This window comes from Cellulomonas sp. PSBB021, from assembly GCF_002240455.1.
Classification (GTDB): Bacteria; Actinomycetota; Actinomycetes; order Actinomycetales; family Cellulomonadaceae; genus Cellulomonas; species Cellulomonas uda.
Genome location: NZ_CP021430.1, coordinates 288,358 through 745,113, shown reverse-complemented (window position 1 = coordinate 745,113; position 456,756 = coordinate 288,358). Strand labels below are relative to the sequence as shown.

The 456,756-nt window shown below is 74.2% G+C and carries 420 protein-coding genes, 6 tRNA genes, 1 other RNA gene and 7 pseudogenes (1 of these 434 only partly in view); 155 read left to right on the top strand and 279 right to left on the bottom strand.

Annotated elements, in window-relative coordinates; genetic code table 11:
* Positions 1 to 128: 128 nt before the first annotated feature.
* The 12 genes and pseudogenes from CBP52_RS18645 to mraZ form a co-directional block, all read right to left on the bottom strand.
* Positions 129 to 917: pseudogene (locus CBP52_RS18645) on the bottom strand (Mur ligase domain-containing protein); the annotation flags it as partial.
* 77 nt (positions 918 to 994) lie between these two features.
* Positions 995 to 2,167, bottom strand: a complete 1,173-nt coding sequence (locus CBP52_RS03350) for a glycosyltransferase (protein WP_232514636.1) — start codon at positions 2,165 to 2,167, stop codon at positions 995 to 997.
* Entirely contained in the window at positions 2,160 to 3,461 is a 1,302-nt protein-coding gene (ftsW, locus tag CBP52_RS03345; protein ID WP_094182105.1) for a putative lipid II flippase FtsW, read from the bottom strand. Before ftsW ends, CBP52_RS03350 begins: the two co-directional genes overlap by 8 nt.
* Positions 3,462 to 3,466: 5 nt before the next feature.
* The gene (gene murD, locus CBP52_RS03340; RefSeq protein WP_094179823.1) at positions 3,467 to 4,987 is read right to left on the bottom strand and encodes a UDP-N-acetylmuramoyl-L-alanine--D-glutamate ligase; all 1,521 of its coding nucleotides are present in this window, start codon (positions 4,985 to 4,987) and stop codon (positions 3,467 to 3,469) included.
* The gene (gene mraY / locus CBP52_RS03335; protein ID WP_094179822.1) at positions 4,988 to 6,070 is read right to left on the bottom strand and encodes a phospho-N-acetylmuramoyl-pentapeptide-transferase; all 1,083 of its coding nucleotides are present in this window, start codon (positions 6,068 to 6,070) and stop codon (positions 4,988 to 4,990) included.
* Positions 6,067 to 7,557: a UDP-N-acetylmuramoyl-tripeptide--D-alanyl-D-alanine ligase gene (gene murF / locus CBP52_RS03330; protein WP_094179821.1), complete on the bottom strand. Its 1,491-nt coding sequence runs from the start codon at positions 7,555 to 7,557 to the stop codon at positions 6,067 to 6,069. The genes mraY and murF overlap by 4 nt, the downstream gene beginning before the upstream one ends.
* A complete protein-coding gene (locus CBP52_RS03325) occupies positions 7,554 to 9,149 on the bottom strand; it encodes a UDP-N-acetylmuramoyl-L-alanyl-D-glutamate--2,6-diaminopimelate ligase (protein ID WP_094179820.1) in 1,596 nt (531 codons plus the stop codon). The genes murF and CBP52_RS03325 overlap by 4 nt, the downstream gene beginning before the upstream one ends.
* Before the next feature lie 62 nt (positions 9,150 to 9,211).
* Complete coding sequence (locus tag CBP52_RS03320) at positions 9,212 to 10,732, bottom strand: penicillin-binding protein 2 (protein WP_232514635.1); 1,521 nt, start codon at positions 10,730 to 10,732, stop codon at positions 9,212 to 9,214.
* Positions 10,708 to 11,097: a hypothetical protein gene (locus tag CBP52_RS18115; RefSeq protein ID WP_232514634.1), complete on the bottom strand. Its 390-nt coding sequence runs from the start codon at positions 11,095 to 11,097 to the stop codon at positions 10,708 to 10,710. The genes CBP52_RS03320 and CBP52_RS18115 overlap by 25 nt, the downstream gene beginning before the upstream one ends.
* An 83-nt stretch (positions 11,098 to 11,180) precedes the next feature.
* Positions 11,181 to 11,603 (bottom strand): hypothetical protein, encoded by a 423-nt coding sequence (locus CBP52_RS03315; RefSeq protein WP_094179819.1) that lies wholly within the window; start codon positions 11,601 to 11,603, stop codon positions 11,181 to 11,183.
* Positions 11,600 to 12,616, bottom strand: coding sequence for a 16S rRNA (cytosine(1402)-N(4))-methyltransferase RsmH (gene rsmH / locus CBP52_RS03310; RefSeq protein WP_094179818.1), 1,017 nt, complete (start codon positions 12,614 to 12,616; stop codon positions 11,600 to 11,602). Before rsmH ends, CBP52_RS03315 begins: the two co-directional genes overlap by 4 nt.
* Positions 12,617 to 12,798: 182 nt before the next feature.
* Entirely contained in the window at positions 12,799 to 13,236 is a 438-nt protein-coding gene (gene mraZ / locus CBP52_RS03305; RefSeq protein WP_094182104.1) for a division/cell wall cluster transcriptional repressor MraZ, read from the bottom strand.
* A gap of 440 nt (positions 13,237 to 13,676) precedes the next feature.
* On the opposite strand from mraZ, the gene CBP52_RS03300 reads away from it, so the two are divergent.
* The 3 genes from CBP52_RS03300 to CBP52_RS03290 are packed head-to-tail and all read left to right on the top strand — an operon-like array spanning position 13,677 to position 18,296.
* Positions 13,677 to 14,678 carry a MoxR family ATPase gene (locus tag CBP52_RS03300; RefSeq protein ID WP_094179817.1) on the top strand — a complete coding sequence of 334 codons (1,002 nt, stop codon included), beginning with the start codon at positions 13,677 to 13,679 and terminating at the stop codon, positions 14,676 to 14,678.
* A 1-nt stretch (position 14,679) separates the two neighbouring features.
* A complete protein-coding gene (locus CBP52_RS03295) occupies positions 14,680 to 15,930 on the top strand; it encodes a DUF58 domain-containing protein (RefSeq protein ID WP_094179816.1) in 1,251 nt (416 codons plus the stop codon).
* Positions 15,927 to 18,296 carry a transglutaminase domain-containing protein gene (locus CBP52_RS03290; protein WP_094179815.1) on the top strand — a complete coding sequence of 790 codons (2,370 nt, stop codon included), beginning with the start codon at positions 15,927 to 15,929 and terminating at the stop codon, positions 18,294 to 18,296. Before CBP52_RS03295 ends, CBP52_RS03290 begins: the two co-directional genes overlap by 4 nt.
* Before the next feature lie 131 nt (positions 18,297 to 18,427).
* Here the strand turns inward: CBP52_RS03290 and CBP52_RS03285 are convergent, their stop codons facing one another.
* From CBP52_RS03285 to CBP52_RS03275, 3 genes are read right to left on the bottom strand one after another with little or no spacing between them, the layout of a single operon-like run.
* Positions 18,428 to 18,841 carry a DUF3040 domain-containing protein gene (locus tag CBP52_RS03285; protein ID WP_094179814.1) on the bottom strand — a complete coding sequence of 138 codons (414 nt, stop codon included), beginning with the start codon at positions 18,839 to 18,841 and terminating at the stop codon, positions 18,428 to 18,430.
* 39 nt (positions 18,842 to 18,880) lie between these two features.
* Positions 18,881 to 20,164, bottom strand: coding sequence for a DNA polymerase IV (locus CBP52_RS03280; protein ID WP_094179813.1), 1,284 nt, complete (start codon positions 20,162 to 20,164; stop codon positions 18,881 to 18,883).
* Positions 20,161 to 20,592, bottom strand: coding sequence for an SAV_6107 family HEPN domain-containing protein (locus tag CBP52_RS03275; protein WP_094179812.1), 432 nt, complete (start codon positions 20,590 to 20,592; stop codon positions 20,161 to 20,163). Before CBP52_RS03275 ends, CBP52_RS03280 begins: the two co-directional genes overlap by 4 nt.
* 106 nt (positions 20,593 to 20,698) lie before the next feature.
* On the opposite strand from CBP52_RS03275, the gene CBP52_RS03270 reads away from it, so the two are divergent.
* Complete coding sequence (locus CBP52_RS03270; RefSeq protein WP_094179811.1) at positions 20,699 to 21,619, top strand: spermidine synthase; 921 nt, start codon at positions 20,699 to 20,701, stop codon at positions 21,617 to 21,619.
* 170 nt (positions 21,620 to 21,789) lie between these two features.
* On the opposite strand, the gene CBP52_RS03265 is transcribed toward CBP52_RS03270, so the two are convergent.
* From CBP52_RS03265 to CBP52_RS03245, 5 genes are all read right to left on the bottom strand, one after another.
* On the bottom strand, positions 21,790 to 21,993 hold the full coding sequence (locus CBP52_RS03265) for a cold-shock protein (RefSeq protein WP_094179810.1): 204 nt from the start codon (positions 21,991 to 21,993) through the stop codon (positions 21,790 to 21,792).
* Positions 21,994 to 22,310: 317 nt separating this feature from the next.
* Positions 22,311 to 23,246, bottom strand: coding sequence for a proteasome assembly chaperone family protein (locus CBP52_RS03260; protein ID WP_094179809.1), 936 nt, complete (start codon positions 23,244 to 23,246; stop codon positions 22,311 to 22,313).
* Positions 23,247 to 23,387: 141 nt separating this feature from the next.
* Positions 23,388 to 23,822, bottom strand: a complete 435-nt coding sequence (locus tag CBP52_RS03255; RefSeq protein WP_094179808.1) for a response regulator — start codon at positions 23,820 to 23,822, stop codon at positions 23,388 to 23,390.
* Between the two features lie 29 nt (positions 23,823 to 23,851).
* Positions 23,852 to 25,507, bottom strand: a complete 1,656-nt coding sequence (locus tag CBP52_RS03250; protein WP_232514633.1) for an ATP-binding protein — start codon at positions 25,505 to 25,507, stop codon at positions 23,852 to 23,854.
* Positions 25,504 to 26,682 (bottom strand): PP2C family protein-serine/threonine phosphatase, encoded by a 1,179-nt coding sequence (locus tag CBP52_RS03245; protein ID WP_094179807.1) that lies wholly within the window; start codon positions 26,680 to 26,682, stop codon positions 25,504 to 25,506. Before CBP52_RS03245 ends, CBP52_RS03250 begins: the two co-directional genes overlap by 4 nt.
* Positions 26,683 to 26,903: 221 nt before the next feature.
* On the opposite strand from CBP52_RS03245, the gene CBP52_RS03240 reads away from it, so the two are divergent.
* Positions 26,904 to 29,135 carry an AAA family ATPase gene (locus tag CBP52_RS03240; protein WP_094179806.1) on the top strand — a complete coding sequence of 744 codons (2,232 nt, stop codon included), beginning with the start codon at positions 26,904 to 26,906 and terminating at the stop codon, positions 29,133 to 29,135.
* A gap of 97 nt (positions 29,136 to 29,232) precedes the next feature.
* The gene (gene serA / locus CBP52_RS03235; protein WP_094179805.1) at positions 29,233 to 30,432 is read left to right on the top strand and encodes a phosphoglycerate dehydrogenase; all 1,200 of its coding nucleotides are present in this window, start codon (positions 29,233 to 29,235) and stop codon (positions 30,430 to 30,432) included.
* Positions 30,433 to 30,534: 102 nt separating this feature from the next.
* On the opposite strand, the gene CBP52_RS03230 is transcribed toward serA, so the two are convergent.
* From CBP52_RS03230 to CBP52_RS03215, 4 genes and pseudogenes are all read right to left on the bottom strand, one after another.
* Positions 30,535 to 30,723, bottom strand: coding sequence for a DUF5302 domain-containing protein (locus CBP52_RS03230; protein WP_094179804.1), 189 nt, complete (start codon positions 30,721 to 30,723; stop codon positions 30,535 to 30,537).
* A gap of 65 nt (positions 30,724 to 30,788) precedes the next feature.
* Positions 30,789 to 32,798 carry a S9 family peptidase gene (locus CBP52_RS03225; protein ID WP_094179803.1) on the bottom strand — a complete coding sequence of 670 codons (2,010 nt, stop codon included), beginning with the start codon at positions 32,796 to 32,798 and terminating at the stop codon, positions 30,789 to 30,791.
* 277 nt (positions 32,799 to 33,075) lie between these two features.
* A pseudogene (gene nrdR / locus CBP52_RS03220) lies at positions 33,076 to 33,561 on the bottom strand (transcriptional regulator NrdR); the annotation flags it as partial.
* Between the two features lie 114 nt (positions 33,562 to 33,675).
* The gene (locus CBP52_RS03215) at positions 33,676 to 34,089 is read right to left on the bottom strand and encodes a LysM peptidoglycan-binding domain-containing protein (protein WP_157732488.1); all 414 of its coding nucleotides are present in this window, start codon (positions 34,087 to 34,089) and stop codon (positions 33,676 to 33,678) included.
* A gap of 471 nt (positions 34,090 to 34,560) precedes the next feature.
* On the opposite strand from CBP52_RS03215, the gene lexA reads away from it, so the two are divergent.
* Together lexA and CBP52_RS03205 are read left to right on the top strand one after the other, a co-directional pair.
* Positions 34,561 to 35,274, top strand: coding sequence for a transcriptional repressor LexA (gene lexA, locus CBP52_RS03210; RefSeq protein ID WP_198303564.1), 714 nt, complete (start codon positions 34,561 to 34,563; stop codon positions 35,272 to 35,274).
* A 5-nt stretch (positions 35,275 to 35,279) separates the two neighbouring features.
* On the top strand, positions 35,280 to 35,507 hold the full coding sequence (locus CBP52_RS03205) for a hypothetical protein (RefSeq protein WP_157732487.1): 228 nt from the start codon (positions 35,280 to 35,282) through the stop codon (positions 35,505 to 35,507).
* Positions 35,508 to 35,571: 64 nt separating this feature from the next.
* Here the strand turns inward: CBP52_RS03205 and CBP52_RS03200 are convergent, their stop codons facing one another.
* The 5 genes from CBP52_RS03200 to CBP52_RS03180 form a co-directional block, all read right to left on the bottom strand.
* Positions 35,572 to 36,585, bottom strand: a complete 1,014-nt coding sequence (locus tag CBP52_RS03200; RefSeq protein WP_094179798.1) for an L-lactate dehydrogenase — start codon at positions 36,583 to 36,585, stop codon at positions 35,572 to 35,574.
* 90 nt (positions 36,586 to 36,675) lie between these two features.
* Complete coding sequence (locus CBP52_RS03195; RefSeq protein WP_094179797.1) at positions 36,676 to 38,814, bottom strand: ATP-dependent DNA helicase; 2,139 nt, start codon at positions 38,812 to 38,814, stop codon at positions 36,676 to 36,678.
* 119 nt (positions 38,815 to 38,933) lie between these two features.
* Positions 38,934 to 40,580 (bottom strand): ABC transporter permease, encoded by a 1,647-nt coding sequence (locus CBP52_RS03190; protein WP_094179796.1) that lies wholly within the window; start codon positions 40,578 to 40,580, stop codon positions 38,934 to 38,936.
* The gene (locus tag CBP52_RS03185) at positions 40,577 to 41,500 is read right to left on the bottom strand and encodes an ABC transporter ATP-binding protein (protein WP_094179795.1); all 924 of its coding nucleotides are present in this window, start codon (positions 41,498 to 41,500) and stop codon (positions 40,577 to 40,579) included. The genes CBP52_RS03190 and CBP52_RS03185 overlap by 4 nt, the downstream gene beginning before the upstream one ends.
* A gap of 49 nt (positions 41,501 to 41,549) precedes the next feature.
* Entirely contained in the window at positions 41,550 to 42,245 is a 696-nt protein-coding gene (locus CBP52_RS03180) for a TetR/AcrR family transcriptional regulator (protein WP_094179794.1), read from the bottom strand.
* A gap of 150 nt (positions 42,246 to 42,395) precedes the next feature.
* On the opposite strand from CBP52_RS03180, the gene nhaA reads away from it, so the two are divergent.
* A complete protein-coding gene (nhaA, locus tag CBP52_RS03175; RefSeq protein WP_094179793.1) occupies positions 42,396 to 43,706 on the top strand; it encodes a Na+/H+ antiporter NhaA in 1,311 nt (436 codons plus the stop codon).
* Between the two features lie 16 nt (positions 43,707 to 43,722).
* Here nhaA and hflX read toward each other — a convergent pair whose 3' ends face one another.
* Positions 43,723 to 45,267, bottom strand: a complete 1,545-nt coding sequence (gene hflX / locus CBP52_RS03170) for a GTPase HflX (protein WP_094179792.1) — start codon at positions 45,265 to 45,267, stop codon at positions 43,723 to 43,725.
* Between the two features lie 128 nt (positions 45,268 to 45,395).
* Here hflX and CBP52_RS03165 point away from each other — a divergent pair, with 128 nt between their 5' ends.
* Together CBP52_RS03165 and CBP52_RS03160 are read left to right on the top strand one after the other, a co-directional pair.
* Positions 45,396 to 46,016 carry a class I SAM-dependent methyltransferase gene (locus tag CBP52_RS03165; protein WP_094179791.1) on the top strand — a complete coding sequence of 207 codons (621 nt, stop codon included), beginning with the start codon at positions 45,396 to 45,398 and terminating at the stop codon, positions 46,014 to 46,016.
* A 36-nt stretch (positions 46,017 to 46,052) separates the two neighbouring features.
* Positions 46,053 to 47,516 (top strand): MFS transporter, encoded by a 1,464-nt coding sequence (locus CBP52_RS03160; RefSeq protein ID WP_232514632.1) that lies wholly within the window; start codon positions 46,053 to 46,055, stop codon positions 47,514 to 47,516.
* Here CBP52_RS03160 and CBP52_RS03155 read toward each other — a convergent pair.
* Genes CBP52_RS03155 through CBP52_RS03135 form a run of 5 tightly spaced genes read right to left on the bottom strand, consistent with a single transcriptional unit; the run spans position 47,444 to position 51,073 of the window.
* A complete protein-coding gene (locus tag CBP52_RS03155) occupies positions 47,444 to 47,812 on the bottom strand; it encodes a thioredoxin family protein (RefSeq protein WP_094179790.1) in 369 nt (122 codons plus the stop codon). The genes CBP52_RS03160 and CBP52_RS03155 overlap by 73 nt on opposite strands.
* Positions 47,809 to 48,786: a diaminopimelate epimerase gene (dapF, locus tag CBP52_RS03150; protein ID WP_094179789.1), complete on the bottom strand. Its 978-nt coding sequence runs from the start codon at positions 48,784 to 48,786 to the stop codon at positions 47,809 to 47,811. Before dapF ends, CBP52_RS03155 begins: the two co-directional genes overlap by 4 nt.
* Positions 48,783 to 49,742 carry a tRNA (adenosine(37)-N6)-dimethylallyltransferase MiaA gene (gene miaA, locus CBP52_RS03145; RefSeq protein WP_094182101.1) on the bottom strand — a complete coding sequence of 320 codons (960 nt, stop codon included), beginning with the start codon at positions 49,740 to 49,742 and terminating at the stop codon, positions 48,783 to 48,785. Before miaA ends, dapF begins: the two co-directional genes overlap by 4 nt.
* Complete coding sequence (locus tag CBP52_RS03140; protein WP_094179788.1) at positions 49,739 to 50,506, bottom strand: hypothetical protein; 768 nt, start codon at positions 50,504 to 50,506, stop codon at positions 49,739 to 49,741. Before CBP52_RS03140 ends, miaA begins: the two co-directional genes overlap by 4 nt.
* 48 nt (positions 50,507 to 50,554) lie before the next feature.
* Positions 50,555 to 51,073: a YbjN domain-containing protein gene (locus CBP52_RS03135; protein ID WP_232514631.1), complete on the bottom strand. Its 519-nt coding sequence runs from the start codon at positions 51,071 to 51,073 to the stop codon at positions 50,555 to 50,557.
* A 150-nt stretch (positions 51,074 to 51,223) separates the two neighbouring features.
* Between CBP52_RS03135 and CBP52_RS03130 the strand changes: the two genes are divergently transcribed.
* Both CBP52_RS03130 and CBP52_RS03125 read left to right on the top strand, forming a co-directional pair.
* A complete protein-coding gene (locus CBP52_RS03130; RefSeq protein WP_094179787.1) occupies positions 51,224 to 51,823 on the top strand; it encodes a YbjN domain-containing protein in 600 nt (199 codons plus the stop codon).
* Positions 51,820 to 52,338, top strand: coding sequence for a YbjN domain-containing protein (locus CBP52_RS03125; protein WP_094179786.1), 519 nt, complete (start codon positions 51,820 to 51,822; stop codon positions 52,336 to 52,338). The genes CBP52_RS03130 and CBP52_RS03125 overlap by 4 nt, the downstream gene beginning before the upstream one ends.
* Positions 52,339 to 52,393: 55 nt before the next feature.
* Here CBP52_RS03125 and miaB read toward each other — a convergent pair.
* A pseudogene (gene miaB, locus CBP52_RS03120) lies at positions 52,394 to 53,988 on the bottom strand (tRNA (N6-isopentenyl adenosine(37)-C2)-methylthiotransferase MiaB).
* 156 nt (positions 53,989 to 54,144) lie between these two features.
* On the opposite strand from miaB, the gene CBP52_RS03115 reads away from it, so the two are divergent.
* The 4 genes from CBP52_RS03115 (at position 54,145) to CBP52_RS03100 (ending at position 57,504) form a co-directional block, all read left to right on the top strand.
* Positions 54,145 to 54,933, top strand: coding sequence for an amino acid ABC transporter ATP-binding protein (locus CBP52_RS03115; protein ID WP_094179785.1), 789 nt, complete (start codon positions 54,145 to 54,147; stop codon positions 54,931 to 54,933).
* Between the two features lie 66 nt (positions 54,934 to 54,999).
* Complete coding sequence (locus tag CBP52_RS03110; RefSeq protein ID WP_094179784.1) at positions 55,000 to 55,866, top strand: glutamate ABC transporter substrate-binding protein; 867 nt, start codon at positions 55,000 to 55,002, stop codon at positions 55,864 to 55,866.
* A gap of 88 nt (positions 55,867 to 55,954) precedes the next feature.
* A complete protein-coding gene (locus tag CBP52_RS03105) occupies positions 55,955 to 56,629 on the top strand; it encodes an amino acid ABC transporter permease (protein WP_094179783.1) in 675 nt (224 codons plus the stop codon).
* Positions 56,626 to 57,504 (top strand): amino acid ABC transporter permease, encoded by an 879-nt coding sequence (locus tag CBP52_RS03100; protein ID WP_094179782.1) that lies wholly within the window; start codon positions 56,626 to 56,628, stop codon positions 57,502 to 57,504. Before CBP52_RS03105 ends, CBP52_RS03100 begins: the two co-directional genes overlap by 4 nt.
* 63 nt (positions 57,505 to 57,567) lie before the next feature.
* Here the strand turns inward: CBP52_RS03100 and rny are convergent, their stop codons facing one another.
* The 6 genes from rny to CBP52_RS03070 all read right to left on the bottom strand — a co-directional run bounded on the left by rny (position 57,568) and on the right by CBP52_RS03070 (position 64,510).
* Positions 57,568 to 59,106: a ribonuclease Y gene (rny, locus tag CBP52_RS03095; RefSeq protein WP_232514630.1), complete on the bottom strand. Its 1,539-nt coding sequence runs from the start codon at positions 59,104 to 59,106 to the stop codon at positions 57,568 to 57,570.
* Between the two features lie 149 nt (positions 59,107 to 59,255).
* A complete protein-coding gene (locus tag CBP52_RS03090) occupies positions 59,256 to 59,846 on the bottom strand; it encodes a regulatory protein RecX (RefSeq protein WP_198303563.1) in 591 nt (196 codons plus the stop codon).
* Positions 59,847 to 59,871: 25 nt separating this feature from the next.
* Positions 59,872 to 60,915, bottom strand: coding sequence for a recombinase RecA (gene recA / locus CBP52_RS03085; RefSeq protein WP_094182098.1), 1,044 nt, complete (start codon positions 60,913 to 60,915; stop codon positions 59,872 to 59,874).
* Positions 60,916 to 61,154: 239 nt separating this feature from the next.
* Positions 61,155 to 62,066 (bottom strand): MBL fold metallo-hydrolase, encoded by a 912-nt coding sequence (locus tag CBP52_RS03080; protein ID WP_232514629.1) that lies wholly within the window; start codon positions 62,064 to 62,066, stop codon positions 61,155 to 61,157.
* A 1-nt stretch (position 62,067) separates the two neighbouring features.
* Complete coding sequence (locus CBP52_RS03075) at positions 62,068 to 64,179, bottom strand: alkaline phosphatase family protein (protein ID WP_094179780.1); 2,112 nt, start codon at positions 64,177 to 64,179, stop codon at positions 62,068 to 62,070.
* Positions 64,180 to 64,276: 97 nt separating this feature from the next.
* Entirely contained in the window at positions 64,277 to 64,510 is a 234-nt protein-coding gene (locus CBP52_RS03070) for a DUF3046 domain-containing protein (RefSeq protein ID WP_094179779.1), read from the bottom strand.
* Between the two features lie 121 nt (positions 64,511 to 64,631).
* Here CBP52_RS03070 and CBP52_RS03065 point away from each other — a divergent pair, with 121 nt between their 5' ends.
* Positions 64,632 to 69,677: a DEAD/DEAH box helicase gene (locus tag CBP52_RS03065; RefSeq protein ID WP_094182096.1), complete on the top strand. Its 5,046-nt coding sequence runs from the start codon at positions 64,632 to 64,634 to the stop codon at positions 69,675 to 69,677.
* 9 nt (positions 69,678 to 69,686) lie between these two features.
* Complete coding sequence (locus tag CBP52_RS03060; RefSeq protein ID WP_094179778.1) at positions 69,687 to 70,454, top strand: DNA-formamidopyrimidine glycosylase family protein; 768 nt, start codon at positions 69,687 to 69,689, stop codon at positions 70,452 to 70,454.
* Between the two features lie 2 nt (positions 70,455 to 70,456).
* On the opposite strand, the gene CBP52_RS03055 is transcribed toward CBP52_RS03060, so the two are convergent.
* The 3 genes from CBP52_RS03055 to pgsA all read right to left on the bottom strand — a co-directional run bounded on the left by CBP52_RS03055 (position 70,457) and on the right by pgsA (position 72,197).
* Positions 70,457 to 70,798, bottom strand: a complete 342-nt coding sequence (locus CBP52_RS03055) for a helix-turn-helix domain-containing protein (protein WP_094179777.1) — start codon at positions 70,796 to 70,798, stop codon at positions 70,457 to 70,459.
* A gap of 282 nt (positions 70,799 to 71,080) precedes the next feature.
* A complete protein-coding gene (locus CBP52_RS03050; protein WP_094179776.1) occupies positions 71,081 to 71,608 on the bottom strand; it encodes a CinA family protein in 528 nt (175 codons plus the stop codon).
* A 1-nt stretch (position 71,609) separates the two neighbouring features.
* Positions 71,610 to 72,197: a CDP-diacylglycerol--glycerol-3-phosphate 3-phosphatidyltransferase gene (gene pgsA / locus CBP52_RS03045; RefSeq protein ID WP_094179775.1), complete on the bottom strand. Its 588-nt coding sequence runs from the start codon at positions 72,195 to 72,197 to the stop codon at positions 71,610 to 71,612.
* Positions 72,198 to 72,415: 218 nt separating this feature from the next.
* Here pgsA and CBP52_RS03040 point away from each other — a divergent pair, with 218 nt between their 5' ends.
* Positions 72,416 to 73,726, top strand: a complete 1,311-nt coding sequence (locus CBP52_RS03040; RefSeq protein ID WP_094179774.1) for a CapA family protein — start codon at positions 72,416 to 72,418, stop codon at positions 73,724 to 73,726.
* Between the two features lie 6 nt (positions 73,727 to 73,732).
* Here the strand turns inward: CBP52_RS03040 and CBP52_RS03035 are convergent, their stop codons facing one another.
* On the bottom strand, positions 73,733 to 76,141 hold the full coding sequence (locus tag CBP52_RS03035) for a bifunctional diguanylate cyclase/phosphodiesterase (RefSeq protein WP_232514628.1): 2,409 nt from the start codon (positions 76,139 to 76,141) through the stop codon (positions 73,733 to 73,735).
* Complete coding sequence (locus CBP52_RS03030) at positions 76,138 to 78,636, bottom strand: DNA translocase FtsK (protein WP_094182095.1); 2,499 nt, start codon at positions 78,634 to 78,636, stop codon at positions 76,138 to 76,140. Before CBP52_RS03030 ends, CBP52_RS03035 begins: the two co-directional genes overlap by 4 nt.
* 315 nt (positions 78,637 to 78,951) lie before the next feature.
* On the opposite strand from CBP52_RS03030, the gene CBP52_RS03025 reads away from it, so the two are divergent.
* Positions 78,952 to 79,920 carry a DMT family transporter gene (locus CBP52_RS03025; protein ID WP_094182094.1) on the top strand — a complete coding sequence of 323 codons (969 nt, stop codon included), beginning with the start codon at positions 78,952 to 78,954 and terminating at the stop codon, positions 79,918 to 79,920.
* Here CBP52_RS03025 and CBP52_RS17815 read toward each other — a convergent pair.
* Positions 79,887 to 80,057 (bottom strand): hypothetical protein, encoded by a 171-nt coding sequence (locus CBP52_RS17815; protein ID WP_166772113.1) that lies wholly within the window; start codon positions 80,055 to 80,057, stop codon positions 79,887 to 79,889. The two genes, CBP52_RS03025 and CBP52_RS17815, sit on opposite strands and share 34 nt — an antisense overlap.
* A 21-nt stretch (positions 80,058 to 80,078) precedes the next feature.
* On the opposite strand from CBP52_RS17815, the gene CBP52_RS03020 reads away from it, so the two are divergent.
* Positions 80,079 to 80,441 (top strand): helix-turn-helix domain-containing protein, encoded by a 363-nt coding sequence (locus CBP52_RS03020; RefSeq protein WP_094179773.1) that lies wholly within the window; start codon positions 80,079 to 80,081, stop codon positions 80,439 to 80,441.
* A 5-nt stretch (positions 80,442 to 80,446) separates the two neighbouring features.
* On the opposite strand, the gene CBP52_RS03015 is transcribed toward CBP52_RS03020, so the two are convergent.
* From CBP52_RS03015 to CBP52_RS03000, 4 genes are all read right to left on the bottom strand, one after another.
* Positions 80,447 to 82,132: a ribonuclease J gene (locus tag CBP52_RS03015; protein WP_094179772.1), complete on the bottom strand. Its 1,686-nt coding sequence runs from the start codon at positions 82,130 to 82,132 to the stop codon at positions 80,447 to 80,449.
* A gap of 74 nt (positions 82,133 to 82,206) precedes the next feature.
* Positions 82,207 to 83,124: a 4-hydroxy-tetrahydrodipicolinate synthase gene (gene dapA, locus CBP52_RS03010; RefSeq protein WP_094182093.1), complete on the bottom strand. Its 918-nt coding sequence runs from the start codon at positions 83,122 to 83,124 to the stop codon at positions 82,207 to 82,209.
* A gap of 79 nt (positions 83,125 to 83,203) precedes the next feature.
* Positions 83,204 to 83,737: a dihydrofolate reductase gene (locus CBP52_RS03005; protein ID WP_094179771.1), complete on the bottom strand. Its 534-nt coding sequence runs from the start codon at positions 83,735 to 83,737 to the stop codon at positions 83,204 to 83,206.
* Positions 83,734 to 84,546 carry a thymidylate synthase gene (locus CBP52_RS03000; RefSeq protein WP_094179770.1) on the bottom strand — a complete coding sequence of 271 codons (813 nt, stop codon included), beginning with the start codon at positions 84,544 to 84,546 and terminating at the stop codon, positions 83,734 to 83,736. Before CBP52_RS03000 ends, CBP52_RS03005 begins: the two co-directional genes overlap by 4 nt.
* Positions 84,547 to 84,606: 60 nt before the next feature.
* Here CBP52_RS03000 and CBP52_RS02995 point away from each other — a divergent pair, with 60 nt between their 5' ends.
* The 4 genes from CBP52_RS02995 (at position 84,607) to CBP52_RS02980 (ending at position 87,130) form a co-directional block, all read left to right on the top strand.
* Positions 84,607 to 85,440: an AzlC family ABC transporter permease gene (locus CBP52_RS02995; RefSeq protein ID WP_094179769.1), complete on the top strand. Its 834-nt coding sequence runs from the start codon at positions 84,607 to 84,609 to the stop codon at positions 85,438 to 85,440.
* Positions 85,437 to 85,757, top strand: coding sequence for an AzlD domain-containing protein (locus tag CBP52_RS02990; RefSeq protein ID WP_094179768.1), 321 nt, complete (start codon positions 85,437 to 85,439; stop codon positions 85,755 to 85,757). The genes CBP52_RS02995 and CBP52_RS02990 overlap by 4 nt, the downstream gene beginning before the upstream one ends.
* Before the next feature lie 165 nt (positions 85,758 to 85,922).
* Positions 85,923 to 86,579 (top strand): TIGR00645 family protein, encoded by a 657-nt coding sequence (locus tag CBP52_RS02985; protein ID WP_094179767.1) that lies wholly within the window; start codon positions 85,923 to 85,925, stop codon positions 86,577 to 86,579.
* Positions 86,576 to 87,130 carry a GNAT family N-acetyltransferase gene (locus tag CBP52_RS02980; RefSeq protein ID WP_094179766.1) on the top strand — a complete coding sequence of 185 codons (555 nt, stop codon included), beginning with the start codon at positions 86,576 to 86,578 and terminating at the stop codon, positions 87,128 to 87,130. The genes CBP52_RS02985 and CBP52_RS02980 overlap by 4 nt, the downstream gene beginning before the upstream one ends.
* Positions 87,131 to 87,174: 44 nt before the next feature.
* Here the strand turns inward: CBP52_RS02980 and CBP52_RS02975 are convergent, their stop codons facing one another.
* From CBP52_RS02975 to CBP52_RS02925, 11 genes are all read right to left on the bottom strand, one after another.
* On the bottom strand, positions 87,175 to 87,657 hold the full coding sequence (locus tag CBP52_RS02975; RefSeq protein WP_208405505.1) for a hypothetical protein: 483 nt from the start codon (positions 87,655 to 87,657) through the stop codon (positions 87,175 to 87,177).
* Positions 87,654 to 88,409, bottom strand: a complete 756-nt coding sequence (gene dapB, locus CBP52_RS02970; protein WP_094179764.1) for a 4-hydroxy-tetrahydrodipicolinate reductase — start codon at positions 88,407 to 88,409, stop codon at positions 87,654 to 87,656. Before dapB ends, CBP52_RS02975 begins: the two co-directional genes overlap by 4 nt.
* Positions 88,410 to 88,458: 49 nt before the next feature.
* Positions 88,459 to 89,262, bottom strand: coding sequence for a hypothetical protein (locus tag CBP52_RS02965; protein WP_094179763.1), 804 nt, complete (start codon positions 89,260 to 89,262; stop codon positions 88,459 to 88,461).
* Positions 89,263 to 89,320: 58 nt separating this feature from the next.
* Positions 89,321 to 90,664, bottom strand: coding sequence for a pitrilysin family protein (locus CBP52_RS02960; RefSeq protein WP_094179762.1), 1,344 nt, complete (start codon positions 90,662 to 90,664; stop codon positions 89,321 to 89,323).
* A gap of 1 nt (position 90,665) precedes the next feature.
* Positions 90,666 to 92,894: a polyribonucleotide nucleotidyltransferase gene (locus tag CBP52_RS02955; protein WP_094179761.1), complete on the bottom strand. Its 2,229-nt coding sequence runs from the start codon at positions 92,892 to 92,894 to the stop codon at positions 90,666 to 90,668.
* 293 nt (positions 92,895 to 93,187) lie between these two features.
* On the bottom strand, positions 93,188 to 93,457 hold the full coding sequence (rpsO, locus tag CBP52_RS02950) for a 30S ribosomal protein S15 (protein WP_094179760.1): 270 nt from the start codon (positions 93,455 to 93,457) through the stop codon (positions 93,188 to 93,190).
* Between the two features lie 154 nt (positions 93,458 to 93,611).
* Positions 93,612 to 94,643 (bottom strand): CAP domain-containing protein, encoded by a 1,032-nt coding sequence (locus CBP52_RS02945; protein ID WP_094179759.1) that lies wholly within the window; start codon positions 94,641 to 94,643, stop codon positions 93,612 to 93,614.
* A gap of 116 nt (positions 94,644 to 94,759) precedes the next feature.
* Positions 94,760 to 95,770, bottom strand: coding sequence for a bifunctional riboflavin kinase/FAD synthetase (locus tag CBP52_RS02940; RefSeq protein WP_094179758.1), 1,011 nt, complete (start codon positions 95,768 to 95,770; stop codon positions 94,760 to 94,762).
* Positions 95,771 to 95,903: 133 nt separating this feature from the next.
* Entirely contained in the window at positions 95,904 to 99,023 is a 3,120-nt protein-coding gene (locus CBP52_RS02935; protein WP_157732486.1) for a glycoside hydrolase family 9 protein, read from the bottom strand.
* A gap of 219 nt (positions 99,024 to 99,242) precedes the next feature.
* Positions 99,243 to 100,235, bottom strand: coding sequence for a tRNA pseudouridine(55) synthase TruB (gene truB / locus CBP52_RS02930; RefSeq protein ID WP_094179756.1), 993 nt, complete (start codon positions 100,233 to 100,235; stop codon positions 99,243 to 99,245).
* Entirely contained in the window at positions 100,232 to 100,828 is a 597-nt protein-coding gene (locus CBP52_RS02925; protein WP_232514627.1) for a TetR/AcrR family transcriptional regulator, read from the bottom strand. Before CBP52_RS02925 ends, truB begins: the two co-directional genes overlap by 4 nt.
* 107 nt (positions 100,829 to 100,935) lie before the next feature.
* Between CBP52_RS02925 and CBP52_RS02920 the strand changes: the two genes are divergently transcribed.
* Positions 100,936 to 102,486, top strand: coding sequence for a DHA2 family efflux MFS transporter permease subunit (locus CBP52_RS02920; protein ID WP_094179755.1), 1,551 nt, complete (start codon positions 100,936 to 100,938; stop codon positions 102,484 to 102,486).
* Positions 102,487 to 102,550: 64 nt separating this feature from the next.
* Here the strand turns inward: CBP52_RS02920 and rbfA are convergent, their stop codons facing one another.
* The 5 genes from rbfA to rimP form a co-directional block, all read right to left on the bottom strand.
* Complete coding sequence (gene rbfA / locus CBP52_RS02915) at positions 102,551 to 103,000, bottom strand: 30S ribosome-binding factor RbfA (protein WP_094179754.1); 450 nt, start codon at positions 102,998 to 103,000, stop codon at positions 102,551 to 102,553.
* Between the two features lie 119 nt (positions 103,001 to 103,119).
* On the bottom strand, positions 103,120 to 105,978 hold the full coding sequence (gene infB, locus CBP52_RS02910) for a translation initiation factor IF-2 (RefSeq protein WP_094179753.1): 2,859 nt from the start codon (positions 105,976 to 105,978) through the stop codon (positions 103,120 to 103,122).
* 92 nt (positions 105,979 to 106,070) lie between these two features.
* A complete protein-coding gene (locus tag CBP52_RS02905; RefSeq protein ID WP_369826278.1) occupies positions 106,071 to 106,355 on the bottom strand; it encodes a YlxR family protein in 285 nt (94 codons plus the stop codon).
* Positions 106,356 to 106,546: 191 nt separating this feature from the next.
* A complete protein-coding gene (gene nusA, locus CBP52_RS02900) occupies positions 106,547 to 107,596 on the bottom strand; it encodes a transcription termination factor NusA (RefSeq protein ID WP_094179752.1) in 1,050 nt (349 codons plus the stop codon).
* A complete protein-coding gene (gene rimP, locus CBP52_RS02895) occupies positions 107,596 to 108,156 on the bottom strand; it encodes a ribosome maturation factor RimP (RefSeq protein WP_094182090.1) in 561 nt (186 codons plus the stop codon). The genes nusA and rimP overlap by 1 nt, the downstream gene beginning before the upstream one ends.
* A gap of 710 nt (positions 108,157 to 108,866) precedes the next feature.
* Here rimP and CBP52_RS17465 point away from each other — a divergent pair.
* On the top strand, positions 108,867 to 109,334 hold the full coding sequence (locus CBP52_RS17465) for a DUF4439 domain-containing protein (RefSeq protein ID WP_157732485.1): 468 nt from the start codon (positions 108,867 to 108,869) through the stop codon (positions 109,332 to 109,334).
* 34 nt (positions 109,335 to 109,368) lie between these two features.
* On the opposite strand, the gene CBP52_RS02885 is transcribed toward CBP52_RS17465, so the two are convergent.
* Positions 109,369 to 111,162: a proline--tRNA ligase gene (locus CBP52_RS02885; protein ID WP_094179750.1), complete on the bottom strand. Its 1,794-nt coding sequence runs from the start codon at positions 111,160 to 111,162 to the stop codon at positions 109,369 to 109,371.
* A 127-nt stretch (positions 111,163 to 111,289) separates the two neighbouring features.
* On the opposite strand from CBP52_RS02885, the gene CBP52_RS02880 reads away from it, so the two are divergent.
* Entirely contained in the window at positions 111,290 to 112,180 is an 891-nt protein-coding gene (locus CBP52_RS02880) for an Fpg/Nei family DNA glycosylase (protein WP_094179749.1), read from the top strand.
* Between the two features lie 27 nt (positions 112,181 to 112,207).
* On the opposite strand, the gene CBP52_RS02875 is transcribed toward CBP52_RS02880, so the two are convergent.
* The 3 genes from CBP52_RS02875 to CBP52_RS02865 all read right to left on the bottom strand — a co-directional run bounded on the left by CBP52_RS02875 (position 112,208) and on the right by CBP52_RS02865 (position 115,754).
* The gene (locus CBP52_RS02875; protein ID WP_094179748.1) at positions 112,208 to 113,107 is read right to left on the bottom strand and encodes a DUF4081 domain-containing GNAT family N-acetyltransferase; all 900 of its coding nucleotides are present in this window, start codon (positions 113,105 to 113,107) and stop codon (positions 112,208 to 112,210) included.
* Positions 113,108 to 113,142: 35 nt separating this feature from the next.
* Positions 113,143 to 114,300, bottom strand: a complete 1,158-nt coding sequence (ispG, locus tag CBP52_RS02870) for a flavodoxin-dependent (E)-4-hydroxy-3-methylbut-2-enyl-diphosphate synthase (RefSeq protein ID WP_094179747.1) — start codon at positions 114,298 to 114,300, stop codon at positions 113,143 to 113,145.
* A gap of 146 nt (positions 114,301 to 114,446) precedes the next feature.
* Complete coding sequence (locus tag CBP52_RS02865) at positions 114,447 to 115,754, bottom strand: RIP metalloprotease (protein ID WP_369826277.1); 1,308 nt, start codon at positions 115,752 to 115,754, stop codon at positions 114,447 to 114,449.
* Positions 115,755 to 115,889: 135 nt separating this feature from the next.
* Between CBP52_RS02865 and CBP52_RS02860 the strand changes: the two genes are divergently transcribed.
* Positions 115,890 to 117,065, top strand: coding sequence for an FAD-binding oxidoreductase (locus CBP52_RS02860; protein ID WP_094179746.1), 1,176 nt, complete (start codon positions 115,890 to 115,892; stop codon positions 117,063 to 117,065).
* Between the two features lie 53 nt (positions 117,066 to 117,118).
* Here CBP52_RS02860 and dxr read toward each other — a convergent pair whose 3' ends face one another.
* From dxr to rpsB, 8 genes are all read right to left on the bottom strand, one after another.
* On the bottom strand, positions 117,119 to 118,288 hold the full coding sequence (dxr, locus tag CBP52_RS02855) for a 1-deoxy-D-xylulose-5-phosphate reductoisomerase (protein ID WP_094179745.1): 1,170 nt from the start codon (positions 118,286 to 118,288) through the stop codon (positions 117,119 to 117,121).
* 43 nt (positions 118,289 to 118,331) lie between these two features.
* A complete protein-coding gene (locus CBP52_RS02850; protein ID WP_094179744.1) occupies positions 118,332 to 118,886 on the bottom strand; it encodes a DivIVA domain-containing protein in 555 nt (184 codons plus the stop codon).
* A complete protein-coding gene (gene rlmN, locus CBP52_RS02845) occupies positions 118,883 to 120,010 on the bottom strand; it encodes a 23S rRNA (adenine(2503)-C(2))-methyltransferase RlmN (RefSeq protein WP_094179743.1) in 1,128 nt (375 codons plus the stop codon). Before rlmN ends, CBP52_RS02850 begins: the two co-directional genes overlap by 4 nt.
* Before the next feature lie 30 nt (positions 120,011 to 120,040).
* On the bottom strand, positions 120,041 to 120,889 hold the full coding sequence (locus CBP52_RS02840; RefSeq protein ID WP_094179742.1) for a phosphatidate cytidylyltransferase: 849 nt from the start codon (positions 120,887 to 120,889) through the stop codon (positions 120,041 to 120,043).
* Entirely contained in the window at positions 120,889 to 121,446 is a 558-nt protein-coding gene (frr, locus tag CBP52_RS02835) for a ribosome recycling factor (RefSeq protein WP_094179741.1), read from the bottom strand. Before frr ends, CBP52_RS02840 begins: the two co-directional genes overlap by 1 nt.
* A 64-nt stretch (positions 121,447 to 121,510) precedes the next feature.
* A complete protein-coding gene (gene pyrH / locus CBP52_RS02830; RefSeq protein ID WP_094179740.1) occupies positions 121,511 to 122,254 on the bottom strand; it encodes a UMP kinase in 744 nt (247 codons plus the stop codon).
* Between the two features lie 80 nt (positions 122,255 to 122,334).
* Complete coding sequence (gene tsf, locus CBP52_RS02825; protein ID WP_094179739.1) at positions 122,335 to 123,180, bottom strand: translation elongation factor Ts; 846 nt, start codon at positions 123,178 to 123,180, stop codon at positions 122,335 to 122,337.
* Positions 123,181 to 123,229: 49 nt separating this feature from the next.
* Positions 123,230 to 124,171 carry a 30S ribosomal protein S2 gene (gene rpsB, locus CBP52_RS02820; RefSeq protein ID WP_094179738.1) on the bottom strand — a complete coding sequence of 314 codons (942 nt, stop codon included), beginning with the start codon at positions 124,169 to 124,171 and terminating at the stop codon, positions 123,230 to 123,232.
* A 423-nt stretch (positions 124,172 to 124,594) separates the two neighbouring features.
* Between rpsB and CBP52_RS02815 the strand changes: the two genes are divergently transcribed.
* Positions 124,595 to 125,185 carry a peptidoglycan DD-metalloendopeptidase family protein gene (locus tag CBP52_RS02815; protein WP_094179737.1) on the top strand — a complete coding sequence of 197 codons (591 nt, stop codon included), beginning with the start codon at positions 124,595 to 124,597 and terminating at the stop codon, positions 125,183 to 125,185.
* Between the two features lie 35 nt (positions 125,186 to 125,220).
* Here CBP52_RS02815 and CBP52_RS02810 read toward each other — a convergent pair whose 3' ends face one another.
* From CBP52_RS02810 to ftsY, 20 genes are all read right to left on the bottom strand, one after another.
* On the bottom strand, positions 125,221 to 126,249 hold the full coding sequence (locus CBP52_RS02810) for a FliA/WhiG family RNA polymerase sigma factor (protein ID WP_198303519.1): 1,029 nt from the start codon (positions 126,247 to 126,249) through the stop codon (positions 125,221 to 125,223).
* Between the two features lie 15 nt (positions 126,250 to 126,264).
* Positions 126,265 to 127,185 carry a tyrosine recombinase XerC gene (locus tag CBP52_RS02805; RefSeq protein ID WP_094179736.1) on the bottom strand — a complete coding sequence of 307 codons (921 nt, stop codon included), beginning with the start codon at positions 127,183 to 127,185 and terminating at the stop codon, positions 126,265 to 126,267.
* 148 nt (positions 127,186 to 127,333) lie between these two features.
* The gene (gene dprA, locus CBP52_RS02800; protein WP_094179735.1) at positions 127,334 to 128,548 is read right to left on the bottom strand and encodes a DNA-processing protein DprA; all 1,215 of its coding nucleotides are present in this window, start codon (positions 128,546 to 128,548) and stop codon (positions 127,334 to 127,336) included.
* Positions 128,545 to 130,068: a YifB family Mg chelatase-like AAA ATPase gene (locus CBP52_RS02795; RefSeq protein WP_094179734.1), complete on the bottom strand. Its 1,524-nt coding sequence runs from the start codon at positions 130,066 to 130,068 to the stop codon at positions 128,545 to 128,547. The genes dprA and CBP52_RS02795 overlap by 4 nt, the downstream gene beginning before the upstream one ends.
* Position 130,069: 1 nt before the next feature.
* Complete coding sequence (locus CBP52_RS02790; RefSeq protein WP_094182088.1) at positions 130,070 to 130,426, bottom strand: YraN family protein; 357 nt, start codon at positions 130,424 to 130,426, stop codon at positions 130,070 to 130,072.
* A 121-nt stretch (positions 130,427 to 130,547) separates the two neighbouring features.
* Entirely contained in the window at positions 130,548 to 130,871 is a 324-nt protein-coding gene (locus CBP52_RS02785; protein WP_094179733.1) for a DUF2469 domain-containing protein, read from the bottom strand.
* On the bottom strand, positions 130,868 to 131,665 hold the full coding sequence (locus tag CBP52_RS02780) for a ribonuclease HII (RefSeq protein WP_094179732.1): 798 nt from the start codon (positions 131,663 to 131,665) through the stop codon (positions 130,868 to 130,870). The genes CBP52_RS02785 and CBP52_RS02780 overlap by 4 nt, the downstream gene beginning before the upstream one ends.
* The gene (gene lepB / locus CBP52_RS02775; RefSeq protein WP_369826276.1) at positions 131,662 to 132,654 is read right to left on the bottom strand and encodes a signal peptidase I; all 993 of its coding nucleotides are present in this window, start codon (positions 132,652 to 132,654) and stop codon (positions 131,662 to 131,664) included. Before lepB ends, CBP52_RS02780 begins: the two co-directional genes overlap by 4 nt.
* A gap of 188 nt (positions 132,655 to 132,842) precedes the next feature.
* Complete coding sequence (rplS, locus tag CBP52_RS02770) at positions 132,843 to 133,205, bottom strand: 50S ribosomal protein L19 (protein ID WP_094182086.1); 363 nt, start codon at positions 133,203 to 133,205, stop codon at positions 132,843 to 132,845.
* Between the two features lie 286 nt (positions 133,206 to 133,491).
* On the bottom strand, positions 133,492 to 134,271 hold the full coding sequence (trmD, locus tag CBP52_RS02765) for a tRNA (guanosine(37)-N1)-methyltransferase TrmD (protein WP_094179731.1): 780 nt from the start codon (positions 134,269 to 134,271) through the stop codon (positions 133,492 to 133,494).
* 5 nt (positions 134,272 to 134,276) lie between these two features.
* Positions 134,277 to 134,879, bottom strand: coding sequence for a ribosome maturation factor RimM (gene rimM / locus CBP52_RS02760; protein WP_094179730.1), 603 nt, complete (start codon positions 134,877 to 134,879; stop codon positions 134,277 to 134,279).
* A 121-nt stretch (positions 134,880 to 135,000) separates the two neighbouring features.
* Entirely contained in the window at positions 135,001 to 135,240 is a 240-nt protein-coding gene (locus CBP52_RS02755; RefSeq protein ID WP_094179729.1) for an RNA-binding protein, read from the bottom strand.
* A complete protein-coding gene (gene rpsP, locus CBP52_RS02750) occupies positions 135,240 to 135,680 on the bottom strand; it encodes a 30S ribosomal protein S16 (protein WP_094179728.1) in 441 nt (146 codons plus the stop codon). Before rpsP ends, CBP52_RS02755 begins: the two co-directional genes overlap by 1 nt.
* 128 nt (positions 135,681 to 135,808) lie before the next feature.
* Positions 135,809 to 136,405, bottom strand: coding sequence for a hypothetical protein (locus tag CBP52_RS02745; RefSeq protein ID WP_094179727.1), 597 nt, complete (start codon positions 136,403 to 136,405; stop codon positions 135,809 to 135,811).
* Positions 136,406 to 136,562: 157 nt separating this feature from the next.
* The gene (locus tag CBP52_RS02740) at positions 136,563 to 137,663 is read right to left on the bottom strand and encodes an amidohydrolase family protein (RefSeq protein WP_094179726.1); all 1,101 of its coding nucleotides are present in this window, start codon (positions 137,661 to 137,663) and stop codon (positions 136,563 to 136,565) included.
* Between the two features lie 19 nt (positions 137,664 to 137,682).
* The gene (gene ffh / locus CBP52_RS02735; RefSeq protein ID WP_094179725.1) at positions 137,683 to 139,275 is read right to left on the bottom strand and encodes a signal recognition particle protein; all 1,593 of its coding nucleotides are present in this window, start codon (positions 139,273 to 139,275) and stop codon (positions 137,683 to 137,685) included.
* A 22-nt stretch (positions 139,276 to 139,297) separates the two neighbouring features.
* Positions 139,298 to 141,115, bottom strand: a complete 1,818-nt coding sequence (locus CBP52_RS02730) for an HD domain-containing protein (RefSeq protein ID WP_094179724.1) — start codon at positions 141,113 to 141,115, stop codon at positions 139,298 to 139,300.
* 5 nt (positions 141,116 to 141,120) lie between these two features.
* On the bottom strand, positions 141,121 to 141,462 hold the full coding sequence (locus CBP52_RS02725; protein ID WP_094179723.1) for a P-II family nitrogen regulator: 342 nt from the start codon (positions 141,460 to 141,462) through the stop codon (positions 141,121 to 141,123).
* Positions 141,462 to 142,766, bottom strand: a complete 1,305-nt coding sequence (locus tag CBP52_RS02720; protein ID WP_094179722.1) for an ammonium transporter — start codon at positions 142,764 to 142,766, stop codon at positions 141,462 to 141,464. Before CBP52_RS02720 ends, CBP52_RS02725 begins: the two co-directional genes overlap by 1 nt.
* A gap of 177 nt (positions 142,767 to 142,943) precedes the next feature.
* Positions 142,944 to 144,200: a signal recognition particle-docking protein FtsY gene (gene ftsY / locus CBP52_RS02715; RefSeq protein WP_094182085.1), complete on the bottom strand. Its 1,257-nt coding sequence runs from the start codon at positions 144,198 to 144,200 to the stop codon at positions 142,944 to 142,946.
* Positions 144,201 to 144,492: 292 nt separating this feature from the next.
* On the opposite strand from ftsY, the gene CBP52_RS02710 reads away from it, so the two are divergent.
* On the top strand, positions 144,493 to 145,746 hold the full coding sequence (locus tag CBP52_RS02710) for a pectate lyase (RefSeq protein ID WP_232514626.1): 1,254 nt from the start codon (positions 144,493 to 144,495) through the stop codon (positions 145,744 to 145,746).
* 76 nt (positions 145,747 to 145,822) lie between these two features.
* Here CBP52_RS02710 and CBP52_RS02705 read toward each other — a convergent pair whose 3' ends face one another.
* The 10 genes from CBP52_RS02705 to CBP52_RS02660 all read right to left on the bottom strand — a co-directional run bounded on the left by CBP52_RS02705 (position 145,823) and on the right by CBP52_RS02660 (position 157,406).
* Positions 145,823 to 146,158: a hypothetical protein gene (locus CBP52_RS02705; protein ID WP_094179720.1), complete on the bottom strand. Its 336-nt coding sequence runs from the start codon at positions 146,156 to 146,158 to the stop codon at positions 145,823 to 145,825.
* 90 nt (positions 146,159 to 146,248) lie between these two features.
* A complete protein-coding gene (gene smc / locus CBP52_RS02700; protein WP_094179719.1) occupies positions 146,249 to 149,812 on the bottom strand; it encodes a chromosome segregation protein SMC in 3,564 nt (1,187 codons plus the stop codon).
* A 97-nt stretch (positions 149,813 to 149,909) separates the two neighbouring features.
* Positions 149,910 to 150,335, bottom strand: a complete 426-nt coding sequence (gene ndk, locus CBP52_RS02695) for a nucleoside-diphosphate kinase (protein ID WP_094179718.1) — start codon at positions 150,333 to 150,335, stop codon at positions 149,910 to 149,912.
* Positions 150,336 to 150,445: 110 nt separating this feature from the next.
* Positions 150,446 to 150,865, bottom strand: coding sequence for a DUF4233 domain-containing protein (locus CBP52_RS02690; RefSeq protein ID WP_094179717.1), 420 nt, complete (start codon positions 150,863 to 150,865; stop codon positions 150,446 to 150,448).
* The gene (locus CBP52_RS02685; protein ID WP_094179716.1) at positions 150,862 to 152,559 is read right to left on the bottom strand and encodes an MDR family MFS transporter; all 1,698 of its coding nucleotides are present in this window, start codon (positions 152,557 to 152,559) and stop codon (positions 150,862 to 150,864) included. The genes CBP52_RS02690 and CBP52_RS02685 overlap by 4 nt, the downstream gene beginning before the upstream one ends.
* An 83-nt stretch (positions 152,560 to 152,642) precedes the next feature.
* Positions 152,643 to 153,305 (bottom strand): TetR/AcrR family transcriptional regulator, encoded by a 663-nt coding sequence (locus CBP52_RS02680; protein WP_094179715.1) that lies wholly within the window; start codon positions 153,303 to 153,305, stop codon positions 152,643 to 152,645.
* 64 nt (positions 153,306 to 153,369) lie between these two features.
* Complete coding sequence (gene dhaM / locus CBP52_RS02675) at positions 153,370 to 154,134, bottom strand: dihydroxyacetone kinase phosphoryl donor subunit DhaM (RefSeq protein ID WP_232514625.1); 765 nt, start codon at positions 154,132 to 154,134, stop codon at positions 153,370 to 153,372.
* Positions 154,131 to 154,772, bottom strand: coding sequence for a dihydroxyacetone kinase subunit DhaL (dhaL, locus tag CBP52_RS02670; protein WP_094179714.1), 642 nt, complete (start codon positions 154,770 to 154,772; stop codon positions 154,131 to 154,133). Before dhaL ends, dhaM begins: the two co-directional genes overlap by 4 nt.
* Before the next feature lie 55 nt (positions 154,773 to 154,827).
* A complete protein-coding gene (dhaK, locus tag CBP52_RS02665; protein WP_094179713.1) occupies positions 154,828 to 155,823 on the bottom strand; it encodes a dihydroxyacetone kinase subunit DhaK in 996 nt (331 codons plus the stop codon).
* 188 nt (positions 155,824 to 156,011) lie between these two features.
* A complete protein-coding gene (locus CBP52_RS02660) occupies positions 156,012 to 157,406 on the bottom strand; it encodes a folylpolyglutamate synthase/dihydrofolate synthase family protein (RefSeq protein WP_094179712.1) in 1,395 nt (464 codons plus the stop codon).
* A gap of 130 nt (positions 157,407 to 157,536) precedes the next feature.
* On the opposite strand from CBP52_RS02660, the gene CBP52_RS02655 reads away from it, so the two are divergent.
* A complete protein-coding gene (locus CBP52_RS02655; protein WP_157732484.1) occupies positions 157,537 to 158,628 on the top strand; it encodes a hypothetical protein in 1,092 nt (363 codons plus the stop codon).
* A 48-nt stretch (positions 158,629 to 158,676) separates the two neighbouring features.
* Here the strand turns inward: CBP52_RS02655 and ileS are convergent, their stop codons facing one another.
* A complete protein-coding gene (gene ileS, locus CBP52_RS02650; protein ID WP_094179710.1) occupies positions 158,677 to 161,973 on the bottom strand; it encodes an isoleucine--tRNA ligase in 3,297 nt (1,098 codons plus the stop codon).
* Between the two features lie 329 nt (positions 161,974 to 162,302).
* Here ileS and CBP52_RS02645 point away from each other — a divergent pair, with 329 nt between their 5' ends.
* Entirely contained in the window at positions 162,303 to 163,052 is a 750-nt protein-coding gene (locus CBP52_RS02645; protein WP_094182084.1) for an HAD hydrolase-like protein, read from the top strand.
* Between the two features lie 7 nt (positions 163,053 to 163,059).
* Here the strand turns inward: CBP52_RS02645 and CBP52_RS02640 are convergent, their stop codons facing one another.
* Complete coding sequence (locus CBP52_RS02640) at positions 163,060 to 164,061, bottom strand: phosphotransferase (RefSeq protein WP_157732483.1); 1,002 nt, start codon at positions 164,059 to 164,061, stop codon at positions 163,060 to 163,062.
* 130 nt (positions 164,062 to 164,191) lie between these two features.
* Here CBP52_RS02640 and CBP52_RS02635 point away from each other — a divergent pair, with 130 nt between their 5' ends.
* Together CBP52_RS02635 and CBP52_RS02630 are read left to right on the top strand one after the other, a co-directional pair.
* Positions 164,192 to 164,851, top strand: a complete 660-nt coding sequence (locus tag CBP52_RS02635; RefSeq protein WP_094182083.1) for an HAD hydrolase-like protein — start codon at positions 164,192 to 164,194, stop codon at positions 164,849 to 164,851.
* A gap of 126 nt (positions 164,852 to 164,977) precedes the next feature.
* The gene (locus tag CBP52_RS02630) at positions 164,978 to 165,730 is read left to right on the top strand and encodes a MerR family transcriptional regulator (RefSeq protein ID WP_094179708.1); all 753 of its coding nucleotides are present in this window, start codon (positions 164,978 to 164,980) and stop codon (positions 165,728 to 165,730) included.
* A 25-nt stretch (positions 165,731 to 165,755) separates the two neighbouring features.
* Here the strand turns inward: CBP52_RS02630 and CBP52_RS02625 are convergent, their stop codons facing one another.
* The 3 genes from CBP52_RS02625 to CBP52_RS02615 all read right to left on the bottom strand — a co-directional run bounded on the left by CBP52_RS02625 (position 165,756) and on the right by CBP52_RS02615 (position 170,351).
* Positions 165,756 to 167,609, bottom strand: coding sequence for an ABC transporter ATP-binding protein (locus tag CBP52_RS02625; protein WP_094182082.1), 1,854 nt, complete (start codon positions 167,607 to 167,609; stop codon positions 165,756 to 165,758).
* Positions 167,606 to 169,507 (bottom strand): ABC transporter ATP-binding protein, encoded by a 1,902-nt coding sequence (locus tag CBP52_RS02620; protein WP_094179707.1) that lies wholly within the window; start codon positions 169,505 to 169,507, stop codon positions 167,606 to 167,608. The genes CBP52_RS02625 and CBP52_RS02620 overlap by 4 nt, the downstream gene beginning before the upstream one ends.
* Before the next feature lie 88 nt (positions 169,508 to 169,595).
* Positions 169,596 to 170,351, bottom strand: a complete 756-nt coding sequence (locus CBP52_RS02615; protein WP_094179706.1) for an SDR family oxidoreductase — start codon at positions 170,349 to 170,351, stop codon at positions 169,596 to 169,598.
* A 260-nt stretch (positions 170,352 to 170,611) separates the two neighbouring features.
* Here CBP52_RS02615 and CBP52_RS02610 point away from each other — a divergent pair, with 260 nt between their 5' ends.
* The 5 genes from CBP52_RS02610 (at position 170,612) to CBP52_RS02590 (ending at position 175,828) form a co-directional block, all read left to right on the top strand.
* Entirely contained in the window at positions 170,612 to 171,634 is a 1,023-nt protein-coding gene (locus CBP52_RS02610; RefSeq protein WP_094179705.1) for a putative F420-0 ABC transporter substrate-binding protein, read from the top strand.
* Positions 171,635 to 171,641: 7 nt separating this feature from the next.
* Positions 171,642 to 172,718: a putative F420-0 ABC transporter permease subunit gene (locus CBP52_RS02605; protein WP_369826274.1), complete on the top strand. Its 1,077-nt coding sequence runs from the start codon at positions 171,642 to 171,644 to the stop codon at positions 172,716 to 172,718.
* Complete coding sequence (locus CBP52_RS02600) at positions 172,709 to 173,554, top strand: ATP-binding cassette domain-containing protein (protein ID WP_094179704.1); 846 nt, start codon at positions 172,709 to 172,711, stop codon at positions 173,552 to 173,554. The genes CBP52_RS02605 and CBP52_RS02600 overlap by 10 nt, the downstream gene beginning before the upstream one ends.
* A 32-nt stretch (positions 173,555 to 173,586) precedes the next feature.
* Complete coding sequence (locus CBP52_RS02595; protein ID WP_094182080.1) at positions 173,587 to 174,156, top strand: HhH-GPD-type base excision DNA repair protein; 570 nt, start codon at positions 173,587 to 173,589, stop codon at positions 174,154 to 174,156.
* 244 nt (positions 174,157 to 174,400) lie between these two features.
* Positions 174,401 to 175,828: a DUF222 domain-containing protein gene (locus CBP52_RS02590; protein ID WP_232514739.1), complete on the top strand. Its 1,428-nt coding sequence runs from the start codon at positions 174,401 to 174,403 to the stop codon at positions 175,826 to 175,828.
* Positions 175,829 to 175,929: 101 nt separating this feature from the next.
* On the opposite strand, the gene cofE is transcribed toward CBP52_RS02590, so the two are convergent.
* The 3 genes from cofE to CBP52_RS02575 all read right to left on the bottom strand — a co-directional run bounded on the left by cofE (position 175,930) and on the right by CBP52_RS02575 (position 178,938).
* Complete coding sequence (cofE, locus tag CBP52_RS02585) at positions 175,930 to 176,730, bottom strand: coenzyme F420-0:L-glutamate ligase (RefSeq protein WP_094179702.1); 801 nt, start codon at positions 176,728 to 176,730, stop codon at positions 175,930 to 175,932.
* A gap of 13 nt (positions 176,731 to 176,743) precedes the next feature.
* The gene (locus CBP52_RS02580; protein WP_268532088.1) at positions 176,744 to 177,760 is read right to left on the bottom strand and encodes a TIGR03557 family F420-dependent LLM class oxidoreductase; all 1,017 of its coding nucleotides are present in this window, start codon (positions 177,758 to 177,760) and stop codon (positions 176,744 to 176,746) included.
* 155 nt (positions 177,761 to 177,915) lie between these two features.
* On the bottom strand, positions 177,916 to 178,938 hold the full coding sequence (locus CBP52_RS02575; protein ID WP_232514624.1) for a DMT family transporter: 1,023 nt from the start codon (positions 178,936 to 178,938) through the stop codon (positions 177,916 to 177,918).
* 48 nt (positions 178,939 to 178,986) lie between these two features.
* Between CBP52_RS02575 and CBP52_RS02570 the strand changes: the two genes are divergently transcribed.
* Positions 178,987 to 179,535 (top strand): CGNR zinc finger domain-containing protein, encoded by a 549-nt coding sequence (locus tag CBP52_RS02570; RefSeq protein WP_094179700.1) that lies wholly within the window; start codon positions 178,987 to 178,989, stop codon positions 179,533 to 179,535.
* Positions 179,536 to 179,640: 105 nt separating this feature from the next.
* Here CBP52_RS02570 and CBP52_RS02565 read toward each other — a convergent pair whose 3' ends face one another.
* The 4 genes from CBP52_RS02565 to CBP52_RS02550 are packed head-to-tail and all read right to left on the bottom strand — an operon-like array spanning position 179,641 to position 182,769.
* Positions 179,641 to 180,243, bottom strand: a complete 603-nt coding sequence (locus tag CBP52_RS02565; protein WP_157732482.1) for a hypothetical protein — start codon at positions 180,241 to 180,243, stop codon at positions 179,641 to 179,643.
* Between the two features lie 59 nt (positions 180,244 to 180,302).
* Entirely contained in the window at positions 180,303 to 180,947 is a 645-nt protein-coding gene (locus CBP52_RS02560; protein ID WP_094179698.1) for a hypothetical protein, read from the bottom strand.
* Positions 180,944 to 182,482 carry a WXG100 family type VII secretion target gene (locus CBP52_RS02555; RefSeq protein ID WP_094179697.1) on the bottom strand — a complete coding sequence of 513 codons (1,539 nt, stop codon included), beginning with the start codon at positions 182,480 to 182,482 and terminating at the stop codon, positions 180,944 to 180,946. Before CBP52_RS02555 ends, CBP52_RS02560 begins: the two co-directional genes overlap by 4 nt.
* A complete protein-coding gene (locus CBP52_RS02550) occupies positions 182,479 to 182,769 on the bottom strand; it encodes a hypothetical protein (protein ID WP_094179696.1) in 291 nt (96 codons plus the stop codon). Before CBP52_RS02550 ends, CBP52_RS02555 begins: the two co-directional genes overlap by 4 nt.
* Before the next feature lie 176 nt (positions 182,770 to 182,945).
* Between CBP52_RS02550 and CBP52_RS02545 the strand changes: the two genes are divergently transcribed.
* The 4 genes from CBP52_RS02545 to CBP52_RS02530 all read left to right on the top strand — a co-directional run bounded on the left by CBP52_RS02545 (position 182,946) and on the right by CBP52_RS02530 (position 188,999).
* Positions 182,946 to 183,449: a hypothetical protein gene (locus CBP52_RS02545; protein WP_094179695.1), complete on the top strand. Its 504-nt coding sequence runs from the start codon at positions 182,946 to 182,948 to the stop codon at positions 183,447 to 183,449.
* A 61-nt stretch (positions 183,450 to 183,510) separates the two neighbouring features.
* Positions 183,511 to 186,147, top strand: coding sequence for a valine--tRNA ligase (gene valS / locus CBP52_RS02540; protein WP_094179694.1), 2,637 nt, complete (start codon positions 183,511 to 183,513; stop codon positions 186,145 to 186,147).
* 65 nt (positions 186,148 to 186,212) lie between these two features.
* Positions 186,213 to 187,082 carry an aldo/keto reductase gene (locus CBP52_RS02535; RefSeq protein ID WP_094182078.1) on the top strand — a complete coding sequence of 290 codons (870 nt, stop codon included), beginning with the start codon at positions 186,213 to 186,215 and terminating at the stop codon, positions 187,080 to 187,082.
* Between the two features lie 96 nt (positions 187,083 to 187,178).
* Positions 187,179 to 188,999, top strand: a complete 1,821-nt coding sequence (locus tag CBP52_RS02530; RefSeq protein ID WP_094179693.1) for a long-chain fatty acid--CoA ligase — start codon at positions 187,179 to 187,181, stop codon at positions 188,997 to 188,999.
* A 66-nt stretch (positions 189,000 to 189,065) separates the two neighbouring features.
* On the opposite strand, the gene CBP52_RS02525 is transcribed toward CBP52_RS02530, so the two are convergent.
* The 6 genes from CBP52_RS02525 to tig all read right to left on the bottom strand — a co-directional run bounded on the left by CBP52_RS02525 (position 189,066) and on the right by tig (position 195,349).
* Positions 189,066 to 190,268 (bottom strand): hypothetical protein, encoded by a 1,203-nt coding sequence (locus CBP52_RS02525; protein WP_094179692.1) that lies wholly within the window; start codon positions 190,266 to 190,268, stop codon positions 189,066 to 189,068.
* Between the two features lie 168 nt (positions 190,269 to 190,436).
* Positions 190,437 to 190,751, bottom strand: a complete 315-nt coding sequence (locus CBP52_RS02520; protein ID WP_232514738.1) for a chorismate mutase — start codon at positions 190,749 to 190,751, stop codon at positions 190,437 to 190,439.
* Positions 190,752 to 190,853: 102 nt separating this feature from the next.
* The gene (clpX, locus tag CBP52_RS02515) at positions 190,854 to 192,119 is read right to left on the bottom strand and encodes an ATP-dependent Clp protease ATP-binding subunit ClpX (RefSeq protein ID WP_094179690.1); all 1,266 of its coding nucleotides are present in this window, start codon (positions 192,117 to 192,119) and stop codon (positions 190,854 to 190,856) included.
* Positions 192,120 to 192,456: 337 nt separating this feature from the next.
* On the bottom strand, positions 192,457 to 193,161 hold the full coding sequence (locus CBP52_RS02510) for an ATP-dependent Clp protease proteolytic subunit (RefSeq protein ID WP_094179689.1): 705 nt from the start codon (positions 193,159 to 193,161) through the stop codon (positions 192,457 to 192,459).
* 25 nt (positions 193,162 to 193,186) lie between these two features.
* Positions 193,187 to 193,783 carry an ATP-dependent Clp protease proteolytic subunit gene (locus tag CBP52_RS02505; RefSeq protein ID WP_166772124.1) on the bottom strand — a complete coding sequence of 199 codons (597 nt, stop codon included), beginning with the start codon at positions 193,781 to 193,783 and terminating at the stop codon, positions 193,187 to 193,189.
* A 204-nt stretch (positions 193,784 to 193,987) separates the two neighbouring features.
* A complete protein-coding gene (gene tig / locus CBP52_RS02500) occupies positions 193,988 to 195,349 on the bottom strand; it encodes a trigger factor (RefSeq protein ID WP_094179687.1) in 1,362 nt (453 codons plus the stop codon).
* Between the two features lie 311 nt (positions 195,350 to 195,660).
* On the opposite strand from tig, the gene CBP52_RS02495 reads away from it, so the two are divergent.
* Positions 195,661 to 195,731, top strand: a tRNA-Gly gene (locus tag CBP52_RS02495).
* A 463-nt stretch (positions 195,732 to 196,194) separates the two neighbouring features.
* Here CBP52_RS02495 and CBP52_RS18640 read toward each other — a convergent pair.
* From CBP52_RS18640 to CBP52_RS17455, 3 genes are read right to left on the bottom strand one after another with little or no spacing between them, the layout of a single operon-like run.
* Positions 196,195 to 196,320 carry a helix-turn-helix domain-containing protein gene (locus CBP52_RS18640; RefSeq protein WP_157732481.1) on the bottom strand — a complete coding sequence of 42 codons (126 nt, stop codon included), beginning with the start codon at positions 196,318 to 196,320 and terminating at the stop codon, positions 196,195 to 196,197.
* A complete protein-coding gene (locus tag CBP52_RS02485; protein WP_157732480.1) occupies positions 196,313 to 197,014 on the bottom strand; it encodes a DUF2637 domain-containing protein in 702 nt (233 codons plus the stop codon). The genes CBP52_RS18640 and CBP52_RS02485 overlap by 8 nt, the downstream gene beginning before the upstream one ends.
* 59 nt (positions 197,015 to 197,073) lie before the next feature.
* Positions 197,074 to 197,256 carry a hypothetical protein gene (locus tag CBP52_RS17455; RefSeq protein ID WP_157732479.1) on the bottom strand — a complete coding sequence of 61 codons (183 nt, stop codon included), beginning with the start codon at positions 197,254 to 197,256 and terminating at the stop codon, positions 197,074 to 197,076.
* A 203-nt stretch (positions 197,257 to 197,459) separates the two neighbouring features.
* On the opposite strand from CBP52_RS17455, the gene CBP52_RS02480 reads away from it, so the two are divergent.
* The 3 genes from CBP52_RS02480 to CBP52_RS02470 are packed head-to-tail and all read left to right on the top strand — an operon-like array spanning position 197,460 to position 198,999.
* On the top strand, positions 197,460 to 197,756 hold the full coding sequence (locus CBP52_RS02480; RefSeq protein WP_094179684.1) for a hypothetical protein: 297 nt from the start codon (positions 197,460 to 197,462) through the stop codon (positions 197,754 to 197,756).
* On the top strand, positions 197,753 to 198,058 hold the full coding sequence (locus CBP52_RS02475) for a hypothetical protein (RefSeq protein ID WP_157732478.1): 306 nt from the start codon (positions 197,753 to 197,755) through the stop codon (positions 198,056 to 198,058). The genes CBP52_RS02480 and CBP52_RS02475 overlap by 4 nt, the downstream gene beginning before the upstream one ends.
* Before the next feature lie 29 nt (positions 198,059 to 198,087).
* Complete coding sequence (locus tag CBP52_RS02470) at positions 198,088 to 198,999, top strand: hypothetical protein (protein WP_157732477.1); 912 nt, start codon at positions 198,088 to 198,090, stop codon at positions 198,997 to 198,999.
* 87 nt (positions 199,000 to 199,086) lie between these two features.
* Here CBP52_RS02470 and CBP52_RS02465 read toward each other — a convergent pair whose 3' ends face one another.
* The 3 genes from CBP52_RS02465 to CBP52_RS17810 are packed head-to-tail and all read right to left on the bottom strand — an operon-like array spanning position 199,087 to position 199,969.
* Positions 199,087 to 199,323, bottom strand: a complete 237-nt coding sequence (locus CBP52_RS02465; RefSeq protein WP_094179681.1) for a hypothetical protein — start codon at positions 199,321 to 199,323, stop codon at positions 199,087 to 199,089.
* Positions 199,320 to 199,622 (bottom strand): hypothetical protein, encoded by a 303-nt coding sequence (locus tag CBP52_RS02460; RefSeq protein WP_094179680.1) that lies wholly within the window; start codon positions 199,620 to 199,622, stop codon positions 199,320 to 199,322. The genes CBP52_RS02465 and CBP52_RS02460 overlap by 4 nt, the downstream gene beginning before the upstream one ends.
* Complete coding sequence (locus tag CBP52_RS17810) at positions 199,619 to 199,969, bottom strand: helix-turn-helix domain-containing protein (RefSeq protein ID WP_094179679.1); 351 nt, start codon at positions 199,967 to 199,969, stop codon at positions 199,619 to 199,621. The genes CBP52_RS02460 and CBP52_RS17810 overlap by 4 nt, the downstream gene beginning before the upstream one ends.
* Before the next feature lie 160 nt (positions 199,970 to 200,129).
* Between CBP52_RS17810 and CBP52_RS18110 the strand changes: the two genes are divergently transcribed.
* Genes CBP52_RS18110 through CBP52_RS02445 form a run of 3 tightly spaced genes read left to right on the top strand, consistent with a single transcriptional unit; the run spans position 200,130 to position 201,751 of the window.
* The gene (locus tag CBP52_RS18110; protein WP_232514623.1) at positions 200,130 to 200,270 is read left to right on the top strand and encodes a hypothetical protein; all 141 of its coding nucleotides are present in this window, start codon (positions 200,130 to 200,132) and stop codon (positions 200,268 to 200,270) included.
* A 32-nt stretch (positions 200,271 to 200,302) separates the two neighbouring features.
* Entirely contained in the window at positions 200,303 to 201,097 is a 795-nt protein-coding gene (locus CBP52_RS18635; RefSeq protein ID WP_369826272.1) for a hypothetical protein, read from the top strand.
* A gap of 9 nt (positions 201,098 to 201,106) precedes the next feature.
* Positions 201,107 to 201,751 carry a restriction endonuclease gene (locus tag CBP52_RS02445; RefSeq protein ID WP_094179677.1) on the top strand — a complete coding sequence of 215 codons (645 nt, stop codon included), beginning with the start codon at positions 201,107 to 201,109 and terminating at the stop codon, positions 201,749 to 201,751.
* Between the two features lie 310 nt (positions 201,752 to 202,061).
* Here the strand turns inward: CBP52_RS02445 and CBP52_RS02440 are convergent, their stop codons facing one another.
* The 6 genes and pseudogenes from CBP52_RS02440 to CBP52_RS17805 all read right to left on the bottom strand — a co-directional run bounded on the left by CBP52_RS02440 (position 202,062) and on the right by CBP52_RS17805 (position 206,597).
* Positions 202,062 to 202,424, bottom strand: a complete 363-nt coding sequence (locus CBP52_RS02440) for an Lsr2 family protein (RefSeq protein ID WP_369826271.1) — start codon at positions 202,422 to 202,424, stop codon at positions 202,062 to 202,064.
* Between the two features lie 4 nt (positions 202,425 to 202,428).
* Complete coding sequence (locus tag CBP52_RS02435) at positions 202,429 to 203,685, bottom strand: HEPN-associated N-terminal domain-containing protein (RefSeq protein ID WP_157732475.1); 1,257 nt, start codon at positions 203,683 to 203,685, stop codon at positions 202,429 to 202,431.
* A gap of 298 nt (positions 203,686 to 203,983) precedes the next feature.
* Positions 203,984 to 204,283, bottom strand: a pseudogene (locus CBP52_RS02430) (integrase core domain-containing protein); the annotation flags it as partial.
* Between the two features lies 1 nt (position 204,284).
* A complete protein-coding gene (locus CBP52_RS02425; protein ID WP_232514737.1) occupies positions 204,285 to 205,472 on the bottom strand; it encodes an IS30 family transposase in 1,188 nt (395 codons plus the stop codon).
* Positions 205,357 to 206,316 carry an IS3 family transposase gene (locus CBP52_RS18105; RefSeq protein WP_157732473.1) on the bottom strand — a complete coding sequence of 320 codons (960 nt, stop codon included), beginning with the start codon at positions 206,314 to 206,316 and terminating at the stop codon, positions 205,357 to 205,359. Before CBP52_RS18105 ends, CBP52_RS02425 begins: the two co-directional genes overlap by 116 nt.
* Positions 206,262 to 206,597, bottom strand: a complete 336-nt coding sequence (locus CBP52_RS17805) for a transposase (protein ID WP_198303518.1) — start codon at positions 206,595 to 206,597, stop codon at positions 206,262 to 206,264. Before CBP52_RS17805 ends, CBP52_RS18105 begins: the two co-directional genes overlap by 55 nt.
* 34 nt (positions 206,598 to 206,631) lie before the next feature.
* Here CBP52_RS17805 and CBP52_RS02410 point away from each other — a divergent pair, with 34 nt between their 5' ends.
* Positions 206,632 to 207,879, top strand: a complete 1,248-nt coding sequence (locus tag CBP52_RS02410) for an IS256 family transposase (RefSeq protein WP_094179673.1) — start codon at positions 206,632 to 206,634, stop codon at positions 207,877 to 207,879.
* 204 nt (positions 207,880 to 208,083) lie between these two features.
* On the opposite strand, the gene CBP52_RS02405 is transcribed toward CBP52_RS02410, so the two are convergent.
* Complete coding sequence (locus CBP52_RS02405) at positions 208,084 to 208,434, bottom strand: DUF664 domain-containing protein (protein ID WP_198303517.1); 351 nt, start codon at positions 208,432 to 208,434, stop codon at positions 208,084 to 208,086.
* 31 nt (positions 208,435 to 208,465) lie between these two features.
* On the opposite strand from CBP52_RS02405, the pseudogene CBP52_RS02400 reads away from it, so the two are divergent.
* A pseudogene (locus CBP52_RS02400) lies at positions 208,466 to 208,627 on the top strand (response regulator transcription factor); the annotation flags it as partial.
* A 2-nt stretch (positions 208,628 to 208,629) separates the two neighbouring features.
* Here CBP52_RS02400 and CBP52_RS02395 read toward each other — a convergent pair.
* Positions 208,630 to 208,706: transfer RNA gene (locus CBP52_RS02395), tRNA-Pro, on the bottom strand.
* A gap of 84 nt (positions 208,707 to 208,790) precedes the next feature.
* Here CBP52_RS02395 and CBP52_RS02390 point away from each other — a divergent pair.
* The 9 genes from CBP52_RS02390 (at position 208,791) to CBP52_RS02350 (ending at position 217,643) form a co-directional block, all read left to right on the top strand.
* Complete coding sequence (locus CBP52_RS02390; RefSeq protein WP_094182076.1) at positions 208,791 to 209,426, top strand: SGNH/GDSL hydrolase family protein; 636 nt, start codon at positions 208,791 to 208,793, stop codon at positions 209,424 to 209,426.
* An 82-nt stretch (positions 209,427 to 209,508) separates the two neighbouring features.
* Positions 209,509 to 211,302 (top strand): bifunctional 3'-5' exonuclease/DNA polymerase, encoded by a 1,794-nt coding sequence (locus tag CBP52_RS02385; protein ID WP_369826270.1) that lies wholly within the window; start codon positions 209,509 to 209,511, stop codon positions 211,300 to 211,302.
* A 400-nt stretch (positions 211,303 to 211,702) separates the two neighbouring features.
* On the top strand, positions 211,703 to 212,638 hold the full coding sequence (gene cysK / locus CBP52_RS02380; protein WP_094179671.1) for a cysteine synthase A: 936 nt from the start codon (positions 211,703 to 211,705) through the stop codon (positions 212,636 to 212,638).
* A gap of 110 nt (positions 212,639 to 212,748) precedes the next feature.
* On the top strand, positions 212,749 to 213,333 hold the full coding sequence (epsC, locus tag CBP52_RS02375) for a serine O-acetyltransferase EpsC (protein ID WP_094179670.1): 585 nt from the start codon (positions 212,749 to 212,751) through the stop codon (positions 213,331 to 213,333).
* Between the two features lie 66 nt (positions 213,334 to 213,399).
* The gene (locus CBP52_RS02370; RefSeq protein WP_094179669.1) at positions 213,400 to 213,771 is read left to right on the top strand and encodes a GntR family transcriptional regulator; all 372 of its coding nucleotides are present in this window, start codon (positions 213,400 to 213,402) and stop codon (positions 213,769 to 213,771) included.
* Positions 213,768 to 214,820, top strand: coding sequence for a DUF1648 domain-containing protein (locus tag CBP52_RS02365; protein ID WP_094179668.1), 1,053 nt, complete (start codon positions 213,768 to 213,770; stop codon positions 214,818 to 214,820). Before CBP52_RS02370 ends, CBP52_RS02365 begins: the two co-directional genes overlap by 4 nt.
* Positions 214,821 to 214,878: 58 nt before the next feature.
* Positions 214,879 to 215,928 (top strand): LLM class F420-dependent oxidoreductase, encoded by a 1,050-nt coding sequence (locus CBP52_RS02360; RefSeq protein WP_094179667.1) that lies wholly within the window; start codon positions 214,879 to 214,881, stop codon positions 215,926 to 215,928.
* Positions 215,929 to 215,977: 49 nt separating this feature from the next.
* The gene (locus tag CBP52_RS02355) at positions 215,978 to 216,322 is read left to right on the top strand and encodes an MGMT family protein (RefSeq protein WP_094179666.1); all 345 of its coding nucleotides are present in this window, start codon (positions 215,978 to 215,980) and stop codon (positions 216,320 to 216,322) included.
* A 55-nt stretch (positions 216,323 to 216,377) separates the two neighbouring features.
* On the top strand, positions 216,378 to 217,643 hold the full coding sequence (locus tag CBP52_RS02350) for a GNAT family N-acetyltransferase (protein ID WP_094179665.1): 1,266 nt from the start codon (positions 216,378 to 216,380) through the stop codon (positions 217,641 to 217,643).
* A 102-nt stretch (positions 217,644 to 217,745) separates the two neighbouring features.
* Here CBP52_RS02350 and CBP52_RS02345 read toward each other — a convergent pair whose 3' ends face one another.
* Entirely contained in the window at positions 217,746 to 218,192 is a 447-nt protein-coding gene (locus CBP52_RS02345; protein WP_094179664.1) for a ribose-5-phosphate isomerase, read from the bottom strand.
* A gap of 57 nt (positions 218,193 to 218,249) precedes the next feature.
* On the opposite strand from CBP52_RS02345, the gene CBP52_RS02340 reads away from it, so the two are divergent.
* Positions 218,250 to 220,238 carry a M13 family metallopeptidase gene (locus tag CBP52_RS02340; protein WP_094179663.1) on the top strand — a complete coding sequence of 663 codons (1,989 nt, stop codon included), beginning with the start codon at positions 218,250 to 218,252 and terminating at the stop codon, positions 220,236 to 220,238.
* Between the two features lie 27 nt (positions 220,239 to 220,265).
* Here the strand turns inward: CBP52_RS02340 and CBP52_RS02335 are convergent, their stop codons facing one another.
* Positions 220,266 to 220,781: a hypothetical protein gene (locus CBP52_RS02335; protein WP_094179662.1), complete on the bottom strand. Its 516-nt coding sequence runs from the start codon at positions 220,779 to 220,781 to the stop codon at positions 220,266 to 220,268.
* Positions 220,782 to 220,931: 150 nt separating this feature from the next.
* On the bottom strand, positions 220,932 to 221,543 hold the full coding sequence (locus tag CBP52_RS02330) for a DsbA family protein (RefSeq protein WP_094179661.1): 612 nt from the start codon (positions 221,541 to 221,543) through the stop codon (positions 220,932 to 220,934).
* A gap of 208 nt (positions 221,544 to 221,751) precedes the next feature.
* Between CBP52_RS02330 and pepN the strand changes: the two genes are divergently transcribed.
* Positions 221,752 to 224,343 carry an aminopeptidase N gene (pepN, locus tag CBP52_RS02325; protein ID WP_094179660.1) on the top strand — a complete coding sequence of 864 codons (2,592 nt, stop codon included), beginning with the start codon at positions 221,752 to 221,754 and terminating at the stop codon, positions 224,341 to 224,343.
* A 20-nt stretch (positions 224,344 to 224,363) separates the two neighbouring features.
* Here the strand turns inward: pepN and CBP52_RS02320 are convergent, their stop codons facing one another.
* Complete coding sequence (locus CBP52_RS02320) at positions 224,364 to 224,930, bottom strand: toxin (protein ID WP_094179659.1); 567 nt, start codon at positions 224,928 to 224,930, stop codon at positions 224,364 to 224,366.
* Entirely contained in the window at positions 224,927 to 227,065 is a 2,139-nt protein-coding gene (malQ, locus tag CBP52_RS02315; RefSeq protein ID WP_232514622.1) for a 4-alpha-glucanotransferase, read from the bottom strand. Before malQ ends, CBP52_RS02320 begins: the two co-directional genes overlap by 4 nt.
* Positions 227,066 to 227,148: 83 nt before the next feature.
* Here malQ and CBP52_RS02310 point away from each other — a divergent pair, with 83 nt between their 5' ends.
* Positions 227,149 to 229,347, top strand: coding sequence for a prolyl oligopeptidase family protein (locus CBP52_RS02310; RefSeq protein WP_094179657.1), 2,199 nt, complete (start codon positions 227,149 to 227,151; stop codon positions 229,345 to 229,347).
* Positions 229,344 to 230,450 (top strand): mechanosensitive ion channel family protein, encoded by a 1,107-nt coding sequence (locus CBP52_RS02305; RefSeq protein WP_232514621.1) that lies wholly within the window; start codon positions 229,344 to 229,346, stop codon positions 230,448 to 230,450. Before CBP52_RS02310 ends, CBP52_RS02305 begins: the two co-directional genes overlap by 4 nt.
* A gap of 8 nt (positions 230,451 to 230,458) precedes the next feature.
* Here the strand turns inward: CBP52_RS02305 and CBP52_RS02300 are convergent, their stop codons facing one another.
* The gene (locus CBP52_RS02300) at positions 230,459 to 230,920 is read right to left on the bottom strand and encodes a PTS glucose transporter subunit IIA (protein ID WP_094179656.1); all 462 of its coding nucleotides are present in this window, start codon (positions 230,918 to 230,920) and stop codon (positions 230,459 to 230,461) included.
* 19 nt (positions 230,921 to 230,939) lie between these two features.
* Complete coding sequence (locus CBP52_RS02295) at positions 230,940 to 231,239, bottom strand: glucose PTS transporter subunit EIIB (RefSeq protein ID WP_268531394.1); 300 nt, start codon at positions 231,237 to 231,239, stop codon at positions 230,940 to 230,942.
* A 185-nt stretch (positions 231,240 to 231,424) separates the two neighbouring features.
* On the opposite strand from CBP52_RS02295, the gene ptsP reads away from it, so the two are divergent.
* From ptsP to CBP52_RS02265, 6 genes are all read left to right on the top strand, one after another.
* The gene (gene ptsP, locus CBP52_RS02290) at positions 231,425 to 233,041 is read left to right on the top strand and encodes a phosphoenolpyruvate--protein phosphotransferase (protein WP_232514734.1); all 1,617 of its coding nucleotides are present in this window, start codon (positions 231,425 to 231,427) and stop codon (positions 233,039 to 233,041) included.
* A 21-nt stretch (positions 233,042 to 233,062) separates the two neighbouring features.
* Complete coding sequence (locus tag CBP52_RS02285) at positions 233,063 to 233,443, top strand: globin (RefSeq protein WP_094179653.1); 381 nt, start codon at positions 233,063 to 233,065, stop codon at positions 233,441 to 233,443.
* A 60-nt stretch (positions 233,444 to 233,503) separates the two neighbouring features.
* Positions 233,504 to 234,367: an acyl-CoA thioesterase II gene (locus CBP52_RS02280; protein ID WP_094179652.1), complete on the top strand. Its 864-nt coding sequence runs from the start codon at positions 233,504 to 233,506 to the stop codon at positions 234,365 to 234,367.
* Between the two features lie 144 nt (positions 234,368 to 234,511).
* Positions 234,512 to 236,737, top strand: coding sequence for an MMPL family transporter (locus CBP52_RS02275; RefSeq protein ID WP_094179651.1), 2,226 nt, complete (start codon positions 234,512 to 234,514; stop codon positions 236,735 to 236,737).
* 10 nt (positions 236,738 to 236,747) lie between these two features.
* On the top strand, positions 236,748 to 237,749 hold the full coding sequence (locus CBP52_RS02270) for a DNA topoisomerase IB (RefSeq protein WP_094179650.1): 1,002 nt from the start codon (positions 236,748 to 236,750) through the stop codon (positions 237,747 to 237,749).
* A 57-nt stretch (positions 237,750 to 237,806) separates the two neighbouring features.
* On the top strand, positions 237,807 to 239,465 hold the full coding sequence (locus tag CBP52_RS02265) for an SDR family oxidoreductase (RefSeq protein WP_094179649.1): 1,659 nt from the start codon (positions 237,807 to 237,809) through the stop codon (positions 239,463 to 239,465).
* On the opposite strand, the gene CBP52_RS02260 is transcribed toward CBP52_RS02265, so the two are convergent.
* The 9 genes from CBP52_RS02260 to CBP52_RS02220 all read right to left on the bottom strand — a co-directional run bounded on the left by CBP52_RS02260 (position 239,413) and on the right by CBP52_RS02220 (position 250,746).
* The gene (locus tag CBP52_RS02260) at positions 239,413 to 239,874 is read right to left on the bottom strand and encodes a hypothetical protein (protein WP_094179648.1); all 462 of its coding nucleotides are present in this window, start codon (positions 239,872 to 239,874) and stop codon (positions 239,413 to 239,415) included. The two genes, CBP52_RS02265 and CBP52_RS02260, sit on opposite strands and share 53 nt — an antisense overlap.
* Entirely contained in the window at positions 239,871 to 240,368 is a 498-nt protein-coding gene (locus CBP52_RS02255) for a thioesterase family protein (protein WP_094179647.1), read from the bottom strand. The genes CBP52_RS02260 and CBP52_RS02255 overlap by 4 nt, the downstream gene beginning before the upstream one ends.
* Before the next feature lie 109 nt (positions 240,369 to 240,477).
* Positions 240,478 to 242,094: a GTPase gene (locus CBP52_RS02250; RefSeq protein ID WP_094179646.1), complete on the bottom strand. Its 1,617-nt coding sequence runs from the start codon at positions 242,092 to 242,094 to the stop codon at positions 240,478 to 240,480.
* Positions 242,091 to 243,998: a dynamin family protein gene (locus tag CBP52_RS02245; protein ID WP_094179645.1), complete on the bottom strand. Its 1,908-nt coding sequence runs from the start codon at positions 243,996 to 243,998 to the stop codon at positions 242,091 to 242,093. Before CBP52_RS02245 ends, CBP52_RS02250 begins: the two co-directional genes overlap by 4 nt.
* Positions 243,999 to 244,075: 77 nt before the next feature.
* Positions 244,076 to 245,758 (bottom strand): energy-dependent translational throttle protein EttA, encoded by a 1,683-nt coding sequence (gene ettA, locus CBP52_RS02240; protein WP_094179644.1) that lies wholly within the window; start codon positions 245,756 to 245,758, stop codon positions 244,076 to 244,078.
* 134 nt (positions 245,759 to 245,892) lie between these two features.
* Positions 245,893 to 246,447, bottom strand: a complete 555-nt coding sequence (locus tag CBP52_RS02235; RefSeq protein WP_094179643.1) for a single-stranded DNA-binding protein — start codon at positions 246,445 to 246,447, stop codon at positions 245,893 to 245,895.
* Between the two features lie 135 nt (positions 246,448 to 246,582).
* Entirely contained in the window at positions 246,583 to 248,082 is a 1,500-nt protein-coding gene (locus CBP52_RS02230) for a GTPase (protein ID WP_232514620.1), read from the bottom strand.
* A complete protein-coding gene (locus tag CBP52_RS02225) occupies positions 248,079 to 249,920 on the bottom strand; it encodes a GTPase domain-containing protein (protein WP_232514619.1) in 1,842 nt (613 codons plus the stop codon). The genes CBP52_RS02230 and CBP52_RS02225 overlap by 4 nt, the downstream gene beginning before the upstream one ends.
* Before the next feature lie 139 nt (positions 249,921 to 250,059).
* Positions 250,060 to 250,746 carry a hypothetical protein gene (locus CBP52_RS02220; RefSeq protein ID WP_198303516.1) on the bottom strand — a complete coding sequence of 229 codons (687 nt, stop codon included), beginning with the start codon at positions 250,744 to 250,746 and terminating at the stop codon, positions 250,060 to 250,062.
* Positions 250,747 to 250,819: 73 nt separating this feature from the next.
* Between CBP52_RS02220 and CBP52_RS02215 the strand changes: the two genes are divergently transcribed.
* The gene (locus CBP52_RS02215; RefSeq protein WP_094179642.1) at positions 250,820 to 251,578 is read left to right on the top strand and encodes an endonuclease/exonuclease/phosphatase family protein; all 759 of its coding nucleotides are present in this window, start codon (positions 250,820 to 250,822) and stop codon (positions 251,576 to 251,578) included.
* Positions 251,579 to 251,602: 24 nt separating this feature from the next.
* On the opposite strand, the gene CBP52_RS02210 is transcribed toward CBP52_RS02215, so the two are convergent.
* Positions 251,603 to 251,678: transfer RNA gene (locus tag CBP52_RS02210), tRNA-Arg, on the bottom strand.
* Between the two features lie 196 nt (positions 251,679 to 251,874).
* Here CBP52_RS02210 and CBP52_RS17440 point away from each other — a divergent pair.
* The 3 genes from CBP52_RS17440 (at position 251,875) to orn (ending at position 253,228) form a co-directional block, all read left to right on the top strand.
* Positions 251,875 to 252,048, top strand: a complete 174-nt coding sequence (locus CBP52_RS17440; protein ID WP_157732472.1) for a hypothetical protein — start codon at positions 251,875 to 251,877, stop codon at positions 252,046 to 252,048.
* A gap of 205 nt (positions 252,049 to 252,253) precedes the next feature.
* On the top strand, positions 252,254 to 252,535 hold the full coding sequence (locus tag CBP52_RS02200; RefSeq protein ID WP_094179640.1) for a hypothetical protein: 282 nt from the start codon (positions 252,254 to 252,256) through the stop codon (positions 252,533 to 252,535).
* A 36-nt stretch (positions 252,536 to 252,571) separates the two neighbouring features.
* Positions 252,572 to 253,228, top strand: coding sequence for an oligoribonuclease (orn, locus tag CBP52_RS02195; protein WP_268531352.1), 657 nt, complete (start codon positions 252,572 to 252,574; stop codon positions 253,226 to 253,228).
* Between the two features lie 63 nt (positions 253,229 to 253,291).
* On the opposite strand, the gene CBP52_RS02190 is transcribed toward orn, so the two are convergent.
* From CBP52_RS02190 to CBP52_RS02165, 5 genes are all read right to left on the bottom strand, one after another.
* Positions 253,292 to 253,367: transfer RNA gene (locus tag CBP52_RS02190), tRNA-His, on the bottom strand.
* Positions 253,368 to 253,460: 93 nt separating this feature from the next.
* Positions 253,461 to 254,411 carry a RimK family alpha-L-glutamate ligase gene (locus tag CBP52_RS02185; RefSeq protein WP_094179638.1) on the bottom strand — a complete coding sequence of 317 codons (951 nt, stop codon included), beginning with the start codon at positions 254,409 to 254,411 and terminating at the stop codon, positions 253,461 to 253,463.
* Positions 254,412 to 254,554: 143 nt separating this feature from the next.
* Positions 254,555 to 254,630 (bottom strand) — tRNA-Lys (locus CBP52_RS02175).
* A 92-nt stretch (positions 254,631 to 254,722) separates the two neighbouring features.
* Entirely contained in the window at positions 254,723 to 254,923 is a 201-nt protein-coding gene (locus tag CBP52_RS02170) for a hypothetical protein (RefSeq protein WP_094179636.1), read from the bottom strand.
* 125 nt (positions 254,924 to 255,048) lie between these two features.
* Complete coding sequence (locus tag CBP52_RS02165; protein WP_094182071.1) at positions 255,049 to 255,345, bottom strand: co-chaperone GroES; 297 nt, start codon at positions 255,343 to 255,345, stop codon at positions 255,049 to 255,051.
* A 172-nt stretch (positions 255,346 to 255,517) separates the two neighbouring features.
* Here CBP52_RS02165 and CBP52_RS02160 point away from each other — a divergent pair, with 172 nt between their 5' ends.
* From CBP52_RS02160 to CBP52_RS02145, 4 genes are all read left to right on the top strand, one after another.
* Positions 255,518 to 255,985, top strand: a complete 468-nt coding sequence (locus CBP52_RS02160; RefSeq protein WP_094179635.1) for a peroxiredoxin — start codon at positions 255,518 to 255,520, stop codon at positions 255,983 to 255,985.
* Between the two features lie 51 nt (positions 255,986 to 256,036).
* A tRNA-Leu gene (locus tag CBP52_RS02155) sits at positions 256,037 to 256,119 on the top strand.
* A 343-nt stretch (positions 256,120 to 256,462) separates the two neighbouring features.
* A complete protein-coding gene (locus tag CBP52_RS02150) occupies positions 256,463 to 257,464 on the top strand; it encodes a substrate-binding domain-containing protein (protein ID WP_094179634.1) in 1,002 nt (333 codons plus the stop codon).
* A gap of 148 nt (positions 257,465 to 257,612) precedes the next feature.
* The gene (locus CBP52_RS02145; RefSeq protein WP_094179633.1) at positions 257,613 to 258,890 is read left to right on the top strand and encodes a cellulose binding domain-containing protein; all 1,278 of its coding nucleotides are present in this window, start codon (positions 257,613 to 257,615) and stop codon (positions 258,888 to 258,890) included.
* Positions 258,891 to 258,991: 101 nt separating this feature from the next.
* On the opposite strand, the gene trxA is transcribed toward CBP52_RS02145, so the two are convergent.
* Positions 258,992 to 259,363: a thioredoxin gene (trxA, locus tag CBP52_RS02140; RefSeq protein WP_094179632.1), complete on the bottom strand. Its 372-nt coding sequence runs from the start codon at positions 259,361 to 259,363 to the stop codon at positions 258,992 to 258,994.
* A gap of 139 nt (positions 259,364 to 259,502) precedes the next feature.
* Here trxA and CBP52_RS02135 point away from each other — a divergent pair, with 139 nt between their 5' ends.
* A complete protein-coding gene (locus CBP52_RS02135) occupies positions 259,503 to 260,057 on the top strand; it encodes an NUDIX hydrolase family protein (RefSeq protein WP_094179631.1) in 555 nt (184 codons plus the stop codon).
* A 32-nt stretch (positions 260,058 to 260,089) separates the two neighbouring features.
* Here the strand turns inward: CBP52_RS02135 and CBP52_RS02130 are convergent, their stop codons facing one another.
* From CBP52_RS02130 to clpS, 7 genes are all read right to left on the bottom strand, one after another.
* Positions 260,090 to 261,841, bottom strand: a complete 1,752-nt coding sequence (locus CBP52_RS02130; RefSeq protein WP_094179630.1) for an ABC-F family ATP-binding cassette domain-containing protein — start codon at positions 261,839 to 261,841, stop codon at positions 260,090 to 260,092.
* On the bottom strand, positions 261,841 to 262,488 hold the full coding sequence (rdgB, locus tag CBP52_RS02125; protein ID WP_094179629.1) for an RdgB/HAM1 family non-canonical purine NTP pyrophosphatase: 648 nt from the start codon (positions 262,486 to 262,488) through the stop codon (positions 261,841 to 261,843). Before rdgB ends, CBP52_RS02130 begins: the two co-directional genes overlap by 1 nt.
* Positions 262,485 to 263,273: a ribonuclease PH gene (rph, locus tag CBP52_RS02120; RefSeq protein ID WP_094179628.1), complete on the bottom strand. Its 789-nt coding sequence runs from the start codon at positions 263,271 to 263,273 to the stop codon at positions 262,485 to 262,487. The genes rdgB and rph overlap by 4 nt, the downstream gene beginning before the upstream one ends.
* A 73-nt stretch (positions 263,274 to 263,346) precedes the next feature.
* Positions 263,347 to 264,132 (bottom strand): MBL fold metallo-hydrolase, encoded by a 786-nt coding sequence (locus CBP52_RS02115; protein ID WP_094179627.1) that lies wholly within the window; start codon positions 264,130 to 264,132, stop codon positions 263,347 to 263,349.
* Between the two features lie 76 nt (positions 264,133 to 264,208).
* Positions 264,209 to 265,024, bottom strand: coding sequence for a glutamate racemase (gene murI / locus CBP52_RS02110; protein ID WP_094179626.1), 816 nt, complete (start codon positions 265,022 to 265,024; stop codon positions 264,209 to 264,211).
* Between the two features lie 10 nt (positions 265,025 to 265,034).
* Entirely contained in the window at positions 265,035 to 265,841 is an 807-nt protein-coding gene (locus CBP52_RS02105) for a DUF2017 family protein (RefSeq protein ID WP_232514618.1), read from the bottom strand.
* A complete protein-coding gene (gene clpS / locus CBP52_RS02100) occupies positions 265,811 to 266,104 on the bottom strand; it encodes an ATP-dependent Clp protease adapter ClpS (protein WP_094182069.1) in 294 nt (97 codons plus the stop codon). Before clpS ends, CBP52_RS02105 begins: the two co-directional genes overlap by 31 nt.
* 51 nt (positions 266,105 to 266,155) lie before the next feature.
* On the opposite strand from clpS, the gene CBP52_RS02095 reads away from it, so the two are divergent.
* Entirely contained in the window at positions 266,156 to 267,526 is a 1,371-nt protein-coding gene (locus CBP52_RS02095; RefSeq protein ID WP_094179625.1) for a nicotinate phosphoribosyltransferase, read from the top strand.
* Positions 267,527 to 267,669: 143 nt separating this feature from the next.
* Here the strand turns inward: CBP52_RS02095 and CBP52_RS17800 are convergent, their stop codons facing one another.
* The 10 genes from CBP52_RS17800 to CBP52_RS02050 all read right to left on the bottom strand — a co-directional run bounded on the left by CBP52_RS17800 (position 267,670) and on the right by CBP52_RS02050 (position 277,298).
* A complete protein-coding gene (locus CBP52_RS17800; protein ID WP_198303515.1) occupies positions 267,670 to 267,816 on the bottom strand; it encodes a hypothetical protein in 147 nt (48 codons plus the stop codon).
* 340 nt (positions 267,817 to 268,156) lie between these two features.
* The gene (locus tag CBP52_RS02090) at positions 268,157 to 269,968 is read right to left on the bottom strand and encodes a DEAD/DEAH box helicase (protein ID WP_094179624.1); all 1,812 of its coding nucleotides are present in this window, start codon (positions 269,966 to 269,968) and stop codon (positions 268,157 to 268,159) included.
* Entirely contained in the window at positions 269,965 to 270,339 is a 375-nt protein-coding gene (locus tag CBP52_RS02085) for a DUF3039 domain-containing protein (protein ID WP_094179623.1), read from the bottom strand. The genes CBP52_RS02090 and CBP52_RS02085 overlap by 4 nt, the downstream gene beginning before the upstream one ends.
* 74 nt (positions 270,340 to 270,413) lie before the next feature.
* On the bottom strand, positions 270,414 to 271,196 hold the full coding sequence (nagB, locus tag CBP52_RS02080) for a glucosamine-6-phosphate deaminase (RefSeq protein ID WP_094179622.1): 783 nt from the start codon (positions 271,194 to 271,196) through the stop codon (positions 270,414 to 270,416).
* Positions 271,196 to 272,236, bottom strand: coding sequence for an ROK family protein (locus CBP52_RS02075; protein WP_094179621.1), 1,041 nt, complete (start codon positions 272,234 to 272,236; stop codon positions 271,196 to 271,198). Before CBP52_RS02075 ends, nagB begins: the two co-directional genes overlap by 1 nt.
* A 3-nt stretch (positions 272,237 to 272,239) precedes the next feature.
* Positions 272,240 to 273,163, bottom strand: coding sequence for a carbohydrate ABC transporter permease (locus tag CBP52_RS02070; RefSeq protein ID WP_094179620.1), 924 nt, complete (start codon positions 273,161 to 273,163; stop codon positions 272,240 to 272,242).
* On the bottom strand, positions 273,160 to 274,140 hold the full coding sequence (locus tag CBP52_RS02065; RefSeq protein WP_094179619.1) for a carbohydrate ABC transporter permease: 981 nt from the start codon (positions 274,138 to 274,140) through the stop codon (positions 273,160 to 273,162). Before CBP52_RS02065 ends, CBP52_RS02070 begins: the two co-directional genes overlap by 4 nt.
* A gap of 106 nt (positions 274,141 to 274,246) precedes the next feature.
* Positions 274,247 to 275,581 carry an extracellular solute-binding protein gene (locus CBP52_RS02060; RefSeq protein ID WP_094182068.1) on the bottom strand — a complete coding sequence of 445 codons (1,335 nt, stop codon included), beginning with the start codon at positions 275,579 to 275,581 and terminating at the stop codon, positions 274,247 to 274,249.
* 95 nt (positions 275,582 to 275,676) lie between these two features.
* The gene (locus CBP52_RS02055) at positions 275,677 to 276,843 is read right to left on the bottom strand and encodes an ROK family transcriptional regulator (protein ID WP_094179618.1); all 1,167 of its coding nucleotides are present in this window, start codon (positions 276,841 to 276,843) and stop codon (positions 275,677 to 275,679) included.
* A 140-nt stretch (positions 276,844 to 276,983) separates the two neighbouring features.
* Positions 276,984 to 277,298 carry a hypothetical protein gene (locus CBP52_RS02050; RefSeq protein ID WP_094179617.1) on the bottom strand — a complete coding sequence of 105 codons (315 nt, stop codon included), beginning with the start codon at positions 277,296 to 277,298 and terminating at the stop codon, positions 276,984 to 276,986.
* Positions 277,299 to 277,404: 106 nt separating this feature from the next.
* Here CBP52_RS02050 and pgi point away from each other — a divergent pair, with 106 nt between their 5' ends.
* A complete protein-coding gene (gene pgi / locus CBP52_RS02045) occupies positions 277,405 to 279,084 on the top strand; it encodes a glucose-6-phosphate isomerase (RefSeq protein WP_094179616.1) in 1,680 nt (559 codons plus the stop codon).
* A 67-nt stretch (positions 279,085 to 279,151) separates the two neighbouring features.
* Here the strand turns inward: pgi and CBP52_RS02040 are convergent, their stop codons facing one another.
* A complete protein-coding gene (locus CBP52_RS02040; protein WP_094179615.1) occupies positions 279,152 to 281,902 on the bottom strand; it encodes a multicopper oxidase domain-containing protein in 2,751 nt (916 codons plus the stop codon).
* Entirely contained in the window at positions 281,899 to 283,083 is a 1,185-nt protein-coding gene (locus CBP52_RS02035) for a hypothetical protein (protein WP_232514616.1), read from the bottom strand. The genes CBP52_RS02040 and CBP52_RS02035 overlap by 4 nt, the downstream gene beginning before the upstream one ends.
* Positions 283,084 to 283,170: 87 nt before the next feature.
* On the opposite strand from CBP52_RS02035, the gene CBP52_RS02030 reads away from it, so the two are divergent.
* Together CBP52_RS02030 and CBP52_RS02025 are read left to right on the top strand one after the other, a co-directional pair.
* Positions 283,171 to 283,944: a metalloregulator ArsR/SmtB family transcription factor gene (locus CBP52_RS02030; RefSeq protein ID WP_094179614.1), complete on the top strand. Its 774-nt coding sequence runs from the start codon at positions 283,171 to 283,173 to the stop codon at positions 283,942 to 283,944.
* A 110-nt stretch (positions 283,945 to 284,054) separates the two neighbouring features.
* Positions 284,055 to 284,363 (top strand): DUF2249 domain-containing protein, encoded by a 309-nt coding sequence (locus tag CBP52_RS02025; protein ID WP_094179613.1) that lies wholly within the window; start codon positions 284,055 to 284,057, stop codon positions 284,361 to 284,363.
* A gap of 6 nt (positions 284,364 to 284,369) precedes the next feature.
* On the opposite strand, the gene CBP52_RS02020 is transcribed toward CBP52_RS02025, so the two are convergent.
* Complete coding sequence (locus CBP52_RS02020) at positions 284,370 to 284,822, bottom strand: GyrI-like domain-containing protein (protein ID WP_094179612.1); 453 nt, start codon at positions 284,820 to 284,822, stop codon at positions 284,370 to 284,372.
* Between the two features lie 73 nt (positions 284,823 to 284,895).
* Between CBP52_RS02020 and CBP52_RS02015 the strand changes: the two genes are divergently transcribed.
* Positions 284,896 to 285,270: an RNA-binding S4 domain-containing protein gene (locus CBP52_RS02015; protein WP_174773859.1), complete on the top strand. Its 375-nt coding sequence runs from the start codon at positions 284,896 to 284,898 to the stop codon at positions 285,268 to 285,270.
* 24 nt (positions 285,271 to 285,294) lie between these two features.
* Here CBP52_RS02015 and CBP52_RS02010 read toward each other — a convergent pair whose 3' ends face one another.
* The gene (locus CBP52_RS02010) at positions 285,295 to 286,173 is read right to left on the bottom strand and encodes a DUF72 domain-containing protein (RefSeq protein WP_094179611.1); all 879 of its coding nucleotides are present in this window, start codon (positions 286,171 to 286,173) and stop codon (positions 285,295 to 285,297) included.
* Between the two features lie 89 nt (positions 286,174 to 286,262).
* Between CBP52_RS02010 and CBP52_RS02005 the strand changes: the two genes are divergently transcribed.
* The 3 genes from CBP52_RS02005 (at position 286,263) to CBP52_RS01995 (ending at position 290,450) form a co-directional block, all read left to right on the top strand.
* Positions 286,263 to 286,493, top strand: coding sequence for a hypothetical protein (locus tag CBP52_RS02005; RefSeq protein WP_094179610.1), 231 nt, complete (start codon positions 286,263 to 286,265; stop codon positions 286,491 to 286,493).
* Positions 286,494 to 286,692: 199 nt separating this feature from the next.
* Positions 286,693 to 289,377, top strand: coding sequence for a sodium-translocating pyrophosphatase (locus tag CBP52_RS02000; protein ID WP_369826267.1), 2,685 nt, complete (start codon positions 286,693 to 286,695; stop codon positions 289,375 to 289,377).
* A complete protein-coding gene (locus tag CBP52_RS01995; protein ID WP_094179609.1) occupies positions 289,374 to 290,450 on the top strand; it encodes a glycosyltransferase in 1,077 nt (358 codons plus the stop codon). Before CBP52_RS02000 ends, CBP52_RS01995 begins: the two co-directional genes overlap by 4 nt.
* Before the next feature lie 27 nt (positions 290,451 to 290,477).
* On the opposite strand, the gene CBP52_RS01990 is transcribed toward CBP52_RS01995, so the two are convergent.
* Both CBP52_RS01990 and CBP52_RS01985 read right to left on the bottom strand, forming a co-directional pair.
* Positions 290,478 to 290,753, bottom strand: a complete 276-nt coding sequence (locus CBP52_RS01990) for a type II toxin-antitoxin system RelE/ParE family toxin (protein ID WP_094179608.1) — start codon at positions 290,751 to 290,753, stop codon at positions 290,478 to 290,480.
* Positions 290,750 to 291,025 (bottom strand): type II toxin-antitoxin system Phd/YefM family antitoxin, encoded by a 276-nt coding sequence (locus tag CBP52_RS01985; RefSeq protein ID WP_094179607.1) that lies wholly within the window; start codon positions 291,023 to 291,025, stop codon positions 290,750 to 290,752. Before CBP52_RS01985 ends, CBP52_RS01990 begins: the two co-directional genes overlap by 4 nt.
* 287 nt (positions 291,026 to 291,312) lie before the next feature.
* Here CBP52_RS01985 and CBP52_RS01980 point away from each other — a divergent pair, with 287 nt between their 5' ends.
* On the top strand, positions 291,313 to 291,744 hold the full coding sequence (locus CBP52_RS01980; RefSeq protein WP_094179606.1) for an SUKH-3 domain-containing protein: 432 nt from the start codon (positions 291,313 to 291,315) through the stop codon (positions 291,742 to 291,744).
* A gap of 146 nt (positions 291,745 to 291,890) precedes the next feature.
* Here the strand turns inward: CBP52_RS01980 and CBP52_RS01975 are convergent, their stop codons facing one another.
* The 5 genes from CBP52_RS01975 to CBP52_RS01955 are packed head-to-tail and all read right to left on the bottom strand — an operon-like array spanning position 291,891 to position 296,679.
* Entirely contained in the window at positions 291,891 to 292,634 is a 744-nt protein-coding gene (locus CBP52_RS01975; protein WP_094179605.1) for a hypothetical protein, read from the bottom strand.
* Positions 292,621 to 293,019: a YbaB/EbfC family nucleoid-associated protein gene (locus CBP52_RS01970; RefSeq protein ID WP_094179604.1), complete on the bottom strand. Its 399-nt coding sequence runs from the start codon at positions 293,017 to 293,019 to the stop codon at positions 292,621 to 292,623. The genes CBP52_RS01975 and CBP52_RS01970 overlap by 14 nt, the downstream gene beginning before the upstream one ends.
* A gap of 2 nt (positions 293,020 to 293,021) precedes the next feature.
* The gene (locus CBP52_RS01965; RefSeq protein ID WP_094179603.1) at positions 293,022 to 293,849 is read right to left on the bottom strand and encodes a hypothetical protein; all 828 of its coding nucleotides are present in this window, start codon (positions 293,847 to 293,849) and stop codon (positions 293,022 to 293,024) included.
* Positions 293,846 to 294,163 carry a type VII secretion target gene (locus CBP52_RS01960; RefSeq protein WP_094179602.1) on the bottom strand — a complete coding sequence of 106 codons (318 nt, stop codon included), beginning with the start codon at positions 294,161 to 294,163 and terminating at the stop codon, positions 293,846 to 293,848. The genes CBP52_RS01965 and CBP52_RS01960 overlap by 4 nt, the downstream gene beginning before the upstream one ends.
* A complete protein-coding gene (locus CBP52_RS01955; protein ID WP_094179601.1) occupies positions 294,163 to 296,679 on the bottom strand; it encodes an SGNH hydrolase domain-containing protein in 2,517 nt (838 codons plus the stop codon). Before CBP52_RS01955 ends, CBP52_RS01960 begins: the two co-directional genes overlap by 1 nt.
* A gap of 107 nt (positions 296,680 to 296,786) precedes the next feature.
* On the opposite strand from CBP52_RS01955, the gene CBP52_RS01950 reads away from it, so the two are divergent.
* Positions 296,787 to 297,251, top strand: coding sequence for an S-ribosylhomocysteine lyase (locus tag CBP52_RS01950; RefSeq protein WP_094182065.1), 465 nt, complete (start codon positions 296,787 to 296,789; stop codon positions 297,249 to 297,251).
* Positions 297,248 to 297,985: a 5'-methylthioadenosine/S-adenosylhomocysteine nucleosidase gene (gene mtnN / locus CBP52_RS01945; RefSeq protein ID WP_094179600.1), complete on the top strand. Its 738-nt coding sequence runs from the start codon at positions 297,248 to 297,250 to the stop codon at positions 297,983 to 297,985. Before CBP52_RS01950 ends, mtnN begins: the two co-directional genes overlap by 4 nt.
* A 10-nt stretch (positions 297,986 to 297,995) precedes the next feature.
* Here the strand turns inward: mtnN and CBP52_RS01940 are convergent, their stop codons facing one another.
* Both CBP52_RS01940 and rlmC read right to left on the bottom strand, forming a co-directional pair.
* Positions 297,996 to 299,981, bottom strand: coding sequence for a hypothetical protein (locus tag CBP52_RS01940; protein WP_094179599.1), 1,986 nt, complete (start codon positions 299,979 to 299,981; stop codon positions 297,996 to 297,998).
* 115 nt (positions 299,982 to 300,096) lie between these two features.
* The gene (gene rlmC, locus CBP52_RS01935; RefSeq protein ID WP_094182064.1) at positions 300,097 to 301,215 is read right to left on the bottom strand and encodes a 23S rRNA (uracil(747)-C(5))-methyltransferase RlmC; all 1,119 of its coding nucleotides are present in this window, start codon (positions 301,213 to 301,215) and stop codon (positions 300,097 to 300,099) included.
* 60 nt (positions 301,216 to 301,275) lie between these two features.
* Between rlmC and recC the strand changes: the two are divergent.
* From recC to recD, 3 genes and pseudogenes are all read left to right on the top strand, one after another.
* Positions 301,276 to 304,452 (top strand): annotated as a pseudogene (gene recC, locus CBP52_RS01930) (exodeoxyribonuclease V subunit gamma); the annotation flags it as partial.
* Positions 304,453 to 304,732: 280 nt separating this feature from the next.
* The gene (locus CBP52_RS01925) at positions 304,733 to 308,107 is read left to right on the top strand and encodes a UvrD-helicase domain-containing protein (protein WP_094179598.1); all 3,375 of its coding nucleotides are present in this window, start codon (positions 304,733 to 304,735) and stop codon (positions 308,105 to 308,107) included.
* Positions 308,104 to 309,939 (top strand): exodeoxyribonuclease V subunit alpha, encoded by a 1,836-nt coding sequence (recD, locus tag CBP52_RS01920; protein ID WP_198303514.1) that lies wholly within the window; start codon positions 308,104 to 308,106, stop codon positions 309,937 to 309,939. The genes CBP52_RS01925 and recD overlap by 4 nt, the downstream gene beginning before the upstream one ends.
* Before the next feature lie 23 nt (positions 309,940 to 309,962).
* On the opposite strand, the gene CBP52_RS01915 is transcribed toward recD, so the two are convergent.
* The 3 genes from CBP52_RS01915 to CBP52_RS01905 are packed head-to-tail and all read right to left on the bottom strand — an operon-like array spanning position 309,963 to position 312,597.
* The gene (locus CBP52_RS01915; RefSeq protein WP_094179596.1) at positions 309,963 to 310,724 is read right to left on the bottom strand and encodes an alpha/beta hydrolase family protein; all 762 of its coding nucleotides are present in this window, start codon (positions 310,722 to 310,724) and stop codon (positions 309,963 to 309,965) included.
* A 49-nt stretch (positions 310,725 to 310,773) separates the two neighbouring features.
* Positions 310,774 to 311,082, bottom strand: coding sequence for a DUF1905 domain-containing protein (locus CBP52_RS01910; RefSeq protein WP_094182063.1), 309 nt, complete (start codon positions 311,080 to 311,082; stop codon positions 310,774 to 310,776).
* A gap of 39 nt (positions 311,083 to 311,121) precedes the next feature.
* Positions 311,122 to 312,597, bottom strand: coding sequence for a glutamate synthase subunit beta (locus CBP52_RS01905; protein WP_094179595.1), 1,476 nt, complete (start codon positions 312,595 to 312,597; stop codon positions 311,122 to 311,124).
* 132 nt (positions 312,598 to 312,729) lie between these two features.
* On the opposite strand from CBP52_RS01905, the gene CBP52_RS01900 reads away from it, so the two are divergent.
* The gene (locus CBP52_RS01900; RefSeq protein WP_094179594.1) at positions 312,730 to 314,394 is read left to right on the top strand and encodes a hypothetical protein; all 1,665 of its coding nucleotides are present in this window, start codon (positions 312,730 to 312,732) and stop codon (positions 314,392 to 314,394) included.
* A gap of 20 nt (positions 314,395 to 314,414) precedes the next feature.
* Here CBP52_RS01900 and CBP52_RS01895 read toward each other — a convergent pair whose 3' ends face one another.
* A complete protein-coding gene (locus CBP52_RS01895) occupies positions 314,415 to 315,752 on the bottom strand; it encodes a glycoside hydrolase family 32 protein (protein WP_094179593.1) in 1,338 nt (445 codons plus the stop codon).
* Between the two features lie 193 nt (positions 315,753 to 315,945).
* Between CBP52_RS01895 and CBP52_RS01890 the strand changes: the two genes are divergently transcribed.
* The 4 genes from CBP52_RS01890 (at position 315,946) to CBP52_RS01875 (ending at position 322,037) form a co-directional block, all read left to right on the top strand.
* Positions 315,946 to 317,874 carry a DUF4914 family protein gene (locus CBP52_RS01890; protein ID WP_094179592.1) on the top strand — a complete coding sequence of 643 codons (1,929 nt, stop codon included), beginning with the start codon at positions 315,946 to 315,948 and terminating at the stop codon, positions 317,872 to 317,874.
* A 38-nt stretch (positions 317,875 to 317,912) separates the two neighbouring features.
* Entirely contained in the window at positions 317,913 to 319,163 is a 1,251-nt protein-coding gene (gene dinB, locus CBP52_RS01885; protein ID WP_232514615.1) for a DNA polymerase IV, read from the top strand.
* Positions 319,164 to 319,256: 93 nt separating this feature from the next.
* A complete protein-coding gene (locus CBP52_RS01880) occupies positions 319,257 to 320,162 on the top strand; it encodes a DUF1524 domain-containing protein (RefSeq protein ID WP_232514614.1) in 906 nt (301 codons plus the stop codon).
* A gap of 219 nt (positions 320,163 to 320,381) precedes the next feature.
* Positions 320,382 to 322,037 (top strand): ATP-binding cassette domain-containing protein, encoded by a 1,656-nt coding sequence (locus CBP52_RS01875; protein ID WP_094179589.1) that lies wholly within the window; start codon positions 320,382 to 320,384, stop codon positions 322,035 to 322,037.
* 36 nt (positions 322,038 to 322,073) lie between these two features.
* Here CBP52_RS01875 and CBP52_RS01870 read toward each other — a convergent pair whose 3' ends face one another.
* Complete coding sequence (locus tag CBP52_RS01870; RefSeq protein WP_094179588.1) at positions 322,074 to 323,561, bottom strand: MATE family efflux transporter; 1,488 nt, start codon at positions 323,559 to 323,561, stop codon at positions 322,074 to 322,076.
* Between the two features lie 216 nt (positions 323,562 to 323,777).
* Positions 323,778 to 324,113, bottom strand: coding sequence for an STAS domain-containing protein (locus CBP52_RS01865; protein WP_094179587.1), 336 nt, complete (start codon positions 324,111 to 324,113; stop codon positions 323,778 to 323,780).
* A 214-nt stretch (positions 324,114 to 324,327) separates the two neighbouring features.
* Here CBP52_RS01865 and CBP52_RS01860 point away from each other — a divergent pair, with 214 nt between their 5' ends.
* The gene (locus tag CBP52_RS01860; protein WP_094179586.1) at positions 324,328 to 325,317 is read left to right on the top strand and encodes an HNH endonuclease; all 990 of its coding nucleotides are present in this window, start codon (positions 324,328 to 324,330) and stop codon (positions 325,315 to 325,317) included.
* Between the two features lie 10 nt (positions 325,318 to 325,327).
* Here CBP52_RS01860 and CBP52_RS01855 read toward each other — a convergent pair.
* The 5 genes from CBP52_RS01855 to CBP52_RS01835 form a co-directional block, all read right to left on the bottom strand.
* A protein-coding gene (locus tag CBP52_RS01855; protein WP_232514570.1) for an IS5 family transposase occupies positions 325,328 to 326,237 on the bottom strand; the annotation gives its coding sequence in 2 pieces (ribosomal slippage) (positions 325,328 to 325,873 and positions 325,875 to 326,237; 909 coding nt in all).
* A 47-nt stretch (positions 326,238 to 326,284) separates the two neighbouring features.
* Positions 326,285 to 327,709, bottom strand: a complete 1,425-nt coding sequence (locus CBP52_RS01850) for an HNH endonuclease signature motif containing protein (protein ID WP_157732471.1) — start codon at positions 327,707 to 327,709, stop codon at positions 326,285 to 326,287.
* 182 nt (positions 327,710 to 327,891) lie between these two features.
* A complete protein-coding gene (locus tag CBP52_RS01845) occupies positions 327,892 to 329,301 on the bottom strand; it encodes a dicarboxylate/amino acid:cation symporter (RefSeq protein ID WP_094179584.1) in 1,410 nt (469 codons plus the stop codon).
* Between the two features lie 402 nt (positions 329,302 to 329,703).
* The gene (locus CBP52_RS01840) at positions 329,704 to 331,188 is read right to left on the bottom strand and encodes an amino acid permease (protein WP_094179583.1); all 1,485 of its coding nucleotides are present in this window, start codon (positions 331,186 to 331,188) and stop codon (positions 329,704 to 329,706) included.
* A gap of 118 nt (positions 331,189 to 331,306) precedes the next feature.
* Entirely contained in the window at positions 331,307 to 331,750 is a 444-nt protein-coding gene (locus tag CBP52_RS01835; RefSeq protein WP_094179582.1) for an SRPBCC family protein, read from the bottom strand.
* A gap of 124 nt (positions 331,751 to 331,874) precedes the next feature.
* On the opposite strand from CBP52_RS01835, the gene CBP52_RS01830 reads away from it, so the two are divergent.
* The 7 genes from CBP52_RS01830 to CBP52_RS01800 all read left to right on the top strand — a co-directional run bounded on the left by CBP52_RS01830 (position 331,875) and on the right by CBP52_RS01800 (position 338,427).
* Positions 331,875 to 332,906: a TIGR03885 family FMN-dependent LLM class oxidoreductase gene (locus CBP52_RS01830; protein WP_094179581.1), complete on the top strand. Its 1,032-nt coding sequence runs from the start codon at positions 331,875 to 331,877 to the stop codon at positions 332,904 to 332,906.
* Positions 332,903 to 334,612 carry an alpha-amylase family protein gene (locus CBP52_RS01825; protein ID WP_094179580.1) on the top strand — a complete coding sequence of 570 codons (1,710 nt, stop codon included), beginning with the start codon at positions 332,903 to 332,905 and terminating at the stop codon, positions 334,610 to 334,612. Before CBP52_RS01830 ends, CBP52_RS01825 begins: the two co-directional genes overlap by 4 nt.
* Positions 334,613 to 334,717: 105 nt before the next feature.
* Positions 334,718 to 335,362 carry a TetR/AcrR family transcriptional regulator gene (locus CBP52_RS01820; RefSeq protein WP_094182062.1) on the top strand — a complete coding sequence of 215 codons (645 nt, stop codon included), beginning with the start codon at positions 334,718 to 334,720 and terminating at the stop codon, positions 335,360 to 335,362.
* Positions 335,359 to 337,080 carry a ubiquinone-dependent pyruvate dehydrogenase gene (poxB, locus tag CBP52_RS01815; RefSeq protein ID WP_094179579.1) on the top strand — a complete coding sequence of 574 codons (1,722 nt, stop codon included), beginning with the start codon at positions 335,359 to 335,361 and terminating at the stop codon, positions 337,078 to 337,080. The genes CBP52_RS01820 and poxB overlap by 4 nt, the downstream gene beginning before the upstream one ends.
* A gap of 46 nt (positions 337,081 to 337,126) precedes the next feature.
* Positions 337,127 to 337,759, top strand: a complete 633-nt coding sequence (locus CBP52_RS01810) for a hypothetical protein (protein WP_094179578.1) — start codon at positions 337,127 to 337,129, stop codon at positions 337,757 to 337,759.
* 21 nt (positions 337,760 to 337,780) lie between these two features.
* Positions 337,781 to 338,053, top strand: a complete 273-nt coding sequence (locus CBP52_RS01805; RefSeq protein WP_094179577.1) for a DUF308 domain-containing protein — start codon at positions 337,781 to 337,783, stop codon at positions 338,051 to 338,053.
* Entirely contained in the window at positions 338,011 to 338,427 is a 417-nt protein-coding gene (locus CBP52_RS01800; protein WP_094179576.1) for a hypothetical protein, read from the top strand. The genes CBP52_RS01805 and CBP52_RS01800 overlap by 43 nt, the downstream gene beginning before the upstream one ends.
* Before the next feature lie 13 nt (positions 338,428 to 338,440).
* Here CBP52_RS01800 and CBP52_RS01795 read toward each other — a convergent pair whose 3' ends face one another.
* The 3 genes from CBP52_RS01795 to CBP52_RS01785 are packed head-to-tail and all read right to left on the bottom strand — an operon-like array spanning position 338,441 to position 341,589.
* A complete protein-coding gene (locus CBP52_RS01795) occupies positions 338,441 to 339,364 on the bottom strand; it encodes an NADP-dependent oxidoreductase (protein WP_094179575.1) in 924 nt (307 codons plus the stop codon).
* Positions 339,327 to 341,321, bottom strand: a complete 1,995-nt coding sequence (locus tag CBP52_RS01790) for a cation-translocating P-type ATPase (RefSeq protein WP_094179574.1) — start codon at positions 341,319 to 341,321, stop codon at positions 339,327 to 339,329. Before CBP52_RS01790 ends, CBP52_RS01795 begins: the two co-directional genes overlap by 38 nt.
* 34 nt (positions 341,322 to 341,355) lie before the next feature.
* A complete protein-coding gene (locus CBP52_RS01785) occupies positions 341,356 to 341,589 on the bottom strand; it encodes a heavy-metal-associated domain-containing protein (protein WP_094179573.1) in 234 nt (77 codons plus the stop codon).
* Between the two features lie 172 nt (positions 341,590 to 341,761).
* On the opposite strand from CBP52_RS01785, the gene CBP52_RS01780 reads away from it, so the two are divergent.
* Both CBP52_RS01780 and CBP52_RS01775 read left to right on the top strand, forming a co-directional pair.
* Positions 341,762 to 342,523, top strand: coding sequence for a Crp/Fnr family transcriptional regulator (locus CBP52_RS01780; protein ID WP_094179572.1), 762 nt, complete (start codon positions 341,762 to 341,764; stop codon positions 342,521 to 342,523).
* 155 nt (positions 342,524 to 342,678) lie between these two features.
* Positions 342,679 to 343,164 (top strand): TM2 domain-containing protein, encoded by a 486-nt coding sequence (locus tag CBP52_RS01775; RefSeq protein ID WP_094179571.1) that lies wholly within the window; start codon positions 342,679 to 342,681, stop codon positions 343,162 to 343,164.
* A gap of 91 nt (positions 343,165 to 343,255) precedes the next feature.
* Here CBP52_RS01775 and CBP52_RS01770 read toward each other — a convergent pair whose 3' ends face one another.
* Entirely contained in the window at positions 343,256 to 343,456 is a 201-nt protein-coding gene (locus CBP52_RS01770; protein WP_094179570.1) for a hypothetical protein, read from the bottom strand.
* A 138-nt stretch (positions 343,457 to 343,594) separates the two neighbouring features.
* Between CBP52_RS01770 and CBP52_RS01765 the strand changes: the two genes are divergently transcribed.
* The gene (locus tag CBP52_RS01765) at positions 343,595 to 344,311 is read left to right on the top strand and encodes a GNAT family N-acetyltransferase (protein ID WP_094179569.1); all 717 of its coding nucleotides are present in this window, start codon (positions 343,595 to 343,597) and stop codon (positions 344,309 to 344,311) included.
* Positions 344,312 to 344,387: 76 nt separating this feature from the next.
* Complete coding sequence (locus CBP52_RS01760; protein WP_094179568.1) at positions 344,388 to 344,699, top strand: DUF5808 domain-containing protein; 312 nt, start codon at positions 344,388 to 344,390, stop codon at positions 344,697 to 344,699.
* A gap of 4 nt (positions 344,700 to 344,703) precedes the next feature.
* Here the strand turns inward: CBP52_RS01760 and CBP52_RS01755 are convergent, their stop codons facing one another.
* Together CBP52_RS01755 and CBP52_RS01750 are read right to left on the bottom strand one after the other, a co-directional pair.
* A complete protein-coding gene (locus CBP52_RS01755) occupies positions 344,704 to 345,033 on the bottom strand; it encodes a CoA-binding protein (protein ID WP_232514612.1) in 330 nt (109 codons plus the stop codon).
* Entirely contained in the window at positions 345,030 to 345,926 is an 897-nt protein-coding gene (locus CBP52_RS01750) for an SDR family oxidoreductase (protein WP_094179567.1), read from the bottom strand. Before CBP52_RS01750 ends, CBP52_RS01755 begins: the two co-directional genes overlap by 4 nt.
* Positions 345,927 to 346,240: 314 nt before the next feature.
* Between CBP52_RS01750 and CBP52_RS01745 the strand changes: the two genes are divergently transcribed.
* Positions 346,241 to 346,936 carry a nuclease-related domain-containing protein gene (locus tag CBP52_RS01745; RefSeq protein WP_232514611.1) on the top strand — a complete coding sequence of 232 codons (696 nt, stop codon included), beginning with the start codon at positions 346,241 to 346,243 and terminating at the stop codon, positions 346,934 to 346,936.
* A gap of 39 nt (positions 346,937 to 346,975) precedes the next feature.
* Here the strand turns inward: CBP52_RS01745 and CBP52_RS01740 are convergent, their stop codons facing one another.
* Positions 346,976 to 348,133 (bottom strand): class I SAM-dependent methyltransferase, encoded by a 1,158-nt coding sequence (locus CBP52_RS01740; protein WP_094179566.1) that lies wholly within the window; start codon positions 348,131 to 348,133, stop codon positions 346,976 to 346,978.
* Positions 348,134 to 348,234: 101 nt separating this feature from the next.
* Entirely contained in the window at positions 348,235 to 348,618 is a 384-nt protein-coding gene (locus CBP52_RS01735) for a VOC family protein (RefSeq protein WP_094179565.1), read from the bottom strand.
* Between the two features lie 46 nt (positions 348,619 to 348,664).
* Here CBP52_RS01735 and CBP52_RS01730 point away from each other — a divergent pair, with 46 nt between their 5' ends.
* The 3 genes from CBP52_RS01730 (at position 348,665) to CBP52_RS01720 (ending at position 350,914) form a co-directional block, all read left to right on the top strand.
* Positions 348,665 to 349,105: a MarR family winged helix-turn-helix transcriptional regulator gene (locus CBP52_RS01730; RefSeq protein ID WP_232514610.1), complete on the top strand. Its 441-nt coding sequence runs from the start codon at positions 348,665 to 348,667 to the stop codon at positions 349,103 to 349,105.
* A gap of 91 nt (positions 349,106 to 349,196) precedes the next feature.
* A complete protein-coding gene (locus CBP52_RS01725) occupies positions 349,197 to 350,372 on the top strand; it encodes a serine/threonine-protein kinase (protein ID WP_232514609.1) in 1,176 nt (391 codons plus the stop codon).
* A complete protein-coding gene (locus CBP52_RS01720) occupies positions 350,369 to 350,914 on the top strand; it encodes a hypothetical protein (protein WP_094179563.1) in 546 nt (181 codons plus the stop codon). Before CBP52_RS01725 ends, CBP52_RS01720 begins: the two co-directional genes overlap by 4 nt.
* An 89-nt stretch (positions 350,915 to 351,003) precedes the next feature.
* Here CBP52_RS01720 and ssrA read toward each other — a convergent pair.
* Positions 351,004 to 351,372: a transfer-messenger RNA gene (gene ssrA / locus CBP52_RS01715) on the bottom strand.
* Between the two features lie 149 nt (positions 351,373 to 351,521).
* Between ssrA and CBP52_RS01710 the strand changes: the two genes are divergently transcribed.
* Positions 351,522 to 351,713 (top strand): pentapeptide repeat-containing protein, encoded by a 192-nt coding sequence (locus CBP52_RS01710; protein WP_094179562.1) that lies wholly within the window; start codon positions 351,522 to 351,524, stop codon positions 351,711 to 351,713.
* Positions 351,714 to 351,760: 47 nt separating this feature from the next.
* Here the strand turns inward: CBP52_RS01710 and CBP52_RS01705 are convergent, their stop codons facing one another.
* Positions 351,761 to 352,063: a hypothetical protein gene (locus CBP52_RS01705; protein ID WP_094179561.1), complete on the bottom strand. Its 303-nt coding sequence runs from the start codon at positions 352,061 to 352,063 to the stop codon at positions 351,761 to 351,763.
* Between the two features lie 425 nt (positions 352,064 to 352,488).
* On the opposite strand from CBP52_RS01705, the gene CBP52_RS01700 reads away from it, so the two are divergent.
* The gene (locus tag CBP52_RS01700; RefSeq protein ID WP_094179560.1) at positions 352,489 to 353,553 is read left to right on the top strand and encodes an ATP-dependent DNA ligase; all 1,065 of its coding nucleotides are present in this window, start codon (positions 352,489 to 352,491) and stop codon (positions 353,551 to 353,553) included.
* A gap of 38 nt (positions 353,554 to 353,591) precedes the next feature.
* Here CBP52_RS01700 and CBP52_RS01695 read toward each other — a convergent pair whose 3' ends face one another.
* The 10 genes from CBP52_RS01695 to chvE form a co-directional block, all read right to left on the bottom strand.
* Positions 353,592 to 355,505, bottom strand: coding sequence for a DUF2207 domain-containing protein (locus tag CBP52_RS01695; protein ID WP_094179559.1), 1,914 nt, complete (start codon positions 355,503 to 355,505; stop codon positions 353,592 to 353,594).
* Between the two features lie 45 nt (positions 355,506 to 355,550).
* Complete coding sequence (gene smpB / locus CBP52_RS01690) at positions 355,551 to 356,021, bottom strand: SsrA-binding protein SmpB (RefSeq protein WP_094179558.1); 471 nt, start codon at positions 356,019 to 356,021, stop codon at positions 355,551 to 355,553.
* Between the two features lie 108 nt (positions 356,022 to 356,129).
* Complete coding sequence (locus tag CBP52_RS01685; RefSeq protein WP_094179557.1) at positions 356,130 to 357,521, bottom strand: M23 family metallopeptidase; 1,392 nt, start codon at positions 357,519 to 357,521, stop codon at positions 356,130 to 356,132.
* Positions 357,522 to 357,523: 2 nt separating this feature from the next.
* A complete protein-coding gene (ftsX, locus tag CBP52_RS01680) occupies positions 357,524 to 358,438 on the bottom strand; it encodes a permease-like cell division protein FtsX (RefSeq protein ID WP_094179556.1) in 915 nt (304 codons plus the stop codon).
* 12 nt (positions 358,439 to 358,450) lie between these two features.
* On the bottom strand, positions 358,451 to 359,140 hold the full coding sequence (ftsE, locus tag CBP52_RS01675; protein ID WP_094179555.1) for a cell division ATP-binding protein FtsE: 690 nt from the start codon (positions 359,138 to 359,140) through the stop codon (positions 358,451 to 358,453).
* 234 nt (positions 359,141 to 359,374) lie between these two features.
* Entirely contained in the window at positions 359,375 to 360,145 is a 771-nt protein-coding gene (locus tag CBP52_RS01670) for an ATP-binding cassette domain-containing protein (RefSeq protein WP_094179554.1), read from the bottom strand.
* A 79-nt stretch (positions 360,146 to 360,224) separates the two neighbouring features.
* Complete coding sequence (locus CBP52_RS01665) at positions 360,225 to 361,427, bottom strand: ROK family transcriptional regulator (RefSeq protein WP_094179553.1); 1,203 nt, start codon at positions 361,425 to 361,427, stop codon at positions 360,225 to 360,227.
* Positions 361,428 to 361,476: 49 nt separating this feature from the next.
* Positions 361,477 to 362,604: a multiple monosaccharide ABC transporter permease gene (gene mmsB, locus CBP52_RS01660; protein WP_369826332.1), complete on the bottom strand. Its 1,128-nt coding sequence runs from the start codon at positions 362,602 to 362,604 to the stop codon at positions 361,477 to 361,479.
* Between the two features lie 103 nt (positions 362,605 to 362,707).
* A complete protein-coding gene (gene mmsA / locus CBP52_RS01655) occupies positions 362,708 to 364,264 on the bottom strand; it encodes a multiple monosaccharide ABC transporter ATP-binding protein (protein WP_094179552.1) in 1,557 nt (518 codons plus the stop codon).
* A 140-nt stretch (positions 364,265 to 364,404) separates the two neighbouring features.
* The gene (gene chvE, locus CBP52_RS01650) at positions 364,405 to 365,553 is read right to left on the bottom strand and encodes a multiple monosaccharide ABC transporter substrate-binding protein (RefSeq protein ID WP_094179551.1); all 1,149 of its coding nucleotides are present in this window, start codon (positions 365,551 to 365,553) and stop codon (positions 364,405 to 364,407) included.
* A 301-nt stretch (positions 365,554 to 365,854) separates the two neighbouring features.
* Here chvE and CBP52_RS01645 point away from each other — a divergent pair, with 301 nt between their 5' ends.
* Entirely contained in the window at positions 365,855 to 366,853 is a 999-nt protein-coding gene (locus CBP52_RS01645; protein WP_094179550.1) for a LacI family DNA-binding transcriptional regulator, read from the top strand.
* A 1-nt stretch (position 366,854) separates the two neighbouring features.
* On the opposite strand, the gene prfB is transcribed toward CBP52_RS01645, so the two are convergent.
* The gene (gene prfB / locus CBP52_RS01640) at positions 366,855 to 367,970 is read right to left on the bottom strand and encodes a peptide chain release factor 2 (protein WP_094179549.1); all 1,116 of its coding nucleotides are present in this window, start codon (positions 367,968 to 367,970) and stop codon (positions 366,855 to 366,857) included.
* Between the two features lie 332 nt (positions 367,971 to 368,302).
* Between prfB and CBP52_RS17795 the strand changes: the two genes are divergently transcribed.
* From CBP52_RS17795 to CBP52_RS01625, 4 genes are all read left to right on the top strand, one after another.
* Entirely contained in the window at positions 368,303 to 368,638 is a 336-nt protein-coding gene (locus tag CBP52_RS17795) for a hypothetical protein (protein ID WP_198303512.1), read from the top strand.
* 71 nt (positions 368,639 to 368,709) lie between these two features.
* On the top strand, positions 368,710 to 369,423 hold the full coding sequence (locus CBP52_RS01635; protein WP_198303511.1) for an ATP-binding cassette domain-containing protein: 714 nt from the start codon (positions 368,710 to 368,712) through the stop codon (positions 369,421 to 369,423).
* A gap of 446 nt (positions 369,424 to 369,869) precedes the next feature.
* Positions 369,870 to 370,670 (top strand): hypothetical protein, encoded by an 801-nt coding sequence (locus CBP52_RS17435; protein ID WP_157732469.1) that lies wholly within the window; start codon positions 369,870 to 369,872, stop codon positions 370,668 to 370,670.
* Positions 370,667 to 371,314 (top strand): hypothetical protein, encoded by a 648-nt coding sequence (locus CBP52_RS01625; protein WP_157732468.1) that lies wholly within the window; start codon positions 370,667 to 370,669, stop codon positions 371,312 to 371,314. Before CBP52_RS17435 ends, CBP52_RS01625 begins: the two co-directional genes overlap by 4 nt.
* Positions 371,315 to 371,349: 35 nt before the next feature.
* Here CBP52_RS01625 and CBP52_RS01620 read toward each other — a convergent pair whose 3' ends face one another.
* From CBP52_RS01620 to CBP52_RS01590, 7 genes are all read right to left on the bottom strand, one after another.
* Positions 371,350 to 371,829, bottom strand: a complete 480-nt coding sequence (locus CBP52_RS01620) for a hypothetical protein (RefSeq protein ID WP_094179545.1) — start codon at positions 371,827 to 371,829, stop codon at positions 371,350 to 371,352.
* Positions 371,826 to 372,344 carry a TadE/TadG family type IV pilus assembly protein gene (locus CBP52_RS01615; RefSeq protein WP_232514608.1) on the bottom strand — a complete coding sequence of 173 codons (519 nt, stop codon included), beginning with the start codon at positions 372,342 to 372,344 and terminating at the stop codon, positions 371,826 to 371,828. The genes CBP52_RS01620 and CBP52_RS01615 overlap by 4 nt, the downstream gene beginning before the upstream one ends.
* Positions 372,341 to 372,748, bottom strand: a complete 408-nt coding sequence (locus CBP52_RS01610) for a TadE family protein (RefSeq protein ID WP_094182058.1) — start codon at positions 372,746 to 372,748, stop codon at positions 372,341 to 372,343. Before CBP52_RS01610 ends, CBP52_RS01615 begins: the two co-directional genes overlap by 4 nt.
* Complete coding sequence (locus CBP52_RS01605; protein WP_157732467.1) at positions 372,745 to 373,005, bottom strand: hypothetical protein; 261 nt, start codon at positions 373,003 to 373,005, stop codon at positions 372,745 to 372,747. Before CBP52_RS01605 ends, CBP52_RS01610 begins: the two co-directional genes overlap by 4 nt.
* Positions 373,006 to 373,140: 135 nt before the next feature.
* A complete protein-coding gene (locus CBP52_RS01600; protein WP_094179543.1) occupies positions 373,141 to 374,073 on the bottom strand; it encodes a type II secretion system F family protein in 933 nt (310 codons plus the stop codon).
* Positions 374,070 to 374,930, bottom strand: a complete 861-nt coding sequence (locus CBP52_RS01595) for a type II secretion system F family protein (RefSeq protein ID WP_094179542.1) — start codon at positions 374,928 to 374,930, stop codon at positions 374,070 to 374,072. The genes CBP52_RS01600 and CBP52_RS01595 overlap by 4 nt, the downstream gene beginning before the upstream one ends.
* Before the next feature lie 2 nt (positions 374,931 to 374,932).
* A complete protein-coding gene (locus CBP52_RS01590; RefSeq protein ID WP_094179541.1) occupies positions 374,933 to 376,159 on the bottom strand; it encodes a CpaF family protein in 1,227 nt (408 codons plus the stop codon).
* 277 nt (positions 376,160 to 376,436) lie between these two features.
* Here CBP52_RS01590 and CBP52_RS01585 point away from each other — a divergent pair, with 277 nt between their 5' ends.
* Entirely contained in the window at positions 376,437 to 377,378 is a 942-nt protein-coding gene (locus CBP52_RS01585) for an aldose 1-epimerase family protein (RefSeq protein WP_232514606.1), read from the top strand.
* A 92-nt stretch (positions 377,379 to 377,470) separates the two neighbouring features.
* On the opposite strand, the gene CBP52_RS01580 is transcribed toward CBP52_RS01585, so the two are convergent.
* The 3 genes from CBP52_RS01580 to CBP52_RS01570 form a co-directional block, all read right to left on the bottom strand.
* On the bottom strand, positions 377,471 to 379,150 hold the full coding sequence (locus CBP52_RS01580; RefSeq protein WP_094179539.1) for a D-alanyl-D-alanine carboxypeptidase family protein: 1,680 nt from the start codon (positions 379,148 to 379,150) through the stop codon (positions 377,471 to 377,473).
* A gap of 306 nt (positions 379,151 to 379,456) precedes the next feature.
* Complete coding sequence (locus CBP52_RS01575; RefSeq protein ID WP_094179538.1) at positions 379,457 to 380,512, bottom strand: hemolysin family protein; 1,056 nt, start codon at positions 380,510 to 380,512, stop codon at positions 379,457 to 379,459.
* Positions 380,509 to 381,861: a hemolysin family protein gene (locus CBP52_RS01570; RefSeq protein ID WP_198303559.1), complete on the bottom strand. Its 1,353-nt coding sequence runs from the start codon at positions 381,859 to 381,861 to the stop codon at positions 380,509 to 380,511. The genes CBP52_RS01575 and CBP52_RS01570 overlap by 4 nt, the downstream gene beginning before the upstream one ends.
* A gap of 286 nt (positions 381,862 to 382,147) precedes the next feature.
* Between CBP52_RS01570 and CBP52_RS01565 the strand changes: the two genes are divergently transcribed.
* The 5 genes from CBP52_RS01565 (at position 382,148) to CBP52_RS01545 (ending at position 390,114) form a co-directional block, all read left to right on the top strand.
* Positions 382,148 to 382,924, top strand: coding sequence for a response regulator transcription factor (locus CBP52_RS01565; protein WP_094179536.1), 777 nt, complete (start codon positions 382,148 to 382,150; stop codon positions 382,922 to 382,924).
* 4 nt (positions 382,925 to 382,928) lie between these two features.
* Positions 382,929 to 384,047: a cell wall metabolism sensor histidine kinase WalK gene (locus CBP52_RS01560; protein WP_094182057.1), complete on the top strand. Its 1,119-nt coding sequence runs from the start codon at positions 382,929 to 382,931 to the stop codon at positions 384,045 to 384,047.
* Positions 384,048 to 384,065: 18 nt separating this feature from the next.
* Complete coding sequence (locus CBP52_RS01555) at positions 384,066 to 385,088, top strand: ABC transporter ATP-binding protein (RefSeq protein WP_094179535.1); 1,023 nt, start codon at positions 384,066 to 384,068, stop codon at positions 385,086 to 385,088.
* Positions 385,088 to 385,894, top strand: a complete 807-nt coding sequence (locus CBP52_RS01550; protein WP_094179534.1) for an ABC transporter permease — start codon at positions 385,088 to 385,090, stop codon at positions 385,892 to 385,894. The genes CBP52_RS01555 and CBP52_RS01550 overlap by 1 nt, the downstream gene beginning before the upstream one ends.
* Positions 385,895 to 386,268: 374 nt before the next feature.
* Entirely contained in the window at positions 386,269 to 390,114 is a 3,846-nt protein-coding gene (locus CBP52_RS01545; protein ID WP_232514605.1) for a multifunctional oxoglutarate decarboxylase/oxoglutarate dehydrogenase thiamine pyrophosphate-binding subunit/dihydrolipoyllysine-residue succinyltransferase subunit, read from the top strand.
* 76 nt (positions 390,115 to 390,190) lie between these two features.
* On the opposite strand, the gene CBP52_RS01540 is transcribed toward CBP52_RS01545, so the two are convergent.
* The gene (locus tag CBP52_RS01540) at positions 390,191 to 391,171 is read right to left on the bottom strand and encodes a GlxA family transcriptional regulator (protein WP_094179532.1); all 981 of its coding nucleotides are present in this window, start codon (positions 391,169 to 391,171) and stop codon (positions 390,191 to 390,193) included.
* A 93-nt stretch (positions 391,172 to 391,264) separates the two neighbouring features.
* Between CBP52_RS01540 and CBP52_RS17790 the strand changes: the two genes are divergently transcribed.
* Both CBP52_RS17790 and CBP52_RS01535 read left to right on the top strand, forming a co-directional pair.
* The gene (locus CBP52_RS17790) at positions 391,265 to 391,423 is read left to right on the top strand and encodes a hypothetical protein (RefSeq protein ID WP_198303510.1); all 159 of its coding nucleotides are present in this window, start codon (positions 391,265 to 391,267) and stop codon (positions 391,421 to 391,423) included.
* A 112-nt stretch (positions 391,424 to 391,535) separates the two neighbouring features.
* A complete protein-coding gene (locus CBP52_RS01535; RefSeq protein WP_094179531.1) occupies positions 391,536 to 392,129 on the top strand; it encodes a GDSL-type esterase/lipase family protein in 594 nt (197 codons plus the stop codon).
* A gap of 66 nt (positions 392,130 to 392,195) precedes the next feature.
* Here the strand turns inward: CBP52_RS01535 and CBP52_RS01530 are convergent, their stop codons facing one another.
* From CBP52_RS01530 to CBP52_RS01520, 3 genes are all read right to left on the bottom strand, one after another.
* Positions 392,196 to 392,795, bottom strand: a complete 600-nt coding sequence (locus CBP52_RS01530; protein ID WP_094179530.1) for a PadR family transcriptional regulator — start codon at positions 392,793 to 392,795, stop codon at positions 392,196 to 392,198.
* Positions 392,795 to 393,604 (bottom strand): DUF4097 family beta strand repeat-containing protein, encoded by an 810-nt coding sequence (locus CBP52_RS01525; RefSeq protein WP_094179529.1) that lies wholly within the window; start codon positions 393,602 to 393,604, stop codon positions 392,795 to 392,797. The genes CBP52_RS01530 and CBP52_RS01525 overlap by 1 nt, the downstream gene beginning before the upstream one ends.
* Positions 393,605 to 393,717: 113 nt before the next feature.
* Positions 393,718 to 394,710: a type IV pilus twitching motility protein PilT gene (locus tag CBP52_RS01520; protein WP_232514604.1), complete on the bottom strand. Its 993-nt coding sequence runs from the start codon at positions 394,708 to 394,710 to the stop codon at positions 393,718 to 393,720.
* Between the two features lie 260 nt (positions 394,711 to 394,970).
* Between CBP52_RS01520 and CBP52_RS18630 the strand changes: the two genes are divergently transcribed.
* The gene (locus CBP52_RS18630; protein WP_118766687.1) at positions 394,971 to 395,045 is read left to right on the top strand and encodes a 50S ribosomal protein bL37; all 75 of its coding nucleotides are present in this window, start codon (positions 394,971 to 394,973) and stop codon (positions 395,043 to 395,045) included.
* A 119-nt stretch (positions 395,046 to 395,164) separates the two neighbouring features.
* On the opposite strand, the gene rsrA is transcribed toward CBP52_RS18630, so the two are convergent.
* Together rsrA and CBP52_RS01510 are read right to left on the bottom strand one after the other, a co-directional pair.
* Complete coding sequence (gene rsrA / locus CBP52_RS01515; RefSeq protein WP_094182056.1) at positions 395,165 to 395,452, bottom strand: mycothiol system anti-sigma-R factor; 288 nt, start codon at positions 395,450 to 395,452, stop codon at positions 395,165 to 395,167.
* Complete coding sequence (locus CBP52_RS01510; protein ID WP_369826266.1) at positions 395,452 to 396,327, bottom strand: sigma-70 family RNA polymerase sigma factor; 876 nt, start codon at positions 396,325 to 396,327, stop codon at positions 395,452 to 395,454. Before CBP52_RS01510 ends, rsrA begins: the two co-directional genes overlap by 1 nt.
* Before the next feature lie 84 nt (positions 396,328 to 396,411).
* Here CBP52_RS01510 and CBP52_RS01505 point away from each other — a divergent pair, with 84 nt between their 5' ends.
* Entirely contained in the window at positions 396,412 to 396,891 is a 480-nt protein-coding gene (locus CBP52_RS01505; RefSeq protein ID WP_094179528.1) for a DoxX family membrane protein, read from the top strand.
* Positions 396,892 to 397,003: 112 nt separating this feature from the next.
* Here CBP52_RS01505 and CBP52_RS01500 read toward each other — a convergent pair whose 3' ends face one another.
* The gene (locus CBP52_RS01500; protein WP_094179527.1) at positions 397,004 to 397,861 is read right to left on the bottom strand and encodes a hypothetical protein; all 858 of its coding nucleotides are present in this window, start codon (positions 397,859 to 397,861) and stop codon (positions 397,004 to 397,006) included.
* A 50-nt stretch (positions 397,862 to 397,911) separates the two neighbouring features.
* Between CBP52_RS01500 and aroA the strand changes: the two genes are divergently transcribed.
* Genes aroA through CBP52_RS01480 form a run of 4 tightly spaced genes read left to right on the top strand, consistent with a single transcriptional unit; the run spans position 397,912 to position 401,904 of the window.
* Positions 397,912 to 399,216 carry a 3-phosphoshikimate 1-carboxyvinyltransferase gene (aroA, locus tag CBP52_RS01495; protein WP_094179526.1) on the top strand — a complete coding sequence of 435 codons (1,305 nt, stop codon included), beginning with the start codon at positions 397,912 to 397,914 and terminating at the stop codon, positions 399,214 to 399,216.
* A complete protein-coding gene (rsgA, locus tag CBP52_RS01490; protein ID WP_094179525.1) occupies positions 399,213 to 400,289 on the top strand; it encodes a ribosome small subunit-dependent GTPase A in 1,077 nt (358 codons plus the stop codon). Before aroA ends, rsgA begins: the two co-directional genes overlap by 4 nt.
* Before the next feature lie 22 nt (positions 400,290 to 400,311).
* A complete protein-coding gene (locus CBP52_RS01485; RefSeq protein WP_094179524.1) occupies positions 400,312 to 401,109 on the top strand; it encodes an inositol monophosphatase family protein in 798 nt (265 codons plus the stop codon).
* A gap of 21 nt (positions 401,110 to 401,130) precedes the next feature.
* A complete protein-coding gene (locus tag CBP52_RS01480) occupies positions 401,131 to 401,904 on the top strand; it encodes a class I SAM-dependent methyltransferase (RefSeq protein ID WP_094179523.1) in 774 nt (257 codons plus the stop codon).
* Here the strand turns inward: CBP52_RS01480 and CBP52_RS01475 are convergent.
* The 5 genes from CBP52_RS01475 to CBP52_RS01455 all read right to left on the bottom strand — a co-directional run bounded on the left by CBP52_RS01475 (position 401,870) and on the right by CBP52_RS01455 (position 406,955).
* A complete protein-coding gene (locus CBP52_RS01475; RefSeq protein WP_094179522.1) occupies positions 401,870 to 402,694 on the bottom strand; it encodes an HAD family hydrolase in 825 nt (274 codons plus the stop codon). The genes CBP52_RS01480 and CBP52_RS01475 overlap by 35 nt on opposite strands.
* Entirely contained in the window at positions 402,691 to 404,205 is a 1,515-nt protein-coding gene (gltX, locus tag CBP52_RS01470; RefSeq protein WP_094179521.1) for a glutamate--tRNA ligase, read from the bottom strand. Before gltX ends, CBP52_RS01475 begins: the two co-directional genes overlap by 4 nt.
* Before the next feature lie 48 nt (positions 404,206 to 404,253).
* Positions 404,254 to 405,039 carry a fumarylacetoacetate hydrolase family protein gene (locus tag CBP52_RS01465; protein WP_094179520.1) on the bottom strand — a complete coding sequence of 262 codons (786 nt, stop codon included), beginning with the start codon at positions 405,037 to 405,039 and terminating at the stop codon, positions 404,254 to 404,256.
* Between the two features lie 26 nt (positions 405,040 to 405,065).
* The gene (locus CBP52_RS01460) at positions 405,066 to 406,064 is read right to left on the bottom strand and encodes an IS481 family transposase (RefSeq protein WP_094182009.1); all 999 of its coding nucleotides are present in this window, start codon (positions 406,062 to 406,064) and stop codon (positions 405,066 to 405,068) included.
* A gap of 75 nt (positions 406,065 to 406,139) precedes the next feature.
* Positions 406,140 to 406,955 (bottom strand): methyltransferase domain-containing protein, encoded by an 816-nt coding sequence (locus CBP52_RS01455; RefSeq protein WP_094179519.1) that lies wholly within the window; start codon positions 406,953 to 406,955, stop codon positions 406,140 to 406,142.
* A 155-nt stretch (positions 406,956 to 407,110) separates the two neighbouring features.
* On the opposite strand from CBP52_RS01455, the gene CBP52_RS01450 reads away from it, so the two are divergent.
* Positions 407,111 to 408,142, top strand: a complete 1,032-nt coding sequence (locus CBP52_RS01450; RefSeq protein WP_232514603.1) for an acyltransferase family protein — start codon at positions 407,111 to 407,113, stop codon at positions 408,140 to 408,142.
* A gap of 21 nt (positions 408,143 to 408,163) precedes the next feature.
* Here CBP52_RS01450 and CBP52_RS01445 read toward each other — a convergent pair whose 3' ends face one another.
* Positions 408,164 to 408,550 (bottom strand): DUF1304 domain-containing protein, encoded by a 387-nt coding sequence (locus tag CBP52_RS01445; protein ID WP_094179518.1) that lies wholly within the window; start codon positions 408,548 to 408,550, stop codon positions 408,164 to 408,166.
* Positions 408,551 to 408,637: 87 nt separating this feature from the next.
* Here CBP52_RS01445 and CBP52_RS01440 point away from each other — a divergent pair, with 87 nt between their 5' ends.
* A complete protein-coding gene (locus CBP52_RS01440) occupies positions 408,638 to 409,558 on the top strand; it encodes a 3-methyladenine DNA glycosylase (protein WP_369826265.1) in 921 nt (306 codons plus the stop codon).
* 37 nt (positions 409,559 to 409,595) lie between these two features.
* On the opposite strand, the gene CBP52_RS01435 is transcribed toward CBP52_RS01440, so the two are convergent.
* Positions 409,596 to 411,737, bottom strand: coding sequence for a hypothetical protein (locus CBP52_RS01435; RefSeq protein ID WP_094179517.1), 2,142 nt, complete (start codon positions 411,735 to 411,737; stop codon positions 409,596 to 409,598).
* Positions 411,659 to 412,252, bottom strand: a complete 594-nt coding sequence (locus CBP52_RS01430; RefSeq protein WP_157732466.1) for a cutinase family protein — start codon at positions 412,250 to 412,252, stop codon at positions 411,659 to 411,661. Before CBP52_RS01430 ends, CBP52_RS01435 begins: the two co-directional genes overlap by 79 nt.
* A gap of 162 nt (positions 412,253 to 412,414) precedes the next feature.
* On the opposite strand from CBP52_RS01430, the gene CBP52_RS01425 reads away from it, so the two are divergent.
* The gene (locus CBP52_RS01425; protein WP_094179516.1) at positions 412,415 to 414,004 is read left to right on the top strand and encodes an aspartate:alanine exchanger family transporter; all 1,590 of its coding nucleotides are present in this window, start codon (positions 412,415 to 412,417) and stop codon (positions 414,002 to 414,004) included.
* A gap of 78 nt (positions 414,005 to 414,082) precedes the next feature.
* Here CBP52_RS01425 and CBP52_RS01420 read toward each other — a convergent pair whose 3' ends face one another.
* Positions 414,083 to 415,114 (bottom strand): ABC transporter ATP-binding protein, encoded by a 1,032-nt coding sequence (locus tag CBP52_RS01420; RefSeq protein ID WP_232514602.1) that lies wholly within the window; start codon positions 415,112 to 415,114, stop codon positions 414,083 to 414,085.
* Positions 415,115 to 415,223: 109 nt separating this feature from the next.
* On the opposite strand from CBP52_RS01420, the gene CBP52_RS01415 reads away from it, so the two are divergent.
* The 3 genes from CBP52_RS01415 (at position 415,224) to CBP52_RS01405 (ending at position 417,794) form a co-directional block, all read left to right on the top strand.
* Positions 415,224 to 415,907 (top strand): ABC transporter permease, encoded by a 684-nt coding sequence (locus CBP52_RS01415; protein ID WP_094179515.1) that lies wholly within the window; start codon positions 415,224 to 415,226, stop codon positions 415,905 to 415,907.
* A gap of 25 nt (positions 415,908 to 415,932) precedes the next feature.
* Complete coding sequence (locus CBP52_RS01410) at positions 415,933 to 416,703, top strand: ABC transporter permease (RefSeq protein WP_094179514.1); 771 nt, start codon at positions 415,933 to 415,935, stop codon at positions 416,701 to 416,703.
* Between the two features lie 89 nt (positions 416,704 to 416,792).
* Positions 416,793 to 417,794, top strand: a complete 1,002-nt coding sequence (locus CBP52_RS01405; RefSeq protein ID WP_232514601.1) for a glycine betaine ABC transporter substrate-binding protein — start codon at positions 416,793 to 416,795, stop codon at positions 417,792 to 417,794.
* A gap of 21 nt (positions 417,795 to 417,815) precedes the next feature.
* Here the strand turns inward: CBP52_RS01405 and CBP52_RS01400 are convergent, their stop codons facing one another.
* From CBP52_RS01400 to CBP52_RS01390, 3 genes are all read right to left on the bottom strand, one after another.
* Entirely contained in the window at positions 417,816 to 419,249 is a 1,434-nt protein-coding gene (locus tag CBP52_RS01400) for an NAD(P)/FAD-dependent oxidoreductase (RefSeq protein ID WP_094179512.1), read from the bottom strand.
* 113 nt (positions 419,250 to 419,362) lie between these two features.
* Complete coding sequence (locus CBP52_RS01395; RefSeq protein ID WP_094179511.1) at positions 419,363 to 420,259, bottom strand: oxygenase MpaB family protein; 897 nt, start codon at positions 420,257 to 420,259, stop codon at positions 419,363 to 419,365.
* A gap of 33 nt (positions 420,260 to 420,292) precedes the next feature.
* Complete coding sequence (locus CBP52_RS01390) at positions 420,293 to 421,027, bottom strand: glutamine amidotransferase (protein ID WP_094179510.1); 735 nt, start codon at positions 421,025 to 421,027, stop codon at positions 420,293 to 420,295.
* 122 nt (positions 421,028 to 421,149) lie between these two features.
* On the opposite strand from CBP52_RS01390, the gene CBP52_RS01385 reads away from it, so the two are divergent.
* From CBP52_RS01385 to ybaK, 4 genes are all read left to right on the top strand, one after another.
* Positions 421,150 to 421,719 (top strand): hypothetical protein, encoded by a 570-nt coding sequence (locus tag CBP52_RS01385; RefSeq protein ID WP_094179509.1) that lies wholly within the window; start codon positions 421,150 to 421,152, stop codon positions 421,717 to 421,719.
* A gap of 22 nt (positions 421,720 to 421,741) precedes the next feature.
* The gene (locus tag CBP52_RS01380; protein WP_094179508.1) at positions 421,742 to 424,300 is read left to right on the top strand and encodes an RNA helicase; all 2,559 of its coding nucleotides are present in this window, start codon (positions 421,742 to 421,744) and stop codon (positions 424,298 to 424,300) included.
* A gap of 153 nt (positions 424,301 to 424,453) precedes the next feature.
* Positions 424,454 to 425,017 (top strand): VIT1/CCC1 transporter family protein, encoded by a 564-nt coding sequence (locus tag CBP52_RS01375; RefSeq protein WP_094179507.1) that lies wholly within the window; start codon positions 424,454 to 424,456, stop codon positions 425,015 to 425,017.
* A gap of 20 nt (positions 425,018 to 425,037) precedes the next feature.
* Positions 425,038 to 425,538 carry a Cys-tRNA(Pro) deacylase gene (ybaK, locus tag CBP52_RS01370; RefSeq protein ID WP_094179506.1) on the top strand — a complete coding sequence of 167 codons (501 nt, stop codon included), beginning with the start codon at positions 425,038 to 425,040 and terminating at the stop codon, positions 425,536 to 425,538.
* Here the strand turns inward: ybaK and CBP52_RS01365 are convergent.
* Positions 425,535 to 425,921, bottom strand: coding sequence for a YccF domain-containing protein (locus CBP52_RS01365; protein ID WP_094179505.1), 387 nt, complete (start codon positions 425,919 to 425,921; stop codon positions 425,535 to 425,537). The genes ybaK and CBP52_RS01365 overlap by 4 nt on opposite strands.
* Before the next feature lie 112 nt (positions 425,922 to 426,033).
* Between CBP52_RS01365 and CBP52_RS01360 the strand changes: the two genes are divergently transcribed.
* Complete coding sequence (locus CBP52_RS01360) at positions 426,034 to 426,762, top strand: YggS family pyridoxal phosphate-dependent enzyme (protein ID WP_232514600.1); 729 nt, start codon at positions 426,034 to 426,036, stop codon at positions 426,760 to 426,762.
* On the opposite strand, the gene CBP52_RS17430 is transcribed toward CBP52_RS01360, so the two are convergent.
* Positions 426,696 to 426,872: a hypothetical protein gene (locus tag CBP52_RS17430; protein ID WP_157732465.1), complete on the bottom strand. Its 177-nt coding sequence runs from the start codon at positions 426,870 to 426,872 to the stop codon at positions 426,696 to 426,698. The genes CBP52_RS01360 and CBP52_RS17430 overlap by 67 nt on opposite strands.
* A 116-nt stretch (positions 426,873 to 426,988) precedes the next feature.
* On the opposite strand from CBP52_RS17430, the gene CBP52_RS01355 reads away from it, so the two are divergent.
* Together CBP52_RS01355 and CBP52_RS17785 are read left to right on the top strand one after the other, a co-directional pair.
* Positions 426,989 to 427,360, top strand: a complete 372-nt coding sequence (locus CBP52_RS01355) for a YidH family protein (protein ID WP_094179503.1) — start codon at positions 426,989 to 426,991, stop codon at positions 427,358 to 427,360.
* Positions 427,357 to 427,680 carry a DUF202 domain-containing protein gene (locus CBP52_RS17785; protein ID WP_141321413.1) on the top strand — a complete coding sequence of 108 codons (324 nt, stop codon included), beginning with the start codon at positions 427,357 to 427,359 and terminating at the stop codon, positions 427,678 to 427,680. Before CBP52_RS01355 ends, CBP52_RS17785 begins: the two co-directional genes overlap by 4 nt.
* A 72-nt stretch (positions 427,681 to 427,752) precedes the next feature.
* On the opposite strand, the gene CBP52_RS01345 is transcribed toward CBP52_RS17785, so the two are convergent.
* From CBP52_RS01345 to CBP52_RS18095, 12 genes and pseudogenes are all read right to left on the bottom strand, one after another.
* Positions 427,753 to 428,829, bottom strand: a complete 1,077-nt coding sequence (locus CBP52_RS01345) for a biotin/lipoate A/B protein ligase family protein (RefSeq protein ID WP_094182051.1) — start codon at positions 428,827 to 428,829, stop codon at positions 427,753 to 427,755.
* A gap of 51 nt (positions 428,830 to 428,880) precedes the next feature.
* Positions 428,881 to 429,771, bottom strand: a complete 891-nt coding sequence (locus tag CBP52_RS01340) for a sensor domain-containing protein (protein ID WP_094179502.1) — start codon at positions 429,769 to 429,771, stop codon at positions 428,881 to 428,883.
* Positions 429,772 to 429,893: 122 nt separating this feature from the next.
* Positions 429,894 to 431,546 (bottom strand): citramalate synthase, encoded by a 1,653-nt coding sequence (gene cimA / locus CBP52_RS01335; protein ID WP_094179501.1) that lies wholly within the window; start codon positions 431,544 to 431,546, stop codon positions 429,894 to 429,896.
* A gap of 328 nt (positions 431,547 to 431,874) precedes the next feature.
* A pseudogene (locus CBP52_RS01330) lies at positions 431,875 to 432,983 on the bottom strand (branched-chain amino acid aminotransferase).
* A 163-nt stretch (positions 432,984 to 433,146) separates the two neighbouring features.
* Positions 433,147 to 434,205 (bottom strand): 3-isopropylmalate dehydrogenase, encoded by a 1,059-nt coding sequence (locus tag CBP52_RS01325; protein ID WP_094179500.1) that lies wholly within the window; start codon positions 434,203 to 434,205, stop codon positions 433,147 to 433,149.
* A gap of 74 nt (positions 434,206 to 434,279) precedes the next feature.
* On the bottom strand, positions 434,280 to 434,705 hold the full coding sequence (locus CBP52_RS01320) for a hypothetical protein (protein ID WP_094179499.1): 426 nt from the start codon (positions 434,703 to 434,705) through the stop codon (positions 434,280 to 434,282).
* A gap of 105 nt (positions 434,706 to 434,810) precedes the next feature.
* Positions 434,811 to 435,839: a ketol-acid reductoisomerase gene (gene ilvC / locus CBP52_RS01315; protein WP_094179498.1), complete on the bottom strand. Its 1,029-nt coding sequence runs from the start codon at positions 435,837 to 435,839 to the stop codon at positions 434,811 to 434,813.
* A gap of 78 nt (positions 435,840 to 435,917) precedes the next feature.
* Positions 435,918 to 436,442 (bottom strand): acetolactate synthase small subunit, encoded by a 525-nt coding sequence (ilvN, locus tag CBP52_RS01310; protein WP_094179497.1) that lies wholly within the window; start codon positions 436,440 to 436,442, stop codon positions 435,918 to 435,920.
* A complete protein-coding gene (locus CBP52_RS01305) occupies positions 436,442 to 438,322 on the bottom strand; it encodes an acetolactate synthase large subunit (RefSeq protein WP_094179496.1) in 1,881 nt (626 codons plus the stop codon). The genes ilvN and CBP52_RS01305 overlap by 1 nt, the downstream gene beginning before the upstream one ends.
* Before the next feature lie 264 nt (positions 438,323 to 438,586).
* Entirely contained in the window at positions 438,587 to 439,570 is a 984-nt protein-coding gene (locus tag CBP52_RS01300) for an ABC transporter permease subunit (RefSeq protein WP_094179495.1), read from the bottom strand.
* A complete protein-coding gene (locus tag CBP52_RS18100) occupies positions 439,567 to 440,508 on the bottom strand; it encodes an ABC transporter ATP-binding protein (protein WP_094182050.1) in 942 nt (313 codons plus the stop codon). The genes CBP52_RS01300 and CBP52_RS18100 overlap by 4 nt, the downstream gene beginning before the upstream one ends.
* 142 nt (positions 440,509 to 440,650) lie before the next feature.
* Positions 440,651 to 441,004: a hypothetical protein gene (locus tag CBP52_RS18095; protein ID WP_094179494.1), complete on the bottom strand. Its 354-nt coding sequence runs from the start codon at positions 441,002 to 441,004 to the stop codon at positions 440,651 to 440,653.
* An 89-nt stretch (positions 441,005 to 441,093) separates the two neighbouring features.
* Here CBP52_RS18095 and CBP52_RS18090 point away from each other — a divergent pair, with 89 nt between their 5' ends.
* Positions 441,094 to 441,540: a hypothetical protein gene (locus tag CBP52_RS18090; RefSeq protein ID WP_157732464.1), complete on the top strand. Its 447-nt coding sequence runs from the start codon at positions 441,094 to 441,096 to the stop codon at positions 441,538 to 441,540.
* Positions 441,541 to 441,653: 113 nt separating this feature from the next.
* Here CBP52_RS18090 and CBP52_RS01285 read toward each other — a convergent pair whose 3' ends face one another.
* The 5 genes from CBP52_RS01285 to CBP52_RS01265 form a co-directional block, all read right to left on the bottom strand.
* Positions 441,654 to 442,649 carry an ABC transporter ATP-binding protein gene (locus tag CBP52_RS01285; protein ID WP_094179493.1) on the bottom strand — a complete coding sequence of 332 codons (996 nt, stop codon included), beginning with the start codon at positions 442,647 to 442,649 and terminating at the stop codon, positions 441,654 to 441,656.
* Between the two features lie 115 nt (positions 442,650 to 442,764).
* Positions 442,765 to 443,358: a pyridoxamine 5'-phosphate oxidase family protein gene (locus CBP52_RS01280; protein WP_094179492.1), complete on the bottom strand. Its 594-nt coding sequence runs from the start codon at positions 443,356 to 443,358 to the stop codon at positions 442,765 to 442,767.
* 9 nt (positions 443,359 to 443,367) lie between these two features.
* On the bottom strand, positions 443,368 to 445,131 hold the full coding sequence (locus CBP52_RS01275) for an alpha-glucosidase (RefSeq protein ID WP_094179491.1): 1,764 nt from the start codon (positions 445,129 to 445,131) through the stop codon (positions 443,368 to 443,370).
* A 71-nt stretch (positions 445,132 to 445,202) separates the two neighbouring features.
* The gene (gene ilvD, locus CBP52_RS01270; protein ID WP_094179490.1) at positions 445,203 to 446,906 is read right to left on the bottom strand and encodes a dihydroxy-acid dehydratase; all 1,704 of its coding nucleotides are present in this window, start codon (positions 446,904 to 446,906) and stop codon (positions 445,203 to 445,205) included.
* An 80-nt stretch (positions 446,907 to 446,986) separates the two neighbouring features.
* Positions 446,987 to 449,284: an esterase-like activity of phytase family protein gene (locus CBP52_RS01265; protein ID WP_232514599.1), complete on the bottom strand. Its 2,298-nt coding sequence runs from the start codon at positions 449,282 to 449,284 to the stop codon at positions 446,987 to 446,989.
* A 153-nt stretch (positions 449,285 to 449,437) separates the two neighbouring features.
* Between CBP52_RS01265 and CBP52_RS01260 the strand changes: the two genes are divergently transcribed.
* Positions 449,438 to 450,139: an SRPBCC family protein gene (locus CBP52_RS01260; protein ID WP_094179489.1), complete on the top strand. Its 702-nt coding sequence runs from the start codon at positions 449,438 to 449,440 to the stop codon at positions 450,137 to 450,139.
* Complete coding sequence (locus CBP52_RS01255) at positions 450,136 to 450,534, top strand: helix-turn-helix transcriptional regulator (RefSeq protein WP_198303625.1); 399 nt, start codon at positions 450,136 to 450,138, stop codon at positions 450,532 to 450,534. Before CBP52_RS01260 ends, CBP52_RS01255 begins: the two co-directional genes overlap by 4 nt.
* On the opposite strand, the gene ilvD (CBP52_RS01250) is transcribed toward CBP52_RS01255, so the two are convergent.
* From ilvD (CBP52_RS01250) to CBP52_RS01235, 4 genes are all read right to left on the bottom strand, one after another.
* Positions 450,512 to 452,374 (bottom strand): dihydroxy-acid dehydratase, encoded by a 1,863-nt coding sequence (gene ilvD / locus CBP52_RS01250; protein WP_094182047.1) that lies wholly within the window; start codon positions 452,372 to 452,374, stop codon positions 450,512 to 450,514. The genes CBP52_RS01255 and ilvD (CBP52_RS01250) overlap by 23 nt on opposite strands.
* A gap of 220 nt (positions 452,375 to 452,594) precedes the next feature.
* On the bottom strand, positions 452,595 to 454,913 hold the full coding sequence (locus CBP52_RS01245) for a glycoside hydrolase family 3 N-terminal domain-containing protein (protein WP_198303509.1): 2,319 nt from the start codon (positions 454,911 to 454,913) through the stop codon (positions 452,595 to 452,597).
* A 21-nt stretch (positions 454,914 to 454,934) separates the two neighbouring features.
* Positions 454,935 to 455,825, bottom strand: a complete 891-nt coding sequence (locus tag CBP52_RS01240) for a carbohydrate ABC transporter permease (RefSeq protein WP_094179487.1) — start codon at positions 455,823 to 455,825, stop codon at positions 454,935 to 454,937.
* Positions 455,822 to 456,756, bottom strand: partial view of a carbohydrate ABC transporter permease gene (locus CBP52_RS01235; protein WP_094182046.1) — the 3' portion only. It continues 106 nt past the right edge of the window; only the last 935 of its 1,041 coding nucleotides appear in the window; the start codon falls outside the window, past its right edge; the stop codon is at positions 455,822 to 455,824. The genes CBP52_RS01240 and CBP52_RS01235 overlap by 4 nt, the downstream gene beginning before the upstream one ends.

Genomic DNA, 456,756 nt, shown 5'->3' with positions numbered 1-456,756 from the left:
TCGCCCCGTCCCCGGAACGCGCCGAGCGCGTGCGCGGCGTCGGGCCCGGGCACTCCGAGGCGCACGAGCACGGCCCACGCTGCCGCCGCGTTCAGCGCGTTGTGCGTGCCGGGCACCGCGAGCGTGACCGTGGTCGCGCCCGTCGCGTCACGCGGCGTGACGTCGAACGTCCAGCGTGCGTCCTCCTGCGCGACGAGCTCGCCGACACGCACGTCCGCGTCGGCGGACCGGCCGTAGGTCAGCACGTCGACCCCCCGGGACGCGAGGTCGTCGGTCACGCGAGCGACGAGCCGGCGCGAGCCGTCGTCGTCCGCGCACGCGACGAGCAGCCCGCCGGGGCGCACCCGGGCGGCGAACGCGACGAACGCGTCCTCGAACGCCTCGCGCGTGCCGTAGTGGTCGAGGTGGTCGGGCTCGACGTTGGTCACGACCGACACGAGCGGCGCGTACGCGAGGAACGAGCCGTCGGACTCGTCGGCCTCCGCGACGAACGCCGCACCGGCGCCGTCGTGCCCGCCGCCCACCGGCCCCGCCTCGGTCAGGACGGTCCCGCCGATCGCGAACGACGGGTCGGCGCCGACCGCGAGCAGAGCCGTCGCGACCATCGCCGACGTCGTCGTCTTGCCGTGCGCGCCCGCGACCGCGACTCCGTCACGGTCCGCCATGAGGGACGCGAGCGCCTGCGAGCGGTGCAGGACCCGCAGCCCCGCCGCGCGCGCGGCGGCCAGCTCGGGGTTCGTCTCGCGCACGGCGGAGGACACGACGAGCGTGTCGACGTCGGCGACGAGCGCCGCGTCGTGGCCCACGTGCACGTCCACGCCCGCGGCACGCAGGCCGGGCAGGGCGGGTCCGTCGGCCGCGTCCGAGCCGCTGACGGCGAGCCCCCGTGCGGCGAGCAGCAGCGCGACCGCGGACATCCCCGCGCCACCGACGCCCACGAGGTGGACCCGTCCGAGGTCGCCGACCGGGACCGGCGCCGCCTGCTCGGGCGCGGTCACGCGGCACCGCCGTCGACCAGCTGCGCCTCGACGAGGTCGACCACCCGGCCCGCGGCGTCGGGCACGCCGACCGACGCGGCCGCCGCGGCCATGCGCCGACGCGCCGGCGCGGACCCCGGTCCGACGAGCAGCGCGGGCAGGTGCGCGGTGATCCACGCGGCGTCCAGCTCGTCGTCGGCCACGAGGAGCGCCCCGCCCGCCGCGACCACGGGGCCCGCGTTGCGACGCTGCTCGCCGTTGCCGATCGGGAGCGGCACGTACACCGCGGGCAGGCCGAGGGCCGCCACCTCGCACACCGTCCCGGCACCCGAGCGCGCGAGGACCACGTCCGCGCACGCGAGCGCCAGGTGCATCTCGTCGAGGTACTCGAGCACGTGGTACCGCGCGACCTGCTCGGCCGTGAGACCACCCTCCCGCGCGAGCGCGTCCCGCGCCGCGACGACGGGCCCGGACTTGTCGCGGCCCGTGAGGTGCAGCACCTGCACGCCCGCCGCGAGCAGGTCGCCGGCGGCGGACGCGACCGCCGCGTTGATGCTCGCCGCACCGAGCGAGCCGCCGGTGACCAGCAGCGTCGGGAGGTCCGGGTCGAGCCCGAGCGCACCCGCCGCGCTGCGCCGCGCGGCCGTCGCGTCCGCCGCACGGTCGGCGACCAGCGCCGCGACGGGCGCGCGCAGCGGGAGCCCCGTGACCACGGCACCCGGGAGCGACGTGCCCGGGAACGTGACCGCGACCGCACGGGCCCACCGCGCGCCCAGCCGGTTCGCGAGGCCCGGACGCGCGTTCTGCTCGTGCACCACGACGGGGACGCCGCGCCTGCGGGCCGCGAGGTACGCGGGCGTCGCGACGTAGCCGCCGAACCCGACCACCACCTGCGCGTCGTTCTCGTCGATCGCGCGACCGGCCGCGGCGATCGCCGCGCGCAGCCGTCCCGGCAGCCGGAGCAGGTCGAGCGACGGCCGCCGGGGCAGCGGCACGCGCGGCACCACCGCGAGCGGCAGACCCGCGGCGGGCACGAGGCGCGCCTCGAGCCCCTCCGCCGTGCCGAGCGCCGTCAGGGTCGCCCCGGGGTGCCGGCGACGCAGCTCGTCGGCCACCGCGACCAGCGGGTTGACGTGACCAGCGGTCCCGCCGCCCGCCAGGAGAACGGACACGGGGCGTGCGTCAGGCACGTCCACCACCTCTCGACGTCGTGGAAGATGCGGCCGTGCGCGACCGGTCGGGGCGCGCGAGGCCCCGGCCGAGCCCGACGACCGCGAGCGAGCGTCGCACGGCGCCCGCGCGCGCCGCGAGCGCGTCCGCCGCCCCGGGCTCGTCGCGCGCGAACGCGATGACGACGCCGAGCGCCGCGAGCGTCATGATGAGCGCCGATCCGCCCGCCGACACGAGCGGGAGCGGCACGCCGATGACGGGCGCGAGGCCGATGACGACGGCGATGTTGACGAACGCCTGGCCGACGATCCACGCGAGGACCGCGCCGGTGGCGACCTTGACGAACGGGTCGGGGTGGCGGCTGATGACGCGGATCATCGCGAACGCCAGCAGGCCGAACAGGCCGAGCACGATGAGCGTGCCCACCAGGCCCAGCTCCTCGCCGAGGATCGCGAAGATGAAGTCGTTGTGGGCCGCGGGCAGGTACGACCACTTCTCGCGGCTCTGCCCGAGCCCCAGCCCGCCGATCCCGCCGCTCGCCAACCCCCAGCTGCCGTGCAGCGTCTGGTAGCAGTCGGCCGACGCCGAGCACTCGTCGCCCCCGAGCCAGCTGCCGATGCGCTGCATGCGGTTCGGGCTGAGCAGGACCAGCGCCGCCACGGCGGCCCCGGCGAGCGCACCCGCCACCGCGAACATGCGCAGCGGCACGCCCGCGACGAACATCGCGCCCGCGACCAGGACGCACAGCACGAGCGCGGTACCCAGGTCGTGCCCCAGCAGGACCGCGCCGATCGCGAGCCCGGCGACCGGGACGGCCGGGACGAACACGTGCTTCCACTGCTCGAGGTACGGCTGCTTGCGCGCGAGCACGGCACCGAGCCACAGCGCGAGCGCGAGCTTGATCGTCTCCGACGGCTGGGCGGTGATGCCGCCGGGCAGTCGCACCCAGTTGGTGTTCCCGCCCGCGCCGGTGCCCAGCCCGAGGAACACGAGCGACTGGAACGCGACCGCGGCACCCAGCGCCGGCCACGCGATCCGCTTGAAGAACCGCACAGGCAACCGCGACAGCACGATCGCGATCGGCAGCCCCACGAGCGCGAACTTCGCCTGGTCGAGGAACACGGCGTACGCGTTGCCGTTCTTGTCCAGGGACTCGACGCTCGAGCTCGACAGGACCATGACCAGGCCGATCACCAGGAGCAGCGCGCTCGCACCGATGAGCACGTAATAGCTCGTGACGACGCTGTTCCAGTGGCCGAGCAGCGAACCGCGCGCGCGGGCGGACGCCGTCTCGGCGGCGGCGTCCTGCGGCACGGCGCTCACGCGCGTCCGCCCGCCCGCTCGCCTCCCTCGCCCACCGCCGCACGTGCGGCCGCGGCGAACGCGTCACCGCGCGCGGCGTACGAGGCGAACTGGTCCATGGACGCGCAGGCGGGCGCGAGCAGCACGGTCGTGCCGGTCGCTGGCCCGGGACGCACGAGGGTGCGCGCGGCGGCCACGGCGGAGGTCATCACGTCCCCAGTCTCACCGGGGACGATCTCGACCACGGGGACCTCGGGCGCGTGTCGGGCGAGCGCGTCACGCAGCGGCTCACGGTCCGCACCGATGAGGACGACTCCCGCGAGGCGGTCACGACGCGCGCGCACGAGGTCGTCGAACCGGGCGCCCTTGGCGAGCCCGCCCGCGACCCACACGACGCTCCCGGGCGGGAAAGCCCCGAGCGACGCGGCCGCGGCGTGCGCGTTCGTGGCCTTCGAGTCGTCGACGTAGCTGACGTCCACGGACCGGCCGTCGACCGTGAGCATCTGCCTGGCGACCGTCTCGATGCGGTGGTGACCGGGGGCGAACGAGCGCAGTCCCTCGCGCACGTGCGCGGGCTCGACGCCGTGCGCGAGCGCGAGCGCCGCGGCCGCGAGCGCGTCGGCGACGACGTGCGGCGGCACCGTGGCGTCGGGTCCGGCGAGCGCCGCGAGGTCGTCGAGCGTGCCGAGCTCGGCGGCGTGCGTGTGCCGCAGCCGCGCAAAGCCGCGGTCGACGAGCACGTCCTCGACGAGGCCGATCTGGCCCACGGCGGGCGTGCCGAGCGTGAACCCCACGGCGACCGCGCCGTCGACGACGTCCGCGTCCCGCACCATCTGCTCCGTGCGCGGGTCGGCGACGTTGTAGACGCACGCGAGCTGCGCGCGCTCGTAGACACGTGCCTTGTCGGCCGCGTACGCCTCGAGCGAGCCGTGCCAGTCGAGGTGGTCGGCCGCGACGTTGAGGACGGCGGCCGCCCGGGCGGACATGCTGTGCGTGTAGTGCAGCTGGAAGCTCGACAGCTCGACCGCGAGCACGTCGAGCGTCGGGTCCGTCACCGCGTGCACGATCGGCGTGCCGACGTTGCCGACCGCGAGCGCGTTGCGCCCCGCGGCCGTCAGGACCGACTCGAGCATCCCCACCGTCGTCGTCTTGCCGTTGGTGCCCGTGAGCGCGAGCCACGGTGCGGGTGCCCCGGACGGTCCCGGCACGCGTACGCGCCACGCGAGCTCGACCTCGCTCCACACCGGCGTCCCCTGGGCGGCGGCGGCCGCGAGCAGCGGGTGGTGCGGTGCGAGCCCGGGCGAGGTCACGACGAGGTCCGCGCGCGCGAGCCCACCGCCCGCGAGGTACTCGGCGCTCGAGACGGCCTCGTCGGACGCGTCGTCGACCGGCACGACGCGCGCGCCGCGCGCCGCGAGCACCTCCGCCGCCGCGCGCCCGGACACCCCCATGCCGGCGACGACGACGCGAGCGCCCTCGAGGTCGAGCGGGCGCCGCGCCGCGGCGTCGGGCCCTGCCTGGTCAGGTCCCTGCGTCACCTAGCCGGCCACCCACTCGCCGTAGAAGATCCCGACCCCGAGCGCGACGAACAGCCCGGCGATGATCCAGAACCGGATCACGATCGTGACCTCGCCCCAGCCGCCGAGCTCGAAGTGGTGGTGCAGCGGCGCCATCTTGAACACGCGCCGCCCGGTCATCTTGAAGAACCCGATCTGGATGACGTCGGACAGCACCTCGAGCACGAACAGGCCGCCGACGACCGCCGCGAGGATCTCGGTGCGCGTGAGGATCGACAGGCCCGCGAGCGCGCCGCCGAGCGCGAGGGAGCCCGTGTCGCCCATGAAGATCTTGGCGGGGCTCGCGTTCCACCACAGGAACCCGAAGCACGCACCGGTGATCGCCGCGGCCACGACCGCGAGCGCGAGCGGGTCGCGCGTCTCGTAGCAGCGCGGTCCCGCGGAGCCGAGGATCTGGCACGACTGGTTGAACTGCCACACGCAGATGACGACGTACGCGCCGAACACGATGAGCGAGACACCCGTGGCGAGACCGTCGAGACCGTCGGTGAGGTTCACCGCGTTGGACCACGCCGTGATGAGGAAGTTCGCCCAGATCACGAACAGGATCAGGCCGATCGTCGCGCCCGCGAACGCCAGGTCGATGCCCGTGTCGCGGATGAACGAGATCTTGGTCGACGCGGGCGTGCGGAACAGGTCGTTCGGGAACTGCAGCGCCGCGACGGCGAACGCGACGCCCACGAGCCCCTGGCCGACGATCTTCCACCGGGCCTTGAGGCCGAGGCTGCGTTGCCGGCTGATCTTGATGAAGTCGTCGAGGAAGCCGACGAGCCCGAGCCCCGTCATGAGGAACAGCACGAGGATCTCGGACACCGACGGCTCGGTGCCGGTGAGCAGCAGCGCGGCCGCCCAGCCGAGCAGCGTCGCGCCGATGATGACGACGCCGCCCATGGTCGGCGTGCCGCGCTTGGTGAAGTGCGCGGTCGGTCCGTCCTGGCGGATGAACTGCCCGTACTGCCGGCGCACGAGGAACCGGATGAACAGCGGCGTCCCGAGCAGCGCGACGAGCATCGCGACGCCGCCCGAGATGAGGACGGCCCTCACGAGCCGCTCACCCCCGCCGGTTCGTCCGTCCCGGCCGTCGCGGCCGGGTCGGCCGTGAGGATGTCACCGAGCCGCCACAGGCCCGCGCCGTACGACGACTTCACGAGCACGACGTCGCCCGCGCGCAGTTCGTCGGCCAGGAACGCCGCTGCGGCGTCCACGTCGTCCGCGAGCGCGACCTCGTCCCCCCAGCTGCCCTCGTGGTTGGCGCCGTCGCGGATCGCCCGCGCGCCCTCGCCCACCACGACCGTCAGACCGATGTTGAGGCGCACCGCGAGCCGGCCGATCGCGTCGTGCGCCTCGCGCGAGCCGTCACCGAGCTCGAGCATCTCGCCGAGCACGGCGATGGAGCGCCGGTCCCGGCCGGCGACGACCGCGAGGGCCTTGAGCGCGGCGCGCATCGAGTCGGGGTTGGCGTTGTACGAGTCGTCGATGACCGTCACGCCGTCGGCGCGGTCGACGACGTGCATGCGGTGCGGCGACAGCGCGTCCGCGCCGGACAGCCCGGTCGCGACCTCGTCGAGCGTCAGGCCGGCGGTGAGCGCCGCGGCCGCGGCCGCCAGCGCGTTGTGCACGTGGTGCTCCCCCACGAGCCGCAGCGCGACGTCCGCCTGCGCGCGCTCGGGCGTCCCGTCGCCGACGACGAGCGTGAAGCGCGCACGGCCCGCGCGGTCGACGCGCACGTCGGTGGCGCGCACCCAGGCACCCTGGGACTGGCCGAACGTCACGACCTCGCCGGGTGCGAGCGCGGCCATCGCGACGACGCGCGGGTCGTCCGCGTTGAGCACCGCGACACCCTCGGGCAGGAGCCCCTGGACGATCTCGGACTTCGCCCGTGCGACGTCCTCGATCCCGCCCCCGAACCCGCCGAGGTGCGCGTGGCCGACGACGAGCACCACGGCGACGTCCGGCGGCGCGATGCGGGTGAGGTACGTGAGGTGACCCGGGCCGGAGGCACCCATCTCGAGCACCAGGAAGCGCGTGCTCTCGTCGGCGCGCAGCACCGTCAGCGGCAGCCCGATCTCGTTGTTGAAGGACCGCACCGGTGCGACCGTCGGGCCGGCCGCGCCGCACAGCTGCGCGAGCAGGTCCTTCGTCGTCGTCTTGCCGACGGAGCCCGTGACGCCGACGACGCGCAGCCCGGAGCCGCCGGGCGCGAGCGCCGCCTCGCGCAGCTGCGCGAGCACGTCGCGCGCGAGGTCGCCCAGCGCGACCTCGACGTCGGGCACGACGACCGTCGGGAGCGCCGAGCCGTCCTCACCCGTGAGGGGACGCGCGGCCAGCACCGCGGCGGCGCCCGCCGCCACGGCCGCGGCCGCGAAGTCGTGACCGTCCACGTGCTCCCCGGGCAGCGCGACGAACAGCCCGCCCGGCTCGACGTCGCGCGAGTCCGTGACGACGGCGCCCGCCACCACCTGCGCGTGCGCGACGCCGTGCAACGTCCCGCCGGTCGCCTCCGCGATCTGCGCGGCGGTCAGCGCGATCACGCGGCACCGCCCGCGGCGGGCAGCGGCGGTGCGTCCGCCAGGCCGTCGGCGACGGCCTGCAGGTAGACGTCTCGGTCGTTGTACCGGTGGAACACTCCGGCGATCTCCTGGGTCGGTTCGTGGCCCTTGCCCGTGACGATCACGGTGTCCCCCTCGCCCGCGAGCGCGACGCCGAGGCGCAGCGCCTGGGCGCGTGGGGACACCTCGTGCACGTCCGCCAGGTCGGGCCGCGCCTGACGCACGCCGGCCAGGATGGCGGCGCGGATCTCGCCCGGGTCCTCCGAGCGAGGGTTCTCGTCGGTCACGACGAGGACGTCGGCGAGCCGGGCGGCGATCTCGCCCATGATCGGGCGCTTGCCGCGGTCCCGGTCGCCGTCGGAGCCGAACACGATGACGAGCCGGCCGGGCGTGATCGGCCGCACGGCCTCGAGCGCGAGGACGAGCGCGTCGGGCGTGTGCGCGTAGTCGACGATGCCCAGGGGGCGGCCGGGCGCGCGCTCGATGACGCGCTCCATCCGGCCGGGCACGGCGTGCGCGCCGCCGATCGCGTCGATCGCCGTCGCCAGGTCGACGCCCGCCGCGTGGGCGAGCACGATCGCGAGCGCGGCGTTGGACACGTTGACGAGGCCCGGCAGCGGGCTCGCGGCCACGTGCTCGGTGCCGTCCGGGCCGCGCAGCGTGAACGTCGAGCCCACGCCGTCGAGCCCGACGTCGGCCGACACGACCGCCCAGTCCGCCTCCGCCGCCGCGGGGTCGCCCACGTGCGTGGCGAGGGACTCCACCGGGATCCGCGCCTCGCGCACGAGCCGCCGGCCCCACTCGTCGTCGACCACGACGACGCCGCGACGCGCCTGACCCGGCTCGAACAGCCGCGCCTTGTCGCGGAAGTAGCCCTCCATGTCGCCGTGGAAGTCGAGGTGGTCGCGCTGCAGGTTCGTGAAGCCGACGACGTCGAACGTCGTGCCCGCGACGCGGTGCAGCGCGAGCGCGTGCGACGAGACCTCCATCGCGACGGCGGTCGCGCCGCGCTCGACGGCGAGCGCCAGGACGTGCTGCAGCACGGGAGCCTCGACCGTGGTGCGCGGGCTCTCGATCGCCTGCGACCCGATGCGCAGCTCGACCGTACCGAGCACGGCCGTGGTGGGGTGGATCGCCCGCAGCGCCGCGTCGACGAAGTAGGTCGTGGTCGTCTTGCCGTTGGTGCCCGTCACGCCCACCGTGCGCAGGTGCTGCGCGGGGTTCCCCGCGACGTGCGCGGCGAGCGGTCCGGCGAGCGCGCGCGGGTCGTCGGCGAGCAGGACGGGGACCCGCTGCGCGAGGTCCCCCAGCTCGGCCACGCCCGCGGCGTCGGTGACGACCGCCACGGCCCCGGCGTCGACGGCCTGCGCCGCGAACCGAGCCCCGTGCACGCGTGCGCCCGCCACGGCCACGAACAACTCACCGGTGCCGACGTCGTCGGACGCCATGGTCACGCCGTGGACCGTGGTGCCCGCGATGTCCGCACCGACGCTGACCAGCGAGAACGCGTCCACCAGAGCAGCGAGGGGGAGGTCGGCGGGACGCGTGGGTCGCATCCGTGCCGTCGAGGTCATGGGGAGGAATCTACCGTGGACACCGTCCCCCGACGCGCCGCCGGCCACCGCCGTGGCCGGGCTCACCACGTCGTGGGGAACAGCGTGGCCTTGGTCCCCGAGGGCGGGACGCCCAGCTCGCTCAGCGCGTACGCACCGATCTTGCTGAACACCGGCGCCGCGACGACGCTGCCGTACTCCGAGGTCCGCGGGTTGTGCAGGATCACGCTGATCGCGAGGCGCGGCTCGTCCGCAGGGACGACCCCGATGAACGACGCCGTGATGCCCTGCTTGCCGCCGTTGATCCAGTTCTGCGCCGTGCCGGTCTTCCCGGCCACGCGGTAGCCCGGGATCGACGCCGTCGAGCCGGTCCCCTCGTCGACGACCGACTCGAGCATCGTCATCACCGTCGCCGCGGTCTCCTGGGAGATGATGCGCGTGCGGGCCGCCTTCTTCGACGCGGTGAACGTCCCGTCGGGCGCGGTCCAGCCCTTGACGACGTGCGGCTGCACCCGGACCCCGTCGTTCGCGACGGTCGCCAGCACCTGCGTCGCCTGGATCGCGTTCACCGAGACGCCCTGCCCGAAGAGCACCACGTACGGCGTGCGCGCGTTGTTGCGGTCGCCGAACAGGCCCGCGGACTCCCCCGCCAGGTCGATGCCCGTCCGGGAGCCGAACCCGAACCGCTCCAGCCACCGGTAGCGCTGCTCGACCGTCAGCTTGGAGCCGATCTGCACCGTGCCGGTGTTGGACGACTCCGCGAGCACGCCCGCGGTCGTCAGGTGCTGCGTCTCGTGCTCGTGCGAGTCCTTGAACGTCTGGCCGTTCTCGACCGTCAGCTTGTACGGCACGGTCCACCGGTCCGTCGGCGTGACGAGACCCTCCTCGAGCACCGCCGCCATCGTGATGACCTTGCCCGTCGAGCCCGGCTCGAACACGTTGGAGACGGACGGTGCGAGCGAGCCGCCCGCCGAGTCGCCCGGCTTGTTCGGGTCGCGCGTGCCGGAGTCGGCGAGCGCGAGCACCTCGCCCGTGCGCACGTCCATCACGACGATCGTGCCGGAGTCGGAGCCGGTCGCGGCGACCTGCTCGGTGAGCAGGCTCTCCGCCTTCCACTGGATGTCGGAGTCGATCGTGAGGGTCGCGGAGTCGCCCTGCGTGGCCGGAGTGCCCTCGAAGTACCCGCCGGGGACCTGCTGGCCCTTGGCGCCGCGCTCGAACACCTCGGTGCCGGGTGTCCCCTTGAGACGGTCGTCGAGCGACGCCTCGAGCCCCTCCAGCCCCTGCCCGTTGGAGTTCACGAAGCCGATGATGTTCCCCGCGAGCGGACCGTTGGGGTACACGCGGTCCGCGACCTTGTCCACGTTGATGCCCGGCAGCCGCATCGCGAAGATCTCGCGCGCCACCTGCGGGAGCACGCCCTTCTGGAGGTACTTGAAGCTCCGCGTGCCGACGAGCTCGCCCCCCAGCACCGCGGCGTCCGCCCCGAGCAGCGGCGCGAGGCGCTTCGCGACGCCGAGCGCGCCGTCCGGGTCGTCGGGCGCACCCTTGCCGCGGTACTCGCCGACCAGGCGCTGGTTCACCGAGATGTCGTACCGCTCCACGGACGTCGCGAGCGCGACGCCGTCCCGGTCCGTGATCTGCCCCGGGCGCCGATGATCGAGATGGTCGACAGGCGCTCGTCGCGCGCCTGCTGGGCGACGGACGGCCCGCGGACCGCCTGCACGTACACCAGCCGCCCGGCGAACACGGCGACGACCAGGACGACCGCGACGGCGAGCACGACGAGGCGAGCCCGCCGCCCCGCGCGTCCGGGCCGCGGCGGCCGCGGGACCACGATCGGGGGGCTCGTCGCCCCCCTGCCCCGAGGCGCGGCGGCACCCGGACGCGCCCCCGCGCGGACGGTCTCGACCGTCTCGCGCGTGGGCTGACGCCCGGCGGGCGGCCGACGCGCCGTCGTGGAGCTCACGGAGCCACTGTGCCTGCTGGCGGTCCGGGCGCCCGGACCGCCACGCGGGGTACGGGAACCCGGCCGCGCGGAGACGTCCGTCATCAGCGCCCGCCGGCGGCGCCCTGCACCGTGCCGTCGGAGAGCCGGATCCAGCCCGTGCCCTCCGACGGGACCATCCCGAGCGCGCCCGCCGACTTCGCGAGCTCGGCCGGCGAGCCCTTCGCGTCGAGCGCCGCGGACAGGTCCTTGGCGTCCTGGTCGAGGCGACCCAGCTCGATCCCCAGGTCGTACTTCTCGTACGAGTTCTTCGCCATCTGCGTGTTGAGCAGCAGCGCACCGAGCAGCGCCGCGGCGAGGACGCCCATGCACACGAGCACGAACGGCACCCGCGTGCGGGCGTGCGACGGCGCGCGCACGAGCCGCAGGCGCGGCGCCGCCGGCTGACGTGCGGGGGCCGGCGCGGCGGTGGCGCCGTACGGGCGGGCCGGAGCGGGGTACGCGCGTGCTGCGCTGCTGGCGCTCATGCTGCCCTCCTCGGTGCGGGACGCAGGTGGTCCGGTGTGGTGCGAAGACGTTCTGCCGCGCGCAGCCGCACCGACTGCGAACGGGGGTTGCGGGCGAGCTCGGCCTCGTCGGCCTCCTCCGCTCCGCGGGTCACCAGCCGCAGGTACGGCTGGTGCGTGTCCGGGACCACCGGCAGGTCGGGTGGTGCGCTCACGCTCGCGCCGAGCGCGAACGTCTGCTTCACCATCCGGTCCTCGAGCGACTGGTACGCCTCGACGACGATCCGGCCGCCGACCGCGAGGGCCTCGACCGACTCGGGCAGCGCCCGCGCCAGCGCGTCGAGCTCGTGGTTGACCTCGATGCGCAGCGCCTGGAACGTGCGCTTGGCCGGGTGCCCGCCGGTCGCGCGGGCCGCCGCGGGGATCGCGGCGCGCACGAGGTCGACGAGCTCGCCCGTGCGTGCGAGCGGTGCCGTCGCGCGTGCCCGCACGATCGCCCGGGCGATCCGCGGGGCGAACCGCTCCTCGCCGTACGTGCGCAGCACGCGCGCCAGGTCGCGCTCGTCGTACGTGTTGAGGACGTCCGCGGCCGTCGGGCCGGTCGTGGCGTCCATGCGCATGTCGAGCGGCGCGTCCTGGGCGTAGGAGAAGCCGCGCTCGACCTCGTCCAGCTGCAGCGACGAGACGCCGAGGTCCATGAGCACGCCCTGCACCGCGGGGATCGACAGGTCCGCGAGCACGTCGCGGATCTCGTCGTACACCGCGTGCACGCCCGTGAACCGGTCGCCGAACGGCGCGAGCCGCTCGCTCGCGAGCGCGATCGCCTGCGGGTCCCGGTCGAGGCCGACGACCCGCACGTGCGGGAACCGGCGCAGCACGCCCTCGGTGTGCCCGCCCATGCCGAGCGTGGAGTCGACCATGACCGCGCCCTCGACCTCGAGCGCGGGGGCGAGCAGCTCCAGGCACCGCTCGAGCAGGACGGGCACGTGCCGCTCGGCCGCGCCGCGTGCGTCGGGGTTCGTCGGGGTGTCCACGTGCTCCTCCTCTCGTCGGTCGCGGGTGCGGGTGTGGTTGCGGTTGTGGGTGGGTGATGGTCGGGCGGCCCCTCCGCCGTCCGACCAGATCCCCCACCGGCCCTCTGCCGCGGGGAAGTGCGGCAGAGCGGTCGGGAGGAGATCTCGTCGGGCGGGAGCCGGGCACGTGCGGGACCGGTGGGTCACCACCGCCCTTGCGGGAAGACCTCCTCGGTCGCGTCGGCGTATCCGGCCTCCTGCTCGGCGAGGTAGGTCTCCCAGGCCTGCAGGTCCCAGATCTCGACGCGCGTCCCGGCGCCGATCACGGCGACGTCGCGGTCGAGGCCCGCGTACTGGCGGAGCATCGGCGGGATCGACACGCGCCCCTGCTTGTCGGGCAGCTCGTCGTTCGCGCCGGACAGGAACACGCGCAGGTAGTCGCGGGCCTGCTTGCTCGTCACGGGCGCCTGCCGGAGCTGGTCGTGGTAGCGGCGGAACTCGTCGAGCGGCAGCAGGAACAGGCACCGCTCCTGACCCCGCGTCATGACCAGACCCTGTGCGAGCTGGGGCCGGAACTTGGCCGGGAGGATGAGCCGCCCCTTGTCGTCGAGACGCGGCGTGTAGGTGCCCAAGAAGGGCATGCCGGAGCCGAGGACGCCGACCGTCTCATGCGACACCACGCCTCCCTCCGAGCAGCCGACGCGGCGGCGGGGAACCGCCCGGAGGGGACCTGCTCCCCGCCTCACCACGTGCCTCCACGGTACTCCACTTCCCTCCACAAGCACGTCGAAAATCGGCGGTTTCACCCTCGTGGCGCAGCGTTTGCGCAGGTCAGCGCCGGTGGTGAGGAGTGGAGGAAGATTTCCGACACGCGTCCTGTTTCGCCGGGCAAGCGCCCACCCGCCGTGCCGTCAGGGCCGCCTCCTCCCGCTCTGTCCGGGTATGTCCCGTGCCCCGGCTGCGTGTCGTGGCGCGCACGTGGAGGGAAGTGGGGACCCACCCCCGGGTGGAAGTCCGCCCGAGTCGTCCCGCGACCGGCGAGCCGCACCGTAGGCTCGGACCCGACCGCAAGGAGGCGCCCATGCTGCAGTCCGTTCCCTCGTCCGACGAGCTCACCGACCTCGTCGGGACGACCGACCGGATGCGTTCCGCCATCGAGCACGTCGTGACAGGACGGCCCGAGCTCGTCCGCACCACGCTCGCCGTGCTGCTGGCCGAGGGGCACCTGCTCCTCGAGGACGTGCCCGGGGTGGGCAAGACCACGCTCGCCAAGGCCCTGGCCCGGACGATCGACTGCACCGTCGGACGCATCCAGTTCACGCCCGACCTCATGCCGAGCGACCTCACGGGCGTCAACATCTTCCGGGCGCAGACCAACGAGTTCGAGTTCCGGCCCGGCCCGGTCTTCGCGCACGTCGTCATCGGCGACGAGATCAACCGCGCGTCGCCCAAGACCCAGTCCGCGCTGCTCGAGTGCATGCAGGAGGGCCAGGCGACCGTCGACGGCCGCACCTACCGCCTGCCGCGGCCCTTCTTCGTCGTCGCGACGCAGAACCCCGTCGAGATGGAGGGGACCTACCCGCTCCCCGAGGCGCAGCGCGACCGGTTCATGGCGCGCCTCACGGTCGGGTACCCGAGCGTCGAGGCCGAGCTCGCCATGCTCGACCAGCAGGAGACGTCCGACCCGCTCGCCGGCCTCACGCCCGTCACCGACGCGGAGCACGTCGCCCGGCTGGTCGACGTCACGCGTCGGCTGTACGCGTCGGCCGCCGTCAAGCGGTACGTCGTCGACCTCGTCGGTGCCACGCGCGAGGAGCCCGGGCTCCGCCTCGGCGCGTCGCCGCGCGCCGCGATCCAGCTCCTGCGCGCCGCCAAGGGGCTCGCGGCGATCGACGGCCGTGACCACGTGCTCCCCGACGACGTGCAGCAGCTCGCGTCGTCCGTGCTCGCCCACCGGCTCCTGCCCAGCACCGAGTCCCGGCTGTCCGGACGGTCGACCGAGTCGATCGTCGAGGGACTCGTCGCGCGCGTGGCGGTGCCGACCGCCGACGTCGCGGGCGTGGGCGCGCGGCGCGCGGTCTGACATGCGGCTGCAGCCCACGCTGCGCGGCTGGGCGCTCGGCGCGACCGGTCTGGTCCTCGTCCTGCTCGGGATCGGCGCCGGGTCGCGCGACCTCGTCCGCATCGGCGCGGTCGCGCTCGTCGTCGTCGCGGCGGCCGCGGGGCTCGTCGCCTGGCTCGACGCGGGCGGCACGCGGCGCCCCCTGGGCGTGCGGCGCGTGGTGACGCCCAACCCGGTGCACGCGGGCGAGCGCGTCGGCGTCGAGGTCCACATCACCTCCTCGGACCCGTCGGGACGCGCCCGGCTGGCGGGGCTCAAGTTCGCCGAGCAGGCCGCCACCGAGCTGTCCGCGGGACGCCCGCTGCGCGCCCGGGTGCACCGCTCCCCCGGCTCGGTCGTCGTGTCCTACGGCGTGCAGACGGCACGCCGCGGGCGGTGGCCGCTCGGACCGCTCGTCGTGACCAGGACCGACCTGTTCGGCACCGTCGCGAGCACCACCACGCTCGGCGAGCAGGCCGAGGTCACCGTGTGGCCGACGGTCGTCCCCCTGCCGGCGCCGACCGACGTGCTCGTCGGCGAGCCCGACCGTGTCGCGCTCGGCGCCCGCTCCCCGTCGACCGACGACGCGTCCCTGCGCGACTACCGCGAGGGCGACGACCTGCGCCGCGTGCACTGGCGCAGCAGCGCGCGCCGCGGCGAGCTGCTCGTGCGGTCCGACGAGCGCGCCGGGATGCGCCCCGTGTCCGTCCTGCTCGACCTGCCGTACCGCGGCACGCACCTCGAGTGGACGATCTCGCTCGCGGCGTCCATCGCGCTCGCGATGCTCGACGCGGGCCACCCCGTGCGCCTCCTCGACGGCGTCGGCGCGCACAGCACCACGACCGGCGTGCCGTTCCTGCACACGCGGCACGACGGCGCGCGCGCCGCGCTGCTCGACCGTACCGTCGACCTCGAGGCGCCGCGCACCTCCAACGAGGCTCAGGCGCGGCTCGTCGCGGGGGCGCACCTGCTCGAGAGCACCGAGGCCGGGGGCGAGATCGTCCTCGGCGTGCTCGGGCCGCTCGGCGCCGGCGCCCGCACCGCCCTCGCGCACGTCGCGGACACCGCGCAGGGCTGGGCGGTCGTGCGCAGCGACCCGCAGCAGACCGGCGGGCAGCGCGACGCGCGAGCGACCGTCGACGCGCTGCAGCGCGCCGGGTGGCGCGCGTGCGAGGCCGCCCCCGGCGAACCCCTGCTCGACTGCTGGCTGCGACTGCTCGGGAGCGCGCGATGAGCCCCCTGCACACCACACCGCCGCGCGGGTGGCGCGCCGTCGCCACCACCGCCCTGTGCGTGCTCGGGACGATCACGTCCCTGCACGCGCTCACCAACCTGCTCGGCACCGTGCCATGGCGCGGGCCCGTCATCCTGCTCCTGCTCGTCACCGCCGCGGCGGTCGCCGTCGTGCGGTCCGTGACCCGCACCGTGTGGGTCCCGACCGTGGTCGGGCTCGTCGTCGCCACCGTCGCTGTGCTGCTGCGGTACGGGGCGCCGCCCGGACGCCTGCAGCTCGTGCCCGACCTCTCGTCGTGGGAGCGCACCAGCGCCCTGTGGTCGCAGGGTGTGCACCTCGTCGAGGTCGCGGTCGTCCCCGTCGACGTCGTGCGACCGCTCGAGCTGCTGCTCGCGGTCGGTGCGCTGCTCGTGTTCCTCGCGGCGGACCTGCTCGCCGTCGGCCTCGCGATGCCCGCGCTCGCCGGCGTCGCGTTCGCCGCGATGTGGACCCCGACGATCGTGCTCGAGTTCCCCGGCCGCGGCTCCGCGATCCTCTGGACCGGCCTGGTCTACCTGCTCCTGCTCGCCCTGAGCGTCGCGCCCCAGCAGACCCGCGCCGACAACGCCCGGCGTGCGGGGAGGGCGACCGCCTCCGCGGTCGCGGTCGTCGCCGTCGCGCTCGTCGCGGGCCCCGTGCTCGCCGCCCTGCCCGGCTGGTCGGCGTGGGGACTGCCGCAGTTCGGCTCCGGCGCGGGCGGCCCCGTCGACCTCGCGGCCGACCTCGACGTGCGCGCGAGCCTCGGCGGACGCACCGACCGGGCCGTGCTGCTCTACCAGGTCCACGCGCCGGGCCAGGACGAGGACGCCCCCGCCCCCACGCCGAGCACCACCGCCGCGCCCGCCGTCAACGCGAACTCCGTCGGCCCGCTGCGCGCCATGACGCTCCTGTCGTTCGACGGACGCTCGTGGCACGCCGACTCCGACTCCGGCCGGTCGCTCGAGATCGGGGCGCTCCCCGGCCTGCTCTCCCCCGACCCGGACCGCCTCGGCACCGAGCCGGACGCCGAGCGCGGGACCCTCGCCGTCGTCGACGTGGAGGTCGGCGCGCTCGAGGACGACCAGCTGCCCATCCCGGTCTTCCCTCGGACGCTCATGATCGACGGTGACTGGACGTACGACCCCGTGCGCGACCAGGTCGACGGGTCGGGCGACACGTACGAGGGCCAGCAGTACTCCATGGTCGTCGAGATCCCGTCCCTCACCGCCGACGACCTCGCCGACGCCCGCGTGGGCGACCCGGGCGACCCACGCGCTCTCGAGGTGCCCACGAGCTCCCACGCCGGGGACATCCGCGACCTCGCCGTCGAGCTGACCCGCGACGCCGACACGCCCTACGAGTCCGCGATGGCCCTGCAGTCGTACCTGCGCTCCGCCGCGAACTTCACCTACGACACCCGCGTCGCCCCCGCCCGGACCGACGACGCCGTCTGGGACTTCCTGGAGTCCCGTCAGGGCTACTGCGTGCAGTTCGCGACCGCGATGACCGTGATGGCCCGCTCGATCGGCATCCCCGCGCGCGTCGGAGTCGGGTTCCTGCCCGGCTCGTCCGACGACGGCACCTACGTCATCACCGGTCAGCAGTCGCACGCGTGGCCCGAGCTGTACTTCGAGGGCCACGGCTGGGTGCGGTTCGAGCCGACGCCCGCCATCCAGACCGGCGCGCCGCCCCCGTGGAGCGACCCGCTCCTCAACGCGGGTGGCGGCGCCCGTCCCACGCAGGAGGCGCTGCCCACCGCCCAGCCCGGTCCCGCCGCGACCGGCCAGGCCCCCGCCGCTCCGCGCACCGGGAGCACCACGCAGGACGACACCTGGGTCCCCGTCGCCGTGACCGTCGCCGTCGTCCTCGCGCTCGCCGCGCTGGTCGTCACGCTCATCACCCGGCGACGCGCGCGCGTGCTCGCCGACCTCACCCCCGAGCAGGCCTGGACGCGGCTTCGACGCTCGCTCGGGCGGTTCGGGATCCGCTGGTCCGCCGCGACCACGCCGCGCTCCGCCGTCGCGTCCGTGCAGCGCCAGGTCTCCGCGCTCGCCGGGCGGCCGCTCGGCGATGACGCGGTCGCGGCGCTCCATGAGCTCGCGCACGCGCTCGAGCTCTCGCGCTACGCCCCCCAGCCGCCGCTGGCGACCCCCGGCGCCGCGGCCGGGGACGTCGAGCGCGTCCTGGCCGGTGTGCGTGCGGCCGGCGTGACCCGCTCCGGCGCGGTCGCGCACACCGTGCGCTCCCTCCCCGGTGCGGCCTGGCTACGCCGGCGACGCGTGCGGCGCTCGCGCGCGGCGCAGCGACCGGCCGAGCGCGCCGGCGCACACACCGGTTCGGGCGACTGACGCCGCGCGTCCGCTGACACTGCGGAGCGCCCGCCTCCGGGTCACCGGGGCAGGCGCTCATGCCCGTCGGTCCGCCGACTCCCAGACGTCCCGAGGGCCGTGAAAAGGGCGGGAAGGGAGGCGTGCCGGGATCAGAGGCCGCCGTGCTCGCCGCGGCGGCGGTCCCAGCGGTCCTCCATGCGTGCCATGAAGCCCTGCCCCTTGGGCCGGCGCCCCTGCGACTGCTTGTGTCCCGACGCCTTGCGCACGGAGCCGTCGTCAGCGACGACCCCGGTCGGCCCGGAGGCGCGGTGCGGGCGCGCGAACGCATACGCGACCGCGGCGAACATGACGATGAAGCCGAGCACGCCGAGGAGGGGCAGGCTCCCGGCGGCGCCGATGACGAGCAGCAGGAGCCCGAGAGCCGCACCGATCCCGGCCACGACGTAGCGCCCCACAGCCCGCCGACCGCGCTGGGTGAGCGTGTTCGCCAGGCGTGGGTCGTCGGACGCGAGCTGGCGCTCCATCTGCTCCAGGACGCGCTGCTCGTACTCAGAGAGAGGCATCCCGACCCCCGATGGTCTGTGTCGACGAACGTGTCGGGTTCAGGATAGATCCGCCACCTGGAAGGTGGTAGTCGAGCGGTCGGTGGACGGCGCGTCGAGAGCCGCCCCGGAGCGGATCGCGAGCGTCCCGAACCGGTCCCGCACCTCGTCCATCGCGCGCTCGGCCTCCCGCCGCGCCTGCGCCGGACCTGGGCCCTCCCCGGCGACGTCGTCGAGCGTCGGCTGAAGCGCCGCCTCGGCGACCGCGGACAGCGAGTCGACCCGCACACCCACCAGCCGTACGGGCAGTCCCCGCAGGTCCACGCCCGCCAGGAGCGTGCGCGCGGCGAGGTAGATCTCGCGTCCGACGTCCGTGGGGGTCGCGAGCGTGCGCGAGCGTGTGAGCGTACGGAAGTCCGACGTGCGGACCTTCACGGTCACCGTCCGCCCGACCAGCCCGCGCTGCCGCAGGCGACGCGCACACCTGTCGGAGAGGTCCAACGCCTTCGCCTGGACGACCCCGAGATCGTGCTCGTCCGTGACGAACGTCTCCTCCGAGCCGATCGACTTCTCCTCGCGTCCCGGCTGGACCGGCCTCGGGTCCCGGCCCCACGCGAGGTCGTGCAGGTGTGCACCGGCCACCTTGCCGATCGCCCGCTGCACCGTCGCGACGTCGCAGTCCGCGAGCTCCGCGACCGTCGTGATCCCCCACCGCGCGAGCGCCGCCTCGGTGCGCTCGCCGACGCCCCAGAGCGCACCGACGGGCAGCTCGCGCAGGAAGGCGACGGTCGCGGCCTTGGGGACGAGCAGGACGCCGTCGGGCTTGGCGTGCCCCGACGCGAGCTTGGCGACGAACTTGGTCGCCGCGATGCCGACCGAGCACGTGATCCCGTAACGCCGGTGCACGGTCTCGCGCACGGCTGCGGCGATCTGCGTCGGCGGGCCGAGCCGGCGCCGCGCGCCGGAGACGTCGAGGAACGCCTCGTCGACGCTCACCTGCTCCACGAGCGCCGTGACGTCCGACAGCACCTCCATCACGCCGACCGACACCTCGTGGTAGGCCCGGTGGTCGGGTGGCACGACCACGGCCTTCGGGCACAGCCGCAGCGCGGCCGTCATCGGCATCGCCGAGTGGACGCCGTACGCCCGTGCCTCGTACGTCGCGGCGAGCACCACGCCACGCGCGGCGCCGCCCACGATCACGGGTCGGCCGCGCAGCTGGGGTCTACGGGCGAGCTCGACCGACGCGAAGAACGCGTCCATGTCGACGTGCAGGACCGAGCACCCGTCCTCGCTCGACCCCCAGTCGCGCCGGACGTGCTCCGCGCGCGGACCGCGGCTCATGACGCCCGCACGGCGAGCATCCGAGGACCGGTGCCGATCTCGGCCTCCGCGTCCTCCGCGAGCACGAGCTCGCGCGCGGCGTCGACGAGGTCCTCCGCGGCGCACAGCGTCCGCTCCGCGCGCTCGTCGTCCACGAGGTCGAACCGGCCGGCGTCGACCGCGGAGCGCAGCGCCGCACCGTCGGCGAAGAACTGCGCGAGCGGGGCGAGCTCCGGGGCTACACGGGTGAGCATCCCCCAGACGGTCCGCGGCGCGCCGCGCCCGGACGGGGTGCCCCGCCGCGCGAGGACCGCCGCACCCGCACGCAGACCGGCGAGGTGCGCGTGACCGAGCCGCTCCCACGGCTCGGTCGAGTACTGGGCGGCGAGCAGCTCGGCGTCGGCACGCCCCAGCAGCTCCTGAGCGCGTCCGCTGTGGATCACCGCCATGCCCGCCACCTCATCTCTCACCGCCCACCTGTGGAACCAGTATCGAACGCCTGTTCGAGTTCCGTCAACCCCGGCGGTCGCGGTCCGCCCGCCTAGAGTCGGCACCATGCCCGACCGAGCACGACGCCCAGGCTCCCACCGACCTCCGACACCCCGTCCGCTGCCCGGACGCGGTCGCGGCCGCCAGGGTGCCCGCACGCAGCGCGAGACCTGGCCGGTCGGGCCCGTCGAGATCCCCACGGGCACCGTCGAGGTCGTGCCGGACCCGGACCACGCGGCGGGGGCCACGCTGCTCGTCAACGGCGTGCCGAGCTCCTACGTCGACCTCGACGACCCCGGCGTGCTGGCGTTCGAGTACATGCAGCAGATGGCGCTCGTGGTCGACGCGCTGCGCCCCGGCGAGCCGCTCGACGTCGTGCACCTCGGCGCCGCGGGCTGCGCGCTCGCGCGCGCCATCGACTGGACGCGGCCGGGCTCGCGCCAGGTCGCGGTCGAGCTCGACGCGCGTCTGCCGGAGCTCGTGCGCACCTGGTTCGGGCTGCCGCGCTCCCCCGCGCTGCGCATCCGCGCGGGGGACGCCCGCGCCCAGCTCGCGCTGCTGCACGGCGCCTCGGCCGACGTCGTCGTGCGCGACGTGTTCGCGGGCGACACGACCCCGGGGCACGTCACGACCGTCGAGATGGTCCGCGACGTGGCGCGGGTCCTGCGTCCCGGTGGCGCCTACCTCGTCAACTGCGCCGACGGTGCCGACCTCGTCCGGGCACGCAGCGAGGCCGCGACCCTCACCGAGGTGTTCGCCGACGTCGTGGCGATCGCGGAGCCCGCGCTGCTGCGCGGACGGGGGTACGGCAACGTCGTGCTGGCCGCGAGCGACGACCCCGACCTGCTGGCCGTCGCCGGGCTGGCGCGCGCGGTCCGCAGCCTCCCGGCCCCCGCGCGCCTGCTGCGCGGCGACGAGCTGCGCGCGCTCGTCGGGGACGCGGCCGTGCTCCGGGACCCGCCACCGGACCCGCAGGACGCCGCCTGACGAGCACCGGGTGGGCGGCGGGGGCGCACCCGCTCCGCGGACCCGCTCGGGGATTGGGTCAGGGACCTGGCCAGGGACCTGGTCGAAGAACCCGTGCGGAGGACGACGAAGGGGCCGCCGTCACGGCGGCCCCTTCGCGGAGTCGTGCACGCGCCAGGGCGCGGCGGCACTCAGAGGGGGCGGACCTCCTCGGCCTGCGGACCCTTCTGGCCCTGCGTGATCTCGAACTCGACGCGCTGACCCTCCTCGAGGGAGCGGTAGCCCTGCGACTGGATCGCGGAGTAGTGGACGAAGACGTCGGCGCCGCCGCCGTCCTGGGCGATGAACCCGTAGCCCTTCTCAGCGTTGAACCACTTGACAGCACCCTGTGCCATGTCTTGCTTCCTTGTCGTTCCACTCGGTGACGCGTGCGGACCTGCTCCGCACGCGCTGCCGCAATGCCTCACGTCCTGCACCGGGTGGGCCAGCCTCGCGGCTGGTGGGACACCCGCTCCCGAGCCGGGGAGACCCCGGGGAGCGAGGGCACCGGTCAAGCGATCACGCCACTGCAACGGGCCGATCCTTGCACCGGGGATGTGTGCTGCGCCACGCCTGGAAGCGCCCGTCCGCCCACGATTCGACAACGATTGGGTAAACACCCGGGGCACGCTGGTCCTATCGGGTGACCGGGCGTGCCGCGCGTCGGGCTCCCTCAGTCGGTCGTGTCGTCGCGCTGCTGCGCGAGGAAGCGCTCGAACTCGGCGCCCAGCTCGTCGGCGGTCGGCAGGTCCGACGCCTGCGCCAGCAGGCTCGTGCGGCCCGCGCTGCGGCTGAAGGCGTCGTACTGCTCCTCGAGCGCGGACACCAGCTGGCGCACCTCGTCGGACTGCTCCACCTGACGCTCGATCTCGAGGGTCGCGTCGGTCGCGGCCGCCTCCAGCTCGCCCGTCCGCAGGTCGAGGCCGGTCGCGCGCTCCACGGCGCGCAGCCCCGCGATGGTCGCCTGCGGGTACTGCGACTGCGCCAGGTAGTGCGGCACGTGCACCGCGAAGCCCACCGCGTCGTGACCGGCCTGCCCGAGCCGGTACTCGAGCAGCGCTCCCGCGCTCGCCGGGACCTGGACGGTGCCGAACCAGGACGGGTGGTCCGCGACGAGCTCGTCGCGCGTCGCGTGGGCGGTGAACGACACGGGTCGCGTGTGCGGCAGACCCATGGGGATGCCGTGCAGCCCGACGGTGAGGGGCACGTCGAAGCGCTCGACGAGCTCGCGCACCGCCGCCACGTACCGCTCCCACTGCACGTCCGGCTCGTGGCCGTGCAGGAGCAGGAACGGTACGCCCTCGGCGTCGCGCACCAGGTCGACGACGAGCTCGGGCTCGGCGTACGCCGACCACGTGCTCGCGTCGAACGTCATCATGGGGCGGCGCGAGCGGTAGTCGACGAGCTGGTCGGTGTCGAACGTCGCGAGCCGCGTGTGCGCGAGCTCCTCGACCAGGTGCTCGACCGCGAGCTGCCCGGCGGCGCCCGCGTCGACGAACCCGCGCACCGCGTGCACGAGCACGGGGCCCGAACCCTGCGCCAGGGAGCGGGCGCGGACCTCGGCAGCGACCGCCGGGTCCACCTGGTAGATCTCGCTGGGGTCCAGCATCGTCGTGGGCGCTCCTGTCGTCCTGAGGTCTACCGGCCGTCGGCCGGACGTCTGCGCACCTCAACGCGTGCGCCCCGGCGAGGATTCCCACCGGGGCGCACGAGGAGACCGCGCCCGCGGGGCGGGCGGCGTCAGGAGGGGTCAGTGCTGGGGCAGCCGCACGACCTCGACGAAGAACTCGTCGATCTGCCGGACGACGGTGATGAACGCGTCGAAGTCGACCGGCTTGGTGACGTAGGCGTTCGCGTGCAGCGCGTACGACCGCACGACGTCCTCCTCGGCCTCCGACGTCGTGAGCACGACGACCGGGATCGCCCGCAGCCGCTCGTCGGCCTTGAGGGCCTGCAGCACCTCGCGCCCGTCCATGCGCGGCAGGTTGAGGTCGAGCAGCACCAGGTCCGGCGTGGGCGCGTCCGCGTGCTCACCCTCCTTGCGCAGGTAGGCGAGCGCGCTGACGCCGTCGGCCATGACGGTCAGGGTGTTGCGCACCTTGTTGTGCTCGAAGGCCTCGCGCGTCATGAGCACGTCGCCGGGGTCGTCCTCGACGAGCAGGACGTCGATGGTCTTGCGTGGCATCAGGTGCTCCGTTCGGGGCCGGTGTCGTGTCAGGTCTCGTCGGCGGCGGGTGCTGCGGACTGTGCCGAGTCGGGCGGCGCGGTCTCGACCAGCTCCCCCGGACGGTTGTGCGGGAGGGTCCAGCACACGCGCGTCCCGATGCCGGAGGCCGGCTGGTCGATCCAGATCCGCCCGCCGTGGAACTCGACGATCTTCTTGCACAGCGCCAACCCGATCCCGGTGCCCTCGTAGACGTCCTTGGCGTGCAGCCGCTGGAAGATCACGAAGACGCGCTCGGCGTACTGCGGGTCGATGCCGATGCCGTCATCCTCGCACGCCAGCTCCCACCCCTCGTCCGTCTCGCGCGCGTAGACGTGCACGCGCGCGGGACGGCCCGGGTGGCGGAACTTGACCGAGTTCGCGACGAGGTTGGCGAACAGCTGGACCAGCAGCGGCTCCTCACCGACGACGACGGGCAGCGGGTCGTGCGTGACGACCGCGCCGGCGTCCGTGATCGCCTCCGACTGCTGCTCGACCGCCTCGGCGAGGGCCGTGGTGAGGTCCACCTCGGTGAGCTCCTTGCCGACCCGCCCCACGCGCGAGAACCCGAGCAGGTCCTGGATGAGCCGCTGCATGCGCTTGGCACCGTCGACGGCGAACTCGATGTACTGGTCGGCGCGCTCGTCGAGCTGGCCGCCGTACCGCTTCTGCAGCAGCTGCGTGAAGCTCGCGACCTTGCGCAGCGGCTCCTGCAGGTCGTGCGAGGCGACGTAGGCGAACTGCTCCAGGTCGCGGTTCGAGCGGCGCAGCTCCTCGGCCTGGGTCGCGAGCTGCGCGTGCGCGAGCTCGACCTCACGCTGCGCCTCATGCGTGCGGCCCATCTCGTCGACGAGAGTCGTGCGCATCTGCTCGACGTCGCCGGCCAGCGTGGCGACCTCGCCCGGTCCGCGCACCGTCACGGGGTGGCGCAGGTCCCCCGACGCGACCGCGCGCGCGTCCGCGCCGACCACCTCGAGCGGCTCGATCACCCAGCGTCGCAGCGCGATCCACGTGCCCACGCCCAGCACGACGATCGTCCCGACCAGCACGGGCACCACGAGCGTCGCGAGGCGCGTCCAGGTGGTGAGCTCGTCCGCGACGTCGGCGCGCAGCCCGCGCAGCTCGTCGACGAACGCGACGGCGGCGGCCCGGACCTCGTCGAACCGCGCACGTCCCTGCACGACCTGCGCGTCCTTGACCGACTCCGGGCCACGGGCCTCGATCTGCGCGACCAGGGGTGCGGCGTAGTCGTCGTACCAGGCCTGCGCGAGGTCCTGGGCGCGCTGCGCGGCCGCGGTCGTGGCCGGGTCCTCGCGCACGCGTGCCACGTCCCGCGCGATGTCGACGAAGCCGATCGGCCGCTCGCGCGCGGCCTCGTACGGGTCGAGGAACCGCCGCTCGCCCGTGAGCGCGAACCCGCGCAGGCCCGTCTCGGCGTCGATGAGCGCGATGTACGCGGTGTCGGTCTCGGTGATCGCGTCGAACAGGTCCTGCGTGACGATCTCCTGGCGCTGCACCTGCTGGGAGTAGGCGACCGCGGCGAGCGCGACGACGAGCACGAGCAGCACGCCGACGACCGAGAACCACCCCCGCAGCCGTTCGCGCAGCGTCTGCTCGCCCCGCGAGGCGGCAGAGGCGGTCGCCGCGGCGGCGCGTGCGGGGCTCACGCGTGCCACCCGACGACGACGACGGCGGCGTCGTCGACGAGGTCGCCGCCGTGCGCGGCGCGCACGCGCTCGATCACCCGGTCGACCAGCGCCGGTCCGTCCGGCTCGCGCGCGCACGCGGCGAGCGACTCGTCCACGACCGCCAGCAGGCCGGCCTTGCCGATCCGGTCGGAGGAGCCCGCGAGCGTCGCCTCCATCAGCCCGTCGGTGTGCAGCAGGATCCCCCAGTCGTCGCCGAGCTCGAGCCGCAGCGGCTCCCAGCCGCCCCTGACGGGGATGCCCAGCGCACGGCCGCGGCGTGCGCCGCTCACCATCGTCGAGGGCGGCCCGAGCAGGAACGGCACGGGGTGCCCCGCGAGGTACACGTCGGCGGCGGTGCGGTCCGCGTCGACCGCGACCATCGCGAACGTCGTGAAGATCTCGGGCGACGGGCGCTCCGACTCGAGCACCCGCTCGAGGAGGCCCAGCAGCTCCCGCGTGGGCACCTCGGCGAGCACGAGCGTGCGCCACGCGGTGCGCAGCGTGGCGCCGAGCGCGGCCTCGTCGGGCCCGTGCCCGCACACGTCGCCGACGATGGCCAGCACGGTGCCGTCGGGGCGGGCCACCGCGTCGTAGAAGTCACCGCCGAGCACACCGTCGCGACCCGCGCGGTACCCGACGGCCAGCTCGATCGTCCCGGCGGGCACGGCGGGCCGCGGCAGCAGCGCCTGCTCGAGGCGCGTCGTCTCCTGCTCGCGCACGACGCTGCGGTACAGGGCACGGTCGGCGTCCTCGAGCCGACGACGCGCGATCGCGTAGCGCACCGACCGGACGAGCCGCTCGCCGTCGACGTCGCTCTTGTCGAGGTAGTCCTGGGCGCCCGCGGCGACCGCGGCGACGCCGGCGTGCGCGTCGGCCAGCCCGGTGAGCACGACGACGGCCGGCGCGCCCGCCGCGAGCAGCCGCTCGAGCGCCGGTAGCCCGGCCGCGTCCGGCAGGCCGAGGTCGAGCAGCACGCAGTCGACGTCGAGCATGGTGACGGCCTCGTCGAGCGTGCGCGCGCGCCGCAGGTCGGCGTCGAGCCCGGCGTCCGCAAGGTGCTCGGTGGCGAGGACCCAGTCGCCCTCGTCGTCCTCGACCACGAGCACGCGCAGCGGCCCGGGCTCCGCGCCCGCGGGGGCGTCCACCTCGATCACGGCTGTCTCCTTCCTCGGCCCTGCGCAGCGTACGGGGCGTGCCGCGACCGCGCAGGTCAGTAGGTCGGGTGGGTGGGGCGGGCACGCCAGGTCCGTGGCGTGCGGGTGGAACGGCGGCGCGCTCGTCGCGGACGGCGCTGTCCAGGTGGAACAATGGACGGCCCTCGTCCGGCGCCGACGCCCGCCCGGACAGGTCCACCCACTGCCAGGAGGACGCGCGCGTGACGACCACGGACGACGAGATCGCCCTCGAGCAGCGACAGGTCGACGTCGTCTACGGGCGGCTCGACGAGCTGCGCGCGCAGACCCGGGCGCGGCTCGCGGCGGTGCGCCGCCAGGGGCCGTCCGGCTCGCCGCAGAACCGCAGCGAGCGCGACGCGTTCGCGACGCTCTACGAGGACCGCGTCGCACAGCTCGAGGCGGTCGAGGAGCGGCTCGTGTTCGGCCGGCTCGACCTCGACGACGACTCGACGCGCTACGTCGGGCGCATCGGTCTCACGGACCCCGAGCAGACGCCCCTGCTGACCGACTGGCGCGCGCCCGCCGCGCGGGCCTTCTACCGCGCCACCGCCGCGCACCCCGACGGCGTGCGGCGGCGCCGGCACGTGGTCACGCGCGGACGGACCGTCACCGGCGTCGAGGACGAGGTGCTCGACCTCGACCTGCTCGACGGTGACCCCGACGCGCTCGTCGGCCTGTCCGGGGAGGGCGCGCTGCTCGCCGGGCTGCGCGCGGGCCGCACGGGCCGCATGGGCGACATCGTCTCGACCATCCAGTCGGAGCAGGACGCGATCATCCGCTCGGAGCTCACCGGCGCGCTCGTCGTGCAGGGCGGCCCGGGCACCGGCAAGACGGCAGTGGCGCTGCACCGCGCCGCGTACCTGCTCTACGCGCACCGGCGCGTGCTCGAGCGCTCGGGCGTGCTCCTGGTCGGACCGTCGCGCACGTTCCTGCGGTACATCGACCAGGTCCTGCCGTCGCTCGGCGAGACCGGTGTGGTCACCACGACGATCTCCGACCTCGTCCCGGGTGTCGTCGCGAGCGGCACCGAGCCCGACGAGGTCGCGGCGGTCAAGGGGCGCGCGGTGATGGCGCAGGTCATCGCGCGTGCGGTGCGGGACCGTCAGCGCGTCCCCGCCGGGCCGACGAGCGTGCGCCTCGACGGCCGCACAGTCGTCGTGCGTCCGTCGGACGTGAGCCAGGCGATCGCCCGCGCGCGGCGCCTGCACCGCCCGCACAACCTCGCGCGCGTCGCGTTCGTGCGCGACATGCTCGGCCGGCTCGCGTCGCAATACGTCGAGCAGCTCGCGTTCGAGGTGCCCGCCGACGAACGCGGGGAGATCCTCGAGGAGCTGCGCACCACGCGCGAGATCCGCATCGCGCTCAACCTCGCGTGGATGCCGCTGACGCCGCAGAAACTGCTGGCCGACCTGTACGCCAAGCCGTGGCGGCTCGAGTCCGCCGCTGCGCAGCTCTCGCCGCGCGAGCGCGCGCTGCTCGCGCGCGACGCCGACGCCCCCTGGACCCCGGCGGACGTCCCGCTGCTCGACGAGGCCGCGGAGCTGCTCGGCGAGGACGACCAGGCCGCGCGGGCGCAGGCGCGAGCGGCCGCCGACGCGCGCCAGCGAGAGGTCGCCTACGCCCGGCAGGTGCTCGAGCAGACCGGCGGTGGCGCGTTCGTCTCCGCCGAGCTGCTCGCCGACCGGTTCGCGTCGGGCGGTCCCGCGCTGACGACCGCCGAGCGGGCTGCCGCCGACCGCTCGTGGACGTACGGGCACGTCGTCGTCGACGAGGCCCAGGAGCTGTCCGCGATGGCGTGGCGCGCGCTGCTGCGCCGCGTGCCGACCCGCTCGCTGACGATCGTCGGCGACGTCGCGCAGACGTCGTCCGCCGCGGGCGCCCGACGCTGGGCCTCGATGCTCGACCCGGTGCTGCGCGGCTCGTGGCGCCAGGCGGAGCTCACGGTCAACTACCGCACGCCCGCGCAGGTCGCGGACACCGCGGGCCGGGTCGCGGACGCCGCCGGGCTGGCCCGCTCGCCGCTCACGTCGGCGCGTGAGGTCCCCGACGCGCTCGAGGTGTCGAAGGTCGCTCCCGACGAGCTGACCGACGCCGCGGTCACGGCGGCCGCGACGGCGTCCCGGACGGTGCACGACGAGTCGGGCGCGGGGCGCGTGGCGGTCGTCGCGGCGCCCGGGCGTGTCGCGGCCCTGCGTGCCGCGGGCGCGGACGCGGGCCTGGCGCTGCCGGCCGCCGGGACGGGGCTCGACCTCGACGCGCCGGTCGTCGTCCTCGACCCGCGCGAGGCCAAGGGGCTCGAGTTCGACGTCGTCGTGCTGGTCGAGCCCGCGGAGGTGCTCGAGCAGTCGGCGGGCGACCTCTACGTCGCGATGACACGCCCGACGCGCGCGCTGCACGTGGTGCACTCGCGAGACCTCCCCGCGGGATTCTGAGCGGCCGTCGCACGGGACCGGGCCCGGACGTGGGTCCGAGGTGTCCGCGAGTCGGACGGCGACGCGCCCAGCACCCGGACAGGCGCACGATGTGCCCGTGCCCAAGGCCCTTCTTCTCGAGAACCTCCACCCGCAGGCCCGCACCATCCTGGAGTCGGCCGGCTTCGACGTGACGACGCGGACCGGCGCGCTCGACGAGTCCGAGCTCGTCGACGCGCTGCAGGGCGTCGAGCTGCTCGGCATCCGATCCAAGACGCAGGTCACCGCTGACGTCCTCGCGCAGGCGCACGACCTCGTCGCCGTCGGCGCCTACTGCATCGGCACCAACCAGATCGACCTGCGCGCCGCCGCGTCCCTCGGCATCGCGACGTTCAACGCGCCGTTCTCCAACACGCGCTCGGTCGTCGAGATCGCGATCGCCGACATCATCGCGCTCACGCGCCGCCTCACCGTCTTCGACAAGGAGATGCACGAGGGCGTCTGGAACAAGTCCGCCACCGGGGCCCACGAGGTCCGCGGCCGCACGCTCGGCATCATCGGCTACGGCAACATCGGCACGCAGCTGTCGGTGCTCGCGGAAAACCTCGGCATGTCCGTCGTCTTCTACGACACCGCCGAGAAGCTCGCGCTCGGCAACGCACGCCGCGCGTCCTCGCTCGACGAGCTGCTCGAGACCGCCGACGTCGTGACGCTCCACGTCGACGGCCGGCCCGGCAACGCCGGCTTCTTCGGCGCCGCGCAGATCGCCCGCATGCGACCCGGCGCGATCCTGCTGAACCTGTCCCGCGGCTTCGTCGTCGACCCCGCCGCGGTGCGCGACGCGATCGTGTCCGGCCACCTCGCGGGCGCGGCGATCGATGTGTTCCCCGTCGAGCCCAAGCGCAAGGGCGACCCGTTCGACTCCGAGCTGCTCGGCCTGCCGAACGTCATCCTCACCCCGCACACGGGCGGGTCGACCGAGGAGGCGCAGGAGGCGATCGGCCAGTTCGTCTCCAACAAGGTCCGCGACTACCTCGCCACCGGCTCGACCACCCTGTCGGTGAACCTCCCGAACGTCGCGCTCGACCAGCCGCCCGGCGTGCACCGCCTCGCGTACCTGCACCGCAACGTCCCCGGCGTGCTCGCCAAGGTCAACGCGACCCTCGCCGAGCACGGCGTGAACATCGAGGGCCAGCTCCTCGCGACCCGCGGCGACCTCGGCTACGTGGTCACCGACGCGGGCTCGCCCGTCGACGACTCGCTCGTGACCGCGCTGCGCGCGCAGCCCGAGGCGATCCGCCTGCGCCTGCTGTCCTGAGCACCGCGCCACCGTCGCCCGGCGGCGCGGTGGCACGCACGGCGCAAGGCCCCGACCGGACACCCGGTCGGGGCCTTGCTCGTCGTTCGCTGCGGGTCGCCGTCAGGCGGAGCCGGACTTGCGCTGGAACCGGCGCTGGGCCGGGCCCGTCGTCTCGGACCCGTGCACCGAGCCCGTGTTCGACTGCCCGTCCGCCGTGCGGTGCGCGGCACCCTTCTTGCGCTCCAGCGCCTCGCGGAACTTGGCCTTCGCGTCCTCGCTCACGGCCGCCTTCGTGTCGTCGTGCGCCATCGGCACCTCCTCGTCGTCGAAGCCCCAGCGTGACGGACTCGTCGCGCCGGTGCCAACTCCATACCTCAGGCCACGTCCCGCGACCGCGAGCCGACCGGCAGCCAACGGTCCCACCAGCGCAGCACGTGCTCGAACCGGGCGACGCGGTGCGACGGCCGGCCCGAGCGCGTGAGCTCGTGCCCCTCGCCCGGGAACAGCAGCAGCTCGCTCGGCACCCCGCGGCGGCGCAGCTCGACGAACCAGCGCTGCCCCTGCTCCACCGGGCAGCGCCAGTCCTGCTCGGAGTGCACGACGAGCGTGGGCGTGCCGACCTCGGCGACCCGCGCCATGGGCGACTGCGCGGCGACGAGCTCCGCCTCCGTCGCCGGGTCGCCGAGGTACTCCAGCCCGAAGAACCAGCCGATGTCGCTCGAGCCCGTGAAGCTCACCGGATCCAGGAAGCCGCGCTCCACGATCGCGGCCGCGAACCGCTGCGTGCGCGTCGTCAGCCACGCCGTGAGGTACCCGCCGTACGAGCCGCCCATCACGCCCGTGCGCTGCGGGTCGAGCCGCGGATCCGTGAGCGCCTCGTCGAGCAGCGCGAGCACGTCGTCCGCGTCGACCGTCCCGAACGCGCGTCGGATCGCCCGGCCGTGCGCCCGGCCCCGGCCCGACGAGCCGCGCGGGTTGCCGTGCACCACGGCGTAGCCCGCCTCGGCGAGCGTCTGCACCTCGTCGAACAGCGCGTGCGTGTACTGCGCGAACGGGCCGCCGTGGATCAGCAGGATCGTGGGGTGCGGACCCGCGCCGTACCGGTCCGGGTCGGGCGTCGTGAGCCACCCCTCGACGCGGTACCCGTCGGGCGCGTGCGCGACGAGCGGTTCGGACACCCGCACACGACCCGTCGCCCGCAGCGGCGCCGACCAGTCGGTCAGGGCTCGGCCCGTGTCGACGAGCACGACGTCCCCCGCGGAGTCCGGCGTCGCGCGGACCGCGACGACCGCGCCGCCCGCCGCTGCTGCCGCGCCGACGACGACCGCGCCGTCGAGGAGGTCCCTCGACCCGCCGTCGGACCCCACGAGCGTCAGGTGCACGGCACCCGAGCGCAGCGGTGCGACGAGCACGCCGTCGCCGACCGGGACCAGCACACCCGGGTCGAGGTCCACCTCGTCGGGGTCGGTGACGCGTCGCGGCGGGCCGGCAGGCCTGGCCTCGGCGGTCAGCGGCAGCTCGAACAGACCCGTGAGCGCCGCGACGAAGTCACGCCCGGACTCCCCCACGTCCTCGGCGAGCAGCCACACCCGCGCGCCGTCGGGCGCCGGGACCGCGCGGGACAGCGACAGGCTCGCGCCCGCGTCGGCGTCCGTGAGCGGCACGACCTGTGCATCGCCCGACACACCCGTCAGGTCCTCCGGCACGAGCAGCGCCACCGCGTCGCGGCGCAGGTCCTGCTCACGCGTGCCGTGCCGGCGCAGCAGCGCCGCGACGGCACGGCCGTCCGGGAACCAGTGCGGCAGGTCCACGTCGTCGTCGGCGCAGGTCAGCGCATACGACGCCGGGACATGGACGGTGGAGCCCGAGGCGTCCGGCACCTCGAGGACGAACACCTGGCGGACGCGGTCACGCAGGTGCCCGAGCCCGTCGGCACGGTTGCGCAGCTGCGTGATCAGCCGGGGCCGCTCGGCACCCGCGTCACCGTCCGCTGCGTACCGGCCCTCGTCCGGCACGCGCGCGACGTACGCGATGCGCCGGCCGTCGGGCGAGAACCGCGGCTGGCCCGCCCCCAGAGGCTGGTCGGTGACCCGGAACGGCTCTCCCCCGCTCGTCTCGACCACGTACAGCTGCGGCTTGTCGCCCGTGGTGGACCGCACGAACACGACCCAACGACCGTCGGGTGAGACGTCAGGCGCGGAGTCCGCGTGGCCGCGCGTGAGGACGCGCGGCGCCGAGCCGTCGAGCGGCACCAGCCAGAGGCCACCGCGGTACTCGTCCGCCTCCTCGTCGGGCTGCGAGAGAGCGACGACGGCCGCCGACCCGTCGGGGACGAGGGCGACGGATCCGGGCGTGCGCAGGTGGAACAGGTCGTGAGGGAGCATGGCTCGACCGTAACCCGCGGCCGACGGCCCCCCGGCACGTGCCCCACCGACCCGGGCCGACGAGCAGCCCGCGCCGGACCACTGTCATCCCTCGCAGCAGCCCCTCGGCTTCCGCCGGGACCGGTCAGCCGGCTCCGCCCGCTCCGGGAGCCGACCCGGCCGGCTGCGCTCCGGAGTCCGCGACTGCGGCATCGGGTGCCTCGGTGCCGGCTTCTGTGGTGTCGGCTACTGCGGTGTCGGCTGCTGCGGTGTCGGGCGTCGCGACGCCCGGCGCTGCTGCGTCCGGAGCCTCGTCGCGAGCGCCCCGGTCGCGGTCGTCACGCTCCGCCCGGAGCACGGTGATCGCGGCCTCGAAGTCCTCGAGCGAGTCGAACGCCTGGTACACGCTGGCGAACCGCAGGTAGGCAACCTCGTCGAGCTCGCGCAGCGGCCCGAGAATCGCCAGGCCGATCTCGTAGGCGTCGATCTCCGCGGACCCGGACGAGCGCAGCGTCTCCTCGACCTTCTGGGCGAGCAGCGCGAGATCGTCCTCGCTCACCGGCCGGCCTTGGCATGCCTTGCGCACGCCCCCGGCGATCTTGTCCCGGCTGAACGGCTCCGTGGCACCCGAGCGCTTCACGACCGACAGGCTGGTCGTCTCCACCGTGGTGAACCGGCGATTGCACGACGGGCACTGACGGCGACGGCGGATCGACGCGCCGTCGTCCGAGGTGCGGGAGTCGACCACCCGGGAGTCCGGGTGCCGGCAGAACGGGCAGTGCACCCTGGAGCCTCCTGCTGCATCGCTGTCGTCGGGCCGCGCTCGCGCGCGTCGCCCACGCGACCGTAGGCCACGCCTCCCCCTGCCGCAAGGCAGTGGCCCGCGAGGGCCCGCGGCTCAGCCGTGTGGGACGACGAGCTCCTGACCGGCGTCGACGTGTGTGCCCGACATGCCGTTGACCCGGACCAGCTCGCGGACCTGGTGCTGCACCGACTCGCCCGCCGCACGAGAGGAGGCGGCGATGTCCCACAGCGTGTCCCCGGTGCGCACGACGTAACGCTCGACCGTCGCGTCCGAGGTGGCACCCGCCGCGGCGTGCGACCCCAGCACGAACGCCATGCCGGAGAGGGCGAGCGCGAGGACCGTGACGACCGCACGCCCGCGGCGCGTCAGCCGCAGCGGCGCCTCGTCCGCGGAGCGGCCCGCCGTCGGCGCGGCCAGAGCCGCGGCACGCTCGCGGGAGGCCCGTGCCGGACGACCTGCTCGACGACCCGCACCGATCATGTCGGGTCCGATCACCATCGCGCTCATCGCTCTCCCTCTCCCTGACATCCGTCCACCGCGCCACGCGTCCGGCCGATCGTGCCGCCGGTGCGCCTACCGCGACTCCCGCGCGTCGTACGCGCGTTCGTCATACACGTGTTCGTCGTACGTCTGTACGAAGTTCTACCAGAGGCCTGCGACACGCGTCCAGAGATGTCGAACAGATGTTTGATATCGCCCGTCCACCTGCGTAGGCTTCCTGCCGAGGAACAGCGCACCACCGACCACTGACATCCCCCGCGACGAGGCCGTGGACCAGGGCCTTCACCGCCGGGGACGCCATCCGGCGGTGCGCACCGGGCGGCGGACCGACGACGCCCCGGAGAGGCCGGCCGACGGCGGTCGGTGGCAGGGCGGACTGGAGGGGTGGACGTGACGGACCAGCGAACCGAGGACGTGACCGGGCAGCAGCCCACCGGGGGCGACGCCACCGGCGGCTCCGTCGGCGGCGAGGGACGGCTGGGTACGGTGCACGAGCTGCCCGAGACCCCCCCGGGCCCGGACGGTCTGACGGCGCGTCAGCGCCTGGTCCTGCAGACGATCCGCGTCTCGGTCGAGACGCGCGGCTACCCGCCGAGCATGCGCGAGATCGGCGAGGCTGTCGGGCTGACGAGCCCGTCCAGCGTGAAGCACCAGCTCACGGCGCTCGAGCGCAAGGGGTACCTGCGGCGTGACCCCAAGCGCCCGCGGGCGATCGAGGTCGTGCACCCGGACGACTCGCGCGGCGTCCCGCAGTGGGGCGGCCAGGACACCCCCTCGCAGGTGTCGCTCGGGGACGGGGGCGAGGAGCAGCTCTCGGCGCCCGCGTACGTCCCGCTCGTCGGGCGGATCGCCGCCGGCGGCCCGATCCTCGCCGAGCAGGTGGTCGAGGACGTGTTCCCCCTGCCGCGCCAGCTGGTCGGAGAGGGCGAGCTCTTCATGCTCAAGGTCAGCGGCGACTCGATGGTCGACGCGGCGATCTGCGACGGCGACTGGGTGGTCGTGCGGCGTCAGCCCGTCGCGGAGAACGGCGAGATCGTCGCGGCGATGATCGACGGCGAGGCGACCGTCAAGACCCTGCGACGCGCGGACGGGCACGTGTGGCTCCTGCCCCACAACGCCGCCTACGCGCCCATCCCGGGCGACGACGCCACGATCCTCGGTCGCGTCGTCAGCGTGCTGCGGAGCCTGTGAGCGCCGTGCCCGGCCGACTGCCCGACCCGCCACCGGGGCTCGGTCGCCGCCTGGCGCAGCGGCTCGCCCACCCGTCCGACGACGAGCGCACGAACCGCGCACGCACGGACGAGACGAGCGACGCCAGCAGCACGGACAGCACCGGCAGCACCGACAGCACCGACAGCACCGACAGCACCGACGATGCTGCCGTCGCCGACGACCGCTGGGAGGACCGCACCTGGTCCGAGTGAGACGCCATGACGACGGACGACGGCCCGCCCCCGGATCCTCCGGGCGGCGGGCCGTCGTCGTCCGTCAGAAGCCGAAGCGCCGGGCGACGTCCCGCACGGCCTGGGCGGAGGAGCGCAGGCCGGAGAGCTCGTCGACGGACATGGGCACCGGCAGGCGGTCGAGCACCCCGGGCGAGCCGACGATCGACGGCACGGACAGGCAGACGTCGTCGATGCCGTAGTACCCGGTCAGGAGCGAGGAGACGGGCAGGACCCGGCGCTCGTCCTTGAGGATCGCCTCGATGATGCGCGACCCGGCGAGCGCGACCGCGTAGTTCGTCGCACCCTTGCCCTCGATGATCCGGTAGGCGGACTCGACGACCTCGCGCGCGATCTCGTCGCGCACCGCGCTGGTGAGCGGTCCCTCGCCCTCGATGCCCTGCCACTCGAGGAGGGGGATCGCGCCGATCGACGCCGAGCTCCACAGGGGCAGCTCGGAGTCGCCGTGCTCACCGGCGATGTACGCGTGCACGTTCTGCACGGCGACCCCGGTGTGCTTCGCGATGAGGTACCGCAGCCGGGAGGAGTCCAGCACGGTGCCGGACCCGAACAGCTGCGTGGGCGGCAGGCCGGAGATCTTGAGCGACGCGTAGGTCACGACGTCGACGGGGTTGGTCACCATCACGTAGACCGCGTTCGGCGCGACCTCGACGAGCGAGGGCAGGACCTTCCTGACGAGCCCGATGGTGGCCTCCGCGAGGTCCAGGCGCGTCTGGCCGGGCTTCTGCTTGGCGCCCGCGGTGAAGACGACCACGTCCGCGTCCGCGCAGACCGCGATGTCGTCGGACCCGACGACCTCGGCCATGGACATGAACTGGATGCCGTGGCCCAGGTCGAGCGCCTCGGCCTCGACCTTCGCCTTGTTGATGTCGAAGAGCGCGACGGTGCGCGCGGCGCCGCGCATCAGCGTCGCGTAGGCCATGGTCGAGCCGACGGCGCCGGCGCCGACGATCGCGACCTTCGACGTCCGCCGGTGGCTCGGGGCGCCGGAGAGGCTGGGCTCCTCGTCGGCGAGGCTCTCGGCGATCTGCTCGGACATCGTGGCGCCTCCTGGCATGGCGGTGGACGGGGGTGACGGGCCCATGACCTGCGCGTCCGCGCCCGGGGCCGTCCCTGGCAGGCTACCGGCTCAGGAGTCCCGCAGGCGCGTCAGCGCGGCGAGCGCGACGTCCCGGTCGGTCGTGCGCCAGAACGCCGGCATGGACCGGGCGAGGAACTCGCCGTACCGGGCGGTGGCGAGCCGCGGGTCCAGGACGGCGACCACGCCCTTGTCCTGCGGTCCGCGGACCAGGCGACCCGCGCCCTGAGCGAGGAGCAGCGCAGCGTGCGTCGCGGAGACGGCCATGAACCCGTTGCCCCCGGACCGGGCGACGACGTCGGCACGGGCGGAGCGAACGGGGTCGTCGGGACGGGGGAACGGGATCCGGTCGATGATGACGAGCCGGCACGCCCGGCCGGGGACGTCGACGCCCTGCCAGAGCGCGAGCGTCCCGAACAGGCAGGTCGGCTCGTCGGCGGCGAACCGTGCGACGAGGGTGGGCAGCTGGTCGTCGCCCTGCAGCAGCACGGGCACGTCGAGACGCTCGCGCATCGCCTCGGCGGCGGCGTTCGCCGCCCGGCGCGACGAGAACAGGCCGAGGGTCGCGCCGCCGGACGCGCGCACGAGCGCCTCGATCTCGTCGAGCTGCGCGTCGGTCGCGGGCTCGCGGCCGGGTGGCGGCAGGCGCCGGGCCACGTAGCAGATCCCCTGCCGCGGGTAGTCGAACGGGCTCCCGACGTCGAGGCCGCGCCAGCGCACCGGTCCCGTCGCGTCGGCGGGTGCGGGGTCGGCGCCGGGCACGCTCGTCGGTCCGACCGGTTCTGCGTCGGGCCGCAGCTCCAGACCGACCGACCGCGCCATCGGGTCGAACGACCCGCCGAGCGCGAGGGTCGCGGACGTGAGCACCGCGGTGCGTCCGGCGAGCAGCTGCGTGCGGATGAGCCCGTTGACGGACAACGGTGCCGCGAGCAGGCGCGTGGTGGTCGCGCCCGAGCGGTCCTCGCCGCGTGCGCACCACATCACGGTCCGGGCGAGGTCCTCGGGAGTGCCGGTCATGCGCTCGGCGGTCTCGAACAGGGTGAGGACCGCGGACTGGGCGACCTTGCGCCCGCCGTCCGCGGGCGCGCCGCCTGCGCTCCCGCCGGCCTCGGGCCGCAGCAGGGACAGCAGCGTGCGGGCCGCGTCCCGCACCGCCGCGACCGCGTCGTGCACCGCGGGTGGCAGCCCGTCGCTGAACCGCCCCTCGGGCAACGGGACGATCGCGCCCGCGAGCGCCTCCCCCGCGGCCTCGAGGTCGCTGCCGGGGACGCCGCCGTGGCGGCGCGCGACGCGGGCGGCGTGCTGCACGACGGGCAGCGAGAGCTCCGCGGTGGCCTGCGCGGTCACCCGGTCGGCGAGTTCGTGCGCCTCGTCGACGACGAGCACCTCGTGGTCCGGGAGGACGTGCGGGGAGCCGGACGCGGCGATGCCGAGCATCGCGTGGTTCGTCACGACGACGTCGGCCTCGCGAGCGGACGCCCGCGCGCGCTCCGGGAAGCACTCGTCGAGCTTGGGGCACGCGGACCCGATGCACTCGAGCGACGTGACGGACACCTGCCGCCACGCGCGGTCGGTGACGCCGGGGACCAGGTCGTCGCGGTCGCCGGTGTCGGTCTCCTGCGCCCACTCCCGCAGCCGCACGACCTGCTGGCCGAGGCTCGCGGGCGCCGCCTCCCCCGCGTCGGGGTGCTCCGCGGCGCCGGCACGCTCGGGGAGGTCGAACAGCGCGCCCTGGTCGTCCGCGGGGTACCCGCCCTCGACCTTGTGCAGGCACAGGTAGTTGTGCCAGCCCTTGAGCAGGGCGATGTGCGGCCGGCGGGGCAGGTGCCCCGCGAGCGCGTCCGCAACGAGCGGCAGGTCGCGGGTGAGGACCTGGCGCTGCAGGGCGAGCGTCGCGGTGGACACGACGACGCGCTCGTCGGCGTGCACGGCGTGCCGGACGGCGGGTACGAGGTACCCGAGCGACTTCCCGGTGCCGGTGCCCGCCTGCACCAGCAGGTGCTCGCCCGAGTCGAGGGACTGTGCGACGGCCCGCGCCATGAGGTGCTGACCGTCACGCCTGGCGCCCCCGAGGACGCCGACCGCGACGTCCAGGAGCTCGTCGACCGCCCGGTCGCGCTCGGCCGAGCGGGCGCCGGTCTCCTCCGCGGTGTCGCCGTCAGGAGCGGCGGCGGGCGACGGAGACGGCATCGGGCCAGCCTAGTGGGAAGCCCGGACCACCCCACCGGTCGGTGGGGTGGGCGGCCGGTGGGGTGGGCGGCCGGTGGCGTGCGCGGCCGGTGGGGTGGGCGGCTGGTCGGATGCCGGCGTCAGGCGGGTTCGACGTCGCGCCGCGCGAACCGGCGCAGGCCCGTCGAGCCGAGCCCGACGGCCACGGCCGTCAGCACGGCCAGCGGCGCCCAGGCGAGCTCCTCGAGGGGCAGGTACGGGACGGCGGCGAACGGCAGTGCGTCGAGCAGCCAGTCGGGCAGCCCGAGGACCTCGCCCAGCATCGTCGCGATCCACATCGCCACCAGCACGCCCCACGTGACCGGCAGGGCGAGCCGCGGGGCCCACCCGAGCAGCGCGACCGCGAGACCGACGAGCACCATGACCGCGGGCCAGTACGCCAGCGCGGCGCCCGCCATCACGGCGGCCTGCGCGGGGTCGTCGACGGTCGAGCCGTGGACCGCGCCGAGGGTCGCACCGCCGACGACGAGCAGCACGGCCGAGCCGACGACGGGGATCACGAGCCGCTCGAGCACCCACCGCGTGCGCGACAGCGCGCCGGCGAGCTGCGGCTCGAGGATCCCGGTCGCCTCGTCGGCGCGCAGCGTCAGCGCGGACTGGATCGCGAACACCGCGGTGACCAGGGCGATCATGCTCGCCAGGAGCGCGAGCAGCGCGCTCACCCCGGTCCCGCCCAGGATGGCGGTCGCGTCACCGCCGACGTCGTCCATGAGGTCGGTCATGGCGTCGACGACCGAGCCGAACAGCAGGGCCGTCAGCACGACCGCGAGGCTCCACCCGACGACGGGCCCGCGCTGCAGGCGCAGCCCGAGCCCGAGCGGCGACCCGAACCGGGCGGGCGCCGAGGCAGGACCGGGGCGCGCCGCGAGCAGCCCCGTGCCGTGGTCCCGCACACCCTCGACGGCGACCGCGACCGCGCACAGGCCGACGCTCACGACGGCGAGCAGCACGAGCGGCCACCAACGGTTGCCGGCGAACGGCTGCGCCTCCTGCGCCCAGCCGATCGGGGACGCCCAGGTGAGCGTGCCGTCCCCGAGGTCGCCGATCATGCGCAGCACGTAGCACCCGAGCACGACGCACGCGGCGAGCGCGTTGGCCCCGCGCGCCGTGGCCGCCACCTGCCCGGACACGGCGGCGACCCCGAGTCCGAACAGACCGACGCCCGTGACCGACGCCCCGAGCACGAGCGACCCCGCGATCCCCGCACCCTGCGGGTCGAGCCCCTGCGACACCGACACGGCGGCCACCCCGGCCCCGACCGCGAGGCAGAGCGCCGCGAGGACCACCCAGGAGGCCGCCGCGTGCGCGTGCACTCCGAGCGCGCGCGAGCGCAGGAGCTCGGTGCGGCCCGCCTCCTCGTCCGCACGACCGTTGCGTGTGACCAGGAAGACCACGCCGAGCGCGAGGGACAGGGCGAGCGTCATCCAGCTCTTCGTCCAGACCGCCCCGCCGAGCGTGTTCGCGACCGGCGACAGCCCGGTGAGCGCGCGGATGCCCGGCGTGTCGGACACGGCCGCGAACTCGTCGAGCGCCTGCTGGGTCGAGAACAGCTCGCGGTAGTAGGACGCGACGTAGGCGACCAGGGCGACCAGCACGACGAGCCACACGACCAGGCGGACGCGGTTGCGGCGCACGACGAGGCGGACCATCGGCGCGAGGCCCGCCAGGTCGTCCGCGCCGCGTCGGGTGGTGCGAGCCGGCGCGCGGCGCGCCAGGGTCGTGGTCACCTGCGTCCTCCCTCGCCCGCCAGGGCCGCGAGCTCCTCGCCGTAGTGGCGCAGGAACAGCTCCTCGAGCGACGGGGGGTTCGCGACGAGCGAGCGGGGGCCGAGCGCCGCGACGCGCGCGAGCACCGCGGGCAGCGCGGACTCGTCGACCGCGAACGTGACGTGCCGGTCGACGACGACGAGGTCGTGCACCCCTGGCAGCTCGGTGAGCCCGTCGGCGCCGCCGTCGAGCACCGCGGTCACCTGGGTCCGCGTGAGGTGACGCAGCTGCGCGATCGTCCCGGACTCGACGGTGACGCCCTCGCGGATGATCGTGACCCGGTCGGCGAGCTTCTCGACCTCGGCGAAGATGTGGCTCGACAGCAGGACGGACCGCCCCTGCGCCTTGAGCTCGCGGACGGACTCGGTGAACGCCGCCTCCATGAGCGGGTCGAGACCGCTCGTCGGCTCGTCGAGCAGCAGCAGCTCGGCGTCCGACGCGAGCGCGGCGACGAGCGCGACCTTCTGCCGGTTGCCCTTCGAGTAGGTGCGCGCCTTCTTGGTCGGGTCGAGCTCGAAGCGCTCCAGCATGGCCGCCTTGCGGCGCGGGTCGAGACGTCCGGAGATCCGGCTCAGGATGTCGATCGCTTCGCCCCCGGTCAGGTTGGGCCACAGCGTGACGTCGCCGGGGACGTACGCGATGCGGCGGTGCAGCCGGACCGCGTCGGTCCACGGGTCGCCGCCCAGCAGGGTCACGGACCCGGCGTCGGCCTTGAGGAGGCCGAGCAGGACGCGGATGGCGGTGGTCTTGCCGGCTCCGTTGGGGCCGAGGAAGCCCACGACCTCGCCGGTGGGGACGGTCAGGTCCAGGCCGCGCAGCGCACGGGCGGGACCGAAACTCTTGTGGAGGCCCTCGACCTGGAGGGCCAGGGTGCTGGACATGGCTGCACCTCGGGTGGGTGGGGATGGACGCCGCGGGCGGCGGGTGCCGTCACGCGCTCTCGTGCTGCGGCTGCGGCTGCGGCTGGCCGGTCGGCGGGTCGCCCACGTACAGCAGGTAGTCGTCGAGCATGCGGCGTGAGGTGAGCAGGCCCTCCGTGAACAGCTCGAGGGTCGGCAGCACCTGCTCGCGCTGGCGCGCGGCCATCGCCTCGACCAGCGCGTGCGGCGTCGCGTCGGGCAGCGTGAGGAACTGGACGACCAGTGCGCCCATCGTCTGGTGGACCAGGTGGCGCAGCCGCGCCTCCTCGTCGCGCGACGGCCGCAGCAGGCCCGACTCGACGCCCGCCCGCATGACCTCGCGGGCCTTGTCGACGAGGTGGTCGAGGAAGCGCCGCGCGGGTGCGCCGCCGGCGTGGACGGCGCGCAGCATGTAGACGACGAGCACGGCGGCGGGCCCGGGTTCGGCGAGGTTCGCGAGCAGGAACGCGCTGGGGTCGCCCAGGCTGCTCGTCTTGAGCGCCTCGTAGCGGCGCAGCACCTCGGTGTCGCACTGCTCGCGCAGCTCGGCCTTGGAGCGGAAGTGGTGGGTGATGAGTCCGGGCGAGACGCCGGCCCGCTCGGCGATGACACGGAACGGCGCGTCGAACCCCTGCTCGGCGAAGCACTCGATCGCCGCGTCGCGGATCCTCGCCCACGCGGTGAGCTCGCTCGCCGGGCGACCACCCGGCACCGGTGCTGTATGCACGACCAGCAGCCTATGCGCGTGACCAGCCGCAGACAACGCCGGCCTGCCGAGAAGCGGCTCCGCGCCCACGCCACGGGCGTCGTAGGATCGGACCCGGAGTGCCGGGAAGCCTGGTCGGCGTCATCGTCGCCGACCCCGAGGACTCCCCGCATGCCGATCGCACCCACCACCCTGCTGTCGCGCCGCTCGTGGCCCGAGACCCGCCGCGTCTCGGAGATCCTCCGCAAGGAGACCGTGGGAGGCGCCCTCCTCCTCGCAGCGACGGTCGTCGCTCTCGTGTGGGCCAACTCCCCTGCTGCTGCGTCCTACAGGGCGCTGCGCGACCACGAGGTCGGGCCCGAGGCCCTGCACCTGCACCTGTCGCTGGGTACCTGGGCAGCCGACGGCCTCCTGGCGATCTTCTTCTTCGTCGTCGGCCTGGAGCTCAAGCGCGAGTTCATGGCGGGCGACCTGCGCGATCCCCGGCGCGCCGCGCTGCCGGTCCTCGCGGCCGTCGGCGGCATGGTCGTCCCCGCGGTCGTCTACGTCGTGGTCGCCGCACGGTCCGGCGGCGACGCGCTGGACGGGTGGGCGATCCCCACGGCGACGGACATCGCGTTCGCACTCGCGGTGCTCGCGGTCGTCGGCACGCACCTGCCCGCCGCGCTCCGGACCTTCCTGCTCACGCTCGCCGTCGTCGACGACCTGCTCGCCGTCACCGTGATCGCGGTGTTCTACACCGACACGGTGCAGGTCACGCCCCTGCTCGGCGCGCTCGCGCTCGTCGCCGTCTTCGCGGTGGCCGTGCAGCGTCGGGTCCGCTCCGGCTGGCTGCTGCTCCCGCTCGCGTTCGGCGCGTGGACGCTCATGCACGCGTCCGGGGTGCACGCGACCGTCGCCGGCGTGCTGCTCGGCTTCACCGTCCCCGTCGTGCGCAGCGCGCGGGCCGGCGGGCCCACCGCCGGGCCGGGACCGGCCGAGCACCTCGAGCACCGGTTCCGGCCGCTGTCGGCGGGCGTGGCGGTGCCGGTGTTCGCGTTCTTCGCCGCCGGGGTGAGCGTCGGAGGGCTGGACGGCCTGCGCACCTCGCTCACCGACGCGGTGGCGCTCGGCATCGTCGCGGGGCTCGTGGTGGGCAAGCTCGTCGGCATCCTCGGCACCACGTGGCTCGTCGCGCGCGTGACCCGCGCCCGGCTGGACCCGGCCCTGAGCTGGTGGGACGTCGTCGCCGTGGCCGCCTTGGGCGGGATCGGGTTCACCGTGTCGCTGCTGATCGGCGAGCTCGCGTTCGACTCCGCGGTGCGCGCCGAGCACGTCAAGGTGGGCGTGCTCGCGGGCTCTGTCGTCGCGTCCGGCGTCGCGGCCGTCCTGCTCCGCGCCCGCAACCGCGCGTACCGCCGGATCGAGCAGGCGGAGCGGCTCGACTCCGATGGCGACGGCGTCCCCGACGCGTTCGAGGAGGCGGACGACGCCCAGGCGTGACGCTCAGGCGTGACTCTCAGGCGCGGCGGACCGCCGCGGCCTCGAGCTCGGCGGCCAGCGACTCGTCGACGCGCGCGCGCAGCGCCGTCCCGTCGGCCGTGTGCTCCTCGTGGTCGATGTCGCCGTGCTCGTGCACGCGGCTCACCAGGTCGCCGCGGTGGTACGGCACCACCACGTCCACGCTGACCCCCGGCCGCGGGAGCTGGTCCGCGATGAGGGCCTGCAGCTCCGCGATGCCCTCACCGCTGTGCGCCGAGACGACGATCGAGTGCAGCTCACGCGAGCGCAACCGGGCGATCGCCTCGGGCGACGCCAGGTCCGCCTTGTTGAGCACGATGATCTCGGGCACGTCCATCGCGCCGGGGATGTCCGCGAAGACGTGGCGGACGGCCGCGATCTGCCCCTCGGGATCGGGGTGCGAGGCGTCGACGACGTGCAGGATGAGGTCCGCGTCGGCGACCTCCTCGAGCGTCGAGCGGAACGCCTCGACGAGCTGGTGCGGCAGCGCACGCACGAACCCGACCGTGTCGGCGAGCGTGTAGACGCGGCCGTCGACCGTCTCCGCACGACGCACGGTCGGGTCGAGCGTCGCGAACAGCGCGTTCTCGACGAGCACGCCCGCGTTCGTCAGCCGGTTGAGCAGCGAGGACTTGCCCGCGTTGGTGTAGCCGGCGATCGCGACCGACGGGATCGCGTTGCGGCGGCGCGACGCGCGCTTGGTCAGCCGCGCGGGCTGCATCGCGGCGATCTCGCGGCGCAGCTTGGCCATCCGGTTCCGGATGCGCCGGCGGTCGAGCTCGATCTTGGTCTCACCGGGTCCGCGCGAGCCCATGCCCGCGCCCGCGCCGCCGACCTGGCCACCGGCCTGGCGGGACATCGACTCGCCCCAGCCGCGCAGGCGCGGCAGCAGGTACTCGAGCTGCGCGAGCTCGACCTGCGCCTTGCCCTCACGCGACTTGGCGTGCTGGGCGAAGATGTCGAGGATCAGCGCCGTGCGGTCGACCACCTTGACCCGCACGATGTCCTCGAGCGCGCGGCGCTGCGAGGGTGCGAGCTCGCCGTCGACCACGACGGTGTCGGCCCCCACCGCGGCGACGACCGACGCGAGCTCGGCGGCCTTGCCGGAGCCGAGGTACGTGCCCGGGTCGGGCTTCGCGCGGCGCTGCAGCAGCCCCTCCAGGACCTGCGAGCCCGCGGTCTCGGCCAGCGCCGCGAGCTCGCGCAGGGACACCTCGGCCTCGCCGAGCGTCCCGTTCGCCGCGCCCGCGCCGGACGAGCCCCACACGCCGACGAGCACGACCTTCTCCAGGCGCAGCTCGCGGTACTCGACCTCGGTGACGTCCTCGAGCTCGGTCGACAGTCCCGCCACGCGGCGCAGCGACGTGCGCTCCTCGAGGTCGAGCTGGTCGCCGTCGTACGAGGAGTGCACCGTGCCGCCGGCGTGCAGCGCGGTCCCCGCCCTCGCGAGCACCCGCGCCACCACGTCGTCGGCCACCTGCTGGGGCGAGCGCGGCTCGTCCGGCGTGGGGCTCGGTGTGGTGGTGCTGTGGGTCTCGCTCACGCGGCTCCTTCGACGTCGCTGGTGCGGTCCACGCGGGGGCGCACGCCTCCCGCGTCCCGTCCAGGGTCGCACGCCCCCGGCGACGCGGCGACGCGTTTTCGCTCCCGGCGCAGCGATACCCTCACCCCGTGGCAGCCGACCACTACTTCACCGCGCGGCCCGCGTCCCCCGACGAGCGCCGCACCGTCGTCGTGCACCTCGCGGGACGCGACCTGACCCTCCAGACGGCGGGCGGGGTGTTCTCCCCCGACCACGTGGACCACGCGACGCGGGTGCTGCTCGACGAGGTCCCGTCACCCCCGGCGGTCGGGGACCTGCTGGACCTCGGCTGCGGGTGGGGACCGATCACGCTCGAGCTCGCGCTGCGCTCGCCGCACGCGCGCGTGTGGGCGGTCGACGTCAACGAGCGCGCGCTCGACCTCGTGCGCCACAACGCGGCCGCGGCCGGGGCGACGAACGTGCGGGCCGTGCAGCCCGACGACGTCCCCGACGACGTGCGGTTCGCGGCGCTCTGGTCGAACCCGCCGATCCGGGTCGGCAAGCAGGCGCTGCACGAGCTGCTCCTGCGTTGGCTCCCGCGCCTGGCCCCGGGCGGGCGCGCCCACCTCGTCGTCGGCAAGAACCTCGGTGCGGACTCGCTGCACCGGTGGCTGTCCGACGAGCTCGCGGGGCGGGCGGAGGTGACGCGCCGGGCGAGCGCCAAGGGTTTCCGCGTGCTGGAGGTCACGGCGGCCGACGACGCCCGCTGACCGCTCGGCGTGGGTGCGGGTGCCTAAGGTGCTCCGGTGCCTGCCGCCGTGACCCCCGACGCCCGCGCCGCCTGGACCCGGCTGCGCGCCACGACGTGGGCGCTGTGCGCGATCGTCTTCCTCGCGGCGTTCGAGTCGCTCGCCGTCACCACGGTGATGCCCACCGTCTCGCTCGAGCTCGACGGCGCGGGCCTGTACGCGGTCGCGTTCGCCGCACCGCTCGCCTCCGGCGTCGTCGGGATGGTGCTCGCGGGCGCGTGGGCGGACCGCACCGGCCCTGCGCGGCCGCTGGTGGCCGCGGCCGGTGCGTTCGTCCTGGGCCTCGTGGTGGCCGGGCTCGCCCCGACGATGGTCGTGCTCGCCGGCGGCCGTCTCCTGCAGGGCCTCGGCGGCGGCGCGCTCACCGTCGTGTCGTACGTCGTCGTCGCCCGGCTCTACCCGGGTGAGCTGCACCCCCGCGTGTTCGCCGGCTTCTCCGCGGCGTGGGTGGTGCCGTCGCTCGTCGGGCCGCCGGTCGCCGGTCTCGTGACCGAGCACCTGCACTGGCGGTGGGTGTTCCTCGCGGTCGCCGTCCTCGTCGTGCCGGTGGTGGCGGTGGTCCTGCGCCGCGTCGCCCCGGTCGGCGCACCCGAGCCCGCGGACGCGTCCCGGGCCGCGCCGGACCGTGCCGCGGGCGGCTCGCGCGTGGCGTCACGCCGCGTCGCCTGGGCGGTGCTCGCGGCCGTCGCGGTGCTCGCCCTCGGCGCGAGCGCCGAGCTCACCGGCGCGGCGACCACGGCGACCGCGGTCGTCGGCGGTGGCGTGGCGCTCGTCGCCCTCGCCCGGCTCGTCCCCGCGGGGACGCTGCGCGCGGTGCGCGGGCTGCCCGCGGTCGTCGCGTCGCGCGGGCTGCTCGCGGGCGCGTTCTTCGGTGCCGAGGTGTACCTGCCGTACCTGCTCACGCGCCGGTACGACGTCGCGGCGACGCTCGCGGGGGTCACGCTCACGGGCGCCGCGCTCACGTGGGCGCTCGCGTCGTGGCTGCAGGGCCGGCTGGGCGAGACCCGGCTCGGTCACGAGCGCGCGATCCGCGTGGGCACGATCGTCGTCGCGCTCGGGATCGCGGCCTCGACGCTCGCCGCGGCGGTGCACGCACCCGTGCCCGTGCTCGTCGTGACGTGGGCGACCGCCGGGTTCGGGATGGGGCTGACGTACGCCCGCCAGACGGTGCTCGTGCTGCGCTACTCCTCGCGCGAGGCCGCCGGGACCAACAGCTCGGCGTTGTCCGTGGCGGACTCGATCGGCGCGTCGATGGCGCTCGCGGTGACTGGCGTCGTGTTCGCGGCGGCCGCCGACCAGGGCGGCGACGCACCCTACGTCGCGTGCCTCGCGCTCACGGTGGTGCTCGCCGCCGGGTCGGCCGTGGTCGCGCGACGCGTGGCCGCGCGTCAGGCCACCGGCCCCGCCGGGTCGCCGGCGTCCGCCGTGGAGCCCACCGACCCGAGCGCCGCGCGCACCTGAGCGAGCCGCGGCACCCCGGCCGCGCGGTGCCGCACGACGCCGTCGGCGTCGAGGACCAGCACGGTCGGCGTGCTCAGGACACCGAGCCGACGCCCCAGCCGCTCCCCGAGCGGTCCGGCGACGTCCAGCTCGACCAGCCGGACGCCCTCGGCCGTGCCCACCGCGCGCTGGAGCACCACCCGCGCCATGCGGCACGGCTGGCAGAACGTGCTCGACAGCTCGACGACGGTGGCGCGCTCCCCGAGCGGCCCGCCCAGCTCCGCGGGCGAGATCACCGGGACCTGCGAGGCGCTCACGCGCCGAGGAGGGCCGTGACGTCGACGTCCATCTCGCCGACGAGCACCGCGGGCCCTGCGAGCTCCGCGCGGGAGTCCGCGAGCGCGGTGACCCGGACCGTGCCGCCCGGCACGTCCACGAGCCAGACGTCGGGCGCGCCCGGGCCCGCCCAGGTGCGCACGGCCATCGCGGCGGCGACCGCTCCCGTGCCGCACGAGCGGGTCTCCCCCACACCGCGCTCGTGCACGCGCATGCGCAACCTGCCCGTGAGGCTGCCGTCGACGACGGACTCGCCCAGCGGCACGACGAGCTCGACGTTCGTGCCGTACGGGGGCACGGGCTCCACCCGGGGCGCGGTCACGAGGTCGGCGGCGTCGAGCACCGCGGTGTCGGGCAGGGCGAGCACGCTGTGCGGGTTGCCCACGTCGACGCTCAGCGCGGGCCGCGCGACGTCGAGGCCCGCGACCGTGACCTCGGCGTCGAACCCCGCGCTCTGGGCGGCGGCCCCGCCGGGCAGGTGCCAGCGGCCGATGTCGAACGCGAACCACGCCCCGTCCGTGACGTCCTGCGGCACGGCGACCCGGCGCACCCGCATGACGCCCGCGCGCGTACCGACCGCGAGCTCGTCGCCGTCGTCCCACAGGCCGAGCCGGTCGAGGTACAGCGCGAACACGCGCACGCCGTTGCCGCACATCTCCGCGACCGAGCCGTCGGCGTTGCGGTAGTCCATGAACCAGCGCGCGTCGGGAGCGGCCTGGAGCAGGTGCGCCCCCTCGGCGACGTGCTGCGTGCCGACGAGCCGGATCACCCCGTCGCCGCCCACGCCCGCGCGTCGGTCCGCGAGCGCGCGCACGAGCGCCGCGCTCAGGTCGAGGCGCCCGTCACGGTCGTCGAGCAGCACGAAGTCGTTCTGGGTCCCGTGCCCCTTGGTGACGTGCAGGGTCCCGGTCGCGCCCGGGCCGGTGCCGGCGGCGACGTCCACGGCGGCGGTCATGAGCCCAGACTACGGCGGGGCGCCGGGTCGTCCGTGGCGTGTCCGAGACGGCCCGCGTCGGCCCGCGCGACGAGCGCGAGCGCGTGCGCGACGAGGTCCGGGTCGCGCGAGTCGAGCCAGTGCACGCGCGGGTCCCGCCCGAACCAGCCCATCTGCTTGCGGGCCAGGCGCCGCGTGCCGGCCGTGATCGCGTCCCGCGCCCCGTCGGTCGTGAGCTCGCCGCGCAGCAGCGCGGCCGTCTCGGCGTACCCGACCGCCCGTGCCGCGGTCCGCCCCATGCCGTGCGCGAGGAGCCGTTCGACCTCGTCGACCAGCCCGTCGGCGAACATCCGCCGCGTGCGTGCGGCGACGCGCTCGTCGAGCACGGCACGGTCGCAGTCGAGCCCGATCTGCACCGCGGGGACCTCGTACACGTGCTGCGGCAGCGACGACGAGTACGGCCGGCCGGTGAGCGCGATGACCTCGAGCGCCCGCACGACGCGACGTGCGTTGCGCGGACCGATCGACGCCGCGGCCGTCGGGTCGACGCGCTCGAGCTCCGCGTGCAGCGCACGGGACCCCTCCTCCTCGACGCGCTGCTCGAGCCGGGCGCGCACGGCCGGGTCCGTACCGGGGAACTCCATGTGGTCGAGCAGCGCCCGCACGTACAGCCCGGAGCCGCCCGCCGCGACGACGCGCACGCCGCGGGCGTGGCAGTCGTCGACCGCCACACGCGCGAGCGCCTGGTAGTCGGCGACGCTGGCCTCGTCACGCGGGTCCAGCACGTCGAGTAGGTGGTGCGGCACGCCGCGCCGCTCGGCGGGCGTGAGCTTGGCGGTCCCGACGTCCATGCCCCGGTAGAGCTGCAGCGCGTCGGCGTTGAGCACCTCGCCGCCCAGCGCGAGCGCGAGCTCGACCGCGAGGTCGGACTTGCCGGTCGCGGTGGGGCCGACGACGGCGACGACGAGCGGGCTCACGCCGCCACCCACGTCCCGACGACGTGCTGCGCACCGAGCAGGAGCACGCCGCGCACGTCGGCGACGACGCGCGCCCCGTCGAGCGCGCCGAGCAGCACCTGCCACGGACCCCAGCCGGTCACCGCGAGCGCCGCGGCCTCGCCGGCGTCGAGCCCCGCGAGCCGGTCGAGCGCGTCCGGGTCGACCGCCGCCAGGTCGGCGACGAGGCGTGCGTCGTACGCGGGAGCGGCGGGGTCGTCGGCGAGGGGGCCGTCCGGCCCGTGCCGACCGCTCGCCGAGCCGACCACGACCAGCGCCGTGCGTCCCTCGCCCACCGCCGCCCGTCCCGCCGTCCGCAGCGCGCCCGCCGCCCCCGCGCGCGGCGTGCGCGCGACCACGAGGCACCCCGTCGGCCCGGACCACCCGGCCGCGGCGAGCAGGTGCAGCGCGAGCGAGGCGCCGGGCGGCGCCACCCGGCGCCCCTGCGTCCGTACGGAGGACACCGCGACGAGGTCGCCCCCGACGGCGTCGGCGAGCAGGTGGTCCGGTACACCGACGGGCGCGAGCGACGCCGAGACCGGTCCGGCGAGCGCGACGACGTCGTCGGCCGTCGACCCTGCCGCGCCGTCGTCGGGCGCCACCACGACCACGCGGTCGGCGGCGCGCACGGCGGACGCGACCGCCCCCACGGCCGCCGCGCGGAGCGCACCCGCAGCGTCCGTGCGTCCGCTCGCCCCGGGGACCAGGAGCACGGTGTCGGGGACGAGCGCGGCGGCGACGAGCATGCACCGAACCTAGCCGCTCACCGGGCACGCCCCGCGCGGGGCGTGACGTCAGCCCTCGCGCGCCGCGGCGATGCGCGCGCGGTGCTCCTCGACCGCCTGCGGGTAGGCCTCGTCGAGCCGCGCGAAGAACGCGAGCGCGGTCGACACGGCGCAGCTCAGATGCTGGTCGAGCTGCTCGTCCGCGAGCCCGTGCGCGTAGTCCACGGCGTGCTCGGCGTAGACGCCCAGCTGGTCCTCCTCGACGCGCACGTACGTCTTGGGGAACACCTTCGAGGTGTTCCACTCGTTCACGAGCTCGAGCACCTCGAGGTACGCCGCCGCCGGCACCGCGCGCGACCAGCGACCGCGCACCTGCAGGAACTCGCGCTCCGGCCCGATGCGCACGAAGTAGAAGACGTGGTCGTCCCAGATCCCCCCGATGTCGCCGTCGGAGTCGATCGCGTACCGGTACCCGTGCGCGTCGAGGACGGCGGTGATCCGCTCGTTCGACAGCGGCTCGAGCGTGGTCGAGCGCCCGGGCGCCTCCGCTGCCGTCTCGGGCTGGTCGTTCCTGGTGAAGAAGCCCACGGGGGCACCGTCCTCGTCGTCGTCGTGCGCGATCGTCGCGACCCTAGCCCGCGCGCGGCGCACCGGGCGAGCGCGACGCCGCCCGTCCGCCCGTCCACGGTTCGGGACGCCCACCGCGATCCCGCGCGGGGGCCCGGGTAGTGTCGCCCCATGACCGCCACGCCCGACGAGCACCGTCCCTGGTGGCGTCGGCGGCGCGCGCCGGCGGGCACCGGACAGGCTCGCGGTCCCGCCTCCGACCCCAGCGACGACGAGCTCCACGACAGCGTCACGCGTCTCCTCGCGCGCGAGCTGGGCGTCGCCGAGCCCGCGCCGGACCACCCGCGCGCGGTCACGCCGGCCCGCATCGCCGCGTGGATGAGCGACAACCACTTCAGCTACTTCGTCGACAACGACGGCGACCTCGGCGGCCTGTGGCGCGGGCGCCTGTTCTACTTCTTCCTCTTCGGCGAGAGCTCGGAGATCCTGCAGGTCCGCGGCCAGTGGCACCGGGAGATCGCGATCGAGCGCCTCGAGGAGGTGCTCGACCTGTGCAACGAGTGGAACGCCGACCGGATCTGGCCCAAGGCGTACGTGCGCGTGCGGGACAACGGGCGCGTGCACGTCGTCTCGGAGGTCGCGACCGACCTCGAGCACGGCGCGACCGACGCGCAGCTCTCGCAGCTGCTGTTCTGCGGGCTGTCCACCGGCTCGATGTTCTTCGACGCGCTCGACGAGAAGTACCCCGACCCGGCCGGGAGCATGCCGTGAGCGGGCCCGGCTGGCTGCTGCGCGTGCTCGGCGGGCTGCCGAAGCCGCCCAAGGACGTGCCGTCGGACGACGAGGAGCCGCGTCCCGTCACGCGCGACCGCGTGGGCGACTACCTGCTCAGCAAGGGCTACCGGTTCATCGTCGACGACGACGGCGACCTCACCGGGACGTGGGACGGCAGCCGCTTCTGGTTCCTGCTGCTGGGCGAGCACGACGAGATCGTGCAGGTGCGCGGTCGGTGGCAGCGCCAGGTCCCGCTCGAGCAGCGGGGCGCGGTGTCCCTCGCGCTGAACGACTGGAACCGCGAGCGCATCTGGCCCAAGGCGTACGTCCGCGAGGAGGAGGGCATGCTCGCCCTGTACTCGGAGGTGAGCGCCGACTTCGAGCCGGGGGCGACCGACGCCCAGCTCGCGCAGATCCTGGCGTGCGGCCTGGGGACGGGTGTGCAGCTGTTCGCGGCGCTCGAGGCGACGATCCCGGGCCCCGGGCCGACGACCGGGCTGCCGGACGACTGACGCCGCACCCGGCGCACGCGCCGCGGTGCGCCCCACGCGGGTGCGCGTCAGCGGGTCAGCGAACCGTGAGCGTCGGCATCCCCAGGCTCACCGGACCGGCGGGCGCACCGCCCGTGCCGCACGAGCCGCCCGCGTGCTCGTCGTGCCCGTCCTCGTGCCCGTCCTCGCGGCCCTGCCGTGCCGCCCACGCGTCCCCGGCCCGGGTGCGACGCACCGCGAACGGGCCGCCCGTCACCGCGGAGTCCGCGACCAGGTGGTGCGGCGCGCCGTGCGTCACACGCACCGTGACGAGGTCGCCGGGCCGCGGGGCGTCCGCCGGGGCCAGGTCCGCCGGCAGGGCGAGGTGCACGAGCCGGTTGTCCGCGGCGCGCCCCGAGATGCGGCGCGTCTCGCCGTCCTTGCGGCCCTCGCCCTCGGCGACGAGCACCTCGACGACCCGCCCGACCTGCGCGGCGTTCTCCTGCGCGCAGATCCGCTCCTGGAGCGCGACGAGCCGCTCGTAGCGCTCCTGCACGACCGCCTTGGGCAGCTGGTCCGGCAGGTCCGCCGCGGGGGTGCCCGGGCGCGGGAGTACTGGAACGTGAACGCCGACGAGAACCGCGCGGCCTCGACCACGCGCAGCGTGTCCTCGAAGTCCTCGTCGGTCTCCCCCGGGAACCCGACGATGATGTCGGTCGTGATCGCGGCGTGCGGGATCTGCGCTCGGACGCGGTCCAGGATGCCGAGGAACCTTTCCGAGCGGTACGACCGCCGCATCGCGCGCAGCACGCGGTCCGAGCCGGACTGCAGCGGCATGTGCAGGGACGGCATCACCGTGGGGGTCTGCGCCATCGCCGCGATGACGTCGTCGGTGAACGCGGCGGGGTGCGGCGAGGTGAAGCGCACGCGCTCGAGCCCGTCCACGGCACCGACCGCGCGCAGCAGCTTGGCGAACGCGCCCCGGTCGCCGAAACCGACGCCGTAGGAGTTGACGTTCTGGCCCAGCAGCGTCACCTCGATCGCGCCCGTCGCGACGAGCGCCTCGACCTCCGCGAGGATCTCGCCGGGCCGACGGTCGCGCTCCTTGCCGCGCAGGTGCGGGACGATGCAGAACGTGCACGTGTTGTTGCAGCCCACGCTGATGGACACCCAGCCCGCGTACACGGACTCGCGGCGCGTCGGCAGCGTCGACGGGAAGACCTTGAGGGACTCCTCGATCTCGACCTGCGCGCGCTCGTTGTGCCGCGCGCGCTCCAGCAGCGCGGGCAGGACGTCGAGGTTGTGCGTGCCGAACACGACGTCCACCCACGGCGCCCGCTCGACGATGCCCGCGCGGTCCTTCTGCGCGAGACAGCCGCCGACGGCGATCTGCATGCCCCCCGGACGGCTGCGCTTTGTGCCCGCGAGGCGACCGAGGTTGCCGTAGAGCTTGTCCGCGGCGTTCTCACGCACCGCGCACGTGTTGATCACGACGACGTCGGCGTCCTCCGCCGCGACCTGCTCGGGCGTCGCCGCGACGTAGCCTGCCTGCTCGAGCATGCCGGCCATGTGCTCGGAGTCGTGCACGTTCATCTGACAGCCGAGCGTCTTGACCAGGTAGGTGCGCACGGAGCCCCGCGGCGCCTCGGCGGGCGTCGGGGCGGGCGCGGGGGCAGGCAGGGTCGTGGACATCACCGACCAGGGTACGCGCGCGTCGTCGCAGGCCGTCGCACCGCGGCGGTGGCCGGGCGGCCGTGACCTGGTCACGCGTCCGGTCCGCCCCAGATGTTTCCTGATCGAAACGCGACGAAGGATGCACCACGGGGCATTTCCCCCTACGTTCGTCGGATGGTGGACCTCGCGACAGCCTCGTCCGGGCCTGCGGCGCACGACGACGAGGGGGCGCCCCTCGTCGAGCTGCGCGGCGTCGACAAGCACTTCGGCCCCCTGCACGTGCTCAAGCAGATCGACCTGACGGTCGCGCGGGGCGAGGTGGTCGTGATCATCGGCCCGTCCGGCAGCGGCAAGTCCACCCTGTGCCGCACCATCAACCGGCTCGAGACCATCGACGCCGGCACGATCACGATCGACGGTCGCGAGCTGCCCGCCGAGGGGCGCGAGCTCGCACGCCTGCGGGCCGACGTCGGCATGGTGTTCCAGTCGTTCAACCTGTTCGCGCACAAGACGGTGCTGGAGAACGTCACGCTGGGGCCGATCAAGGCCAAGGGCGTCAAGCGCGCCGCGGCCCGCAGCCGCGCGATGGAGCTGCTCGACCGGGTCGGCGTCGCGAACCAGGCCGAGAAGCTGCCCGCCCAGCTGTCGGGCGGTCAGCAGCAACGCGTCGCGATCGCCCGGGCGCTCGCGATGGACCCCAAGGTCATGCTGTTCGACGAGCCGACGTCCGCGCTCGACCCCGAGATGATCAACGAGGTGCTCGACGTCATGGTCGGGCTCGCGCGCGACGGCATGACGATGCTCGTCGTCACCCACGAGATGGGCTTCGCGCGCCGCGCCGCGAACCGCGTGGTGTTCATGGACGGCGGCGAGATCGTCGAGCAGGCCGACCCCGAGACGTTCTTCACGTCGCCGTCGAGCGCGCGCGCCCGCGACTTCCTGTCCAAGATCCTCACCCACTGACACTGACCCGGACGACCCGCCGACCTCCCGCACGAAGCGCAGTCACCCGACACGAAGGGACCCACCATGACCCGTCTCACGCACCGGCCGCGCCGGACCGCGGGCGCCGCCGCGCTCGCCCTCGCCGCCGCACTCACCCTGGTGGCCTGCTCGTCCGACGACGGTGACGACGGCGCCACCGGCGACGGGACCGGCGACGGCGGCACGATCCGCATCGGCATCAAGTTCGACCAGCCCGGCCTGGGCTTCAAGGACGGCGACGAGTACACCGGGTTCGACGTGGACGTCGCCCGCTACGTCGCCGACAAGCTCGGCTACTCCGAGGACCAGATCGAGTTCGTCGAGTCCCCGTCCGCGCAGCGCGAGACCATGCTGCAGAACGGCCAGGTCGACATGATCTTCGCGACGTACTCGATCACCGACGAGCGCAAGAAGGTCATCTCCTTCGCCGGTCCGTACTTCGTCGCCGGTCAGGACCTGCTCGTCGCGGCCGACGACACCTCGATCACCGGCCCGGAGGACCTGGACGGCAAGAACCTGTGCTCGGTGACCGGGTCGACGTCCGCGCAGCGCATCAAGGACGACTACGCGGCGGGCACCCAGCTGCTCGAGCAGCCCGGCTACAGCGAGTGCGTCACCGCGCTCACCGCCGGGACGGTCGACGCGGTCACGACCGACGACATCATCCTCGCGGGCCTCGCCGCCATCCCCGCCAACGAGGGCAAGGTCAAGGTCGTCGGCAACCCGTTCTCCGAGGAGAACTACGGCGTCGGCCTGCCGAAGGACTCCGACAAGTGCCAGGCCGTCACGGACGCCATCAACGCGATGCTCGAGGACGGCTCGTGGCAGAAGGCGCTCGACGACAACGTCAGCGCGTCCGGGTACGAGCCGAACGCCGACCTCAACCCGCCGACGCCCGCCGCCTGCGGGTGAGGCCTGACGTCCGGTCGGGCCGTCGGCGCGGCCCGACCGGACGCCGGCGGACCAGCACTCGGGTGGACGAAGCGTGACAGGAGGGTCGGTGGACGACTTCACGTCGTTGTTCAGCGAGTTCGACGTGCTCGGGGCGTTCTGGACCAACATCCAGCTGACGTTCTTCGCGGCGATCGTCTCGCTCGTCGTCGGGACCGTCCTCGCGGTCATGCGCATCTCCCCCGTGCCGAGCCTGCGGTGGGCCGGCTCCACGTACGTCACGCTGATCCGCAACACGCCCCTCACCGTGATCATCGTGTTCTGCGTGCTCGGCCTGTGGGGGCAGCTCGGCATCACGCTGTCGTCCGACTTCCAGCGCAACTTCTTCTGGCTGTCGGTGCTCGGCCTGGCCGTCTACCACGCGGCGTTCGTGTGCGAGGCGCTGCGCTCGGGCGTGAACACGGTCCCGGTCGGGCAGGCCGAGGCGGCGCGCGCGATCGGCCTGGACTTCGCCTCGTCCGCGCGGCTCGTCATCCTGCCGCAGGCGTTCCGGGGCGCGGTGGCGCCGCTCGGCAACGTGCTCATCGCCCTCACCAAGAACTCGACCGTCGCCGCGGCGGGCTCGGTCGCCGAGACCTCGGGGCTCCTGCGCACGATGATCGAGAACCGCCCGGACCTCATCCTGGCGATCTTCTTCATCTTCGCGTTCGGGTTCGTCCTCATCGTCGTGCCCATCGGGCTCGCGACGACGAGCCTGTCGCGGCGGCTGGCGGTGGCGCGGTGAGCGGGTCCGTCCTGTTCGACGCCCCCGGCCCGCGCGCGCGGCGCCGGATGGTCTGGGTCAACGTCGCCGCGACCGTCGTCGTCGTCGGCATCGCCGTGTACGCGCTGGTGCTGCTGAACCGCAAGGGCCAGCTCGACAGCGACCTGTGGGCCCCGCTGTTCACCGTCAGCGCGTGGCAGGACTACTTCCTGCCCGGCCTGCGCCAGACGCTCGTCGCGGCCGGGCTGTCCATCGTCACGGCGGGTGTGTTCGGGTTCGTGTTCGGGCTCGGGCGGCTGTCCGCGTCGCGCACCGTGCGCATGGTGTCGGGCGGCGTCGTCGAGTTCTTCCGCGCGGTGCCCGTGCTCATCATGATGGTCTTCTTCTACATGGCGATCCCCCGGCTCGACCTGGTCTCGCCCCAGGACCTGCCCCTCGTCTCGGTCGTGCTCGGGCTCACCCTCTACAACGGATCCGTGTTCGCCGAGCTGGTGCGCTCGGGCGTGCACAACCTGCCCCAGGGCCAGCGGGAGGCCGCGCTCGCGATCGGGCTGCGCCGGCCGCAGTCGCTGCGCCTCGTCGAGGTACCGCAGGCCGTCATCGCGATGCTCCCGGCGATCGCGAGCCAGCTCGTCGTGATCCTCAAGGACACCGCGCTGGGCGCGATCATCACCTATCCCGAGCTGCTCGCGGCGGCACGACGGTTCGGGTCCGGCAACGGCAACATCCTGCAGGCCCTCGTGGTCGCGGCGGTCGTGTTCATCGCCATCAACTGGCTGCTCACGCGGCTCGCCGAGGCGCTCGCCGGCCGGGTGGGCCGTCGCACGGCCGGCAAGGCGCGCGCCGAGGCGCCCAGCCTCGTCGTGACGGCCGGCGTCGACGACCAGCGGCCCTGACCCCGGCCGTCCCGGTACCGTCGAGGTCGCCGTCCGGGCTGCCGTACCCGGCGTCGTCGCGGGTCAGCCGGCGGTGGCGCTCGCGCGGATCTCGCGCACGACCGTGACCGTGATCTCGCCCGGGTAGGTCAGGTCGGCCTCGATGTGCCGCGCGATCGCGCGCGCGAGGTCCGGCAGGCTCCCGTCGTCCACCTCCGACGGCTCGACGACGACGCGCACCTCGCGCCCCGCGGCCATCGCGAGCGCCCGCCGCACGCCCCGGTGCTTCGCGACGAGGCTCTCGAGCCGGTCCATGCGCTCGAGGTACTGGTCGAGCTCCTGGCGCCGCGCGCCCGGCCGCGACGCCGAGATCGCGTCGGCGATCTGCACGACGACGGCCTCGACCGTCTCGAGCGGCACCTCGTCGTGGTGGGCGGCGATCGCGTTGACGACGACGTCGTCCTCACCGTGACGCCGGGCGAGCTCGGCGCCCACCGCGGCGTGCGTCCCCGGGATCTCGTTCGTGAGCGCCTTGCCCACGTCGTGCAGCAGCGCCGCACGCCGCGCGAGCTGCTCGTCCGCACCGAGCTCCGCCGCGACCGAGCCCGCGAGCAGCGCGCTCTCCACGAGGTGCTCGAGCACGTTCTGCCCGTACGACGTGCGTAGCCGCAACCGCCCGAGCGTGCGCACGAGCACCGGGTGCAGCCCCTCCACCCCCGCGCGCTCGGCCGCGACGTGCCCGGCCGCGACCGCACGGTCGTCGGCGCCGGCGAGCGCCTCGGCGTACGCCTCCTCGATGCGCTGCGGCTGGATCCGCCCGTCCGCGACGAGCGCCTCGAGCGTCACCTGGGCGACCTCGCGACGCTCGGCGTCGAAGCACGAGAGCACCACGGCGTCCGGTTGCTCGTCGACGAGCACGTTGACGCCGGTGAGCGCCTCGAAGGACCGGATGTTGCGGCCCTCCTTGCCGATGATGCGGCCCTTCATCTCGTCCGACGGCACCGGGACGACGGTCAGGCCGGCCTGCGCGCTCGTGGCCACGGCCGTGCGGTGCACCGCGGTCGCGACGATGCGGCGCGCACGGGCCTCCGCGGTGCGGCGCGCCTGGGCCTCTGCGCGTCGTACGTACGACGAGGCCTCGTTCTGCGCCTGCTCGGTGATGCGGCGGGTGAGCGCGGCCCGCGCCTCGTCGGCCGTGAGCCCGGTCGCCGACTCCAGCTCGGCGCGCGCCTGCGCGTGCGCGGCGTCGAGGGTCGTGCGCGCCTGCTGGGCGGCGCGCTCCACCTGGGCGGCGCTGTCACGCTCGGCGGCGGCCAGCGCACGCTCGGCGGCGCGCCCGGCGGTCTGCGCGCTGCGCTCGTGCTCACGAGCGCGCTCCTCGGCGGCCTGGGCCCGGGAGTGCGCCGCGGCGGCGGCCTCGTCGCGCTCGCGCGCCCGCTGCTCGCGTCGCTCGGCGGAGGCGAGCAGCTCACGCGCCGCACCTTTGATCTCGGCGACGTCCTTGGCCGCCTGCTCGCGCTGGGCGCTCGCCTCACGCCGCGCGATGAGCACGAGGATGAGCGCCACGAGGCAGGCGCCGAGCAGCCCGACGACTGTCGCGACACCGCTCCAGTCCACGCTCACCTCCGCTCGTCGCGGTCATTGTCGCGCACGCGCGGCTCCTCGTCCGCCGCGACACCCGAACCAGGACGAGGGCATCCGTCCAGGTCAGTGCCCGAGCGATGCGCCCGGGCGCTCGTCATGGGTCTCTCGTCCTGCCGGACGGGTGCCCCTCAGACGTCCCAGGGACCCGCGGCCGGACCGTCGTCGGCGTGCTGCCCGCGCTCAGCGGCGAGCTCCTCGCGCGCGAGCCGCAGCGCGAGTCCCGGCGCGTAGCCCTTGCGGCCGAGGGTGCCCGCGACCCGCCGCAGACGGGTCGCGTCGTCGAGCCCGGACGTCGCCCGGAGCTTGCGGCGCACGATCGCGCGCGCCGCCTCCTCCTCGTCGTCCTGGTCGACCTGCTCGAGCGCGACCGCCGCGGTCTCGTCGTCGATGCCCTTGCGCCGCAGCTCGACCGCGAGCGCCCGGCGGGACAGCCCGCGCTCCTCGTGGCGGGTCCGCACGAGCATCCGTGCGTACTCGGCGTCGTCGATGAGCCCGACCTCGGTGAACCGGTCGAGCACGCGCGCCGCGACCTCCTCGGGGACCTCGCGACGTGCCATCGCCTCCTCGAGCTGCGCACGGCTCCGCGGCGCGCCCGTGAGCAGCCGCAGCGCGATGGACCGCGCGACGGACTCCTGGTCGGGCTCGGCGTCGTGCGCCGCGGCGCCCGTCGACGGCGGCTCCTGAGCCGGCCGCCGTCGACGAGCACCCGCGTTGCTCATCGCCATACCGGTGCTCCGACGGAGGTCAGAAGTCGACCGCCGGCGGCGCGTCCGCCGGCACGTCGAGGCGCGCACCGATGCCGAGCTTCTCCTTGATCTTCTTGTCGAGCTCGTCGGCGAGGTCCGGGTTGTCGCGCAGGAACTTGCGCGCGTTCTCCTTGCCCTGACCCAGCTGGTCGCCCTCGTACGTGAACCACGCACCGGACTTGCGGATGAAGCCGTGCTCGACGCCGAGGTCGATCAGCGAGCCCTCGCGCGAGATGCCCACGCCGTACAGGATGTCGAACTCGGCCTGCTTGAACGGCGGCGCCATCTTGTTCTTGACGACCTTGACGCGTGTGCGGTTGCCGACCGCGTCGGTGCCCTCCTTGAGGGTCTCGATCCGGCGGATGTCCATGCGGACCGACGCGTAGAACTTGAGGGCCTTGCCACCGGTCGTGGTCTCGGGCGAGCCGAAGAACACGCCGATCTTCTCGCGCAGCTGGTTGATGAAGATCGCGGTGGTGCCGGAGGAGTTGAGGGCACCGGTGATCTTGCGCAGCGCCTGCGACATCAGTCGCGCCTGCAGACCGACGTGGCTGTCACCCATCTCGCCCTCGATCTCGGCCTTCGGCACGAGCGCGGCGACCGAGTCGATCACGATGATGTCGATCGCGCCGGAGCGGATCAGCATGTCCATGATCTCGAGCGCCTGCTCGCCCGTGTCCGGCTGGGACACGAGCAGCGCGTCGGTGTCCACACCGAGCTTCTTGGCGTACTCCGGGTCGAGCGCGTGCTCCGCGTCGATGAACGCCGCGATGCCGCCGGCCCGCTGCGCGTTCGCGACCGCGTGCAGCGCGACCGTCGTCTTGCCGGAGGACTCCGGGCCGTAGATCTCGATGATGCGGCCGCGCGGGAGACCGCCGATGCCGAGCGCGACGTCGAGCGCGATCGAGCCGGTGGGGATCACCTCGACGGGGGCACGGCCCTCGTCGCCGAGGCGCATGATGGAGCCCTTGCCGAACTGACGGTCGATCTGGGAGAGGGCGGCCTCGAGGGCCTTCTCGCGGTCCTGGGGTGCGGGAGGCATGTGCTCCACCTTCGTCTCGAGCAGCTGACGTGCTGCGCCTGCGGGGGCTGGTCTTCTCGTCGTGCGGTGACGCTATGCCCGACCACCGACACAGCCGTCGCGCACCTCCCGGCCCTGTGGACGGCCCCTCACGGGGACCGACCTGTGGACGGGTGGACGTCGCGGACGTCGTCACCGCGCACCACACTACCGAACAGACGTTCGATCGCGCGCGACACGCCGATGTCCCGCGTGACGCGTCACCGCACGCGCACGCGGACCTGGTCCCCGGGCTCGAGCACGTGCACCGCGCAGCCCGGCGCCCGCCGCGCGACGGCCGCGGCGAACGCCGGACCGGCCGCGTCCATCCAGCCGGGCGGCAGCCGCCGCGAGACCGGGGCGTGCAGCGTCCCCCAGTGCACCGGCACGGCCGCCGCTGCCCGCACCGCCGCGACCGCCTCGGCGGCCTGGACCGGGTCCATGTGCCCGCCGGACAGCCGCGGCCCCCACCCGCCCACGGGCACCAGCGCGAGGTCGATGGGCCCACCCGCGAGCGCCGGCAGCTCCGCCATCTGCGGGAACGGCGCGGTGTCCCCCGCGAACCACACCCGCACCCCGGGGCCGACGACGAGGAACCCCACGGCGGCGTTCGGCCGGTGCGGCATGGGCCGGTGCCCGTGCACCGCGGTCACCGGCCGCACACGCACGCCCGTACCGGGCACGTGCCACCACGAGCCCTCGGGCACCGCGACCGCCGGCACGCCGTGGCGGGTGAGCCAGTGGGCGTTGCTGGGCGGTGCGACCACGGGCGTCGCGCCCAGCAGCTCGAGCGAGCCCAGCTCCGCGTGGTCGTGGTGCAGGTGCGAGACCAGCACCGCGTCCGCGTCGCACCAGTCCTCGCGCCGCGGCGCCCCGCCGCGACGGCGCAGCAGGCCCGCGTGACGGCGCAGCAGGGGGTCCGTCAGCAGCCGGACGCGTCGCGCGACCCCCGGCTGCTCCCCCGCGAGCGTGAGGTCGAGCACCACGCTCGCGTGACCGAGCCAGCGCACCGTGACATCGGGCACCGTGACATCGGGCACCGTGACATCGGGCACCGTGACATCGGGCACCGTGACATCGGGCACCGTGACGTCCGGCACCGTGACGTCGGGCATCTCGTCCCGCGACGTCACGTCACACCTCCCGCAGCCCGGCGCGCCGCGCCCACCGCACGAGCTGCTCGTGCACGGCCTCCGCGCCCACGAGCAGGTGCTGCGCGCCGACCGCCTCGCGCAGCTCGTCGTCCACGGGCCACTGCGCGGGGTGCAGGAGCATCGCGAGGTTCTGCGCCCCGCCGATCCCGCCGTGGGACCCGACCTGGCCCTCGAACGCGTGCACGTGCCCGCCCGGCGTGACGCGCGAGACGAGCAGCAGGTCCCCCGTGTGCGGCAGCCGCGCGGCGCGCGCGAGGTCCGCGCGTCCCCGCGGCCCGTACGGCGCCAGCGGGTCCTCCCCCTCGACCGCGTCGGCCGGGTCCGCGTCGCGGTCGGGCTCCAGGAGCACCAGTCCGCGCGCACCGATCGCGACGAGCCCGCGCGTGCGCGTGTCCACGACGACCGCCCCGACGCCGGGCCGCGCGGCGAGCCCCGGCACGAGCGCGGGCCAGCGCTCCTGCAGCTCCTCGAGGACGAGCCGGTGGTCGGCTCGCGGGAACCACACCAGCCCGAGGTTGCCGGACCCGACGACGACCACCTCGGGCGGCTCGGGGGTCGCGGAGTCCCGTACGCGACCCGACGCCCGTCCGGCGTCCGGCCCGACCGCGCGGCTGCCGCCCGAGCCCACGACGCTCGTCAGGAGCGCGTTGAGCGGTCCCCAGTCCTCGCCGGTCCCGCTCTGGACACCGCTCGCGTCCGGCCGCGCCATGAGCTCGCGCACGACGTCGAGCAGGCTCGCGCCCTCGAGCTGCTCGAACGTCTCGCCGAGCGCCTGCCCGTGGTCGGACAGCACGACGACGCGGTAGTCGCGCGGCGCGACCGCGACGGCCTGCTCGAGCGTGCGCAGCACCCGGTCGAGCCCTTCGAGCGCCCGCAGCGACTCCGGGCGCGTGGGACCGGCGTGGTGCGCGATCTCGTCGTAGTCGACGAGGTCGACGAACACCACCGGGTCGCCCCGGACGACCGCCTCGGCGACGAGCGACGTCGACAGGTCCCGCATGAGCACGTTCGTCACGCCGCGCAGCACCACGTACCAGCCGCCGCGCGAGATGCGCGGGCGCACGTCGCGCACGTGCTGGCGCCGCGCCTGGTACAGCTCCTTGACGATCTCGCCGATCGTGAGCGAGACCGCGCGGGCGAGCACGAACGGGCTCGCGAAGAACCGCACGAACTCCGCCCCCGGCCCCAGGCCGCCGCCCGAGCCGTCGGGGGCGCGCGTGCGTGTGCGGCTCATCACGACGTACGCGCGCTCGGCGTCGCCGGTGAACATCGTGGACACGGCCGTGCCGCCGCCCGCCAGCAGCCCCTTGCCGTCGGTGAGGCGCGTCTCGACGAGCGCGGCGTCGGCGGGGTGGTTGGTCACGACGAGGCGGCCGAGTCCGCGGTCCCACCACCGGAACGCGGGGATCTCGCCGGACTCGCCGTGCAGCAGGCCGGCCTGGCTCGCGGGGGTCGTCGACGGCACGCGCGCCCACCAGGTCTCGAGCCGGTGCGTGCCCTGCGTGAGCCAGCGCTGCATCGTCGGCGCGAGCCCGGCCTCGACCGCCTCGCGCAGCACGGGCTCGGCGACGCCGTCGAGCTGCACGACGAGCATGCCCGCGGGCCTGCCCTGCGGCACGCGACCGTCGAGCCGGCGCGCCTTGCGGCGGGCGCGACGCAGCACGTCGGAGATCACGTACTCGGAGTCGTTCGCGCCGAGCAGCCAGCGGCCGACCGCCATGACGACCGCGGCGATCACGATGACGCGCACCACCGCCCACGCCGAGGTCACCTCGATGCCCGGCACCAGGGAGAGCGCGGCCCACGCGATCGCGACCTGCGCGACGAGGCCGAGCACCAGGGCGCCCATCGCTCCGACGGGCCGTGCGAGCGCGCGCAGCGGGGGGCGCAGCGCGAGGTCACCGACGAACACGAGGAGCGCGACGACGAGCACGCCGCCGACCCCGGTGGCCTCGACGCCGTCGACCAGGGCGATCGCGACCCCGAGACCCGCGGCGGTCGCGACGAGGCCGACGAGCGCGTCGGCCGCGTCACCGAACGTCGGCAGCCACGGCGCGCGCCGACGCGCGGTCTGCTCTCGCCCGTCGTCCACCGGCCGTCCTCGGGTCGTCCTCGGGTCGTCTCGGGTCGCCCACCGGCGGTCCGCCGGATGGTCCCAGTGCTGGTCTACCGGCTGAACGCCTGCCGGTCTACCGGCGGGGTGGCGCCGGGCGGCGCAGGTCGGCGCCCCAGCGCTGCGACTGAGGGATCTGCAGCTCGTCGCACATGGCGTGCCAGACCTCGCGCGGGTCGGCACCGTCCTCGAGCGCGGCCGCGGGTGTGCGGTTCTCGAGCGCGCCGACGACGAGGGTCGCGACCAGCTCGCGCCCGTGCGCGCTGCCGAGCACCTCCTCGACCAGCTCCCAGAACTCGCTGTACCTCACGGCGCCAGCCTGTCACGCGCAGGCGTCGGGACGCACACGGCCGGCGGACGCGGCCGACGGACGCGGAGCCGCGGCCGGGACGCCCGCACGCGGGCGGCGGGTGTGGGCGCGGCCTGCGACGATGTCGCACGTGGTGCTCACCCGCTTCTCCGAGCCGACCCGCACGTGGTTCACCGGCGCGTTCGCCGAGCCGACCGCCGCGCAGGTCGGCGCGTGGGACGCGGTCTCGGGCGGGCGGCACGCGCTCGTCGTCGCACCGACCGGGTCGGGCAAGACGCTCGCGGCGTTCCTGTGGGCCCTCGACGGCCTGCTGACGAGCAGCCCGCCGGACGACCCGACGCACCGCTGCCGCGTGGTGTACGTCTCACCGCTCAAGGCGCTCGCGACCGACGTCGAGCGCAACCTGCGCTCGCCGCTCGTGGGGATCCGGCAGGCGGCGACCCGGCTCGGCACGAGCCTCCCCGAGGTCGCGGTCGGCACCCGGACCGGCGACACGCCCCCCGCCGAGCGCCGCGCGTTCGCGACGCGACCACCGGACGTGCTCATCACGACGCCCGAGTCGCTCTACCTCGTCCTGACGTCGGGGGCACGCGCCGGGCTCGCGGGCGTGCACACCGTGATCCTCGACGAGATCCACGCCGTCGCGGGCTCGAAGCGCGGTGCGCACCTCGCGCTGTCGCTCGAGCGCCTCGACGTGCTGCTCGAGGCCTCGGGCCGGCCGCCCGCGCAGCGCATCGGGCTGTCCGCGACGGTCCGGCCCGTGGAGGCGGTGGCGTCCTTCCTCGCGGGGGCGCGGCCGCGGTCCGAGGGCGGGCGCGAGGTCGTCGTCGTGCAGCCGCCCGCGACCAAGCAGATCGCGGTCGACGTCGTCGTACCCGTCCCCGACCTGTCCGACCTGGCGTCCGCGGGCGACCCCGCGTCGCGCGCGGCGTCCGCGAGCGACACCGGAGCGCAGGCGACACCCGCCGCCGACGCGTGGTCCCAGGCCGCGGAGGCCGACCTCGCGGGCGACGCCGACCGGCCGCAGCGCCGCGCGTCGGTGTGGCCGCACGTCGAGGAGCGGGTGGTCGACCTCGTCGCCGAGCACCGCGCCACGCTCGTGTTCACCAACTCGCGTCGTGGTGCCGAACGGCTCACCTCGCGCATGAACGAGGTGTGGGCCCAGCGCACCGGCCTCGACGTGCCCGACCCCGGCGAGCTGCACGCCGCCGCCGTCCCGGGGCAGTCGGGCACGGGCGTCGGGATCGACACCCGAGACGCCTCGACGATCCTCGCGCGGGCCCACCACGGCTCGATGAGCCGCGCGGAGCGCACGCGCACCGAGTCCGAGCTCAAGGCGGGCGTCCTGCCGGCGGTGGTCGCGACGAGCTCGCTCGAGCTCGGCATCGACATGGGCGCGGTCGACCTGGTCGTCCAGGTGGGCGCGCCGCCGTCCGTCGCGAGCGGCCTGCAACGCATCGGCCGCGCGGGGCACCAGGTCGGCGCGGTGTCCCGCGGCGTGGTGTTCCCGACGTACCGCGGCGAGCTCGTGGCGGCGGCCGTCACGGCCCAGCGCATGCGCACGGGTGAGCTCGAGCCGCTCGCGGTGCCGAGCAACCCGCTCGACGTGCTCGCGCAGCAGGTCGTCGCGATGGTCGCGGTCGACGAGTGGCCGGTCGACGAGCTCGCGCGCGTGGTGCGCCGCGCCGCCCCGTTCGCCAGGCTCGGCGACGCGACGCTGCGGGCGGTGCTCGACATGCTCGCTGGCCGGTACCCGAGCGAGGAGTTCGCGGAGCTGCGCCCCCGGCTGGTGTGGGACCGGGTCCGCGACGTGCTCGTCGGGCGTCCGGGAGCGCTGCGGCTCGCGGTCACGAGCGGCGGCACGATCCCGGACCGTGGCATGTACGGCGTGTTCCTCGCGTCGCCCACGGCGGCGACGCCCGGCGTCGCGGTGGACCCCGAGATCTCCGCGGGCCGCACGCGCGGGGGCAAGCGCGTCGGCGAGCTCGACGAGGAGATGGTCTACGAGTCACGCGCGGGCGACACGTTCACGCTCGGCTCGTCGACGTGGCGCATCGAGGAGATCACCGCCGACCGCGTGCTGGTGTCCCCCGCGCCCGGGGTGCCCGGGCGCCTGCCCTTCTGGAAGGGCGACTCGCCGGGCCGGCCCGCGGAGCTGGGCCGCGCCATGGGCGCGTGGGTGCGCGAGCTCGCCGCCCTGTCCGACGAGGACGCGCGGCTGGCCGCGACGGCCGCGGGCCTCGACGCGTGGGCGGCCGACAACCTGCTCGCGTACGTGCGCGAGCAGGTGGCGGCCACCGGCGAGGTGCCGAGCGACGTCGCCGTCGTCGTCGAGCGGTTCCGCGACGAGCTCGGCGACTGGCGCGTGGTCATCCACTCGCCGTACGGCGCACGCGTGCACGCGCCCTGGGCGGTCGTGCTCGGCGCGCGGCTGCGCGAGCGGTACGGCGTCGACGCGGCCGCGATGCACTCGGACGACGGGATCGTCCTGCGGCTGCCGGACACGCTGGACGCCGAGCTCGACGACCTGTGGGACGAGCGTCGCGGCGACGCGGAGGGCGCGCCCGGCCTCGACCTGGCGGACCTCCTGGTCGACCCCGACGACGTGGTCGCACAGGTCCGCGCGCAGCTCGGCTCGTCGGCGATGTTCGGGGCACGGTTCCGCGAGGCCGCCGGGCGCGCCCTCCTGCTGCCGCGCCGCCGTCCCGACCGCCGCAGCCCGCTGTGGCAGCAGCGCCAGCGCTCCGCCCAGCTGCTGTCGGTGGCCGCCCGGTACCCCGACTTCCCGATCCTGCTGGAGGCGACGCGCGAGTGCCTCCAGGACGACTTCGACACCGCGGCGCTCGCGGAGCTCATGCGCGGCGTCGCCGCGGGGCGGGTGCGCGTCGTCGAGGTCACGACGCGCGCACCCTCGCCGTTCGCGCAGTCGCTGCTCATGGGCTACACGGCGCAGTTCCTGTACGACGGCGACGCCCCGCTGGCGGAGCGCCGCGCGGCCGCGCTCACGCTCGACCCGACGCTGCTCGCCGAGCTGCTCGGGCAGTCCGGCGAGTCCCAGCTGGCGGACCTCCTCGACCCGCAGGCGGTCCTCGACACCGAGGCCGAGCTGTCGGGCCGCGCGCCGGACCGGCAGGCAACGACGCTCGAGCAGCTCGCGGACACCGTGCGACGGCACGGTCCCCTGCCCGTCGCGGAGCTGCTCACGCGCGCCGCGCCCGAGGTCCATGACCGTGTGCCCATGTGGCTCGCCGAGCTCGCGGACGCGCGACGCCTGATCGAGGTCCGGCTCGCGGGCGTCCCGCCGCATCGCGCGCAGCAGTGGGCGGCCGTCGAGGACGCGGGCCGCCTGCGCGACGCGCTCGGGGTCGCGCTGCCCGTCGGCGTGCCCGAGACGTTCACCGAGGTGCTCCCCGACCCGGTGGGCGACCTCGTGCGCCGGTACGCGCGCACGCACGGCCCGTTCACCGCCGCCGCTCTCGCGGCGCACCACGGGTGGGGCGTCGCGGTCGCGCAGCAGGCGCTGGGGCGGCTCGAGGACGCGGGCGTGCTCGTGCGCGGGCGCCTGCGTCCCACCGAGCTGGGCGGGACGGGCGACGAGTACTGCGACGCGAACGTGCTGCGCACGCTGCGCCGACGCTCGCTCGCCGCGCTGCGCTCGCAGGTCGAGCCCGTCGACCCGCGCGCGCTCGGGGTGTTCCTGCCCCGGTGGCAGTCGGTCGCACCCGTGCTCGGCGGCGGAGCCGCCGGGCTGCGCGGTGTCGACGGCGTCGCGCGGGTCGTCGAGCAGCTCGCGGGCTTCGCGGTGCCCGCCTCGGCGCTCGAGGCCCACGTGCTGCCGTCCCGCGTCGTGGACTACCGCCCGGAGATGCTGGACGAGCTCACGGCCGCGGGCGAGGTGGTCTGGGCGGGCCACGCGGCGCTGCCGGGTCATGACGGCGTGGTCTCGCTGCACCCCGCGAGCGTGGCCGACCTGACGCTGGCCGCCCTCGCGCTGCAGGAGGACCTCGCGACGACGAGCCCGCTGCACGTCGCGGTGCTCGACGCGCTGGGCGACGGTGGCGCGTGGTTCGTGGGCGCGCTCACCGCGCGCGTGCGGGACCGCTGGGAGCACGTCGGTGCCCCGGCCGCGCCCGGGGCCGACGCCGCGGGCGACGCGCCCGCCGAGCCGCTGCCCGTCACGGAGCGTGACGTGGTGGCCGCGCTGTGGGACCTGGTCTGGGCGGGGCTCGTCACCAACGACTCGCTGTCCCCGCTGCGGGCATGGCTCGGCTCGGGGACGACGGCGCACCGCACGCGCACGACCGCGCCGCGTGGTCGCCCGCTGCGACCACGGCTGGGGCTGCGCGGTCTGGGCGGTGCACCGGTGGTGCGGCCGCGGGCGGACGGCAGCTCCGCCGGACGCTGGTCGCTGCTCCCTGCCCGGGAGGGCGACGCGACCCTGCGCGCGCACGCGCTCGCCGCCCAGCTCCTCGACCGGCACGGCGTGCTCACACGCGCGGTCGCGCCGCTCGAGGGGATCGGCTCACGGTTCGGCGACGTGTACCGCGTCCTCGGCGCGCTCGAGCAGGGCGGCCAGGTGCGTCGCGGGTACTTCGTCGAGCGGCTCGGCGGGTCGCAGTTCGCCCTGCCGGGCGCGGTCGACCAGCTGCGCGCGGACGCGTCCACCGTGCAGCTCGCGCAGGAGCGCGCCGAGGAGCGCAGCGAGGGCGGCGCGACGAGCGACCCCGCGCTGGACGCCGCGCGGTCGTCGCGGGACGCGCCCCGGCGGGGCAGCGCGCTCGTCGTCGTGCTGGCCGCGACCGACCCGGCCAACCCGTACGGAGGTGCGCTCGCGTGGCCGGACCCGGTGGGCGCCGCGGACGGTGCGGGACACCGGCCCGGGCGCAAGGCGGGGTCGCTCGTCGTGCTCGTCGACGGCGCGCTGGTGCTCTACGTCGAACGCGGCGGCCGGACGGTCCTGTCGTTCGCCGAGGACGGCGAGATGCTCGACGCGGCGGCGCGCGGCCTGGCGTCCGTGGTGCCGCGGACGGGACGCCTGACGATCACGCGCATCGACGGCGCCGCGGTGCTCGCGGACGGTGCCGCGCACTCGGCGGTCGGCACCGCGCTCGTCGCCGCGGGGTTCTCGACCACTCCTCGTGGGCTGCGGCTGGGGTCGGCCCGGTGAGGATGCGCGATGCCCGAGGGTGATGTGCTGCGACGCACCGCGACCCGGCTGGACGACGCGCTCGCGGGACGGGTGCTCGTCCGCGCCGAGCTGCGCTGGCCGTCGGCCGCGGGCGTGGACCTCATGGGACGGACGGTGCTCGGCACGCGTCCCTACGGCAAGCACCTGTTCACACGGTTCGACGACGGCCGCACGCTGCACACGCACCTGCGGATGGACGGCATGTGGCGGGTCGCGGCGACCGGGACGCCGCGGGCGGCCGGGCGCGCCACGGAGATCCGCGCGGTCCTCGCGACGGACCGGTGGACGGCGCTGGGTCGGCTCCTCGGGATGCTCGACGTGGTGCCGACGCGCGACGAGCGGCGGCTGATCGACCATCTGGGGCCGGACGTCCTCGCGGACGAGCTGGACCTCGACGAGGTCCTGCGGCGGTGGCGTGCGCAGGGCGCCACTCCCGCCGCGGAGGTCCTGCTGGACCAGCGGGTCGCCGCGGGGCTGGGCACGATCTTCTGCGCGGAGTCCCTGTTCGCGCTCCGGCTGTGGCCGTGGACGCCGGCTGACCAGGTCGAGGACCCCGCCCGGCTCTACGTCGTCGCGCGGCGCCTCATGCAGCGGTCGGTGCTCTCCGGCCGGCCCGACTCGCGCGTGCACGGCCGCCTCCGGCGTCCCTGCACGCGGTGCGGGACGCCCATCGCGGTCGCGCCCGCTCGCCGGCCGCCCATGGAGCGTCCGGTGTTCTACTGCCCGCGCTGCCAGGCCCGGCCCGGGGCGGCCTGACGTCAGCCGATGGGCGCGAGCTCGGAGCGCGGACGGGCCCAGCCGCCCTCGCCCGTGCACCCCATCGACGCGGCCAGCTCCGCCGGGACGGTGTCGGGGATGAGCAGGCCCTCGGCAACCGCGACGCGGTCGCTCACCTCGCGCAGCACGAGGGACATCGGGACGTCGAGCGCCGCGCAGATGCTCTGCAGCAGCTCGGACGACGCCTCCTTCTGCCCTCGCTCGACCTCGCTCAGGTACCCGAGCGAGACCCGCGCCGCCGACGAGACCTCACGAAGGGTCCTGCCCTGGCGCTGACGCGCATCCCGCAGCACGTCGCCGATCTCACGACGCAGCACGATCATCGAGGCTCCCCCTCTCGTCTCGTCCGTCACCCGAGGTCCGACCGCACGGGACACCCCGTGCGCCGCCTCTCGGCCACCCTCACGTGCCGGCGGCCTGTCGACCGACACCCTGTCACCGTACCGTGCCCCGCTGACACGCGCGGGACTACGTCGAGCCGGGGGGCGAGTGTTCATCACGCCTCCTCCAACGTCGGACCAGGTTTGCGTGTTCCCGCCGCCGAGGCGTCCCGGGCGGGCCGAGGCGACGATTCACCCGGGCCGGCCGGGCGCCGCCCGGTCCGGCTACGGCAGGTCCTGCCGATCGGGGTCGTCGCCTCGCACCGCGTCGGACACTCGCGCCGCGTCGGACACCCGCACCGCGGCAGACAGGAGCGCCAGCGCCTCCTCGACGCACCGCGCGCGGACCTGCGCGCGTCCGCCCCCGAGCCGCAGCGAGCGGACCTCGCGTCGCACGGGCGTCACGACCGCGACGTGCACGGTCCCGGGCGGGTGCCCGTCCTGCGGGTCGGGTCCCGCGACGCCCGTCGTCGCGACCCCGACGTCCGAGCCCAGGCGACGCCGCACGCCGTCCGCCATCAGAAGCGCGACCTCCGGGTCGACCGCACCCACGGCGTCGAGCAATGCCGTCGGGACGCCCAGCAGGGACGCCTTGAGGTCGGTCGCGTACGCGACGACCGCGCCGCGGTGCACCTCGGACGCGCCCGGCACGTCGACGACCCGGGCACTCAGCAGGCCGCCCGTGAGCGACTCGGCGACCGCCAACGTCCAGCCGCGCTCCCGCAGCGCGTCGAGCGCCTCGGCGGTGGGCACGTCAGATCCCCGGCGGGACGGGCGCCGCGCGGCGGATGCGCACCGCGGTGCGCACGTAGTCGAGCCCGGTCACGACCGTCACGACGAGGGCGGCGGCCATCACGACGCCCGCGAGGACCTCGACGGCGGGCGGCATCGCGGACAACGGCAGGACGTACAGCCCGATCGCGAACGACTGCAGCACGGTCTTGAGCTTGCCGCCGCGCGAGGCGGGCAGCACGACGTAGCGCAGCAGGAAGAACCGCATGACCGTGATGCCGAGCTCACGCACGAGGATCACGACCGTGACCCACCAGGGCAGCTCTCCCAGCGCGGACAGCACGACGAGCGCCGCGCCGATGAGCAGCTTGTCGGCGATCGGGTCGAGCAGCTTGCCGAAGTCGGTGACCTGACCCGTGCGGCGCGCGTACCAGCCGTCGATCCGGTCGGTGACGGCGGCCACCGCGAACACGCCGGCCGCGAGCAGGCGGTACCCCACGCTGTCCCCGCCCTCGGCCAGCATCGCCCAGACGAACACGGGCACCAGCAGGACGCGCGCGACCGTCAGCACGTTCGCGAGGTTCCACGTCGGCTGCGGTGCGGGACTCACGCCGACAGCCTAGGTCGTCCGCGCGCCGGGCCCGGTGACCCGCGTGCGCGGCGCGGCGTGCGGCCCGCGGCGGACGGAGGCCGGGGGGACAGGGCCGGGCCGACGGAGCCGGGTGGACGCAGGCGCGGGGGCCGACGCACGGGGCGACCGGGTGGACTCGGCGCGACGCGGCCGAGTGCTTGCCCGCGGCACCCGCCGCGGCGGCTAGGGTCCCGCGTGTGACCCGCCACGCCCGACGCCCCCGTCGCTCCTCGTCGCCCGTGGCGCTCACCGCGCTCGTGCTCGTCGTGTCCTGCGTCGCCGCCGCGGCCGCGGTGCTGCGCCCCTGGGAGGCGTCCACGTCCGCCGGGGACGGCGAGCCGGTGGTCGCCACGACGTCCGCCGCGACGGCGAGCCCCACGCCGACGCCGTCGCCCACGCCGGACGCGGACGCGGAGTTCACCATCGTCGCGACCGGGGACGTGCTCCCCCACCAGGCGGTCGTCTCGTCGGCCACGAGCGGCGGGACGGTGGACTTCGGCCCGCTGCTCGCACCGCTCACGCCGTGGGTGCAGGCGGCGGACCTCGCGCTGTGCCACCTCGAGGTGCCGGTCGCCCCGAACGGCAGCAAGCCGAGCGGGTACCCGATCTTCGGTGCGCCCGTCGAGGTGGTCGCCGGGCTCGCGGCGCAGGGCTGGGACGGCTGCTCGACGGCGTCGAACCACTCGGTGGACCGCGGCTTCGCGGGCGTGAGCGCGACGCTCGACGCGCTCGACGCGGCGGGGCTCGGGCACGCGGGCACGGCGCGCACGCAGGCGGAGGCCGAGGCGCCGCAGCTGTACACGCTCGAGCGCGCCGGCCAGACGATCACGGTCGCGCACATCGCCGCGACGTACGGCACCAACGGCATGCCGGTCGACGCGGACAAGCCGTGGTCCGTCACGCGCATCGACGTGCCGACGATGGTCGCCCAGGCCCGCGACGCGCGAGCAGCCGGTGCGGACCTCGTCGTCGCGAGCGTGCACTGCTGTGTCGAGTACCAGACCGCGCCGACGGCAGAGCAGGAGGACGTCGCGCGTCGGCTCGCGGAGTCGGGCGAGATCGACCTGTACATCGGGCACCACGCGCACGTGCCGCAGCCGGTCGTGCGGCTCGACGGCGGCCCGGACGGGACCGGCATGTGGGTCGCGTACGGGCTCGGAAACTACCTGTCGAACCAGGACGGGGCGTGCTGCTCCCCGAAGACGGACTCGGGGCTGCTGCTCACCGCGCACGTGCGAAGTCCCGGCGCGTTCGCGGCGGACGGCCGCGCGGCGGGACCCGTGCGGGTCACCGGGGTCGAGTGGACACCGGTGACCGTCGACCGCACGAGCGGGCACCGGGTGCACGCGCTGACCGACATCACCGGCGGGACGTCGACCCTGTCTCCCGACGAGGTCGCGGCCCGGCTCGCGCGCGTCCGGGAGGCGGCCGGCGACCAGGCCGAGGAACGCACCGAGCCGGTGACGCCCACGGGCGATGCGCCCGTCGTGGTGCGCCGGCCGGGCTGACGCGGCTCAGGCGCTCCCCGTCGGCGCCGGCGGACCGTCCGCCGCGGGGTGCGGGGTGCCCGGCTGCGCCGGGCGCGGCGGCGCGGACATGCCGGCCAGCGGCGGCGCCACCGGCGTCGGGCGGGCCGCGGCGTCCGGCCGCCGCACCACGCCGGGCAGCGGCACCGCGGTCGCGGCCTCGGGCGAGCCGGGCGCCGGCTGCGCCCCGCCGTACAACCACCCCTGCCCGTAGCGCCACCCGTTGCGGTGCAGGTACTCGGCCTGCTCGGCGTGCTCGATCCCCTCGGCGATCGTGACCATCGCGAGCTCGCGCGCGAGCGCCCCGAGCGCACGGACCACCTTGCCCGCGGTGGGGTCGTCCGGGATGCCGGAGGTGAAGGACATGTCGAGCTTCACGCCGGCGACCGGCAGGTCGCGCAGGTAGGACAGTGGCGACACGCCGGTCCCGAAGTCGTCGAGCAGGATGGGCACGCCCGCGGCGGACAGCTGCGTGAGCTCGTGGCGGATGCGCGTGCCCGACGCCACGAGCGAGGACTCGGTGAGCTCGACCACGATCCGCCCCGCCATGAGCCGGTGCCGCGAGATCTCCGCGAGCAGCGTCGTCGCGAACTCCCCGTCACCCAGCTGGTCCGCGGACACGTTGACCGACACCCACGTGGTGCGGTCGGGCGACGTCGCGACGAACTCGGCGACCTTCGTCGCGACGAGCTGACCGAGCGGCACCGCGAGCCCCGCCTCCTGCGCGAGACCCAGGAACGCCGACGGCAGCAGCAGCCCGCGGTACGGGTGCTGCCAGCGCACGAGCGCCTCGTACCCGACGACGCGGCCGTCCGCGAGGTCGACGATCGGCTGGTAGTGCACGACCAGCTCGTCGGCGTCGAGCGCGTCCGTGAGCTCGCGCAGCAGGTCGACGCTCGAGGAACGGCCCATCGAGTGGTCGTAGACCTCGGTCCGTCCGCGGCCCGCCGCCTTGGCTCGGTACAGCGCGGAGTCCGCCGCCGCGAGCAGGCCCGGCGCGCCGCCCTGCACGGTCTCCGGGTCGGCGAGCGCGATGCCGATGCTCGCCGCGACCTGCATCCGCCGCCGCGCGACACGCACCGGCTCCGCGAGGCCCGCGTGGATCGCGGCCGCCACCTCGAACACCGCCCGCGGCCCGTCGACGTCCTGCACGACGACGACGAACTCGTCGCCGCCGAGGCGCGCGACCGTCCCGCGCCGCGCGGTGGCCGCCCGCAGCACGCCCGCGACGTGCACGAGGACCTCGTCGCCGGCCGCGTGCCCGTACCGGTCGTTGATCTCCTTGAACCCGTCGAGGTCGCACGCGAGCACCGCGACCCGGTCGACCACGCCCGGCTGCTCGAGCACGGACTGCAGCACCTCCTGCAGCAGGGTGCGGTTCGCGAGGCCCGTGAGCGGGTCGTGCATCGCGCGGTGCGTGAGCATCTCGGCCTGGAGCTTCGACTCGGTCGAGTCGCGGACCTGCACGACGAAGTGGTCCGGCTCGCCCGTGGGCGAGCGCACGAGCGCGGCGTCGAGGACGACCCACACGAGGTGGCCGTCCGCGCGCTGGTAGCGCTTCTCGACCGAGAACCGGTGCTGGCCGCCACCGAGCAGCCGGTCGACCTCGAGGCGCTCGCTCGCGCGCGACTCGGGCGTGCCGAGCGCCTCCATCGGGTAGCCGCGCAGCGCGTCCACCGTCGTCCCCAGCAGCTCCGCGAGGGCCGCGTTGGCCTCGACGACGTGCCAGTCGAGGTCGACGAGCGCCATGCCGATCGGCGCGTTCTCCATCGCGACCCGGAACTGCGTCTCCGAGCGGGACAGCGCCGCCTCGACCTGCCGCGACCCCGTGACGTCGACGAGCGTCGTGAGCACCGCGGGCGCGTCGCCGTCGGCCGCCGCGACGAGCTGGCTCGAGACCTGCACCATGCGCGCCTGCGTGCCCGTGGGGCTCGCGACCGCCACGCCGACGAGCTGCGAGTCGACCGTGTATCCCGCGCGCCCCGTGCGGTAGCCGAGCACGCCCGCGGGGTTCATCGCGAGACCCTGCTCGTTGACCAGCACGACCGCCAGGTCCGTGAGGTGCCGCCCCACGGCGGCGTCCGGCACCACGCCGAGGATCGTCGCGGCCCGGTCGGAGATGTCGAGCACCGTGCCGGACAGCGAGACGACGAGCACGCCCTCCTTGGTGACCGCCTGCAGCGCGTCGTACCGGTGCCGCAGCTCGCGCGACAGGTCGAGCAGGTCGTTGGCGCGGCGCACCTCACGGCGTTGGCGCGCGAGGAGCACGAGCACCCAGACGAGCGCGACGACCGCGATCGCCGCGATGACGAGCGACGCGAGCCCCACCGTGTCGTCCGTCCCCGCGGTCAGCGCCGCGGGCGACGGCGCCGTGGCCAGGACCCGCGTGGGCGTCACCGCCCGCCGCCGGACCAGCCCTGGCCCTCGTCCTCGAGGTCGTCGTGGTAGTCGGTCGCGACCGGGATGCCCTCGTCGCCGGGCAACGGTCCGTCGTCCGCCGGCTCCCCGCGCAGCATCGCGAGCGTCCCGGGCAGGTCGTCGGGCTGCACGAGCACCTCGCGCGCCTTCGAGCCCTCGGACGGCCCGACGATCTCGCGGGACTCCAGCAGGTCCATCAGGCGACCGGCCTTGGCGAAGCCCACCCGCAGCTTGCGCTGCAGCATCGACGTCGAGCCGAACTGCGACGTCACGACGAGCTCGGCGGCCTGCAGCAGCAGGTCGAGGTCGTCGCCGATGTCCTCGTCGACCTGCTTCTTCGGCGCGGCCTGCGCGACGTCCTGCCGGTAGGACGGCTTGAGCTGGGTCTTGACGTGCTCGACGACCGCGTGGATCTCGGACTCCGCGACCCACGCGCCCTGCGTACGCATGGGCTTGGCCGCGCCCATCGGCAGGAACAGCGCGTCGCCCTGGCCGATGAGCTTCTCCGCACCCGGCTGGTCGAGCACGACGCGCGAGTCCGTGAGCGAGCTCGTCGCGAACGCGAGGCGCGAGGGGACGTTGGCCTTGATCAGACCCGTCACGACGTCGACCGACGGACGCTGCGTCGCGAGCACCAGGTGGATGCCGGCCGCGCGCGCGAGCTGCGTGATGCGCTGGATGGACGCCTCGACGTCGCGGGGCGCGACCATCATGAGGTCCGCGAGCTCGTCGACGATCACCAGCAGGTACGGGTACGTCGCGATCTTGCGCTCGGACCCCGGCAGGGGCTTGACCTTGCCCGCCCGGACCGCGGCGTTGAAGTCGTCGACGTGCTTGAACCCGAACATCGCGAGGTCGTCGTAGCGCGCCTCCATCTCCCGCACGACCCACTCGAGGGCCTCCGCGGCCTTCTTGGGGTTCGTGATGATGGGGGTGATCAGGTGCGGGATGCCCTCGTAGATCGTCAGCTCGACGCGCTTGGGGTCGACCAGCACCATGCGCACCTGGTCCGGCGTCGAGCGCATGAGGATCGACACGATCATCGAGTTCACGAACGACGACTTACCGGCACCGGTCGCGCCCGCGACCAGCAGGTGGGGCATCTTCGCGAGGTTCGCGACGACGTAGCCGCCCTCGACGTCCTTCCCGACGCCGATGATCATCGGGTGGTCGGAGCGCTTGGCGGCCGACGAGCGCAGCACGTCGCCGAGCGCGACGGTCTCGCGGTCGGTGTTGGGGATCTCGATGCCGATCGCGGACTTGCCCGGGATCGGCGACAGGATCCGCACGTCGGCCGACGCGACCGCGTACGCGATGTTCTTCGACAGCGCCGTGACGCGCTCGACCTTGACCGCCGGCCCCAGCTCGACCTCGTACCGGGTCACGGTCGGGCCGCGGGTGAAGCCCGTGACCTTGGCGTCGATCTCGAATTGCTCGAGCACGCTCGTGAGCGACTCGACCACGCGGTCGTTCGCGGCCGAGCGGACCTTGTGCGGCGGTCCCTTCGCGAGCGAGTCCTCGGACGGCAGCAGGTAGACCACGTCGCCGCCGAGCATCGGCTGCTCACCGCGCGGGACGCCCGTCGTGGGGGGTGCGGCCAGCTCCGTAGGCCGGGGCGCGGCCGCCGCGGACGCGGCCGCCTCGACGACCGTGGTGGGCTCGGTCGGCGCGTCGGGTGCGACCGCGCGCGTCTCGTCGTCGGGCCCGGCAGGGTCGACGAGGGCGGCGCGGACGAACGCCTGGTCCGCCTCGTACTCGTCGAGCGCCGCCTGCGCGGCCTGCGCGGCACGGTCCGCCTTGCGGCGGCGCAGCCCGCGGCGCGCACGCGGCGGCTCGTCCGGCTCCTCGACCGCCGTGTGACCGGCGTTGATGACGAGCGGGGCGTCGTCGTCCTGGGTCGCGGCGTCGTCGTGCTGACCGGTGAGGCGGCGGTAGAGCGCGCGCAGGCGCGGCACGACCTGGTGGACCGGCGTCGCCGTGACGACGAGCAGCCCGAAGAACGTGAGCAGCAGCAGCAGGACCACGGTCACCGGGACCGTCACGAGCGTCACCAGCGGCGTGCCGACGATCAGGCCGACCATCCCGCCCGCGCCGCGCACCGCCTCCATGTCGTCCGTGCTCGGACGGTCCTGGAACACGTGCACCAGGCCGCACACGGCGAGCAGGATCGCCGCGAGGCCGATGCCGATGCGGCCGTTCGCCTGCACGCGGTCCGGGTGCCGCATGAGCCGAACCGACGTGGCGAGCAGCAGGATCGGCACGACGACGCCGACGACCCCGAACGTGCCGGCCACGACGTTGTGCACCACACCGCCCGCGGTGCCGGACATCGACCACCACTCGCGTGCCGCCACGACGACCGCGAGCCCCAGCAGCGTGAACGCGAGGCCGTCGCGCCGGTGCGCGGGGTCGAGGTCGCGTGCGTCGCGCCCGACGCGGCGGGCCGCGCCGCCGACGAGGTGCGCGGAGCCCATCCACATGCCCTTGACGATCCGCACGGGCAGGGCGGGACGCGGGGGCGGGAGGGCGCGGAGGCACGCGCCGCCGGCCGTGCGCCCGACTGCTTGGAACGTGCGCCCGAGCCCGACGGCGTGCCGGCGGACCGTGCGGCGGGCGCGCCGGAGCGCGACCGTGGGGTCGTACGGGTCGCCATGGTCCTCACGGTAGCCGGACGCGCCCCGTCGACGGGGATGGCGCGGCGCCGTGTCGCCCGCGGACGTGTCGGACCCGACCCCTACCGTGTCCCCCGTGCGAACCGAGACCTGCGCGCGACGCCCGAGGAGACGCCCGTGACGCGGCGCGGCTGGGCCCTGCTGCTCACGATGGGCGTCGTGTGGGGCGTGCCGTACCTGCTCATCAAGGTCGCCGTCGACCAGGTCACGCCGGCGGGCGTCGTGCTCGCCCGCACCGGCCTGGGCGCGCTGCTCCTGCTGGCCTTCGTGCCGCGCGCCGGCGGGTTCCGGACGCTGCGGGGGCACCGGCGGCCGGTCGTCGCGTTCGCGGCCCTGGAGATCGTCGGGCCGTGGATCCTGCTGTCGAACGCCGAGCGCACGCTCACCAGCTCGACCACCGGGCTGCTCGTCGCGACCGTCCCGATCGCGGCCGTCGTCATCGGCCGGTTCGTGGACGGGCAGGCGGTCGCGCTCGTGCGGTGGGCCGGCCTCGTCGTGGCGCTCGGCGGCGTCGCGCTGCTCCTCGGTCCGGGCGCGGCCGGGGGCGACGCGTGGGCCGTGGCCCAGGTGCTCCTGGCCGCGCTCGGCTACGCGGTCGCCCCGATCGTGGCCGACCGGCGTCTGCGTGACGTGCCGCCGATCCCGCTGACGACCGCGTGCCTCGGGCTGACGGCGCTCGTGTACCTGCCGGTCGTGCTGCTCGAGGCACCGCACCCGGCGCCCGACGCCGCCGGGGTCCTCGCGCTCGCCGCGCTCGGGGCCGTGTGCACCGCGCTCGCGTTCGTCCTGTTCTTCCGGCTCATCGCGGAGGTCGGCGCGGCCCGCTCGACGCTCGTCGCCTACCTCAACCCGGTCGTCGCGGTCGCGCTCGGCGCGCTCGTGCTCGACGAGCCGATCACCCTCGCGGTGGTCGCGGCGACCGCCCTCATCCTCGTCGGCTCGGCCGCCGCGTCACGTCGCAGCGGAGCCGTGCCCGAGCCCGCGGGCCTGGCACGCGCCGCGGACGCGCTGTCGGACGTCGACGACGAGCCGACGTCCGACGGCACCGCGGGTCAGTCGAAGTCCCAGATCGAGTTCCGGTCGTAGAACGTCAGCACGTACCGGCAGCGGGTGCACACGAGCAGCGTCTTGACGTGCGTCGTGAACCCCCACCGTCCGTCGGTGCGCTCCTGCTGCTGCTCGTAGTCGGTGTTCTGGCACAACGGGCACGGGGGAAGGTTCATGGCACGCGACGCTAGCGGTCCGTGCGCCCCGGCGGGGCCCGTTCGCGGCGCGAGCGAGACCCGGCCGTCCGCGTCGGTCAGACGACGCTCGACCTCGACACGTGGGCGCGTCACGTCCACGTCGCGCGACGCACCTTCACGCGTCGGTTCCGCGAGCGGACGGGCGTCAGCCCCGGGCACTGGCTCGTGCAGCAGCGCCTCGCCCGCGCCCGGGTGCTGCTCGAGACCACGGACCTCACGGTCGACGAGGTCGCGCGCCGCGCGGGCTTCGGCTCCGCGGCGACCCTGCGCCTGCACTTCACCGAGCACCTGCGCACGACACCTCGCCGGCACCGTGAGACGTTCCGCCGCACGGTGCCGCCGAGCAGTGCCGCCGAGCAGTGACGGCGCTACGCCTCCACGACCACCGGGATGATCATCGGGCGGCGACGCAGACGGCCCGAGACCCACCGGCCCACGACCCGCCGCATGACCTGCTGCAGCTGGTGCGTGTCGGTCGCGCCCTGCGCGATCGCGTCCTCGAGCGTGCGCGTCAGCTCCGGGAGGATGTCCTCGAACACGTCGTCCTGCTCGGCGAACCCGCGCGCGTGGATCTGCGGGCCCGCGAGCACCTTGCCGTCGGCGGACGACACGACCGCGAAGATCGAGATGAACCCCTCGTCACCGAGGATCCGGCGGTCCTTGAGCTCGGCCTCGGTGATGCCGCCCACGCTCGAGCCGTCGACGTACACGTAGCCGCACGGCACCGCGCCGACGACGGACGCGCGGCCGTCGACGAGGTCGACGACGACGCCGTCCTCGGCGAGCACCACGCGGTCGGCGGGCACGCCGGTCTGGACCGCGAGCGCGCCGTTCGCGACGAGGTGGCGCACCTCGCCGTGCACGGGCATGACGTTGCGCGGGCGCAGGATGTTGTAGCAGTAGAGCAGCTCGCCCGCGGACGCGTGGCCCGAGACGTGCACCTTCGCGTTGCCGGAGTGCACGACGCGCGCGCCGAGGCGCGTGAGCCCGTTGATCACGCGGAACACCGCGTTCTCGTTCCCGGGGATGAGCGACGACGCGAGGATCACGGTGTCCCCCGCGCCGACCGACACCTTGTGGTCGTTGTTCGCCATGCGCGACAGCGCGGCCATCGGCTCGCCCTGCGAGCCGGTGCACATGAGCACCACCTCGTCGTCCGGGAGGTCGTCGACCGCCTTGAGGTCGACGAGCACGCCGGCGGGCACCTTGAGGTAGCCGAGGTCGGCGGCGATCGCCATGTTGCGGACCATCGAGCGGCCGACGAGCGCCACGCGGCGGCCGTGCGCGGCGGCGGCGTCGAGCACCTGCTGGACGCGGTGCACGTGCGAGGCGAACGACGCGACGATGATGCGCTTGCTCGACTCCGCGAAGACCCCGTCGAGCACGGGACCGATGCCCCGCTCGGGTGCCACGAACCCCGGGACCTCGGCGTTCGTGGAGTCGACCATGAACAGGTCGACGCCCTTCTCGCCCAGGCGTGCGAAGGCACGCAGGTCGGTGATGCGCCCGTCGAGCGGGAGCTGGTCCATCTTGAAGTCGCCGGTGTGCAGCACGGTGCCCGCGGGGGTGGTGACCGCGACCGCGAGCGCGTCCGGGATCGAGTGGTTGACCGCGACGAACTCGCACTCGAACACGCCGAGCTGCTCGACCTGACCCTCGCGCACCGCGAGCGTCACCGGCGTGATCCGGTGCTCCTTGAGCTTCGCCTCGACGAACGCGAGCGTGAGCTGCGAGCCGACGAGCGGGATGTCCGAGCGCAGGCGCAGCAGGTAGGGCACGGCGCCGATGTGGTCCTCGTGCCCGTGCGTGAGCACGATCGCCTCGATGTCGTCGAGCCGGTCACGGATGTAGTCGAAGTCCGGGAGGATCAGGTCGACGCCGGGCTGGTGGTCCTCGGGGAACAGCACGCCGCAGTCGACGACGAGCAGGCGCCCGCCGAACTCCAGCACGGCCATGTTCCGGCCGACCTCGCCCAGTCCGCCGAGGGCGACGACGCGCAGTCCTCCCTCCGGGAGCGGGGGCGGCGGGGTCAGCTCGGGGTGGGGGTGGCTCAAGTCTTCTCCTGCGACGGGCGGGGCGGCCGGTGGCGCGCTCCCGCGAGGGTGGCCCGGCGCTGCGGGCCCGGTGGTCAGGTGAGGGCCGCGTCGAGCAGCCCGGCGGCGCGCAGCGCCTCGCGGATGCCGTCGACCTCGTCGTCGGTCGCGGGCACGTACGGCAGGCGCACGGTGCGACGCGGGATGAGGCCGAGGACCTCGAGCGCCGCCTTGACGTGCACGGCCTGGAAGCCGGCACCGTTCACGGCGTCGGTGACAGGGAGCGTCGCGGCGTAGGCCCGCTGCGCGGCCGGGACGTCGCCCCGGTCCCACGCGTCGAGCAGCTCGCGGAACATCGCGCTCGCCGCCTGGGTGACGACGCCGACGACGCCGACGGCCCCCACGGCGAGGAACTGCGCGACGAGGCCGTCGTCGCCCGAGTACCAGGCCAGCCCGGTGCGCGCGATGCCGCGTGCGGCGTTCACGGTGTCGCCGGTCGCGTCCTTGAACGCGACCACACGCTCGTCGGCCGCGAGCGTGTCGATCGTGGCGTCCGCGAGGCGCACGCCGGCGCGGCCCGGGACGTCGTACAGCATCGCGGGCAGGTCGCCCGCGTCGAGCACCGCGCGCACGTGCGCGACCACGCCCGGCTGCGACGGGCGCGAGTAGTAGGGGCTCACGACGAGCAAGCCGTGCGCGCCGGCCTCGGCGGCCTGCTCGGCCATCCGCGCGGCGTGCAGCGTGTCGTTGGACCCCGCGCCGGCGACGACGTACGCGCGGTCGCCGACCGCCTCGACGACCGCGGCGATGAGCTCGGCCTTCTCGGGTGCGTGCGTCGTCGGCGCCTCGCCCGTCGTGCCGTTGAGCACGAGACCGTCGTGCCCGGCGTCGACGAGCCGGCGCGCGAGCTGCACCGCGGCCGCGAGGTCCACCTCGCCCTGCGGGGTGAAGGGTGTCACCATCGCGGAGAGCAGCGACCCGAACGGGCGCGAGCTCGACGTCACCTGCGGCATGGCGCCCACCGTACCGCGCACGGACGGACCGACCGCGCCCGATCCACGCTCCGAGCGGCGTGCGCCGCGCCGGTGCGCGTCAGCCGGACGCGCGGACGTACGTCTCGAACCGGTACCGGGCGCCCGTCGACGACGTCGACCAGCCCTCGGCGGGCTCCGCGCGTTCCCGACGCCACCGCTCCGGCGCGAGCCGCGGCGCATGCGTGTCGCCCGCGACGGTGACGTCCACCACGGTGACCTCGGCGCGGTGCGCGTACGGCAGGGCGAGCGCGTAGACCGCTCCCCCGCCGACGACCCACACCTGCTCGCCGCCGGGAGCGTCGGCGGCGAGTGCGAGCGCGGTCGCCAGGTCGTGCACGACGAGCGCGCCCTCGAGCTCGAGCCCGGCCTGCCGGGTGAGCACGAGGTTCGTCCGGCCCGGCAGGGGCCGCCAGCGCGCCGGGAGCGAGTCCCAGGTCGCGCGGCCCATCACGACCGGGTGCCCGTCCGTGAGCGCCTTGAACCGCGCGAGGTCCTCGGGCACGTGCCACGGGAGCGCACCGTCGGCGCCGATGACCCCGCCCGCCGACTGCGCCCACACGAGCGCGACGTGCGGCTCGCTCGTCGTGCTCATACGGCGATCGGCGCCTTGATCGTCGGGTGGTGCTGGTACCCGACCACCTCGACGTCCTCGTACGCGTAGTCGAAGATCGACGCCGCCTTGCGCAGGCGCAGCGTCGGCGCGGGGTACGGCTCGCGCGTGAGCTGCTCGCGGACCTGCTCGACGTGGTTGTCGTAGACGTGGCAGTCGCCGCCGGTCCAGACGAGGTCGCCGACCTCGAGGTCGACCTGCTGCGCGACCATGTGCGTGAGCAGCGCGTAGGACGCGATGTTGAACGGCACCCCGAGGAACAGGTCCGCGGACCGCTGGTAGAGCTGGCAGGACAGCCGCCCGTCCGCGACGTAGAACTGGAACAGCGCGTGGCACGGCATGAGCGCCATGCGCCCCAGCTCGGCGACGTTCCACGCCGAGACGACGTGCCGGCGCGAGTCCGGGTCGGCCCGCAGGTTCTCGACGAGCTGCGCGACCTGGTCCACGTGCCCGCCGTCGGGGGTCGGCCACGAGCGCCACTGCACGCCGTACACCGGCCCGAGCTCGCCGTCCGCGTCCGCCCACTCGTCCCAGATCTTCACGCCCCGCTCCTGCAGCCAGCGGACGTTGGAGTCGCCGCGCAGGAACCACAACAGCTCGAGCACGACCGAGCGCAGGTGCACGCGCTTGGTCGTGACGAGCGGGAAGCCGGCCGACAGGTCGAAGCGCATCTGGTGCCCGAACACCGAGCGCGTGCCCGTCCCCGTGCGGTCCGACTTCGGCGTGCCCGTCTCGAGGACCAGCCGCAGCAGGTCCTCGTACGGGGTGGGGATCGCGGACGGCTGCGTCATGCGCGTCATCGTACGTTCGGCGCGGGCCGTGCGGCCTTAGCGTCCGGCCGTGCCGCGCGCATGTGCGACCCTGTGCGCGTGACGGACGGCGGTCGGGACGAGGTGCGCGCGGCCGTCCGCCAGGCGCTCTCCGTGTCGCTCGCGACCGGTCTGTACGGGGTCTCGTTCGGGGCGCTGTCCGTGGCCGCGGGGCTGGACCTCGCACAGACCATGGCGCTGTCGCTGCTCATGTTCACGGGCGGGTCGCAGTTCGCGTTCATCGGCGTCGTCGCGTCCGGCGGGACCGCCACGGCCGCCGTGGCCACCGCGGGCCTCCTGGGTGTGCGCAACGGCCTGTACGGCCCGCAGGTCGCTCCCCTGCTGGGGGTGCGCGGCTGGCGCCGCCTGCTGGCCGCGCACCTGACGATCGACGAGTCGACCGCGGTGAGCACCGCGCACCCACCGGGCCGGGCGGCTCGCGCCGGGTTCTGGTGGACGGGCGTCGGCGTCTTCGCGCTGTGGAACCTGTTCACGCTCGGCGGCGCCCTGCTCGGCGACGCGCTCGGCGACCCGCGCCGGTACGGCTTGGACGCCGCCGCCGCGGCCGCGTTCCTCGCCCTCGTCTGGCCGCGGTTCTCGGGGCCGCACGCGCGGCTCGCGCGGCTGGTCGCCGCCGCGTCCGTCGTCGCGGCGCTCGCGACGACGCCCGTGCTGCCGGCGGGCGTCCCCGTGCTGCTGGCGGCCGCGATCGCGATCCTCGTCGGGATGCTCGCACCGGCACCGACACCAGAACCGGCTCCAGCACCAGAACCGGCACCGGCACCAGCACCGGCACCGGCACCCGACCGGCCGCCCGCCCCCGGCCCGCCGGGACACCCGCCCGCGGGCGGCACCGCCGAGGGAGGTCGCCCATGAGCCCCACCGCCACCTGGGTCGCGGTGCTGGTCGGCGCCGCGGTCGTGCTCGCGATCAAGCTCGTCGGGCACCTCGTGCCCGAGCACTGGCTCGCCGAGCCGCGCGTCGCGCGCACCGCGTCGCTCGTGACCGTCGCGCTGCTCTCCGCGCTCGTCGCGGTGCAGGCTGTCGCGCAGGGGCAGGCGCTCGTCGCGGACGCGCGCCTGCCCGCGCTCGCGGTCGCGGCGGTGGCCCTCGCGCTGCGCGCGCCGTTCGTCGTCGTGGTCGTGCTCGCCGCCGCGACCGCAGCGGGGCTGCGCGCCCTCGGCATGGCCTGACGCCCGCCGCCGAGCCACCGCCGGGCCACCGCCGGGCCACCGCCGGGCCACCGACGGGCCACCGACGGGCCCTGGGCGCGGCCCGGCACCGGACTCGCACCTCGTGCGTTGTACCCTCGCCCGACGACGAGGCCGCGCGTGCGGCCCCCGCCCACCGGAGGACCGATGGCCCAGGCCCCCACCACCGCGCCGACGAACCCGTCCGGCGCCGAGACCGTGCAGCGCTCCGCGGTCGGCACGCTGATCTTCGCCTCACGCTGGCTGCAGCTGCCGCTGTACCTCGGCCTGATCGTCGCGCAGGCGTTCTACGTGTGGCAGTTCATGAAGGAGCTGTGGCACCTCGGCGTGGGGCTGTTCACGGGCCAGGTCGAGCACGTGGACGCCGACGGGCACGCGCACGTCGAGGCGTTCACCAGCGGCGACATGATCATCGCGGTCCTCGGGCTCGTCGACGTCGTGATGATCGCGAACCTGCTGATCATGGTGATCATCGGGGGCTACGAGACCTTCGTCTCGCGCATCCGCCTCGACGACCACCCCGACCAGCCCGAGTGGCTCTCACACGTCAACGCGAACGTGCTGAAGACCAAGCTGGCGATGTCGATCATCGGCATCTCGTCGATCCACCTCCTCGCGAGCTTCATCGAGGCCGAGTCGACCATCGAGAAGACCGGCTGGCAGCCGCTGCTCTGGCAGACCGTGATCCACCTGGCCTTCATCGTCTCGGCCATGGCGCTCGCGTGGATCGACCGCGTCTCCACCAAGCACCCGCCCAAGCCGGTGGCCTCGACGCCCGTCGTCGCGCACGCGGACGCGTCGTGACGCTCTTCCGCGAGACCTCGGACGTCTCGGTGCGGCCCGCCGTGCCGGGCGACGAGGCCGCGATCGTCGACATCCAGGTCGAGGCGTGGCGCGGCGCCCACGGTGACCTGCTCGCCGGTGCGCTCGACGTGCTCGACCTCGACGCGATGCGTGCGCAGTGGGCGGCGGCCGTCACCGCGCCGCCGAGCGGGCACCGCGTGCTCGTGGCGTGCGCGGGTGCCGCGGTCGTCGGCTTCGCGTCGGTCGCGCCCGTCCCCGCCACGCGTGGCGGCGACGCCCCCGGCGGCCTGCTCCTGGCGCTCGAGGTGGCCCCGCCGCACCAGCGCGCGGGGCACGGCTCGCGGCTGCTGGCGGCGGCGGTCGACCTGCTGCGCGAGGACGGCGCGGACCAGCTCCAGACGTGGGTGCTCGACGGCGACACCGCGCGGGCGCAGTTCCTCTCCGGCGCCGGCCTGGGCCCCGACGACACCGTGCGCGAGCTCGCGTCGGACACGCTGCCGGACGGCACGGCCCGCACCGTGCGCGAGCACCGGTGGTGGGCGACGATCTGACGCCCACGACCACGCCCACGACCGCGCCCACGCCGGTGCGGTCGTCAGGGGGCGGTACGGCCGCGGAACAGCGCGCGGGCCCGCGCGAGCGACTCCCGCGCGCGGCGGCGGTCCCCCGCGGCGTCGTACGCGAACGCCAGGTGGTACCACGAGCGCCAGTCGTCGGGCGCGGCCTCGCACCGCTCGCGGACCGCGTCGAACGCCGCGCGCGCGGCCGCACGGTCGACCCGCCCGCCGGGCGAGCGCGGCAGGTCGTCGACGGGCAGCTCGTCCGCGTCCGCGAGCCGGTCCGCCATGCGCTGCACGTCGATCGCGAGGCTCCACTCGCGCGCGACGAACCAGACGGCGAGCACCGGCAGCACCCACAGCGCGACACCGAGGACCACGGCCACGGGCTCGCCCGTGCGGACGAGCGACGTGGCGCGCGACGCGACGAGCAGCACGTACAGCGCGAGCAGCGCCGTGAGCGCGACCGCTCCCGCGAGAGCGACGACCGCGGACCGGCGGCGAGGGGCGGCCACGCTCAGCCCAGGTCGAGCAGGTGCTCGAGACCGACCGTCAGGCCGGGCCGCGAGGCCACCTGACGCACCCCCAGCAGGACGCCGGGCATGAAGCTCACGCGGTCGAACGAGTCGTGCCGGATCGTCAGCTGCTCGCCCGGGTTGCCGAGCAGCACCTCCTCGTGCGCGGTCAGCCCGCGCAGCCGCACCGCGTGGACGTGCACGTCGTCGACGACGGCGCCGCGCGCACCGTCGAGCGACTGCTGCGTCGCGTCGGGGCTCGCGGCCACCCCGGCCGCACGGCGCGCGCGTGCGATCGCGTGCGCGGTGTGCAGGGCGGTGCCCGAGGGTGCGTCGACCTTGTCGGGGTGGTGCAGCTCGACGACCTCGACGGACTCGAACCAGCGCGCGGCCCGCGCCGCGAACGCCATGGTCAGCACCGCGCCGAGCGCGAAGTTCGGGGCGATCAGCACGCCCACGCCCGGGCGGTCCGCGAGGTGGTCGCGCACCCGCGCGAGCGACGCGTCGTCCCAGCCCGTGGCGCCGACGACCGCGTGCACGCCGGCGTCGACGAGCGCGTGGACGTTCTGCTCGGTCACCGACGGCACCGTGAAGTCCACCGCGACCTGCGCGCCCGCGGCCGTGACCCGCGCGAGGTCGTCGCCCGCGTCGAGTGCCGCGACGAGCTCCAGGTCGGGTGCGGCCTCGACCGCGCGTACCGTCGTCGACCCCATGCGTCCCGCCGCACCCAGCACGGCGACCCTGATCCGTTCGCTCACGGTCAGCCACCCTATCCGTCGCGTGCCGCGGCCCCCGACGCGCGTGCCGTCAGTGGGCGGCGATGGAAAGCGCGAGCCGGTCGACCACGCGCCGCAGCTCGGCGGGCGCGAGGCCCGTCGTCCGCTCGACCTCCCGTGGCGCGGGCCCGCTCGACTCGTACCACTGCAGCGCACCGACCACGTCGCGCGGCGACACGGGCCCCGGACCGGCGGCCTCGCGCACGAACCCCGCGAACCGCACGGCGGCCAGGTAGGACGCGGGCGCGACGCCGACCAGCCGCACGCACCAGCGGTGCAGGTCGCTCACCGTCACCCCCTGCGCTCGCGCCAGGTCTGCCGCTGCGACGAGGCCGCGCGTGCGGTCGACCTCCGCGACGACCTCCGCCATGGCCGTCACCCCCGCGGGCCGGTCCGCCGTGCGGGAACGGGCGACGAGCGCCGCGACGAGCACGCGCACCGCGTCCTCGTCGTCGCCGTGCGCGAGGGCGTCGCGCGCGAGGACCGCGTCCGCCTCGTCGACGACGGCCGCCAGCGGCGCACACCGGTCGACGAGCAGGTCGTGCGGTCGCAGCAGGGCGAGCGCGAGCGGGTGCAGCTGCAGCCCGAGCCGCACCGCCGGTGCCGCCTGCTCGCGCACGACCGCGCGGGACGAGAAGCCGCGCACCCCGCTCGCGTCGTCCGTCTGCTCACCCGTCAGGACGTCCGTACGCACCCCCGGTGCGCCGACGACGAGCTGCAGCAGCCCGCGGCCGTCGGGCAGCAGCACCTCGCGGTCGCCGCCCTCGTCCCGCAGCACCCAGGCGTGCTCGACGAGCAGCGGCGCGGAGGCCTCGATCCACCGGTACGCGGTCACAGCCCCATCATGGCGCGCCGGAGCACGCCCGTGGGCGGACGGGACCGCCCGCCGCGCGTCAGTCCCCGAAGGGCCCGACGCGCACGACCGAACGCGGGCGCGACGCGAGCTCGGCGGCGAGCTCCTGCACGTCCTGCACGGTCACCGCGCGCACCCGCTCGAGCGACTCGTCGATCGACAGCAGCGCGCCGTGCACCAGCTCCGCCTTGCCGAGCCGGCTCATGCGCGATCCGGTGTCCTCCATGCCGAGCACGAGGCCGCCCGAGAGCTGCCCGACCGACCGCTCGAGCTCGGCGGACGTGATGGGCGTCTCCGCGAGCCGCTCCCACTCCGCGACCATCAGCGCGACGACCTCGTCGACCTTCGCGGGCGTGCAGCCCGCGTAGAGACCGAACACGCCGGTGTCGGCGTGGCCGGACGCGAACGAGTACGTCGAGTACGCGAGGCCGCGCTTCTCCCGGACCTCCTGGAACAGGCGGGAGGACATCCCGCCGCCCAGCACGGCGTTGAGCACGGACAGCGTGAACCGGCGGTCGTCGGTCGCGGTCAGCGACGTGCAGCCGACGATGACGTTGGCCTGCTCGGTGTGCCGGCGCACGGAGCGCTCCACACCCACGATCGGCAGCCCGTGCTCCCCCGCGCCGAGCTCGCGCGCGACATCGCGGCGCCCCGTGGGGCTCGCGTCGTCGGCCAGGTCCCAGCCGCCCGCGGCGAGCGCGTCGGCGACCTGAGCGCACAGCGTGTCGTGGTCGACGCCGCCCGCCGCGCTGACGACGAGCGTCTGCGGCCGGTAGTGCCACCGGTAGTGCTCCCACACGGCATCGCGCGGGACCTCACGGATCGTCTCGGGAGTGCCGCCGATGGGCCGGCCCAGCGGGTGCTCCCCGAGTACCCCGCTCGCGAACTGCTCGTGGACGACGTCGCTCGGGTCGTCGTCGTTCATCGCGAGCTCTTCGAGGATCACGCCGCGCTCGGTCTCGAGCTCGTCGGTCTCGAGGCGCGCGGAGGTGACCATGTCCGCGATCACGTCGACCGCCATGGGCAGGTCGGTGTCGAGCACCCGCGCGTAGTAGCACGTGTGCTCCTTGCCGGTGGCCGCGTTGGCCTCGCCGCCGACGGCGTCGAACGCCTCGGCGATGTCCATCGCCGAGCGCCGCGCGGTGCCCTTGAACAGCAGGTGCTCGAGGAAGTGGGTCGAGCCGAAGTGGCCGGACGTCTCGTCGCGCGAGCCGACGCCCACCCAGGCCCCGACGGTCGCCGACCGGAGCCCGGGCATGTGCTCCGAGAGGACCCGGACCCCGCCGGGCAGGACGGAACGACGCACGTGGGCGTCGCCGTCCTGCCCGGCGGACTGCTCCGCGCCCGGGAGGCCCGGGCGCACGAGCGGGAGGTCGAGCGGCACGTCAGGCGTCGGCCGGGGCGGCCTGCGCCGCGTCGGAGTCGGCCTTGTCCTCGTCGACGACCGCGTGCAGCGACAGCTTGCCGCGCGGGTCGATCTCGCCGATCTCGACCTGGACCTTCTGCCCGATCGACAGCACGTCCTCGACGTTCTCGACGCGCTTGCCGCCGACGAGCTTGCGGATCTGGCTGATGTGCAGCAGACCGTCCTTGCCCGGCGAGAGCGAGATGAACGCGCCGAACGTCGTCGTCTTCACGACGGTCCCGACGAAGCGCTCGCCGATCTCGGGCATGTGCGGGTTGGCGATCGCGTTGATCGCGGCCCGCGCGGCCTCGGCCGACGGACCGTCGGTCGCGCCGATGTAGACCGTGCCGTCGTCCTCGATCGAGATGTCGGCGCCGGTCTCCTCCTGGATCTGGTTGATCATCTTGCCCTTCGGGCCGATGACCTCGCCGATCTTGTCGACCGGGACCTTCACCGTGATGACGCGCGGCGCGAACGGGCTCATCTCGTCGGGCGTGTCGATGGCCTCGGCGATGACGTCGAGGATCGCCAGACGCGCCTCCTTGGCCTGCGTCAGCGCGCCGGCCAGGACCGAGGCGGGGATGCCGTCGAGCTTGGTGTCGAGCTGGATGGCCGTGACGAACTCGCGGGTACCGGCGACCTTGAAGTCCATGTCGCCGAACGCGTCCTCGGCGCCGAGGATGTCGGTGAGCGCCGCGTAGCGGGTCTCACCGTCCACCGTGTCGGACACGAGGCCCATCGCGATGCCCGCGACGGGCGCGCGCAGCGGCACACCCGCGTTGAGCAGCGACAGGGTCGAGGCGCAGACCGAGCCCATCGACGTCGAGCCGTTCGAGCCCAGCGCCTCCGAGACCTGACGGATCGCGTAGGGGAACTCCTCGCGGCTCGGCAGGACCGGCATGAGCGCGCGCTCGGCGAGCGCTCCGTGGCCGATCTCGCGGCGCTTCGGCGAGCCCACGCGGCCCGTCTCACCGGTCGAGTACGGCGGGAAGTTGTAGTTGTGCATGTAGCGCTTGCGCGTCTCGGGCGACAGCGTGTCGAGCTGCTGCTCCATGCGGAGCATGTTCAGCGTCGTGACGCCCAGGATCTGGGTCTCGCCACGCTCGAACAGCGCCGAGCCGTGCACGCGCGGCAGGACCTCGACCTCGGCCGAGAGCGTGCGGATGTCGCGCAGGCCACGGCCGTCGATGCGGAAGCCGTCGGTGAGGATGCGCTGGCGGATGAGCTTCTTCTGCACCGAGCGGTACGCGGCGGAGATCTCCTTCTCGCGACCCTCGAACGACTCGGCGAGCTCGCCCTGGACCTCGGCCTTGATCTCGTCGAGCCGACCCTCGCGGGTCTGCTTGTCGGCGATGCTCAGCGCCTCGCCCAGGCGCGCCGTCGCGGCGGCCTCGACCGCGGCGTAGACGTCGTCCTGGTAGTCCGGGAACGTCGGGAAGACCTGCGTCTCCTTGGCCGCCTTCGCGGCGAGCTCGGACTGCGCCTGGACCAGGACCTTGATGAACGGCTTCGCCGCCTCGAGGCCCTGCGCGACGATCTCCTCGGTCGGCGCCTGGCCGCCCTCGTCCTTGATGAGGTTCCACGACTTCTCGGGCGCCTCGGCCTCGATCATCGCGATGGCGACGTCGTCGCCCACCACACGGCCGGCGACGACCATGTCGAACGTCGCACGCTCACGCTCGGAGTAGCGCGGGAACGCGACCCACTGGCCGTCGACGAGCGCGATGCGCACGCCACCCACGGGGCCGGAGAACGGCAGACCCGACAGCTGCGTCGAGATCGACGCCGCGTTGATCGCGAGCACGTCGTACGCGTCGTCCGGGTGGATCGCCAGGACCGTGATGACGACCTGGACCTCGTTGCGCAGGCCCTTGACGAACAGCGGGCGCAGCGGGCGGTCGACCAGGCGGCAGGCCAGGATCGCCTCGGTCGAGGGACGGCCCTCGCGGCGGAAGAACGAGCCGGGGATCTTGCCGGCGGCGTACTGCCGCTCCTCGACGTCGATCGTCAGCGGGAAGAAGTCGAACTGCTCCTTGGGGTGCTTGCCGGCCGTCGTGGCCGACAGGAGCATCGTGTCGCCGTCGAGGTACGCGGCGGCGGAGCCGGCGGCCTGCTTGGCGAGCCGGCCGGTCTCGAACCGGACGGTGCGGGTGCCGAAGCGACCGTTGTCGATCACGGCCTCGGCGAACTGGATCTCGGGACCCTCCACGGGTGCCCTCCTCGTGTGTCGAAGGCGCCGGCCGGTCCCGGCGGTCTTCGATCGAGGCCTACGGAGCTCGTGCTCCGGGGGCCACTACCGAGGACCGGACAGGTGGACCGACGCGGTGGATGGTGCGGTGGTGCTGGTGGTGCGGGTGCGGGTCGGGCGGACGTCACGTCCGCCGCGCTCGCGCGGCACCGCCGACGATCATGCCGCCGGTGCCGCCGGGCTGTCGCGCGACGCGCGGGCCCGACATGCGGACCAGCCCGGACCCCGCACGGGGTCCGGGCTGGTCGCGAGGTTCAGCGGCGCAGACCGAGGCGCTCGATGATCGAGCGGTAACGGTTGATGTCGACCTTCTGCAGGTAGCCGAGAAGGCGACGACGACGACCGACGAGCAGCAGCAGGCCGCGGCGGCTGTGGTGGTCGTGCTTGTGCTCCTTGAGGTGCTCCGTCAGGTCCTTGATGCGCTGCGTCAGGACAGCGATCTGGACCTCGGGGGAACCGGTGTCGCCCTCGTGCGTGGCGTACTCGGTCATGATGGCCTGCTTGGTGGCAGCGTCGAGGGACACGGCTCTCCTTGTGTGGTTCGTTGCGCGGTGCGCCGGGGCACGTCCACCCGGGCTCTCTGGATCCGCGGCCGTTCTGACGGCTCCCACAGACTACCAGGCCCGGCCGGACCGACCGGGCCTGGCTGTCACGGGACGTGCCGTCACGGGACAGGCGTCACGCGGTCGGGTCGTACAGCCGCACGAGGTACGAGTACGACGACTGGCCGCCGCCGCGGATGCCCGTCACCGTGACCCGGTAGTACGCGACCGCCTTGCCCGTGGGGTGGGCGACGCCCGACACGTCGAACACGACCGTGTTCGGCCCGTACCCGGTCTTGACCGGGTGCTTGCGCACCGAGTGCGTCGTGACGACCTTGCCGTCCGTCGTCACGCGCTGCACCTTGACCGCCGCCTTGTCGAAGCTGACCGCGCCGTTCGACGAGGACAGCGACCACCGGCCGTCCGGCTCGATCTGCTGCGGGAACCACCCGCGCGCGGGCCACTCGATCCAGCCCGGCCGCGCGGCGGTGGCCGAGGTCCCGAGACCGAACACCGTCAGTGCGTTGGCGTTGCCGGTCGAGCCGGTCGCGATGTGGGTCGTGGCCGGGTTGAGGATCCAGCGGCGGTGACCGGCCGCGGTGTTCTTGTCGCCGGGCTCGTCCATGTAGGCCGCGATCGCCTTGGAGCCCGTGGCGCCGAGCGCGAGGTTCGACGAGCCCGCCGCCTCCTTGGCCGCGGGCGACCAGCACCGCGGGAAGTCGCTCTGGCTCGGCGAGTGCGACAGCTTGCCGTTGGCGTCCATGAGCAGCGCAGCCTTCTGCGCCTTGTTGCTCGCGGTCGTGTCGAGCTTCACCGTCGAGAGCTGCACGAGCATGCGCATCGAGTTGACCATGCGCAGCGTGGCCGCGCGCGACGCGTCGGACTCCCGCCCCATCGAGCACGACGAGACGCTGCCCGACCACGAGACCCGGGTGCCGAGGGCCGGCACGATGCGGGTGCGGTAGAGGTTGGTGACCCAGGCCTTCGTCGGCATGCGGTCCGACGTCCCGGACGCCGCGACGTCGGTCGCCGCAGGGGCGGCCACGAACGCCCGCGGCGCGGACGCCGACGACCGCACGGGTGCGGCCGAGGCCGGCAGCGCGCCCGCCGCGAGGAGCGTGGACGAGACGAGGACGAGAGCAAGGACGCGCGTGCGGGCTGGGCTCACCCGACACCTCCAGGACGACGGCAGACGCTCGGCAGGACCGGGACCCCTTGCGAGGTCCCGACACGGCCATCGGCAGGTCGGGGCGCCGACCTGAGGCTTTCGTCCGAAGATCCTCGTCAGTCGTCCGAGGCCAGGACCTCGCGGACCCGCTCGACGTCCGCGTGCATCTGGTCGAGCAGCTCGTCGACCGACGAGAACCGCAGCGTCGGGCGCAGTCGCGCCACGAGGTCGAGCACGACCTCGTCGTCGTACAGGTCGAGGTCGGTGCGGTCGAGCACGTAGGCCTCGACACGGCGCTGCACCCCGTCGAACGTCGGGTTCGTGCCGATCGACACCGCCGCGGGCAGGCGCACCTCGTCGACCGGCGTGCCGTCCGCGCGACGCGTGCGCCGCAACCAGCCGGCGTACACGCCGTCAGCCGGGACCATGCCGACCGCGTCCTGCGCGAGGTTGGCCGTCGGGAAGCCGAGCTCGCGGCCCCGGGCGTCGCCGTGCACGACGATCCCGCGCAACCGGTGCGGGCGCCCGAGGACGAGGGCCGCCTGCTCCACGTCGCCGGCCGCGAGCGCCTCACGGACCCACGTCGAGGACCAGCGGCGCGCCCCGCCGGACGCGTCGTCGGCCGGGCCGCCCTCGTCGGACGTGATGTCGTCGGGCGTGATGTCGTCGATGACCTCGACGTCGAACCCGTGGCGTCGCCCGAGGTCGACCATCGTCGACAGGTCGCCCGAGTTCTGCCAGCCGAACCGCACGTCGCGCCCGACCACGACGGTGCGCGCGTGCAGCCCGTCGACGAGGTACGTGCGCACGAACTCCTCGGGGCTCTGCCGCGCGAACTGCAGCGAGTACGGCAGCAGCAGCACCGCGTCGAGCCCTGTCGCCTCGAGCAGGTCGAGCCGGTCCTCGTCGCCCGTGAGCAGGGGCGGCGCGTCGTCCGGCCGGTGGACCTGCAGCGGGTGCGGCGTGAACGTCACGGCCACCGCGGACCAGCCCCGGGCGCGCGCGTCCGCGGCCATGCGCCGCAGGACGTTCGCGTGACCGCGGTGGACGCCGTCGAAGTTGCCCAGCGTGACGACGGTGGGACCGACGTCCGCGGGGACGTCGGCGAGGTCGGACCAGCGATGCACGCGCCGATCATGCCACCGCGGCACGGCCCTCGGCGGCCACGTACCACGGCGCGACCCCGCCACCGACACCTGGACGGGTCGGTGGCGGGGTCGCGTCTGGTGCGGCGGGCCGCTGCGGTCAGGTGCCGTCAGGTCACCCGCGACCGGGCCACGGGATGGGACCCGGACCCTTCGGGCCGGGGCCCTTGGGGCCGGCGAGCACCGTCACCCGTGCGACGTCGGTCGTGGCCGTACCCGACGCGTTGCGGAACACCGCGCGGTACTGCGCACCGTCGGTCGCCGGCGTCACGACGATCCGCAGGGTCGTCGTCCGGGCGCCGGGCACGTCCACCCAGCGACCCTTGGCGTCACGCACCTGCCACTGCACGGACGGCGCGGGCTTGCCGCTCGCGGTCGCCCGCAGCGCCACGGACGTGCCCTTCTTCGCCGAGACGTCCGACGGGTGCTTGGTCACGACCGGCGCGGTCGGGACCCCGCTCACGCCGAGGTCGGCGACGAACGACGCGACCCAGGACATCGGGGCGTTCCAGTTGATGGTCAGCTCGTTGACCGACCACGCCTCGATGTCGTCGACGTAGCAGAGCTGGGGCGCGCAGTCGTGACCCGGCGGGTAGAGCCGGTTCATGACCGGGTCCCACGTGCTGCTCTGCGAGTTCGGGCCGCCCGCGATCGTCCCCGGCGGCGGCGGGACGAGCCACCGGCTGTGCTGGTGCGAGGAGAACTTGGTGCCGTACCCGGTGATGTAGGAGATGTTCAGCGCGTTGCGCCCGAGCAGGTAGTCCATCGACTCCAGCACCGCGTTCGCGAACCGCGCCTGACCCGTGAGGTCGTACGCCGTGGCGAGCACGACCTGGTTGTTCAGCACGGACGAGCTCGAGCCCCACACGTACGAGCCGTCGGCGTCGCCCGGGTAGGTCGTGCCGAACGCCTCGGCCTGCTGCCAGGCGAGGATCTTCTCGGCCCCGGTCACGACCGACGCCTGCACGGCCTTGCGGGTCGGCAGCTTGCTGGGCACGGTCGCGAGGTCCATCCGGCCGAGCGCCGCGACGCTCCCCCAGGAGAACCCGGAGCGGGCCCAGATGTCGCTCGTCGCGAGCGGGCTGCTCTGTACGGCGGTCTCGAACGTCTTCTCACCCGTCGTGAGGTAGAGCTCGGCGGCCGCCCAGTAGAACTCGTCGCTGACGTCCGTGTCGTCGTACGGGCCGCCACCGTTCTGCCCCGCGGACTGCGGCGCGTACAGGTCGGGAACCCGCTTCGCGGCGGCGTAGGTGCTGCGCGCGACGCTCAGGAGCTGCTGGGAGAACGCCTTGTCGTACTTCGCGAACAGTCGCGCGCCCTGCGCGGCGGTCGCCGCCACGTTGAGCGTCGCGGCCGTCGACGGCCGGTGCAGACGGCGCTCCTGCGGGTCCTGCGACGGCAGGAGGCCGAGGCCCGTCCAGCCGACGTCGTGGATCTTGTGGTGCACGAGGCCGTCGAGCGAGCGCTTGTCGGTCGCGGACACCGTCATGCCGGAGCCGGTCGGCACCTGCATCTGGAGGAAGAACTCGAGCTCCCAGCGGGCCTCGTCGAGCACGTCCGGCACGCCGTTGCCGCTCTCGTCGGCCGGCACGTCGAGCGTGCCGTCCTTGAGGGCGCCGCGGGCGGCGTCGGGCGAGTGCAGCGACCGCTCGTACATGCTCAGCAGCTGCGCGACGGCGATGCCGCCGTTGACGACGTACTTGCCGTGGTCACCTGCGTCGTACCACCCGCCGACGACGTCGAGCGAGTAGCCGGTCGGGCACGTCCAGGTGCCGTAGGACCACGCGGCACCGTCCTCGGCCGCGGTCAGGCACGCGACGTCGAGGTCGCCCTTGTTGACCTCGCCGTCCGGCCCGGACACGTGGCCGGCGGGACGGTCGTAGCGGTCGTCGGGGACGTCCACCGCGATGCCCGAGCGCACGGGGTAGAAGTAGTTCAGCGCGTCGTAGCGCAGCTGCGCGTACAGGTCCTTCGCGATCGCGAACGGGTCGCTGCGGTCCTCGCCCACGACGAGCGTGTACCCGGTGCCGGCCGTGCGGAACGACGAGAAGTCGATCGTCTGCACGGTGAGCTGCGACGAGGGGTCGAGCCCGGCGGGCGTCGCGTCACCCGAGGCGACGGTGGCGCCCGACGAGTCCTCGAGCCGCCACTCGAGCGGCTCGGTGGCGTCGCTCACGACCGTGGCGTTCTTCGGCCCGTCCGGCAGGTAGCCGAGCTGGTTGACGCGCACGGGTCCGCGCACGTCCGGCTCGTACGGCGGCGGGGGCGTCGCGACCTTCTTGAGCGACAGGCTCGTGATGCAGAACGTGAAGTCCCCGCGGGCACCCATCTGCAGCGCGACCTGCCCGACACCGACGGCCGGGTCGTCGGACTGCGCCGGGAACGTCACGGGCGAGGTGAACGCGAGCTCGTGCTCCGTGAGCTCGGTCGACAGCTGGGTGTTGTCGGCGAACGCCGCGCGCCACGGCACGGCGTTCTCGCCGACGATCGTGCGGATCGTCGCCGCGTTGCTCGCGCTCGCCGTGAACGTGAGGCGGTAGTTGGCGTCCTCCTCGATCGGCAGGCCGTTGAGCACGAGGCCGTCGTACTGCCCCGAGCCCGCGGGGACCTCGAAGCACAGCGGCTCCCCCTCGCCCGGCTCGGAGGTCACGGTCCAGCCGGCCGCGCTCCACCCCTCGGGCAGCACACCGTCGAAGCTGGTGTCCGGGATCAGCTCGGCGTCGCCCGCGAGCTCGAAGTCGTCGAGGCAGAACGTGTAGTCGGCCGCCTGCGCGCCGAGCTGGAACGACAGGTTGCCCTCGCCGCTGAACTCGGGGTTCCAGGTGAACGAGTACTCCTGCTCCTGCGAGGTCAGGGCGACGGTCGACGCCACGTCGTCGGGCCACCCGATGCCCGCGCGCAGGTTGACCGAGACGTCCTGCGTCGCGTGCGCGGTGAAGGACACCGTGTAGGTGGTGCCCGCCTCGAACGTGATCCCGTCGTGCTGCGCGGCGACGGTCCACGGGTCTTTCGTCCCCGTGGGGACGACGACGCAGAACTCGCCGTCGACGACGGACGACGTCGAGGCGCCGCCGTAGCTGTGCCAGCCCTGCGCGCCGGACTCGAAGTCGTGCGTCGACCCCACGGGGTCCGCGAGGGCGGCCGGCGCGACGACCGTCGCGGCGACCAGGGCTGCGGCCGTCAGGCCTGCAGAAAGGACAGCCGTGCGTGCACGGCGACTGGACCAGGAAACCACGTCGTCTCCTCGAAGCCGGGCCAGATGGCCACAGGGCGCTGCCACGAGAGCCGGACACCACCCTCGATCGTCGCCAGGGGGACGGTACAGCTCAAACCAGGCGTACGGAACCGGTTCCGAGCACCCGAACCGGTTCGAAGCGCGACGTCAGCACGCATGTCACCCGGATCGGTGACCTCCGCACGAGTCGTCCGTGGCCGACCTCCCGGCGCCGGCGGGTCAGTCGGCTGCGAGCACGAGCACCGGGCGCGCGCGGCCGTCCCGCAGGCGCAGCAGCGCGACCAGCCGCCCCGAGGGGTCGATCGCCGCGACGGTCGCGTCCGGGTCACGGGTCGTGGCGTCAGCCCGCAGCGCCTGGCCGTACCCGAGCGCCCTGGCCTCGGCCTCGTCGACCAGCCGCACGGGGAACGTCGCGCGCGCCGCGTCCGCGAGCGGCATGACCTCGACCGGGACGTCGTCGGGTGACGCCGCGAGCGTTTCCAGCGTGCGGGCCGCGGAGAGCGTGTAGCCGCCCACGCGCGTGCGTCGCAGCGCGGTCAGGTGCGCTCCCACGCCGAGCGCGGCACCCAGGTCCCGGGCGAGCGCCCGGACGTACGTCCCCGACGAGACGACCGTCCGGATCTCGACGTCGAGCACCCGCACACCCTGGGCCTCGGCCGCGCGCACATCGCCGACGACGAGCTCGTGGACCGTCACCGGCCGCGCCGGGAGCTCCACCTGCTCACCGGCCCGCACGCGCGCGTACGCCCGCTCGCCGTCGACCTTGATCGCGGACACCGCGCTCGGGACCTGCAGGATCTCGCCGGTGAGCGTCCGGGCGGCCGCCTCGACCTGCGCGCGCGTCAGGTGCGCGGCGTCGTCGGCTCCCGTGACCTCGCCCTCGGCGTCCTCGGTCGTCGTCGCGATCCCGAGGCGGACCGTCGCCGCGTACTCCTTGTCCGCGCCGACGACGTAGGTCAGCAGGCGCGTCGCCCGCCCCACGCCGACCACGAGCACGCCGGTCGCCATCGGGTCGAGCGTGCCCGCGTGCCCGACCTTGCGCGTGCCGGCGATCCCCCGCATGCGCGCGACGACGTCGTGGCTCGTCCACCCGGCGGGCTTGTCGACGACGACGAACCCGTCGGCCGCGGTCGGCCTGCGACGCGGCCGCTCCCCCTGCGCGGCGCGGCGTGCCCGCGCCTGCTCGTGCGCGTCCGTCCGGGCCGCGTTCACGCGCCACCCGCCGCGCGGTGAGCGGTCAGGGCGACGCACTCGAGCAGCCCGTCCATGCCCGGGTCCTCGCCCGGGTGCGCCTCCGCGTCGGTCGCGACGAGCACGTTGAGGAGCATCCCGAACGCGACGAACTGGCGCGCCTCGTCGGGCGTCGCACCGGTGGCGTCGACGTAGAGGCGGTACGCCTCGCCCAGGCAGTGCCGCGCGGCGCGGCCGACCTGCTCGTCGGCGCTCGCGATGAACCCGTGCATGAGCAGCCGCAGCAGGTCGCGGTCCTCGATGAGCTCGAGATAGGCGCGTCCCATGGCCTCCTTGGGGTCGTCCTCGCGCGCCGCGACGGTGAGCGCGCCGACGACGCGGTCCGCGGCCTGCTGGTACGCCTCGAGGAACAGGTCCCGCTTGGACCCGAACAGCCGCACGACGTAGGGCTGGGAGACGTCAGCGGCGCGCGCGACCTCGTCCGTCGTGGCGGCGAAGCCGCCCTCGGCGAACACCCGGCGGGCTGCGCCGAGGATCTGCTCGCGCCGCTCGTCGCCGGACATCCGGGTGCCGCGTCCGGGCTCCGTCGCCCGCTCGTGCGTCTCGCTGGTCATCTTGACAGGTTATCAGCCGATGCCTACGGTCCCTCTTGTTAGTAATCACTCAATGCCAACAAGCAGTCCGGGGGTCCGACCCCGGCCGGACCCGCAGGGGAGATCCGATGACCACGCACCTGACCGCCGGGCCACCGCCCGGCCCCGGACCGGCCCGCACGGGGGCGCGGCGGCGCACCGCCGGCACCGGCATCGCACTGCTCGCCGCATCGCTGCCGATGTTCATGGCCACGCTCGACAACCTCGTCATGACGACCGCCCTGCCCGTGCTGCGCACCGAGCTGTCGGCCTCCCTCACCGAGCTGCAGTGGATGGTCAACGCGTACACGCTCGCGTTCGCGTCGCTCATGATCGCCGCCGCGACGCTCGGCGACCGGCTGGGACGGCGACGCGTGTTCGTCGGGGGCATCGTCCTGTTCGCGCTCGCCTCGATCGCGTCCGCGCTCGCCACCACCCCCGAGCTGCTCATCGCCGCCCGCACCGTCCAGGGCGCCGGGGCCGCCGCTGTCATGCCGCTGTCGCTCACACTCCTCGCCGCCGCCGTCCCGCCCGCGCGGCGTGCGATGGCGATCGGCGTGTGGGGTGCCGTGTCGGGCCTCGGGGTCGCGCTCGGCCCCGTGATCGGCGGCGCCGTCGTCGACGGCATATCCTGGCAGGCGATCTTCTGGATCAACGTGCCGGTCGCGCTCGTCGCGGTCCCGCTCGTCCTGCGCGTGCTCCCCGAGTCGTCCGGACGCGCGCAGCGCATCGACGCGCCCGGGCTGCTGCTCGCCGCGGCCGGTGTGCTCGCGCTCGTCTGGGCGGTCGTCAACGGCAACGACGAGGGCTGGGGCTCCGGCCGCATCGTCGGCGCCACGGTCGCCGGCGTCGTCCTGCTCGTCGGCTTCCTGCGGCGCGAGGCCCGCACCGACCATCCCCTGGTGCCCCTCGGTCTGTTCCGCGTGCGCTCGTTCTCGGTCGCCAACGGCAGCGCGTTCCTCTTCTCGGTGGGCGTGTTCGGCACCGTGTTCGTGCTCTCGCAGTACTTGCAGATCGGCATGGGGTACAGCCCGCTCGCAGCCGGTATCCGCACACTCCCCTGGACCGCCGCACCCATGCTCGTCGCACCGCTCGCGGGCCTGCTCGCCCCCCGGCTGGGCGTACGCCCCCTGCTGACCGCGGGGCTCGCGCTGCAGGCCGTCGGCCTCGCATGGCAGGCCGCGGTGATCGGCGACGCGACCGTGTACGCCGACCTGGTCCCGGGTCTCGCGCTCGCCGGCATCGGCATGGGCCTGACGTTCGCACCGTCCGCCACCGCGGTGCTCGCCGACATGGTGTCCGACGACCACGGCACCGCGAGCTCCGTGAACGCGACGATCCGCGAGGTCGGCGGCGCCGTCGGTGTCGCCGTCGTCGTCGCCGTCTTCCAGGCCGCGGGCGGCGCGCTCACCCCCGACGGGTACGCACAGGGCCTGCGCCCGGCGGCGTTCGTGGGCGCGGCGGTCGTCGGACTCGGCGCCGTGGTCGCGGCGCTCATGCCCCGCGCGACGGGCCGCATCACGCCCGACGTCGACGTGGTCACGCCGGACGACCGCCGCTCCGACCTGGACCTCGACACGGACCCGCACCCGGAACGCCCGGCAGCCGCCGCGGCCGAGCCCACGCTCGCCGCACGCTGACGGCGAGACGCGACGAGGGCGCCCCGAGCATCTCGGGGCGCCCTCGTCGTGCGTGCACGGACGGTCAGCCGCGCGTGTCGTCCTCGTCGTCCTCGTCGGCGGGCCGACGGTACGGGTCCGCCTCACCGGCGTACGACGACGACCGCGCGAGCGCCTGGAGCTCCGCGTCGCGACGCGCGGCGTCGGCGAGCGCCTGCTCGAGGTGCGCCGCGGTCTCGGGCACCGCGTCCAGGTGGAACGCGAGCGTCGGCGTGAGCCGCACCCCGGTCTGCTTGCCGACCTCGGAGCGGATGACGCCCTTGGCCGACTCCAGCGCCGCCGCGCTGCCCGTGCGGGCGTCGTCGTCGCCGTACACGGTGTAGTAGATGTCCGCGTGCTGCAGGTCGCCCGTGACACGCACGTCCGTCACGGTCACGAACCCGAGCCTCGGGTCCTTGATCCGCGTGTCCAGCATCTGCGCCACGACCTGCTGCACCCGCTCGGCGAGCTTGCGCGCCCGTCCGGTATCAGCCACCAGAGTTTCCTTCCGCTAGGACCAGCCCCCGGCCGTCACCCGCGTGGGGCGACGGCCAGGAGGGTGTGGTGTGCGCGCACGGCCGTGCCGTGCGCGCACACCACACCCGACCGACGGGCTCAGACCCGCGGCTTCTCCCGCATCTCGAACGTCTCGATGACGTCCTCGAGCTGCAGGTCGTTGTACGACCCGAGGCCGATACCGCACTCGTAGCCCTCACGGACCTCGGTGGCGTCGTCCTTGAACCGCTTGAGCGACTCGATCGTGAGGTTGTCCGCGATGACCTTGCCACCGCGCAGCACACGCGCCTTGGAGTTCCGTCGGATCTCGCCCGAGCGGACGATCGAGCCGGCGATGTTGCCGAACTTCGACGAGCGGAAGACCTCGCGCACCTCGGCGGTACCGAGCTGCGCCTCCTCGTACTCCGGCTTGAGCATGCCCTTGAGCGCTGCCTCGACGTCGTCGATCGCCTGGTAGATGACCGAGTAAAAGCGCACGTCGACGCCCTCACGGTCGGCCAGGTCCTCGACGCGCTCCGCGAACTTCACGTTGAAGCCGATGATGATCGCCGAGTCGACGGTCGCGAGGTTGACGTCGTTCTGCGTGATCGCACCGACACCGCGGTGGATGACGCGCAGGTCGACCTCCTCGCCCACGTCGATCTTGAGCAGCGCGTCCTCGAGCGCCTCGACGGCACCGGACACGTCACCCTTGATGACCAGGTTGAGGGTCTCGACCTTGCCCTGGGCGAGCGCCTGCGTGAAGTCCTCGAGGCTGATGCGCTTGCGGCGCTTGGCCAGGAGCGCGGCACGCTCGGCCGCCTCACGCTTCTCGGCGATCTGACGGGCCGTGCGCTCCTCGGGAGCCACGAGCAGCGTGTCGCCCGCGGACGGGACGGACGCGAGGCCCAGCACCTGCACCGGACGGGACGGGCCCGCCTCGACGACGGTCTCGCCGTGCTCGTCGAACATCGCACGCACGCGGCCGTAGGCCGTGCCGGCGACGATCGCGTCGCCGACGCGCAGCGTGCCGGACTGGACCAGCACGGTCGCGACCGCGCCGCGGCCCTTGTCGAGGTTCGCCTCGATGGCGACGCCTCGCGCGTCCTTGTCCGGGTTGGCCCGCAGGTCCAGAGCGGCGTCGGCCGTGAGCAGGACCGCCTCGAGGAGCTGGTCGATGTGCAGACCCTGCTTCGCGGAGACGTCGACGAACATCGTGTCGCCGCCGTACTCCTCGGCCACGAGGTTGTACTCGGTGAGCTGCTGGCGGATCTTGGCGGGGTTGGCCCCCTCCTTGTCCACCTTGTTGACCGCGACCACGATCGGCACGTTGGCCGCCTGCGCGTGGTTGAGCGCCTCGATCGTCTGGGGCATCACGCCGTCGTCGGCCGCGACCACGAGGATCGCGATGTCCGTGACCTGCGCACCGCGGGCACGCATGGCGGTGAACGCCTCGTGACCCGGGGTGTCGATGAACGTGATGGGACGCTCGACGCCCTCGTGCTCCTTGACCACCTGGTAGGCACCGATGTGCTGGGTGATGCCGCCGGCCTCGCCCGCGACGACGTCCGTGGAGCGGATGGCGTCGAGGAGCTTGGTCTTTCCGTGGTCGACGTGACCCATGACGGTGACGACCGGCGGGCGCGGCGCGAGGTCCTCGTCGGACTCGCCCGCCTCCTCCGCCTCGAGGTCGATGTCGAAGGCCCCGAGCAGCTCGCGGTCCTCCTCCTCGGCCGAGACCATCTCGATGACGTAGCCGAGCTCCGCCGCGAGCGTGCCGAACGTGTCCTCGTCGAGCGACTGCGTCGCCGTCGCCATCTCACCGAGGTGGAACAGCACGGTCACCAGCGCCGCGGGGTTGGCGTCGATCTTGTCGGCGAAGTCGTTCAGCGAGGAGCCGTGCCGCAGGCGGACGACCGTCTTGCCGTTGCCGCGCGGGACCTGCACGCCGCCGAGCGACGGGGCCTGCATCGCCTCGAACTCCTGGCGCTTCGCCCGCTTGGACTTGCGCCCACGCACGGGACGACCGCCTGCGCGGCCGAAGGCACCCTGCGTCGAGCCACGGCCGGCACCGCCGGGACGACCGCCGCCACCGGGACGACCGGCGAAACCGCCGCCGCCGCCGGGTGCACCGCCGCCGCCACCGGGACGACCGCCGAAGCCGCCGCGACCCCCGCCGGCACCACCGCCACCGGGGCGCGCGGGGCGCTCACCGGGGCGGCCGACGCCGCTCGAGGTACGGCCGGGCATCATGCCCGGGTTCGGGCGCGGACCACCCGGACGCGGCGCGGGACGCGGGCCGCCGGGGCGGTCGCCCGCACCTGCGGCGGGAGCGCCCTCGGGACGCCGGTCGCCGGGACGCGGCATGCCCTGCGAGGGCGCGAACGGGTTGTTCCCCGGACGCGGACCGCCGGGACGCGGACCACCGGAACGCTCGCCACCACCCGCGCGGGGCATGCCCTGCGACGGCGCGAACGGGTTGTTGCCGGGACGGGCCCCGGGACGCGGCGCACCCGGACGTGCGCCACCCGGCGCACCGGAACGCTGACCCGCGGGACGCGGGGCGGGGCTCGCACCGGGCGCGGGCGCCTTGGCGGCGGGCGCCGGCGCCGCCGGACGTGCCGCCGGGGCGGGTGCCGCAGCCGCGGGCTGAGCCGGGGCCGGGGCGGCCGGGCGGGCCGGGGCGGGTGCCGCGGGAGCGGGCGCCGCCGCAGCGGGTGCCGCCGGAGCGGGCGCGGCGGGTGCCGCAGCGGCCGGACGTGCCGGCGCGGCGGGTCGGGACGGCGCGGGGCGCGCCGCGGGCTGCGCGGCGCCACCGCCGGCAGCGGGGTACGTGTCGCGCAGCTTGCGCACGACCGGCGGCTCGATCGTCGAGGACGCCGAGCGGACGAACTCACCCATCTCGGTGAGCTTCGTCATGATGGTCTTGCTGTCGACCCCGAGCTCCTTCGCGAGCTCGTAGACGCGAAGCTTGGCCACTTCTCTCCTGTCTCGGTCCGCCCGAGACAGGGTCGGACCGTCGTTAGTGCTGGGTGCGCGTGCGCATCTGCTGGGTGCTCATCGCGAGGCACTCATCGGTGCGTGCTCATCGGGTCGCCATCGGCTTCCAACCCGCTTCCTTCATCGACGGTCGACGTCGGTGCTCCCGACGCCGTGAGCTGGTGCTCGAGGTGCTCCCGCACCGCAGCCACGTCCGGCGCGGCCTGCAGTCGCAGGGCCCTGCCGAACGCGCGTCGGCGCGTCGCGAGCTCGAGGCATCCAGGATCGAGGTGCAGCCAGGCACCCCGGCCCGGCATCCGGCGGGCGACGTCCACGACGAGCGCGGGTCGACCCGCGCCCTCCGAGACGGCGACCACCCTCAGCAGGGCGGACCTGAGGCCGGTGGCTCGGCACCCCACGCACGTGCGGACCGGCGCACCCGCGGCCTTCCTCGTGAGACGGACGTCTCGGCGTGCTGAGGAGGTCACGGACTGCGTGCCGACGGTCGCGTCGGCGTGCGGGGACTGCCGGGCGTCCGGCCCAGCCACGGTGAGTCTACCCCCGCGGGTCACCCCGCGTCGTCCGGGTTGCGCGCGGCGGCGCGGTCCGCGGCCGGCGCGGCACCGGTCTCGTCACCCTCGGCGTCCGAGCGGATGTCGATGCGCCAGCCGGTGAGCTTGGCGGCCAGACGCGCGTTCTGGCCCTCCTTGCCGATCGCGAGCGACAGCTGGTGGTCCGGCACGACGACCCGTGCGGCCCGCGCGTCGGGGTCGACGACCGTGACCGAGATCACCCGCGCGGGCGACAGCGCGTGCGCGACCATCTCCGCCGGGTCGTCGCTGTGGTCGACGATGTCGATCTTCTCGCCGCGCAGCTCGGCCATGACCGCGCGCACGCGGCCGCCCATCGGACCGATGCACGCACCCTTGGCGTTGACGCCCGGCACGGTCGCGCGGACCGCCATCTTGGTGCGGTGCCCGGCCTCCCGGGCGAGCGCCGTGATCTCGACCGTGCCGTCCGCGACCTCGGGGACCTCGAGCTCGAACAGCTTGCGCACGAGGTTGGGGTGCGTGCGTGACAGCGTCACCTGGGGGCCACGGGCACCGCGCGCGACCTCGAGCACGTAGCCGCGGATGCGCTCGCCGTGCACGTACGTCTCGGACGCGACCTGCTCGTGCGCGGGCAGGACGGCCTCGGTACCGCCGACGTCCACGAGCACGACCCGCGGGTCGGGGCCCTGCTGGATGACACCGCCGAGGACCTCGCCCTCCTTGCCGCGGAACGTCCCGAGCACCTGGTCGTCCTCGGCGTCGCGCAGGCGCTGCACGATGACCTGGCGCGCGGTGGCGGTCGCGATGCGGCCGAACCCCGAGGGTGTGTCGTCGAACTCCGGCATCTCGGCCAGGACGTGCCCGTCGTCGTCGACCTGCGCGGCCTCGCGCGCCCACACCGTGACGTGACCCGTGCGGCGGTCCACCTCGACGCGGGCGCGCTGGTGCGCGCCCGGCGTGCGGTGGTAGGCGGAGAGCAGCGCCTGCTCGATCGCGGCGACCAGCACGTCGAGGCTGATCTCCCGCTCCCGCTCGAGGCTGCGCAGGGCCTGCATGTCGATGTCCATCAGCTCTCCCGTCCGGCGTCGTCCGCGCCGTCGTCGTCGGGGCCGAGCCCCGACAGGTCCACCTCGACGCGCGCGTCCGCGACGTCGTCGAGCGCGATCGTCAGCGGGGCGCCGACACGCGGCGGCCGCCCCTTCAGCCCGGGGGTGACGGGGACGACGACGAGCGCGTCGTCGTCCTGGACGTCGGTGAGCCGACCCGCCACGACCTCGCCGTCCCGGCGTCGCACCCGGACCGAGCGGCCCACCGCGTGCACGAAGTGCCGGCGGGCGGTCAGTGGGCTGTCCGCGCCGCGCGAGCCGACCTCGAGCGTGTACTCGCCGGCGACCGGGTCGGACGCGTCGAGCGCGTCGGACACGGCGCGCGTCACCTCGGCGACACGGTCCAGGTCGACGTCCCGCTCGTCGTGCTCGTCCGGGCCCACGAGGACCTCGACGACCTGCCGGCCGCCCGAGCGGCGCACGCGCACGTCCTCGAGCACGAGACCGGAGGCGGCGACCACGGGGTCGAGCACCTGCCTGACCCGCTGCGCGGGTCCGGCTGCGGATGCGGCTGCGACCATGACCGCCTCCTTCGTGTGCACGGGGCCGGGGCCCTCGAGTTGTGGCACCCAGGGTAACGACTGTCGCGGGCACGCGACGGCCGGTACCCGGCCGGCGGGGTCCGCGTGGCAGGATCGCCCGCGATGAGCACCGCGATCCCGCCCGTCCCGTCCACCTCCCGCGTGGCGAGGATCACGCGCGTCCGGGCGCGTCGGCACCCGCTCGCCACCCTCGCCGTGCTCGCCGTGCTCGCGCTGAGCGGGTGCGGGATCCGGCTCGAGACGCCCCCGCCCGTCGAGCCGTCGCCGGACGCGGTCGAGCAGGTCCGCGGCCGCACGGTCGCCGACGCGCTCGCGCTCGAGGCCGCGGCGGACGGCGCGCTCGCCGTGACGACGGACCAGGCCGTCGCGCCCCTGCTCGCGCAGGTCGCGGACGTGAGCACGCGGCACGCGGCCGCACTGGGCGGCGAGTACGAGTCCGGGATCGTCGACGCGGACAGCGGGCCGAGCCCCACGCCGAGCCCGACGACCGCCACGACGACCGCGCAGGACGTGCTCGCGCTCCTGGGCACGACGACCGCCACCGCCCGGACCGACGCGAGCACCACCGACGACGGTCCGCTCGCGCGCGTCGTCGGGTCCGTCGCCGTCGCGCGCGGGGACCTCGCGCTGCGGCTCGCGATCGCGCTCGGCGAGGACTCCCCCGCCCCGGGGTCCCCGACGAGCTCGTCGTGCCCGCCGAGGTCCCGCCCGTCGTCGGCGGCCCGCTCGCCCGCGCGCACGACGAGGCGGGCTTCGCGCTCGAGGTCGTCGCCGCGCGCGGCGCGAAGGACGCCCGCCCGACGGTCCTCGCGCAGGCGCGCGCGCAGCGGACGCGCGCCGAGCAGTGGGCCGCCGCCGCCGGGATCTCGGGCACGCCCGACGAGACACGGCTCGCGCAGTACGCCCTGCCCGCCGACCTGGACGCGCCCGCCGCGCTGGCCGCGCTCGTGCGGGGCGTGCACGCCGGGATCGGGCAGGCCGCCGCGGCCGCGCTCGCGCAGGTCCCTGCCGGCGCGCGGGAGCCCTACCTCGACGAGCTCCGGGTCGCCGTGGAGCGCGCCCGCGCGGCCGGCGCGCCCGTGCAGGCGTTCCCCGGCGTGCCCGAGCAGACGGACCCGACACCCGCAGCGACCCCGGATCCCGCAGCGACGTCCTGAGACCCGAGCGACGTCCTGGGCCCCGGCGCTCGCGTCAGAGCAGAGCGGCGACCCGACCCGCGACGACCTCGACCGCGTCGGCGACCGGCACGTTCTCGCCGTCGCCCCTGGCGCGCGAGCGCACCTCGACGACACCGTCGGCCAGACCCCGGCCCACGACCACGACGAACGGCACGCCGAACAGCTCGGCGTCGGCGAACTTCACGCCGGGCGAGACCTTCGGGCGGTCGTCGTACAGGACCTCGACGCCGCGCGCCTCGAGCCCGCGCGCGAGCTCGTCGGCGGCGTCGAACACGGCCTGGTCCTTGCCGGTCGCGACGAGGTGCACGTGTGCGGGCGCGACGTGCGCGGGCCACGCGAGGCCCTTGTCGTCATGGTTGGCCTCGGCGAGCGCCGCGAGGACGCGCGTCACACCGATGCCGTAGGAGCCCATCGTGACGACCTGCGCCTTGCCGTTCTGGTCGAGCACGGTCAGGCCGAGCGCGGCGGCGTACTTGCGGCCGAGCTGGAAGATGTGGCCGATCTCGATGCCGCGCGCGAGCTCGAGCGGGCCCGATCCGTCGGGCGCGGGGTCGCCCGCGCGCACCTCGGCGGCCTCGACGGTGCCGTCGGCGGTGAAGTCGCGGCCCGCGACGAGGTCGAACACGTGCCGGCCGGGCTCGTTCGCGCCGGTGATCCAGCGTGTGCCGGCGACGACGCGCGGGTCGAGCAGGTAGCGCACCGCAGTGCGCCCGGGGTCGTCGGCCGCGCGACCGTCCGCGTTGGGCCCGAGCACGGCGGGGCCGATGTACCCGCGCACGAGCTCGGGGTGTGCCGCGAAGTCCGCGTCGCCCGCCGCCTCGACCTCGGCCGGGGCGACCGCCGCCTCGAGCCGCTTGAGGTCGACCTCCCGGTCGCCGGGCAGGCCCACGACGACGAGCTCCCGCTCACCGTCCGGGTGCACGAGCGCGAGCACCACGTTCTTGAGCGTGTCCGCGGCCGTCCAGGCGCGGTCGGGGCGCGCGAAGCGCTCGTTCGCGAGCGCGACGAGCGTGTCGATCGTCGGGGTGTCCGGCGTGTCCTCGACGTGCGCCGCGGGCGCGTCGTCGAACGGCAGCGCCTCGGGCACGACGGTGGTGACCGCCTCGACGTTCGCGGCGTACCCGCCGGGCGAGCGCACGAACGTGTCCTCGCCGATCGCCGTCGGCGTGAGGAACTCCTCGGAGCGCGAGCCGCCCATCGCGCCGGACGTCGCCGCGACGATCACGTACTCGAGCCCGAGCCGGTCGAAGATCCGCTGGTACGCCAGGCGCTGCGCCTCGTAGGACGCCTCGAGGCCCGCGTCGTCGACGTCGAACGAGTACGCGTCCTTCATGACGAACTCGCGGCCGCGGATCAGGCCCGCGCGCGGGCGCGCCTCGTCGCGGTACTTCGTCTGGATCTGGTAGATCGACAGCGGCAGGTCCTTGTACGACGAGTACAGGTCCTTGACCAGGAGCGTGAACATCTCCTCGTGCGTGGGCGCGAGCAGGTAGTCGTTGCCCTTACGGTCCTTGAGCCGGAAGATGTTCGGCCCGTACTCCGTCCAGCGACCGGTCGCCTCGTACGGCTCGCGCGGCAGCAGCGCCGGGAAGTGCACCTCCTGCGCGCCGGCAGCCGCCATCTCCTCGCGCACGACCGCCTCGACCTTGGCGAGCACGCGCAGGCCGAGCGGCAGCCAGGTGTAGATGCCGGGGGCGGCGCGGCGGATGTACCCCGCGCGCACGAGGAGCTTGTGGCTCGCGACCTCGGCGTCGGCCGGGTCCTCGCGCAGCGTGCGGACGAACAGCGTGGACAGACGCAGGAGCATGAGCCGAAGCCTAGTTGCCCCGCGCGGGTCCTCCGCACGCCCGCTCCACGGCGGCCGGCTCGCCCCACGACCGGCACGCACGACGATCCGGGCGCGGGACGGGCGTGACGTGGGCCACGATGGACCCGTGCCCGAGCTTCCCGAGGTCGAGGCGCTCGCCGCGTTCCTGCGCGAGCGCGCCGTCGGCCGCACCGTGACGCAGATCGGCGTCGGCGACATCGCCGCGCTCAAGACGTTCCGCCCGCCGCCCGACGCGCTCGTCGGCGGGACGGTCGTCGACGCGGGCCGGCACGGCAAGTGGCTGGACCTGCTCGTCGCGACCTCGACCGGCGAGCCGCTGCACCTGGTGTGGCACCTGTCGCGCGCGGGGTGGGTGCGCTGGTCGGAGAAGCTCGCGACGACGCCCGTGCGGCCGGGCCGCTCGCCGCTCGCGCTGCGCGTGCGCCTCGACGACGGCTCGGGGTTCGACCTGACCGAGCAGGGCACGCGCAGACGGCTCGCGGTGCACGTGGTCGAGGACCCCGCCGACGTGCCGCAGATCGCGTCGCTGGGCGTCGAGCCGCTCTCGCCGGAGTTCACGCGCGAACGGTTCGGCGCGCTGCTCGCCGCGCGCAACCAGCAGGTCAAGGGCCTCCTGCGCGACCAGGGCACGATCGCGGGCATCGGCAACGCGTACTCCGACGAGATCCTGCACGCGGCGCGCACGTCACCGTTCGCGCTCACCGGCAAGCTGTCCGACGAGCAGGCCGACGTGATCTACGCGGCCGTGCGGGAGGTGCTCGCGCAGGCCGTCGCCGAGGCCTCGGGCAAGCCCGCGGCCGAGCTCAAGGACGCCAAACGACGCGGCATGCGTGTGCACGGACGCACGGGCGAGGCGTGCCCGGGCTGGGACGGTGTGCCGTGCGGTGACACCGTGCACGAGGTGTCGTTCGCCGACTCGTCACTGCAGTACTGCCCGACGTGCCAGACCGGCGGCAAGCCGCTGGCCGACCGGCGCATGTCCCGGCTGCTGCGCTGAGCCACGCGCGGCGCGGGTGCGGACCGGCTAGAACAGCACCGTCGCGTACGAGCCGACCTGGCGGAAGCCCACCGCGGTGTACGCCGCGATGGCGCGGGCGTTGTAGTCGTTGACGTACAACGAGACCACCGGGGCGACGTGGCCGCGCGTCGCCTCGACGACGGCCGCCATCCCGTGCTCCGAGAGCCGCACGCCACGCCGCTCGGGCTCCACCCACACGCCCTGGACCTGGGCGACCCCGCCGGCGACGGCCCCGAGCTCGGCCTTGAACGTGACGCGCGGCGCCCCGTCCGACCCCGGCTCCATGCGCACGAACGACCGTCCCTGGTCGATGAGCGTGCGCACGCGCGTCTCGTACGGTCCGCGCGGGCCGCTCGCGGGCGAGTACCCGACCTCCTCGGTGAACATCGCGATGCACGCCGGGAGCACGAGGTCGAACTCGTCGGGGCGGGACAGGCGGACCTGCGGGTCGGGCGACACCGAGGGCGCGGTGTCGATCACCATGGACGGCTGGTCGGGCCGGACCTCGCGCACGCCGGGCCACACCGCGCGCAGGCGGTTCCACAGCCCCAGAACGGCGGGAGCGGGCCCGACGATCGACGAGCAACGCCGACCCTGCCGGGCCGCGCTCGTCGCGAACGCGTCGAGTGCGTCGGACACGACCGCGGGGTCCTCGACGGGCACCACGGGCACCATGTTCGCGCCCGCCCAGCACACCGCGACCAGCGCACCCCCGTGGTGGTAGCCCCACAGCGCGCCGCCGGCCCCGCCCAGCCGGGCGGACCGCGCCGCCTCGATCCGGGCCGTCGCCAGAACCGAGCCGACGGGGTCGAGCGCGCACACCTCGAGCGCCGCCCCGAGGTCGACGTCGTCCAGGACTCGTGCCCCGGGCCGGCGGTCGAGCAACATCGCACGCCGCGGGCCCATGAGCCGATTGTGCCTCACGCCCCCGGGATGCGCCGTCAGCCGACGGTGACGACCGGGCTCGTGCCCTCCTCGCTCGGCTCCATCGTCTCGGCGATGCGCATGGCCTCCTCGATGAGGGTCTCGACGATCTGCGACTCGGGGACGGTCTTGACGACCTCGCCCTTGACGAAGATCTGGCCCTTGCCGTTGCCCGACGCGACGCCCAGGTCCGCCTCGCGCGCCTCGCCGGGCCCGTTCACGACGCACCCCATGACGGCGACCCGCAGCGGTACCTCGAGACCTTCCAGGCCGGCGGTCACCCGCTCGGCGAGCGAGTACACGTCGACCTGCGCGCGCCCGCAGGACGGGCACGAGACGATCTCCAGCTTGCGGGGCCGCAGGTTGAGCGACTGCAGGATCTGGATCCCGACCTTGACCTCCTCGACCGGCGGCGCGGACAGCGAGACGCGGATCGTGTCGCCGATGCCCTTGCTCAGCAGCGCGCCGAACGCGGTCGCGGACTTGATCGTCCCCTGGAACGCGGGGCCGGCCTCGGTGACGCCGAGGTGCAGCGGCCAGTCGCCCCGCTCCGAGAGCAGCTCGTAGGCGCGCACCATGACGACCGGGTCGTTGTGCTTGACCGAGATCTTGAAGTCGTGGAAGTCGTGCTCCTCGAACAGCGACGCCTCCCACACGGCGGACTCGACGAGCGCCTCGGGCGTCGCCTTGCCGTACTTCGCGAGCAGGCGCGGGTCGAGCGAGCCGGCGTTGACGCCGATGCGCAGGCTCACGCCCGCGTCCGCGGCGGCGCGTGCGATCGCCCCGACCTGGTCGTCGAACTTGCGGATGTTGCCGGGGTTCACGCGGACCGCGGCGCACCCGGCCTCGATCGCGGCGAACACGTACTTCGGCTGGAAGTGGATGTCCGCGATCACCGGGATCTGCGACTTGCGCGCGATCGCGGGCAGCGCGTCGGCGTCGTCCTGGCTCGGCACGGCCACGCGCACGATGTCGCACCCCGCGGCCGTCAGCTCGGCGATCTGCTGCAGCGTCGCGTTGACGTCGGTCGTCGGCGTGGTCGTCATCGACTGCACGCTCACCGGCGCGTCACCGCCGACCTCGACCTTGCCGACCCGGATCTTGCGGGTGGGACGTCGCGGCGCCAGCACGGGCGCGGGTGCGTCGGGCATGCCCAGGGAGATCGGTACGCTCACGCGCCCATCATCCCACCTGCGCGGCGAGGTGTCGGCGTGCGGGCGCGCGTGCACCGGGTAACCGCACGCGATCCCCACACGACCCGCGGGTCGGTGCGGGTCAGCGGTACCGGATCTCCGCGACGCGTGCGCGCGTCACGTGATCGTCACCGGGTCGACGATGTCCGCGTACACGAGCAGCAGCCCCATCGCCCGAGCACCACGAACACCGAGTACGCGAGCGGGACGAGCTTCGCCGAGTCGAACGGCCCCGGCCGCGGCAACCTGCGCAGCCGCGCGACCTGGCGCTTGCCGCCCTCCCACAGCGCGGCCGCGACGTGCCCGCCGTCGAGCGGCGGCAACGGGATGAGGTTGAACACGAACAGCGCGATGTTCAGCGCCGCGAGCATCTCGAGCAGCATCGCCAGACGCAGCCCCCAGTCGATGCCCTCGCCCTGCACGGAGGCCACCTCGCCCGCGAGCCGTCCCACGCCGACGATCCCGACGATCGAGTCGGAGCCGCGCTCGCCGTCGCCGAACGTCGTCTGCACCAGGTCGACCACGCGCGCCGGCAGCGTCGCCACGACCGACACGGTCTGCCACGTGCGGTCCGCGACCTCGCCCGGGACCTCGCCGAGCGTCGCCGAGCGGTACTGCACGGTGGGTGAGACGCCGACGAAGCCCACCGGCACCGTGACGAGCGTGCCGTCCTCGTCGTGCACGGGCGCACCGTCCTCGTCGTACGCCGGTCGCTGCGCGACCACGGGCGTGACGCTGAGGTCGACCTGCGCACCGTCCCGCTCGACGACGACGTCCGTGGGCTCGGCACCGGTCGCGCGGATGAGCGTCGAGAGCTCGTCCCACGACGAGACCGGGGTGCCGCCCCAGCTCAGGACCGTGTCGCCCGGGCGCAGCCCCGCGGCCGCGCCCGGCGCCGCCTGGTCCGAGTCCGCGCACGCGCGGTCCGCGTCGTCGCCCGGCGGGATCACGCACTGCGACACCGAGTCGAGCGTCGTGGACGTCACCGGGACGCCGAAGCCCATGAGCACGATCGCGAGCAGGACGAACGCGATGAGCAGGTTCATCACGGGCCCGCCGAGCATCACCACGAGCTTCTTGGGCGTCGACAGGCGGTAGAACGCGCGGTGGTCCTCCCCCGGCAGGATCTCCGCGGCGCTCGCGTCGCGGGCGTCCGCCGCGAGCCGTCCCATCCACGTGCGAGCGGGCGGGTTGCCGACGGCGTCCGCGGGCGCGTACATCCCGACGAGCCGCACGAAGCCGCCCAGCGGGATCGCCTTCACCCCGTACTCGGTCTCGCCGCGCGTGCGGGACCAGAGCGTGGGCCCGAACCCGACGAAGTAGTGGCTCACGCACACACCGAAGCGCTTCGCGGGCACCATGTGCCCCACCTCGTGCAGCGCGATCGAGCCGAGCAGCACGACGAGCGCGATCAGCACGCCCAACAGGTACGCCACACCAGCCTCCTCGACGCCCGGCACCGGGACGGGTGCGGGTCGCCCCATCATCCCCCGAGACGCTGTGCGCACGTGACGCCCTTCGCTCCTGCGTGGCGAGTTGTCCGCGCGCGGCCGCCGGGCGAGCATCGGCGGATGGACCTGCGTGCCCTGCTGCGCCCGACCGACGCCGCCGACGACCCCGCGCCGTGGGTCGACGAGGCGGCCACGCCCCGGCCCGCGCTCGACGGCGACACCACGTGCGACGTGCTCGTCGTGGGCGCCGGCCTGACCGGTCTGTGGGCCGCGTACTACCTGCTCGAGGCCGACCCGTCGCTCGACGTGCTGCTCGTCGAGCGCGGGACGACCGGTCAGGACGAGCGCGGGATCGGCGCGTGCTCCGCGCGCGTCGGGCTCGACGCCGACGGCATCGCCCAGCGGTACGGCGACGCCGCCGCGCGCGACGCCCGTGCCGTGCTGCGCGACGCGGTCGTCGAGGTCGGCGGGGTCGCGGCCGTCGAGGAGGTCGAGTGCGGCTTCCGGTTCGGAGGCGAGCTCGTCGTCGCCGGGGACGACGAGGCGCTGGCGCGGCTCGCGCGGCAGGCGACCGCGGCGACACGCTGGGGCGACGAGACGCACGTCCTGGACGCCGCCGCGCTCGCCGACCACGTCCGCGTCGAGGGTGCCGTCGGTGGGACGTGGTCACCCGAGGCCGCGCGGCTCGACCCCGGCGCCCTCGCGCGAGGGCTGCGCGACGCGCTGCTGGCGCGCGGGGCGCGCGTGGTCGACGCCACGGCCGTGGCGCGCGTGAGCGCCGGCGCGGCGGTCACGACCCACGGGACCGTCCGCGCCGCGAGGATCGTCGACACCCGCCCGTCCGGTGCGCACCGGGGCGCCGCGACGCTCGCGACCGCTCCCCTGCCGGAGGCGACGTGGGCGGCGGTCGGTCTCGCGCGCGGCGAGGTGCTCGCGCACTGCGACGGGCTGCGCGTCGTGCGCGAGCCCGCCGGGCGGCTCGTCGCCGGGCGCGCCCCCGCCGCCGGGCGCGGCACCCGTGCAGTCGGTGCCGCGGCGCGGTCGGCGGACGCGCTGCACGCCGCGCTCGCCGCGCTGCTGCCCGTGCTCGCCGACGCCCCCGTCACGCACGCGTGGCTGCGTCCGCTCGCCGCGCCGGGCGCGCTGCCGTCGGTCGGGCTGCAGGACGAGCACGCGTGGGCGCGCAGCGGCGGCACCGGGCCGGCGGCGGCCAACGTCGCCGGCAGGACGCTCGCCGAGCTGGTCACCGGCACGCAGTCCGCGCTCACGCGCGCGCCGTGGGTGCGGCGCGGCTGAGGCCCGCACCACGCCGCTGCCGGTGGGTCAGGCCCGTGGGTCAGGCCCGTGGGTCAGACCCGCGCGAGGATCTCGTCGGCGCGGGCGCGCGCCCAGCGCTCCGCCTCCAGCACGACGTCGAGCGTGAGGTCCGCCGCCCGCGTCCCGTCGTGCTCGTCGACCACGCGCTCCACCGTCGACACGATGTCGAGGAACCCGATGCGGCCGGCCAGGAACGCCGCCACGCACTGCTCGTTCGCCGCGTTGTAGACGGCCGGGTGCGTCGCGGACGCGGCCACGGCGTGCCGCGCGAGCCGGACCGCGCCGAACAGCTCCTCGTCGAGCGGCTCGAACGTCCACGCCGTGGGGCTCGTCCAGTCGCACGCCGCCGCCACGTCGTCGAGCCGGTCCGGCCACGACAGCCCCAGCGCGATGGGCAGGCGCATGTCCGGGGGTGACGCCTGCGCGATCGTCGAGCCGTCGACGAACTGCACCATCGAGTGCACGACGGACTGCGGGTGCACGACCACGTCGATCCGGTCGGCCGGGACGTCGAACAGCAGATGCGCCTCGATGAGCTCGAGGCCCTTGTTCATGAGGGTCGCCGAGTTGATCGTCACGACCGGGCCCATCGCCCACGTCGGGTGCGCGAGCGCCTGCTGCGGCGTCACGACCTTGACGTCGTCAGCCGTCCAGCCGCGGAACGGCCCGCCCGACGCCGTGAGCACCAGACGTGCCACCTCGACGCGCCGGCCGGAGCGCAGCGCCTGCGCGATCGCCGAGTGCTCCGAGTCCACCGGAACGACCTGGTCGGGCCGCACGGCCGCGGCGTGCACGAGCGCGCCCCCCACCACCAGGGACTCCTTGTTGGCGAGCGCGAGCGTGCTCCCCGCGCGCAGCGCCGCGAGCGTCGGGCGCAACCCCACCGAGCCGGTGATGCCGTTGAGGACGACGTCCGCGCCGGCACCCGCGAGCTCCTCGGCCGCGGCGGAGCCCGCCAGGACCTCCACGCCGGGCACACCCGCCCCCGCGAGCGCCTCGCGCACCGCCGGGACCCGCGCCTCGTCGGCGACCGCGACGACGCGGACGTCGAACCGTGCCGCCTGCGCCGCGAGCGCCGCGGGATCGCCGCCGCCCGCCGCGAGACCCACGACCTCGAACCGGTCGCGGTGACGGGCCACGACGTCCAGCGCCTGCGTCCCGATCGAGCCCGTCGACCCGAGCAGGCACACGGTCGTGGTCATGCGAGCCTCCTCGCGGTCGTGGCCGGCCGGCGTCCGTCGTGCGTCACTCGACGCCGAGCAGGACCTCGACCGCGCGCGCCATGAACGCGTCGACCGCCGGCTCGCCGTACGCGTCACGGCCCTTGCGGCGCCGGAACGTCGCCGAGCGCACCTCGCCCGACGTCAGCGGGACGCCGCGGTCGAAGTACGCCACCAGGCGGTGGCACAGCTCGTCGACGTCCGCGGGCTCGTACCCCTGCTCGCGGCCCTCGGGCGGCGCGAACCGGTCGCCGTCCGGCCGGCCGAGCCGGCCGTAGAGCGTGCGCGCCTGCTCACCGAGCTGGGCCATCCACGCCTGCTGACCGTGCTGCGCAACGTGCTCGGCGCGCGCCCGCGCGACGAACGCCGACTCCAACCGGTCGAGCGCCGCGTCGACCGCCGCGGTCGCGTACCCGCCGCGCACCATCTCGAACCCGACGCGGCGCACGTCCTTCGCCGACAGCGCGGTGCCCGGACCCTGCTCGTACAACTGCCGCGCGTGGTCGAAGAACTCGTCGACCTCGTCCGGGTCGTACCCCGAGCGCAGCCGCGACACGGTCCGGAACATCCCGTCGCTCACTCGTCCTCCTCCGCGGCGAGCTGGCCGCACGCACCGTCGATGTCGCTGCCTCGGGTGTCCCGGATGGTCGTCGGGATCCCGTGCGCACGCAAGCGTGCCACGAACTCCTGCTCCACCCGGGGATCGCTCGCCGTCCACCTCGAGTTCGGCACCGGGTTGAGCGGGATGGGGTTGCAGTGCACCCAGCCCCTGCCGCGCGCGTTGAGCTTCTCGCCGAGCAGGTCGGCACGCCACGCGTGGTCGTTCACGTCGCGGATCAGCGCGTACTCGATCGACACGCGGCGGCCCGTGACGTCGAAGTAGTGCCGCGCGGCGTCCAGCGCCTCGTCGACGTCCCAGCGCGTGTTGACCGGCACCAGCTCGCTGCGCAGCTCGTCGTCCGGAGCGTGCAGCGAGAGCGCGAGCGTCACCGGGATGCCCTCGTCCGCGAGCTTGCGCATCGCCGGGACCATGCCCACCGTCGAGACCGTCACGTTGCGCGCCGACAGGCCCAGGCCCTCGGGGGCGGGCGCGACCAACGTCCGGACGGTCGCCATGATCGCCTTGTAGTTCGCGAGGGGCTCCCCCATGCCCATGAACACCACGTTCGACAGCCGCGTCGGCCCGCCGGGGACCTCACCCGCCTGCAGCGAGCGCGCCGCCTCGCGGACCTGCTCGACGATCTCGGCCGTCGACAGGTTGCGGGTCAGGCCCATCTGGCCCGTCGCGCAGAACGCGCACGCCAGCCCGCAGCCCGCCTGGCTCGAGATGCACAGGGTGGTGCGGTTCGAGTAGCGCATCAGCACCGACTCGACCTTCGCGTGGTCGAACAGGTGCCACAGCGTCTTGACCGTGGTGCCGCCGTCGGCCGTCTGCGTGCGCGCCTTCGTCAGGAGCGGCGGGAACAGGTCCCCGACCAGCTTCTCGCGGCTCGCCGCGGGCAGGTCCGTCATCGCGTCCGCGTCGGCCGTCAGGTGCGTGAAGTAGTGGGTCGCGAGCTGCTTGGCGCGGAACGGCTTCTCACCGAGGGCCGTGACCGCTGCGACGCGCTCGTCGGGCGTCAGGTCGACGAAGTGGCGCGGCGGCTTGCCGCGCGGACCGCGCACGGGCGACGAGAGATCCAGACGGACGGGGGTGGCAGGCACGGTGGTACTCCGGGACGAGGGGGGTGGTGCTCAGAACAGCACGGGAGGCGGCTGGAGCAGCGTGAGGATGAGGTAGACGGCGGGCGCCGTCAGCAGGAGCGAGTCGAGGCGGTCGAGGACCCCGCCGTGACCCGGGACGAGGCGGCCCATGTCCTTGAGCTCGAGGTCGCGCTTGAGCATCGACTCGGCGAGGTCGCCGAGCGTCGCCGACACCACGGTCGACAGCCCCAGGAACACGCCGACCAGCGGCTCGCCCTCGAACGCGACCTGGATGCTCACGACCCCCACGACGCACGCGAGGACGAGCGAGCCCGCGAGGCCCTCCCAGGACTTCTTCGGGCTGACCGAGGGCGCGAGCGGGTGCCGCCCGAGCAGCACGCCGACCGCGAACCCACCCGTGTCGCTCGCGACGACGAGCAGGATGAACACCAGGACGCGCGCGGGCCCGTCGCTCTCCGCGAGCATGAGCATCACGAAGCCCGCCAGGAACGGCAGGTACGCGGCCGCGAACGCGCCGCCGATGATGTCGCGCAGCGCGCGCGACCCGCTGCCGTCGAGCACGCGCCACACCATGACGCCGCCCACGGTCAGCATGAACGACACGAACAGCGCCTCGGAACCCGCCGTGAACGCCGAGACGAGGATGCCGACCGAGCCGACGAGCAGCGGCAGCAGCGGCAGGTGGATCGCGCGCCGCGCGAACGCCTGCGCGAGCTCCCACAGTCCCGCGCAGACCACGAGCACCGCGAGGACGACGAACGCCTCCTTGCGGATGAACAAGGACGCGACGACGACGACGAGGAGGCCGACGCCCACCGTGATCGCGACCGGGAGGTCGCGACCCGGCTTCGTCGAGCGGGGGGCTGCGAGCTGCGTCATCAGACCTCGAGGAGCTCGCTCTCCTTGGCGGCGAGCAGGTGGTCGATGAGCTCGACGTGCCGCTTGGTGAGCGCCTCGAGCTCCTTCTCCGCACGCGTGACCTCGTCCTCGCCGGCCTCGCCGTCCTTGACGATGCGGTCCAGCTCCTCCTTGGCGCGGCGGCGCACCGAGCGCACCGAGATGCGCGCGTCCTCGGCCTTGTGCTTCGCGAGCTTCACGAAGTCGCGGCGGCGCTCCTCCGTGAGCGCGGGCAGGACCACCCGGATCACGTTGCCGTCGTTCGTCGGGTTCACGCCCAGGTCCGAGTCCCGCAGGGCCTTCTCGACCGCCGCCGTCGACGACTTGTCGAACGGCGAGACGAGGATCGTGCGCGCCTCGGTCACGTTGAACGACGCGAGCTGCTGCAGCGGCGTGGGCGCGCCGTAGTAGTCGACGAAGACCTTCGAGAACATCGCCGCGTTCGCACGACCGGTCCGGATGGTCGCGAAGTCGTCCTTGGCGACCTCGACGGCCTTGTCCATCTTCTCCTCGGCCTCGAAGAGAGTCTCGTCGATCACCGGTGCTCCTAGGTGTCGGTCGTGCTGGGCGTGGGTGGGACTGCGCTGTGGGAGGACCGTGGCCTCAGCCGACGGTCACCGTCGTGCCGATCTTCTCACCTCGCAGGACGCGGGTGACGTTGCCCGCGCCCTCCAGGCCGAAGACCTGCATCTGCATGTCGTTGTCACGGGCCATCGACAGGGCGGTCTGGTCCATGACCCCGAGGTCGCCCACGATCGCGTCGGTGTAGCTCAGGTGCTCGAGACGCCGGGCGTCCGGGTCCTTGCGCGGGTCCGCGGTGTAGACCGCGTCGACGCCGTTCTTGCCCATGAGCACCTCCTGGCAGTGCGTCTCGAGGGCGCGCTGCACGCAGACGGTGTCGGTCGAGAAGTACGGCATGCCGGCACCCGCGCCGAAGATCACGACGCGGCCCTTCTCGAGGTGCCGGATCGCGCGCAGCGGGATGTAGGGCTCGGCGACCTGGCCCATCGTGATGGCGGTCTGCACGCGGGTGCTGACGCCGGCCTGCTCGAGGAGGTCCTGGAGCGCCAGGCAGTTCATCACCGTGCCGAGCATGCCCATGTAGTCCGCACGCGCACGGTCCATGCCGTTCTGCGCGAGCTCGGCGCCGCGGAAGAAGTTCCCACCGCCGACGACGATCGCGACCTGCACGCCCGCCCGTACCGCGACCGCGATCTCCTCGGCGATGCGCCGGATCACGTCGACCGCGAGGCCGACCGCCCCGCCGCCGAACGTCTCGCCCGAGAGCTTGAGGAGCACCCGCCGCGGGGCGGCGCTCGTGTCGTCGGTGGTGGGGTCCGGGGTCACTGCGCCTCCTGCGTGCGGTCGGGATGGTGCTATGACGGTGGCCCCGGCCGTGGGCCGGGGCCACCGATCAGGTGTGCAGGTCAGGCACCCACGCGGTACCGCACGAACGCCGTCACCGAGCCGCCGGCCTCCGCCAGCACCTGGCCGACCGACTTCTTCGGGTCCTTGGCGAACGGCTGGTCGACCAGCACGGTCTCCTTGAAGTACCCGGTCAGACGGCCCTCGACGATCTTCGGCAGCGCGGCCTCGGGCTTGCCCTCGTTGCGCGCGGTCTCCTCGGCGATCTTGCGCTCGTTCTCGACCGTCTCGGCCGGGACCTCGTCACGCGTGAGGAAGGCCGGCGAGTACGCCGCGATGTGCGTCGCGATGTCGCGCGCCACCGAGGCGCCCGCCGCGTCGGTCGCCACGAGGACGCCGACCTGCGGGGGCAGGTCCTTGTTGACCTTGTGCAGGTACACCTCGACGTGCTCGCCGGCCACGTGGGCCAGGCGGCGCACGACGATCCGCTCACCGAGGGTGGCGGCCGTCTCGTCGACGATGTTCTGCACCGTGGTGCCCTCGTACTCGGACGAGGTCAGCGCGTCCGCGTCACGAGCGCCCGTGGCCACCGCGGCCGCGAGCACGCGCTCGGCCAGCGAGATGAACGACTCGCTCTTCGCGACGAAGTCCGTCTCCGAGTTGACCTCGACGAGCACGCCGGACTGGCCCTCGCCGTCGGCCGTCGGGCCGACGTGCGCCGCGACGAGACCGTCCGACGCCGAGCGACCCTCACGCTTGCCGACGCCCTTGAGGCCCTTCACGCGGATGATCTCGAGCGCCTTGGCGGAGTCGCCCTCGGCCTCCTCGAGCGCCTTCTTGACGTCGAGCATGCCGGCGCCGGTCTTCTCGCGCAGGTCCTTGATGTCCTGGAGCGAGTAGTTCGCCATCAGTGGTGTCCGTTCTTGTCGATGGAGCGGGATGCGGACGAGCGGGTGCTCAGGCCTCGTCGGCCGGCGCGGCCGGCTCGTCGGCGGCGGGCGCCGCCTCGGCAGCCGGGGCGTCGGCGGCAGGCGCCTCGGCGGCGGGGGCCTCGGCAGCGGGGGCCTCGGCGGCCGGAGCCTGCGCAGCGGCCTCGGCGGCCGGCGCGGCGGCGAGGTCGGCCTCGGCGCCCGCGAGCAGCTCGCGCTCCCACTCGGCGAGCGGCTCGGCCTCGGCCTCGGCGCCGCCCTCGGCGGACGCCTTGCCGGAGTGACGCTTCATGAGGCCGTCGGCGACCGCGTCCGCGATCACACGGGTGAGCAGCTGCACGGCGCGGATCGCGTCGTCGTTGCCCGGGATCGGGTAGTCGACGACGTCGGGGTCGCAGTTGGTGTCGAGGATCGCGACCACCGGGATGCCCAGCTTGCGCGCCTCGTCGACGGCGAGGTGCTCCTTGTTCGTGTCGACGATCCACACGGCCGAGGGGACCTTGGCCATGTCGCGGATGCCGCCGAGCGTCTTCGCGAGCTTGTCCTTCTCGCGGCGCAGGACGAGCAGCTCCTTCTTCGTCAGGCCCGAGGCCGCGACGTCGTCGAAGTCGATCTGCTCGAGCTCCTTGAGGCGCTGCAGCCGCTTGTGGATCGTCGAGAAGTTGGTGAGCATGCCGCCCAGCCAGCGCTGGTTGACGTAGGGCATGCCGACGCGGGCGGCCTGCTCGGCGACCGGCTCCTGCGCCTGCTTCTTGGTGCCGACGAACAGGATCGACCCACCGTGCGCGACGGTCTGCGACACGAAGTCGTAGGCGCGGTCGATGTAGGTGAGCGACTGCTGCAGGTCGACGATGTAGATGCCGTTGCGCTCGGTGAAGATGAAGCGCTTCATCTTGGGGTTCCAGCGGCGGGTCTGGTGCCCGAAGTGGACACCGCTCTCGAGCAGCTGGCGCATGGTCACGACGGCCATGGCACTTCCTTCCGTGGCGGGCCGCAGCGGCGGCACGCACGTCGGGCGGGGCACACCTGGATGAGCCCCGCGTTGCGGTTTGTCGGCCCCGGCGGTCGCCGGTGCCCCTGGCGCCACGACGGCCCGCACCGCGACCACCGGCGAACCGGCGTCCACGGACCTGTGCGGGCACGCCTCGCGGTGCGGGACCGGCTCGGCGGACGTGCCGCCGGACGGTCGCGACCAGGATGATGGCGCGCGAAGTCGACCGGCTCTCACCGGTCGCGCGGCAAGTCTAGCCCACCGCGGGCCCGACGCCGACCGGACGGACCCGACCACCCGTGGTCACCACGACCCGACCCCAGCCCCGCGGCGGGAACGCCTCCTCCCCAGCCCGCACCACGGTCGGCTCTGCGGCAACGGTCCGCGCAGCACGGTGTCCGCATGAGCGACCGGAGCACGCCGACGACGACCGTCCCGAGGCGCGGGGTGCGCCGCGCGCGGGCGTCGCGAGCGGGTGCTGCCGTCCTCGTCCTCGCGGCGGTCACGCTGGCCGCGCCGTCTGCCGCGCTCATCGTCGCGCCCGGGTCGGCGCAGGACGCGTCATCGCAGGACGAGGGCGCGGGGGGCTACGTGCTGCCCCTCCCCGGTGCCCGCGTGGTGCGCGGTTTCGAGGCGCCGCCGCAGCCGTGGGCGGCGGGGCACCGTGGCGTGGACCTCGCGACGGCGGTCGGGGCGGCCGTCGTCGCACCCCGGTCGGGCGTCGTCGCGTTCGCGGGCCGCGTCGCGGGCCGGCCCGTGGTCACGGTCCGCCACGACGACGGCCTCACCACGAGCCTCGAGCCGGTCACGACGAGCGCGGCCGTCGGCGCGCGCGTCGCACGCGGCTCCCCGGTCGGCATCGTCGACGCCGCGGCCGGTCACTGTGCGCCGACGACGTGCGTGCACTGGGGGGTGCGGTCGGCTCCCGACCGCTACCTCGACCCGCTCACGCTCGTGCGGGGCCTGGGGCCGGTCGTGCTGCTGCCCGGGTGACCCGCCGCCCACCCGTGCGGGACGCGGGCACCGCCTCAGCCGCGCTCGGCGTCCGTGAGCCGCGTACGCAGCCGCGTCATCGCCGCGGTGTGCATCTGGGAGATGCGGGACTCGGTCACGCCGAGCACCCGGCCGATCTCCGCGAGCGTCATGCCCTCGTAGTAGTACAGGACGACGACGATGCGCTCACGCTCCCCGAGCTGCTCGATCGAGCGCGCCAGCAGGTGAGCCGTCTCCGCGTCGGCGAGCGTGCCCGCCGGGTCGTCGATCCGGTCGTCGCACAGCGTGTCGCCGAGCGAGACGCCACCCGTGCGGTCCTCGCCGCCGAGCAGCTCGTCGAGGGCCGCGAGGTTCGACGTCGCGAGCTGGGAGCACACCTGACGCAGCTCGCCCACCGGCACCTGCAGGTGCGCCGCGAGCTCCGCCTCGGTGGGAGCGCGGTGCAGCGTGGCCTCGAGCTCGGCCTGGGCGCGGTCGATCGAGCGCGCCTTGGTCCGCACCGAGCGCGGGACCCAGTCCATCGCCCGCAGCTCGTCGATGATCGCGCCGCGGATGCGCGAGGACGCGTACGACTCGAACTTCACCGACCGGTCGAGCTGGTACTTCTCGATCGCGTCGATCAGGCCGAACATGCCGTAGGAGACCAGGTCCGCCTGCTCGACCGTCGCGGGCAGGCGCATCCCGACCCGACCCGCGACCGCGGACACGAGCGACGCGTAGTGCAGGATCAGGGCGTCGCGGTGCGCGCGCTCACCCGTGCTCTTGTACGCGGTCCACACGTCCGTGACGTCCGCGGGCTGCACGCCACGCTGCGTCGGGACCTCGGGCAGCGCGATGACGTCGGCGAGCTCGACGAGCTCGGCGGTGACGACCTCGTCGGCGAGGTCCGCACCGGCCTGCTCGGCGTCGACGAGCGCGGCGTCGGGCACGAGCGTGTCGAGCTCGACGGCGTCGTCGATCTCGACCGCGAACACCCCGCGCTGCTGCGGGATCGTCCCGACGGGGGCCGCGTCGTCACGAGCGACGGCACGCACCGCTGCGGGCGCGTCCAGGTGGATCGTCATGGTGGCTTTCCGTCCTCAGGCCCGGGGGTGTGCCTGCGCGTAGGCCGAGCGGAGGCGCTCGGCGGAGACGTGGGTGTAACGCTGGGTGGTCGAGAGGCTGGAGTGGCCGAGGATCTCCTGCACGCTGCGCAGGTCCGACCCTCCTTCCAGGAGGTGGGTCGCCGCGGAGTGGCGCATGCCGTGGGGGGCGAGGTCGACGCCGGTCACGCTCGTCGCACGGTGCACGACGGTGCGGACCTGACGCTGGTCGACGCGGCCGCCGCGCGCGCCGACGAACAGCGCGTCGCCGGTGGTGGCGACCTGCCCGCGCACCCGCAGCCACGCGTCGAGCGCGCGGGCCGCGGGGACGCCGAACGGCACGACGCGCTGCTTGTCGCCCTTGCCCGTGACCCGCACGGTGCGCTGCGCGAGGTCCACGTCGGCGACGTCCGCGCCGCACAGCTCAGCGACCCGCGCGCCGGTGGCGTACAGGAGCTCGAGCATCGCCCAGTCCCGCACGCTCAGGGGCTCGGTGTCGTCCGCCAGCGCCGCGAGCGCGTCGAGTGCCTCGCGGGCGCCGTCCTGCGTGAGCACCGCCGGCAGCGTGGCCGCGGTGCGCGGCGACGCGAGCCGCAGCGCCGGGTCGGACGCGACGCGACCGGTGCGCGTGGCCCACGCGAAGAACGTACGGGCGCTCGCGCCGCGACGGGCGAGCGTCGCGCGGCTGCGCTGGTCGGCGGCCATCGAGGCGAGCCAGGCGCGCAGCGTCGCGAGGTCGACGTCGGTCAGCTCGGCCGCGCCGTGGCGGGCGGCGTAGCCGAGCAGCGCGTCGACGTCCCCGACGTAGGCGCGCACGGTGTGGGGGGACAACCCGCGCACAGTGCCCAGGTAGGTCGAGAAGTCCGCGAGCAGGCGCGCACGAGCAGGCGCCTGGGCGGTGATCTCGGCCACGTTCATGCGAATACGGTGACGGCTTTACGACCCGGGAACAAGCCTCGAATTCACCCGTGCGGACTAACGCCGCGTATTTGTTTCCCGATTGTCCGAATTGGACCGGACATTCTGCACAGACCGGTGACGCGTTTCACCCGCTGCGTAACGCAGATCACACCGGACTCGCCGTCCAGCCTCCGCCCTCGTTCCTCGCGAGGCCCGCGAGCTCGAGCAGACCGAGCGCCGCGATCGCCTCGGCGGACGAGACGCCAGCCGCTCGGGCAACCGTCTCGGCGGGCCGGGGGGCGCGGGTCCCGAGCGCGTCGTGCACCCGTCGAGCGAGCGGGTCGACACCGTCGAGCGCACGCGCCGGCCCCTCGCGCTCGGGGGCCGCGTCCGTGCCGATCGCGCCGGCGAGCTCGAGCACCTCGGCGGCGTCGGTGACGCAGACCGCCGCCCCGTCGCGCAGGAGCCGGTGGCACCCGGCCGACGCCATCGAGGTGACCGGACCCGGCACGGCACCGACCGGGCGGCCGATGCGCAGCGCGTGGTGCGCGGTCGAGAGCGCACCGGACCGCCACGCCGCCTCGACCACGACCGTGGCCGACCCGAGCGCCGCGATCAGGCGGTTGCGCTGCAGGAACCGGCTGCGGGTCGGCAGGCTGCCCGGCGGCACCTCGCCGACGACCGCGCCGCCGCTCGCCACGGCCTCCTCCACGAGGCGCGCGTTGCCCGCGGGGTACGCGCGGTCCACGCCGCCCGCGACGACGACGACCGTGCGACCGCCGGCCGCGAGCGCGCCGCGGTGCGCGGCCGCGTCGATCCCGTACGCGCCGCCCGAGACGACCACGCGGCCGGCCTGCGCCAGCCCCACAGCGAGGTCGACCGCCACCCCCTCGCCGTACGCCGTGGCCGCGCGCGCACCGACCAGGGCGACGACTGCCGCCGCTCCCAGCTCACCGCGCACCCACAGGCAACTCGGAGCGCCGGCCCCGAGCGCGTCGAGGCCGGACGGCCAGTCCGGGTCACCCGGCACCACGACGCGCGCGGCCGCTCGCGTCGGCGGCGGTCCACCAGGAGACCAGCCCTCCTCCCCCAGGCGCCGGGCCCGTGGGCCCCACCGCGCCACCGCGCGGCTCAGGCGGGCAGCGGCCCGCGGCGAGGCCGACTGCGGCAGCGCGGTGCGTCCGCCCGCGTTCGCGACGACCCAGCGCCACGCCTCCGCCGCGCCCAGCTGCGCGAGAAGCGCACCCGCGACCTCGTCGCCCGGCTCGGCCAGCGCGCTCCACGCCGCGCGCGCCCATCGCTCCTCGTCGCCGACGCCCCGCCAGTCCGTGCCCACGGAGCCCGTCGTCGTCCGGCCCGTGAGGCCGCCTTCGGCGGTCATGCGCCCCTCCCCCGGGTCCGCAGCGCGAGCGCGCGGCCCACGTCCGACCGGTCGGGCGCCCCGCGTCCCGCGAGGTCGGCGACGGTCCAGGCGACCCGCAGGACGCGGTCGGCGCCGCGCCGGCTCAGCGTCCCGCGGTCGACCGCCCGGTCGAGATCCGCGACGAGCGAGCGGTCCGGCCCGAGCCGCTCGCGCAGCCAGGAGCCGGGTGCCTGCGCGCACGTGCGCCACGGCAGCCCGGCGAACCGCTCGGCCTGCGCCGCGCGCGCCTCGGCCACGCGACGCGCGACGACACGGGTCGGCTCGCCGATCGCGTCCGTCGCACGTGACGGCTGCAGCTCGACCTGCAGGTCGACCCGGTCGAGGAGGGGTCCGGAGAGCTTGGCGAGGTAGCGGCGGCGCTGCTCCGGGCGGCACGTGCACGCGAGACCCTTGCCGACCGCCATGCCGCACGGGCACGGGTTGGCCGCGAGGACCAGCTGGAACCGCGCGGGGTAGCGGGCCGCCCCCTGCGCACGGTGCAGCACGAGTTCGCCGTGCTCGAGCGGCTGGCGCAGGGTCTGCAGCACGGCGGTCGTGAACTCCGGCGCCTCGTCCAGGAACAGCACGCCCAGGTGCGCGCGCGACGCCGCGCCGGGACGCGGGATGCCCGAACCACCGCCGATCACGCTCGCGGGCGTCGCGGTGTGGTGCGGGTCCTCGTAGGGCGGGCGGCGCAGGAGCCCGTCGCCCGCGTCGAAGGTCCCCGCGACGGAGTGGATCGCGGTGACCTCGACGGCCTCGTCCTCGGTGAGGTCGGGCAGCAGGCCCGGCAGGCGGGCCGCGAGCATCGTCTTGCCCGTGCCCGGCGGGCCGACCATGAGCAGGTGGTGCCCGCCCGCGGCCGCGACCTCGAGGCACAGCCGTGCCTCGTCCTGCCCGACGACGTCCACGAGGTCCGGGACGACCACGCCCGGCGCGGCCACCACCGGCTCGGCCGCCGCCGGCGCGACCTCGGGCACCTCGACGGCCGCCCCGTGCGCGGCCAGCACGTGCGCGAGCGTGCGCGCCCCGCGCACCTGCGCACCGGGCACGAGCGCCGCCTCGGCGACGCTCGCCTCGGGCACGACGACGCGCGGACGCCCCGCCGCCACGGCCGCGACGACGGCGGGCAGCACGCCACGCACGGGACGCAGCCGCCCGTCGAGGCCCAGCTCGCCCAGGTGCACGACGCCGCGCACGCGCTCCGGGTCCACGACGCCCGCCCCCGCGAGCGCCGCGACCGCGATCGCGAGGTCGAACCCCGAGCCCGACTTCGGCAGGGTCGCGGGCGAGAGATTCACGGTCACCCGCCGGTTGGGCCACGTGAGCCCCGTGGACGCGACGGCTGCGCGGACGCGGTCCCGCGACTCCGCGAGGGACGTGTCCGGCAGCCCGACGAGCGTGAACGCCGGCAGCGCCGCCGCGAGGTGCGCCTCGACCTCGACGACGTGCCCGACCATGCCGACGAGCGCGACGCACAGCGTGCCGCCCAGCGCCACGTCAGCACACCCCCCGCAGGTGCTCGACCTGCGCCGCGCCGGCGCGCGGCAGCAGCACGGCGATGACGTCCACCCGCACCGACGCGACCCGCAGGTCGTGCTCCGCGAGCCACTGCGCCGCGAGCCGCCGGATGCGCGCCAGCTTGCGCCAGGTCACCGCCTCGGCGGGCGTCCCGTAGGCGGTCGAGCGCCGCGTCTTGACCTCGACGACCACGAGCTCGTCGCCGTCCATCCCCACGAGGTCGAGCTCGCCGTACCGGCACCGCCAGTTGCGGTCCAGCACGCGCCAGCCGCTCGCCTCGACGTGAGCCGCAGCCACGTCCTCCCCGTACCGCCCGACGGCGTCCTTCGCGCGCACGCGCACCACCTCCGCCGCCGATCGTGGCGGCGCGGAGACCTACGCCGGGCGCGTGCCTGCGTGGTCTGTGGACGTGCGGCGCGGGACGCGGGGCTGGGGTCGGGTCGCGCCCGGGCAGGCGTCAGCGCGGGAAGCCCGCGCCCCCGCCCAGGTCGAGCTCCGCCTTCGCCAGCTCCTCGACGTTGACGTCCTTGAACGTCACGACGCGCACCGACTTCACGAAGCGTGCCGAGCGGTACACGTCCCACACCCAGGCGTCGGCGAGCGTCAGCTCGAAGTACACCTCACCGGCCGCCGAGCGGACCTGCAGGTCCACGTGGTTCGCCAGGTAGAACCTGCGCTCGGTCTCCACCACGTACGAGAACAGGTTCACGACGTCCCGGTACTCGCGGTAGAGCGCGAGCTCCATGTCGGTCTCGTAGTTCTCCAGGTCCTCGGCGCTCACGTGCTCATCATCCCCCACGCGGAGGCGTCGTCGTCCAGCCGCGCCGCAGCGGCCGCGTCCGTCGGGAGGGCCGCCTCGCCCGACGAGCCCGTCAGGCGCCACGAGCGGCGGTGCAGCACGCACGGCCCGAGCTCGCGCAGCGCCGCCAGGTGGTCGGGGCTCGCGTAGCCCTTGTTCTCGTCCCAGCGGAAGTGCGGGTGCTGCGCGGCGAGCTCGACCATGAGGGAGTCGCGCTCGCACTTCGCGAGCACGCTCGCGGCCGCGACGCTCGCGCACGTGCGGTCCGCCTTGACCCTCAGGTGCACGCGCGGAGCGGCGAGCACGGGCGCGTCGAGGGCGAACAGGTCCCCCTGCGCGGGAGGCGTGAGCCAGTCGTGCGAGCCGTCGAGCACGACGACGTCCACGGGGCCGGTCGTCGCGCACGCCGCCCCCAGGGCCCGGTGCCCGGCCAGCCGCAGCGCCGCGATGATCCCGAGCTCGTCGATCTCCGCGGCGCTCGCGTGGCCGACGGCCCGCGCGAGGCCCCACCGCGCCAGCCGAGGCAGCAGCGCGGTGCGCGCGGCCGGCGACAGCAGCTTGGAGTCGGCGACCCCCTGCGGCGCGGACCTGGTGCCCGCGTCGACCACGACGACACCGACCGACACCGGGCCCGCCAGCGACCCCCGGCCCACCTCATCCATCCCCGCGACGAGCCGCGCGCCGCCCCGCAGGAGCGTGCGCTCGAGGCGCAGGTGCGGGCCGGGACGCGGCGCGCGCACCCGCGTCGTCGTCGAACGGTCGTCCAGCGCGGTCATGACGGGTCGGGGACGTCCTCGAACGTCTCGCCGGGGTTGTGCAGGACCTCGGCGTGGTCGAGCGGCCAGACGAGCACGAACGCCTTGCCGACGACGTTCCCGAGCGGGATCGAGCCGCCCCCGGCGTCGCCGAGGTGCGCGCGCGAGTCCCGCGAGCTCTGCCGGTTGTCGCCCATCACCCACAGGCTGTCCGGAGGCACGGTGACGTCGAACGCGAGCTGGCTCGGCATCGCGCCCGCCGCGAGGTACGGCTCGTCGATCGCGACCCCGTTCACCGTCAGCGGCTCGCCCGGACCGTCGCACGCCACGCGGTCGCCGGGCAGCCCGATGACGCGCTTGACCAGGTGCTCGCCCGCGTCCTGCGGGTAGAGACCGATGAAGGTGAGGACGTCGTTGAGGGTGTGCCGCCAGCCCGTGGTGACCTCGGGCTCCTGCCCGTCGAGCCAGCCGCCCGGGTCCTTGAACACGACGATGTCGCCGCGTTCGAGGTCGAACGGACCGGGCGTCAGCTTGCTGACCATGATGCGGTCGTTCACGAGCAGCGTGTCGTACATCGACGAGCTCGGGATGAAGAACGCCTGCACCAGGAACGTCTTGATGAGCCACGACAGCACGAGCGCCGAGACCAGGATGATGCCCGTCTCGCGCAGCAGCGACCCGCCCGCGCTCGTCCTGCGCCGCGGGCCCTGGCCGCGCTCGGCGCGCCGACGGTCCGCCCTGCCGGTGGGCTCGACCGGCGTCGTCGCCTCGTCGGGACCGTTCGCGGGCTTCCCGTCGTTCCGGTCGGCGGGCGTCGCCGCGGCGTCCGCGGTCCACGTCTCCGGTTCGTGCATGCTCGTCTGCTCCGTCTCCCCGCGCCCCGGTGGCACCGCTGCCCCGGCCTGCCCCTGCTCGCTCCCCTGCGCGCTCACCTGCCCGCTCACCGGGCCGCGCGCCGACCGGCCGAGAGCGCCGTCGGGCGTCCGCTCGTCGTCGGGTCCCAGGGTCACCGGGACACTCTCGCACGCCTGGCCGTGTGCGCGGTGCACGGATCGCGACCTGAGCGACGTGAACGACATGAGCGACGTGGAGGACGACACGAGCGACGTGAACGCCGCGGGCGTCGTGGGCCGACACACCGTGAGGGCGGCCACCCGGGGGTGGCCGCCCTCACGGACGGGGAGTCGTGCGCGTCGACTCAGGCCTGAGCGGCCGTGTTCTCGCGCTTCTCCTTGATCTTGGCCTTCTTGCCCCGCAGGCCGCGCAGGTAGTACAGCTTCGCGCGGCGGACGTCACCGCGGGTGACGACCTCGATGGACTCCAGCGAGGGCGCGTGCACGGGGAACGTGCGCTCGACGCCGACCTGGAAGCTGATCTTGCGGACGGTGAACGTCTCGCGGACGCCCGCACCCTGGCGGGCGATGACGACGCCCTGGAACGCCTGGACGCGCGAGCGGTTGCCCTCGACGACCTTGACGTTGACCTTGACGGTGTCGCCCGGGCGGAACTCCGGGATGTCGGACCGCAGCGCGGCGGCGTCGACCTGGTCCAGCGTGTGCATGCTGATCTCCTCGTCCTGCGCACGGGTCAGGAGCGTGATGTCGGGGGCGGGCACGCGTCACGCGCGGGCTCGTCCCGGTGGTCTGGTCGTGGTGCGTCCGGACCGGCTCGGCCGGGACCGGTGGGTCGTCGGTCGTCTCCCCCGTGGCAGAGACGCGACCGCGCGCGCACCAGCGGACAAGTCTGCCACAGGGCTGGAGACGCCGGGTAATCGGCGCTGGGTCGGCGACCTGACGCGCGACGAGGCGTGACGTGAGGCGATGTGACGTGACGTGACCGAGGGCGCCTCACCCGTCGCCGGGTCGCGACGCCGGAGGTGCCGCCGGCTCGTCGTGCTGCGCGAGCACCTCCCGGTCGTGCCGGTCGAGCGCACCCTCGTCGAGCGCCGCCAGCATGTCGGGACGGCGCTGCGCGGTGCGGTGCAGCGCCTCGTCGCGACGCCACCGCGCGATCCGGGCGTGGTGGCCCGAGAGCAGCACGTCGGGGACGTCGAGCCCACGCCACGACGGCGGCTTGGTGTACACGGGGTACTCGAGCAGCCCCGCCTCGCCGTGCGACTCCTCCACGAGCGAGTGCGGGTTGCCGACGACTCCCGGCAGCAGCCGCGCGACCGCCTCGACGAGCACGAGCGCGGCGACCTCACCGCCGTTGAGCACGTAGTCGCCGATCGAGTACTCCGTCACGCGCACGCCCGCGGCGCGGTAGTGCTCGGCGACCCGGGCGTCGATCCCCTCGTACCTCCCGCAGGCGACGACGAGGTGCGCGTCCTGCGCGAGCGCGTGCGCCGTGCGCTGCGTGAGGACCTCGCCCGACGGCGTCGGCAGCAGCAGGTGCGCCCCCGGCGTGAGGACGTCGTCGAGCGCCGCGCCCCACACGTCCGGCCGCATCACCATGCCCGCGCCACCGCCGAACGGGGTGTCGTCGACCGTCCGGTGCCGGTCGGTGGTCCAGTCGCGCAGGTCGTGCACGCGCAGGTCGAGGATCCCCGCCTCGCGCGCCTTGCCGACGAGCGAGAGCCGCAGCGGCGCGAGGTAGTCCGGGAAGATCGTCAGGACGTCGACGCGCACGGGGGTCAGCCGTCCCGACCGTCGGGGCCCGCGGCGTCCGGCGCCGAGTCCTCGTCGGGACCGTCCGGGCCGCCCGACGTCTCGTCGGACACCACGAGGTTCGCCGCGTCCGACGCGAGCAGGCCGCCCGGCGGGTCGAGCACGACCCGACCGCCCGGCACGTCCACGACCGGCACGATCGCCCGCACGAACGGCACGAGCGTGCGCGCGCCGTCCGGCTCACGCAGGACGAGCACGTCCTGCGCCGGCAGGTGCTCGAGCCCGACGACCTCGCCCAGCACACGACCGTCGACGTGCTCGACGCGCAGCCCGCGCAGCTCGTGCGGGTACCAGGCGTCCTCCTCGTCGGAGGCCTCGTCCTCCACCACCAGCGACACACCGCGCAGCGCCTCGGCCGCGCTGCGGTCGCTCACCTGCGCGAACGTCGCGTACCAGCGTCCCTGCTGGACGCGCGTGCGCACCACGGTCAGCGGCCCCACGCCCGCACGGTCGGTGCCGAGCACCGTCCCGTCGGCAAGGCGCTCGTCGGGGGTGTCGGTCCGCAGGTCGAGCGCGACCTCGCCGCGCAGCCCGTGCGCGCGTCCGACGCGTGCCACCGTCAGCAGCATGTGGGGGTCCTCCTCAGGACGGGTTCGGGACGACGAGAGGCCCGGCCCCAGGGTAGGGGCCGGGCCTCTCGTCACGCGGCTCGGTGGCCGCGCGACGGCTCGTGCTCGTCGGCTCCGCGGGTCAGCGGCGGTCGACGTCGACCACGTCGACGCGCACCGGACCCTCGGTCGACAGCGCGCCGACGACCGTCCGCAGCGCCTTCGCGGTGCGGCCGCTGCGGCCGATCACGCGCCCGAGGTCGTCCGGGTGGACCCGGACCTCGAGCAGCTCACCACGGCGCAGCGCCACCGCGCTCACCCGGACGTCGTCCGGGTGGTCGACGATGCCGCGCACCAGGTGCTCGAGCGCGTCGGCGAGCATCAGGCCTGCTCGTCCTCGGCGGCGGCCTCGGCCGGCGCCTCGTCGGCCGGCGCCTCGTCGGCGACGACCTTCTTCTCGGACGCCGTCGCCTTGACCTTCTCGGCGTCGGCGGCGGCAGCCTCGACGGCGGCCTTCGGGTCGGCCTTGCCGGCCTTGACCTTCAGCGTGCCCTCGGCACCCGGCAGGCCCTTGAACTTCTGCCAGTCGCCGGTGACCTTGAGGAGCGCGAGCACCTGCTCGGTCGGCTGCGCGCCGACGCCGAGCCAGTACTGCGCACGCTCCGAGGAGATGTCGATGAGCGACGGCTCCTCGGTCGGGTGATACTTGCCGATCTCCTCGATGACGCGACCGTCACGCTTGGTGCGCGAGTCCGCGACGACGACACGGTAGTACGGCGCCCGGATCTTGCCGAGACGCTTCAGACGGATCTTGGTGGCCACGTTGTGGTCTTCTCCTGGGATTCAGCAGGGTGCCCCGCCAGCCTGCCCGTGGGGTTGGGCGGCCGGAGGCGGCGAAGGACGCGACGAGAGCAGGTAGAGGGGCTGCACCCGACGTGTACAGCCGACCATCATGCCAGACGTTCGGCGGCCTTCCCAAGCCGCGCGCGGTCGACCACGTACCAGCCGATCGCGACGGCCGACGCGGCCAACGCTGCCAGCAGGAGCCACGGCGCGGCGTCGCCGAGTCGGGCCACCACCCACGAGTCGCCGAGCAGGATCGACAGCGTCGAGCGGGGCGCGCCCACGTCGCCCCCGTCGTACATCGCGGCGTAGCCGACGAGCACGCCGAGGCCGATCCCCCACGCGAACCTGCGGTACCGCCGCGGCGCGTGACCGACCTGCTTGCGCACGGCGCCGAGGCCGACCAGCGGCAGCGTCACGATCCACGCGGCAGCGACGGGCAGCGCGATCGTCACGGGCGCCAGGGCGAGCACGACGAGCACGAACCAGCCGGCCGCGTAGAGCTTGGCGGCCACCCCGAGCACGACCCCGAGCCAGACGACCGCTGCGGCAACGACGTCGGCGACCGTCGGGCGGTTGCGCGCCGGGGCTGTCACGAGGGCCGGGGCGGCTGGCAGCGTGCCGCTCCCGGCACCGACGGTCGGCGCGGTGGAGGCAGGCTCGGCCCCGTCCGGTGCGGCACTGCTCGGCGTGGCGCTGCTCACGGAGAACTCCTGTCGACGCGCGGCCGCACGGTGCGGTCCCGCGCAGCGAACCAGACGGAGTCCGGAAGATGCCAGTTCGACCTGCACGTTCACCCGTCTGGGCTCGACGCATTTCCCCGTGCGGGCTGGACCGGGGACTCGACACCGGTCACGTCCGTCAGACGTGACGCGTGCCGCGCAGGACGACCGCGGCGGGCTCGTGCAGCGCGGTCACGTCCGCGCGCGGGTCGCGGTCGTACACGACGACGTCGGCGCTCGCGCCCTCGGCGATGGCGTCCACGCCGAGCCACGCGCGGGTGCGCCAGCTCGCCGCGGCGACGACGTCACGGGCCGGGATGCCCGCCGCCGCGAGCTCGGCCGCCTCGTCGGCGATCCGGCCGTGCCCGATCGTGCCGCCCGCGTCCGTCCCCACCAGGACCGGCACGCCCGCGTCGTGCAGGTCGCGCACGTGGGCGTGGCGTCGCGCCCCCATGGCGCGCATGCGTGCCGCGAACCGGGGGAACCGCGCGGCACCCTGGTCGGCGATCGCGTCGAACTGCGCGACCTGGAGCAGCGTGGCGGTCACCGGGATGCCGAGCGTCGCGATCCGGTCGACGTGCGCGGGTGTCGCGCCCGTCGCGTGCTCGAGGCAGTCCACGCCGGCGTCCAGGAGCGCGTCGAGCGACTCGGTGGCGAACGTGTGGGCCGTCACGCGCGCACCGCTGTCGTGCGCCGCACCCACGGCGTCCGCGAGCACGCCGTCGGGCCACAGCGGCGTCAGGTCGCCGCCGCCCGGCAGGTCCCGGTCGATCCAGTCGGCGACCAGCTTGACCCAGCCGTCGCCGCGCACCGCCTCGTGCCGCACCGCGCCGGGCAGGTCGCGCACGTCCTCGAGCTCGAGCCCGTAGTGCCGCAGGTACCGCTTGGGCCGCGCGAGGTGGTGGCCCGCGCGGATGAGTCGCGGCAGGTCCGGGCGCGCGTGCACCCAGGAGGTGTCCGCGGGCGAGCCCGCGTCGCGCACGAGCAGGACCCCCGAGTCGCGGTCGGCGGCCGCCTGCCGCTCGGCGGTCGCGGCGTCGACGGCGCCGTCCGCCGCGAGCCCGATGTGGCAGTGCACGTCGACGAGCCCGGGCAGCACCCAGCCGTCGAGCCTCGTCGTCGCGCCGCCCGCGGGGCGCTCGAACGTGAGCCGCCCGCCGACGACCCACACGTCGCCCACCTCGCGGTCGTCGTCGAGCACGACGGTGCCCGTCAGGTGCAGGACCTCGGGCGGGCTCATGGGCGGGCGCGCCTCGCCGTCAGCGACCCAGGAACTTCTCGAGGCCCGCGGGCAGCTCGAGCGAGGCGGGGTCCGGCTCGGGTGCCTGGCGGCCGAGGCCGAACGCCGAGCCGGCGGGCGCGCTCGTCGCGGGGCGCCCCTCGAGCGCGGCCTTCTCCTGCGCGGCGCGCTTCGCCGGGTTGCCCGACTTGCCGCGCACCTTGCGCTGCGGCGCCGCCTTGCCACGCGCCTTCTTGCCCATGCCGGGCAGGTTCCCCATGCCGGGCATCGCGCCGGGCATGCCGCCCGACTTCGCCATCTGCCGCATCATCTTCTGCGCGCCGTCGAACCGCTCGAGGAGCTGGTTGACGTCGGTGGGCGTGGTGCCCGAGCCGCGCGCGATCCGGGCGCGCCGGGAGCCGTTGATGATCTTCGGGTTGTCCCGCTCGGCGGGCGTCATCGAGTGGATGATCGCCTCGATGCGGTCCACCTCGCGCTCGTCGAAGTTGTCGAGCGCGTCGCGCATCTGCGCCATGCCCGGCAGCATCCCGAACATCTTCTTGAGCGAGCCCATCTTGCGCAGCTGCTGCATCTGCTGCAGGAAGTCCGCGAGCGTGAACCCCTCGCCGCTCGCGAGCTTGCCGGCCATCTCCTGGGCCTGCTGCTCGTCGAACGCCTTCTCGGCCTGCTCGATGAGCGTGAGGACGTCGCCCATGTCGAGGATGCGCGACGCCATGCGGTCCGGGTGGAAGACCTCGAAGTCCGTGAGCTTCTCGCCCGTGCTCGCGTACATGATCGGTCGGCCGGTGACCGACGCGACCGACAGCGCGGCACCACCGCGCGCGTCGCCGTCGAGCTTGGACAGCACGACGCCCGTGAACCCGACGCCGTCGGCGAACGCCTGCGCCGTGGTCACGGCGTCCTGACCGATCATCGCGTCGATCACGAACAGGATCTCGTCGGGCTGCACGGCGTCGCGGATGTCCGCGGCCTGGGCCATCAGCTCGGCGTCGACGCCGAGCCGGCCGGCGGTGTCGACGATGAGCACGTCGTGCTGACGCGCCCGCGCCGTCTCGAGGCCCGCACGCGCGACCGCGACCGGGTCGGCCCCGGCGGGCAGCACGTCGTCGGCGCCCTGGTTGCCCGGGTGCGGCGCGAACACCGGCACGCCCGCGCGCTCACCCACGACCTGCAGCTGCGTCACCGCGTTCGGACGCTGCAGGTCCGCCGCGACGAGCAGCGGCGTGTGCCCCTCGCCCTTGAGCTGCAGCGCGAGCTTGCCCGCGAGCGTCGTCTTGCCCGCACCCTGCAGACCCGCGAGCAGGATGACGGTGGGCGGGTTCTTCGCGAAGCGCAGCGTGCGCGTCTCGCCACCGAGGATCGCGACGAGCTCGTCGTTGACGATCTTGACGACCTGCTGCGCCGGGTTCAGCGCCTGCGACACCTCGGCCGACAGCGCGCGCTCGCGCACCGCGCCCGTGAACTGGCGCACCACGGGCACCGCGACGTCCGCGTCGAGCAGCGCGCGACGGATCTCGCGCACCGTGGCGTCGACGTCCGCCTCGGACAGCCGGCCCTTGGTGCGCAGGTTCTTGAACGTCGACGTCAGACGGTCGGACAGAGTGGCGAACACGTGCGTCCTCGCGGGAGAGGGATCAGGGTCGTCCCAGGGTACCCGGGGTGCCCGTCGCCCGGTCGCCCAGCTGCTCGCGCGCCCGCGCGACGAGGTCGTCGACGAGCCGCCCGCGCCACTGGCTCCACGCCGCGGTGCCCGCGGCCACCGCGTCCGCCTCGGTGAGCAGCCGCAGCGCGTGCAGCAGGTCCCCGCGGTGGTCGACCGCGTCGAGCAGCCGCTGGACGGTAGCCGGGTCGTCCGGGTCCGCGCTCGTCGCGAGCTCGACGAGCGTCAGGTGCTCCCGCACGAGCCGCGCGACGTCCGCCGCCACGTGCTCGCCGAAGCCCATGCGCTCGACGACCGGCCCCGCGAGGCGGGCGCCCTCGACCGAGTGGTCCCCCGCGCCCGCGCGCTTGCCGATGTCGTGCAGCAGCGCCGCGAGCAGCAGCGTGTCGCTCGGCGCACCCGACGCGAGCGCCGCGACGTTCGCCGCGGTCTCGACCATGTGCCGGTCGACCGTGTGCCGGTGCACGGGCGAGCGCTGCGGCCGGTTGCGCACGCCCGCCCACTCCGGGATCCAGGTGGTCACGACGCCCGCGAGGTCGAGCGCCTCCCAGATCGGCACCTGCGCGGCTCCCGCACCGAGGACCTGCAGCAGGTAGGTGCGCGCCTGACGCGGCCACGGGGTCGACGGCGCCGGCGTCACGGTGAGGTGCTGCACCGACACCGGTGACAGCTGCAGGCCGGTGCGCGCCGCCGTCGCGGCCGCGCGCAACGCGAGCAGCGGGTCGTTCTCCGGCACCGCGTCGACGGCGAGCACGATCTCGTCGTTGTGCTGCACGAGGCCCTCGGCGATGGGCCGCAGCCGCGGGGGAAGCCGGCGGCCGCGCACGAGCCGCGGCCCCCGCGCGGGCCGTTCGAGCGCCTGGCGCGCGTTGCGTGCCGTGGTGTCCAGCGCGTACGAGATGATCCGCGCGGCCTCCGCGACGCTCGCGAGCAGGTCGTCGCGGTCGTCGAACCCGACGAGCTCGGCGACCTCGTCCTGGTCGGCCAGCAGGAGGCGGTTGGTGTGGCGGCGCGTCGCCACCTGGACGGCGTCACGCACGTCGAGCAGGTGCGCGTAGGCGTGGTCGACCGCGCCGTGCGGGCGGTCCGTGAGCCACGTCGCCGCGAGCGCCGAGAGCACCACGGCGTCCCGGATCCCGCCGCGCGCCTCCTTGAGCTCGGGCTCGATGAGGTACGCGAGCTCGCCGTGCCGCTCCGCGCGCTGGCGGGTCGAGGCGAGCAGCTCCGGCAGACGACGACGCGCGGCGGCACGCCAGTCCTCGAGCAGCGCGGACGTGGCCCGTGCGATCACCACGGGGTCCCCCGCGACGTGCTGCAGGTCGAGCATCCCCACCGCCGCGGGCAGGTCCTTGGACGCGACCTGCCGGCACTGGGCCAGCGAGCGCACCGAGTGGTCGAGGTCGAGGCCCGCGTCCCAGATCGGGTACCACAGCCGCTGCGCGAGCGACTGCAGGTCCTGCGCGGACCGCGAGCGCCCCTCGTGGACCAGCAGCAGGTCGAGGTCGGAGACCGGGCTCGCGTCGCCGCGGCCGACCGAGCCGACCACGCCGAGCGCGACGCCCGCGGCGTCCTCGCCCGCGGTGGCCTCGGCCCAGAGCTCCGCGAGCCGGTGACGCACCAGGCCGGAGATCCGGCTGCGGCGTGCCACGCCGTCGCTCGTCGGGCCCGTCAGCGCGCTCGCGAGGTCGAGCCGCTCGACACGCAGGTCCCGCACCCCACGAGCGGGGTACGGGACCTGCGTGTCGTTCGCGTCCCCGGCCGCGCCCCCCACAGGCGACCGTTCGTCGGACATCGTGGCTACAGCGCGTCGTCGCCGTGCTCACCGGTGCGGACGCGAGCCACGTCCTCCACCGGCACGACCCAGACCTTGCCGTCGCCGATCTTGCCGGTCTGCGCCGCGCGCACCAGGACCTCCACGACCCCGGCGACGTCCTCGTCCGCGACCAGCACGTCGATCTTCACCTTCGGGACCAGGTCGACGGTGTACTCCGCGCCGCGGTAGACCTCGGTGTGACCGCGCTGACGGCCGTAGCCGCTCGCCTCGCTCACGGTCAGACCGCGGACACCCGCCGCCTCGAGGGCCGACTTCACGTCGTCCAGCCGGTGCGGCTGGATGACCGCCGTCACGAGCTTCGTCATCACTTCACCTCCGTCACGACCCGGGCGCCGCCCAGGGTCTCGTACGCGGACTCACCGTGCACCGCGAGGTCGATACCGCCGACCTCGACGTCCTCGCTGACCCGCCACCCCATCGTCGCCTTGAGGGCGAGCCCGATGACGAGGGTGACCACACCGGAGAACACGACCGCGACCAGGGCGATGATGACCTGGATGAGCAGCTGGTCGACCCCGCCGCCGAAGAGCAGGCCGGTGTCCGCGGCGAGGAAGCCGATGAGCACCGTGCCGACGAGACCACCGACGAGGTGGACGCCGACGACGTCGAGCGAGTCGTCGTAGCCGAACTTGTACTTCAGGCCCACGGCGAGGGCGCAGAGCACGCCCGCGATGACACCGAGGATGATCGAGGTGACCGGGCGCAGCGCGCCTGCTGCCGGGGTGATCGCGACGAGGCCGGCGACGATCCCGGACGCGGCACCGAGCGACGTGGCGTGGCCGTCACGGATCTTCTCGGTGACGAGCCAGCCGATGATGGCCGCGGCCGTCGCGGCCGTGGTGTTGACCCACGCGAGACCCGCGTTGCCGTCGGCCGTGAAGGCGGAGCCCGCGTTGAAGCCGAACCAGCCGAACCACAGGAGGGCGGCGCCGAGCATCACGAACGGCAGGTTGTGGGGACGCATCGGCTCCTTGCCGAAGCCCTTGCGCTTGCCGATGATCAGCGCGAGCACGAGACCTGCGACACCGGCGTTGATGTGGACGACGGTGCCACCGGCGAAGTCGATGGGCGTCGTGTTGGCGACGCCGTCCGTCACTCCGAAGATCGACGCCGCGATCGAGCCGTCCGCACCCGAGAGGAGGCCGCCGCCCCAGACCATGTGCGCCATCGGGAAGTACGCGAGCGTGACCCAGGCGGCGACGAACACCAGCCAGGTGCCGTACTTCACGCGGTCCGCGAGCGAACCGCTGATGAGCGCGACCGTGATGATGGCGAACGTCACCTGGAAGGCCACACCCACGGCCGCCGGGACGCCGAAGCCGTCGATGATGAACTCGCCCGAGTCGTCCCACAGCGTACCGGCCAGACCGAACTGGTCGAACGGGTTGCCGAAGATCCCGGCGACGTCGCTGCCGTACGACATCGACCAGCCCCAGAGCACGTAGACGATGACCGTCACGGCGATCGCGCCGAAGGACATCATCATCATGTTCAGGACGGACTTGCCGCGGACCATGCCGCCGTAGAAGAACGCCAGCGCAGGCGTCATGAGCAGCACCAAGGACGCTGACGTCAGCATCCAGGCTGTCGCTCCGGTGTCCAGCTCCATGAGTCGCTTCTCCCCTCGCCAGCCCGGGGTGGCTGGTCGCGGACAACATTCGGGGAGCGGCGTTTCGCCGGGCGGCTGCGGGCGTTACCGGCAGGTGACAAGGGCCACCCCCGTGTAAACGTTCGGTTTCGCGCCGCCGGGCTCGTCCAGGTTGACCGAAGCGTCCGGCGGCGTGCGCTACTGCAGGAGGCCGTCGACGAACGCCTCGGCGTCGAACGGCGCGAGGTCGTCGGGACCCTCGCCGAGGCCGACGAGCTTGACGGGCACCCCCAGCTCGCGCTGCACGGCCACGACGATGCCACCCTTGGCCGTGCCGTCGAGCTTGGTGAGCACGATGCCGGTGACGCCGGCGACCTCGCCGAACACGCGCGCCTGCTGCAGGCCGTTCTGGCCGGTGGTGGCGTCGAGGACGAGCAGCACCTCGGTCAGCGGCGCCTCCTTGGTGATGACGCGCGTGATCTTGCCGAGCTCGTCCATGAGGCCGGACTTGTTCTGCAGCCGGCCCGCGGTGTCGACGACGACGACGTCGACGTCCGCCTGCTTGCCCGTGCGCACGGCCTCGAACGCGACCGAAGCTGGGTCGGCGCCCTCGCGCTCGGAGCGCACGGTCGGCACGCCGACGCGCGAGCCCCACGTCTCGAGCTGGTCCGCGGCGGCGGCGCGGAACGTGTCGGCGGCGCCGAGCACGACGGACCGGTCCTCGGCGACGAGCAGGCGCGCGAGCTTGCCGATGGTCGTCGTCTTCCCGGTGCCGTTGACACCGACGACCAGCACGACGGCGGGCGTGCGAGTCCCGTCCGGCGCGACCGTGGGGGCGGTGCGCAGCTCGCGGTCGAGCGTCGGGTCGACGAGCTCGAGGAGCTGCGCGCGCAGCAGCGCGCGCACGTGCGCGGGGTCCTTGAGGCCCTCGACGCGCACCCGGGTGCGCAGCGCCTCGATGAGCTCGCCGGACGGCCCGGCGCCGACGTCGGCGAGCAGGAGCGTCTCCTCGAGCTCGTCCCAGTCGTCCTCGGACAGGTGGTCGCGGGACAGGACGGCGAGCAGGCGCGTGCCGAGCGGCGAGCCCGAGCGGGACAGGCGGTCGCGGAGCCTGGCGAGCCGGCCCGCGGCGGGTGCGGGCACCTCGACGACGACCGCGTCCGCGAGCGCCGCGTCCTGCGGCGCCACGACGTCGAGCTCGACGCCGGCCGGGACCGTGGCGGTGGCCTCGTCGGTGCCGAGCCCCGCGGTGGGCGGCACGTCGAGCGCGACGCCGGACGCGTCGCCGTCGGGTGCGCCGGCCTGCGTGGGGACGTGCTCGACCGTCGAGGTCGGCGAGGTGGTCTCGTCGTCGTCGCGCGTGCGGCGGCGCGAGACGAACAGGGTCGCGACGACCGCGACGAGCGCGATCGGCACACCGGCGGCGATGAGTGTGGTCAGGGCATCGGGGCTCACGCCCACAGTCTGACGGCGCACGGGTGCGCGGCGCGAACCCTGCGCGCGACCACAGCGCGTGACGCGCGTGACCGCGGCAGGGCACGCGCATCACCGCCCGCGGGGTGGACGCGCCCGGGACCGGGTCCGGGCAGGCGATTCGTTTCGCACCATCGCGGTGGCGCGGACGCGGTGGGTACGTTCACAGACCGATGCGCCCGACCCTCGGTCGTGTCCAGGAGAGCGTTGTCCACCTCGGAGGTACGCCATGCACCGCACACCCGCGCACAGGGTGCCGCCCACGCTCGGACGCGTGCGCCTGACCATCGCCGCGATCGTCGTCGGCGCCCTCGCCGGCACGCTCGGCCTCGCGTCCGCCCTCGGTGCCACCGCGGCCACCGTCGACCCCGGCGCCTGGTACGTGCTCGTCAACCGCAAGAGCGACAAGGTCCTCGACGTGCAGGGGCACGCCACGACCGACGGGTCACCCCTCGTCCAGGCGACGCGCACCGACTCGACCAGCCAGCAGTTCCGGCTCGTCGCGGCCGGCGACGGGTCGTACGAGCTGCTGCACCGCGCCTCGGGCAAGGTCGTCGACCTGTGGGAGTGGAGCACGGCCGACGGCGCCACCTTCCGGCTGTACCGCGACCTCGACGGCGCGAACCAGCGGTTCCGGCTCGTCGACCAGTCCGGCTACGTCCGCCTCGTCAACCAGCACTCCGGCAAGGTCGTGCAGGTCGCGGGCGCGTCCACCGCCGACGGAGCGGCCGTGGTGCAGGGCACGGACACCAAGTCCTACCACCAGCAGTGGGCCCTGGTGAAGGTCGGCAGCGGCACCGCACCCACGTCGAGCGCCCCGCCCACCACGACCCCGACGACCCCGCCCGCCACGGGCAGCTGGCCGAGCGCGACCGGGCAGCAGAAGGTGTCCTCGACCATCGCCGTGAGCGGCACGTTCGACGGCCGGCTCGTGCGCTACTACGGCATCTCGTCGAGCGGGCAGGACGAGTCCCAGCCGCCGATGTTCCAGCTCTCCGACGGCGCGGTGCTCAAGAACGTCATCCTCGGCTCGGGCGCCGGCGACGGCGTGCACTGCACGGGCACCTGCACGCTGCAGAACGTGTGGTGGGAGGACGTCGAGGAGGACGCCGCGACCCTCAAGGGCAGCTCACCGTCGCAGGTCATGACCGTCGACGGCGGCGGCGCCCGGTCGGCGTCCGACAAGGTGTTCCAGCACAACGGCCCGGGCACGTTCGTCATCAAGAACTTCCAGGCGACGGACATCGGCAAGCTCTACCGCTCGTGCGGCAACTGCTCCAAGCAGTACGCGCGCACCGTCGTCGTGCAGGGCGTCACCGTCACGGTGCCCGCCAAGTCGCTCGTCGGGATCAACCCCAACCTCGGCGACCGCGCGACGCTGTCCGGCATCACGGTCGTCGGCGACACGTCGCGCAAGGTCGCGATCTGCGAGGAGTACCGGGGCGTCACCTCGGGCGAGCCGACGAAGGTCGCCTCGGGTCCCAGCGCGGCGTGCGGGTACGACCCTGCCGCGGTCGTCTACCGCTGACGACCGACCGCGTGGCGTGCGGCCCCGCGTCGTCCGGCTCCCGGACGGCGCGGGGCCGCACGGGGTCAGCGCCAGGTCAGCCGTGCCGACGCAGCGGGATCGCGCGCGCGGCCTTCTCGCGGGCGCGGTGCAGACCCGCCTGCAGGTCGTCGACGTGCAGGTAGCCCTCGCCCTGCTCGGCCGTCGCGCGCAGGAAGTCCGCGAGCGACAGGTCGACCGGCTCCGCCTCGGCGGCACGGGCCGCGTCCACCTGGTCCGGGGCCGGGTTCTTGCGCGCCCGCCAGCCGCGGCGGAATGCCCGCAGGGGTGACTCGTCGTCACGCCGTTCGTCGGCGTCGGACGTGCTGGCGACGAGCAGCACGAGACCCGCCACGGCGAGGGCGACGAGGACTCCGATGATGACGGGAAGCACGGGTCAATTCTCGCCCCGGGCACCCGCGACCGCTCACCGAGGGGCGAGGTCCCACGACTTCCCACACACGATCTTCACGCCGCCCGGGCGTCAGGCGGAGTCGCGCATCCGCTGGCTCACGACGGTCGTCACGCCGTCCCCGCGCATGGTCACGCCGTAGAGCGCGTCCGCGATCTCCATCGTGCGCTTCTGGTGCGTCACGACGATGAGCTGCGAGTCCTCCTGCAGCTCACGGAAGATCTCCAGGAGCCGCCCGAGGTTGGCGTCGTCGAGCGCCGCCTCGACCTCGTCCATGACGTAGAACGGGCTGGGCCGGGCCTTGAAGATCGCGACGAGGAGCGCGACCGCGGTGAGCGAGCGCTCACCGCCGGACAGCAGCGACAACCGCTTGACCTTCTTGCCCGCGGGACGCGCCTCGACCTCGATGCCCGTGGTGAGCATGTCGCCCGGGTCGGTCAGGACGAGCCTGCCCTCGCCGCCCGGGAACAGCCGCGGGAACACGTCGTCGAACGCCGCCGCGGTGTCTCGGTACGCCTCGGCGAACACCTGCTCCACGCGCTCGTCGATCTCCTTGACGATCTCCAGCAGGTCCGCACGGGACTTCTTGAGGTCCGCGAGCTGGTCGACGAGGAACTTGTGCCGCTCCTCGAGCGCGGCGAACTCCTCGAGCGCGAGCGGGTTGACCCGGCCCAGGAGCGAGAGGGCGCGCTCCGCGGCGCGCAGCCGCTTCTCCTGCTGCTCGCGCACGTACGGCACGTGCGTGGGCGCCTCGGGGTCCGGCTCGGTGCCGGGTGCGACGACGACCGGCACGTCGCGGTGCGGCCCGAACTCGTCCAGCAGCACCGCGGGATCCAGGCCGAGCTCCTCGACGGCGCGCGTCTCGAGCTGCTCGATGCGCAGCCGCTGCTGCGTGCGCGCCACCTCGTCCCGGTGCGCGACGTCCGTGAGCCGCCCGAGCTCCGCCGCCTGCTGCTCGACCGTGACGCGCGCCGCCCCGATCGCCTCGTCGCGCCGCGCCCGCGCCGCCTCGGCGGACTCGCGCTCGTCGGACGCCCGCCGCAGGGACCCCTCCAGCAGCGAGAGCGTGCGCGTCGCACCCGCACGCACCGCCTCGGCCACGGCGGCCTGCCGGGCCCGCTCGCGCTCGCGCTCCTGCGCGCGCTCGCGCGCGACCCGCTCGGCGCGCGCCGCGCGTTCGAGCGACTCGGCGCGTCCCGCGAGGGCGCGGGCACGCTCCTCGGCCGTGCGCAGGGTCAGGCGGGCCTCGGTCTCGCGCTGCCGCGCGGCCGTCGCCGCCTCGAGCAGCGCGTCACGACGGGCCGTGCCCTGCGTGATCTGCGCCTCGCTCTCCCCCGGCTCGACCTCGGCCGCGGCGAGCCGTGCCGTGAGCTCGGCGAGCTGCGCGGTGTCCTCCTCGAGCGTGCGCGACGCCGCGTCGAGCGACGCCTGCACGCGCTCCGCCTCCGCCCGCGCGGCACGCGCCGTGGACCCCAGGTTCCCGAGCTGCTCGGCCACCGCCGCGAGCTGCGCGTCGGACTCGTTGAGCCGTTCGAGCGTCTCGTCGTACCGCGTGCGCGCCTCGCCGCGCTCCTGCGTGGCGCGGGCGAGCGCGAACCGGAGCCGCTCGGCGTCGGCGGCCGCCGCCTGCGCGGCCTGACGGGCCTGGTCGAGCGCCGCCTGCAGGTGCAGCGCGCTCGGCGCGCTCGCCGACCCGCCGGACGCGCGGGTCGCGGACAGCACGTCACCGGCCCGGGTCGCGACGACGAGCCCGGGCGCCTGCGCGAGCACCGCGCGCGCCCCCGCGAGGTCGTCCACGACGACGACGTCGGCCAGGAGCGCGTGGACCGTCCCGCGCACGTTCTCGGGCGCCCGCACGAGGTCGACCGCGGGCACCGCACCCGCGGGCAGGTCCGCCGGGAGGTCACGCGGCGCGGCCGTCCCGCCGCCCACGAGCAGGCTCGCGCGGCCCGCGTCCTGCGTGCGCAGCCAGCGGATCGCGTCGACCGCCGCCCCGAGCGACTCGACGGCGACCGCGTCCGCGGTGGCGCCGAGCGCGGCGACGACCGCTTCCTCGTCGGCCGGGTCCACCGCGAGCAGCGCCGCGACCGAGCCGATCGTCCCCGGCAGCGAGTCCGCCGCGAGCAGCGCCCCCGCCCCGTCCTTGCGCGTGAGGCTCAGCTCGAGCGTCTCGGCGCGCGACTCCTGGTTGGCGCGCTCACGCTCCGCGGCGGCCAGCGCCTCCGTCACCTCGGCGACGCGGGCGGTGGCGGTCTCGAGCGCCTCGGCGGCCGACTCGTGCGCGGCGTCGAGGCCCTCCTCGCCCTCCTCGGCGCCCGCGACCTGCGACTCCAGCGCCGCGAACCGCGCGGTCGCCTCCGCACCGCGACGCTCGGCGGCGACGAGGGTCTCCTGGAGCCGGCCCAGCTCGGCCTGCGTCGCCTCGACGCGGCTGCGGCGCGCCGCGACCTGACCCGCGAGGCGGGCCACGCCCTCACGCCGGTCCGCGGCACCGCGCAGCGCGGTCGCGAGCTCCTTCTCCGCATCCGCGGCCTGCTGCTCGACCTCCTGCCGCGCGGCGACCGCCGCGTCGAGCGCCGCGCGCGCGAGGTCCACCTCCGCGGCGAGCTCCGCCTCGGCCTGCCGCACGCGTCCCGCCTGCGCGGCCAGGTCGTCGGGGTCGCGCCCGTCCGTGCGCTCGGGCACCGCGGCGCCCAGCAGCCGCACCCGGTCCGCCGCGAGCGACGCGGTGCCGCGCAGCCGCTCGCGCAGCGACGACAGCCGGTACCAGACCTCGCTGACCTGGGAGAGCTCCGGGGCGGCCTCGGCGGCCTCGCGCTCGAGGGTCGCGAGGTGGGCGCGCGTGCGGGCGAGCGCCGACTCGACCTCCTCGCGCTGGCGCGCGACCGCGGTCTCGTCGGCGATCTCCTGCTCGAGCTGGGCGGTCAGCTGCGCGAGGTCGTCCGCGAGCAGCCGGGCCCGCGCGTCCCGCAGGTCGGCCTGCACCACGGCGGCCTTGCGCGCGACCTCGGCCTGACGGCCCAGCGGGCCGAGCTGACGGCGGATCTCGGCGGTGAGGTCGCCCAGGCGCGTGAGGTTGGCCTGCATCGCGTCGAGCTTGCGCAGCGCCTTCTCCTTGCGCTTGCGGTGCTTGAGGACGCCGGCGGCCTCCTCGATGAACCCGCGCCGCTCCTCGGGCGTCGCGCGCAGCACCGCGTCGAGCTGGCCCTGCCCGACGATCACGTGCATCTCGCGGCCCAGCCCGGAGTCCGAGAGCAGGTCCTGGATGTCGAGCAGACGGCAGCCCTGACCGTTGATCGCGTACTCCGAGCCGCCGTTGCGGAACAGCGTCCGGCTGATGGTGACCTCGGTGTACTCGATCGGCAGCGCGCCGTCGGTGTTGTCGATGGTCAGCGCGACCTCGGCGCGGCCCAGCGGCGGACGCCCCGCGGTGCCCGCGAAGATGACGTCCTCCATCTTGCCGCCGCGCAGGGACTTGGCGCCCTGCTCCCCCATGACCCACGCGAGCGCGTCGACGACGTTCGACTTGCCGGAGCCGTTCGGGCCGACCACGCACGTGACGCCCGGCTCGAAGCTCAACGTCGTCGCCGAGGCGAACGACTTGAACCCGCGCAGGGTCAACGTCTTGAGGTGCACGTCCGCGAGTGTAGGTGGACCGCGGTCCCGAGCCGGGGACGTGCGCGACGAACCGGCCGCACCGGGGCGCTCGCCCCTGCCCGACCCGTCCGGGATGTCACAGGCCGGGGAACCACAGCCCGATCTCGCGCTCGGCCGACTCCGGGGAGTCCGAGCCGTGCACGATGTTCTCGATGACCTTCCGGCCCCAGTCGCGCGCGAGGTCGCCGCGGATCGTGCCGGGGGCCGCGACCGTCGGGTCGGTCGCGCCCGCGAGCGAGCGGAAGCCCTCGACGACCCGCTGGCCCTCGACCACGGCCGCGACCACCGGGCCGGAGAGCATGAAGTCGACGAGCGGCTGCAGGAACGGCTTGCCCGCGTGCTCGGCGTAGTGCTCCGCGAGCAGCTCGGGCGTCGCCCGGCGCAGCTCGAGCGCGACGAGCGTGTAGCCCTTCGCCTCGACCCGGCGCAGGACCTCCCCCACGAGGCCGCGCGCGACGCCGTCGGGCTTGACGAGGACGAGGGTGCGCTGCGAGTCGGTCATGGCGCTCACCCTAGTGTCGGCTCCCGTGGGCGGGCCCGGCCCGCCGGACGTCGTGTTCGTCACGTCTCGTCCGGTCCGCGGGCGTCGGGCCGCCCGGTCAGGCCGCCGGGTCAGGCCGCTGCGGCACCGCCCGGTTCGAACGGGTGCGCGGCGTCGTACTCGGCGCGCTCCCGGTCGATGCGCCCGCCGATCCGCAGCGCCGCGACCCACAGGCCGACGAACACGAGCGCGACGAGCACCGCGATGTCCCGCGCGACCGCCGGCAGGACGATCGCGGCCGCGACGAGCCAGCCCTGCAGGACCCAGCCCACGAGGTACCCGCCGCGACGCGTGACCAGCCCCGACGCGAGGACCAGCAGGAGTGCGAGACCTCCGCCGACGCCCCACACGACGGGGGCGGCTGCCACGCGCAGGCCGTACGCCACGAGCGTCGCGAACAGCACGCAGCACGCCTCCAGGACGAGGATCGTCTGGGTGAACTGCGGCTTGGCGGGTCGCTTGCGGCGCACGGCCGGCGCGGGGGACGTCACCGGCCCAGGCTACCGGCGCGCTCGTCGTCGACGTGCTCCGCGAGGTCCCCCTGTTCCGCGAGGTCCACGTGCTCCGTGAGCTCGTCGACGACCACGGCGGACGGCGCCCCGGACCCGTCGGCGGCCACGGCCTCGCCGCGCGCCACCATGCCGGCCACGTCGGAGAGCGCGACCTCCTTGAGGAACAGCGCGAGCACGAGGCCGACCAGCACGAGCGGCACGAAGTACCAGAACGACGGCGCGAGCGTGCTCGCGAACGCGTCGATCACACCGGACTTGTAGGGCTCGGGAAGCGCCGCGACGGCCTCCGGCGTGACGTCCGACGCGCCGGCACCGAGCTGCGGGGCGCCGGCGAACACGTCGGAGAGCTTGGTGAACAGCGCCGTGGTGAAGATCGTCGAGAAGACGGCCGTGCCGACCGCCGCGCCGATCTCGCGGAAGAAGTTGTTCGCGCTCGTGGCGGTGCCCAGCTCGTGCGGGTCGACCGCGTTCTGCACCGCGAGCACGATCGTCTGCATCACCAGGCCCATGCCGGCGCCGAGCACGAAGATCATCGCGCCGAACAGCACGAGCGACATGTCGCCGGTGATGCGCGTGAGCCACATCAGGCCGAGCGCGGTGACGAGCAGGCCGACGACCGGGTAGATCTTGTAGCGGCCGGTCTTCGTGATCGCGACACCGGAGCCGATCGCGGTGAGCATGACGCCCGCCATCATGGGCAGCAGCAGGAACCCGGACTGGGTGACGCCCACGCCCGTGGACATCTGCAGGAACGTCGGCAGGAACGCCAGGGCGGCGAACATGCCCGCGCCCAGGATGAAGCCGATGAGCGTGGCGATCGTGAACGTCGGGTTGCGGAACAGGCGCAGGGGCAGGATCGGGTCCCGGGCGAACCGCAGCTCGACGACGACGAACGCCGCGATCGCGAGGACCGTGCCGCCGACGAGCGCGACGAGCCACGGGTCCGACCAGTCGTAGTCGCGGTTGCCGGAGAAGGACGTCCACGAGCTCGCGAGCACGAGACCCGACGTGGCGACGACGAGGAAGACGATCCCCGCCACGTCCACCGGGCGCTCGGAGCGGTGCGACGGCAGCCGCAGCGTCACCCACGCCGTCACGAACGCCGCGATGCCGATCGGGATGTTGACCCAGAAGCACCAGCGCCAGTCGGCGTGCTGGGTGAACAGGCCGCCGAGCAGCGGGCCGATCACGGCCGCGATGCCGAACAGCGCGCCCATCGGACCCATGTACTTCCCGCGGTCCTTGGCGGGGACGATGTCCGCGATGATCGCCTGCGACAGGATCATCAGGCCGCCACCGCCGAGGCCCTGCACACCGCGCCAGAACACGAGCTCGCCGAACGTCTGCGCGAACCCCGCCCCGGCGGACGCGAGCGTGAACAGACCGATCGCGACGAGGAACGGCCAACGCCGGCCCCACAGGTCGCCGAACTTGCCGTAGAGCGGCATGACGATAGCGATCGCCAGGATGTACGCGGTGACGACCCACCCCTGGTGGGCGACGCCGTCGAGCTCGCCGACGATCGTCGGCATCGCGGTGCCGACGATCGACTGGTCGAGCGAGGACAGGAACATGCTCGCCAGGAGCGCGCCGAAGATCAGCCAGACTCGGCGCTGGGTGAGCACGACGAGCGGCGCGCCGTCCGTCTGCTCGGGCGTGGTGGCCACGGCCATGGGTACCTCGTTCGGGGTCGTACGGCCCGGGCCGGGGGACGGTCCGGGAGATCTGGTGCCGGGCGCCTCAGGGGCCGCCTGGGTCACGGGACGGCGGGTCCGACGAGCGCGCGCACGCCGCCGACGATCGCCGCGAGGTGCTCGCGGGGGTCCGTCTCGGGCCCTGCCGCCTCCCAGCGCATCGCGGTGGAGTGGACGAGGAACAGCGCGAGCGACGCGACCACGTCGGGGTCGACCGCTGCCGCTGAGCCGTCCCGTCCGGCGTCCACGGTCGCGAGACGCTCGGTGACGAGCTCGGCCATCTGGGTGCGGTGCGCCTCGACCCACGCGATGTGCCGGGAGAGCAGCCGCGGGTCGCGCGACGCGAGCTCGAGGGTGCGCAGGAAGCGCTCCTGCCCCATGGGCGGGTGGCGCATCGCGTCCGCGAGCAGCTCCTGCAGGTCGGTCAGCAGGTCGCCGGTGGGCCCTCCGTCGACGAAGGTGCCGGTCGCGGGGGTCGACAGGACCCACGGCGCGTGGCCCAGCACCGCGTCGTCCTTGGACTCGAAGTAGTTGAAGAACGTGCGGGCGGAGACGCCCGCGGCCTCGCAGATCGCTTCGACGGTGACCGCGTCGATCCCGTCACGCTCGACGAGGCGGTGGGTGGCGTCGATGAGCGCCTCGCGCCGCGCGCGCTTCTTGCGCGCGCGCAGCCCCTCGTCGGAGGGCTCGGGCTGCACGGGGGCAGCGGGACGCGTCTCGATCACGCGTCAACGTTACATCGACTGCAACTTTGCACCCGATGTATTTTCTGCGACGTGCGTCACGCGGTCAGATCTCGCCGAACCCCGCGTCGATCGCCTCGGTGAGCGCCGCGACCGCGTCCTGCGCCTGCGGCCCGGTCGCCTCGACGTGCAGCTCGGCACCCTGCGTCGCACCGAGCTTCATGAGCTCCAGGACGCTCGCCGCGTTCACCCCGTTGACCGACACGGTCGCGTCGTAGCCCGCGAGCATCCGGGCGACCACCGCGGCGGGCCGCGCGTGCAGGCCGAGCGGGTTGAGCAACGTCCGCGTCGCGCGCACCACGCCGGGATCGACCTGCGGCGAGGCGTCGACGATCTCGGGCACGGGTCCTCCTGGGGTGTCGGGTGCGGCCCGCAAGGGGCCGAAGATCGATCCGGCGTGCGCGACGGACGCGAGCACGCCGGCCAGGTCGGCGCCGCCGTGCGCCGTGACGGCCGCCGCGACGGCGCCCTCGACGAACGGGCCGTCGGCCACCCGCACGCGCGCCGCGAGGTCCGGGTCCGCGAGCTCGAGCACCGCCTCGGTGGTCAGCACCGCCGAGCCGAGGTCCGCGAGCACGACGACCGACCGACCGTCCTGCGCCGCGCGCACCAGCGCGGCCTCCACGCGCGCGAAGTCCGTGCCCAGGCCGCCGTCCTCGAGCCCACCCGCGGGGACGACGAGCACGCCCGGCGCCATCTGGCGCGCGAGCTCGGCGGCGCCCTCCGCGAGCGGCTCGGAGTGCGAGACCAGGACGAGGGCGACCGCCGCGGGCGTGCGCTCGTCGCGGGACCCGTCGGGCACCGTCGTCACGACGCACCACCCGCCGCCGCGACCGCGGCCTCGAGCAGGAGCTGCGTCGAGCGTGCGCCGGGGTCGAGGTGACCGGCCGAGCGCTCGCCCAGGTAGCTCGCGCGGCCCTTGGTCGCCACGAGCGGCACGGTGGACTGCGCGCCCGCGGCGGCGGCGCGCGCCGCGGCGGTGAGCACCGCGACCGGGTCGTCCCCCTCGGCGGCGGCCGCCGCGGCCGCCTCGGCAGCGGGCGACCAGGCGTCCACCATCGTCTTCTCCCCCGTCGTGGCCTTGCCGCGCGCGACCACGCCGTCGAGGGCGGCCTCGACGAGCGCGACCACGCCCGCCGCGTCGAGCGCGGCGACGCCGGCGGCCTTGGCGGCGCGCAGGTAGGCGGTCCCGTACAGCGGGCCCGCGGCGCCACCGACGGTCGACATGAGCGTGGTCGCCACGAGCTTGAGCACGTCCCCCACGGTGGCGGGCGGCTCGCCGAGCGCGTCGAGCTTGCCCACCACGGCCGTGAACCCGCGCTTCAGGTTCTCGCCGTGGTCACCGTCGCCGATCTGCCGGTCGAGCTCGACCAGCTCGTCACGATGCTCGACGACCGTCCGAGCGCTCTCGCGCGCCCAGTCCACGGCCCACGCCACGTCCAGCGCCATGCCACCTCCTCCGGGTCGGACCCTGCCCCGTGCCATCCTCGCGCATGTCGCGCGGTCACCAACGCAGGGCGGTGGTGTGCACCGGGGCGTCCCAGAGGGTGGTGAGCTCGTCGTCGAGCCGCAGCACCGTGACCGACGCGCCCTGCATCTCCAGGGACGTCACGTAGTTCCCGACGAGGGAGCGCGTGACGTTCACGCCCCGCGCCTCGAGCAGCTCGCGCGCCTTGCGGTACACGATGTACAGCTCGGACGCGGGCGTGCCGCCCATGCCGTTGACGAGCAGCAGGACGTCCTCGCCGGACGCGAGGCCGAGGTCGTCGGCGACCGGTGCGAGCAGCATCTGCGTGATCTCGTCCGCGCTCGCGAGCGGGATGCGCCGGCGGCCGGGCTCGCCGTGGATGCCGATGCCGATCTCGATCTCGTCCTCGGGCAGGTCGAACGACGGCTTGCCCGCGTGCGGGACCGTGCACGCCGTCAGGGCGACGCCCATCGAGCGCACGTTCGCGACGACCTTGCGCGCGACCGCCTCGACCGCGTCGAGGTCGTCGCCGCGCTCGGCCGCCGCGCCCGCGATCTTCTCGACGGCGACCGTGCCCGCGACCCCGCGCCGGCCGGCCGTGTAGAGCGAGTCCTGCACCGCGACGTCGTCGTCGACGACGACCGTGCGCACCGCGACGTCCTCGGCCTCGGCGAGCTCGACGGCGGTCTCGAAGTTCAGCACGTCGCCCGTGTAGTTCTTCACGATCGCGAGCACGCCCGCGCCGCCGTCGGCGGCCTGGAGGGCCGGGAGGATCTGGTCGGGCGTCGGGCTCGTGAACACCGCCCCGGGAACCGCCGCGTCGAGCATCCCGACGCCCACGAAGCCCGCGTGCAGCGGCTCGTGCCCGCTGCCGCCGCCGCTGACGAGCCCGACCTTGCCGGGCACCGCACCGCCGGCGCGCGTGACGTGATCCGGGTCGTGGTGGACCGCGACGACGTCCGCGTGCGCGGCGCCGAACCCGTCGAGCGTCTCGCTGACCACGTGTGCCGGGTCGTTGATGAGCTTCTTCACTCGCGCTCTCCTCCTGTCCTGGGCACCGCGTCAGGCACCGGTGCCGGCCACGCCCCTGCTCGTCCCTCACCCTCGCGTCGCGCCCGCACCGCGGCAAGTGGCGGGCGTGCACGAGCCGTGCACGTTTGTGCAGCGACGTGCGGGCCGGCCTCCGGCCGACCTCCCGGGCGCCTGCGGCGGACGGCCCGTCAGTCGCGGCCGAGCAGGATGCGCGCCTCGGCCACGAGCAGGATCGACCCCGTCACGAGCACCGCGGCGCCGCGCTCGACCTCCGACTCGGCACGCTCGACCGCGAGCGCCACCGCGTCGTCGAGGCGTTCGACCACGTGGACACGGTCCTCGCCGAACACGTCGACCGCGATCTCGGCGAGCTCGTCCGCGGGCATCGCGCGCGACGTGCCGGCCTGCGTGACGACCACCTCGGCGAGCTCCGGCTCGAGCACCGACAGGATGGCCTCGGGGTCCTTGTCTGCCATGACACCGACGACTCCGACCACCCGCTGGAACGCGAACGCCTCGTCGAGCGAGGAGACGAGCGCCAGGGCGCCCGCCGGGTTGTGCGCGCCGTCGACCAGCACCGTGGGGCTGGACCGGACCACCTCGAGGCGCCCGGGCGACGTCGCGTCCGCGAACGCGGCGCCGACGACGTCCCCGTCGAGCGCTCCCCCGCCGGTCAGCAGCGCCTCCGTCGCGACGAGCGCGAGCAGCGCGTTGTGCGCCTGGAACTCGCCGTGCAGCGGCAGGAACACGTCGGCGTACACCCCGCCCAGCCCGCGCAGCGTGAGCATCTGCCCGCCCACGGCGACCTGCCGCTCGACGACCGCGATGTCGACGCCCTCACGCACGACGCGCGCGCCCCGCTCCGCCGCCACCGCGAGCACGACGCCCTCGACCTGTTCGTCCTGCTCCGCGAGCACGAGGGTGGCGCCGTCCTTGACGATGCCCGCCTTGACCTCGGCGATCTCGACGAGCGTGTCGCCGAGCCACCGCTCGTGGTCCATCCCGACGGGAGTGATGACCGCGACCTCGCCGTCCGCGACGTTCGTCGCGTCCCACGAGCCGCCCATGCCGACCTCGACGACCGCGACGTCGACCGGGGCGTCCGCGAACGCCGCGAACGCCATGACCACGAACACCTCGAAGAACGACAGCTGCGGCTCGCCGCGCTCGGCCGAGCGCGCGTCGACCATCTCGACGTACGGGAGCACGTCGCGGTACGTCGCGACGAACGTCTCGTCGTCGATCGGCTCGCCGTCCACGGCGATGCGCTCGTTGACGCGCGTGAGGTGCGGGCTCGTGAACCGCCCGGTGCGCAGGCCGTGCTCGCGCAGCAGCCGCTCGACCATCCGGCTCGTCGACGTCTTGCCGTTGGTCCCCGTGAGGTGAACGACGCGGTAGGCGCGCTGCGGGTCGCCCAGCAGCTCGCACACCTCCTGCACGCGGCGGAACGACGGGTCGAGCTCGTGCTCGGGCGTGCGGCGCAGGATCTCGCGGTAGACCGCGTCGGCCTCCTCGCGCGCGGCGCGCGCCCGCTCGGCGGCGCGGCCGTCGGCCTCGCGACGAGCGCGGTCGGCGGGGCTCATCGGACCGTCCCGGGGACGTGGCGGACGACGAGGGCGGCGCGAGAGGTCATGCGGCCATTGTGCCGTGCGGCCCGCCCCCGTCGTCCGTCCGGCCGTTCCGGGCGCGGCACGCAGCGGCTACGGTCGGCGGATGACCCTCGACCCCCGCGCGTCGGCCCACCGCGTGCGCCGCGCCCGCGCCGCCGCGCTCGTCGGCGCCACCGCGCTCGTCGTCGCCACCGCGCTCGTCGGCGCCGCGGGGCTCGCCGCGCCCGCGTCCGCCGCGACCCCCGGCACGTCCGGCGTGGTGAAGGTGGTCGGCACCGGCACGCCCGCGTCGTGCACGCCCGCCGCGCTCGCGTACGCCGTGAAGTCGGGCGGGACCGTGCGGTTCGACTGCGGGCCGAAGGACGTCACGATCGCCCTGGACCGCACGCTGTTCGTGTGCAACACCACGACGTGCCGGCACCCCTGGCAGGACCCGAAGGCGAAGGTCGTCCAGCAGCTCGTGCTCGACGGCGGCGGCAAGGTCACGCTGTCCGGGCAGGGCGCGCGCGGGATCCTGTACGCCAACACGTGCGAGGAGTCGTTCGGCTGGATCGACAGCCGCTGCGACACGCAGACCACGCCGTACGTGCTGGTCAAGGACATCACGTTCACGCGCGGCGACGCGAGCCGCACGCCCGCGGGAAAGGCGTCCGTGGGTGGCGGGGGTGGCGGCGGCGCGATCGCGATGCGCGGTGGGCGGCTCACCGTGCAGCGCGCGACGTTCCGCGACAACCGCTGCGTGCAGCAGCACCCCGACGCGGGTGGTGGCGCGATCCGCGTCGTCGGCCAGAAGGAGTCCGCGCGGGTCCTCGAGTCGACGTTCACGGACAACGCGTGCGCGAACGGCGGCGCCGTGTCGTCGCTGCAGGCCCCGCTCCTGATCCGCGACTCGACGTTCACGGGCAACACCGCGACCGGCTCGGGCGCGTCCAGCGGGCAGGGCGGCAACGGCGGCGCGGTGTACTTCGACGGCACGCGGCAGTCGGTGACGATCGAGCGCTCCACGATCCAGCGGAACGTCGCGCCCGAGGGCGGCCCCGGCGTGTTCTACGTGAGCAACGACCGCACGGGCACGCTCACGATCACCGACTCGACCGTCACCAAGAACACCGGCGCCCGGTTCTGGACGTACAAGTTCCGCAGCGTCTTCTACCTGGGCAAGGCGTTCGTCCGCTCGGGCTCGACGATCGACTGAGACGCGACGACGGCGCGGGCCTCGTGGGCACCGCGCCGTCGTCGGGTGTCAGACCTGGCGCTTCGCGACCGCGACGTCGAGCGCCGCCCCGGCCGTCACCGTCAGCTCGACCGCGAGCGTCTCGTCCGCCACGAAGTCGCGGTGCGCCTCGACGTCCGCGACGTGCTCCCCCGGGACCGTGAGCGACAGCGCGATCCGGTCCGCGACGTGCAGCCCGGCCGCCTTGCGGGCGTCCTGCACGGCACGCACCACGTCGCGCGCGTAGCCCTCGGCGCGCAGCGCGTCGTCGAGCGCGATGTCGAGCACGACGAACCCGCGCTCGGGCAGCACGGCGGCCGCGACCTCGTCGCCCTCCTCGTCCCGCACCGCGGCGACGAGCTTGTACTCCGTCTCGAGCAGCGGCACGTCCCCCTCGGGCGTCCGCACGACGACCCCGTCGGCCGTCTGCTCCCAGTCCCCCGCCTTCGCCGCGCGGATGACGCCTTGCACGGCCTTGCCGAGGCGCGGGCCGGCCGCGCGCGCGTTGACGTCGAGCCGCGTCCAGACACCGAACTCGGAGGCCGCCGCATCGTCGACCGAGTGCACGACGACGCTCTTGACGTTCACCTCGGACGCGATGAGGTCGGTGAACGGCAGCGCGAGGCGCGGGAACGGGATCGCGACGCGCAGCTCGCGCAGCGGCTGACGCACGCGCAGGCCGCTCGCCTTGCGCAGCCCGAGCGTGGTCGACACGATCTCGCGCACCCGGTCCATGGCGGCGACGAGCTCCGCGTCCGTGAACTCCGCGCCGGTCGCGGCCGAGTCGTCCGTGACGGTCGACGCGCCGGGGCCCGGGTTCGTGACGATCGCGGCGGGCGTCGGCCAGTCGGTCAGGTGCACGCTGCGCCCACCCGTCAGGCCGCGCCAGATCTCCTCCGTGACCAGCGGCGCGAGCGGGGCCATGACGCGCGTGAGCGTCTCGAGCGCGGTGAACAGCGTGTCGAACGCCGCGACGTCCTCGTCCCAGAACCGCTGCCGCTGCGTGCGCACGTACCAGTTGGTCAGCACGTCGAGGTGCTGGCGCACCGCCTCGCACGCCCCCGGCGGGTCGTACGCGTCGAGCCGCTCGGTGACCGTCACGACGAGCTCGCGCGTGCGCGCCAGCAGGTCACGGTCCGCGGTGCTCAGCGACGCGGTGCTCTGCGCGTCGACGAGCCGCGCCGTCAGCCCGGCACCGCCGTTCGCGGCGCCCGCGTACAGCGTGAAGAAGTAGTACGTGCTCCACAGCGGCAGCAGCACCTGGCGCACGCCGTCGCGGATGCCCTCCTCCGCGACGATGAGGTTCCCGCCGCGCAGGATCGTGCTCGACATGAGCGACCAGCGCACCGCGTCGGAGCCGTAGACGTCCCACATCTCGACCGGGTCCGGGAAGTTGCGCAGCGACTTCGACGCCTTGCGGCCGTCGTCGCCGAGCACGATCCCGTGGCACATGACGTCGCGGAACGACGGCCGGTCGAAGATCGCCGTGGCGAGCACGTGCAGCGTGTAGAACCAGCCGCGGGTCTGCCCGATGTACTCGACGATGAAGTCGCCCGGGTAGTGGTGCTCGAACCAGTCGCGGTTCTCGAACGGGTAGTGCACCTGCGCGAACGGCATCGAGCCCGAGTCGAACCACACGTCCAGCACGTCGGGGATGCGACGCATGGTCGAGGCGCCCGTCGGGTCGTCCGGGTTCGGGCGGGTCAGCTCGTCGATGTACGGGCGGTGCAGGTCGGGCTCGCCCTGCTCGTTGGTCGGCACGCGGCCGAAGTCGCGCTCGAGCTCCGCGAGCGAGCCGTACGCGTCCACGCGCGGGTACGTCGGGTCGTCCGAGACCCACACCGGGATCGGCGTCCCCCAGTACCGGTTGCGGCTGATCGACCAGTCGCGCGCACCCGCGAGCCACTTGCCGAACTGGCCGTCCTTGATGTGCTCGGGGGTCCAGGAGATCTCCTGGTTGAGCTCGACCATCCGGTCACGGAAGTCCGTGACCCGCACGAACCACGACGAGACCGCCTTGTAGATCAGCGGGTTCCGGCAGCGCCAGCAGTGCGGGTAGGAGTGCTCGTACGTCTCGTGCCGCACGACGAGCGCGCGCTGCTGCTCCGCGACGCGCGCGAGGGGACCCGTGCCCGCCTTGAGGTCCGCGATGATCGGCTTGTTCGCGTCGAACACCTGCTGACCCGCGTAGTCGCCGACGAGCGCGGTGAACCGGCCGCCGTCGTCGACCGGCACGACCGCGGCGATGCCCGCCGCGTCGCACGCCGCCATGTCGTCCTCGCCGAACGCGGGCGCGAGGTGCACCAGGCCCGAGCCGTCCTCGGTCGTCACGAAGTCCGCGACCAGCACCTGGTGCGCGTTCTCGTGGCCGACGAAGTAGTCGAACGGCGGCGTGTAGCGCCGGCCGGCGAGGTCGCGGCCCAGGGTCGTGGCGACCACGGTGGCCTCGCCGAGCTCGCGCGCGTACGCGGCGAGGCGGGGCGCCGCGAGCAGCACGCGCTCGCCGGGGTGCGCCTGGCCGAACGGCGAGTCCGGCGCGGGCTCGACCGTCACGTACTCCACGTCCGGACCGACCGCGACCGCCAGGTTGCTCGGCAGCGTCCACGGCGTCGTCGTCCAGATCAGCGCGAGCTCACCGGTCTCGAGCCGCACGCCCACGGTGAGCGCCGGGTCCTGCCGGCTCGCGTACACGTCGTCGTCCATGCGCAGCTCGTGGTTCGACAGCGGCGTCTCGTCGACCCAGCAGTACGGCAGGACGCGGTAGCCCTCGTACGCCAGCCCCTTGTCGAACAGCTGCTTGAAGCCCCAGATCACGGACTCCATGAACGACACGTCGAGCGTCTTGTAGTCGTTGTCGAAGTCCACCCACCGGGCCTGCCGCGTCACGTACTCGCGCCACTCCTGGGTGTACTTCAGGACCGACTCACGGCACGCCGCGTTGAACGCCGCGATGCCCATCTCCTCGATCTGGGCCTTGTCCTTGATGCCCAGGAGGCGCTGCGCCTCGAGCTCCGCGGGCAGCCCGTGCGTGTCCCAGCCGAACCGGCGCTCCACGCGGCGGCCCCGCATGGTCTGGTAGCGCGGCACGACGTCCTTCGCGTACCCCGTCAGCAGGTGCCCGTAGTGCGGCAGGCCGTTGGCGAACGGCGGACCGTCGTAGAAGACGAACTCGTTGCTGCCGTCCTCGCCCGCGTCCCGCTGGTCGATCGAGGCCTGGAACGTGCCGTCGGCCGCCCAGTGCGCGAGCACCTCGCGCTCGAGCGCGGGCAGGTCGGGCGAGGGCGCGACGGGCTCGTCGCGGTGCAACGGGTAGTGACGATCGGTCACCGGGGCGTCTCCTGTGGTCGGCACGTGCTGGTTCGGCAGGTGCGTGCGTCGCGTCGGCTGCGAGGACGATCGCCCGGACCGGCCGGACCACCGCGGTACCACCTCACTTGCCGGCTCGTCGTCCTCGCCGGCCTGAGCCCGGCGGCGACGGCGCGTCGACCACTCGTGACGGCTGTGACGGGCCTACCCGTCCGGTTCTAGTGAGGCCGCCGCGCGAGCGTGGCGACCCGTTCTTCCGGAGGCTCCCCGGTGATGGCCGGATCGGTGCCTGTCCGCCCAGGGTAGCCCAGGGCCGCACACGGCCTTACGGCATAGTCCTGCGCGTGACCATGCACGTGACCACGCACGCGACCCTGCCGACCACCCTGCCGACCACCCTGCCGACCACGACGCCGACCGCGACGCCGACCACGACCGACCCGTCGGCCGCGCCCGTGGTGCTGCTCGACCTCGACGGGACGCTCAGCGAGTCGGCGCCCGGCATCACCGCGAGCGTCGCCGCCGCGTACGGCTCGCTCGGGCTGCCGGTGCCCTCGGCGGCGGCGCTGCGCTCGTTCGTCGGACCGCCCCTGCAGGACAGCCTGCGCGCGCACGGCGTACCCGAGGACCTGGTCCCGGCCGCGCTCGCCGCGTACCGCGCGCACTACGACGCGGGCGCGCTGCGCGAGACGCGCGCGTACCCGGGTGTCCTCGACGCGCTGCGGGCGCTGCGCGCGGCGGGCTGCACGCTCCTGGTGGCCACGTCCAAGCCGCAGGTCCGGGCGGACCCGGTGTGCGCGTACCTCGGGATCGACGCGCTGGTCGACGGTGTGTTCGGCGCCCCGCCGGACGACGTGCCGAGCAGCAAGGCGCTCGTCGTGGCCGCCGCGCTCGCGAGCGTGCCGGGCCACGGGCCCGCGGTCATGGTCGGCGACCGCAGCCACGACGTCGTCGGCGCGCACGCGAACGGGGTGCCGTGCCTCGGCGTCACCTGGGGCTACGCCGAGCCGGGCGAGCTCGCCGAGGCGGACGCGCTCGTCGACGAGACCGACGACCTGCCGCGCGCCGCGCTGGAGCTGCTCGCCCGCACACCGGCCTGACCCGGCGTCACTCGAGCGCGGCGGCGAGACCGCCGTCGGGCCCCACGTGCGCACCGAGGTCCGCGAGCGCCGCGACGCGACGCGCGCGGGGCGCGTCGCGGTCGAGCGCGGTCGCCGCGGTCGCCGTGAGGTCCTGCAGCGCGCGGACGCACCGCGCGTACGCGAGCCGGTCCTCGTCGATGTCCACGCGGCCGTAGCCCGTCAGGAACGCGGCCGACTGCTCGACCGTCACGCGCAGCCCCGGCAGCACTCCCCCGAGCACGAACATCAGGTCCTGCTCGGCGGGTGCCACGCAGGCGTGCTCCCAGTCCAGCAGCGCGACGTCCCGCGGCCCCGTCGCGACCACGTGCCCCACGTGGGCGTCCGCGTGGCAGACGACGAGCGGGACGTCGCGGCCCTGGTCGCGCAGCCGGTGGCCCGTCCGCACCGCGCGGGCGCGCACGGCGGCGATGCGCGGACCCGCCGCACGCCACGTCTCGGCGGCGGCCCGGGCGGCGGCGTCCCGCTCGCCCCGCAGCGTGCGCGCGACCTCGTCGTCGATCTCGGTTGTGCGCGCGAGCCGCTCCGTCGGGTCGAACGACTCGCGCGTCAGCCCGGGCACGCTCGTCGGCGCGAGCGCGTGCACCCGCGCGACGAGCCGACCGAACGCGGTCCACTGCGGCGGCGTCAGCGGCACGTCCCGGCCGGTCGGGCCGTCGAGCCACAGCGTGACGGACAGCCGCCCGCCGTCGTGGTCGGCCGCGGGCGCCCCGCGCCGGGTGAGCAGCGGCGGCGCGAACGTCGCCGGTGCCGGCAGGAGCTCCTGCGGGCGCTGCGGGAGCGTGCGCGCCAGCGCGAGCGCGACCTGCGCGGCCGCGCTCGTCGTCGACGTCCACCGCACGGCGTACCGGCTCGGCCCGACCGTCGCACGCCACAGCCGGGCGGTGGCGTGCGTGGTCACCGGTTCGAGGGTCTCGACCTCGAGCCCGAAGTCGTCACGCACGCGGTCGCGGACGGCGGTGGTCGTCACGTGCTGCACGCTAGGCAGCGGGTGTTGCGCCGAGGTTGCCGCCACGTGCCCATCGCGACACATCAGCCTCACGGCGGGCGGACGGGCCACGGCGGACAGGGCGCCCGCCGAGCGGTGGCAGGATCTGCGGGTGACTGCTGCCGTGCTGCTGGACCTCGACGGGACGCTCATCGACTCCGGTGACGGGGTGGTCGACTCCCTGCGCGCGGGGTTCCGCGGCGTCGGGCTGGTCCCGCCCGACGACGCGGTGCTGCGCTCGTTCATCGGCCCGCCCATCCACGACTCCGCGCGGCGCGTGGGCGTCCCGCCCGAGCTGCACGACGCGGTCGTCGCCGGTTACCAGCGCGCGTTCGCCGAGCGCGGGAACCTCATGGCCCACGTGTTCGACGGGGTGCCGCGGGCGCTGGCCGGGCTGCGGGCCGCCGGGGCGCGGCTCGTCGTCGCGACCGCCAAGCCGCACACGTTCGCGGTCCCGGTCCTGGAGCACCTGGGCCTGGCTCCCCTGCTGGACGGCGTGTTCGGCGCACCCGACGACGAGAGCGACACCAAGGGCCAGATCATCGCGCGGGCCGTGGCGTCGCTCGGGCCGGACGTGCGCGCCGTGATGGTGGGCGACCGCGAGCACGACGTCGAGGGCGCCCGGGAGAACGGGCTGCCCTGCGTCGGCGTGCTGTGGGGCTTCGGCGACCGCGCGGAGCTCGAGGGCGCGGGCGCGCGGGCCGTCGTGGACTCCCCCGCCGCGCTCGTCGCCGCGGCGCTCGGGCTCGTGGGGCTCAGGCCGACGGCGTGACGGGGTCGAGCGCCGGGCGAACCGCTCGGACGCACCCCGACCTCCTCGCTTGATCTTGACGCGGCGTCAACTCCTACCGTGGATCTCGTCCGCACGACAGCACGACGACCGCACGAAGGAGGAGCGATGGAGGCGTCGATCCAGGAGGTCGCGCGCCTGACGGGCACGACGAGCCGCACGCTGCGGCACTACGACGCGGTCGGCCTGCTGCCGCCGAGCCGGGTCGCCGCAGGCGGCCACCGCTGGTACGACGACGCCGCGCTCGTCCGGCTGCAACGCATCCTGCTCCTGCGCCGGCTCGGCCTGGGGCTCACCGAGATCGGTCGGGTCCTGGACCGCGAGCAGGACGAGGTCGTCGCGCTGCGGCGCCACCTCGCCTGGCTGCGCGACGAGCAGCGCCGGCTGGAGCGGCTCGTCGCCTCGGTCGAGCGGACGATCACCGCACGAGAGGAAGGAGGGCCTGTGATGGCCGAGGAGATGTTCGACGGGTTCGACCACACGCAGTACAAGGACGAGGTCGAGCAGCGCTGGGGCGCCGACGCGTACGCGACCTCGGACGCGTGGTGGCGAGGGATGCCCGACGACGAGAAGAAGGGGTGGCAGGCGCGCACCGCGCGGCTCGCCGCCGACTGGGCCGCGGCCGCCGCCACGGGCACCGACCCCGCGTCCGACGAGGCGCAGGCGCTCGCCGTCCGCCACGTCGCGTGGCTCACGTCCATCCCCGGCACGCCGGGCCACGGCACGGGCGCCCCGGTCGAGTACGTGCTGGGCCTGGCCGAGCTCTACGTGGCCGACGAGCGGTTCGGCGCGACCTACGGCGGCCCGCAGGGCGCCGCGTTCGTGCGCGATGCCCTGCATGCCTGGGCCGCGTCACGCTGAACGCCCCGCCGCGCGCGCTCGGGTGCTACGGCGTGCGCAGCGTGGCCTGCCAGTCGTCGTACAGCTCGGCGAACCGGCCGCCCGCCGTCGCGAGGTCGGCCGGGGCACCGTCCTCGACGACGCGCCCGCCGTCGACGACGAGCACCCGGTCCGAGCCCATGACGGTCGACAGCCGGTGCGCGATCACCACGGCCGTGCGACCCGCGAGCAGCGTGCGCAGGCCGCGCTGCACGAGCGCCTCACCGGGGACGTCGAGCGAGCTGGTCGCCTCGTCGAGGATCAGCACGGCCGGGTCGGCCAGGAACGCGCGCGCGAACGCGACGAGCTGGCGCTGCCCCGCCGACAGCCGCCCGCCGCGCTTGTCGACGAGCGTGTCGTACCCGTCCGGGAGCGACGCCACGAGCTCGTGCACGCCGACGGCACGCGCCGCCGCCTCGACCTGAGCGCGCGACGCGCCCGGACGGCCGAGCGCGATGTTCGCGGCGACCGACCCGGAGAACAGGTACGCCTCCTGCGTCACCATGACGACCGCTCGGCGCAGGTCGCCGGGCGCGACGTCGCGCACGTCGACCCCGTCGAGCAGCACCGCTCCCGCCCGCACGTCGTAGAACCGCGCGAGCAGCTTCGCGACCGTGGACTTGCCCGCGCCCGTCTCGCCGACGAGCGCGAGCGACTGCCCCGCCGGCACGTGCAGGTCGAGCGCGGGCAGCACGCCCGGCCCGTCGCCGTAGCCGAACTCGACACCCCTGAACCGCACGTCGCCGCGCACCTCACGCAGCGCGACGGGGTGCTGCGGGTCGGGCACCGACGGCTCCTGCGCGAGGAGCGCCGAGAGCTTCTCGAGCGCCGCGGTCGCCGACTGGAACGAGTTGTAGAACATCCCGATCTGCTGCAGCGGCTGGAAGAACCGCCGCGCGTACAGCACCGCGGCCACCAGCACCCCCACGTCCAGCCCGTCGTCGAGCACACGCAGGCCGCCGACCAGCAGCACCCCCGCGACCGTGACGTTCCCGATCAGCGTCAGCCCCGTGTCGAACACGCCGTTGACGCGGATCGCGTCGGCCGTCGTGCGGCGGTAGACCTCGGCCTCCGCGCCGTACACGTGCCCGGCCGCCTCCTCACGACGGAACGCCTGCACCGCGCGGATGCCCGTCATGGTCTCCACGAACCGCACGATCACGCGCGCGGCGGCGGTCCGGTTGAGGCGGTACTGGCGCTGCGAGCGCAGCTGGAACCACCGCGTGAGCACCACGCCCGGGACCACCGCGACCAGCAGCACCAGGCCGCTGCGCCAGTCGAGCAGCGCGAGCGACGTCGCGGTGAGCACCATCGCGAGCCCGGACGACGCGAGCGTGGTGACACCGCCGTCGAGGAGCTCGCGCAACGCGTCCGTGTCCGACGTCTGCCGGGAGATGATCCGGCCCGAGGTGTAGCGCTCGTGGAACTCCAGGCTCAGGCGCTGCGTGTGCCGGAACAGCCGGCCGCGCAGGTCCAGCAGCACCGCCTGGCTCACGCGCGCGGACGCGCGCACCACCTGCGCGGAGAGCAGGCCTCCCCCGACCGCGAGCACCAGGTACACGCCCGCTGCGACGACGAGCGGACGCGCGTCACCGTCGTCCGCGAGGGCAGGCAGCGCCGAGTCGATGCCGTAGGCGACGAGCGCGGGCCCGGCGACCGCCGCGAGCTGCGCGAGGACGACGAGCGCGACCGTCCACCACGCGGGTCGCGCCACCGGGCGCAGCAGCGAGCCGAGCAGCCCGAGCGAGCGGCGGCGGACGACGCGCGGGTCCTCGAGCGCCTCGTCGGACGCCGCGTCCGCGGGCGCCGGGCTCGCGGGCGGCGGGCTCGCGGGCGCCCCGTGGGTCGTGGGTGCCGTCATCGCGCGGTCTCGACCCACTCGTCAGCGGCCTCGTCGGCGGCCTCGTCGGCCGTGCGCTCCTCGTCCTCGCGCACGTCCGCGTCCTGCGCCCTGCGGTCCGCCGCGCGCGCCGCGTCGTCCACCGCCTCCTGGGCCGTGAGCACGTACCGGTAGTGCGCGTGCGTCGCGAGCAGCTCGGCGTGCGTGCCCACGCCCGTGATCCGGCCGTCCTCGAGCACGGCGACGCGGTCCGCGAGCGCGACCGTCGACGGACGGTGCGCGACGACGAGCGTCGTCGTGCCCGCGAGCACCTCCCGCAGGCGCGCGGTGACCTGCGCCTCCGTGCTCACGTCGAGCGCGGACAGCGGGTCGTCGAGCAGCAGCACGCGGGGGCGCACGGCGATCGCGCGAGCGAGCGCCACGCGCTGACGCTGCCCGCCGGACAGGCTCAGGCCCTCCTCGCCGATGACCGTGGCGAGCCCGTCGGGAAGGTCGCGGGCGAAGCCCGCGCGCGCGACGTCGAGCGAGCCCTGCAGCAGGTCCTCCGCCTCCTCGGCGGGCAGGTCGGCGGGCGTGCCGAGCAGCACGTTCTCGCGCACCGACGCGGAGAACAGGATCGGGTCCTCGAACGCGACGGACACCGCCGCGCGCAGCTGGGCGCGGGTGAGGTCCCGCACGTCGACGCCGTCGACGCGCACCGCGCCGGCCGTCACGTCGTACAACCGTGGGACGAGCTGCAGCAGCGTCGTCTTGCCGCTGCCGGTCAGGCCGACCAGCGCGGTCGTCGTCCCGGGCTCGAGGCGCAGGTCGACGCCCGCGAGGACCTCCCCGACCGGCCCCGACCCGCGCGCCGGGTGCGCGAAGTGCACGCCGTCGAGCTCCACGAGCGAGCCGCCGGCCGGGCGGGGCGGCAGCGCGACCGGGGCCTGCGGGTCACGCACCGTCGGGACGGTGTCGACCACCTGCACGAACCGCTCGGTCGCGGCACGCGCGTCGAGCGTCATCGCGAGCAGGTTGCCGAGCCGCTCGACGGGCGCGTTGACGATCGCCGCGGTCGCGAAGAACGCGACGAGCGCACCGACCGACACGCGGCCCGCCGCGGCGAGGGGCACACCGACCGCGAGGGACACCGCGAGCACCGCCTCCGGGATCGCACCCAGCGCGAACGTCACGCGTGACTGCGTGCGGGCCTTGGCGACCTCGGTCGCGCGCAGCTCGTCGGCCTGCCGCACGAAGTCACCGAGCGCGTCCTCGCCGCGGCCGAACGCCTTGAGCACCCGGATGCCGTGCACCGACTCCTCGACCGTCGTCGCGAGGTCGCCCGCCTGGTCGCGCGCGCGGCGCGCGACCACCTTGTAGTCCTGCCGGAACCGGAACCCGAGCCAGACGACCGGCACCGCACCCGCGAGGTAGACCAGGCCCAGCACGGGCGCCGTCGCGATCATGAGACCGACGCCGACCACCACGGTCGTCGCGCTCACGCACAGCATGACGAGGCCGAACACCATCCAGCGTCGGATGACCGACAGGTCGCTCATCGAGCGCGACAGCAGCTGCCCGCCCGACCAGCGGTCGTGGAACTCGACCGGCAGGTCGAGCAGGTGGCGGAACAGGTCGCGCCGCATCGTGAGCTCGACGCCCGTGCCCGGTGTGAGGATCAGCGTCCGCCGGCACCACACCAGGAACGCCTCGAGCACGCCCAGCGCGAGCACCAGCCCGGCGGCCTCGACGACCGCCGTCCGCGACCCGTCCGTGAGCAGCGGCCCGTTGACCACCGAGCGCAGCACCTGCGGCACCGCGAGCGCGAGCAGGCTCGCACCGAGCGCCGTGAGCCCGCCCACGACGATGCGCGGGACCGCCGGCCGACCCCAGTGCACGAGGCGCAGGAGCACGCTGCGCGAGGGACGTCCGGGGGGCATCCCGTCACACTACGTCCGCCCGCCGACGAGCCCACCCGGGGGCGTCGTCGTCTCACGGGGCGGGCGTGCGCCCGCGGACCGGCTCCGGTCAGACGCCCGTGCGCGCCGTCGTCGTGTTGTTCGCCTGCGCGCGCGGCCGCACGACCAGCAGGTCGACGTTGACGTGCGCCGGCCGCGACAGCGACCACGCGATGGTGTCCGCGACGTCGTCGGCCACGAGCGGCTGGTACCCCTCGTACACCGCCGCGGCACGCTCGGCGTCCCCGTCGAACCGCACGAGCGAGAACTCCTCGGTCGCGACCGCGCCCGGGGCGATCTCGATGACGCGGACCGGCTGGCCGACGATCTCCCACCGCAGCGTCTGGGCGAGCAGGTGCTCGGCGGACTTCGCACCGGTGTACCCCGCGCCGCCCGGGTACGCGCCGTGCGCCGCGGTCGACGTCACGACGACCACGTCACCCGCGCCGCGCTCCCGCAGCAGCGGCAGCAGACCCTGGGTGACCCGCAGCGTGCCGAGCACGTTGAGCTCGTACATCGCGCGCCACTGCGCGAGGTCGCCCGACTCGACCGGGTCGAGCCCGAACGCGCCGCCCGCGTTGTTGACCACGGCGTCGAGGCCCCCGGTCGCGCGCACGTGCTCGACGAGCGCCGCGACGTCGTCGTCCGAGGTCACGTCGGCCACGAACGTCTCGGCGCCCGTCGCGTCCGCGAGGGCCGCCAGCCGGTCCGCGCGGCGCGCGGTCGCGACGACGTCCCACCCCTGTGCGCGCAGACGGCGGACGGTCGCCGCGCCGATGCCGGACGACGCGCCCGTGACGACGGCGCGGCGGGGGGTGCTGGTCATGCTGGCTCCTGGTGTCGGTATCGGTCCGCGGTCGGCGCTGCGAGCGGTCGGTCGCACGCTACGACGCGCGGGGCGCCCCGTGCACGCGACGTTTGCGTGCGCGGCCCGCTGGTCCTTAGGGTTTCGGCGGAACCCGGCCGGACGTTCGGCCAGGTCGCACCGCCCTCGACTGGGACGGTCCTCCACGGCGCGACGTGCGCCGGCACCCCTTGGCCCGCGCCCGACGGCGTGCGCGGCGTGTCGCCCACCGGAGGAGCCCCATGCCCACGCCCGCCCGTCCTCGTCGCCGGCTCGCGAGCGCCGTCCTCGTCGCACCGCTGCTGCTCGCCGGGTGCTCCATCGCCTCCGACGGCGACCGCCCGGGCTCGGCGGCCGGCACGACGACCGCCGACGCCTCTCCCGCGTCGTCGTACCCCGTCACCGTCGACAACTGCGGCACCGAGGTGACGCTCGACACCGCTCCGCAGCGCATCGTGACGATCAAGTCGTCGACCACCGAGCTCGTCGCGGCGCTCGGGGCGGCCGACCGCCTCGTCGGGACCGCGTTCTCGGACGGCCCGCCGCCCGAGGACCTCGCGCCCGCCCTCGCCGACGTGCCCGTCCTGTCCGACAAGGTGCCCGGGCAGGAGGCGCTGCTCGCCGCCGAGCCGGACCTCGTCGTCGGCGGGTGGGAGTCGAACTTCTCCGCGGACGGAGTCGGGGAGCGCGACACGCTCACCGGCCACGGCATCGCCACGTACGTCGCACCGTCGGCGTGCAAGGAGCCCGGCTACCAGCCCGACCCGCTCACGTTCGACGACGTGTTCGCCGAGATCCGCGAGGCGGGCGCCCTGCTCGGCGAGCCCGAGGCCGCCGAGCAGGTGGTCGCCGCGCAGCAGGCCACGCTCGACGGCGTCGACCCGCTCGACGGCGCGAGCGTCGTGTGGTGGTCGTCCGGCACCGACACCCCGTTCGTCGGCGCGGGCATCGGCGCGCCCGCGATGCTGCTCGACGCCGCGGGGCTGACCAACGTGTTCGCCGACGTGCACGACACGTGGACGTCGGTCGGCTGGGAGCAGGTCGTCGCGGCCGACCCCGACGTGCTGGTGCTCGTCGACTCGACGTGGAACACCGCCGCGGACAAGAAGGCCGCGCTCGCCGCGAACCCGGCCACCGCCGCGCTGCAGGCCGTGCAGCAGGAGCGCTACGTCGTCGTGCCGTTCGCCGCGAGCGAGGCGGGCGTGCGCAACGCCGACACCGTCGCGTCGATCGTCGAGCAGGCGCGCGCCCTGGGCCTGGGCTGACCGCGGCGTGCGGGGCACGACGAGGACCGGGACGCCCGGCGCCGACCTGCGCGGTGACGAGCGGCGACCCCCGCGTCGGCCGCCGCTCGCGGCGCTCGTCGTCGGCGGCCTCCTCCTGCTCGTCCTGAGCCTGCTCGTCACGGTCACGATCGGGCCCGCCGCGCTCGGCGTCGGGCAGGTCGCGCGTGTCGTCGGCCACCACCTCGGGTTCGTCGGGGACGTCCCCGCGCTGCACGACGCGATCGTGTGGGACCTGCGCGCACCGCGCGTGCTCACCGCGGCCGCCGTCGGCGCGGGGCTCGCGACCGGCGGCGCCGTGATGCAGTCGCTCACGCGCAACCCGCTGGCCGACCCGTACCTGCTCGGGCTCTCGTCGGGCGCGTCGCTCGGGGCGGTCGCCGTGCTCGTCGTCGGCGTGTCGCTCCTGCTGCCCGTCGCCGCGTTCGCCGGTGCGGTCGCCGCGCTCGTCGCGACCCTGACGCTCGCGCGCACCGCCGGGTCCGTCACCCCCACGCGCGCCGTGCTCGCGGGGCTCGCCGTGTCCCAGCTCGCGGCCGCGGGCACGTCGTTCGTCATCTTCTGGACCGCGACCGGGGACTCCTACCGCGAGATCCTGTCCTGGCTCCTCGGGTCGCTCGCGGGCGCCACGTGGCCGTCGGTCGCCATCGCCGGCAGCGCGCTGCTCGTGGTCGGGTCCGTGCTGATGGTCGTCGGCGGCCGCCTCGACGCGTTCGCGTTCGGCGACACCGCCGCCGCCGCGCTCGGCATCGACGTCGACCGCACGCGGTGGACGCTCATGACGCTCGTCGCGCTGCTCACCGGTGCGATGGTCGCCGTGAGCGGCGCCATCGGGTTCGTCGGGCTGATCCTGCCGCACGCCGTGTCCGTGCTCACCGGCCCCACGCACCGCCGCCTGCTGCCCGTCGCCGCGCTCACGGGCGCGACGTTCCTCGTCTGGGCCGACACGCTCGCCCGGACCGTCTTCGCGCCGCGCGAGCTGCCCGTGGGCATCGTCACCGCGATGGTCGGCGTGCCCGTGTTCGCCGTGCTGCTGCGGCGGGGACGGGGGACGGCGTGGAGCTGACGATCTCCGGGGTCGGTGTCCGGCTCGGCGGGCGGTGGGTGGTCGACGGGGTCGACGCGACTCCCCCGGCCGGTGCGCTCACCGGGCTGCTCGGGCCGAACGGTGCCGGCAAGACGACGCTGCTGCGGCTCGTGGCGGGCCTGCTGCCGCCCGATGCGGGAGCGGTCCTCGTCCCCGCTGCGCCCGGGTCGTCGGAGCGCACGTCGTCGGACCGCACGTCGGCCGACCGCTCGTCGTCGGACGGTGCTCCGGGGGCTCGCCGCACGCCCGTGCACACGCTGGACCGGCGCCTGCGCGCCCGGCGCGTCGCGCTGCTCGAGCAGGAGTCCAGCGCGACGGTGCCGCTCACCGTGCGCGAGGTCGTCGCGCTCGGCCGCATCCCCTACCGCTCGCTGTGGGGCACGGACCCCGACGACGGCGCGGTGCTGCGTGCGCTGCGGGCCGCGAGCGCCGCGCACCTGGTGGACCGCACGTGGTCCACGCTGTCCGGCGGCGAACGGCAGCGCGTGCACGTCGCGCGGGCGCTCGCGCAGGAGCCCGAGCTGCTGCTGCTCGACGAGCCGACCAACCACCTCGACGTGTCCGCGCAGCTCGCGCTGCTCGCGTTCGTCCGGGACCTGGGCGTCACGACCGTCGCCGCGCTGCACGACCTCAACCTCGCCGCGGCGTTCTGCGCGCACGTGCTCGTGCTCGCCGACGGACGCCTGGTCGCCGCGGGCCCGCCGGCCGACGTGCTCACGCCGCCGCTGCTGCGCGAGGTGTACGGCGTCGACGCGGACGTCCTGGTGCACCCGCGCACGGGCCGGCCCGTCATCGCACTCACCGGGCGCGCGTGACGCCCGGCGCCGGGCCGGGGACAATGGCCGCCATGGCGCTCTGGATGACCGGCGACGCGGCCGCGGACCAGCTACTCGACTCCGACCCCTTCGCGCTGCTGATCGGAATGCTCCTCGACCAGCAGTACCCGATGGAGGCGGCGTTCGCGGGTCCCGCGAAGATCCTCGACCGGCTCGGCACGCTGTCGCCCGAGGCTGTCGCGCACGCCGACCCCGACGAGTTCGCGGCCCTGTGTGCGACTCCCCCGGCGGTGCACCGCTACCCCGGCTCGATGGCCGGGCGCATCCAGGCCGTCGCGCGTGCGGTTGTCGACGAGTACGACGGCGACGTGACCCGCATCTGGACGGACGGCGACCCCGACGGCGCGACGGTGCTCAAGCGGCTGCGTGCGCTGCCCGGGTTCGGCGAGCAGAAGGCCCGGATCTTCCTCGCGCTGCTCGGCAAGCAGCGCGGCGTGCAGCCCGCCGGCTGGCGGGAGGCGGCCGGCGCCTACGGCGAGGACGGTTCGCGGCGGTCGATCGCCGACGTGACCGACGCGGTCTCGCTCGGCCAGGTGCGGGAGACGAAGAAGGCCGCGAAGGCGGCTGCGAAGGCTCGCTGACGCCACGCAGGCTCGGTCCTCCACGTCGTCCGGTCTGTGGACGACGATGTCCGGCTCGTCCCGATGCGCGTAGTATCGAACACGTGTTCGAGAGCGGTGGTGTCGAGGCGGGCCGGTCCGCCGACCGCGCCGTCGTGCCCTCGAACTTCCGTCCCGACGAAGACGGGGAGGCGCTCCTCGCGACGCTCGAGTCGGTGGTCGCGCTGCTCGCGGAGGCGAGCGTCCGGTCGCGCGGCGCAGCAGCCTGGGCCCCTGCGGTGCGGGCCCGGGTGCTGCGGGTGCTGGACCACGTGCCGGGTCTCGTCGCGACGCTGCGCTCCCCCGTGCTCGTCGCGCAGCGCGACTCCGCGGCGGCCGTCGGGGCGAGCGGGCCTTCCTCGACACGCGCGCCCGGCTCACCGGAACGTCGCGGTTCCACGCGGCGCGTGAGGTCGGCACCGCGCAGGCGCTCGCCGAGCTCGACCAGGTGCGTGAGGCCGTCGGCCGCAACGTCATGCCCGTGGGCCACGCGGACGTGCTCGCGCGCACGATGCACGACGCGAGCGAGACCGTCGCCGCCGTGCTCCGCGAGGGAGCGACGCAGTCGCAGGTCGTGGAGCTCGCTCGGGGCACGGAGGTCCGGGAGTTCGCGCGCTCGCTCGCGGCCCTGGTGGCCTCGCACGACCACGACCGCCTTCAGGACGCCCGCTCCGCCGCGCGACGCGCGCGGTTCCTGCACGTGACCCACCACCCGGACGGCACCTTCCTCAAGGGGCGGCTCGACCCGGTGAGCGGCGAGATCCTCGCACGCGCCCTCGACGCGACCGGCCACCGCGAGGACGACGAGCGCACCCACGAGCAGGCCCGCGCGGACGCCCTGGCCGCTCTCGCCCAGCACGCCCTGCGCTCCGACGTCCGCCCGGCGCCCGGCGGTGACGAGCCCGGCCCGGGGGCCCACGGCGACGGACCCGGCCCGGACGCTCGCGGCGGCGGGCACGGTCCCACCACCCGCGACGGGGAGACGGTCCGCGGGACGGCGAGCGCCCCGGTGGCCCAGGTCAGCCTCCTCGTCCCGGCGGCGACCTGGGACGAGGTCCGGCGGCGGCTCGCGCACCGCGCAGGACCCGGCGGCCGGGCAACAGGTCCCGACGCGGACGGCTCCGCCACCGGAACCGCACCGCCGCAGTCGGTCCTCCCGGACGTCCCGGTGCCGGCGGCCACGACCGAGGACGGCACCGTCCTGAGCCGCTCCGAGCTCGCCGCGGCGTTGTGCGACTGCGCGATGACGCGCGTCGTGATGGACGCGCGAGGGCTGCCGCTGGACGTCGGTCGGACCCGCCGGATGTTCACCCCGGCCCAACGCACCGCGGTGGTCACGCGCGACCGGATGTGCGCGTGGAACGGGTGTGCCGTCGTGCCGCGGTTCTGCGAGGTCCACCACATGCGCTGGTGGCACCGCGACGGCGGGCGCTCCGATCTCGAGAACGCCGTGCTGCTGTGCAGCCACCATCACCACCACGTGCACGAGCAGGACCCGACGGTCGACCGGCGGACCCACCCGCCCGGCGAGGGACCGGCGGGCGAGGTCGGCCCGTCCGCGGGCCTGGCCCCACCCGCCCGGTACGAGTTCCGTGAGCGTTCAGGCGAGCCGGTCAACGCACCCGCGTCACGCGACGACCGGGCGCGGACGTGACGCAGGGCCACCGGCCCGGTAGCGGACGTGACGCCGGGCCACCGGCCCGGCCGCGGGCGTCGGACGTCGGGGTCGGCTCGGGGACCCGCGGCGCCGTGGCGTCAGCTCGGGTCGGACTCGGGCCGGGCGTCGAGGGCGTCCTTCCAGCCCTGGGCGTAGGCCTCGGCGCTGCCCTGGCGGAACATGTCCTGTTCCCCCGTGCGCACGAGCACCCGGGCGCCGGGGCCGTCATCGTCGAACACGTGCGCGGCCAGGCCGCGGACGATCGCGAGCGGGCGGCCCGCCGCCTTGCCCTTGACGAGCTCGGCGGCGGCCGCGACCTCGTCGGCCACAGCCGTCACGGTCATGGTCAGCGGACGGCCGAACGAGTCGGACTCGCCCCGCAGGTCGTCCAGGACCCGCACGCCCGCGGCGCCGATCGTGATGTCGGTGACGCCGTCGCGCCACGGCCGCCCGGCGGTGTCGGTCATGAGCACCCCGACCCGCACGCCGAACGCCGCCGCGATCCCGGCGCGCAGCGTACGGGCGCTCGCGTCGGGGTCGAGGGGCAGCAGCAGGACCGTGCCCTCGGGGGTGTTGCTCGCGTCCACCCCGGCGGCGGCCATGACGAGCCCGAGCCGGTTCTCGACGATCCGCGTGACACCGGTCGCGTGCTCGCGCGTCGCGACCACCCGCACGGTCTCGGCCGTGATCGCCTGCTCGCGGTCGTCGGCCGCGACGACGCGCCCCTCGGCCTTGGAGACGACCTTCGAGGTCAGCACCAGCAGGTCCCCGTCCGCGAGCGCACGGTCGGGGTGGGCGGCGGCGTCGTCGCGCAGGAGGCCGACGAGCAGGCCGACGAGGTCGTCGCCCGGGACGATCTCCCGCAGGCCCGCGGGAGCCCACACCCGCAGCTCGTCCATGGTCACCGCGGGTTCACCGCACCAGCTTCGGCAGCACGTGCTCACCGAACACGTCGATCCACTCGCGCTGGTTGCGGCCCACGTTGTGCAGGTAGATGCGGTCGAAGCCGAGGTCGACGTACTTCTGGATCGCGGCGCGGTGCACGTCGGGGTCGGCGGAGATCACCATGCGGCCCTCGAAGTCCTCGGGACGCACGAGCCGCGCCATCTGCTCGAGCTCGAACGGCGAGCGGATGTCGGCCTTGGGGAACTTCATGCCCCCGTTGGGCCACTCGTGCATCGCGTTGGCGAGCGCCTCCTCGTCGGTCGGTGCCCACGACAGGTGCACCTGCAGGACCTTGGGCAGGTCCTCGGGGTTGCGGCCGGACTCGCGCACGCCGTCGTGGAAGCGCGAGAACAGGCCCTCGATCTTCTCGAGCGGTGCGCCGACCGTGATGAGGCCGTCGGCGTGGCGACCCGCGCGCTTGGCGGTGATCGGGCCCGCGGTCGCGACGAGGATCGGCGGGGCCTCCTCGGGCATCGTCCACAGCCGCGTGGACTCCATCTTGTAGAACTCGCCGGAGTGCTTGACGTCCTTGCCCGCGAGCGACGCGTTGAACAGCTTCTTGATGATGTCGATGGCCTCGAACATGCGGTTGATCCGCTCGGGCGCCTCGGGCCAGTACTGCGCGGTGATGTGCTCGTTGAGCGCCTCGCCGGAGCCCAGGCCCAGCCAGTGCCGCCCCGGGTACATCGCCGCGAGCGTCGCGCTCGCCTGCGCGACCATCGCGGGGTGCCAGCGGAACGTCGGCGCGGTCACGCCGGGCCCCATGTCGCCGCTGGTCCGCTCGCCGATCGCCGTGAGCACGTTCCACACGAACGCGGCCTGCCCCTGCGCGGGGACCCACGGCTGGAAGTGGTCCGCGGCCATGACGCCCGAGAAGCCGTGCTCCTCGGCGTACGCCGACAGCGCGACCGCCTCGGTGGGGTGGAACTGCTCGAGCATCGCCGCGTACCCGACCGTCAGGCCGGACGCCGTCACACCAGTCACGTGGTCGTCCTCGTCTCGCTCGTCGTGGCGCGCGCGTGGCGCGGCCGTACCCGATCGACCTTATGCCGTGCGGCCCGGTGGGCGACTGAGCGCGGCGGTCAGGTGCACGCGGTCAGGTGCGCGCGGTCAGGTGCGCGAGGTCAGGTGCGCGGCGGTCAGGTGCGCGCGGGTTCGCGCACCGGCGGCAGCTCCGGCTCCGGCGTCCCGTCGCGCAGCTCGCCGTCGGACGCGGCGCCGGAGCGGACCAGCGCGACCCCGGTGACGACGAGCGCGGCACCCAGGACCTGGATCGCCAGCGGCGCCTCGCCGAGCAGCAGCCACGCCAGGAGCACGGCGAACAGCACCTCCATGAGCGCGAGGAACGACGCGAGCCGCTCCCCGAGCAACCGCACCGAGACCGCGCTGACGCCGTACGCGAACGCCGTGGGCACGGCGCCGACGACGAGCAGCGGGACGAACCACTCGACCTGCGCCCCGAGCATCGTGACCTGCACCCGCGGTGCGGCCACGGGCAGGATCCCGACGAGCGCGACGAGCGTCACGGTGAGCGCGCCGACGAGCATCGCCGAGCCCGCCAGGCTCACGGGCGGCAGGGCGATGGGCCGTGCGGTGAGCGCGAAGTACGCGGCGTTGCCGATGGCCGCGACGAACGCGTAGACGAGCCCGAGCGCGTCGAGCTCGAGCGAGCCGGTCACGTCGAGCACGAGCACGAGCCCGGCCATCGCGAGCGCGGCACCGGCGAGGGTCGCGCGCGACGGGGTGCGGCGCGTGCGGAACCACGACCAGCCCAGCAGGAGCAGCGGCCCGGTGTACTCGACGAGCAGCGCGACGGCCACGGGAAGCCGGTCCACGGCAAGGAAGTAGAACGTCGAGGCGCCCGCGACGCCGAGCAGACCGAGCCCGACGACGGTGCGCCACTCGGCTCGCAGCACGTGCCGGCGCCCCCGCAGGGCCCACGCCGCGGGCCCGGCGAGGAGCAACGCCCCCAGCCACAGCCGGACCAGGATCGCCGCGCCGGGCGTCCAGCCGGCCGCGAGCAGCGGCTTGACGACCGGCCCGCTCGTGGCGAACGCGAGCGCGGCGACGAGCCCGGCGACGATCCCCACGCTGCGGGCGCGCGTGCCCTGCATCTGCTCTCCCCGACGTGCCGCCGCCCTGCGCTCCGTGTCAGGGGTCACAGGCTCCTATGCTCGTGACAGTAGGACCCGACCTGCTCAGGAGTCAATGTGGTTTTTGCTCGTGACACCGAGGCGAACCTCCGCGCTGCGGTCGAGCTGGTCAACAGCGACCGTCGGCGCGACGGCGCGGACGCCCTCGCGCGCGTCGACCAGCTCGACGCGTTCTACCGGCGGTGGGGCTACTCGGTGCGCCACGACGGCGACCTGGCCGAGCTCGCGCAGGTGCACGACGCGCGCACGCGCCTGGGGCGGCTGTGGGACGTCGACCGCGACGAGGCAGCCGGGCTCGTCAACACGATCCTGCGCGACGCCGCCGCGGTGCCCTTCCTGACCCGGCACGACGCGCTCGACTGGCACCTGCACGCGACCGTCCCGGACGCCCCGCTCGCGACCGTCATGCTCGTCGAGACCGCCATGGGCGTGGCCGACGTCGTGCGGTCCGACGAGTACGACCGCCTGCGCCGGTGCGCGGGCGAGGACTGCACCGCCGTGCTCGTGGACCTGTCGCGCAACCGCTCCCGCCGGTTCTGCGACGTGAACAACTGCGGCAACCGCGCGCACGTCGCCGCCTACCGAGCCCGCCACACCGCGGACTGACCGCCGCACGGACCGACCGTCGAGCGGCAGCGAGCAGCACCCAGCACCGAGCGCCGAGCAGCACCGACCGCGGGACGGCACCGACCGCGGAGCAGCACCGCGGGGTCAGCGCGGCAGCGGACCACCCACCGCGGGCAGGGCCGCCGGTGTCCCGGCCCAGCGCAGCGCCCCGCCCGCCGGGGGGTCGGTCAGGCAGCCGGCGAGGTCCACCGGCTCGTCGGGCACGCCGGCACGCACGGCCGCGGGCAGCAGCGCCGGGTCGGACACGTCCTGGGGCGCGGCCGCGACGACCTCGACCGACACCACGGTCGAGCCGTCCGACAGCCGCGCGGGCAGCCCGAGCTCGTCGACGACCTCGCCCGTGACGGTCGCCGTGGCGGGCACCCCCTCGCGCACCTCGCGCACGAGGTCGACGCGCACCGAGTCCTGCGGGCCGGTGCACTGCGCGTACACCGGGACCCATCCGGCCGCGACCGCCCGTCCGACCTCGGCGCCGACCGCGCGCCACGGCTCGTGCGGCGAGTCGCTGCGCGCCGACGCGCGCGGCCGCGCGTAGCGACCCCCGCCCGGGTCGTCGTCGCTCTCGACGCTCGCGTCCGCGGGCCACGGCTGCGCCCGCAGCGCGTCGAGCACGTCGTCCCGGCTGAGGTCACGCGCGCAGCCCCCGACCGTGGCGAGCACCAGCCCGACGACGACCCCCACGACCACGGGCCTCCCAGCGCCCCGAGCCGTGACCCGAGCCAGCACCTGAGGCGTCACCCGAGCCCTCACCGGGCAGCCTCGTCGGCGCCCTGGACGGTCGGCAGCAGGTCGGTCGGTCCCACGCTCGCTCCCCCTGTGCCACCCAGGCAGGCCAACGCGTCGAACGCGACCGGCTCGTCGGGCACCTCGACGCGCGCGCGGTTCGTGTGGTGCGGCGCGTAGCCCGCGACGAGCACGCGGCGCGGCAGCACGCGCGTCGCACCGTCCGCGACGCCCGACTGGTCCTGCTCCACGCGCACCTCGCCCACCGCCGCGGCCCCGTCGGCCAGCACGCGCACCAGCTCGACCGTCACGGGCCACCCGGAGTCCGCGCCCGAGCCGTCCCCGCAGCGTGCCGCGGCGACGACCCAGCCCTCACGCGCCGCGGCGGTGGTCTCCGCCGTCAGCACCTGCCCGACGGTCCCGGTCGCCGTGCGCGTCCCGCGGGCCGTGCCGGGCTCGAACTGGCGGTCCGTGCCGAACGCGTACCGCCCGACCGTCAGCGCGGTGGCCGCGAGCCAGGGGTCGGCGGCGAGGTCCTGGAAGCGCTCGACGTCGACGCGCGTCGTCTGGTCCTCGGGGACGGGCGGCGTGCACGCGGCGAGCGCGCACGCGGCGACTGCGACGGCCGACACCCCCGCGAGCGCGCCCCGCGCGGTGCGGCCGGTCACGGCGTGACGACGGCCCACGGCTTGGGCCACCCGCCTACCGAGAACTCGCCGTGGACGAACTGCTCCTGCGTGACGACCACACGCTCGCCGTGCCCGGGCTCGTAGAGCTCGATCGACCCGTCGGCGTGCGCGTACACGAGCACGACGTGCCGCGGGGCGGTCTCGTCGCCGACGTAGAGGATGGCCGGGTCGCCCCGGTCGGTGGACTCGACCAGCGAGCGGTAGGCGTCCTGCTTGTCGTCGGGCGAGGCCGGGTCGACCATGTCGACCCGGTAGCGCACGCCGTCCGGCGCCAGCGCGTCGAGCTCCTCGGCGGCGGCCCACGGCGAGGTCCCGAGCGCGGGGATCCACGGCATGGAGACGTTGCCGGGCCGCCACCCGCCGTCGGGGTCCTTGCGCGGGTCGTCGGTGCGGCGCTTCATCTCGGTCTCGAGCTCGGTGAACCGGTCGGCGGGTGTGCGGGCCGGGTCGTCGGCGTGGCCCGTGGTCGCGTCGTAGCCGGTGAGCACACGCAGCGCGAGGGCGGGGTCGCGCAGCATGCTGGCGTAGACGAGCGACGACGAGCCGCAGGTCGTGCCGGTCGTCTGCGTGAACGGGCCGTCGCGCCGCAGCGCGGACCGCGGGTCGAGGAGCGCGTCGGGGTCCGCCGCGCGGTTGATCCGTTCGGCGAACCGCCGCAGCGTGGCGAGAGGGTGTCCAGCCGCGAGCGCGGCAAGCAGCCAGGCGCGGTGCCGCTCGGACGCCGCACCGGTCATGAGCGCGTCGAACGCGGCACGGTCCTGCGGGGACAGCGCGTCGTACGCGGCCCGCGCGCGCTCGAGCACGCCGTCGACGAGCGGGGGCCGGCCCGAGCCGGTGCCGTGCTGGCCGAGGACGTCGAGCGCGCGCATGCCGGGCGCCGCTCCGTCGGGGAACGGCATCGCGGCCTCGACCGCGGCGAGCTCGCTCGCGCACGCCTGCGCCGCCGCGCCCGCGTCGCGCCACGACTCGAGCGCGGCGGTCAGCGCGTCACGCAGGTGCCGCACGACGTCGTCGAGCTGGTCCAGCTCGCCCGGGTGGCGCGGGATGTCGTCGCGTGCGCGGCGCAGCGAGGCCGCGACGTCACCGTGCCTGCGCTGCGCGCGGGCGAGCGCGTCCGCGTGCTCCTCGAGCGCGACGGCGGCTCGTCGGGCACCGGCGGCCGCATCGGTGAGCCGACGGTCCAGCTCGAGCGCCGTCGCGTCGAACGCGCGTGCGGCGGTGCCGGTCCAGACGGTGCGCCGGTGCGCCCGGTCGGTGTCCACCTTGTCGGTCGTCGCCGTCAGCCCGCGCGCGAGCGCCGACCAGGCCTGTGCGGCGCGCCGGCTCGCCGCGGGGTCTCCCGGCGGCGGTTGCGTGGCGACGGTGCGGACCCGGTCGACGAGCCGACCCGCGGCGCGGACGTTCTCGACGATGTCCAGCGGGTTCAGCGAGAACCCCGCCTCGTCGAGCGAGTCGAGGCCGCGCCACAGCGACTGGACGACCTCGTCGAAGTCGACGTCCACGACCCCGCTCACGGCTGGACCCCGCGGAACGTGGCGGCCGTCCGCTCGTCGCCGTCCGTCGTGGCGCGCACGCACGCGTCGAGCTCGGTCCCGACCTCGACCAGCGCGGCGGCGGCGACCCGCAGCCCCTCGGTCCAGCGGTGCACGGCGCGCTCGTGGGCGCGCGCGACCGGCACGACGGCCTCGGCGGTCGCGGCCGCGTGCGCGTCGCGCACCCGGCCGAGCTCCATGCCGGACGCGCGGAAGCGCACCGCCATCGCCCCGACGGCGGCCGGCTGCAGCTCGACGTCGTCGCTCACTCCCCCACCCTTCGTCGGACACCCCGTCGTGGATCGACCCGGGTCATCGTGGCAGACGAGCCGCCTGCCCGGAACCGGGGCGGTCGGTCCGTCGAACGCCCCCCGTCGAACGCCCTCGCGGGGCGGTGCCGGCGTGGCACGATCGGCCGACGGCTCACCCGCGCAGAAGGAGCGACGTGGACACCCTCGGATACCAGGCGCTCGTCCACGACAGGCTCGTCGCCTCGGGCTACACGGTGCGCAGCGCACCCCCGTCGGCGCTCGTCGGGTACCGCCGGGACTTCCGCGTGCGGTGGTTCGCGACCACCCTGCACCTGCTCGTCCACGTCGCCACGACGCCCCACGTGACGGCGGACGGGCTCGCCCGGTTCACCCGCGCGTCGCTCGACCACGCGAAGCTCGCGCACGGCGGGATGCGCGGCATGCAGTCGGGCGTCGGGGTCGTCTCGGTGGTGGTCGGCGACCGCGCGGACGACGACGCGCACGCCTACGCGCTGACGACCACCGTGCGGGACTTCGCGGCGTTCGCCTGGCCGGCCGTCGTCGACCTCGACGCTCAGGTGCGCTCGAGCCGGACCGCCGGGCCGATGGTCGGCGCGGTCTACAACTCCTGGATGCGCGCGCAGATCGACGCGCTCCTGCCGCAGCCCGACGCCCTCGTAGGCGCGGACCCACGCTGAGGCGTCCCGACGCACGAAACCCGTACGGGAAGACCCCCGACGTCTGGGAAGATGGGCGGTCATGAGCGACCTGACCTCCCGCACCGACGTCCCGACGACCGCCACCGGCCGCCGCGTACCGGACAAGGTCGGCCTCGAGGGGCTCGAGGAGTCGTGGTCGCAGCGCTGGGCCGAGCTCGGGACGTACTCGTTCGACCGCACGCGCTCGCGCGAGGAGATCTACTCGATCGACACCCCGCCGCCCACCGTCTCCGGCTCGCTGCACGTGGGGCACGTGTTCTCGTACACGCACACCGACGTCGTCGCGCGGTACCGCCGCATGCGCGGCGCGGAGGTGTTCTACCCGATGGGCTGGGACGACAACGGCCTGCCCACCGAGCGTCGCGTGCAGAACTACTACGGCGTGCGCTGCGACCCGTCGCTGCCGTACGACCCGGACTTCACGCCGCCGCACGAGGGCACGGACAAGACCGTGAAGGCCGCCGACCAGGTGCCGGTCAGCCGACGCAACTTCGTCGAGCTGTGCGAGCGGCTCACGGTCGAGGACGAGCGGCAGTTCGAGGCGCTGTGGCGCCGCCTCGGGCTCTCGGTCGACTGGTCGATGACCTACCAGACCATCTCGGCGGAGTCGCGCGCCGTCGCGCAGCAGGCGTTCCTGCGCAACCTCGCGCGCGGTGAGGCGTACCAGGCCGAGGCGCCGGGCCTGTGGGACGTGACGTTCCAGACCGCCGTCGCGCAGGCCGAGCTCGAGGCGCGCGACTACCCGGGCGCGTTCCACCGGGTCGCGTTCCACGGCGCCGACGGCCCGGTCCACATCGAGACGACGCGACCGGAGCTGCTGCCCGCGTGCGTCGCGCTCATCGCGCACCCCGACGACGAGCGCTACCAGCACCTGTTCGGCACGACGGTCACGACCCCGCTGTTCGGCGTCGAGGTCCCGGTGCTCGCGCACCCCGCCGCCGAGCCCGACAAGGGCGCGGGCATCGCGATGTGCTGCACGTTCGGCGACCTGACCGACGTGCAGTGGTGGCGCGAGCTGCAGCTCCCGACGCGCTCGGTGGTGCAGCGCGACGGCCGCCTGCTGCGCGAGACGCCGGAGTGGATCACGTCGCAGCAGGGCCGTGAGGTGTTCGCGCAGCTCGCGGGCAAGACGACGTTCTCGGCACGCGAGGCGGTCGTCGCCGGTCTGCGCGCCTCCGGTGACCTCGACGGCGAGCCGACGCCCACGCAGCGCAAGGCGAACTTCTACGAGAAGGGCGACAAGCCCCTCGAGATCGTCACGTCGCGCCAGTGGTACATCCGCAACGGCGGCCGCGACACGGACCTTCGCGCGGCGCTGCTCGCGCGCGGTGCCGAGCTCGACTTCCACCCCGAGTTCATGCAGGTCCGCTACGAGAACTGGGTCGGCGGCCTGAACGGCGACTGGCTCATCAGCCGCCAGCGGTTCTTCGGTGTGCCGCTGCCGGTCTGGTACGCGCTCGACGCCGACGGCGAGCCCGACTACGACAACCCGCTCGTCCCGTCCGAGGACCAGCTCCCCGTCGACCCGTCGTCGGACGTGCCCGCGGGCTACACCGCGGACCAGCGCGGTGTGCCGGGCGGCTTCGTCGGGGACCCCGACATCATGGACACGTGGGCCACGTCGTCGCTGACCCCGCAGATCGCCGGCGGCTGGCGCTCCGACCCGGACCTGTTCGCGCGCGTCTTCCCGATGGACCTGCGGCCGCAGGGCCAGGACATCATCCGCACGTGGCTGTTCTCGACGGTGGTGCGCTCGCACCTCGAGCACGGCTCGCTGCCGTGGACCGACGCCGCCATCAGCGGGTGGATCCTCGACCCGGACCGCAAGAAGATGTCGAAGTCCAAGGGCAACGTCGTCACGCCCATGGGCCTGCTCGAGGAGCACGGGTCGGACGCGGTCCGGTACTGGGCAGCCTCCGCGCGGCTCGGCACCGACGCGGCGTTCGAGGTCGGCCAGATGAAGATCGGCCGACGCCTGGCGATCAAGGTGCTCAACGCCTCCAAGTTCGCGCTGTCGTTCGGCGGCACCGACGAGGCTCCGTCGCTCGACCCGGCGCTCGTCACGGTCGCGCTCGACCGGGCGATGCTCGCCGGCCTGGCCGACGTGGTCGACCAGGCGACCGCCGCGCTCGAGTCGTACGACCACACGCGCGCGCTCGAGCTCACGGAGACGTTCTTCTGGACGTTCTGCGACGACTACCTCGAGCTCGTGAAGGACCGCGCGTACGGCGAGGGTGCGGGGGCGCAGAGCGCCCGCACCGCGCTGTGCCTCGCGCTCGACGTGCTGCTGCGCCTGCTCGCCCCGGTGCTGCCGTTCGCGACCGAGGAGGTCTGGTCGTGGTGGCGCGAGGGCTCGGTGCACCGCGCCGCGTGGCCGCAGTCCGCGCCGCTGCGCTCGGCGACGGGTGACGCGTCGTTCGCGACCGTGACCGCGGCCGGTGCCGCGCTCGCGGCGCTGCGCAAGGCCAAGTCCGAGGCGAAGGTGTCGATGCGCACGGAGATCCTCGCCGCGCGCCTCGAGGTCCCGGCCCCGCAGCTCGCCGACGTCGAGGTCGCGCTCGACGACGTGCGCGCCGCGGGCCGCGCCACCGGCACGCTGGAGCTCGTCGCGGGCGAGGTCGAGCAGGCCGTCGCGCACGACGCGCAGCTGGGCGAGCCGGTCAAGCGCGGCGCCTGACGCCCGACGGTGGGAGGCGAGCACCGACGTGCCCGTCTCCCACCTGCGGGCGTAGCGTGCTGGGCATGACCTCGACCTCGCCGAGCCGACCGACCGCCCCCGAGGACGTCCCCACCCGTACGCTGGCCGACGGCCTGGTGCTGCCCGCCATCGGCTTCGGCACCTACCCGCTCAAGGGCTTCGCGGGCCGGGACGCGGTGGCCGACGCGATCGGCGCCGGGTACCGCCTGATCGACACCGCGTACAACTACGAGAACGAGGGTGCGGTCGGCGCGGGCGTGCGCCAGTCCGGTGTGCCGCGCGACGAGCTCGTGCTGCAGACCAAGCTGCCGGGCCGCTACCACCGGCACGACGACGCGGTCACGGCCGTGCAGGAGTCCCTGCTGCGCGCGGGGCTGGACCACTGGGACCTGGTCCTCATCCACTGGCCGAACCCCGGCCGCGGGCTGTACGCCGAGGCGTTCGCGGCGCTGCTCTCGCTCCGGGACGCCGGCCTGGTCCGGTCGGTCGGCGTCTCGAACTTCCTGCCCGAGCACCTCGACTCGCTGAAGCGCCTCACGGGTGAGCTGCCGACCGTGAACCAGGTGGAGCTGCACCCGCACTTCGCGCAGCCGGAGCAGCGGGGCGCCGACGAGGCGCGCGGCGTGCTCACGCAGTCGTGGAGCCCGCTGGCCCGCGGACCGCTGCTCGAGGAGCCGGTGATCCAGGAGGTCGCCCGCGCGCACGGCCGCACACCCGGCCAGGTGGTGCTGCGCTGGCACGTCGAGCTGGGTGCGGTGCCGCTGCCGAAGTCGGGCTCGGCCGAGCGCCGCAGGGAGAACCTCGCGGTGTTCGACTTCACGCTGTCGCCCGACGAGGTCGCCGCGATCAGCGGGCTGTCGCGGCCGGACGGCCGCACCAACGACCAGGACCCGGCGGTCTACGAGGAGCTCTGAGCGACGGCCGGCGGCACACCGCGGGCCGACGAGCGCGCGAGGCTACCGCCCGGTAACCGAGCGGTAGGGTCTCGTCGTACCCCCACGGAGAGAGACATGTCCCCCAGCACCTCGCCGTCGACGCTGCCCGCCGACGCCCCTCGTTCCATCCCCGGCATGCTCGCGCAGCGACTCGCGCGCGACCCCGACGGCACGTTCGCCGAGCGCTCGTCGGGCCTGGGCTCCGCGTGGACGCCCGTGACGGTCCGCGGGTTCGTCGCAGAGGTCACCGCGGTGGCCAAGGGCCTCGTGGCCCGCGGCATCGCACCGGGCGACCGGGTCGGCATCATGTCGCGCACCCGGTACGAGTGGACGGTGCTCGACTTCGCGGTGTGGTCCGCGGGCGCGGTCGGCGTGCCGGTGTACGAGACCGACTCCGCGGAGCAGGTGCGCTGGATCTGCGCGGACGCGGGCATCCGCCTGCTCGTCGCGGAGACGGAGGCGCACGCCGCCGTCGTCGAGAGCGTGCGTGACGACCTGCCCGGGCTGCGCGAGGTCCTCGTGATCGACGCCGGCGCGCTCGAGCAGCTCGTCGTGTCCGGCCACGACGTGCCCGACGCCGAGATCGAGCGGCGCAGCGCGCTCGCCGGCCGCGACGACCTCGCGACCGTGATCTACACCTCCGGCACCACCGGCCGCCCGAAGGGTGTCGAGCTCACGCACGGCAACTTCGTCGCGGTCTGCCTGCTCGGCATCGACGACCTCGGCGAGGTGTACGCGCAGCCCCACTCGCGCACGCTGCTGTTCCTGCCGCTCGCGCACGTGTTCGCGCGGTTCATCCAGGTGCTGTGCGTCCCGTCCGGCGCGGTGCTCGGGCACACGCCCGACACGCGCAACCTCCTGCCCGACCTCGCGTCGTTCCGTCCCACGTTCCTGCTGGCCGTGCCGCGCGTGTTCGAGAAGGTCTACAACTCGGCCGAGCAGAAGGCCGGCTCGGGCGCCGCGCTGCGGGTGTTCCGCTGGGCGGCGAAGGTCGCGATCCAGTACTCACGCGCCCTCGACACGCCCGCGGGGCCGGGCGCCGCGCTGCGCACGCAGCACCGGCTCGCGGGGCGCCTCGTGCACGCGAAGCTCCGCGCGGCGCTGGGCGGCCATGTCGAGTGGGCCATCTCCGGTGGTGCGCCGCTCGGCGACCGGCTGGGGCACTTCTTCCGTGGGATCGGCGTGCGGGTCCTCGAGGGCTACGGGCTCACGGAGACGACCGCGCCCACCGCGGTCAACCTGCCGCGTCTCACCAAGGTCGGCACGGTGGGTCCCGCGTTCCCGGGGACCCAGGTGCGCGTCGACGAGGCGGGCGAGATCTGGGTCGCAGGTCCGCACGTCTTCCGCGGGTACCGGCACGACGAGGAGGCGACGAAGGCCGCGCTCGTCGACGGCTGGTTCCGCACGGGCGACCTCGGCTCGCTCGACGAGGACGGGTACCTGCGCATCACCGGCCGCTCCAAGGAGATCATCGTGACCGCGGGCGGCAAGAACGTGGCCCCGGCGGTGCTCGAGGACCGCCTGCGCGGGCACCCGATCGTCAGCCAGGTCGTGGTCGTCGGCGACCAGCGGCCGTTCATCGGGGCGCTCGTGACGCTGGACGCGGAGATGCTGCCCGGGTGGCTCGCGAACCACGGCCTGCCGGCCATGGACGTCGTCACCGCCGGTGAGCACCCCGCCGTGCTGGAGGCGCTCGACCGCGCGGTGGCCCGGGCCAACGAGGCGGTCTCGCGTGCCGAGTCCATCCGCAAGATCGCCGTGCTGCCGACCGACCTCACGGAGGCGAACGGCTACCTCACGCCGTCGCTCAAGGTGAAGCGCACCCGCGTGCTCGCGGACTTCGCCCCGCAGATCGAGGAGCTCTACACGGACACCCGCGGGACCGCGCGGGACTGAGACGGCTCGGGCCGCGCGCCCTCGGTGGGGACGCGCGGCCCGTGACGCCGCAGCCGAGCGCGTGCGCTACGGGATCGTGCGCACGCGCCGCGCGTCGGCCGACTGCGTCAGCAGCTGCTCGCTCGGTGTGGACTCGTCCGACCACCGCAGGAGCGCCCCGACGCCGTCCGCCAGCTCGGCGGCCCCGTCCGGGGCGAACGTCACGCCCGCGTCCTGCGCGAGCGCAGCCCGCACGAGCGCGACGACCGCCGGGTACCGTCGACCGTCCGCGACGCCCAGCGTGTCGAGGTCGGCCTGGTTGGTCGCGAGCTCGAGCGGCTGCAGGCCGACGAGCACCTCACGCTCCTGCAACGCGCCGAGCGCCCCGTCACCGAGCACCAGCTCGGCGACCTGTCCCCGGCGCAGCACCTCGACGACGTCGTCGAGGGAGGTCACCGCGGCCTCGCCGCGCCCCAGCGCCTGGCCGAACCGGTCCAGCACCGCGTGACGGCGACGCGCGCGCAGCTCGTCCACCGCGGCCCGCACGCGCTGTGCGAACGCGTCCGGCTTCGCCCCGGCGCCGCGCGCCCCGCCGGGCACCTCGACGACGAGCTCGCGGACCTGCTGGCCGACCTTCTCGCACACGAGCGCGACCGCACGCACGTCGCCGGTGAGCACGACGAGCTCGGGGGTGCGTTCCGCGACGCGCTTGTCCAGGAACGCCGCCACCTCCTCGGCGTTGCGCTGCCACGAGTCCTCGGCCCGCGACTGGTTGCGCCGCGACAGCCCGTTCTCCCGGGTCTTGTGCACGTCGTCGTGACCGCCCTCGACGCTCTCGTGCAGCGGTTCGCCGTCCTCGCCCACGCCGGGGCGGGCACCGCCCGCGGACTTCCACACGAGGTCCGCACCCGTGCGGTCGACCGCGACGACGAGCAGCTCGACCGCCTCGTCGGCGGCCCGCACCGCGGGCAGCAGGTCGGGCACCGGTCCGAACGTCGCGATCGTCCGAGCGGGCGGCTCGCCCACGACGCGGTCGACCAGCACGCCCTGGCCGTCCGCCACGATCACGCGCCCGTGCGGTCCTCGCACGCCCGTCGGCACCGCGACCAGGTCGGCGATCTCGTCGAGCACGGCACCCGGCGCGCCCTCGCGCTCGAGCTCCCGCCGTGCCGCCTTCCAGCGGTCCGCCGCCTCCGACTCCCCCGCCGACTCTGCTCTCGTCGCGTCGAGGAACACGGTGACGAACGGCGACGTCCGGCCGAGCAGCGGCTTGAGCCAGTGCAGGTCCATGCGGCAACCTCCTTCGGCCCACGAGGTGGGCCGTGCAGTGGACGGTGCCCGGGACGCGGACGTCAGCGGTCGCGCGTCTCGAGCCTCGCTGACCACTCCTAACCAACCGCAGGTTGGCGCCCCACGCCACCCCTGGCGACGGCCCCACGGGAGGGCGCCGCGGGACGGTCACCCGGAGGCGTCACCACCTGCGGGTTCGCGCCCGCCGTCCTGCGCGATCGCCTCGTGGTGGCGGATGACCTCTTCGACGATGAACGCCAGGAACTTCTCCGCGAACACCGGGTCGAGGTCCGCCTGGTCCGCGAGCTCACGCAGGCGCGCGACCTGCCGCACCTCGCGACCCGGGTCCGACGGGGGCAGCCCGCGCTGTGCCTTCAGGACCCCGACCTGCTTGGTCGCCTTGAACCGCTCCGCGAGCAGGTAGACCAGCGCGGCGTCGATGTTGTCGATGCTGTGCCGCAGCCGGGCGAGCTCGGGCGGGATGCCCGACGGCTGCGCCCCGGACGCTCCTCCGTGCTCAGGAGAGGGTTCGGCGGGGCGGCTCGCGTCGGTCACGCCCGCGATCCTAGGCCGCGAACCGCGCGGTCAGGCGCTCTTCTCGCGGGGCGGGCGCTTCTCGCGCGGCACGAGGGTCGGGTTCACGTTCTCGAGCACCACGTCGCGCGTGATGAGCACGCGTGCGACGTCGTCGCGGCTCGGGACGTCGAACATCACCTGCTGGAGGACCTCCTCCATGATGGCGCGCAGACCGCGTGCGCCCGTCCCGCGCAGGAGCGCCTGGTCCGCGATCGCCGCGACGGCCTCCTCGTCGAACTCGAGCTCGACGCCGTCGATCTCGAACATCCGCTGGTACTGCTTGACGAGCGCGTTGCGCGGCTCCGTGAGGATCCGCACGAGCGCGTCCTGGTCGAGCCGCCCGACGGCCGCGACGACCGGCAGACGCCCGATGAACTCGGGGATGAGCCCGTACTTCTGCAGGTCCTCGGGGCGGACCTCGGAGAACAGGTCGCCCTCCTCGTGGTTGTCCACGAGCGGCGCGCCGAACCCGACGACACGCTTGCGTGCGCGGGCGGCGATGATGTCGTCGAGCCCTGCGAACGCCCCCGCCACGATGAACAGGACGTTCGACGTGTCGATCTGGATGAACTCCTGGTGCGGGTGCTTGCGACCGCCCTGCGGCGGGACCGAGGCCGTCGTGCCCTCGATGATCTTCAGCAGCGCCTGCTGGACGCCCTCGCCCGAGACGTCACGCGTGATCGACGGGTTCTCGCTCTTGCGGGCGATCTTGTCGATCTCGTCGATGTAGATGATGCCCTGCTCGGCCTTCTTGACGTCGTAGTCGGCGGCCTGGATGAGCTTGAGCAGGATGTTCTCGACGTCCTCGCCGACGTAGCCGGCCTCCGTCAGCGCGGTGGCGTCGGCCAGGGCGAACGGCACGTTGAGCATGCGCGCGAGCGTCTGGGCCAGGTACGTCTTGCCCGTGCCCGTGGGGCCGACGAGCAGGATGTTGGACTTGGCGATCTCGACCTGGTCGTCGGCGTTGCGCACGCCCTCGCCGGCCTGGATCCGCTTGTAGTGGTTGTACACCGCGACCGACAGGGCACGCTTGGCCGACTCCTGGCCGATGATGTACTGCTCGAGGAACGCGAAGATCTCGCGCGGCTTCGGCAGCTCGACCAGGCCCGTCTCGTTGGCCTCGGCGAGCTCCTCCTCGATGATCTCGTTGCACAGCTCGATGCACTCGTCGCAGATGTACACGCCGGGCCCGGCGATGAGCTTCTTGACCTGCTTCTGGGACTTGCCGCAGAAGGAGCACTTGAGCAGGTCGGCACCGTCCCCGATCCGAGCCACGTCTCGTCCCTTCCTCGCGCTGCGCCGCCCCTCGCGGCCTGCGTCCTTGCGATCGTCGGCTGCTGCCGACTGCGTGCTGTCGTGCTGCGGGCGTCGCCGCCGGTGTCCCATTGGACACTACGCCGCGCGCCGTGTCCCGCGTACCCCGCATCGTGTCGCGGCGTGTCCTCGCTCGTCCGGGCGGTCCGGGCCGTCTGAACCGTTTCGGCGTCCCGGATCTGGGATATCGGACGCGTCGGCGGCCCTGCCGCACCCGCCGTCAGGAGCGACGACGGCGGGTGCGGCCGGGCAGGATCACCCGTCCGCACCCGCCGAGGTCGTCACGCGCGGTACGTCGTCAGGAGGGCTCGATGACCGTCGGGCGCGCGCCCTTGCGGCTCGCGAGCACCTGGTCGACGAGTCCGTACTCCAGCGCCTGCTGCGCGGTGAGGATCTTGTCGCGCTCGATGTCCTGACGGACCGCCTCGACGTCCCGCCCCGTGTGGTGGGCGATCGTCTCCTCGAGCCACTCGCGCATGCGGATGAGCTCGTTGGCGTGGATCTCGATGTCGGACGCCTGCGCGTACCCGCCGCCCTCCATCGCGGGCTGGTGGATCAGCACGCGCGCGTTGGGCAGCGCCAGGCGCTTGCCCGGCGTGCCCGCCGCGAGCAGCACGGCCGCCGCGGACGCGGCCTGCCCGAGGCAGACGGTCGCGATCTGCGGCTTGATGTACTGCATCGTGTCGTAGATCGCCGTCAGCGCGGTGAACGAGCCACCGGGCGAGTTGATGTACAGCGTGATGTCGCGGTCCGGGTCGGTGCTCTCCAGCACCAGGAGCTGCGCCATGACGTCGTCGGCCGAGGCGTCGTCCACCTGCACGCCGAGGAAGATGATGCGGTCCTCGAACAGCTTGGTGTACGGGTCCTGCCGCTTGAAGCCGTAGGCGGTGCGCTCCTCGAACTGGGGCAGCACGTAACGGGCGGACGGCGCGGCGGCCGCCGGACGGCCGAAGCCGCCGGCCAGCGCGCCCGCGCGGGCGATGAACTGGGACTCGGTGCTCACTGGATCTCCTCGCGGTCTCGAAGGCTCAGGCGGTCCCGCCGCGGCCCGTGACGGAGCTCGCGGCCTCGACCACGTGGTCGATGAACCCGTACTCGAGCGCCTCCGGGGCGGTGAACCAGCGGTCACGGTCGGCGTCCGCGTTGATCTGCTCGACGCTCTTGCCCGTCTGCGCGGCGGTCAGCTCCGCGAGCACCGTCTTCATGTGCAGGATCAGCTGCGCGTTGATGCGCACGTCCGTCGCGGTGCCGCCGATGCCGCCCGAGGGCTGGTGCATCATCACCCGCGCGTGGGGCGTCGCGTAGCGCTTGCCCTTGGCGCCCGACGAGAGCAGGAACTGCCCCATCGAGGCCGCCATGCCCATCGCGATCGTCGCCACGTCCGGCTTGATGTACTGCATGGTGTCGTAGATCGCCATGCCGGCCGTGATCGAGCCGCCGGGCGAGTTGATGTACAGCCAGATGTCCTTGTCCGGGTCCTCCGCGGCCAGGAGCATCATCTGCGCGCAGATCGCGTTCGCGTTCTCGTCGCGCACCTCGGAACCGAGCCAGATGATCCGCTCGCGCAGCAGCCGGTTGTAGATGTGGTCGTTCAGGCCGAGTCCGGGAGAGTCGGCCCGGGCCATGGCCGGGAAGTCGTTCACGAAGGCTCCTTGGTCGAAGCGGCATCCTTGCGTCGCAGTGACACTAACGCCCGGCCGCCGCAGATCCGGCCCGGCCACGGCCCGTTTCGCTGTCGGCGCAGCACGCGCGCGGCGGGTGCGGGCCGGGACGACGAGAGCCCCGTCACCGGCGTGCGGCGACGGGGCTCCCGGTGGAGCGGGGCGACCTCAGGCGGTCGCGTCCACGGCCGCGTCGGCGACCGCGGCGGCAGCGGCGGCGTCGTCCTGCGACTCGGCCGCGTCGTCCTCGTCGGTGCCGATGAAGTCGGACAGGTCCACCGCGGCACCCGACGGGTCCGTGACCGTCACCTGGCGCAGCGCGACGGCGATCGACTTGGAGCGCGCGACCTCGGCCACCATCGCCGGGATCTGGCCGCCCTCGTCGAGGGTCTTGATGAACGTGTTCGGGTCCATGCCGTACTGACGCGACGCCTGCACGAGGTACTCGACGAGCTCCTGCTGCGAGACCTTCACCTCGAGCTTCTCGGCGAGCGTGTCCAGCAGGATCTGGTTGCGCAGCGCGGTCTGCGCCTGCTCCGTGACCTCGGTGCGGTGCTCGTCGTCGTCCAGGCGGCCCTCGGACTCGAGGTGACGGTGCACTTCGGCCTCGACGACGCCCGACGGCACGGGGATCTCGATGCTCTCGACGAGCTTCTCGACGAGCAGGTCACGCGCCTGCACCGCCTGGTTGGAGACCTTGATGCGCGCGGCCTGCTCGCGCAGGTCCGCCTTCAGCTCGTCCAGCGTGTCGAACTCGGACGCGAGCTGCGCGAAGTCGTCGTCGGCGTCGGGCAGCTGACGCTCCTTGACGGTCGTCGCCGTCACCGTGACCTGGGCCTTCTCGCCCGCGTGCTCGCCACCGGCCAGCTCGGTCTCGAACGTCGTCGTCTCGCCCGCCGACAGGCCCGTCAGCGCCTCGTCCAGACCCTCGAGCATGTTGCCCGAGCCGATCTGGTAGCTCACGCCGGACACCGAGTCGACCTCGGCGTCGTCGATCTTCGCGACCAGGTCGATCACGACGAAGTTGCCGGCCTCCGCCGGGGCGTCCACGCCCACGAGCGTGCCGAAGCGCTCACGCAGCGCGTCGAGACGGCCCTCGACGTCCGCGTCCTCGACCTCGACGCCCTCGACCTCGATGGCCAGGCCGTCCAGCGCGGGGAGCTCGAGCTCGGGGCGCACCTCGACCTCGGCGGAGAAGTGCAGCTCGCCCTCCTCCTCGCCGGCCACGAGGCCGGGGACCTTGGTGACCTCGACCTCGGGCTGACCGAGGGGACGCAGCTTGTTCTCGCGCACCGCCTCGGCGTAGAAGCCGCCCAGACCCTCGTTCACCGCGTGCTCGATGACCGCCGGACGGCCGACGCGCTGGTCGATGATGCGCGGCGGCACCTTGCCCTTGCGGAAGCCCGGCACCGTCACCTGCTCCGCGATGTGCTGGTACGCGTGCTCGATGCTCGGGCGGAGCTCGTCGTACGTCACCTCGACGGTCAGCTTGACCTTCGTCGGCTCCAGGGTCTCGACGGCGCTCTTCACTTCGATGCTCTCCAACTGATCGGGGTGGTTTCGCCGTTCCCGGCGGCGGTGCGAGGGCGCGGGCGCGGCGACAGGCTCGAGGTCAGGTCCATGAGGTCGGGCTCAAGGGCTGAGGCGCTCAAGGGCTGAGGCGCGCACGGGCGACCCTCGATGGTACGTCACGCGCCGGAGCACGGACGAATCACAGACCGGCCGCCACCTCGCGGCGGCCGGCCCCCGAGCGGTCGCCCCGGGACCTGACCCGGGGCGGTTCGGACGGACCGGAACGAGCCGGTACCCTTGACGCCGCCGGTCGCACCTGTGCGGCCTGTGCGGACGTAGCTCAATGGTAGAGCCCCAGTCTTCCAAACTGGCTACGCGGGTTCGATTCCCGTCGTCCGCTCCCCGTAAATCCGCAGGTCAGAGGACGTTTCTGGCGCCTGTCCGATGAAACACGGCAAGTCACTTTCGATACCGAGTTGGGCCGTTGTAGCGTGTTCCGGTACCCACTCAGTACCGAGTCGATACCGAGACTGGGCGCAGACTGCCTATCTACACACCCCCGGGGAGGTGCCCGCCGTGCCACGACCGTTCGGTGGCGTGAAGCCCCAGGCGGGCTGGTGGCAGGCGTACTACCCAGGGGCCGACGGGAAGCGCGTCCACGAGACAACGCGGTTCGAGTCGTACGACGACGCGCGCGCGTGGCTCGATGACGTCGCCCGTGAACGGAACCGCGGCGGGTGGCACGACCCCGCCGCGTCCCATCAGCGCTTCGACAGGTTCGCGACGTCGTGGCTCGCGTCCCATGAGTGCGCCGACAGCACCCGCGAGCTGTGTACAAAGCTGACCGGACGGAACTTTTCGCGCTACCCGACGGCCACAAGGCCCCCACGGCGCACGTCCGCATTTTCCAGAACGCGGGCCACGGTGGAATGCGACGTTCCGCACTTGGCCGCAATCGCACGGTTGCTCAGCCCCGGCTCCTCAGCCACGAGCTCGAGAATGCGCGCCCTCGTCTCTGCCCTCGACACCGAACTCGCGCTCACAGCACGCCCCGCCTCGGCACGTCCACTGACCGCCACGGCTAGGGGGTCGGTCTGTGGTCCGGTCCCAGCGGCGGGTGCGGGAACCGTGGGGGTCGGGGGACGAGGACGCGGCTGTCAGAACTGCCTGGACGGAATGGGGCTGGGAGCGGCGAGACCGGCGCGTGGGCGCGAGTTCCTCGTCCGGGCCAGCCACCGCCAGGTCCGCCAGCTGGTGCACGGCCAGGGCTGCGAGGACCGGGCTCAGTGCGGCGATTCCAGCGCCGACGCCGCGGATCCACGGTGCGTCCGGGGTCTCCCCGGAGAGCAGGACGTGGACTGCGTTCGCTGACGCGCTGAGCAGCGTCCCGGCGATGACACCCGCCCAAGCCAGTCGGGTGCTCTCGCCACGCGCCCGGCGGATGAGCGCCGCTGCCGTGTAGACCGTGATGGCGCCGTCGAGCATCACGGGCACGGTCCACCGCAGGCGCGGGTCGAGCCGCGCCCAGTCAGCCACCGACAGGAGCCCGCTGAACGACGCGATGAGGCTGGTGACAGCCAGCGCGGTAACGAGCGCGACCGTCCCGTAGACGAGGACGCGCGAGTCCGCGTTGAGCTTCACGGCGAGCCGGCGGCGACTCGGCTTCGGGGTCTGAGTGCTCATCTGCTGCCTCCTGTGGGTCGGGTTGGTCTGGGCTCCGAGCGCGGCGGCGCTCATGGCCGTCACGCCGCGTCCGAAGCGGTCAAGGTGCTCGCGTCCACGTAGCCGTACGCGAGTTCGCGAGGGTGGCCGCTGGTGCGGTCGGTCCATGTGCGGCCGATGCCGACGAGCCGCGCGGTCGCGGTCTGCGTGGCGTCCGGCGCCACGAGCTCGACGGTCTCCCCGGGCGCGTCGGCGAGGTCCATCGGTGCACCTACGGCCACGACACGGCCGGACCGGGTGCGTCGAGCTTCGAATCGCTGGGTCATCGGGGCCTCCTGGTCTGGTCCGGGTCACCGTGGAAGGTGAGGTCATCGGGCTTACAACACCGTCATGTGTGTTGGTGTTGTAGACCACTGCACCTGACTACACCGACAGACCTGTTGGCCTTAACGGGTACCCTGTGGGTATGACGACGACCGACCGCGCGCTCCCCACCCCCACCCCTGACCCGTCGGGGTTCGTCACCATGGCCGCGCTCGCGCAGCAGTGGGGCATCGCGAGGTCCACGCTCCGCACCGCACTCGGCACCTGGCTCCCCGCCCCCGACGCGACCATCGGGACCGCGCACGTCTGGCGACCCGAGAGCCTCGCCGGTCTCGAGCGGCCCGCTATCGGCCGTCCCGTAGGTGCTCGGGACCGCAAGCCGCGCACCCGCCGGCCGAGCGCCGAGCCCGCCTCATCGTCCGCTCCGTCGACGCCATGACCGGGCAGCGTCGGGGCGCACCGCGCGCGGGTTCTGTCGACGTCACCGAAGGCTGGCGGCTACCGGCTCCGTGGTTGGCGAGTTACCCCGCCCCGGACGCCCAGGACCTCAAAGTGCTGGCAGTGCGGCACGTCCGGTGCTGCCAGGTGTACCGGCTCGGCTACGACCGTGGAGACGCTTCGCTGCGTGCCGTGCTCGTCGAAGCGCGACTGAACCCCGGCGACGGCGCCATCGCAGCGTTCAGGGACGCGATTGCGGCCGTCGTCGCCGCCAGGGACCCGCTAACAGGCTGGTGGGACTGAGCACCAGCCCACCCGGCATACTTCCAGCCATGGCGAAGTCGACGTTGCGAGCCGCGAGCGTGCAAACGACCACTGGTCCCCGCCTCGTGCGCGTGACTCTCGACGCACCGCCGCACCTTCCCGGCGTGGTCGTCGCACGCCTCATCGACTCCGTGAGCATCGCGCTTCGTCTCGCGATCGTGGTCGACATGCTTCGGAATCAGCGACCGTTCGGGACGCGTCTGGCACCCGATACTTGGCTCGAACAACTGGAGTCCCGCGGGGTCGACATCGAACCGCTGGTGCGCGGCATTGCCACGATGCAGGTGCCCGGCTCCCACCCGAGCCCGAGACTGCGGTCGGCCGTCGACGCGCTCAACATTCGCATCGACGAACTCGTCGAGATAACGCGAGTCGGATATGGGAGCCCGGTCGAGGTCACGTCAGCAATCGCAAAGCAGGTGGCCGACCCGTCGGCCATCGCGACGATCCTCCAGTTCCTCGTCAACCCGGTCGCGGCCTGGCGCTCAGCGAACGCCGACGCAAGTCGACGAGAGAGCGCCGCCGAGCTGACCCGCCATGCGGCTCGACGCGAGGCCGCAGCAGCACGTCGTGAGGAGAATGAAGCACTTCGCGACGAGTTCAGACTCCTGAGCGAGATCCGGAGCCTGCCTGTACCGATTGCCGACTTTGACCCCGTCGCGCGCGCGGCGCTTCTCCCGCAACTCTCGCCGGAGGCACGCTCCGCCCTGCGGCGTATTGAAGCTACGACGAGCCGAGAACTCGAACCCATCGTGCGCATCGGCGGCGCGAACCGCACTGCGTTCCTTGGCCGAGTCGACACGTTGCAGGCGATCGGCCTGTTGGGCGCGACGTCGGCTGCGGTCCATGTGGGAGATGGACAAGAGGAGCACTGGCTCCCGGCGCCACCGCCCGAAGAGCGCTGGACGCCGCCTGCGTGAGCGGGAGCGTCCAGCGCTCTACAGGAAGCGCCCACATGCGGCGTCAAGCGGGCTAGCAGAGTCTCGTAGTGGGAGCGGTATGGCGCGCTACGCAGGCTCTCGCATCCGGTGCTGCTCAGCCGCCTCCCAGAACGCCGCGTCCGGCTCGAACTCGGGCCGCAACCGCCACGTGGACTCGCAGGTCGGCCCGTGCTCGACGTCGACGATGCGGTCGAAGAGCGCGTCTGCGTCGTAGCGCCACGCGTCGGCGCCAAGCCGGTCCACGACGAGCGCCCGGTGAGCCTGCCACCAGGTGGGGAAGGTCGTCGCCGCCGGGGCGGTCACGCCTGCACCTCCTGCACCGCGTCCAGGGTGAGGGCGACGAGCGTCGCCGCGTCGTCCACGTCCGCCCACGCGCACGTCGTGCGCTCGGCCGTCATGGCCTCGACCCGGTTTACGGTCACACCGACGGTCCAAAGCATGTCCCGGAGCGCGTCGGCCACGGTGCCAGCCGACCCGTCCGCGACCAGGTCCGTGGGCACCTGCACCTGGTGCATCACGCCGTCGACCTCGACGTCCGCGACGACTCGCGCGACCCGGCCCGCGTCGTGCGCCACGGTGAGCAGCACGCCACCGGCGCTCATGCCGGGACAATCGTTGCGATGTGTGCGCGAACCTCGGCAACAGTCATGCCGACGACCTCGGCCACCATCTCAATCGGCACCCCGATGCTGGAGGCGAGCGCGAGCAGCGTCGCCGTCGCGTGCGGGTCGAGCCCGGTCAAGTCGACTGGGCCTGTGTACTCGTCGTCGACCGGTCCGACGCCGTTGCGCGCCTCCCAGATCAGCACGTCAGCGACCGGGTACCGAATCTGCGCACCCGCCCGCACGTAGGTGGGTCCGGTTCCGTCGGCGCGCCACGCGGCGAGCGTCCGAGTCGAAACGGAGAGCCGCTCCGCGAGAGCGGTCGGGGTGAGGTGCTGCACAACCATCAGGGCGTCCTTTGGGCGGTTCTGTCCGGCTCCAGCCGGCGGGCACCAGTACCAATCGACCACGCACCCGCGGTTGTTAGCAGTTCCTCGCATCGAATCTCACCGAACTTCACACAGGTGCAGCGAGGTGCCGGGGTCGGTCTCCTGGGAGGCTGAGCAGATGACCGAGTTCCTGGCAGAGCGCGTGTGGGACCTACTCGCGGACCGCCCCATCGAGCACCCCATCCGCGCGGCGAGCGCTTACCTCGGCGCGGACGCCCCGCAGATCCTCCGACTGCAGCACGCGACGAACTCCTGGTAGACGGCCAGGACGCGAACTTCGTCACCGGTTCGGTGAACCCCAGAGCGCTACGCACCTACGTCGAGGCAGGTGTTACCTGCTGGAGCGTGCAGGGACTCCATGCAAAGCTCATCCTGTCCGGCGGCGACAGCCCGTCCGTCGTCGTCGGCTCGGCGAACATCTCAGCTCGCTCGCGTGACTACCTTGGCGAGGCGGCCATCCGCACACAGGACCCCGAAATCGTCTCGGCCGTCGCGGTCCAACTCGACCAATGGATAGGCGAAGCCGTTCGGATAGACGCCGCCTGGCTCAAGCGCGCTACGCGCCTCTACCGCCAGTCCGGCATCGTGTTGCGAGGACGGGCCAGCGTCGACCTTCCGCGCGAAGCGCGGATCTGGCTCATCTCGACCATCGAGCGCACACGCCCGGTACCTGCGTTCGTTGAGCAGGCCGCGGAGGTCGCAATGCGATCCCTGCAGTTCGGGCATGACCTTGTGACCCCGTTCGAGCTCATCGACGAGGAGGGCGAGCCGGTCCGCGAGGGCGACGTTCTCATCCGTGCGAACGCGACCCCGGACGAGCGCCGAACCCGCGCGCAGCCATCTACCCGTGGGCGCGTGTGGTGCGACTCTTCCCCGCCACCGAAAGCCAGCCGCCGTACGTCCTCATCGCCGAGAACACGAGTGCCGCACCGGGCCGCACGGTCGCGCAGCTCCGCAGAGCGGTCGAGAACGCAGGAGGGCACGTCGACTGGCTCGCGGGGGGCCCAATCACGGCGGGCCCGGTACGAGACGCGATTTGGGAACTCTGGGATTGAGCCATCGGAGGCTGTCCGGCTCCGGCGGTAGGGTGCCGCCGTGACGTGGCAGCCCGGTCAGTACGTGGCCAACGAGGTCGAAGCAGAGGAGTTCGCTGCGCACACTCTCCGGGCGTTCGGGCATACGGACGCTGCAAGAACACCGACTGGTCCCGATGGTGGCATCGATGTGCGTGCGTCCCGCGCGCTGGCTCAGGTCAAGTTCAGGGCCTCCCAGACCGGGCGCCCTGACCTGCAACGGCTCGTCGGCGCAGCGGCACACCAGCGGCACGCGGAACTGTTCTTCTTCTCCGGTGCGGGTTTCTCCACCAAGGCCGTCGAGTACGCGGACCAGGTCGGCGTTGCGCTGTTCACGTTCGACCTCGCCGGGACGCTCACGCCCGTGAACGACGCAGCGACACGGCTCGCGCATCGCACCACAGAGGAGCGACACGCAGACCCGCGCCTGCCACCCCGACCGAAAGGTGCCGACGGACCGAGCTGGGCGCGGCTCGGCTGGTACCGCATCGTCGGCATCTTCTGGTGGGTGATGGTGCTGGGCTCCCTTCCGGAGAACGCCAAGAACGGGCTGTGGCGCGCCATCCCGGGAGTGCTACTCGCATCGGCCTGGACCTTCGCACCACGCCTCATCCGGCGAGCCCGTGCACGACGCCAGCCGAAGGCGCCCGACCTAAACGGCTTCTGAATCAGAGCGGGCAGACGCCGCCGACCGCAGCCGAAACTCCGCCGCAAGGGACGTCAGTGCGCGTCCTGAGTCTCCCCGCACGTATCGCACACGCCGGGACGGACGACTGTTTCCCAGTAGCGGTGCGGAAACGTCCCCGGGCCGGCGTAGTTCGCGAGCGCCTCCTGGAGATGGTCACGCCCCCGCAGGCACCGTCCACAACAGTCATGGTCACTGACCGACGGGTCCGCCTTCTTGCTGCAGTGCGCACACACGACGTACCCACCGGCGTGATTCGTCCACCTGCGCTGCTCCAACGGTCGAGCTCCTGTCAGTTGGCCTTGTCGTAGGCAGCGCGCACGGTTGCGGGGATGCGTCCGCGCTCCGGGACGTCGTACCCGTTCGCCTTGGCCCACACCCGCACGTGTGCGGCTGTGCCAGGGCCGCTACCGCGCGACCGACGAGCCGCAGGCCGAGCCGTCGAGCCGCCGGTACGTCGTCCCGCCGCGATGTACGGGGCGAGTGCGCCCTCAAGCGCGGCGAGGTTCTCGTCGTTCAGGTCGATCTCGAAGCTCTTCCCGTCGAACGAGAACAGCACCGTCCTCGTCGCCTCACCGCCAGTGAGGTCGTCCACCAGATGGGTAACAACACGCTGTGCCATCGAGCCTCCTTCAGCGGTGACGTCGAGGCGCACCGGTCTACGGGGATGGGCGAGCGTCTTGACGTATTGCCTTTGGCTTCCGCTCGACCTTGTAGAAGCCTACGTCATCGGCTTTCAGAGTGAAGACCGGACCGGGCGGCTGGAACTCTATGTCGATGAGGAAGGTGCGGTCGGTCTCTGATGAGTCGGTGTCCTCGATGAAGTCTTCGGGCCCGAAGAAGAACACGTACGTCGGTTTGCCGTCGCCGGGCTCGCTCGGGATGCAGATACCGTCGATACGTCGCTTCGGGGCCCAGCGGAGGTATTCGGTGACGACCTGCGTGGGCACGTACTCGACGTGAACTCGGCCGTCGGGGATCACCGGCTTCGTGACCAGGTACTTGAACGAACCCAGGAAACTCCGAGCCCGCACCTCTGCACGACGCGACTTGTCGAACACCGGCGGGTACGAGGGCACTGCCATGAGGTCGAGGACGTCCAGTGGGCGCGTGGATACGAAGGCCCCTATGAGCGCGTACGGCTTCACGCCGTGGCCGGCGATCTCCGCTACCGCGGTGTCGACGGACCCGGATGCGTAGAACATCGACACACCCGCCGGGGACATGCGGTTCGCGGTTGCTCGACCGCGCGGAGCCGGACCGAGTTCCTTGGCTGTCCACGCGATGTCGTTCGCGGTCTCGACCAGGCGCCCGCGGTGCACGGTCGTTCCGGCGGGAAGGGTCCTCACGAGGCCGAGGTCACCGTCGACGTATGGGAGCAGGTGGCTCAGGTACGACGCCGAACCGCGTGCAGGCGTGCCTTCACGGCCGGACGCATCGCCGGTGACGATAACCATTCGAGACTCGTGCTTCACGGTGTCGCTGAACTGCTCCCAACCGTGGTCGAGGTCGTCAGCTTCGGCGTCGGACCAGACCCTGGTCCACTGCCGGTCACGGCCGAGCGCGTTGACCATCTGGCCCCAGAGGCGCTCAACGACCAGATCGTCGAAAGCGCCGCCACACAGTTCATCCACCACGTCGGACGTGTCTGGCGCTGCGTCCCAGAGTTCGGCGGCGTCCTTGCCGTACGGAAGTACTTCCTCAGCATCGGTGTAGAAGAAGTTGATGGCGTCGCGAATCTCCTCTACGACGTCGTCCATCGGTACCGCGATCGGTACCCCGTCATCTGCCGACGCGGAACACAGCGTGCACGTCAGTTCGGATGGCGTAAGTGAACGGGCGAGGTACTCGTCCGTGATGTGCTTCAGACAGATCGCACCGTCGATGGAGCCGTCCGCCCATTGGTCTAGGTCCACCACGCGAACGTAGCGACCACGCCGACCTGTTGTGAAGGCGGCCGGTGCGGACCGGTTCGCGTCGTTCCTGTCCCCGCCTCGGTCGGGTGGCAGGGTCCGTGTGGGGCTGCACCACGGTGGTGGTCCGGCCCACCTACGAGCGGCCAGGTGCAGTGGTGGCAGCAGCCGAGCGAGCACCGCGAGCGACGGCGTGGGCTGCCACCGCTGCACCGCAGCCGCGGTCCGCCCCTTCGGGGCTCACCCGCACCACCACCCGCCGGGACTGCTGCAGGGTCGGTTGACACCGGGTGAGTGGTGATCATGCCGCAAGGGCGGCGTTCTGGGCGGTGAAGGCGAGCTCGAACTCGACCGGGGTGAGCTTGCCGAGGGCGCGCTGGCGTCGGCGCCGGTTGTAGGTCCGCTCGATCCAGAACACGATCGCTTGGTGCAGCTCGTCGCGCGTGCGCCAGCGGCGGCGGTTCAGGACGTTCTTCTGCAGCAGCGCGTTCCATGACTCCATGGCGGCGTTGTCGCCGGCTGAGGCGACGCGACCCATCGAGCCCTGCAGCCCGGCCGCGGTCAGGACCGCCCTGAAGCTCCGGGCTCGAAACTGACTGGGTTCAACCGGTCGATGCAACACCTGCCCGTTGGAGCGACCGTAGCTGCTCATCGAGGACCTCGGCCGGTGTTCTCCCGCCGAGGACCTTGCGGGGTCTGCTGTTGATCGCGGCCTGGACGGCCAGGAGGTCCTCGGCCGGCCAGCGGGACAGGTCGGTGCCCTTGGGGAAGTACTGGCGCAGCAGCCCGTTGGTGTTCTCGTTCGTGCCGCGCTGCCAGGGTGAGTGCGGGTCGGCGAAGTAGACGGCGATCCCGGTGTCGATCGTGAACTGCGCGTGGGCGGACAGCTCCTTGCCGCGGTCCCAAGTCAACGACCGCAACAGCTCGGACGGCATCGTGGTCATCGTCGCGGTCAGGGCGTCCTTCATCGCGATGGCGCCGTAGCCGCCAAGCGCGGGCCCGTTCTTGACCGGTGGGACTGTCCCGTAGCCCTCGAGACGTGGCAGGTGGACCAGCAGGGTGTAGCGGCTCGTGCGTTCCACGACGGTGCCGATCGCGGACCGGTTCAGCCCGATCATCAAGTCGCCCTCCCAGTGCCCGGGCACTGCCCGGTCCTCGGCCTCGGCGGGCCGCTCGGCCAGGACGACGTCAGCCGTGACGTGCCCCTGGGGCCTGTTGCGGGCCCGCTCCCGGGGCTTGCGCAGCGCCCGGCCGGTCCGCAGGCAGGTCACCAGCTCGCGCTGCAGCGCCCCGCGTCCCTGGATGTAGAGCGCCTGGTAGATCGCCTCGTGGCTGATGCGCATGTCCTCATCGTCGGGGAAGTCGATGACCAGCCGCCGCGAAATCTGCTCCGGGCTCCAGGCCGTCGCCCACCGCCGGTCGCTGCGGTGCGGCTTGTTCAGGCCCTTCCAGGTCGTCGCCGGCCCTGCCGCCAGCGTCCCGTCCGGTCGGCGCAACTGGCCGCTCAGCCGGACCTGGACGTACTCCTGCAGACGAGCGTTGATGACGAGCTTGGCTGGCTTGGGGCGCCGGGCGGCGGTCTGCGCCTTCCACTGCGCGACCGTCGCCCGGTACTCGGGCTTGCCGCCCCGGGTCGCCGCGTTGCGTCGCAGCTCCCGCGAGATCGTCCCCGGATCACGCCCCAGCTCGCGGGCGATCGCGCGAACACCAAGCCCGCGCGCTTTGAGAAGTGCGAGCTCCTCGCGCTCGTGGAACGACAGGTAGCGGCCGGTCGGCTCGGCCAGCGGCAACGGCGCCATCCCGCCAGCGTGACGAAACCACCGCGACCCGACCGGCCACGACACACCAACCCCGGCCGCGGCCTCCTCGGAACTCTTGCCCGCCGCGATCAACCGCCAGAACTCCCGCTCCACATGCCGAGCGGGAATCGGCCGCCCCGGTGAACGCATCGCCGGTCGCAACGCCCGGTCCGCCTGCTGCTGCCGTCGCACCACCTGACACCTCCGTGATCACGAGGTGTTGCGACGACCGGTTGAGTCCGCCCTGCGAGCCTCGGTCCGAGTGCACCACCACGACACCGGTTGGCCGGCGGCGGGCGACGGCGGTGCGCAGCGCGGTGACGGCGAGCTGGGCGGTCATCCGTTCGTCGATCGCGTAGCCGACGATCCGGTTGGAGAACAGGTCCTTGATCGCGCAGCAGTAGACCTTGCCCTCGGCAGTGGGGTGCTCGGTGATGTCGGTGACCCACACCTGGTCCGGGCCCTGCGCGGTGAAGTCCCGGCGGACGTGGTCGTCGTGGACCGCCGGCCCCGGAGACTTAGCACTGCCGCGACGGCCCTTGCGGACGGTGGTCGACCACAGCCGCTGCTGGGAGCACAGCCGCCAGACGCGACGCTCGCCGACGTCGTGGCCGGCGCGTTCGAGCTCATCGGCCAGGAACCGGTAGCCGAACTCCGGGTCGTCACCGTGAGCGTCGATCAGGGCGTTGGTCAGGTAGGCGTCCTCCAGCTCCCGATCACTGACCGGGGCGGCGAGCCAGGCGTAGTACGCCTGTCTGGAGCGGCCCAGCACCCCGCAGGTCAACCGCACCTGGATCCCCTCGGCGGCCAGGTCACGGACCAGCGGGTAACCCATTTTGGGAGCGAGCCGGCGGCGAAGTAGGCCGCCGCGCGGCGAAGGATCTCGTTCTCCATCTCCAGCCGGCGCTTGTCCCGGCGCAACTGCACGAGCTCGTTCTGCTCGCTGGTCGTCTTGCCGTCGGCGACACCGTCGTCGATGTCGGCCTGGCGCACCCAGCGGCGCACCGATTCGATCGAGATGCCGAAGTCGGCAGCGACCTCGGCGTGGCTCAGATCGCCGCGGCGAGCGACCCGCACGACGTCACGCTTGAACTCAGGCGGGAACTTCTTGGGCACAGCGACATCCTTCCAGCGGGACCTCGTCCCACAGATGGAGTGTCAACCAGCCCCGCAGCAGTCCCCCGCCGCGTCGTTGGGCCAGGCCCTGGCCGATGTCTCGCCCGATCTGATGCGTCACCTGCTCGGCACGGTAATCAACAGCCTGTTGTCCGCGGAGGCGGACGCGGTCTGCGGCGCCGAGTGGGGCCAGCCCTCCCCGGAGCGGGTCAACCAGCGCAACGGCTACCGGCACCGGGACCTGGACACCCGGGTCGGCACCATCGATGTCGCGGTCCCCAAGCTGCGCACCGGCACCTACTTCCCCGAGTGGCTCCTCGAGCGCCGCAAGCGCGCCGAGGCCGCGCTGATCAGCGTGGTCGCGACCTGCTACCTGCTCGGCGTGAGCACGCGGCGGATGGACAAGCTCGCCGCGTCGTTGGGCATCACGAGCCTGTCCAAGTCGCAGGTCTCACGGATGGCGGCCGACCTCGACGAGCAGGTCGCCGCGTTCCGCACGCGGTCGTTGGCCGACGCCGGCCCGTTCACGTTCGTCGCCGCCGACGCGTTGACGATGAAGGTCCGCGAGAACGGGCGCGTGATCAACGCGGTCGTCCTGGTCGCCACCGGGGTCAACGCCGACGGGCACCGCGAGGTCCTGGGCTGCAAGGTCGCCACGTCCGAGACCAAGGAGGCGTGGAACGTGTTCTTCGCCGACCTGGTCGCCCGCGGCCTGACCGGGGTCCGCCTGGTCACCTCCGACGCGCACCGCGGGCTGGTCGAAGCCACCGCGGCGAACCTGCCCGGCGCGACCTGGCAGCGGTGTCGGACCCACTACGCCGCGAACCTGATGTCCGCGTGTCCGAAGAGCTCGTGGCCGGCGGTGAAGGCCGCGCTGCACAGCGTCTACGACCAGCCCGACGCTCCCTCGGTGCACGCCCAGTTCGACAAGCTCCTCGACCTCGTCGCCGACAAGCTCCCCGCAGTCCACGAGCACCTGGACGCCGCCCGCGCGGACCTGCTCGCGTTCACCGCCTTCCCGAAGGCGATCTGGCGGCAGGTCTGGTCGAACAACCCGAACGAGCGGCTGAACAAGGAGATCCGCCGGCGCACCGACGTCGTGGGGATCTTCCCCGACCGCGACTCCGTGACCCGCCTGGTCGGCGCCGTCCTGGCCGAGCAGCACGACGAATGGGCCGAAGGACGCCGCTACTTCGCCCTCGACGTCCTGACCCGCTCCCGCCTCACCCTGCTCGACGACACCACGGAGGTGACCGACCAGCCCCTCGCCCTGACAGCCTGACCAGCACAAAGATCACGCCGAAGCGCTACACCACTCCCAGGGACTTGACCGTGGAGGGCGTGACGCCCTTGCTGTGGAGGGTCGCGCAGGATGTCACAGGACCGTGAGGTCGGACGACTTTCCGGAACCACCCTCCCCCGCCCGTCCACGCACGTCCTCCGGGCCTGCGCCCATCCACCCGCCCCGACCCGCCGAGCGCCGCGGCTACTGGCCGTTACGGCCGTCGATGCGTTCGCGCAGGAGGTCGGCGTGGCCGAGGTGGCGCGCGTACTCCTCGATCATGTGGACGAGGACCTCCCGCAGCTCGGGCTGCTTGGGCCCGGTGCCGCGTCGGCCGAGGTCCGGCGACTCGTCGACGAGGTGCTCGGCGAACGCGACCTCGCCGCGCCAGCGGGCCCATGCGTCGCTCACGTGCTCGTCGTCGCCGCGCGCGTCGAGGAACGCGTGGACGGCGGAGCCGCGGTAGTGGCGCTCGGGGCGCTCACGGACCATGACCATGCGGAACCAGTACTGCTCGACCTCGGCGAGGTGGCGCACGATGCCGGGCAGGGACATGTCCGACGGCGGGACGGAGCGGCGCGCGAGCGTCGCGCAGTGCCTGTCGAACAACCAGATCGGCCGCCGGCTGTACATCTCCGGCAAGACCGTCTCGGTGCACGTGTCGAACGTGCTCGCGAAGCTCGGCGCGTCCGGCCGCGCGGAGGCGGTCGACGTCGCGCACCGTCGCGGCCTCATCGGCGCCCGGTGACCTGGTCGGGGTGGTCGGATTCGAACCGGCGACCTTCCGCTCCCAAAGCGGACGCGCTACCAACCTGCGCCACACCCCGTCGCGCGAGGGGGCTCGCGCGACGCCCAGCCTAGGGGACGCGTCGCTGTCACCCGTTCGGGTCAGGCTGTGGTGGGATGTGCGCGTGCCGACGTTCTTCACCCACGCCGACCGCGTCCTGTTCCAGGGCGACTCCATCACCGACTGGGGCCGGGACCGCCAGGACCCGCTGAGCCTGGGCCACGGGTGGGTGGCGATCGCCGCGGCGCTGGCCGGCGCGCGACGGCCGGACCTGGGGCTCACGTTCCTCAACCGCGGCGTGGGCGGTGACACGGCCGCGATGGTGCGGGACCGCTGGGAGCGGGACGCCCTCGCGCTCGAGCCGACGGTGATCTCGCTGCTCGTCGGGATCAACGACACGTGGCGGCGCTACGACAGCGGGCAGCCGACGAGCACACGCGAGTTCGAGGAGCACTACCGCGCGATGCTCGACTCGGCGCGCGCGCGCCTGGACGTGCGGTTCGTGCTCGTCGAGCCGTTCCTGCTCCCGCTCACGCCGGAGCAGGAGGCGTGGCGCGAGGACCTGGACCCGCGCATCGCGGTCGTACGGTCGCTCGCCCAGGAGTACGGCGCGCGCCTGCTCGCGGCGGACCTGCTGTTCGCGGAGGCGATCGAGGCCGCGGGCGCGGCGCACTGGACGACGGACGGCGTGCACCTGACCGCCGCGGGCAACGGGCTGCTCGCTGAGGCGTGGCTCGACGAGCTCGGCATGCCCGCCTGAGCGCGCACGGACCGGCCGGCCCGGGGGTGCGGCGCGGCGCGCGGGCACCTCGGGCGTGGGAGGCGTGCGGCAGGCTGCAGACGTGCTGGTAGTCGTCGCCCGGCCGGCGGGCTCGTCCGCGTCGCCGGACACCGTGGGACCGGACCGCGTGGTCGCGGTCCGCGAGAGCGGCGCCGCGGTGCTCGGCCCCGAGCGCGCGGTGCGCTGGGCGTGGGCGGACACGCACGCGTGGTACCCGCGCCTGCTGGCGGACGGCGTGCGCGTCGAGCGGTGCCTGGACCTGCGCCTCACGCACCGGCTGCTGCGCGGCTCGGCGTCGTGCGCCGCGTCCGACCTCGCGCACGCGCCCGCGGGTCCGTTCGACGCGGCGCCGCCCGCCGACGCGGCGTCCGCGCACCCCGCCTCGAGCGACCAGACGCTGTTCGACGCGATGCGCGACGACGCGGGCGCGTCCGACACCGCCGACCCGCACCCCGACGAGCGGGGCCCGGCGGGCACGCCCGACCTGGCCGCGTGCCTCACGGAGCTGGACGCGCAGCACGCCGCGGTGGCGGGCAGCCCGTCCGCGGGGCGCCTGCGGCTGCTCGTGGCGGGCGAGTCGGCGGGCGCGCTCGTCGCGACGGAGATGCGTCACACGGGCCTGCCGTGGGACGCCGACGTGCACGACGAGGTGCTGCGCGACCTGCTGGGCGACCGTCCTGCGCGCGGCGAGCGCCCACCCGAGCTCGCGCGGCTCGCGGCGCAGGTCCGCGCCGAGCTCGACGCCCCCGGCCTCAACCCGGACTCCCTGCCCGACGTGCTGCGCGCGCTGCGCCGCGTGGGCCTCGCGGTGTCCTCGACCCGGCAGTGGGAGCTCGAGGGCGTCGACCACCCGGCGGTCGCACCGCTGCTCGCCTACAAGAAGCTGTCGCGTCTGCACTCCGCGAACGGCTGGGCGTGGCTCGACCAGTGGGTGCCGGACGGCCGGTTCCGGCCGGAGTACGTGGTGGGCGGTGTGGTCACGGGCCGCTGGGGGTCGAGCGGTGGTGGCGCGCTGCAGATCCCGCGCCGTCTGCGCACCGCGGTGCGCGCGGACCCGGGGTGGCGGCTCGTCGTCGCGGACGCCGCACAGCTCGAGCCGAGGGTGCTCGCGGGGATGGCGCACGACGAGCGGATGGCGGCGGCCGGCGCGGGACGTGACCTGTACGGCGGCATCGTGGACGCGGGCGTGGTGCCCGAGCGCGCGCTCGCGAAGGTCGGGATGCTGGGCGCGCTGTACGGCGGGACGACGGGTGCGAGCGCGGCCGTGCTCCCGCGGCTCCTGCAGGCGTTCCCCGCGGCGGTGGGGCTCGTCGAGGACGCCGCGCGCGCGGGCGAGCGCGGCGAGGTCGTCTCCACGCTGCTGGGCCGCAGCTCCCCGCGTCCGGGCGAGACGTGGGCGCAGGCCCAGGCGGACGCGCTCGACCCGGACGCGACCGAGCGCGCGCAGTCCCGCGCGCGGTCGGCGACGCGGTCGTGGGGCCGCTTCACGCGCAACTTCGTCGTGCAGGGCACCGCGGCCGAGTGGGCGCTGTGCTGGCTCGCGGAGCTGCGCCGCCGGCTGTGGGCGCTGGGTGCCGACGAGGCCGCGCCGGGCCGGGTGCGTGCCCCGTTCGTGGGGCGTCCGCACCTCGTGTACTTCCTGCACGACGAGGTCGTGGTGCACACCCCCGCGTCGTGCGCGGACGAGGTCGCGGCGCAGGTCGCGGGCGCGGCGACGGCGGCGGGACGTCTGCTGTTCGGCGACTTCCCGGTCGACTTCCCGCTGTCGGTGGGCGTCGCGTCGACGTACGCGGACGCGAAGGAGGCGGCGCGCCTCGTCGTCGGCGTCCCGGGCGCGACCCGCCACCTCGGGTGAGTCGACGCCGGCGCGTGCGCCGCGAGCCCGTCCCGCAGGGCGGGAACCTTTGCGCGGGGCGTCGCGTTGGCGATAGCGTCACCTGCGACTGCGGCCGTGCTGGCCGCCTCTGGAGGAGAGCGATGAGCGAGCGGACGTCCGCCCCCGCCTCCTTCCGCCGTGCCCTCGTGGCGCGGTGTTGTCGCTGTCGGTAGAGCGCTGGCTCCCGCGCGCGACGGCACCGTGACCCGGACGGGCCGTGCCAGGTCCGCCAGCGCTCGCCCCGGCGGCCCGCCCCTACCCGGGCGCCGACCGCACCCACCCCGCACCCACCCCGCACCGTCAGCCGGGGTGGCCGCAGCACCCGCAAGGCACGTCCCCCGTATCCGCCGCCACCCGGCGGCTCGACCGAAGAGGAACCATGGCACGCATCTACGACGACGCCACCGCGCTGATCGGCAACACCCCGCTGGTCCGCATCAACAAGATCACCGACGGCGCCCCCGCGACCGTGGTCGGCAAGCTCGAGTTCTACAACCCGGCGAACTCGGTCAAGGACCGCATCGGCGTGGCGATCATCGACGCCGCGGAGGCGTCGGGCGAGCTGCAGCCGGGCGGCACGATCGTCGAGGCGACGTCCGGCAACACGGGCATCGCGCTCGCGTTCGTCGGCGCGGCCCGCGGCTACAAGGTCGTCCTGACCATGCCGGAGACGATGTCGAAGGAGCGGCGCGCTCTGCTGCGCGCGTTCGGCGCGGAGCTCATCCTCACGCCCGGCTCCGAGGGCATGAAGGGCGCGGTGAACCGCGCGAACGAGGTCGTGGCCGAGCGCCCGGGCGCGATCCTCGCCCGCCAGTTCGCCAACGAGGCCAACCCGGCGATCCACCGCACGACCACGGCCGAGGAGATCTGGGCCGACACGGACGGCAAGATCGACATCCTCGTCGCCGGCATCGGCACGGGCGGGACCATCACGGGCGTCGGCCAGGTGCTCAAGGAGCGCAAGCCCGACGTCACGATCGTCGCGGTCGAGCCCGCCGAGTCGCCGATCCTCAACGGCGGCCAGCCCGGCCCGCACAAGATCCAGGGCATCGGCGCGAACTTCGTGCCGGAGATCCTCGACACGTCGGTGTACGACGAGGTCATCGACATCGACGCCGACACCGCCGTCGCGTACGCGCGCCGCGCCGCCGCCGAGGAGGGGCTGCTCGTCGGCATCTCGTCGGGCGCCGCGCTCGCGGCCGCGAAGCAGCTCGCGGAGCGCCCCGAGAACGCGGGCAAGCTGATCGTCGCGATCATCCCGTCGTTCGGCGAGCGCTACCTGTCGACGGTGCTGTACGCCGACCTGCTCGACTGACCCGCACGCCGTGCCCCGGGCCGCGCGAGCACCCGGGGCACGGCGCCCGGTCCTGGACCGCCGCGGCGGCGGTCGTCCCCCGTTCGAGAGCCCCTCGAGAGCCAGGTCCCATGCCTTCCCTGCAGCACTTCATCGCCACGTTCCGCGAGGACCTCGAGGCCGCGCGTCGTCGTGACCCCGCGGCCCGGTCGCGGCTCGAGGTGGCGCTCGCCTACCCGGGGGTGCACGCGGTGTGGACCTACCGCGTGGCCCACGCGATGTGGCGCGAGCCGGGCCTGCGCCTGCCCGCGCGGCTGCTGTCGCAGCTCGTGCGGTTCCTCACGGGCATCGAGATCCACCCCGGCGCACGCCTCGGGCGCCGGCTGTTCATCGACCACGGCATGGGCGTGGTCATCGGCGAGACCGCCGAGGTCGGTGACGACGTGGTGCTGTTCCACGGCTCGACGCTCGGCGGCAAGTCGATGCGGCACGGCAAGCGGCACCCCACGCTCGGCGACCACGTCGTGGTCGGCGCGGGCGCGAAGATCCTCGGGCCGGTGTGGATCGGCGACGGGGTGCAGGTCGGGGCCAACGCCGTCGTCATCCACGACGTCCCGGCCGGCGCGATCGCGGTGGGGGTGCCCGCGCAGATCCGCCTGCGCCCGGCCGCGGCACCGTTCGACATCGAGGTCGACGACCCCGCGATCTACATCTGAGCGGTCCGTCCGGCCCGAGCTCGCTCCGCGCTGTCCACCTGCGCCCCGCGCAACTAGCCTGGCGCCGTGCTCTGGACCGTGGACCCCGAGCGCGACGAGCCGCTGTTCGCGCAGATCGCCGCGCAGGTGCGCGGCGCGGTCGCGAGCGGTGAGCTGCGCACGGGCGACCGGCTGCCGTCGGCCCGGGTGCTCGCGACGTCCCTCGAGGTCAACCTGCACACCGTGCTGCGCGCGTACCAGGACCTGCGCGACGAGGGTCTGCTCGACCTGCGCCGGGGGCGGGGTGCCGTGATCGCCGGGCACGCCGACTACGCGGCGCTCGACGAGCCCGTCGCCGCGCTGGTCGACGCCGCGCGCCGTGCGGGTGTGCCTCCCACCGCCGCGACCGCGCTCGTGCAGGCCGCGTTCGCCCGCGCGACGACCCCGGAGGGCCGATGACGACGACGTCCACCACCCCGGCGGGCGCCCGGGGCGACGAGCGGACCGCGCCCCCGCACCGCCGCTCGACCACGCTGCTCGCGCTCGTGCTGCCGCTCGCACTCATGGCCGTCCCGGCGCTCGCCGCGCTGGGCTGGCGCGACGAGCTGCCGGAGCGGATCGCGAACCACTGGGGCGCCGACGGGCCGGACGGGTTCTCGTCGTTCGCGGGCGCCTTCGTCCCGCTGCTCGTCGGCACGGGGCTGTGCGTCGCGCAGTGGGCGTTCGCGTTCTGGCGCGGGCACGACGGCGTGACCCGACGCGGGCTGGTCGCGACGTCCGCCGGCCTGGGGGCGCTGTACGCGGTCGTCGTGACCGGCACGCTCGCGAGCCAGCGCGGCCTCGCCGACGGCGCGCTCGCACCGGGCGGCGGCCCGACCGTGGTCCTCGGTCTCGCGGCCGCCGTCGTCGTGGCCGGGGTCGCGTTCCTCCTCGCCCCCGCCGACGCGCGGCTGCCGGCGCGCGGACCCGTCGACGCCGACGCCCGCCGCGTGCCGCTGTCCCGCACGCAGCGCGCGGCGTGGACCCGGACCGTCGGCTCACCGTCGGCGCTGCTCCCGGCCGGCGCGGTCGTCGCGGCGACGACCGTGCTCGCCGCGGTGCTCGACGAGTGGGTCGCGCTGCTGGTCCCGGTGGGCCTGAGCGTGCTGCTCGCCGCGATGCTCCTGTGGCGGGTGACGGTCGACGCGCGTGGGCTCGAGGCGCGCTCCGTGCTCGGGTGGCCGCGCGTGCGGGTGCCCGTGGACGAGGTGCAGCGCGCCGACGTGGTCGACGTGCGCCCGCTGCGCGAGTTCGGCGGCTGGGGCTACCGGCTCGGCCGCGGCGGGCGGGCAGGGCTCGTGCTGCGCGCGGGCGAGGCGATCCAGGTGCGGCGGACCGGGTCCCGCGTGCTCGTCGTGACCGTCGACGACGCCGCGACGGCGGCCGCGCTGCTCAACACGCTCGCGGACCGCCGCCGCCCGCGCGACGACCGCGCGGAGCGCGGGACCCCACGAGCTACCGCCGGGTAACCTGACCGCGCCGCGGCCGACCGGGCCGCCGCGCGACGACGACGTCACGGAGGCCGGCATGCGACTGGGGTACTCGCTGGGTTACTGGTCCGCCGGCCCGCCGCCGGGCGCGCTCGAGACCGTGGTCGCGGCCGAGCGCCTCGGCTTCGACTCGGTCTGGACGTCCGAGGCGTACGGCTCCGACGCGTTCACGCCGCTCGCGTGGTGGGGCTCGCGCACGTCGCGCGTGCGACTCGGCACGGCGATCGCCCAGATCTCGGCGCGCACCCCGACCGCGACCGCGATGGCCGCCCTCACGCTCGACCACCTGTCGGGCGGGCGGTTCGTGCTGGGCCTCGGCGCGTCCGGCCCGCAGGTCGTCGAGGGCTGGTACGGCCAGCCGTACCCGCGGCCGCTCGCCCGCACGCGCGAGTTCGTCGCGGTCGTGCGCCAGGTGCTCGCACGCGAGGCGCCCGTCACGTTCGACGGCGACTTCTACCGCCTGCCGCTGGGGCCCGACGAGGGCGCCGGGCTCGGCAAGGCGCTGCGCCCGACCGTGCACCCCCTGCGCGCCGACCTGCCGATCCACCTCGCCGCGGAGGGCCCGCGCAACGTCGCGCTCGCGGCCGAGATCGCCGACGGCTGGTTGCCGATGTTCTACTCGCCCCGCATGGACGACGAGTACCGCGCGCTGCTCGCCGAGGGCTTCGCCGCGCGCACCGACGACCGCTCCCCCGCCCGGTTCGAGGTGGTCGCGCCCGTGCCCGTGGTGCTGGCCGAGAGCATCGACGCCGCGGCCGAGCAGATCCGGCCGTTCGTCGCGCTGTACGCGGGCGGCATGGGCGCGAAGGGTGCGAACTTCCACCGCAACGTGCTCGACCGGCTCGGGTACTCCGCGGTGTGCGACGAGATCCAGGCGCACTACCTCGCGGGCGACAAGCAGCGCGCGGCCGCCGCGGTGCCCGTGGAGCTCGTGCGCGACGTCGCGCTCGTCGGCACGCCCGACGACGTGCGCGCGCAGCTGCCGGCGTGGCGCGCGACCGCGATCACGACGCTCGTCGTGCAGGGCGACCCGCGCACGCTGCCCGCCGTCGCGGCGGTCCTCGCGCCGGAGGTCGACGCCGCCTGACCGCTGCGCCCTCCCCCGAGCCACGGCACGCTGCGGCACACTCGTCGTCGTGGACGACGCGTACCTCGAGGCGGTGCTCCACCTGGTGGAAGCCATCCCCCCGGGGCGCGCGATGACCTACGGGACGGTCGCCGAGGTCGTCGCGGACCGGTTCGCGGCCGCGGGCGACCGTCCGCGCGGCGGCCCGCGCCAGGTGGGTCAGGTCATGGCCCGAGCCGGTTCGGGCGTGGCGTGGTGGCGCGTCGTCGACGCGTCGGGCGCGCCGCCCGCCCGGCACCTGCACCGCGCGCTCGACGAGCTGCGCGCCGAGGGCACCCCGCTCGTGGCGGACGGGACGCGGGTCGCCCTGCGCCGGGCGATCTGGTTCCCTGACGACGTCCCGACGGCCGACTGAGCGACGCCGGCATATGCGCTGGTGACATGCGCCTGGCGGGGGTGACCATGGCGCCATGACACCTCTGCCCGACGGGTACCGCACTGTCGCGGTGCCGCACGACCGCAAGACCGAGTTCCTCGCCGTCGACCACCTCGCGTTCGCGTTCGAGCCCGACGAGAAGACCAGCGAGATCGTCCCGGACACCCTCGAGTGGGACCGCACGGCGGGCGTCGAGCGGCCCGACGGGACCCTGGGCGGCGTCCACGGCTCGTTCGACTTCGACCTGCCCGTCCCGGGCGGTGCGGTCCCGTGCGCGGGGCTCACGTTCGTGGGCGTCCGGCCCGACGAGCGCCGCCGGGGGCTGCTGTCCGCCATGATCGACGCCCACTTCGCGCGCTCCCTCGAGCGCGGCGAGCCGGTCTCCGCGCTGTTCGCCGCGGAGATGGCGATCTACGGCCGGTTCGGCTACGGCTCGGCCTGCGACGACGTCCGCCTCAAGGTGCCGCGGGGAGCCGCGCTGCGCGACGTGCCGGGCAGCGACGCGCTCACGGTGCGCATCGACACCGCGGACGTCGAGCGGCACGCCGACCTCGTGCAGGCGGTCAACACCGCGGCCGGCGTCGGCCGCCCGGGCTGGGTCCTGCGGGCGTCCGACGCGCACCGCCGCTCGCGGCTCGCCGACCCGCCCGCGTGGCGTGACGGCGGCGAGCCGCTGCGCATCGTGACGGTGCACGACGAGGTCGGCGACCCTCGCGCCTACGCGCTGCTGCGACGCAAGGAGACATGGGGCGATGCGGGCCCCGCCTACCCCGTCATGGTCCGCGACTCCGCGGCCGTCGACGCGGCCGCGGCGCACCGGCTGTGGTCCTTCGTCCTCGACCTCGACCTCACGGGCGAGGTCGCGACGAACATGCTCCCGGTCGACGACCGGCTCCTGTCGCTCCTGGTGGACCGGCGCGGCGCCCAGCCGCGCCTGACCGACAACCTGTGGGTGCGCCTGCTCGACGTGCCGGTCGCGCTCGCCGGGCGCCGGTACAGCGCCCCGGTCGACGTCGTCCTCGAGGTCAGCGATGCGCGGCTGCCGGCGAACGCGGGCCGGTGGCGCGTCGCGACGACCGACGAGGGCGCGCACGGGTGGGCCGCCGAGGTGACCCGCACCGACGACGAGCCGGACCTGCGCATCGACGTGCGCGAGCTCGGCGCGGCGTACCTGGGCGGCAGGTCGCTGTCCGCCTACGCGGACGCCGGTCTCGTCACCGAGCTCACGCCCGGGACCCTGCACCCGACGGCCGCCGCGTTCTCCTGGCCGGTGGCCCCGCTCTGCCCCTGGGTCTTCTGAACCGGCGACCACCGCCCCGCCGAGTGCGGACGGTCCGGCGCGAGTGCGCACGCTCGTCGTACGCACTCGCGCACGGACGTGCGCACTCGGCGGACGGGTGGGTCAGCGGGACTCGTACTCGGCCAGGAGGTCGATGCGGCGCTGGTGGCGCTCGTCGCCGCTGAACGGCTCCGCAAGGAACGCGTCGACCAGCGCGAGCGCCTCGTCGACCGAGTGCTGGCGCGCGCCGATCGCGACGACGTTCGCGTCGTTGTGCTGACGCGCCAGCGTGGCGGTCTCGAGGTTCCACGCGAGTGCGGCACGCACCCCCGTGACCTTGTTCGCGGCGATCTGCTCGCCGTTGCCCGACCCGCCGAGCACGATGCCGAGCGAGCCCGGCTCGGCGACCACGGCCTCGCCGGCCGCGAAGCAGAACGGCGGGTAGTCGTCGAGCGCGTCGTAGGAGTGCGCCCCGTGGTCGACGACGTCGTGCCCTGCGGCCTGCAGGTGCTCGACGAGCGCGACCTTGAGCTCGTAGCCGGCGTGGTCGGAACCGATGTGGATGCGCATGGGCCCATCCTGCCGCAGCACGCGGGTCGCGCCGCACGCTGTCCGTAGGCTGTGGCCATGACGCGCAGCGGCCTCGACCTGACCGACCTCGACCCCACCGTCCGTCCGCAGGACGACCTGTACCGCCACGTGAACGGGCGCTGGTACGCCCAGCACGTCATCCCCGCGGACCGGGCGATGGACGGCACGTTCCGCACGCTGCACGACGCGGCCGAGGCCCAGGTCCGCGACATCATCGCCGACCTGGGCGCGCAGGCCGCCGACGAGGACGGTTCCGCGAGCGCGGGCGCGAAGGTCGGCGCGGTGTTCGCGAGCTTCATGGACACCGACGCGATCGAGGCGGCCGGGCTCGCGCCGCTGCAGGTGGACCTCGCGCTCGTCGCGGGCGCGGCCACGCAGGCCGAGCTGACCGGCGTGCTCGGGGCGCTGCAGCGCACGGGCGCGGGCGGCGCGGTCGGTCTGTGGGTCGACAACGACGCGGACGACCCCGAGCGGTACGTCGTCTACCTGCACCAGGGTGGCCTCGGCCTGCCCGACGAGGCGTACTACCGCGACGAGCAGTACGCGCCCGTGCTCGCCGCGTACGGCCCGCACGTCGCGCGCATGCTGCGGCTCGCGCGGGTCGCCGCCGACGACGCGGAGGCGGACGCGCTCGCGGCCCGGGTCGTCGCGCTGGAGACGAAGCTCGCCGCGCACCACTGGGACGTCGTCAAGGACCGCGACGCCGACCTCACGTACAACCCGACCACGCTCGCGGACCTCGCGACGAGCGCGCCCGGCTTCGACTGGCACGCGTGGGCGCTCGCGCTCGGCGCACCCGCGGGTGCGCTCGACCAGCTCGTCGTGCGCGAGCCGCAGTTCGCCGAGGGCTTCGCGCAGCTGTGGGCGTCCGAGCCGCTCGAGGACTGGAAGGCGTGGCTCGCGTACCACGTCGTCTCCGACCGGGCCCCGTACCTCACGCAGGAGCTCGTCGAGGCGAACTTCGACTTCTACGGCCGCACGCTGACGGGCGCGCAGGAGCTGCGCGACCGGTGGAAGCGCGGCGTGTCGCTCGTGCAGGGCGTGCTGGGCGAGGCCGTCGGGGAGGTCTACGTCGCGCGGCACTTCCCGCCGTCGCACAAGGAGCGCATGGACGAGCTCGTCGCGCACCTCGTCGAGGCGTACCGCGAGTCGATCACGTCGCTCGAGTGGATGGGCGAGGAGACGCGCGCGAAGGCGCTCGCGAAGCTCGACGCGTTCACGCCGAAGATCGGCTACCCGGTGCGGTGGCGCGACTACTCGGCGCTCCAGGTCGACGCGACCGACCTGGTCGGCAACGTGCGTGCGGCCAACGCGTTCGAGCTCGACCGCGAGCTCGCGAAGATCGGCAGGCCGATCGACCGCGACGAGTGGTTCATGACGCCGCAGACCGTGAACGCCTACTACAACCCGGGCATGAACGAGATCGTCTTCCCCGCGGCGATCCTGCAGCCGCCGTTCTTCGACGCCGACGCGGACGACGCCGTGAACTTCGGCGCGATCGGCGCGGTCATCGGCCACGAGATCGGGCACGGGTTCGACGACCAGGGCAGCAAGTACGACGGCACCGGCCGGCTCGAGGACTGGTGGACCGCGGACGACCGCGCCGAGTTCGAGCGCCGCACGAGCGCGCTCGTCGCCCAGTACGACGCGTTCTCCCCCGCGCAGCTCGACGGCTCGCACCACGTCAACGGGGCCCTGACCATCGGCGAGAACATCGGCGACCTCGGCGGGCTCTCGATCGCCCTGAAGGCCTACCGCATCGCGCTGGGCCGTCCGCTCGAGGAGGCCCCGGTCCTCGACGGGCTCACCGGCGTGCAGCGGTTCTTCCTGGGCTGGGCGCAGGCGTGGCGCACCAAGGGCCGCGACGAGGAGGTCGTGCGTCGGCTCGCGACGGACCCGCACGCGCCCGACGAGTTCCGCTGCAACGGCGTCGTGCGCAACGTCGACGAGTTCTACGCGGCGTTCGACGTCCAGCCGGGCGACGGGCTGTACCTCGCCCCCGAGGAGCGCGTGCGCATCTGGTGACCGACCCGTGACGCGGGGGGCGTCGGGTCAGGGCAGCTCGCGCCAGGCGGCGCGGGCGAGCTGGAACCCGACGCCGTCGGCGTCGGTGCAGCGCACGCCGTTCGTCGCACTCACGCACGTGAAGTCGCCGGCGGTGGCCTTCGACCCGTACTCGAGGGTCGGGACGTCACCGCCCGCGACGGTGGGCGCCGGCCCGTCGACGCAGTCGAACGCGAACCCGTCGGCGTTGAGCACGACCACGTGACCGGTCGTGCCGGAGCACCCCGCGACCGCCGGCGGGTCGTACGTGATGGACGCGATCGTGCAGGTCACGCCGCGGGCCGACATCGTGCACGCGATGTTCCCGCTCGGAAGCTTGAACGCCGCACGGTCCCCCGCGGGCGTCGTCGGGCCGCTGACCTGGACGGTGGAGGTCGCCGACGGCTGGGCCGCGCCGCCGCTGCCGGCGTCCCCGGAGAGCCGCACCGCGAGCAGGACCACGAGCGTCAGGACCAGGACCGCGTCGACCGCCATCCACGTCCGGATCGCCCGCTGCGTCGTCATCGTCCCTGGTCCCACCCTCTCGTCACCGCCGTCCGGTTGGCACGACCGGGACAGCATCACATCCCCGCGGCGCGACGTGCCACTCGCCCGGCGCGCCGCGGGCGACGGGCGAGCGGCACGTGGTCGGCGAGGTCCCGGTCGCGGGGACGGTCAGAAGGACGGGCCTGCGCTGCGCGTCCGCTTGAGCTCGTAGAAGCCCGGCACGCGCGTCATGAGCACGAGCCCGTCGAACAGGTCGAGAGCCGCCTGCCCCGTGGGCGCGGGGGTCACGACCGGGCCGAAGTAGCCGACGCCGTCGATCGCGACGACGGGCGTGCCGACCTCGTCGCCGACGAGGGCGATCGCCTCCCCGTGCGACGCGCGCAGCAGGTCGTCGACCTCGTCGGTGCCGGCGACCGCCGCGAGCTGCGCGGGCAGCCCGACCTCCGCCAGCGACTCGGCGATGATCGCGTCGGTGTCCGAGCGGCCACCCGGGTGCCGGCGCGTGCCCATCGCGTCGTACAGCGGCTTGATGACGCCCTCGCCGTGGTCGCGCGCGGCCGCGACGATGACGCGGACCGGCCCCCAGCCCTCGTCCATGAGGCGGCGGTAGCGCTCGGGCAGCTCGTCGCGGCCCTCGTTGAGCACCGACAGGCTCATGACGTGCCAGCGCACCTCGACGTCGCGGTGCGCCGCGACCTCGTCCATCCAGCGGGACGTCATCCAGGCCCACGGGCACGCGGGGTCGAACCAGAAGTCGACGACGGGACGCGAGTCGGTCACAGCAGCTCCGATCGGTGGACGCGGGTGCGGGCGGGTGCACGCAGCGCGCGGGTGGCGGACGGTTCGTGCTCGGCACAATCTCGCACGACGCACGGACATTCCCGCCCGCCGCAGCGTGAGACGGCGGGCGCGTCGGTGCCGCGTGGGATGATCGGGCAGGCCCGGCACCCCGGGCCCGACAGCACCGAGCACGACACCAAGGAGCACTGTGCCCGCCGAGAACCTCACGCGTGCCGAGGCGCGCGACCGCGCCGCCACCGTGACGACGCACGCGTACGACGTGACGCTCGACCTGACGACGAGCCCGACGACGTTCGCGTCCCGCACCGTCCTGTCGTTCTCGGCGATCCCGGGCTCGAGCACGTTCGTCGACCTCATCGCGCCGACGGTCCACGAGGTCACGCTCAACGGCACGCCGCTCGACCCCGCGCAGGTCGTCGCCGACTCGCGCATCCGGCTCGACGACCTCGCGGCCGAGAACGAGCTCGTCGTCGTCGCGGACTGCGCGTACATGAACACGGGCGAGGGTCTGCACCGCTTCGTCGACCCGGTCGACGACGAGGTGTACCTGTACTCGCAGTTCGAGGTCGCCGACTCGCGACGCGTGTTCGCGGTGTTCGAGCAGCCCGACCTCAAAGCGACGTTCACGTTCACCGTCACCGCGCCCGCGCACTGGGTGGTCGTGTCGAACTACCCGCAGGTGGGCGAGCCCGTGCCGGTCGAGGGCGGGGTCAACCGCAACGGCGGCCGTGACGAGGGCACGGCGACGTGGACGTTCGAGACGACGCCGCGCCTGTCGTCGTACGTCACCGCCGTCGTCGCGGGCCCGTACCACCACGAGCACGGCTCGCTCACGAGCTCGGACGGCCGCGAGATCCCGCTCGGCGTGTACTGCCGCGGGTCGCTCGCCCAGTACCTCGACACGGACGAGATCCTCGACGTCACGCGCCGTGGCTTCGCGTTCTACGAGGAGAAGTTCGCCGCACCGTACCCGTTCGCGAAGTACGACCAGCTCTTCGTGCCGGAGTTCAACGCGGGCGCGATGGAGAACGCGGGCGCGGTGACGTTCCTCGAGGCGTACGTGTTCCGCTCCAAGGTCCCCGAGGCCACGGTGGAGCGGCGCGCGGTGACGATCCTGCACGAGCTCGCGCACATGTGGTTCGGCGACCTCGTGACGATGCGCTGGTGGGACGACCTGTGGCTGAACGAGTCGTTCGCCGAGTACGCGTCGACCCTCGCGACGGCCGAGGCGACGCGCTGGACGAGCGCCTGGACCACGTTCTCCTCGCTCGAGAAGTCGTGGGCGTACCGCCAGGACCAGCTGCCCTCGACGCACCCGATCGTCGCGGACATGCGCGACCTGGAGGACGTCGAGGTCAACTTCGACGGGATCACGTACGCCAAGGGCGCGAGCGTGCTCAAGCAGCTCGTCGCGTGGGTCGGCCAGGACGAGTTCTTCGCGGGGGTGCAGGCGTACTTCGCCAAGCACGCGTGGGGCAACACCGAGCTGCGTGACCTGCTGACCGAGCTCGAGGCGACCTCGGGCCGCGACCTCGGGCCCTGGTCCGCGCTGTGGCTCGAGAAGGCCGGCGTGACGCTGCTGCGCCCGCAGGTCGAGCTCGACGAGCACGGCACCGTGACGTCGTTCGCGGTCCTGCAGGAGGTCCCCGACGAGCACCCCACGCAGCGTCCGCACCGCCTCGCGATCGGCGGGTACGACCTGGTCGACGGTCGGCTCGCGCGCACCCTGCACGTCGAGCTGGACGTCGACGGCCCGCGCACGGAGGTGCGCGAGCTGCTCGGCCGGCACCGCCCGCTGCTGATCCTGCTCAACGACGACGACCTCGCGTACGCCAAGGTCCGGCTCGACGAGCTGTCGATGTCCGCGGCGATCGAGCACCTGGGCGAGTTCGACTCCTCGCTCCCCCGCACGCTCGTGTGGGCCGCCGCGTGGGACGCGACGCGTGACGGGGAGACCCCGGGCCGCGACTACGTCGACCTGGTGCTCGGCAACATCGCGCACGAGACGGACTCGACGGTCGTGCTCGTCCTGCTGCGCCAGCTCACCACGACGCTCGACCTGTACGTCGCGCCCGAGCACCGCGCGGCGACCGCCGCCTCGGCGGCCGACCGCCTGCTCGCGCTCGCGCAGGACGCGCCCGCGGGCTCCGACCTGCAGCTGCAGCTCGTCAAGGCGTTCGCGGCCCGGGCCACGACGCCCGAGCAGCTCGACGTCGTCGTCGAGGTCCTGGACGACCGGACGTCGTTCGAGGGCCTGACGCTCGACACCGACCTGCGCTGGGAGCTGCTCACGGCGCTCGTCGCGGGCGGGCGCGCCGACGAGACGCAGATCGCCGCGCAGCTGGCCGCCGACCCGACGGCGACGGGTGAGCGCGCCGCCGCGCAGGCGCGCGCCGCGATCCCGACCCCGGCCGCGAAGGCCGCGGCGTGGGCCGCCGCGGTCGAGGGTGACCTGCCCAACGCGATCCAGGCGGCGACCATCGCGGGCTTCGCGCGCGTGCACGACCGGGGCCTGCTGCTCCCGTTCGTCGGGCCGTACCTGGAGGGTCTGACCACCGTCTGGGCCGAGCGCACCAACGAGATGGCGCAGAACGTCGTCGTCGGCCTGTACCCGACGGCCCTCGCCGACGACGCGCGGGCCGACGTCCTGGCGTCGACCGACGCGTGGCTCGAGGCGCACGCCGACGCGGCGCCCGCGCTGCGCCGGCTCGTCGTCGAGTCGCGGGACGGTGTGCGCCGCGCGCTCGCCGCGCAGGAGGCGGACCGCCGCCGCGCCTGACGGCCTCACCGGCGGGCCCCTCAGTCCGGGGGCCCGCCGGGAGCCGGCGGCTCGATCGCGGCGAGCCACGCCGCCGCCTCGCGGCGGCTGCCGATCCGCACGACGCGCGCGTCACGGTCCGCGAGCGCGCCGTACTGCTCCCGGTAGCGCTCGAAGTGCGTCCAGGACCACCGCACGATGTTCCTCTCGGGGTCGCGGCGCAGGAGGCTGAGGACGTTCTCGCGGTTGCCGTGCCACAGCTCGGTGCGCGTGACGCCGCGGCGCACGGTGCGCAGCACGAGCTGCGTGACGACGACGCGACGCGGCGGGTCGAGCCACACCACGACGTCCGCCACGTCACCCAGGCCGTGACCCCGGCTGTTCCAGTTGCCGTCGGCCACCCACCCGAGGGCACCCGCCCCGCCGAGCAGCTGAGCCAGCCGGGCGCGCGCCTCGTCCTGGTCGCGGTGCCGCCAGCCCGCGTCCCAGTACACCTCGTCGAGCTCGACGTGCGGCACCCCGAGCCGTGCGGCAGCCGCGCGCGCGAACGTGGTCTTGCCCGCGCCGCTGCTCCCGACGACCCAGACGCGGCGCGGCCGCCCCGTCACCGACCGGCGTCGAGCACGGCCGCGAGGCTGCGCAGACGCGCGTTGGTGAACAGGTCGTCCACGAGCACGACCTGCCCCGCCGAGTCGGCGAGCGGCACCTTCCAGTTGGGGTACTCCTGGTCCGTGCCGGGCTGGTTCTGCGCGCGGCGCTCCCCCACGGCGTCCGCGAGCGCGACGCCGACGAGCACCGCGGGCGTCGCCATGACGTAGCGGTGCATCGCCTCGACGACCTCCCGCTCCGAGGGGTCGGCGCCGACGAGGCCGCGCGAGCGCAGCGCCGCGAGCATGCGGTCGCGCTCGGCCTCGGCCTGCGCGCGCACGACCGGCACGGGGTCCGTCAGCAGCCCGAGGCGCTCACGGATGGCGACGTGCTCGCCCGCGAGGTAGCCCGCGGTGGGCGGCAGGTCGTGCGTGGTCACGGTCGCCAGGACGAGCGGGCGGTAGTGCTCGGGCGGCAGCGGGTTGCCGTCGTCGCCGTTCTCGAACCACAGCACCGACGTCCCGAGGACACCCCGCTCGGACAGGTAGTCGCGGACCCACGGCTCGACGGTGCCGAGGTCCTCTCCGATGACGACCGCACCGGCGCGGTGCGCCTCGAGCGCGAGGATGCCGACGAGCGCCTCGTGGTCGTAGCGCACGTACGCGCCCTCGCCGGGCGCCGCGCCGTCCGGGATCCACCACAGCCGGAACAGGCCGATGACGTGGTCGATCCGGATCGCGCCTGCGTGCCGCAGCACGGTGCGCAGCATGTCGCGGTACGGCAGGTACCCGGCGCGCGCGAGCTCGTCGGGCCGCCACGGCGGCTGCGACCAGTCCTGACCCTGCTGGTTGTACATGTCGGGCGGCGCGCCGACGGTCGCGCCGCGTGCGAGGACGTCGCCGAGCGACCAGACGTCCGCGCCGGCCGGGTGCACGCCCACCGCGAGGTCGTGCATGATCCCGATGCTCATGCCTCCCTCGCGCGCGGCGCGCTGCGCCGCGGCGAGCTGCTCGTCGGCCACCCACTGCAGCCACGTGTGGAACGCGACGCGGTCCGCGAGCTCCTCGGCCTGCGCCGCGACGGCGGGTGAGGCCGGGTCGGCCAGCTCGGGCGGGATCGTCTCGGCGCCGTACCTCTCGGCGAGCGCGCTCCACAGCGCGAACGTGCGCAGCCCCGGTCCCTGCTCCTCGACGAACGCGTCGAAGACGGCCTGGCGCGGCGCCGAGCGCGGGTGCGCGAAGATCACGTCGAGCGCGGTGCGCTTGGCGGTCCAGGCCGCGTCGCGGTCGATCGGCCCGGCGTCCAGGTCGAGCGGGAGCACGGACTCGGCGGCCCACTCGACGAGCGAGCGGTCGGCCGCGGCGAGGTAGGCGGCCTCGGGGATCGCCTCGGGCCGGATGTAGATCGGGTTGACGAAGCGGCGGGTGCTCGGCAGGTACGGCGACGGCGTGAGCGGCGCGACGGGTTCCGCGGCGTGCAACGGGTTGATGAGCAGGAAGTCCGCGCCGGTCTCGTGCCCGGCGAGCCAGCCGATGTCCGCGAGGTCGGCCAGGTCGCCGACACCCCACGAGCGCTCGGAGCGCACCGAGTAGAGCTGCGCCATGTAGCCCCAGGCACGTCCGCCGTCCCGCAGCTGCGCGGGCAGCTCGAGGCGGTCGGGCGTCACGACGACGACGCCGCGGGCGGCGGCCGACGGGCCGGACGCGTGGATCGAGTGCCAGCCGAGCGGCAGGTCGCCGGGCACGACGAACGTCGCGCGCCCGACGAGACGCCCGTCGACCGTGCGCGGCTCGACGTACACGTCGGCCTGGTGCAGGTCCCGGCGTCCGCCCCCGACCTCGGGGTCGAGCTCGAGCCACACGTGCACGGGGTCGCCGTGCGTGACGTGGACGGGCACGTGCCGCTCGTGACCGGCGCGCAGGACGGTCGTCGGCGGGACGACGCGGCGCCACGGCATGTCGTCGACGTGCGCGAGCGCGAGCTCGACGCGCTCGGGTGAGCTCGCGTCGACGCCCAGGGCGGCGAGGACCGCGCGCAGCGTCCCGGCGGACGCCCGCCGCAGGTCGCCGTGGAACCCCCAGTGGTCGGGCACGACCCCGTACGCCGCGGCGAGCCGCAGCAGGGAGTCCGACGGAGCGGTGAAGTCGGCGACCACACGTCGATCCTGCCAGAGCGACGCGACCCGGACGCAGCCGAACGTCATGGGCGGGTCGGCTGCTCGTCGTAGCCTTGCGGACCATGACGCCCCCCGCGACGTACCCGCCCGCGCACCGCGACGACCTCGTCGAGGACCTGCACGGCCACGAGGTGCCCGACCCCTACCGGTGGCTGGAGGACGCCGACGCGGCGGCGACCCAGGCGTGGTCGCACGCGCAGGACGAGCTGTACCGGGCCGTCCGGGAGGACGACGCTCGGGCGCTGGCGGGTTCCCCGTTCGCGGGCGACGCGCTCACGGCGCGCCTGCAGGCGCTGCTGGGCGCGGGGTTCGTCAGCGCGCCCGCGTGGCGCGGCGCACGGCGCTTCGTCTCGCGGCGCTCGGGCGACCAGGAGCACGCGGTCGTCGTGGTCGTCGAGCCGGACGGGCACGGCGGCGAGGTCGAGCGCGTGCTCGTGGACCCGGTCGCGATCGACCCCGCGGGCACGACGACGCTCGACTCGTGGCAGCCCTCGAAGGAGGGCGCGCTGCTGGCGTACCAGACCTCGACGGGCGGCACGGAGGAGTCGGTGCTGCGCGTGCTGGACGTCGCGACGGGTGAGGTCCTCGACGGTCCCGTCGACCGCGCGCGGTACTCGCCCGTGGCCTGGCTGCCGGGCGGCGAGGCGTTCTTCTACGTGCGGCGACTCGCGCCCGAGCTGGTGCCGCAGGACGAGCGGCAGTACCACCGCCGCGTGTGGCTGCACCGCGTCGGCACGTCGCCCGACGAGGACGTCGAGGTGTTCGGTGCGGGGCAGCCGGTCACGAGCTACTACGGCGTGACCGTCTCCCGTGACGGCCGCTGGCTCGTGGTGTCGGCCGCCGCGGGGACGGCGCCGCGCAACGACGTGTGGATCGCGGACCTGACGGCGTCGTCGCCGCAGGCGCCGGTGTTCGTCGAGGTGGCGGTGGGCCTCGATGCGCAGACGGGTGCGTGGGTGGGCCGGGACGGACGCCTGTACGTGCACACCGACCTCGACGCCCCGCGCGGGCGCCTGGCGGTGGCCGACCCGGGCGACCCGGGCGCGGACCGGTGGCGCACGCTCGTCGCGCAGGACGGCACGGCCGTGCTGGAGGACGTCGCGCTGACCGACGGCGGGGGCGACGACACGACGCCTCGCCTGCTGCTCGCGTCGCGGCGACGCCACGCGGTCTCGTCGGTGACGGTCCACGACCCGGCCACGGGCGAGCGCCTGCCCGGTGCCGCGGGGACGGTGCCGCTTCCCGGTCTGGGCTCGGTGTCCGGCCTGGTCACGCGCCCCGAGGGCGGGCCCGAGGTGTGGTTCTCCTACACCGACCACACGACGGTGCCGGGCGTGCACCGGTTCGACGCCACGACGGGCGCGCTCACGCTGTGGGCGTCGCCGCCGGGCGTCGTCGCGGACGTGCCCGAGGTGCGCGTGCGTCAGGTCGAGGCGACGTCCGCCGACGGGACGACCGTGCGCGCGTTCGTCGTCGCGCGCGCCGACCTGGTCGACGACGAGGGGCGCCCGACGACGCCGCGGCCGACGATCCTGTACGGGTACGGCGGCTTCCAGATCTCGCTCGACCCCGGCTACTCGGCGTCCACGCTCGCGTGGGTCGAGGCGGGCGGCGTGTACGTCGTGGCGAACCTGCGCGGCGGCGGCGAGGAAGGCGAGGACTGGCACCGCGCGGGCATGCGCGAGCACAAGCAGCACGTGTTCGACGACTTCCACGCGGTCGCCGAGCTGCTCGTGGCGCAGGGGTGGACGACGCCCGGGCAGCTCGCGTGCTGGGGCGGCTCGAACGGCGGCCTGCTGGTCGGTGCCGCGCTCACGCAGCGCCCCGACCTGTTCGCGGCCGCCGTGTGCTCGGCGCCGCTGCTCGACATGGTCCGTTACCAGCGGTTCGGCCTCGGCGTCACGTGGACGGAGGAGTACGGCGACGCCGACGACCCCACCGAGCTCGGCTGGCTGCTCGGCTACTCGCCGTACCACCGTGTGGTCGAGGGCACGCGCTACCCCGCGACGCTGTTCACCGTGTTCGAGGGCGACACGCGCGTCGACCCGCTGCACGCCCGCAAGCTCGCCGCCGCGCTGCAGCACGCGACCGCCGCACCGCTCGCGCAGGCACCGGTGCTGGTGCGCTGCGAGACCGGCGTCGGCCACGGCGGCCGCGCCCTGTCCCGCTCGATCGCGCTGAGCGTCGAGCAGCTGCAGTTCGTCGCCCGGCACACCGGGCTCGTCGCGCAGCCCGCCCCCGCCACGCAGGAGGCCGAGTGACCGTGCACCTTCTCCCGACCGCCGCGACGCCCGCGCCGTCGCCGACCCCGACCGACGGCGTGCTCGTCCCGCAGGACCTGGGCTCGCCCACGTCGTGGTGGCAGTGGTTCACGGGGGTCCCGCTGACGATCCTCGTCATCGTCGCGGTGTCCTGCGTCGTGCTGGTCCTGCTGCAGGCGCTGATCCGCCGTGTCACCGACCACATCGCCGAGGGCACGCCCGTCACGGAGCGCGGCGTGCTCCGTCCGCTCGCGGACCGGGGCGTCGCGCAGACGCTGCTCAAGGTCGACCCGCTCGCCACGGCGCGCCGCGCGCAGCGCGCCCGCACGCTCGGCTCGGTGCTGCGCTCGACCGCGGCGGTCCTGGTGGGCGGCATCGCGGTGTTCCTCGTGCTGGACACGCTCGGGGTGAACATCGCGCCGTTCATCGCGTCCGCCGGGATCGTGGGCGTCGCGCTGGGCTTCGGTGCGCAGAGCCTCGTCAAGGACTTCCTGACCGGTACGTTCATGCTGCTCGAGGACCAGTACGGCGTGGGTGACGTGGTCGACCTCGGGCCCGCGACGGGCACGGTCGAGGCGGTCACGCTGCGCGTCACGAAGGTCCGCGACGCCGACGGCACGCTCTGGTACGTCCCCAACGGCTCGCTGGTGCGCGTCGGCAACAAGACGCAGGGCTGGGCGACGGCCGTCGTCGAGGTCGACGTGGACTACTTCGCCGACCTCGATCAGGTGGAGCGCCTGCTCGCGGAGGCAGCGGCGCACGTCGCGGCCGAGCTCGGCGACGCCGTGCAGGGTGAGCCGACGATCACCGGGATCGAGCGGCTGACCGCCGAGGCGATCACGCTGCGCATGCGCGTGCGGACGTCGCCGGCGCGGCAGTGGGAGGTGGCGCGCGCGCTGCGCGTCGCGGCGAGGCGCGTGCTCGAGGAGGCCGCCGTGCCGCTCGCGGGTCAGCGCGACGCGCTCACCGCGCACCGTGCGGCGCTCGCCGAGGTCGCCGACGACGAGGCGCAGGGCGCCGACGACGAGGCGCGCGTGGACGCGAGCGACCCTGACCCGCACGACACACCGGTCGACGACGTGGTGCGCCCGCCCAAGCCCTGACGGGGGGCTCAGCGCCAGGTCAGCAGCGGGTCGCCCGCGGCGACGCGCGAGCCCGGCTCCGCGTCGAGCACGACGAGCGCCGGGTCGGCCTGCAGGGCGACGACCGGGCAGACGGTGGACATGCCCGACGCGGCGACGTCGACGGGCGAGAACGTGATGAGCCGCTGCCCCGCACGCACGGCCTCGCCGCGCCGCACGTGCAGCGTGAAGCCCAGACCGGCGAGCCGCACGGTGTCGATCCCGAGGTGGACGAGGACGGAGCGTCCGCCGTCGACCTCGAGGGCGAACGCGTGCGGGTGCAGCGCGCCGACGACCCCGTCGCACGGGGCGACGACGTCCAGGCGCGCGACGTGGTCGGGCGCGATCGCGATGCCGGGGCCGACGATCTGCTCGGCGAACACCGGGTCCGGGACCTGCCCGATCGCGTGCACGACCCCGGGCACGGGCGCGACGACGCGCAGCTCGCTCATGTCCGGCGGGCCGGGCGGGTCAGCGCAGGGAGTCGAGCTCGGCGGCCAGGTTGTCCGCCTCGGGGCCGACGATGACCTGCACGATGCGGCCCGAGCGCACGACGCCGAACGCGCCGGAGGCCTTGAGCGCCTGCTCGTCGACGAGCTGGGCGTCGCTCACCTCCACGCGCAGACGCGTGATGCACGGCTCGAGGTCGACGACGTTGGCGTCGCCGCCCAGTGCGGCGAGGATCTGCTCTGCCTTGCTCAATGCCACTCCCGGAGGTTCTCGCGACGACCATCTCGCGACGGGGTTCTCGCGACCGGTCGTCGCGGCCAGCCCAGCCTAACGCGCCCCGCACGTGACGCCTTGCGCGTGTCCGGCTGGCGGCGCGGGTCCGGCGCGGGCCAGACTGACGACGTCTGACGAGGAGGTCGTCCCACGTGAGCCCCACCCCGCCGCCCCCCACGGTGGTGCACGGTCTCGGTGTGAGCCCCGGTCGCGTGGTCGCGCCCGCGGTGCTCATGCCGCCGCCGATCACCGAGCCCCCGTCCGGGCGGCGCCTGCCGCCCGGCGCGGACCACCGGTCCGCCGCCGACCGCGTCGGCGAGGCCTCGCGTCGCGTGTGCGCGGCGCTCGACGCCGCAGCGGACGCGGCCGAGGGGGACGCGGCCGACGTCCTGCGCGCGACCGCCGCGATCGCGGCCGACCCGACGCTCGTCGCCGACGCCGTGCAGCGCGTGACGACCGAGCACCTCGTGCCCGAGCGTGCGGTGTGGGAGGCGGCCGAGTCCGTCGCGGCGCAGTTCGAGGCGCTGGGCGGACTGTTCGCGGAGCGCACGCGCGACATCCACGACGTGCGCGACCGGCTGGTCGCCGACCTGACCGGACGACCGGCCCCCGGCGTCCCGCAGCGCGACGAGCCGTTCGTGCTGGTCGCGCCGGACCTGGCCCCCGCGGTGGTCGCGACGCTCGACACCGCGCGCGTGCTCGCCATCGCGACGTCGGCGGGTGGCCCGACCGCGCACACCGCGATCCTGGCCCGCGCGCGCGGCATCCCCGCCGTGGTCGCGGCGCGCGGCCTCGACGCCCAGGTCACCGACGGCGACGTCGTCGTCGTGGACGGCGGCGCGGGCACGGTCACGCTGCACCCCGACGACGAGCAGGTCGCGCGCACCCGGGCGCTCGCCGCGGTCGAGCGGACGTTCGACGGCGACGGGCGCACGGCCGACGGTCACCGGGTCGAGCTGCTCGCCAACGTGGGCGCACCGGCGGACGCGCACGCCGCGGCGGCCGCGGGGGCGCAGGGCGTGGGGCTGTTCCGCACCGAGTTCGAGTTCCTCGACCGCGACGAGGCGCCCGGTGTCGACGAGCAGGTCGCGGCGTACCGCGAGGTGTTCGCGCAGTTCCCCGGCCGCAAGGTGGTCATCCGCACGCTCGACGCGGGCGCGGACAAGCCGATGCCGTTCCTGACGGCCGACGACGAGGCGAACCCCGCGCTCGGTGTGCGTGGTCTGCGCACCGCTGCGACGCACCCCGAGGTGCTGGAGGACCAGCTCACCGCGATCGCGCGAGCGGCGCGGGCCGAGTCCGCGCTCGTGTGGGTCATGGCGCCGATGGTCGCGACCGTCGAGGAGACCGAGGAGTTCGTCGAGCGGTGCGCCGCGCACGGTCTGACGACCGCGGGCGTCATGGTCGAGGTGCCGAGCGCCGCGCTGCTCGCGGACCGCGTCCTCGCGCACGCCGCGTTCGCGAGCATCGGCACCAACGACCTCACGCAGTACGCCATGGCGGCGGACCGGCTCCTCGGCAGCGTCGCGCACCTGTCGGACGCGTGGCACCCGGCGGTGCTGCGCCTCGTCGCCGAGACGTGCCGCGGTGGCGCCGCGCAGGGCCGACCGGTCGGGGTGTGCGGCGAGGCCGCCGCGGTCCCGGCGCTCGCGGTCGTGCTCGTCGGGCTGGGCGTCTCGTCGCTGTCGATGACGCCGCGCGCGCTCGCCGACGTCGCGGCGGTGCTGCGGGCCACGTCGCTCGACGAGTGCCGGCGCCTGGCGCAGCTCGCGCTCGGCGCGCAGTCCGCGGCGGACGCGCGCGAGCGGGTGCGCGCGGGGCTGCCCGTGCTCGGCGACCTGGGGCTGTGACGCGCGTGTGAGGATGGGCGCGTGAGGGACACGTTCTACGAGGCCGTGGGCGGTCACGACACGTTCGTCGCGCTCGTCGACCGCTTCTACGAGGGGGTCGCGGGCGACCCGGTGCTCAAGCCGATGTACCCCGAGGAGGACCTGGCCCCGGCCGCCGCGCGGCTCACCGCGTTCCTCGAGCAGTACTGGGGCGGGCCGACGACGTACTCGCAGGAGCGCGGGCACCCGCGCCTGCGGATGCGCCACGCGCCGTACAAGGTCAACCCGGACGCGCGCGACCGGTGGCTCGCGCACATGCGGGACGCGGTCGACTCGCTCGACCTGGCGCCGCTGCACCGCGCCGAGCTGTGGGACTACCTGGAGCGCGCGGCGCACTCGATGATCAACACGTTCGAGGACTGAGGGCGACGTCACGGCCGACCCGTCCCGGCGCGGGGCGCCCGGCGTGAGATTCTGCGGGGCATGACGACGCCCGACCGGGTCGACGCGGTGCTCGAGGCACTGCGCCTGCGGCCCGTCCCCGACCAGCCCGACACGTTCACCGCGACCAGCCTCCCGCAGCCCGGCGGACGCGTGTTCGGCGGGCAGGTGCTCGCGCAGGCGCTGCTCGCGGCGGGCGCGACGCTCGACGACGACCGGCTCCCCCACTCGCTGCACGGCTACTTCCTGCGCGCGGGTGACGTCGCCGAGCCGATCACGTTCGCGGTCGAGCGGCTGCGCGACGGGAGGTCGTTCACGGCCCGCCGCACGCACGCGCTGCAGAACGGCGCACCGATCCTGTCGATGACCGCGTCGTTCCAGACCGAGCAGGACGGGATCGACTACGCCGACGAGATGCCCCCGGGCGTCCCGGCGCCGCAGGACGTGCCGTCGGTGTTCGACGTGCTCGGCCCGATCGACCACCCGGTGGCGCGGTTCTGGACGCAGGAGGCCGCGTTCGACGTCCGCCACGTCGAGGGTTCGCTGTACCTGGGCCCCGCGCCGGAGCGCACCGGGCAGCAGATGGTCTGGTTCCGCTCGCGCTCGCCGCTGCCGGACGGGCAGCTGCTGCACCGTGCGCTGCTCGCGTACGCCTGCGACCAGGTCATGCTCGAGCCGGTGCTGCGCCGCGCGGGCCGCTCGTGGGTGACGCCCGGCATGTCGATCGCGAGCCTCGACCACGCGATCTGGTGGCACCGCGACGTCCGGGTCGACGACTGGCTGCTGTACGTGCAGGCGTCGCCGAGCGCGCAGGGCGGGCGAGGGCTGGGCACGGCGCGCGTGTTCACGCAGGACGGGGCGCTCGTCGCGACCATCGCGCAGGAGGGCATGGTCCGGGTGCCCTGACCGGCCCCGCGGGGCACCGCCGGGCGCACGTCGTGCCTGGTCGGACCCGCTGCGGGCCCGGCGTGACGCGCACCACGCACGGATCATCCGGACGCTTCGCCCGCTCGGCGCGCGCACGCGGCCGTCGTGCCTCAGTATTCGGGCATGCCGTCGCGTCGCCCCGACCTCGTCCGTGCCGTCCTGGTCGCCGTCAGCATCGTCGTCTGGATGGCGATCGCGTCGTTCGGCGGTCAGGCGCAGGGCAAGCTGTCCCAGGTCCAGACGAACGACACGGCGGCGTTCCTGCCGTCGTCGGCGGAGTCGACCCTCGCCGCGGAGGCCGGCCGCGAGTTCGTCGAGGCACCCGCGCTGCCCGCGCTCGTCGTCCTGACGCCCGCGGCGGGCGGTCAGGTCACCGACACGCAGGTCGAGCAGGTCACGGCCGTCGCGCAGGCCGTGCCGCAGCACGCCGTCCCCGGCACGGACGCCGTGTGGGCGGACTACCTCACGGCCGACCCGGTCGTCACGCCGTCGCAGGACGGCGAGGCGATCCTCGTCGTCTACTCCCTCGACGCGGACAGCGCGGAGGAGCTCGTCGGCGACGAGGAGTCGGTCACCGGGGCGTTCGTCGGCGACCTGCGCGCGACGCTCGACGACGAGCTCGGCGCGACCGCGAGCTCGGCCGGTGAGGCCGGGCTGAACGCGTGGGTCACCGGTCCCGCGGGCTTCGTCGCGGACCTCGTCACGGCCTTCGGCGGCGTCGACGGCATCCTGCTGGTCGTGGCGCTCGTCGCGGTGCTGCTGATCCTCGTGGTCGTGTACCGCTCCCCGCTGCTGCCGTTCGTCGTGATCCTGACGGCCGTGTTCGCGCTGACGCTCGCGGGGCTCGTCGTGTACCTGCTCGCGGACTCGGGCACGCTCGTCCTCAACGGCCAGGCGCAAGGCATCCTGTCGATCCTCGTCGTGGGTGCGAGCGTCGACTACGCGCTCCTGCTCGTCGCGCGCTACCGCGAGGAGCTGCGCCACCACGAGCACCCCGCGGCCGCGATGCGCCGCGCGTGGCGCGCGTGCCTCGAGCCCATCGCCGCCTCCGCCGGCACCGTGGTCGCGGGCGTGCTGTGCCTGCTGCTGTCCGAGCTGGGCTCCAACCGCAGCCTCGGGCCGGTGGCCGCGATCGGCATCGTGTCCGCGTTCCTCGCGGCGCTGACGCTGCTGCCCGCGTTCCTGCTGATCGGGGGCAGGCGCTCGCGGTTCTACTTCTGGCCGCGCACCCCCCGGTACGTCGAGACGTCGGCGACGTCCGCCGACGCCACTCCCGCCGAGCCGACGGGCGTGTGGGGCCGGCTCGCGCGCTGGGTCGGCCGGCACGCGCGAGCCGTGTGGGTCTCGACCGCCGCGGTGCTGGTCGCGTTCGCCGCGTTCCTCCCGACGTTCTCCGCGGAGGGCACCAGCGAGACCGACGTGTTCCGCACCGAGGTCGACGCGGTCGCGGGCGAGGAGGTCCTCGCGGCGCACTTCCCCGCGGGTTCGGTCGACCCCGTCACCGTGATCGTCGCGCAGGGCGACGCGGACGCCGCCGCCCGGGCCGCGCAGGGCGTCGACGGTGTCGCGTCCGTCGCGCCGTACACCGGGACCCCCGCGGGCGCGCCGACCGGCGACCAGGCCGAGCCGCTCGTCGTCGACGGTCGCGTGCGGCTCGACGTCTCGACGGACGCCCCCTCCGACTCGCGCGCCGCGCAGGACACCGTGCGCGACGTGCGCACCGCCGTGCACGACGTCGCACCGGACGCGCTCGTCGGTGGTGCCGCCGCCGAGACGGTCGACTCGGTCGACGCCGCGCAGCGCGACCTGCGGGTCATCGTGCCGGTCGTGCTCGTCGTGATCGTCCTGATCCTCACGCTGCTGCTGCGCGCGGTCACCGCCGCGCTCGTCCTGCTCCTCGCCAACGTGCTGTCGTTCGCGGCGACGCTCGGGGTGGCCGCGATCCTGTTCGAGCACGTCTTCGACTACCCGGGCGCGGACCCGACCGTCCCGCTGTTCGCGTTCGTGTTCCTCGTCGCGCTCGGGGTCGACTACTCGATCTTCCTCATGACCCGCGTGCGCGAGGAGTCGCTGCGTGACGGCACACGGGTCGGGGTGGTCCGCGGGCTCGCGGTAACCGGCGGCGTCATCACGTCCGCCGGGGTCGTCCTCGCGACCACGTTCGCCGCGCTCGCCGTCATCCCGCTGCTGTTCCTCGCGCAGCTCGCGTTCCTCGTCGCGTTCGGCGTCCTGCTCGACACGTTCGTCGTGCGCACGCTCCTGGTCCCGGCCCTGGTGCACGACCTCGACCACCGCACGTGGTGGCCGTCGCGGCTCGCCCGGCCGCGCGTGCCCGCCCGGGAGCGGTGAGGCACCGCTCGTGGTGCGGCTGCGCCGGGTGCGCATCGACTCGCCGGGGTGGACGCGCCGCCGCGCGGGCCGCGGGTTCGTGTACCTCGACCACGACCGACTGCGGATCACCGACGCGGAGCACCTGACCCGGATCGTCGGGCTGGCGATCCCGCCCGCGTGGCAGGACGTGTGGATCTGCCCGCTGCCCCACGGTCACATCCAGGCCGCCGGCCTCGACGACGCGCAGCGCCGCCAGTACCTGTACCACGCGCAGTGGCGGGTGCGCCGCGACCGGCTCAAGCACGACCACGTGCTCGACGTGGCGCGGCGCCTGCCGGCGGCTCGCCGCCACGTGCGCCGCGACCTGCGGCTCGAGGGCTTCCCGCGCGACAAGGCGCTCGCGCTCGCGTTCCGTCTGCTCGACCTCGCGTACCTGCGGGTGGGCGGGGAGGGCTACGCCGCGCGGCACGGGTCGTACGGCCTCGCGACGCTGCGCAAGGACCACGTGCGCGTGCTGCCGCCGCAGACGGAGTCCGACCCGGGCCGCGTCCACCTGCACTTCCCCGCCAAGTCCGGCCAGGTGCGGGACACGGTCGTCGAGGACGACGACGTCGCCGCGCTGGTGCGCACGCTCGTCCGTCGCCGCGACGACTCCCCCGAGCTGCTCGCGTGGCGCGACGAGGCCGCGGGCGTCTGGCGCGACGTGACCAGCGCCGACGTCTCGGCGTACGTCAAGCGGCGCCTCGGCGCCGACGCGACGCCCAAGGACTTCCGCACGTGGCACGCGACCGTGCTCGCGGCGCGCGGTCTCGCGGCGGCCGGCCCCGCACCCGCGTCCGACCGTGCGCGGCGGCGCGTGGTCACGCAGGTCGTGCGCGACGTCGCCGAGGAGCTCGGCAACACGCCGGCGGTGTGCCGGGCGTCCTACATCGACCCACGCGTCGTCGACCTCTGGGAGCGCGGCGAGACCATCCGCCCGACGCGCTCGCAGGCCGTCGCGGAGCGCGAGACGCTCCGCCTGCTGGGCTGAGCGCGCCCGCGCACCTCCCGCCGTGCGGCCACCGGTCCCGTGCCGCAGACTGCCACGGTGACGACCGACGACGACCTGGCGCCCGAGCCCGTCGCGCACAGCCTCCCGGGGCTCGTGCCGGGCCTCGACGACGACGGCCGGCCGCGCCCCGACGCGCCGCTCGCGGTCGTCACGGGCGTGACGGGCTACGTCGGCGGGCGGCTGGTGCCCGAGCTGCTGACCGCCGGCTACCGCGTGCGCGCCGTGGCCCGCACGCCCGACCGGCTGCGTGGGCGTCCGTGGTTCGACGACGTCGAGGTCGTGCAGGCGGACGCGGCCGAACCCGACGAGATCGGGCCCGCGCTGCGCGGGGCGCACGTCGCGTACTACCTCATCCACTCGCTCGGCACGGGGCGCGAGTTCGCGGAGCGCGACCGGCGTACCGCGCAGGCGTTCGCGGACGCGGCCGCCGCGGAGCGCGTCGGGCGCATCGTGTACCTGGGCGGCCTCACTCCCGACGACGAGGTCCTCTCGGAGCACCTCGCGTCGCGTGCCGAGGTCGGCGAGATCCTGCTGCGCAGCGGCGTGCCGACGACCGTCCTGCGCGCCGCCGTGATCCTCGGGTCCGGCTCCGCGTCGTTCGAGATGATGCGCTACCTCACCGAGCGGCTGCCCGCGATGACGGTGCCGCGCTGGGTCGAGAACCGCATCCAGCCCATCGCGGTGCGCGACGTGCTGCGCTACCTCGTCGGCGCGGCCGCGATGCCGCCCGACGTGAACCGCGGGTTCGACATCGGCGGCCCGGACGTCCTGACCTACCGCGACATGATGCAGGGCTACGCGCAGGAGGCCGGGTTGCGGCGACGCGTCATCGTCGGCGTCCCGCTGCTCACGCCCCGCCTGTCGAGCCTGTGGGTGTCGCTCGTGACGCCCGTGCCCGGTGGGCTCGCGCGCCCCCTCGTCGGGTCGCTCGTGCACGAGGTCGTGTGCCGCGAGCACGACATCGCCCGGTGGGTGCCCGACCCGCCCGAGGGTCTCGTGGGGTTCCGACGAGCGGTCCGGCTCGCGCTGCGACGCGTGCAGGAGGCGTCGGTGTCGACCCGCTGGTCCTCGGCGTCCGTGCCCGGCGCGCCGTCCGACCCCCTGCCGAGCGACCCCGACTGGGCCGGTGGATCGCTGTACGTCGACGAGCGACGCGTGCAGGTCGACGCCTCCCCCGCGGCGCTGTGGCGCGTCATCGAGGCCGTGGGCGGCGAGCGCGGCTGGTACTCGTGGCCGTTCGCGTGGCACGTGCGCGGGCTGCTCGACCGGCTCGCGGGCGGCCCGGGGCTGCGTCGCGGTCGGCGCGACCCGGGGCGCCTGCTCGTCGACGACGCGGTCGACTGGTGGCGCGTCGAGGCGATCGAGCCCGGGCGCCTGCTGCGCCTGCGCGCGGAGATGCGCGTGCCGGGGCTCGCGTGGCTCGAGCTGCGGGTCGAGCCCGTGACGGAGGACGCGGGCGACGGGGACGCCTGGACGACCGCGCCGGTGGTGTTCTCCCAGCGCGCGCTGTTCCACCCCAGCGGTCTCGCGGGCCAGCTCTACTGGTGGTCGGTCGCGCCGTTCCACGGCGTCGTGTTCGGGGGCATGCAGCGCAACATCGCGGCCGCGGCGCAGAGCGCGCAGCGCTCGATGCGTGCGCCGGTCAGCGGCGACGCCACCACCGGCGGGGCGGGTCGTCCGGCGCCAGGGTCGTGACCACGCGCTCGACCGCGGCGCGCTGGTCGTCGTCCGCCGCGAGCGCGGTCACCAGGACGACGTCGTGGCCGCGGCACAGGGCGGCGGCGAGGTGCCAGCCCTCGTCGTGCTCCCACCGCACGCCGGCGCGCTCGGCGGTCGGCTCGTCGTCGCCGTGCAGCGGGAGCGCCGCCACGTCGTCCGGTGCGCCCTGCGCCCGCGCGTGGGCCAGCACGGTCGCGCGCGCGTCGGGCGCCGGGCTCGGCCCGCGGTGCACCGAGACGTCGAGCGACACCCCCTCGCCGCGCACGCGGTACCGGTGGCCCTCCAGGCCGGTGGCCGCCCAGCCCGCGGGCACGCGCAGCGCGAACACCCCCGCGTGCGCGAGCACCTGCCCGGGCACCGGGACCTCGGCGTCCGCCGCGCTCACCGCGCGCCCCGTCGGCGGATCGCGACCGGCTCCTCGAGGTACGGCTGCCACGCCGCGCGCTCGTCGGGACCGATGCGGGTGGGCGCACCCGTCGCGGAGTCGACCAGCACGATCGTCGTGACGGCCCGGGCGTACACGACCGACGCCGGGTCGGCCGCGGGCAGGTCACGCACCTGGTAGCAGACGTCGAGGCTCGCGCCGCCGAGGTGGCCGATCCACAGCTCGACGACCACCGGGGAGCGCCGGTACCCGAGCGGCCTGACGTACTGGATCTCCTGGTGCGCGATGAACGTCGACACGCGCGTGCCCGGTCCGGCGTCGAGCACGGCCGTGGAGCGCGTCTCGGGCCGCACGCCGTCGGGGCCCACGGGGTGCTGCCAGAACACCTCGATGCGGGCCTCCTCGAGCAGGCGAAGCATCTCCACGTTGTTGACGTGCGCGTACGCGTCCATGTCCGACCAGCGCAGCTGCACCGGCACCTCGAGCCTCGCCATGCGTGTCCCTCCTCGTCGCGCGGACACCTCTCCCCGCCCGTCGCATCCTCCCCCGTCCGCCGGTCCGCCGAGCGCGACGTCCGTCCCGTGGTGCGCCGCCGGGGGCGTCTCAGCGCGCCGCGGCGCGCGCCGCCTGCGACCGGCAGCGCTCGAGCGCGGCCGTCTCCTGCGCGAGCGGGTCCACGACGAGCGCGTCCGCGACCTGCGCGACGGCCGCGCGCAACCGCCTGCCGGCCGCGCGTGCCCGACGCCGCGCACCCAGCCGCGCCGCGACGCCGGCGAGCAGCGCGACGAGCACCCCGGCCAGCACACCGCCGACGAGGAGCGCGGTCGGCACGGGGACCGGCCCCCACTGCGGCACGTCCGGCTCGGGGAGCCGCAGGTAGCCCATCGGCGCGAGCCCGGCGAGCCACAGCCCCCCGACGACAGCGGCGGTGAGCAGCAGCCACTGCAGCCCTGCGACGACCCGCCACCACCACGCCGGGCGCTGCGGGACCAGCGGCGTGCGCGCGATCGCGTGGTCGAGCGCGTCGGGCAGCGCGCCGGTCCGCGCGTCGGTCAGGGCGGCGGGGTCGAGCCGCGCGCGCGCCGCGAGCACCCACGCGTCGGGTGCCCCCGCGAGCGCGGCGTCCGCGTGGTCACGTACGGCGGTCGTCGCCCGCGCGCGCTGCGCGGCGCCCAGAGGCGGCAGCGACGAGCGCGCGAGCTCGGCCTGCGGCGCGGGCCGGGGCGCGAGCCCGAGGCGCCGCAGCGGGTCGGGGCGCAGGCCCGCGACCCAGCGCACGGGCGGCCAGCCGGTCCGCGCGGTCGCGGCGCGCACGGTCGCGCGCCGCACCGCGTCGACGACGGTCGGGACGCCGGCGGCGTCCGCGAGCGCGTCCACGAGAGCGCGGGGGTCGCGGGTGCGTCCGCGTACCGGGGGGCCGCACGCGTCGAGCACCACGGCCGCGGCGTTCCGCAGGTCCGCACCGAACCGCCGCGTGCTCGCCTCGCGCCGCCGCACGGCGTCCGCGACGAGGGCGCGCAGCGCGTCGACACCCGCACCCGTCGCGGCCGAGAGGCCCAGGGCACGCGCCGCGCCGATCCCGTCGGCGGTGGCGAGCCGCCGCAGGTCCGCGAGCACCGCCGCCGCGTCGCCCGGGGTCAGGCGGTCGACCTGGTTGAGCGCCAGCACGACGACGTCGTCGTGCCCGACGAGCGTGCGCAGGAACCCCTGGTGCAGCGCGGCGTCCGCGTACTTCTGCGGGTCGACCACCCACACGAGCAGGTCGGCGCGTGCGACGAGCCGCTCCGCGCGCACGCGGTGCTCGACGACGACCGAGTCGTGGTCGGGCAGGTCGAGCAGCACCAGGCCGGGCGGCAGCGGGGTCGTCGCCGCGGGCAGCACGTGGCGCCGGTCGACCTCGAGCCAGTCGAGCAGCGCGGACGGGTCCTGGCCGCCGTCCCCGGCCGGGACCACGAGGGCGAGCGGGTGGGACGTCGTCGGCCGCTGGACGCCCGTCGCGGCGAGGTCGGCGGCCGCGAGCGCGTTGAGCAGCGAGGACTTGCCCGAGCCGGTCGCCCCGGCGAGCGCGACCACCGTGTGCTCGGCGGACAGCCCCGCACGCTCGCGCACGCGCGCGACGAGCGCGCGGGTGTCCTCGACGAGGTCGGGTGCGAGCCGGCCGTCGCCCGCGTCGAGCGCCGCGGCGAGCGCGTCGGCGCGCTGCTCGAGCGTGAGGCTCATGCGCGTTCCTCGTCGGTCCCGGCCGCGCGCCGCCCGAGCAGCCGCTGCCACAGCCCTCGACGCGGGGGCTGCGCGACCGCGTCGCCGCGGGTCGGCTCGTCGGCCGCCGCGTCGGCACCGCGCAGGCGCCGGCCGCTGGCCGCGGGCGCGGGCGTGGCGGCGAGCGTCGGGCGGTCGCGCCGCTCGTCGCGGGCCGCACGCGCCACGTCGTCCGCGGCCGCCCGCAGCGCGCCGCCCGCGGCGTGGGCGGCACCGAGCGCGTCGAGCTGGGCCGTGAAGCGGGCCGACTCCGCGTCGAGAAGCCGCGCGGCGCGCGCGTCGAGGAGCTCACGCGCCTGCGCCGCCAGACGCCGCACCGCGTCGTCACCGAAGACCGCCTCGAGCACCTTCTGCGCGACGAGCGCCGTGCCCCCCGCGATACCGACCTCCACGCCGGTGATCCCGCCCGTGGAGGCGAACGCGAGCACCATGAGGCTCACCCCGAGCGCGTTGACCCCGAACGACAGCCCGCGTGCGGTGCCGCGCCGGGCCGCGCCCTGCTCGCGCACCAGCTCCAGGACGTCGGCCTGCCAGCCGCGCACCTCGGCGTCGACCGCGGCGCGCAGCCCGGCCGACCCGCGCGACAGCTCGAGGCCGACGAGCGCCGCACCGGCCGCGTCCGCACGCCACGCCGCGTGGCTGCGGGCGGCCGCGGTGTCCGCGGCGTCGAGCAGCACGACCTGCAGGCTCGTCGCGATCGCCTGCTCGACCTGCGGCGCGGGCGCGGGCCGTCCGCGCAGGAACCGCCCCACCGCGTCCCGGACGCGCCCCACGCCCGCCTCGACCGAGCGGAGCAGGTCCCCCGTGCCCACCAGGTCCTGCCATCGCGCGAGGACCTCCCCACGGAGCATCGCGCCCTGCGACGTCGCCTCGGACACCGTGCGTGCCGCCTCGTCGTAGGCGAGCGCGACCGCCGCGCGCAGGCGCGTGTCGGCGGCCACCTGCGCGTCACCGGCATCGGCGATGCCCCCTGCCCGCCGCACCAGGTCGTCCACCACGCCGTCGCGCGTCGCGAGCGCGACCGCCTCGCGCGTCGGCGCGTCGGCGCCGAGGGCGGTCAGCCACGCGGCGACCGGACCCACCGCGTGCTCGGGGAGCAGCCCGTCGACCAGCGGGGTCTCCGGCACGACGAGCAGCGGCGCGTCCTCGAGGCCGTTGCCGTCCATGAGCCGGCGCAGGTCCGCCGCCACGGCCTGCGCCCCGGCGTCCACCCGGTCGACGACGAGCGCGACCTGCGTGTGCCGCCGCGCAGCGCGGTGCAGCAGCTCCCACGGCACCGCGTCCGCGTACCGCGCCGCGGTGGTGACGAACAGCCACAGGTCCGCCGCGTCGAGCAGCTGGCCCGCGAGCCGGCGGTTCGTGTCGTCGACCGAGTCGACGTCCGGTGCGTCGAGCAGGGCGAGCCCGGGCGGGAGCACCGCGGACGCGACGAGCCGCAGCGCCCGCCCCTCGCCGGCGGCACCGGCGTCCGAGACCACGCGCGCGAGTCCGGGCAGCACGCGGTCCGTGGAGAACCAGCGCTCGTCGAGCGGGTGGTGCACGAGCACGGGTGCGCGGGTGGTCGGCCGCAGCACGCCGGGGGCGGAGACCTGCACGCCGAGCAACGAGTTCACGAGCGTCGACTTGCCCGCCCCGGTCGAGCCGCCGACCACGACGAGCAGGGGCGCGCTGTGCGCCCGCAGGCGCGGCAGCAGGTAGTCGTCGAGCTGGTCGAGCGCCGCCGCACGGTCACCGCGGGCCTCGGCGACGCGGGGCGTCTCGAGCGGGAGCTCGAGCGCCACCAGGCGGCTGCGCAGGCGCTCGAGCGCCTCGACGAGCGGGCCCTGGTGGCCGCCCGTCGTGCCTGCGACCTCGGATCCCGTCACGCTCGACAGTCTGCCCGAGCACGCGCGCCCCGGCCCGACGAGGCGGACCGGGGCACGCGTGGCGCGGCGGGCGTCGCTCAGTCGCGGCGCAGCTTGCGGTAGGTGACGCGGTGCGGGCGCGCGGCGTCCGCACCCAGACGCGCCACCTTGTTCTCCTCGTAGGAGGCGAAGTTGCCCTCGAACCAGTACCAGTTCGCGGGGTTCTCCTCGGTGCCCTCGTACGCCAGGATGTGCGTCGCGACCCGGTCGAGGAACCACCGGTCGTGCGAGACCACGACGGCGCAGCCGGGGAAGTCGAGCAGCGCGTTCTCGAGCGAGCCCAGCGTCTCGACGTCGAGGTCGTTGGTCGGCTCGTCGAGCAGGAGCAGGTTGCCGCCCTGCTTGAGGGTGAGCGCCAGGTTGAGGCGGTTGCGCTCGCCGCCCGACAGCACGCCCGCCGGCTTCTGCTGGTCCGGGCCCTTGAACCCGAACGACGCGACGTACGCGCGCGAGGGGATCTCGACGTTGCCGACCTTGAGGAAGTCGAGGCCGTCCGAGACGACCTCCCACAGCGTCTTCTTCGGGTCGATGCCGCCGCGCGACTGGTCGACGTACGAGATCGACACGGTCTCGCCGATCTTCAGCTCGCCGCCGTCGAGCGGCTCGAGGCCGACGATCGTCTTGAACAGCGTCGTCTTGCCGACGCCGTTCGGGCCGATCACGCCGACGATGCCGTTGCGCGGCAGCGTGAAGCTCAGCCCGTCGATCAGCTGTCGGCCGTCGAAGCCCTTGCTCAGGTCCTTCGCCTCGAGGACGAGGTTGCCCAGACGCGGGCCCGGCGGGATCTGGATCTCCTCGAAGTCGAGCTTGCGCGTGCGCTCGGCCTCGGCGGCCATCTCCTCGTAGCGGGCCAGGCGCGCCTTCGACTTGGTCTGGCGGCCCTTGGCGTTCTGCCGGACCCAGTCGAGCTCGTCCTTGAGTCGCTTGGCGAGCTTCGCGTCCTTCTTGCCCTGGACCTGGAGGCGCTCCTGCTTCTTCTCCAGGTACGTGGAGTAGTTGCCCTCGTAGGGGTAGAGGCGGCCGCGGTCGACCTCGCAGATCCACTCGGCGATGTTGTCGAGGAAGTACCGGTCGTGCGTGACGGCCAGGATGGCGCCCTGGTACGCCTTGAGGTGCTGCTCGAGCCACTGCACCGACTCGGCGTCCAGGTGGTTGGTGGGCTCGTCGAGCAGCAGCAGGTCCGGCTTCTCGAGCAGGAGCTTGCACAGCGCGACGCGGCGGCGCTCACCACCGGAGAGCACCTTGACGTCCGCGTCCGGCGGCGGGCAGCGCAGCGCGTCCATCGCCTGCTCGAGCTGCGCGTCCAGGTCCCACGCGTCGGCCGCGTCGATGGCCTCCTGCAGCTGGCCCATCTCGGCGAGCAGCGCGTCGAAGTCCGCGTCGGGCTCGGCCATGAGCGCCGAGATCTCGTTGTACCGGTCGAGCTTCGCCTTGATCTCGCCCACACCCTCCTCGACGTTGCCGAGGACGGTCTTGTCGTCGTTGAGCGGCGGCTCCTGCTGCAGGATGCCGACCGTGAACCCGGGGCTCAGACGCGCCTCGCCGTTCGACGGCTGGTCCAGGCCGGCCATGATCTTCAGGATCGTCGACTTGCCGGCGCCGTTCGGCCCGACGACGCCGATCTTGGCGCCGGGCAGGAAGTTCAGCGAGACGTCGTCGAGGATGACCTTGTCTCCGTGCGCCTTGCGCGCCTTGTACATGGTGTAGATGAACTCAGCCACGGGCTCGGTTCTCCGCCTCACGTGCTCGGGGATGCTGGGGGTCGCGGGACGCGACCGGCGACCACCCGCCGACGCCGGCCGCGCGCGTGCAGCGGCCGGTCGTCGTCGGGATCGCGATGCACCAGCCTAGACGCTCACCGGGTGGCACCGGCGAGCGTGGCCTCCTCCGTGAGCACGTGGCCCTCGTCGACGAGGCCCTCGTCGGGCGCCTGCTCGTCGGGCGCGTCGTGCGCGGACGCCTCGTCGAGCTCGACGAGACGCGTGACGTCGACCGGGCGGTCGCTGCGCACCTCGTCCGCCGCGAGCGCGGCGGCGCCCGAGAGCGTGCGCTCGAACGCCACGGTGCCGTACGTGAGGTCGAGCCCGATGGCCGTCGCCTCCAGCACGAGCGACGTGCGCGTCGCGCCACCCTGGTCCTGCCACTCGCGCGTCGACAGGCGCCCCTGCACGACGACGGGCACGCCCTTGCGCAGCGAGAGACCCGCGTTGACCGCGAGCGCGCGCCAGGCCTTCACCTGGAACCACTCGGTCTGCGAGTCCTGCCACTGCCCCGTCACGCGGTTCCACCACCGCCGCGTGCTCCCGACCCGGAAGGTCGTGTACGCCGCGCGCCCGTCCTGCGCGGGCAGCGTCGTGATCTCGCTGCCGACCCACCCCGTGACGGTGATGTCGAGGGTCCCGTTGCTCATGCTGCCTCCTGCCGACCGGCCCCGTCTCGACCGGGGCGTGTGCGGGCAGCGTGGCCGCGACGACGCCGTCGGTGGGCGCGGACCGGCCGGGCTGGGGACCGACCGCGCCGGCCAGGGGGCTGGGGTCGGGTGGCGTCAGCCGCGCGCGGTGTCGAGCAGCCCGCGCACGCGCCGGTGCTCCGCCACGACCGCCGCGGTCGGCTCGACCAGGTCCTGCCGGGCGACCTCCTCGATCGCGGCGCGTCCCTCCTCGCGCACCCGGGCGGCCGCCCGCCGGGCCGCGCGCGCCCGCACGGCGCGCCCCACCAGCAGGCACGCGAGCGCCAGCGCCAGGAGCACGACCCCGAGCCGCAGCGTGCCCGTGACCCCCGCCCCGCCGACGAGCTCGCCGGCACCGAGTCCGCCGACGACGAGCCCCGCGAGCCCGAGCACCGCCGCGAGCGCGACCAGCACCGCCGCGGCGCGTGACCGCCGCACCGCGACCGTCACGTCGCCGAGCGCGTAGCCCACGTGCCGCCCGAGCGCGTCCGCGGACGCGACGCGCTCGCGCACGGACGCCGCCCAGCGCTCCGGGAGGTCGGCGGTCGCGCCCGCGAGCCACGAGCCCCGCGCGAGGCGCACCGCGTCCGGGTGCACGGGCACGATCTGCGGGACACGCACGCCGCGTCCGCGCACGGCCGCGGCGACCGCGTCCGTCACCGCGTCCATGCCCGAGGCCTCCGCGAGCGCCGCGACGATCGGGCCGGTCGCGAGCGCCGCGGGCGCCGGCTCGTGGCCGGCGACACCCTCGGCGAGCCGGCGAGCGGCCGCCGTGACCTCCTGCTCGGCCCGCCGCGCGGCGAGCGAGCGCCCCGCGACGACCCGCGCGAGCCCTGCCCGCAGGTCCGGGACGCCCTCGTCGGTCGCGGCCGACGCCGCCACCACGGGGACGTCCGGCAGCCCGTCCTCCGCGAGCAGGCGCGTCACGTCGGCGACGAGCGCCGCGCGCTCACCCTCCCGCACGGTGTCGACCTGGTTGAGCACGACGAGCATCGAGGTGTCCTGGCCCGCGAGCGACCGCAGGTAGCCCGCGTGCAGCGCCTCGTCGGCGTACTTCTGCGGGTCGACCACCCAGACGAGCAGGTCGGCCTGCGGCAGCAGGCGGTCGACGACCTCCCGGTGCGCGGGCTCGACCGAGTCGTGGTCGGGCAGGTCCAGCAGCACCAGGCCGCGCAGGGGCGCCTCGCTCTCGCCGTCGAGGACGCTCTCGCGCTGGATCCGCAGCTCGGGCTGCACGCCCAGCCAGTCGAGCACCGGGTCGCCCCCGGGACCCCACACGCACGCGGTGACCTGCGAGCTCGTCGGGCGGCGCACGCCCACCTCGGCGAACCGCAGCCCGCTGACCCGGTTGAACAGGCTCGACTTGCCGGACCCGGTGCCGCCCGCGAGCGCGACGACCGTGTGGTCCACGCCCAGCGCGAGCCGCTCCCGCAGCCGGGTGACGGCCGCACGGGCGTCGGCCGACGCGTCCGGGTCGAGGCGCTCGCCCGCCTCGTCGAGCGCGGACTCGAGCGCCGCGACGCGCGCGGACAGCGCCACCGTCTCCTCGCCGACCGTGACGCTCACGGCGGCCCCGGCGCTCGTCGGCACGCTCATGTCAGCCCCTTGATGACGGCGAGCCGCAGGCGCAGGCGCGACGCGGCATCGGAGGCGAGGTCGGGGTCGGCGAGCGGGGTCGCGGCCTCGTCCCGCACGAGCGAGACGCGCGCCCGAGCGCGCCGTTCGAGGTCGTCGCGCAACTCGGCGACGACGTCCTGCGCGGCCGGCCCGACGAGCGTCGTCAGCGTGTCCAGCGCGTCGTCGACGCCGCCCGCGGCGGCCAGCGCGACGGTCGCGACGACCTCCTCGCCGAGCACCCGCACGCCCTTGTCCCGCCGTCTGGCGGCCGCCCGGTCGAGCGAGGGGTCGGCGAGCGCGCCGCGCACCGCGCGCACGCCCTGCCCCACCCACGCGCGCGCGGCCTGCTCGGACGCACCGTCGGGGCCCGTCGCGCGCGGCGCCCAGCGGTCCAGGACCGCGACGGCCCCGGCCGGACCGGCCGCGAGCGCGTCGCGCAGGTCGACGTCCGCGTCGGTCGCGGCCGCCGTCAGCACGGTCGTCGCCGCGTTCGTCACCTCGGCCCGCAGCGCGGCCACGGCCGACTCGCGGTCGGCGCGCCCGCGCCCGGACCCGCGCACCTTGCCACCGCGCACGACCGAGCCGATCGCCCCGCGCGGCGACGTGAGCTCGGCCCACCGCACACCGACGGCGCCGCGTGCGACGTCACCGCCGGCCACCGCGGCGCTCGCCCGCGCCAGCGGCGCCTCGCTCGCCTCGTCGAGCAGAGCGCCCACCTGCGCGGCCGCGTCGGCCTGCGCCTGGACGGCCTCGGCGAGCTCGTCGACCCACAGCCGCAGCGCTGCGAGCGAGCCCCGCAGGGTCCGCCCGATCACGGTGCGCGCGCGGTCCGGCCCGGCGAGCATGAGCAGCCAGCGCTGCACCGGCGCGACGACGCGCGGCTCGAGCGGACCCTCGTGCGGGCCCTGGTCCGGCACGACGAACAGCGGCGACCCCGCGAGCCCGTGCTCGCGCAGCCGCGCGAGCAGGTCGCCGCGCACCGCGGGCAGGGACTCGGTCGGCACACGGTTGAGCACCATCGCGATCGACGCGCCGCGCTCCACCGCGTCCTGGAGCACGCGCCACGGGAGCGCGTCGCCGTACCGCGCGGCGGTGGTCACGAACAGCCACAGGTCGGCGGCCTCGAGCAGCCGGTGGGCGGCTGCACGATTCGCGTCGAGGACGGAGTCCAGGTCCGGCGCGTCGAGCAGGGCGATGCCGCGCGGCACGGCGTCGTGCGCCACGGCACGGGCCGTGCCCACCAGCGGGTGCGCCTCGAGCAGGTCCGAGTCGCCCGGGTGGTGCACGAGCACGGGCTCGCGCGTGGTCGGCCGCAGCACGCCGGCGGTCGTCACCTCGTGCCCGACGAGCGAGTTCACGAGGGTCGACTTGCCGGCCCCCGTGGAGCCCGCGACGACGACGACCGCGGGCGCGGAGAGCTCGGTGAGGCGCGGGACCAGGTGCTCGGTGAGCTGGTCGACCAGGCGCGCCCGGGACGCGCGCGCCGCCGCGGTACCGGGCAGGTCGAGCGGGAACGTCGTGCGCTCGACGTCCCGCCGCAGGTCACGCACCGCGTCGAGCAGCGACCCCGCCGCGAGCGGGCGGGCGAGGATCTCGCGCGGGTCGTCCGCGGTGTGCCGCCCGGCGTGCCGCGCGTGCTCGTCGGCCGCCGCGGCGTCTCCCGCCGGGGCGTCGGCGGACGAGCCGCCACCCGCCTCGGGCGCGGTCGGTCCGGCGGCCGCCGTCGGGTCCGCGCCGGCCGCGGGCGCACCGGGGTGCTCGTCGGCGGGGGCGTACCCGGCGGTCTGCGCCGTGGTGGTGCCGGGCTTGGCGCTCACGGCGCCATTCTCGCGTCGTCTGATGACCTGCACAAACGCGCCACGCGGGGGTGAGCGCCCGCAGGTGCCCGCGCGCGGTGTCCCCCGGTCGTGCGCCGACCGTCCGGGTGGTCCCCGCGCCGACTCACGGCCCGGTGCGTCAGGTCTCGTCCGGCGCCCCACGCCCCGGCGTGGCCGCGAACCGCCGCTCGGCGTCGGACGTGAGCCCGAGCTCGTCCGCGAGGAACAGGAACGCGCGCGCGTACGGCTGCTCGGCCACGTCCGCGCGCACGCGCGGCCAGTCGACCTGCTCGCGCAGCGCCCGCACCATCGGCAGCAGCCACGTGAAGTCGCAGTAGTGCTCCCCCAGCACCCGCAGCTTCGCGGAGACGATCTCCGTGGCCCCGATCACGGGCATGCGCACCGCGAGCACCTCGAGCTCCTGCGCCTGCGCGAGCTGCTCGTGCGTCACGGGCTCACCGACCATGCGGAAGATCACGTCGACGAGCTGGCCGTGGTGGTACGCCTTGAACAGCCAGTTCTCCGCGGGCTCCTGCACGTCGAGGCCGGCCGCCGCGAGGGCCTGGCGGGCGCGGTCGGCGTCCTGCTCGGCGACCGCGAAGTCCGCGTCGTGGCTCGGCTCCGGCGCCCCGAGCGCCCACGCGGCGTACCCGCCGACGAGCGCGAACGGCACCTGCGCGTCGATCAGCGCGACCGCCGTGCGGCGGACCGCGTCCTGCAGCGCGAGCCGCGCGTCGGGGGTGTCGGCGCCCGCGGGCTCGGGCAGCGGCGCGGGTGCGGCACCGGCGCGGGCGACGGCGGCGGCGGGCGGGGTCGGGGCGGACATGGTGCGTGTGTACACCGCGCCGCGGCGTCCCGCAGCCCGAGCGCCCGCCGCGCGGCCGGGTCACAATCGCCGCGTGCGGCTCGCGACGTTCAACATCCTGCACGGCCGCTCGACGACCGACGGCCGGGTGGACCTGGACCGCCTGGCCGCGGGCGTGCGCCGGCTGGACGCCGACGTGCTCGCGCTGCAGGAGGTCGACCGCGACCAGGCCCGCTCGCACGGCGCGGACCTGACCGCCGTCGCGGCGGACGCCATGGGGGCGCCCCACCACCGGTTCGCCGCGACGCTGCACGGCGAGCCGGACCTGTGGGTCGCGGGCACCGGCGACGCCCAGCCCACCGGCGCGGCGTACGGCATCGCGCTGCTGTCCCGGCTGCCGGTGCTGGAGTGGCGCGTCGTCGCGCTGCCCGCGCTGCGCCGGCGGGCGCCCGTGCTGTTCCCGGGGCGCCGGTGGCCCACGCTCGTGCGTGACGAGCCGCGCGCGGCGATCGCCGCGGTCGTGCACGCCCCCGAGGGGCCGTGCACGGTCGTCGGGACGCACCTCACGTTCATCCCCGGCTGGAACGTGCGCCAGCTGCGGCACCTGGTGCGCGCCACGCACGCCATGCCGGGCCCGCGCGTCGTCATGGGCGACCTCAACCTCGCGGGCGACCGGCCGGCGCGCGTCACCGGTCTGCACCCGCTCGCGCGGGCCGCGACGTTCCCGGTGCACGCGCCGGACCAGCAGCTCGACCACGTGCTGGGCACCGCCGACGTCCGCGCGCGCCGCGCGAGCGCGCTGGACCTCGGCCTGTCGGACCACCGCGCGCTCGTCGTCGACGCGGCGTTCTGAGACCCCGCGCCCGTCCGCGTCCGCTGGCGCCCCCGGCAGGACTCGAACCTGCGACCGACCGCTTAGAAGGCGGCTGCTCTGTCCACTGAGCTACGGGGGCCGGCAGCCGCAGGGTACCGGTCCCCGGCCCGCGGGCCCCGGTCGTCTCGCCCGTGCCCGGCGGCGATAAATCCCGTGACGGGGGTATCTGCGAGGTGGTCTGGTTGTCCTGCACGGTGGTCGAGACGGGTCGGACCCGCCCGGCCCGTGCCGTCGCGGATCCCCGCACCTTCACCCACCCACCCGAGGAGTTCCTCATGCATGCCCTCATGACCACCGACCTCGCCCGTGCCGACTACGTCGAGCGGGAGCGCGCCGTCCAGGACGAGCTCTCGCGCGCCGAGCGGGCCAGATCTCGTGAGCACGCCGCGAGCCATCCACCGGAACGCCGTCCGGACCTCGCGCTGCTGATGCTGTACGCACGGGCGTAGCAGTCGTCCGGTGCGCCGGACACGCGCGACCCAGGAGAACGGCGGTCCCCCACCCGGGGGGCCGCCGTTCTCGCGTCCGCGGGTCACCCCCGTGGCTCCCGCTGCGCGCGGTGCGGGCGTGCCACCATGTCGCCATGAACGCAGGTCACGCGCGCGTCCCCGCGGGGCGGCGTCGTGACGTGCGCCCGCGCGGGGGCGCCGCCTGATGGGTCGGCATGCCGGACGCGAGCCTCGCGTCGACCTGCGTACGCGGCTCGCCGCGTGGCTCGAGCGCGTCCTGGTCGGGATCGGCGCAGCGGGCGTCGTCGCCGTCGTCCTGCGGTGGGCGGGCACGTCGGTCGGGACGGCCGTGACGGTCGGGCTCGCGGTCCTCGTCCTGGTGCCGACGGCCGCGTGGGTCGCGTCCACCGTGCCGCAGGGCGACGACGAGGCCCCGCGCACCGGCCCGCACCCGGGCCCCCGCACCGGTTCGCACGGCGGGACGTGACCTCGCGGGCCCGCTCGTCGTCCTAGGCTGACCCGAGTGACGACGACGAGCCAGCCCAACGGCCACGAGAGCAGCGACCGCATCGTGTGGATCGACTGCGAGATGACAGGGCTCGACCTGACGGCCGACGCGCTCGTCGAGGTCGCCGCGGTCGTCACCGACTCCGAGCTCAACGTGCTGGGCGACGGCGTCGACGTGCTCGTCGCGCCCCCGCCGGAGGCGCTCGAGCAGATGGGCGACTTCGTGCGGACCATGCACACGACGTCCGGCCTGCTCGACGCGCTCGCGACCGGCACCACGCTCGCCGACGCGCAGCGTCAGGTGCTCGAGTACGTCCGGACGTGGGTGCCGGAGCCCGGCAAGGCCCCCCTGGCGGGCAACTCGGTCGGCACCGACAAGACGTTCCTCGACCGCGACATGCCCGAGCTCGTCGCGCACCTGCACTACCGCGTGATCGACGTCTCGTCGATCAAGGAGCTCGCGCGCCGCTGGTACCCGCGCGTGTACTTCGCCTCGCCCGCCAAGAACGGCGGCCACCGCGCGCTCGCGGACATCCTGGAGAGCATCGACGAGCTGCGCTACTACCGCGCGGCGCTGTTCCCCGCCGCCCCGGGCCCCGACTCGACGACCGCGCGCCGCATCTCCGCGCAGATCGCCGCCAGCTCGGTGGCCAAGCGTCCCGAGACGCGCTGACCTGCGGGGACACCCGCACGACGACGAAGGGCGCCGACACGAGATCGGCGCCCTTCGTCGTACTGGGGTGGCTAACGGGACTTGAACCCGCGACCCCCTGGACCACAACCAGGTGCTCTACCACCTGAGCTATAGCCACCACTGTCCCGGTCGGAACCGGGCCGTCGAAAAGTGTACCGGCTCGCGAGCAGTACTTCGCACACGGACCGGTGCCCGGTCCCCGGGCGAGCGGTCAGCCGCGGACCCGGGCCGCCACCGCGTCGGCGAACCGCTCGACCGAGCCCGGCGCGTGCGCGAAGAACAGGCTGGGCTCGGCGAGCTCGAGCTCGAGCAGGACCGGGTCACCCTCGTCGTCGGGGATCAGGTCGACGCGCGCGTACAGCAGCGGGCCGTCGAGGCCGAGGATCCCCGGGAGTTCTCCCACCACCTTGCGGGCGAGCTCGAGCTCCGCGTCGGACGGCTTGGCGGGGCTCATCTTCTCGTCGCGGTACAGGACCCCTTCGTCGGAGCCCTCCTTGTACGGGCCCGACAGCAGCGCGCCCTTGTGCACGGCGTGCGAGTACTCGCCCTCGACGAAGACGAGCGCGGTCTCCCCGACCGTGTCGACCTGCCGCAGGTAGCGCTGGATCATGACCCAGCGCCCCACGCCCAGCAGGTTCCGGGCGTGCATGATCGCCTGCGACCGCTGGGGCGTCTCGTCCGCGCGGTACCGGCCCGTGTCGCGCGAGCCCGCGCTGACGGTGGGCTTGACGACGAAGTCGCCGAAGGCGGGAAAGCGCGTGTGGATCGCGCGGGAGTTGAAGTTGCGCGCCGGGTCCAGCCAGATCGTGGGGACCGTCGGGACGCCCGCGGACTCGAGGTCGCGCAGGTAGGTCTTGTCGATGTTCCACGTCACCACGGGCGACGGGTTGAGGAGCACGCTCGACCGCTCGACGCGGCGGGTCCAGTCGGCGAACTGCGCCGGGCGGTGCGTGTAGTCCCACGTCGAGCGGATGAGGACGTGCGGGTACGTGCCCCAGTCGACGGTCGGGTCGTCCCAGACGACGACATCCGTGGCGATCCCCCGCGCCTCGAGCGCCGGGCGCAGGGGGGCGTCGTCGGGGTCGAGGTCGGGCAGCTCCGCGCACGTCACGAGAGCCAGCCGCGCCTGCGTGCCGGGGGGCGTCCCGGGGGTCGTCGTCACGTTCGCAGCGTACCGGCGCCCGCGGTACCGGCCAGGTGACGGTGGTCACGGCAGACGGGTGGTCACGGCTGACGGCGGTCACGACGACGCGCGCGTCCGGGAACGGCACGAGGCCCCCGGCATCGACCGGGGGCCTCGTGAGGTGGTACGGCACCAGGGACTCGAACCCTGAACCCGCTGATTAAGAGTCAGCTGCTCTGCCAGTTGAGCTAGTGCCGCGCGGGAAAGAACGTTAGCAGCCCTGCGGCCCTGCGAGCGAACCGGTGCCCTGCGTCGTGACGAGGGTCACGGGCGAGTGTCACGGACGAGGGTCACGAGCGCGGCCACTGCGGCACGGACTCCTCACGCACGAGCCGGGCCGCGGTCGGGCCGGGCGCGGTGAGGTCCGCGACGAGCGCGAGCGGGACGCGCGACTCGAGGAGCGCACGGATGCGCTCGGGGCTCACGTCGACGTCCGGCACGGTCGGCGGGCGTCCTGACGGCACGCGCGGCCGCGCGGCGAGGTCGCTCATGGACTCCTCCTCGGGGACCGGCGACCGTCCGCGCCCCCTGGCCGCCGGGCGTCAGCACACCACCCGAACCTGGCAGTCGCCCGTCGAGGGCCGCTCCTCCACGGAATCCACACAGATCGTGCGGCTCACAGGTACAGGCCGGTGCCCTCCCCGGTCGCGCGCGGGGCGGCGACCGCGTGCACGTCCTTCTCGCGCAGCAGCACGTACGTCGCCCCCTCCAGCTCGACCTCGGCGCGGTCCTCCGGGTCGAACAGCACGCGGTCCTGGACCTCGACCTGCCGCACGTGCTGACCCACGGCACGCACGCGGGCCCACGCGAGCCGCTTGCCGACCGCCGCCGTGGCGGGGATGACGATGCCGGCGGCCGAGCGCCGCTCCGCCGCGTCGTCGTCGAGCTCGACGAGGAGCCGGTCGTTGAGCATGCGGATCGGCAGGGGCCCGGCACCGGGGCTCGGGGTGGGGCTCGTGGTCGTCGCAGGCTGGGGCTCGGGCGTCGTGCTCACGCGCCGACGCTACCCCGCGCGCCGTAGGCTGACGCCAGCCGGTGACCGGGCGGTCGCCGCCCCACCTGCCGTCAGCCCGCAAGGAGACCTCATGCCCCGCCTCGCCGTCGGCGACGTCGCACCCGACTTCACGCTGCCCACGGCGGACGGCGGCTCGCTGACGCTCTCGGACCTGCGCGGGCGCCGGGTGGTCGTGTACTTCTACCCGGCCGCGGGGACGCCGGGCTGCACGAAGCAGGCGTGCGACTTCCGCGACTCGCTCGCGGCACTTCAGGGAGCGGGCCTGACGGTCGTCGGCGTGTCACCCGATCCGGTGGCGAAGCTCGCGGCGTTCGCCGCCGAGGAGCACCTGACCTTCCCGCTGGTGTCCGACGAGTCGCGCGAGACCCTGCAGGCGTGGGGTGCGTACGGCGAGAAGCAGCTGTACGGCAAGACGGTCACCGGCGTCATCCGATCGACGGTCGTGCTCGACGCGGACGGCGTGGTCGAGCTCGCGCAGTACAACGTGCGCGCGACGGGCCACGTCGCGAAGCTGCGCCGGGACCTCGGCATCGCCTGACCGGTCATGGCCTGACCGGTCATGACGGGGTGTGGGAGGATCGGCGCCCCGGCGGAAGTGGTGAAACGGCAGCCACGCCAGGTTTAGGTCCTGGTGCCCTCGCGGGCGTGCGGGTTCGACTCCCGTCTTCCGCACCGCGCGGTGCCCCCCGCTCGTGGCGGGCGGGGGCTCCGCCTCCTCGGGTGTCGAGTACCCGACCGGCCTCACGGCCGGTCTCACGCCGGTCCGCGTCTCGTCATGCGGACCAGTCGCGTGGACACACCCAGACAATTGCCCAGCCGAACCAACAAATCGGCCCATTGGCACGTTTCACCTGAATCCTCGTCGGCCAAACCGGTCCGTGTCGCCCGAAGTGCTTCATATCCTCTCCGTGGGAGCGCGCTCACACACCGGCCTCGCGACGCAGACGTGCGTCGTCCCCTGACTGCCGGTCGGCCCCGCGAGTCCGTCGTGACTCGGCACCGATGAGGAGATCGCATGTCCAGAACGTCCCCGCGCGCCCGTGCCGCAGCAACCCTGATGACGGGGTTCCTCGCGGCCGCCCTCGCGGCGTGCAGCGCCACCGCGAGCGCCGACACCTCCGACGCGGCGACCGCCGCGGGCAGCGGTGCCGGCGGGCTCGTCACGGTCGGGTTCGCGCAGCGGCCGGGCGCCGACGAGGGTTGGCGCGACGCGAGCACCGCGTCGCTGCGGGCGAACCTCACGTCCGAGAACGGCGTCGAGCTCGTCGTCGCGGACACGCAGCGCACGCAGGCCGAGCAGGTCGCGGCCCTGCGCGGGTTCGTCGAGCAAGGGGTCGACGTGATCGTCTTCTCGCCGGCGGTCGAGACGGGCTGGGACGAGGTGCTCCAGGAGGTCAAGGACGCGGGCATCCCGCTGGTGCTCGTCGACGGCGCGCTCGACAGCCTCGTCGTCGAGCCCTACCTCACGTGGATCGGCCACGACTTCGCGGGCGAAGGCGTCGCCGCGGGCGAGTGGGTCGTGGCGCACCACCCCGACGCGCAGGTGGTCCAGGTCGTGGGCGCGGCCGACTCGCGGTCGCAGCGCGACCGCGCGACCGGCTTCGCGTCCGCCGTCGGGGCCAAGAACGTCGTGGGCAAGGCGGCGGGCGACGGGACGCGCGCCGGCGGGCGGGCCGCGACGGCCGCCTTGCTCGAGGCCCACCCCGAGCTCGACGTCGTCCTCGCGCACGGCGACGACATGGCGCTGGGCGCGGTCGAGGCGGTCACGGCCGCCGACAAGGTCCCGGGCGAGGACGTCGTCGTCGTCGCGATCGGGGGGAGCCGCGCGAGCCTGCAGGCCCTCGTCGACGGGGAGATCGGCTACGTCGTGGAGTGCAACCCCGCGTTCGGCGAGCAGGTCCTCGACGCCGTGACGAAGGCGCACCAGGGCGTCGACCTGCCGCGCCGGTTCATCGTCATGGACCGCGCGTTCGACTCCTCCGCGACGCAGGCCGACGTCGACGCCCGCCCGTACTGACGCCGGCCGCGGGTCGGCTCCCCCGGCCCGTGTGAAGCGATTGGGAGGGTTACGCCGTCCTCTACCCGGTGGCGAGGCTGCCCACAAGGGGCAGACGGCCCACCCGCGCGGGTCCCGCGCGGGTGGGCCCCACGAGAGGACGTACGCGATGCATCCCAGCACGACGAGGTTCTGGCGCGCGGCGCTGGCGGCGACGACCGCGGTCGCGGCCGCGCTGGGCGCGACGGTCGCGGCGGTCGCGACCGGGAGCGCCGCCCAGGCGGCAGGCTGCCAGGTGGCCTGGAGCACCAGCTCCTGGCCGGGCGGTTTCACCGCCGACGTCCGGGTGACGCCCGGCGCGGCCACGCACGGCTGGACGCTCACCTGGACCTGGCCGTCGGGCCAGCGCGTCACCCAGGCGTGGAGCTCGACCGTCACGCAGTCGGGCTCGGCGGTGACCGTGACGAACGCGCCGTGGAACGGCGAGCTCGCCGCCGGCGCCACGACGTCGTTCGGGTTCCAGGGCACCTGGACGGGCGAGAACGCGGCGCCGACCGACTTCGCGCTCGACGGCGTCGCGTGCAACGGGGGCACGACGCCGACGCCGGACCCGACCGTCGACCCGACCGACGAGCCGACGCAGGACCCGACGGACGACCCCACGCAGGACCCGACCGACGAGCCCACCACCGAGCCGACGCAGGACCCGACCGACGAGCCGACGCAGGACCCCACGGACGACCCCACGACGACGCCGGCGACGTGCGGCACCGCGGTGTTCTGCGACGGGCTGGAGACCCAGACGAGCGCCACACCGTCCGGCACCTGGGCCGTGACGTACCCCGACTGCTCGGGCAGCGGGCGGGCCGTCGTCGACTCGACGGTCGCGCACTCCGGCAGCCGGTCGCTGCGCGTCGACGGCGGGGCCGGCTACTGCAACCACGTGTTCGTCCAGGCGCAGCCGAGCGCCCCGCTGCCGCGCACGGTGTACGTGCGGTTCTGGGTCCGCCACACCACCGCCCTGCCCGTCTCGCACACGACGTACCTGGCGATGCGGGACGCGAACGACGGCAACCGTGACCTGCGCATGGGAGGCCAGAACGCGCTGATGCAGTGGAACCGCTCGTCGGACGACGCGACGCTGCCCGAGCAGAGCCCCGCCGGTCTGACCCGGACCGCGCAGCTGCCCGCGGGCGGGTCGTGGCACTGCGCCGAGGTGCTCGTCGAGGGCGCCGCGGGGCGTCTGACGACGTACCTCGACGGCTGGGCCGTGCCGGGCCTGATCGTCGACGGCACGCCGACGCACGACATCGACGGCCAGTGGCTGAACAAGGCCTGGTCGCCCCGGCTCACCGACCTGCGGCTCGGCTGGGAGTCCTACGGCGACGGCGCCGACACGCTGTGGTTCGACGACGTCGTCGTCGCCGACAGCCGCGTGGGCTGCTGACGGACCGGCCCCCGCCCGCTGCGGGGCCGTGAGACGACGACGGCGCCCACCCCGCCGGGGGTGGGCGCCGTCGTGTCAGCGGGCGAGGGCCGCCTGCAGGGTCAGGCCTGACCGTCCGAGGCCGCGGCGATCTTCGCGCGGACCTCGTCCATGTCGAGGTCCTTGACCGCCTGGACGACCTGCTCGAGCGCGGGCCCGGGCAGCGCACCGGCCTGGTTGAAGACGAGGATGCCCTCGCGGAAGGCCATGAGCGTCGGGATCGAGAAGATCTGGAGCTCGGCGGCGAGCTGCTGCTCGGCCTCGGTGTCGACCTTGCCGAACACCACGTCCTGGTGCTGCTGCGACGACGCCTCGAAGACGGGACCGAACCGCTTGCACGGCCCGCACCACTGCGCCCAGAAGTCCACGAGGACGATGTCGTTGTCGGCGATGGTCTGGCCGAGGGTGTCGGCGGTGAGCGTCGTGGTGGCCATGGCGGCCCTCCTTCAGGGTCTCGGGGGTTCCGCCCGCTAGAAGGCGTCGCACGCTCGGGGTATTCCCGTGCCCGGGGCGATTCGGGCTCTCCGCGCGCGCCTGTGACCCGTTCGCGGGCGAGCACGGTAGAACGGCACGGTGACCGAGACGGCCGAGTTCCCGCCCTCCCCCGAGCGCCCGTCGGGCTGGCTCCCGCCCGAGGAGATCGCGCGCGTGCGTGGCCTCATGCCGCTCGTCTACGTCGACGCGGTCCCGGTGCGCGTGGACGACTCCGGCGACGTCGTCGCCGTCGGGCTGCTGCTGCGCGTGACGCGCGAGGGCGTGATGTCGCGCGCGCTCGTCTCGGGCCGCGTGATGTACCACGAGCGGGTGCGGGACGCCCTGGTCCGGCACATCGAGAAGGACCTCGGGCCGGTCGCGCTGCCGCAGATCCCCGCCTCACCGCAGCCGTTCACGGTCGCGGAGTACTTCCCCACGCCGGGCATCACCTCGTACCACGACCCCCGCCAGCACGCGGTGTCGCTCGCGTACGTCGTGCCCGTGCTGGGCGACTGCCGCCCGCAGCAGGACGCGATCGACCTCGCCTGGCTGACGCCGGAGGAGGCGTGCGGCGAGCAGGTGCAGGTCGAGATGACCGGCGGGCAGGGCGTGCTGCTGCGCCAGGCGATGGCGCACGTGGGCCGCCTGCCCTGAGCCCCTGGGCCCCCGGGCCGCGGCGGCCGTCGTCAGGTCAGGTCGAGCACCGGCCAGTCCGCCAGGTCGGCGCGCATGCGCCGGTCGTGGGTCGCGACGACGACCGCGGCGGACGTCGAGCGCAGGGCGGCCGTGAGCTCGTCGACGAGGCCGACCGACAGGTGGTTGGTCGGCTCGTCGAGCACCAGCACGTGCGGCGCCGCGAGCAGCGCGCACGCGAGGTCGAACCGGCGGCGCTGCCCGACGGACAGCTCGCGCACCGGACGCTCGAGGTCCTCCTCGGTGAGCAGGCCGAGCGCGGCGACGGGGACGAGCTGCTCGGGGTCGAGCAGCCCCTGCCCCAGCAGGTCGAGCGCGTGGCGCGCGTACGCGTCGAACGCCGACGGTCCGCGGGGCGCGTCCGCGACGAGCCCGGCCGGGCCGGCCGTCACGTCGGCGTGCTCCGTGGGACCCTCCTGCCCCAGCACGCCGAGCCGCACACCGGGCGCGACGGTGCGCGTCCCGCGGTCGAGCGGCAACGCGCCGACGAGCGCGGCGAGCAGCGTGGACTTGCCGGACCCGTTCGGTCCGACGACGAGGAGCCGTGACGCGGGGGCGACCTCGAGGCGCCGCCCCGGCAGGTCGAGCCGCACCCCGTGCGGGCCGAGCACGCGCGGGGCGCGCAGCTCGAGCAGCGGGCCGGCGTGCGCGGCCCGGCGGTCCGCGCCCGGGTCGAGCGGGCGGTCCGGGTCCGCGCCCGTCGAGGCGCGCCGCGGCAGGCTCGGCAGGTCCGGGAACTGCAGGGTCGGCGGGGGCACGGGCACCGCGACGGCCTGCGCCTCGAGCCGCTGGACGAGCCGGTCGGCGGCCTTGACGTGGATGCGGGCGCGCGTGCCGCGCCGGTGCTTGTCGGAGCCCTTGGGCGGGCGCCACTCGTCGGACAGACCCTCGTACGACGCGTCGAGGCGCTGCGCGAGCTGCAGCGCGCGCTTGCGCTCGGCCCGGTAGCGGGCACGCCACCGGCGCAGCATCTGGTCCTTCGCGAACCGGTAGTCGGCGTAGCGGGTCGCCCCGTACAGGGCGGGGCGGCCGTCCATCGCGGGGTCCAGGTCGAGGATCGCGGTCATGACGTCGTCGAGCAGCTGCCGGTCGTGCGTGACGATCACGACGGCCCCGGGCCACTCGCGCAGCAGCCCGGTGAGGTAGTCGATGCCCGCCGCGTCGAGGTGGTTGGTCGGCTCGTCGAGCAGCAGCACGTCCGAGCGTTCGCCCACGCGGCACGCGAGGCGCACGCGGTACCGCTCGCCGACGCTCAGCTCGGCCAGGCGCCGGTCCGGCTGGCGCGGGGCGCCGAACCGCGTGAGCGCCTCGTCGACGCGGCGGTCCACGTCCCACGCCGCGAGCTGCTCGTACCGCGTCATCGCCGCGGTGAGCGCGGCCAGGTCGCCGTTCTCGTGGTCGAACGCCGCGACGACCGCCTCGAGCTCCGCGGCGACCGCACGCACGCCGGCGCCCGTGCCGCGCACGAGCGTGCCGACGGTGTCGTCGGGGCGCACGACGAGCTCCTGGTCGACGACCGCGAGCGACCCCGAGCGCCGCACCGTGCCCGACGAGGGTGCGAGCTCGCCCGCGAGCACGCGCAGCAGCGTCGTCTTGCCCGCGCCGTTCTCCCCGACCAGGCCCACCCGCTCCCCTGCCGAGACGGTCAGGTCGAGCCGGTCCAGCACGGGCCGGCCCGGGTAGCCGAACGTCACGGCGTCCGCGACGAGCTGGACCGCACCCGGCAGGGCGTCGGGGGCGGGCATCAGCCGCCGGTGCCCTCGTCGGGACCGGCCAGGACGCGCGCGACGACCGGCGCGAGCGCGCGGAACGCCCGACCCCGGTGGCTGATCGCGTTCTTCTCGTGCGCGGAGAGCTCGGCGCACGTGCGCGACTCGCCGAGCGGCACGAGCGCCGGGTCGTACCCGAAGCCTCCGGCACCCCGCGGCGCGAGCGCGAGCGTCCCGACGAGCGCGCCCGTCTCGACGTGCTCGAACCCGTCGGGCGTCACGAGCGCCGCCGCGCACACGAAGCGCGCACCTCGGTGGGGGTCGCGGATGTCGGCGAGCTGCGCGAGCAGCAGCTCGAGGTTCGCCGCGTCGTCGCCGTGCCGGCCCGCCCAGCGCGCCGAGAAGATGCCGGGTGCGCCGCCGAGCACGTCCACGGCCAGGCCGGAGTCGTCCGCGACCGCGGGCAGACCCGTGAACGCCGCGAGCGCGCGGGCCTTGAGCAGCGCGTTCTGCTCGAACGTCACGCCGTCCTCGACGGGCTCGGGCGCGCCGACGTCCCGGGCGCCCACCACCGCGTCGGCCGCCAGGCCGGGGAGCACGGGGGCGAGGATCGCGCGCAGCTCGCCGACCTTGTGCGCGTTGTGCGTGGCGAGCACCAGGCGCGCGCCGGCCGGGACGCTCACGCGACGCCCTCGACGCGCGTCGCCGAGCCGTCCGAGGGCGGCGCCGCGAGCGCGGCGGCCTGCAGCGCGGCGAGGCGTGCGGTGCCCGCGAGCGCGAGGTCGAGCAGCGCGTCCAGCTCGCTGCGCACGAACGGCGCGTGCTCGGCGGTGCCCTGCACCTCGACGAACGCCCCCGAGCCGGTCACGACGACGTTCATGTCGGTCTCGGCGCGCACGTCCTCGACGTACGGCAGGTCGAGCACCGGCACTCCGTCGACGATCCCGACGCTCACGGCCGACACCGAGTCGCGCAGGACCTGGCGACCCGGTGCGACGATCCGCTGGTCGACCGCCCAGGCCACCGCGTCGGCGAGCGCCACGTAGGCGCCGGTGATCGACGCGGTGCGCGTGCCGCCGTCGGCCTGCAGCACGTCGCAGTCGAGGACGACGGTGTTCTCGCCCAGGGCCGCGACGTCCACGACGGCGCGCAGCGAGCGGCCGATCAGCCGCGAGATCTCGTGCGTGCGGCCGCCGACCTTGCCGCGCACCGACTCGCGGTCCGAGCGGCTGTCCGTGGCGCGCGGCAGCATCGAGTACTCGGCCGTGACCCAGCCCTCCCCCGAGCCCTTGCGCCAGCGCGGGACACCCTCCGTGAAGGACGCGACGCACAGCACCTTCGTGCCCCCGAACTCGACGAGGACCGAGCCCTCGCCGGCGGTCAGGAACCGGCGCGTGATGGTGACGGGCCGCAGCTCGTCGGCGGCACGCCCGTCCGGGCGCGCGGAGGTCACAGGGGTGGAAGACATGCCACGAGCCTAACGACCCGGGCGCGCGGCCCCGTCGGCGGTCCGGGCCGCGCGACGCCGCGCGGGGGTGCGCTCAGAGCGTGAACACCGCACCGGGACGCGCGACGTCGATCCGGCCCGCGTACGCGCGGGACGCGTGGGCGACCACGTCACGCGGGTCCTCCCACGCGGTCAGGTGCGTCAGCACCAGGCGTCCGCTGCCCCCGCGCGCCGCCGCGGCCCCCGCCCGGGCACCGGTCAGGTGGATGCCCCGCACGTGGTCGTCCAGCCCGTCCCGGAACCCGGCCTCGCACAGCAGCAGGTCCGTCCGGGCGAGCGTGTCGAGGCCGGGACACTCGTCCGTGTCGCCCGTGTACCCGAGAGTCACGTCGCGCGACGGGTCCTCGTCGGAGGGCCCCGAGACGAGCAGGCCGAACGCCGGCACGGGATGATCGACCGGCACCGGTGTGAGGGTCAGCGGCCCGATGCGCACCGGCGCGGCCGGGTCCCACGTGCGGAACCGGAACTGCCCGTCCAGCTCGGTCGCCGGGTCCTTGCCTGCCATGTCCGCGAGCCGCTGCTGGGTCCCCTCGGGACCCCACACGTCGACCGCGGGCAGCGGACCGTCGGGCCGGTAGCGGCGCAGCACGTTGAGCACGACGAGGTCCGCGACGTGGTCCGAGTGCAGGTGCGAGACCGCGACCGCGTCGAGCGCCGTCGGGTCGCCGTAGCGCTGCAGCGGGCTCAGCGCGCCATTGCCGATGTCGAGCAGCACGTTCCACGTGCGCCCGTCGGCGTCGTCGGCCTGCACGAGGTACGACGACGCGGCCGCCTCCGCCGACGGGTACGAGCCGGCGCAGCCGATCACGACGAGTCTCATCTCGGGGCCTCCGCGGCGCGACGACGACGGGTCTCGGGGCTGGTGGGACCGTTCGGCGGGGCCGTCACGGGTGCCGTCACCGCAGGGCCCCGGCGGGCTCGACGGCGTCGACCTCGGGCCCCAGGAACCGGCGGGCGAGCGTCCGGAACGACTCCGGGTCACCCGTCGCGAGGAAGCGGTGCTGCGGCGGGCCGGCGTCGACCGAGCGCTCGAGACCGTGCGCGACGAGCGTGCGGTAGACGTCCTTCGCGGTCTCCTCGGCGCTCGAGACGAGCGTGACCTCCTCGCCCATGACGTACGAGATCGCGCCCGTCAGCAGCGGGTAGTGCGTGCAGCCCAGCACGAGCGTGTCGACCCCCGCCTCGCGCACCGGGTCGAGGTACTCGTGCGCGACCGCGAGCACCTCGGGGCCGGACGTCACGCCCGCCTCGACGAGCGGCACGAACCGCGGGCACGCCTGCGTCACGAGGCTCAGGCCGGGGGCGACCGCGAACGCGTCGTCGTACGCGAGCGACTCGACGGTCGCCCGCGTGGCGATCACGCCGATCCGCCCCGTGCGCGTCGCGGCGACCGCGCGTCGCGCCGCGGGCAGGATCACCTCGACCACGGGGATGCCGCGGCGCAGCGTGTACCGCTCGCGCGCGTCGCGCAGCATCGCCGCCGACGCCGTGTTGCACGCGATGACCAGCAGCTTCACGCCCGCGTCGACCAGGTCGTCCATCACCTGCAGCGCGAACGCGCGCACGGCGGCCAGGGGCTTGGTGCCGTACGGCGTGTTGAGGGTGTCGCCGATGTAGAGCGTCGACTCGTGCGGGAGCTGGTCGAGGATCGCTCTCGCGACCGTCAGGCCCCCGACGCCGGAGTCGAAGATCCCGATGGGCGCGTCGTTCACGCGGACGAGCCTAGCCCGCGGATCCGCCGCGTCCCTCCGGGCCGGGGCCGGGGCCGCCGTGTGTCGCGTCACGCGAGCGGACCCGGACGAGCATCGCGGTGACGAGCGTCTCCTGCAGCTCCGAGAGCATCGCGTACACGCCGATGAACGCGCGGCGCACGGCCGCGGCCTCTCCACCGTCGCCGCCGTCGACGCCGCCGCCGTCCCGTCCGCCGCCCGCGTCGTGGCCGGACGCCGCGTGCAGCTCGGCGTAGACGCGCTCACCGTCCTCGTCTGTCCGGATCCCGAGGCGGTCGGCCAGCACGATCCGCACGTCCGTCATCGCCGCCGCCACGGCCGGGGCCTCCGCGGCCGTGATGGCGACCGCGTCCCCCTGCCGCCCGCCCGGTGTGCGCAGCGCGTGCCACCACGTGCGCAGCCCGGCGATCTTGCGCGCCCGCAGGTCGGCGTCCGTCAGGCGGCGGAACTCCGCGGCCTGCTCCGGGTCGTCGCTCGCGTCCGGCAGCAGCCGGCGCACCGCGGGGTCCGTCGGTGCCTCGACCGGTCGCTGCCAGGGCCAGCCGAGCGCGTGCAGCGGTGGCTCCTCGACGAGCTCGTCGTCGTCGAGCTCGTCGGAGGCGTCGGCGTGGGACGGCGCGCCCACGTCCGTGCGCAGCCGGCCCGCCGTGCGGAACTTCTCGGCGCCGAGCAGCACCGCGACCTCGGACGCGATGCCCGCGAGGACCGCACGCTCGTCGGCGTCGAGCCGCGCCACGTACTCCTGCTGGCGTGCGACGAACCCGCGCATCAGTGCCCGCTGCGCTGCAGGGTCGCCCACAGCCCGAACCCGTGCATCGCCTGCACGTCGACCTCCATCGCCTCGAGCGTGCCGCGCGAGACGACCGCCCGGCCCTCGGTGTGCACGCGCCGCATCAGCTGCTCGGCGACCGTGCGCGGGTGCCCGAAGTACGACTCGAACACGTACGTCACGTAGGTCATGAGGTTGACCGGGTCGTTCCAGACGATCGTCACCCACGGGTCGTCGACCGACGTCTGCGCGTCGGAGGCGACGACCTCGTCGAGATGCGGTGCCGAGCTCACGGGGACCACTCTAGGCAGCGCGCACACGTGCTTCACCCCTAGCGTGTGGCCATGACGACGCACGCCACGTCCGCACTCCTGACAGACCGGTACGAGCTGACCATGCTGCAGGCGGCGCTGCGTGACGGCACGGCGCAGCGGCGGTGCGTCTTCGAGGTGTTCACGCGTCGCCTGCCGCCCGGGCGGCGGTACGGGGTGGTGGCCGGCACGGGCCGCGTGCTCGAGGAGCTCGACCGGTTCCGGTTCGGGACGGCCGAGCTCGACTGGCTCGCGGACGAGCGCGTCGTCGACGACGCGACGCTCGAGTTCCTGGCGGGGTACCGGTTCACGGGCTCCGTCGTCGGCTACGCCGAGGGCGAGGTGTTCTTCCCGCAGTCCCCCGTGCTCGTCGTCGAGGGCACGTTCGCGGAGGCGGTGCTGCTCGAGACGTTCGTGCTCTCCGTCCTGAACTACGACTCCGCGGTGGCGTCCGCGGCGTCCCGCATGACCAGCGCGGCGCTCGACCGCCCGTGCCTCGAGATGGGCTCGCGGCGCGCGCACGAGTGGGCGGGCGTCGCCGCCGCGCGCGCCGCGGCGGTCGCCGGGTTCGCGGGGACCTCGAACCTCGAGGCGGGCCGCCGCTACGGCATCCCGACGATCGGCACGGCCGCCCACGCGTTCACGCTGCTGCACGACGACGAGGCCGCCGCGTTCGCCTCGCAGGTCGACGCGCTCGGAGCGGGCACCACGCTCCTGGTCGACACGTACGACGTCCGCAGCGGCGTCGCCGCGGCGCTCGAGGCCGCCGGACCGGGCCTCGGCGCGGTGCGGCTCGACTCGGGCGACCTGGCCGTCCTCGCGCACGAGGTCCGCGCGCAGCTCGACGCCGCCGGCGCGCGGTCCGTGCGGATCACCGTGACGTCCGACCTGGACGAGCACGCCATCGCCGCGCTCGCCGTCGCCCCCGTCGACTCCTACGGCGTCGGCACGTCGGTCGTCACCGGCTCGGGGGCGCCCACGTGCGGGATGGTCTACAAGCTCGTCGCGCGCGAGGACCGGGACGGGGTCATGCAGCCCGTCGCGAAGGCGTCCACCGCCAAGACCAGCGTCGGCGGTCGCAAGGCCGCGGCACGCCGCACGGTCGACGGGCGGGCCGTCGAGGAGGTCCTCGTCGCGGGGCCCGACGAGCGGGTGCGGGCCGTCTCCGCGTCGCCCGACGCGGCGCTCGCGTCGTTCGCGGACGACCGCGGCCCCGGCGTGCTGCGCCCGCTGCACGTGCCGCTCGTCGTGGAGGGCGAGGTCGACCCCCGCTGGACGGGTCCGCGAGGCGTCACGACCGCCGCCGAGCAGCACCAGGAGTCCCGGGCCGAGCTGCCCCGGGGTGCGCGGCGTCTGTCCGCCGACGAGGCCGCGGTGCCCACGGTCGCGCTCACGCTCGACTGACGTCCTGCGTCCCCGGACGCAGGCCCCGCCCCATGCACGACCGACACGCACGACGGACGCCGGCCCCGTCGCGGGGGCCGGCGTCCGTCTGTCGTGTCGCGCTGTCATGTCGCGGGCGCGTCACGCGCCCACCGAGGTCGTCGCTACACGCGACGACGGCCGACGAGGGCCAGGACGAGGCTCACGACCAGGACGGCGAGACCGATCCAGATGAGGAACTGGCCGAGGCCTCCGAAGCCGAGGACCAGCAGGACGACACCGATGATGACGAGGATGAGCCACGAGGGCATCGCGTACCCCTTTCGTCGGCCGGCAGGGGGACTGCCGGCGGGAGGGAGCGGGGCCGGTCCGCGGCGCCCGCTCGTACGGTTCCGTGGGATTTCTCCGTGGAGCCTTGCGTTCTTCGAGCACGACAACGTTCCCGCGCCCCGCGGCGATCGGCACGTCGAACGCACGACTTGCGAGCGGATCGGCCGCTGCTATGTGGACGCGCGTCCACGGCGCTGACCTGCGGGTTCTCACGCAAGGTCCGGCGCGCAGGCCGTCCATATCCTGAGACGGGGGTTGCGCCGGCCCTTCCGGAGGAGAAACGTCAAGCGATTAGGGCGCCGCTGACCACGTGCCGACGAGCTAGCGCTTGCCGACGAACCAGCCGCGCACCATCGCGATGCGCGCCTCGAGCTGCGCCGGGTCCGCGAGAGCGACCTCCGGCCCCCCGCACCGCCGCCGCAGCTCCGCGTGCACCGACCCGTGCGGCTGCCCGCTGCGCCGCGCCCACCCGCCCACGAGCTGCGCGAGCTCCTTGCGCAGCTCCGCCTGCCGGCGGTGGTCCATCGCCTCGAGGTCCGGTGCCGCGGTCCGGACGGACCGCCGGCCCTTGAGCTGGTCGGCCTGGCGCTGTCGCAGCAGCGCGGACACCTGGTCGGCGTCGAGCAGCCCCGGCAGGCCGAGGAAGTCGAGCTCCTCGTCGGAGCCCACCTCCGCGCCCGTGCCGAACTCGCCGCCGTCGAACAGCACGCGGTCGAACGACGCCTGCGCCTCGAGCGCCTCGAACGTGCCCTGCAGGCCGTCCGAGCCGACCGCGTCCGGCCCGTTCTGCTCACGGTTCGCCGCGGCGAGCAGCGCGTCCTCGGGGTTGAAGCCCGCGCCGTCCTCCTCCGCGGTCCTCGGCCGGTCGAGCGCGTGGTCGCGCTCGGCCTCGAGGGTGTTCGCGAGCTCGAGCAGCTGCGGGACGGACGGCAGGAACACCGACGCCGTCTCACCCCGCCGGCGCGCCCGGACGAACCGCCCGACGGCCTGCGCGAAGAACAGCGGCGTCGACGTGCTGGTCGCGTACACGCCCACCGCCAGCCGGGGCACGTCCACGCCCTCGGAGACCATGCGCACCGCCACGAGCCAACGCGAGTCGCCGGCGGAGAACTCGTCGATCTTGTCGCTCGCGCCGTCGTCGTCGGACAGCACGACCGTGGGCGAGGTGCCCGTGATCCGCGCGATGTGGCCCGCGTACGCGCGCGCGTCGGTCTGGTCGGTCGCGATGATCATCGCGCCCGCGTCCGGCACGCTGCGCCGCACCTCCGTGAGCCGGCGGTCGGCGGCCTGGATGACGGCCGGGATCCACTCGCCGCCCGGGTCCAGCGCCGTGCGCCACGCCTGCGCGGTCATGTCCTTGGTCATGGCCTCGCCGAGCCGGGCGCTGACCTCGTCGCCCGTCTTCGTGCGCCAGCGCATGGCGCCCGAGTAGGACAGGAAGATCACCGGGCGCACCACGTGGTCGCGCAGCGCGTCGCCGTAGCCGTAGGAGTAGTCCGCGACCGAGCGGCGGATGCCGTGCGCGTCACGCTCGTACGTGACGAACGGGATCGCGGCGGTGTCCGAGCGGAACGGCGTGCCCGTCAGCGCCAGGCGCCGCTCGGCGCCCTCGAACGCCTCGCGCACGCCGTCGCCCCAGGACAGCGCGTCCCCGCCGTGGTGCACCTCGTCGAGGATCACGAGCGTGCGCGCCGCGGTGGTGCGGGCCGCGTGCAGCGCCGGCTTGTTCGCGACCTGGGCGTACGTCACCGCCACGCCGTCGAACCCGTGCCCGTGCCGCCCCTGCGCGTTCGAGAAGCTCGGGTCGAGCCGGATCCCGACGCGCGCGGCCGCGTCCGCCCACTGCCGCTTGAGGTGGTCGGTGGGCGCCACGACCGTGACGCGGCGCACCACGCGCCGCTCGAGCAGCTCGGTCGCGATGCGCAGCGCGAACGTCGTCTTGCCCGCGCCGGGCGTCGCGACCGCGAGGAAGTCCCGCGGCTCCCGTGCCCGGTAGAGCTCGAGCGCCTCGGCCTGCCAGGCCCGCAGCTTGCCCGCCGTCCCCCAGGGCGCACGCGACGGGAAGGCCGGCGGCAGGTGCGATGCCGCCGACGTCGACGCGTGCGTGGTGGACGGTTCGAAGGCGGCGCTCAACGCCCGCCGCGCCCGAAGCCCCAGCGGCGCCCGCCGCCCGAGCCTCCGGAGCCGCCGTCACCGCCGGACTGCCCGTCGCCGTCCTGCGGCGGCCGCAGACCCTCGTAGATCTGCTTGCACGTGGGGCACACGGGGAACTTGTTCGGGTCCCGGCCCGGGACCCACACCTTGCCGCACAGCGCGACGACCGGCTTCCCGGTCACCGCGGACTCCGTGATCTTCTCCTTGCGCACGTAGTGCGCGAACCGCTCGTGGTCGCCCGGCTCGACCTGCTCGGTCGACTCCGTGCGCTCGAGGACGCTGGTCCCCGTCGCCTGGTCCGGGCCGAACGGGTCGTCGGGGCCGGCGGGCGGGAACTGCGGTTCACTCATGTCGGGCAGTCTACGTCGCACGGCCGACACCCCACGGGGGTCGGTCTCGCGCAGCGGGACGCGCCCGGCCGACGTCAGAGCGTCTGCCACGCGGGCTTGGCCGCGTACGTCTCGCGGTAGTAGTCGGCCAGCTGCAGACGGCTCGCCGCCGCGTCGTCCACGAGCACCGTGACGTGCGGGTGGTGCTGCAGCACGGTGGCCGGCCACAGCGCGGACACCGGCCCCTCGACGAGCTGGTGGACCGCCTCGGCCTTGCTACGGCCCTGCGCGAGCAGCACCAGGTGGCGCGCCGCCATGATCGTCGCGAGCCCCTGGGTGAGGCAGTGCGTCGGCACCGCCGTCACGTCGTCGTCGAAGAACCGCGCGTTGTCCTCACGCGTCTGGCGCGTGAGCGTCTTGATGCGTGTGCGCGACGCGAGCGACGAGCCCGGCTCGTTGAACGCGACGTGCCCGTCCGTCCCGATGCCCAGCAGCTGCAGGTCCACCCCGCCGGCGTCCGCGATCGCGCGCTCGTATCCGGCGCACGCGGCCGCGAGGTCCTGCGCCAGCCCGTCCGGCCCCAGGACGGCGCCCGGTGCGAGGTCGACCCGCGAGGCGATCTCGGCCTCGATGACGTTGCGGTACCGCTGCGGGTGGTCCGCCGGGAGCCCGACGTACTCGTCGAGCATGAACGCGCGCACGCGCGCGAACGACAGCCGGTCCTCGCGGTGGCGGCGCGCGAGCTCGTCGTACACCGCGAGCGGGCTGGACCCCGTCGCGAGCCCCAGCACCGCGGTGGGACGGGCACGCACGAGCCGCTCGACCGCGTCCGCCGCGAGCCGCGCGAGCGCGGGCGCGGGTGCGATCACGACCTCCATCAACGACCTCCTCGGGCGACGAGCGCCGCCCCGACGGCGCCCACGGGCAGTCCCGCGGGCGCGAGCTGGACCCGGCCGGGCAGGTCGGCCGCCGCCAGGAACGGCGACGACGCGGCCTGCCGCTCGAGCTCGACGACGAGCGCGTGCAGCAGCGGCTCACCGAGCTGCGCGACCCCGCCGCCGATGACCACCCGGCCGACGTCGCACGTGAGCACGAGCACGCGGACCGCGCCGGCGACCGCGGCGACGAACTCGTCGCGCACCCGCACGGCCAGCGGCTCCCCCGCCGCCGCGGCCTCGAAGACCTCCACGGGCGCGGGCCGGCCCGAGCGTGCAGGTCCCCACGCGGCGTCGAGCGCCGAGCCGGACGCGTACCGCTCGAGGCAGCCCGACTGGCCGCACTTGCACGGCAGCCCGTCGGGCACGTAGCGCAGGTGGCCGATCTCGCCCGCGGCGCGGTGCGGGCCGCGGCGCAGCCGACCGTCGAGCATGATGCCCGCCGCGAGCCCGGTCCCGAGGGCGATGAACGCGAGGTCGTCGACCGTCTCGCCCGACCGCTCGCGCAGCACGTGCGCGGCGCCCAGGACGGCCGCGTTGAGGTCGTTCTCGAGGACGACACGCGGGGTGCGCGCCGCGTCGCGGCCGTCCGCGAGCGCGGCGGCGACGAGGGCGGCGAGCGGCGCGGGCCGGTCGATCCCGAGGTTCACCGCGTTCGCGACCGTGCCCTCGCCGGGGTCCACCACGCCGGGCACGCCCACGCCGACGCCCGTGAGGTCCTCGAGCGCCACGCCCGCACGGGCCGCGGCGCGCCGGACGGCCCCCGCGGCGTGCTGCGCGACCGCGGTGGCGCCGCTCGGTGTCGGCGAGACGTCGCGCTCGCCCACGCGACCCTCGTCGTCCAGCACGACCGCGACCGTGGTCGTCCCGCCGACGTCGACGCCCACGGACGGGCCCGCGCCGACGCCGGGGCGTGGTGCGGGAGGGGCGAGCGCGTGGCCCGTCGCCGGGCTCGGGGGCCCGGTCGTCGTGAGGTCCGTCATCGCTCAGCCCTTGACCGCGCCGGAGACCAGGCCGGACGTCATCCGGCCCTGCACGACCAGGAAGAACACGATCACGGGGATCGCGATCAGCGTCGAGGCGGCCATGACCTGGCCCCAGTCGACGCCGCGGTTCGCGGACGCCGACAGGAACTCGCGCAGCCACAGCGGCAACGTCTGGCTGGACTGCGACGGCAGCGCGACGAGCGCGATCGTGAACTCGTTCCACGCCTGCAGGAACGCGTACACGCCCGACGCGACGAGGCCCGGTGCGAGCAGCGGGAACGTGATGCGCAGGAACGCCTGCGTGCGGGACAGGCCGTCGACCATCGCGGCCTCCTCGAGCTCGGCGGGCACGCCCGCGACGAACCCGCGCAGCATCCAGATGGTGAACGGGATGACCGTCGCGGTGTAGAGCACGGTGACGCCGATGACGGAGTCGAGCAGGTGCACGCCCGAGAGCATCTTGTACTGCGCGATGAACAGCCCCTCGGCGGGCAGCATCTGGATGAACAGCACCGCGAGCACGAACGACCTGCGCCCGCGGAACCGCCACCGGCTGATGGCGAGCGCACCGAAGAACGCGAACACCAGGACCGCCAGCACGGTGAGCGAGGTGACCGCGAGGCTCATGCGCAGCGCGCTCGTGAACCCGCCACCCTCGAGCACGCGGGAGAAGTTGACCCCGGTCGCGTGCAACGGCAGGAACTCGGGCGTCGACGAGCGTAGGTACGCGGCGGGCGTGAACGCCGAGAGCACCATCCAGTACACGGGGAACACCCAGACGAGCGCGCACACCAGGCCGACCGCCCCGAGCGCGATGCCGCGCACGCGACGGCGGGTGCGGCCGGGCGCGTGCTGCGGGCGGGCCGCGGCGGACCGGGTGACGGTCGCGGGACGCGACGGCTGCGCGGGCGCGATGGCGCTCATGCGTCCTCCTTCAGGAGACTGCGGACGTACGGCCAGCTCAGCGCGACGGTGAGGAGCAGGACGAAGATCGAGACCGCGGCCGCGCCACCGAAGTCCTGCCGGCTCATGCCGAGCTCGTAGATGAAGTTGCCGAGGAGGTTGGTCTCGGAGACGGGGGCGCCGGCGTCCTGCAGCAGGCGGATCTGCGCGAACACCCGCAGGTCCCAGATGACCTGCAGCAGCAGGACGATCGAGAGCACGGGCTTGACCATCGGCAGCAGGATGTGCCACAGCTGCTGACGTCCCGACGCCCCGTCGATGCGCGCGGCCTCGAGGACCTCCTCGGGCACCGCGGTCAGGCCCGCGTAGATCGACAGCGCCACGAACGGGACCGACATCCAGACGATGACGAGAGTCGCGACGAGGAAGAACGTGAACGGCTGCGACAGCCACGAGAAGTCGCGGAACCCGTCCAGGCCCAGCTGCACGAGCAGCCAGTTGACGACGCCCGTGCGGTAGTCGAACAGCCACTTGAACACGGTCACGCCGGCGACCATGGGCATGGCCCACGCGAGGAGCAGGCAGACCTGGAGCGTGAGGCGCACGGCGGTGTGCACGGCGCGCATGAGCAGGGCGAACGCCAGCCCGATCGCGACCGTGAGCAGCGCGTTGACGAGGCAGAACACGATCGAGCGCGTGACGACCGCCCACAGGCTGTCGTCGGTGAAGACGCGCACGAAGTTGTCGAGCCCGACGAACTGCGGCGGCTGGCCGAACTGCTGCTCGAGCCCGTACCTCTGCAGCGACATGACGACCTGCCGGCCGACGGGGTACGCGAGGCCTGCGAGCAGCGCGACGACCGCGGGGACGAGCAGGAGGTAGGGGGCGGCGGGTGCACGGCGCCGGCGCACGCGGGGTGCGGTCGCCGGGCGGGCCGCCGGTGGGGTGGGGGCGCCGTCGGTGTGCGCGGGCACGCCGAGGGCGGCGTCGTGGGACATGGGGTCTCCTGGGGTCCGTGGCCGTGCGCGGAGCGCCACGGCCCGGGGGCCGTCCGCGGGGTGCAGGGGGCTCCCCCGCGGACGGCCGGTTCTCGGGCGCGGCGGGTCAGCCCGCGGCGCCGCCGTTGAGCATCGGCGTGAGCTTGGCGTCGTACTCCTTCGCCAGCGCGGTCACGTCACCGCCGTCGGCGATCTTCTGGAACAGCTCCTCGTAGACGAACGCGCCCTCGATCGCGGCCCAGCCCGGCGCGGCCGGCGTGAGCTTCGAGGCCGCGGCCGTCTCGATCATCGTCTGGGCGAACTTGTCGTCGCCGAGCGAGGACACGTAGTCCGAGTTGCCCGGGCCGAGGCCCGCGCCGCCGAGCATCGTCTGGTACTCCTCCGAGAAGATGATCCGCAGGAGGTTCTCGGCGAGCTCGGGGTGCTGCGACTTGGCCGAGACGGCGATGTTGGAGCCGCCCGCGAACACCGGCGCGATGCCGCCGTCGACGCCCGGGAGCGCGAAGATGTCGAACTTCGTGTCGTCCGCCATGCCGTCACGCACCTCCTCGCCCGCGTCGTTCTTGGTGATGTCGCCGATCGACCAGCGCGCCCAGCCCGGCGCCATGATCGTCGCGGCGTCCGGACCGGTGCCGTCGGTGCCGTCGTTGAGGAAGTCCCAGTACGCGACGTCGCGCTCGGTCGAGGGCAGGTTCGACGCCTTCTGGTACACCTCCTGCCACTGCTCGAGGCCCTTGATGGTGCTCGGGTCGGACAGCGTCGAGGTCCACGTGGTGCCGTCGACGGTCGCGAGCTCGCCGCCGTTGGCGAACACCCACGAGATGCCGTTGCGCCAGTCCTGGCCGCCCATCGCGAAGCCCGACTGCGTGTCGGTCTTGAGCTTGGCGACGGCCTCGGTGAACTCGGCGAGCGTCTGAGGCACCTCGACACCCGCCGCCGTCCAGATGTCCTTGCGGTAGAACATGTAGCGCGAGCCGAAGTAGTACGGCAGCGCGAAGTTCTTGCCGTCGACGGACCCGACGTCGACGAACGACTGGAGCAGCTTGTCGCCGCCGAGCTCGTCGTACAGCGGCGTGAGGTCGCGGAACGCACCGACCGTGGTGAACGTCGGCGACTGCGTGTTGCCGATCTCGACGACGTCGGGCGTGTTCGCCGCGTCGGGCAGCGCGGTGGTGAGCTTGGTGACCAGGTCGGGCCAGGCGACCTCCTCGATGGTCAGCGTCGAGCCGGGGTTCTGCTCGGCGAACGTGTCCACGAGGTACGTGCGCAGGTCCTTGTTGGTGTCGCCGCCGGCGAGCCACAGGGTGATGTCGGCCGCCTCGGCGGCCTGCGTGCCATCGCCGCCGGCGGTCGTCGTGCCGTCCGCCGGCTCGTCCGAGCCGGAGCTGCAGGCGGTCAGCGCGAGCGTCGCCGCCACGCCGAGGGCCGCGAACCGTAGCATCTTCACGTTGGGGTTCCTCCCGAGTGCGAGGCGAGCGCCGGGGCGGCGTTCGCCGGGATGGTGCCGTGACACTGCAAGGGGGCGGCTCGGGGTCGTCACGTGACCCCGAGTTGCCCCGACAGGACGAGCACCGCCGCACCGGCCAGCGCTCCGTCCTCGTCGAGCGAACCCATCCGCACCGCGAGCCCGCGCCCGATGACGGGCATGGTCCGGGTCCGGATGGCCGTGAGCGCCGCCTCGCGCAGGGGACCGTCCAGCAGCTCCGTGGGGCCGGAGAGCAGGACCTCCGCGAGGTCGAGCGCGCTGACGACGGGTGCCAGGGCGATGCCCAGCATCCGTCCGACCGACGCCAGCGCGGCGTCGGACTCCTGGGGGTCGAGACCTGCGACGCGCCGGCGCAGGGCCGGCACGCTCAGCACGGTCTCGAGGCAGCCGGCGCGGCCGCACGCGCACGCGGCGGGCGTCTCGCCGGGGGTCGTCGCGTCGACGACCGTCACGTGGCCGATCTCGCCCGCGGCGTTGTTGCGGCCGAGGACGAGCGCACCGTCGACGACGAGCCCGGCACCGACACCTTGCCCGACGGTCACGACCATCGAGCCGGACCCGGACGCGCTGCCGTAGGTGAACTCGCCGAGCGCGCGGGCGTTGGCGTCGTTCGCGACGTGCACGGGGACGCCGAGCCGGGTGCGCAGCAGCGAGGCGAGGTCCAGGTCGTACCAGCCGCGGTTGGGCGCCTGCACGACGAGCCCGTCGGTGCGGATGACGCCGGGCGAGGCGATGCCGACGCCGATCACCGGACGGTCCGCGGCGGCCAGCAGCGCGCGGCACACCCCCTCGAGCGCGACGACGGCCGCCTCCCCCGAGCGCCCGTCGAGGGGAGCCTCGTGCCGCGAGACGACCTCGCCCGTGAGCGTGAGGACGGCGCCGAGGATCGTGGCGTCGTCGGTCAGGTCGACCGCGACCACCTGGAACGCCTCGGTACGCATCCCGACGAGCGTCGCGGGCTTGCCGACCTTGCCCTCGGACCGCACGCCGAGCTCCTCGACCAGCCCCTCCTCGATGAGGTCGGCGACGAGCGTCGAGACCGTGACGCGCGTGAGCCCGCTGCTGCGCGCGATGTCGGCGCGCGACGACGGGCCGGTGTGGAACAGGTGCGCGAGCACGAGCGACCGGTTGTGCACGCGGGCGTGCCCGGGCAGGACCTTCGCGGTGGGCCGCAGGGCTCGTCCGCGGGCTCCGGGCTGCGTGGTGGTCGCTGGCATGTTTGTTAGTAGACCTTCTTTATTAATCGCGGGTCAAGGGTGTCCGGTGACCGTGATCACATCGTGACCGTCCCGACACGCGCCCGACTCACGCCCGACCGTTCGCTCGGCCCGTGGCGTCCGGACGCGCCCGTCCGAGGTCAGGCGCGCGAGCGCCGGTCCACCAGGAACCACGTGGCGACGCCCAGCACGGCGGCGACCAGCGCGACCGAGGCCCACGCACCGAGAGAGGTGCGGGCCAGCACGTGGGACGCGACGAAGCAGCCGGCGCCCAGGAGCACGAGCGCGGCGCAGCGCACCGGCCCCGCGGGCCGCCACGCCCGCACCACGCACCACGCCGCACCGGCCACGAGCACCGCTCCCCCGAGCAGGCGGACCCCGGTGAGCCGCGCGACGGCGAACGACACGACGAGCGACAGCGCGGCGAGCAGGGCGACAGGGACACGTCGAGGCACGCCAGGGACCCTACGTCGCCCGCCCGGGTCCCACGGACGTCCCGTGCGGCGACGTCCGCGTGCGCACTAGGTTGGGAGCCCTCGTCACTTCCCGGAGGGACCCACCGTGACCACCCCGATCGACCCCACGACGACGCGCGCCTGGCAGGACCTGTCGGAGCACGAGTCGACGCTCACGCCGGACCTGCGCGGCTGGTTCGCCGCCGACCCGCAGCGTGCGCAGCGCCTGACGTTCCGCCTCGCGGACCTGCACGTCGACCTGTCGAAGAACCTCGTGACCGACGAGACGCTCGCGCTGCTGGTGCAGCTCGCGGAGCAGACCGGCGTCGCGGACCGCCTGCAGGCGATGCTGCGCGGCGAGCACATCAACGTCACCGAGGACCGCGCGGTGCTGCACACCGCGCTGCGCCGCCCGGCCGGGTCCTCCCCCGCGCTCGTCGTCGACGGGCAGGACGTCGACACCGACGTGCAGACCGAGCTCGAGAAGGTCTACGCGTTCGCCGACACGGTGCGCTCGGGCGAGTGGACCGGCGTGACCGGTGAGCGCGTGCGCACGGTCGTCAACATCGGCATCGGCGGCTCCGACCTCGGGCCCGTGATGGTCTACGAGGCGCTCAAGCCGTACGTCCAGGACGGCCTCGAGGTGCGGTTCGTCTCGAACATCGACCCGACCGACCTCGCGGAGAAGGTCAAGGGCCTCGACCCCACCACGACGCTGTTCATCGTCGCGTCCAAGACGTTCGGCACGCTCGAGACCCTGACCAACGCGCGCCTCGCGCGCGAGTGGCTGTGGCAGCAGCTCGTCGCCACGGGCGCGATCGCGGACACCGACGAGGCGCGCACCGCCGCGGTCGCGCAGCACTTCGTCGCGGTGTCGACCGCGCTCGACAAGGTCGCGGCGTTCGGCATCGACCCGGCGAACGCGTTCGGCTTCTGGGACTGGGTCGGCGGCCGCTACTCGGTGGACTCGGCGATCGGCACGTCGGTCGCCATCGCGATCGGCCCCGACGCGTTCCGTGACTTCCTCGCGGGCTTCCACGCGGTCGACGAGCACGTCGCGACCACGCCGTTCGCGCAGAACGTGCCCGTCCTCATGGGGCTGCTCAACGTCTGGTACGTCAACTTCCTGGGCGCGCACACGCACGCCGTGCTCCCCTACGCGCAGTACCTGCACCGGTTCCCGGCGTACCTGCAGCAGCTGACGATGGAGTCCAACGGCAAGTCCGTGCGCTGGGACGGCTCGCCCGTCACCACCGACACGGGCGAGGTGTTCTGGGGCGAGCCGGGCACCAACGGGCAGCACGCGTTCTACCAGCTCATCCACCAGGGCACGCGCCTGATCCCGGCGGACTTCATCGCCGTCGCCAACCCGGCCCACCCGCTGCAGGACGGCGGCACGGACGTGCACGGCCTGTTCCTGGCGAACTTCTTCGCGCAGACCAAGGCGCTCGCGTTCGGCAAGACCGCCGACGAGGTGCGCGCCGAGGGCACGGACGAGGCGATCGTCCCCGCGCGCGTCTTCTCGGGCAACCGCCCGACGACGTCCATCCTCGCCGCTGCGCTCACGCCGTCGGTGCTGGGCCAGCTCATCGCGCTGTACGAGCACATCACGTTCGTGCAGGGCGTGGTCTGGGGCATCGACTCGTTCGACCAGTGGGGTGTCGAGCTCGGCAAGAAGCTCGCGCTCGAGATCGCGCCGGCCGTCGAGGGCGACTCCGCGGCGCTCGACGCGCAGGACCCGTCGACCAAGCACCTGATCGAGACGTACCTGTCGCTGCGCGCCTGACGCAGCACCCACCGCAACGGGTGGAGAACCGCTCGCCTGACGAGCGCTTCTCCACCCGTCGCGCGTCTCAGGGCGTGACGACGACCCGGCCCGACGCGCCCTTCTCGGCGTCCGACATGACGTGCGAGACGAACGGGTAGGTCCCCGGCTCGGGGAACGTCAGCTCGACGAAACCGCCTTCGGCCGGTTGCAGGGCGAGCACCTGCGCACCGCCCGTCCCCGTCGAGCCGCCGTCCCGCAGCGTGTACTCGCCCTCGCGGTAGACGGTGTCGAACTGCCCTCCGACGACGTGGAACGCGCTCGGCCGGTTCGGGCCCGCGTCGAGCACCCACAGCCGCACCCGCTCGCCCGCGGCGACCGTCAGCGGCCGGTCCCGGTACTGGTTCGCGTACCCGTTGAGCACCACCAGGTCGGGAGACTGCGAGGCCACACGCGCGGCGTCCACCTCGCCGTCCTGCGGCCCCAGGTACAGCTCGGACTGCACGAGCGCGTACTGCGCGTCGACCGGGGCGAGCCCGTCCGGCTCGATGACGACGGCACCGGACATGCCGTTCGCGATGTGCACCGACATGGGCATCGTCGAGCAGTGGTACATCCACATGCCCGACCGCGTCGCGGTGAACGAGTACGTGAGCGTCTCGCCGGGCTGGATGGTGCGCATGACGTCGTCGGGCGCGAGGGCACCCGCGTGGAAGTCGATCGAGTGACCGATCGAGCCGTCGTTGACGAGCGTCACGACGAACCTGTCCCCCACGCGTCCGTGCAGCACGGGTCCGGGGGCGGTGCCGCCGAACGTCCACAGGCGCTGCCGCACGCCCGGCGCGACCTCGCGGACCACCTCCTGCACCTGGAGCGTCACGTGCCTCGTGACGGACCCCTCGTCGGGGCCGAGGGGGTCGAGCGCGGCGTCCCGCGCGACGAACGCGTCGTCCGGCCGCGCCATGAGGTCGAGCAGGTCCGCGGCGGACGGCGCGGGGGCGCCGCCGTCACCGACGCCGCCGTCGGCGCCCTGACCGTCGTGCCCTGCGTGCGCCGACGGGCCGGCCGTCTCGCCGCGGGCGTCGTCCGCGGTGTCGTCGGGTGCCGCGACCTGCGCGTCCCCCGTCACGACGATGTCGAGCGTCATCCCCATGAGCCGGTGCCCCGCCACGGAGCACCAGGCGTCGAGCGCGGCGCCGACGACGCCGACGTCGACACGTGCGCTCTCGCCGGGCGCGAGCCGCCCGCTCGTCGCACCGTTCGCGACGACGAGGTCGTGCACGTCGTCGTCGACGTTGGTGACCTCGAGCACGAGCCGGTCGCCGGCGGGGACCTCGACACGGGACGGGACGAACCGCATGTCGCGCGCCTCGACGCGCACGGTCGTCGTGCGACCGCTCGCCTCGACCCGGCCGGAGCCGCCACCGTCCGCCGCGCCGGCGATCGGGATCCCCGCGGCGGGCGGGTCCATCGCGACGCCGACGACGAGCGCGAGCGCGAGCGCACCCACGCCCACCGCGACGGCGCCCGACCGACGGACCGTCGAGGGTGCGTCGGTCGGCGTGTCCGGGTGCGCGGGAGCGGGCGCCCCGCGACGCGCGAGCGCGACGGCCCGGACCGCGAGCACCAGGAAGGACGCGAGGGCGCCGAGCACCACCATGGAGACGACGACGCGCACCGCGCTGGGCACCGGCGCGCAGAACAGCAGGAGCCCGCCGTTGACGAGCACGAGCCGGACGACCGCGCCGCGCTCGAGCTGGGCCGCCGTGGCCCGTGCGGTCGCGGGGCCGCCGCCCAGCACCACGGGCAGCAGGTGGGACAGCGCACCGACGAGGACCTGCGCCGCGAACCCGACGGCGAACGGTGCGACCAGCCCGCGCACGCGGTCCGCGGCGGCGTCCCACCCGGGCGCGGCGACGACGACCGCGCCGAACGCGACCAGCGACCCGACGAGCCACAGCACGGACGCGGCGAGCGAGGCGGGCGCGAGCACGGGCGGGACGTAGACCGGCGCGGTCCGGCCCGCGTGCGGCCGTGCGGCGTTCGCCGCGACGACGGGTGCGGCCGCGCGGCGCTGCCGCCACATCACGCGCGCGACGAGGCCTGCGCCCCCGGCGACGACGACGCACCCCACGGGCACCAGCCAGCGCACCCCGGTCGCGGTCGCGAGCAGGACCAGCGCGAGCCCGCCGGCGACCACGGGGAGCGCCCGGGACCCGTCGCGCTCGTCGACCGGCTCGATGCGCGCGTGCTGGACGGTCGGCCACAGCACCATGAGCGTGCCGAGCACGGTGGTGGCGACCCAGCCGACGAGCGTGAGGACCACGTGCGCGACGTACAGGCGCCCGTGCGCCGCGTCACTGAGCGTGCCGCGCGCGAGGACGACGCCCGCCGCGACACCGACGGGGAGCGCGGTGCCCGCCGCCACGTACCACCGCACGAGCGGTCGGAACCGCGTGGGCAGGGCGCCGCGCATCTGGCGCACGAGGACGACGACCTGTGCGCCGCCGGCGCCGGCGACGAGCACCCCGCCCGCGACGACGAGTGCGAACCGGGGCACGGCGAGCCCCGCGACCACCAGCAGCGCGCCCGCGGTGTGGGCCGCGAGGCGCGCGGTGAGCCCGCGGCGGCCGCCGGGTGCGGGCGAGCGCAGCAGCGTGTCCGCGAAGTGCTGGCTCCACAGCAGGATCGCGGTGCTCACCGCACCGAGCAGGAGCAGGTGCACCATGAGCCACTGCGCGGCCGGCACCCAGCGGTGCACGAGGGTGAGCACCGCGGCGGCCGCGAGCCAGGCGAGCACGAGGGCGTTGGCCCGCACGTGCCACGACGCGCGCGTCACGCGACGACCTCGAGCGCGCCGGCCGCGGCGTCGCTGCGAGCCGGCGTGCGGTCGGCGCGTGCGCCGGGCCGGGCGGGCGGACCGAGGAGCACGCTCGTGACGGCGACGACGACGAACGTGAGCACCGCGACGACGTTGCCGACGCCCGCCACCTGCACGACGACCGCCGCGTCGCGTTCGTCGCCGAGGACACGCAGCAGCAGGGTCACGTGCAGCAGGGTGAGCGGTACGTACATGACGGGCCGGTACGGCAGCGGCCGGCGCAGCACCGCGGGCAGGATCACGGGGGCGTGCGCCATCACCATCGACATCACGAAGCCCAGGAACACGGCGTGCAGCAGCGCGTCGTACCGCGGTCCGCTCGTCGTCGGCCCACCGACCATCCACAGCCCCCCGGCGACGGCGAGCCAGGTGAACGAGCCGAGCATGGCGACGGCCATGAACCGCGGGAGCCCGGTGCCGCGCACGGTGCGGCGGGCGACGTCGAACCGGGCGAGCAGGACGACGAGGCCGACGAGCGCCGCGCCGAGCACCGCGCTGCCCACCGCGGGCCACACGAGGGCCAGGGCCGCTCCTGCGACGAGCGCACACGCACCGGCGACGACACCCCGCCCCGCCGCAGCGGGGACGGGTGCGATCCGCATGAGCTCGAGCCGTTCGCCGACGACGGTGAGCACGAGGAACGTCACGAGCCAGGGCGCGAGGTGCGGCACGGGGACGTCTGCTGCCCACAGCGTCGCGGCACCGACCGCGGCGAGCGCCCCGAGCCCCTGCACGGCGATCGCGTCGTCCGCGCGCCGGCGCCAGGCCGCGCGGTAGAGCGCCACGAGCACGGCCGAGCCGGCCACCAGGCACACCCGGCCGGCCGCGAGCGGGAGGGGTGCGACGAGCAGGAGCGCGCCCGCGCCGAGCAGGGCGGGCGCGGCCCACGCCCACGGCCGCGCACGTTCACCCGCCGTCGCGGGGGCGAGCGCCACGGCCCGTTCGAGCGCGACGAGGGTGCCGACGAAGCCCAGGACCATGAGCGGTCCGTGCACGTCCGCGAGCCGCTCGGACGGGACGGGTGCGGTCAGCCCGAGCAGCGTGAGCGCGGCGTCGAGGCCCGCGAGCATCGCGACCCCTGCGGGCAGCAGCAGGACCAGGCGCACGGTCGGCACCGCGCGTCGTGACGTGTTTTCCACGTCTGGACCGTAGTTAACCCGCGCAGGCGGGCGCGCGGGACCGAGGTCCCGCCCGGAGCCCCGGTACGCAGGCCCGATACTGACGACATGCCGGCACCCCGACGCACCCCCGCGGAGCGCACGCTCGCCGCGGCGAGCCGCGTCGACCTGCTGCGGATCCTGCAGCGCGGCGGCTCGCACACGGTCGGCGAGCTCGCCGCCGTCACGGGCCTGCACGAGAACACGACGCGTGAGCACCTCGCCCGGCTCGTCGCCGACGGGTACGCGGTCCGGACGCCCGAGGCGCGCACCGTGCGGGGCCGCCCGCGCATGCTCTACCGCGTCGCGTCGCCCGACGACGCGCGCCGCGACCCCATCGCGATGGGCCGGCTCGAGGAGTCGATCGCGCACGTCGCCCTGACCAAGGTGCTGATCAGCGGCTTCGGACGCGACCTCGGCCCGACGCGAGAGGCGGCACGGTCCGCGGGCTACGCGCTCACGGCGCCGGGCGGGGTGCTCGAGCCGACGGTCGAGCCGTTGCCCGAGCCGGCGGCGGTGACGCCCGGCGGGCCGGACGCGGGCGACGCGTCGCGCGCCGTCGAGCGCCGCCAGCTCGACGCCCTCGAGGGGCACCTGGACCGGCTCGGCTTCGACCCGGAGCGCGACGACGACGCGCTGCGCATCGACCTGTGGCGCTGTCCGTTCCTCGAGCTCGCGCGCGAGCGGCCCGACGTGGTGTGCAGCGTGCACCTGGGGCTCGCGAGCGGTGTGCTCGAGACCGTCGGAGGGCCGCTCACCGCGGACCGGCTGCGTCCGTTCGTCGGGCGCGAGCACTGCGTCCTCGAGCTGCGGCGCCCGACGGCGCCCCTCGCGGACGCCTGACCCACCAGGGCCGTAGGTCCTTTATCCACGGCGGGCGCCGTGAGAATCTGGCCTCGACGCGCGCACGACCCCGTGCGACGAGCCCCAGCACACGACCTCGGGAGACCGTCATGACCACGCAGGACGTCGACATCCTCAGCACCGCGCCCGAGCCCGCTGAGCAGCAGCACTCCTGCGGCTGCGGCGGCCACGACGAGGCCGACCCCGTCCTGGACGTGCGCGCCATCCCGCACGCCATCCGGCACGCGACGGTGTTCGGCGCGTTCGAGGCGATCGCCCCCGGCCAGTCGCTCGTGCTCGTCGCGCCCCACCTGCCGCGCCCGCTGCTCGCTCAGCTCGCCGAGCGCGCCCCGATCGACACCGAGGTGCTCGTCGACGGCCCCGAGGCGTGGACGGTCAAGATCACCCGCCGCGCCTGACCTGCCTCACAGCAGGGGCAGGACCAGCCGGGTGACGTTCTGCTCCGGGTCACCGCCCGGGTCCGGGTCCGTGACGTACTCCTCCCAGAAGTCGCCGCGGCCCTGGACGCCCTGCTCACGGCACCATGCGACCACGGTGCTCCACGCGTCCGGCAGCCGGTCGTACGGTCCGCGGTGGACGCCGACCACCGCGGACCCGCCGGCGAGGGTCAGGAGCTCCAACCCGTCGACGACCGCGTCCGGCGGCACCGCGAACCCTGCCGCGACGTCGGCGGTGTCGCTCGGCATCTCTCCGTACCACCCGATCGCGGGGCCGGTCGGCGGCACGCCCGCGGCTCCGAGCGCCTCCTGCACCTGGCGGTAGGCGCGGTCGTAGAACGCGCTCAGCGCGTCCATCGGCACGCGCTCGTGCACCACCGCCACCGTCGTCGTCGGCAGCTCGACCTGCTCGATGTCCATGTCGACCTCCTCGTCGTCTCGCACCCTCTCGCGCCGCGCCCGGGTGCGCCAGTGCGTGTGCCAACCTGGGGGCATGGCCGAGGTGGTGCGGGCGCGCGTCGACGCGTGGTGCTGGGCCGTGCGCCTGTTCCCGACGAGGTCCGCGGCGGGTGCGGCGTGCCGCGCCGGCCACGTGCGCGTCAACGGCGAGCGCGCCAAGCCCGCGACGATCGTCGTACCCGGGGACGAGGTGCACGTGCGTGGCGGTGAGCGTGAGCGCATCGTCGAGGTGCGCCGCACCGTCGTCAAGCGCGTCGGCGCCGCGGTCGCCGTCGAGTGCTACCTGGACCGCTCCCCCGCTCCGGTGCCCAAGGCCCAGGTCGCGCTCGCCGGGGTGCGGGACCGCGGCGCGGGCCGTCCCACCAAGCGCGACCGCCGCCAGCTCGACCGGCTGCGCGGGCGCGGCTGACGGCCTGGCCGGACCACGGAGGGCTCAGCCGGGCGCGAGGTCGGTGACGCGTGCGATGAGCCCCTGCGCGTCGAACGGCGCGCGGACCTTCGTGTCGTTGTCGAAGTAGACGAAGACGTCGCGACCCTGGGGGGCGGGCGGTGCGGGCGGCGCGAGCCGACGTGCGTCGTCGGGCTCACCGCCCGCGGCCCACGCGCGCACCCGCTGCGCCCAGCGGTCGAGCGCGGGGTCGTCGTAGCCGCTCGCGTACAGCTCGGTGTCACCGTGCAGGCGCACGTAGACCACGTCGGAGGTGACGTCCTCGATGACGGGCCAGCGGCCCGCGGTGTCGGCGACGACCAGGCCGATCCCGTGCGCGCGGGCGAGCGCGACGAACGCCGGGACCTCGAACGACGCGTGGCGCACCTCGAGCACGTGGCGCAGCGGACGGTCGGCGTCGGTCGTCGTCCACGCACGTCCCTCGAGCCGCTCGTCGTGCTGCTCCGCGAGCGCCGCCGCGGCCGCGGTGCTGCGTGGCAGGAGGTCGAAGAACGACGCGAGACGGTCCACGTCGAAGCCGAGGGTGGGCGGGAGCTGCCACAGCACGGGACCGAGCTGCGGGCCGAGCGCGAGCACGCCCGAGGCGAGGAAGTTGGCCACCGGCGTGCGCACGTCGGCGAGCTTCTTGAGGTGCGTGACGAACCGAGGGCCCTTGACCGAGAACACGAAGCCCTGCGGCACCTGCGCGGCCCACGTCTGGTAGCTGGCGGGGCGTTGCAGCGCGTAGAACGAGCCGTTGACCTCGATGCTCGTCATGCGCTGCGCCGCGTACTCGAGCTCGGCGCGCTGCGGCAGTCCGCGCGGGTAGAACACGCCGCGCCACGGCGCGTACCGCCAGCCCGAGATCCCGATGCGCACCGTCACGCGGCCAGCCTGCACTCTCGCGGGGAGATCGGCAGGACCGGCCGGGCGGTCGCTCACCTGGGACCAACGTCCCGGGTAGGCTGACCCGCATGAGCGAACCCGTCCTGCAGCGTCGCGACGACGACCGTTCCGGCTCCGCGGAGCGCGCCGTCACCGTGTTCTTCACGTTCCTGCTGTTCTTCGTCGGCATCGCCCTGTTCGCGGTGTCGTTCGACGTGGTCGACGCCGCGAAGCCGTGGGTCTTCTTCGGCGCCATCGCGTCGATCAGCCTCGCGTTCGCGATCCCGACCACGATCATCCCGGCCCTCGAGGACCGCTGACCTCCGGCCCCACCACGCGTCCTCCAGCGCGGAGAGCCGCCGCCCGTCTCCCGGGCGGCGGCTCTCGTCGTCCCGGGACGCGTGCGCGTCACCCGTGTACGGCCACCGCGCCGGGGCGTGTGTGACCTTCGACTCACGCCCGGCCTGACCTGCGCTCCTAGCGTCGACCCCAAGAGCACCTCACCTCTCAGGGGAGATCGTGGACACCGCCGCCCGCACCGCAGCCGAACGCAGCACCGCCGCCCACGCCCCCGGGGCGTCGCCGCACGAGGGGTCGGCACCGTCGCGTCGTCGCCGAGCACGCCTGCTCGTCGGCCTGCTCGCCCTCACGGCCCTGCTCGCGGGGTGCGGGCAGAGCACGACGAGCGAGGGCTCCGTGCACGGCGGCGAGGCGAGCCTCGCCCTGCCCGACCTGAGCCAGGTCACCGTCCTCGGCGGGCTGTCGGGGCGCGCGCTGCTCGGGCTCGGGCTCGTCGTGTGCGTCATGGGCCTGGCGATGGGTGTCGCGACGTACCTGCAGATGCGCAAGCTCGAGGTGCACGCCTCGATGCGTGAGGTCTCCGAGCTCATCTACTCGACCTGCAAGGCGTACCTGGCGCAGCAGGGCAAGTTCCTCGTGGTGCTGTGGGCGTTCATCGCCGCGGTGATCGTCGTGTACTACAAGGTGCTCGTCGGGTTCGGGTGGGGCCGCGTCGCGGTCGTGATCGCGTTCAGCCTGATCGGCATGGCCGGCTCGTACTCGGTCGCGTGGTTCGGGATCCGCGTCAACACGCTCGCCAACAGCCGCGTCGCGTTCGCGAGCCTGCGCGGCAAGCCGCTCCCCCTGCACCGCATGCCGCTCAAGGCGGGCATGTCGATCGGCATGGTGCTGATCAGCCTCGAGCTGCTGATGATGCTCGTCATCCTCATGTTCCTGCCGCGCGAGATCGCGGGTGCGTGCTTCATCGGGTTCGCGATCGGCGAGTCCCTGGGCGCGAGCGCGCTGCGCATCGCGGGCGGCATCTTCACCAAGATCGCCGACATCGGCTCGGACCTCATGAAGATCGTCTTCAAGATCAAGGAGGACGACGCCCGCAACCCCGGTGTGATCGCCGACTGCACGGGCGACAACGCGGGCGACTCGGTCGGCCCCTCGGCGGACGGCTTCGAGACGTACGGCGTCACCGGCGTCGCGCTCGTGACGTTCGTGCTGCTGGGCGTGCATGACCCCGCGGTGCAGGCGAGTCTGCTCGTCTGGATCTTCGTCGTGCGGGCCGTGATGATCGTCGCGTCCGCGGTGTCCTACCAGCTCAACGACCTGTGGACCGCGCGCCGCTACCGCGACGCCGATCGCATGGACTTCGAGCGGCCGCTGTCGAACCTCGTGTGGCTCACGTCGGCCGCGTGCATCGTCGCGACGTTCCTGACGACGTGGTTCGTCCTCGCGGACACCGCGGCCGCGGACCAGTGGTGGAAGCTCGCGACGATCGTCTCGTGCGGCACGCTCGCGGGCGCGCTCATCCCCGAGCTCGTCAAGGCGTTCACGTCGACCTCCTCGCGGCACGTCCGCGAGGTCGTGAAGTCCTCGCGTCAGGGTGGGCCGTCGCTCAACATCCTGTCCGGGCTCGTCGCCGGCAACTTCTCGGCCTACTGGCTGGGTATCGCGATCGTCGGGCTCATGGGCGGGTCCTACCTCATCAGCGAACAGGGCCTCGGCGACCTCATGGTCGCCCCCGCGGTGTTCTCGTTCGGGCTCGTCGCGTTCGGGTTCCTCGGCATGGGACCCGTCACGATCGCCGTGGACTCCTACGGGCCGGTCACGGACAACGCGCAGAGCGTGTACGAGCTGTCCGTCATCGAGGACATCGAGGACATCGACGACGAGCTCGAGCGCGACTACGGCTTCCAGCCCCAGTGGGAACGCGGCAAGCTCATGCTCGAGGAGAACGACGGCGCCGGGAACACGTTCAAGGCGACCGCGAAGCCCGTGCTCATCGGCACGGCCGTGGTCGGTGCGACGACCATGATCTTCTCGATCATCATGGGCCTGACCGGCGGCCTCACCGAGGGCATCGAGAACCTCTCGCTGCTGCACCCGCCGTTCCTGCTGGGCCTCATCACCGGTGGCGCGGTCATCTTCTGGTTCACCGGCGCCTCGATCCAGGCCGTCACCACGGGAGCGCACCGCGCGGTCGAGTTCATCAAGACCACCATCAAGCTGGACGGCGTCACCAAGGCGTCCGAGGAGGACTCGCGGCGCGTCGTCGAGATCTGCACGCAGTACGCCCAGCAGGGCATGCTCACGATGTTCCTCGGCGTGTTCTTCGCGACGCTCGCGTTCGCGTTCGTCGAGCCGTACTTCTTCATCGGCTACCTGGTGTCCATCGCGACGTTCGGTCTCTACCAGGCGATCTTCATGGCGAACGCCGGCGGCGCGTGGGACAACGCGAAGAAGATCGTCGAGACGGACCTGCACGCCAAGGGCACCGCGCTGCACGACGCGACGATCGTCGGCGACACCGTCGGCGACCCGTACAAGGACACCTCGTCGGTCGCCCTCAACCCCGTCATCAAGTTCACGACCCTGTTCGGCCTCCTGGCCGTCGACCTCGCGGTCTCGTTGACCGACGACGGCCTGCACACGCTCGTCGTGAGCCTCGCCGCCGTGTTCTTCGTGATCTCCGCGTTCTTCGTCCACCGGTCGTTCTACGGCATGCGGATCCGCACGTCGCTCGAGGACGACGACGAGGGTGCGTCCCTCGCACCCGCCGACGAGCCGCCGGCCGACGCGCACGCGTCCGACGAGCGAGCGTCCGAGAAGCCCGCGTCCGCCGAGCCCGCCCTGCCCGAGCAGGCACGGCCCGTCGACGACGAGCTCGGCGCGAAGGAGGCGAGCGTGTCATGACCCCGCGCATCGCGATCCGCTACCGGGACGTGCTCGTCGACCCCGACGGCCACGTCGCCGGGCACGACGCCGGCGCGACGCTCGTGCGCCGCCTGCTGCGCGTGTTCCCCGGCTCCGTCCTCGTGGGCGACGGCCCCCGCCGCTGCGACGGGTTCGACGTCCTGCCGCTCGAGTTCCTCGACGCGAGCGACACCGTCGTCATCAACATGGACGTCGTCGACTCCGCCGCCGTCTGGCGCACGCTCGCCCGCTCCGGCACCGCCCGGCCCGGCACCGAGCCGCGCGTCATGAACTTCGTCTGGTGGACCACCTCGCAGTTCACGCACCCGGTCGATCGCGCGTGCCTCGGCCTGGCCTGCGCGCTGTTCCCCACGTTCGCGAACTCCGAGCGGACCGCGACCGAGGTCCGCGAGATCGTCGGGCAGTGGACCGTGCAGCAGCTCGCCGAGCAGGCCCGCATCGGCTGGGTCAACCTCGGCATCCGGCTCGAGCACGTGCACCCGCGCCACGAGCCCGACGTCCCCGTGGTCCTCTACCCCGCGATCTGGCTGTCGGAGCGCAAGCAGCCGCAGGCGTTCGTCGACGTCGTCGAGCGCGTGCACAAGCGCGTCCCGCTGCGCGTCGAGGCCCGGCTCGTCGAGTCGCACCTCGTCTCCGAGGCCGCGATGCGCCTGTCCCGGCACGACTGGGTGTGGCTCGGCCCGCTCACCGCGAGCCGCGACGACTACTGGGAAGCCCTCGCGCACACCACCGCGTTCCTCGCCACCGCCACCGACGAGTCCTACGGCCTGGAGTACGTCGAGGCGCTCGTCGCCGGCGCCGTCGGCGTGTTCCCCGACCGCCCCTGGGCGCGCGCGATCCTGCCCGCGACCTACCCGCTGCTCTACCGCACCACCGCCGAGGCCGAGGCGATGCTCGAACGCGCCCTCACCGACACCGCGACCGTGCGCCGCGAGCTCGACGACGCCGCCGGCGGCTCCTTCCAGGAGTGGCTCCGCGCACGCCACGACGACGACGCCTTCGACCACGCCATCGTCGAGCACGTCCACCGCTGGTTCGGCCAGGTCCCCTGAGCCGCGCCGCCGTCGACGGGAGGTCGGTCAGCGGTAGGCGTCGGCCCGGTGGGAGATCCGCACCACCAGGAGCACTCGGGTGTCGTCGTCGAGGGTGAACAGGACGCGGTAGTCGCCGCGGCGCGCGGAGCGCAGCCCCTCGAGCTCATAGCGCAGCGGCTTGGACATGCGCTCGGGGTTGGTCGGGAGGGTCCGGGTGACGAACTCCACGACGGCCCCGACGACGCGCGGGGGCAGACGCTCGAGCGAGCGCAGCGCGCTCGCCGCGACCTGGACCCGCCACGGTTCGGCGGCCTCGCTCACAGCGGCGGGAGGCCGTACCGGGCCCGCAGGTCCTCACCGGAGATCGTCGTTGCCTCGGCCACCGCCTGGCGCGCTGCGGCGACGTCCTCGCGCACGCCCGGCTGGGACAGCCAGAACAGCGTCTCGTGCAGGGAGTCCAGGTCGTCCGCCGACATCAGCACCGCCGCGCTGCGGCCGTGCTTGGTGATCTGGATGATCTCGTGGGTGCGGTCGGCCTCGTCGACGAGCGCCGACAGCTTGTCCTTCGCCTCGCTCAGAGCGACAGTCCTCATAGGCCCACCATAGCCCCGAAACCGGCCCACGGATAGCCTGCCTGTTGGCCGATATCGCGCCGAGCCTCTTGCCGCACGGAATCAGTCGAGGTCACCAGTGCGTAGATCTCGCGGGCAGCGCACCGCCAGGCCCCCGCCCCGGCCGGCGAGCGCCAGGACGTCATCGCGACGGTGGTGAACCGCCCCGGCGTCCATGGTGGCTCGCAACCCACGGAGGATGAGAGTCATGGCAGCACCGAGCGTGGGAGTTCGTCTCAGGCGGCGAGTGCGACCTGGGTGCCGGGTCAATGACGAGGGCACAGGAACTGCTGCTTCGTGCCGGATGGCGTTCTGACCGGCATGTCGACGTGGAGCGCATGGTCGCGGAACTGGACGTGGCGGGCTACAGCGTGAGCCTGGCGGCCCGTGAGTTCCTCGAGGTGTTCTCGGGGCTCGTGATCACCGACGAGGAGGGCCGACGTGCTCTGCACATCGATGGGCACCAGGCCGCGCGTCACGCGGATCCCGACTGGTGCGAGGCGTATGCGGAAGGCATCGGCCGTGCCATCACGCCCGTTGGCGAGTACTCACACATGACCCTCGTCATCGACGAGACTGGCGCCTTCTGGGGTGGTTTCGACGCGGAGTACGGGCTCATGGGCGAGAACATCGTTGATGTTATCCGGGCCTTGCTGATCGAACCGGACTCTCGGCCGCTTGATCGCGTAGTCCCTGATTAGCCCGCGTCTCCTGCTGCTCGCGCAGTGAACTGGACTCCCTCGGGATAGACGGCTCAGGTCGCTGAGGTGTCGACGTGTTCGGGGATCGTCCCGGTGCGGTCTGTGCGATGCACGCGGTCATCACGCCGCCACCCGGCGCGCCGGAGTCAGCCGATGGTCGCTGCGATGTCGCGCACCAGGTGAGCGCGGGCGACGGTCGTCTCGGGGCGAGGGTCGTCGAGCGCGAGGAGGACGACGCGGTCGTCGCCGATGGTGAGTGTCGAGAGCAGGTCCTCGTGGCGCGCGACCCGCTCGCGCACGGCCGGCAGCCAGGCCGGATCGGCCGTCTCGCGGCGGCCCGCCCACGCCGGGGTGACGAGCATCGAGTCCGCGGTCGCCCCGATCGGCACGCTGACGCGGGCCGGGCCGGTGCGCGCGTCGGCAGCCACGACCTCGCGGCGCACGGGAGAGCGGCGCGAGCCGGGCACCGCACGCAGCACCCAGGTTTCGCAGCGCACCGGCATGCCGGAGACCGCGAGACGCAGCCTGCCGCGTGCGGCCTCGACCCTCCACCCTCGCGGGAGCGCGAGCGCGGCGTCCCGGGGGTCGGGCGGGCCGTCGTCGACGAGCCTGGCGCCGTTCCAGGTCCGTGCCCACGCGGCTCGGGCGGACGCGACGCGACCGTGGGTCGCCTCCGCGCCGCCGGCCCGTCGCCACAGGACGCCGCCCAGGACGCCGACGACGAGGACGGCCGCGACGACGATCCGCTGCGCGGGGCCGCTGGCGAGGCCGGCGGCGACGACGCAACCCGCGATCGTCGCGACGCCGGTCACCGGCAGGACCGCGCCCGCAGCGGTCCACGAGCGGCGGCGCAGGCGCGCGCCGCTCGGCCGCGGGTCAGCGCCGGACATCGGGCGGCTCGTCGGCCGCGGGCAGCATCTCGTGGGCAGCGGCGGCGACCGCGCCGGAGAGGTCGCCGACGGACGCCGGTGCCTCGCGCACGGCCTCGTCGACCGATGCACGCAGCAGCGCGACGGCCCTGCGGTGCGCGTCCATCGTCGCGGCGGCGAGGGCGCGCGGAGCTGTGCGCATGGCGTGCGGCGTGAACTCCACGCCCTGGATCAGCGCATCGGGACCGAGCGTGACGCGGACCTCGCGCCCGGCCGACCATGCCGAGTAGGTGGCCTGCTCGATGCGTGCCGCGATGCGAGCGGTCTCGGCTGCCGTCTGGTGCGCGTCGCGCTGCAGCTGCTTGAGCCGCTCACGTGCGTCCGCGAGCGGTGCGTAGGGGTCCATGGTCAGCCTCCGACCGTCTGGGCGCCCTGGTCGACCCCCGAGGCACCGGCGCCGACCACCGTGTCCGGCCCGATGCCGAGGTTGTAGAGCCCGACCTCGTCGAACGCCCGGTACAGGTCGGCCAGGAGGTCGCAGAAGCGCCCGGTCGACTGGAGCAGCTCGTCCGTCCACCTCGCGGCGTCGTCGACCCAGCGGGCGATCGCGGAGGTTGCCTGCGCGACGACGACGGGCACGCCGAAGCCGAGAGTCCCCAGCGCCTCGGCCACCCAGACGATCAGCTTGCCGACGAGCTCGGCACAGATGGCGGACACGATCTGCCGGACGATCTCGACGATCCCGCTCCCGATCGCGAACCCGGTGTTCACGCACCGGCACGCGAAGGCCTCCACGGTGGCCCGGTGCGCCATCTCGGTCACGCGGCGCCGGAACGCGTCGGCGGCGGGTCCGTGCCAGTACTGCGCCGTCCGGTCGCGGATCTCGATCAGACGGTCGGACTGCATCTCCAACGTGGCGCCGACGTTCGCCCAGGTCAGACCGACCGCGGTGACCACGGCAGGGTCACCGACGAGCACGTCGAGAGCCTCCTGGAACCAGGAGAAGCGGTCCAGCAGGAAGCCCGCGACGCTGGACGCGAGGGTGCCGAGAGGGTCGACCGCGACGCCGACGAGGTCGCCGACGCTCCCCGCGGCCGATCCCAGGGCCCCCGCCCAGTCCCCCGAGCCCAGGCTCGCACCCGTCGAGAACAGCGACCCGACGACCGGCACGCCCAGCGCGGTCCCCTCGAACCACGCGGGCGCCTCCCACGTCTCGGGCTCGACGACCAGGGTCATCCCAGACGCCCCAGGAGCCCGCGGTTGCGCGCGGCCGATGCGGCGTCGGCCGCCTCGTAGTCCGCCACCGTGTGGCGCAGGTTCAGGGCGACGGCCTCGTACGCCCCCGCCTCGGCACGCAGCGCCGCGACCGCCGCGGTCTGGACCGTCTGCGAGGGCGGGACCATCGCGATGCACAGCAGACCGAACGCGGTCTGCGACATCCCCTGCGCCGCGAGACCGGCGCTCACCGCGCCGTCGAGCTCGTCGCTCACGGCGAAGACGTTCCCGACCTCGGCGGCGAGCCGCACCGGGTCGACCGAGAACTCGTCCATCACTTCCCCTCCTCCGCGAGAACCTGCCGGACACGCGCCGCGACCTCGCTGTCCCCCAAGCTCGGCAGGGCCTGGAGACGCGGGCGTCCCGTACCGCGGTACGCGTCACGCACCGCGTCGAGCACGGCCGCCTCGAGCTGCTCCGGTGCGAGCCGTGCAAGGTCGGACGCGAACACGATGTCGGCCAGCAGACCGTGACCGTCGACGACGACCTCGACCAGGCCGTCCCGGTCCACGCCGGTCGTCGGCGCGTGCGAGGTCGTCGGGCGCACGCCCTGCGCCGCCCTCAGGTACGCGATCCCGTCCGCCAGGACGGACTCCAAGTCTTCCGTGGCCATGGCCGCGAGAGTAGCGGTGTGCACGCCCGTCGTGGGCGGGTCGTCCGACGCGGCGACGTCCTCCCTGCTCGGGACCAGCGGCACCAGCCAGTCGCGCAGATCGGGTTCGAGGGTGCGGGCGTAGCTCGCGGTCACGTGGCTGACGTCGCGCCACACCAGCACGCCGCCGATGATCGCGGGACAGACCTCGTCGGGACACATCCGGTCCGTGAGGTCGAGCAGCGGCACGCCCTGGTCCCGCGCCGCCGCCTCCTGCTGCGCGAGACCCGAGCGCCGCAGCGGCGCGTCGGCGTCGGGCGCGCAGTCACGCGTCCACGTGTCACGGTGCTGCGCGACGCACTCCGGCACGTCGATCCCGACCCACGGCGTGTCCCCCAGTGCGACGACCTCGATCCCGGCGTCGCGCAGCCGCTGCCACGTCGCGGCGAGCCCGGCCACCGCGACCTCGTCGCCGGCGCGGCCACGCACGAGCGCACCGTCGGCACCGGCGACCTCGATCCGGTTGTTGCTCACGACCACGACGTCCGGCGGGTCCGCCAGCAGGCGCGCGACGACGGCCTCGTTCCACGCGGTGCACGCGTCGTACGGCGCCTGCATCGTGCCGAGCCACGTGCGCGCGGCCGTGAGTGCACAGCTGCCCTTGGTGTACGTGTCGAGCCGCCAGCCCTCGTCCTGCGCGATCGCCGCGAGCGGAGGCTGCCACTGCCCCGCGTGCGAGTCCCCCACGAGCGCGACGACCGTGCGCGCGTCCGCGCGGCCGAACGTGCACGCGGCAGGCTCCGTGCCGAGCGCGTTCTGGTGGCAGTCCTGCCCGTACAGCTCCGCGACGTCCTGGGTCGCGTCGGCGAGCGCGGGGACCAGACGGTCGAGGTCGGTCGCGGCATCCGGTCCCGTCCACGTGCCGTCCCGCAGGACCCGCGCGCCCGGCGGGTCGGCGTCGGTCGGGGTCGTCGGGATCGCACGCAGCAGCAGGACCGCGGCGAGCAGCCCGACGAGCGTGCACACGACGCCGAGCACCGCCGACCGGGCCGTGCCCGCGCGCAGCCGCGCGGACGTGTGCAGCGGACGCTCGACCAGGCGGTAGGACACGACGGCGGGGATCGCGGAGACCACGACGGCGACGACGAGGTCGCGGGTCGACGGCACCCCGTCCGCGAGCGCGGTCGCGACCACGACCGCAGGCCAGTGCCACAGGTACAGCGAGTACGACGTGGCCCCCACGGGCTGCAGCGCCCGAGCGGTCAGCGGCCGCAGCCCGGGGCCGGCGATCCCGGCCGCCAGCACCAGCACGGTCCCACCGACCGGCACCGCCGCCGCCAGGCCCGGGAAAGGCGTCGTCGGCTCGAACACGAACGCCGCGAGGACGACGAGGCCGAGCCCCACCCAGCCCGCCGCGCGCAGCGCGACCGCGGGCAGGCGCGCCACGCGGTGCGCGAGCAGCGCGAGGAGCCCGCCCGCCGCGAGCTCCCACGCGCGCGTCGTCGTCACGAAGTACGCCCGCGACGGGTCCGCCGCGGTCAGCCACACCGACCAGGCGAGCGACGCTCCCCCGACCGCCACGACACCCACCACGAGCGCACGCCGCGACACCCGCCGGCCGCGCAGCCGCGCGAGCGCGACGAGCCCCACCACCAGCACCGGCCACACGACGTAGAACTGCTCCTCCACCGCGAGCGACCAGAAGTGCTGCACGGGGCTCGCCGCGGCGTCCTGCGCGAGGTAGTCGACCGAACGGTCCGCGAGTCGCCAGTTCACGACGTACAGCGACGTCGCGACGACGTCGCCCGCCACGTCCCGCCACCGCGTCACCGGCAGCCACAGCGCGGTGGCGGCCACGACGGCGACGAGCGTCAGTGCGGCCGCGGGCAGCAGGCGTCGGGCCCGGCGGGCGTAGAACCGCGCGAGACGCAGCCGGCCCGTGCGCGCGACCTCGTCGGCGACCAGACCCGTGATGAGGAAGCCCGACAGGACGAAGAACACGTCCACCCCGACGAACCCTCCGGGCACGGGCAGGCCGGCGTGGAACGCGAGGACGAGCAGCACCGCCACCGCGCGCAGCCCCTGCACGTCACGCCGGAACCCCTGACGTGCGGACGGAGCGGCCGTGGTCGTCGGCGCGTGCGGCGTCGCCGGACGCGCGGGCGCGGCCGGGAGCGTCAGGGACCGGGGGGCGGGCACCGGCGCACGCTAGCGTCCCGTCCGGGACGTCGCACGGTGAGACGGCCCCGCGTGAGGTCCGCGCCGCGGCCGGGAGACAATGAGGGCCGCCGAACCTGGGAGCCGTGATGCCCGACCGCATGAACGTCGAGTCGTTCAACCTGGACCACCGCACCGTCGCCGCACCGTACGTGCGCCTCGCGGACACCAAGGTGCTGCCCGCGGGCGACGTCATCGAGAAGTACGACGTGCGGTTCACGCAGCCCAACGTCGCGCACCTCGAGATGCCGACCGTGCACTCGCTCGAGCACCTCGTCGCCGAGCACTCGCGCAACCACACCGACCGGGTGGTCGACTTCTCCCCCATGGGCTGCCAGACCGGCTTCTACCTCACGCTCGCGGGGCGGTGGGAGTACGACGACGTGCTCGACCTCGTCGAGGCGACCCTGCGCGACGTGCTGGACGCCGACGAGGTGCCCGCCGCGAACGAGGTGCAGTGCGGGTGGGGTGCCAACCACACCCTGACCGGGGCGCAGGACGCCGCGCGCGCGTTCCTCGCGCAGCGTGCGCACTGGTCGACGGTGACCGCATGAGCGCACGGCTCGACGCGGTCGTCGTCGTCGCCATGCCCGTCGAGGCCGAGGCGTTCGTCACGGCCGCCGACGAGGTGGGCGCCACGATGGTCGCGCCCGGCGGTGCCGAGCACCGGTCCCTGCGGCTCGGCGGGCGACGGGTCCTGCTCGTGCGCTCCGGGATCGGCCTGGTCAACGCCGCCACCGCGGCGTCCGTCGCGCTCGCCGCCCATCGCACGCGCGTGCTCGTCAGCGGTGGGAGCGCGGGCGGCCTCGGCGTGGGCGTGCGCGTCGGTGACGTGGTCGTCGGTGACGAGCACGTGCACTCGAACGCCGACGCCCGCGCGTTCGGCTATGCGCTCGGCCAGGTGCCCGGCATGCCTGCCACCTACGCCGCCGAGGCCGGGCTGCGCGACCAGGCGCACCGGGCCGCGGACACCCTGCCCGCGTGGCCCGTCGAGCCCGGGGTGCGGGTGCTGCGCGGCGACGTGGTCTCCGGCGACGTGTTCGTCGACGCCGAGCGCGTCGAGGGCGTGCGCGCCGCGTTCCCCACAGCGCTCGCGACGGACATGGAGTCCGCCGCGCTCGCGCAGGTCGCGCACCTGTTCGGCGTGCCGTTCCTGTCCGTGCGCGGCATCAGCGACCTGTGCAGCCCCGTCGACGCGGGCGAGTTCACCACCCACGTCGACGACGCCGCCGACCGTTCCGCGGCCGTCGTGCGCGCGCTGCTGCGCGCGCTGCCCGCGGACTCCTGACCGCGCCCCCTCAGCCGCGCCGGGCGGCGAGCGCCGCGTCGATCTGCGGGTCACCGAGCCGGCCGAGCCACTCCAGCAGGTCCGGGTAGGTGGACGGGTTGGACGCGAGGTGCACGCGCAGCTCGGGGGCCTGCGCCGCGATCGCCGCGAGCACCTCGAGGTCCGTCGACGGGTCGCTCGCCTGCTCGGCCGTGAACGGGTGCGCAGGAGCCGCGTCCGGGTGGGCCGGGGCGGCGGGCTCCGGCTCCTGACCCTCGGCCGGGTCGTCCCCCGCGTACTCGTCGAACCAGGTCGGCTCCTCCTGCGTCGTCGCAGGGTCGGTCTCGCCGGGGCCCGCGGCGTCGGGCTCGGCGCGCTGCAGCGGCACGGTGGGCGCGGGCCCGGCGTCGGGCACCGCAGCCACGGGCTCCGCCGCGACGGGCTCCGCTGCGACGGGCTCCGCTGCGACGGGCTCGGCCGCGTGCTCCTCGGCGACCGGCTCCGCCGTCACGGGCCGGACCGGGGCGGGCTGGGACGGGAGCGGCTCGGCCGGGGCGGGCTGGGCCGTGGGCGGCACCACGGGCGCGGACGCCTGCGTGGGCACGCCCGTCGGCACGGGGTGCGCGAACGCCGGCTGCGGCTCGCCGGTCCACGGCTGACGTACGGCGCCGCCGTGCACCGCGTACCACTTCCGGACCGACGCGGGACCGAGCAGCGCGACGGTCGCGAGCGTCGGGAGGCCGAACGCCACGAGCAGGTCGGACAGGTCCACCTGGCCGAGCAGACGCGGGAGCGCGTCCGCGTCCCCGAGCAGCGCGAGCGCGACGATGCCGAGCGCGACCACCACGAACGTCGCGACGAGCGCCGCCGGCCGCCCGCCCGCCGGGTCGCCCGCGTGCACCGTCCGCGCGACGAACGCCGCGAGCGCCGTCAGCACCAGCACCACGACGAGCGCGACCTCCCACGCGCGGACCCCGCCGCCGGCGGTGCCGGACGCCACGACGACCACGAGGTGCAGCAGGGCGTAGCCCGCCACGATCACGACGACCGCCAGCCACGACCGGTGGGCCACGTCGAACCACTCGCGCTCGGGCGGCGCGACCGGACGCACGAGCCGGCTCCACACCGGGTAGAGCACGACGGCACCCGCGGCAGGCAGCACGACGTAGCCCGCGTGCCACGTCGCGACGGTCAGCGCCGTGTGGAAGCCGGACCCGGGCTGCTCGCCGTGGAACGGTCCGTAGAAGACGAACCAGAAGGTCGCGGTCGTCGCGGCCGCGAGCAGCACCCACCGCCAGGCGGCGGACCCGCGCACGACGCCCAGCACGGGCACGGCGGCGACGAGCGCGACGAGGAGCGTCCCCCCGAGCGAGACCAGCACCAGGCCCCAGCCGCCGTCGAGCCGCAGCAGGTCCGCGAGGTTCGTGGCGAGGTCGACGAGGCTCACGAGCTGCAGCGCGAGCGCGACCCCGAGGAGCGCGACGAGCGCACGGCGGGTCCAGGCGGTGACCAGCTCGACGGTGCGCGCGCTGCCGAGCTCTGCGACCCGCGGGCCGGCCGCGACCGCGACGCCCGCGAGCCCGACCGCGACCGCCGGGCCGATCCCCCCGGGCACGACTTCCCCGACGACCTCGTCGGTGAAGGCCACGCCCACGTCGAGCACGAGGTACACGACGACGAGCAGCACGTACGGCACGTTCGCGAGCGCGCGCGCGGCGAGCACCGTGCGGTTGGTCCACCCGCGCGGCAGCGCCCCGAAGCGCGCGAGGTAGAACAGCGTGAGCGACAGCACGGACACGACTGTGGCGAGCACGACCTCGAGCCGCTCGCCGGCGGTGTAGCGGTAGTCCCACCCGAGGCCGAGGCTGACGAGCAGGAGGAGCAAGGCGACCGCGTCCGTCACGTAGTCGCGCACGGGCACGCCCGCGAACGCGCTGGGCCGCTTCGCCGGCGGGGGCGGGTACCCGCCCGACGAGTACGGGTGGGGCCCGCCGGGCTGCTCGTCCGGGCTGCTCATCGTCGCGCTCCTTCGTCGTGCTCGGGACCGGGTGCCGACGCGACTGTAGCCGCCCGGGCGATGTTCCGGCGCCCGCTTCGTCCCGTTCACGCCCGCACGGGCGAGGGCGCCGCGCTCAGGTCCTCCGTTCGAGGAGGACTGCGACCTCGTAGTGCGTGGTCTGCGGGAACATGTCGAACACGCGCGCCTCGCGCACGGCGAACGAGCCCATCGCCGCGAGGTCGCGCGCGAGCGACACCGCGTTGCACGACGAGTAGACGACGCGCGTCACACCCGAGCCCTCGAGCCAGCCCGCGAGCGCGGGACCGATGCCGCGCCGCGGCGGGTTGACCACGACGAGGTCCGGGGGCGCACCCTGCGCGAGCGCCCACGCGGTGGCGTCGGCGGCCACGAACGTCGCCGGGCGACCGAGCTCCGCGGCCGTGGCCCGCGCGCTCGCGACCGCCTCCTCGCTCGTCTCGACGCCGACGACGTGCGCCGCGTGCACGTGCAGCGCGAACCCACCGACACCGCAGTACAGGTCCCACACGCTCGTCGGCGCGCTCTGCTGCACCCAGGCGGCCGCCTGGCGGTACAGCGCGGCGGTGACGTCCGTGTTCGTCTGGAAGAACGAGCGCGGGCGCAGGTGCAGCGCGACGCCGTCGACGTCCATCGTGAGCGTCTGCTGCTCGGTCAGCGGGATCTCCAGGTCACCCTCGAGCACGGCCTTGTGCTCGGGCAGGACGTTGACGCTCGCGACCGCGAGCGTCGGCAGCTCGGCGCGGAGGCTCGGCAGGTGCTTGCGGATGCGCGCGACGGCCTCCTGCGAGCGCAGGACGAGCCGCAGCATCAGGCGCCCGTCCGGGGCGCGCGTGAGCAGGACGTGCTTGAGCTCGCCGCGCCGCGCGGGCACGTCGTACGGCTCGATCGCGGCGCGGGTCACGAACCGCGCGACCGCGGGGAACGCGGCACGCAGCTCGTCGGGATACAGGCCGCAGCCCTGCAGGTCCACGCCGCGCCCGGCGGCGTCGAGGATGCCCAGGGTGGGGTGCGCCGCCGTGCCCGCGACGACCATCTTGGCCTTGTTGCGGAAGCCCGACCCGGGGCTCGCGACGGGCGGGAGCCAGCGCGCGTCGGGGTGGTCGGCGAGCAGACCGCGCGCGTGCGTCTGCTTGGCGGCGAGCTGCTCGTCGTACGGGCGTCCCATCCAGGCGCAGGACCGGCACAGCCCCGCGTCGTAGTAGGAGCACTGCACGTCCACAGGGTACGGGCCCGCGTCGCGCGGGCTGTCGGGGCGGGTGGCTAGGGTGCGGGCGTGGGTGACGAGGGTGGCGAGGTCGGCGAGGTCGGTGCGGGCGGCGCCGCGGCGGGAGGTGGCCGCCTGCACGTGCACGTCGCGGAGCGCGCGGACGCGCTCGTCGCCGCGCTGGCCGACGAGCTCGCACGCCCGCCCGCGGACCCGTTCGCGGTGGACCTCGTGGCCGTGCCGACCCGCGGCGTGGAGCGCTGGGTCGCGCAGCGGCTCGCGCACCGCCTGGGCGTCGGTGACCAGGTGCTGCAGGACGGCGTGTGCGCGAACGTGCGGTTCGACCCGCCCGCGCGCGTCGTCGGCGACGTGCTGGCGGCCGTGGCGGGCGTCGACCGCGGCAGCGACCCGTGGCGGCCGCAGGCGTTGCAGTGGGACGTGCTCGACGTCCTCGACACGCACGCCGACGAGCCGTGGCTCGCGACCGTCGCGAACCACCTCGGCAGTGCCGGGCACGGCGAGGACGACGCGCAACGCGCGGGCCGGCGGATGCACCTCGCGCAGCGGGTCGCGCGGCTCCTGGCCGCCTACGACGCGCGTCGCCCCTCGCTCGCCCGGGCCTGGACCACCGCGCCGGTCGGGTCCCCCGCCACGGCGGCGGGGGACGGGGCCGGCGGCCCGCTCCCCCCGGACCTGGCCTGGCAGCCCGTGCTGTGGCGCCTGCTCGTCGAGCGGCTCGGTCCGCCGCCCGCGCTGCGGGTCGACGAGGCGGTCGCGCGGCTCGTCGAGGAGCCCGGGCTGGTCGACCTCCCCGAGCGGCTGCACGTGCTCGGCCCGACGTCGCTGCCCGCCGCGCACCTCGCCGTGCTCAGCGCGTTGGCGGCGCGCCGGGACGTGCACGTGTGGCTCCCCCAGCCGTCGCTCACGCTGTGGCGGGCGGTCGAGCCCGTCGCCGGGACACGCCGGCGGCGCGACGTCCGTCCGGGCGCGCACCACCCGTTGCTGCGCTCGATGGCGACCGACGCGACCGAGCTCGCCGCGCGGGTCAAGGCGCTCGACCCGGTGGTCCACGAGCTCGTCGCCGAGCCGCCGGCCGCGAGCGTGCTCGGCGCGCTGCAGGCACGCGTGCGCGCCGACGCGCCCCCGGGCTCGTCGCGACCGGTGTCTGCGGACCCCGCCGACCGGTCGCTGCAGGTGCACTCCTGCCACGGCCGGTCCCGTCAGGTCGAGGTGCTGCGGGACGTCGTCGTCGGCCTCCTCGCGGACGACCCGACGCTCGAGCCGCGCGACGTGCTCGTGATGTGCCCCGACGTCGAGGCGTTCGCGCCGCTCGTGCACGCCGTCTTCGGCCCCGCGCCCGACGAGCCCGGGACGCCCGAGCACCCCGGCCGCACCCTGCGGGTGCGCATCGCCGACCGGTCCCCCGCGCGCGCCAACCCGGTGCTCGCGGTGCTCACCACGCTCCTGGAGCTCGCGGGCTCGCGCGTGACCGCCTCGGCGGTCGTCGACCTCGCGGAGACCGCTCCGGTGCGACGCCGGTTCGGGCTGGACGACGAGGCGCTGGACCGGCTGCGCGCGTGGGCGCTCGAGTCGGGCGTGCACTGGGGCGAGGACGTCGAGCGCCGCGCGCTCTACCGGCTCGGTGCGGTCCCGCAGGGCACGTGGGCCGCCGCGCTCGACCGGCTACTGCTCGGCGTGGCGATGGCCGAGGAGGGTCAGCGGTACGTCGGCCCCGTGCTCCCGGTGGACGACGTGGGCTCCTCGGACGTCGCGCTCGTCGGCCGCGTGGCCGAGCTGCTGGACCGGCTCACCGCGGTCCTGGCCGACCTGGACGGCGCGCACCCCGCCGCAGGCTGGTTCGACGCGATGGACCGCGCGCTGCTCCTGCTCACCGACGTGGCACCGGTCGACCGGTGGCAGCAGGCCGAGGCGCAACGCGTGCTCGCCGCGGCGCGCGAGGACGCGGCGGGCCGGTCCAGCGCGCTGCGGCTGCGGGACGTGGTCGCCCTGCTCGGCCCGCGCCTCGAGGGACGGCCGACGCGCACCGGCTTCCGCACCGGCGCGCTGACCGTCTGCTCGCTCGCACCCATGCGGGCCGTGCCGCACCGGGTGGTCGTGCTGCTCGGCATGGACGACGGCGTGTTCCCGCGCGGGGGCCGCCGCGACGGCGACGACGTGCTCGCGCGCGACCCGCTCGTCGGTGAGCGCGACCGCCGTCAGGAGGACCGCCAGCTCTTCCTCGACGCCGTCACGTCCGCGACCGAGCACCTCGTGGTGCTGCACACGGGTGCCGACGAGCGGACCGGCGCGCACCGGCCGCCGTGCGTGCCCGTGGGCGAGCTGCTGGACGCGGTCGACGAGGCCGTCGCGCTGCCCGGGGGTGCGCGCGCCGCCCTCGTCGTCGAGCACCCGCTGCAGCCCGTCGACCCGCGCGTGTTCACGCCCGGCGCGCTCGGCCGGCCCGGGCCGTTCGGGTTCGACGCGCTCGACCTCGCGGCGGCGCGTGCCGCGACGGGCCCACGCGCCGTGTCCGACGTGCTCGTCCCGACCCCGCTGCCCCCGCCCGGCAGCGCCGGGGGCGATGTGGACCTCGCGGACCTCGTGGCCGCGCTGCAGCACGCGCCGCGCGCGTTCTTCCGGCAGCGCCTCGACGCGACGCTGCCGCGCGACGAGCCGCAGCTCGACGACCGGATGCCGCTCGAGCTGGACGCGCTCACCCGCTGGGCGATCGGCGACCGCGTGCTCAGTGCGACGCTCGACGGCGCCGACCTGGCGGCCGCCGCGGCCGCGGAGCGACGCCGCGGCCACCTGCCCCCGCGCGAGCTCGGCGGGGCCACGCTCGAGGCGATCCTGGACGAGGCCCGGCCGATCCTCGAGGCCGCCCGTCCCTACCTCGCGGGCGAGGCCGCCTCGTGCGACGTGCGCGTGGCGCTGCCGCACGCGACCCGGTCGGTCACCGGGACGGTGGCCGGGCTGCGCGACGGGCAGCTCGTGCGCGTCGTGTACTCGCGGCTCGCGGCCAAGCACCTGCTCGAGTCGTGGGTGCTCCTGCTCGCCCTGGCCGCGAGCGGCGCGCAGGTCCGACGGGCCGTGACGATCGGGCGGGGCCGCGGCGACGCCGACCGGTCCGTGCTGCGCGCACCCGAGCCCGGGCTCGCGCGCGAGCTGCTGGGCGAGCTCGTCGCGGTGCGCGACGAGGCGATGCTCGCGCCGATCCCGCTGCTCACCCGCACGAGCCACGCCTACGCGGCGTGCCGCTGGGAACGCGGGTCCACCTCCGAGGCGCTGCGAGCCGCGCGCCGCGAGCTCGGCTCGCTCGACGACGCGGAGAGCGGCCGCGGCGGGTTCGAACGGGTCGACGCCTACCACGTGCTCGCGTGGGGGGACGGGTTCGCGCTCGACGACCTGCTCGGTGAGCCCACCGCGCTCGACCGGACGCTGCGCCCCAGGAACCCACCCGGTTCGGGGCGCTCGCGGCCCGCGTGTGGGACGCGCTGCTGCAGCACGAGCGGTTCGAGGAGGCGGTGTGAACGACGATGCCGTTCCCGTTTTCGACGCGTGCGGCCCGCTGCCCGGCGTCGAGACCGTGGTCCTCGAGGCGAGCGCCGGCACCGGCAAGACGTGGACGATCGCGTCGCTCGCCGTGCGGTACGTCGCCGAGCTCGACGTGCGCCTGCCCGAGCTGATGCTCGTGACGTTCGGCCGCGCCGCGACCACCGAGCTGCGCGACCGCGTGCGCTCACGCCTCGTCGAGGTCGAGCGCGCGCTGCGCGACCCGGCCACGGCACGCTCGTCGTCGGACGAGGTGGTCGCCCTGCTCGCGGACGTGCCGCCCGACGAGGCCGAGCGCCGCCGCGCGCGCGTCGCCCGGGCCGTCGCGGAGTTCGACGCCGCGACCATCACCACGACGCACGGCTTCTGCCAGCAGATGCTCGCGATGCTCGGCACGACCGCCGACATGGACCACGACGCGGTGCTCGTTCCGGACGTCGCCGACCTCGAGGCGGACGTGGCCGACGACCTGTACCTGCGCACGTACGCGGCGCAGCCCGAGCCGCTCGTCACGGTCGGCGAGGCGCGCGAGCTGATGCACGCGGCGATCTCCGACCACGCCGCCGCGCTCGAGCCCGCGGACGCGGAGCCGGGCACGCGCGCGTTCCACCGGTTCAAGCTCGCGGACGTCGCCCGCCAGGAGATGCGGCGGCGCAAGCGGGCCGCGGGCGTGGTCGACTACGACGACCTGCTCACGCTGCTGCGGGACGCGCTCACCGACCCGGTGACCGGCCCGGCGGCCCGCGAGCGCGTGCGCGGGGCGTACCGCGTGGTCATGGTCGACGAGTTCCAGGACACCGACCCGGTGCAGTGGCAGATCCTCGAGGCGGCGTTCGCGGGCGAGCGCACGCTCGTCCTGATCGGCGACCCCAAGCAGGCCATCTACGCGTTCCGCGGCGCCGACGTCGCGACGTACCTGGTGGCGGCGCAGCACGCGCGCCGCGCGACCCTCGCGCACAACCACCGCGCGGACCCCGAGGTGCTCACGGGCCTGCGCCCGGTGCTCGAGGGAGCCGCGCTGGGCGACCGGCGCATCGTCGTGCGCCCCGTGCAGGCCCGGCGCACCGGGCGGCGCCTGCGCGGTGGGCCACCCGTGGTCCTGCGCCAGGTGACCCGTGAGGCGCTGCGCACCACGGCCGCACGGACCCCGGCCGTCGGCGCGGTGCGCGACTTCCTGTACGCGGATGTCGCGGCGCAGGTCGTCGAGACGCTGCGCACGCACCAGGTGCTCGACGGCACCGGCTGGCGCGAGGTCCGCCCGGGCGACGTCGCGGTGCTCGTGCGCCGCAACCGTGACGCGACCGCGGTGCAGCGCGCGCTCGCCGACGCGGGCGTGCCCGCGGTGATCTCCGGTCTGGCGAGCGTGTTCGGCACCCGCGCCGCGCAGCACTGGCTCACCCTGCTGTCCGCGCTCGCGCGGCCCGACGACGCGCGGCTCGCCGCCGGTGCGGCGCTCACCCCGTTCCTCGGCTGGACCGCGGCGGACCTGGCGCAGGCCGACGACGACGCGCGCGACCGGCTCGCCGAGCGGGTGCGCACCTGGTCCGCGACGCTCGCGTCGCGCGGCGTCGCGGCGCTCCTCGAGGCCGCGGCCGGGATGCGCGAGCGCGTGATGCGCCGCGCGGACGGCGAGCGCGAGCTCACGGACGTGCGGCACGTGGGCGAGGCACTGCACGCCGTGACCGTGCAGGAGGGCCTCGGCGCGTCCGCGCTGCTCGAGTGGCTGCGCGCGCGCATCGACGCCTCCGCGCGCGACTACGCCGAGGAGCGCAGCCGCCGTCTGCAGACCGACGCCGCGGCGGTCCAGGTGATCACCGTGCACGCGAGCAAGGGCCTGCAGTTCCCGGTCACGCTCGTGCCGTTCGCGTGGGACACGTGGGTGCCGTCGGACCCGCCCGTGCTGCGGTTCCACCGCGACGACGCGCGGACGCTGCACGTCGGCGGCCCCGACAGCCCCGGCTACGCCGACGGTCTGCGCGCGCACCAGGACGACGAGGCGGGCGAGCAGCTGCGGCTCACCTACGTCGCGCTCACGCGCGCGCACAGCCAGGTGGTCGTGTGGTGGGCCCCGAGCCGCAACGCCGAGCGCAGCCCGCTGTCGCGTCTGCTGCTGGCCGAGCGCGACGTGGACGGCACTCCCGCGCCGGTCGTCCCGGTGCCGTCCGACGACGCCGCCGGGCAGGCGTTCGCCGCGCTCGCCGCGGCCACGGGCGGCGCGCTGGTGCACGAGCGCGTCGCGCAGGCGCGTCCGCCGGCACGCTGGTCCCCCCCGCCCGCGCCGACGCCCCCGCTCGCGCTCGCGCGCCTCGACCGCACCCTCGACACCGCGTGGCGTCGCACGTCCTACACGGGACTGACGGCCGCCGCGTACGACGCGCAGCACCACGCGCCCTCGTCGGAGCCCGAGACGACGGGTGTGCAGGACGAGCCCGAGGGCGCTCCCCTCGCGTCCACCCACGCGGCGACCGCCGGCCCGGACGAGGCCGCGCTGCGCGCGCTGGGCTCCCCCATGGCGGACCTGCCGGCGGGGACGGCGTTCGGCACGCTCGTGCACCACGTGCTCGAGAACGTGGACACGCGCGCGGCGGACCTCGTCGCGCAGGTCGCGGAGCGGTGCGCGCAGGCCGACCCGGGCCGCGCGCTGCCGGTCGGTCCCGACGAGCTCGCCGAGCGCCTCCTGCCCGCGCTGCACACCCCGCTCGGCCCGCTCGCCGACGGGCTGACGCTCGCGCAGGTCGCACCGGCGGACCGGCTGCCCGAGCTGGACTTCGAGCTGCCGCTCGCGGGCGGCGACCGGGTGCGCGACGGTGCCGCTACCGCGGCGTCGCTGCGGGACGTCGCCGCGCTGTGGCGCACGCACGTGCCCGCCGACGACCCGCTCGCCGGGTACGGCGACCGGTTGGCGGACCCGGTGCTCGCCGCGAGCACGCTGCGCGGCTACCTCACGGGCAGCATCGACGCCGTGCTGCGCGTGCCGTCGGCGCGCGGCGGGCACCGCTACCTCGTCGTGGACTACAAGACCAACCGCCTGGGCCCGTGGGAGGAGCCCCTCTCCGCGTGGCACTACCGGCCCTCGGCCATGCTGGCGGCGATGGTCGAGCACCACTACCCGCTGCAGCTCGTGCTGTACTCCGTCGCGTTGCACCGGTTCCTGCGCTGGCGGGTGGCGGGCTACGACCCCGACGCGCACCTGGGCGGCGGGCTGTACCTGTTCGTGCGCGGGATGCTCGGCCCCGGAACCCCCGTGCTCGACGGCCCCGGCGGCCCGGCCCCCACGGGCGTCCTCGCGTGGCGCCCGCCGACCCCGCTGGTGCTCGCGCTGTCCGACCTCCTGGCGGGAGCCCGATGAACGACCCGACGACCATGGGCGGTGCCGCTGTCGACCCGCACCCGGACGTGCCCTGGCGCGTCACGGGTCTGCTCGCGCCGTTCGTCGCCGCACGCGTGCTCACCGCCGCGGACGTGCACGTCGCCCGCCGCGTCACCGGCCTGTGCGGCGAGGACGACGAGCGCGTGGCGCTCGCGGTCGCCCTCGCCGTGCGCGCGCTGCGGGCCGGGTCGGTGTGCGTCGTGCTCGCGGACGCGCGCACGATCGTCGAGCCCGCGCAGGACGACGACGCCGAGGTGCTGGTCGACGGGTCCGCACGCGGCACGGTCGCGGACCTCCCGTGGCCCGACCTCGACCCGTGGGTCGCGGCCGTCCGGTCGAGCCCCGCGGTCGCCGACGGACCCGACGGACCCGACGACCGCCCGCTGCGGTGGGCCGGTGCCCGCCTCTACCTCGACCGGTACTGGCGCGACGAGGTCGAGGTCCGCACGCAGGTCACGCAGCGGCTCGCCCACGTCGACGTCGACCCGGACCGGCTCGAGGCCGCGGTGGAGCGCCTGTTCCCGCGGCCCGAGGACGAGCGGCAGCGCGCCGCGCTGCGGACCGCCGCGACCTCGCGACTCACCGTTCTCACGGGCGGCCCGGGCACCGGCAAGACCACGACCGTCGCGCGGCTCGTCGCCGCGCTGCAGGACGTCGCCGGGCCCGGGCTGCGCGTCGCGCTCGCGGCACCCACGGGCAAGGCCGCGGCGCGGCTGCAGGAGTCCGTCAACGCCCAGGTCGCCGCGCTCGCCGAGCTCGGGCTCGACGCGGACCGCGCGCGCGTCGGCGAGATGCACGCCAGCACCGTGCACCGCCTGCTCGGGCACCGCCCGGGCAGCAGCACGCGGTTCCGCCACCACGCCGGGCACCGGCTGCCGCACGACGTGGTCGTGGTCGACGAGACCTCGATGATGTCGCTGTCCCTCATGGCCCGGCTGCTCGAGGCGGTGCGCCCGCAGGCGCGCGTCGTGCTCGTCGGCGACGCTCACCAGCTCGCGAGCGTCGAGGCCGGCGCCGTGCTGGGCGACCTGGTCGCCTCGCTCCCGGGCGGGGTGGTCGAGCTGACCCGCGAGCACCGGTTCGGGCGTGCGCTCGCGGACCTCGCCCGTGCCGTCCGCGACGGCGACGACGAGCGCACCGTGGCGCTCCTGCGCGCCGGCGGGGAGTCGGTGGAGTGGGTCGAGACGGCAGGCGACGTGGCGACCCCCGCCGAGGTCGCGACGCTCGAGCAGGACGTGCGCGCGACGGGCCGGCGGCTCGTGACCGCCGCCCGCGCGGGCGACGCGGACGGGGCGCTCGCCGCGCTCGCCGAGCACCGGCTGCTGCTGGCGCACCGCCGGGGGCCGGCCGGCGTCGCGCACTGGGCGGCGCTCGCCGAGGAGTGGGTCGCGCAGGAGACGGGTGGCCGCTCGGGCGCTCCGTTCCCACCGGGCCGGCCGTTGATCGTCACGAGCAACGACCGCGCCACGGGGCTGTCGAACGGCGACACGGGCGTCGTGGTCGCGACGCCCGACGGGGTCGCGGTCGCGTTCGCGACGTCCGCGGGGCACCGGCTCGTCCCGACGCACCGGCTCCCGCCGGTGCAGGGCGTGCACGCCATGACCGTCCACCGCGGGCAGGGCAGCCAGTTCACGCGCGTGAGCGTGCTCCTGCCCCCGGCCTCGTCGCCCCTGCTCACGCGCGAGCTGCTGTACACGGCCGTCACGCGCGCGCAGGACCACCTACGGGTCGTCGGGACGCAGGCGGCCGTGCGCGCCGCCGTGCGGCGCCGCGTGCAGCGCGCGAGCGGGCTCGGCTCGCCCGGCCCCTGACGGCCGGTCGGCGACCCGGCGCGTCAGCGCCGCAGCGGCAGCCAGTCGAGCACGTCCTGGATCGACGCGTCCCAGTACTCCCAGTCGTGGTCCCCCGGCCCGTCGACGTCCGCGTGCACGTCCACGCCGCGGCGGCGCGCCGCCTCGAGCCAGCGCAGGTTCGCGCCGTGCAGGAAGTCCTGCGTCCCGCACGAGACGAACAACGCGGGCAGCGCCGCCGGGTCGGCCCGTTCGACGAGCGCGACGAGGTCGTCGTCGGGACCCGGCGGACGCCCGCCCCACACCTGCGGCGCCTCGGCGTCCCACAGGTGCGCGTCGCCCGCGACGTCCAACGCCCCCGAGAGGGACGCCGCCGCGGCGAACCGCTCGGGCCGGCGCAGCGCCCACTTGAACGCTCCGTAGCCGCCCATCGACAGGCCCGCGACGAACGTGTCCTCGCGCCGTGTCGACACCCGGAAGAACGACGCGACGACCGCCGGCAGCTCGACCGTCAGGTGTGTCCAGTACGCACCGCCGTGCACCTCGTCGGCGTAGAACGAGCGGCCGCCGCGCGGCATCACGACCGCGACGCCGTGGCGTGCGGCGTACCGCTCGACGGACGTGCGGCGCGTCCAGATCGTCTCGTCGTCACTCAGCCCGTGCAGCAGGTACAGCACGGGTGGCGGCGCGTCGTCCGCCACGCCCCGCATCCCGATCTGGGTCTGCGTGGCCTGGGGCAGGACGACCGTGGCCGCCGTGCTGACGCCGAGCGCGTCGGAGAAGAAGTGGCAGGTGAGCAGCGCCATCGCGGACCTCCTGGTCGAGAGCCCCAGCCTGCCACGCGCGCGGCGGTGCTCAGGCCGGGCCGTCCACGTCGACCAGCCGCAGCCGGACGCGTGCGACGTCACCGGCCTCGACCGACTCCCGGCGGCGCACCGCCGCCTTGATCGGCAGCACGTACGTCTCGGCGCCCGGGAAGATCGACGTGCGCCACGTCGTCGTCCCGATCGTCGCCTCGACGCGCACCGACCCGAACCCGCGCGACACACCCTCGGCGGCGTCGGCGATCTCGTCGGCCAGGTCCGTCGGCAGGTCGACGAACGTCCACGAGTCGTGCTTGCGCGCGTCCCACAGCCGCAGCCGGGCCTCGAAGTCCACATCCACGGCGCCGATCATGCCGCGCCCCGCTGACACGGGCGCAGGTCAGGCGCGCAGCGCGACCGTGCTCGCGGCGATCGGCGCGGGCAGCTGCGTGCCCCCGGTCAGGTGGCGGTCGACCGCCGCGGCCACCGCACGGCCCTCCGCGATGGCCCACACGACGAGCGACTGGCCCCGCCCGCAGTCGCCCGCGACGAACACCCCGGGGGTGCCGGTCGTGAAGTCGTCGCCGCGCACGAACGCGCCGCGCGGGCCGACCTCGAGCCCGAGCTCGTCGGCGAGCGAGCCCCGCTCGGGCCCGGTGAAACCGAGCGCGAGCAGGACGAGCTGCGCGGGCAGCACCCGCTGCGTGCCCGGCACGGGTTCGAACGCGCCGTCGGCGCCGCGGCGCACGTCCTGCAGCGCCAGGCCGGCCACGCGACCGTCGTCGTCGCCGACGAGCTCGGTGGTGCTCACCGCGAACAGCCGCTCACCGCCCTCCTCGTGCGACGTGGAGATCTTGAACACCGCGGGGTACGTCGGCCACGGCTGCTCCGCCGGACGCTCGTGCGGCGCGGGCGGCATGATCTCGAGCTGGGTGATCGAGCGCGCCCCCTGACGCACCGCGGTCCCCACGCAGTCGGCCCCGGTGTCACCCCCGCCGACGACGACCACGTCGAGCCCGGTCGCGACGGGTGCGCCCGGCACCGGCTCGCCCACCGCCGCGTGGTTCGCGGGTACCAGATAGTCCATCGCCGGCATGACGCCGCGCAGCGCTCGCCCCGGCACACCGAGGTCACGCGGCACCGTGGAGCCCACCGTGACGACGACCGCGTCGTGCCGCAGGCGCAGCTCGTCGCCGCCGATGTCGCGGCCGACCTCGACCCCGCACCGGAACACCGTGCCCTCGGCACGCATGACGTCCAGACGCCGCTCCAGCACCGCCGCGGGCAGCTTGTACTCCGGGATGCCGAACCGCATCAGCCCGCCGGGCGCGGCGGCCCGCTCGTACACCGTGACGGTGTGGCCCACGCGCGTGAGCTGCTGCGCCGCGGCCAGGCCAGCAGGCCCCGACCCGACCACCGCGACCGTGTGGCCGGTCATGCGCTGCGGCACCGCCGGCGTCACCAGGCCGCGGTCGAACGCCTCCTCGACCACCGACAGCTCGACGTTGCGGATCGTGACCGGCGCCTGGTTGATGCCGAGCACGCACCCCGTCTCGCACGGCGCCGGGCACACCCGCCCGGTGACCTCCGGGAAGTTGTTGGTCTGGTGCAGCCGGTCGGACGCGTCGCGCCACTGCGCACGCCACGTGAGGTCGTTCCACTCGGGGACGAGGTTCCCGAGCGGGCAGGCGTGGTGGCAGAACGGCACACCGCAGTCCATGCACCGCCCGGCCTGGCGGTGCAGCACCGCGAGCGCGTCGGCCTCGCCCGTCGGGTGCCGGTGCACCTCCGCCCAGTCGAGGATCCGGACCGCGACCGGGCGGTCGCGCGGGAGCTCGCGCTCACGCGTGCGCAGGAAACCGCGGGGATCGGCCATGGGCGCGACCGTAGACCCGCCCGGCACGCCCGGGGCGCGCCGAAGGTCCCGACCGCACCCTGTGGACGACGCCCGATACGTCCTGTTCGTTCCGGCTAAGGTCCGGCGTCGACCACCAACCAGGGGAACCTCATGCGTCGAACGCTCCTCGTCCTCGCCGCCGTGCTCGGCGGTCTCCTGCTCGTCGTCGGTGTCGCCGTCGCCGTCGTCTTCGGCCCCGACGACACCGCGGACACACCCGCGAGCCCGCTGCCCGACGGCGTGCGCGCCGCGACCACCGTCCCCGACCTGCTGGGCTACCGCGACGCCACGCTGCGCGTCACTGCCGAGAGCGCGGGCGGCCCGGTGTTCGTCGGCGCCGGCAACCCGATCGACGTGGACAGCTACCTGGGCGACACGCGCCAGCTGCGCGTCACGACGGTCACGCCGCTCGACGGCGCCACGGGCACCGTGCGTGGCACGGCTCCGGCGCCGGCCGTCGCCGCGTCGTCGCTCGACCTGTGGGACCGCTCGGTCCACGGCCGTGGGGCGCAGGCGCTCACGCTCGAGCTCGACGGCACGCCGACGAGCGTCGCCGTGCTCGCCGCCGGGAAGCGCGCGGCGGTCACGGTGTCGTTCGGCCTCGTCGTCGCGCACGCGTTCGTCGCGGGGCTCGCCGCGGCTGCCCTCGGGCTCGTCCTGCTCACGCTGCCGGTCCTGGCCCGCCGCCGGCGCCGGCGGCGCGAGCGCGCGGCCGAGCGGAGCGCCGCGGCGCCTGAGGTGACCGCACCCGAGGCCGTCCCCGCCGGGACGCACCTGCGCTCGACGCGGCGCCCCCTGCGGTGGGCCGTCCCCGTCCTGTGCGTCGTCGCGCTCGCGGGGTGCACCGCGGTCCCGCAGCGCGTCACGACCGCCGAGATCACGCGGCCCGGGCTGGAGCGCGACGAGCTGACCGCGGCGCTGGCGTCCTACGACGAGCGCAACAACGCGGCGATCGACCTCGCCTCCCGCACGCACGACGCGTCGGGCTGGGCCACGGCCGACCGCGGCATCATCCTGCGCTCGGACCTGCACTCCACCCGGTACGCCGAGGAGAGCGGCGAGGCCGAGACCGCGGGCACGGCCCTCACGACGACGCCCGATGCCTCCTCGCTCGTCTCCCCGAGCTTCACCGGGTACCCGATGTGGTTCGCGGTCACCGGCACGATGGCCGACGCGGACGAGAAGAAGCCGGAGCGCGCGCTGCTCGTGTTCGAGCGCGACGGCGTGCTCGACCCGTGGCGGATGAGCGCGTCCGTCGAGATCGGCGACGAGAAGGTGCGGGCGCTCGCGCCCGGGGCCGCGTCGCGGCCGAGCCCCGCGCAGGTCGCCGCGGCCCAGGCCGTGTCGGACCAGGTCGTGGCGTACCTCGAGACCGGCGAGAAGGGTGAGCTGACCGTGCCCGACCGGCTCGCGCGGCTGCGCGAGGAGATCGTCGGCGACGGCGTGAACTCCCGCCTGGAGCGTGCGACGATCCGCGCGGTCGGCTCGGGTGACGACGCGCTGGACCCGGGCGACGGCGCACCCAAGGTCGCGGTCGTCGAGGGCGGCGTCCTGGTGACCGCGACGTTCAGCGTGGACCACACGCAGGCCGCGGTCGGCGGCGACGCGACGCTCGCGTTCACCGACGAGGCGTTCGCGCGGGCCGTCGGGCAGACCGGGCGGCACCATGCGCTGGAGCTGCGCAAGGTGCTTGCCGTCGCCGTGCTCGTCCCGGACGACGGCACGCCCACGTTCCTCGGCGTGCGCACGGACACGGTCGGTCCCCCGACCCGCTGACGACCCGTACCGGGCGGTGCTCAGCCCGCGAGCTCGCTGAGCACCGCCCGGCGCGTCACCTGCTCCGTCAGCGCGATGCGGCCCTCGTCGGCGAACACCTCGACGACGCCGGCGTCGGCGACGACGAGCAGGTCGACGTCCCGGTCGGGCAGCGCGACGGCGGCGCGGTGGTGCTCGGGCGGGACCGCGGCCGGCGCGCACCGCGCCCGGTCGACGACGAGCAGCCGCTCGGCGGGTCCCCCCTCGACACGCAGCCCGAGCCGCAGCGCGGGGTCCGGGCGGGCGTGCAGGACGAGCTCGCGCCGCTCCGCTCGCGCGACGCGGACGCGATGCACCGCCAGGCCCGGCAGCGGGCCGGCGGGCAGCACCGGCACGGAGCGCACGACGAGGTCCGCGAGCGAGCGGACCTCGGCCCCGGGGCTCTCGGGGACCAGCTCGAGGTCCCGTGCGAGCGTCATGGTCGCGCCCCACGGCTCCCCCCGCAGGTCACGCGCGTACAGCCAGGACCCGGCCCAGCCGAGCGACACCGCCCGGCCGTCGGGGGCGTCGGCGAAGGTCACCGCCGCGTAGTGGTCGTGCCCTCGGTCGAGCCAGCGCGTGTCGTCGTGCGCCGCCGTGAACGTGGTGCCGTCGAACTCACCGACGACGTACTGGGTCGCCGAGCCACCGCCCGTGGGGCCGCCGCGGTCCACGTTGACCAGCAGCACCCACGCGGTGGAGTCACCGCCGGCGACCGGCACGCGCACGAGGTCGGGGCACTCCCACTGCCCCTCGACCGACCCGTGCGGCCCGAACGTCGAGACCTGCCGCCACGCGCGCAGGTCTCGCGACGTCCACAGCTCGACGCGCCTCCCGCGCGGGTCCGCGAGCGCCATCCGCCAGTGCCCCGCACCGGGGTCCCAGCGCACCTGCGGGTCGCGCGAGTCCTGGCGACCGACATCGATCACCGGGTTGCCCGCCCAGCGGGCGAAGGTCCGACCCTCGTCGTGGCTGACCGCGAGCGACTGCGTCTCGGTGCCCGCGCGCGGAGAGGAGGACGCGTGGTGGCTCGTGAACACCGCGACCATCGGCCCGGCGGGTCCGTCGTCGTCGCGCGCGAACCCGGCCGTGTCGAGGCGGTCGGAGACGACGCAGCCGCTGAACGCCATCTCGTCGGGCGTCGCGGGCAGCGCATGCCCCTCCCACCGCCACGTCACCAGGTCGCGCGACGTCGCGTGGCCCCACCCGATCGACCCCCAGTCGTCGCCGTCCGGGTTGTGCTGCATGAACAGGTGCCACACCCCGTCACGGTGGACCAGCCCGTTGGGGTCGTTCATCCAGGTGCCACCGGTCGTGAAGTGCGCGACGGGCCAGCTCATCGCTCCCCCTTTCGTCGGGCTCTGCCGATCACGGTAGGCCGACCTGCGACGACGGGCGCGCCTGTGACCCAGGTCCCAGTCCGCCCCCGTTCACGGCACGTAATCTGCGAGTCAAGTGCGGACCGCGTACCGGTGTTCTCGCGCCCGTCTCACGTCGGGCTCGCCGGACGGGTCCCCGACGAAGGGAGCACCCGTGGACACCCTGACGGCCCTGTCCGCAGTCCACCTGCCGCCCGCCGTGCGCGCCGCGCTCGACGCGAGCCCCCGCGTGCTCGTCCCGCAGACGCGCGAAGAGCTGTACCGGCTCACCCTCGGGCCCGTGGGCGGACCGATCCACGAGGTCGCGTACGACGTCGAGACGGACGAGGGCGTCCGCCGGATCGTCGAGGCCACGGTCACGCGCTGCCGTAACGGCGTCGCCGTGAACTACCCCGAGGACTACATGCGCCGGCGTGACCCGGACTGCATGCGCATCGCCGACGACCTGCCCACCGACAAGCCGCGCTACCGCGACGTCATGGGCGAGGACTTCGCACCGACCAAGACGGCGACGCTCGAGTGGCTCGGGCGCCAGGACCTCGTCGTCGTGCCGTTCAAGGCCGGCGGGCCCACGTTCGGCTACCCGTCGCTCGCGCTCGTCCCGGTCAACGCCGCCTTCTTCGCGCTCGCCCTGGTCGACCTGCAGGGCTGGGTGACGTTCGACGAGCTCGTCGAGCAGCACGGCGAGTTCGCGCCGCGCTCCATCCTGTACGTCGCGCCGCCCTTCCGGCACACCGTGTTCCACGGCCGTCAGGCCGTCGTGCACGACCGCACGCCTGAGCTCCACGAGGTGTTCGCCTACAACCTCTACCCGGGGCCGAGCGCCAAGAAGGGCGTGTTCTCGGTGCTGCTCGACATCGGCGAGCGCGAGGGCTGGATCACCGCGCACGCCTCGGCGGTGCGCGTCACCACCCCGTACGACAACGAGACCGTCGTCATGCACGAGGGCGCCTCGGGCGGCGGCAAGTCGGAGATGTGCCAGGAGTTCCGGCGCCAGGAGGACGGCCGCATCCTGCTCGGCACGAACGTCGTCACCCAGGAGCCGTACGTCATCACGCTCGCCGAGTCGAGCGCGCTCGCGCCCGTCACGGACGACATGACCCTGTGCCACTCGTCGCTGCAGGACGGCGACGGCCGCCTCGTCATCGCCGACGCCGAGGCCGGCTGGTTCGTCCGCGTCGACAACATGCGCTCGTACGGGGAGGACCCGAACTTCGAGCGCGCCTGCATCCACCCCGACAAGCCGCTCGTGTTCTTCAACATCGCGGGCGTGCCCGACGCGACCGTCCTGCCGTGGGAGCACACGCTCGACTCGAACGGCAAGCCGTGCCCCAACCCGCGTGTGGTGATCGACCGCTCGATGATCCGCAACGTCGTGTCGAAGCCCGAGCACGTCGACGTCCGCACGTTCGGCGTGCGGATGCCCGCGTGCACGCGGGAGAACCCGACCTACGGGATCATGGGCGTCACGCACTTCGTCCCACCCGCGCTCGCATGGGTGTGGCGCCTCATCGCACCGCGCGGTGACAAGAACCCGTCGATCGGCGAGTCCGCGTCGGAGCGGAAGGTCATCAAGCACGGCGGCATGGTGTCCGAGGGCGTCGGGTCGTACTGGCCGTTCTCGACCGGCACCAAGGTCGCGGCCGCGAACCTGCTGCTGCGTCAGCTCGTCGACGCGCACCGCACGCGCTACGTCCTGACGCCGAACCAGCACATCGGCGCCTACCAGGTCGGGTTCGCCGCGGAGTGGATGACCCGCGAGTACCTCGCCCGCCGCGGTGGCGGTCGCGTGCGGCGCGACCAGCTCACGCCCGCGCGCTGCCCGCTGTTCGGCTACACGCTGCGTGAGATGAAGCTCGACGGTCAGCTCGTGCGGCCCACGTGGCTCGCGCCCGAGATGCAGTCGCAGGTGGGTGTCGAGGCGTACGACGAGGGCGCGCGCATCATCTCCTCGTTCTTCCGCTCCGAGCTCGAGCAGTACCTCACCGACGACCTCGACCCGCTGGGCCGAGCGATCATCGACGTGGTGCTGAAGGACGGCTCGGTCGAGGACTACGAGGCGCTCACGCCCCTGCACCTGTGAGCTGACACCTGGCGCGTGTGGGTGGCCGGGTCGAACATGTGTTCGTGGAGTCCCGGCATGCGACGATCCTGCACGCCGACCTCGACGCGTTCTACGCGTCGGTCGAGCAGCGTGACGACCCGCGCCTGCGCGGGCGTCCCGTCGCGGTCGGCGGGGGCGTCGTGCTCGCCGCGTCGTACGAGGCGAAGCGGCGCGGCGTGCGGACCGCGATGGGCGGCCGGCAGGCGCGCGGTCTGTGCCCCGACCTGATCGTCGTGCGGCCACGGTTCGACGCGTACGTCGAGGCGAGCCGCGAGGTGTTCGCGATCTTCCGGGACGTGACGCCGCAGGTGCAGGGCGTGTCGATCGACGAGGCGTTCCTCGACGTGCGAGGGCTGCGCCGCGCCGACCCGACCGTGCCCGCCGAGCACGCCGCACGGGTCCGCACCCGGGTGCGCGACGAGGTCGGGCTGCCCATCACGGTCGGGGTCGCGCGCACGCCGTTCCTCGCGAAGGTCGCCAGCCGCGTCGCGAAACCCGACGGGCTCCTCGTCGTCGCACCCGACGACGAGGACGCGTTCCTGCACCCGCTGCCCGTCGAGACCCTGTGGGGCGTCGGCGAGAGCACGGCGACGCGGCTGCACGGGTACGGGCTGCGCACCGCCGGCGACGTCGCGGCACTCGACGAGCGCGTGCTGCGCGGGCTGCTGGGGCCCGCGGCCGGGTCGCACCTGTACGCGGTCGTGCACGGCCGCACGCCGGAGCGCGTGGTCACCGACCGGGCGCGCGGCTCGGTCGGCGCCCAGCGCGCGCTCGGCCGGGGGCCGCACTCCCCCGAGGACGTGCGCGCCGCCCTCCTGGGACTCGTGGACCGGGTCTGCCGCCGGATGCGCGCCGGGCACCTGACGGCGCGGACCGTCGTGCTGCGGCTGCGGTTCGCCGACTTCTCGCGCGCGACCCGGTCACGGTCGCTCGCGTTCGGCACCGCCTCGAGCGACGAGCTGCGTGACGCGGCGCTGGGGCTGCTCGACGCGGCCCGGGACCTCGTCGCGGCGCGAGGGATCACGCTCGTCGGTGTCGCGCTCACCGGGCTCGCGAGCGACACCGTCGTGCAGCCACCGCTGCCGCTGTCGCCGCCGCACGACGAGCTCGACCGCACGGTCGACTCGCTCGCGGACCGGTTCGGCTCCCGCGCCGTGCAGCGCGCGAGCCTGCTCGTCGTCGGCGACGGGTTCGAGGCCCCGCAGCTCGACGACGTGACGCGACCGACACGCGGACCTGCGCAGGTCACGGCCCGCGGACGCCGATGATCTGGTCGCAGGCACGCAGGTGGCGCGCCGGAGTCGACAGGGTGGGGACGCGTGCACGGCTGGAGGCGCGGGCGGGTCCGTCCGGTGTGCGCCGTGGCGGGACTGCTCGCGGCACTCACGCTCGCCGGCTGCTCGGACGTCTCGCTCGGCCCGTCGACCCAGCCGGCGGAACCCCCACCCGCGACCGCATCGGCGGACCCGACCGCATCGGCACGCGGGAACGCGGCTCCGCCCCCTCCCACCGCCACCACGGACCCCGGGCCGGCGGTCGCGGCGCTCGACCGGCTCGTCGTCGCGGGCCGGGCCCCGCTCACCGGGTACGACCGCGACCTGTTCGGATATCGCGCGGTCGACGCGGACCGCAACGGGTGCGACACGCGCAACGACATCCTGCGCCGCGACCTCGTCGACGCCGTGGTGCGCGCCGACGGGTGCGTGGTGCTCTCCGGCACGCTCGTCGACCCGTACTCGGGCCGGACGATCGCCTTCGAGCGCGGTGCCGCGACGTCGGGGGCGGTGCAGGTCGACCACGTGGTCGCGCTCGCCGACGCGTGGCAGAAGGGTGCGCAGCGGTGGGACGGGGCGACGCGTGAGGCGTTCGCGAACGACCCGCTCAACCTGCTCGCCGTCGACGGCACGTTGAACGCCGCCAAGGGCTCGGGTGACGCCGCCACGTGGTTGCCGCCCGCGCGCGGCTCGCGGTGCGCGTACGTCGCGCGGCAGGTCGCGGTGAAGCAGGCCTACGCACTGCGGGTCACGGCCGCCGAGCACGACGCGATCGCGCGCGTGCTGCGCTCCTGCCCCGACGAGGCCCTCAGCCCACCCAGCCCGGTCACGCCCCGCCGCGCGACGACCGGCGGGGCGCCGACGCCGCCACCGGCCGGGTCCTTCGCGAGCTGCGCGGACGCCCGCGCCGCGGGTGCGGCACCCCTCCACGCGGGCGACCCGGGGTACCGCCCCGGGCTCGACGGGGACGGCGACGGGATCGCCTGCGAGTAGCAGCGGCACACGCGCGTCGTCGGCCGCACGATCGCGACCCCTGGTAATTCGCTCGCCCCGAGGACGACCCCCGTGCGAGGCTCGGACGTCCTTGTCGTCGACCTAGGTGGTGATCATGACGGGCACCCGGTTCGCGCCGCACCAGCCGCGCTGACCCGAAGCCCCGCCGCGTCGGCGAGGGCACCGGGTTCGCGCACTCGTCGAACCCCGGGAGCTCGTATGTCCACGCCCACCACCTCCGCGCGCGCCCACGCGCGCTCCAGCCTCACCTTCACCGACGTCACCTTCGTCCACCCGGACGGCGCGGTCACGCTCGACGGCGTCACAGGGTCTTTCGGGCCCGGCCGCACGGGCCTGCTCGGCGCCAACGGCTCCGGCAAGTCGACCCTGCTGCGCCTGGCCGCGGGTCACCTCGCGCCGACGACCGGCACGGTCACCGCCGCGGGCGAAGTCGCCTACCTGCCGCAGCACGTCGCGCTCGACACGACGTCGACGGTCGCGGACCTCCTCGGCGTCGGGGCCACGCTCGCCGCGCTGCGCGCGATCGAGTCGGGCGACTCCCGCGAGGAGCTGTTCGAGGCGGTCGGCGACGCGTGGGACGTCGAGTCCCGAGCCGCCGAGGCGCTGCGCCCGATCGGCCTGGACGCCCGCGACCTGGACCGGGCGTCGGCGACGCTGTCGGGAGGAGAGGCCGTGCTCGTCGCGGTCACGGGGCTTCGCCTGCGCCGGGCGGCGGTCACGTTGCTCGACGAGCCCACGAACAACCTCGACCGGGACGCACGTGCCGCGCTCCGCTCCGAGCTGCGCGCGTGGCCCGGCGCGCTCGTCGTCGTGTCGCACGACGTCGCGCTGCTCGAGGAGATGGACGAGGTCGCCGAGCTGTACGCGCACCGCCTGACGGTGCACGGCGGCCCGTACTCGTCGTGGCGGTCCTGGCTCGACACCGAGCAGGCAGCCGCGGCCCGCGCCGCGCGGTCGGCGGAGCAGCAGGTCAAGGTCGAGAAGCGGCAGCGGGTCGAGGCCGAGACCAAGCTCGCACGCCGTGCCCGGCAGGGACGGGCCATGGCGGCGAACGCCAAGGCCGCGCCGATCGTGCTCAACGCCTGGGCGTCGAAGTCCGAGGTCTCGGCCAGCCGGCACCGGCGCACCATGGACGAGCGGCTCGCGACGAGCCGTGCGGCCGCGGACGCGGCGGCGGCCCGGCTGCGGGACGACGAGGCGGTCCACCTCGACCTGCCCGACCCGGACGTCCCACGCGGACGGCGCATCGCCGAGCTGCCGGGCGCTGCGGACGTCGCGGGTGGTGTCGTGCGGGTCCAGGGGCCCGAGCGGGTGGGCGTCGTCGGCGCGAACGGCGTCGGCAAGACGACGCTGGTCGAGCTGCTGGTCGGCACCGCGGCGGACCGACCCGACCTGCCCGTCGACCCGGACCGCGTGCGCCGGTTCACGCACCTCGTCGGCTACCTCCCCCAGCGGTCGTGGCACCTGGACGACGAGGACAGCGCGCTGACGATCGTCGGCGCGGCGGCGCCCACGGTGCCGGATCGTGAGCTGCGCAACCGGCTCGCACGCCTGCTCCTGCGCGGCGACACCGTGCGCCGGCCGGTCGGGACCCTCTCCGGCGGCGAGCGGTTCCGGGTCGCGCTCGCACGGCTCCTGCTCGCCGACCCCACGCCCCAGCTGCTGGTGCTCGACGAGCCGACGAACGACCTGGACCTGACCACGGTCGACCAGCTCGTCGCCGCGCTCGACGCCTACCGGGGGGCGCTGGTCGTCGTCAGCCACGACGAGCACTTCCTGGGGCGGCTCGGCCTGGACCGCGTGCTCGAGCTCGGGCCGGACGGCGCTCTGCGCGAGGTGACCCTCCCGCACTGACCGGTCGGGACGGTGCACCGTCCCTGCGCCCGCGCGTCAGCGCGTGGGCGCAGGGACGTCCGGCTCGTCGAGCAGACGCTCGTCGCGGCTGCGCGGCTGCGGCACGACCGCCTCGACGACGAGCGACCCCTCGGCGGGGCCCTCCACGAGGACCGGCTCGACGCCCGACCGGGGCTGCGGACCGGACGCCGGGCGGGCGACGGCCATCGCCCGGTGCGCGCGCAGGTACGCGGGCACCAGCAGCACCACGGCACCGACCCAGGCGAGCGGGTTGCTCCAGACGACGCCCGCGTACCCGAACGCCGAGCCGAGGACCATCGCCGCACCGACCCGCATCACCAGTTCGATGATCCCCGTGATCGTCGGCACGGCCGCCTGCCCGAGCCCCTGCAGCGCGCCGCGCAGCACGAACAGGACGCCGAGCAGGCAGTACATCGCCCCGTTCACCGTGAGGAACTGCGCGGCCATGTCGACCACGCGCTGCTCGCCGGGCCCGACGAACAGCTCGACGATCATCCCGCCGAAGCCGACCAGCACGACGCCCAGGACGAGCGACCCGGCGACCGACATCCCGACGCCCTGGACGACGCCGCGACGGATCCGGTCCGGGCGTCCCGCACCGAGGTTCTGGGCCGTGAACGTGGAGACCGCCAGGCCGAGCGACGCGAGCAGCGCGACGGCCAGGCCGTCGACCCGGGCGGCCGTGGTGTAGGCCGCGACCGCGTCCGCACCGAGCTCGTTCAGGCGCAGCTGCACCGCGAGCGCGCCGATGGCGATGATCGAGGCCTGGAAGCCCATCGGCAGGCCGAGCCGCAGGTGACGCGTCACGTCCTCGCGGGTCAGCCGGAAGTCGGCTCGGCCCACGTGCAGGACGGGGACGCGCTTGCTGACGTACCAGAGGCACAGCGCGACGGACACGCCCTGGGAGACGAGGGTCGCGAGCGCCGCGCCACCGACCCCGTACCCGGCGCCGCGCACGATCGCGAGGACGAGCAGGATGTTCAGCACGCAGCTCACCGCGAGGAACACCAGCGGCGTGCGGGAGTCACCGATCGCGCGGATCACCGCTGCGAGGAAGTTGTAGAACATGGTCGTGACGGAGCCCGCGAAGCTCACGACCGCGAAGGTGTGCGCCTGGTCGAACAGCTCGGGTGGCGTCTGCAGGAGGCGCAGCGCCGGCCCGGTCAGTAGCACGGCGCCGACCGAGATCACGACGCTGGCGACGCCCGTGAGGACCGCACCGGTGGCCACCGACCGCCGCACGGCCGCGTGGTCACCGGCGCCGAACGCCTGAGCGGTCGGGATCGCGAAGCCCGAGGTCATCCCCCACGCGAACCCGATCAGCAGGAACAACAGGCTGCCCGTCGACCCGACCGCGGCGAGCGCGTCGACCCCGAGCGTGCGGCCGACGATCATGGCGTCGGCGATCTGGTAGAGCTGCTGGACGACGTTGCCGATGAGCAGCGGGATGCAGAAGACGAGGATGACGCGCCAGGGGCGGCCGGTCGTGAGGACCTTGGCCATGAGGGAACAGCGCTCCGGGGGGTCGGGTGGGCGGGCCCGACGAGGTCGACCCCACGCACCGGTGCGGTGGGCCGACCTGCGCCGCGCGAGGTCGTATCGATACGATCGTATCGTTACGACCGTCGCTCACCAGTGATTTTCCGGGGTTCTCTCGCAGACGACGATGTCGGTCCGCTCACACCCGCCCGGGCAACCTCACCGGGCGCCACCCCGAGGTCAGGCGACCGGGGCCACCTCGTCCTCGTCCGCCGGCAGGAGCGACGCCGCCCCGACGATCTCCAGGACGTCCCGGACCGCCCGGCTCGGGTCACGCAGCGACAGCACGAGCCCCGACTCCCGCGCCGCGCGCAACAGCTGCATCACGAACGCGAGCCCGGACGAGTCGATGAACGTCACCTCGGACGCGTCGATCACGATCGGGAAGTCACTCGTGAGCGCCGCGACCATCGAGCTGCTCGCCTGCTCCCGGAGCGCGACGTCGACCTCCCCGACCATGCGGACGACCGTCAGCCCGGGCTCCGCCTCGACGCGGATCTCCCCCGCAGCGACCACTTCGTCTCCTCGTCCGCCCTCGACCTCACTCGCAGCCGGTGTGACAGTACGCGCTCGCGGCGCGCCCGCCACCCGTGCGGGAGCGATCCCGCTCACACCGTCACCGGGACAACGCCCCGGGCACCCGTCTCGTTCCCGACGAGGTGCACGCGCGCACGAGTGAAGCTCGGGCACGTCCTTGCCCCGGCGGGCCCGACGGTGCTGAGCTCGACCCGTGGAGGCGCGCCCGCGGACGGTCGACGTCCGGTCACCGGACCGGACCTTCTGGAGCTGCTTCACCCGCGCGACCGACCCCCTGGGCAACCTCTACGGCGACGTCCTCGGCACGAGGTACAAGTACGACTCCCACGTCGTCAACCACACGCGGGTGTCCGTCGGCGACGTCCTCGTCCTGCGTGACGACCACCTCGTCCTCGGGTTCGGCGTCGTCGACCATGTCACCAGCCGCGACGGGGTCACGATCATGGAGCGGTGCGTGCGCTGCGAGTCCAGCGACCTGTCGACGCGCGCACGCAAGAGCCCCCGCTACCGGTGCAACGACTGCAAGGAGGAGTTCGACGAGCCGAACCTCGTCCCGAAGGACGTGACCCTGTACGTCGCGGACTACTCGACATGGTGGACGAGCCTGAGCTCCCCTGCGCCGGTCAAGGCCCTCGAGTCGCTGTACGCGGGACGAGACAGGCAGAACGCGATCCGCCGGCTCGACCCGGTTCCGACGATCGAGATGCTGGCCTTCCACAGCGGTGTCGAGGGGGCGCTGCAGCTGGACATCCTGGTCGAGTCACGCGACCTGCCCGGCGGTCACGTCGAGGCGGTCGCACGACAGCGGGTCGGTCAGCAGAGGTTCCGCGACGCGATGTTCGACAGGTTCGGCACGACGTGCGCGATCACCGGCACGCAGCCACGCGAGGTGCTCGACGCGGCACACCTGTACTCGTACGCCGACCACGGCGAGCACCACGTCGACGGAGGGCTGCTGCTCCGCGCGGACGTGCACCGCCTGTTCGACCGGCTCCTGGTGACGATCGACCCCGAGTCGTGGCACTCGGTCGTGGCACCTCCCCTTCTCTCGCGCTACCCCTCACTGCGTCAGCTGGACGCCGCTCCCGTCCGCGTCCCGATCGAGCTGCGCCCGTCGCCGGACCTGCTCGCCGAGCACCACCGGTCGTCCCGACGGCGCTGGAAGGACCTCGTCCCGGTCTAGGGCGTGTCTCCTAACTGCGTAGCCAGGTGATGATGGCGGCCAGGACGGCGCCTGCGCGGTAGATGGTGGCGTGCTTGTCGTAGCGGGTGGCCAGTCCGCGCCACTGCTTGAGCAGGTTGAACGAGCGCTCGACGACGTTGCGCTTCTTGTAGGTCTCGCGGTCGAAGTTCGGCGGCCGTCCGCCTCGGGCGCCGCGACGTTTGCGGTTGGCCTGCTGGTCGGACGGTTCGGGGATGACGGCCGTGATCCCGCGTCGGCGCAGCATGGACCGGGTGCCGCGCGAGGAGTACGCCTTGTCTCCGAGCACGACGTCCGGCCTCGTGCGCGGGCGCCCGGCACCGACGCGCGGGACCCGGATGTCGGCCAGGACGGCCTCGAGCGCGCGCCCGTCGTGCGACTGACCCGGGGTCACCACCACAGCCAGCGGGCGGCCACGACCGTCGACGGCGTGATGGATCTTGCTGGTCAACCCGCCACGCGACCGTCCGATGCCGTGACCTGCAGGTTCACTGTGGACGGCGTCGCCACGCGGGTTCTTGTGATTCGACGAAGCCCCCTGTGTCCTGCTCGGGGCGGGTCGTGTTCGTCGCGTGCTGGTGAGCCCGATTGATCGTGGAGTCCACCGACACCGTCCAGTCGATCTGCCCGACGGCGTCGGCCTCGGCCAGCAGCTGAGCCCAGACCCGGTCCCACGTCCCGTCGTCGGCGAACCGCTTGTGCCGCTTCCACACTGTCTGCCACGGCCCGAACGCCTCACGAGGCAGGTCCCGCCACGGGATCCCGGTCCGGTACCGGTAGGCGATGCCCTCGACCACCGTGCGGTGATCACCGAACGGACGACCCACCTTGCCCACGTTCGAGGGCAGCAACGGCTCGATCCGCGCCCACTGCTCATCCGTCAACACCCGGAACCGACTCACGACCGCGAGTCTGACAGGCACCTCACCTCAGAGTTAGGAGACACGCCCTAGGGCGCAGCGTCGTCGCGGACTCGCGCGACGCGCGACCGACCCGCTTGCGGCGAGGTGGGGGCGGACAGGACGGGCTGCGGTCGCACCAGGTACCGGACACCGAGGTGCGATGTCCACTCGACGCCGCCGTCCGGAACACTGCGCCGCGCCTTCCACAGACCTTTCGTCTTGAGGTCATGGTGCCCCTTGCAGAGCGGTTGGAGGTTGTCGGCGCGGGTCTGCGGCGGGTCCCCGCTCGCCGCCGCGGCGGCCGGCGCCTCGCGCCAAGGCTCGACGTGGTCGAGCTCGCACGAGGCGGCCGGGCGGACGCAGCCGGGGAACGTGCAGGTCTGGTCGCGCGCCGAGACGTGCCCGCCGAGCACGCGGCCCGGCCGGTACGCGCGGGTGGACCGTTCGACGAGCGTCCCGTCCAGGGGGTCGGTCAGCAGGCGTCGCCAGGTGGCGTCCTGCGCGACCTGGCGTGCGACATCGGCGGGCAGCGGCCCGTACCCGGCGAGCTCGGCGGGGTTCTCGTCGAGGCCGAGCAGCGTCGAGGCCGCGACGGTCACCTGGACCTGCGGACGCGCGCCGCGCCTGCCGGGCACGGACGTCCCGCACGGGAGGGCCCCCTGGTCGGCGATCGTCCGGAAGATCGACACGAGCACGTCGGCGCGTCGCTGGTCGCGTGTGCGGTGGTCGTGGGCGTCGACGGGCTCGGTCGCCGCGTCGAGCACGGCCTTCACGAGCATGGCGTCCGGCGCAGGCACGAAGGCCGACACCCAGGCCATGCCGTCCGGCGCCCACCCGGTCTCGACGCGCCGCTGCTCGACGGCCCGGCGCGACCGTTCGCGCGCCGCGGCGGGGTCGACGGCGATGACCTCGCGCCGTACGACACGCCGCAGCTGCGTCGGCGTGAGGTCGCCGGCCCTCTCGGCCGCGATCTGCGCCACCGCGTTCGCTGCGGCGTCGACAGCCGCCACGTCGGGCAGCGCGTCGGTGCCGACGACGAGCGCGGCGAGCTCGTCGAGGACGGCGTCGACCTTGCGCGAGTCCATCGCACCGTCACGCAGCGCGGTCTCGACGGCGGGGAGCTCACCGAGGCCCGCGGCTCGTGAGACGAGCACCTGCGCGGCGGTGCGAGTGCTCGCTAGCGCCGAGGCGATCTCGTCGGCGAGCACGCCTGTCGCGTCGTACCCGCGCGCGACGAGTTCGCGGACGGCGCGCGCCTGCGCGGCGAGGGCCACCCCGACGAGCTGCTGCCACCCGACGACCTGCTCGAGGAGCGCGACGTCGTCGGCATCGCCCGCCTGCATGGCCTCCAGGAGCGCCGCGAGCTCGGACGCGGTCGCCCCGGGTCGCGGGAACACCGGCGGATGGGCCGGCCACTCGACCAGGGTGCGGCCGGGCATGGACGCGCGCATCGGCACCGATGTCTCCCGCACCGGACTCACCTCCTCCCCACTCCTCGAACAAGTGTTCCATCCGGCACGCACCCGCAAGGCCTCGGCGCGACATCTGTGGACGGGCTGTCGCACCAGGCGTCACCCCGCGCACCACGAAGGGCCCCGACCGCCCGCAGGCGATCGGGGCCCTTCGTGGTGCGCAGACGCCCGGAAGGCCGGCATCAGCCCACCGCGACCGGCTCACGGCTCGCGGCCGGGTCCTGCGCCTCGACGACCGTCACGGGCTCGTCGTCGGAGAACAGGTCCTCCACCGACGCGGACCGGTACCGCTCGAGGTCGAGGATGCCCTCGCGCCGTGCGACGACGGTCGGCACGAGCGCCTGGCCTGCGACGTTCACGGCGGTGCGGCCCATGTCGAGGATCGGGTCGATCGCGAGCAGCAGCCCGACGCCGGCGAGCGGCAGCCCCAGGGTCGAGAGCGTGAGCGTGAGCATGACGACCGCGCCGGTGAGACCGGCGGTGGCCGCGGACCCGACGACGGACACGAACGCGATGAGCAGGTAGTCCGTGACGGACAGGTCGATCCCGAAGATCTGGGCGACGAAGATCGCGGAGATGGCCGGGTAGATCGAGGCGCAACCGTCCATCTTGGTCGTCGCGCCGAGCGGCACGGCGAACGACGCGTACGAGGACGGCACGCCGAGGTTCCGCTCGGTGACGCGCTGCGTCACGGGCAGCGTGCCGACCGATGACCGCGAGACGAACGCGAGCTGGATCGCGGGCCACGCGCCGCGGAAGAACGACAGCACGTGCAGCCCGTGCGCCCGCAGGATCACGGGGTACACGACGAGCAGCACGACGAGCAGGCCGGTGTAGATCGCGGCGGCGTAGGTGGCGAGCGGCGAGAGCAGGTCCCACCCGTAGGTGGCGACGGCCTTGCCGATGAGGCCGAGGGTCCCGAGCGGCGCGAGGCGGATGACCCACCACAGGACCTTCTGGACCACGGCGAGCGCGGACCGGTTGAACGCGAGGAACGGCTCGGCCGCCTTGCCGGTGCGCAGCGCGGCGATGCCGACGACGAGCGCGACGACGACGATCTGCAGCACGTTGAACGAGATCGACGTGCTCGCGGTGCCGTCCTCGACCTGGGTCGAGGCGCCGAGACCGAGGAAGTTCCCCGGGATCAGACCGTTGAGGAAGTCGATCCAGGAGCCGGTCCTGGTGGGCTCGCTGCCGGTGCTGGGGTCGAGGGTGGAGCGCGCGCCGGGCTGGAACAGCAGCCCGAGGCCGATGCCCACGGCGACCGAGATCGCGGCGGTGATGGCGAACCACAGCAGCGTCTGGCCCGCGAGGCGGGCGGCGTTGGTGACGTGCCGCAGGTTCGCGATGGACGCGACGATGGCGAGGAAGACGAGCGGCGGGACGATCGCCTTGAGCAGGGTGACGAACGACGACCCGATGGTGTCGAGCGTGGTCGTCAGCCAGTTCTCGGAGCCGTCGGCGACGGGGCCCAGCCGGAGGGCGACCCAGCCGAGCAGCACGCCGAGGGCGAGGCCGAGCACCACCTGGACGGTGAAGGAGGGGAACCGCCGCCGCGTGCGGGCGGTCGGAGGGGTGGACGTGTCGGACACGTGGAGACCTTTCGAGGGCGCACGACGACGCGCGTCGTGCCGCGATCAGAGGGACGGCACCGGGGACGGGCGGAGCCCGACGAAGGTGCGCGGGCCGCGAGGGCGCGGCGGGGACGACCGACGCAGGAGGTCGGTGCGGAGCGCGGGCGTGACGCCGACGCGAGGAAGGGTCAGGCCGGGCGGGCCGGGCTCACCAGCTGCGTGCGCGGCGACAGAGCGCGCTGGCGACCAGGGACAGGTCGACGGCACGGCGCTCGGTCAGGTTCCACGCGCTCACGCGGAGCAGCTCCTCGGGGACGGGAGTTCGTCGAGAACTCGTCGGGCGCGCCTCGTCGTCCCAGGTCCGGGACGACAGCGCCCGTCGAGTGTACGACGACCGATTCATCCCACCAAAGAGCCAGGTCAGCCTGGCCGCACCGGCGTCCGCGCCGGCTCCTGGGCCTTCCCGACCCGCGAGTGCGCGCGGGAGTAGGTGAAGTAGATGACGAACCCGATCGCGAGCCACACGACGAACCGCAGCCACGTCTCGACGGGCAGGTTGAGCGCGAGGTAGAGGCAGATGGCGGCCGAGGCGATCGGCAGCACGGGCACCCACGGCACCCGGAACGCGCGCGGCAGGTCCGGGCGGGTGCGCCGGAGCACGATGACCCCGATGCTGACCAGGACGAACGCCGACAGCGTCCCGATGTTGACCATCTCCTCGAGCACGCCCACAGGGGTCAGCCCGGCGACGACCGCGCACACCGCCGTGACGATCGCGGTGATGACCCACGGCGTGCGGAACGTCGGGTGGACCTTCGCTAGGCCGGGCGGCAGCAGGTGGTCGCGGCTCATCGCGAACATCACGCGGGACGCGCCGATCATGAGCGTCAGCACCACGGTGGTCAGCCCCGCGACCGCGCCCGCGGAGATCACGGTCGCCATCCAGTCCTGCCCGTGCACCTCGAACGCGTTGGCGAGGGCGGCCTCGGGCGACAGCTCGTCGAACGGCACCATCCCGGTCACGACGAGCGCGACCGCGCAGTACAGGACCGTGCAGATGAGCAGCGAGCCGATGATGCCGATCGGCAGGTCGCGCTTCGGGTTGCGGGTCTCCTCGGCGGTCGTCGCGACGACGTCGAACCCGATGTAGGCGAAGAACACGAGCGCCGCCCCCGCGAAGATCCCGCCCACGCCGAACGCGGCGGGCTCGATGCCGAGCATCGCCTGGAGCAGCGGCTGCGTGAGGCCGGAGGTGGTCTCGGTGGGCTGCGACGGGGGCACGAACGGCTCGTAGTTGGCCGCCGAGACGAACTGGATGCCCGCGAAGATCACGAACAGCACGATGAACAGCTTGATCCCGACGAGCACGAGGTTGACCCGCATGGACTCCTTGATGCCGATCGTGATGAGCCCGCCGAGCACGAGCACCAGCACGACCGCCGGCACGTCCACCACGCCGCCGTACCCGATCGACTCCGGGATGTCGAGGCCGACCTGGGACAGGAACGTGCCGAGGTACGCGCTCCACCCCTGCGCGACGACGCTCGCGCCGAGGAACATCTCGAGCAGCAGGTCCCACCCGACGATCCAGGCGAGCAGCTCCCCGAGGCTCGCGTAGCTGAAGGTGTACGCGGAGCCGGACACCGGCACGGTGGACGCGAACTCGGCGTAGCACATCGCGGCGAGCGCGCAGCAGACCGCCGCGACCACGAACGACAGGACGATCGCCGGGCCGGCGGTCTCGTGCGCCGCGCGCCCGGTGAGCGTGAAGATGCCGGCACCGATGACGACGCCGACGCCGAAGACGATGAGGTCGAGCGGCCCGAGCGACCGCTTGAGCTGGTACTCGGGCTCGTCGGCGTCGGCCAGCGACTGCTCGATCGTCTTCGTCCGCAGCAAGCTCATGCGCCGTCTCCCTCGTCCGTCCGCCCCGCCGGCTGCGAGCAAGTCTGGCGCAGGCGACCCGCGTGCGCGCGGTGTCGGTGACCAGAATGTCCCAGGTCGCGCACCGCGAGAAGGGACGTCAGTCCGACGAGGTGCGGCGCTCCGCGATGTACGCGAGGCGCCGCAGCGACTCGGTGTTGCGCGCGCGCAGCACGGCCGCGCGCAGGGGCCGCGGCACGAGCGTGCCCGGACCTCGGACCGCGTCCTCGTCGATGCGGACCAGGCACCCGTCGCCGCTCGCCTTGACGCGGATCGAGATGGCGGCCTCCCCCGCGGGCCACCCGCGCGCCACGAGGTCGATGCCGTGCTCGGGGTCCCACGTGCGCACGTCGGTGACGTCGTCGAGGAGCGCGGGCCACAGGCCCACGGAGTGCTCGATCCGGGCTCCCTCGACGGGCCAGTCGGGGCTGACCGACCGGATCCGCGACGTCCCGACGACCCAGGCGGCGTAGCTCCAGCCGTCGGCGAGGACGTCGAGCACCGCGGCGGGTGCGCAGCTCATGCGTCGCACGACCGTGACCATGGTTCCCCCTCCGTCGCCGCCCCCCGTCCGAGGGTGGGGTCCATGGTGCGTCCCGCGCGCCGGTGCCGCGACCGGGAGCCGCTCGGCGCGCGAAACCGGCCGGGTGCAGGTAGGAACGACGACCATGGTGACGATCGGGTTCCATCACTCGCACGAGCAGGTCCACCCCGGCCGGCTGCTCGCCGCCGCGCAGCGCGCGCAGGAGGTGGGCTTCGACGCGGGCATGTGCTCGGACCACTTCGCGCCGTGGAGCGCGACGCAAGGCCACTCCGGGTTCGCGTGGTCGTGGCTGGGTGCTGCGCTCGCGACGACGAGCCTGCCGTTCGGCGTGGTCAACGCGCCCGGCCAGCGCTACCACCCCGTGATCGTCGCGCAGGCAGCGGCGACGCTCGCGGCGATGTTCCCGGGGCGGTTCTGGGTCGCGCTGGGCTCGGGCGAGAACCTCAACGAGCACGTCACCGGTGACGGCTGGCCCGCCAAGGGGGTGCGCGACGCCCGGCTGCGCGAGTGCGTCGGGGTGATCCGGGCGCTGCTCGCGGGCGAGGAAGTCTCGCACGACGGTCTGGTCCGCGTGGACCGCGCGAAGCTGTGGACGCTGCCCGACGAGCCGCCGAGGCTGGTCGGCCCCGCGGTGACACCCGCGACCGCGGCCGCCCACGCGCAGTGGGCCGACGGCCTCGTCACGGTGAACCAGCATCCGGAGCGACTGCGCGAGGTCGTGGGTGCGTACCGGGAGGCGGGCGGACGCGGCACGGTCGCGCTGCAGGTGCACGTGAGCTGGTCCCCGGACCCGGCGGAGGCGCTCGCGGTCGCGCGGGAGCAGTGGGGGGTGCAGGTGTTCGGGCCGCCGCTCGCGTGGGACCTCGACACCCCGGAGGCGTTCGACTCGCTCGCGCCGCACGTGTCCGACGACGCGGTGCGCGCGTCGGTGCTCGTGGAGCACGACCCGGCTCGGCTCGCGGACCGGCTCGCGGACCTCGTCGGGATCGGGTTCGACGCGGTCTACGTGCACCAGGTGGCGACCGACCCGCGGGTGTCGGACGACAAGCACCCCAGCGCCGCCCCGACGGCGACGCCGCGCGACGCGACGCTCGACCGCTTCCTCGACATGGCCGGCGAGCACCTGCTCCCGGCGCTGCGGGAGGTGCGCGCATGAGGGTCCGCGACACGGGCGACCTGTGGTGGAAGACCGCGGTGATCTACTGCCTGGACATCGAGACGTTCATGGACTGGGACGACGACGGCGTCGGCGACGTGCACGGCCTCACCCAGCGCATCGACCACCTCGCGGACCTGGGGGTCACGTGCCTGTGGCTCATGCCGTTCTACCCGACCGCGGACCGCGACGACGGCTACGACATCACGGACTTCCTGGGCGTGGACCCGCGGCTGGGCGACGTGGGTGACCTCGTCGAGCTGGTGCGCACGGCGCGCGACCGGGGCATCCGGGTGATCGCGGACCTCGTCGTGAACCACACGAGCGACCGGCACCCGTGGTTCCGCTCGGCGCGCCGGTCGAAGGACTCGCCGTACCGCGACTACTACGTGTGGTCGGCGACGAAGCCGCCGGACACGAGCGACCAGGTGGTGTTCCCCGACCAGGAGCAGGGCATCTGGACGCTCGACGAGGCGACGGGCGAGTGGTACCGGCACCGGTTCTACCGGCACCAGCCGGACCTCAACACCGCCAACCCCCGGGTGCGCGACGAGATCGCGAAGGTGGTCAGCTACTGGACGCAGCTCGGGCTGTCGGGGTTCCGGGTCGACGCGGTGCCGTTCTTCCTGGCGGACACCGCCAAGTCCCCGCACGACGACCTGGAGGACCCGCACGACTACCTGCGCGACCTGCGCTCGTTCCTCACGCGCCGCAACGGCGAGGCGATCCTCATGGGCGAGGTCAACCTCCCGTACGAGCAGCAGCGCCGGTTCTTCGGTGACGACGACGGGGACGGGACCGCGGACGGCACCGAGCTGACGCTGCAGTTCGACTTCGTCGGGATGCAGCAGCTGTACCTGTCGCTGGCCCGGCAGGACGCGCGCCCGCTCGCGACGACGCTCGCGGGGAGGCCGACCATCCCGCACGACGCGCAGTGGGCGACGTTCGTGCGCAACCACGACGAGCTGACGCTCGACAAGCTGTCCGACGACGAGCGTGCCGAGGTGTTCGCGGCGTTCGGCCCGGACCCGGACATGCAGCTGTACGGGCGTGGCCTGCGCCGACGGTTGCCCACCATGCTCGACGGCGACCCGCGGCACGTGCGGATGGTGTACTCGCTGCTGTTCTCGCTGCCGGGCACGCCGGTGCTGTTCTACGGCGAGGAGATCGGCATGGGCGAGAACCTCGCGGCCGAGGGTCGGCTCGCGGTGCGCACGCCGATGCAGTGGAACGAGGGGCACAACGGCGGGTTCAGCCGCGCGGCGCCGTCCCGGCTGCCGGGGCCGGTCGTCGAGGACGGGTACGCGCCCGTGCACGTCAACGTCGCGGCGCAGCGCCGCGACCCGGACTCGCTGCTGACGTTCGTCACGACGCTCGCGCACCGGTACCGGGAGTGCCCCGAGCTGGGGTGGGCGCGCGAGGTGGAGATCCTCGACCAGCCGCACGACTCGGTGCTCGCGCACCGGGTGACCTGGGGTGACGGGTCGATGGTCGCGCTGCACAACTTCGCGCCGCGCGCGGTCACGGTGCCGCTGCGCCTCCCCGACTGCGTGCCTGAGGACGACGGACCGGCGGTGCGGCTCGCGGACCTGCTGCAGGCGGGCGACACCGAGCTCGACGAGCGCGGCCGGGCCGAGCTCGAGCTGCCGGCGTACGGCTACCGGTGGCTGCGCGTGGTGCGGGACGGGGACCGCCGGCTCCTGTGAGGCGGCCCTGGAGGGCGGCACGGCGGCGGGCTCGGGCGTGAGCGACGAGACAGCCGAGCGACACGGTCCCGCCCCCGCGCCAGGCATATAGTGGACGCCGTGTCCATGAATTCGCCGCCGCGCCGCGGCCGACCCCGGTCGGCCGAGCGACGGCGCGCGGTCCTGGACGCCGCGGCGGAGCTCGCGCTCACCAGCGCGGCGCTGCCGACGATGGACGCGATCGCGTCCCGCGCGGGCGTCTCACGCACGACCCTCTACAAGTGGTGGCCCTCCACGGCGGCCGTGCTCCTCGAAGGGCTCCTCGAGCGCTTCCACACGAGCATCGAGTTCGACGACGACATGCCGGTGCGCGACGCGCTGACCGCGCAGGTCGACGCCCTGGTCCACCTGCTGCGCGACACCCCTGCGGGCGGGCTCATCCGCCAGCTCATGGCGGCCTCGATCAGCGACGCCGCGACCAGCACCGCGCTGCTCGACCAGTGGATGGAGCCGCGCCGACAGGCCGCCCTGCACCACGTGGCGCGCGGCGTCGCGGCGGGCGAGCTGCACGCCGGCACGGACCCCGACCTCGTCGTCGACGCGCTGTTCGCGCCCGCTTACCACAGGCTGGTGTGGGGGCACGCCCCGCTCGACGACGACCTCGCCGAGTCTGTGTGCGCCCTCGTCTGGCCCGCGATCGCCGTGCCCACCTCACGACCCGCGGCAGACCCCGCCGCACCACCGGCTCCAGACCGAGGAGAACACGCATGACCACCGTCGCGAAGAACATGGTCGACACGCTCGTCGCCTCCGGCGTGCAGCGCGTCTACGGCATCCCGGGCGACTCGCTCAACGGGTTCACCGACGCGCTGCGCGGATCGGGGATCGACTGGGTGCACGTGCGCCACGAGGAGGCCGCGGCGTTCGCGGCGGGTGCCGAGGCGGCTCTCACCGGTGAGCTCGCGGTCTGCGTCGGCTCGTGCGGCCCGGGCAACCTGCACCTCATCAACGGCCTGTTCGACGCGCAGCGCTCGGGCGTCCCGGTACTCGCGATCGCCGCGCACATCCCCACCTCCGAGATCGGCTCCGGGTACTTCCAGGAGACCCACCCGCAGGAGCTGTTCCGCGAGTGCTCCGTGTACGTCGAGTACGCGGCCTCCCCCGTCCAGATGCCGCGCGTCATGCGCGCCGCGATGCAGGCCGCGGTGGAGAAGAAGGGCGTCGCCGTCGTCGTCATCCCCGGCGACGTCGCGCTCGCCGACGCGCTCGACGAGACCGCGACCGCCGTGCGCGCGTCGCGGCCGCGCATCATCCCGTCCGACGACGAGCTCGCGCAGGCCGCGCGGCTCCTCGACGAGGCGAAGCGGGTGACCATCCTCGCCGGCGCCGGCACCGAGGGTGCGCACGCCGAGCTCATCGCGCTCGCCGACACGCTCGGCGCGCCCATCGTGCACACGCTGCGTTCCAAGCACTTCGTCGAGCACGACAACCCGTTCGACGTCGGCATGACCGGGCTGCTCGGCTTCGCGTCCGGGTACAAGGCCATGGAGTCGTGCGACACCCTGCTCATGCTCGGCACCGACTTCCCGTACCAGCCGTTCCTGCCCGAGAAGGCCAAGGTCATCCAGGTCGACATCCGCGGCGAGCGGCTCGGCCGCCGCGCACACCTGGAGCTCGGCCTCGTCGGCGACGTCCGCGAGACGCTCCTGGGCCTGCAGCCGCTGCTGCGCCGGCACGACGACCGCGGACACCTCGAGGAGGCGCTCGCGCACTACGCCAAGACGCGCACCAAGCTCGACGACCTCGCGACCCCGCGCAAGGGTGACCAGCCCCTGCACCCCCAGTACGTCGCGAGGCTGATCGACGAGATCGCGTCCGACGACGCCGTGTTCATCCCGGACGTCGGCTCGCCCGTCATCTGGGCCGCCCGCTACCTCACGATGAACGGCAGGCGCCGCGTGATCGGCTCGTTCATCCACGGCTCGATGGCGAACGCGCTCCCCCAGGCCGTGGGTGTCGCCGCGTCGCACCCCGGCCGGCAGGTCGTCGCGATGTCCGGCGACGGCGGGGTCGCGATGCTCCTCGGCGAGCTCCTGACGTTCACGCAGAACAAGCTCCCGGTGAAGATCGTCGTGTTCAACAACGCGTCCCTCAACTTCGTCGAGCTCGAGATGAAGGCCGCCGGCTTCGTCACGAGCGCGACCGACCTCGAGAACCCGTCGCTCGCCGCGATCGCCGAGGCCGCGGGCCTCAAGGCGTTCCGCGTCGAGCGGTCCAAGGACCTGCGCAAGGCGCTGGAGGAGGCGTTCGCGTACGACGGCCCGGCGTTCGTCGACGTCGTGACCGAACGGCAGGAGCTCACCATCCCGCCGTCGGTCAAGCTCGAGCAGGCCAAGGGCTTCGCGCTCTACGCGCTGCGCACGCTACTGTCTGGCCGCGGCGACGAGCTGCTCGACCTCACCCGGGCCAACCTGCGCCAGGTGTTCTGACCCGCCGGTGGGCGCCGCCACCACCGGTGCCCACCCTGGGAGCGCCATGCGTCACCGTCTCGCCGCGGCCGCGGCCGCGGCCTGTGTCCTGCTGCTCGCGGGCTGTGCGTCCGCCCCGGACGCGTCCCCGAAGAACGCTCCCGGTCACTCGCTCACGCGTGACCGGCAGACCCCGGCACCCCGGCCGACGTCGACCCCTGCCCGCACCCTCGTCATCGAGCCGCTGAGGGGAGCCGGCTCACGCGTGAGCGTGAAGTCGCTGGGCTTCGACGTCCCCGCCGGCTGGGTCGTCGACCGCGTCGACGACCCGGCCGGTGAGGTCCGGCACCTGCGCCCCGCCGAGGCCGAGACGCCGCTCGCGTCGGTGATGGCGTGGGACATCGCAGGTGGCGGGCCGCAGACCGTGCAGGCGGCGATCGACCGCGTCCCGACGGACTGGGGCCCCGATGCGCTGGTCCACGAGGTCGGCGTGGCGTGGGAGGGCATGCCGTCGGCGCGTGCGGCCATCGTGACCTACGAGGCGGGGCCTCCCGACGAGGGACTGTGGCAGGTCCTGGTGCTCGCGGTGCACGACCGGCGCGAGACGGCGGCCGCGCTCATCCAGATCGCCGCCCCGGCGGGCGACCTGAAGACGTCGACGGCGTTCGACGTCGTGCGCTCGGTGCGGTGGGACCCCTGAGACCGGCGCTAGCCTCGCTGCGTGAGCCCCACCGCCCGCCCGCTGCGTGAACGGTGGCGCGCCGTCCCGTGGCTGCTCACACGCGCGCCACGGTGGGCCCGCGCGGTCCTCGGTGTCGCGCTGCTCGCGCTCGGGCTGTTCCTCGTCGTGCGACCGCTCACGGCGGTGAGCGTGCTCGGGCTGTTCGTGGGGCTGAGCGCGATGGTGTCGGGCGTCGCGGACCTGCTCGACCGTGGGTCGGGCCGCTGGTCGTGGCTCGGGGCGCGCTGTGGGTCGTCGGTGGCCTGCTCGTGACGGTGTGGCTCGGGCGCGACGTCGATCTCCTGGCCACCGTCCTGACCGGCCTGGCCGTCGCCCGCGACCAGCCGATCCTGCGCACGTCACCCACCGTGGGCGTGATCGGGGACCGGCTGCGCGAGAACGTGCCGACGGGACCGTGGCGGGCGCCGCTGTTCGTCGGGCACGGCACGGCCGACTCGATCGTCCCCTACCGGCTCACACGCGAGTACGTGCCGCTGGCGTGCGCGGCCGGCGCGACGCTCGAGCTGCGCTCCTACGAGGGCGCCTCGCACCTGGACGTGCTCCAGCCACCCTCGGGCCTCCCCCACGACCTGGTCGCCTGGACCAGCGCCCGCCTCGCGGGCGAGGACGCGCCCACCTCCTGCTGACGACGACGCGCGCTCAGACCCGGACGACGACCTTCCCGCGCACGTGCCCGGACGCGCTCGCCTCGTGCGCGGCCGCGGCGTCGGCCAGGTCGAACACCTGCGCCACCTCCACGCCGACCTTGCCGTCGTCGATCAGCGCGCCGAGCGCGGCCAGGTCCGCGGAGTCGGGTCGCACCCACACGTAGTGGCCGCCGAGCTCGTCCCGCGCCTTCGCGTCGACGATCGAGGCGATCGTCCCGCCCGCGCGCAGCAGCGACGGCGCGGTCGCGACCGCGTCCGGGCTGCCGTAGTCGAGGACCACGTCGACGCCGTCGGGGGCGAGGGCGCGCACGCGCTCGACGAGCCCGTCACCGTAGGTCACGGCCTGCGCGCCCAGCGCCCGCAGGTACTCGTGGTTCGCCTCGGACGCGGTCCCGACGACCGTGGCGCCCAGCGCCGCCGCGATCTGCACGGCGAACCCGCCGACACCGCCGGCCGCCGCGTGCACGAGGACCGTCTGACCGGCCGTGACACCCGCCCGCCGGATCGACTGGTACGCCGTCAGACCCGCGAGCGGGACCGCGGCCGCCTCCTCGAACGACAGCGTCGTCGGCTTGCGGGCCAGGGTGCGCACCGGCGCCGAGACGTACTCGGCGAACGTGCCGCCGTGCACCCAGTCCTTGCGCACATAGCCGAAGACCTCGTCGCCCACCTGGAGCTCGGGTGTGTCGAGGCCGACGCGCTCGACGACGCCCGCGACGTCCCAGCCCGGCACGACCGGGAAGCGCACGTCCATGATCGCGTCGAGGTAGCCCTGCCGGAGCTTCCAGTCGACGGGGTTGACCGACGCGGCCCGCACGCGGACCAGCACGGTGTCGGCGCCGACCTTGGGGGTCGGCTGCTCGGTGAGCTCGAGGACGTCAGCGCCGCCGTAGCGGGAGTAGGTGATCGCTCGCATACGAGTCCCAGCCCCGCGGACCGCCCGGGTATTCCGGGACGTGCGGCACGTGGGACCGCGCACGGGCCAGCCGCATCGCGTTGACGATGACGACGAGGACGGAGACCTCGTGCACGAGCATCCCCGCGGCCATCGTGACCCCGCCCGCCAGCACGCCCGCGAGCAGGAGCGCCACCGTGCCGACGGCGATCGCGATGTTCTGCCGCATGACCCGCACGGTCCGTCGCGCGAGCCGGACCGCGGCGGGCAGCGCGAGCAGGTCGTCGGTCATGAGCGCGACGTCGGCGGTCTCGATCGCGACGGCGGTGCCGGCCGCACCCATCGCGACGCCCACGTCGGCAGCCGCGAGCGCCGGGGCGTCGTTGACGCCGTCACCGACCATCGCGACGGTGTGGCCCGCGGCCCGGAGCGCCGCGACGGCGGCGAGCTTGTCGTCGGGCAGGAGCTCCGCGCGGACCTCGTCGACGCCGAGGCGTGACGCGACGGCCCGGGCGACCGGGCCGACGTCGCCCGTGAGCATGACGACGCGGGTGATCCCCGCGTCGTGCAGCGCGCCGACCAGGAGCTCGGCGTCGGGTCGCACCTCGTCGGCGAGCGCGACGAGCCCGACGACGCGACCGTCGAGGGTCACGACGGCCGGCGTGCGGCCCAGCGCCGCGAGCCGGGCCACCTCGGTGCGTGCGTGCGCCAGGTCCGCGGGCGCCTCGTCGGCGACGAGGCGCAGGTTCCCCACGGCGACGCGCCGGCCGTCGACCCACGCGACGACACCCTTGCCCGGGACGGGGACGGTCCGCTCGGGCAGGCCGGTGACGGGACGGCCGGCCTCGGCGGCCGCCTCCAGCACGGGCGGTGCGAGCGGGTGCTCGGAGCCGGCCTCGGCGCGCGCCGCCCACGCCAGGACCTCGTCGGCCGTGACGTCCGCCGCGAGCGCGACCACGTCGGTGACCCGCGGCCGGCCGCGTGTGAGCGTGCCGGTCTTGTCGAGCGCGACCGCGTCGACCCGGGCGGCGGTCTCGAGGTGCTCGCCGCCCTTGACGAGGATCCCGTCGCGCGCGCCGCGGCCCACGCCGGCGACCACCGCGACGGGGATCGAGATCACCAGCGCGCCGGGGCAGCCGATGACGAGCAGCGTGAGCGCGAGGCCGACGTCGCGCGTCAGCACGCCGGCGAGCACCGCGCCGACGACGACGGCGGGCGTGTACCAGGCGGAGAACCGCTCCATGAACGTCTGGGTGGGCGCCTTCGCGTCCTGCGCCTCCTCGACCCGGTGGATGATGCGGGCGAGGGTGGTGTCCGCGCCGACGCCCGTCGCCCGCACGTGCAGGACCCCGCTGTGCGACACGGTGCCCGCGTACACCGCGTCGCCGGGCCCCTTCTCCGCGGGGATGGACTCCCCGGTGATCGCGGACTCGTCGAGCGCACCGGCGCCCGCGACGACCACACCGTCCACGGGGACCCGCGAACCGTTCTTGACGAGGACCTCCTCGTCGCGGCGCACGGACTCGGCCGGCACCTCGACCGGCGCCCCGTCCCGCAGCACGAGCGCACGCTCGGGTGCGACCGCGACGAGGTCGGCGAGCGCGGACCGGGTGCGCCGCAGCGTCGCGGCCTCGAGCGCGTGGCCCAGCGCGAAAAGCCACGTGACGGCCGCCGCCTCCCAGAGCTCCCCCAGGACGAGCGCACCGGCCGCGGCGACGGTCACGAGCAGATCGATCGCGAGCATCCGCACCGCGAGCGCCCGCACGGCCCGCACCGCGATCGGCAGGCCGGCGACCAGCGCCGCGACGAGCAGGAGCACGTCGGAGGCGACGAGCACGGGCGAGCCGGCGGCCTCGTCGTGCGCACCGAACGGGTTGACGCCCTGGCTCCAGGACAGGACGACCGCGGCCGCGACGAGCGGGCCGGCGAGCGACGGCACCGCCCACGGGCTGCGTAGGCGGGCAGGGACGGACGGCATGGTGTCTCCTCGCTGATCGTCGGGGGCGGGTGGGTCAGACGGCGGCCGGCGTCGCGCGGTAGCCGGCCTTCGCGATGGCACGGACGACCGCGTCGCTCGTCGCGACGGCCGGGTCGTGGTCGACCTCGACGCGTCCGGACGCGAACCGCACGGCGACGCGCTCGACACCGGGCAGCCGCCCGACCTGCTTCTCGATCGCCGCGACGCACGAGGGGCAGCTGAAGCCCTCGGCGCGGAAGACCGAACGGGTGGTGGTGGTGCTCGTCATGGTGGACGTCCTCACTGGTCTCGTGGTCGAGCCCCTCTCGACCTGACCAGCACGCTAGGCAGCGGCCGCGCGCACCTCCATGACGCACGTCAGTTGTCCGCAGACCCGTCCGGTGCGCCTGCGGGATACGCTCTCGAGCAGTCCCGACGAGACCCGCGGAGGGCGTGGAGCCATGGCACCCGGCGGTGAGCGGCGCACCATCCCGCTGCGGGAGGTCGTCCTGCCGCACCACTGCCCACGGCCCGTGCGGATGGACGTGCTGTCCCGCACCCCGTACTTCGCCGGGCTCGACCCGGACGCGCTCGACGGCATCGACCGGCGCATGCGAGCGCGGACGGTGCGCGCGCACGAGCACGTGTACGTCGCGGGCGAGCCCGCGGACGCGCTGTACGTCGTCGCGCAGGGTGCCGTGTCGCTCGCCCACGTCACCGAGGACGGCGCGCCGACGCTCACCGACGTGCTCGTGCCGGGCGAGCTGTTCGGCGCCATGGGCACGCTCGGTGAGCCGGTCCACCTGCAGACCGCCACGGCGCTCGTCGACACGTGCGCGCTGCGCATCGGGCAGGACGACTTCCGTGCGGTGCTGCGCGAGCGGCCCGTCGTCGCGCTGCGCGTGCTCGACGACGTCGCCGCCCGCCTCGCCCGCGCGCACGACGACATCGGCGGGCAGAGCACCGACACCGTGCCGCAGCGCGTCGCGACCGCGCTCCTGCGGCTCGCCGGCAAGGTGGGCCGGGACCGGCCGGGCGAGGGTCTGCTGCTCGAGGTCCCGCTGTCGCGCGCGGACCTGGCGGCGCTGGCACGCACCACTCCCGAGTCCGTCTCGCGCGTCATGAGCGGGTGGAAGCAACAGGGTGTCGTCGCGTCCGGGCGCCGCTGGACCGCGATCCTGGACCGCGACCGTCTCGAGCAGGAGGCTCGAGGCAGCGCGTAGCCGGCCGGTCGCCGCCCCGCGGGTCACGATCCGATCACCTTCAGGGGCGGTTCGGCCGAAGCGCCCGCGGGTCGGCCCGCGGCCCGCTACGGTTCCCGCGACGGAGCGGGCGCTGCCCGCGACGGCCCGATGCACCCCGACATCCTGGAGAGACCGTGTCCTCGGACTACCCCGGCCCCGCGACGCCCCCCGGCGGCGACGGCCAGCCCTACCCGCAGCAGCCCTCCGCGTACCCCGCCGGACCGCCCGTGTACGGCGGCCCCCAGGGCGCACCCGTGTACCCGGGCGCACCCGTCGGCGAGTCCGACAAGTCGTTCATCGCGACGTGGCTGCTGGCCTACTTCCTGGGTGTCCTCGGCATCGACCGGTTCTACCTCGGCAAGGTCGGCACCGGGATCGCCAAGCTCCTCACGCTCGGCGGCTGCGGCATCTGGGCGCTCGTCGACCTGATCCTGGTGCTCGCGGGCGCGCAGAAGGACAAGTTCGGCCGCCCGCTGCAGGGCTACGACCAGCACAAGAAGCTCGCGTGGATCGTGACGGGCGTGCTCGTCGTGCTCGGCATCATCTCCTCGGCGCTCAACCCGCCGGACTTCAGCGGCCTCAGCACCGACGCGGCGGCCGTCGTCCAGGTCCGGGTCTGACCCGACCCCACCCAGCGGAGGGCCGGCCACGCAGCGTCGCGTGGTCGGCCCTCGTCATGTCCGTGCGACGCACGACGGTCGGGGGATCGTCTCAGACCGCGCACTCGCAGACGAGGTTGTACTCGACGACCTGCTCGTCGTCCTGCGCCCACCGCTCCGCCTCGTGGCGCGAGGCGAACCTGCGCCCCGCGAGCCGGCCGTTGGCCATCAGGACACCGAACTCGATCTGCTCGCGCGGGTCGACCCACCCCGTGGTGGTGCTCGGTCTCGCGGTGCTGGATGTCGCTGTCATCGCCGCCTCCTCACGTCGTCACCAACACCGCGCCCGACGCGCGTAGTCCCGGACCGTGTCTCATCGCGTGGGACCACGCGACGAGATCGTTGCGGCGCGCGACCGCGGGCCTACGATCCGGTCCTACACGACGAGGGGATGCCGGTGGCGACCGAGACGGTGACGACGATCGACGCGGGGGTGCTCGACAACCCCGCCTGGAGCGCGCTGACCGGAGCGCACGCGCGCTTCGCGCAGGGCGGCGACCTCGTGCGCCGGTACGACCCGCACGTCTCGCCGTTCACCGCGGTGCGCGACTGGCGGCACCCGGACGTGTGGGACGCGATCGTCGACCTCGTCGGCCCCGGCGCCCTGTTCCCCGTCTCGGGGGACGACCAGGAGCTGCCACCCGGCTGGGAGGTAGTGCGGCGCGGGGGCGGCGTCCAGCTCGTCGAGACCGACGCGCTGCGGACCCGCCCCGACGACGAGGCCGTGGTGCTCGGCGCCGACGATGTGCCGGAGATGCTCGCGCTCGTGGAGCGCACGCAGCCCGGCCCGTTCGCACCGCGCACCTACGAGCTCGGCCGCTACGTCGGGATCCGCCGCGAGGGCCGGCTCGTCGCGATGGCCGGCGAGCGTCTGAGGCCGACCGGATGGACGGAGATCAGCGCGGTGTGCACCGACGCGGAGCACCGCGGCCAGGGGCTCGCGACGCGCCTCGTGCTGGACGTCGCGCACCACGTGCACGAGCGTGGCGACCGCGCGATGCTGCACGCCGCGGAGTCGAACACCGGCGCGATCGCCGTCTACGAGCGGTTGGGGTTCCGCCTGCGCCGCCGCACGATGTTCGGCGTCCTGCGGACCCCGTCGCCCTGACCCTGCCCCGCGGGCCGTCGCCACGCACCCGCCCCGGGTGGATGATGAACGCAGACGGCCGACACGAGGAGGGCGCATGACCACCCGAGCCAAGGACCGCCGCCGCAAGGGCGGCGTCAAGGACGTCATCCGGGTCGTCGGCGCAGCGCTCGTCGTCGCCGCGGTCGTCAAGGAGCTGCGCAAGCCGGGCGACGAGCGGACGTGGCACGGCGTCGTCGCGGGCTTCGTCCCCTACGAGCTGCGCCCGCCGACCCCGTCCCGGTTCCGCGAGCGCATGTGGGACCCCGAGGCCGAGCACCTCGTCGGCCCGCGGGTCTTCGGGGTCGGCTGGACCATCAACCTCGGCCGGGTCTACGCGCTCGTCCGCCGTCGGCTCGCGCAGGGCTGAGCCGTCACACGGTGCGCGGGACGCGGCCGGTGAGGGTGAACAACCGGCACATCACGCGATGACCGCGGTCCGACGCCCGGCCGAACATGAGGGGGCACCCGCCGTCGATCACGGTCAGCCCGTGCTCACGGCCGAGCCGCACCGCCTCGCCGTCCACGCTGCCCCGGTCGACCGACCGGTGCAGCCACACCTGCCCGACCCCCAGGTCGACCGCCTCCTGGACCGTCGCCCGCGCGTGCTCGGGACGCGTCGCGACGACGACCGCGTCGACGCCGCCCGGGATCGCCGCGAGGACCAAAGGACCGATATCCGGCGACGACGAGCCGCGCGTCACGGCACGTTCGCGCCGCCGTTGACGTTGATGACCTCACCGACGACGAAGCTGGACTCCGGCGACGCGAGGAACACGTACGCCGGTGCCTGCTCGACCGGCTGACTCGTGCGACCCAGCCACGACGACTCGCCGAACCCCTCCAGCTTCTCCGCCGGCTGCCCGTCCGAGACCTGCAGCGGCGTCCACACCGGCCCCGGCGCGACCGCGTTGACGCGGATCCCGCGCGGCGCGAGGTCGGCCGCGAGCGCCTTGGTGAACCCGATGATCGCGAACTTCGTCGATGCGTAGTTGATGATCATCGGCGACGGGTTGTAGCCCTGCACCGACGTGCTGTTGATGATCGTCGAGCCCGGCGGCAGGTGCGGCAGCGCGTCACGCGTGATCCAGAACATCGCGTACACGTTCGTCTGGATGGTGCGGTCCAGGTCCGCCTCGTCGAGCTCGTCGAACGACGGGTGGTACACCTGGTGCGCGGCGTTGTTCACCAGGATGTCCAGCCCGCCCAGCCCCGCGACGGCGTCCGCGACGAGCGTGCGGCAGAACTCCCGGTCCCGGATGTCACCCGGCAGCAGCACCGCCTTGCGCCCCTCGGCCCGGACCACCTCCGCGATCGCCTCCGCGTCCACCTGCTCCTCGGGCAGGTAGCTCAGCGCCACGTCGGCACCCTCGCGCGCGAACGCGATCGCCACCGCGGCCCCGATGCCCGAGTCCCCACCCGTGACGAGCGCCTTGCGCCCCGGTAGCCGCCCGGTCCCCCGGTAGCTCGTCTCGCCGTGGTCCGCCTTCGGGTCGAGCTCCGCGTCCAGCCCCGGCAGCGGCTGCCACGACGCGTGAGGCTTGATGTGCCTGTGGCGCTCGACGGGGTTGTCGAACGTGAGCTGGTCAGCGGACATCGTCGTCTCCTCGGGGGTGCTGGGCCGTCGTCGGCACCGGTCTCCTGCGGTGACGATAACGACGATCGCCCCGGATGACGGGTCGACCGGGGCGCGCGCCGGTCGTCAAGGGGCAGGCGAGACCTGTCGATGCACCTGGCATGGCGACGAGCAGCGACGCGCTCCCCCGAGGTCCGAAGACGATGCGTCTGCGCTACGCCGGTGCATGTCGGACGTGCGGGACCACGCTCGAGGCGGGCGTCAGAGCGGTCTACGACGCGAGCACGAGAACGGTGACGTGCGTGGAGTGCCCCACGCCCGAGCCTCGACCGGACGTGGTTGAGCCCGTACCCGCGGCGCCCCCTGCCGAGGTCGACGCCGGACGCGCCGGCGGCAGCGCGCGACGTGAGTACGAGCGGCGCAGCGCCGCACGTGAGAAGCGCATCCGCGAGGCACACCCGCGTGTGGGCGGGCTGATCCTCGCCCTCTCGGACGAGCCACAGAGCACCACCGCGTGGGCGCGTGGCGCGAAGGGTGAGGAGATGCTCGGTCGCGGGCTCGACGCCCTCGCCGACAGGGGCGTGCGGATTCTGCACGACCGCCGGATCCCGCGCACGCGCGCCAACATCGACCACATCGCCGTAGGTCCTTCAGGCGTGTTCGTCATCGACGCGAAGCGCTACAAGGGTCGCCCTTCGCTGCGGGTCGAGGGCGGGATCCTGAGGCCGCGCACCGCGCGGCTCGTCGTCGGCTCCCGCGACTGCACCTCGCTCGTCCAAGGCGTCCACAAGCAGGTCTCGCTGGTCCGCGACGCTCTCGCCACGGCGGGCCACGGCTCGGTCCCAGTGCGCGGCGTGCTGTGCTTCGTCGAGGCGGACTGGCCACTCATCGGCGGCTCGTTCCAGGTCGACGGTGTGCACGTTCTCTGGCCAAGGAAGGCCTACGAGCACCTGACGGTGCACGGCGCACTCGCGCCCTCGGCCGTGGACGAGCTGCACCGTCTCCTCGCCCAGGCGTTTCCCATGGCCTGACGCCCACGTGCGAGCGTGGCCAGACCGGGGGAAAGTCACTCAGTGCCGCGTTCGGGTGGAGGCCGTCACCGTGAACTTCGGGTCACGGCCGAGCTGGCGCGTGGGGCCGACGACACGCTCGAGCGCGGAGCGGTAGCGCAGGTGCGAGTTCCACACGGCCCACAGCTGCCCGCCGGGGCGTAGCACGCGCGCGGCCTCGGCGAACAGCGACTGGGCGATCCCCGCGTGCACGGCCGCGCCGACGTGGAACGGCGGGTTCAGCACGACGAGATCCACGCTCGCGTCCGGCAGGACGTCCGCGCCGTCGGCGCGCGCGACGACGACCCTGTCCTGCACCCCGTTGGCCGCGGCGGTCGCGCGTGCGGACGCCACCGCGGCCGCCGACTCGTCGGTCGCCGTCACCGTCAGCCCGGCCCGCGCACGCGCGAGCAGCACGGCCAGCACCCCGGTCCCGCAGCCGAGGTCGAGCGCGGTGGTCGCGTCGTGCGGCATCTCGTCGAGGTGCCGCAGCAGCGCGCGCGTGCCGATGTCGACGCTCGTCCCCGCGAACGTGCCGCCATGGGCGCAGACGATGAGATCGAGGTCGGGGTGGTGCTCGCGCCGGGGCCAGGTGACCGCCGGGCGTTCGTCGGCGGGACGCGGTCGGGACGCGACGAGGACGCGTGACTTCTGGCGCGCCAGACGCGCGTGCACGTCTTCCAGGTGCAGGCGGAGGACGTCGTTCATCGCTGTCGTCATGTGCTTGACCCGGCCTCCCGCGACGACGAGCACGTCGGGCTCGGCGTGCGCCGCGACCAGGCCGGCGATCTCGTCGAGGGCGTCCAGCGAGCGAGGGAGCTGCAGCAGGACGAGCCGCGCCCCCGAGACGAGGCCCGGCGTCAGCCCGAGCGACCTGAAGCCGCCGACTCCCAAGGTCTCGGCGTTCGCGTGCAGCGCGCGCTCGCCCAGCAGGCGGTCCTGGTGGGTCCGCACGCCGGACAGCCCGTGCCGTGCGATCGCACCGAGCGTCAGCGCGCCGTGATGGTCGCCGATCACGACGACGTCCTGGCCCGAGGTCGCGCCCAACGCCGACGACGCCTCGTCGAGGATCTGCCGGTCGGTCGCGTCGACCGCGTGCAGGTTCGGCGCCTCGAGGTCGGGGTAACGCCGGAGCCGGGTGAGGAGATCCGTCTCGTCGTGCCGTGCCGCCTCATCCACGCCCCGAGGCTAGCCCGTCGCGGACGACCCCCTCACCGGGGCGCGACGAGGTCGGGCAGCTCGCGCGTGCCGGGTGGGCAGCCCGCCTCGTCGAGCGGCGTTCAGGCCTTCGAGTGGATGGTGATCAGGTACCCGTCGGGGTCGCGGAACGCGAACGTCGTCCCGAACGGGCCGTCGGACGGCTCCTGCACCACAGCGGCACCGTGGTCGACGACGCGTCGGTGCACGGCGAGAGCGTCGGGGTGGTGGAACCAGATGCCGACCCCCGCGCCGAGCTGCGGGTGCGCGTCGAGGTCGAAGCCCGGCAGCGGTGTCCGGACCGCGAAGGAGGACGTGCCGCTCGTGAAGACGACCGCCTGGGGGTTGGGCCCAGGGACGCGGGCGAGGCCGACGACCCGCTCGTAGAAGTCGGCGGAAGCGGCCAGGTCACGCACCTGGAGGGAGACGAAGTCGGGGCCGATGGTCGGCGAGCTCGGAGAGGTCATGTCAACATGTTGACACCTATCCCCGGCTATGTGTCAAGATCTTGACGTGAACGAGCGCACCGCCGCCGACGCCCGCGAGCTCGCGCTCCTCGTCAAGGCGACCCAGGCCGCACTCAACCAGCGCATGGACGAGGTGCTGCGCCCGCTCGGGCTGACCGTCGCCCAGTACGCCTGCCTCAGCAACCTGCACGCCGAGCCCGGCATCAGCAGCTCCGAGCTCGCCCGGCGCACGTTCGTCTCCCGTCAGTCGATGAACGTGCTCCTGCAGGGCCTCGAGAAGCAGGGCATGGTCGAGCGCGCGCACGAACCCGGCCCCCGCCGCGAGCGCGCCGCACTCCCGACCCCGCTCGCGCAGGACGCCCTGGGCCGTGCCGAGAGCGCCGTCGCCCCGGTCCTCGACCGCATGCTGTCGAGTCTCGACGCGGCGCAGCGCGGCGCCCTGCGCACCGCCCTCACCGCCTGCCGGGACGCCCTCCTCGACACCTGAGGCCAGTGAGCGACTGCGTGTCAACCCCCGAACGGGCGATCTGCGGGCTCCCGGCGTGCGGGTCGTCGGGAGCGCGCTTAGCGTCGGCGTCGTGCTGGGACACGTTGACTCGCCTCCGACGGCGCCCTCGTCGGACGTACCGGAGCCGATCGTCTTCGACGGTCGGTACCGGCTCGACGGCGTGCTCGGCCACGGAGGCATGGCGACCGTCCACCGCGCTCACGACGTCCTCCTGGAGCGCGACGTCGCACTCAAGGTGTTCCCGGTGGTCCACGGCGAGGACGAGCTCATGCGCAACCGCGCCGAGGTGCTCGTGCTCGCGGCACTCAGCCACCCCGCGCTGGTCATGCTGTACGACGCGGGAGCCGAGCAACGGCCGGACGGCGGGCAGCAGGACTACCTCGTCATGGAGCTCGTGGACGGTCCCACGTTGTCCGAGCGGCTCCGCCGCGTCCCGCTCGACCGCGCCCAGGCCGCCCGCGTGGGCCGCGACCTCGCCGAGGCGCTCGCCGTCGTGCACGCCCAGGGCGTGATCCACCGCGACATCAAGCCGGGCAACATCCTGCTGACCGGTCCCGACGCGCTCGAGGCCGATGCGTCCGGCGGACCGGCGGTCAAGCTCGCCGACTTCGGCATCGCGCGGCTGATCGACGGCACCCGGCTGACGCGGACCGGTCAGACGCTCGGCACGGTGCTCTACCTCAGCCCCGAGCAGGCACGCGGGGAGGCGCTCGCTCCGTCGAGCGACATCTACTCGCTCGGCCTCGTGCTCCTCGAGTGCCTGACCGGACGCCCCGCCTTCCCGGGCACCACCACCGAGTCCGCGGTCGCGCGCCTGATCTCCCCGCCGCACATCCCCGACGACGTCGACCCGGAGCTGGCGGCGCTGCTGACGCGGATGACGCTCATGACGCCCGACGAGCGCCCGAGCGCCGACGAGGTCGCGACGGAGCTCGCAGCGCTCGGCTCACCGGACCGCACGCTCCCCCTCCCGGCCACCCCCGCCCGGCGCACCGCGGCACCGCGCGCCGAGGCGCCGCCGACCGACGCCGTCCCCGCGCCCCCGGGGCCGACGAAGGCCCGCCGGCGCCACCCGCGCCGCGCGCTGCTCTCCGCCGGTGCTGCCCTGCTCCTCACCGCCGGTGGGCTGCTCGTCGCCCAGCAGGTGTCGGCGTCGGACGGGCCGTCCGACGCGCCGTCGTACCCCGCCGTCGAGGGGCGGCTCGGCACGGCCCTCACCGAGCTGCAGAAGAGCGTGCAGCCATGACGCGTCTGCGCAGCACCGTCGTCGCACTCACCCTCACGCTCGCGCTGCTCGGCGCGTCGGGCTGCGGGAGCACCACCGAGCTCGCCGCGGAGCGCGGTCGCACCCTCCAGGCGTCCGTGCTGGAAGTCACGCGAGCGGCGGCCCAGGGCGACTGGGACGAGGCCTCGACGCTCCTCGCCTCCACGCGCGAGCTGCTCGACGCGGGCGTCGAGCAGGGCGAGGTCTCGGCGATGCGCTACCGCGCGATCGACGCGGCCCTCGACGACGTCGAGGCCGAGCTCGCGGCGGCCCAGCGGCGCGCGGCTGCGGCGAAGGCCGCCGCCGAGGCGGAGGCGACCGCGCCGGCCGACGAGGAGACACCGGCACAGCGGACCGCGACGACGTCCGTCGAGAGCACCAAGGCACCGTCGAAGCCCGAGCCTGCTCGCCCCGCACCGCCGTCCGAGCCCAAGAAGCCCAAGAAGCCCGCCAAGGTCGAGGCACCGGACACGAACCGCGGCGACAAGGGGAAGAAGGAGCCGCGCGGCCACAGACGCAGGTGAGCCCGGGTGAACTGGGACATGGAGACGACGAGGCCCGCCCCCAGGGGACGGGCCTCGTCGTCACTGCTACGAAGGTCTTGACGACCTTCACGTGGAGGTGGCGGGAATCGAACCCGCGTCCGATGACGTGGAACCAGGGCTTCTCCGGGTGCAGTCCGTGATGGATTTTCTCGGCCCCCACCACTCCCACGGACGGGAAGGCGGACGGGCCCAGTCAGCTAGAAGTCCCGATCCTCACACTGACGATGAGGATCAGCAGTGGCTCTCTAGATGACGCCGGGAACTAAGTCGAGAGCGTACTTAGGCCGACGGACTTCGAAGCTCGCTCAGGCGGCGAGGGCGAAGTCGGTGCTCTTGGAATTGGCACCTATGATTTGCACGGAGCGTTGACGAGATAACCGTGCGTCCTCGACCCGCTTCTCCTGGCTCGACGATCACCGTCGAAACCGATCACCCCCATGTTGATTTATCAAGCGCCCGGTCCGTGCGACCGCAGTGCCGCAGCACGTGCCGAGCAGGTCCAGACTACCTGCCCAACGCGTCGGGCGTCATCGTGATTCCCGCTCCGCCCGAGCCGGGTGTCGGCGCACCGCAGTGGCGTCCGGTCATGGTCGACGTCACGGACGCGGACCTGCGCGGCTCCACCTTCGACCGGGTGGATCTCTCGGGTGCGAGGCTCCGACGGTCGAACCTCGACGGGATCACGGTGCGTGGTGCGGACATGCAGATCCTCGCGGAGTGGCAGCACCGGCTGTACGCCGAGCGTGAACTGTCGGCACTCGTGGCGCCCACCAGGTGACGACGCCCGAGCGCGCCGGCGGGCACGCGCTCGGGCGGTCCCGGGACTCAGAGCGACGGCGGCCGGACCTGCGACCACACCACGGAGGACCTGAGCCGGGTGCCGAAGATCGCGAAGTACCAGTCGTGCTCGCACGACGAGAGGTTGCGGTCCGGCAGGCGGCGGCGGTGCAGCAGCCACTCGGGCGTCCCGTTGTCGTGGTAAGGCTCGAGCGCGAGGTAGCCGCGTTCGGCGAGCGCGTGGACCACGTCGGGCAACGGGTCGTGCGCCCGTGGACGCGTCGAGGCACGGCGCACGAGCACGAGCGCCCCGATCCCGACGAGGGCGATCACCGCGACGACCGCGAGCACCCCCGGTCCTTGTGCGTCCGTCTCGGCCGTACGCGTGAGCGCAGGCACGACGTCCCCCCCTACCATGACCTGTCCCCCTGTCGTCGCTGGCAGGTGGCGACTGTATCGACGCACACCACCTGCGGTGGAGGCGCCGGGGCAAGGATCACCCGGGAACCGGACATCCGGTCATGCCCGGGGGTGATGCTGACGCGTGCCACCACGCCTGCCCGGGGCACCGGGTCTCACACGTCGGGCGCGCGGGGCGCTGTCGCGGCCGCGCGCCTCGTCGACCACCCACTGCGGGATGCGGCCCGACTTCGAGCGCGGGAGGTCGTCGGAGGCCACAGGGTGGCATCGGCGCATGCCCGGCCGACCTCAAGGGGCCACGTGCCGCCGACCGCGGCCCGGTGCCGATGTCACCCGTCCGGTGCAGGATGTCCCCTATGCGCCTGCCCGTGATGCCGCCCGTCGCGCCCATGCTCGCGAAGTCGGTCAAGGAGATCCCCGACACGGGACACGTCGAGCCCAAGTGGGACGGCTTCCGCACGATCGTGTTCCGCGACGGCGACGAGGTGGAGCTCGGCAGCCGCAACGAGAAGCCGATGACGCGCTACTTCCCGGAGCTGGTCGAGCAGATCAAGGAACACACGCCGCCGCGGTGCGTGCTCGACGGGGAGATCGTCATCGTCTCGGGCGACCGGCTGGACTGGGACTCGCTGACGAACCGCATCCACCCGGCGGCATCACGCGTGACGCTCCTCGCGGAGCAGACGCCCGCGAGCTTCGTGGCGTTCGACGTGCTGGCGCTCGGCGACGACGACCTGATGTCCACGCCGCTGGTCGACCGGCGCGCGCGCCTGACGGAGGCGCTGGCGGACGCCGGCGGTCGCGTGCACGTGACGCCCGCGACGGCGGACCTCGACGAGGCGCGGCGCTGGTTCACGCAGTTCGAGGGCGCGGGCCTCGACGGCGTGGTGGCCAAGCCGCTCGACGGCCGCTACCTGCCCGACAAGCGCTCCATGTTCAAGGTGAAGCACGAGCGCACCGCGGACTGCGTGGTCGCGGGGTTCCGGTGGCACAAGTCGGGTCCGGTCGTCGGGAGCCTGCTGCTCGGGCTGTGGAACGACGACGGCCGGCTGCAGCACGTGGGTGTGGTCGCGTCGTTCCCGATGGCCCGCCGCGCGAGCCTCGTCGACGAGCTCGCGCCCCTGCGGGACGGCGTCGAGGACCACCCGTGGGCGCAGTGGGCGGACGAGCAGGCGCACGCCGGTCAGCGGCTCCCGGGGGCGGTGAGCCGGTGGAACGCGACGAAGGACCTCAGCTTCGTGCCGTTGCGGCCCGAGCTCGTCGTCGAGGTGGCGTACGACCACATGGAGGGTGACCGGTTCCGGCACACGGGCCAGTTCCGGCGGTGGCGGCCGGACCGTGACCCGGCGACGTGCACGTACGCCCAGCTCGACGAGCCCGTCCGGTTCGACCTCGCGGACATCCTGGGCCTGCGCCCGTAGAGGTCCGCGCGGCCGAGGACGTCACGACGAGGGTGCGGTCACCAGCCGCCGCCTCCGCCTCCGCCCACGCCGCCGCCCGAGAACCCCCCGCCGGAGAACCCGGAGTCGCCCGACGAGCCGGGCGTGGGCGCGGTGAGGGACTCGGTCGCCACGGTCTGGAACCGGTCCATGGACGAGGCGAAGCCCGAGGCCCAGAACATCCCGGGCAGGGGGTCGTAGTAGCCGACGTACCAGCCGGGTGCGTCGAGCGCGCGCCCCTGCGCGGCGAGCTCGGAGAACACCCGCGCCCACCGCTCGGCGACGCCGAACACGATCGCGTAGGGCAGGTAGCGGCTGAAGACGTCCTGCCCCTCCTCGAACCGGATCTGGTCGGCCTCGGCGGTGGTCAGGTACGTCCGGAAGCCGAGCGCCTGCGCGAGCACGGCCGTGCCGTCCTCGGTGCGCGCGGGTGCGTACCTGGCGCACACGAGCACCACGACGCCGACGACGCCGATCGCGAACGGCAGGAGCGCGAGCCCGCGCGCGGAGGTGGCGAGCGAGCTGTCCCCCACGCCGATCGCGACGGCCAGGACGAACCCCGCGGCGACGATCAGTGCGATCCCCGCGGCGATCCACCGGGCGCGCACGGACTTCGGGTTGGCGCGGAACCAGCCGAGGCGTGTCACCTGGTCGTACAGCGCGTCCTGCACCTTGCTCATCGACGTCGCGAACGTCTGCTTGAGGTCGGACAGCTTGACGGTCGAGCGCGCATCGAAGATGTCGCGCAGCAGCCGGGACTCGTACTCGAGCAGCGCGGCGTCGGGCGCGCGCAGCTGCACGAGCGTCCAGTCGTTCGGCTTCTTCTTCGGGTTCGAGCGCGGCACCTCCTCGATCCGCAGGTACCCGCGCACGGCGAGGTCGATGAGCGTCGCGGTCACGTCGACGGGGTCGGCCTTCTCGTCGACGAGCGTGCCGAGCTCGCCGGGACGCACGTCCTGCGGCGGGGTGAACTGCACGCTCACGGGCGTGCGCTTGTCGCGGTACCCGGAGCCGACCTCCTGACCGTGCACCGGGCGCAGGCCGGGCGTCAGGCCGAGGTAGGCGCGGTCACGTCCGGTGCGCCGCACGCGTCGCACGGCCAGCGCGCTGCCCCCGAGCGCGGCGAGGACCGCGAGCCCGCCCAGCGGCGACGCGGGCGCCCAGACAGCCGCCGGGTCGGGGCGCTCGACGAGGAGCGGCTCGGCGCCGACGAACGTGCCGCCGGGCCAGCCGGTGACGGTCGTGAACGGCTCCCGGGCTCCCAGCAGGTCCTGCGTGAACGTCGCGCTGCTCCCCCGCACGTCGGCCGACGTGCACGGCGTGGTCGAGCCCGACGGGCCGGCGAAGCAGACCGCACCCTCGACGGGTGCCGGTCCGGTCACGGTCGCGCTGACGTCCCCGATCGGGATCTCCCAGCCCTCGCCGATGACGCTCCAGTACAGCTCGTCGCCCGAGTGCTGCTCGTTCGCGGGGTTCACCAGGCCGTCGACCCGGTAGGTCAGGCGGTAGGTCTGCACGCCCGACACGTCGTCGACGTCCTCGTCGCCGATCCGCAGCGTGAGCCAGCCGTCGCTCTCCTCGCGGTGCAGGTCCGCCGGCGCACCGGAGGGGCTCGACACGCTCACCGCGCTGTAGCTGAACACCCGGTCGCGCGTCTCGTCGTACCCCTGACGCGTCGGCAGCGTGAGGTACGGACCGTGGCCGGGGTCGTCGCCGAAGTCGAAGTCGAAGTCGACGCTCACGTCCGCGGTCCCGGAGGAGTCCAGGGTCGCCGTCACGTCGTACCGCGTGATCTCGCGGCCGCTCGTCTGGTCCGGTGCCGCCGACGCGGCGAGCGCGGTGCCGACGAGCAGCGCACCCGACAGACCGAGGACGGCGACCGAGCGGCGCGGACCGCGCCCTCGCGGCGCGACGAGCTTCAGGAACTGGTGCACCGCCGCAACCTATCGCGGCCTGCGGTGGAGCGGCCGGGGACCCGCTCAGCGGTCGCGCAGGTCGCGCATCGCGCGCTGCGCCTCGAGGTTGTCCTGCCGCTCACGCAGCGCCTGACGCTTGTCCCAGTCCTTCTTGCCGCGGGCGAGGGCGATCTCGACCTTCGCCCGGCCGTCGAGGAAGTAGAGCGCGAGCGGGACGACCGTGTGTCCCTTCTCGCGCGTGCGGGACTCGAGGCGGTCGATCTCCTCGCGGTGCAGCAGCAGCTTGCGCTTGCGCCGCGGGGCGTGGTTGGTCCACGTGCCCTGCGCGTACTCGGGGATGTGCACCCCGTGCAGCCACGCCTCGCCGCCCTCGATCTCGCACCAGCCGTCGACCAGCGACGCGCGGCCGGCGCGCAGCGCCTTGACCTCGGTGCCGGTCAGCACCACGCCGGCCTCGAAGACGTCCTCGATCGTGTAGTCGTGGCGGGCCTTGCGGTTGGCGGCCACGAGCTTGCGCCCGGAGTCCTTGGCCACCGCGCACCCCTCCTCGTCCTCGTCCGCGGTCGTCGGACCACGGGCCCCCGTCGTGAGGGCCGCTCGAGCCTACCCGCCGCCCGCGCGGGTGGCGCAGCGGTTATCGGCTCACAGTGGCAGGTACGGCCGGGGGTTCGTCGTCGCGCCGTTGAAGTACACCTCGAAGTGCAGGTGGCAGCCGCCCGACATCCCCGTGTTGCCCGCACGTGCGATGAGCTGACCCGCCTTCACGTACGCGCCGGGGCGCACGACGAACGACGACAGGTGGTTGTAGCTCGTCGCGAGCGAGCGGCCGTTGACCGAGCCGTGCGTGATCATCACCTGGTTGCCGTACCCGTTGCGGTACTGCGTCCAGGCCACGGTGCCCGAACGCGCGGCGTACACGTCGTTGCCGCAGTAGTCGCGCAGGTCGATGCCCGCGTGCAGGCGCCAGTAGTGCAGGACCGGGTGGTAGCGCATCCCGTACTCGGACGTCACGTGGATGGGCCGCGTCTGGGTCGGGTTGACGAAGAGCGTCCCCGACGACGACGGCGGCGGGTCGCCGGGGTCCGGGTCCTTCGCGCGCTCGGCGTCGCGCTTCTTCTGCTCCTCGATCGCCTTGCGCAGGTCCGACTCGATGCGCTTGGACTCCCGGTCGATGCGCGCGAGCTGCGCGGTGATCTCGCCCTTCTTCGCGAGCAGCGCGGCCTGCTTCTCCTGCTCCTCGGCGAGCAGGGCGTCGAGCGTCGCCTTGGCGTCCTCGGCCGCCTTCTTCGCCGCCTTGGACTGCTCGACCTTCGCGTCGGCCTCGTCCTTGAGCTCGCCGATGCGCGTCTGGACGGCCTGGAGCCGCTCGGCGGAGTTGCGGTTGCCGGACTCGGTGGCCTGCAGGTCGTCGAGCACCTGCGCGCGCGTGCGCAGCGCCTGGCTCATGAGGTCCGCGCGCCGGATGAAGTCCTCGCTCGAGTCGGCGTCGAGCACCATGCTCACGCCCGAGACGTCACCGCCGCCGCGGTACGCCTCGCGCGCCATCTGCCCGATCGCCTCACGCAGGCGCGACGACTCGCTGGAGTCCGCCTCGATCGTCGCGGACAGGTCGTCGGCCTGCTCGCGCGCGTCCTGCAGGCGCGCCGCGACGATCGCGGCCTCGCGCGTCGCCTTCGCGTACTCGGCCTCGGCCTCCTGCACCGCGAGCCGCGCGGCGGGCAGCTGCGCCCGCACCTCGAGCAGGCGGTCGGAGACCGCGCCGAGCTCGCCCTCGAGGCCCTCGAGGACCTCCTCGGCGTCCGAGCGCTCCTTCTCGTTGGCCGCCTTCTGCCGCTCGGCGGCCTTGCGTCGGTCGTCGATCGCGTCGGCGTTCGCGGGCGCCGCGACCGCGCCGAGCACGATCGTCGCGACCAGCCCCACGATCGCGAGCAGCGCACCCGACCGGCACGCGCGCGCCCCGGGGCGTGCGGCGACGCCGGTGGTGCGCCGGTCGGTCGGCTGGCTCGGTCGGCTCGGTCGCGTGCGTCGGCGCATGCTCACACCTTCGTGTAGCGGCTCAGGGTCACGAGCGAGGAGATCGCGGCCAGCAGGATGCCGGCAACCACCAGGAGCGGCGCGACCGTGAGGACGTCGGCTGTGGTCACGTACGGGATCCAGGAGACCGTACCGCCCAGCCAGTCTGTGACCAGGTACTCCACGCCGAGCCACAGCCCACCGACCGCGAGGAGCGACCCGACCGTCGCCGCGAGCGCGCCCTCGAGCATGAACGGCAGCTGGATGAACCACGTGGACGCGCCGACGAGGCGCATGATCCCGGTCTCACGCCGTCGCGACATCGCCGACAGGCGGATCGTCGTGGTGATGAGCAGCACCGCCGCGACGAGCATGACGGCCGCGAGGCCACCCGTGAGCAGCGTCGCGCGGTCGATCACCAGGAACAGGCGGTCGAACAGCCGCCGCTGGTCCTGCACCGACTCCACGCCCTGCTTGCCGGAGACCACGTCGGCCACGACCTCGTACTGCGAGGGGTCGGTGAGCTTGATGCGGAAGGAGGAGTTCATGTCGTCGACGGTCGCGACCGACGCCCACGACTGGTCGCCGAACTGCTTCTTGAACGAGTCGAAGGCCTGCTGCTTCGTCTCGAAGAAGACCTCCTCGACGAGCGGCTTGATCTCCGGCTCGTCGAGCGCCGCGGTGATCGCGTCCTTCTGCTCGTCGGTGACCTCACCGCCCGCGCACGTGGGCTCGGGCGACGTCGCCGGGCACAGGAAGACCGAGACCTCGACCTTGTCGTACCAGTCGTCCTTCATCTTGCCGATCTGCAGCTGCAGCAGCGCGGCGGAGCCGACGAACGTCAGCGAGACGAACGTGACGAGGACGACCGAGATCGTCATCGACAGGTTCCGACGAAGACCGATGCCGATCTCGGAGAGGATGAACCGCAGTCGCATGTCGCCCTCGCCTCAGCGGTCCGAGCCGTAGACGCCGCGCGACTGGTCGCGCACGAGCTCACCGGTGGCGAGCTCGACGACGCGCTTGCGCATCTGGTCCACGATCTCGTCGTCGTGCGTGGCCATGACCACGGTCGTTCCGGTGCGGTTGATGCGGTCGAGCAGGCGCATGATCCCCAGGGACGTCGTCGGGTCGAGGTTGCCGGTGGGCTCGTCGCACAGCAGGATCTGCGGCCGGTTGACGAACGCGCGCGCGATCGCGACGCGCTGCTGCTCACCACCGGACAGCTCGTGCGGGCGGCGCTTCTCCTTGCCCGCCAGCCCGACCATCTCGAGCACGTCCGGGACGGTCGTCAGGATCTGGTGCCGCGGCTTGCCGATGACCTGCAGCGCGAACGCGACGTTCTCGAACACCGTCTTGTTGGGCAGCAGGCGGAAGTCCTGGAACACCGCGCCGATCTGGCGGCGCAGCTGCGGGACCTTCCACGACGACAGCGAGCCGAGCTCCTTGCCGGCGACGAACACCTTCCCGGCGGACGCCCGCTCCTCGCGCAGCACGAGCCGCAGGAACGTCGACTTCCCCGAGCCGGACGCGCCGACGAGGAAGACGAACTCACCGCGCTCGACCTCGAGCGTGATGCGGTCCAGCGCGGGGCGTGCGCCGCGCGCGTAGACCTTGGTGACGTTCTCGAACTTGATCACGCTGCTCGCTCGGGTTGCTCGCTGCGGCGGGTCCCGCACCACCGGACCGGGCGGGCCCGGTCACCGGACGGGTGCCCGGCGCGTCGAGACTAGGCACCGCCGCCGTGGGCCCGGTCCGACGACACGCCGAGCGCGCGGGGAGGTCCGGTGAAGGTCGCCGGGCCGGCCCCGAGGGATCGGGACGAACCGGCGCGAACAGGGCGGCGACCCGGCGTGGTGCGCCGCCCGGGCCGGTCAGCGCAGCGCGTGCAGCCGGGGCTGGCGGCGCACCGTCGCGCCGGTGATCGCCGCGAGGACCTCCTCGTGGCTCGTCGTCGCCGCGTCGAACGTGCCGTTGTTGCGGCCGTGGCGCAGCACGACGATGCGGTCGGACACCGCACGCACGTCGGTCATGTTGTGGCTGATGAGGATCACCGCGAGCCCCAGCTCGCGCAGCCGCTCGATGTGCGTGAGCACCTCGGCGGTCTGCGCCACCGACAGCGCGGCGGTCGGCTCGTCGAGCACGACGATGCGTGGCTCGCCGATCAGCGTCCGCGCGATCGCCACGGACTGCCGCTGCCCCGCCGACAGGGTCGACAGCGGCGTGCGGACGGACGGGATGCGCGAGTTGAGCTTGTCGAGCACGCGCCGCGCGGTGGCCTCCATGTACCCGTCGTCCAGCAGCCCGCCCGTGCGCACCTCGCGCCCCAGGAACAGGTTGGACGTGACGTCGAGGTTGTCGCACAGCGCGAAGTCCTGGAACACCGTCGCGACGCCGAGCTGGTGCGCGGCCGCGGGCGTCGGGATCGTCGTGGGCTCCCCCGCGATCTCGATCAGACCCGCGTCCGGGGTGTACGCGCCCGCGACGACCTTGGCGAGCGTCGACTTGCCCGCGCCGTTGTCGCCGACGAGCGCGACGACCTCGTGCGCGAACACGTCCAGGTCGACGCCCGCGAGGGCCTCGACCGCACCGAAGTTCTTGCTGATGCCGCGCATGGACAGCAGAGGCACCGATGCCGCGCTCATGTGCTCACCTGCTTCACGTCGATGTGTTGCGGTCAGTGAAGTCTCCCACTCCTGCGTCGTCAACGGTCCTCCACCGACGTCACCCCAAGCCCTCGACGTCGACGGTCTCGTCGACGCTCAGAGGCACGTCGGTCGACTGGACCGCGAGTGCCAGCGCCCCCACCATCTCCGCGCGCGTGCCGAGGCTCGCGCGCACCACCTCGAGCGGCGCGATCCGGTTGGGCAGCGCGTGCCGCGCGAGTGACGAGCGCAGCGGCGCGACGAGCGTCTCGCCCGTCTCCGCGAGCTCACCGCCCACGACGACGACCTGCGGGTTCACCGCCAGCACCAGCCCGGCGAGCGCCGCACCGATCACCGCACCGGCCTCCGCGATCGCGTCGCCGCAACGCTCGTCGCCCTGGTTGGCACGCTGCACGACGTCGCGCAGGCTCGCGATCCCCGGCACCGGACCGACCGCGTCGAGCAACGCACCCGCGCCGACGACCGTGTCGAGGCACCCCCGCCGGCCGCACCGGCACGGCTGACCGTCCGGGCGGACCGTGAGGTGGCCGATCTCCCCGGCCGTGCCCGCGAACCCGCGCAGCACCTGTCCGCCGAGCACGATCCCGGCCCCCACGCCGTACGACGCGCGCAGGAACAGGCTGTCGGCCCGGTCCCGTGCGGCACCCACGGTCGACTCCGCGAAGGCCGCCAGGTTGGCGTCGTTGTCCACGTACACCGGCAGCTCGAGCCGCTTGGACAGGACCTGCCCGAGGTGGACGTCGTCCCAGCCGGGCATGATCCCCTCGACCGAGATCATCCCCGTCGCCGAGTCGACCGGTGCGGGAACGCCCACCCCCATGCCCACCACGTCGCCGAGCGACGCCCCGACCCTCTCGAGCAGGTCGATCACCAGCAGCGCGACGCGGTCCAGCGTCGTGTCGACCCGGTGCTCGACCGGCAGCGGGAGCGTCTGCTCCGCGAGGATCTCGTGCGAGAAGTCACCGAGCGCGACACGCAGGTGACGGTGCCCGATCTGGACGCCGGCCGCCAGACCCACGCGGCGGGCGAGCGTGACCATCTGGGCACGCCGCCCGCTGCGCGTGGTCGCGACGGTGTCGACGACCCCCGCGGCGTACAGCTCGCGGACGATCGTCGACACCGTCGCCTGGGACAGACCGGTGGCCTCGGCGAGCTCGACCTGCGTCAGGCCGCCGTACCGCTTGACCGTCTCGACGACGAGCTGGCGGTTGGCCTCGCGCAGGGACGACTGGGAGCCGGCCGTGCCCGCTCGCCTGCTCACGCTCGCACCTTAGTGTCCGTCGGGCCGGGAGCCGGCCAAATGGGTCGGGTCAGCTGCTCGTGCCGGCCCGACGCTTGTTGATCAGGTCGAACGCCACCGCGAACAGCAGCACCAGACCCTTGATGGCCTGCTGCCACGACGGGTCGACCGACATGATCGACAGACCCATGTTCAGGACGCCCATGATGAGCGCACCGACGATGGCGCCCGAGATCCGGCCGATGCCGCCCGTGACCGCCGCACCACCGATGAAGCAGGCCGCGATCGCGTCGAGCTCGAAGTTCTGACCCGCGGCCGCGACGGCCGCGCCACCGCGCGCCGTGGTGATGATCGCCGCGACACCGGCGAGCGCGCCGATGTTGACGAAGATCATGAAGTCGACGCGCTTGGTGCGCACACCCGACAGGCTCGCCGCGGGACGGTTGCCACCGACCGCGTAGATGTGCCGGCCGAACACCGTGCGACCCATGAGGAACGTGTACGCGACGATCAGGACGCCGACGATCACGAGGATCACGGGCATGCCGCCCGCCGACAGCGACAGCAGCACCGCGAGGATGCCCACGGCGATCGCGACGCCGACGATCTTCGCGATGAACGCGGCCATCGACTCCACGTGCAGGTCGTGCTTGCGCAGCTGCATCCGGGCGCGGAGCTGCGTGAACGCGAAGGCCGCGATCGTGAGCGCGCCGATCAGGAGCGTGACGACGTCCATGTCTCCGCTGAAGCCGAGGAAGTTCGGCAGCGAGCCGGAGACGATCGAGTTGAACGACGTGTCGTTCACGCGGATGGTCTGGCTGACGACGACGAGCGCGAGGCCGCGGAAGATCAGCATGCCGGCGAGTGTCACGATGAACGCCGGGATCCCGATGTACGCGATCCAGAAGCCCTGCCACGCGCCGACCGCCGCACCGATCGCGATGCCGATGAGCACCGCGAGCCACCACGGCAGCCCCCAGTCGGTGATGGTGACCGCGACGACGCCGCCGACGAACGCGACCACCGACCCGACCGACAGGTCGATGTGCCCGGCGACGATCACCATGACCATGCCGATGGCGAGCACCATGACGTACGCGTTCTGCTGGAACAGCGAGACCACGTTGTCCGGCTTGAGGAGCCGGCCGTCCGTGAGCCCCTGGAAGAGCAGGACGATCAGGACGAGCGCCGCGAAGATGCCGTACTGGCGCGCGTTGCCGCCGAGGCCCGACAGGCGCTGGCTCAGCGAGACGCGGGCCTGCTCACCGGGGGCATCGCGGGGGCGAGGTTGGTGTCGGTGCTCATCGGGGAGTCACGTCCTTCTCCATGGTCATGTACTGCATGAGTCGCTCCTGGGTCGCGTCCTGCCGGGCGACCTCGCCCGTGATGCGCCCCTGGGACAGGGTGTAGATGCGGTCGCAGATGCCGAGCAGCTCGGGCAGCTCCGACGAGATGACGATGACGCCCTTGCCCGCGTCAGCCAGCCTGTTGATGATCGTGTAGATCTCGTACTTCGCGCCCACGTCGATGCCGCGGGTCGGCTCGTCGAGGATCAGCACGTCCGGGTCGGAGAAGATCCACTTGCTCAGCACGACCTTCTGCTGGTTGCCGCCGGACAGCTTCCCGACGAGCGCCTCGACGGTCGGCGTCCGGATGCCGAGGTCCTTGCGGAACCGCTCGGCGACCTTGAGCTCCTCGTTGCGGTCGATCACACCGCGCGAGGCGACCTTGTGGATCGCCGCACCCGAGATGTTGTCGCGGATGGTCGAGATGAGGTTCAGCCCGTAGTGCTTGCGGTCCTCGGTCGCGTACGCGATGCCCGCGTTGATCGCCGCGCTCACGCTGTGGAGCTGGACCTGCTGGCCGTCCTTGTACACCCGCCCCGAGATGTGCGAGCCGTACGAGCGGCCGAACACCGACATCGCGAGCTCGGTGCGGCCGGCGCCCATGAGCCCGGCGATGCCGACGATCTCGCCCCGCCGCACGTTGAGCGAGGCACCGTCGACGACCTTGCGCGCCTGGTCGAGCGGGTGGTGCACGGTCCAGTCCTCGATGCGCAGCACCTCCTCGCCGATGGTCGACGTGTGCTCCGGGAACCGGTTGTCGAGCGGTCGGCCGACCATCCCGCGGATGATCCGCTCCTCGGTGACCCCGTCGCTGCGCATGTCCAGCGTCTCGATGGTCTGACCGTCGCGGATGATCGTCGTGGTGTCGGCGATCGACTCGATCTCGTTCAGCTTGTGGCTGATGATGATCGAGGTGATGCCCAGCTCGCGCAGGCCGCTGATCAGCCCGAGCAGGTGCGCGCTGTCCTCGTCGTTCAGGGCCGCGGTGGGCTCGTCGAGGATGAGCAGCTTCACCTCCTTGGAGAGCGCCTTGGCGATCTCCACGAGCTGCTGCTTGCCGACCCCGATGTCGATGATCTTCGTGTCGGGGCGCTCGTCCAGGCCGACGCGGGCGAGCAGCTTCGCGGCCTCGGAGTTGGTGTGGTTCCAGTCGATGACGCCGCGCGCCGCGCGCTCGTTGCCGAGGAAGATGTTCTCGGCGATCGACAGGAACGGCGACAGCGCGAGCTCCTGGTGGATGATGACGATCCCCACGTGCTCCGAGTCGCGCGTGCTGCGGAACTCGGCGGGGGTGCCCTCGAAGACGATGTCGCCCTCGTAGGAGCCGTGGGGGTAGACCCCCGAGAGCACCTTCATGAGGGTCGACTTGCCCGCGCCGTTCTCGCCGCAGATCGCGTGGATCTCGCCGCGTCGGACGGACAGGTTCACGTCCGAGAGCGCGAGCACGCCGGGGAAGCGCTTGGTGATGCCCCGCATCTCGAGGATGTAGTCGGGTGTTGCTGTGGTGTCCATCTGGTCCTCGGTCCTTGCCCGGTCACGACCGGTCCGCTGCGTCGCGGACCCTGGCGGTGCCGCCCTGCCTCGGGCGGCGGGCCTGGCCGGCCGCCGACGCACCGCGAAGGGTGCGCCGGCGGCCCCTGGTCAGGCTCGGGTCACAGACCCAGGTCGGACGCCGTGTAGAAGCCGGAGTCCACCAGGTCCTTCTTGACCGTGTCGGGCGTGACGACCTGCGGGTCGAGCAGCAGGGTCGGGACGACCTTCACGTTGTTGTTGTAGGTCTCGGTGTCGTTGACCGTCACCTCGGAGCCGGAGACGACCTCCTCGACCATCTTGGCGACCGCGTCACCCAGCGCACGCGTGTCCTTCCAGACCGTCATGGACTGCTTGCCGGCGAGCATGTTGAGCACGTTCGCCTGGTCCGCGTCCTGACCGGTCAGGACCGGCCAGCCCTCGCCGGCCTTGTAGCCCGCGCCGGTGAGCGCCTGCGCGATGCCGAGCGCGAGCGAGTCGTTCGGGGAGAGCACGACCTGGACCTTGGTGTCGCCGCCGTAGAACGAGTTGAGGCGGTTCTCCATCTCGGCCTGCGCGTCGTCCGAGCCCCAGCCGAGGATGCCGATGTTCGTCCACTGGTCGTCCGTCTTGGGCGCCTTGCCCGACGGCACGACGAGCTTCCCGTTCTCGACGTACTGCTTGAGGATGTCCCAGGCGCCCTGGAAGAAGAACTTGGCGTTGTTGTCGTCGGGCGAGCCGGCGAACGGCTCGAAGTTGAACGGGCCCTTGCCGTCCTTCAGGCCGAGGGTCTCCTCGATGAACTGGCCCTGCATCTGGCCGACCTTGTAGTTGTCGAACGTCGCGTAGTAGTCGACGTTCGGCGTCTCGTTGATCAGGCGGTCGTACGCGATGACCTTGACGTCCTTCGCGGCGGCCTGCTCGAGCACCGGGCCGAGCGTGGTGCCGTCGATCGAGGCGATGACGAGCACCTTGGCGCCGTCGTTGATCATGTTCTCGATCTGGCTGATCTGCTGGTCGGTCTTGTTGTCCGCGTACTGCAGGCTCGTCTCGAAGCCCGCGTCCTCCAGCAGCTCGACGAGGTGGGCACCGTCACGGTTCCACCGCTCGAGCGCCTTCGTCGGCATCGCGATGCCGATGAGGCCACCGCCCTCGGACGCGCCGGTCGTCGCACCCGGCGTCGCCTTCGTGTCGCTGTCGCTGTCGCGCTCGCTGCTGCACGCGGCGAGGGAGGCGGTGAGCAGGCCGACGGTCGCGATCGCGACCGACAGCTTCTTCCAGGTCTGGGACATCGTCGTCTACTCCTCTGGCACACCGTCCGGGGCGCGGCGGTGCGGCTGCGGCCGCTCCGTCCGTGCGTGGAGCCGTCTTTGACCCACCGCCCCGGAGTGATGGCTTGAATTCAAGACTCAAAGCCATCGAGAACGCAAGCGCTGTCACCAAAGCGTGTCCTGACTGTCGAGAGGCCGGTACGGTTCGGCCGCTTTGGCTTCGCTTCGTAACCCGAAGTCATCCTATGTGCTCTGCGTCACACTCGGTGGTTTCGGGGCCCGCGTGGCCCCGTGACGCTTCCCGGACCGGGACAATCGACGCGTGGCTGTGACCATCCGCGACGTCGCGCAACGCGCCGGTGTCAGCAAGACCACCGTCTCGCGCGTCCTCAACGGACGTGACGAGCTCGACGCGAGGACCGCCGCACGCGTCCGAGCCGTCATCGACGAGCTCGGCTACGTCCCCAACGCCCGCGCCGTCGCGTTCGCGCGCGGCACCACGCACGTCGTCGCGATGCTCCTGCCGTCGCTGACCTGGCCGTGGATCGGCGAGGTCGTGCAGGCCGCCATCGAGGCCATCGAGGACGAGGGCTACGGCATGCTCGTCTTCACCACCACGCAGGGCGAGGAGTCGATGCGCCGGTTCACGGAGCACGTCTCCGCGCGCGCGTTCGACGGCCTGCTCGTCGTCGAGCCCGAGGGCACGCTCGACTACATCACGCGCCTGCACGACGAGGGCCTGCCCGTCGTGCTCATCGACGACCGCGGGCACGAGCCGCGCTTCGGATCCGTCGCGACGACCAACCGGCTCGGGGCGCTCGCCGCGGCCCACCACCTGCTCGGCATCGGCCGTCGCGCCCCGCTCGTCATCTCCGGCGACCCGCGCTTCGGGTGCGTGCAGGACCGGCTCGCCGGCTTCGCCGAGGGCTTCGCCGCCGCCGGCCGCACGCTCGACCCCCTGCACGTCGTCGAGGGCGACTTCAGCTACGAGTCCGGCCAGGCCGCCGTCCACCGCGCCCTCGAGGCAGGGCTCGAGTTCGACTCGCTGTTCGTGCACAACGACACGATGGCGATGGCCGCGATGACGGAGCTGCGCCGCGCGGGGCTGCGCATCCCCGACGACGTCGCTGTCGTCGGGTTCGACGACCTGCCGTTCGCCGCGCAGACCGACCCGCCGCTCACGACCGTGCACCAGCCCATCCGCGAGATGGGTCAGGTCGCGGCGCGTGCGCTGCTCGCGAGCTTCCGCGGCACGCCCGTGCCGAACGAGCCGATCGTCCTGCCCACGTCGTTCACCGTGCGGGCCTCCACGGTCGGCTGACTCAGGAGGTCTGCGACTCCTGCGCGCGGCGCCAGCGGATGCCCGCCTCGATGAAGTCGTCGATGTCGCCGTCGAACACCGCGGCCGGGTTGCCGACCTCGTGCTCCGTGCGCAGGTCCTTGACCATCTGGTACGGCTGCAGGACGTACGAGCGCATCTGGTCGCCCCAGCTCGCCTTGATGTCGCCCGCGAGCTCCTTCTTCGCCGCGCGCTCCTCCTCCTGACGCTGCAGGAGCAGCCGCGACTGCAGGACGCGCAACGCCGCCGCGCGGTTCTGGATCTGCGACTTCTCGTTCTGCATCGAGACGACGATGCCCGTCGGGATGTGCGTCATGCGCACCGCCGAGTCCGTCGTGTTGACCGACTGCCCGCCCGGGCCCGACGAGCGGAAGACGTCGACCTTGATCTCCGACTCCGGGATCTCGATGCTGTCCGTCTGCTCGATCAGCGGGATCACCTCGACCGCCGCGAAGGACGTCTGGCGGCGCCCCTGGTTGTCGAACGGCGAGATGCGGACCAGGCGGTGCGTACCCGCCTCGACCGACAGGTGCCCGTACGCGTACGGCGCCTTGACCTCGAACGTCGCCGACTTCAGGCCGGCCTCCTCGGCGTACGACGTGTCGAGCACCGCCGTGGAGTAGTTGTGCCGCTCCGCCCAGCGCAGGTACATCCGCAGGAGCATCTCCGCGAAGTCCGCCGCATCCACGCCACCGGCGCCCGAGCGGATCGTCACGACCGCCTCGCGCTGGTCGTACTCCCCCGCCAGCAGCGTGCGGACCTCGAGCTGGTCGAGGTCCTTGCGGATCTTGACCAGCTCAGTCTCGGCCTCGGCCAGCGTGTCCTCGTCCTCCATCTCCTGGCCCAGCTCGACCAGGGTCTCGAGGTCGTCGATCCGCCCGCGCAGCTTGTCGACGCGCTCCAGCTCGCTCTGCGTCGCCGACAGCGCGCTCGTCACCTTCTGCGCCGACTCCGGGTCGTCCCACAGGTCGGGCGCCGAGGCCTGCTCGGACAGGCGCGCGATCTTCTCGCGCAGTGCGGTCGGGTCGCTCACCGCCTGGATGGACTCCAGCGTGGTGCGCAGGTCGCGGATCTCGGCGGGGAAGTCGGTGGTGGCCACGACGGTCCAGGCTACCCGCACCAGTCGGCAGCTACCCCCATGTGCCCTCGGTGTTGGGCTGAGCGCGTCGACCCACATCTCGTCGCACCACAGCAACGAGCCCTGGCTCGGCCGCGTCGGCGCGTCATGTCTGATGCTCGGATGAGAAAACAGGCCGACCAAACGGCTCACACCGGTCCGAACCGGCTGATACCTTCGGCGGCGTGCGCGACAGGCTGCCGCACGGTGCGGCCCGAATCTGGGGGATACAAGCAACGTCGTCGAGCAGTTGGAACAATCGCTCTGGGAGCCGCGCTCGTCGTTGGGTCGGCAACGGCCGGACAAGCCCTCTCGTGGGCTTCTTCGAGCGCTCCGCTCACCGTGGCCGGCTACATCTGAAGTACAAGAATGCCGACAACCACAAGGTCTTCGCCAAGCTTCAGACCTGGATCAACGCAGGTTACTGCGCAACTTCGCCTTACCTCTCCTGCACGTCGCAGTACTACTACTACACCGAGAAGGACACCGCGCGTTCGAATGACACGTCGAAGTGGGTGACGAAGAGCGCGAAGACGGGGGTTCCGGGAACCGCCGACTATGCCCGAGCGGGGATCCAGGTGAAGCTCGACATCCCGCTGCGAACGGACGTCTCGAGCAATGTGCTCTGGACGAACGGCGCGAAGTACTGACTGTTGTCCGAGGAAAGGTCGGTCGCTCGCTCGTGGGCCGAGCGACCGACCTTTCAGCTAGGAGCCTCACCTTGCTCAACGGCGTCGCTGTCAACAACCTGTCATTCCGGTACCGGCACGGCTTTCTTCTCGGCCCCTTCAGCACTGAGATCGGCGCAGGAGTCACCTGCCTCGTCGGCGCGAACGGTGCGGGGAAGTCGACACTCTTCAGGTTGCTGGCCGGTCTGCAGAAGCCGTCTACCGGCCGCGTGACGCTCCTCGGGAGCGGTGCGGTCGGCTACCTGCCGCAGTCGCCTGATCTCCCCCGAGGCGCGACATGCACCGAGTTCCTCACTCACGTCGCGTGGCTCCAGGGTGTCCCGCGTCCGCTCCGAGCGGACGCAGTCGGTCGAGCGCTGGAGTCCGTCGACCTCACGACGCGCGCCGACTCGAGGATCCGCGCCCTCTCCGGCGGGATGGCACGCCGCCTCGGCATCGCACAGGCGCTCGTTCATGACCCGGACGTCGTGCTGCTGGACGAGCCCACGGTGGGGCTGGACCCCGTCCAGCGGATCGCGGTGCGAGAGATCCTCGAGAAGGTCGCCGTCGACCGCGCAGTGATCGTCTCGACGCACCTCGTGGAGGATGTCCGAGGACTCGCATCGCGGGTCTTGGTCCTCTCGGAAGGAGAGCTCGTCTTCGACGGCGACATCCCGGAGCTGGAGGGCAGAGCGCAGGCCTCGGCCCCCGGCGAGACTCCCCTGGAACGGGCCATGGCGACCCTGATCTCGGGAGGACGTCCGTGACCACGCACGTCCGCTATGCGTTGAGAACGCTCGCCGGACCATGGGCGGCCCTGGTGGTCCTCGGAGTCGACGCAGGGATTGCGACGATGCGACAGGCACCGTACCTCGGCGAAGGGATGTGGACGGTCCGCTGGATGGCTCTGGGTCTGTGGATCATCTGGCCCGTCATCGCAGCGACCGCAGCCGTCGACGCGGCGCGTCTCACCCGCCCCGGCGCTCGTCACCTCCCGTTCACGACCAGGCGGGGGCGAACGGAGTACGCCTGGGCGGCGGCATGGACTGCCGTTCCCGCCGCAGGCGCGCATGTCGCAGTGATCGCCGCCGGGCTGGTCGTCGGCGGGGTTCTCGAGCCGCGAGTCGGTTGGGGCCCGATCGTGCTCGCCGTCGTCGCGCACTGCTCGACGCTCGTATGGTTCGCTGCGCTCGGATCGTTCGTCGGTCGGTGCGTGTCCCCTCTGCTCGCCGGGATCCTGGCAGCCGGAACTGCGTTCGCGCTTTCCTACCTCCTCACCAACGTCGGCGCCGCCACCGCGACGTTCGAAGTGCTCGGAGATCAGGGAGCATCGATCTCCCAGATCGGTGTGACGTGGAACATCACGCACCTCCTGGTGCAGAGCGCGGTCCTTCTCGCCACCGCCGGGATCATGGTCATGGCGCGGCCCGTCCAGCGGAGCGCGATCGTCACGCCGGGTATCGCCTGGGTGACGGCAGCCCTGGTCACGGCGTCGATCGTGATCGTCGCTCCACGCGCAGTGGCCGGTGAGCCCCTGACAGCAGCACCGCAGGCACCTGACGACTGCTCGGGCTCCGCACCCGTGATGTGTGTCTACCCAGAGCATCGCCGCTACTCCGGTCCGACGCTCGCCGCTGTCGATGCCCTCGTCGCGGCCGCGCGAGACGCGCAGTACGACTCACTCGTCCCCACGCGAGTCGAAGAGTCGAGCCGCCGCTACGACGCAGCGGACGGTCGTGGCGTCATGAGCCTCCCGATCCTCGAGCCCGGCCCGACGGACACGCCCGCGCTTGTCCAGCGCCTTCTCATGCCGGGCTGGTGCGCGGAGCTCTCGGCGGACACACCCCCGCCGGACGCCTACTTCGCAGCGCTGGAGTCGCTCGTGTTCACGTGGACCGGTCTCGTCGACGAGCCGTACGACCCGATGGCGTCCGGCCTCACGCCGCTGAGCCCGGACGAGGTGGAACGCGTCATGTCCGCGTGGTCGGTCTGCGACCTGTCCGCGGCTCCGTGAGCACACTTCGCGCGTGGCTCGGCGTTCACCACACGAGGCTCGCGATGTCGGTGCTGCTCGCCACGCTCGTCGCGTCGGCACTGTGCCGCTCGTCGATCGTCGAGCGGGTCGGCGGTCAGCAGCTCGCCAGCCCTGTGGCGCTCGTGCTGCTGATTCCCGCCGTCGCTGCGGTCGGGGTCGCGGTCGGGTGCGTCAGTCCCTCGTTCCCACGGCCCAACCCGGTTCGCGCCCGCATCGCCCGCGGGGCGTGGGCTCTGGCGCTCATCGCTCTGGCGTTCGTCGCATGCGTCGCCGGCCCAGCGTCCGGTGGGACCGCCGGGGCGTCGACCACCGCCATCCTGCGGAACGTGGCCGTGTACGCCGTGCTGGCTCTCGCGCCGCTCTTCGTACGCATGCCGACCTTCGCGTGGCTCCCACCGACTGTGTACGCCCTGGCCGCGATCCAGTTCGGCAGTCAAGTCGACGGAACGGTGGCAGTTTGGGCGATGGTCGTGGACCCGAGCGGCACGTCGACCCAGCTGGCCGTCGCGCTCACGGCACTGTCCATCACTGTCGCCGGGTACGCGATGTCGCAGCGTGAGGCCCTCCCGTCACGAACCCGAGGCCTGCCGAGCCACGCGGCATCGTCGTTCCCTGTCGACTGACTCCCGCCCAGGGTGGCCGCGTCCGCGTGTCGGGCTCAGTCAGCCGTCGCGCTCGCGGTCGCTTCGAGGGTGATGCCGTCCGACCAGGCGCCGAGGACCCAGGCCGTGGAGGACGGCTGGACGCGCGCGACGAGCGTGATGTGCGCCGTGCGGGGGCCCGCGGCCGTGGCCTCGACGACCGCGAACTGCCGCCAGCCGCTCGCCTCGTCCGGGTGGGCCTCGAGGTACTCGTCGACCGCCGCGCGCACCGACGCGTCGGTGAGGGCCAGGCGCGCCTTGCCCTCGGTGCCGTAGTAGACGCCCTCGCCGATCGAGTCGGAGGCGTCGAGCGCGAGCATGTCGGCGAGCGCGACGAGCCGCTTGTGCTCGAGGTGCAGCTGCGCGGCCGACGCGACGACGAGGATGAGCATCGAGGCGAACAGCACGACGCCGAACGTCAGGATGATGACCTGACCGTCGTCGGCTCCTCCCGCGCTCTGCAGGCGGTGACGCAGCGCGCGCCGGATCCGGGTCACCCGATGCTCCGGTACTCGTCGACGACCGCGACGTAGCTGGACGACACGGGGATCTCGAGCGGGACCACGTCGCGCACCATGTCCGGCACGAACGGCAGCGGGACGACCACCTGCACGCGCGCCTCGACGTGCGCGTCGGGCCGCAGGCAGGGCACCTGCTCGCACGTCATGACGAGTGCGTCGGACGGCTCGTCGTCGAACCCGTGGTCCTGGAGCGCGACGCCGGTGACGGCCGCGGCTCGGGCCGCGGCGGACGTCGAGTCGTCCGCCGCGACGTAGACGCGGGCAGCCTCGCGAGCCGCGGAGTCGACCGCGTAGCTCGCGGCCTCGAGCCGCGCGAGGACCATCACCAGGTACACCAGGGGCAGCAGCAGCACGAACGACAGGCCCAGGAACTCGACGATCGCACTCCCCTGATCACCACCCCCGCCGACCCGGCGCCGGACCCGGTACACCACGCGCCGAGCGGCTCCACGCAGCGCACGCACGGCGGTCGCCCGCGGACGCGCGCTCACGGCAGGTCGTCCTCGGCGATCGCGTGCCCCGTCACCGTGAGCCGACCCGCCGGGCCGATGAGACCGATCACCGGCAGCGGCGCGCGCACCTCGACCTCGACCATCTCGACCCCGCCGACGACGACCCGTCGAGCAGTCACCTCGTCCGCGTAACCGTCCGCGAGCGACCCGGCGACGAGCTCTCGCGTGCGGCGCGCCGCGTCGCTCGTCGAACGGCCGTCCAGCGCGCCGTACCGCGCACCCGCGGACGCACTGTCGACCAGGGTGTTGCGCACGTGCAGGCCGAGGGTGAGCTGCACGATCCCCAGCGCGATCACGACGATCAGGCCGCCGATCAGCACGAAGTCGACGACCGCCGCGCCCGCGTCAGGGCCGCCTCCGACCGCGCGGACGCGGCGGGTCAGGTGTTGTTCACGTCCTCGACCGCACCCCGGAACATGCCCTCCAGGAGCGGGCGGGCCAGCGTCAGCAGCGCGACGACGAGCGCGGCGGTCATGAGCGTCACGAGCACCCAGCCCGGGACGTCGCCGCGGTCCCGCCCGGCCGCCCGCATCCGCCCCGCGAGCCAGCCGTGCGTGCGCACCGCGAACGTGAGCGTCGATCCCTGCACGCGGTCCCGCACCCGGCCCACCTGCGCTCTTCCGTGCTGCAACGTCGTCATCCGGTCCTCCTCGTGAGCCCGCACCGTCCGGCGCGGGGCTGGTTGTCGTCCTGCTGGTCGTCGGGGCGGAGGGCCGGACCGGCCGCGCCCCGCTGAGCTGGTCGTGCACGCTCGTCGTGCTCTTCGTCGGGGCCGTCACAGGCCCACCTGCAGCACGACGGCGCTCGGGAACACCGCGAACAGGACGGTCACGGGGAGGATGAGGAAGACCACCGGGATCATCATCAGCACCTCCTTGCGGCCGCCGGTCTCCATGAGCAGGCGGCGGCCCTCCTCGCGCACGTCCTGCGCCTGCGCGCGCAGCACGTCGGCGAGCGGCGCACCGCGCTCGACGGCGACCGCGACGCCCTCCGCGAACCGCGTCAGCGCGGGTACCCCGGTCCGGTCTGCGAGGCCGTCGAGGGCTTGCACGAGCGGCAGGCCCGCACGCGCGTCGGCGAGCGTGCGCTCGAGCTCGACGCTCAGCTCGCCGTGCGTGCTGCGCGTGACGCGCTCGAGCGCCCCGAGGGCTCCCTCGCCCGCGCCGACGGCGAGTGCGAGGAGCTCGGCGATGGTCGGCAGCTCGGCGACGATCCGTGACTCGCGTTCCCGCACGCGGCGGCCCAGGACCCAGTCCGGTGTCAGGACGCCGACGAGCCCGCAGACCCCGACCAGCACGACGAGCGCGACGGTCTGCGAGCTGCGGGTCGCGGCGAGCACCAGTGCGAGCGCGAGGCCGGCCGCGAGCCCCAGCGCGCCCGCGACCACCTGGCCCGCGCGGAACTGCTCGACGGACTCCGCGCGGCCCGCGCGCTGCAGGCGGCGCGCCAGCTCGGTCGTCGGTGAGCCGATGCGCGTCACGAGCCGCACGCCGTCGGCGAGCACGGGGGCCAGCAGCCGCTCGAGCACCGGCACCGGGCCGCGCACGGACGGCAGCCCGAGCAGTCCGGAGCCGGCGCGCCGCGGTCGCAGGTACGGGGCGAGACGTTGGTCGAGCGTGATCCGGCGGCTGCGCAGCCGCGCCACCACCACGAGCACACCGCACGCGGCGAGCAGGCCCGCGAGACCGCCCTGCACCGTCGGGCTCATCGCAGCACCCGCGGGTCCTCGGGCAGCCGCGCGACGCGGAGCATCAGCGTGTACGCGACGACCGTGCAGGTGGCGCCGGTGAGCAGCACCGCGAAGCCGGCGGGGCTGTCGTACGCGCCGGCCGCCTCGGTGCGCGTCGCGAGCAGCGCGAGGACGATCCACGGTGCCGCGACCGCGAGCCGCGCGGCGTACACGGTCCAGCTCTGGCGCGCCTCGAGCTCGCCGCGCGTGCGCACGTCGTCGCGCAGGAACCCGGACAGGGTGCGCAGCAGCCGGCCCAGGTCCGTGCCGCCGACGTCCCGGGTGATCCGCAGCGCCTCGATCACCCGGTCGGCCACGGGGTCGGCGAGCCGCGCCTTGAGCAGGTCGAGGCTCTCGGCGAACCGACCGGTCGCGCGGTAGTCCTCCCCGAAGGCGCGGAACGGTGCGCGCAGCTCCTCGGGTCCGCGCTCGCCGACCTGGGCCACGGCTTCGGGGAGCGCGAGGCCAGCACGGATACCGGAGGCGAGGTGGTCCACCACCTCGGGCCACAGCTGGCGCAGCCGCGACCGCCGGCGCCGGGCGCGCCCTCGCACGACCGCGAGCGGTGCCACCGCGGCGAACGCCGCGAAGAACAGCGCGACGGTGGGCACGCGCGTGAGCCCGATCGCGAGGACGAGCGTCACGATCCCGAGCACCGTGCTCGCGACCGCGAGCCCGCCGGGCGTCACGCCCTGGACCCCGGCCTGCACGAGGTCGTCCTGCAGTCGCGCACGCCACCGCCCGGAGCGGCCCTCACCCGAGGTCACCTGCGGCCAGAACGACCACCACACGCACCCGACGCCCGCGCCCAGCACGAGCCCCACGACCACGTCCACGCTCAGCCCCTCGCCCGCAGGAGGGCGGCGAGGTCGATCCCGAGCCGTGCGAAGCGCTCGGCGTGCGGCGGGAAGCCGTCGCCCCGCACGAGCCGGTCGTCACGCCACGCGAAGATCTCGGCGGTCTCGACGACGCCCTGCTCGGTGCGTCCCGGGATGCCGACGATCTCGCGCACACGCCGCCGCCCGCGCGAGTCGTGCCCCAGGTGCACGACGAGGTCGACGCACGACGCGACGGTCGGCACCACGAACCGGTCGGAGACGTTCTCGCCCGCGAGCAGCGGCAGCGTGCACAGCTTGGTCACGGCCTCGCGCGCCGAGTTGGCGTGGATCGTGCACATCGCGGGGACGCCCGCGTTGAGCGCGATGAGCAGGTCCAGCGCCTCGGCCTCGCGCACCTCGCCGACGAGCAGCCGGTCGGGGCGCATGCGCAGCGCCTCCTTGACGAGCCGCCGCAGCGGGATCTCGCCCGTGCCCTCGAGGTTGGGCTGGCGGCACTGCATCGCGACCCAGTCGCGCGCCGCGAGGCGCAGCTCGAAGACCTCCTCGCACGAGATGATGCGCTCGCGCACCGGCACGGCGCCCGACAGCGCGTTGAGCATCGTCGTCTTGCCCGCCTGCGTGGCCCCCGACACGAGGACGTTGAGGCCCGCGCGCACCGCGGCCGCGAGGAACGCCGCCGCGTCGGGCGGCAGCGAGCCGAGCACGACGAGGTCCTCGAGGTGGTCCGCGCGCACGACGTACTTACGGATGTTGACCACCCAGTCCTTGCGGGTGATGTCCGGGATCACGGCGTGCAGCCGCTCCCCGCCCGGCAGGGTCGCGTCGACGAACGGGCTGGACAGGTCCAGCCGCCGCCCGGACACCTTGAGCATGCGCTCGACCAGCTCGCGGACCTCGACCGCCGTGAGGATCGTCGTCGTCAGCTCCGGCTCACCGCGCCGCGCGACGAACACCTGCTGGGGGTTGTTGATCCAGATCTCCTCGACCTCCGGGTCGTCGAGGTAGCGCTGCAGCGGCCCGAACCCGGCCACCGCGTCGAGCACGGCCTTGTGCGCGGCGGCGCCGTCGACGAGCGGCGGCACGACCCCGAGCACCGAGCGCGCGTCGTAGTCCGCGATCGCGTCCTGCACGAGCGACGTGATCCCCGGGCGGTCGCGCACCGGGTCGATGCCGCGCCGACGGATCAGCTCGCGCACCTCGCGCTCGAGGATCCCGAGCCCTTCCATGCTTCCCCCTGCGTCGTCGCCCGTTCCCGCTCGCCGGTCCTCACCCGGCCGACATGGCGACCGCAGCCGCCGTTTCGCCCGACATGTCCGGTCCGTCAGGGCATGCGCACCCTACGGGAGACGCCTCGCTCCCCGCAGTCGGTTGTCCACAGTGCGGGTGCGCACCACCCGATCGGGCGCCGAGCCCCGGCTCCCGGTGCCGCGCGCCGGCCGTTGCGCGGGCCCGTGCGGGCCACCGGTCCCGGACGTGGTCCCCGGGTACGGCTACGGTGTGCACGTGACCAGCGCTGCCGACGACGTCCGCACCACTCCTTCCCCCTCGGGCACCCAGCACACCCTGCGGCACGGCGACCAGGTCGCCGTCGTCGCGGCGGTCGGCGCGAGCCTGCGCGAGTACCGCGTGGGCTCACGTGACGTGGTGCTGCCGTACTCCGAGGACGAGATCGCCCCCGCCTTCTCGGGCGCGGTGCTCGCCCCGTGGCCGAACCGCCTCGCGGACGGCCTGTACGGCTACGCCGGAGGGACGTACCAGGTGCCGATCACCGAGCCGGACCGCCTGAACTCGCTGCACGGGCTCGTCGGCTTCACGCCGTTCACCCCGGCGCAGGAGCCCACGGACGATGCCGTCACGCTCACGACGACGATCGTCCCGAACCCCGGCTACCCATGGCCCGTCCGCATCGACGTGACGTACGCCCTGGCCGACGACGGTCTGACGGTCACGACGCGCGCGACGAACCTGGGCACGACGAGCGCGCCCTACGGGCTCGGGTTCCACCCGTGGCTGTCCCCGGGCGACGCGAGCGTCGACGAGTGCACGCTGCAGCTGGGCGCGGACCGCCACGTCACGGTGGACGAGCGCCTGCTGCCCACGGGCACCGAGGAGCTCGAGGGTCCCTTCGACCTGCGGGAGCCGCGGGTGTTGCGCGGTGTCGACCTGGACGACGCGTGGCTCGCCCCCGTCCGCGACGACGCGGGCCTCACGTGGGCGCGCCTGACGACCCCCGACGGCCGCACGACGGCGATGTGGGCCGACGAGGCGTTCGACGCGTGGCAGGTGTGCACGGGCGACCACGTTCCCGGCATCCGACGCCGCGGCGTCGCGGTCGAGCCGATGACCTGCATCGCCGACGCGTTCCGCACGGGCGACCTGCTGGTCGAGCTCGCGCCCGGTGCCCACCACGAGGCGCGCTGGGGGCTCCGGCTCGAGCAGGCCTGACCGGCGGGTCCCTCGCGGCGGCGCGTCAGTCGCTCGCGAGGGGCCCTGCTACGGCCCTCCGCGCCTACCGCGCAGCGGGCCGCCGGGTGGCGTCAGCCGTAGTACTCGCCGTCGGCCTGGACGCCCTTGGTGTACTCCCAGTGCCACCGCTCGAACGGGCCGGAACCGCCCGGGCGTGCCCACGCGGGGTTCTCGAACCCGTAGGTCCCGGCGTTCTCGTTGAGCCACGCCCAGCGCGTGCCGGTGGTCATCTGGCTGCAGAAGTCGATCGCCAGGCCCCAGCCGTGGTTGCTCTTGCCGGGGGCGGCGGCGAGACCGCCGCGCTTCGCCTTGACGGCGTACTGCTCCTGCAGCGTGCGGTAGCCGGACGCGATGCACATGTCGGCACCGAACCGTGCGACGTACACGGCGTTCAGCTCGGCCAGCGCGGACGCCGCGTCCGCGCGCATCTGCGTGTGGCCGTCCCACAGCGTGCACAGGTCCTTGCGGGCGAGCAGGCCGTTGGAGCCCGCCGCACGGGCCGACGAGTCGCACCCGGGGATCGGCTCGCGCGTCCAGTCACGGCTCGCGAGCTCGGCGCCGCGGGCCTCGAGGATCGCGGAGTCGACGGTCGACAGCGACGCCGGGGGCGAGTCGGACGACGACTGGCCGGTGAGCGCGAGGACCGTGCTCGGCAGCGTGCCGTGGTCGCTCGGAAGGCCCGAGAGCACCTCGGTGCTGCCGAACGTCCCGCGCCCGAGCGGGACGGCGACGGTCACGGCCGCGAGCGCACCGACCACGCCGAAGCGGACCGCGTGACGCGCGCTGCGGTTGAGCGCACGTGCGCCGGTGTGGACGCGCACGACACGGTCCGGTGCCGGGCGCTGGGCCGAGCGGGACGCGGGGCGGGAGTCGGCGGGGCGGGAGTCGGCCAGGCGGGAGTCGGCCGGGCGGGAGTCGGCGGGCCGGGTCTTCGCAGCGCGGCTCTCGACGACCGGCTCGGTGGCCTGCTCCGCGCCCGCGGCGCGCGCCGGGCTCTCCTCGGCGGGGGCCGCGGGTGCTGCGATGAACGCCCACGACGGTCCGATCGGGGCCGCGGGCACCGCGGGGCCGGACGCGGCCGGGACGGACCGGTAGTCGGGCTCGTCGAGGTCGTCGAGGATCGGGGGGGCCATCACGACCGTCTCGTCGAGCATCCGCGGCGCGGGGTTCGACGGGACGTGGTCCGCGGCGGGACGTGCGGGGCGCTCGGCCTCGGCGACCCGCACGACGCGGGCAGCGGGCGCGTGCTGCAGCGCGGTGGCGACGGGCTCGCGGGTGCCGACCTCGTGCGCTGCAGCGACGATTGCCTGTACGGGGACCGCGCGGGACGCGCCCGCCACGGCGGGGCCCGTGTGCGCCGGCGCCGAGGGTGCGGGACCGGAGGGTGCAGGTCCGGAGGGTGCGGGACGTGCCGCGGCCGGTCGCGTCGTCGGGATCGCGGACGTGGCGGCGGCACGCGAGGCGGGCGGTGCGGGGCGTGCGACCGGGCGGTGGTCCGTGGGGACCCAGCTGGGTGTCTGCGCGCCTCCGGCGTCGGGCCCGGAGCCGGGCTCCGAGTGGCCGGTGGAGGGGCCGGGGGACGCGCCGCGCGGGTCCCAGGCCGAGTGCGCGACGCGCGCAGCGGGGGCGGTGGTCGGAACCGACCGCTGGGCGGACTGCTCGCGCTCCGCACGCTCGGCTGCGGCCCGCTCGGCCTCACGGATCTGCCGCCGCGTCAGGGGTGCCGCGGCGGCGGCGTGAGACTCGACCACAGCACCTCCCGAGGACGTCCGGGGCGCCCGGAGGGCACCGCTTGCACGACTGTCGCCGGCTGCAGGTCTGCCCCGTGCCCTGCGACGTTGCCGGCGATCACGAAACCATAACGGCTCACCCGCGCCCGTCCAAGCCCCTGGACGCCCGTCCAGTCGATCGGACGAACGCGCTCCCACGCCCCCGTCCGCGACACGCCGCGCGACACGCCGTCGAGGGGCGCATCGCGCGGCGCACATGTCGGAAAGGGGCCGCCAAAGACGGACATACCTCGCAGGATCCGGCCACGTGTGAAGGTTCCGTGCGCGTCAGGAGACCGACCGCTGCCGCAGCGCACCGCGCTGCATCGCGTCCCGGACCTCCCCGACGAGCTCCTCGAGGATGTCCTCCAGGAAGACGACGCCGACGGCACGCCCGTCGTCGTCGACCCGCGCCAGGTGCGCGCCCGTGCGCTGCATCGCCGCGAGCGTCTCCTCGACCTCGTCGTCCGGCGCCACGACCGCGAGCGCGCGCACGCGCCACCGCGGCACGGGCACGTCGCGGTCGTCGTCCTCGGCGTACAGGACGTCCTTGAGGTGCAGGTACCCGACGAGCGTACCGTCGTCGAGCACCGGGAACCGCGAGAAGCCGGTGCGCGCGACCAGGTGCTCGATATGCGCGGGCGTCGCATCGGGATCGACGGTGACGAGCGCGTCGTGCGCGACCATGACCTCCTGCGCGGTGCGCCCCGAGAACTCGATCGCCCCCGCGAGCAGGCCCTGCTCGTCCTCCAGGAGGCCCTCGGCCTGGGAGCGCTCGACGATCGACTGGACCTCCTGCGCGGTGAACGCGGAGGACACCTCGTCCTTGGGCTCGACCCCGAAGAGGCGCAGCACGTGGTTGGCGAGCCAGTTGAGCGCGCCGATCAGCGGCCGCACGACGCGCGCGACCATGACAAGCGGCGGGCCGAACCACAGCACCGCCCGGTCGGGGCCGGAGACCGCGAGGTTCTTGGGCACCATCTCGCCCAGCACGACGTGCAGGTACACGACGACGAGCAGCGCGAGGACGAACGCGATGGGGTGCGTCCACGCGGACGAGACGCCCACGGCGTGCAGCGGGTCCTCGATGAGGTGCGCGATCGCGGGCTCCGCGACCACGCCGAGGCTCGTCGAGCACACGGTGATGCCGAGCTGGGCGCACGCGAGCATGAGCGACACGTTCTCCATCGCCCACAGCACGGTGCGCGCGCGCCGGTCGCCGGCCTGCGCACGCGGCTCGATCGACGAGCGCCGCGCGGAGATGATGGCGAACTCGGCGCCGACGAAGAACGCGTTCGCGGCGAGCAGCAGGACGGCGACGACGAGCGCGAGGGTGCTGTTCATCGCGCACCCCGTCCCGCGGCGCCGGCGGCGCCGGGCTCGTCGGCGTCGTCGTCGGGCTCCGTCCACACGTGCACGCGCTCCACGCGCCGCCCGGCCATCCGCTCGACCTCGAGGCGCACGTGCCCGACGGCGACGACGTCCCCGACCTCCGGGATGCGGCCCAGCCGCGCCATCATGAGCCCGCCGAGCGTCTCGTACGGCCCCTCGTCGGGGACGACGAGGCCGGTGCGCTCCGTCAGCTCGTCGGGCCGGGTGACACCTGGCAGGTGCCAGGACCCGTCGGCCGAGCGCGCCACCCCGGCGCGCGTGCGGTCGTGCTCGTCGGCGACCTCACCGACGAGCTCCTCGACGACGTCCTCGAGCGTCACGACGCCCGACGTGCCGCCGTACTCGTCGACGACGACGGCCATCTGCATGCCGTGGCCGCGCAGCTCGACGAGCAGCGGACCGAGGTGCACGGTCTCGGGCACGCTCGGCGCGTCGTCCATGAGCGCCGCGGCGGGTACCTCGCCGCGACGCTCGAACGGCACCCCGACGGCGCGGCGCAGGTGCACGAGCCCGACGATGTCGTCGCTGCCCTCCCCCAGCACCGGGAACCGCGAGTGACCGGTGCGACGCGCGAGGGCGACGACGTCGAGCGCCGAGTCCTCGCGCCGCACCGCGACCATGCGCTGACGGTCGGTCATGACGTCGACGGCGGTGAGCGTCTCGAACTCCAGCGAGTTGGTCAGCAACCGCGCGGTCGACTGCTCGAGCGTGCCGACCTCGGCGGAGCGGCGCACCAGGGCCGCGAGCTCCTGCGGCGAGCGACCGCCGGAGAGCTCCTCGCGGGGCTCCACGCCCATGCGGCGCAGCAGCCAGTTGGCGCTGCCGTTGAAGAACGCGATGACGGGCCGCAGCGCGCGCGTGAACCCGCGCTGCAGCGGCGCGACCGCCCGCGCGGTCGCGAGCGGGTTGGCGATCGCGAAGTTCTTCGGGATGAGCTCGCCGACCAGCATCGAGAACCCGTTGACGAGGATCACGGCCGCCACGACCGCGACCGCGGTCGCGGCCGTCGCGCTCAGCACACCGTCGCCGAGCCAGCCGGAGAACAGGCGTTGCACCGCGGGCTGCGTCGTGTAGCCGAGCAGCACCGTGGTCGCGGTGATGCCGACCTGCGCGCCGGACAGCTCGGTCGACAGGCCGCGCAGCGCCTTGAGGACGGACTGCCCGCGCCGGTCGTCGGGCCGCGTCTGCTTCGCGACGACGCCCGGGTCGAGCGTGACGAGCGAGAACTCGCCCGCGACGAACAGCGCGGTGCCGAGCGTGAGCACGACGCCGAGCACGACCAGGAGCCACTCGGTCAGCACGGGCACCCCCGCCGGGGTGCGCGCCGTCGCGGGCCCCGGCAGCCGCCGGGCGCGTGGACGTGGTGGGGGTGGCGCCCGCGGGCGGCACCGGGTCTCAGGTGGGGGCCGGCATCGTCGGACCCGTCCGCCGCCTGCTCCGCGGGTGCGGTCTGCCGGTGCTGGACCGGTGCAGGGGTGGGGGTGGGACGCCGGCAGCTACTTGAGCTGCTCATAGTGGCGACATCATACGGGTGCGTCCCGCCGCGTGCCGAGGCCACGGCCAGGGGTGCTGTGCCACTCTGGGCACATGACGACGCTGGGGAGTGCGAGCAGCGCGGCGGTGAAGGCCGCACCGACGAAGGTGCTGGTCGTCGAGGACGAGCCGGCGATCGCGCAGGCGATCGTGCGACGCCTGTCGGCCGAGGGCTGGAGCGTCGAGGCCGTCGGTGACGGCCTCGCGGGCGTGGAGGCCGCGGCACGGCTGGTGCCCGACGTCATCGTGCTCGACGTGATGCTGCCGGGCATCGACGGGCTCGAGGTGTGCCGGCGCGTGCAGGCCGCACGTCCGGTCCCGGTCCTCATGCTGACGGCACGCGACGACGAGACGGACATGCTCATCGGGCTCGGCGTCGGCGCCGACGACTACATGACGAAGCCGTTCTCGATGCGCGAGCTCGTGGCCCGCACGAAGGCGCTGCTGCGGCGCACCGAGCGCGCGGCGCGCGTGGTGGAGCTGCAGGCGGCCGACGCCCCCGCTCCCCCGCTCGTGATCGGCGACGTCACGGTGGACAAGGCGCAGCGGCGCGTGCTGCGCCACGGCGACGAGGTCCACCTCACGCCCACCGAGTTCGACCTGCTCGTCGCGCTCGCCTCGTCGCCGCGCACGGTGCTGACGCGCGAGCGGCTGCTCGCGGAGGTGTGGGACTGGGTCGACGCGAGCGGCACCCGCACCGTCGACTCGCACGTCAAGGCGCTGCGTCGCAAGCTCGGCGCGGACCTCATCCGCACGGTGCACGGTGTGGGCTACGCGTTCGAGCCCGCTGACGGCACGCAGGCCGGTGCGTCCGAGGGCGCCGGCGCCTGACGCGATGAGCAGCGCGCGCGCCGCGGCGCGACCCAACCCCCGGCACGGCCGCGGGGCCGCCGTGCGGTCCCGCCTGCCCGACGTGCGCCCGCTGGACCGGTTCCGGTCGATCAAGATCAAGCTGGGCGTGCTCGTCGCGGCGACCGTCACGATGGCGTCGTTCATCACCTGGATCGGGCTGTCGTACGAACTGGGCCCGTCACGCACGTTCCCGCTCGCGATCGTCATCTCGCTCGCGCTCACCCAGCTCCTGGCGCGCGGGATGACGTCGCCGCTGCGCGAGATGACGCACGCCGCCCGGGCGATGGCGGCGGGCGACTACACGCAGCGCGTGCGCGCGACGAGCGCCGACGAGGTGGGCCAGCTCGCCGAGGCGTTCAACACGATGGCGGACGACCTGCAGCAGGCGGACACGTTCCGCCGCGAGCTCGTCGCGAACGTGTCGCACGAGCTGCGCACGCCGGTGACCGCGCTGCAGGCCGAGCTCGAGAACATCGTCGACGGCGTGACGCCCGCCGACCCGGCGACGATGGAGGCGGCGCTCGCGCAGACCGAGCGCCTGGGCCGGCTCGTGGCGAACCTGCTGGACCTGTCCCGGCTCGAGGCGGGCGACGCGCCGCTGCAGCTGACGCGCCTGCGCCTGCAGGACTTCCTGCGCGAGGCGGCGGACGCCGCCGCGCTCGTCGGGGCGTCGAAGAACCTGCGGTTCGTGGTCGACGTCGAGCCCGAGGACCTCACGGTCGACGGCGACCCCGAGCGCCTGCACCAGGTGGTCGCGAACCTGCTGCACAACGCGGTGCGCCACTCGCCGCGCGACGACGAGGTGCGGCTCGTCGCCCGCCGGGTCGGCCCGGACGTGCGGATCGACGTCGTGGACCACGGGCCGGGGATCTCGCGCGCGGAGCGCGCGCACGTGTTCGAGCGGTTCGTGCGGGGCAACACGCCGGCGACCGGTCAGGTGTCGACGGGCGGCACGGGCCTGGGTCTGGCGATCGTGCGCTGGGCGGTCGAGCTGCACGGCGGCACCATCGAGGTCGCGGACGTGGCCGACGGGTGCACGATGCGCGTCACGCTGCCGGGCGGGCGACCCGCCACGGGAAACGCTTTGTTCTACCGCAACTAGAACTGTAGGTTGGACGACATGCAGCCTGGCCCCACCAGCACACCGACGAGCACCCCGACGCCGGACGACGACCGGACGGTCCGCGTCGAGCACCTCACCAAGACGTTCGGCTCGGGTCCCCACGCCGTCCGCGCGGTCGACGACCTCAGCTTCGAGGTGCGCCCGGGCCGCGTCACCGGCTTCCTGGGCCCCAACGGCGCCGGCAAGACCACGACCCTGCGGATGCTGCTCGGCCTCGTGTCCCCGACCAGCGGCACCGCGACGGTCGGGGGCCGCCGGTACGCCGAGATCGCCCGCCCCGCGCACGTCGTCGGCGCGGCGCTCGAGGCCGCGAGCTTCCACCCCGGCCGCACGGCCCGCGACCACCTGCGCGTGTTCGCGCCCCAGGTCGGCGTGCCCGACACGCGCGCCGACGAGGTCCTCGCGCTCGTCGGCCTGTCCGCGGTCGCGCAGCGCCGGGTCGGCGGGTTCTCGCTCGGCATGCGCCAGCGGCTCGCGCTCGCGACCACGCTCCTGGGCGACCCGCCCGTGCTCCTGCTCGACGAGCCCGCGAACGGCCTCGACCCCGAGGGCATCGCGTGGCTGCGCGGCTTCCTGCGCGCGCTCGCGCACGAGGGCCGCACCGTGCTGGTGTCGAGCCACGTGCTGTCCGAGGTCGAGCAGACCGTCGACGACGTCGTGATCATCGCCCGAGGGCGGCTCGTGCACGCGTCGCCGCTGGGCGAGCTCGCGCGCCTCGCGCGCCGGCGCGTCGAGGTGGCCTCGCCCGACGCGGCGGCGCTCGACGCGCTCGTCGCGGCCGGCGGGTGGGCGGTCGACGACGTCCGGCGCGGCCCGGACGGCGCGACGTACGTCCTGCTCGACGTGGACACGCCCGCGGTCGGCGCGGCCGCGTTCGGCGCGGGTGTCGAGCTGCACCGTCTCCAGGCCCGCGACGTCGGGCTCGAGGACGTGTTCCTCCAGCTCACCGCCCCGCCACCCGGCGCGGCGCAGCCACCCGCCGGCGCACCGGCGCCCGCTCGCCTGGACGGGGCCGCCTGATGCGCGCCGCGGTGGTGGCCGAGTACCGCAAGCTCGTCACGACGCGCCTGTGGTGGATCCTCCTGCTCACGATGGTCGTCTACATGGCGTTCATCGCGGGGGCGATGGGCTGGGTGCTGAGCCAGGGCCAGGCGACGAGCGGCACGGGCGACGAGGTCACGCTCTCGCCCCAGGAGGTCGTGCGCACGGTCTACACGATCGCCGTCTCGCTCGGGTACGTGTTCCCGCTCGTCGTCGGCGGCCTGTCGTACCCCTCCGAGGTGCGGCACAGCACGCTCACCCCGACCTACCTGTCCGAGCCGCGCCGCGGTGTGGTCCTCGGCGCGAAGCTCCTCTCGGGCGGCGCGCTGGGACTCGTGTACGGCCTGGCCGGCACGCTCGCGTGCGTCGCGGCGGGCGGTGGCGTGCTGGCGCTGCTCGGCGAGCCGACGTTCCTCGGCGAGGCGAGCACGTGGCGCACCCTGGGCCTGTCGACGCTCGCGCTCGCGCTGTGGGCGCTGCTCGGTGTGGCGGTCGGGACGGTCGTCACCAGCCAGGTCGCGGTGGTCGTCGGCGCGCTGGCGTTCACGCAGTTCGTCGAGCCGATCGCGCGCGTCGCGCTGGGCCAGACCTCGTGGGGCGGCGACGTCGCGGCGTACCTGCCGGGCGCTGCGGGCGAGGCGATCTCGGGCGGGTCGTTCTACGCCTCGTCCGGCATGACCGGGGGCCTGCTCACGGCGTGGCAGGGGCTGCTCGTGATGCTCGCGTACGTCGCGGTCCTGTCGCTGGTCGGGCGCGCGACGACGCTGCGCCGCGACATCACCTGACGGCGCACGCCGTCGGGCCTGGGTGCACATCGGACGGCCGTCCACATCGTGAGATGAGCGGGCGTGGACCTGTCGCGGTTCACCCGGACGGGCCACGGTCGGCGACGTGACCCGCAGCAGGCAGGTTCCTACCGGTGCGAGGGCCGTGCACGGCGCTCCTTCGCCTCCGGGAGGAGCGGCCTTGCCCTGCACGACGGCGCGCCATTGCCCGTCGTTGACCCGCACCCCGGGACGCCGTCCGCGCGGGGTCCGACGAGGGCCCACGGCGGCGGGCCACCGGCGGGCCGAAGGTCCCGGAACACGTAATGTTGTCATCGACAGAACCGGCGTCGACGCGGTCCTGCGGGGCCGCAGCGGAAGTGGGCGATCCTCGCGTGTCCCAGAAGGCGGAGCCTGACTCGATCCGTGCCGTATTCGGCGCGAACGAGTGGCTCGTGGACGAGCTGTACGAGCAGTACCTCCAGGACAAGAACGCGGTGGACCCCGCGTGGTGGGACTTCTTCGAGGGGTACAAGCCCGACGAGAGGTCGGACGACCGGGCGGCGAACGGGGTGACGAGCAACGGCGGGACCGCCGCCGCGGCACCGCCCGCCGACCGGACGCCCCAGCCGGCGGCACCGGCCCCCGCGGCCCCACCCGCCCAGTCGTCGGCACAAGCGTCGGCACAGCCGTCCGCGCAGGCCGCCGCGCAGGCGTCGGCGCAGGTGGCCGCGCAGGCCGCGGCGCGTGCGGTCCCCGCGCAGCCCGCCACCGCGGACGGGGCCTCCCCCGTGGCGACCGCGCAGCCCGCGACAGCGCCGTACGCGTCGGTCGCGCAGAAGCCGTCGCGCGCCGAGGGCCCCGAGGCGACGGACGACGTGCAGAAGCTGCGCGGCCCCGCCGCGCGCGTCGTCACCAACATGGAGTCGTCGCTCGAGGTCCCGACCGCCACGTCGGTGCGCGCCGTCCCGGCCAAGCTGATGGTCGACAACCGCATCGTCGTGAACAACCACCTGCAGCGCGGGCGCGGCGGCAAGATCTCGTTCACGCACCTCATCGGGTTCGCCCTCGTCGAGGCGCTCAAGGACATGCCGGCGATGAACGCGGCGTACACGCTCGTCGACGGCAAGCCCGGCGTCACGCAGCCCGCGCACGTCAACCTGGGTCTCGCGATCGACCTCGCCAAGCCGGACGGCACGCGCCAGCTCCTGGTGCCCTCGATCAAGAAGGCCGAGACCCTCGACTTCGCGCAGTTCTGGAGCGCGTACGAGGACGTCGTGCGGCGCGCCCGCGCGGGCAAGCTGACGGTCGACGACTTCGCGGGCACGACGATCTCGCTCACCAACCCCGGCACCATCGGCACGGTCCACTCCGTGCCGCGCCTCATGCAGGGGCAGGGCGCCATCATCGGCGTCGGCGCGATGGAGTACCCGGCGGAGTTCCAGGGGACGTCCGACGACCGGCTCAACGCGCTCGGCGTCTCGCGCGTGCTCACGATCACCAGCACGTACGACCACCGCATCATCCAGGGCGCGCAGTCGGGCGACTTCCTGCGCATCTTGTCGCGCAAGCTCCTCGGCGAGGACGGCTTCTACGACCGCGTGTTCGCGGCGCTGCGGGTCCCCTACGAGCCCGTGCGCTGGGTGCGCGACACCCCGAGCGACCCGGACGCCGAGGCCGCCAAGCCCGCGCGCATCGCGGAGCTCATCCACGCGTACCGCTCCCGCGGCCACCTCATGGCCGACACCGACCCGCTCGCCTACCGCCAGCGCAAGCACCCGGACCTGGACATCCAGAACCACGGGCTCACGCTGTGGGACCTGGACCGCACGTTCCCCACGGGCGGCTTCACGGGCCGGTCGCGCGAGACGCTGCGCAACATCCTGGGGCTGCTGCGCGACTCGTACTGCCGCACCACGGGCGTCGAGTACATGCACCTGCAGGACCCGCGGCAGCGCCGCTGGCTGCAGGAGCGGCTCGAGTCGGGCTGGGCGCGCACGCCGCGCGAGGACCAGCTGCGCGTCCTGCGCCGCCTCAACGCGGCCGAGGCGTTCGAGACCTTCCTGCAGACGAAGTACGTGGGCCAGAAGCGGTTCTCGCTCGAGGGCGGCGAGTCGGTGATCCCGCTGCTCGACGCGATCCTGTCGCGCGCGGCCGACTCGGGCCTCGACGAGGTCGCGATCGGCATGGCGCACCGCGGCCGCCTCAACGTGCTCGCGAACATCGCCGGCAAGTCGTACGCGCAGATCTTCAGCGAGTTCGAGGGCAACCAGGACCCGAAGTCGGTGCAGGGCTCGGGCGACGTGAAGTACCACCTCGGCACCGAGGGCGTCTTCACGGCCGAGTCGGGTGCGACGACCAAGGTGTACCTCGCGGCGAACCCGTCGCACCTCGAGGCGGTCGACCCGGTGCTCGAGGGCATCGTGCGCGCCAAGCAGGACCGGATCGACCTCGGTGGCGACGGCTTCTCCGTGCTGCCGATCCTGGTCCACGGCGACGCGGCGTTCGCGGGTCAGGGCGTGGTGTTCGAGACGCTCAACCTCGCGCAGCTGCGCGGGTACCGCACGGGCGGCACCATCCACGTCATCATCAACAACCAGGTCGGGTTCACCACCGGCCCGTCGTCGTCGCGCTCCTCGCAGTACGCGACCGACGTGGTCAAGGGCCTGCAGGTACCGGTGTTCCACGTGAACGGCGACGACCCCGAGGCCGTGGTGCGTGCCGCGGAGCTCGCGTTCGAGTACCGCGAGCAGTTCGACCGCGACGTGGTGATCGACATGCTGTGCTACCGCCGCCGCGGGCACAACGAGGGCGACGACCCGTCGATGACGCAGCCGCTCATGTACAACCTCATCGAGGCGAAGCGCTCGGTGCGCAAGCTGTACACCGAGACGCTGGTGGCGCGCGGCGACATCACGATCGACGAGGCGGAGCAGGCCCTGCGCGACTACCAGTCGCAGCTCGAGCGCGTGTTCGCCGAGACGCGCGAGGACGGCTGGGCGGCCGCGGCGCCCACCGCCGAGGCCGTGGCCGGCCTCGAGCGTCCCGAGTCGCAGCTCGAGGACGCGGGCGTCATGGTCGGCTGGCAGACGGCCGTCCCGGCGTCGGTGCTCGAGCGGATCGGGCAGGCGCACGTGCGCCCGCCCGAGGGCTTCACCGTCCACCCCAAGCTCCAGCAGCTGCTCGAGAAGCGCGAGGCCATGTCGCGCGAGGGCGGGATCGACTGGGGCTTCGGCGAGATCCTCGCGTTCGGCTCGCTGCTCGTCGAGGGCACGCCCGTGCGCCTCGCGGGGCAGGACTCGCGCCGCGGCACGTTCGTGCAGCGGCACGCGGTGCTGCACGACCGTGAGACGGGTGCGGAGTGGACGCCGCTGCTGTACCTGTCGGGCGACCAGGCCAAGTTCTGGGTGTACGACTCGTCGCTCTCGGAGTACGCGTGCCTCGGCTTCGAGTACGGCTACTCGGTCGAGCGCCCCGACGCGCTCGTGCTGTGGGAGGCGCAGTTCGGCGACTTCGTGAACGGCGCGCAGACCGTGATCGACGAGTTCATCTCGTCGGCCGAGCAGAAGTGGGCGCAGCGCTCGTCCGTCGTGCTGCTGCTCCCCCACGGCTACGAGGGCCAGGGACCGGACCACTCGTCGGCGCGCATCGAGCGGTTCCTGCAGCTCGCGGCGCAGGAGAACATGGTCATCGCGCAGCCGTCGACCCCCGCGTCGTACTTCCACCTGCTGCGCCGTCAGGCGTACGCACGGCCGCGCAAGCCGCTGGTGGTGTTCACGCCGAAGTCCATGCTCCGGCTGAAGTCGGCGTCCTCGCCGGTCGCGGACTTCACGACCGGCACGTGGCGGCCCGCGATCCGCGACGAGCTCGCGGAGGCCAAGGCCGGGCAGGTCACGCGCGTCCTGCTGTGCTCGGGCAAGGTGTACTGGGACCTGCTCGCGCACCGCGTGAAGTCGGGCGACGAGCAGACCGCGATCGTCCGCCTCGAGCAGCTCTACCCGCTCGACGAGGCGTCGATCTCCACGGCGCTCGCGCCGTTCGACGGCGCGGAGCTCGTGTGGGTGCAGGACGAGCCGCACAACCAGGGCCCGTGGCCGTACCTGTCGATGCACCTCCCGCAGCTGCTGGGCCGCACGCTGCGTGCGGTGTCGCGGCCGGAGTCGGCGTCGCCGGCGACCGGTACCGCCAAGAAGCACCAGGCGCAGCAGGCGACGCTCGTCGAGGAGGCGTTCGCGCGCTGAGCCCGGCGCGAGCCGCGTCCACGGACGACGAGAGCCCCGACCCTGCGTGCCAGGGCGGGGCTCTCGTCGCGGTGGGTCAGGCGACGTCCTCGTCGGACGCGGCCTCGTCCCGGCACGCGAACGTCCGGCGGTACGCCTGCGGGCTCGTGCCCAGGGACCGGGCGAAGTGGTGGCGCAGCACCGCGGCGCTGCCGAAGCCGGCGACCCGCGCGATCTCGTCGACACCCGCGTCCGTGCGTTCGAGCAGCTCCTGCGCGCGGGCGAGCCGCTGGCGCGTGAGCCACGCGGCGGGCGTGGTGCCGGTCTCGGCGCGGAACCGCCGCGCGAACGTGCGTTCGGACATGAGCGCGCGCGCCGCGAGGGCGGGCACGGTGTGCTCCTCGTCGAGGTGGTCGACGAGCCACGCGAGCAGCGGCGCGAGCGTGTCGGCCTCGCACGGCAGCGGCGTGTCGACGTACTGCGCCTGCCCCCCGTCGCGGTGCGGCGGGACGACCATGCGGCGGGCGACCGTCGCCGCGGCGGCGGCGCCGAGCTCGCGGCGCACGAGGTAGAGGCCCGCGTCGATGCCGGCCGCGGTGCCGGCGGAGGTGAGGACGCGGTCGTCGTCCACGTAGAGCACGGACGGGTCGACGCGCGCGTCGGGGAACCGTCGGGCGAGCTCGGCGGCGTGCATCCAGTGCGTCGTGCACGCCCGCCCGTCGAGCAGGCCGGCCTCGCCGAGCGCGAACGCGCCGCTGCAGATGGACAGGATCCAGGCGCCGCGGGCGTGCGCGGCGCGCAGCGCCTCGAGCACGGGCTCGGGCGCGGGGCGCGGGTCCGTGCCGTACGCGGGCACGACGACGAGGTCGGCGTCCTGCGTGGCGCTCAGGTCGTGGTCGACGACGAGCCCGAACGCGCCGCCCTTGACGCTCACCGGCCCGGGTTCGAGCGCGCACACGCGGAAGTCGAACGACGGCCCGCCGGTGTCGGAGCGGTCGATGCCGAAGACCTCGCACGCGACGCCGAGCTCGAACGGCGCGACGTGGGGCAGCAGGACGGCGGTGACGGTGCGGAGCATGCGCCATTCTGGGCGCAGGGTTGGCAGAAGATCAACGACTGGGGGCACATCTGCCACTGTCGGCAGAGTCTCGACGAGCACAGACTTTCTGCCATGACCTGGTTCCTGCTCCTGCTGGTGGCGCTGGCCGTCTGGACGGCGTTCCGCCTCGCGTTCCTGCTCCGCCGCGACGGCCTCGGCTCGCGGCGACCCCCGGCGTCCCGGACCTCCTGGTCGGACACCGCACACGGCTTGCCCAGCCACCCGTTCTGACCCGGTTCGCCGCCGGGCGCTCCCCACAGGTCCGCGACTCGCCCGTCGTTCTCGCCGTGCCACGCCTCCCGCGCTGGGAGGATGAGCGCCGGCACGACGGACAGGAGGACCCGTGGGAGAGCTACGGCTCGTGGTGGTCGGCGACGAGCTCGTCGCGGGCGCCGGCGACCCCAAGGCGCTCGGCTGGGTCGGGCGCGTCGCCGCCCGAACCCGTACGGACGACCGGCTCACGGTCCTGACGCTCGCCGTCCCGGGCGAGACGACGACCGAGCTCGGTCACCGCTGGGAGGAGGAGGTCGCGCGCCGGCTCACGCCCGACGTCGACACGCGCCTGGTCATCGGCCTCGGCCGCCACGACCTGGGCGCGGGCCTCTCGCTCGCCCGCAGCCGCCTCAACCTGGCCAACGTCCTGGACGTCGCCGAGCAGCGGCGGCTGCCCGCGTTCGTCGTCGGACCGCCGCCGGGCGCGGCCACGGACGGCGACCGGCTCGCGGAGCTGTCTGCCGCGTTCGGCGACGTCGCGACCCGCCGCCGGGTGCCCTACGTCGACACCTACGCGCCGCTGGCCGCGCACGAGCAGTGGCTCGCCGACCTGGCCTCCGGTGACGGGCTCCTGCCCGGGCAGGCCGGGTACGGGCTCATGGCCTGGCTCGTCCTGCACACGGGCTGGCACACCTGGCTCGGGCTCCCGGACGACGCGGCCTGACGCGAGAACCGCGAGGGACAGCAGGAGCAGCGGTGCGGGCCGCCAGCCCGCGGGCAGCACGGCACCTCACCGCAGCGTCGAGCGCACCGCGGCCAACGCGGTGTCGAGCACGGTCCGCAGCGTGTCGACCGTGAGCCGCTCGACCTGACCCGCCGCGTCCGCGCGCCGCAGCTCGGCGCGCACCTCGTCACGGAACCGCGAGAGGAGCTGCTCGGCCTCGACCCGGTGCACGTGCGACGACGCGTGCTGGTCGGCGTGCGGCGCCTGGCCCGCCTGGTCGCGCGCCTGCTGCGCCGCGGCGGCGAGGTCGGCCCGCAGGCCGTGCATCGTGCCGCGCACGTCCTCGCGGACCTGCGACGCGCGCTCGCGCACCGTCTCGGCGATGCCCTGCTCGAGGTCGGCCAGGTCCCCGCGCCGCGCCTGGAGCTCGGCGTACCCGGCTTCCGTGAGCGCGTAGGTGCTCTTGCGCTCCTCGTCGTACCGGGTGACCAGCCCCTCCTCCTCGAGGCGGGCGAGGCGCGGGTAGATCGTGCCCGCGCTCGGGCGGTACGTGCCCCCGAACCGGTCCGAGAGCGCCGTGATGAGCTCGTAGCCGTGCTTGGGCCCGGACTCGAGCAGCGAGAGCAGGTACAGGCGCAGCTGGCCGTGCGCGAACACCGGCGCCATCATCGGGCCACCTCGCCGCGCAGCACCGTCACGTGGCCGCTCACCGTGCTCGCCGAGACGTAGCACGCGCCGTCGCCGGTCGCGAGGTCCACGCGGCGCTGCCCGGCGCTCGAGCCCTTGTGCTCCTCGCCGTCGACGACGAGGCGGCCCGAGATCGAGTGCGCCTTGACGTGCAGGCCCTTGCCCTCCGGCAGCCGGACCGTGACGTCGCCCGAGACGGTCGTGGCGGTGACCGACGACGAGCCCGTCGTCACGTCGAGCGACAGCGCGCCCGAGACCGTGTTGGCCTGGACGAGCGACAGCTCGCCGGACGCCGCGAGCTCACCCGAGACGGAGTTGAGCTTGATCGGCCCGCCGTGGTCGCGCACGACGACCTCGCCCGAGACGGTGTTGGCGGACAGGCGGCCGCGCGTGCCGTCGGTGACGAGCGAGCCGGAGACCGTCGAGACCGACGAGTCCTCGAGCACGCCCACGAGCAGGCCGTCGGCGCTGACCGTGCCGAGCTTCGTGGCGACCGACCGCGGGATCGCGATGTGCACGTCGGCACGGTCCTTGTCCCGGAAGTTGCGGAACTTCTCGAGGAAGCCGTCCCACCCGGTGAGCGTGAAGCTGTAGCCCAGACGCAGCTCGCCGTCGGCCAGCCCGATCTCGAGCGGGCGGCCGTCGACGGAGTGCACCTCGATGCGCGCGCCCGGCTCGTCGTGCGCGACGACGTCGACGCGTCCTCCGACGAGCTGCACCCGCAGCGACGTGACGTTCTCGACCTCGATGATCTGCGGGCCGGCGACGACCCAGGACTCGGTGGCCATGAGAGCACTCCCCTTCGCGATATATCTTGTCCAGCAGTCACGCTATATCGCGTTTCTGCCGCGGTCAAGACATATCGCGTCTCACGCCGACCGGAGCCCGGCCGGCGCAGCGGTCACGTGACGATGCCGGCGGCGCGCAGCTCGACCGTGAGGTCGTGCGGGCTCGTGGACGCCCCGATAGCCTCCTCGTACGTGATCTCGCCGTCCCGCACCATGCGGAACAGGTGCTGGTCGAACGTCTGCATCTTGTAGTAGTCGCCCTCGCGGATGAGGTCCACCAGCGGCGCGCTGTTCTGCGGGTCGAGGATCGCCTCGGCCGTGCGGCCCGTGTTGACCATGACCTCCACAGCGGCACGCCGGCCCGAGCCGTCCGCCTTGCGCACCAGGCGCTGGGACACGACGCCGCGCAGCGCCTGCGAGAGCGCGACGCGCACCTGCTTCTGCTCGTGCAGCGGGAAGAAGTCGACGATGCGGTTGATCGTCTCGGGGGCGTCGATCGTGTGCAGCGTGGACAGCACGAGGTGGCCGGTCTCGGCCGCGGACAGCGCCGCTCGCACCGTCTCGATGTCACGCATCTCGCCGACGAGGATCACGTCCGGGTCCTGGCGCATCGCGGCGCGCAGCGCGACCGTGAAGTCCGCGGTGTCCTGGCGCACCTCGCGCTGCGAGACGATCGCCTTCTTGTCCTGGTGCAGGATCTCGATCGGGTCCTCGATCGTGACGATGTTGACCTCGCGGTAGCTGTTGATGAGGTCGACCATCGACGCGAGCGTCGTGGTCTTGCCGGACCCGGTCGGGCCGGTCACCAGCACCAGCCCGCGCGGCTCGAGCGCGAGCTCGCCCACGACCTCGGGGATCCCGAGCTCACCCAGCGGCTGGGCGCCCACCGCGACGCGCCGGAACACCAGCCCGTACGTGCCGCGCGCCTGGTACGCGTTGACGCGGAACCGGCCCACACCCGACAGCGAGTACGCGAAGTCCGCCTCGTGCGACTCGCGGAACGTCTGCACCAGGTCGTCGGGCAGGACCTCCTCGAGCATCGCCTCGGTGTCGCGCGGGGTGAGGTCGGGCACCTGCAGCTTGCGCAGCCGGCCGTCGACCCGCACGCGGGGGCGGAGCCCACCTTGCAGTGCAGGTCGGAGCCGCCCGTGCTGGCCAGGGCGTGCAGGAACGGGATGACGGACTGCGTGGGCGCGCTCACGAGGGATGTCATCGGTCCGCCGCCCGAGCGACTTGAGAGGTACGTACCGTCCCGCGCGCCGCGGACCGGCGCCCGTCCGAGGCGTGCGCACGCGTCCGGGAGCACCCCGGGGATGTGGGACGATGGCATGCAACTCCGCGACCGAGGCCGACGAAGGGAAGCCCCATGAGCAAGCGTGGCCGCAAGCGCCGCTCCCGCGCCGGGAGCGCGGCGAACCACGGCAAGCGCCCCAACGCCTGAGCGCACGCTCAGCAGGGTCGCCGCCGACGCACCCGTACGAAGGCCCCGCACACCGACAGGTGGCGGGGCCTTCGTCGTGCGTGCCGTGCGGCTGCGGATGCCCGACGGCCGCGGACGTCCTAGGCCTGCGTGATCCGGATAGTCGTGAGCGTCGCGCGGATGCGCGCGTGCAGCTCGGCGGGCGCCACGTCCTCGTCCTGCCAGCAGCGGCGCACGAGCTTCTTCACGACGAGCTCGACGTCGTGCTCGCTGAGGCAGCCCGAGCAGCCCTCGAGGTGCGCCTTGACGCGCTGCGCCTCGACGGGCTCCAGCTCGGAGTCCAGGTACGCCCACAGCTCCGAGACCGCCTCGTCGCAGTCGCAGCCCGTGGACGACACCCGCGGCTCGGTCCAGTCGCTCCCGGTCATCACTCGCCCTCCTTCGACGAGCCGTGCACCGCGGGCACCAGCCCGCGCTCCCGCGCGTAGTCCGCGAGCAGCTCACGCAGCTGACCGCGGCCACGGTGCAGGCGGGACATCACGGTCCCGATCGGCGTCCCCATGATCTCGGCGATCTCCTTGTACGCGAAGCCCTCGACGTCAGCGAGGTAGACCGCGATCCGGAACTCCTCCGGGATGCGCTGCAGCGCGTCCTTCACGTCCGAGTCCGGCAGGTGGTCCAGCGCCTCGGCCTCCGCCGAGCGCAGACCGCTCGACGTGTGCGACGCCGCCTGCGCGAGCTGCCAGTCCTCGATCTCCTCGGCGTGCGACTGCTGCGGCTCGCGCTGCTTCTTGCGGTAGGTGTTGATGTAGGTGTTCGTCAGGATCCGGTACAGCCACGCCTTGAGGTTCGTCCCCGGCTTGTACTGGTGGAACGCGGCGAACGCCTTCGTGAACGTCTCCTGGACCAGGTCCTCGGCGTCGGCCGGGTTGCGCGTCATGCGCAGCGCGGCGCCGTACAGCTGGTCGAGGTACACGAGCGCGTCCTGCTCGAACCGTGCGGCACGTGCGGTCTCGTCCTCGGCGTCGGGCGCGCGCGAGCCGCCCTCGGGCATCGGCTCGATGTCCGGGATCGCCGTGTCGGCCGGCTGGGGGTCGGGCGTCTCGTCGCTCATCGGGGCCGAGCCTATGCCCGCCACCCGTGCGTCACCGGCCGACGGTCGCGGTACGGACAGCGCGGCGACGAGGGTCGCGAGCGCACCCAGTGCGCCGCGGCCCGGCACGGGCGCACCGGCGGGGTGGCCGACGACCGCTGCGGCTGGCTCGGGGGCTCGCCCCGTGGCGGGCTCGGCGACACAGGTCATGGTGGGCGCAACACGCGCGGGCGGCGCGCGATTCCCGCGCGCAGTAGCGTGGGGACGACCGCTGACCGACGAGAAGGGGTCACCGTGCTGCTCCGCCGGATCGCCCGCCCGCTGTTCGCCTCGTGGTTCCTGACCGAGGGGGTCGACGCGCTGCGCTCCCCCGCGCCGCACGTCGCCGCGGCCCGGGCGGCCGTCGACCGGGTCGGGAAGGCCGCGCCGGGCGCGCGCGTGGACGTGACCGACGAGCAGCTCACCGCGCTGGTCCGGGCGCACGGCGCGGCGGTCACGCTGGCCGCGGTCGCGCTCGCGGCCGGCAAGGCGCCCCGCACCGCCGCGCTCGCGCTCGCCGGGCTGACCGCGCCGCTCGTCCTCGTGAACCTGCCGGACCGCGCCGAGCGCACCCCGCACCAGAAGCGGGCGCGCCGGGACCGTCTGGTGCGCTCGCTCGCGTTCGCCGCGGGGGCGGTGCTCGTCGCCGCCGACCGCGAGGGACGGCCCGGTCTGCGGTGGCGCCTCGAGGACGCGCACGAGCGCCGGGTCGCGGCGAGGGCCGACGAGGCCTGACCCGCCGAGGTCCTGGCACGCCGAGGTCCTGGCACGCCGAGACGCCCGGACCGTCCCGGCCGGTCGGACGGGACGGTCGGACGGGACGGTCCGGCGTCAGTGCGTCAGTGCGTCACTGCGCGCGAGCCGTCAGCACGACCTCGTCGCCGACCGTGACGCGCACGTCCGCGAGGCGGATGCCCGCGGGCAGCTCGGACACGAGGTCGAACCGGCGCCCGTCGTAGCGCTCGACGCGGCTGCGCGCCGCGACCAGCAGCGCCGCGACCACCGGGTTGCGGCTCGTGACGCGCACGTCACGCAGCGTGACGCCCAGCGCGTCGTCGACGACCGCGGTCATGCCGGCCTCGACCGTGGCGGACAGCAGGGTCTTCTTGACCTGGGCCTCGACGGTGACGGCGACGCCGTTGTCGCCGGCCGGGGCGAGCCGGACGTCGAGCCGCGCGAGCGTGAGGCCGTTGGCGGCGGCGAGCTGCGCCGCGACGCGCTCGGCGGCCGCCTGGATCGCGCGCGCCGGCACCGCGAGGCGGGCGGAGCCGGTCACCGGGCTCGACGCGTCCGGCTCGACCCACGCGAGGCCCACCCCGCCGTCGGCGGTCTCGACCCACTCGAACGGCACCCCGGCGGCCTCGACCACGACGTCGACGGCCGCACCCACGACCGTGACCGGGTGCGCCTCGACGCGCAGCTTGCCCACGGTCCCGCGCTCGCGCGCCACCGGGTCCGGCGCACCCGCGGCGGCGCGCGACGCGCGCGCCTCGCGCGGCGAGACCGTGACGCCCGTGAGGTCGACGTCGAGCGTCGGGACGTCCGAGCCGGCGACGCTCGCCGCCACGCGCAGGTGCTCGGCGGACGCGGGCTCGACGCCCGCGGACGTGGTGAGCGCGGTGCGCAGGCGGGCGGTCAGGTCGTCGTCCGTGGCGGGGCGCGGAGCGGGACCGAGAGGGAGAATGTCCTGATTCTGCGTGTTCACGGCGTGAGCCTAGACCGTCCGTCCGGCTGCGCGTGACTAGCCTGGGCGCCATGACCGCGACCCTCCCGCCGACGTCCCTGCCGCTGTGGCCGGCGCCCACCGCGACCGCACCGCTCGACGCGCGCGTGGAGGTCCCCGGGTCGAAGTCGCTCACCAACCGCTACCTCGTCCTCGCCGCGCTCGCCGACTCCCCCGGACGGCTGCGCTCGGCGCTCCTGTCGCGTGACACGCGCCTCATGGCCGCGGCGCTCGGTCAGCTCGGCGTGCAGGTCACGCTGGACGACGACGTGCTGGTCACGCCCGGCCCGCTGCGCGGCGGCGTAGGCATCGACTGCGGGCTCGCGGGCACGGTCATGCGGTTCCTGCCGGCGGTCGCCGCGCTCGCCGACGGTCCGGTGCGCTTCACGGGCGACGCCGAGGCGCTGGTGCGCCCGATGGGTCCGGTGATCCGTGCGCTGCAGGCGTTGGGCGTGCGGGTCGACGAGGAGGGCGAGGCCGGGCGGCTGCCCTTCACGGTGCACGGCCACGGCTCGGTGCGCGGCGGCAGCGTCGACGTCGACGCGTCCGGGTCGAGCCAGTTCGTCTCCGGCCTGCTGCTCGCCGCCGCACGGTTCGACCAGGGTCTCGTCGTGCGGCACACCGGCCCGACGCTGCCGAGCCTGCCGCACATCGAGATGACCGTCGCGGCGATGCGCGCCGCGGGCATCCAGGTGGACGACTCCCGCCCGGCGATCTGGGAGGTGGCCCCCGGCCCGGTCGCGGGCCGGGACGTGCGCGTCGAGCCGGACCTGTCCAACGCCGCGCCCTTCCTGTGCGCGGCGCTCGTCGCGGGCGGCACCGTCCGCGTCCCGGGGTGGCCCGCGCGGACCACGCAGCCGGGCGCGCTGCTGCCGGGGATCCTCGAGCGCATGGGCGGACGCACCGCGCTCGTCGGCGACGAGCTCGCGGTGACCGGCACCGGAGTCGTCCGGGGCGTGGACCTCGACCTGCACGCGGCGGGTGAGATCGCGCCGACCATCGCCGCGCTCGCGGTGCTGGCCGACTCTCCCACGCGCCTGCGCGGCATCGCGCACCTGCGCGGCCACGAGACGGACCGCCTGGCGGCGCTGGCGAGCGAGATCACGCGCCTCGGCGGGCAGGCGGAGCAGACCGCCGACGGTCTCGTCATCACGCCGCGCCCGCTCGTCGCCGGGACGTGGCGCTCGTACGCGGACCACCGCATGGCGACCGCGGGCGCGCTCGTCGGGCTACGTGTGCCGGGGGTCCAGGTCGAGGACGTCGCGACGACCGCGAAGACCATCCCGAACTTCGTCGGGCTGTGGGACCGGATGCTGGCGGGTGACGCCCCCTCGTGACGAGGCGGAGGCAGTACGACGAGTCCGACGTGCGGATCCGGCCCGGCAAGGGGTCACGGCCGCGGACCAAGCAGCGCCCGGAGCACGCGGACGCGCAGCGCGCGATGGTCACGGGCGTCGACCGCGGCCGGTACGCGGTGCTGGTCGACGCGGACGGCCCGGACGAGCGTCCCGCGACCGCGATGAAGGCCCGCGAGCTTGGCCGCGAGCGCGTGGTGCCCGGCGACGTCGTCGACCTGGTGGGCGACACCACGGGCGCGCAGGGCACGCTCGCACGCATCGTGCGCATCACGGACCGCCGCACGGTGCTGCGCCGCACGGCCGACGACACCGACCCGGTCGAGCGCGTCATCGTCGCGAACGCCGACCAGCTCGTCGTGGTGACCGCGCTCGCCGATCCCGAGCCGCGCACGCGCATGATCGACCGGTGCGTCGCGGCCGCGTACGACGCACGCATGGACGTGCTGCTCGCGCTGACGAAGGCGGACCTCGCGGACCCGGCCGCGCTCGTCGGGATGTACTCCCCCGTGGGGGTGCGCACCGTCGTGACGCACGCCGAGGGCCCGCGCGGCGAGCGTGCGATCCACGGCCTGGCGGACCTGCGGGCGGCGCTCGCGGGGCGCACGTCCGTGCTCGTCGGGCACTCCGGCGTCGGCAAGTCGACGCTCGTCAACGCGCTCGTGCCGGACGCGCAGCGCGCGACGGGCGTCGTCAACTCCGTCACGGGGCGCGGACGGCACACGTCGACGTCCGCGGTGGCGCTGCGCGTGCCCGGGCCGGGCGCGCCCACGTGGGTGATCGACACCCCCGGAGTGCGGTCCTTCGGGCTCGCGCACGTCGACCCCGACCACCTGCTGCACGCGTTCGGGGACCTCGGGGAGGCGTCCGACGAGCGCTGCCCGCGCGGCTGCACGCACGCGGCGGACGCGCCCGACTGCGGGCTCGACGAGTGGGTCGCCGCGGCCGACGACGACGTCGAGCGGGCCGCGCGCGCAGCGCGCGTCGACTCGTTCCGGCGCATCCTGGCGAGCCGGCTCGGCACGAGCGAGGCGGACACGCCCGCGGCGTCGTGACCCGCACCGCTACGGTGGCGCCATGAGCCTGCGGACCGGGTACGACGACGACCTGCGCCTCGCCCACGTGATCGCGGACCAGGTCGACTCGCTGACCCTCTCGCGGTTCAAGGCGCTCGACCTGGTCGTGGAGACCAAGCCCGACCTCTCGCCGGTGTCGGACGCCGACCGCGCGGCCGAGGAGCTGGTGCGCTCGCAGCTGTCGCGCACCCGCCCGCGGGACGCGGTGCACGGCGAGGAGCTGCCCGACACGGGGCACGGGCCGCGCCGGTGGGTCGTCGACCCGATCGACGGCACCAAGAACTTCGTGCGCGGCGTGCCCGTGTGGGCGACGCTGATCGCGCTGCTCGACGGCGACGAGGTGGTCGTCGGCCTCGTGAGCGCGCCGGCGCTCGGGCGGCGCTGGTGGGCCGCGAAGGGCTCGGGCGCGTGGAGCGGTCGGTCCCTCTCGCAGGCCACGCAGCTGCACGTCTCGCGCGTGGACCGGCTCGAGGACGCGTCGTTCTCCTACTCCTCGCTCACGGGGTGGGAGGACGTGGACCGGCTGCCGCAGGTGCTCGACCTCATGCGTACGGTCTGGCGCACGCGCGCGTACGGCGACTTCTGGTCGTACGTGCTCGTCGCGGAGGGCGCCGTGGACGTCGCGGCCGAGCCCGAGCTCGCGCTGCACGACATGGCCGCGCTCGTGCCGATCGTCTCCGAGGCCGGCGGCCGGTTCACGTCCGTGAGCGGCGTGCCGGGGCCGTTCGGCGGCAACGCGCTGGTGACCAACGGGCTGCTGCACGACGAGGTCGTGGCACGGTTGGACCTGCCGGGCTGAGCCACGACCGACGGGGGCGGCATGACCGATCCGAGCCAGGACTGGCGCAGCGAGCTGCACCGGGTGCGTTCGTCGTCGTTCGGGCGCGGCGTCGAGGCGTACGCCGCGGCGCGGCCCACGTACCCCGCCGAGGCCGTCGCGTGGCTCGTGCCACCGGACGCGCGCGACGTGGTCGACCTGGGCGCCGGAACGGGCAAGCTCACCGCGGGTCTCGTGGCGCTGGGCGGGCTGCGGGTCACCGCGGTCGAGCCCGACGACGTCATGCGCGCCGCGCTGATCGCGGCGCTCCCCGGCGTCGACGCACGCCGCGGCACCGCCGAGGACACCGGGTTGCCGGACGCGTGCGCGGACGTCGTGACGGTGGGCCAGGCGTGGCATTGGTTCGACCCCGTCGCCGCGAGCGCCGAGGTGGCGCGCGTGCTGCGACCCGGCGGCTCGCTGTCCCTCGTGTGGAACGTCGTCGCCGAGGGCGTCACCTCCTGGGCGGACGCGTACTTCGAGATCGTGCACCGCGGCGACACGCTCGACTACTCGCGCCGCGAGGCGCCGCTCGCGGGGCCGCAGATCGGACCGTGGCAGCGCACCGACGTCGTCTGGACGCGGACGATCACGGCGCCCGAGCTGCGGGCGTTGGCGGCGAGCCGCAGCCACCTCATCGCGATGTCCCCGGCGGAGCGCGACGCGGTGCTCGCCGAGGTGGACGCGCTGTGGACGACGCACCCCGACCTGGTGGGCCGCACCGCCGCCGAGCTGCCCTACGTCACGCGGTGCTGGCGCGCGACGACGCTGTCGTAGCCGGCCCGGCGGGCACGCCCAGGGCGTCCGGCAGCTCGGCGAGCGAGCGGATCACCGCCACTGCGGTGACGGACACCTCGTCGACCGGGTGCCGACGTGCGCCGGGCCGGTCGAGCCACACGCCGACGAGGCCTGCGTCGCGCGCCCCGAGCGCGTCGACGTCCGCCTCGTCACCCACGTACGCGGTGCGCGCCGGGTCCGTGCCGAGCCGGCGGCACGCCTCGAGGAAGACCCGGGGGTCGGGCTTGCCGAAGCCCAGGGTGTCCACGGCGACGAGCAGCGGCACGCGGTCGACGAGGCCCGCGGCCGTGAGCTTGGCGGTCTGCATCGACGTCGCGGCGTTCGACAGCGCGCCGAGCGCCAGCCCCGCGTCCAGCAGCGTGCCGAGCACGGCCTCGGTCTCGGGGTGCGCGACCCAGGCGGCGCGGAACGCCGCGTCGAAGACCTCGTCCCACGCGGCGAACGCGGCCTCGTCGAGCTCGGGGCCGCCGTGCGTCGCGTGCAGCTCGTTGGCGCGCGCCCGCTTCTGCTCGAGGTAGGGCACCTCGCCGCGGGTGTACCGGCGGTAGTGGCCGTTGGTGTCCGCGCGCCACATCGCCAGGAGCGCCTCGTCGCGGCGCGCCGCATCCTCGGGCGGCAGCGACGGGAGGTACCGGGCGCCGACCGCCGCGAGGGCGGCGACGAACGCGCTGCGCGTGTCGACGATCGTGTCGTCGATGTCGAACAGCACCCCGTCGACCAGAGCGCCCGTCGTCGCGCGCGGTGCCGCGTCCCGCGTCGGGGCCGTCACAGGGACGCGCGCAGCGCCGCGATGCGGGCCAGCGTCGAGTCCTTGCCGAGCAGCTCGAGCGACTCGAACAGCGGCGGGGACACGCGTCGGCCGGTCACCGCGACGCGCAGCGGCGTGTACGCCAGGCGCGCCTTGATGCCGAGACCACCCTCGTCGACGAGCGCGGCCTGCAGCGCGGCCTGCGTGGCCTCGGTGGTGAAGCCGTCCGCGGGGAGCGCCTCCAGCGCGGCGACCGCCGCGTCCAGCACCTGCGCCGACTCCGCACGCAGCGCCTTGCGGCCGTCGTCCTCGACGTGCAGCTCGTCGTCCGCGACGAACAGGAAGCCGAGCATCCCGACGACCTCGCCGAGCAGCGTCATGCGCTCCTGCACGAGGGGCGCCGCCTGCGTCAGGAGGTCCTGGTGCTCGCGCGAGAGGTCGGCGAACGAGTCCGCGGGCACCAGGCCGGCGTGGTGCAGGTACGGGACCAGACGGTCACGGAAGTCGTCGGGCGCGAGCATGCGCACGTGCGCGGAGTTGATCGCCTCGGCCTTCTTCAGGTCGAAGCGCGCGGGGTTGGGGTTCACGTCGTGCACGTCGAACGCCGCGACGAGCTCGTCGACCGTGAAGATGTCGCGGTCCGCGGACAGGCCCCAGCCGAGCAGCGAGAGGTAGTTGAGCAGGCCCTCGGGGGTGAAGCCGTTCTCGCGGTGCAGGAACAGGTTCGACTCGGGGTCGCGCTTCGAGAGCTTCTTGTTGCCCTCGCCCATGACGTACGGCAGGTGGCCGAACTGCGGCATCACCTGCGCGACGCCGAGCTCGAGCAGCGCGCGGTACAGCACGACCTGGCGCGGGGTGGAGGACAGCAGGTCCTCGCCGCGCAGCACGTGCGTGATGCCCATGAGCGCGTCGTCGACCGGGTTGACCAGCGTGTACAGCGGGTGGCCGTTGGCGCGCACGACCACGAAGTCCGGCACCGAGCCGGCCTTGAACGTCACGTCGCCGCGCACCAGGTCGGTGAACGTGATGTCCTCGTCGGGCATCCGCACCCGGATGACGGGCTCACGGCCCTGCTCGCGGTACGCGAGCCGCTGCTCGTCGGTGAGGTCGCGGTCGTACCCGTCGTAGCCGAGCTTGGGGTCGCGGCCCGCCGCGCGGTGGCGCGCCTCGATCTCCTCGGGCGTCGACCAGGACTCGTAGGCGTACCCGCCCTCGAGCAGCTTCGCGACGACGTCGCGGTACAGGTCGTAGCGCTGCGACTGCCGGTACGGCTCGTGCGGGCCGCCGACCTCGACGCCCTCGTCCCAGTCGAGCCCCAGCCAGCGCAGCGCGTCGAGGAGCATGCGGTAGCTCTCCTCGGAGTCGCGCGCCGCGTCCGTGTCCTCGATCCGGAAGACGAACGTGCCGCCCGTGTGCCGCGCGTACGCCCAGTTGAACAACGCGGTGCGGACCATGCCGACGTGCGGCAGACCGGTCGGGGACGGGCAGAACCGGACACGCACGGCGGAGCCGTCGACAGCGGGGGTGGTCACGGGTCCCAGGGTAGTCGGGCGCGTCCGCGCGCCGTGCTCGGGTCCGGCTCAGTGCCGGCGCAGCACCGGGTTGCGCAGCGTGCCGATCCCCTCGACCTCGCACTCCACGACGTCGCGGTCGACCACCGGCCCGACGCCGGCGGGGGTCCCCGTGAGGATGACGTCCCCGGGCAGCAGCGTGAACACCTCGCTGACGTACGACACGAGGTACGCGACGTCGAACACCATCTGCGACGTGCGCCCGTCCTGCCGCGGCTCACCGTTGACGCGCGAGCGCACCGCGAGGTCGTCGACGTCGAGACCGGGGACGATCCACGGGCCGAGCGGGCACGAGCCGTCGAAGCCCTTGGCGCGCGTCCACTGCGAGTCCGACCGCTGGATGTCCCGCGCCGTGATGTCGTTCGCGACCGTGAACCCGAAGACGTGGTCGAGCGCGCGCTCGGGCGTCACGCCCTTGGTGACCTTGCCGATCACGACCGCGAGCTCCGCCTCGTACGAGACCTCCTGCGTCCAGTCCGGCAGCACCACCGGGTCGTCGGGGCCGACGACGGACGTGTTGGGCTTGAGGAACAGCAGCGGCTGCGTGGGGAGCTCGTTGCCCATCTCCGCCGCGTGGTCCGCGTAGTTGCGCCCCACGCCGACGACCTTGGAGCGCGGGATCACGGGTGCGAGCAGGCGCACCGCGTCGTCGTCCAGGGGGATGCGCTCGCCCGTGGGCTGCACCGGCGTGTAGATGGGGTCGCCCGTGATGACCACGAGCTCTTCCGAGCCGGGCTCCCCCTCGACGAGGGCGAAGCGGGGATCCGAACCGATCGTGAACCTGGCGATGCGCACGTGCCCAGCCTAGGTGTACTCGGCCATCACGTTGGTGACAGTCGGGTGACGGGGGCGGCGCCGACGGCGTGGTGGTGACGTTCAGTGTTGTACTCGTTGAGCCAGGTGGTGAAGGCGGTGGTTCGCTGGTCGTTCGAGGTCCATGGATGCCGGTAGGCCCATTCGCTGGCGAGGGTGCGGTTGAATCGTTCGACCTTGCCGTTCTGCCAGGGGCAGTGGGCCTTGATGAACCAGTGCGCGGTCTGGTGCGCGGCGAGCACCGCAGCGACCTCGTGGGCGTGTGCGTAGGACCAGTGGTTGTCGGTGAGGACGGCTCTGACGGGTGTGCCCAGCGCGGCGAAGTGGGTCAGGGCACGGTCGATGAAGCCCGCGCAGGTCGCGCCTTTCTCGTCCGGCAGGATCTCGGCGTAGGCGACTCGTGAGTAGTCGTCCACGGCGGCGTGGACGTAGTCATAGCCGATCAGCGGGCGCTTCTTCTTCGCGGCCTGGGTGCCGGCTCGCCCATGCGCTCTCCACCCACCGCCTTGCGGGATCCGCCCGACCTTCTTGACGTCGACGTGCACGAGGTCACCCGGGTGCGCGTGCTCGTAGCGGACCGCGGTCACCTTCGACGCCCGGATCGGCTCACCGCTGATCGGGTCGCACTGCCACAGGTAGGGCACGTGGGCGCGGCGCAGGATCCGCGAGACGGTCCGCGCCGGCACTCCGGTCGCCCGCGCGAGCTCGTCCGGACCGCGCCGCAACCGCTCACGCGCAGCGAGCACGAGTGCGACCCGCTCAGGGCTGGTCACCGCCGGTGACCGTCGCGGACGCGAGGACCGGTCCTGCAGACCGGCACGGCCCTGCGCATCGAAACGAGCCACCCACCGATGCGCGCACTGGCGCGAGACACCCAGCTCGCGGGCGACATGAGCGACCGGGCGCCCCTGCACCCGCACCCGCTGCACCAACAACCATCTCCCATGCGGCGTCAGCCGCGCATTAGCGTGAACCACGAGGGCCTCCGGATCGTGAAGACGAGACATCTCCACTACGCCGGAGGCCCTCGCCCACGTCAACGCCCTGTCACCAACGTGATGGCCGAGTACACCTAGGCGGCGTCAGGCGCGCGCGAGCACCTCGCCATGCAGCACCGCGAACCAGCCGTCGGGCTGGCGGCCCCACTCGTGCCACGCGTCCGCGAGCTGCTCGAGCCCGACCTCGTCGGCCAGCCCGTGCGCGATCGCCTGCTGCGCGAAGTTCGACGCGACGCACCGGTCGGCCCACAGGCCGGCCCACCACGCACGGTCCTGGGGCGTCGCGTAGCACCACACGCCGGCGCTCGGGGCGACGCCCGCCGGGTCGAAGCCGGCCTCGCGCACCCACTGCAGCAGCCGGCGCCCGGCGTCCGCCTCGGCTCCGTTGGCCTGCGTGACCTCGTGGTACAGCGCGGACCACTCGTCCAGGCCCGCCGACGGCGGGAACCAGGTCATCCCCGAGTAGTCGCTGTCGCGCACCGCGACCACGCCGCCCGGGCGCGTCACGCGCCTCATCTCCCGCAGCGCCGCGACCGGGTCGGTGAGGTGCTGGAGCACCTGGTGGGCGTGCACCACGTCGAACGTGTCGTCGTCGAACGCCAGCTCGTACGCGTCGCCGACCTCGAACGTCACGTTGAGGGCGCCGGCGTCCGCGGCGGCCTTGCGGGCGATCTCGATGACGGCGCTCGACGCGTCGATCCCGTGCACCTCGCCCGGAGCGACACGCTGCGCGAGGTCGATCGTGACCGTGCCCGGACCGCAGCCCACGTCGAGCAGGCGCTGGCCGCGCTCGAGCACGGGCAGCAGGTACGCGGCCGAGTTCTCGGCCGTGCGCCACCGGTGGGAGCGCAGGACCGACTCGTGGTGGCCGTGCACGTAGACGTCGTCGCGGGTGCTCACACGCGAGGGTAGGCGCCGGGACGGGGGAATGATCAAGGCACGGGACGCGCTGGCCCATCATGCGAGACGACAGCGACTGTGCGCACCGCGAGCGACCGCCGCGCGCCGCCTCCCACGTCCGGCGGGTGCCGCACCGCCCGTCGTAGCGTCGGCACGTGGCACGGCTCGCGGGCATCGACGTCGCGCGCGGGACCGCCGTCCTCGGCATGGTCACCGCGCACGTCGGCCCCGACGCGCCCGGCCGCACCGCGACCGCCGACCGGGTCCTCGAGCTCGCCGACGGCCGGTCCTCCGCGCTGTTCGTCGTCCTCGCGGGGCTCTCGCTCGCACTGCTGTCCGGCGGCCGCGCTCCCGCGGTCGCCCGTGACCTCACCAGGGCACGGGTACGGATCGCGGCCCGCGCGCTCGTCGTGCTCGCCGTGGGGCTGGCGCTCGAGCGGCTGGACACGCCGATCCTCGTCATCCTGCCCACCTACGCCGTGCTGTTCCTCGCGGGCTGCGCGGTGCTCACCTGGACCGTGCGCACGCTCGTCGCGGCGGCGGCGACCGTGGCACTCGTCGCGCCGGCCGTACGCGAGGCGGTCGGCCTCGACGCCGACCCGGGCGCGGGGCTCCTGGGCGACCTCGCCCTGCTGCTCGACGGACCGCACTACCCCGCGCTCGTCTGGTCCGCGTACCTGCTCGCCGGGCTCGCACTCGGCCGCTGCGACCTGACCGCGCCCGAGGTGCAGCGCCGGACGGCACTCGTCGGCGGCGCGCTCGCCGTCGTCGGGTACGGCGGCGGGTGGCTCGGTCGGCTCCTCGCCGAGGACACGGCCCTGCTGTCCACCCGGCCGCACGCGTCGTCCCCGGTCGAGGTCGTCGGGAACACCGGGGCCGCGCTGCTCGTCGTCGCCGCGTGCCTGGCGGCCGCACCGCGTCTGCCGCGCGCGCTCTCGCCGCTCGCCGCCGTCGGCGCGCTCGCCTTCACCGCCTACACGGCGCAGGTCGTCGTGGTCGCCGCCGTCGGGCCGCAGATCGTGTGGCGACCGCTGTGGACGTCGTGGCTCGTGGTCGTCGTCGCGACCGTCCTCGCCTGCTGGGCGTGGCGCGCCTGGCTCGGACGCGGACCGCTCGAGCGGTTGCTGCACGGCGTCTCCGCGCGCGTCGCCGAGCGCGTGGTGCCGCGCGCGGCACCGGTCGGCTGATCGCCGGCGGCCACGTCCGGCTCAGACGAGCACGACGAGCGCCGCGACGACCGCGAGCAGCGGCACCGTCCCCTGCGTGGCCGCCGCCCGCGCCATGCGCCGGTCGCTCGCGACGAGCACCACGGCCGCCGCCAGCATCGAGCCGCACGCGAGCAGCACGAGCGCCAGCCCGGACGGGCGAGAGCCCTCCGCGAGCACCAGCGCCGCCCCGACCCCGGCGCCCACCGCGAGGAACAGGTTGTAGAAGCCCTGGTTGTACGCCCACGGGGCCACGGTCTCGACGTCCTGCGGCTGCGTGCGGAAGCGTCGGTGCACGTCCGGGCGGCGGAACAGCACCGCCTCCATCACGAAGATCACGACGTGCAGCACCGCGGCTGCCAGGGCGAGGAGCGCGCACACGACGACCATGCCCCCAGCATGCCCCCAGCCCGTCCCGCGTGCGGCGTCGGGCGCCCGCGCGTCAGGACGTGACCGGCGCGTCCGTACCCTGGAGCGGTGACCACGCCCGCGACGACCACGCCCGCGACGCCGCCCGTCGAGCGCCCGCTCGTCGTGCTGCCGCACGCGACGTGGCGCCGGACCGCCGACGCGCACGCGGCCCGTGCCGACGCGGCCACCGCGGGTCACCGCGAGCGCCGCTCACGCCACGAGCGCCACGCGATCGAGGACTTCCTGTTCGAGTACTACCCCACCAAGCCCGCACTGCTGCGCCGCTGGCACCCGGGCGCGGGCGTCGCGCTCGAGCCCGGTCCCGACGGTCCCGCGCCGCACGCCGCGTGGCGCTGGTACATCGTGGACGACGACGGCTGCACGCGCCTCGACGTGGACGCGTTCCTCGCCGAGCGCGGGGAGACGGTCCGGTACGTGGCGACGATCGTCGGCGCCACCGCCGCACGCCCGGCCGCGACCGGCTGCTTCGGGCTGCACGAGTGGGCGATGGTCTACCGCGAGGCGGAGCACCGGCACCCGCTGCCCCTGCGGCTGGGCGGTCGCGGCACTGACGACGTGGTCGAGGCGCACCGCATCCGGTGCACGCACGTCGACGCGTTCCGCTTCTTCACCCCCGACGCCGCACCCCGCAACACGCTGCAGCCCACCCGCGAGACCCAGCCCGCCCTGGAGCAGCCCGGGTGCCTGCACGCCAACATGGACCTGTACAAGTGGGCGCTCAAGCTCGGTCCGCTCGTCCCCGGCGACCTGCTGCTCGACTGCTTCGAGCTCGCCCGCGAGATCCGCACGACCGACATGCAGGCGTCGCCGTACGACGTGTCGTCGTACGGCCTGGAGCCCGTCGCGATCGAGACCCCTGACGGCAAGGCCGAGTACGTCCGGCGCCAGCGCGACTACGCGCAGCGTTCGGCATCGCTCCGAGCGCGCCTCCTGACCGCCTGCGCATCGGCCGCGCCGACGACGTGACCGCGCGTGCCGGCGACGCGTCACGGTGCGTCACGGCTCAGCGGACAGCTGCGGTCGCCTTCGAGGTCGTCGTCGCGGTCACGTAGCCGGGTTTGGAGCCGGTGACCTTCACCGTGATGACCTTGCCCCTGTCGGAGGCCTTCAGCGTGTACGTCGTCGACGACGCCCCGCTGATCGCCTTGCCGTTCGCGTACCAGCGGTAGGAGAAGGTGGTGCCCGCCGTCCAGGTCCCGCGGTAGGCCGTGAGCCGCGCGCCGACCTTGGGCGTGCCGGTCACGGTGGGCCGGGCGGTCGCAAGCGTGCCCTTCACGACCGCGGCGGTGGCCTTCGACGTCCGCGTCGCCGTGACGTACCCGGGCTTGGTCCCGGTGACCCGGACGGTGACGGTCCGCCCGACGTCGGCCGCGCGCGGCGTGAACGTCGTCCCGGTCGCCCCGGCGACCGCCTTGCCGTTCACCGACCACTGGTAGGCGAAAGACGTCCCCGTGGTCCAGGTGCCGCGCTTGGCGGTCAGCCGCACCCCGACCTTCGCGGTGCCGCTGACGGTCGGGGTCGCTGCCGTGAGCGTCGCGAAGCCGAGGTCGACCTCGACGTCCTGGTACCCGGTCCGCGCGGGCGGCAGGGTCACCGGTGCCGCGCTGAGGGTGGTGGTGCCGAGGTCCGCGTGCACGAGGTACGGGTTCACGCCGCCGTACAGCGCGCCGATGCGGTACCGGCCGTTCGCGTCGGTGACGGCCTGTTCGCTCTCGCTCGTCCCGAGCCCCGAGTAGCAGCCGGTCCCACCACCCCAGTCGGTGTCGGGCGCGGCGGGGTCCCACGACCGCTCCCGCGAGAGGTGCACCGTGGCGCCGGGCACGGGCCGGCCCCGCTCGTCCCTGACCGTCCCGGCCACCGAGCTCCCGCGGACCATGCGGACCGAGCTCTCGGCGGGACGCCTCGGGTCGTAGCCGGCCATCTCGACGTACACCCGGGCGGTGTCGAAGTAGAGCCGGCAGCCGCCGTAGGACCACCGACCGGTGTGGAACGCCCAGCCGTCGGCCTGGGTGACGGCCCGCCACCCGTACTCGCTGACGGCGATGCCGTCGAGGGCGCGGCCGCTCGCCGCGTCGTAGGCGTACACGTGGACGCTCGACGCCCGGCTCAGGGCCTGGTCGGTGCGGGCGAGCGGGCCGCCGACGTGGACGGGCGTCGCCCGCGAGGGCGAGTCGGACTCGTTGCTCAGCGGCTGCGTCGAGTGGTACTGGTCGAAGAGGTCGACGTAGCCCTCGGCCTGCGACTGCTCCCAGGTCTGCGCCGTGGGCGGGCCGTCGCCGAAGAACAGCAGGTACCCGCCGTCGTAGCTGCCGACGATCGCGTAGTACCCGTCGCTGTCGGTGCGGTCCATCGCCAGGCGCCGGTCGGACTCGCCGTCCCACCCGTCCGTCGTCCGCTCGAGCCAGACCTCGACCCCCTCGACCGGCTCGCCGTCACGGTCCGTGACGTACCCGTCCACACCCCCGCACGTGCCTGCGGTGTCGACGTGCACGACGACGCGGATCGTGCGGGGTGGTTCGAGGCCGGTCGTCGCCGTGGTGACCAGCTCCCAGCGCCCTGCGGGGAGCGTGCCCGTGAGGCGACCGTCGTCGGCGAGGTCGAGCCGGTACGGCCCTCGGGTGAAGCCGTGCTCGGTGAACGTCGCGCCCGACAGCGCACCGGTCAGCAGCGCGGGCTCGACCGTGCGCCGCTGGGCGGCGGCGCCCGCGGTGCTCAGGGCCTTGACGGGGACCGCGGCGGACACGTCGCCCGAGGGGCCGCAGGCCAGGACGGTCACGGTGCGGTGCTCGGGCACGACGAACCTCGAGGCCCGCTCGATCGCGGGGCCGGCGAGCGCGCTCAGCTCGGGCACGTCGTACGCGGTGTGCACGGCGGTGCCGTACTCGACGAGCGCGGCGATGCCGACGATCGGTTCCCACGGCACCCCGGTGACCGGGGCGGCGAGGTTCGCGAACAGCCGCGCCGTGTCGCACACGAGGTCCTGCGAGGCGCACAGGTCGGTCGTGACCCCCGCGAGCGCGTGCGGCACCGCGTCGTACCCGAGCCCGGCCGGCGGAACCCAGGAGCTCAACCCGTTCCCCGGCATGGCGGTGCCGATGTTGTCCTGCCGGTCGCCCGCCGACCGTGACGGGTTCGCGACCAGCATGACGCCCGCGTACAGCTGCGGGTCGGGGAACTCGGGAGCACCTCGCTGATCACCATCGCACCCTGCGAGTACCCGATGAGCGCCCACTTCTGGTCCGGGCACGTCCGCCGGGCGGTGCTCAGCCGCTCGCGCAGCACCTGCGCCCCGGTCTCGATCGACCGGAAGTAGCTCCAGTCGGACGTGCCGGGCAGGCCGAGGTCGATGAGCTGGCGGAAGTCGTCGGCGAGCACGGACATGGCCGCCGCCGGGTACGGAAGCGTCTCGACCGTCGTCGTGCGCCGGCCGTCGACGCCGTCGAGGAACGCGTCACGCACGGCGCTCGTCTTCGTCGCGGACGAGGACTCCCCCGACCCGCGGATGCTCAGCACCAGCAGGTCGGTGCACCGCCCCGTGGGTGCGGGTGGGGACGAGACAGGCGACGAGGACGGCGTCGCGGCCGACGGTGCGGCCACGAGCGCGACGACCAGCGGGAGCACGGCGAGCAGGGCGCTGGCTCTCGCACGCAGGGTCGGCACGCGGTCACCGTAGCGACCGGGACGAGCCGCGCATATGCCCGATTCGGGGTACGCGGGTGGGCACCCGGGTCTTTGGGACCAGATCGGCCCTCCTGGCGCGCCCTTGAATGGGTGACGGCAGCGCCGCCATCCCCGCGGCGTCCCTAGCGCCACGGAGCAGCGATGTCCCAGGTGTTCGAGTTCCTCGCCGAGCAGCCCGTCCTGCTGCTCTTCGCCGCGATCGGGATCGGCTCCGCGATCGGGCACGTCAAGGTGCGCGGCGTCGGCCTGGGTGCCGCGGCCGTCCTCCTGCTGTCGATCGGCCTCGCGGCGTGGGCCGGGTCGTACGACGTGCACCTGGAGATCCCCGAGGCGATGGGCACGCTCGGGCTCGCGCTGTTCACGTTCTGCGTGGGGATCATCTCCGGCGCCACGTTCTTCTCGTCCCTGCGCCGCAGCCTCGGGCCGATCCTCGCGGTCGCGGGCGTGCTCGTCGCGAGCGCCGCCCTCGCGGTCGCGGTGGGCGGTCTGCTGCGCCTCGACGACCCCGTCGTCGCCGGCTCCTGGGCGGGGGCCGTGACCAACACCCCCGCGCTCGCCGCCGCGCGCGACGCCGCGGGCGACGACACCGGACCGACCATCGGCTACGCGGTGACCTACCTGTTCGGCGTCGTCGGGATGCTCGTCGCCGTGTCCGCCGCGCTGCGGCACCGCGGTCAGGACGCGGACGCGCCGCCCACGCTCGTGAGCCGCACCGTGCGCGTCGAGGTCGACGCCAACCTCAGCGTCCAGGAGCTCGAGGAGCTGCACGGCGACCGCATCAAGTTCTCCCGCGTGCGCCGCGGCGAGACGTCGCCGATCCGGACCGCCGGCGGCACCGACCTGCTGCTGCTCGACGACCTCGTCACCGTCGTCGGGCCGCACGAGGACATCGACGCCGTCACCCGCGAGCTCGGCCACACCTCGTCGCACCACCTCGAGACGGACCGCCAGTACCTCGACATGCGCCGCATCACCGTCTCCGCGGAGCATGCCGCGGGACGCACCGTCGGCGAGCTCGACCTGCTGCACCGGTTCGGTGCGACCGTGTCCCGCGTGCGGCGCGGGGACGTCGACATGCTCGCGACCGACGACCTGCAGCTGCAGCTCGGGGACCGGGTCCGGGTGATCGCGCCGCGTGAGCGCATGCCCGAGGTCTCGACGTGGTTCGGTGACTCCTCGCGCGGGCTGTCCGACATCGTGCCCGTGGTGCTCGGCCTCGGGATGGCAGCCGGGATCCTGCTCGGCACGATCCACATCCCCGTGCCGGGCGGTGTGTTCACCATCGGGTCGGCGTTCGGCACGCTGCTGATCGGCCTCGTCCTCGGCAGGATCGGCCGTATCGGCCCGGTCGTGACGGCGATGCCGTACACCGCGGCCCAGGCGATGTCCGAGCTCGGCCTGCTGATCTTCCTGGCCCAGGCCGGCTCGCGCGCCGGCGGCCAGATCGGTGCGGCCTTCACGTCCGGCGAGTGGCTGAGGATCCTCGTGCTCGGCGTCGTCGTGACCGGCTTCGTGTCAGCGGGTCTGTACGTCGTCATGCGGCGGGTGTTCCGGGTCGGCGGCACGCGCCTGTCCGGGATCATGAGCGGCGCCCAGACGCAGCCCGCGATCCTCGCGTTCGCCAACGCGCGCACGCAGTACGACGCCCGTGTGGCTCTCGGGTACGCGCTGGTCTACCCGGCCGCGATGATCACCAAGATCGTCGTCGGGCGCATCCTCGGAGGCCTGTGACGCTCGGGCCGGTGACGCTCGGGCCCGTGACGCTCGGGCCTGTGACGCTCGGCCCCGTGACGTTCAGGCCCGTAATGCTCAGGCCGTCGTCGTCCCGCCCGGGGTGACGTCCGCCGGGCCCGCGACGAGCCGGCGCAGCGCGGTCAGGACGTCCGCCGCGGTCACGGCGCCGATCGGGGTGCGCCCGTCGTGCACGGCCGCCGCCCTCACCCCGTCGCTCGCGATCGCGTCGAGGACCTCACCCAGCTCGTCGCCGAGCTGCACGACGGGCGCTCCCGCGGGTGCGGTCGTCGCCGGGTCGACGTCGTCCCGGGCCAGGCGGCCGAGGGCGAGGAGGCGGGCGGTGCGCCCGCGGCCGACGAGGTCGGCGACCGCGGGCGTCGCGGGCCGGGCGACGACGTCGAGCGGGGGCGCGAGCTGCTCGACGTGGCCGCCGGTGCTCATGACCGCGACCCGGTCGGCCATGCGGACCGCCTCGTCGACGTCGTGCGTCACGAGCATGACCGTGGTGCCGAGCTCGCGCTGGATGCGCGCGAACTCGTCCTGCAGCCGGCGCCTGCCCACCGGGTCGACCGCGCCGAACGGCTCGTCCATGAGGAGCACGGGCGGGTCCGTCGCGAGCGCACGGGCCACCCCCACGCGCTGACGCTCGCCGCCCGACAGCTCGTGCGGGTAGCGCCGCGCGTACCGGTCCGGCGCGAGCCCGACGAGCTCCAGCAGCTCCGCGACGCGCGTGCGGGTACGCCCGCGGTCCCAGCCGAGCAGACGCGGGACGGTGGCGACGTTCTGCGCGACCGTGCGGTGCGGGAACAGGCCGACGTTCTGGATCACATAGCCGACGTGCCGACGCAGCTCGACCACGTCGAGCGTCGCGACGTCGCGGCCCTCGACCAGCACGCGGCCGCTCGTCGGCTCGACGAGGCGGTTGACCATCCGCAGCGTCGTCGACTTGCCGCACCCCGACGGTCCGACGAGCACGAGCACCTCGCCCGTGCGCACGTCGAGCGACAGGTCGTCGACCGCGGCGGGGGCGTGCGCGCGGGACGCCGACGAGCCCGCGGCGTAGGTCTTGGCCGCGTGCTCGAACCGGATCGCCCACTCGTCGTCCACGCGAGGGACGCTAACGGCGCGCACCGACAACCGCGAGCCCCCGCGCGTCGTCCGCCCTGGTCGGGCACTCGCCGGGCGCGTGTCGGAGGGCGGGTCTACCTTCGCTGCCATGTCCACGACCGACGCGCCACCCAACCCGTGGTTCTCGTGGGACTACGTGGCGCGCAACTCCGAGGACATCCAGCGCGCGCTCGGCCAGCACGTGTCGCTCACCGTGCAGGCCGTGCTGCTCGCGCTCGTCGTCGCGCTCCCGCTCGCGTTCGTCGCGCACCTGCGGCCGCGGCTCGCCGGGCCGGTCGTCGGGACGGCCGGGGTGCTCTACACCGTGCCGTCCCTCGCCCTGTTCGCGCTGCTCGCGCCCTACACGGGCATCGGGCGCACGACGGTGCTCATCGGGCTCGTCCTCTACGCGCTGCTGGTGCTCGTGCGCAACGTGCTCGTCGGCCTGGCCGGGGTGGACCCGGCGGTCACGGACGCCGCGCGCGGCATGGGGTACGGGCGCGTGCGGATGCTGCTGCAGGTCGAGCTGCCGCAGGCGCTGCCGAGCATCGTCGCGGGGGTGCGCGTCGCGACCGTGACGACCGTGGCGCTCGTGACGGTCGGCGTGGTGGTCGGGTACGGCGGGCTGGGGCAGCTGATGTTCCGCGGGTTCCGCAGCGACTACCACGCGGAGATCATGACCGCGACGGTCCTGTGCATGCTGCTCGCGCTCGTCGCCGACCTGCTCGTCGTGCTCGTGGGTCGGCTCCTGACGCCGTGGCGCGCGGTGCGGGACGAGCGGGTGCGGGCATGACGGACCGCGGCCACCGGAGGTCCGCGTGGACCTGCTGACCGAGGCGTTCGCGTGGCTCAACGACCCGTTGAACTGGACGGGTCGCAACGGCGTGCTCGCGCTGACCGCCACGCACCTGCAGGTCACGGCACTCGCCGTGCTGCTCGCCGCGGTCGTCGCGCTGCCCGCGGGCGTGTGGCTGGGACGCGCCCGGCGCGGCGGCACGCTCGGCGTGGTCGTCGCGAACACCACGCGCGCGCTGCCGACGCTCGCGCTCCTGACGCTGCTCGCCTCGGCCGGGCTGTTCGGCAACCCGGCGACCGTCGTCGCGTGCGCGGTCTTCGCGGTCCCACCGCTGCTGACCAACACCGTGACGGGTCTCGCGGGGGTCGACCGCGACGTCCTGGACGCCGCGCGCGGGCTCGGGATGAGCGGTGCCCGCCGGCTGTGGCTCGTCGAGCTGCCGCTCGCGGTCCCGCTCGTCGCGGCGGGCGTGCGCACGGCCGTGGTGCAGGTCCTGGCCACCGTCCCGCTCGCCGCGCTCGTCGGCGGGCGCAGCCTCGGGTCGGTCGTCGTCTCGGGGTTCGCGACGCAGCGTTACGGGCAGGTGCTCGCGGGCGGTCTGCTCGTCGCGGTGCTGTGCCTGGTCGCCGAGGGTCTGCTCGCGCTCGCCCAGCGCGCCGTCACACCGCGCGGCGTGCGCGACGCGGCACGCCGGTCCGGACCCCGGCGCACCCGCCGCGCCCTCACGGCCGCGGATCCCGTGCCACCGGTTGCCGCCGCCGGCGGCCGCCGTTCGAATGGGACCGCGCGATGAGCGCTCGTGAGGTCCGTCCGCTCCGCCTCGTCGTCCGCCCCGTCACCCGCCTGGTCGTCCGCCCCGTCACCCGCCGCCCTGGAGGCACCGTGTCCCCGAACCGCAAGCGCCTCGCCGTGCTGTCCCTCGCCGCGTCCCTGATCGCGCTCGCCGGCTGCGGCGACCCGGGTTCGGGCGGCGGCAAGGCTGACCCGACGAACGCGTCGTCCGCCACGGGCGGTGCCTGCGAGCCCGTCGCGGGTGAGCAGCTCGTCGTGCTGGAGGACGACAAGACCCTGCAGAACGCCGACAACGTCATCCCGGCGGTCAGCGCGTCGGTGGCCGAGGCGCACCCCACGCTCGTCCCGCTGCTCGACACGGTCTCGGACGCGCTCGACACCGAGCGCCTCATCGCGCTCAACAAGGCCGTCGACATCGACCGCCAGACGTCCAGCGAGGTCGCGGCGGCGTTCGTCGAGGACGAGGGCCTCGCGGCGAGCGAGCAGTCGGGTGAGGGCGCGTCGGTGGTCGTCGGCGCCGCGAACTTCTCCGAGAGCAGCACGCTCGCCAACATCTACGCCGAGGTCCTGCGCAGCGCCGGGTACCAGGCGCAGGTCCGGGAGATCGGCGCACGCGAGACGTACCTGCCGGCGCTCGAGTCGGGCGAGCTCGCGGTGGTCCCGGAGTACGCGGCGACGCTCGCGGAGTTCTTCAACACCACGGTCAACGGGGCCGACGCCGAGCCGGTCGCGTCGGGCGACGTCGACGCGACGGTCGCGGCCCTCGAGCCGCTCGCGAAGGAGCGTGGTCTCGTCGTGGGCACGGCGTCGGCGGCGCAGGACCAGAACGCGTTCGCGGTGACGCAGGAGTTCGCCGACGAGCACGGCGTCACCACGCTCTCGGAGCTCGCCGAGGCGTGCGCGGGCGGGCTCACGCTCGCCGGGCCGGCGGAGTGCCCGGAGCGCCCGTTCTGCCAGCCCGGGCTCGAGGAGACGTACGGCCTGGTGTTCACGGACTTCACGGCGTACGACTTCGCGCTCATCGGTGAGGCCGTGCGCAAGGGCGAGGCGGCGATCGGGCTGGTCCTGTCCAGCGACGGTTCGCTCGGCTGACGCCGCGGGCGCCCCGGACCCTCAGAGGCCGGCGCTCTCGGCGAACCGCAGCCACACCTCGCTGACCGTCGGGTACGACGGCACGGCGTGCCACAGCCGCGCGAGCGGCAGCTCGCCGACCACCGCGATCGTCGCCGCGTGCAGCATCTCGGCGGCGTCGGGCCCGACGAACGTGGCGCCGACGACCACGTCGTCGCGCGCGGTGTCGAGCACGAGCTGCGCCCGGCCCGCGTAGTCGGGTGAGATGACGCTCGCTCCCGCGACGTCCGCGAGCTCGTAGGCCACGGTCCGCACGGCGAGCCCCGCGTCCCGCGCGGCGCGCTCGGTCAGCCCGACCCACGCGACCTCGGGCTGCGTGAACACCACCTGCGGCACGGCCGCGTGGTCCGCGCTGGCCCGGTACCGGCTCCAAGGGCCCGCGGACGCCTCGGCGCGGCGCGCGGCCTCGTCGGGCCCGAACCGGGCGGCGACCACGTCGCCCGCGACCCGCGCGTCGTACTTGCCCTGGTGCGTGGTGCCGGTCCGGCCGGTCACGTCGCCGACCGCGAACAGCCACGGCACGCCGGGGAAGCCGAGCGCGTCGTCGACCTCGAGCGGTGCGCCGGGCTCGAGGTCGATCGTCTCGAGGCCGAGGTCGCGGGTGCGCGGGTGGCGGCCCGTCGCGACGAGCAGCTCGTCGGCAGTGACGTCCTCGTCGTCGAGGGTGACGTGGACCCCGTCGGCGTCCCGGTGCACGCGTCTGGCCTGCGCCCCGAGGACGACGCGGACGCCGCGCGCGCGCAGCGACGCGAGCACGGCGGCGCCGGCGAACGGCTCGGCGCCCGCGAGCAGGGCGTCGCCCCGGACGAGCACGGTCACGCGGCTTCCGAGGCTCGCGAAGGCGGTGGCGAGCTCGCACGCCACGACTCCCCCGCCGAGCACCGCGAGCCGCGCGGGCACGTGCTGCGCGGACGTCGCGTCGCGGCTGGTCCACGGTCGCGCGGCGGCCAGCCCGTCGACCGGTGGGATCGTCGGCAGCGAGCCGGTCGCCACGACGACCGCGTGCCGCGCCTCGACCTCGACCGTCCCGTCGTCGGACTCGACGACGAGCGCGCGAGGTCCGGTGAACCGCGCGTGCCCGCGCAGCAGCGTGAGCCCCGCGCCCGCGACCCAGTCCGCCTGCGACGAGTCGTCCCACCGGTGCGTGATCTCGTCGCGCCGCGCGAGCACGGCGGCGACATCGAGGTCCCCGGGGTCACGCACGCCCGGCGTGCGGCGTGCGGCCTCGCACGCGGCGTCGGGCCGCAGCAGCACCTTCGACGGCATGCACGCCCAGTAGGAGCACTCGCCGCCGACGAGCGCCGACTCGACGAGCGCCACGTGGAGCCCGGTGCGCGACGCCCGGTCCGCGGCGTTCTCCCCGACCGCTCCCCCGCCGATCACGACCACATCGAACGTCTGCTGCGCCTGCGTCATGGGGTCTCCCGTGTCCGCGCCGGCCGGGTCGACCGGTCCCGCCGCCACGCTCGCGCGTCCGGCGCCGCGCCGCAAGGGCGCGCGTCAGGGCGACGCCCGTGCGACAGGGGGGGTCAGCCGCGGGGCGCCCCGACCGCGCCGGGCTCCCGGCTGACGCGGCGCGCGTCGTCGGGGCCGAGCACGAACCGGATCGTGCGGACCGCCGCGTGCCCCGCGGCGAGCGCCGCGGGGCGACGCACCGGTCCGACGCGACGCAGACCCAGCTCGGCGACCGCCCACGCCGGGAGCGTCGCGACGGCGGCGGCGCTGAGCGCCGCGTACCCGGCGCGCATCGCCGGGGGCACGGGCGGCTCGTGGAGCAGGAACCGCGCGGTGTCGCGTGCCTGCTCGCCGACGGCGAGCACGGGCCGGTACCCGTCGATCGCGGCGGCGAGGTCACGGGTGGTCTCGGGCAGGTCCTCGACACCGAGCGCGCGCCCGACGACGGCCGCGTCACGCAGGTACGCGTCGGCACCGGGCGCGTCGAGCGGCCGCGCGCCGAACCGCTGGTGGGCGCGCAGGAACGAGTCGACCTCGGCGACGTGCACCCACCGCAGGAGGTCGGGGTCGTCGGCGCGGTACGGCTCACCCTGCGGCGTGCGCCCGCGGACCCGCGCGTGCACCGCGCGCACCTGGTCGACCGCCGCCTGGGCGTCGTCGGCGGTGCCGAAGGCGGTCACGGCGAGGAACGTGCTGGTCCGCGCGAGGCGGCCCCACGGGTCACCGCGGTACCCGGAGTGCCCCGCGACCCCGGCCATCGCGGCGGGGTGCAGCGACTGCAGCAGCAGGGCGCGCAGGCCGCCGACGAACATCGACGCGTCACCGTGCACGCGGCGGATCGCCGCGTCGGGCGGGAACCAGCGAGGACCGGGCGTGCCGTGGATGCGCTCGCGGCTCGCGATGCCGTCGGGGCCCGCGACCCGCAGGAACAGGGCGGTGCCGACGCGGCGGCGCCAGGGTTCGAGGATCACGGTCCCATGGTGCGACGGCCGGGCCGCGCGCGCTCAACGACGCCGGTACCGCTCGACGAACGCGGCGAGGACGAGCGGCGGCGCCCACACGTCGGCTGCCCCGACCCGCGCGAGGACCTGCTCCTGCTCGTCGGGCTCGTAGTACCCGTACCCGCCGTAGACCCGGACGCGCGCGGAGATCCCGGGGACGTCGAGCTCGGGGTGGAACTGGGTCGCGTAGAGGTTGCGCCGGACGCGGAACATCTGGACCGGGCAGGTCGCGGAGGTGGCGAGCAGCGTCGCGGTGGGTGGCAGCACGCGGCACGCCTCCTTGTGGCCGACGAACGCGTCGAACGCGTCGGGCACGTCGGCGAGCAGCGGGTCGCGCCGACCCTCGGGCGTGAGGGTGATGCGCACGGCACCGATCGGCTCGGCGTAGGTGCGGTCGATGACGCCGCCCTGGTGCGTGCCGAGCGTCCCGACGCCGTAGCAGGCACCGAGGAACGGCAGGTCTCGCGGGACGACCTCGTCGAGCAGCGTGGACATCTCCCGCTCCACCCGCAGCTGGGTCGCGGACTTGCGGTCCGCGGGGGTGCTCGCGTCGAACGGGCTCCCGCCGACGACGATCCCGCTGATCGCGTCCAGGTCGAGCGCCGGCATGGGTCCGGCCTCCAGACGGACGCGGACCAGCGAGCCCTCGTCGAGCCCGCCGAAGCGCAGCACCTGCGCGTACTCGTCGTCCGCGGCGTCGTCCTCGGCGCGCGAGGCCAGCAGCACGAACGGCTTCATACGCCGACGCTATCTCCGCGGGCCGCGTCCGTCCGGGTGACGGCCGACGCGCCTCGTGGCACCCGGGTGCGTCCTGTGCCAGTGTCACGTCCGCCGGACGACGACCGACGTGAGGAGACGGCATGCCGCGCCTGAGCGCGCCCGTGGTGATCGGTGCCGCCCTCGTCGCGGTGCTCGGCGGCGTCGCGGTCGCGGGCTGGCAGCTCGGCCGGCCGGACGACGCGCCGCTCGCGGTCGAGGTCCTCGGCCCCGCGAGCGTCGCCCTGAGCGAGACGTACACGGGCCCCGCGGGGGTGTGCCCGGGGTACACGGCGGACGTGCCGGTCCCGATGCGGTGGCACCAGGCCGACGGGGCGACGACGATGCTCGGTGACGACGGCCTGCTCCTCACGTGCTTCGGCACGGTCGAGGAGGTCGGGACCCTCGACGACCTGGTCGCCGACCGTCGCGCGCACGGCATCCGGGGCGAGACGAGCGACGACGCGAGCCACCCGCTCGTCGGCGCTCCCGTGCGGGTCGTGTCCCCGTTCGGCGACTCGGTGCGGTTCGAGTACGTCATCGGGCTGCGCACCATCACGGAGTGGGTGGTCGAGCGCGACGGCACGATCTTCGCGGTCGGCTACCTGCACGACGGGTCGGCGTCCCGGCTCGCCGAGGTGCAGGCCGTCATGGCGGGATGGCGCTGGGCCTGACGACGGGTGGGAGGATCAGGCGGTGCCCGCGACGCTCGCCGACCGGATCCCGGCTGACCCGACCGACCCCGACGCCCTCTACGAGGCGTTCACGGGGTGGGCGGCCGAGCAGGGGCTGCGGCTGTACCCGCACCAGGAGGAGTCGCTGCTCGAGCTCGTGACGGGCAGCCACGTGATCCTGTCGACCCCGACGGGATCGGGGAAGTCGCTGGTGGCGACCGCGGCGCACTTCGTCGCCCTCGCGCACGGGCGTCGCACGTTCTACACCGCGCCGCTCAAGGCGCTGGTCAGCGAGAAGTTCTTCGCGCTGGTGGCGGCGTTCGGCTCGGAGAACGTCGGCATGATGACGGGCGACTCGGCGGTGAACCCGACGGCGCCGATCATCTGCTGCACCGCGGAGATCCTGGCGAACCTCGCGCTGCGCGACGGTGCGGACGCGGACGCCGGCCAGGTCGTCATGGACGAGTTCCACTTCTACTCCGACCCGCAGCGCGGGTGGGCGTGGCAGGTGCCGCTGCTCGAGCTGCCGCGCGCGCAGTTCGTGCTCATGTCGGCGACGTTGGGTGACGTCACGTTCTTCGCCGACGACCTGCGGCGCCGCACGGGCGGCGAGGTCGCGGTCATCACCAACGCCGAGCGACCGGTGCCGCTGACGTTCTCGTACGTCGTCGAGCCGCTGCACGAGGTGCTCGACGAGCTGGTCACGACGCGCCGAGCGCCGGTGTACGTCGTGCACTTCACGCAGAAGGAGGCCGTCGAGCGCGCGCAGTCGCTGCTCTCGGCGAACCTCACGAGCCGCGAGCAGCGCGACGCGATCGCCGCCGAGCTCGGCGCGTTCCGGTTCGGCCCGGGCTTCGGCAAGACGCTGTCCCGCCTGCTGCGGCACGGCGTGGGCGTGCACCACGCGGGGATGCTGCCCAAGTACCGCCGGGTCGTGGAGCGCCTCACCCAGAAGGGCCTGCTGCCCGTGGTGTGCGGCACGGACACGCTCGGCGTCGGCATCAACGTCCCGATCCGCACGGTCGTCCTGACGAGCCTGGTGAAGTACGACGGTCAGCGCATGCGGCACCTGTCGGCGCGCGAGTTCCACCAGATCGCGGGCCGGGCCGGGCGCGCGGGCTTCGACACGGTCGGCGAGGTCGTCGTCATGGCGCCCGAGCACGTCATCGAGAACCGCAAGGCGCTGCAGAAGGCCGGGGACGACCCGCGCAAGCTCAAGAAGATCGTGCGCAAGCAGGCCCCGCCCGGGCACGTGAACTGGACGGACAAGACCTTCGAGCGCCTGCGCGACGCGCCCCCCGAGCCGCTGACCTCGAGCTTCGCGGTGACGCACGCGATGGTGCTGCACGTGCTGGCGCGCGGGGAGCGCGGCGAGGACCCGGTCCTCGCGATGACGCGCCTGCTGACCGACAACCACGAGCCCGAGGGCGCCCGCGGTCGCCACGTGCGCCGCGCGATCGCGGTCTACCGGTCGCTGCGGGCCGCGGGCGTCGTCGAGCGCGTCGAGGTGGCGGACGCGTCCGCACCCCGCGGGCGTCGTCGGACCGTGCGCCTGACGCACGACCTGCCGCCGAACTTCGCGCTGAACCAGGCCCTGTCCCCGTTCGCGTTCGCCGCGCTCGAGCTGCTCGACCAGACCGACCCCGGCTACGCGCACGACGTGGTCTCGGTCCTCGAGGCGACGCTGGACGACCCGCGCCAGGTGCTCGCCGCGCAGGAGAACCGCGCCCGTGGCGAGGCGGTCGCGGCCATGAAGGCGGACGGTCTCGACTACGACGAGCGGATGGCGCTGCTCGAGGACGTCACGTACCCGCGCCCGCTCGCGGACCTGCTCACGGCGGCGTTCGCGACCTACCGCACGACGAACCCGTGGGTCGCCGACCTCGAGCTGTCGCCCAAGTCGGTGGTGCGCGACATGCACGAGCGCGCCGCGACGTTCGCCGAGTACGTGAGCGTGTACAACCTCGACCGCACCGAGGGCGTGCTGCTGCGCTACCTCGCGGACGCGTACCGCGCGCTGCGCCAGACCGTGCCGGAGGACGCGCGCACCGAGGAGCTGTGGGAGCTCGTCGAGTGGCTGGGCGACCTGGTGCGCCGCACGGACTCGAGCCTGCTGGACGAGTGGGAGCGCCTCGCGAACCCGCTCGACGAGCACGGTGCGGACGCACCCGGCGGCGTCGACGACGACACGCCGCAGCCCGTCACCGACAACCCGCGCGTGTTCCGCGCGCTCGTGCGCGGCGCGCTGTTCCGCCGCGTCGAGCTCGCCGCGCGCGAGCAGTACGGCGCGCTCGCGGCGCTGGGCGACGTGGACGAGGAGGGTGCGCCGTGGACCGCGGAGCGCTGGTCGGCCGCGCTCGACCCGTTCTACGACGACCACGACGAGGTGCTCACGGGCGCCCCCGCCCGCGGCCCCGCGCTGTTCCAGGTCACGGCCGGACCGGCGACGTGGCGGGTGCGGCAGCTCCTGGACGACCCGGAGGGCGACCACGACTGGCGCATCGATGCCGTCGTGGACCTCGCGGCGTCGGACGAGGCGGGCGAGGTGGTGCTGCGCGTGGTCGAGGTGGGCGCGCTGTGAGGGCTCCCGACCGGCTGCCCGGACGGCTGCCGGACGGCGTGTCGACCGAGCGTCGCTCGGGGGCTCACGAAGGGTAGGCACACCTGCATCTGCGCAGGTCAGGGCAGCCTTCCCAACGATGACAGCCCTCCGCGAGCGGCCTACCGTGACCGCATGGCCACGCTCTCGACGATCCTGCGTCCCGACTCGCGCCCCGTCGGCGAGCCGATCGACGGCATCGCTCTCAACGGTCTGCGCGCGGGCGTCCTGGGCGCGAACGACGGCATCGTCTCGATCGCCGCGCTGGTGGTCGGCGTGGCCGGCGCGTCGCCGGGCTCGAGCGCGATCCTCATGGCCGGTGTCGCGGGTCTGGTCGCCGGTGCGCTCTCGATGGCCGCCGGCGAGTACGTCTCGGTGAGCTCGCAGCGCGACGCGGAGCGCGTCGCGCAGCTGCCCGAGCACGAGCTCGTCCACCCGTGGCACGCGGCGTTCGCGTCGCTCGGCGCGTTCCTGCTGGGCGGGCTCGTGCCCCTGCTCGTGGCGCTCGTGCCGTGGGGCGGCGGGCTCGTGCCCGCGGTGTTCGCCGCGGTCGCGCTGGCCCTGGTGCTGACCGGCTCGGTGAGCGCCCGCGTCTCGGGCGCACCCGTGTGGCCGGCTGTGCGACGCAACGTCGTCGGGGGCTCGGTCGCGATGATCGTCACGTGGGGCATCGGGACGCTCGTCGGCCTGGCGGTCTGAGACCGCCCTAGGCTGGTCGCGTGGCCAAGAACGTCAAGCACGCGCCTACCGGGACCCCCGCTCTCGTGGCGCTCGCCGCGGCGGGTGTCCCGCACACCGCGCACCCGTACGAGCACGACCCGGCGTCGGACGTCGGCTACGGGCTCGAGGCCGCGCAGGTGCTCGGGGTACCCCCCGAGCAGGTCTTCAAGACGCTGATGACGGTCGTCGACGGCACGCTCACCGTCGCGGTCGTCCCCGTGACGGGCCAGCTCGACCTCAAGGCGCTCGCCGCGGCGGCCGGCGGCAAGAAGGCCGCCATGGCGCCGAAGCCCGACGCGGAGCGCGCGACGGGCTACGTGGTGGGCGGCATCTCCCCGCTCGGCCAGCGCCAGGCCCATCCGACGGTGGTCGACGAGACGGTGTGGCTGTTCGACACCGTGTTCGTCTCGGGTGGCCGTCGCGGGCTCGACGTCGAGCTCGCGCCCGACGACCTCGTGCGTCTCACGGACGCGACGGTCGCGGACATCGCCAAGGCCTAGGCGAACGGGCGGTCGCTCGGCACGACCCGCCGGCCGAGGGGCAGCAGCGAGACGGGGATCATCTTGAGGTTCGCGACGCCCAGCGGGATCCCGATGATCGACACGAACAGGGGGATCGCGGTGAGCACGTGCCCGATCGCGAGCCAGATGCCCGCGACGAGGAGCCAGATGACGTTGCCGATCGTGGACCAGGCACCCGCGGTGGGCTTGTCGACGACGGTGCGACCGAACGGCCACAGCGCGTAGCCGGCGATCCGGAACGACGCGATGCCGAACGGGATCGTCACGACCAGCAGGCAGCAGACGACGCCCGCGACGACGTAGCCGAGCGCGAGCCAGAGCCCGGCGAGCACGAGCCAGATGACGTTGAGCAGGGTCTTCACCCGCTCAGGCTGCCATGCGCGCGAGGGCATGGGGATCGGTGGACACCCTGGTCCGCCCCCGATCCCGGACGGGTTGGTCGCGACGGGCGAGGGTGGGCTAGGTTCGCTGGCCGTGGAGGACGACCTGCCCGCACGGCTCGCCGCGGTCCGCGAGCGCGTCGCACGCGCGTGCGCGGCCGCCGGGCGCGACGGCGTGCGCCTGCTCCTGGCGTCCAAGGCGCAGCCGCTCGAGACGGTCCGCGCGGTGCTCGAGGCGGACGCCGCGGCGCGCGCGGCCGACCCGTCGCTCACCCCCGTGCTCCTCGGTGAGAACCGGGTGCAGGAGCTCGTGGCGAAGGCCCCCGCGCTCGTCGAGCACTCCCCCGCGTGGCACTTCATCGGCCCGCTGCAGTCCAACAAGGTGAACGCCGCGCTGCGCTGGGCGACGTGCGTCGAGACCGTGGCGTCGCTCGACCTGGCGCAGCGCCTCGCCGCGCGCGCGGGCGACGGGCTGGACGTGATGGTCCAGGTGAACGTCTCGGGCGAGCCGACCAAGAGCGGCGTGGCGCCGCACGAGGCGGCCGCGCTCGCCCGGGCGGTCGGGGCGCTGGCCGGGGTGCGGCTCGTCGGGTTCATGACGGTGGGTGCGCGGTCCGACGACGAGCGCGTGGTCGCCGCGGGCTACGACCGGCTGGCGGCGATCCGGGACGAGGTGGTCGGCAGCGGCGCACCCGGCACGGCGGAGGCGGTCGAGCTGTCGATGGGGATGAGCGGCGACCTGGAGGTCGCCGTCGCTCACGGGGCGACGATCGTGCGCGTCGGCACCGCGGTGTTCGGCAGTCGGCCCGCGACGACGAGCTGAGCGCGGACGCGGCGGACCCGGGGGCGTGCGCGGCGCAGTGCCGCCAGCTCGCGCGCGTGCAGCAGCGCCATGCGCCGCAGCTCGCGGTCGAGCGTCGAGCTCTCCTGCATCGGCCCCTCCCGTCCCTCGTCCCGTTCGTGTCGTGCGGCCGCCGAGTCCTGCACACCAGGGGCGAGACGTGCGCGTCCAGATACGCACCGGCGCCCCGGGACCGCACAATGGCGGGGTGAGCGAGACACCCGACCGCCGTCGTCCCACCTGGGTGTACGGCCAGGGCGACGAGCCCGACGCGCGGTTCTCGCTCGCGAACGAGCGCACGTTCCTCGCGTGGGTGCGCACCTCGCTCGCGCTGCTCGCGGGCGGCGTCGCGCTCGAGGCGCTCGACCTCCCGGTCGAGGAGCGGCTGCGGCTCGCGGCGTCGGTCGTCCTCGTGGTCCTCGGCACGCTCACGCCGCTGCTCGCGTGGTGGGGCTGGGCGCGCGCCGAGCAGGCCGTGCGCCGCGGGGCTCCGCTGCCCGCACCGGTCGGCTTCTTCGTGCTCGTCGCGGGGGTGCTCGCGGCGGGCGCGCTCGTGCTGCTCGGGCTGCTGCTGCGATGAGCGGGCGTGCGCCCGGTGAGCAGGGGCTCGCGCTCGAGCGCACACGTCTCGCGTGGCGCCGCACCGGGCTCGGGCTCGCCGCGGGGTCGGTCGCGGCCGGGCGGCTGCTGCAGGAGCTCGTCGGGCCCGTGGCGTGGGTCGTCACGGTGCTCGGGCTCGTCGCCGCGGCGCTGGTCGTGCGCGTCGCGTTGCGCCGGTACACGGGGGGCGCGTGGCGCACCGCGGGCGGCGGTCTCGTCGCCGCCGTGGCGGTGGGCTCGGCGGTCGTCGGGGCGGTGGCGCTCCTCGTCGTGCTGGCCGGCCAGGCGCGGCTCGTCTAGCGCGGCTCGTCCAGCGCGGCTCGTCCAGCGCGACTCGTCCAGCGTGACTCGTCCAGCGCGGCGCCCGCCGCGTCACGGCACGCGGGCGGTCCACGACGGGTCCGCGAACTTCGTGCGGCGCAGCTCCTCGGCGCGCTCGAGCTCGTCGGCACGCAGCTCGCCGGGCACGCTCGGGTAGTGCGCGCGGAAGTGCGCCTCGAACGCGTCGATGACCGCCTCGCGCGGCAGGTGCGTCTGCGAGCGCACCGGGTCGACGCGCTTCGCGGCGCTGCGCGTGCCCTTGTCGGACACCTTCTCGCGGCCGATGCGCAGGACCTCGAGCATCTTGGCGGCGTCGATGTCGTACGACATCGTCACGTGGTGCAGCACCGCGCCGCCGACGACGCGCTTCTGCGCGGACCCGGCCAGCTTGCCCGCGGGTGACGCGATGTCGTTGAGGCCGGTGATCGCGGCCTGCACGCCCACGTCCGCGAGCGCCCCCAGGACCCACTGGTTGAGGAACGCGTAGGACTCCTCGAACGTCATGCCGTCGACGAGCGACGCGGGCACGACGAGCGAGAACGTGATGCAGTTGCCCGCCTCCATGAACATCGCCCCGCCGCCCGAGATCCGGCGCACCACGGTGATGCCGTAGCGCTCGGCGGCCTCGAGGTCGACCTCGTTGCGCAGCGACTGGAACGACCCGATGACCACCGCGGGCTCGTCCCACTCCCAGAACCGCAGCGTCGGGCCGCGGCGGCCCGACGCGAGGTCCTCGGTGAGCACCTGGTCGAGCGCGGTGTGCAGGGCGGGCGGCAGCGGGCCGGGGCGCAGCACCTCGAACGTGTGGTCCTCCCAGGTGGTGGACAGCCCGAGCGCGCGGCGCACCGCGACCGCCACCGCACGCTCGTCGAACCCGACCATCGCGACCGGACCGAGGAGCCGCCCGGTGTCCTGCGCGTCGGCCAGCCGGGTGCGCACCGCCTCGGCGAGCCGGCTCGTCGTCGTGTCCCGCGGCAGGCCGGTCAGGGCGGCGTCGATCTCGGCGAGCGCCTCGTCGGGCTCGAGGAAGAAGTCTCCGGCGACGCGGACGTCGGCCAGGACGCCGTCGCGGACCGTCAGGTCGACGGTGACGAGCTTGCCGCCCGCCACCTTGTACTCACCGTGCAGCGTGGGCTCGTCGTCCGTCACGGCACCAGCCTAGGCGCGGCGGCGGTGCGGTCACCCGAGCGCCTGCACCGCATCGTGCGCGCGTTCCTGCACCATCGTCGACAACGACTCGGGTGTGCCGAGCGAGGCGAGCAGCTCGCCGCGGTCGCCCTCGCCGAGCGCGGTCGCCGTCCACGTCACGATCGTGTTCCCGACGAGCACGTGCCCGCGGTACGACGGCGCGTCGACACCCTCGGCGCTGTGCACCACCTCCTGCACCACCGCGGGATACACCCCCTGCCCTTCGATCGCCGGCTCCGCGGTCCACGTGGCGCCGTCCATCCCGGGGTTGGCCTGCGAGTACGTCGGGCAGCCGTCGACCGTCGTCACCAGGTCGCGGAACGCCTCCTGCGCGGCCGCCGGGTCGGCGAGGCGCACGACCTGCTGCACGAAGTCGACCTTGTCGTTGACGTACGACCGCGCGACGAACCCGGGCGGCGGGTCCGCGACGACCGTCACGGCCACGGTGCACTCGGCGGGCTCGACCGACGACCCCTCCGGCAGCCCCCACGCGAGCTCGCCCATCCCGATGCCGACCTCCACGCCGTCCGCGGCCGCGGGCACGTCGGCGACGAGGTCGGCCTTCTGGACGAGCAGGGTGCGCATGGTGCGGTCGTCGAACACGGCATCGGCTCCCGGGACGGGTGGTGCCGTCGGTGACGCGCTGGGCGTCGGCGTCGGCGTCGGCGCGGGCGTGGTGCCGGCGGCGCTGGACGCCGCGGCGGTGGCGGTCGGGACGACCACGGGCTCGGTCTCGTGGTCGGCCCACGGCTGGGCGACGAGCAGCGCGACGAGCACGAGCGCGAGCACGACGAGCGACGCGACGACCCACCAGCGGCCGCGGCCCGACCCCTCGTCGGGCCCGGGTGGGACGCCGGGACCGACCGGCTCGGAGCTCGTCACGCGCGTCCCTCCCCGCCCGGTCCACCAGGCTGATCGTTGCCCGCAGGCCACCTGCGCCGGCGGCCTGGTCCGAGGCTAGGCCGCTTCGCCCCGCACCGCTAACGCCGTCCCCCGGACGCGCGTCAGCGCGGGGCGACCCCGCGTCGACGCAGCCCCCAGATGGTCCCGTCGGTGAGCGCCTCCCACGACGCCTCGAGCAGGTTCGGCCCGACGCCCACCGTCTGCCACACGGCCTGGCCGTCGGTGTGCTCGATGAGCACGCGCGTGACGGCGTCGGTGCCGTGCATCGAGTCGAGGATGCGGACCTTGAAGTCGATGAGCTCGAAGTCCTCGAGCTCGGGGTACACGCCGACGAGCGCCTGGCGCAGCGCGTGGTCGAGCGCGTTGACCGGGCCGTTCCCCTCGCCCGTGGAGACGAACCGCTCACCACCCGCGTGCAGCTTGACGGTGGCCTCCGCGTTCGCGGGCGTGCCACGACCGCCGGCACGCTCGACGATCGTGCGCCACGACTCGACGGTGAAGTACTGCGGGCGGGCGCCCTCGATCTCCTCGACGAGCAGCAGCTCGAACGACGCGTCCGCCGCCTCGTACGTGTACCCGCGCGCCTCGGCGTCCTTGACGCGCTCGGTCACGCGCGACAGGACCTCGGGGCGCTGCGACAGGTCGAAGCCGAGCTCGCGGCCCTTGAGCTCGATCGACGCGCGACCGGCCATGTCGGACACGAGCATGCGCATGTCGTTGCCGACGAGCGCCGGGTCGGTGTGCTGGTACAGGTCCGGGTCGACCTTGATCGCCGAGGCGTGCAGCCCGGCCTTGTGCGCGAACGCGCTCGCGCCCACGTACGGCGACCGCGCGAACGGCGAGATGTTGGTGACCTCACTGATGGCGTGGGCGATGCGGGTCAGCTCCGCGAGTCCCGACGACCGCTCCTCGTCGCGCGCGAGCACCGGCAGGCCGTACTTGAGCTCGAGGTTCGCGACGACGGCGAGCAGGTCCGCGTTGCCGGTGCGCTCGCCGTACCCGTTGACCGTGCCCTGCACGTGCCGGCAGCCGGCCTCGACCGCGGCGAGCGTGTTCGCCACCGCGCACCCCGAGTCGTTGTGCGCGTGCATGCCCAGCACCGCGTCGGGCCCGACGGCCGCGCGCACGTCCGCGACGACCTGCGCGACCCAGGACGGCACCATGCCGCCGTTGGTGTCGCACAGCGCGACGACCTCGGCACCCGCCTCGAACGCCGTCAGCACGGCCGCGCGCGCGTAGGCGGCGTCGAACCGGAAGCCGTCGAAGAAGTGCTCGGCGTCGACCACGACCCGGCGCCCCTCACCGACGAGGAACGACACCGAGTCGGAGATCATCGCGAGGTTCTCCTCGCCCGTGGTGCGCAGCGCGCGCTCGGCGTGCCGGATGTCGCTCTTCGCGACGAGCGCGACGACCGGCGCCTCGGAGTCCACGAGAGCACGCACCTGCGGGTCCTGCGACGCGCGCTGCCCGGGCTTGCGGGTCGCGCCGAACGCCGCGAGCTCGGCGTTGCGCAGGTCGAGCTCCTTGGCGGCACGCTTGAAGAACTCCGTGTCCTTGGGCACCGCACCGGGCCAGCCGCCCTCGATGAACCCGACGCCGAGCTCGTCGAGCAGGCCCGCGACCACGATCTTGTCGGCCACGGACAGCGCGATGCCCTCCTGCTGCGCGCCGTCACGCAGCGTGGTGTCGTAGACCTGGAACGCGCCTGCGGGCAGGGCGGGGCTGAGAGTCGTGTCGGAGGTCGGTGCGGTCACGGAGGTGCTCTCTTCAGGCGTGCGGGACTGCGGGGACGGGCTTCGTCGGACGGGTGCGTCCTCGTGAGACGGCCCCGGACCAACAAAAAGACCCCCCGGGGTACGGGAGGTCTGCGCGCCGGCGGGTGGGCCGACGCGCTAGTCGATAATCGAGGTCCACGGGGACATGCGGCCATGGTGACACACCCCACGCCCCGCGGTCACGCCCGCCGCGCGCCGGGTCCACCCTTCGGACCCGCACTGGTCCCCGCACTGGTCCCCACACCAGTCGCCGCACGACGCGAGGGGCGCCCCGGCCGGGACGCCCCTCGTCGTGCGCGCCGGCGCGTCAGGCCAGGCGGTGCAGCCAGCCGTGCCGGTCGGTCGCGCGGCCGTACTGGATGTCGGTCAGCTCGGCGCGCGTCCGCGTCGTCACCGCACCGGCCTCGCCGTCCCCGACGGTCAGGTCGAAGTCGGTGCTCTTGAGGCGGCCGATCGGCGTGATCACGGCGGCCGTGCCGCACGCGAACACCTCGGTGACCGAGCCGTCCTCGAGCCCCGCGCGCAGGTCCGCGAGCGCGAGGGGCGCCTCGCAGACCTCGTGCCCCGCGTCCGTCAGGAGCTGCAGGATCGACGAGCGCGTGACGCCCTCGAGGATCGAGCCCGACACGGGCGGCGTGGCGACCGAGCCGTCCGCCCGCACGACGAACACGTTCATGCCCCGAGCTCCTCGAGGTACGTGTTGGTCGACGCGTCGAGGAAGCAGACCTGCTCGCAGCCCTGCTCGTACGCGTTCTGCTGCGGCAGGAGGCTCGCGGCGTAGTTGCCGCCGCACTTCGCGGCGCCCGTGCCACCCGCACCCGCGCGGTGGTACTCCTGGTCGACCCAGATCGCCACCGGCTTCACACCGCCCGAGAAGTACGGTCCGACCGGCGAGGCGATGACGAGGTACTCGACCTCGAGCGAGGGCCGCACCCCGAGGAACGACTCCGAGGCGTACATGAACGGGCGCAGGTACAGGCTGGTCTCGTCACCCGTGGGGATCCACGCGGCGTCGGTGCGCACGAGCGCCTCGATGGACCCGAGGAAGTCCGCCTCGGACAGCTGCGGGAGCGCCAGCCGCTCGGCCGACCGCGCGAACCGCTCGGCGTTGGCGTGCGGCCGGAACGTCCACACCGAGCCGTCGGCGTGCCGGTACGCCTTGAGGCCCTCGAAGATCTCCTGGCCGTAGTGCAGCACCGCGGTCGCCGGGTCGAGCTGCAGCGGGCCGTAGGGCTCGACGCGCCGGCCGTGCCAGCCCTCGCCCTGCGTGTAGGAGATGCGGGCCATGTGGTCCGTGAAGACCGTGCCGAACTTCGGCGCGGCCAGCAGCTCGGCGCGCTGGGCGTCGGGCACGGGGCTCGTCGTCGCGTGCACCTCGAAGAGGTCGGCGGACGTGGAGGAAGCGACGGTGCTCATGGGAGGGCCTTTCACCTGGGCTGGTCTGACGGTACCCGGCGGTGGCGGCCTGGTGCACCGCCCCTCGCGCCCGTCGCGTGCGCGACGGACCTCAGGGACGGACCGGCCGTCCCGTCACCGGGGACCCGGGACGGGGAGCGACGGCCTTCGGCAGGACGGGAGGTCAGCCCGCGACGCGCGCGGCGAGGTCCTTGCCCACCTCGGCCGTCGACCGTACTCGCTCGGCGGCGCCGCGCTCGGCCAGGTCGGCCGCGACGGCGTCCTCGACGGCCTGCGCGTGGGTGTGCAGGCCGAGGTGGTCCAGCAGGAGCGCGACCGAGAGCACGGTGGCGGTGGGGTCCGCCTTGCCCTGGCCGGCGATGTCGGGCGCGGAGCCGTGCACGGGCTCGAACATGCTCGGCGCCGTGCGGTCCGGGTTGATGTTGGCGCTGGCCGCGAGGCCGATGCCGCCCGTGACGGCGGCCGCGAGGTCGGTGAGGATGTCGCCGAACAGGTTGTCGGTGACGATCACGTCGAACCGGCTCGGGTTCGTGACCAGGAAGATCGTCGCGGCGTCCACGTGCAGGTAGTCCACCGTGACGTCCGGGAACTCGGCGTTGACGGCCTCGACCGTGCGGCGCCACAGGTGACCGGCGTGCACCAGCACGTTGTGCTTGTGCACGAGCGTGAGCTTCTTGCGCGGGCGGGCCGCGGCGCGCGCGAACGCGTCACGGACCACGCGCTCGACGCCGAACGCCGTGTTGACGCTCACCTCGTTGGCGACCTCGTGCGGCGTGCCGACGCGGATCGCGCCGCCGTTGCCCACGTACGGGCCCTCGGTGCCCTCGCGCACCACGACGAAGTCGACGTCACCGGGCGCCGCGAGCGGGCTCGTCACGCCGGGGAACAGCTTGCCCGGGCGCAGGTTGACGTAGTGGTCCAGCGCGAAGCGGAGCTTGAGCAGCAGGCCGCGCTCGAGCACGCCCGACGGGACGCTCGGGTCGCCGATCGCGCCCAGGAGGATCGCGTCGTGCGTGCGGATCGCCTCGAGGTCACCGTCCGTCAGCGTCTCGCCCGTCGCGTGCCAGCGGCGCGCGCCCAGGTCGAACTCCGTGGTGCTCACGCCGACGCCCGATCCCGCGAGTGCCGCGTCGAGCACGAGGAGGCCCTGCTCGACGACCTCGGTGCCGATCCCGTCACCCGCGACGACGGCGAGGCTGATCTGCGTGGCGTTGCTGCTCATGGCTCCACCCTACGTGTGACGTCCCACCACCCGGACACCCATCTCACCATCCGACCCGCGCGGAGGCGGACCCGTCAGTCCACCGGAGGCGTCGGACCGTGCGTCGGGTACACCAGCTCGTACGCCTCGTCGACCGCCGTGTCCGTCACCGTGACCTGGGTCGTGCGGATCAGCGCGCGCGGCTCGCCCAGGCTGTCCAGCACGATCGCCAGGTCACCGACCCGCGGCAGGTCGTCGCCCGCGGCGAAGTCCGCACGCGCGCTCGTCGTGCGCGAGCGCTCCCCCGCGAGGACCTCCCGGACCGCGTCGTCCGCCTCCGCACCCGACCCGTACGAGAACGACGGCGGCGGCACCACGTCGAGCGGCACGGCGCCCACGATCCCGTCCAGCTTGCCGAACCCCACGTGGCCACGCGCCGCCTGCCAGAACGCCGTGATCCGCTGGTCGCCGTCCGCCGCGACCTGCGCGTGCCCGGCCACACCCTCGTCGTACTCGCTCATGGACCTGCCCTCCGGAGTCGGTTGGTGCGGCCCATCCTGCCCTGGGACGACGGACGCCACACGTCCGCGCGCGTGCGCAGCCGTGTGGCGTCCGTCGACGTGGCGTCAGCGCGCGGCCGAGCCCTCGGTGTAGTCCTGGTCGGACGGCTTCACCCACGCGAACAGCTTGCGCAGCTCGCGGCCGACCGGCTCGATCGGGTGGTTCTGGCCCTTCTCGCGCAGCGCCTTGAACTCCGGCGCGCCGGCGTCCTGGTCGTCGATGAAGCGCTTGGCGAACGCGCCGTTCTGGATGTCGGCGAGCACGGCCTGCATGTTCGCCTTGACGTCCGGCGTGATGACGCGCGGGCCCGAGACGTAGTCGCCGTACTCGGCCGTGTCGGACACCGACCAGCGCTGCTTGGTGATGCCGCCCTCCCAGATGAGGTCGACGATCAGCTTGAGCTCGTGCAGCACCTCGAAGTACGCGACCTCGGGCTGGTAGCCCGCCTCGGTCAGCGTCTCGAAGCCGTACTGGATGAGCTGCGAGACGCCACCGCACAGGACGGCCTGCTCACCGAACAGGTCGGTCTCGGTCTCCTCGGTGAACGTCGTCTTGATGCCCGCGGCACGCAGGCCGCCGATCGCCTTGGCGTACGAGAGCGCGAGGTCCCACGCGGCGCCCGACGCGTCCTGCTCCACGGCGACGATCACCGGGACGCCGCGGCCGTCGACGTACTCGCGGCGCACCAGGTGCCCCGGACCCTTGGGGGCGACCATGAGCACGTCGTGCCCCGCGGCCGGCTGGATGTAGCCGAAGCGGATGTTGAAGCCGTGGCCGAAGACGAGCGCGGCGCCGTCCTTGAGGTTCGGCTCGATCTCGTCGCGGTAGACGATCCGCTGGACCTGGTCGGGCGCCAGGATCACGACGACGTCCGCGTCCCGCACCGCGTCGGCGACCGACGCGACCGCGAGGCCCTGGTTCTCGGCCTTCGCCCGCGACGGGGAGCCCTCGCGCAGACCGACGGTCACGTCGACGCCGGAGTCGCGCAGGTTGAGCGAGTGCGCGTGCCCCTGGCTGCCGTAGCCGACGACGGCGACCTTCTTGGACTGGATGATCGACAGGTCGGCGTCGTCGTCGTAGAACAGCTCGGCCACGATGGGTCTCTCCTTCAGATGGGGTCGCTCGGGGTCCCGAGCGGGGTCGTGCGGACTGGCAGGTCTGGGAACGGTGTATCAGGCGGAGCGCGTGACGCGCTCGAGCGCCCGGTCCGTGATCGAGCGGGACCCGCGGCCGATGGCCACGGTGCCGGACTGCACGATCTCACGGATGCCGAACGGCTCCAGGGCCGTCAGGAGCGCGTCGAGCTTGCCCGGCGAGCCGGTCGCCTCGACGACGACCGTGTCCGGCACGACGTCGACGACGTGCGCGCGGAACAGCTGCACGACCTCGAGCACCGACGTGCGCTGCGTGACGTCCGCCTTGACCTTGACGAGCAGCAGCTCGCGCTGGACCGAGGCGGCGTCCTCGAGCTCGACGATCTTGATGACGTTGATCAGCTTGTTCAGCTGCTTGGTCACCTGCTCCAGGGGCAGCTCGTCGACGTCGACGACGACCGTGATCCGCGAGATCTCGTCGTGCTCCGTCGGGCCCACGGCCAGGGAGTGGATGTTGAACGCCCGCCGCGCGAACAGCCCCGCGACGCGCGTCAGCACGCCGGGCTTGTTCTCGACGAGCACGGACAAGGTGTGGCGGCTCATCAGTCCTCCCGGTCCCACGCCGGGGAGATCCCGCGTGCGTACTGGATGTCGTCGTTGCTCACGCCCGCGGCGACCATCGGCCACACCATCGCGTCGCGCGAGACGGTGAAGTCGACGACGACGGGCTGGTCGTCGATCTCGAGGGCGCGCTTGATCGTCGCGTCCACGTCGGCCTTCGTCTCGCAGCGCAGGCCCACGCAGCCGTACGCGTCGGCGAGCTTGACGAAGTCCGGGATGCGGCGGGTGCCGTGGCCGGTGTGCAGGTCGGTGTTCGAGTACCGGGACTCGTAGAACAGCGTCTGCCACTGGCGCACCATGCCCAGCGAGGAGTTGTTGACGACCGCGACCTTGATCGGGATGTCGTTGATCGCGCAGGTCGCGAGCTCCTGGTTGGTCATCTGGAAGCAGCCGTCGCCGTCGATCGCCCAGACCGTGCGGTCCGGCTCCCCGACCTTGGCGCCCATGGCCGCGGGCACGGCGTAGCCCATGGTGCCCAGGCCGCCGGAGTTGAGCCACGAGTTGGGCCGCTCGTACTTGATGAACTGCGCGGCCCACATCTGGTGCTGCCCCACGCCCGCGACGTACGTCGCCTCGGGCCCGGTGAGCTCGCCGATGCGCTGGATGACGTGCTGCGGTGCGAGGTGACCGTCGGAGGGCTCGTCGAAGCCCAGCCCGAACGTCTCGCGCCACGCGTCCAGCTGGCGCCACCAGCCCTCGAGGTCCGGCTTGCCGTGGTGCGCGTGCTCGCGCTCGAGCTCCGGGAGCAGGTCGGTCAGGACCTCGCGCAGGTCGCCGACGATCGGGACGTCGACCGCCTTGTTCTTGCCGATCTCGGCGGGGTCGATGTCGGCGTGGACGACTGTCGCGTGCGGCGCGAACGACGAGAGCAGGCCCGTGACGCGGTCGTCGAACCGGGCACCGAGGGCGACGATCAGGTCGGCCTTCTGCAGCGCGGCGACGGCCGCGACCGTGCCGTGCATGCCGGGCATCCCCAGGTGCTGCGGGTGCGTGTCCGGCAGCGCGCCGCGGGCCATGAGCGTCGTGACCACCGGGGCGCCCGAGGCGTCGGTGAGCCGGCGCAGCTGCTCGGCGGCACGCGCGCGGATGACGCCGCCGCCGACGTACAGCACCGGGCGCCGCGACGTGGCGAGCAGGCGTGCGGCCTCGCGGATCTGCTTGGCGTGCGGCTTGGTGACCGGGTGGTACCCGGGCAGCGAGACCTCCTGCGGCCAGGCGAACGTGGTGGACGCCTGCATCGCGGACTTCGCGATGTCGACGAGCACGGGCCCGGGCCGCCCGGACGCGGCGACGTGGAACGCCTCGGCGATGACCCGCGGGATGTCGGCGGGGTCGGTGACGAGGTAGTTGTGCTTGGTGATCGGGAGCGTGATGCCGACGATGTCGGCCTCCTGGAACGCGTCCGTGCCGATCATCGCGGCGCCGACCTGGCCCGTGATCGCGACCATGGGCACCGAGTCCATGTTGGCGTCGGCGATGGGCGTCACGAGGTTCGTCGCGCCCGGGCCCGACGTCGCCATGCACACGCCGACCCGGCCGGTCGCGGCCGCGTAGCCGGTCGCGGCGTGGCCCGCACCCTGCTCGTGCCGCACGAGGATGTGCCGCAGGCGGGTCGAGTCCATGAGCGGGTCGTACGTCGGCAGGATCGCGCCACCGGGGATCCCGAAGACGACCTCCGCGCCGACCTCCTCGAGCGAGCGCACGATCGACTTCGCGCCCGTGACCTGCTCGGTCACGCGCTCGACCCGCTCGGACGGAACGACCGGCGTGGGCGCGCTCGGGGGCGCGGGACGCGCGGTCGCGCCGACCACGGCGGGGCTCACGGGCATCCGCGGCGGTGCCGGGTGGGGGCCCTGGACCATCGGTGTCTCCCTGCTGCTGGTGGGTGCTGCGTGTGGTGCTCGACTGGCTGGTCCTGCAAACAGAAAACCCCTCGCGTCGGACGGGCCGACGGTGCGAGGGGTGCGCGCGCTGACGAAGCCTGTGCTGCTGGCCTCAGCCGGCGCGCTCAGGAAGTACTACGAGGATCGTCTGCACGAGGGCGAGGTTACGCCTCCGTCGGTTCGCCTGTCACGTCTATCCGCATCCGTCTTGCATGGTGGTGCACGCGTCCACCTGGTGGACGCTCAGGGCACGTCGCGGACCCGGAACGACACCGCGCCGAGGCCGAGGACGACGAGCGCCGCGACCAGCAGCACCCCCGCCCCCTGGACGGGGCTGACGACGTGCTCCACCACCGCGCACACCGGCGGCCCGTCGGCGCCGCCCACGCACTCCTCGACGCCGTACGTCGTCCCGCCCTCGAGCCACGCGCGCAGGCTCGTCGCGAGCGTGACGCCGCGCGCCGCCGGCACCAGGAGCGGCAGCGCGCTCTCGATCGCCGCGACCCACCACACCACGAGCCCCGCGACCCCCGCACCGACCCGCAGCGCGAACGCCAGCCCCACCCCGACCGCGACCGCCCACAGCCCCGCGGCGAGCGCGCGTGCCGTCGCGACCGCGACCACGCCGGCGGCACCCCCGGCGTCACCGGTCGCCCCGTTGACCGCGACGATGGCCACGATCCCGACCAACGCTGTCCCGAGCGCGACGAGCGCCACGGGCACGGCCGCCGCGAGCGCGGCTACGAGCCGGCTGACCAGCACGCGCCCGCGGCGCGGCGCGAACGTCAGCCAGGTCCCCATCGCGCCCGAGCCGAAGTCCGCGGTCACCAGCGTCACCCCCATCACCAGGAGGCCGACGAGCACCACGACCGCCATCGGCGGGTACCGGTGCTCGAGGGTCTCCACCAGCGCGGGGCGGTACGGCAGCACCTGCTCGAGGGTCGGCGGGGTGCGCAGCGGGTCGCACAGCACGTGCGGGTCCTCGCCGTCACGCTCGGCGTTCTCCTCGCACACCTCGACCCACCCTGCGTGGTCCGACTCCCACCGGGCGGTCGCAGTGGCGAGTTCCTCCTGCGCCTGGGCGAGCGCGCCGGCCGACGGCGGGCGCGTGTCGTCCCACGCCGCGACGACGAAGCCGAGCGCGGCGACCACGAGCACCACCGCGGTCCCCCACACGACCGCACGCGAACGCACGCGCAGGAGCTCGGCGCGCAGCAGCGGGCTCACGGGCGCACCTGCGCGACCCCGGGCGCCCGGTCCGTCCCGCCCGCGCCCACGTGCGCGGTGAGCTCGAGGAAGACCGACTCGAGGTCGTCGCGCACGGTCCCGACCTCGGACGCGAACAGCCCCTCGCGTGCGAGCGTCTCGTTGACGAGCGCCGGGTCCGGGACGCCCGCGACGAGCAGCGCCCCGCCCTCGCGCGTCACGCGCCACCCGCGTGCGGTGAGCAGCGCGTGGGCCGCCGGGACGTCGCGCAGGACGACGCGCACCTGGCCGCGGCCCCGGACCAGCTCGGCGACGGACCCGCTCGCCACCGACCGACCGCGCGCCACGATCGACACCGTGTCCGCCACCTGCTGCACCTCCGCGAGGATGTGGCTGGACACGAGCACGGTCCGGCCCTCGTCGCCGAGGCGCCGCATGGTGGCGCGGACGTCGCGGATGCCCGCGGGGTCGAGGCCGTTGGTCGGCTCGTCGAAGATCAGCAGGTCCGGGTCCTTGAGGAGCGTCGCCGCGATCGCGAGGCGCTGCTTCATGCCGAGCGAGAACCGCCGGAACGGGTCGCGGGCGCGCTCGCGCAGGTCGACCTGGTCGAGGACCTCGTCGACGCGCGTGCGGGGCACGTCGATCGCGGACGCGAGCACCTCGAGGTTGCGACGCCCCGAGAAGCTCGGCACGAACTTCGGCTGCTCGACGATCGCGCCGACGCGTGCCACCACGGCCGGCAGCCGCTGCGGCACCGGCTCGCCGAACAGCCGGATCTCGCCCGAGTCCGGACGCGCGAGACCGAGCAGCATGCGGATCGTCGTCGTCTTGCCCGAGCCGTTCGGGCCCAGGAACCCGTGCACGCCGCCCGCGGGCACCTCGAGGTCGAGACCCTCGACCGCTACGACCTGCGAGAGGTCGAACCTCCGGAACGTCTTGCGCAGCGCACGCGTCGAGATCGCGGGGCCGTCCCCGTGCGTGCCGATGATCGGGCCTCCTGCGCTCGTCGTCCCCTCCTGCAACGACACGACGGCACGCGGTCCCGAGGGCACGCCGCCACGTTCGCCCGTCCGGAGCAGCCCGCCCGGAGCAGCCCGGGCGTCAGGACACGTCGCGCCGGCGGAACACGACCGCCGCGAGCACCACGACGACGAGCACGAGACCGCCGAGCACGGCCGCGCCGTGCCCCGCCGACACCGTGTGCGTGATCGACGTGCAGGACTGGCCGCCGGTCTCGGCGTCGAACCCGCACACGTCCTCGTACCACTGCGTGCCGTCGCGGACCCAGGCGTCGATGTTGGTCTGCAGCAGCCAGGGCCGCGCGCGCGGCGCGAGACCCGCACCGATCCCCTCGACGACGACGCCCCACGCGAGCACCGCACCGAGCACCGCCGCGGTATGCCGCAGGAGGAACCCGAGCGCGGCGCCGAGCACCGCGAACGCGACCCCGAGCACCGCGATCCTGCCGCCCGCCGCGGCGGCGTCCGCGAGCGTGAACCCGCTGCCCCCGACCCCTGCGGAGGGTTCGGGTTGCGCAGCGCGTCGTGCGCCGCGAACGCGCCCCACGTGCCGCCGACGAGCAGGGTCACGGCCAGCACGGCGGTGGGGGCGAAGCCCACGACGGTCGCGACGAGCTTGCTCGCCAGCACGCGGCCGCGGCGCGGGGCGAACGTGAGCCAGTTCCCGATCGCGCCCGTGCTGAACTCCGCCGCGACGAACGAGGCGCCGGCGAGCAGGGCGGCGAGCGCCAGGAACGACGCGACGCCCCACACGATCGACGCGCCCTCGGTGTCCCAGTACTGCCGCCACGGCAGGAAGTCCTCGACCGTGGGCGTCCACTCGCACTGGAACTCGATCGTCGGGTCGCCCTGCGCCTCGCGCTCGCGCGCCTCGTCCGCGAGGCACGCGTCCACGTCCTCCTGGGCCGGCGGCTCGTACGCGTCGACCTGCTGCTGCGCGAGCGCACGGTCGGCCGCGCTCGCCTCGCGTGAGCCGTTGTACGCGCCGAGCGGCCCGAGCACCATGAGCGCGACGGTCGCGGCGCTCACCAGCCACAGCATGGTCCGCGCGAACCACCGCGCGACCTCGGTCGTCACCAGCCGGCTCATGCCGCACCCCCCGCCGCGCGACGACCCGTCGGTGCCGCGTCCCGCCCGTCGTCCGGCGGGTGCGTCCCCGGTCCCTGCCCGGCCGTGAGGTCGAGGAACACCGACTCGAGGTCGGCACGCACCGGGACGAGCTCGTCGACGAACAGCCCCTCGCGCGCCAGCACCTCGGTGATGCGCGCGGCGCCGGGCGCGCCGTCGACGAGCAGGTGCCGCCCGTCGCGGCGCACGGTCCAGCCCTGCGCCTCGAGCACGGCGCCCGCGGTGCCGGGCACCTCGATGCCGACGCGCACGCCGCCCTGCGACCGTGAACCGATGAGCTCGGCGACGCGCCCCTGCGCGACCAGCCGGCCGCGCGCGACGATCGACACGGTGTCCGCGACCTGCTCGACCTCCGCGAGGATGTGGCTCGAGACGAGCACGGTCGTGCCGCGGGCGGCGAGCGTGCGCATGGTCTGACGGATCTCCCGGATCCCCGCGGGGTCGAGCCCGTTGGTCGGCTCGTCGAAGATCAGCAGGTCCGGGTCCTTGAGCAGGGTGGCCGCGATCGCGAGCCGCTGCTTCATGCCGAGCGAGTACGTGCGGTAGGGGTCGCGGGCCCGGTCGGCGAGCCCGACCTCCTCGAGCACGGTGTCGACCAGCCCGGGCTCGGCGCCGATCGCGCCGCTCAGCAGGCGCAGGTTGCGGCGTGCGGACATCGTCGGGAAGAACTTCGGCTGCTCGACGATCGCGCCCACGCGGCCGACGACGTGCGGCAGCCGCTCGGGCACCGGCTCGTCGAACAGGCGCATCGTGCCCGAGTCGGGGCGCACGAGGCCCAGCAGCATGCGGATCGTCGTGGTCTTGCCCGCGCCGTTCGGCCCGAGGAACGCGTGCACGCCACCCACCGGGACGTCCAGGTCGAGCCCCTCGACCGCGACGTGCCGGACGCCGCGGCGCCGGTACGTCTTGCGCAGCGCGCGCGTCGAGATCGCGAGCGCACCCGTGAACGCCATGCCTGCCCCCTCGTCGGTGCCGCACGGTCGGGGCACGCTCTGCGCACCGTACCGGCCCGGCGCACACCGCCGAGGGCGAACGCGCGGGTGACGGCGCGGACCACCCGACAGGGGGTCAGCCCGCCGCGGCGTCCTCGACGGCGTCGGGGTCCATGTCGAACGCCGGGAGCCCGTCCACGCTCGTGCGGTTCTTCAGGCGCCGGTAGTCCGCCCGGCCCTGCACGCCCTTGCGGGCCATGTACGGCGGCAGCAGGTCCCGCTCGCCCTCGTACGACAGGAGCGGGACGCCGTAGCCGCACGAGTCGGAGACGCGCTCGACGTCCACGACGACGACCGCCCGCACCCCGCGCGACTCGTCGAGCCCGCCGTCGAACCGGGCGAGCAGCGCGTCGAAGCCCTCGTCGTAGAGCGTCACGAACCGCCCCCGGCCGTGCAGGCGGACGATGTTCGGCGGCCCCTCGAACGCGCAGAACATGATCGTGATGCGGCCGTTGTCACGCAGGTGCGCGATCGTCTCGGCGCCCGAGGCCGTGACGTCCACGTACGCGACCGTGTGCTCGTCGAGCACGGCGAACGTCCCGCCGATCCCCTTGGGCGAGACGTTGACGTGACCGCCGGGGCCGCTCGGCGCGGTCGCGACGAAGAAGACGTGCTGACGCTCGATGAACGCCCGCAGCCGCCCGTCGATGCTCTCGTGGACCTTCCCCATGCCGGGAACCTACGCGGGCCGGCCGTCCCCGCCGAGCCCCGTCCCGCCCGCAGAGACGGTGCGACGCACGACGAGCGCCTCCCACGGGCGCAGCCGCACCGGCGTCTCGACCACCCGCGCGTCGTCGTAGTTGCCGAGCAGCACCTGCGCGTCCGTCCACACGGGGTCGACCAGCGCGAGCTGCTCGTCGCCCGAGACGTTCCCGAGCACGAGCAGCTCGACGTCGTCGAGCCGCCGGGTGAACGCGTACACGGCCTCGTCGTCCGCGAGGAGCATCGTGAAGTCGCCCAGCGCGACCGCGGGCTCGGTGTGCCGCAGCTCGACGAGGCGGCGGTAGTGGTGGAACACCGAGCGCGGGTCCGCCCGCTCGGCCGCCGCGTTCACGGTGACGTGGTTCGGGTTGACGTCGATCCACGGGGTGCCGGTGGTGAAGCCGGCGTGCGGGGTGGCGTCCCACTGCACCGGCGTCCGGGCGTTGTCGCGGCTCATCGCCGCGAACGCCGCGAGCAGCTCGTCGTCCGTGCGGTAGCGGCGCGCCTCCGCGAGGTGGTTCAGCGTCTCGATGTCGCGGTAGCCGTCGAACGACGTCAGGTGCGCGTTCGTCATCCCGAGCTCCTCGCCCTGGTAGATGTACGGCGTCCCGCGGTGCAGGTGCAGCAGCGTCGCGAGCATGGTCGCCGACTCGCGGCGCCAGGCGCCGTCGTCGCCCCACCGCGAGACGATGCGCGGCTGGTCGTGGTTGTCCCAGTACAGCGAGTTCCAGCCGCGCCGGGCGAGGCCCGCCTGCCAGCGGCCGAAGCTCGCCTTGAGGTCGGTCAGCCGCAGCGGGCGCGGGTCGAACTTCCCCCCGGGGCCGTGGTCGAGCCCGACGTGCTCGAACTGGAACACCATGTCGACCTCGCGGCGCTCCGGGTCGGTGAACAGCTGCGCGTCCTCGAGCGTGACGCCGGGCGTCTCGCCGACCGTCAGGAACGCGCCGTCGCGTCCCGCGAACACCTCGCGGTGCATCTCGGCGAGGAACTCGTGGACGCGCGGGCCGCTCGTGTAGAACGGGCTTCCGTCGCCCAGCCTGCCGTCGTGGGTGATCCCGTCGGGCAGCGAGCCGTCGTCGTGCACGGCCTTCGAGACGAGGTTGATGACGTCCATCCGGAAGCCGTCGACCCCGCGGTCGAGCCACCAGCGCATCATCGCGTACACGGCGTGGCGGACCTGCGGGTTCTCCCAGTTGAGGTCGGGCTGCTTGCGGCTGAACAGGTGCAGGTAGTACTCCCCCGTCGCCTCGTCCCACTCCCACGCGGGCCCCGAGAAGAAGCTCGCCCAGTTGGTCGGCTCCGCGCCGGGGGTGCCGGGTTCCATGCCGGGACGCGCGGGCCGCCACCAGTACCAGTCGCGCTTCGGGTTGTCCGACGACGAGCGCGACTCGACGAACCACGGGTGCTCGTCGGACGTGTGGTTCACGACGAGGTCCATCAGCACCTTCATGCCGCGCGCGTGCAGCGCCGCGATCACCTCGTCGAGGTCCGCGAGCGTGCCGAACAGCGGGTCGACGTCCTGGTAGTCGCTGATGTCGTAGCCGTTGTCGTCCTGCGGGCTGCGGAAGACCGGCGAGAACCACACCACGTCGACCCCGAGCTCGGCCAGGTGGTCCAGGCGCTGCAGGACGCCGCGCAGGTCACCGACGCCGTCGCCGTCCGAGTCCTGGAACGAGCGCGGGTAGACCTGGTAGACGACGGCCCGCGTCCACCACGGCGCGTCCTGCTGCGTGAAGCCCATGCCTCACCGTAGGCAGCACGCGCGCCGGCCGCCCGCGCTCGTCGGCCCGCTCCGCTCCCGTGCACCCGCGGTCAGGACAGGACCGCGCCGCGGCTCGCCGACTGCACGAGCTTGGCGTACTTCGCCAGGACACCGCGGGTGTAGCGCGGCGGCAGCGGTGCCCAGCCCTCGCGGCGGCGCGCCAGCTCGTCGTCGTCCACGAGGAGGTCGAGACGCGCGTGCGCGACGTCGAGGCGGATGCGGTCACCGTCGCGCACGAAGGCGATCGGGCCGGCGTCGACCGCCTCGGGTGCGATGTGCCCGACGCACAGTCCCGTCGTGCCGCCCGAGAACCGGCCGTCGGTCACGAGCAGCACGTCCTTGCCCAGCCCCGCGCCCTTGATCGCGCCCGTGATGGCGAGCATCTCGCGCATGCCCGGCCCGCCCTTGGGGCCCTCGTACCGGATCACGACGACGTCGCCCGCCTGGATGGTGCCGTCCTCGAGCGCGTCGAGCGCGCCGCGCTCACGCTCGAACACGCGCGCGGTGCCCTCGAAGACGTCCGAGTCGAAGCCCGCGGACTTGACCACCGCGCCGTCCGGCGCGAGCGAGCCCGACAGGATCGTGATGCCGCCCGTGCGATGGATCGGGTCGTCGAGCGCACGCAGGATCCTGCCGTCGGGGTCGGGCGGGTCGAGGTCGGCGAGGTTCTCGGCGACCGTGCGGCCCGTGACCGTCAGGCAGTCGCCGTGCAGCAGGCCGGCGTCCAGCAGCGCCTTCATGACCACCGGCACACCGCCCACGCGGTCGACGTCGTTCATGACGTACCGGCCGAACGGCTTGAGGTCGCCCAGGTGCGGCACGCGACGCGCGACGCGCGAGAAGTCGTCGAGCGTGAGGTCGACCTCGGCCTCGTGCGCGATCGCGAGCAGGTGCAGCACCGCGTTGGTCGAGCCGCCGAACGCCATGACGACCGCGATCGCGTTCTCGAACGCCTCCTTCGTCATGATCTGGCGCGCGGTGATCCCGCGGCGCAGCAGCTCGACGACGGCCTCCCCCGACCGCTGCGCGAACTGGTCGCGACGCCGGTCGGCCGACGGCGGCGCGGCCGAGCCCGGCAGCGACATGCCCATCGCCTCGGCGACCGACGCCATCGTGTTGGCGGTGTACATCCCGCCGCACGCGCCCTCGCCCGGGCAGATCGCACGCTCGATGCGGTCGAGGTCCTCGCGGCTCATGAGACCGCGCGCACACGCGCCGACGGCCTCGAACGCGTCGATGATCGTCACGTCCTTCTCGGTGCCGTCCGAGAGCTTGACCCAGCCCGGCATGATCGAGCCCGCGTACAGGAACACCGACGCGAGGTCGAGCCGCGCCGCGGCCATGAGCATGCCGGGCAGCGACTTGTCGCACCCCGCCAGGAGCACCGAGCCGTCGAGCCGCTCCGCCATCATCACCGTCTCGACCGAGTCGGCGATCACGTCGCGGCTCACGAGCGAGAAGTGCATGCCCTCGTGGCCCATCGAGATGCCGTCCGAGACCGAGATGGTGCCGAACTCGAGCGGGTACCCGCCGCCCGCGTGCACGCCCGCCTTGACCGCCTTGGCGAGCCGGTCGAGCGAGAGGTTGCACGGCGTGATCTCGTTCCACGAGCTCGCGACGCCGATCTGCGGCTTCGCGAAGTCCTCGTCGCCCATGCCGACGGCGCGCAGCATGCCGCGCGCCGCCGTCGCCTCGATCCCGTCGGTGACCTGCCGCGACCGCGGCTTGACGTCGGGTGCATCCAGATCGGTCATGCGCCCACCGTAGGAGCGGGGCCCGCAGCGCGCTATGGGCAGGGCGCGCTACGGGCGGGGCGGGCTACGGGCGGGGCGCGCTACGGGCGGGCGCCGAGCGCCGCGACCGCGACGTCCGGGTTGTCGCTGAACACCCCGTCGACGCCCGCCCCGACGAACGCGCGCACCTCGGCCGCGAGGTCGCCCGTGCCCGCGGGGTCGTCGCCGCGACGCAGGTCCGTCGGCAGGAACGTGTTCTCGCGGCGGAACGTCCACGCGTGCACGGTCAGGTGCTCGCGGTGCGCGTCGCGGACCACCGACGTGGGCCGCGCGAGCCTGCCGTCCGGCGTGCGCGGGATCACGCGGTCCTTGCACAGCCCGACGCCGTCCGCGTAGCGGGCGACCTCCCGCAGCCCGGCGCGCGTCACGAGGTCGGCGTAGGTGCGCGGGTCGCCGGCCGCGACGAGGTCGTACGGCGCGCCCGAGCAGTCGACGAGCTGCACCAGCGGGACCTGCGTCCGGCGCGCGAGCCAGCGCAGGTTGCCCGTCTCGAAGCTCTGCACGACGACGGGCGCGTCGGGCCGGTCCAGCCCGGCCGCCCGCAGCGCGCTCAGCAGCCGCCCCTCGAGCGGCAGGCCGATCGACGCGAAGTACGTCGAGTGCTTGGTCTCGGGGTACACCCCGACCTGCCGGCCCGCGCACGAGACCGACCGCCGCGCGAGGTCGAGCACCTCGTCGAGCGTCGGCACCTCGTAGCGCCCGTCGAACGCGGCGCTGCCGGGGCGCAGCTGCGGCAGCCGCTCGACCGCGCGCAGCGAGCGCAGCTCGGCGAGGGTCAGGTCCTCCGTGAACCACCCCGTGACCGAGCGGCCGTCGATCACCTTGGTGGTGCGGCGGTCGGCGAGCTCGGGCCGGCGGGCGACGTCCGTCGTCCCGCCGATCTCGTTCTCGTGCCGCGCGACGAGCACGCCGTCCTTCGTCGCGACGACGTCGGGCTCGATGTAGTCGGCGCACTGCCGGATCGCGAGCTCGTAGGACGCGAGCGTGTGCTCCGGGCGGTAGCCGCTCGCGCCACGGTGACCGATGACCGTGACCGGGTGGCTGCGCACGCGCTCCCGCCGCAGCTCGACGATCGCGAGCTCGGTGTCGTCGGGCGTGCCGGGCCGGCGGGCGGAGTTGCCCGGGTAGTTGTTGTCGTTCGCGATCAGCAGCCGCCCGTCGCGCAGCTGCACGACCGTCTCGAACGACTGCACCGGCAGCGACCACGGGTCACCCGTGCCGTACCCGCCGTCCGCGTCGAGCCCGTGCGGGTTCGCGACGTCGAGCGCGTCGAGCACCAGCTCCTTCGCCAGGAACCCGTCGCGCTCCGCTCGGCGCAGGTCGACGCGGTACACGCGCTTCGTCACCGCTGCCGCACCCTCGAAGTCGTCGCGCTCGACGACGAGCAGCTCGTGCGCGCTCGTCGCGAACGCGTCGCCCACGACGTTCGCGTCACGGTCGGTCTCGTACGACCAGGTGCGGCCCGTGTACCGACCGCGCCGCGTGTCGAACTGCGCGACCGTGCGCCGCCGCTGCAGCGGGTCGTCGACGAACGCGCCCTCGGTGATCGGGTAGAGGTAGCGACCGTCCGGCGAGCCGGCCATCGCCTCGAACCCGCGGCTCGCGGGCAGACGCGGCGTCTCGCCCGGCTCGAGGTCGGGGCTCTGGGGCGAGCGCACGCCCGGCATGGGCACGGGCGCGCTCAGGAGCCGGCCGGTGCGGTCGACGTGCAGCAGGAACGGCCCGAACTCCTCACCGATCCAGAACGAGCCGTCCCGGGCCTGCACGAGCGACTCGATGTCGAAGTCCGCGCCCGTCAGGTACCGCTGCGCGGTGTCGCCGTTGACGATCGGGAAGTCGATCCGGCGGTCGGGGTCACGCAGCTGCACGAACCCGTCGACCCGCACGTCGCCCGCACCTCCGCGCGCCGTCTCCCACCGCGGCGTGATGCGGTAGATCCGCAGCAGGAAGTCCGCCGAGTTCGCCTTGCTGCCGAACCCGTTGTCGGGCTGCGCCCAGAACGACCCGTCGCCGGCGTCCACCACGGCGGAGAAGCCGGGGATCACCTGTCCCGCGAACGGTCCGCGCCGCCCGTTGGCGGGCGTCGCCTGGGCACCCGAGGGCGGCCCGGGCTCGAGGCGGTCGGCCGGCAACGTGGCGTGCGCGACGAGCGTGGGCTCGGTGGTCCAGGTGACCGCCGACCGCGGGCCCCGGTCACCGAGGGCCGGCTCGTCGTGGTCGCCGCCCGTCGCGTGCGCGGGCGCACTCACCAGGCTCGACACGAGGGCCGTCGTGAGGACGGCGACGGTCGCGGCTCGGCGGCCCGCACGTCCGGGGGTCCGCATGCGTGAGGAGGTCATGACCCGAGCGAACCGGACGAAACCGACGCCCGACGGACGCGCGGGCGAGCGGCCCGTGACGAGCACGTGAAGCCCGGCCGACCGGGCACCGACCCCTTCCGTCGCACGGCGGAGCGTGCAACTATAAGGCTCTGCTTATGAAAGGGGTTCGCCATGACCATCTCGGTCGATCCGATCGCCACCGCCGGGCTCGTCACGCGCGAGGTGCGCACCGGCGAGCGCGCCGGTGCGCCGACGCGCGTCGCGGTCGCCCGCCGCACGTACGCCACCGACCCGGCCGACCTGTGGGACGCGCTCACCGACCCGCAGCGCATCCCCCGGTGGTTCCTGCCCGTCAGCGGTGACCTGCGCGTCGGCGGGCGCTATTCGCTCACGGGGAACGCGTCGGGCGTGGTCGAGCGGTGCGACGCGCCGCGACTGCTCGCGCTCACGTGGGAGATGGGTCCGCAGGTGTCGTGGGTCGAGGTCGAGCTCGCGCCGGTCGGCGACGGGACGACCCTCGAGCTCCGCCACGAGGCGCCCGTCGACCCCGAGTTCTGGACGCAGTACGGCCCGGGTGCGGTCGGTGTCGGGTGGGACCTCGCGCTGCTCGGTCTGGGCCTGCACCTGGACACGGGCGAGCCCGTCGACCCCGACGACGGCGCCGGGTACGCACTGACGGCCGACGGCAGGGCGTTCGTGCGCGCGTCCGCCCAGGGATGGACCGCGGCCGCGGTCGCGGCGGGCGAGGACGCCCGGGACATGCAGGCGGCCGGGGAGCGGACCGTCACCTTCTACACCGTCGACCCCTCGCAGCCGTCCACCGAGGAGACACCGACCGAGGAGACAGCGACCGGGGAGACGCCGACCGAGTGAACGCCCGCCTGCTCCCGGCCGAGGCCGCGCTCGACGCGCTCGGCCACCCGCTGCGCCGGGTGCTCCTGCGCCTGGTCGCGGCGCAGGAGCAGTCGGTCGGGGAGCTCGTGCACCGCGTGCAGCCCGTGCGGCCCGTGTCGCAGCCCGCCGTGTCGCAGCACCTCGGTGTGCTCCGCGAGGCGGGCCTGCTGACCGTGCGGACCGAGGGCACGCGACGGATCTACGGGCTCGACCCCGCGGGGCTCGCCGACGTGCGCGCGTGGCTCGACGAGCTCGTCGACCCGCTCGCACCGCTCGCCCAGCCGCTCGACGCGCTCGCGACCGAGGTCGCCCGGGGTCGACGTGCGCGGCGTGCGTCGCAGCCGGAGCGGGTCAGCCGCGACGCAGGCGCGTGACGTCGCGGACGGCGCCACGGTCGGCGGAGGTCGCCATCGCGGCGTACGCCTGGAGCGCCGGGGACACGTAGCGGTCGCGGTCCTTCGGCTGCCACGGGGTCTCCGAGGCCTCCATCTTGGCGCGGCGCTCCGCGAGCACCTCGTCGGGCACGTTGACGCGGATGAGCCGGGACTCGACGTCGATCTCGATCTCGTCGCCGTCCTCGACCAGGCCGATGGTGCCGCCCGCTGCGGCCTCGGGCGAGACGTGACCGACCGAGATGCCCGACGAGCCGCCCGAGAACCGGCCGTCCGTGATGAGCGCGCAGACCTTGCCCAGGCCGCGGCCCTTGATGAACGACGTCGGGTAGAGCATCTCCTGCATGCCCGGGCCGCCCGCAGGGCCCTCGTACCGCACGACCACCACGTGGCCGGGCTGGACCTGCTTGGTGAGGATCTTCTCGACCGCCTCGTCCTGCGACTCGCACACCAGCGCGGTCCCGACGAAGTGGAAGACGTCGGGGTCGATGCCCGCGGTCTTGATGATCGCGCCGTCGTCGGCGAGGTTGCCGCGCAGCACCGCGAGCCCGCCCTCGACCGTGTACGCGTGGGCGACGTCGCGGATGCAGCCGTTCGCCTGGTCCGTGTCGAGCGACGCCCACACGTTCGTCGTCGAGAAGGCCTGCGTGGTCCGCACGCCGCCGGGGGCCGCGAGGAACAGCTCGCGTGCACGGTCCGTGGCCTTGCCGCCGCGGATGTCCCAGTCGTCGAGCCAGGCGCGCAGCGTCGGGGTGTGCACGCTCGTCACGTCGTGGTCCAGCAGGCCGCCGCGGTCGAGCTCGCCCAGCAGCGCGGGGATGCCACCGGCGCGGTGCACGTCCTCCATGTGGAAGCTCGGGTGGTTCGGCGCGACCTTCGCGAGGCACGGCACACGGCGCGAGATCGCGTCGATGTCCGCGAGCGTGAAGTCGACCTCCGCCTCCTGCGCGGCGGCGAGGATGTGCAGGACGGTGTTCGTCGAGCCGCCCATCGCGACGTCGAGCGCCATCGCGTTGCCGAACGCCGCCTTCGTCGCGATGCCGCGGGGCGCCGCGGTGTCGTCCTCGTCCTCGTAGTAGCGGCGGGCCAGGTCGACGATCGTGCGTCCGGCCTCCAGGAACAGCTCCCGACGAGCCGCGTGCGTGGCGAGGGTCGAGCCGTTGCCCGGCAGCGACAGGCCCAGGGCCTCGGTGAGGCAGTTCATCGAGTTCGCCGTGAACATGCCCGAGCACGACCCGCAGGTCGGGCAGGCGTTCTCCTCGACGGCGTCGAGCGCCTTGTCCGAGACGTTGTCGTCGGCCGAGTAGTTGATCGCGTTGATGAGGTTGAGCGGCGTGGCCGCCACGCCGTCCGCGACGACGGCCTTGCCGGCCTCCATGGGCCCGCCGGACACGAAGATCACCGGGATGTTCAGCCGCAGCGCCGCGTTGAGCATGCCGGGCGTGATCTTGTCGCAGTTCGAGATGCACACGAGCGCGTCCGCGCAGTGCGCGTTGACCATGTATTCGACGGAGTCGGCGATCAGGTCGCGGCTGGGCAGCGAGTACAGCATCCCCGCGTGGCCCATCGCGATGCCGTCGTCCACGGCGATGGTGTTGAACTCCTTGGCCACGCCCCCGGCCTCGCGGATCGCGCCCGCGACCAGGTCGCCCATGTCCTTGAGGTGCACGTGCCCGGGGACGAACTGCGTGTACGAGTTCGCGATCGCGACGATCGGCTTGCCGAAGTCCTCGGAGCCCATGCCGGTCGCGCGCCACAGCGCGCGGGCACCGGCCATGTTGCGACCGTGGGTCGAGGTCCGAGAGCGCAGCGGACGGCTCATCGTGTTCACTCCTTCGTCACGCACCTCGGGTCAGCACCGGTCGATCGCGGCGGGGGCAGGTGCGCTGCCCGAGAGCCTACGTCCGTCCCACGGCGCGGATGCGCCCGCGTCCACGACTCGGCCCGCGCCCCCGGACGTGCGGAGGCCCCGCGCCCCCGCACCGCCCGTGGAGGAGTGGCGGTGCGGGGCGCGGGGCCGTGGAGGCTCGCGTCCCGGGAGGTCAGGGCGCGAGGACCTCCGTGGCCGTCCAGCGGTCGTCGTCGTCGACCGTGTGGACGGGCCCGACCAGGCGGACGCTGGTGGAGGCGGCACGTTCCGCACTCGTGCCGACCCACAGCTCCAGGTCGCCCGGCTCGACGATGCGGGCCAGGTCGCGGCCGCTGAACGCGACGCGCGTCGTCGGGACGTCGAACCGCACGACGACCGACTCCCCCGCCGGGACCGCCACACGGCGGAACCCGACGAGCTGCGCGACCGGACGCGTCACGCTCGCGACGACGTCGTGCGCGTACAGCTGCACGACCTCGTCACCGTCCCGGTCGCCCGTGTTGGTCACGCGGACCGCGACGCGTACGCGCCCGTCCGTCGCGACCTCGGCCGACTCGGCCGTGAGCTCGTCGTACGCGAACGTGGTGTACGACAGGCCGAAGCCGAACGGCCGCACAGGACGCGACGGCAGGTTGGTGACGTCGCCGTCGCCGCCCAGCGCCGGGTGCAGGTACGTGTACGGCTGCGACCCCGCCGCGCGCGGCAGGCTCACGGGGAGCCGACCGGACGGATTGACGCGGCCCGACAGGACGCCCGCGACCGCGGGACCGCCCTCCTCACCCGGGAAGAACGCCTGGACCACGGCGGCGCACCGCTCGACTGCCCAGCCGATCGCGTACGGCCGGCCCGTGAGCAGCACGAGCACGACGGGCGTGCCCGTGCCGAGGACGGCCTCGACGAGCTCGCGCTGCACACCCGGCAGCTCGAGGTCGTCCCGGTCGCAGCCCTCGCCGACGGTCCCGCGGCCGAACAGGCCCGCGCGGTCGCCGACGACGACCACCGCGACGTCCGCGCCGGACGCGGCCTCGACCGCGGCGGCGAAGCCCGACCGGTCGTCGGTGTCGACGTCGCAGCCCCGCTCGGCGACGACGTCGACGCCGACCAGCTCGGAGCGCAGCGACGCCAGGACGGTCGGTACCTCGATGCCCGTCTCCACCTCGGGGTGGTGCTCGAGCACGTGGTTGACGAACGAGTAGCACCCGAACATCGCCTCGTGCTGGTCGGCGTTGGGACCGACGACCGCGACGCGCGCCGGCGTCGGACGCGATCCGCCCAGCAGTGGCAGCACGCCGTCGTTCGCGACGAGCACGACCGACTCCTGCGCGAGCCGCGCGGCGACCTGCCGGTGCGCGGGCGAGTCGAGCTCGACACCCGCGGGGGGCTCGCCCTCGAACGTCGCGTCGAGCAGGCCGAGCTCCGCCTTCTGGAGCAGCGCCCGCGTCACGGCCCGGTCGACGAGCGCCTCGTCGACCTTCCCGGCGCGGATCGCCTCGGCCAGCGGCTCGAGGTACGCGTCACCCGTGGGCAGCTCGATGTCGACGCCCGCGGCGAGCGCGAGGCCCGCGGCCTCGCCCAGGCCGTCCGCCACGTGGTGGAGGATGTCGAGGAACGCGACGCCGAAGTAGTCCGCGACGACGACCCCGTCGAACCCCCACCGCCCGCGGAGCAGGTCGGTGAGCAGCGTCGGGTCGGCGGCCGTCGGAACACCGTCGATCTCGGTGTACGCGTGCATGACCGACCGCACGCCGCCGTCCCGGACCGCCATCTCGAACGGCACGAGCAGCACGTCGGCGATCTCCCGCGGACCCGCGTGCACGGGCCCGAAGTTGCGGCCCGACTGCGACGCCGAGTAGCCGACGAAGTGCTTGAGCGTCGCGTGCACGCCCGCGGCCTGCAGGCCACGCACGTACGACGTGCCGATCTCGCCGACGAGGTACGGGTCCTCCGCGATGCACTCCTCGACCCGGCCCCAGCGGGGGTCGCGGATCACGTCGAGCACCGGGGCGAGGCCCTGGTGCACGCCGAGCGCGCGCATCGAGCCGCCGATCAGGTCGGCCATGCGGCCCACCAGCTCGGGGTCGAACGAGGCGCCCCACGCGAGGGGCGTCGGGAACGTCGCCGCCTGCCAGGCCGACAGGCCCGTCAGGCACTCCTCGTGGACGAGCGCCGGGATCCCGACGTTCGCGACGAGCGCGCGCTGCCGGCGCCAGAGCCAGGCGGCACGCTCGGTCGGGTCGACCGGGCGCGTGCCGTAGACGCGCGTCAGGTGGCCGAGCCCGTGGCGCACGGCGTCGTCGAGACCGCCGTCACGCGTGAACTCGCCCTGGAGGGGTGCGACGACCTCGCCGTCGCCCTTCTCCCAGAACCCGACGATCTGCGCGAGCTTCTGCTCGAGCGTGAGCCGCTCGAGGATCCGTGCCACACGCTCCGCGTCCGAGACGAACGTCTCGGGCGCCGGGGGCGGGCCGGTCGTGGGCACAGGGGTAGCCATGGTGCTCTCCGTCATCGTGGCTCAGCCCTTGACCGCGCCCTGGAGGCCGCTGACGATCCGCTTCTGCATCGCGAGGAAGAAGATCAGCGCCGGGATCATCGCGACCGACGTGAACGCGAACACGCCCGCGATGTCGGTCGAGTGCTCCGCCGAGTAGTCGGCGACGCCCAGCGGCAGGGTCTTGTTGTCGGACTGCAGCAGCAGCAGCGGCAGCATGTACGCGTTCCACGAGCCGACGAACGCCAGCACGCCGGTCGTGATGAGGCCCGGCCCCGACAGCGGCAGCAGCACCCGCCAGAAGAACCCCAGCCGGCTCGCGCCGTCGAGCTGCGCGGCCTCCTCGAGCTCGTTCGGGATCGCCTGCAGGAACGGACGCAGGATCACGACCGTGAGCGGCAGCGCGTACGCCGCCTGCGGCAGGGCGATGCCCCACCACGTGTTCGACAGGCCGAGGTCGCGGATGAGGATGAACAGCGGGATGACACCAACGGTCGCGGGGAACAGCAGACCGGCGACGAACACCGTGAACAGGCCCTCACGGCCGCGGAACTGGTAGCGCGCGAGCGGGTACGCCGCCATGACGCCGCAGACCACGACGAGCGAGGTGGTGATCACCGCGATCGCCACGGAGTTGCCCGTGTACGTCCAGAACTGCGGGTTCTTGAAGACCCCGATGTAGTTGTCGAGGATCCACGGGTTCGGCATGCCCGACGGGTTGAGGATCAGGTCGCCGTTCTTGCGGAAGCCCGAGATCACGCCGTACAGCACGGGGCCGAGCGACAGGGCGATCACGATCAGCGCGATGAAGTAGATCAGCGGGCTTCCGCCGCGCATCGCGTTGGTCGACCGTCGACGGGACTTCTGGGCAGCGGCCGCGGCGGCACCCTTGGGTGCGGCGAGTGCGGTGCTCATCGGGAGACCTTCTTCCGACGGACGACCGTGACGGTGTTGTCGCGGTTCATGACGAAGCGCTGGTACGTCAGCGCCAGGACGAGCGCGACCACGAAGAGGATCACGGAGGCAGCGGCGGCGATGCCGTAGTTGGACCGCTGCGTGCCCTGCTGGATGAGGAACGTGGCCATCGTGCTGGTCGCGTTGGCGGGGCCGCCCCTGGTGAGGACCCAGACCATGTCGAACAGCTGCAGCGACCCGATCATCGACAGGAACGCCCACGTGCGCAGCGTCGGGCCGAGCATGGGCACCGTGATGCGGCGCTGGATCTGCCACCAGGAGGCGCCGTCGAGCTGCGCGGCCTCGTAGAGCTCCTCGGGCACGCCCTGCAGGCCCGCGAGGAAGAGGATGACCGCCATGCCGAGGTACTTCCAGGTCAGGACCACCACGAGCGCGGGAAGCGCGGTCTCGAGGGTCCCGAGGAAGCCTTGCTGCGGTCCGCTCAACCCGATCTTGTCGAGGATGGTGTCGAGGAGGCCCTCGTTCGGGACGAACATCTGGTACCAGATGACACCCGCGATGACCTCGGAGATCACGTACGGCACGAAGATCAGGGTCCGGATGGTGCCCTGGAACCGCATCTTGCGGTTGAGCAGCAGCGCGATCGCGAGGCCCAGCGGCAGCTGGATGGCGATCGAGGCCACCACGATGATCATGTTGTGCTGGAACGCCTCGATGAACTCGGGGTTGTCCAGGACTCGCCGGTAGTTGTCGAGACCGACGAACTTCTCGAAGTCGCCGAACCCCTTCCACTTGAAGAAGGAGATCTGCACCGCCCGAGCGATCGGGACGGCCACGAACAGCGTGAGGAGTGCGAGGGCGGGCGCCACGAAGAGCGTGATCTCGAGGCCCTTGCGGATGGATGCACCATTCCCGCGGCGTCCGCCCGGCC

Coding starts and splice junctions, on each gene's coding strand:
- CBP52_RS17810 (WP_094179679.1), bottom strand. CDS start 199,969: ATGGTTGTGCAGCACCTCACCCCGACCGCTCTCGCGGAGCGGCTCTCC.
- CBP52_RS01980 (WP_094179606.1), top strand. CDS start 291,313: ATGACGAGGGCACAGGAACTGCTGCTTCGTGCCGGATGGCGTTCTGAC.
- CBP52_RS03300 (WP_094179817.1), top strand. CDS start 13,677: ATGCTGCAGTCCGTTCCCTCGTCCGACGAGCTCACCGACCTCGTCGGG.
- CBP52_RS01400 (WP_094179512.1), bottom strand. CDS start 419,249: ATGACGCAGGCGCAGCAGACGTTCGATGTGGTCGTGATCGGCGGGGGA.
- nagB (WP_094179622.1), bottom strand. CDS start 271,196: ATGGAGGTCGTGATCGCACCCGCGCCCGCGCTCGCGCGGCTCGCGGCG.
- CBP52_RS02335 (WP_094179662.1), bottom strand. CDS start 220,781: ATGACGACGCAGCGGGCGATCCGGACGTGGATGGCGGTCGACGCGGTC.
- CBP52_RS03255 (WP_094179808.1), bottom strand. CDS start 23,822: ATGCCACGCAAGACCATCGACGTCCTGCTCGTCGAGGACGACCCCGGC.
- CBP52_RS03195 (WP_094179797.1), bottom strand. CDS start 38,814: ATGCCGTCTCCGTCGCCCGCCGCCGCTCCTGACGGCGACACCGCGGAG.
- CBP52_RS01830 (WP_094179581.1), top strand. CDS start 331,875: ATGGTGACGATCGGGTTCCATCACTCGCACGAGCAGGTCCACCCCGGC.
- CBP52_RS02810 (WP_198303519.1), bottom strand. CDS start 126,249: ATGACGATCCACCTGGACGCGCCCGCAGCGGTGCGTGCCGTCGCTCGT.
- CBP52_RS02535 (WP_094182078.1), top strand. CDS start 186,213: ATGACCTCGACCTCGCCGAGCCGACCGACCGCCCCCGAGGACGTCCCC.
- CBP52_RS03110 (WP_094179784.1), top strand. CDS start 55,000: ATGACCCGTCTCACGCACCGGCCGCGCCGGACCGCGGGCGCCGCCGCG.
- CBP52_RS01950 (WP_094182065.1), top strand. CDS start 296,787: ATGCCCGACCGCATGAACGTCGAGTCGTTCAACCTGGACCACCGCACC.
- ilvD (WP_094179490.1), bottom strand. CDS start 446,906: ATGACCGATCTGGATGCACCCGACGTCAAGCCGCGGTCGCGGCAGGTC.
- CBP52_RS03185 (WP_094179795.1), bottom strand. CDS start 41,500: ATGTCCAGCACCCTGGCCCTCCAGGTCGAGGGCCTCCACAAGAGTTTC.
- CBP52_RS01875 (WP_094179589.1), top strand. CDS start 320,382: ATGTCCACGCCCACCACCTCCGCGCGCGCCCACGCGCGCTCCAGCCTC.
- CBP52_RS02995 (WP_094179769.1), top strand. CDS start 84,607: ATGTGCGACCCTGTGCGCGTGACGGACGGCGGTCGGGACGAGGTGCGC.
- CBP52_RS01305 (WP_094179496.1), bottom strand. CDS start 438,322: ATGGTCCAGGGCCCCCACCCGGCACCGCCGCGGATGCCCGTGAGCCCC.
- CBP52_RS01840 (WP_094179583.1), bottom strand. CDS start 331,188: ATGAGCTTGCTGCGGACGAAGACGATCGAGCAGTCGCTGGCCGACGCC.
- CBP52_RS01780 (WP_094179572.1), top strand. CDS start 341,762: ATGGCACCCGGCGGTGAGCGGCGCACCATCCCGCTGCGGGAGGTCGTC.
- CBP52_RS02360 (WP_094179667.1), top strand. CDS start 214,879: ATGCGACTGGGGTACTCGCTGGGTTACTGGTCCGCCGGCCCGCCGCCG.
- CBP52_RS03290 (WP_094179815.1), top strand. CDS start 15,927: ATGAGCCCCCTGCACACCACACCGCCGCGCGGGTGGCGCGCCGTCGCC.
- CBP52_RS02220 (WP_198303516.1), bottom strand. CDS start 250,746: ATGTCCGCCCCGACCCCGCCCGCCGCCGCCGTCGCCCGCGCCGGTGCC.
- CBP52_RS03230 (WP_094179804.1), bottom strand. CDS start 30,723: ATGGCGCACGACGACACGAAGGCGGCCGTGAGCGAGGACGCGAAGGCC.
- CBP52_RS03275 (WP_094179812.1), bottom strand. CDS start 20,592: ATGGCGGTGATCCACAGCGGACGCGCTCAGGAGCTGCTGGGGCGTGCC.
- CBP52_RS03000 (WP_094179770.1), bottom strand. CDS start 84,546: ATGACGCAGCCGTCCGCGATCCCCACCCCGTACGAGGACCTGCTGCGG.
- CBP52_RS01525 (WP_094179529.1), bottom strand. CDS start 393,604: ATGGCCACCGAGTCCTGGGTCGTCGCCGGCCCGCAGATCATCGAGGTC.
- CBP52_RS02095 (WP_094179625.1), top strand. CDS start 266,156: ATGACGACGCACGCCACGTCCGCACTCCTGACAGACCGGTACGAGCTG.
- CBP52_RS03295 (WP_094179816.1), top strand. CDS start 14,680: ATGCGGCTGCAGCCCACGCTGCGCGGCTGGGCGCTCGGCGCGACCGGT.
- nhaA (WP_094179793.1), top strand. CDS start 42,396: ATGCCGATCGCACCCACCACCCTGCTGTCGCGCCGCTCGTGGCCCGAG.
- rimP (WP_094182090.1), bottom strand. CDS start 108,156: ATGGTCGCAGCCGCATCCGCAGCCGGACCCGCGCAGCGGGTCAGGCAG.
- valS (WP_094179694.1), top strand. CDS start 183,511: ATGAGCGACCTGACCTCCCGCACCGACGTCCCGACGACCGCCACCGGC.
- cofE (WP_094179702.1), bottom strand. CDS start 176,730: ATGGACGAGCTGCGGGTGTGGGCTCCCGCGGGCCTGCGGGAGATCGTC.
- CBP52_RS01285 (WP_094179493.1), bottom strand. CDS start 442,649: ATGGCGTTCACGGGTGCGCTCGCGATCTCGACGCGCGCGCTGCGCAAG.
- CBP52_RS01785 (WP_094179573.1), bottom strand. CDS start 341,589: ATGACGAGCACCACCACCACCCGTTCGGTCTTCCGCGCCGAGGGCTTC.
- CBP52_RS03030 (WP_094182095.1), bottom strand. CDS start 78,636: ATGGGCTCCGCGCACCTCGTCGGCGGCGCGGCCCGCCGCGTCGGGCGC.
- CBP52_RS17815 (WP_166772113.1), bottom strand. CDS start 80,057: ATGAACCTTCCCCCGTGCCCGTTGTGCCAGAACACCGACTACGAGCAG.
- CBP52_RS02815 (WP_094179737.1), top strand. CDS start 124,595: ATGAGCGACCGGAGCACGCCGACGACGACCGTCCCGAGGCGCGGGGTG.
- CBP52_RS02780 (WP_094179732.1), bottom strand. CDS start 131,665: ATGACCGCGCTGGACGACCGTTCGACGACGACGCGGGTGCGCGCGCCG.
- CBP52_RS02685 (WP_094179716.1), bottom strand. CDS start 152,559: ATGGCCGTGGCCACCACGCCCGAGCAGACGGACGGCGCGCCGCTCGTC.
- CBP52_RS01565 (WP_094179536.1), top strand. CDS start 382,148: ATGACGACGCTGGGGAGTGCGAGCAGCGCGGCGGTGAAGGCCGCACCG.
- CBP52_RS01275 (WP_094179491.1), bottom strand. CDS start 445,131: ATGGGCTTCACGCAGCAGGACGCGCCGTGGTGGACGCGGGCCGTCGTC.
- CBP52_RS01485 (WP_094179524.1), top strand. CDS start 400,312: ATGAGCCTGCGGACCGGGTACGACGACGACCTGCGCCTCGCCCACGTG.
- CBP52_RS03280 (WP_094179813.1), bottom strand. CDS start 20,164: ATGAGCCGCGGTCCGCGCGCGGAGCACGTCCGGCGCGACTGGGGGTCG.
- CBP52_RS02065 (WP_094179619.1), bottom strand. CDS start 274,140: ATGTCCCACGACGCCGCCCTCGGCGTGCCCGCGCACACCGACGGCGCC.
- CBP52_RS01820 (WP_094182062.1), top strand. CDS start 334,718: ATGAATTCGCCGCCGCGCCGCGGCCGACCCCGGTCGGCCGAGCGACGG.
- CBP52_RS02610 (WP_094179705.1), top strand. CDS start 170,612: ATGCCCACGCCCGCCCGTCCTCGTCGCCGGCTCGCGAGCGCCGTCCTC.
- ilvD (WP_094182047.1), bottom strand. CDS start 452,374: ATGAGCCGTCCGCTGCGCTCTCGGACCTCGACCCACGGTCGCAACATG.
- CBP52_RS02150 (WP_094179634.1), top strand. CDS start 256,463: ATGTCCAGAACGTCCCCGCGCGCCCGTGCCGCAGCAACCCTGATGACG.
- CBP52_RS02885 (WP_094179750.1), bottom strand. CDS start 111,162: ATGCTCCTGCGTCTGTCCACGCTGTTCGTCCGCACGCTGCGCGAGGAC.
- CBP52_RS02060 (WP_094182068.1), bottom strand. CDS start 275,581: ATGCTACGGTTCGCGGCCCTCGGCGTGGCGGCGACGCTCGCGCTGACC.
- CBP52_RS02020 (WP_094179612.1), bottom strand. CDS start 284,822: ATGGACATCGAGCAGGTCGAGCTGCCGACGACGACGGTGGCGGTGGTG.
- CBP52_RS03055 (WP_094179777.1), bottom strand. CDS start 70,798: ATGATCGTGCTGCGTCGTGAGATCGGCGACGTGCTGCGGGATGCGCGT.
- CBP52_RS02475 (WP_157732478.1), top strand. CDS start 197,753: ATGACCGGGCAGCGTCGGGGCGCACCGCGCGCGGGTTCTGTCGACGTC.
- CBP52_RS03270 (WP_094179811.1), top strand. CDS start 20,699: ATGCCCGACCGAGCACGACGCCCAGGCTCCCACCGACCTCCGACACCC.
- CBP52_RS01915 (WP_094179596.1), bottom strand. CDS start 310,724: ATGGCGCTGCTCACCTGCCACTTCTTCTCCGACGCGCTCGGCGTCAGC.
- mraZ (WP_094182104.1), bottom strand. CDS start 13,236: ATGCCCTTCTTGGGCACCTACACGCCGCGTCTCGACGACAAGGGGCGG.
- CBP52_RS03090 (WP_198303563.1), bottom strand. CDS start 59,846: ATGAGCAACGCGGGTGCTCGTCGACGGCGGCCGGCTCAGGAGCCGCCG.
- CBP52_RS01320 (WP_094179499.1), bottom strand. CDS start 434,705: ATGAGCGAGTACGACGAGGGTGTGGCCGGGCACGCGCAGGTCGCGGCG.
- CBP52_RS17800 (WP_198303515.1), bottom strand. CDS start 267,816: ATGCCCTCGTGGCTCATCCTCGTCATCATCGGTGTCGTCCTGCTGGTC.
- CBP52_RS02340 (WP_094179663.1), top strand. CDS start 218,250: ATGACGCGCAGCGGCCTCGACCTGACCGACCTCGACCCCACCGTCCGT.
- CBP52_RS02530 (WP_094179693.1), top strand. CDS start 187,179: ATGTCCCCCAGCACCTCGCCGTCGACGCTGCCCGCCGACGCCCCTCGT.
- CBP52_RS02200 (WP_094179640.1), top strand. CDS start 252,254: ATGGGTCGGCATGCCGGACGCGAGCCTCGCGTCGACCTGCGTACGCGG.
- rplS (WP_094182086.1), bottom strand. CDS start 133,205: ATGCACACGCTGGACCAGGTCGACGCCGCCGCGCTGCGGTCCGACATC.
- CBP52_RS02405 (WP_198303517.1), bottom strand. CDS start 208,434: ATGTCCCTGCCCGGCATCGTGCGCCACCTCGCCGAGGTCGAGCAGTAC.
- CBP52_RS01445 (WP_094179518.1), bottom strand. CDS start 408,550: ATGGTCGTCGTGTGCGCGCTCCTCGCCCTGGCAGCCGCGGTGCTGCAC.
- tsf (WP_094179739.1), bottom strand. CDS start 123,180: ATGGCGAACTACTCGCTCCAGGACATCAAGGACCTGCGCGAGAAGACC.
- CBP52_RS03140 (WP_094179788.1), bottom strand. CDS start 50,506: ATGCTCGTCGCCGCCGCGCTCGTCCCCGACACCGTGCTCCTGGTCCCC.
- dapF (WP_094179789.1), bottom strand. CDS start 48,786: ATGACCGCCGCCGTGGACGTCGCCGCCGGCACCGGCCCGGGCGCGACC.
- CBP52_RS02365 (WP_094179668.1), top strand. CDS start 213,768: ATGACGACGACGTCCACCACCCCGGCGGGCGCCCGGGGCGACGAGCGG.
- CBP52_RS02595 (WP_094182080.1), top strand. CDS start 173,587: ATGGCGCTCTGGATGACCGGCGACGCGGCCGCGGACCAGCTACTCGAC.
- chvE (WP_094179551.1), bottom strand. CDS start 365,553: ATGTCCCAGACCTGGAAGAAGCTGTCGGTCGCGATCGCGACCGTCGGC.
- CBP52_RS02160 (WP_094179635.1), top strand. CDS start 255,518: ATGCCCCGCCTCGCCGTCGGCGACGTCGCACCCGACTTCACGCTGCCC.
- CBP52_RS01870 (WP_094179588.1), bottom strand. CDS start 323,561: ATGGCCAAGGTCCTCACGACCGGCCGCCCCTGGCGCGTCATCCTCGTC.
- rsrA (WP_094182056.1), bottom strand. CDS start 395,452: ATGACCGGGAGCGACTGGACCGAGCCGCGGGTGTCGTCCACGGGCTGC.
- CBP52_RS01260 (WP_094179489.1), top strand. CDS start 449,438: ATGACCATCTCGGTCGATCCGATCGCCACCGCCGGGCTCGTCACGCGC.
- CBP52_RS01720 (WP_094179563.1), top strand. CDS start 350,369: ATGACGCGTCTGCGCAGCACCGTCGTCGCACTCACCCTCACGCTCGCG.
- CBP52_RS02740 (WP_094179726.1), bottom strand. CDS start 137,663: ATGAGCCCGCCCGAGGTCCTGCACCTGACGGGCACCGTCGTGCTCGAC.
- CBP52_RS02620 (WP_094179707.1), bottom strand. CDS start 169,507: ATGCCCCCCGGACGTCCCTCGCGCAGCGTGCTCCTGCGCCTCGTGCAC.
- CBP52_RS01975 (WP_094179605.1), bottom strand. CDS start 292,634: ATGTCCGGCGCTGACCCGCGGCCGAGCGGCGCGCGCCTGCGCCGCCGC.
- CBP52_RS02345 (WP_094179664.1), bottom strand. CDS start 218,192: ATGCGCATCCACATCGGTTCCGACCACGCCGGCTACGAGCTCAAGGTC.
- CBP52_RS02350 (WP_094179665.1), top strand. CDS start 216,378: ATGACACCTCTGCCCGACGGGTACCGCACTGTCGCGGTGCCGCACGAC.
- poxB (WP_094179579.1), top strand. CDS start 335,359: ATGACCACCGTCGCGAAGAACATGGTCGACACGCTCGTCGCCTCCGGC.
- CBP52_RS02725 (WP_094179723.1), bottom strand. CDS start 141,462: ATGACGAAGCTCGTGACGGCGGTCATCCAGCCGCACCGGCTGGACGAC.
- CBP52_RS02860 (WP_094179746.1), top strand. CDS start 115,890: ATGGACCTGCGTGCCCTGCTGCGCCCGACCGACGCCGCCGACGACCCC.
- CBP52_RS01550 (WP_094179534.1), top strand. CDS start 385,088: ATGCGCGCCGCGGTGGTGGCCGAGTACCGCAAGCTCGTCACGACGCGC.
- CBP52_RS02990 (WP_094179768.1), top strand. CDS start 85,437: ATGAGCCCCACCGCCACCTGGGTCGCGGTGCTGGTCGGCGCCGCGGTC.
- CBP52_RS01280 (WP_094179492.1), bottom strand. CDS start 443,358: ATGGGGAAGGTCCACGAGAGCATCGACGGGCGGCTGCGGGCGTTCATC.
- CBP52_RS01825 (WP_094179580.1), top strand. CDS start 332,903: ATGAGGGTCCGCGACACGGGCGACCTGTGGTGGAAGACCGCGGTGATC.
- CBP52_RS01900 (WP_094179594.1), top strand. CDS start 312,730: ATGCGTCGAACGCTCCTCGTCCTCGCCGCCGTGCTCGGCGGTCTCCTG.
- CBP52_RS01765 (WP_094179569.1), top strand. CDS start 343,595: ATGCCGGTGGCGACCGAGACGGTGACGACGATCGACGCGGGGGTGCTC.
- CBP52_RS03285 (WP_094179814.1), bottom strand. CDS start 18,841: ATGCCTCTCTCTGAGTACGAGCAGCGCGTCCTGGAGCAGATGGAGCGC.
- epsC (WP_094179670.1), top strand. CDS start 212,749: ATGCCTTCCCTGCAGCACTTCATCGCCACGTTCCGCGAGGACCTCGAG.
- CBP52_RS01575 (WP_094179538.1), bottom strand. CDS start 380,512: ATGAACAGCACCCTCGCGCTCGTCGTCGCCGTCCTGCTGCTCGCCGCG.
- CBP52_RS01480 (WP_094179523.1), top strand. CDS start 401,131: ATGACCGATCCGAGCCAGGACTGGCGCAGCGAGCTGCACCGGGTGCGT.
- CBP52_RS01325 (WP_094179500.1), bottom strand. CDS start 434,205: ATGAGCAGCAACGCCACGCAGATCAGCCTCGCCGTCGTCGCGGGTGAC.
- aroA (WP_094179526.1), top strand. CDS start 397,912: ATGACCGCGACCCTCCCGCCGACGTCCCTGCCGCTGTGGCCGGCGCCC.
- CBP52_RS01605 (WP_157732467.1), bottom strand. CDS start 373,005: ATGACGACGTTGCAGCACGGAAGAGCGCAGGTGGGCCGGGTGCGGGAC.
- CBP52_RS02625 (WP_094182082.1), bottom strand. CDS start 167,609: ATGACGGCACCCACGACCCACGGGGCGCCCGCGAGCCCGCCGCCCGCG.
- CBP52_RS02085 (WP_094179623.1), bottom strand. CDS start 270,339: ATGAGTGAACCGCAGTTCCCGCCCGCCGGCCCCGACGACCCGTTCGGC.
- CBP52_RS02460 (WP_094179680.1), bottom strand. CDS start 199,622: ATGAGCGCCGGTGGCGTGCTGCTCACCGTGGCGCACGACGCGGGCCGG.
- CBP52_RS17790 (WP_198303510.1), top strand. CDS start 391,265: ATGACCTGGTTCCTGCTCCTGCTGGTGGCGCTGGCCGTCTGGACGGCG.
- CBP52_RS03115 (WP_094179785.1), top strand. CDS start 54,145: ATGGTGGACCTCGCGACAGCCTCGTCCGGGCCTGCGGCGCACGACGAC.
- CBP52_RS18110 (WP_232514623.1), top strand. CDS start 200,130: ATGACCGAGTTCCTGGCAGAGCGCGTGTGGGACCTACTCGCGGACCGC.
- CBP52_RS01970 (WP_094179604.1), bottom strand. CDS start 293,019: ATGGACCCCTACGCACCGCTCGCGGACGCACGTGAGCGGCTCAAGCAG.
- CBP52_RS02615 (WP_094179706.1), bottom strand. CDS start 170,351: ATGACCAGCACCCCCCGCCGCGCCGTCGTCACGGGCGCGTCGTCCGGC.
- CBP52_RS01760 (WP_094179568.1), top strand. CDS start 344,388: ATGACCACCCGAGCCAAGGACCGCCGCCGCAAGGGCGGCGTCAAGGAC.
- CBP52_RS01540 (WP_094179532.1), bottom strand. CDS start 391,171: ATGCTCCGCACCGTCACCGCCGTCCTGCTGCCCCACGTCGCGCCGTTC.
- CBP52_RS02920 (WP_094179755.1), top strand. CDS start 100,936: ATGACCACGCACCTGACCGCCGGGCCACCGCCCGGCCCCGGACCGGCC.
- CBP52_RS02630 (WP_094179708.1), top strand. CDS start 164,978: ATGGAGGCGTCGATCCAGGAGGTCGCGCGCCTGACGGGCACGACGAGC.
- CBP52_RS01685 (WP_094179557.1), bottom strand. CDS start 357,521: ATGCGCCGACGCACGCGACCGAGCCGACCGAGCCAGCCGACCGACCGG.
- CBP52_RS03200 (WP_094179798.1), bottom strand. CDS start 36,585: ATGTCCGAGCAGATCGCCGAGAGCCTCGCCGACGAGGAGCCCAGCCTC.
- CBP52_RS02470 (WP_157732477.1), top strand. CDS start 198,088: ATGGCGAAGTCGACGTTGCGAGCCGCGAGCGTGCAAACGACCACTGGT.
- cysK (WP_094179671.1), top strand. CDS start 211,703: ATGGCACGCATCTACGACGACGCCACCGCGCTGATCGGCAACACCCCG.
- recA (WP_094182098.1), bottom strand. CDS start 60,915: ATGCCTCCCGCACCCCAGGACCGCGAGAAGGCCCTCGAGGCCGCCCTC.
- ptsP (WP_232514734.1), top strand. CDS start 231,425: ATGCCGCCGCCGATCACCGAGCCCCCGTCCGGGCGGCGCCTGCCGCCC.
- ndk (WP_094179718.1), bottom strand. CDS start 150,335: ATGACCGACTCGCAGCGCACCCTCGTCCTCGTCAAGCCCGACGGCGTC.
- CBP52_RS02250 (WP_094179646.1), bottom strand. CDS start 242,094: ATGAGCCTCACGCTCGAGCAGCGCGCCGACGCGCTCGCCGCGGCGCTC.
- CBP52_RS01670 (WP_094179554.1), bottom strand. CDS start 360,145: ATGAGCGCGGCATCGGTGCCTCTGCTGTCCATGCGCGGCATCAGCAAG.
- CBP52_RS01960 (WP_094179602.1), bottom strand. CDS start 294,163: ATGGACGAGTTCTCGGTCGACCCGGTGCGGCTCGCCGCCGAGGTCGGG.
- CBP52_RS03065 (WP_094182096.1), top strand. CDS start 64,632: ATGTCGCACGTGGTGCTCACCCGCTTCTCCGAGCCGACCCGCACGTGG.
- rimM (WP_094179730.1), bottom strand. CDS start 134,879: ATGCTGCTGACGGTGGCACGCGTCGGACGCGCGCACGGGCTGCGCGGC.
- CBP52_RS02410 (WP_094179673.1), top strand. CDS start 206,632: ATGGAGTGTCAACCAGCCCCGCAGCAGTCCCCCGCCGCGTCGTTGGGC.
- CBP52_RS02720 (WP_094179722.1), bottom strand. CDS start 142,766: ATGGAGCTGGACACCGGAGCGACAGCCTGGATGCTGACGTCAGCGTCC.
- CBP52_RS01560 (WP_094182057.1), top strand. CDS start 382,929: ATGAGCAGCGCGCGCGCCGCGGCGCGACCCAACCCCCGGCACGGCCGC.
- CBP52_RS01735 (WP_094179565.1), bottom strand. CDS start 348,618: ATGACCTCTCCGAGCTCGCCGACCATCGGCCCCGACTTCGTCTCCCTC.
- CBP52_RS02070 (WP_094179620.1), bottom strand. CDS start 273,163: ATGAGCGCCATCGCGCCCGCGCAGCCGTCGCGTCCCGCGACCGTCACC.
- CBP52_RS03130 (WP_094179787.1), top strand. CDS start 51,224: ATGACCGCCACGCCCGACGAGCACCGTCCCTGGTGGCGTCGGCGGCGC.
- CBP52_RS02755 (WP_094179729.1), bottom strand. CDS start 135,240: ATGCTCGCCGACGCGCTCGAGCACCTGGTGCGCGGCATCGTCGACCAC.
- CBP52_RS01555 (WP_094179535.1), top strand. CDS start 384,066: ATGCAGCCTGGCCCCACCAGCACACCGACGAGCACCCCGACGCCGGAC.
- CBP52_RS17455 (WP_157732479.1), bottom strand. CDS start 197,256: ATGGACCTCGCCGACGCGCCCGGGGAGACCGTCGAGCTCGTGGCGCCG.
- dapA (WP_094182093.1), bottom strand. CDS start 83,124: ATGCCGCAGGTGACGTCGAGCTCGCGCCCGTTCGGGTCGCTGCTCTCC.
- CBP52_RS17440 (WP_157732472.1), top strand. CDS start 251,875: ATGCATGCCCTCATGACCACCGACCTCGCCCGTGCCGACTACGTCGAG.
- CBP52_RS01240 (WP_094179487.1), bottom strand. CDS start 455,825: ATGAGCACCGCACTCGCCGCACCCAAGGGTGCCGCCGCGGCCGCTGCC.
- CBP52_RS01965 (WP_094179603.1), bottom strand. CDS start 293,849: ATGACCCTGGTCGTCGAGCCCGAGACGTGGGAGGCGCCCGCGTGGTTC.
- CBP52_RS02645 (WP_094182084.1), top strand. CDS start 162,303: ATGCACGTGACCACGCACGCGACCCTGCCGACCACCCTGCCGACCACC.
- CBP52_RS03215 (WP_157732488.1), bottom strand. CDS start 34,089: ATGAGCGCGATGGTGATCGGACCCGACATGATCGGTGCGGGTCGTCGA.
- CBP52_RS01390 (WP_094179510.1), bottom strand. CDS start 421,027: ATGAAGCCGTTCGTGCTGCTGGCCTCGCGCGCCGAGGACGACGCCGCG.
- CBP52_RS02005 (WP_094179610.1), top strand. CDS start 286,263: ATGAGCGAACCCGTCCTGCAGCGTCGCGACGACGACCGTTCCGGCTCC.
- CBP52_RS01810 (WP_094179578.1), top strand. CDS start 337,127: ATGCGTCACCGTCTCGCCGCGGCCGCGGCCGCGGCCTGTGTCCTGCTG.
- CBP52_RS01995 (WP_094179609.1), top strand. CDS start 289,374: ATGACCCCGCGCATCGCGATCCGCTACCGGGACGTGCTCGTCGACCCC.
- dhaL (WP_094179714.1), bottom strand. CDS start 154,772: ATGGCGCTGGACGTGGCGTGGGCCGTGGACTGGGCGCGCGAGAGCGCT.
- CBP52_RS01940 (WP_094179599.1), bottom strand. CDS start 299,981: ATGAGCAGCCCGGACGAGCAGCCCGGCGGGCCCCACCCGTACTCGTCG.
- CBP52_RS02025 (WP_094179613.1), top strand. CDS start 284,055: ATGACCACGCAGGACGTCGACATCCTCAGCACCGCGCCCGAGCCCGCT.
- CBP52_RS01795 (WP_094179575.1), bottom strand. CDS start 339,364: ATGCGAGCGATCACCTACTCCCGCTACGGCGGCGCTGACGTCCTCGAG.
- CBP52_RS02255 (WP_094179647.1), bottom strand. CDS start 240,368: ATGGCGAGGCTCGAGGTGCCGGTGCAGCTGCGCTGGTCGGACATGGAC.
- CBP52_RS01510 (WP_369826266.1), bottom strand. CDS start 396,327: ATGACCTGTGTCGCCGAGCCCGCCACGGGGCGAGCCCCCGAGCCAGCC.
- mtnN (WP_094179600.1), top strand. CDS start 297,248: ATGAGCGCACGGCTCGACGCGGTCGTCGTCGTCGCCATGCCCGTCGAG.
- CBP52_RS01835 (WP_094179582.1), bottom strand. CDS start 331,750: ATGGTCACGGTCGTGCGACGCATGAGCTGCGCACCCGCCGCGGTGCTC.
- mmsA (WP_094179552.1), bottom strand. CDS start 364,264: ATGGACACCACAGCAACACCCGACTACATCCTCGAGATGCGGGGCATC.
- CBP52_RS02170 (WP_094179636.1), bottom strand. CDS start 254,923: ATGAGCGACCTCGCCGCGCGGCCGCGCGTGCCGTCAGGACGCCCGCCG.
- CBP52_RS01460 (WP_094182009.1), bottom strand. CDS start 406,064: ATGTCTCGTCTTCACGATCCGGAGGCCCTCGTGGTTCACGCTAATGCG.
- CBP52_RS01375 (WP_094179507.1), top strand. CDS start 424,454: ATGGCCACGCTCTCGACGATCCTGCGTCCCGACTCGCGCCCCGTCGGC.
- CBP52_RS02525 (WP_094179692.1), bottom strand. CDS start 190,268: ATGGACCTGCACTGGCTCAAGCCGCTGCTCGGCCGGACGTCGCCGTTC.
- CBP52_RS02055 (WP_094179618.1), bottom strand. CDS start 276,843: ATGCCAGCGACCACCACGCAGCCCGGAGCCCGCGGACGAGCCCTGCGG.
- nusA (WP_094179752.1), bottom strand. CDS start 107,596: ATGGACATCGACATGCAGGCCCTGCGCAGCCTCGAGCGGGAGCGGGAG.
- CBP52_RS02655 (WP_157732484.1), top strand. CDS start 157,537: ATGACCCTCGACCCCCGCGCGTCGGCCCACCGCGTGCGCCGCGCCCGC.
- ilvN (WP_094179497.1), bottom strand. CDS start 436,442: ATGAGCCGCCACACCTTGTCCGTGCTCGTCGAGAACAAGCCCGGCGTG.
- CBP52_RS02115 (WP_094179627.1), bottom strand. CDS start 264,132: ATGAGACTCGTCGTGATCGGCTGCGCCGGCTCGTACCCGTCGGCGGAG.
- CBP52_RS02660 (WP_094179712.1), bottom strand. CDS start 157,406: ATGAGCCCCGCCGACCGCGCTCGTCGCGAGGCCGACGGCCGCGCCGCC.
- CBP52_RS02030 (WP_094179614.1), top strand. CDS start 283,171: ATGCCGGCACCCCGACGCACCCCCGCGGAGCGCACGCTCGCCGCGGCG.
- rph (WP_094179628.1), bottom strand. CDS start 263,273: ATGTCTTCCACCCCTGTGACCTCCGCGCGCCCGGACGGGCGTGCCGCC.
- CBP52_RS18105 (WP_157732473.1), bottom strand. CDS start 206,316: ATGGGTTACCCGCTGGTCCGTGACCTGGCCGCCGAGGGGATCCAGGTG.
- CBP52_RS02130 (WP_094179630.1), bottom strand. CDS start 261,841: ATGCCCGCCCCCGACGCCCTGCCGGGTGCGGTCCAGCTCGTCGCGGAC.
- CBP52_RS17430 (WP_157732465.1), bottom strand. CDS start 426,872: ATGCAGGAGAGCTCGACGCTCGACCGCGAGCTGCGGCGCATGGCGCTG.
- CBP52_RS01770 (WP_094179570.1), bottom strand. CDS start 343,456: ATGACAGCGACATCCAGCACCGCGAGACCGAGCACCACCACGGGGTGG.
- CBP52_RS01385 (WP_094179509.1), top strand. CDS start 421,150: ATGCCGCGCCTGAGCGCGCCCGTGGTGATCGGTGCCGCCCTCGTCGCG.
- CBP52_RS01435 (WP_094179517.1), bottom strand. CDS start 411,737: ATGCTGGTCGCGAACCCGTCACGGTCGGCGGGCGACCGGCAGGACAAC.
- CBP52_RS01790 (WP_094179574.1), bottom strand. CDS start 341,321: ATGCCGTCCGTCCCTGCCCGCCTACGCAGCCCGTGGGCGGTGCCGTCG.
- CBP52_RS03315 (WP_094179819.1), bottom strand. CDS start 11,603: ATGAGCGCCAGCAGCGCAGCACGCGCGTACCCCGCTCCGGCCCGCCCG.
- CBP52_RS01600 (WP_094179543.1), bottom strand. CDS start 374,073: ATGAGCCCGACGGTGCAGGGCGGTCTCGCGGGCCTGCTCGCCGCGTGC.
- CBP52_RS02505 (WP_166772124.1), bottom strand. CDS start 193,783: ATGGCCCGGGCCGACTCTCCCGGACTCGGCCTGAACGACCACATCTAC.
- CBP52_RS02805 (WP_094179736.1), bottom strand. CDS start 127,185: ATGAACGTGGCCGAGATCACCGCCCAGGCGCCTGCTCGTGCGCGCCTG.
- CBP52_RS01985 (WP_094179607.1), bottom strand. CDS start 291,025: ATGAGGACTGTCGCTCTGAGCGAGGCGAAGGACAAGCTGTCGGCGCTC.
- CBP52_RS03260 (WP_094179809.1), bottom strand. CDS start 23,246: ATGCTGGACCCCAGCGAGATCTACCAGGTGGACCCGGCGGTCGCTGCC.
- CBP52_RS03265 (WP_094179810.1), bottom strand. CDS start 21,993: ATGGCACAGGGTGCTGTCAAGTGGTTCAACGCTGAGAAGGGCTACGGG.
- CBP52_RS02165 (WP_094182071.1), bottom strand. CDS start 255,345: ATGCTCAACGACCGGCTCCTCGTCGAGCTCGACGACGACGCGGCGGAG.
- CBP52_RS01415 (WP_094179515.1), top strand. CDS start 415,224: ATGTCCACGACCGACGCGCCACCCAACCCGTGGTTCTCGTGGGACTAC.
- CBP52_RS02280 (WP_094179652.1), top strand. CDS start 233,504: ATGACGACGCCCGACCGGGTCGACGCGGTGCTCGAGGCACTGCGCCTG.
- CBP52_RS02235 (WP_094179643.1), bottom strand. CDS start 246,447: ATGAGCAACGGGACCCTCGACATCACCGTCACGGGGTGGGTCGGCAGC.
- recD (WP_198303514.1), top strand. CDS start 308,104: ATGAACGACCCGACGACCATGGGCGGTGCCGCTGTCGACCCGCACCCG.
- CBP52_RS01895 (WP_094179593.1), bottom strand. CDS start 315,752: ATGAGCTGGCCCGTCGCGCACTTCACGACCGGTGGCACCTGGATGAAC.
- CBP52_RS02230 (WP_232514620.1), bottom strand. CDS start 248,082: ATGAGCGTGCCGACGAGCGCCGGGGCCGCCGTGAGCGTCACGGTCGGC.
- rpsB (WP_094179738.1), bottom strand. CDS start 124,171: ATGGCCGTCGTGACCATGCGCCAGCTGCTCGAGAGCGGTGTCCACTTC.
- CBP52_RS01265 (WP_232514599.1), bottom strand. CDS start 449,284: ATGACCTCCTCACGCATGCGGACCCCCGGACGTGCGGGCCGCCGAGCC.
- CBP52_RS02925 (WP_232514627.1), bottom strand. CDS start 100,828: ATGACCAGCGAGACGCACGAGCGGGCGACGGAGCCCGGACGCGGCACC.
- CBP52_RS03325 (WP_094179820.1), bottom strand. CDS start 9,149: ATGACCTCGACGGCACGGATGCGACCCACGCGTCCCGCCGACCTCCCC.
- CBP52_RS02300 (WP_094179656.1), bottom strand. CDS start 230,920: ATGAGCGAGCTGCGCGTCGTCGCGCCCGTGCCCGGGGTCGTGCACGCG.
- trxA (WP_094179632.1), bottom strand. CDS start 259,363: ATGGCCACCACGACGCTCACCGCCGACACCCTCGGCCAGACCATCGCC.
- CBP52_RS03060 (WP_094179778.1), top strand. CDS start 69,687: ATGCCCGAGGGTGATGTGCTGCGACGCACCGCGACCCGGCTGGACGAC.
- CBP52_RS02840 (WP_094179742.1), bottom strand. CDS start 120,889: ATGACGCAGCTCGCAGCCCCCCGCTCGACGAAGCCGGGTCGCGACCTC.
- CBP52_RS01245 (WP_198303509.1), bottom strand. CDS start 454,913: ATGGCTACCCCTGTGCCCACGACCGGCCCGCCCCCGGCGCCCGAGACG.
- CBP52_RS01590 (WP_094179541.1), bottom strand. CDS start 376,159: ATGGAAGGGCTCGGGATCCTCGAGCGCGAGGTGCGCGAGCTGATCCGT.
- CBP52_RS03225 (WP_094179803.1), bottom strand. CDS start 32,798: ATGCTCCCTCACGACCTGTTCCACCTGCGCACGCCCGGATCCGTCGCC.
- CBP52_RS01700 (WP_094179560.1), top strand. CDS start 352,489: ATGCGCCTGCCCGTGATGCCGCCCGTCGCGCCCATGCTCGCGAAGTCG.
- CBP52_RS02485 (WP_157732480.1), bottom strand. CDS start 197,014: ATGAGCACTCAGACCCCGAAGCCGAGTCGCCGCCGGCTCGCCGTGAAG.
- ftsX (WP_094179556.1), bottom strand. CDS start 358,438: ATGCGACTGCGGTTCATCCTCTCCGAGATCGGCATCGGTCTTCGTCGG.
- CBP52_RS02730 (WP_094179724.1), bottom strand. CDS start 141,115: ATGTCCGACGAACGGTCGCCTGTGGGGGGCGCGGCCGGGGACGCGAAC.
- CBP52_RS02480 (WP_094179684.1), top strand. CDS start 197,460: ATGACGACGACCGACCGCGCGCTCCCCACCCCCACCCCTGACCCGTCG.
- CBP52_RS01710 (WP_094179562.1), top strand. CDS start 351,522: ATGGTCGACGTCACGGACGCGGACCTGCGCGGCTCCACCTTCGACCGG.
- dprA (WP_094179735.1), bottom strand. CDS start 128,548: ATGACCGCCGAAGGCGGCCTCACGGGCCGGACGACGACGGGCTCCGTG.
- CBP52_RS02985 (WP_094179767.1), top strand. CDS start 85,923: ATGGCCCAGGCCCCCACCACCGCGCCGACGAACCCGTCCGGCGCCGAG.
- CBP52_RS17785 (WP_141321413.1), top strand. CDS start 427,357: ATGAGCGGGCGTGCGCCCGGTGAGCAGGGGCTCGCGCTCGAGCGCACA.
- CBP52_RS02015 (WP_174773859.1), top strand. CDS start 284,896: ATGGCCGAGGTGGTGCGGGCGCGCGTCGACGCGTGGTGCTGGGCCGTG.
- CBP52_RS01905 (WP_094179595.1), bottom strand. CDS start 312,597: ATGGCCGATCCCCGCGGTTTCCTGCGCACGCGTGAGCGCGAGCTCCCG.
- CBP52_RS02310 (WP_094179657.1), top strand. CDS start 227,149: ATGACGCCCCCCGCGACGTACCCGCCCGCGCACCGCGACGACCTCGTC.
- CBP52_RS02145 (WP_094179633.1), top strand. CDS start 257,613: ATGCATCCCAGCACGACGAGGTTCTGGCGCGCGGCGCTGGCGGCGACG.
- CBP52_RS01750 (WP_094179567.1), bottom strand. CDS start 345,926: ATGTCCGCTGACCAGCTCACGTTCGACAACCCCGTCGAGCGCCACAGG.
- CBP52_RS02275 (WP_094179651.1), top strand. CDS start 234,512: ATGCCGTCGCGTCGCCCCGACCTCGTCCGTGCCGTCCTGGTCGCCGTC.
- CBP52_RS02075 (WP_094179621.1), bottom strand. CDS start 272,236: ATGACGGACCTCACGACGACCGGGCCCCCGAGCCCGGCGACGGGCCAC.
- CBP52_RS03005 (WP_094179771.1), bottom strand. CDS start 83,737: ATGAGCACGACGAGCGAGCCGCACGTCGCGCTCGTGTGGGCGCAGTCG.
- CBP52_RS01425 (WP_094179516.1), top strand. CDS start 412,415: ATGTCCCAGGTGTTCGAGTTCCTCGCCGAGCAGCCCGTCCTGCTGCTC.
- CBP52_RS02875 (WP_094179748.1), bottom strand. CDS start 113,107: ATGGGCCCGCGGCGTGCGATGTTGCTCGACCGCCGGCCCGGGGCACGA.
- dxr (WP_094179745.1), bottom strand. CDS start 118,288: ATGACCACGACCGTGTGCCTGCTCGGGTCGACGGGCTCGATCGGGACG.
- CBP52_RS01530 (WP_094179530.1), bottom strand. CDS start 392,795: ATGGCGCCGGTGTTCGCGCACGGCCAGCTGCGCCTGTACCTGCTCTCG.